Annotated in this window: 446 protein-coding genes, 7 tRNA genes, 1 other RNA gene and 3 riboswitches (2 of these 457 only partly in view); of the genes, 242 read left to right on the forward strand and 212 right to left on the reverse strand. The window is 62.6% G+C overall.

Features of this window, described 5'->3' with window-relative positions:
- Positions 1-111: the 5' portion of a bifunctional DNA-formamidopyrimidine glycosylase/DNA-(apurinic or apyrimidinic site) lyase gene (mutM, locus tag LZ496_RS03390; protein WP_249903176.1), read on the reverse strand. It extends 705 nt beyond the left edge of the window; the window shows 111 of its 816 coding nt (coding positions 1-111); its start codon is at positions 109-111; its stop codon lies off the left edge, out of view.
- A gap of 61 nt (positions 112-172) precedes the next feature.
- Between mutM and LZ496_RS03395 the strand changes: the two genes are divergently transcribed.
- The 6 genes from LZ496_RS03395 to LZ496_RS03420 are packed head-to-tail and all read left to right on the forward strand — an operon-like array spanning position 173 to position 5,895.
- Entirely contained in the window at positions 173-901 is a 729-nt protein-coding gene (locus LZ496_RS03395; RefSeq protein WP_249903177.1) for a class I SAM-dependent methyltransferase, read from the forward strand.
- Positions 898-2,433 carry a 2-polyprenylphenol 6-hydroxylase gene (ubiB, locus tag LZ496_RS03400; protein ID WP_249903178.1) on the forward strand — a complete coding sequence of 512 codons (1,536 nt, stop codon included), beginning with the start codon at positions 898-900 and terminating at the stop codon, positions 2,431-2,433. Before LZ496_RS03395 ends, ubiB begins: the two co-directional genes overlap by 4 nt.
- Before the next feature lies 1 nt (position 2,434).
- Positions 2,435-3,505 (forward strand): hypothetical protein, encoded by a 1,071-nt coding sequence (locus LZ496_RS03405; protein WP_249903179.1) that lies wholly within the window; start codon positions 2,435-2,437, stop codon positions 3,503-3,505.
- Positions 3,502-4,698, forward strand: a complete 1,197-nt coding sequence (gene coaBC, locus LZ496_RS03410) for a bifunctional phosphopantothenoylcysteine decarboxylase/phosphopantothenate--cysteine ligase CoaBC (protein WP_249903180.1) — start codon at positions 3,502-3,504, stop codon at positions 4,696-4,698. Before LZ496_RS03405 ends, coaBC begins: the two co-directional genes overlap by 4 nt.
- Positions 4,695-5,147 (forward strand): dUTP diphosphatase, encoded by a 453-nt coding sequence (gene dut / locus LZ496_RS03415; RefSeq protein ID WP_249903181.1) that lies wholly within the window; start codon positions 4,695-4,697, stop codon positions 5,145-5,147. Before coaBC ends, dut begins: the two co-directional genes overlap by 4 nt.
- A complete protein-coding gene (locus LZ496_RS03420) occupies positions 5,134-5,895 on the forward strand; it encodes a HesA/MoeB/ThiF family protein (protein ID WP_249903182.1) in 762 nt (253 codons plus the stop codon). Before dut ends, LZ496_RS03420 begins: the two co-directional genes overlap by 14 nt.
- On the opposite strand, the gene topA is transcribed toward LZ496_RS03420, so the two are convergent.
- Complete coding sequence (topA, locus tag LZ496_RS03425; RefSeq protein ID WP_249903183.1) at positions 5,873-8,344, reverse strand: type I DNA topoisomerase; 2,472 nt, start codon at positions 8,342-8,344, stop codon at positions 5,873-5,875. The two genes, LZ496_RS03420 and topA, sit on opposite strands and share 23 nt — an antisense overlap.
- A 98-nt stretch (positions 8,345-8,442) precedes the next feature.
- Between topA and LZ496_RS03430 the strand changes: the two genes are divergently transcribed.
- Positions 8,443-9,402 (forward strand): 2OG-Fe(II) oxygenase, encoded by a 960-nt coding sequence (locus LZ496_RS03430; protein WP_249903184.1) that lies wholly within the window; start codon positions 8,443-8,445, stop codon positions 9,400-9,402.
- Here LZ496_RS03430 and dprA read toward each other — a convergent pair.
- A complete protein-coding gene (gene dprA, locus LZ496_RS03435) occupies positions 9,399-10,490 on the reverse strand; it encodes a DNA-processing protein DprA (RefSeq protein WP_249903185.1) in 1,092 nt (363 codons plus the stop codon). The two genes, LZ496_RS03430 and dprA, sit on opposite strands and share 4 nt — an antisense overlap.
- Entirely contained in the window at positions 10,474-11,076 is a 603-nt protein-coding gene (plsY, locus tag LZ496_RS03440) for a glycerol-3-phosphate 1-O-acyltransferase PlsY (RefSeq protein ID WP_249903186.1), read from the reverse strand. Before plsY ends, dprA begins: the two co-directional genes overlap by 17 nt.
- A 75-nt stretch (positions 11,077-11,151) precedes the next feature.
- Here plsY and murI point away from each other — a divergent pair, with 75 nt between their 5' ends.
- The 8 genes from murI to LZ496_RS03480 all read left to right on the forward strand — a co-directional run bounded on the left by murI (position 11,152) and on the right by LZ496_RS03480 (position 17,422).
- A complete protein-coding gene (gene murI, locus LZ496_RS03445) occupies positions 11,152-11,937 on the forward strand; it encodes a glutamate racemase (RefSeq protein ID WP_249903187.1) in 786 nt (261 codons plus the stop codon).
- A 123-nt stretch (positions 11,938-12,060) separates the two neighbouring features.
- Positions 12,061-13,281, forward strand: a complete 1,221-nt coding sequence (gene hemA / locus LZ496_RS03450; protein ID WP_249903188.1) for a 5-aminolevulinate synthase — start codon at positions 12,061-12,063, stop codon at positions 13,279-13,281.
- 49 nt (positions 13,282-13,330) lie between these two features.
- The gene (rpiB, locus tag LZ496_RS03455) at positions 13,331-13,777 is read left to right on the forward strand and encodes a ribose 5-phosphate isomerase B (protein WP_249903189.1); all 447 of its coding nucleotides are present in this window, start codon (positions 13,331-13,333) and stop codon (positions 13,775-13,777) included.
- Complete coding sequence (gene glyA / locus LZ496_RS03460; RefSeq protein ID WP_249903190.1) at positions 13,777-15,099, forward strand: serine hydroxymethyltransferase; 1,323 nt, start codon at positions 13,777-13,779, stop codon at positions 15,097-15,099. The genes rpiB and glyA overlap by 1 nt, the downstream gene beginning before the upstream one ends.
- A 3-nt stretch (positions 15,100-15,102) precedes the next feature.
- Entirely contained in the window at positions 15,103-15,582 is a 480-nt protein-coding gene (gene nrdR, locus LZ496_RS03465) for a transcriptional regulator NrdR (RefSeq protein WP_249903191.1), read from the forward strand.
- 154 nt (positions 15,583-15,736) lie between these two features.
- Complete coding sequence (locus LZ496_RS03470) at positions 15,737-16,804, forward strand: TrmH family RNA methyltransferase (protein ID WP_249903192.1); 1,068 nt, start codon at positions 15,737-15,739, stop codon at positions 16,802-16,804.
- 62 nt (positions 16,805-16,866) lie between these two features.
- A complete protein-coding gene (locus tag LZ496_RS03475) occupies positions 16,867-17,100 on the forward strand; it encodes a hypothetical protein (RefSeq protein WP_249903193.1) in 234 nt (77 codons plus the stop codon).
- A gap of 103 nt (positions 17,101-17,203) precedes the next feature.
- The gene (locus tag LZ496_RS03480) at positions 17,204-17,422 is read left to right on the forward strand and encodes a hypothetical protein (RefSeq protein WP_249903194.1); all 219 of its coding nucleotides are present in this window, start codon (positions 17,204-17,206) and stop codon (positions 17,420-17,422) included.
- Between the two features lie 4 nt (positions 17,423-17,426).
- Here the strand turns inward: LZ496_RS03480 and LZ496_RS03485 are convergent, their stop codons facing one another.
- Positions 17,427-17,735 (reverse strand): chorismate mutase, encoded by a 309-nt coding sequence (locus tag LZ496_RS03485; protein ID WP_249903195.1) that lies wholly within the window; start codon positions 17,733-17,735, stop codon positions 17,427-17,429.
- Positions 17,736-17,912: 177 nt separating this feature from the next.
- On the opposite strand from LZ496_RS03485, the gene rpsD reads away from it, so the two are divergent.
- On the forward strand, positions 17,913-18,527 hold the full coding sequence (gene rpsD / locus LZ496_RS03490) for a 30S ribosomal protein S4 (RefSeq protein WP_249903196.1): 615 nt from the start codon (positions 17,913-17,915) through the stop codon (positions 18,525-18,527).
- A gap of 50 nt (positions 18,528-18,577) precedes the next feature.
- On the opposite strand, the gene LZ496_RS03495 is transcribed toward rpsD, so the two are convergent.
- Positions 18,578-20,560 carry an alpha/beta hydrolase family protein gene (locus tag LZ496_RS03495; protein ID WP_249903197.1) on the reverse strand — a complete coding sequence of 661 codons (1,983 nt, stop codon included), beginning with the start codon at positions 20,558-20,560 and terminating at the stop codon, positions 18,578-18,580.
- Positions 20,561-20,635: 75 nt separating this feature from the next.
- On the reverse strand, positions 20,636-22,549 hold the full coding sequence (locus LZ496_RS03500; protein ID WP_249903198.1) for a S9 family peptidase: 1,914 nt from the start codon (positions 22,547-22,549) through the stop codon (positions 20,636-20,638).
- A gap of 167 nt (positions 22,550-22,716) precedes the next feature.
- Between LZ496_RS03500 and LZ496_RS03505 the strand changes: the two genes are divergently transcribed.
- The 5 genes from LZ496_RS03505 (at position 22,717) to LZ496_RS03525 (ending at position 26,713) form a co-directional block, all read left to right on the forward strand.
- Positions 22,717-23,691, forward strand: coding sequence for an agmatine deiminase family protein (locus LZ496_RS03505; RefSeq protein ID WP_249903199.1), 975 nt, complete (start codon positions 22,717-22,719; stop codon positions 23,689-23,691).
- Complete coding sequence (aguB, locus tag LZ496_RS03510) at positions 23,688-24,539, forward strand: N-carbamoylputrescine amidase (RefSeq protein ID WP_249903200.1); 852 nt, start codon at positions 23,688-23,690, stop codon at positions 24,537-24,539. The genes LZ496_RS03505 and aguB overlap by 4 nt, the downstream gene beginning before the upstream one ends.
- On the forward strand, positions 24,536-26,125 hold the full coding sequence (locus tag LZ496_RS03515; RefSeq protein WP_249903201.1) for a tetratricopeptide repeat-containing sulfotransferase family protein: 1,590 nt from the start codon (positions 24,536-24,538) through the stop codon (positions 26,123-26,125). Before aguB ends, LZ496_RS03515 begins: the two co-directional genes overlap by 4 nt.
- Positions 26,122-26,613 carry a 2-amino-4-hydroxy-6-hydroxymethyldihydropteridine diphosphokinase gene (folK, locus tag LZ496_RS03520; protein ID WP_249903202.1) on the forward strand — a complete coding sequence of 164 codons (492 nt, stop codon included), beginning with the start codon at positions 26,122-26,124 and terminating at the stop codon, positions 26,611-26,613. The genes LZ496_RS03515 and folK overlap by 4 nt, the downstream gene beginning before the upstream one ends.
- A 24-nt stretch (positions 26,614-26,637) precedes the next feature.
- Positions 26,638-26,713: transfer RNA gene (locus tag LZ496_RS03525), tRNA-Lys, on the forward strand.
- Positions 26,714-26,763: 50 nt separating this feature from the next.
- On the opposite strand, the gene LZ496_RS03530 is transcribed toward LZ496_RS03525, so the two are convergent.
- Entirely contained in the window at positions 26,764-27,468 is a 705-nt protein-coding gene (locus tag LZ496_RS03530) for a COG3904 family protein (RefSeq protein ID WP_249903203.1), read from the reverse strand.
- Complete coding sequence (locus LZ496_RS03535; RefSeq protein ID WP_249903204.1) at positions 27,452-27,994, reverse strand: hypothetical protein; 543 nt, start codon at positions 27,992-27,994, stop codon at positions 27,452-27,454. The genes LZ496_RS03530 and LZ496_RS03535 overlap by 17 nt, the downstream gene beginning before the upstream one ends.
- Before the next feature lie 216 nt (positions 27,995-28,210).
- On the opposite strand from LZ496_RS03535, the gene LZ496_RS03540 reads away from it, so the two are divergent.
- Both LZ496_RS03540 and LZ496_RS03545 read left to right on the forward strand, forming a co-directional pair.
- On the forward strand, positions 28,211-29,101 hold the full coding sequence (locus tag LZ496_RS03540) for a DUF2092 domain-containing protein (RefSeq protein ID WP_249903205.1): 891 nt from the start codon (positions 28,211-28,213) through the stop codon (positions 29,099-29,101).
- Complete coding sequence (locus LZ496_RS03545) at positions 29,098-29,310, forward strand: hypothetical protein (protein WP_249903206.1); 213 nt, start codon at positions 29,098-29,100, stop codon at positions 29,308-29,310. The genes LZ496_RS03540 and LZ496_RS03545 overlap by 4 nt, the downstream gene beginning before the upstream one ends.
- A gap of 106 nt (positions 29,311-29,416) precedes the next feature.
- On the opposite strand, the gene LZ496_RS03550 is transcribed toward LZ496_RS03545, so the two are convergent.
- The 4 genes from LZ496_RS03550 to LZ496_RS03565 all read right to left on the reverse strand — a co-directional run bounded on the left by LZ496_RS03550 (position 29,417) and on the right by LZ496_RS03565 (position 36,520).
- Complete coding sequence (locus LZ496_RS03550) at positions 29,417-31,909, reverse strand: ABC transporter permease (RefSeq protein ID WP_249903207.1); 2,493 nt, start codon at positions 31,907-31,909, stop codon at positions 29,417-29,419.
- Positions 31,910-31,988: 79 nt separating this feature from the next.
- Entirely contained in the window at positions 31,989-34,484 is a 2,496-nt protein-coding gene (locus tag LZ496_RS03555) for an FtsX-like permease family protein (protein WP_249903208.1), read from the reverse strand.
- A 30-nt stretch (positions 34,485-34,514) separates the two neighbouring features.
- Complete coding sequence (locus LZ496_RS03560; protein WP_249903209.1) at positions 34,515-35,195, reverse strand: ABC transporter ATP-binding protein; 681 nt, start codon at positions 35,193-35,195, stop codon at positions 34,515-34,517.
- 14 nt (positions 35,196-35,209) lie between these two features.
- On the reverse strand, positions 35,210-36,520 hold the full coding sequence (locus LZ496_RS03565; RefSeq protein WP_249903210.1) for an efflux RND transporter periplasmic adaptor subunit: 1,311 nt from the start codon (positions 36,518-36,520) through the stop codon (positions 35,210-35,212).
- A 181-nt stretch (positions 36,521-36,701) separates the two neighbouring features.
- Between LZ496_RS03565 and LZ496_RS03570 the strand changes: the two genes are divergently transcribed.
- Entirely contained in the window at positions 36,702-38,072 is a 1,371-nt protein-coding gene (locus tag LZ496_RS03570; RefSeq protein ID WP_249903211.1) for a sigma-54-dependent transcriptional regulator, read from the forward strand.
- Positions 38,062-39,390 (forward strand): sensor histidine kinase, encoded by a 1,329-nt coding sequence (locus LZ496_RS03575; protein ID WP_249903212.1) that lies wholly within the window; start codon positions 38,062-38,064, stop codon positions 39,388-39,390. The genes LZ496_RS03570 and LZ496_RS03575 overlap by 11 nt, the downstream gene beginning before the upstream one ends.
- A 65-nt stretch (positions 39,391-39,455) precedes the next feature.
- On the opposite strand, the gene LZ496_RS03580 is transcribed toward LZ496_RS03575, so the two are convergent.
- The 5 genes from LZ496_RS03580 to LZ496_RS03600 form a co-directional block, all read right to left on the reverse strand.
- Positions 39,456-42,653, reverse strand: a complete 3,198-nt coding sequence (locus LZ496_RS03580; protein WP_249903213.1) for an autotransporter outer membrane beta-barrel domain-containing protein — start codon at positions 42,651-42,653, stop codon at positions 39,456-39,458.
- 100 nt (positions 42,654-42,753) lie between these two features.
- Positions 42,754-44,979 carry a TonB-dependent receptor gene (locus LZ496_RS03585; RefSeq protein ID WP_249903214.1) on the reverse strand — a complete coding sequence of 742 codons (2,226 nt, stop codon included), beginning with the start codon at positions 44,977-44,979 and terminating at the stop codon, positions 42,754-42,756.
- Positions 44,980-45,149: 170 nt separating this feature from the next.
- A complete protein-coding gene (locus LZ496_RS03590; protein ID WP_249903215.1) occupies positions 45,150-46,064 on the reverse strand; it encodes a FecR family protein in 915 nt (304 codons plus the stop codon).
- Between the two features lie 36 nt (positions 46,065-46,100).
- Positions 46,101-46,616: an RNA polymerase sigma factor gene (locus LZ496_RS03595; protein ID WP_283937868.1), complete on the reverse strand. Its 516-nt coding sequence runs from the start codon at positions 46,614-46,616 to the stop codon at positions 46,101-46,103.
- A gap of 95 nt (positions 46,617-46,711) precedes the next feature.
- Positions 46,712-48,052, reverse strand: a complete 1,341-nt coding sequence (locus LZ496_RS03600; protein WP_249903217.1) for a L,D-transpeptidase family protein — start codon at positions 48,050-48,052, stop codon at positions 46,712-46,714.
- Between the two features lie 212 nt (positions 48,053-48,264).
- On the opposite strand from LZ496_RS03600, the gene LZ496_RS13880 reads away from it, so the two are divergent.
- On the forward strand, positions 48,265-49,272 hold the full coding sequence (locus LZ496_RS13880) for an outer membrane protein (RefSeq protein ID WP_283937870.1): 1,008 nt from the start codon (positions 48,265-48,267) through the stop codon (positions 49,270-49,272).
- A gap of 73 nt (positions 49,273-49,345) precedes the next feature.
- Here the strand turns inward: LZ496_RS13880 and LZ496_RS03615 are convergent, their stop codons facing one another.
- Positions 49,346-50,287 carry a retroviral-like aspartic protease family protein gene (locus LZ496_RS03615; RefSeq protein WP_249903218.1) on the reverse strand — a complete coding sequence of 314 codons (942 nt, stop codon included), beginning with the start codon at positions 50,285-50,287 and terminating at the stop codon, positions 49,346-49,348.
- A 244-nt stretch (positions 50,288-50,531) separates the two neighbouring features.
- On the opposite strand from LZ496_RS03615, the gene LZ496_RS03620 reads away from it, so the two are divergent.
- Positions 50,532-51,173 carry a PilZ domain-containing protein gene (locus LZ496_RS03620; protein ID WP_249903854.1) on the forward strand — a complete coding sequence of 214 codons (642 nt, stop codon included), beginning with the start codon at positions 50,532-50,534 and terminating at the stop codon, positions 51,171-51,173.
- Between the two features lie 30 nt (positions 51,174-51,203).
- Here LZ496_RS03620 and LZ496_RS03625 read toward each other — a convergent pair whose 3' ends face one another.
- Positions 51,204-51,608: a PilZ domain-containing protein gene (locus tag LZ496_RS03625; protein WP_249903219.1), complete on the reverse strand. Its 405-nt coding sequence runs from the start codon at positions 51,606-51,608 to the stop codon at positions 51,204-51,206.
- Between the two features lie 50 nt (positions 51,609-51,658).
- Here LZ496_RS03625 and LZ496_RS03630 point away from each other — a divergent pair, with 50 nt between their 5' ends.
- Positions 51,659-52,315 (forward strand): phosphatase PAP2 family protein, encoded by a 657-nt coding sequence (locus LZ496_RS03630; protein ID WP_249903220.1) that lies wholly within the window; start codon positions 51,659-51,661, stop codon positions 52,313-52,315.
- Here LZ496_RS03630 and LZ496_RS03635 read toward each other — a convergent pair.
- From LZ496_RS03635 to gcvT, 7 genes are all read right to left on the reverse strand, one after another.
- A complete protein-coding gene (locus LZ496_RS03635; protein ID WP_249903221.1) occupies positions 52,244-52,891 on the reverse strand; it encodes a DUF938 domain-containing protein in 648 nt (215 codons plus the stop codon). The genes LZ496_RS03630 and LZ496_RS03635 overlap by 72 nt on opposite strands.
- A 3-nt stretch (positions 52,892-52,894) precedes the next feature.
- Entirely contained in the window at positions 52,895-53,323 is a 429-nt protein-coding gene (locus tag LZ496_RS03640; RefSeq protein ID WP_249903222.1) for an ABA4-like family protein, read from the reverse strand.
- Positions 53,323-54,945, reverse strand: coding sequence for an aminomethyl-transferring glycine dehydrogenase subunit GcvPB (gene gcvPB / locus LZ496_RS03645; protein ID WP_436286450.1), 1,623 nt, complete (start codon positions 54,943-54,945; stop codon positions 53,323-53,325). Before gcvPB ends, LZ496_RS03640 begins: the two co-directional genes overlap by 1 nt.
- A complete protein-coding gene (gene gcvPA / locus LZ496_RS03650; protein ID WP_249903223.1) occupies positions 54,942-56,300 on the reverse strand; it encodes an aminomethyl-transferring glycine dehydrogenase subunit GcvPA in 1,359 nt (452 codons plus the stop codon). The genes gcvPB and gcvPA overlap by 4 nt, the downstream gene beginning before the upstream one ends.
- Positions 56,301-56,391: 91 nt before the next feature.
- Positions 56,392-57,075 (reverse strand): class I SAM-dependent methyltransferase, encoded by a 684-nt coding sequence (locus tag LZ496_RS03655; RefSeq protein ID WP_249903224.1) that lies wholly within the window; start codon positions 57,073-57,075, stop codon positions 56,392-56,394.
- Positions 57,076-57,282: 207 nt separating this feature from the next.
- Complete coding sequence (gcvH, locus tag LZ496_RS03660; RefSeq protein ID WP_249903225.1) at positions 57,283-57,654, reverse strand: glycine cleavage system protein GcvH; 372 nt, start codon at positions 57,652-57,654, stop codon at positions 57,283-57,285.
- Positions 57,651-58,775 carry a glycine cleavage system aminomethyltransferase GcvT gene (gene gcvT, locus LZ496_RS03665; RefSeq protein WP_249903226.1) on the reverse strand — a complete coding sequence of 375 codons (1,125 nt, stop codon included), beginning with the start codon at positions 58,773-58,775 and terminating at the stop codon, positions 57,651-57,653. The genes gcvH and gcvT overlap by 4 nt, the downstream gene beginning before the upstream one ends.
- A gap of 106 nt (positions 58,776-58,881) precedes the next feature.
- Positions 58,882-58,942: riboswitch (glycine riboswitch) on the reverse strand.
- A 5-nt stretch (positions 58,943-58,947) separates the two neighbouring features.
- Positions 58,948-59,042: riboswitch (glycine riboswitch) on the reverse strand.
- Between the two features lie 123 nt (positions 59,043-59,165).
- Here gcvT and LZ496_RS03670 point away from each other — a divergent pair.
- On the forward strand, positions 59,166-60,419 hold the full coding sequence (locus LZ496_RS03670) for a vanadium-dependent haloperoxidase (protein WP_249903227.1): 1,254 nt from the start codon (positions 59,166-59,168) through the stop codon (positions 60,417-60,419).
- Here the strand turns inward: LZ496_RS03670 and LZ496_RS03675 are convergent.
- Positions 60,416-61,048 (reverse strand): hypothetical protein, encoded by a 633-nt coding sequence (locus tag LZ496_RS03675; protein WP_249903228.1) that lies wholly within the window; start codon positions 61,046-61,048, stop codon positions 60,416-60,418. The genes LZ496_RS03670 and LZ496_RS03675 overlap by 4 nt on opposite strands.
- 92 nt (positions 61,049-61,140) lie before the next feature.
- Here LZ496_RS03675 and ispH point away from each other — a divergent pair, with 92 nt between their 5' ends.
- Positions 61,141-62,088 (forward strand): 4-hydroxy-3-methylbut-2-enyl diphosphate reductase, encoded by a 948-nt coding sequence (gene ispH, locus LZ496_RS03680; protein ID WP_249903229.1) that lies wholly within the window; start codon positions 61,141-61,143, stop codon positions 62,086-62,088.
- A complete protein-coding gene (gene rnhA, locus LZ496_RS03685) occupies positions 62,088-62,531 on the forward strand; it encodes a ribonuclease HI (protein WP_249903230.1) in 444 nt (147 codons plus the stop codon). The genes ispH and rnhA overlap by 1 nt, the downstream gene beginning before the upstream one ends.
- Here rnhA and LZ496_RS03690 read toward each other — a convergent pair.
- Positions 62,528-63,637, reverse strand: coding sequence for an NAD(P)/FAD-dependent oxidoreductase (locus LZ496_RS03690; RefSeq protein ID WP_249903231.1), 1,110 nt, complete (start codon positions 63,635-63,637; stop codon positions 62,528-62,530). The genes rnhA and LZ496_RS03690 overlap by 4 nt on opposite strands.
- Before the next feature lie 51 nt (positions 63,638-63,688).
- On the opposite strand from LZ496_RS03690, the gene LZ496_RS03695 reads away from it, so the two are divergent.
- From LZ496_RS03695 to LZ496_RS03730, 8 genes are all read left to right on the forward strand, one after another.
- Positions 63,689-64,177, forward strand: a complete 489-nt coding sequence (locus LZ496_RS03695; RefSeq protein WP_366516683.1) for an A24 family peptidase — start codon at positions 63,689-63,691, stop codon at positions 64,175-64,177.
- Positions 64,178-64,204: 27 nt separating this feature from the next.
- Positions 64,205-65,227 (forward strand): Flp pilus assembly protein CpaB, encoded by a 1,023-nt coding sequence (cpaB, locus tag LZ496_RS03700; protein WP_249903233.1) that lies wholly within the window; start codon positions 64,205-64,207, stop codon positions 65,225-65,227.
- Position 65,228: 1 nt separating this feature from the next.
- A complete protein-coding gene (locus tag LZ496_RS03705; RefSeq protein ID WP_249903234.1) occupies positions 65,229-66,719 on the forward strand; it encodes a type II and III secretion system protein family protein in 1,491 nt (496 codons plus the stop codon).
- 29 nt (positions 66,720-66,748) lie between these two features.
- Positions 66,749-67,381, forward strand: a complete 633-nt coding sequence (locus LZ496_RS03710; RefSeq protein ID WP_249903235.1) for a CpaD family pilus assembly protein — start codon at positions 66,749-66,751, stop codon at positions 67,379-67,381.
- A gap of 2 nt (positions 67,382-67,383) precedes the next feature.
- Entirely contained in the window at positions 67,384-68,652 is a 1,269-nt protein-coding gene (locus tag LZ496_RS03715) for a pilus assembly protein CpaE (protein ID WP_249903236.1), read from the forward strand.
- A 62-nt stretch (positions 68,653-68,714) separates the two neighbouring features.
- Positions 68,715-69,692, forward strand: a complete 978-nt coding sequence (locus tag LZ496_RS03720; protein ID WP_249903237.1) for a type II secretion system F family protein — start codon at positions 68,715-68,717, stop codon at positions 69,690-69,692.
- 13 nt (positions 69,693-69,705) lie between these two features.
- Complete coding sequence (locus LZ496_RS03725; protein WP_249903238.1) at positions 69,706-70,698, forward strand: type II secretion system F family protein; 993 nt, start codon at positions 69,706-69,708, stop codon at positions 70,696-70,698.
- A gap of 112 nt (positions 70,699-70,810) precedes the next feature.
- Positions 70,811-71,068: a hypothetical protein gene (locus tag LZ496_RS03730; protein WP_249903239.1), complete on the forward strand. Its 258-nt coding sequence runs from the start codon at positions 70,811-70,813 to the stop codon at positions 71,066-71,068.
- Here LZ496_RS03730 and glyS read toward each other — a convergent pair whose 3' ends face one another.
- Together glyS and LZ496_RS03740 are read right to left on the reverse strand one after the other, a co-directional pair.
- Entirely contained in the window at positions 71,069-73,402 is a 2,334-nt protein-coding gene (glyS, locus tag LZ496_RS03735) for a glycine--tRNA ligase subunit beta (RefSeq protein WP_249903240.1), read from the reverse strand.
- Complete coding sequence (locus tag LZ496_RS03740) at positions 73,399-74,259, reverse strand: glycine--tRNA ligase subunit alpha (RefSeq protein ID WP_249903241.1); 861 nt, start codon at positions 74,257-74,259, stop codon at positions 73,399-73,401. The genes glyS and LZ496_RS03740 overlap by 4 nt, the downstream gene beginning before the upstream one ends.
- A gap of 174 nt (positions 74,260-74,433) precedes the next feature.
- Here LZ496_RS03740 and LZ496_RS03745 point away from each other — a divergent pair, with 174 nt between their 5' ends.
- From LZ496_RS03745 to pth, 7 genes are all read left to right on the forward strand, one after another.
- A complete protein-coding gene (locus LZ496_RS03745) occupies positions 74,434-74,643 on the forward strand; it encodes a helix-turn-helix transcriptional regulator (protein ID WP_249903242.1) in 210 nt (69 codons plus the stop codon).
- Positions 74,615-75,061, forward strand: coding sequence for a hypothetical protein (locus LZ496_RS03750; RefSeq protein ID WP_249903243.1), 447 nt, complete (start codon positions 74,615-74,617; stop codon positions 75,059-75,061). Before LZ496_RS03745 ends, LZ496_RS03750 begins: the two co-directional genes overlap by 29 nt.
- A gap of 27 nt (positions 75,062-75,088) precedes the next feature.
- Positions 75,089-75,976 carry a TraB/GumN family protein gene (locus LZ496_RS03755; RefSeq protein WP_249903244.1) on the forward strand — a complete coding sequence of 296 codons (888 nt, stop codon included), beginning with the start codon at positions 75,089-75,091 and terminating at the stop codon, positions 75,974-75,976.
- A 119-nt stretch (positions 75,977-76,095) separates the two neighbouring features.
- Positions 76,096-76,998: a TraB/GumN family protein gene (locus tag LZ496_RS03760; protein WP_249903245.1), complete on the forward strand. Its 903-nt coding sequence runs from the start codon at positions 76,096-76,098 to the stop codon at positions 76,996-76,998.
- A gap of 111 nt (positions 76,999-77,109) precedes the next feature.
- Positions 77,110-77,964 (forward strand): TraB/GumN family protein, encoded by an 855-nt coding sequence (locus LZ496_RS03765; protein WP_249903246.1) that lies wholly within the window; start codon positions 77,110-77,112, stop codon positions 77,962-77,964.
- 110 nt (positions 77,965-78,074) lie between these two features.
- Positions 78,075-78,752, forward strand: a complete 678-nt coding sequence (locus tag LZ496_RS03770) for a 50S ribosomal protein L25/general stress protein Ctc (protein WP_249903247.1) — start codon at positions 78,075-78,077, stop codon at positions 78,750-78,752.
- 167 nt (positions 78,753-78,919) lie between these two features.
- Positions 78,920-79,501: an aminoacyl-tRNA hydrolase gene (gene pth / locus LZ496_RS03775; RefSeq protein ID WP_249903248.1), complete on the forward strand. Its 582-nt coding sequence runs from the start codon at positions 78,920-78,922 to the stop codon at positions 79,499-79,501.
- Here the strand turns inward: pth and LZ496_RS03780 are convergent.
- A complete protein-coding gene (locus tag LZ496_RS03780; protein WP_249903249.1) occupies positions 79,479-81,239 on the reverse strand; it encodes a TIR domain-containing protein in 1,761 nt (586 codons plus the stop codon). The genes pth and LZ496_RS03780 overlap by 23 nt on opposite strands.
- 126 nt (positions 81,240-81,365) lie before the next feature.
- On the opposite strand from LZ496_RS03780, the gene LZ496_RS03785 reads away from it, so the two are divergent.
- Together LZ496_RS03785 and ychF are read left to right on the forward strand one after the other, a co-directional pair.
- Entirely contained in the window at positions 81,366-81,956 is a 591-nt protein-coding gene (locus LZ496_RS03785) for a TIGR02466 family protein (protein ID WP_249903856.1), read from the forward strand.
- 112 nt (positions 81,957-82,068) lie between these two features.
- Positions 82,069-83,169: a redox-regulated ATPase YchF gene (ychF, locus tag LZ496_RS03790; RefSeq protein ID WP_249903250.1), complete on the forward strand. Its 1,101-nt coding sequence runs from the start codon at positions 82,069-82,071 to the stop codon at positions 83,167-83,169.
- Here the strand turns inward: ychF and LZ496_RS03795 are convergent.
- A complete protein-coding gene (locus tag LZ496_RS03795) occupies positions 83,159-83,353 on the reverse strand; it encodes a hypothetical protein (protein ID WP_249903251.1) in 195 nt (64 codons plus the stop codon). The genes ychF and LZ496_RS03795 overlap by 11 nt on opposite strands.
- Before the next feature lie 95 nt (positions 83,354-83,448).
- Here LZ496_RS03795 and LZ496_RS03800 point away from each other — a divergent pair, with 95 nt between their 5' ends.
- The 3 genes from LZ496_RS03800 (at position 83,449) to LZ496_RS03810 (ending at position 88,419) form a co-directional block, all read left to right on the forward strand.
- Complete coding sequence (locus LZ496_RS03800) at positions 83,449-85,260, forward strand: tetratricopeptide repeat-containing sulfotransferase family protein (RefSeq protein WP_249903252.1); 1,812 nt, start codon at positions 83,449-83,451, stop codon at positions 85,258-85,260.
- 96 nt (positions 85,261-85,356) lie between these two features.
- Positions 85,357-87,879 (forward strand): TonB-dependent receptor, encoded by a 2,523-nt coding sequence (locus tag LZ496_RS03805; RefSeq protein ID WP_249903253.1) that lies wholly within the window; start codon positions 85,357-85,359, stop codon positions 87,877-87,879.
- A 90-nt stretch (positions 87,880-87,969) separates the two neighbouring features.
- Positions 87,970-88,419, forward strand: a complete 450-nt coding sequence (locus LZ496_RS03810) for a MaoC family dehydratase (RefSeq protein WP_249903254.1) — start codon at positions 87,970-87,972, stop codon at positions 88,417-88,419.
- On the opposite strand, the gene LZ496_RS03815 is transcribed toward LZ496_RS03810, so the two are convergent.
- The 5 genes from LZ496_RS03815 to petA form a co-directional block, all read right to left on the reverse strand.
- Positions 88,416-89,198 (reverse strand): hypothetical protein, encoded by a 783-nt coding sequence (locus LZ496_RS03815; protein WP_249903255.1) that lies wholly within the window; start codon positions 89,196-89,198, stop codon positions 88,416-88,418. The genes LZ496_RS03810 and LZ496_RS03815 overlap by 4 nt on opposite strands.
- 95 nt (positions 89,199-89,293) lie before the next feature.
- Positions 89,294-89,824 carry an adenine phosphoribosyltransferase gene (locus LZ496_RS03820; RefSeq protein WP_249903256.1) on the reverse strand — a complete coding sequence of 177 codons (531 nt, stop codon included), beginning with the start codon at positions 89,822-89,824 and terminating at the stop codon, positions 89,294-89,296.
- Between the two features lie 93 nt (positions 89,825-89,917).
- Entirely contained in the window at positions 89,918-90,823 is a 906-nt protein-coding gene (locus LZ496_RS03825) for a cytochrome c1 (protein ID WP_249903857.1), read from the reverse strand.
- A gap of 90 nt (positions 90,824-90,913) precedes the next feature.
- Positions 90,914-92,206: a cytochrome b gene (locus tag LZ496_RS03830; RefSeq protein ID WP_249903257.1), complete on the reverse strand. Its 1,293-nt coding sequence runs from the start codon at positions 92,204-92,206 to the stop codon at positions 90,914-90,916.
- 14 nt (positions 92,207-92,220) lie between these two features.
- On the reverse strand, positions 92,221-92,787 hold the full coding sequence (gene petA / locus LZ496_RS03835) for a ubiquinol-cytochrome c reductase iron-sulfur subunit (protein ID WP_249903258.1): 567 nt from the start codon (positions 92,785-92,787) through the stop codon (positions 92,221-92,223).
- Positions 92,788-92,956: 169 nt separating this feature from the next.
- Here petA and LZ496_RS03840 point away from each other — a divergent pair, with 169 nt between their 5' ends.
- Entirely contained in the window at positions 92,957-93,418 is a 462-nt protein-coding gene (locus LZ496_RS03840) for a tRNA (cytidine(34)-2'-O)-methyltransferase (protein ID WP_249903858.1), read from the forward strand.
- Between the two features lie 2 nt (positions 93,419-93,420).
- On the opposite strand, the gene LZ496_RS03845 is transcribed toward LZ496_RS03840, so the two are convergent.
- The gene (locus LZ496_RS03845; protein WP_249903259.1) at positions 93,421-94,317 is read right to left on the reverse strand and encodes a sulfite exporter TauE/SafE family protein; all 897 of its coding nucleotides are present in this window, start codon (positions 94,315-94,317) and stop codon (positions 93,421-93,423) included.
- 71 nt (positions 94,318-94,388) lie between these two features.
- On the opposite strand from LZ496_RS03845, the gene hemF reads away from it, so the two are divergent.
- Positions 94,389-95,231, forward strand: a complete 843-nt coding sequence (gene hemF / locus LZ496_RS03850) for an oxygen-dependent coproporphyrinogen oxidase (protein ID WP_249903260.1) — start codon at positions 94,389-94,391, stop codon at positions 95,229-95,231.
- Positions 95,232-95,235: 4 nt separating this feature from the next.
- Here the strand turns inward: hemF and LZ496_RS03855 are convergent, their stop codons facing one another.
- On the reverse strand, positions 95,236-96,060 hold the full coding sequence (locus LZ496_RS03855) for a glycerophosphoryl diester phosphodiesterase membrane domain-containing protein (protein ID WP_249903261.1): 825 nt from the start codon (positions 96,058-96,060) through the stop codon (positions 95,236-95,238).
- A gap of 98 nt (positions 96,061-96,158) precedes the next feature.
- Between LZ496_RS03855 and lipB the strand changes: the two genes are divergently transcribed.
- Both lipB and LZ496_RS03865 read left to right on the forward strand, forming a co-directional pair.
- Entirely contained in the window at positions 96,159-96,815 is a 657-nt protein-coding gene (gene lipB, locus LZ496_RS03860) for a lipoyl(octanoyl) transferase LipB (RefSeq protein ID WP_249903269.1), read from the forward strand.
- A gap of 88 nt (positions 96,816-96,903) precedes the next feature.
- The gene (locus LZ496_RS03865) at positions 96,904-97,143 is read left to right on the forward strand and encodes a putative periplasmic lipoprotein (protein WP_249903270.1); all 240 of its coding nucleotides are present in this window, start codon (positions 96,904-96,906) and stop codon (positions 97,141-97,143) included.
- Positions 97,144-97,211: 68 nt separating this feature from the next.
- Here LZ496_RS03865 and queE read toward each other — a convergent pair whose 3' ends face one another.
- The 8 genes from queE to LZ496_RS03905 all read right to left on the reverse strand — a co-directional run bounded on the left by queE (position 97,212) and on the right by LZ496_RS03905 (position 103,988).
- On the reverse strand, positions 97,212-97,844 hold the full coding sequence (queE, locus tag LZ496_RS03870) for a 7-carboxy-7-deazaguanine synthase (protein ID WP_249903271.1): 633 nt from the start codon (positions 97,842-97,844) through the stop codon (positions 97,212-97,214).
- Complete coding sequence (queC, locus tag LZ496_RS03875; protein WP_249903272.1) at positions 97,841-98,533, reverse strand: 7-cyano-7-deazaguanine synthase QueC; 693 nt, start codon at positions 98,531-98,533, stop codon at positions 97,841-97,843. The genes queE and queC overlap by 4 nt, the downstream gene beginning before the upstream one ends.
- Positions 98,534-98,682: 149 nt before the next feature.
- A complete protein-coding gene (locus LZ496_RS03880) occupies positions 98,683-99,084 on the reverse strand; it encodes a DUF3617 domain-containing protein (protein WP_249903273.1) in 402 nt (133 codons plus the stop codon).
- Positions 99,085-99,126: 42 nt separating this feature from the next.
- Positions 99,127-100,026 (reverse strand): Hsp33 family molecular chaperone HslO, encoded by a 900-nt coding sequence (gene hslO, locus LZ496_RS03885; RefSeq protein WP_249903274.1) that lies wholly within the window; start codon positions 100,024-100,026, stop codon positions 99,127-99,129.
- Between the two features lie 176 nt (positions 100,027-100,202).
- Positions 100,203-101,126, reverse strand: a complete 924-nt coding sequence (argF, locus tag LZ496_RS03890) for an ornithine carbamoyltransferase (RefSeq protein WP_249903275.1) — start codon at positions 101,124-101,126, stop codon at positions 100,203-100,205.
- 2 nt (positions 101,127-101,128) lie between these two features.
- On the reverse strand, positions 101,129-102,316 hold the full coding sequence (locus LZ496_RS03895; RefSeq protein ID WP_249903276.1) for an aspartate aminotransferase family protein: 1,188 nt from the start codon (positions 102,314-102,316) through the stop codon (positions 101,129-101,131).
- A gap of 245 nt (positions 102,317-102,561) precedes the next feature.
- Complete coding sequence (locus tag LZ496_RS03900) at positions 102,562-103,038, reverse strand: hypothetical protein (RefSeq protein WP_249903277.1); 477 nt, start codon at positions 103,036-103,038, stop codon at positions 102,562-102,564.
- Positions 103,039-103,160: 122 nt separating this feature from the next.
- A complete protein-coding gene (locus LZ496_RS03905) occupies positions 103,161-103,988 on the reverse strand; it encodes an ABC transporter permease (RefSeq protein WP_249903278.1) in 828 nt (275 codons plus the stop codon).
- Positions 103,989-104,063: 75 nt separating this feature from the next.
- Here LZ496_RS03905 and LZ496_RS03910 point away from each other — a divergent pair, with 75 nt between their 5' ends.
- From LZ496_RS03910 to parE, 3 genes are all read left to right on the forward strand, one after another.
- On the forward strand, positions 104,064-104,735 hold the full coding sequence (locus LZ496_RS03910; RefSeq protein WP_249903279.1) for a GcrA family cell cycle regulator: 672 nt from the start codon (positions 104,064-104,066) through the stop codon (positions 104,733-104,735).
- Positions 104,736-104,893: 158 nt separating this feature from the next.
- A complete protein-coding gene (locus LZ496_RS03915) occupies positions 104,894-105,271 on the forward strand; it encodes a DoxX family protein (RefSeq protein WP_283937946.1) in 378 nt (125 codons plus the stop codon).
- A gap of 40 nt (positions 105,272-105,311) precedes the next feature.
- The gene (gene parE, locus LZ496_RS03920) at positions 105,312-107,294 is read left to right on the forward strand and encodes a DNA topoisomerase IV subunit B (RefSeq protein ID WP_249903281.1); all 1,983 of its coding nucleotides are present in this window, start codon (positions 105,312-105,314) and stop codon (positions 107,292-107,294) included.
- A gap of 103 nt (positions 107,295-107,397) precedes the next feature.
- Here parE and LZ496_RS03925 read toward each other — a convergent pair whose 3' ends face one another.
- The 5 genes from LZ496_RS03925 to LZ496_RS03945 all read right to left on the reverse strand — a co-directional run bounded on the left by LZ496_RS03925 (position 107,398) and on the right by LZ496_RS03945 (position 110,469).
- Positions 107,398-107,694, reverse strand: a complete 297-nt coding sequence (locus LZ496_RS03925; RefSeq protein ID WP_249903282.1) for a hypothetical protein — start codon at positions 107,692-107,694, stop codon at positions 107,398-107,400.
- A gap of 184 nt (positions 107,695-107,878) precedes the next feature.
- A complete protein-coding gene (locus tag LZ496_RS03930) occupies positions 107,879-108,343 on the reverse strand; it encodes a hypothetical protein (RefSeq protein ID WP_249903283.1) in 465 nt (154 codons plus the stop codon).
- A gap of 238 nt (positions 108,344-108,581) precedes the next feature.
- Entirely contained in the window at positions 108,582-108,971 is a 390-nt protein-coding gene (locus LZ496_RS03935; RefSeq protein ID WP_249903284.1) for a hypothetical protein, read from the reverse strand.
- Between the two features lie 51 nt (positions 108,972-109,022).
- A complete protein-coding gene (locus tag LZ496_RS03940; protein ID WP_249903285.1) occupies positions 109,023-109,619 on the reverse strand; it encodes a hypothetical protein in 597 nt (198 codons plus the stop codon).
- A 661-nt stretch (positions 109,620-110,280) separates the two neighbouring features.
- Entirely contained in the window at positions 110,281-110,469 is a 189-nt protein-coding gene (locus tag LZ496_RS03945) for a hypothetical protein (RefSeq protein ID WP_249903286.1), read from the reverse strand.
- 162 nt (positions 110,470-110,631) lie between these two features.
- On the opposite strand from LZ496_RS03945, the gene LZ496_RS03950 reads away from it, so the two are divergent.
- From LZ496_RS03950 to LZ496_RS03965, 4 genes are all read left to right on the forward strand, one after another.
- On the forward strand, positions 110,632-111,168 hold the full coding sequence (locus tag LZ496_RS03950) for a hypothetical protein (protein ID WP_249903287.1): 537 nt from the start codon (positions 110,632-110,634) through the stop codon (positions 111,166-111,168).
- Positions 111,169-111,262: 94 nt separating this feature from the next.
- Positions 111,263-112,555, forward strand: a complete 1,293-nt coding sequence (locus tag LZ496_RS03955) for an MFS transporter (protein WP_249903288.1) — start codon at positions 111,263-111,265, stop codon at positions 112,553-112,555.
- Between the two features lie 86 nt (positions 112,556-112,641).
- Entirely contained in the window at positions 112,642-114,189 is a 1,548-nt protein-coding gene (locus LZ496_RS03960; protein ID WP_249903289.1) for a putative bifunctional diguanylate cyclase/phosphodiesterase, read from the forward strand.
- 65 nt (positions 114,190-114,254) lie between these two features.
- On the forward strand, positions 114,255-116,249 hold the full coding sequence (locus LZ496_RS03965; protein ID WP_249903290.1) for a S9 family peptidase: 1,995 nt from the start codon (positions 114,255-114,257) through the stop codon (positions 116,247-116,249).
- Here the strand turns inward: LZ496_RS03965 and LZ496_RS03970 are convergent.
- Positions 116,246-117,523: a sugar transferase gene (locus tag LZ496_RS03970; RefSeq protein WP_249903291.1), complete on the reverse strand. Its 1,278-nt coding sequence runs from the start codon at positions 117,521-117,523 to the stop codon at positions 116,246-116,248. The two genes, LZ496_RS03965 and LZ496_RS03970, sit on opposite strands and share 4 nt — an antisense overlap.
- 14 nt (positions 117,524-117,537) lie before the next feature.
- Complete coding sequence (locus tag LZ496_RS03975; protein ID WP_249903292.1) at positions 117,538-118,848, reverse strand: UDP-glucose dehydrogenase family protein; 1,311 nt, start codon at positions 118,846-118,848, stop codon at positions 117,538-117,540.
- Between the two features lie 112 nt (positions 118,849-118,960).
- Here LZ496_RS03975 and rimO point away from each other — a divergent pair, with 112 nt between their 5' ends.
- Positions 118,961-120,373, forward strand: coding sequence for a 30S ribosomal protein S12 methylthiotransferase RimO (gene rimO, locus LZ496_RS03980; protein WP_249903293.1), 1,413 nt, complete (start codon positions 118,961-118,963; stop codon positions 120,371-120,373).
- A 37-nt stretch (positions 120,374-120,410) separates the two neighbouring features.
- On the opposite strand, the gene LZ496_RS03985 is transcribed toward rimO, so the two are convergent.
- The 3 genes from LZ496_RS03985 to LZ496_RS03995 all read right to left on the reverse strand — a co-directional run bounded on the left by LZ496_RS03985 (position 120,411) and on the right by LZ496_RS03995 (position 124,054).
- Positions 120,411-122,333, reverse strand: coding sequence for a TIR domain-containing protein (locus tag LZ496_RS03985; RefSeq protein WP_249903294.1), 1,923 nt, complete (start codon positions 122,331-122,333; stop codon positions 120,411-120,413).
- A 133-nt stretch (positions 122,334-122,466) separates the two neighbouring features.
- Positions 122,467-122,919, reverse strand: coding sequence for a hypothetical protein (locus LZ496_RS03990; RefSeq protein WP_249903295.1), 453 nt, complete (start codon positions 122,917-122,919; stop codon positions 122,467-122,469).
- Between the two features lie 10 nt (positions 122,920-122,929).
- Positions 122,930-124,054: a Kelch repeat-containing protein gene (locus LZ496_RS03995; RefSeq protein ID WP_249903296.1), complete on the reverse strand. Its 1,125-nt coding sequence runs from the start codon at positions 124,052-124,054 to the stop codon at positions 122,930-122,932.
- A 162-nt stretch (positions 124,055-124,216) separates the two neighbouring features.
- Here LZ496_RS03995 and LZ496_RS04000 point away from each other — a divergent pair, with 162 nt between their 5' ends.
- Entirely contained in the window at positions 124,217-125,614 is a 1,398-nt protein-coding gene (locus LZ496_RS04000) for a serine hydrolase domain-containing protein (RefSeq protein ID WP_249903297.1), read from the forward strand.
- 13 nt (positions 125,615-125,627) lie between these two features.
- Here the strand turns inward: LZ496_RS04000 and LZ496_RS04005 are convergent, their stop codons facing one another.
- A complete protein-coding gene (locus LZ496_RS04005; RefSeq protein WP_249903298.1) occupies positions 125,628-125,834 on the reverse strand; it encodes a hypothetical protein in 207 nt (68 codons plus the stop codon).
- Positions 125,835-125,928: 94 nt separating this feature from the next.
- On the opposite strand from LZ496_RS04005, the gene LZ496_RS04010 reads away from it, so the two are divergent.
- The 3 genes from LZ496_RS04010 to LZ496_RS04020 all read left to right on the forward strand — a co-directional run bounded on the left by LZ496_RS04010 (position 125,929) and on the right by LZ496_RS04020 (position 128,127).
- Positions 125,929-127,326 carry a leucyl aminopeptidase family protein gene (locus tag LZ496_RS04010; RefSeq protein WP_249903299.1) on the forward strand — a complete coding sequence of 466 codons (1,398 nt, stop codon included), beginning with the start codon at positions 125,929-125,931 and terminating at the stop codon, positions 127,324-127,326.
- Between the two features lie 149 nt (positions 127,327-127,475).
- Positions 127,476-127,826: a MarR family transcriptional regulator gene (locus LZ496_RS04015; protein ID WP_249903859.1), complete on the forward strand. Its 351-nt coding sequence runs from the start codon at positions 127,476-127,478 to the stop codon at positions 127,824-127,826.
- Positions 127,827-127,890: 64 nt separating this feature from the next.
- Positions 127,891-128,127: an SH3 domain-containing protein gene (locus LZ496_RS04020; protein ID WP_249903300.1), complete on the forward strand. Its 237-nt coding sequence runs from the start codon at positions 127,891-127,893 to the stop codon at positions 128,125-128,127.
- On the opposite strand, the gene mltG is transcribed toward LZ496_RS04020, so the two are convergent.
- From mltG to LZ496_RS04035, 3 genes are all read right to left on the reverse strand, one after another.
- Positions 128,124-129,089: an endolytic transglycosylase MltG gene (mltG, locus tag LZ496_RS04025; RefSeq protein WP_249903301.1), complete on the reverse strand. Its 966-nt coding sequence runs from the start codon at positions 129,087-129,089 to the stop codon at positions 128,124-128,126. The two genes, LZ496_RS04020 and mltG, sit on opposite strands and share 4 nt — an antisense overlap.
- A gap of 7 nt (positions 129,090-129,096) precedes the next feature.
- Positions 129,097-130,359, reverse strand: a complete 1,263-nt coding sequence (gene fabF / locus LZ496_RS04030; protein WP_249903302.1) for a beta-ketoacyl-ACP synthase II — start codon at positions 130,357-130,359, stop codon at positions 129,097-129,099.
- Between the two features lie 104 nt (positions 130,360-130,463).
- Positions 130,464-130,700, reverse strand: coding sequence for an acyl carrier protein (locus tag LZ496_RS04035; protein WP_249903303.1), 237 nt, complete (start codon positions 130,698-130,700; stop codon positions 130,464-130,466).
- Positions 130,701-130,850: 150 nt separating this feature from the next.
- On the opposite strand from LZ496_RS04035, the gene LZ496_RS04040 reads away from it, so the two are divergent.
- The 4 genes from LZ496_RS04040 to LZ496_RS04055 all read left to right on the forward strand — a co-directional run bounded on the left by LZ496_RS04040 (position 130,851) and on the right by LZ496_RS04055 (position 135,510).
- Positions 130,851-131,327, forward strand: a complete 477-nt coding sequence (locus tag LZ496_RS04040; RefSeq protein WP_249903304.1) for a vgr related protein — start codon at positions 130,851-130,853, stop codon at positions 131,325-131,327.
- 83 nt (positions 131,328-131,410) lie between these two features.
- Positions 131,411-133,840: a TonB-dependent receptor gene (locus LZ496_RS04045; RefSeq protein WP_249903305.1), complete on the forward strand. Its 2,430-nt coding sequence runs from the start codon at positions 131,411-131,413 to the stop codon at positions 133,838-133,840.
- A 32-nt stretch (positions 133,841-133,872) separates the two neighbouring features.
- Positions 133,873-135,102 (forward strand): FAD-dependent oxidoreductase, encoded by a 1,230-nt coding sequence (locus LZ496_RS04050; RefSeq protein ID WP_249903306.1) that lies wholly within the window; start codon positions 133,873-133,875, stop codon positions 135,100-135,102.
- A 21-nt stretch (positions 135,103-135,123) separates the two neighbouring features.
- Entirely contained in the window at positions 135,124-135,510 is a 387-nt protein-coding gene (locus LZ496_RS04055; protein ID WP_249903307.1) for a SpoIIAA family protein, read from the forward strand.
- On the opposite strand, the gene grpE is transcribed toward LZ496_RS04055, so the two are convergent.
- Both grpE and hrcA read right to left on the reverse strand, forming a co-directional pair.
- The gene (gene grpE, locus LZ496_RS04060; protein WP_249903860.1) at positions 135,507-136,052 is read right to left on the reverse strand and encodes a nucleotide exchange factor GrpE; all 546 of its coding nucleotides are present in this window, start codon (positions 136,050-136,052) and stop codon (positions 135,507-135,509) included. The two genes, LZ496_RS04055 and grpE, sit on opposite strands and share 4 nt — an antisense overlap.
- A complete protein-coding gene (hrcA, locus tag LZ496_RS04065) occupies positions 136,052-137,083 on the reverse strand; it encodes a heat-inducible transcriptional repressor HrcA (RefSeq protein ID WP_249903308.1) in 1,032 nt (343 codons plus the stop codon). Before hrcA ends, grpE begins: the two co-directional genes overlap by 1 nt.
- A gap of 85 nt (positions 137,084-137,168) precedes the next feature.
- On the opposite strand from hrcA, the gene rph reads away from it, so the two are divergent.
- Both rph and rdgB read left to right on the forward strand, forming a co-directional pair.
- Complete coding sequence (gene rph, locus LZ496_RS04070) at positions 137,169-137,885, forward strand: ribonuclease PH (protein WP_249903309.1); 717 nt, start codon at positions 137,169-137,171, stop codon at positions 137,883-137,885.
- The gene (gene rdgB / locus LZ496_RS04075) at positions 137,882-138,490 is read left to right on the forward strand and encodes an RdgB/HAM1 family non-canonical purine NTP pyrophosphatase (protein WP_249903310.1); all 609 of its coding nucleotides are present in this window, start codon (positions 137,882-137,884) and stop codon (positions 138,488-138,490) included. The genes rph and rdgB overlap by 4 nt, the downstream gene beginning before the upstream one ends.
- Here rdgB and LZ496_RS04080 read toward each other — a convergent pair.
- Together LZ496_RS04080 and LZ496_RS04085 are read right to left on the reverse strand one after the other, a co-directional pair.
- The gene (locus LZ496_RS04080) at positions 138,470-139,054 is read right to left on the reverse strand and encodes a CAP domain-containing protein (protein ID WP_249903311.1); all 585 of its coding nucleotides are present in this window, start codon (positions 139,052-139,054) and stop codon (positions 138,470-138,472) included. The genes rdgB and LZ496_RS04080 overlap by 21 nt on opposite strands.
- A gap of 57 nt (positions 139,055-139,111) precedes the next feature.
- Positions 139,112-139,666 carry a CAP domain-containing protein gene (locus LZ496_RS04085; RefSeq protein WP_249903312.1) on the reverse strand — a complete coding sequence of 185 codons (555 nt, stop codon included), beginning with the start codon at positions 139,664-139,666 and terminating at the stop codon, positions 139,112-139,114.
- A gap of 25 nt (positions 139,667-139,691) precedes the next feature.
- On the opposite strand from LZ496_RS04085, the gene hemW reads away from it, so the two are divergent.
- Positions 139,692-140,837: a radical SAM family heme chaperone HemW gene (gene hemW, locus LZ496_RS04090; RefSeq protein WP_249903313.1), complete on the forward strand. Its 1,146-nt coding sequence runs from the start codon at positions 139,692-139,694 to the stop codon at positions 140,835-140,837.
- Here hemW and LZ496_RS04095 read toward each other — a convergent pair.
- Positions 140,834-141,964, reverse strand: coding sequence for a penicillin-binding protein activator (locus tag LZ496_RS04095; RefSeq protein WP_249903314.1), 1,131 nt, complete (start codon positions 141,962-141,964; stop codon positions 140,834-140,836). The genes hemW and LZ496_RS04095 overlap by 4 nt on opposite strands.
- Before the next feature lie 19 nt (positions 141,965-141,983).
- On the opposite strand from LZ496_RS04095, the gene rsmI reads away from it, so the two are divergent.
- From rsmI to LZ496_RS04120, 5 genes are read left to right on the forward strand one after another with little or no spacing between them, the layout of a single operon-like run.
- Positions 141,984-142,817, forward strand: a complete 834-nt coding sequence (gene rsmI, locus LZ496_RS04100; RefSeq protein ID WP_249903315.1) for a 16S rRNA (cytidine(1402)-2'-O)-methyltransferase — start codon at positions 141,984-141,986, stop codon at positions 142,815-142,817.
- Positions 142,818-142,840: 23 nt separating this feature from the next.
- Entirely contained in the window at positions 142,841-143,191 is a 351-nt protein-coding gene (locus tag LZ496_RS04105; RefSeq protein WP_249903316.1) for a hypothetical protein, read from the forward strand.
- Positions 143,173-143,538 (forward strand): YraN family protein, encoded by a 366-nt coding sequence (locus LZ496_RS04110; protein ID WP_249903861.1) that lies wholly within the window; start codon positions 143,173-143,175, stop codon positions 143,536-143,538. The genes LZ496_RS04105 and LZ496_RS04110 overlap by 19 nt, the downstream gene beginning before the upstream one ends.
- A 31-nt stretch (positions 143,539-143,569) precedes the next feature.
- Positions 143,570-144,520: a glutathione synthase gene (gene gshB, locus LZ496_RS04115; protein WP_249903317.1), complete on the forward strand. Its 951-nt coding sequence runs from the start codon at positions 143,570-143,572 to the stop codon at positions 144,518-144,520.
- Positions 144,517-145,152, forward strand: coding sequence for a DedA family protein (locus LZ496_RS04120; RefSeq protein WP_249903318.1), 636 nt, complete (start codon positions 144,517-144,519; stop codon positions 145,150-145,152). The genes gshB and LZ496_RS04120 overlap by 4 nt, the downstream gene beginning before the upstream one ends.
- A 6-nt stretch (positions 145,153-145,158) precedes the next feature.
- Here LZ496_RS04120 and LZ496_RS04125 read toward each other — a convergent pair whose 3' ends face one another.
- The 3 genes from LZ496_RS04125 to fsa form a co-directional block, all read right to left on the reverse strand.
- The gene (locus tag LZ496_RS04125) at positions 145,159-146,091 is read right to left on the reverse strand and encodes a tyrosine recombinase XerC (RefSeq protein WP_436286451.1); all 933 of its coding nucleotides are present in this window, start codon (positions 146,089-146,091) and stop codon (positions 145,159-145,161) included.
- Positions 146,073-146,636 (reverse strand): DUF484 family protein, encoded by a 564-nt coding sequence (locus LZ496_RS04130; protein WP_249903320.1) that lies wholly within the window; start codon positions 146,634-146,636, stop codon positions 146,073-146,075. The genes LZ496_RS04125 and LZ496_RS04130 overlap by 19 nt, the downstream gene beginning before the upstream one ends.
- 74 nt (positions 146,637-146,710) lie before the next feature.
- On the reverse strand, positions 146,711-147,361 hold the full coding sequence (gene fsa / locus LZ496_RS04135) for a fructose-6-phosphate aldolase (RefSeq protein ID WP_249903321.1): 651 nt from the start codon (positions 147,359-147,361) through the stop codon (positions 146,711-146,713).
- Positions 147,362-147,454: 93 nt separating this feature from the next.
- On the opposite strand from fsa, the gene LZ496_RS04140 reads away from it, so the two are divergent.
- Entirely contained in the window at positions 147,455-148,228 is a 774-nt protein-coding gene (locus LZ496_RS04140; protein ID WP_249903322.1) for an enoyl-CoA hydratase, read from the forward strand.
- On the opposite strand, the gene LZ496_RS04145 is transcribed toward LZ496_RS04140, so the two are convergent.
- The 3 genes from LZ496_RS04145 to LZ496_RS04155 are packed head-to-tail and all read right to left on the reverse strand — an operon-like array spanning position 148,225 to position 150,499.
- Entirely contained in the window at positions 148,225-148,644 is a 420-nt protein-coding gene (locus LZ496_RS04145) for a TadE/TadG family type IV pilus assembly protein (RefSeq protein WP_249903323.1), read from the reverse strand. The genes LZ496_RS04140 and LZ496_RS04145 overlap by 4 nt on opposite strands.
- Positions 148,641-149,132 (reverse strand): TadE/TadG family type IV pilus assembly protein, encoded by a 492-nt coding sequence (locus LZ496_RS04150; RefSeq protein WP_249903324.1) that lies wholly within the window; start codon positions 149,130-149,132, stop codon positions 148,641-148,643. Before LZ496_RS04150 ends, LZ496_RS04145 begins: the two co-directional genes overlap by 4 nt.
- A complete protein-coding gene (locus LZ496_RS04155; protein ID WP_249903325.1) occupies positions 149,129-150,499 on the reverse strand; it encodes a pilus assembly protein TadG-related protein in 1,371 nt (456 codons plus the stop codon). The genes LZ496_RS04150 and LZ496_RS04155 overlap by 4 nt, the downstream gene beginning before the upstream one ends.
- 214 nt (positions 150,500-150,713) lie before the next feature.
- Between LZ496_RS04155 and LZ496_RS04160 the strand changes: the two genes are divergently transcribed.
- Positions 150,714-151,940 (forward strand): toxic anion resistance protein, encoded by a 1,227-nt coding sequence (locus LZ496_RS04160; RefSeq protein WP_249903326.1) that lies wholly within the window; start codon positions 150,714-150,716, stop codon positions 151,938-151,940.
- Positions 151,937-152,662, forward strand: coding sequence for a hypothetical protein (locus LZ496_RS04165; protein ID WP_249903327.1), 726 nt, complete (start codon positions 151,937-151,939; stop codon positions 152,660-152,662). Before LZ496_RS04160 ends, LZ496_RS04165 begins: the two co-directional genes overlap by 4 nt.
- Here LZ496_RS04165 and LZ496_RS04170 read toward each other — a convergent pair.
- Genes LZ496_RS04170 through pgi form a run of 4 tightly spaced genes read right to left on the reverse strand, consistent with a single transcriptional unit; the run spans position 152,659 to position 158,307 of the window.
- Entirely contained in the window at positions 152,659-153,864 is a 1,206-nt protein-coding gene (locus LZ496_RS04170; RefSeq protein WP_249903862.1) for a CaiB/BaiF CoA transferase family protein, read from the reverse strand. The two genes, LZ496_RS04165 and LZ496_RS04170, sit on opposite strands and share 4 nt — an antisense overlap.
- Positions 153,864-155,459 carry a phytoene desaturase family protein gene (locus LZ496_RS04175; protein WP_249903328.1) on the reverse strand — a complete coding sequence of 532 codons (1,596 nt, stop codon included), beginning with the start codon at positions 155,457-155,459 and terminating at the stop codon, positions 153,864-153,866. The genes LZ496_RS04170 and LZ496_RS04175 overlap by 1 nt, the downstream gene beginning before the upstream one ends.
- On the reverse strand, positions 155,459-156,799 hold the full coding sequence (gorA, locus tag LZ496_RS04180) for a glutathione-disulfide reductase (protein ID WP_249903329.1): 1,341 nt from the start codon (positions 156,797-156,799) through the stop codon (positions 155,459-155,461). The genes LZ496_RS04175 and gorA overlap by 1 nt, the downstream gene beginning before the upstream one ends.
- Positions 156,796-158,307: a glucose-6-phosphate isomerase gene (pgi, locus tag LZ496_RS04185; protein ID WP_249903330.1), complete on the reverse strand. Its 1,512-nt coding sequence runs from the start codon at positions 158,305-158,307 to the stop codon at positions 156,796-156,798. The genes gorA and pgi overlap by 4 nt, the downstream gene beginning before the upstream one ends.
- A 79-nt stretch (positions 158,308-158,386) precedes the next feature.
- Here pgi and lepB point away from each other — a divergent pair, with 79 nt between their 5' ends.
- The 3 genes from lepB to era are packed head-to-tail and all read left to right on the forward strand — an operon-like array spanning position 158,387 to position 160,781.
- Positions 158,387-159,235, forward strand: coding sequence for a signal peptidase I (gene lepB, locus LZ496_RS04190; RefSeq protein WP_249903331.1), 849 nt, complete (start codon positions 158,387-158,389; stop codon positions 159,233-159,235).
- Complete coding sequence (gene rnc, locus LZ496_RS04195; RefSeq protein WP_249903332.1) at positions 159,232-159,894, forward strand: ribonuclease III; 663 nt, start codon at positions 159,232-159,234, stop codon at positions 159,892-159,894. Before lepB ends, rnc begins: the two co-directional genes overlap by 4 nt.
- Complete coding sequence (era, locus tag LZ496_RS04200) at positions 159,891-160,781, forward strand: GTPase Era (RefSeq protein WP_249903333.1); 891 nt, start codon at positions 159,891-159,893, stop codon at positions 160,779-160,781. The genes rnc and era overlap by 4 nt, the downstream gene beginning before the upstream one ends.
- Positions 160,782-160,788: 7 nt before the next feature.
- Here the strand turns inward: era and LZ496_RS04205 are convergent, their stop codons facing one another.
- Positions 160,789-161,481 carry an NAD-dependent deacylase gene (locus tag LZ496_RS04205; protein ID WP_249903334.1) on the reverse strand — a complete coding sequence of 231 codons (693 nt, stop codon included), beginning with the start codon at positions 161,479-161,481 and terminating at the stop codon, positions 160,789-160,791.
- Between the two features lie 90 nt (positions 161,482-161,571).
- Between LZ496_RS04205 and LZ496_RS04210 the strand changes: the two genes are divergently transcribed.
- The 7 genes from LZ496_RS04210 to nth all read left to right on the forward strand — a co-directional run bounded on the left by LZ496_RS04210 (position 161,572) and on the right by nth (position 167,334).
- Positions 161,572-161,970 (forward strand): acyl-CoA thioesterase, encoded by a 399-nt coding sequence (locus LZ496_RS04210; RefSeq protein ID WP_249903335.1) that lies wholly within the window; start codon positions 161,572-161,574, stop codon positions 161,968-161,970.
- Positions 161,971-162,043: 73 nt separating this feature from the next.
- Positions 162,044-162,550 carry a YybH family protein gene (locus LZ496_RS04215; RefSeq protein WP_249903336.1) on the forward strand — a complete coding sequence of 169 codons (507 nt, stop codon included), beginning with the start codon at positions 162,044-162,046 and terminating at the stop codon, positions 162,548-162,550.
- 211 nt (positions 162,551-162,761) lie between these two features.
- Positions 162,762-163,511, forward strand: coding sequence for a DUF72 domain-containing protein (locus LZ496_RS04220; RefSeq protein WP_249903337.1), 750 nt, complete (start codon positions 162,762-162,764; stop codon positions 163,509-163,511).
- Between the two features lie 22 nt (positions 163,512-163,533).
- Positions 163,534-164,247 carry a 4-hydroxy-tetrahydrodipicolinate reductase gene (gene dapB / locus LZ496_RS04225; RefSeq protein WP_249903338.1) on the forward strand — a complete coding sequence of 238 codons (714 nt, stop codon included), beginning with the start codon at positions 163,534-163,536 and terminating at the stop codon, positions 164,245-164,247.
- Positions 164,244-165,584: an APC family permease gene (locus tag LZ496_RS04230; protein ID WP_249903339.1), complete on the forward strand. Its 1,341-nt coding sequence runs from the start codon at positions 164,244-164,246 to the stop codon at positions 165,582-165,584. The genes dapB and LZ496_RS04230 overlap by 4 nt, the downstream gene beginning before the upstream one ends.
- Positions 165,581-166,666, forward strand: coding sequence for a pyridoxal phosphate-dependent aminotransferase (locus LZ496_RS04235; protein ID WP_249903340.1), 1,086 nt, complete (start codon positions 165,581-165,583; stop codon positions 166,664-166,666). Before LZ496_RS04230 ends, LZ496_RS04235 begins: the two co-directional genes overlap by 4 nt.
- Positions 166,663-167,334 (forward strand): endonuclease III, encoded by a 672-nt coding sequence (gene nth / locus LZ496_RS04240; protein WP_249903341.1) that lies wholly within the window; start codon positions 166,663-166,665, stop codon positions 167,332-167,334. The genes LZ496_RS04235 and nth overlap by 4 nt, the downstream gene beginning before the upstream one ends.
- Here nth and alr read toward each other — a convergent pair.
- The 3 genes from alr to LZ496_RS04255 are packed head-to-tail and all read right to left on the reverse strand — an operon-like array spanning position 167,303 to position 169,075.
- A complete protein-coding gene (alr, locus tag LZ496_RS04245; protein WP_249903342.1) occupies positions 167,303-168,334 on the reverse strand; it encodes an alanine racemase in 1,032 nt (343 codons plus the stop codon). The genes nth and alr overlap by 32 nt on opposite strands.
- A 10-nt stretch (positions 168,335-168,344) precedes the next feature.
- Entirely contained in the window at positions 168,345-168,731 is a 387-nt protein-coding gene (locus tag LZ496_RS04250; protein WP_249903343.1) for a GFA family protein, read from the reverse strand.
- A 32-nt stretch (positions 168,732-168,763) separates the two neighbouring features.
- Positions 168,764-169,075 (reverse strand): UrcA family protein, encoded by a 312-nt coding sequence (locus LZ496_RS04255; RefSeq protein WP_249903344.1) that lies wholly within the window; start codon positions 169,073-169,075, stop codon positions 168,764-168,766.
- Positions 169,076-169,227: 152 nt separating this feature from the next.
- Between LZ496_RS04255 and LZ496_RS04260 the strand changes: the two genes are divergently transcribed.
- Positions 169,228-170,133, forward strand: coding sequence for a LysR family transcriptional regulator (locus LZ496_RS04260; RefSeq protein ID WP_249903345.1), 906 nt, complete (start codon positions 169,228-169,230; stop codon positions 170,131-170,133).
- On the opposite strand, the gene LZ496_RS04265 is transcribed toward LZ496_RS04260, so the two are convergent.
- From LZ496_RS04265 to phaR, 5 genes are all read right to left on the reverse strand, one after another.
- Positions 170,130-170,855 carry an aspartate/glutamate racemase family protein gene (locus LZ496_RS04265; RefSeq protein ID WP_249903346.1) on the reverse strand — a complete coding sequence of 242 codons (726 nt, stop codon included), beginning with the start codon at positions 170,853-170,855 and terminating at the stop codon, positions 170,130-170,132. The genes LZ496_RS04260 and LZ496_RS04265 overlap by 4 nt on opposite strands.
- Entirely contained in the window at positions 170,852-172,675 is a 1,824-nt protein-coding gene (gene glmS / locus LZ496_RS04270; RefSeq protein ID WP_249903347.1) for a glutamine--fructose-6-phosphate transaminase (isomerizing), read from the reverse strand. Before glmS ends, LZ496_RS04265 begins: the two co-directional genes overlap by 4 nt.
- A gap of 1 nt (position 172,676) precedes the next feature.
- A complete protein-coding gene (gene glmU, locus LZ496_RS04275) occupies positions 172,677-174,032 on the reverse strand; it encodes a bifunctional UDP-N-acetylglucosamine diphosphorylase/glucosamine-1-phosphate N-acetyltransferase GlmU (protein WP_249903348.1) in 1,356 nt (451 codons plus the stop codon).
- 89 nt (positions 174,033-174,121) lie between these two features.
- The gene (locus tag LZ496_RS04280) at positions 174,122-174,634 is read right to left on the reverse strand and encodes a hypothetical protein (protein ID WP_249903349.1); all 513 of its coding nucleotides are present in this window, start codon (positions 174,632-174,634) and stop codon (positions 174,122-174,124) included.
- Positions 174,635-175,113: 479 nt separating this feature from the next.
- Positions 175,114-175,641 carry a polyhydroxyalkanoate synthesis repressor PhaR gene (gene phaR, locus LZ496_RS04285; RefSeq protein ID WP_249903350.1) on the reverse strand — a complete coding sequence of 176 codons (528 nt, stop codon included), beginning with the start codon at positions 175,639-175,641 and terminating at the stop codon, positions 175,114-175,116.
- A gap of 137 nt (positions 175,642-175,778) precedes the next feature.
- On the opposite strand from phaR, the gene LZ496_RS04290 reads away from it, so the two are divergent.
- Positions 175,779-175,855, forward strand: a tRNA-Arg gene (locus LZ496_RS04290).
- Positions 175,856-175,957: 102 nt separating this feature from the next.
- On the opposite strand, the gene LZ496_RS04295 is transcribed toward LZ496_RS04290, so the two are convergent.
- Both LZ496_RS04295 and LZ496_RS04300 read right to left on the reverse strand, forming a co-directional pair.
- Positions 175,958-177,307 carry a tetratricopeptide repeat protein gene (locus LZ496_RS04295; RefSeq protein WP_249903351.1) on the reverse strand — a complete coding sequence of 450 codons (1,350 nt, stop codon included), beginning with the start codon at positions 177,305-177,307 and terminating at the stop codon, positions 175,958-175,960.
- Positions 177,308-177,402: 95 nt separating this feature from the next.
- Positions 177,403-178,086 (reverse strand): transferrin-binding protein-like solute binding protein, encoded by a 684-nt coding sequence (locus LZ496_RS04300; RefSeq protein ID WP_249903352.1) that lies wholly within the window; start codon positions 178,084-178,086, stop codon positions 177,403-177,405.
- Between the two features lie 564 nt (positions 178,087-178,650).
- Here LZ496_RS04300 and LZ496_RS04305 point away from each other — a divergent pair.
- Positions 178,651-179,664: an aminotransferase class V-fold PLP-dependent enzyme gene (locus LZ496_RS04305; RefSeq protein WP_249903353.1), complete on the forward strand. Its 1,014-nt coding sequence runs from the start codon at positions 178,651-178,653 to the stop codon at positions 179,662-179,664.
- Here LZ496_RS04305 and LZ496_RS04310 read toward each other — a convergent pair.
- The 8 genes from LZ496_RS04310 to LZ496_RS04345 all read right to left on the reverse strand — a co-directional run bounded on the left by LZ496_RS04310 (position 179,661) and on the right by LZ496_RS04345 (position 188,034).
- Positions 179,661-180,851 (reverse strand): dihydrolipoamide acetyltransferase family protein, encoded by a 1,191-nt coding sequence (locus tag LZ496_RS04310; RefSeq protein WP_249903354.1) that lies wholly within the window; start codon positions 180,849-180,851, stop codon positions 179,661-179,663. The genes LZ496_RS04305 and LZ496_RS04310 overlap by 4 nt on opposite strands.
- A complete protein-coding gene (locus tag LZ496_RS04315) occupies positions 180,852-182,906 on the reverse strand; it encodes an alpha-ketoacid dehydrogenase subunit alpha/beta (protein WP_249903355.1) in 2,055 nt (684 codons plus the stop codon).
- The gene (locus LZ496_RS04320; protein ID WP_249903356.1) at positions 182,899-184,113 is read right to left on the reverse strand and encodes an aromatic amino acid transaminase; all 1,215 of its coding nucleotides are present in this window, start codon (positions 184,111-184,113) and stop codon (positions 182,899-182,901) included. Before LZ496_RS04320 ends, LZ496_RS04315 begins: the two co-directional genes overlap by 8 nt.
- Positions 184,114-184,207: 94 nt before the next feature.
- Positions 184,208-185,281 (reverse strand): 1,2-phenylacetyl-CoA epoxidase subunit PaaE, encoded by a 1,074-nt coding sequence (gene paaE, locus LZ496_RS04325; protein ID WP_249903357.1) that lies wholly within the window; start codon positions 185,279-185,281, stop codon positions 184,208-184,210.
- 4 nt (positions 185,282-185,285) lie between these two features.
- The gene (gene paaC / locus LZ496_RS04330) at positions 185,286-186,086 is read right to left on the reverse strand and encodes a 1,2-phenylacetyl-CoA epoxidase subunit PaaC (protein ID WP_249903358.1); all 801 of its coding nucleotides are present in this window, start codon (positions 186,084-186,086) and stop codon (positions 185,286-185,288) included.
- Positions 186,086-186,376 carry a 1,2-phenylacetyl-CoA epoxidase subunit PaaB gene (paaB, locus tag LZ496_RS04335; protein WP_249903359.1) on the reverse strand — a complete coding sequence of 97 codons (291 nt, stop codon included), beginning with the start codon at positions 186,374-186,376 and terminating at the stop codon, positions 186,086-186,088. Before paaB ends, paaC begins: the two co-directional genes overlap by 1 nt.
- A gap of 101 nt (positions 186,377-186,477) precedes the next feature.
- Positions 186,478-187,461, reverse strand: coding sequence for a 1,2-phenylacetyl-CoA epoxidase subunit PaaA (paaA, locus tag LZ496_RS04340; protein WP_249903360.1), 984 nt, complete (start codon positions 187,459-187,461; stop codon positions 186,478-186,480).
- A 66-nt stretch (positions 187,462-187,527) separates the two neighbouring features.
- On the reverse strand, positions 187,528-188,034 hold the full coding sequence (locus tag LZ496_RS04345; protein WP_249903361.1) for a DUF4402 domain-containing protein: 507 nt from the start codon (positions 188,032-188,034) through the stop codon (positions 187,528-187,530).
- 162 nt (positions 188,035-188,196) lie between these two features.
- Here LZ496_RS04345 and LZ496_RS04350 point away from each other — a divergent pair, with 162 nt between their 5' ends.
- Genes LZ496_RS04350 through LZ496_RS04365 form a run of 4 tightly spaced genes read left to right on the forward strand, consistent with a single transcriptional unit; the run spans position 188,197 to position 191,187 of the window.
- Positions 188,197-189,135, forward strand: coding sequence for an aspartyl/asparaginyl beta-hydroxylase domain-containing protein (locus LZ496_RS04350; protein ID WP_249903362.1), 939 nt, complete (start codon positions 188,197-188,199; stop codon positions 189,133-189,135).
- 29 nt (positions 189,136-189,164) lie between these two features.
- The gene (gene paaG, locus LZ496_RS04355) at positions 189,165-189,944 is read left to right on the forward strand and encodes a 2-(1,2-epoxy-1,2-dihydrophenyl)acetyl-CoA isomerase PaaG (RefSeq protein ID WP_249903363.1); all 780 of its coding nucleotides are present in this window, start codon (positions 189,165-189,167) and stop codon (positions 189,942-189,944) included.
- Complete coding sequence (locus LZ496_RS04360; protein ID WP_249903364.1) at positions 189,941-190,564, forward strand: sulfotransferase family 2 domain-containing protein; 624 nt, start codon at positions 189,941-189,943, stop codon at positions 190,562-190,564. The genes paaG and LZ496_RS04360 overlap by 4 nt, the downstream gene beginning before the upstream one ends.
- An 8-nt stretch (positions 190,565-190,572) precedes the next feature.
- A complete protein-coding gene (locus LZ496_RS04365) occupies positions 190,573-191,187 on the forward strand; it encodes an aspartyl/asparaginyl beta-hydroxylase domain-containing protein (RefSeq protein WP_249903365.1) in 615 nt (204 codons plus the stop codon).
- Position 191,188: 1 nt separating this feature from the next.
- On the opposite strand, the gene LZ496_RS04370 is transcribed toward LZ496_RS04365, so the two are convergent.
- Positions 191,189-192,145: a threonine ammonia-lyase gene (locus tag LZ496_RS04370; protein WP_249903366.1), complete on the reverse strand. Its 957-nt coding sequence runs from the start codon at positions 192,143-192,145 to the stop codon at positions 191,189-191,191.
- A gap of 112 nt (positions 192,146-192,257) precedes the next feature.
- On the opposite strand from LZ496_RS04370, the gene paaZ reads away from it, so the two are divergent.
- Both paaZ and LZ496_RS04380 read left to right on the forward strand, forming a co-directional pair.
- Positions 192,258-194,279: a phenylacetic acid degradation bifunctional protein PaaZ gene (gene paaZ / locus LZ496_RS04375; RefSeq protein ID WP_249903367.1), complete on the forward strand. Its 2,022-nt coding sequence runs from the start codon at positions 192,258-192,260 to the stop codon at positions 194,277-194,279.
- A gap of 62 nt (positions 194,280-194,341) precedes the next feature.
- Positions 194,342-194,770, forward strand: a complete 429-nt coding sequence (locus LZ496_RS04380) for a CBS domain-containing protein (RefSeq protein WP_249903368.1) — start codon at positions 194,342-194,344, stop codon at positions 194,768-194,770.
- 33 nt (positions 194,771-194,803) lie between these two features.
- On the opposite strand, the gene LZ496_RS04385 is transcribed toward LZ496_RS04380, so the two are convergent.
- From LZ496_RS04385 to LZ496_RS04405, 5 genes are read right to left on the reverse strand one after another with little or no spacing between them, the layout of a single operon-like run.
- Positions 194,804-195,340: a F0F1 ATP synthase subunit B family protein gene (locus LZ496_RS04385; protein WP_249903369.1), complete on the reverse strand. Its 537-nt coding sequence runs from the start codon at positions 195,338-195,340 to the stop codon at positions 194,804-194,806.
- Positions 195,333-195,827 (reverse strand): F0F1 ATP synthase subunit B family protein, encoded by a 495-nt coding sequence (locus LZ496_RS04390; protein ID WP_249903370.1) that lies wholly within the window; start codon positions 195,825-195,827, stop codon positions 195,333-195,335. Before LZ496_RS04390 ends, LZ496_RS04385 begins: the two co-directional genes overlap by 8 nt.
- 30 nt (positions 195,828-195,857) lie before the next feature.
- A complete protein-coding gene (locus LZ496_RS04395) occupies positions 195,858-196,085 on the reverse strand; it encodes a F0F1 ATP synthase subunit C (RefSeq protein WP_249903371.1) in 228 nt (75 codons plus the stop codon).
- Positions 196,086-196,118: 33 nt separating this feature from the next.
- Entirely contained in the window at positions 196,119-196,907 is a 789-nt protein-coding gene (locus LZ496_RS04400; protein ID WP_249903372.1) for a F0F1 ATP synthase subunit A, read from the reverse strand.
- Positions 196,908-196,943: 36 nt separating this feature from the next.
- The gene (locus tag LZ496_RS04405; protein ID WP_249903373.1) at positions 196,944-197,258 is read right to left on the reverse strand and encodes an AtpZ/AtpI family protein; all 315 of its coding nucleotides are present in this window, start codon (positions 197,256-197,258) and stop codon (positions 196,944-196,946) included.
- A gap of 172 nt (positions 197,259-197,430) precedes the next feature.
- On the opposite strand from LZ496_RS04405, the gene LZ496_RS04410 reads away from it, so the two are divergent.
- Positions 197,431-198,231 (forward strand): PdaC/SigV domain-containing protein, encoded by an 801-nt coding sequence (locus tag LZ496_RS04410; protein ID WP_249903374.1) that lies wholly within the window; start codon positions 197,431-197,433, stop codon positions 198,229-198,231.
- Here LZ496_RS04410 and LZ496_RS04415 read toward each other — a convergent pair.
- Genes LZ496_RS04415 through LZ496_RS04425 form a run of 3 tightly spaced genes read right to left on the reverse strand, consistent with a single transcriptional unit; the run spans position 198,219 to position 202,091 of the window.
- Positions 198,219-198,596, reverse strand: coding sequence for a YdbL family probable chaperone protein (locus LZ496_RS04415; RefSeq protein ID WP_249903375.1), 378 nt, complete (start codon positions 198,594-198,596; stop codon positions 198,219-198,221). The genes LZ496_RS04410 and LZ496_RS04415 overlap by 13 nt on opposite strands.
- Positions 198,597-198,598: 2 nt before the next feature.
- The gene (locus LZ496_RS04420; protein WP_249903376.1) at positions 198,599-198,820 is read right to left on the reverse strand and encodes a YnbE family lipoprotein; all 222 of its coding nucleotides are present in this window, start codon (positions 198,818-198,820) and stop codon (positions 198,599-198,601) included.
- A gap of 10 nt (positions 198,821-198,830) precedes the next feature.
- Positions 198,831-202,091 carry an intermembrane phospholipid transport protein YdbH family protein gene (locus tag LZ496_RS04425; protein WP_249903377.1) on the reverse strand — a complete coding sequence of 1,087 codons (3,261 nt, stop codon included), beginning with the start codon at positions 202,089-202,091 and terminating at the stop codon, positions 198,831-198,833.
- A gap of 125 nt (positions 202,092-202,216) precedes the next feature.
- Between LZ496_RS04425 and LZ496_RS04430 the strand changes: the two genes are divergently transcribed.
- A complete protein-coding gene (locus tag LZ496_RS04430) occupies positions 202,217-202,897 on the forward strand; it encodes a JAB domain-containing protein (protein ID WP_249903378.1) in 681 nt (226 codons plus the stop codon).
- A 50-nt stretch (positions 202,898-202,947) separates the two neighbouring features.
- Positions 202,948-203,460: a cupin domain-containing protein gene (locus LZ496_RS04435; protein ID WP_249903379.1), complete on the forward strand. Its 513-nt coding sequence runs from the start codon at positions 202,948-202,950 to the stop codon at positions 203,458-203,460.
- Positions 203,461-203,518: 58 nt separating this feature from the next.
- On the opposite strand, the gene LZ496_RS04440 is transcribed toward LZ496_RS04435, so the two are convergent.
- Positions 203,519-205,099, reverse strand: coding sequence for a toll/interleukin-1 receptor domain-containing protein (locus tag LZ496_RS04440; RefSeq protein WP_249903380.1), 1,581 nt, complete (start codon positions 205,097-205,099; stop codon positions 203,519-203,521).
- A 221-nt stretch (positions 205,100-205,320) separates the two neighbouring features.
- Here LZ496_RS04440 and purB point away from each other — a divergent pair, with 221 nt between their 5' ends.
- Genes purB through LZ496_RS04455 form a run of 3 tightly spaced genes read left to right on the forward strand, consistent with a single transcriptional unit; the run spans position 205,321 to position 207,952 of the window.
- Complete coding sequence (purB, locus tag LZ496_RS04445) at positions 205,321-206,643, forward strand: adenylosuccinate lyase (protein WP_249903381.1); 1,323 nt, start codon at positions 205,321-205,323, stop codon at positions 206,641-206,643.
- A 14-nt stretch (positions 206,644-206,657) separates the two neighbouring features.
- Positions 206,658-207,107: a carboxymuconolactone decarboxylase family protein gene (locus tag LZ496_RS04450; RefSeq protein WP_249903382.1), complete on the forward strand. Its 450-nt coding sequence runs from the start codon at positions 206,658-206,660 to the stop codon at positions 207,105-207,107.
- 26 nt (positions 207,108-207,133) lie between these two features.
- Positions 207,134-207,952: a GAF domain-containing protein gene (locus tag LZ496_RS04455; protein WP_249903383.1), complete on the forward strand. Its 819-nt coding sequence runs from the start codon at positions 207,134-207,136 to the stop codon at positions 207,950-207,952.
- On the opposite strand, the gene dnaJ is transcribed toward LZ496_RS04455, so the two are convergent.
- From dnaJ to fabD, 4 genes are all read right to left on the reverse strand, one after another.
- Positions 207,941-209,068, reverse strand: coding sequence for a molecular chaperone DnaJ (dnaJ, locus tag LZ496_RS04460; RefSeq protein ID WP_436286452.1), 1,128 nt, complete (start codon positions 209,066-209,068; stop codon positions 207,941-207,943). The genes LZ496_RS04455 and dnaJ overlap by 12 nt on opposite strands.
- A gap of 64 nt (positions 209,069-209,132) precedes the next feature.
- Complete coding sequence (gene dnaK / locus LZ496_RS04465) at positions 209,133-211,070, reverse strand: molecular chaperone DnaK (RefSeq protein ID WP_249903384.1); 1,938 nt, start codon at positions 211,068-211,070, stop codon at positions 209,133-209,135.
- 193 nt (positions 211,071-211,263) lie between these two features.
- The gene (gene fabG, locus LZ496_RS04470; protein ID WP_249903385.1) at positions 211,264-212,001 is read right to left on the reverse strand and encodes a 3-oxoacyl-[acyl-carrier-protein] reductase; all 738 of its coding nucleotides are present in this window, start codon (positions 211,999-212,001) and stop codon (positions 211,264-211,266) included.
- Between the two features lie 85 nt (positions 212,002-212,086).
- Positions 212,087-213,025: an ACP S-malonyltransferase gene (gene fabD, locus LZ496_RS04475; protein ID WP_249903386.1), complete on the reverse strand. Its 939-nt coding sequence runs from the start codon at positions 213,023-213,025 to the stop codon at positions 212,087-212,089.
- Positions 213,026-213,113: 88 nt separating this feature from the next.
- Between fabD and LZ496_RS04480 the strand changes: the two genes are divergently transcribed.
- On the forward strand, positions 213,114-214,454 hold the full coding sequence (locus LZ496_RS04480; RefSeq protein WP_249903387.1) for an APC family permease: 1,341 nt from the start codon (positions 213,114-213,116) through the stop codon (positions 214,452-214,454).
- 55 nt (positions 214,455-214,509) lie between these two features.
- Complete coding sequence (locus LZ496_RS04485; RefSeq protein ID WP_249903388.1) at positions 214,510-215,832, forward strand: APC family permease; 1,323 nt, start codon at positions 214,510-214,512, stop codon at positions 215,830-215,832.
- On the opposite strand, the gene LZ496_RS04490 is transcribed toward LZ496_RS04485, so the two are convergent.
- Entirely contained in the window at positions 215,774-216,943 is a 1,170-nt protein-coding gene (locus LZ496_RS04490) for an aromatic ring-hydroxylating oxygenase subunit alpha (protein WP_249903389.1), read from the reverse strand. The two genes, LZ496_RS04485 and LZ496_RS04490, sit on opposite strands and share 59 nt — an antisense overlap.
- 77 nt (positions 216,944-217,020) lie before the next feature.
- On the opposite strand from LZ496_RS04490, the gene LZ496_RS04495 reads away from it, so the two are divergent.
- The 7 genes from LZ496_RS04495 (at position 217,021) to LZ496_RS04525 (ending at position 222,508) form a co-directional block, all read left to right on the forward strand.
- Positions 217,021-218,610 (forward strand): alpha-amylase family glycosyl hydrolase, encoded by a 1,590-nt coding sequence (locus LZ496_RS04495; protein ID WP_249903390.1) that lies wholly within the window; start codon positions 217,021-217,023, stop codon positions 218,608-218,610.
- A 3-nt stretch (positions 218,611-218,613) separates the two neighbouring features.
- Positions 218,614-219,624, forward strand: coding sequence for a glycosyltransferase family 4 protein (locus LZ496_RS04500; RefSeq protein ID WP_249903391.1), 1,011 nt, complete (start codon positions 218,614-218,616; stop codon positions 219,622-219,624).
- 62 nt (positions 219,625-219,686) lie between these two features.
- Positions 219,687-220,502: a nickel-binding protein gene (locus tag LZ496_RS04505; protein ID WP_249903392.1), complete on the forward strand. Its 816-nt coding sequence runs from the start codon at positions 219,687-219,689 to the stop codon at positions 220,500-220,502.
- A gap of 145 nt (positions 220,503-220,647) precedes the next feature.
- A complete protein-coding gene (gene rpsF, locus LZ496_RS04510) occupies positions 220,648-221,022 on the forward strand; it encodes a 30S ribosomal protein S6 (RefSeq protein ID WP_249903393.1) in 375 nt (124 codons plus the stop codon).
- Positions 221,023-221,025: 3 nt separating this feature from the next.
- Positions 221,026-221,250: a 30S ribosomal protein S18 gene (rpsR, locus tag LZ496_RS04515; protein WP_249903394.1), complete on the forward strand. Its 225-nt coding sequence runs from the start codon at positions 221,026-221,028 to the stop codon at positions 221,248-221,250.
- A gap of 12 nt (positions 221,251-221,262) precedes the next feature.
- Positions 221,263-221,898, forward strand: a complete 636-nt coding sequence (gene rplI, locus LZ496_RS04520) for a 50S ribosomal protein L9 (RefSeq protein ID WP_249903395.1) — start codon at positions 221,263-221,265, stop codon at positions 221,896-221,898.
- Between the two features lie 253 nt (positions 221,899-222,151).
- Positions 222,152-222,508: a hypothetical protein gene (locus LZ496_RS04525; RefSeq protein WP_249903396.1), complete on the forward strand. Its 357-nt coding sequence runs from the start codon at positions 222,152-222,154 to the stop codon at positions 222,506-222,508.
- Between the two features lie 47 nt (positions 222,509-222,555).
- On the opposite strand, the gene LZ496_RS04530 is transcribed toward LZ496_RS04525, so the two are convergent.
- Both LZ496_RS04530 and LZ496_RS04535 read right to left on the reverse strand, forming a co-directional pair.
- Positions 222,556-223,203 (reverse strand): glutathione S-transferase family protein, encoded by a 648-nt coding sequence (locus LZ496_RS04530; RefSeq protein ID WP_249903397.1) that lies wholly within the window; start codon positions 223,201-223,203, stop codon positions 222,556-222,558.
- 70 nt (positions 223,204-223,273) lie between these two features.
- A complete protein-coding gene (locus LZ496_RS04535) occupies positions 223,274-223,675 on the reverse strand; it encodes a DUF6456 domain-containing protein (protein WP_249903864.1) in 402 nt (133 codons plus the stop codon).
- A gap of 205 nt (positions 223,676-223,880) precedes the next feature.
- Between LZ496_RS04535 and LZ496_RS04540 the strand changes: the two genes are divergently transcribed.
- The gene (locus LZ496_RS04540; RefSeq protein WP_249903398.1) at positions 223,881-224,444 is read left to right on the forward strand and encodes a helix-turn-helix domain-containing protein; all 564 of its coding nucleotides are present in this window, start codon (positions 223,881-223,883) and stop codon (positions 224,442-224,444) included.
- Positions 224,445-224,507: 63 nt separating this feature from the next.
- Positions 224,508-225,578 (forward strand): PLP-dependent cysteine synthase family protein, encoded by a 1,071-nt coding sequence (locus tag LZ496_RS04545; protein WP_249903399.1) that lies wholly within the window; start codon positions 224,508-224,510, stop codon positions 225,576-225,578.
- A gap of 351 nt (positions 225,579-225,929) precedes the next feature.
- Here LZ496_RS04545 and LZ496_RS04550 read toward each other — a convergent pair whose 3' ends face one another.
- From LZ496_RS04550 to LZ496_RS04565, 4 genes are all read right to left on the reverse strand, one after another.
- Entirely contained in the window at positions 225,930-226,070 is a 141-nt protein-coding gene (locus tag LZ496_RS04550) for a hypothetical protein (protein WP_249903400.1), read from the reverse strand.
- Positions 226,071-226,084: 14 nt separating this feature from the next.
- The gene (locus tag LZ496_RS04555; protein ID WP_249903401.1) at positions 226,085-226,564 is read right to left on the reverse strand and encodes a 2,4'-dihydroxyacetophenone dioxygenase family protein; all 480 of its coding nucleotides are present in this window, start codon (positions 226,562-226,564) and stop codon (positions 226,085-226,087) included.
- Between the two features lie 61 nt (positions 226,565-226,625).
- Positions 226,626-227,567, reverse strand: a complete 942-nt coding sequence (locus tag LZ496_RS04560) for a TauD/TfdA dioxygenase family protein (protein WP_249903402.1) — start codon at positions 227,565-227,567, stop codon at positions 226,626-226,628.
- Positions 227,568-227,594: 27 nt separating this feature from the next.
- The gene (locus LZ496_RS04565; protein WP_249903403.1) at positions 227,595-228,620 is read right to left on the reverse strand and encodes an alpha/beta fold hydrolase; all 1,026 of its coding nucleotides are present in this window, start codon (positions 228,618-228,620) and stop codon (positions 227,595-227,597) included.
- Positions 228,621-228,735: 115 nt separating this feature from the next.
- Here LZ496_RS04565 and LZ496_RS04570 point away from each other — a divergent pair, with 115 nt between their 5' ends.
- Both LZ496_RS04570 and LZ496_RS04575 read left to right on the forward strand, forming a co-directional pair.
- Positions 228,736-229,734 (forward strand): AraC family transcriptional regulator, encoded by a 999-nt coding sequence (locus LZ496_RS04570; protein WP_249903404.1) that lies wholly within the window; start codon positions 228,736-228,738, stop codon positions 229,732-229,734.
- A 155-nt stretch (positions 229,735-229,889) separates the two neighbouring features.
- Positions 229,890-229,965 (forward strand) — tRNA-Val (locus tag LZ496_RS04575).
- A 37-nt stretch (positions 229,966-230,002) separates the two neighbouring features.
- Here LZ496_RS04575 and LZ496_RS04580 read toward each other — a convergent pair.
- The 7 genes from LZ496_RS04580 to LZ496_RS04610 form a co-directional block, all read right to left on the reverse strand.
- Positions 230,003-230,821 carry a MarR family winged helix-turn-helix transcriptional regulator gene (locus LZ496_RS04580; RefSeq protein WP_249903405.1) on the reverse strand — a complete coding sequence of 273 codons (819 nt, stop codon included), beginning with the start codon at positions 230,819-230,821 and terminating at the stop codon, positions 230,003-230,005.
- A gap of 270 nt (positions 230,822-231,091) precedes the next feature.
- A complete protein-coding gene (cysQ, locus tag LZ496_RS04585; RefSeq protein ID WP_249903406.1) occupies positions 231,092-231,922 on the reverse strand; it encodes a 3'(2'),5'-bisphosphate nucleotidase CysQ in 831 nt (276 codons plus the stop codon).
- A gap of 121 nt (positions 231,923-232,043) precedes the next feature.
- Positions 232,044-232,823 carry an SDR family oxidoreductase gene (locus tag LZ496_RS04590; protein WP_249903865.1) on the reverse strand — a complete coding sequence of 260 codons (780 nt, stop codon included), beginning with the start codon at positions 232,821-232,823 and terminating at the stop codon, positions 232,044-232,046.
- Positions 232,824-232,914: 91 nt separating this feature from the next.
- A complete protein-coding gene (locus LZ496_RS04595) occupies positions 232,915-234,792 on the reverse strand; it encodes an acetyl/propionyl/methylcrotonyl-CoA carboxylase subunit alpha (protein ID WP_249903866.1) in 1,878 nt (625 codons plus the stop codon).
- Positions 234,789-235,217 carry a hypothetical protein gene (locus tag LZ496_RS04600; protein WP_249903407.1) on the reverse strand — a complete coding sequence of 143 codons (429 nt, stop codon included), beginning with the start codon at positions 235,215-235,217 and terminating at the stop codon, positions 234,789-234,791. Before LZ496_RS04600 ends, LZ496_RS04595 begins: the two co-directional genes overlap by 4 nt.
- Before the next feature lie 100 nt (positions 235,218-235,317).
- Positions 235,318-236,325: a biotin synthase BioB gene (gene bioB / locus LZ496_RS04605; RefSeq protein ID WP_249903408.1), complete on the reverse strand. Its 1,008-nt coding sequence runs from the start codon at positions 236,323-236,325 to the stop codon at positions 235,318-235,320.
- A gap of 70 nt (positions 236,326-236,395) precedes the next feature.
- A complete protein-coding gene (locus tag LZ496_RS04610) occupies positions 236,396-237,997 on the reverse strand; it encodes a carboxyl transferase domain-containing protein (protein WP_249903409.1) in 1,602 nt (533 codons plus the stop codon).
- Positions 237,998-238,105: 108 nt separating this feature from the next.
- On the opposite strand from LZ496_RS04610, the gene LZ496_RS04615 reads away from it, so the two are divergent.
- Both LZ496_RS04615 and LZ496_RS04620 read left to right on the forward strand, forming a co-directional pair.
- Positions 238,106-240,187 carry a M13 family metallopeptidase gene (locus LZ496_RS04615; RefSeq protein WP_249903410.1) on the forward strand — a complete coding sequence of 694 codons (2,082 nt, stop codon included), beginning with the start codon at positions 238,106-238,108 and terminating at the stop codon, positions 240,185-240,187.
- Positions 240,188-240,281: 94 nt separating this feature from the next.
- Positions 240,282-242,561 (forward strand): TIR domain-containing protein, encoded by a 2,280-nt coding sequence (locus LZ496_RS04620; RefSeq protein ID WP_249903411.1) that lies wholly within the window; start codon positions 240,282-240,284, stop codon positions 242,559-242,561.
- Here LZ496_RS04620 and LZ496_RS04625 read toward each other — a convergent pair.
- From LZ496_RS04625 to LZ496_RS04635, 3 genes are all read right to left on the reverse strand, one after another.
- Positions 242,551-245,613: a TonB-dependent receptor domain-containing protein gene (locus LZ496_RS04625; protein WP_249903412.1), complete on the reverse strand. Its 3,063-nt coding sequence runs from the start codon at positions 245,611-245,613 to the stop codon at positions 242,551-242,553. The genes LZ496_RS04620 and LZ496_RS04625 overlap by 11 nt on opposite strands.
- 162 nt (positions 245,614-245,775) lie before the next feature.
- Positions 245,776-246,927, reverse strand: coding sequence for an isovaleryl-CoA dehydrogenase (locus tag LZ496_RS04630; protein ID WP_249903867.1), 1,152 nt, complete (start codon positions 246,925-246,927; stop codon positions 245,776-245,778).
- Between the two features lie 65 nt (positions 246,928-246,992).
- Positions 246,993-247,475, reverse strand: coding sequence for a c-type cytochrome (locus tag LZ496_RS04635; protein WP_249903413.1), 483 nt, complete (start codon positions 247,473-247,475; stop codon positions 246,993-246,995).
- Positions 247,476-247,644: 169 nt separating this feature from the next.
- Here LZ496_RS04635 and LZ496_RS04640 point away from each other — a divergent pair, with 169 nt between their 5' ends.
- The 3 genes from LZ496_RS04640 to LZ496_RS04650 all read left to right on the forward strand — a co-directional run bounded on the left by LZ496_RS04640 (position 247,645) and on the right by LZ496_RS04650 (position 249,749).
- Positions 247,645-248,832 carry a thiolase family protein gene (locus tag LZ496_RS04640; RefSeq protein ID WP_249903414.1) on the forward strand — a complete coding sequence of 396 codons (1,188 nt, stop codon included), beginning with the start codon at positions 247,645-247,647 and terminating at the stop codon, positions 248,830-248,832.
- Complete coding sequence (locus LZ496_RS04645; protein WP_249903415.1) at positions 248,832-249,218, forward strand: DUF1801 domain-containing protein; 387 nt, start codon at positions 248,832-248,834, stop codon at positions 249,216-249,218. Before LZ496_RS04640 ends, LZ496_RS04645 begins: the two co-directional genes overlap by 1 nt.
- Before the next feature lie 75 nt (positions 249,219-249,293).
- Positions 249,294-249,749, forward strand: coding sequence for a hypothetical protein (locus LZ496_RS04650; protein ID WP_249903416.1), 456 nt, complete (start codon positions 249,294-249,296; stop codon positions 249,747-249,749).
- 15 nt (positions 249,750-249,764) lie between these two features.
- Here LZ496_RS04650 and LZ496_RS04655 read toward each other — a convergent pair whose 3' ends face one another.
- Positions 249,765-250,148: a MerR family transcriptional regulator gene (locus LZ496_RS04655; protein ID WP_249903417.1), complete on the reverse strand. Its 384-nt coding sequence runs from the start codon at positions 250,146-250,148 to the stop codon at positions 249,765-249,767.
- A 68-nt stretch (positions 250,149-250,216) separates the two neighbouring features.
- On the opposite strand from LZ496_RS04655, the gene LZ496_RS04660 reads away from it, so the two are divergent.
- Complete coding sequence (locus LZ496_RS04660; RefSeq protein WP_249903418.1) at positions 250,217-250,984, forward strand: MauE/DoxX family redox-associated membrane protein; 768 nt, start codon at positions 250,217-250,219, stop codon at positions 250,982-250,984.
- Here LZ496_RS04660 and LZ496_RS04665 read toward each other — a convergent pair.
- From LZ496_RS04665 to nadC, 4 genes are all read right to left on the reverse strand, one after another.
- Positions 250,981-251,430 carry a RidA family protein gene (locus LZ496_RS04665; protein WP_249903419.1) on the reverse strand — a complete coding sequence of 150 codons (450 nt, stop codon included), beginning with the start codon at positions 251,428-251,430 and terminating at the stop codon, positions 250,981-250,983. The genes LZ496_RS04660 and LZ496_RS04665 overlap by 4 nt on opposite strands.
- A gap of 16 nt (positions 251,431-251,446) precedes the next feature.
- Positions 251,447-251,908, reverse strand: a complete 462-nt coding sequence (locus tag LZ496_RS04670) for an SH3 domain-containing protein (protein ID WP_249903420.1) — start codon at positions 251,906-251,908, stop codon at positions 251,447-251,449.
- An 80-nt stretch (positions 251,909-251,988) separates the two neighbouring features.
- Complete coding sequence (locus tag LZ496_RS04675) at positions 251,989-253,395, reverse strand: NAD(P)H-dependent flavin oxidoreductase (RefSeq protein ID WP_249903421.1); 1,407 nt, start codon at positions 253,393-253,395, stop codon at positions 251,989-251,991.
- 69 nt (positions 253,396-253,464) lie between these two features.
- Complete coding sequence (nadC, locus tag LZ496_RS04680) at positions 253,465-254,361, reverse strand: carboxylating nicotinate-nucleotide diphosphorylase (protein ID WP_436286453.1); 897 nt, start codon at positions 254,359-254,361, stop codon at positions 253,465-253,467.
- A 171-nt stretch (positions 254,362-254,532) separates the two neighbouring features.
- On the opposite strand from nadC, the gene LZ496_RS04685 reads away from it, so the two are divergent.
- The 4 genes from LZ496_RS04685 to LZ496_RS04700 all read left to right on the forward strand — a co-directional run bounded on the left by LZ496_RS04685 (position 254,533) and on the right by LZ496_RS04700 (position 259,151).
- Positions 254,533-255,603, forward strand: coding sequence for a phosphotransferase family protein (locus LZ496_RS04685; RefSeq protein WP_249903422.1), 1,071 nt, complete (start codon positions 254,533-254,535; stop codon positions 255,601-255,603).
- A 119-nt stretch (positions 255,604-255,722) separates the two neighbouring features.
- Entirely contained in the window at positions 255,723-257,792 is a 2,070-nt protein-coding gene (locus LZ496_RS04690) for an adenylate/guanylate cyclase domain-containing protein (RefSeq protein ID WP_249903423.1), read from the forward strand.
- Between the two features lies 1 nt (position 257,793).
- Complete coding sequence (locus LZ496_RS04695; RefSeq protein ID WP_249903424.1) at positions 257,794-258,483, forward strand: hypothetical protein; 690 nt, start codon at positions 257,794-257,796, stop codon at positions 258,481-258,483.
- Between the two features lie 8 nt (positions 258,484-258,491).
- Positions 258,492-259,151 (forward strand): cyclic nucleotide-binding domain-containing protein, encoded by a 660-nt coding sequence (locus LZ496_RS04700; RefSeq protein ID WP_249903425.1) that lies wholly within the window; start codon positions 258,492-258,494, stop codon positions 259,149-259,151.
- A gap of 6 nt (positions 259,152-259,157) precedes the next feature.
- Here the strand turns inward: LZ496_RS04700 and LZ496_RS04705 are convergent, their stop codons facing one another.
- The 5 genes from LZ496_RS04705 to LZ496_RS04725 all read right to left on the reverse strand — a co-directional run bounded on the left by LZ496_RS04705 (position 259,158) and on the right by LZ496_RS04725 (position 264,115).
- A complete protein-coding gene (locus LZ496_RS04705; protein ID WP_249903426.1) occupies positions 259,158-261,296 on the reverse strand; it encodes a M3 family metallopeptidase in 2,139 nt (712 codons plus the stop codon).
- Between the two features lie 109 nt (positions 261,297-261,405).
- Positions 261,406-261,924, reverse strand: a complete 519-nt coding sequence (locus LZ496_RS04710) for an NUDIX hydrolase (RefSeq protein ID WP_249903427.1) — start codon at positions 261,922-261,924, stop codon at positions 261,406-261,408.
- A complete protein-coding gene (locus LZ496_RS04715; RefSeq protein ID WP_249903428.1) occupies positions 261,921-262,595 on the reverse strand; it encodes a TPM domain-containing protein in 675 nt (224 codons plus the stop codon). The genes LZ496_RS04710 and LZ496_RS04715 overlap by 4 nt, the downstream gene beginning before the upstream one ends.
- The gene (locus LZ496_RS04720) at positions 262,592-263,443 is read right to left on the reverse strand and encodes a TPM domain-containing protein (RefSeq protein WP_249903429.1); all 852 of its coding nucleotides are present in this window, start codon (positions 263,441-263,443) and stop codon (positions 262,592-262,594) included. Before LZ496_RS04720 ends, LZ496_RS04715 begins: the two co-directional genes overlap by 4 nt.
- A gap of 72 nt (positions 263,444-263,515) precedes the next feature.
- On the reverse strand, positions 263,516-264,115 hold the full coding sequence (locus LZ496_RS04725) for a LemA family protein (protein ID WP_249903430.1): 600 nt from the start codon (positions 264,113-264,115) through the stop codon (positions 263,516-263,518).
- Between the two features lie 160 nt (positions 264,116-264,275).
- On the opposite strand from LZ496_RS04725, the gene mscL reads away from it, so the two are divergent.
- Positions 264,276-264,701 carry a large conductance mechanosensitive channel protein MscL gene (mscL, locus tag LZ496_RS04730; protein ID WP_249903431.1) on the forward strand — a complete coding sequence of 142 codons (426 nt, stop codon included), beginning with the start codon at positions 264,276-264,278 and terminating at the stop codon, positions 264,699-264,701.
- Between the two features lie 88 nt (positions 264,702-264,789).
- Here mscL and LZ496_RS04735 read toward each other — a convergent pair whose 3' ends face one another.
- The 3 genes from LZ496_RS04735 to ssrA all read right to left on the reverse strand — a co-directional run bounded on the left by LZ496_RS04735 (position 264,790) and on the right by ssrA (position 268,227).
- Positions 264,790-265,674, reverse strand: a complete 885-nt coding sequence (locus tag LZ496_RS04735; protein ID WP_249903432.1) for a hypothetical protein — start codon at positions 265,672-265,674, stop codon at positions 264,790-264,792.
- A gap of 22 nt (positions 265,675-265,696) precedes the next feature.
- Positions 265,697-267,733 (reverse strand): amidohydrolase family protein, encoded by a 2,037-nt coding sequence (locus LZ496_RS04740; RefSeq protein ID WP_249903433.1) that lies wholly within the window; start codon positions 267,731-267,733, stop codon positions 265,697-265,699.
- A 135-nt stretch (positions 267,734-267,868) separates the two neighbouring features.
- Positions 267,869-268,227, reverse strand: a transfer-messenger RNA (tmRNA) gene (gene ssrA / locus LZ496_RS04745).
- Positions 268,228-268,333: 106 nt separating this feature from the next.
- On the opposite strand from ssrA, the gene LZ496_RS04750 reads away from it, so the two are divergent.
- Both LZ496_RS04750 and LZ496_RS04755 read left to right on the forward strand, forming a co-directional pair.
- The gene (locus tag LZ496_RS04750; protein ID WP_249903434.1) at positions 268,334-268,603 is read left to right on the forward strand and encodes a hypothetical protein; all 270 of its coding nucleotides are present in this window, start codon (positions 268,334-268,336) and stop codon (positions 268,601-268,603) included.
- Positions 268,604-268,704: 101 nt separating this feature from the next.
- Positions 268,705-269,451: an NUDIX hydrolase gene (locus LZ496_RS04755; protein ID WP_249903435.1), complete on the forward strand. Its 747-nt coding sequence runs from the start codon at positions 268,705-268,707 to the stop codon at positions 269,449-269,451.
- 108 nt (positions 269,452-269,559) lie between these two features.
- Here the strand turns inward: LZ496_RS04755 and LZ496_RS04760 are convergent, their stop codons facing one another.
- Both LZ496_RS04760 and LZ496_RS04765 read right to left on the reverse strand, forming a co-directional pair.
- Positions 269,560-269,826 (reverse strand): SWIB/MDM2 domain-containing protein, encoded by a 267-nt coding sequence (locus LZ496_RS04760; protein WP_249903436.1) that lies wholly within the window; start codon positions 269,824-269,826, stop codon positions 269,560-269,562.
- 89 nt (positions 269,827-269,915) lie between these two features.
- Positions 269,916-270,722, reverse strand: a complete 807-nt coding sequence (locus LZ496_RS04765; protein ID WP_249903437.1) for an LD-carboxypeptidase — start codon at positions 270,720-270,722, stop codon at positions 269,916-269,918.
- 50 nt (positions 270,723-270,772) lie between these two features.
- Here LZ496_RS04765 and LZ496_RS04770 point away from each other — a divergent pair, with 50 nt between their 5' ends.
- Genes LZ496_RS04770 through LZ496_RS04780 form a run of 3 tightly spaced genes read left to right on the forward strand, consistent with a single transcriptional unit; the run spans position 270,773 to position 273,051 of the window.
- Positions 270,773-272,161: a Mur ligase family protein gene (locus LZ496_RS04770; RefSeq protein WP_249903438.1), complete on the forward strand. Its 1,389-nt coding sequence runs from the start codon at positions 270,773-270,775 to the stop codon at positions 272,159-272,161.
- Positions 272,162-272,185: 24 nt separating this feature from the next.
- The gene (locus LZ496_RS04775) at positions 272,186-272,569 is read left to right on the forward strand and encodes a hypothetical protein (protein ID WP_249903439.1); all 384 of its coding nucleotides are present in this window, start codon (positions 272,186-272,188) and stop codon (positions 272,567-272,569) included.
- Positions 272,566-273,051 (forward strand): 5' nucleotidase, NT5C type, encoded by a 486-nt coding sequence (locus tag LZ496_RS04780; RefSeq protein ID WP_249903440.1) that lies wholly within the window; start codon positions 272,566-272,568, stop codon positions 273,049-273,051. The genes LZ496_RS04775 and LZ496_RS04780 overlap by 4 nt, the downstream gene beginning before the upstream one ends.
- 3 nt (positions 273,052-273,054) lie before the next feature.
- On the opposite strand, the gene LZ496_RS04785 is transcribed toward LZ496_RS04780, so the two are convergent.
- Both LZ496_RS04785 and LZ496_RS04790 read right to left on the reverse strand, forming a co-directional pair.
- Positions 273,055-273,606: a hypothetical protein gene (locus LZ496_RS04785; RefSeq protein ID WP_249903441.1), complete on the reverse strand. Its 552-nt coding sequence runs from the start codon at positions 273,604-273,606 to the stop codon at positions 273,055-273,057.
- Positions 273,607-273,823: 217 nt separating this feature from the next.
- Positions 273,824-274,048, reverse strand: coding sequence for a hypothetical protein (locus LZ496_RS04790; RefSeq protein ID WP_249903442.1), 225 nt, complete (start codon positions 274,046-274,048; stop codon positions 273,824-273,826).
- 166 nt (positions 274,049-274,214) lie between these two features.
- On the opposite strand from LZ496_RS04790, the gene LZ496_RS04795 reads away from it, so the two are divergent.
- Positions 274,215-275,429 (forward strand): sensor histidine kinase, encoded by a 1,215-nt coding sequence (locus tag LZ496_RS04795; RefSeq protein ID WP_249903443.1) that lies wholly within the window; start codon positions 274,215-274,217, stop codon positions 275,427-275,429.
- Positions 275,422-276,180, forward strand: coding sequence for a LytR/AlgR family response regulator transcription factor (locus LZ496_RS04800; RefSeq protein ID WP_249903444.1), 759 nt, complete (start codon positions 275,422-275,424; stop codon positions 276,178-276,180). The genes LZ496_RS04795 and LZ496_RS04800 overlap by 8 nt, the downstream gene beginning before the upstream one ends.
- Positions 276,181-276,183: 3 nt before the next feature.
- Here LZ496_RS04800 and LZ496_RS04805 read toward each other — a convergent pair whose 3' ends face one another.
- From LZ496_RS04805 to LZ496_RS04835, 7 genes are all read right to left on the reverse strand, one after another.
- Positions 276,184-276,378, reverse strand: coding sequence for a hypothetical protein (locus tag LZ496_RS04805; protein WP_249903445.1), 195 nt, complete (start codon positions 276,376-276,378; stop codon positions 276,184-276,186).
- A 201-nt stretch (positions 276,379-276,579) separates the two neighbouring features.
- The gene (locus tag LZ496_RS04810) at positions 276,580-277,836 is read right to left on the reverse strand and encodes a dicarboxylate/amino acid:cation symporter (protein ID WP_249903446.1); all 1,257 of its coding nucleotides are present in this window, start codon (positions 277,834-277,836) and stop codon (positions 276,580-276,582) included.
- Positions 277,833-278,588, reverse strand: coding sequence for a class I SAM-dependent methyltransferase (locus LZ496_RS04815; RefSeq protein ID WP_249903447.1), 756 nt, complete (start codon positions 278,586-278,588; stop codon positions 277,833-277,835). Before LZ496_RS04815 ends, LZ496_RS04810 begins: the two co-directional genes overlap by 4 nt.
- Before the next feature lie 252 nt (positions 278,589-278,840).
- Positions 278,841-279,242: a low affinity iron permease family protein gene (locus LZ496_RS04820; RefSeq protein WP_249903448.1), complete on the reverse strand. Its 402-nt coding sequence runs from the start codon at positions 279,240-279,242 to the stop codon at positions 278,841-278,843.
- Positions 279,214-280,815, reverse strand: coding sequence for a flavin monoamine oxidase family protein (locus tag LZ496_RS04825; protein WP_283937877.1), 1,602 nt, complete (start codon positions 280,813-280,815; stop codon positions 279,214-279,216). The genes LZ496_RS04820 and LZ496_RS04825 overlap by 29 nt, the downstream gene beginning before the upstream one ends.
- Positions 280,816-280,841: 26 nt before the next feature.
- On the reverse strand, positions 280,842-281,318 hold the full coding sequence (locus LZ496_RS04830) for a RidA family protein (RefSeq protein WP_249903449.1): 477 nt from the start codon (positions 281,316-281,318) through the stop codon (positions 280,842-280,844).
- Positions 281,319-282,054: 736 nt separating this feature from the next.
- Positions 282,055-282,447 carry a GFA family protein gene (locus tag LZ496_RS04835; protein WP_249903450.1) on the reverse strand — a complete coding sequence of 131 codons (393 nt, stop codon included), beginning with the start codon at positions 282,445-282,447 and terminating at the stop codon, positions 282,055-282,057.
- A 99-nt stretch (positions 282,448-282,546) separates the two neighbouring features.
- On the opposite strand from LZ496_RS04835, the gene LZ496_RS04840 reads away from it, so the two are divergent.
- Positions 282,547-284,817 (forward strand): ATP-dependent helicase, encoded by a 2,271-nt coding sequence (locus LZ496_RS04840; protein ID WP_249903451.1) that lies wholly within the window; start codon positions 282,547-282,549, stop codon positions 284,815-284,817.
- Between the two features lie 42 nt (positions 284,818-284,859).
- Here the strand turns inward: LZ496_RS04840 and LZ496_RS04845 are convergent, their stop codons facing one another.
- Positions 284,860-284,955 carry an LPXTG cell wall anchor domain-containing protein gene (locus LZ496_RS04845; RefSeq protein WP_249903452.1) on the reverse strand — a complete coding sequence of 32 codons (96 nt, stop codon included), beginning with the start codon at positions 284,953-284,955 and terminating at the stop codon, positions 284,860-284,862.
- A gap of 120 nt (positions 284,956-285,075) precedes the next feature.
- Positions 285,076-286,350 carry an MBL fold metallo-hydrolase gene (locus tag LZ496_RS04850; protein ID WP_249903453.1) on the reverse strand — a complete coding sequence of 425 codons (1,275 nt, stop codon included), beginning with the start codon at positions 286,348-286,350 and terminating at the stop codon, positions 285,076-285,078.
- A 185-nt stretch (positions 286,351-286,535) separates the two neighbouring features.
- On the opposite strand from LZ496_RS04850, the gene LZ496_RS04855 reads away from it, so the two are divergent.
- The 4 genes from LZ496_RS04855 to LZ496_RS04870 all read left to right on the forward strand — a co-directional run bounded on the left by LZ496_RS04855 (position 286,536) and on the right by LZ496_RS04870 (position 291,132).
- Positions 286,536-286,790, forward strand: coding sequence for a GlsB/YeaQ/YmgE family stress response membrane protein (locus LZ496_RS04855; RefSeq protein WP_249903454.1), 255 nt, complete (start codon positions 286,536-286,538; stop codon positions 286,788-286,790).
- Positions 286,791-286,909: 119 nt separating this feature from the next.
- Complete coding sequence (locus LZ496_RS04860) at positions 286,910-288,850, forward strand: S9 family peptidase (RefSeq protein ID WP_249903455.1); 1,941 nt, start codon at positions 286,910-286,912, stop codon at positions 288,848-288,850.
- Positions 288,851-288,988: 138 nt separating this feature from the next.
- Positions 288,989-290,722, forward strand: a complete 1,734-nt coding sequence (locus LZ496_RS04865) for a hypothetical protein (RefSeq protein WP_249903456.1) — start codon at positions 288,989-288,991, stop codon at positions 290,720-290,722.
- Positions 290,723-290,820: 98 nt separating this feature from the next.
- A complete protein-coding gene (locus LZ496_RS04870; RefSeq protein ID WP_249903457.1) occupies positions 290,821-291,132 on the forward strand; it encodes a GNAT family N-acetyltransferase in 312 nt (103 codons plus the stop codon).
- A 256-nt stretch (positions 291,133-291,388) separates the two neighbouring features.
- Here LZ496_RS04870 and LZ496_RS04875 read toward each other — a convergent pair whose 3' ends face one another.
- Positions 291,389-291,901, reverse strand: a complete 513-nt coding sequence (locus LZ496_RS04875) for a hemerythrin domain-containing protein (RefSeq protein ID WP_249903458.1) — start codon at positions 291,899-291,901, stop codon at positions 291,389-291,391.
- Positions 291,902-292,005: 104 nt separating this feature from the next.
- On the opposite strand from LZ496_RS04875, the gene LZ496_RS04880 reads away from it, so the two are divergent.
- The gene (locus LZ496_RS04880) at positions 292,006-292,224 is read left to right on the forward strand and encodes a hypothetical protein (RefSeq protein WP_249903459.1); all 219 of its coding nucleotides are present in this window, start codon (positions 292,006-292,008) and stop codon (positions 292,222-292,224) included.
- On the opposite strand, the gene LZ496_RS04885 is transcribed toward LZ496_RS04880, so the two are convergent.
- Together LZ496_RS04885 and LZ496_RS04890 are read right to left on the reverse strand one after the other, a co-directional pair.
- The gene (locus LZ496_RS04885; RefSeq protein ID WP_249903460.1) at positions 292,225-292,410 is read right to left on the reverse strand and encodes a hypothetical protein; all 186 of its coding nucleotides are present in this window, start codon (positions 292,408-292,410) and stop codon (positions 292,225-292,227) included.
- A 64-nt stretch (positions 292,411-292,474) separates the two neighbouring features.
- On the reverse strand, positions 292,475-293,779 hold the full coding sequence (locus tag LZ496_RS04890; RefSeq protein ID WP_249903461.1) for a serine hydrolase domain-containing protein: 1,305 nt from the start codon (positions 293,777-293,779) through the stop codon (positions 292,475-292,477).
- A gap of 164 nt (positions 293,780-293,943) precedes the next feature.
- Between LZ496_RS04890 and LZ496_RS04895 the strand changes: the two genes are divergently transcribed.
- The 4 genes from LZ496_RS04895 to LZ496_RS04910 are packed head-to-tail and all read left to right on the forward strand — an operon-like array spanning position 293,944 to position 297,131.
- Positions 293,944-294,234 (forward strand): hypothetical protein, encoded by a 291-nt coding sequence (locus LZ496_RS04895; RefSeq protein WP_249903462.1) that lies wholly within the window; start codon positions 293,944-293,946, stop codon positions 294,232-294,234.
- Positions 294,231-294,905 carry an orotidine-5'-phosphate decarboxylase gene (pyrF, locus tag LZ496_RS04900; RefSeq protein WP_249903463.1) on the forward strand — a complete coding sequence of 225 codons (675 nt, stop codon included), beginning with the start codon at positions 294,231-294,233 and terminating at the stop codon, positions 294,903-294,905. The genes LZ496_RS04895 and pyrF overlap by 4 nt, the downstream gene beginning before the upstream one ends.
- A gap of 55 nt (positions 294,906-294,960) precedes the next feature.
- Entirely contained in the window at positions 294,961-295,821 is an 861-nt protein-coding gene (gene accD / locus LZ496_RS04905; protein ID WP_249903464.1) for an acetyl-CoA carboxylase, carboxyltransferase subunit beta, read from the forward strand.
- A complete protein-coding gene (locus LZ496_RS04910; RefSeq protein WP_249903465.1) occupies positions 295,821-297,131 on the forward strand; it encodes a bifunctional folylpolyglutamate synthase/dihydrofolate synthase in 1,311 nt (436 codons plus the stop codon). The genes accD and LZ496_RS04910 overlap by 1 nt, the downstream gene beginning before the upstream one ends.
- Here LZ496_RS04910 and LZ496_RS04915 read toward each other — a convergent pair.
- Complete coding sequence (locus tag LZ496_RS04915; RefSeq protein WP_249903466.1) at positions 297,109-298,482, reverse strand: AmpG family muropeptide MFS transporter; 1,374 nt, start codon at positions 298,480-298,482, stop codon at positions 297,109-297,111. The two genes, LZ496_RS04910 and LZ496_RS04915, sit on opposite strands and share 23 nt — an antisense overlap.
- Positions 298,483-298,627: 145 nt before the next feature.
- On the opposite strand from LZ496_RS04915, the gene LZ496_RS04920 reads away from it, so the two are divergent.
- Complete coding sequence (locus LZ496_RS04920) at positions 298,628-299,767, forward strand: aromatic ring-hydroxylating oxygenase subunit alpha (RefSeq protein WP_249903467.1); 1,140 nt, start codon at positions 298,628-298,630, stop codon at positions 299,765-299,767.
- Here the strand turns inward: LZ496_RS04920 and LZ496_RS04925 are convergent.
- Positions 299,764-300,195, reverse strand: coding sequence for a response regulator (locus LZ496_RS04925; protein ID WP_249903468.1), 432 nt, complete (start codon positions 300,193-300,195; stop codon positions 299,764-299,766). The genes LZ496_RS04920 and LZ496_RS04925 overlap by 4 nt on opposite strands.
- A gap of 53 nt (positions 300,196-300,248) precedes the next feature.
- On the opposite strand from LZ496_RS04925, the gene LZ496_RS04930 reads away from it, so the two are divergent.
- Positions 300,249-301,043 carry a pseudouridine synthase gene (locus LZ496_RS04930; protein WP_366516686.1) on the forward strand — a complete coding sequence of 265 codons (795 nt, stop codon included), beginning with the start codon at positions 300,249-300,251 and terminating at the stop codon, positions 301,041-301,043.
- Positions 301,040-301,579: a 16S rRNA (guanine(966)-N(2))-methyltransferase RsmD gene (rsmD, locus tag LZ496_RS04935; protein WP_249903470.1), complete on the forward strand. Its 540-nt coding sequence runs from the start codon at positions 301,040-301,042 to the stop codon at positions 301,577-301,579. The genes LZ496_RS04930 and rsmD overlap by 4 nt, the downstream gene beginning before the upstream one ends.
- Here rsmD and LZ496_RS04940 read toward each other — a convergent pair.
- From LZ496_RS04940 to LZ496_RS04950, 3 genes are all read right to left on the reverse strand, one after another.
- Positions 301,560-301,928 (reverse strand): hypothetical protein, encoded by a 369-nt coding sequence (locus LZ496_RS04940; protein WP_249903471.1) that lies wholly within the window; start codon positions 301,926-301,928, stop codon positions 301,560-301,562. The two genes, rsmD and LZ496_RS04940, sit on opposite strands and share 20 nt — an antisense overlap.
- 26 nt (positions 301,929-301,954) lie before the next feature.
- Positions 301,955-302,968, reverse strand: a complete 1,014-nt coding sequence (locus LZ496_RS04945) for a 2-oxoacid:ferredoxin oxidoreductase subunit beta (protein WP_249903472.1) — start codon at positions 302,966-302,968, stop codon at positions 301,955-301,957.
- A gap of 153 nt (positions 302,969-303,121) precedes the next feature.
- Complete coding sequence (locus LZ496_RS04950; RefSeq protein WP_249903473.1) at positions 303,122-305,008, reverse strand: 2-oxoacid:acceptor oxidoreductase subunit alpha; 1,887 nt, start codon at positions 305,006-305,008, stop codon at positions 303,122-303,124.
- A gap of 133 nt (positions 305,009-305,141) precedes the next feature.
- On the opposite strand from LZ496_RS04950, the gene LZ496_RS04955 reads away from it, so the two are divergent.
- Positions 305,142-305,627, forward strand: a complete 486-nt coding sequence (locus LZ496_RS04955; RefSeq protein ID WP_249903474.1) for a hypothetical protein — start codon at positions 305,142-305,144, stop codon at positions 305,625-305,627.
- Positions 305,628-305,927: 300 nt separating this feature from the next.
- Here LZ496_RS04955 and LZ496_RS04960 read toward each other — a convergent pair whose 3' ends face one another.
- Positions 305,928-306,497: a DUF7010 family protein gene (locus tag LZ496_RS04960; protein WP_249903475.1), complete on the reverse strand. Its 570-nt coding sequence runs from the start codon at positions 306,495-306,497 to the stop codon at positions 305,928-305,930.
- Between the two features lie 66 nt (positions 306,498-306,563).
- Here LZ496_RS04960 and LZ496_RS04965 point away from each other — a divergent pair, with 66 nt between their 5' ends.
- Entirely contained in the window at positions 306,564-307,034 is a 471-nt protein-coding gene (locus LZ496_RS04965; protein WP_249903476.1) for an RNA pyrophosphohydrolase, read from the forward strand.
- Between the two features lie 85 nt (positions 307,035-307,119).
- Here the strand turns inward: LZ496_RS04965 and LZ496_RS04970 are convergent, their stop codons facing one another.
- Positions 307,120-307,260 carry a hypothetical protein gene (locus tag LZ496_RS04970; protein ID WP_249903477.1) on the reverse strand — a complete coding sequence of 47 codons (141 nt, stop codon included), beginning with the start codon at positions 307,258-307,260 and terminating at the stop codon, positions 307,120-307,122.
- A gap of 121 nt (positions 307,261-307,381) precedes the next feature.
- On the opposite strand from LZ496_RS04970, the gene LZ496_RS04975 reads away from it, so the two are divergent.
- From LZ496_RS04975 to LZ496_RS04985, 3 genes are read left to right on the forward strand one after another with little or no spacing between them, the layout of a single operon-like run.
- Complete coding sequence (locus LZ496_RS04975; RefSeq protein WP_249903478.1) at positions 307,382-308,590, forward strand: hydrolase; 1,209 nt, start codon at positions 307,382-307,384, stop codon at positions 308,588-308,590.
- A complete protein-coding gene (locus LZ496_RS04980) occupies positions 308,587-309,609 on the forward strand; it encodes an arginine N-succinyltransferase (RefSeq protein WP_249903479.1) in 1,023 nt (340 codons plus the stop codon). The genes LZ496_RS04975 and LZ496_RS04980 overlap by 4 nt, the downstream gene beginning before the upstream one ends.
- The gene (locus LZ496_RS04985) at positions 309,606-310,853 is read left to right on the forward strand and encodes an N-succinylarginine dihydrolase (protein WP_249903480.1); all 1,248 of its coding nucleotides are present in this window, start codon (positions 309,606-309,608) and stop codon (positions 310,851-310,853) included. Before LZ496_RS04980 ends, LZ496_RS04985 begins: the two co-directional genes overlap by 4 nt.
- A gap of 409 nt (positions 310,854-311,262) precedes the next feature.
- Here LZ496_RS04985 and LZ496_RS04995 read toward each other — a convergent pair whose 3' ends face one another.
- Positions 311,263-311,607 carry a hypothetical protein gene (locus LZ496_RS04995; RefSeq protein WP_249903481.1) on the reverse strand — a complete coding sequence of 115 codons (345 nt, stop codon included), beginning with the start codon at positions 311,605-311,607 and terminating at the stop codon, positions 311,263-311,265.
- A gap of 538 nt (positions 311,608-312,145) precedes the next feature.
- Here LZ496_RS04995 and LZ496_RS05000 point away from each other — a divergent pair.
- Positions 312,146-312,304 carry a hypothetical protein gene (locus LZ496_RS05000; protein ID WP_249903482.1) on the forward strand — a complete coding sequence of 53 codons (159 nt, stop codon included), beginning with the start codon at positions 312,146-312,148 and terminating at the stop codon, positions 312,302-312,304.
- 152 nt (positions 312,305-312,456) lie between these two features.
- The gene (locus tag LZ496_RS05005; protein ID WP_283937878.1) at positions 312,457-313,290 is read left to right on the forward strand and encodes an outer membrane protein; all 834 of its coding nucleotides are present in this window, start codon (positions 312,457-312,459) and stop codon (positions 313,288-313,290) included.
- 250 nt (positions 313,291-313,540) lie between these two features.
- On the opposite strand, the gene LZ496_RS05015 is transcribed toward LZ496_RS05005, so the two are convergent.
- Positions 313,541-313,617: transfer RNA gene (locus LZ496_RS05015), tRNA-Arg, on the reverse strand.
- A 92-nt stretch (positions 313,618-313,709) separates the two neighbouring features.
- Here LZ496_RS05015 and LZ496_RS05020 point away from each other — a divergent pair.
- Entirely contained in the window at positions 313,710-314,210 is a 501-nt protein-coding gene (locus tag LZ496_RS05020; protein ID WP_249903483.1) for a hypothetical protein, read from the forward strand.
- On the opposite strand, the gene LZ496_RS05025 is transcribed toward LZ496_RS05020, so the two are convergent.
- The 7 genes from LZ496_RS05025 to metX form a co-directional block, all read right to left on the reverse strand.
- Positions 314,207-314,779, reverse strand: coding sequence for a GNAT family N-acetyltransferase (locus tag LZ496_RS05025; protein ID WP_249903484.1), 573 nt, complete (start codon positions 314,777-314,779; stop codon positions 314,207-314,209). The genes LZ496_RS05020 and LZ496_RS05025 overlap by 4 nt on opposite strands.
- Positions 314,776-316,035: an APC family permease gene (locus tag LZ496_RS05030; protein WP_249903485.1), complete on the reverse strand. Its 1,260-nt coding sequence runs from the start codon at positions 316,033-316,035 to the stop codon at positions 314,776-314,778. Before LZ496_RS05030 ends, LZ496_RS05025 begins: the two co-directional genes overlap by 4 nt.
- On the reverse strand, positions 316,028-317,473 hold the full coding sequence (locus LZ496_RS05035) for a pyridoxal phosphate-dependent decarboxylase family protein (protein WP_249903486.1): 1,446 nt from the start codon (positions 317,471-317,473) through the stop codon (positions 316,028-316,030). The genes LZ496_RS05030 and LZ496_RS05035 overlap by 8 nt, the downstream gene beginning before the upstream one ends.
- Positions 317,473-318,465 carry a porphobilinogen synthase gene (gene hemB / locus LZ496_RS05040; protein ID WP_249903487.1) on the reverse strand — a complete coding sequence of 331 codons (993 nt, stop codon included), beginning with the start codon at positions 318,463-318,465 and terminating at the stop codon, positions 317,473-317,475. Before hemB ends, LZ496_RS05035 begins: the two co-directional genes overlap by 1 nt.
- Positions 318,466-318,562: 97 nt before the next feature.
- A complete protein-coding gene (locus LZ496_RS05045; RefSeq protein ID WP_249903488.1) occupies positions 318,563-319,645 on the reverse strand; it encodes a homoserine dehydrogenase family protein in 1,083 nt (360 codons plus the stop codon).
- Positions 319,642-320,817 carry a cystathionine gamma-synthase gene (gene metB / locus LZ496_RS05050; protein ID WP_249903489.1) on the reverse strand — a complete coding sequence of 392 codons (1,176 nt, stop codon included), beginning with the start codon at positions 320,815-320,817 and terminating at the stop codon, positions 319,642-319,644. The genes LZ496_RS05045 and metB overlap by 4 nt, the downstream gene beginning before the upstream one ends.
- Positions 320,814-321,833: a homoserine O-succinyltransferase MetX gene (gene metX / locus LZ496_RS05055; protein WP_249903490.1), complete on the reverse strand. Its 1,020-nt coding sequence runs from the start codon at positions 321,831-321,833 to the stop codon at positions 320,814-320,816. The genes metB and metX overlap by 4 nt, the downstream gene beginning before the upstream one ends.
- A 79-nt stretch (positions 321,834-321,912) precedes the next feature.
- A riboswitch (SAM riboswitch) is annotated at positions 321,913-322,031 on the reverse strand.
- Positions 322,032-322,108: 77 nt separating this feature from the next.
- Between metX and LZ496_RS05060 the strand changes: the two genes are divergently transcribed.
- The gene (locus LZ496_RS05060; RefSeq protein ID WP_249903870.1) at positions 322,109-323,014 is read left to right on the forward strand and encodes a diacylglycerol/lipid kinase family protein; all 906 of its coding nucleotides are present in this window, start codon (positions 322,109-322,111) and stop codon (positions 323,012-323,014) included.
- Here LZ496_RS05060 and LZ496_RS05065 read toward each other — a convergent pair.
- The 6 genes from LZ496_RS05065 to LZ496_RS05090 form a co-directional block, all read right to left on the reverse strand.
- A complete protein-coding gene (locus LZ496_RS05065; protein WP_249903491.1) occupies positions 322,998-324,464 on the reverse strand; it encodes an MATE family efflux transporter in 1,467 nt (488 codons plus the stop codon). The genes LZ496_RS05060 and LZ496_RS05065 overlap by 17 nt on opposite strands.
- Positions 324,465-324,565: 101 nt before the next feature.
- Complete coding sequence (locus LZ496_RS05070; protein ID WP_249903492.1) at positions 324,566-327,190, reverse strand: valine--tRNA ligase; 2,625 nt, start codon at positions 327,188-327,190, stop codon at positions 324,566-324,568.
- A gap of 109 nt (positions 327,191-327,299) precedes the next feature.
- On the reverse strand, positions 327,300-329,342 hold the full coding sequence (locus LZ496_RS05075; protein ID WP_249903493.1) for an alpha/beta hydrolase family protein: 2,043 nt from the start codon (positions 329,340-329,342) through the stop codon (positions 327,300-327,302).
- Positions 329,343-329,392: 50 nt separating this feature from the next.
- A complete protein-coding gene (locus LZ496_RS05080; RefSeq protein ID WP_249903494.1) occupies positions 329,393-329,782 on the reverse strand; it encodes a DUF2497 domain-containing protein in 390 nt (129 codons plus the stop codon).
- A 37-nt stretch (positions 329,783-329,819) separates the two neighbouring features.
- On the reverse strand, positions 329,820-331,292 hold the full coding sequence (locus LZ496_RS05085; protein WP_249903495.1) for a TolC family outer membrane protein: 1,473 nt from the start codon (positions 331,290-331,292) through the stop codon (positions 329,820-329,822).
- 23 nt (positions 331,293-331,315) lie between these two features.
- Positions 331,316-331,948: a protein-L-isoaspartate O-methyltransferase family protein gene (locus LZ496_RS05090; RefSeq protein ID WP_249903496.1), complete on the reverse strand. Its 633-nt coding sequence runs from the start codon at positions 331,946-331,948 to the stop codon at positions 331,316-331,318.
- Between the two features lie 164 nt (positions 331,949-332,112).
- On the opposite strand from LZ496_RS05090, the gene LZ496_RS05095 reads away from it, so the two are divergent.
- From LZ496_RS05095 to LZ496_RS05110, 4 genes are all read left to right on the forward strand, one after another.
- A tRNA-Cys gene (locus tag LZ496_RS05095) sits at positions 332,113-332,186 on the forward strand.
- A 761-nt stretch (positions 332,187-332,947) separates the two neighbouring features.
- Positions 332,948-333,628, forward strand: a complete 681-nt coding sequence (locus LZ496_RS05100) for a hypothetical protein (protein WP_249903497.1) — start codon at positions 332,948-332,950, stop codon at positions 333,626-333,628.
- Positions 333,629-333,688: 60 nt separating this feature from the next.
- Entirely contained in the window at positions 333,689-333,976 is a 288-nt protein-coding gene (locus LZ496_RS05105) for a hypothetical protein (protein ID WP_249903498.1), read from the forward strand.
- A 78-nt stretch (positions 333,977-334,054) separates the two neighbouring features.
- The gene (locus LZ496_RS05110) at positions 334,055-334,585 is read left to right on the forward strand and encodes a dihydrofolate reductase family protein (RefSeq protein WP_249903499.1); all 531 of its coding nucleotides are present in this window, start codon (positions 334,055-334,057) and stop codon (positions 334,583-334,585) included.
- An 8-nt stretch (positions 334,586-334,593) separates the two neighbouring features.
- Here the strand turns inward: LZ496_RS05110 and LZ496_RS05115 are convergent, their stop codons facing one another.
- The 3 genes from LZ496_RS05115 to LZ496_RS05125 are packed head-to-tail and all read right to left on the reverse strand — an operon-like array spanning position 334,594 to position 340,358.
- Complete coding sequence (locus LZ496_RS05115) at positions 334,594-336,003, reverse strand: efflux transporter outer membrane subunit (RefSeq protein WP_249903500.1); 1,410 nt, start codon at positions 336,001-336,003, stop codon at positions 334,594-334,596.
- Positions 336,000-339,188 carry an efflux RND transporter permease subunit gene (locus LZ496_RS05120; RefSeq protein ID WP_249903501.1) on the reverse strand — a complete coding sequence of 1,063 codons (3,189 nt, stop codon included), beginning with the start codon at positions 339,186-339,188 and terminating at the stop codon, positions 336,000-336,002. Before LZ496_RS05120 ends, LZ496_RS05115 begins: the two co-directional genes overlap by 4 nt.
- Before the next feature lie 3 nt (positions 339,189-339,191).
- Entirely contained in the window at positions 339,192-340,358 is a 1,167-nt protein-coding gene (locus LZ496_RS05125; protein ID WP_249903502.1) for an efflux RND transporter periplasmic adaptor subunit, read from the reverse strand.
- A gap of 252 nt (positions 340,359-340,610) precedes the next feature.
- On the opposite strand from LZ496_RS05125, the gene LZ496_RS05130 reads away from it, so the two are divergent.
- The gene (locus tag LZ496_RS05130) at positions 340,611-341,042 is read left to right on the forward strand and encodes a copper chaperone PCu(A)C (RefSeq protein ID WP_249903503.1); all 432 of its coding nucleotides are present in this window, start codon (positions 340,611-340,613) and stop codon (positions 341,040-341,042) included.
- On the forward strand, positions 341,039-341,641 hold the full coding sequence (locus LZ496_RS05135; RefSeq protein ID WP_249903504.1) for an SCO family protein: 603 nt from the start codon (positions 341,039-341,041) through the stop codon (positions 341,639-341,641). The genes LZ496_RS05130 and LZ496_RS05135 overlap by 4 nt, the downstream gene beginning before the upstream one ends.
- Here the strand turns inward: LZ496_RS05135 and LZ496_RS05140 are convergent.
- On the reverse strand, positions 341,638-342,510 hold the full coding sequence (locus LZ496_RS05140) for an alpha/beta fold hydrolase (RefSeq protein WP_249903505.1): 873 nt from the start codon (positions 342,508-342,510) through the stop codon (positions 341,638-341,640). The two genes, LZ496_RS05135 and LZ496_RS05140, sit on opposite strands and share 4 nt — an antisense overlap.
- Positions 342,511-342,550: 40 nt before the next feature.
- Between LZ496_RS05140 and LZ496_RS05145 the strand changes: the two genes are divergently transcribed.
- Genes LZ496_RS05145 through chrA form a run of 3 tightly spaced genes read left to right on the forward strand, consistent with a single transcriptional unit; the run spans position 342,551 to position 346,592 of the window.
- Positions 342,551-343,927, forward strand: a complete 1,377-nt coding sequence (locus LZ496_RS05145; protein WP_249903506.1) for a protein adenylyltransferase SelO family protein — start codon at positions 342,551-342,553, stop codon at positions 343,925-343,927.
- A 47-nt stretch (positions 343,928-343,974) separates the two neighbouring features.
- Entirely contained in the window at positions 343,975-345,405 is a 1,431-nt protein-coding gene (astD, locus tag LZ496_RS05150; RefSeq protein ID WP_249903507.1) for a succinylglutamate-semialdehyde dehydrogenase, read from the forward strand.
- Positions 345,402-346,592, forward strand: a complete 1,191-nt coding sequence (gene chrA / locus LZ496_RS05155; protein WP_366516688.1) for a chromate efflux transporter — start codon at positions 345,402-345,404, stop codon at positions 346,590-346,592. Before astD ends, chrA begins: the two co-directional genes overlap by 4 nt.
- A gap of 132 nt (positions 346,593-346,724) precedes the next feature.
- Here chrA and LZ496_RS05160 read toward each other — a convergent pair whose 3' ends face one another.
- Positions 346,725-348,218, reverse strand: a complete 1,494-nt coding sequence (locus LZ496_RS05160; protein ID WP_249903508.1) for a replicative DNA helicase — start codon at positions 348,216-348,218, stop codon at positions 346,725-346,727.
- A 189-nt stretch (positions 348,219-348,407) separates the two neighbouring features.
- Here LZ496_RS05160 and dcd point away from each other — a divergent pair, with 189 nt between their 5' ends.
- Positions 348,408-348,962: a dCTP deaminase gene (dcd, locus tag LZ496_RS05165; RefSeq protein WP_249903509.1), complete on the forward strand. Its 555-nt coding sequence runs from the start codon at positions 348,408-348,410 to the stop codon at positions 348,960-348,962.
- Here dcd and LZ496_RS05170 read toward each other — a convergent pair whose 3' ends face one another.
- From LZ496_RS05170 to LZ496_RS05195, 6 genes are all read right to left on the reverse strand, one after another.
- Positions 348,963-349,592 (reverse strand): NADPH-dependent FMN reductase, encoded by a 630-nt coding sequence (locus LZ496_RS05170; protein ID WP_283937881.1) that lies wholly within the window; start codon positions 349,590-349,592, stop codon positions 348,963-348,965.
- 93 nt (positions 349,593-349,685) lie between these two features.
- Entirely contained in the window at positions 349,686-349,925 is a 240-nt protein-coding gene (locus LZ496_RS05175) for a hypothetical protein (RefSeq protein WP_249903510.1), read from the reverse strand.
- A 128-nt stretch (positions 349,926-350,053) separates the two neighbouring features.
- Positions 350,054-352,339: a ribonuclease R family protein gene (locus tag LZ496_RS05180; protein WP_249903511.1), complete on the reverse strand. Its 2,286-nt coding sequence runs from the start codon at positions 352,337-352,339 to the stop codon at positions 350,054-350,056.
- A 7-nt stretch (positions 352,340-352,346) separates the two neighbouring features.
- Complete coding sequence (locus LZ496_RS05185) at positions 352,347-353,285, reverse strand: DMT family transporter (RefSeq protein WP_249903512.1); 939 nt, start codon at positions 353,283-353,285, stop codon at positions 352,347-352,349.
- An 86-nt stretch (positions 353,286-353,371) separates the two neighbouring features.
- Positions 353,372-354,793: a M20/M25/M40 family metallo-hydrolase gene (locus LZ496_RS05190; protein ID WP_249903514.1), complete on the reverse strand. Its 1,422-nt coding sequence runs from the start codon at positions 354,791-354,793 to the stop codon at positions 353,372-353,374.
- Between the two features lie 40 nt (positions 354,794-354,833).
- Complete coding sequence (locus tag LZ496_RS05195) at positions 354,834-355,505, reverse strand: potassium channel family protein (RefSeq protein WP_249903515.1); 672 nt, start codon at positions 355,503-355,505, stop codon at positions 354,834-354,836.
- Positions 355,506-355,663: 158 nt separating this feature from the next.
- On the opposite strand from LZ496_RS05195, the gene LZ496_RS05200 reads away from it, so the two are divergent.
- The 28 genes from LZ496_RS05200 (at position 355,664) to LZ496_RS05335 (ending at position 382,536) form a co-directional block, all read left to right on the forward strand.
- On the forward strand, positions 355,664-356,527 hold the full coding sequence (locus LZ496_RS05200; RefSeq protein ID WP_249903516.1) for a nuclear transport factor 2 family protein: 864 nt from the start codon (positions 355,664-355,666) through the stop codon (positions 356,525-356,527).
- Between the two features lie 80 nt (positions 356,528-356,607).
- Entirely contained in the window at positions 356,608-358,602 is a 1,995-nt protein-coding gene (locus LZ496_RS05205) for a M3 family metallopeptidase (RefSeq protein ID WP_249903517.1), read from the forward strand.
- Positions 358,603-358,616: 14 nt separating this feature from the next.
- Positions 358,617-359,396 carry a hypothetical protein gene (locus LZ496_RS05210; RefSeq protein ID WP_249903518.1) on the forward strand — a complete coding sequence of 260 codons (780 nt, stop codon included), beginning with the start codon at positions 358,617-358,619 and terminating at the stop codon, positions 359,394-359,396.
- A 68-nt stretch (positions 359,397-359,464) separates the two neighbouring features.
- Positions 359,465-360,967 (forward strand): CoA-acylating methylmalonate-semialdehyde dehydrogenase, encoded by a 1,503-nt coding sequence (locus tag LZ496_RS05215; protein ID WP_249903519.1) that lies wholly within the window; start codon positions 359,465-359,467, stop codon positions 360,965-360,967.
- A gap of 2 nt (positions 360,968-360,969) precedes the next feature.
- Positions 360,970-361,353, forward strand: coding sequence for a VOC family protein (locus tag LZ496_RS05220; RefSeq protein WP_249903520.1), 384 nt, complete (start codon positions 360,970-360,972; stop codon positions 361,351-361,353).
- Positions 361,354-361,367: 14 nt separating this feature from the next.
- Positions 361,368-361,871 carry a lipoprotein gene (locus LZ496_RS05225; protein WP_249903521.1) on the forward strand — a complete coding sequence of 168 codons (504 nt, stop codon included), beginning with the start codon at positions 361,368-361,370 and terminating at the stop codon, positions 361,869-361,871.
- Between the two features lie 14 nt (positions 361,872-361,885).
- Entirely contained in the window at positions 361,886-362,437 is a 552-nt protein-coding gene (locus LZ496_RS05230) for a hypothetical protein (protein ID WP_249903522.1), read from the forward strand.
- A 30-nt stretch (positions 362,438-362,467) separates the two neighbouring features.
- A complete protein-coding gene (locus LZ496_RS05235; protein ID WP_249903523.1) occupies positions 362,468-363,610 on the forward strand; it encodes an acyl-CoA dehydrogenase family protein in 1,143 nt (380 codons plus the stop codon).
- A complete protein-coding gene (locus tag LZ496_RS05240; protein WP_249903524.1) occupies positions 363,607-365,289 on the forward strand; it encodes a PHA/PHB synthase family protein in 1,683 nt (560 codons plus the stop codon). The genes LZ496_RS05235 and LZ496_RS05240 overlap by 4 nt, the downstream gene beginning before the upstream one ends.
- Positions 365,290-365,294: 5 nt before the next feature.
- Complete coding sequence (locus tag LZ496_RS05245) at positions 365,295-366,365, forward strand: enoyl-CoA hydratase/isomerase family protein (protein ID WP_249903871.1); 1,071 nt, start codon at positions 365,295-365,297, stop codon at positions 366,363-366,365.
- A 104-nt stretch (positions 366,366-366,469) separates the two neighbouring features.
- Positions 366,470-367,246 (forward strand): enoyl-CoA hydratase, encoded by a 777-nt coding sequence (locus tag LZ496_RS05250; RefSeq protein WP_249903525.1) that lies wholly within the window; start codon positions 366,470-366,472, stop codon positions 367,244-367,246.
- Positions 367,247-367,357: 111 nt separating this feature from the next.
- Positions 367,358-368,293 (forward strand): 3-hydroxyisobutyrate dehydrogenase, encoded by a 936-nt coding sequence (mmsB, locus tag LZ496_RS05255; protein WP_249903526.1) that lies wholly within the window; start codon positions 367,358-367,360, stop codon positions 368,291-368,293.
- A gap of 43 nt (positions 368,294-368,336) precedes the next feature.
- Entirely contained in the window at positions 368,337-368,912 is a 576-nt protein-coding gene (locus LZ496_RS05260) for a NifU family protein (RefSeq protein ID WP_249903527.1), read from the forward strand.
- A 76-nt stretch (positions 368,913-368,988) separates the two neighbouring features.
- Positions 368,989-369,615 (forward strand): tRNA (adenosine(37)-N6)-threonylcarbamoyltransferase complex dimerization subunit type 1 TsaB, encoded by a 627-nt coding sequence (gene tsaB / locus LZ496_RS05265; RefSeq protein WP_249903528.1) that lies wholly within the window; start codon positions 368,989-368,991, stop codon positions 369,613-369,615.
- Complete coding sequence (locus tag LZ496_RS05270) at positions 369,615-370,097, forward strand: GNAT family N-acetyltransferase (protein ID WP_249903529.1); 483 nt, start codon at positions 369,615-369,617, stop codon at positions 370,095-370,097. The genes tsaB and LZ496_RS05270 overlap by 1 nt, the downstream gene beginning before the upstream one ends.
- Positions 370,098-370,216: 119 nt before the next feature.
- Positions 370,217-370,636, forward strand: coding sequence for a Ros/MucR family transcriptional regulator (locus LZ496_RS05275; RefSeq protein ID WP_249903530.1), 420 nt, complete (start codon positions 370,217-370,219; stop codon positions 370,634-370,636).
- A 125-nt stretch (positions 370,637-370,761) separates the two neighbouring features.
- Complete coding sequence (locus tag LZ496_RS05280; protein ID WP_249903532.1) at positions 370,762-371,184, forward strand: Fur family transcriptional regulator; 423 nt, start codon at positions 370,762-370,764, stop codon at positions 371,182-371,184.
- 13 nt (positions 371,185-371,197) lie between these two features.
- On the forward strand, positions 371,198-371,926 hold the full coding sequence (locus tag LZ496_RS05285) for a lysophospholipid acyltransferase family protein (protein ID WP_249903533.1): 729 nt from the start codon (positions 371,198-371,200) through the stop codon (positions 371,924-371,926).
- 10 nt (positions 371,927-371,936) lie between these two features.
- On the forward strand, positions 371,937-373,265 hold the full coding sequence (miaB, locus tag LZ496_RS05290; RefSeq protein ID WP_249903537.1) for a tRNA (N6-isopentenyl adenosine(37)-C2)-methylthiotransferase MiaB: 1,329 nt from the start codon (positions 371,937-371,939) through the stop codon (positions 373,263-373,265).
- On the forward strand, positions 373,265-374,278 hold the full coding sequence (locus tag LZ496_RS05295) for a PhoH family protein (protein WP_249903539.1): 1,014 nt from the start codon (positions 373,265-373,267) through the stop codon (positions 374,276-374,278). Before miaB ends, LZ496_RS05295 begins: the two co-directional genes overlap by 1 nt.
- Entirely contained in the window at positions 374,275-374,781 is a 507-nt protein-coding gene (ybeY, locus tag LZ496_RS05300) for an rRNA maturation RNase YbeY (RefSeq protein ID WP_249903541.1), read from the forward strand. Before LZ496_RS05295 ends, ybeY begins: the two co-directional genes overlap by 4 nt.
- Positions 374,781-375,677 carry a hemolysin family protein gene (locus LZ496_RS05305; protein ID WP_249903542.1) on the forward strand — a complete coding sequence of 299 codons (897 nt, stop codon included), beginning with the start codon at positions 374,781-374,783 and terminating at the stop codon, positions 375,675-375,677. Before ybeY ends, LZ496_RS05305 begins: the two co-directional genes overlap by 1 nt.
- A gap of 63 nt (positions 375,678-375,740) precedes the next feature.
- A complete protein-coding gene (locus LZ496_RS05310) occupies positions 375,741-377,063 on the forward strand; it encodes a PQQ-dependent sugar dehydrogenase (protein ID WP_249903544.1) in 1,323 nt (440 codons plus the stop codon).
- A 9-nt stretch (positions 377,064-377,072) separates the two neighbouring features.
- Entirely contained in the window at positions 377,073-378,644 is a 1,572-nt protein-coding gene (gene lnt / locus LZ496_RS05315) for an apolipoprotein N-acyltransferase (protein WP_249903546.1), read from the forward strand.
- Between the two features lie 56 nt (positions 378,645-378,700).
- Positions 378,701-379,933 carry a methionine adenosyltransferase gene (metK, locus tag LZ496_RS05320; RefSeq protein WP_249903548.1) on the forward strand — a complete coding sequence of 411 codons (1,233 nt, stop codon included), beginning with the start codon at positions 378,701-378,703 and terminating at the stop codon, positions 379,931-379,933.
- A 15-nt stretch (positions 379,934-379,948) separates the two neighbouring features.
- Entirely contained in the window at positions 379,949-380,647 is a 699-nt protein-coding gene (trmB, locus tag LZ496_RS05325; protein ID WP_249903549.1) for a tRNA (guanine(46)-N(7))-methyltransferase TrmB, read from the forward strand.
- Positions 380,648-380,786: 139 nt separating this feature from the next.
- Entirely contained in the window at positions 380,787-381,818 is a 1,032-nt protein-coding gene (locus LZ496_RS05330) for a cysteine synthase A (protein WP_249903550.1), read from the forward strand.
- Positions 381,819-381,873: 55 nt separating this feature from the next.
- Positions 381,874-382,536, forward strand: coding sequence for a peroxiredoxin (locus LZ496_RS05335; protein ID WP_249903551.1), 663 nt, complete (start codon positions 381,874-381,876; stop codon positions 382,534-382,536).
- Here LZ496_RS05335 and LZ496_RS05340 read toward each other — a convergent pair.
- The gene (locus tag LZ496_RS05340; RefSeq protein ID WP_249903552.1) at positions 382,533-383,426 is read right to left on the reverse strand and encodes a glycoside hydrolase family 130 protein; all 894 of its coding nucleotides are present in this window, start codon (positions 383,424-383,426) and stop codon (positions 382,533-382,535) included. The two genes, LZ496_RS05335 and LZ496_RS05340, sit on opposite strands and share 4 nt — an antisense overlap.
- 24 nt (positions 383,427-383,450) lie before the next feature.
- A complete protein-coding gene (locus tag LZ496_RS05345) occupies positions 383,451-384,599 on the reverse strand; it encodes a PQQ-dependent sugar dehydrogenase (protein ID WP_249903553.1) in 1,149 nt (382 codons plus the stop codon).
- Between the two features lie 40 nt (positions 384,600-384,639).
- Here LZ496_RS05345 and LZ496_RS05350 point away from each other — a divergent pair, with 40 nt between their 5' ends.
- Both LZ496_RS05350 and LZ496_RS05355 read left to right on the forward strand, forming a co-directional pair.
- The gene (locus LZ496_RS05350; RefSeq protein ID WP_249903554.1) at positions 384,640-385,686 is read left to right on the forward strand and encodes a type III polyketide synthase; all 1,047 of its coding nucleotides are present in this window, start codon (positions 384,640-384,642) and stop codon (positions 385,684-385,686) included.
- Positions 385,683-386,171, forward strand: coding sequence for an isoprenylcysteine carboxyl methyltransferase family protein (locus LZ496_RS05355; protein ID WP_249903555.1), 489 nt, complete (start codon positions 385,683-385,685; stop codon positions 386,169-386,171). Before LZ496_RS05350 ends, LZ496_RS05355 begins: the two co-directional genes overlap by 4 nt.
- Here LZ496_RS05355 and LZ496_RS05360 read toward each other — a convergent pair.
- Complete coding sequence (locus LZ496_RS05360; protein WP_249903556.1) at positions 386,106-387,599, reverse strand: hypothetical protein; 1,494 nt, start codon at positions 387,597-387,599, stop codon at positions 386,106-386,108. The genes LZ496_RS05355 and LZ496_RS05360 overlap by 66 nt on opposite strands.
- Before the next feature lie 218 nt (positions 387,600-387,817).
- Between LZ496_RS05360 and LZ496_RS05365 the strand changes: the two genes are divergently transcribed.
- The 11 genes from LZ496_RS05365 (at position 387,818) to LZ496_RS05415 (ending at position 397,420) form a co-directional block, all read left to right on the forward strand.
- A complete protein-coding gene (locus LZ496_RS05365) occupies positions 387,818-388,639 on the forward strand; it encodes a glycosyltransferase family 2 protein (RefSeq protein ID WP_249903557.1) in 822 nt (273 codons plus the stop codon).
- The gene (locus tag LZ496_RS05370) at positions 388,636-389,079 is read left to right on the forward strand and encodes a GtrA family protein (RefSeq protein WP_249903558.1); all 444 of its coding nucleotides are present in this window, start codon (positions 388,636-388,638) and stop codon (positions 389,077-389,079) included. The genes LZ496_RS05365 and LZ496_RS05370 overlap by 4 nt, the downstream gene beginning before the upstream one ends.
- Positions 389,080-389,182: 103 nt before the next feature.
- Positions 389,183-389,761 (forward strand): hypothetical protein, encoded by a 579-nt coding sequence (locus LZ496_RS05375; protein ID WP_249903559.1) that lies wholly within the window; start codon positions 389,183-389,185, stop codon positions 389,759-389,761.
- A 142-nt stretch (positions 389,762-389,903) separates the two neighbouring features.
- Positions 389,904-390,440, forward strand: coding sequence for a ribosome maturation protein RimP (gene rimP, locus LZ496_RS05380; RefSeq protein WP_249903560.1), 537 nt, complete (start codon positions 389,904-389,906; stop codon positions 390,438-390,440).
- Positions 390,441-390,445: 5 nt separating this feature from the next.
- Entirely contained in the window at positions 390,446-392,089 is a 1,644-nt protein-coding gene (gene nusA / locus LZ496_RS05385; RefSeq protein ID WP_249903561.1) for a transcription termination factor NusA, read from the forward strand.
- The gene (locus LZ496_RS05390; protein WP_249903562.1) at positions 392,070-392,768 is read left to right on the forward strand and encodes a DUF448 domain-containing protein; all 699 of its coding nucleotides are present in this window, start codon (positions 392,070-392,072) and stop codon (positions 392,766-392,768) included. The genes nusA and LZ496_RS05390 overlap by 20 nt, the downstream gene beginning before the upstream one ends.
- Positions 392,765-395,293, forward strand: coding sequence for a translation initiation factor IF-2 (gene infB, locus LZ496_RS05395; protein WP_249903563.1), 2,529 nt, complete (start codon positions 392,765-392,767; stop codon positions 395,291-395,293). Before LZ496_RS05390 ends, infB begins: the two co-directional genes overlap by 4 nt.
- Positions 395,294-395,388: 95 nt before the next feature.
- Complete coding sequence (gene rbfA / locus LZ496_RS05400) at positions 395,389-395,781, forward strand: 30S ribosome-binding factor RbfA (protein WP_249903564.1); 393 nt, start codon at positions 395,389-395,391, stop codon at positions 395,779-395,781.
- A complete protein-coding gene (locus tag LZ496_RS05405; RefSeq protein ID WP_249903565.1) occupies positions 395,778-396,311 on the forward strand; it encodes a GNAT family N-acetyltransferase in 534 nt (177 codons plus the stop codon). Before rbfA ends, LZ496_RS05405 begins: the two co-directional genes overlap by 4 nt.
- A gap of 93 nt (positions 396,312-396,404) precedes the next feature.
- Positions 396,405-396,806: a hypothetical protein gene (locus LZ496_RS05410; RefSeq protein ID WP_249903566.1), complete on the forward strand. Its 402-nt coding sequence runs from the start codon at positions 396,405-396,407 to the stop codon at positions 396,804-396,806.
- Entirely contained in the window at positions 396,806-397,420 is a 615-nt protein-coding gene (locus tag LZ496_RS05415; protein WP_249903567.1) for a thymidine kinase, read from the forward strand. The genes LZ496_RS05410 and LZ496_RS05415 overlap by 1 nt, the downstream gene beginning before the upstream one ends.
- A gap of 9 nt (positions 397,421-397,429) precedes the next feature.
- Here the strand turns inward: LZ496_RS05415 and LZ496_RS05420 are convergent, their stop codons facing one another.
- Positions 397,430-398,389, reverse strand: coding sequence for a hypothetical protein (locus LZ496_RS05420; RefSeq protein WP_249903568.1), 960 nt, complete (start codon positions 398,387-398,389; stop codon positions 397,430-397,432).
- On the reverse strand, positions 398,386-399,435 hold the full coding sequence (locus LZ496_RS05425) for a CDP-alcohol phosphatidyltransferase family protein (RefSeq protein WP_249903569.1): 1,050 nt from the start codon (positions 399,433-399,435) through the stop codon (positions 398,386-398,388). Before LZ496_RS05425 ends, LZ496_RS05420 begins: the two co-directional genes overlap by 4 nt.
- Positions 399,436-399,507: 72 nt before the next feature.
- Between LZ496_RS05425 and truB the strand changes: the two genes are divergently transcribed.
- From truB to pnp, 3 genes are all read left to right on the forward strand, one after another.
- Positions 399,508-400,470: a tRNA pseudouridine(55) synthase TruB gene (truB, locus tag LZ496_RS05430; protein WP_249903872.1), complete on the forward strand. Its 963-nt coding sequence runs from the start codon at positions 399,508-399,510 to the stop codon at positions 400,468-400,470.
- A 17-nt stretch (positions 400,471-400,487) separates the two neighbouring features.
- Entirely contained in the window at positions 400,488-400,757 is a 270-nt protein-coding gene (gene rpsO, locus LZ496_RS05435; protein ID WP_249903570.1) for a 30S ribosomal protein S15, read from the forward strand.
- Between the two features lie 165 nt (positions 400,758-400,922).
- Positions 400,923-403,319 carry a polyribonucleotide nucleotidyltransferase gene (pnp, locus tag LZ496_RS05440; protein ID WP_249903571.1) on the forward strand — a complete coding sequence of 799 codons (2,397 nt, stop codon included), beginning with the start codon at positions 400,923-400,925 and terminating at the stop codon, positions 403,317-403,319.
- A 127-nt stretch (positions 403,320-403,446) separates the two neighbouring features.
- Here pnp and LZ496_RS05445 read toward each other — a convergent pair whose 3' ends face one another.
- Positions 403,447-404,433: an acyl-CoA thioester hydrolase/BAAT C-terminal domain-containing protein gene (locus tag LZ496_RS05445; RefSeq protein ID WP_249903572.1), complete on the reverse strand. Its 987-nt coding sequence runs from the start codon at positions 404,431-404,433 to the stop codon at positions 403,447-403,449.
- A 657-nt stretch (positions 404,434-405,090) separates the two neighbouring features.
- Between LZ496_RS05445 and LZ496_RS05450 the strand changes: the two genes are divergently transcribed.
- Positions 405,091-405,750: a hypothetical protein gene (locus LZ496_RS05450; protein WP_249903573.1), complete on the forward strand. Its 660-nt coding sequence runs from the start codon at positions 405,091-405,093 to the stop codon at positions 405,748-405,750.
- A gap of 130 nt (positions 405,751-405,880) precedes the next feature.
- On the opposite strand, the gene LZ496_RS05455 is transcribed toward LZ496_RS05450, so the two are convergent.
- Complete coding sequence (locus LZ496_RS05455) at positions 405,881-406,678, reverse strand: alpha/beta fold hydrolase (RefSeq protein ID WP_249903574.1); 798 nt, start codon at positions 406,676-406,678, stop codon at positions 405,881-405,883.
- Positions 406,679-407,083: 405 nt separating this feature from the next.
- On the opposite strand from LZ496_RS05455, the gene LZ496_RS05460 reads away from it, so the two are divergent.
- Positions 407,084-407,671, forward strand: coding sequence for a hypothetical protein (locus tag LZ496_RS05460; RefSeq protein ID WP_249903575.1), 588 nt, complete (start codon positions 407,084-407,086; stop codon positions 407,669-407,671).
- Positions 407,672-407,944: 273 nt separating this feature from the next.
- Here the strand turns inward: LZ496_RS05460 and LZ496_RS05465 are convergent, their stop codons facing one another.
- The gene (locus LZ496_RS05465) at positions 407,945-408,196 is read right to left on the reverse strand and encodes a YgaP family membrane protein (RefSeq protein ID WP_249903576.1); all 252 of its coding nucleotides are present in this window, start codon (positions 408,194-408,196) and stop codon (positions 407,945-407,947) included.
- A gap of 191 nt (positions 408,197-408,387) precedes the next feature.
- Between LZ496_RS05465 and LZ496_RS05470 the strand changes: the two genes are divergently transcribed.
- The 4 genes from LZ496_RS05470 (at position 408,388) to LZ496_RS05485 (ending at position 413,072) form a co-directional block, all read left to right on the forward strand.
- Positions 408,388-408,735, forward strand: coding sequence for a hypothetical protein (locus tag LZ496_RS05470; RefSeq protein ID WP_249903577.1), 348 nt, complete (start codon positions 408,388-408,390; stop codon positions 408,733-408,735).
- Positions 408,736-408,778: 43 nt separating this feature from the next.
- On the forward strand, positions 408,779-409,018 hold the full coding sequence (locus LZ496_RS05475; RefSeq protein WP_249903578.1) for a hypothetical protein: 240 nt from the start codon (positions 408,779-408,781) through the stop codon (positions 409,016-409,018).
- A gap of 66 nt (positions 409,019-409,084) precedes the next feature.
- Positions 409,085-410,485: a hypothetical protein gene (locus LZ496_RS05480; protein ID WP_249903579.1), complete on the forward strand. Its 1,401-nt coding sequence runs from the start codon at positions 409,085-409,087 to the stop codon at positions 410,483-410,485.
- Positions 410,486-410,633: 148 nt separating this feature from the next.
- A complete protein-coding gene (locus LZ496_RS05485) occupies positions 410,634-413,072 on the forward strand; it encodes a TonB-dependent receptor (RefSeq protein ID WP_249903580.1) in 2,439 nt (812 codons plus the stop codon).
- Positions 413,073-413,252: 180 nt separating this feature from the next.
- Here LZ496_RS05485 and LZ496_RS05490 read toward each other — a convergent pair whose 3' ends face one another.
- The 6 genes from LZ496_RS05490 to LZ496_RS05515 are packed head-to-tail and all read right to left on the reverse strand — an operon-like array spanning position 413,253 to position 418,985.
- On the reverse strand, positions 413,253-413,801 hold the full coding sequence (locus LZ496_RS05490) for an RBBP9/YdeN family alpha/beta hydrolase (protein ID WP_249903581.1): 549 nt from the start codon (positions 413,799-413,801) through the stop codon (positions 413,253-413,255).
- 14 nt (positions 413,802-413,815) lie between these two features.
- Entirely contained in the window at positions 413,816-414,826 is a 1,011-nt protein-coding gene (locus tag LZ496_RS05495) for a YeiH family protein (protein ID WP_249903582.1), read from the reverse strand.
- A 4-nt stretch (positions 414,827-414,830) separates the two neighbouring features.
- The gene (locus LZ496_RS05500; RefSeq protein WP_249903583.1) at positions 414,831-416,087 is read right to left on the reverse strand and encodes an MFS transporter; all 1,257 of its coding nucleotides are present in this window, start codon (positions 416,085-416,087) and stop codon (positions 414,831-414,833) included.
- Positions 416,084-417,142 (reverse strand): beta-keto acid cleavage family enzyme, encoded by a 1,059-nt coding sequence (locus tag LZ496_RS05505; RefSeq protein WP_249903584.1) that lies wholly within the window; start codon positions 417,140-417,142, stop codon positions 416,084-416,086. Before LZ496_RS05505 ends, LZ496_RS05500 begins: the two co-directional genes overlap by 4 nt.
- A 17-nt stretch (positions 417,143-417,159) precedes the next feature.
- Positions 417,160-418,008, reverse strand: coding sequence for a TauD/TfdA dioxygenase family protein (locus LZ496_RS05510; RefSeq protein WP_249903585.1), 849 nt, complete (start codon positions 418,006-418,008; stop codon positions 417,160-417,162).
- The gene (locus tag LZ496_RS05515) at positions 418,008-418,985 is read right to left on the reverse strand and encodes a quinone oxidoreductase family protein (RefSeq protein ID WP_249903586.1); all 978 of its coding nucleotides are present in this window, start codon (positions 418,983-418,985) and stop codon (positions 418,008-418,010) included. The genes LZ496_RS05510 and LZ496_RS05515 overlap by 1 nt, the downstream gene beginning before the upstream one ends.
- A 103-nt stretch (positions 418,986-419,088) precedes the next feature.
- Here LZ496_RS05515 and LZ496_RS05520 point away from each other — a divergent pair, with 103 nt between their 5' ends.
- Complete coding sequence (locus tag LZ496_RS05520; protein ID WP_249903587.1) at positions 419,089-420,105, forward strand: AraC family transcriptional regulator; 1,017 nt, start codon at positions 419,089-419,091, stop codon at positions 420,103-420,105.
- A gap of 9 nt (positions 420,106-420,114) precedes the next feature.
- Here the strand turns inward: LZ496_RS05520 and LZ496_RS05525 are convergent, their stop codons facing one another.
- Complete coding sequence (locus tag LZ496_RS05525) at positions 420,115-420,813, reverse strand: pirin family protein (RefSeq protein ID WP_249903588.1); 699 nt, start codon at positions 420,811-420,813, stop codon at positions 420,115-420,117.
- Between the two features lie 11 nt (positions 420,814-420,824).
- Positions 420,825-420,992 (reverse strand): hypothetical protein, encoded by a 168-nt coding sequence (locus LZ496_RS05530; protein WP_249903589.1) that lies wholly within the window; start codon positions 420,990-420,992, stop codon positions 420,825-420,827.
- A gap of 91 nt (positions 420,993-421,083) precedes the next feature.
- Between LZ496_RS05530 and LZ496_RS05535 the strand changes: the two genes are divergently transcribed.
- From LZ496_RS05535 to LZ496_RS05545, 3 genes are all read left to right on the forward strand, one after another.
- Positions 421,084-422,001: a LysR family transcriptional regulator gene (locus LZ496_RS05535; RefSeq protein ID WP_249903590.1), complete on the forward strand. Its 918-nt coding sequence runs from the start codon at positions 421,084-421,086 to the stop codon at positions 421,999-422,001.
- A gap of 105 nt (positions 422,002-422,106) precedes the next feature.
- Positions 422,107-422,535 carry a DoxX family protein gene (locus tag LZ496_RS05540; protein WP_249903591.1) on the forward strand — a complete coding sequence of 143 codons (429 nt, stop codon included), beginning with the start codon at positions 422,107-422,109 and terminating at the stop codon, positions 422,533-422,535.
- 142 nt (positions 422,536-422,677) lie between these two features.
- The gene (locus LZ496_RS05545; RefSeq protein WP_249903592.1) at positions 422,678-423,106 is read left to right on the forward strand and encodes a hypothetical protein; all 429 of its coding nucleotides are present in this window, start codon (positions 422,678-422,680) and stop codon (positions 423,104-423,106) included.
- 33 nt (positions 423,107-423,139) lie between these two features.
- On the opposite strand, the gene LZ496_RS05550 is transcribed toward LZ496_RS05545, so the two are convergent.
- Positions 423,140-423,215: transfer RNA gene (locus LZ496_RS05550), tRNA-Ala, on the reverse strand.
- 188 nt (positions 423,216-423,403) lie between these two features.
- Between LZ496_RS05550 and LZ496_RS05555 the strand changes: the two genes are divergently transcribed.
- The 4 genes from LZ496_RS05555 to LZ496_RS05570 all read left to right on the forward strand — a co-directional run bounded on the left by LZ496_RS05555 (position 423,404) and on the right by LZ496_RS05570 (position 427,061).
- Positions 423,404-424,342: a DUF2171 domain-containing protein gene (locus tag LZ496_RS05555; RefSeq protein ID WP_249903593.1), complete on the forward strand. Its 939-nt coding sequence runs from the start codon at positions 423,404-423,406 to the stop codon at positions 424,340-424,342.
- Between the two features lie 182 nt (positions 424,343-424,524).
- Positions 424,525-425,514 (forward strand): NADP-dependent oxidoreductase, encoded by a 990-nt coding sequence (locus LZ496_RS05560; RefSeq protein WP_249903594.1) that lies wholly within the window; start codon positions 424,525-424,527, stop codon positions 425,512-425,514.
- Between the two features lie 143 nt (positions 425,515-425,657).
- Complete coding sequence (locus LZ496_RS05565; RefSeq protein WP_249903595.1) at positions 425,658-426,341, forward strand: hypothetical protein; 684 nt, start codon at positions 425,658-425,660, stop codon at positions 426,339-426,341.
- A 9-nt stretch (positions 426,342-426,350) separates the two neighbouring features.
- The gene (locus LZ496_RS05570) at positions 426,351-427,061 is read left to right on the forward strand and encodes a hypothetical protein (protein WP_249903596.1); all 711 of its coding nucleotides are present in this window, start codon (positions 426,351-426,353) and stop codon (positions 427,059-427,061) included.
- Between the two features lie 215 nt (positions 427,062-427,276).
- Here the strand turns inward: LZ496_RS05570 and ypfJ are convergent, their stop codons facing one another.
- Positions 427,277-428,113, reverse strand: a complete 837-nt coding sequence (ypfJ, locus tag LZ496_RS05575; RefSeq protein WP_249903597.1) for a KPN_02809 family neutral zinc metallopeptidase — start codon at positions 428,111-428,113, stop codon at positions 427,277-427,279.
- A gap of 101 nt (positions 428,114-428,214) precedes the next feature.
- Between ypfJ and LZ496_RS05580 the strand changes: the two genes are divergently transcribed.
- From LZ496_RS05580 to LZ496_RS05595, 4 genes are all read left to right on the forward strand, one after another.
- Positions 428,215-429,000, forward strand: coding sequence for a 3-hydroxybutyrate dehydrogenase (locus LZ496_RS05580; protein WP_249903598.1), 786 nt, complete (start codon positions 428,215-428,217; stop codon positions 428,998-429,000).
- 9 nt (positions 429,001-429,009) lie between these two features.
- The gene (locus LZ496_RS05585; protein ID WP_249903599.1) at positions 429,010-429,609 is read left to right on the forward strand and encodes a DUF4893 domain-containing protein; all 600 of its coding nucleotides are present in this window, start codon (positions 429,010-429,012) and stop codon (positions 429,607-429,609) included.
- Positions 429,610-430,926, forward strand: coding sequence for an amidohydrolase (locus LZ496_RS05590; RefSeq protein ID WP_249903600.1), 1,317 nt, complete (start codon positions 429,610-429,612; stop codon positions 430,924-430,926).
- Between the two features lie 93 nt (positions 430,927-431,019).
- Positions 431,020-432,468, forward strand: coding sequence for a methyltransferase domain-containing protein (locus tag LZ496_RS05595; RefSeq protein WP_249903601.1), 1,449 nt, complete (start codon positions 431,020-431,022; stop codon positions 432,466-432,468).
- On the opposite strand, the gene LZ496_RS05600 is transcribed toward LZ496_RS05595, so the two are convergent.
- Both LZ496_RS05600 and LZ496_RS05605 read right to left on the reverse strand, forming a co-directional pair.
- Positions 432,465-432,905, reverse strand: a complete 441-nt coding sequence (locus LZ496_RS05600; RefSeq protein ID WP_249903602.1) for a hypothetical protein — start codon at positions 432,903-432,905, stop codon at positions 432,465-432,467. The genes LZ496_RS05595 and LZ496_RS05600 overlap by 4 nt on opposite strands.
- A gap of 120 nt (positions 432,906-433,025) precedes the next feature.
- Positions 433,026-433,292: a hypothetical protein gene (locus tag LZ496_RS05605; RefSeq protein ID WP_249903603.1), complete on the reverse strand. Its 267-nt coding sequence runs from the start codon at positions 433,290-433,292 to the stop codon at positions 433,026-433,028.
- Positions 433,293-433,659: 367 nt separating this feature from the next.
- Here LZ496_RS05605 and LZ496_RS14040 point away from each other — a divergent pair, with 367 nt between their 5' ends.
- Positions 433,660-435,291, forward strand: a complete 1,632-nt coding sequence (locus LZ496_RS14040) for a sensor histidine kinase (RefSeq protein WP_249903604.1) — start codon at positions 433,660-433,662, stop codon at positions 435,289-435,291.
- On the forward strand, positions 435,291-435,911 hold the full coding sequence (locus LZ496_RS05615; RefSeq protein ID WP_283937882.1) for a response regulator: 621 nt from the start codon (positions 435,291-435,293) through the stop codon (positions 435,909-435,911). Before LZ496_RS14040 ends, LZ496_RS05615 begins: the two co-directional genes overlap by 1 nt.
- Positions 435,912-435,992: 81 nt before the next feature.
- Here the strand turns inward: LZ496_RS05615 and LZ496_RS05620 are convergent, their stop codons facing one another.
- Entirely contained in the window at positions 435,993-437,039 is a 1,047-nt protein-coding gene (locus LZ496_RS05620; RefSeq protein ID WP_249903606.1) for a mannose-1-phosphate guanylyltransferase, read from the reverse strand.
- A gap of 104 nt (positions 437,040-437,143) precedes the next feature.
- Here LZ496_RS05620 and prsK point away from each other — a divergent pair, with 104 nt between their 5' ends.
- The 6 genes from prsK to LZ496_RS05650 all read left to right on the forward strand — a co-directional run bounded on the left by prsK (position 437,144) and on the right by LZ496_RS05650 (position 446,513).
- Complete coding sequence (gene prsK, locus LZ496_RS05625) at positions 437,144-439,231, forward strand: XrtA/PEP-CTERM system histidine kinase PrsK (protein WP_249903607.1); 2,088 nt, start codon at positions 437,144-437,146, stop codon at positions 439,229-439,231.
- Positions 439,228-440,613 carry a PEP-CTERM-box response regulator transcription factor gene (prsR, locus tag LZ496_RS05630; protein WP_249903608.1) on the forward strand — a complete coding sequence of 462 codons (1,386 nt, stop codon included), beginning with the start codon at positions 439,228-439,230 and terminating at the stop codon, positions 440,611-440,613. The genes prsK and prsR overlap by 4 nt, the downstream gene beginning before the upstream one ends.
- Before the next feature lie 12 nt (positions 440,614-440,625).
- Complete coding sequence (locus LZ496_RS05635; RefSeq protein ID WP_283937963.1) at positions 440,626-442,536, forward strand: DUF885 domain-containing protein; 1,911 nt, start codon at positions 440,626-440,628, stop codon at positions 442,534-442,536.
- 4 nt (positions 442,537-442,540) lie between these two features.
- A complete protein-coding gene (locus LZ496_RS05640) occupies positions 442,541-444,364 on the forward strand; it encodes a DUF885 domain-containing protein (RefSeq protein ID WP_249903610.1) in 1,824 nt (607 codons plus the stop codon).
- A gap of 18 nt (positions 444,365-444,382) precedes the next feature.
- Complete coding sequence (locus tag LZ496_RS05645) at positions 444,383-446,215, forward strand: DUF885 domain-containing protein (protein ID WP_249903611.1); 1,833 nt, start codon at positions 444,383-444,385, stop codon at positions 446,213-446,215.
- Between the two features lie 221 nt (positions 446,216-446,436).
- Positions 446,437-446,513 (forward strand) — tRNA-Arg (locus tag LZ496_RS05650).
- Between the two features lie 310 nt (positions 446,514-446,823).
- Here LZ496_RS05650 and LZ496_RS05655 read toward each other — a convergent pair.
- Positions 446,824-448,614, reverse strand: coding sequence for an ABC-F family ATP-binding cassette domain-containing protein (locus tag LZ496_RS05655; RefSeq protein WP_249903612.1), 1,791 nt, complete (start codon positions 448,612-448,614; stop codon positions 446,824-446,826).
- Positions 448,615-448,744: 130 nt separating this feature from the next.
- Here LZ496_RS05655 and LZ496_RS05660 point away from each other — a divergent pair, with 130 nt between their 5' ends.
- Complete coding sequence (locus LZ496_RS05660; protein ID WP_249903613.1) at positions 448,745-449,092, forward strand: hypothetical protein; 348 nt, start codon at positions 448,745-448,747, stop codon at positions 449,090-449,092.
- Between the two features lie 51 nt (positions 449,093-449,143).
- On the opposite strand, the gene LZ496_RS05665 is transcribed toward LZ496_RS05660, so the two are convergent.
- A complete protein-coding gene (locus tag LZ496_RS05665) occupies positions 449,144-449,449 on the reverse strand; it encodes a hypothetical protein (RefSeq protein ID WP_249903614.1) in 306 nt (101 codons plus the stop codon).
- A 165-nt stretch (positions 449,450-449,614) separates the two neighbouring features.
- Here LZ496_RS05665 and LZ496_RS05670 point away from each other — a divergent pair, with 165 nt between their 5' ends.
- A protein-coding gene (locus tag LZ496_RS05670; RefSeq protein ID WP_249903615.1) for a winged helix-turn-helix domain-containing protein crosses the window boundary here: on the forward strand, positions 449,615-450,838 show its 5' portion. It continues 333 nt past the right edge of the window; the window shows 1,224 of its 1,557 coding nt (coding positions 1-1,224); the start codon lies at positions 449,615-449,617; the stop codon falls past the right edge of the window.

Genomic DNA, 450,838 nt, shown 5'->3' on the forward strand with positions numbered 1-450,838 from the left:
AAACGCGCGGCGCAGATCGGCCCGGCGCGCCTCGACGCGCCGAATCTGGCGTCCTTTCAACACTCGGCTCAATCCTCTGACGGTCGTTTCGACTTCGGGTAATTCCGGCATTGGGTTCCTTTGGCCAAACTGGGGCGTTTCCCGCCCCTGATCTCCCTGCTAGGGCGCGCTCATGGATAAGGTCAATTTCGGCGACGAACTGGTCACGCGCGAGGAAAAGACGCGGCGCGTCGGCGGCGTCTTTTCGTCCGTCGCCAGCAATTACGACCTCATGAACGACCTCATGTCCGGGGGCATGCATCGCCTTTGGAAGAACCGCTTCGTCGCCAAGGTGAAGCCGCGCCATGGCGAAGCCATTTTGGATATGGCCGGCGGCACGGGCGACATTGCATTCCGAATGGCCGACCGGGGCGCACGGGTCACCGTCAGCGACATCAATCCGGACATGCTGGCCGTGGGCATGGAGCGAGCCAAGGCGCGCAATATCCAGGGCCTTACCTGGCAAGTCGAGAATGCAGAGAAGCTGAGCTTCGACGACGCTATCTTCGACGCCTACACAATCGCTTTCGGCATCCGGAACGTCACCGACATCCCCGCCGCCCTTCGCGAAGCACACCGCGTGCTGAAACGCGGCGGGCGCTTCTACTGCCTCGAGTTCTCGACCAGCGAATGGCCCGGCTTCGGGGAGCTTTACGACCGCTATTCCGAACATCTGATCCCGAAGATCGGCAAGGCCGTAGCAAAAGACGAAGACAGCTATCGCTATCTGGTCGAATCCATCCGCCGGTTTCCCAGGATGGACGCCTTCCGCGCAATGATCGGTGAAGCCGGATTCAAGTCGACCAGCGTCGAGCCCATCCTCGGCGGACTCGTCGCAATTCATGGCGGCTGGAAAATTTGACAACCGCGGTAGTCCACCTTTGGCGCCTCCTGAAATGGGGCCGGACCTTGGCGCGCCATGGCGCGCTCCACGGTATTGAGCGCGATCCGCTGACGCCACCGAATGTGCGCCGGATGTGCCGCATTGCGCGCTTCGGGGCGAGCATTCCGGAGACCCCCGACTATGCCGACGCACTGCAGGAAATTGGACCGGCTGCGATAAAATTGGGTCAGGCGCTGGCTACTCGTCCCGACCTTGTTGGGCCGGAGGCGGCCGCCAACCTTTTGCAGCTTCAGGATTCGCTCCCTCCATCCCCCTTCCGCGAGGTCAGGGCGGCGATCGAAAAGGCGCTCGAGGCACCACTCGAATCCCTATTCAGCGAGTTTGACGAAGAGCCGGTCGGTGCGGCCTCGGTGGCCCAGGTCCATCGCGCCATCACGACCGAGGGTCGCGAAGTGGCAGTCAAGGTCCTCCGCCCGGGTATCGAGGACGAATTCGCGAAAGCGATCGAGACATATGAGTGGGCGGCTGCTCATGTGGAACTGCTCGGCGGCGAGGCGGAACGGCTTCGGCCCCGGATGGTCATCGCCTATTTCAAACAATGGGTGAGGCGCGAACTCGATCTTCAGCGCGAAGCGGCTTCCGCTTCGGAGCTCAAGGACAATATGGTCGCGGAGCCGAACTTTCATGTCCCCGACATCGATTGGCAGCGAACCGCCCGGCGCGTGCTCACCTTGGAATGGCTGGACGGGATCAAGCTATCGAAGCGCGATGAACTGATTGCGGCGGGTCATGATCCGAAACAGCTCGCCGCTACGCTGGTGCGGGCCTTCCTTCGGCAAGCGGTGGTCGACGGTTACTTCCATGCCGATTTGCACCAGGGAAATCTGTTTGCCCTAAAAGATGGGCGGGTTGCCGCCGTCGACTTCGGCATCATGGGGCGTATCGACCGCCAGGCTCGACTTTGGCTGGCGGAGATTCTCTACGGCCTCATTACCGGAAATTACGATCGCGTCGCGGAGATCCACTTCGAAGCGCAATATGTCCCGCCGCATCACGATGTCGCGGAGTTCGCGACGGCCTTGCGCGCGGTGGGCGAGCCGATCCGCGGTCTTCCGGTAAAAGACATCAGCATCGGCCGAATGCTGGAGGGCCTGTTCGCCATCACGCGCGATTTCGACATGCCCGTCCAACCCCATCTGCTGCTGCTGCAGAAGACGATGGTGATGGAGGAAGGCGTCGCCACCGCGCTCGATCCCGACATCAACATGTGGGAGACGGCGGAACCGTTCCTGCGTGACTGGATCCGTACGGAACTCGGGCCGGAGGCTTATTACGCCGATCGGATCATCGATACCGTCAGAGCCCTGAAGCTGATCCCGCAAATCCTCCGCAAGATCGACGCCAGCTACCCTGATCCGGGTGCAGCGCCGCCGCCCCCGCCCTTGGCAGATGTCGCCGTGATTGAGCGCAAAGGCTGGCTGACCCCGCTGCTCATTGCCTTAGGATCGGCTGCGACTGCGGCCGCCCTGACCTATTGGGTTGTGGGATAGGATGAACTGGGGGGCCATACCGACCCGGTTCGAAGGCTGGTCACGGGGCGCAGCGCTGGCGCTGGTGGCGGTAGTTGCCGCCCTTCTAGTTGCGGTAGCCTGGTCGCCTGAGGCAGGTCCGGCGCCCAAGCTTCGGGCCTCGAAGGCCCAGCCGAGCGACCTGCAGCTTTATCGGGACATAATCGACGGCGTTCGGTCCGGTGGCGATTATTATAAGGTAGCCGCGGAGGCCCAGCGCAAGAATCACTATCCGCTGAAGCCATTCTTCACCTTTCGACTTCCAACGCACGCGACCGTATACGCGATGTTCGGCCATCGGGTCATGATGGTGGCCCTCTGGCTGCTCTGCGGCGGGCTGATGGTCGCATGGTGGATGAGGCTGAGATCGGTCCTTCCGCTTCCCTTGCTGGGTGCCATCATGATCTTGATCGGAACTGGCCTCGGCGGAATGCTTCAGCCTCAGGCCGGTCTGTTCCACGAAAGCTGGGCCGCACTCCTGCTGGCCTTGATGGTGGCCATTCGACGACCGGAGAATCCATGGCCGGCCATCGTTGCAGGCGGGCTTGCGCTGATGATCCGCGAACTGGCCCTGCCGATGATCCTTGCCATGGGCGGCTTGGCGCTACTGGAAAGGCGCTGGCGGGAAGCGGCCGGCTGGGCGCTCGCTGTCGTCCTGTTCGGAATTTATATGACCCTGCATGCCCAATGGGTCAGCGAGGTTGTTCTTCCGGGGGATCCGCCTTCGCCCGGATGGTCGCGGGTGCTGGGCGCCGAGTTCGCATTCAAGAGCATCGCCAAGGTCACATATGGAATCCGCCTGCCTGATGCGATCGCCGCCGGGCTACTGCTTCTCTCGCTGTTCGGCTGGGCGTCGGTGAAAACGGGCTGGGCACTACGCGTTTCGATCCTGCTCGCCGGCTATACAGCAATGCTTGCACTCTTTGCCCGGCCCGACACCTTTTACTGGGGGCTGCTGCCGGCTCCACTTGCCTATGCCGGCCTGGCATTCCTCCCCAAGGCAACATCTGACCTTGCGAAAGCCGTAACCCGCACTCCATATCGGGCCGCATGAGCCGCATCCTGCTCATCGTTGGCGGAGGCATCGCCGCTTACAAGGCGGCCGAACTTGTTCGCCTGCTCCGCAAGGATGGACATTCGGTCACTCCCGTCCTGACCGAAGGCGGATCGCATTTCGTGACACCAATGAGCCTCGCGGCGCTGGCCGAAAGTCCGGTCTACACCTCGCTATGGGACCTCAAGGATGAAGCGGAGATGGGGCACATCCAGCTGTCCCGCGCCGCCGACATCGTTCTCGTCGCACCGGCTACGGCCGACCTCATCGCCCGAATGGCGAGGGGGATTGCCAATGACCTGGCGACGACCCTGCTACTCGCGACAGACAAGCCGGTCGTCATCGCCCCGGCGATGAATGTCCGCATGTGGCAGCACGCCGCGACGCAGCGCAACGTCGAGCAGCTGAAGGCCGATGGCATCACGGTGCTGGACCCTGACGAAGGGCCAATGGCTTGCGGTGAATATGGCCCGGGTCGACTTCCGGAACCGGCGGACATTCTCGCCCGGATCAAGCCCATGCTTGGACCAGCAGTCGCGGTCGAAGTCGGTCAAGCTGGCCCGCTTTCAGGCAAGCATATACTCATCACCGCTGGCCCCACCCATGAGCCGATCGACCCGGTCCGCGTGATCGCCAATCGATCGTCCGGCAAACAGGGCTTTGCGATCGCTGCTGCGGCCGCTCAGGCAGGCGCGCGGGTCACGCTGGTCGCCGGGCCGGTATCCCTTCCTACGCCCGGCGGCGTTGCCCGGGTCGACGTCGAGACCGCCCAGCAGATGGCTGACGCCGTCGAGGCCGCGCTGCCCGCCGATGTGGCGATCCTGGTTGCCGCCGTCGCGGATTGGCGCGTCGAAGCTGCAACCAAAAAGCTCAAGAAGGGCGATGGTCCGCCCGAACTCCGGTTCGCGCCCAATCCCGACATTCTGGCGACTTTGGGAACCCATCCCGATCGGCCCAGTCTGCTGATCGGCTTTGCCGCCGAGACCAACGACGTCGTCGCCAACGCCCGGTCCAAACTGTCGTCCAAGAAGGCGGACTGGATCGTCGCCAATGACGTCTCCGGCAACGTCATGGGCGGAAGCCACAACCGCATTCACCTTGTCACCAGCGACGGCGTCGAGGATTGGCCGGAAGCGGCCAAGGAAGATGTCGCACGCCATTTGATTGCCCGCATCGCACAGGAATTTTCATGACCATTCGTATCCGGTTGACGCGTCTTCCCCATGGCGAGGGTTTGCCCCTGCCCAGCTATGCCACCCATGGCGCGGCGGGAATGGATGTGGTCGCGGCGGAGGAGCTCGACCTTCTTCCCGGGCAGCGCCATGCGGTCGCGACGGGCTTCAAGGTCGCCATTCCGGAGGGTTATGAGATCCAGGTGCGGCCGCGCTCCGGCCTTGCCCTGAAGCACGGCATCACCGTCCCCAACACCCCCGGCACGATCGACAGCGATTATCGCGGCGAGCTCAAGGTCATCATGATCAACCATGGCGGCGAGCCGTTTCCGATCCGGCGCGGCGATCGCATCGCCCAGCTGGTTCCGGCCGCCGTGACGCTCGCCGAGTTCGACGAGGTCGAGGAGCTTTGCGAGACGGAGCGCGGCGCGGGCGGCTTCGGCTCGACCGGCGGCCATGGCTCTCTCTGACGAAGAACTCGACCGCTACGCGCGGCACATCGTCCTTCCGCAAGTCGGCGGCGCCGGCCAGCTAAGGTTGAAGGCTGCGCGTATCGCTATTGTAGGGGCCGGCGGCATCGGAGCAGGCGTCATCCCTGCCCTGACCGGCGCTGGTGTCGGCCATTTGACGATCATCGACGATGACCGCGTCGACCTGTCGAACCTGCAACGCCAACCCCTCTACGAGGCCGACCAGATCGGCGAGCGAAAGGTGGACCTCGCGGCCCGGTTCATCGGCAGCCGGAACCCGAATGTCGAATGCCGGACGGTTGCCGACCGGATCGAGATCGACAACGCCGACGCCATCCTGTCGGACCATGACCTGATCATCGACGGCACCGACAATTTCGCGACACGCCTCCTCGTGAGCGACTCAGCGGTCCGGCTAGGGATTCCGCTGATTTCCGCCGCCGCGCAGCAATTCCAGGGGCAAGTCGCACTGTTCCGCGGTAGGCCCTGCTATCGCTGCTTCGTGGGTGATGCATTCGACGCCGACGATTGCGATACTTGTGCGGAACTTGGCGTGCTGGGCGCGCTGACGGGGACGGTCGGAAGCTTCGCGGCGCTACTCGCAATCCGGGCAATCGTCGGCATCGCGCCCGATGTATCAGGCACGCTTCACCTACTCGATGGATCGAACCTCAACTGGCGGCAGGTACGGATCATTGCCGACCCCGCCTGCCGCGCGTGCGGATCTACTTCTTCGCCTTCTTCTTAGCCGGAGCCTTACGTCGCCCCTTGGTGGACGGACCCTTCGCAGCCTTCGCATCGATCAGCGTCACCGCTTCATCCAGCGTCACCGCCTTGGGATCGGCGGTCTTGGGCAATGTGGCGTGCGTCGTTCCGTCGCTGACGTAGGGACCGTATCGGCCTTCCATAACCTTGATGTCCTTGCCGCTTTCCGGATGCGCACCGAGGACCGCGATCGGTTCGCGTGAACCGCCGCGTTCACCCTTGGCGGCGGCAGCCTCGGCGAGCTTGACGACCGCTGCATTCATGCCGGTGTCGAACACCTCTGCGGTCGACGAGAGCCGGGCATATTTGCCATCATGCATCAGGTAAGGACCATAGCGGCCGATCGAGGCGACGATGGGATTTCCGGTCTCGGGGTGCGCGCCAATCTCTCGCGGCAGCGACAGCAGCTTCTCCGCCATTTCCAATGTCAGGCCGTCTTGCGGGACATCCTTCGGCAGCGATGCTCGAGCACCGTCGCGTTCCAGATAGGGACCAAATCGCCCGCTCTTCAGCTCGATGCCATTGCCGATCTCGGTCGGCCCCTCGCTCGCCGTTTCCTCGCCCTGCCCGAAGCGGCGCGTGTATTTGCACTCCGGATAGTTTGAGCAGGCAACGAACGCGCCGAATTTCCCGCCGCGAAGGCCAAGCTGACCCGTTCCGCAAAGCGGGCACAAACGAGGGTCCGAACCGTCCCCCTTGTCCGGGAACAGCCAGGGCGAAAGGAAGTCGTCGAGCGCCGCCGTCACGTCCGACGGCTTCTGCTCCATCACCTCGCCGGCCTTCGGCTTGAAGTCGCGCCAAAACTCTTCGAGCATCTTCTGCCAATTGAGCCGGCCGCCCGAAATATCGTCGAGCTCTTCTTCCAGTTCGGCGGTGTAGTCGAAGCTGACGTAACGTTCGAAGAAGCGCTCGAGGAACGCGGTTACAAGCCGCCCGCTCTCTTCCGGAGTGAAGCGGTTCTTTTCGAGCCGGACATACTCGCGATCCTTGAGCGTCTGCAGCGTCGCGGCGTAGGTCGACGGTCGGCCGATCCCAAGCTCCTCCAGCCGCTTGACGAGGCTCGCTTCCGAATAGCGCGGCGGCGGCTGGGTGAAGTGCTGCGTCGCCTCGACACCGGTCTTGGTCGGCGCATCACCCGACCGAAGGGCCGGCATCCGCGCACCATCTTCGTCGTCCGACTTTTCGTCCCGGCCTTCTTCGTAAAGAGCTAGGTAGCCCGGGAATATCGTAACCTGACCCGTCGCGCGCAGCGTCGCTCGGCCCGCGCCATCGGTCAGTTCGACGGTGGTGCGCTCAAGCCGCGCCGACGCCATCTGGCTGGCCAGCGCACGGTTGAAGATCAGCTGATAAAGCCGCGCATGATCGCCGCTCGCCGCACGATCCTTGGTGAAGTCGGTAGGCCGGATCGCCTCATGGGCTTCCTGCGCATTCTTGGCCTTGCTACTGTACTGGCGCGGCTTGTCGGGCAGGTAACCGGCGTCATAGCGGTCGGCGACCGCGCGGCGCGCGGCGCTGATCGCTTCTCCGGCCATCTGGACGCCGTCCGTACGCATGTAGGTGATGAGACCGTCCTCGTAGAGCGACTGAGCGAGCCGCATCGTGTGGCTGGCCGAATACCCCAGCTTGCGCGCAGCCTCCTGCTGCAAGGTCGATGTGGTGAACGGCGGCGGCGGGTTCTTCGACAGCGGCTTGGTTTCAACCGAAACGACCGTGAAGCGGCCATCCTCGACGACCCTCTTCGCGGCATCCGCCGAACCCTTGTCGCCAATCGACAGGCGATCGAGCTTGTTGCCGTCGAGCGATACGAGACGGGCGTTAAACGGAGTGCCGTCAGCTTCGAACGTGGCCGAGACCTGCCAATACTCCTGCGTCTTGAAGAGTTCGATCTCGCGTTCGCGATCGACGATCAGGCGAAGCGCGACCGACTGGACGCGACCTGCGGACTTTGCGCCCGGCAGCTTGCGCCACAGGATCGGCGAAAGGGTGAAGCCGACCAGATAATCCAGCGCGCGACGCGCCTTGTACGCGTCGATCAGATCTTCATCGAGCGCGCGAGGGCGAGCCATTGCCTCGGTCACCGCGCTCTTCGTAATGGCGTTGAAGGTGACGCGGTCGACCTTCGCCGGCAGGGCCTTGCGCTTCTTCAGCACCTCCTGGACGTGCCAGCTGATCGCCTCGCCTTCGCGGTCGGGGTCGGTCGCGAGGATCAGCGCGTCCGCGCCCTTGGCCGCTTCGGCGATGGCCTTGAGCTGCTTCGCCTTGTCTGGATAGGTGTCCCACTCCATTGCGAAGCCATCGTCCGGATCGACCGAGCCGTCCTTGGGCGGCAGATCGCGGACATGGCCGTAGCTGGCCAGAACCTTGTGGCCTGGCCCAAGATATTTTTCGATGGTCTTCGCCTTCGCGGGCGATTCAACGACAACAAGCTTCAACGCTGACCCCTTTACGTACGTACGCGCGATTGTCGGACGCCGGATTCCACCTCGTCAAGCACCTCGCCTTTTACAAACGTGCCTGCCATAGCCCGCGCATGGCGCGACATCCGATGCTCAACCAGGCCATTGCCTTGTCCAACGCCGGACGCAATGCCGAAGCGGTCCAATTGATCCGCCAGGTTGCTGCCACGGGCAATGCGGAAGCGCTCGGCGTCCTGGCGGAGATGACCTGGCGTGGCGGGTTGGTCGCGCAGGACCCCAAGCAGGCACGTCGATTTTTCGAACAGGGGGCGGCTCGCGGCCATGGCAAGTCCAACCTGGTCGTTACCAATTTGCTGGCGAGCGGTGTGGCCGGGAACAGGAATTGGCGTCAGTCCATGGAGCGGCTCCGAACGGAAGCTCGCCAGGTGCCGGCACGACGCAAGGCATTGAGCCTCATCGAGGCGATGGATCTGGACCCCGAAGGTGATCCGAACGCCGTTCCCGGAGGCAAAAAGCTGAGCGACGACCCGGAAGTAGTGCATTTCGAGCAACTGCTGACCCCAGCCGAATGCCGTTACCTGATGGAAGCAACCGGCGATCAGTTCGAACCGTCGATGGTTTATGATTCCAACCGCCAGCTGGTCCGCGACGAGATCCGGACGTCCGACGGATCGACGATCCACTGGCTGATCGAGGATCCCGCGGTTGTCGCCCTCAATCGCCGCATCGCAGCGGTCAGCGGAAGTCACTATGAAGGTGGCGAGGCGCTAGCCCTGCTCCGATACTCGCCCGGCCAGGAATATCGGCCTCACTTCGATTTTGTCGAAGGCGCGGAGAACCGGCGCATCCTGACCGCGCTCATTTACCTGAATGACGATTATGAGGGCGGCGAGACGGAGTTCGTCCGCACCGGTTTGAAGGTCAAAGGAAGGACCGGCGACGTCCTTCTGTTTCGCAACGATGGGGCCGGTACCGGCCCCAATCCGAACAGCGAGCATGCGGGCCTGCCGGTGACCAGGGGCGCCAAATATCTGGCGACGCGCTGGATCCGCGAAGGGCGCTGGATACCCTAGCGGAGGCTGACCTTGTTGCCGGCATGGCGATCCAGCCGGCCTGCCAGATCGAGCTCAAGCAGGGCCAACTGGACTGCTCCTGGGCTCGCGCCCGAAAGCCGAACGATCTCGTCCACCGGGGCCGGCGAAGGACCGAGCAATGCTTCGACCAGTGCGAGAACCTCGGGTTCGCCTTCGTTGCGTTCGGGCCCGGGACGAAATTCCGAAGCGTTGGGCGGGCTGGCTAGCTTGCCGTGGAGGTTGCCGATGCATTCGATGACGTCGGCGGCCGATTGGATCAATGTCGCTCCCTCTCGAATGAGCTGGTTGCATCCCTGGGCGCGGGGATCGATCGGCGATCCGGGGACGGCCATCACCTCCCGGCCCGCTTCTGCCGCCAGCCGGGCGGTGATCAGCGAACCGGACTGTGGAGCGGCTTCGATGACGACGGTTCCTACGGCGAGGCCGGCAATGATCCGGTTGCGGTAGGGAAAGTGACGCGCCCTCGGCTCCGTCCCGGGCGGCATCTCGGCCACCAGCAGCCCGCGCTCCGCAACGTCCTTCTGCCGAACCTCGTTTTCCGGCGGATAATAGACGTCCACGCCGCCGGCGATAACGGCAATCGTGCCGCTATCGATCGAACCGTCGAGCGCGGCGCTGTCGATGCCCCGGGCCAGCCCGGATACGACGGCGACCCCTTCCCGGCTCAAGTCATGCGCGAGGCCGCGTGCGAAGCGGCATGCCGCGGCGCTGGCGTTGCGAGCCCCGACGATGGCAACCATCGGCTGCTCCAGCAGCGCAAGCCTGCCGATGACGGTAAGCAGCGGCGGCGCGCTCTCCAACTCCGCGAGCGCTCGCGGATACAGGCCTTGTCCGAGGATCAGGTAACGGGCGCCGGCCTTCTCGACCGCCGCAAACTCGCGATCGGCTGCGCTTTTGGGGAATATCGCCGGAGCCTTGCCGCCGCCACGGCGGGCCAGGTCCGGGATGGCCGCCAAGGCCGCCTCGGCGCTGCCGAAGCGAAGCAGGAGCTGGCGGTAAGTTACTGGTCCTATTCCGGGAGTCCGGATCAACCGCACCCGGTCGATAATGTCAGGCGGGGCCTTCAACCTTCTTCTTGCCTACCTTGGGTTCTTCTCCCTTGAGTAGGCGACGGATGTTTTCCTGATGCTTCCAGATAATTAAGAGCGCGAAGCCCAGCAGCATCGGGACCAGCGCCATTTTACCAAGCACCGCGGCGGTGATCGGAGCACTAAGGGCTGCCGCCATGCCCGAAGCCGAGCTGATCCTTATAATCAAAAGCATGCCCAGCCAGACGACCGCATAGACAAGCGCGCCCTGCCAGAAGAGCGGGACGAGAATGCCGAGCATCGTGGCCACGCCCTTGCCGCCCTTGAAGCGGAGCCAGACAGGATAGAGGTGGCCGACGAGCGCGCCGGCCGCGGCAAAGTTGACGGCGTCAGGCCAGAAGCGCTGGGCGATCATGACCGCGACCGCACCCTTGAAGGCATCCAAGATCAAGGTCGCGGCGGCCAAGCCTTTCGCTCCCGTCCGCAGAACATTGGTTGCGCCGATGTTGCCCGATCCGATGTCGCGGATGTCGCCCTTTCCCGCCAGCCGCGTGAGCAGCAATCCGAAGGGGATGGAGCCCAGCAGATAGCCAACGGCCAGGGCAAGGACAGTCGCGCTGTTCATCGTCAGATGGGTAGCAGATCATTTGCCGCCCGCAACGTTGCGCGAGCCGGGCCTTCACCCTAGCTCAGCCGGACGATGGATCCTTCCGCTCCACTACTCTTCTTTGATTCGGGCGTCGGCGGCCTCAGCGTGCTTGGTCCGACCCGCGAGCTGCTGCCTAACGCCCCGATCGTCTATGCGGCCGACAGCGCCGGCTTCCCCTATGGCAAGCGGACCGAGGAGGAATTGGCGGTCAGGGTGCCTGAGCTACTCGCCCGCCTGGTTGCGCGATTTCGCCCGCGCCTGGCCGTGATCGCTTGCAATACCGCCTCGACGATTGCGCTCGACCACGCACGGGCAGCGCTCGAGATTCCGGTTGTCGGCACCGTGCCCGCCATCAAGCCGGCCGCCGAGCTTTCGAGGAGCAGGGTCATCGGCGTGCTCGGCACCGAAGCTACCGTTCGCCAACCCTATGTCGACGACCTCGCAGCGCGCTTCGCATCCGACTGCACGGTGATCCGTCACGGCAGCCCGGAACTGGTCGAACTGGCCGAAGCCAAGCTCGCCGGCGAACCCATTTCCATAGAGTCCATCCATGATGCGATCGCGCCGATGGTTCGGCAGCCCGACGGCGAAAAGATGGACGTGATGGTTCTGGCTTGCACCCATTTCCCTCTTCTGGCCGATGAAATCGCGACGGCTTTCCCAAGCATCGCGCAGGTCGACGGCGGAACCGGCATCGCGAGGCGCATCGCCTACTTGACCGGCGGACAGGAATGGCCGGCCCGGCCGACGGGAAAGGCAGTGTTTACGTCGCCGCCCGCAGACGCCCTGCGGGGGGCATTGTCCAGGTTCGGACTCGACGAGGTCCACCAGCTCTAACTTGCGAGTCGTTCGCAATGGCCTTTGTCTACAACTGCGGTTAATTGGCCGCCTTATACGGAGGGGTGGTTCCGGGAATTCCCCTAATCCGCAAGTGCGCCGCATCGGGTAAAGCTTGGCATGATGAACTACGACAGCATTTTTCAGGCGGCGATCGATCGGCTGCACGAGGAAGGCCGCTACCGAGTCTTTATCGACATCCTGCGCACCAAGGGCAGCTTCCCCAATGCCCGCTGCTTCCACGGCCACAATGGTCCGAAGCCGATCACCGTCTGGTGTTCCAACGACTATCTCGGCATGGGCCAGCACCCCGCGGTCGTCGCGGCGATGGAAGAAGCGCTTCACGATGTCGGCGCCGGTTCGGGCGGCACGCGCAACATCGGCGGCAACACCCACTACCATGTCGAACTGGAAGGCGAGCTCGCCGACCTCCACGGCAAGGAAGCCGCGCTTCTGTTTACGTCGGGCTATGTATCCAACGAGGCAGCATTGTCGACGCTCGGCAAGCTGCTGCCCGGCTGCATCATCTTTTCGGACGAGCTGAACCACGCCTCGATGATCGCGGGCATCCGCAATTCGGGCTGCGAAAAGCGGGTCTTCCGGCACAATGATCTCGAACATCTCGAGCAATTGCTGCTCGAAGCTCCGGCGGAAACGCCGAAGCTGATTGCGTTCGAGAGCGTCTATTCGATGGACGGCGATGTCGCGCCGATCGGTGCGATCTGCGATCTTGCCGACAAATATGGCGCGATCACCTATCTCGACGAAGTCCACGCGGTCGGCATGTACGGCGAGCGCGGCGGCGGCATCTCCGAGCGTGACGCGGTCGCGCACCGGGTAACGATCATCGAAGGGACGCTGGGCAAGGCGTTCGGCGTCATGGGCGGATATATTGCGGCAGACCGCAACATCATCGATTGCATCCGCAGCTACGCCCCGGGGTTCATCTTTACGACCTCGCTGTCGCCGGTGCTGGTCGCGGGTGCACTGGCGTCCGTAAAGCACCTCAAGCAATCGAGCGAAGAGCGCGCGGCTCAGCAAGCGGGCGCCGCGGCGCTCAAGGCCAAGTTCGGCGAGGCTGGCCTCCCCGTCATGGAGAGCGTCACGCACATCGTGCCGTTGCTGGTCGGCTGCCCGGTCAAGGCGAAGCGCATCAGCGACATCTTGCTCGCCGAGTATGGGCTTTACGTCCAGCCGATCAATTTCCCGACGGTACCCCGCGGTACGGAGCGCCTGCGCTTCACCCCTGGGCCGACCCACAGCGAGGCCATGATGGACGAGCTCACGACCGCGCTGGTCGAAATCTGGGGCCGCCTCGAACTGGAATTCCGCAAGGCCGCTTAATCGGTCCGATGGACTGGCGAATCTTGGGCCTTTGGCCTAGGTGCATGCCATGCGCATCGCCCTTGCCGCCGACCATGCCGGTTACCTCTTGAAAGACGAACTCAGCCAATGGCTGACTGAAGCAGGTCACGACGTCCTCGATCTGGGTACGAATGGTCCCGAAAGCGTGGATTATCCGGAGTTCGGCGCCAAGCTGGCGGATGCCGTTTCCAGCGGCGAAGCCGAACGCGGCGTTGTCGTCTGCGGCTCCGGCATCGGCATCTCCATCGCGGTCAATCGCAACCCGGCGTGCCGCTGCGCGCGGGTCGACGATCCGCTGTCCGCGGGCCTCGCCCGGGAACATAATGACGCCAATGTGCTTGCGCTTGGCGCAAGGCTGATCGGCCCCGACATGGCCAAGGCCTGCGTGCACGCCTTTCTTGGCACCGAATTCGCCGGCGGGCGCCACCAGCGCCGCGTCGACCAACTCTCACAACTCCTGCAGGAAAGCGACTGATGGCCACCGCGCCCGAAGCTGACACCCGTAATTTGGCCGACGTCCAGCCACTCGGCTTCTTCACCCGGCAGCTCGGCGACGCCGACCCGGCCGTGGCTGATGCGATCAAGGCCGAGCTCCGCCGCGAGCAGGAGCAGATCGAGCTGATTGCTTCGGAGAATATCGTCAGCAAGGCGGTGCTGGAAGCGCAGGGCTCGGTCCTCACCAACAAATATGCGGAAGGCTATCCCGGCCGTCGCTACTACCAGGGCTGCGGCCCGTCGGACTCGGTCGAGACGCTGGCCATTGAGCGGGCCAAGCAGCTGTTCGGCTGCGGATTCGCCAACGTCCAGCCGCACTCGGGCGCCCAAGCAAACGGCGCGGTGATGATGGCGCTGTTGAAGCCCGGCGATACGATCATGGGCATGAGCCTGGCGGCCGGCGGCCACCTGACCCATGGAGCCCCGCCCGCGCAGTCGGGCAAATGGTTCAACGCCGTCCAGTACGGCGTCCGTCCTGACGATCACCTGGTCGATTTCGACGAAGTCGAGAAGCTGGCCAGGGAGCATCAGCCGAAGATGATCATCGCCGGCGGTTCGGCCTACCCGCGGCACCTCGATTTCGCGCGATTCCGTGCGATTGCCGATGAGGTCGGGGCCTTTCTGTTCGTCGACATGGCCCATTTCGCCGGCCTGGTCGCGGCGGGCGAGCATCCGACCCCGTTCGGTCATGCGCACGTCGTGACCACGACTACCCACAAGACCCTGCGCGGCCCGCGCGGCGGCATGGTGCTGACCGATGACGAGGCGATCGCCAAGAAGATCAATTCGGCGGTGTTCCCCGGCCTTCAGGGCGGCCCGCTGATGCATGTCATTGCCGCCAAGGCGGTGGCCTTCGGCGAGGCGCTGGAGCCGGGCTTCAAGACCTACGCCAAGGCGGTCATCAAGAACGCGCAGACCCTCGCCAATCGCCTGAAGGAGCGCGGCGCCGACCTGGTTGCCGGTGGTACCGACACGCACCTCGCGCTGGTCGATTTGCGGCCGCTGGGCGTCACCGGTGCCGACGCAGACCAGAGCCTCGAGCATGCCGGCATCACCTGCAACAAGAATGGCGTTCCGTTCGACCCGCTTCCGCCGGTCAAGACCAGCGGCATCCGCGTCGGTTCGCCCGCCGGTACGACCCGCGGCTTCGGCGAAGCGGAATTCCGCGACATCGCCGACATGGTCGCCGATGTGCTGGACGGGCTGCAGGCCAATGGCGTCAACGGCAACGGAGCGGTCGAGAAGTCCGTTAACGAACGCGTTCGTGCGCTGTGCGCACGTTTCCCGATCTACGAGGGCTGACGTTTGCGCTGTCCGTTTTGCGCCCATGAAGACAGCCAGGTGAAGGACAGCCGCCCGTCCGAAGACGGCGCGGCGATCCGGCGGCGGCGTCAGTGCGAGGGCTGCGGTGCCCGCTTCACGACGTTCGAGCGCGTGCACATCCGCGACCTCACGGTGGTCAAGAAGGACGGCAAGCGCGAACCATTCGACCGGGCCAAGCTGGAGCGTGCGATCAGCCATAGCTGCCGGAAGCGCGACATCGACCCGGCCAAGGTCGACCAGCTGATCAGCGGCGTCCAGCGCCAGATGGAAACGATGGGCGACGAGGTCTCGTCGGTGAAGATCGGCGAGGCGGTGATGGCCGGTTTGAAGGCGCTCGACCATGTCGCCTACATCCGCTTTGCCAGCATCTACAAGGACTTCAGCGAGCCGGGCGACTTCGCCGAGATCGCCGAGCGGGTGGAGAAGGAAGCGATCCCGCCGGGTCACACCAAATTGCTATGAAAGCGGGCCGTGCAAAGGTCCTTCGAGACGCCGGTTCGGCAGGCTCACCGGCTCCTCAGGAGGAACGGAAGGCTTGGGATTTCCCAACTTACGTTCGTCCTGAGGAGGGATTGAGCAAGCGAAGCGCGTCGAAGGCCCGTCTCGAAGGACTGGCATGAGCTTTTTCGCCTACATGCTTCGTTGTTCCGACGGCAGCTATTACGTCGGACACAGTGAGGAATTGGAAGCCCGTTTCGCGGCTCACCAGTCCGGCCAAGTTCCTGGCTACACACAAAACCGCCGTCCAGTTCAGCTAGTATGGGCTCAGGAGTTTACTTCACGCGAAGAAGCGTTGGCCGCCGAGCGACAGGTAAAGGGATGGAGCCGGGCCAAGAAGGAAGCCCTCATTCAAGGTGATTGGAAGGCAATCAGTGCGTTGGCGAGCCGTGCCAAGATCCTTCGAGACGCCGCTTCGGCAGGCTCACCGGCTCCTCAGGACGAACGGGTGGTGGACGGCAACCTCAACGCACCCATCATCGTTCTCGTCCGCCCCCAGCTCGGCCAGAATATTGGCAAGGCCGCACGCGCGATGCTCAATTTCGGCATTACCGAGTTGCGGCTGGTGAGCCCACGCGATGGGTGGCCCAATCCGGACGCAGGACCGGCGGCCAGCGGCGCGGACGCGGTACTCGAAGGCGCGGAGGTATTCGAGACGACGGCAGAGGCAATCGCCGATTGCTCGCTGGTATTCGCCTCGACGGTCCGGCGCCGCGACCTGGTCGTCCCGGTAGTCGGGCCTGATGAGATGGCTCGCGAGATCCACGACACGGGCGGCCGCACCGCGATCCTGTTCGGCCCTGAACGATCCGGCCTTGAGACCGAGGATGTGGCTGTCGCGAACCGCATCGTCACTGTTCCGATCAACCCGGAGTTCGGCAGCCTGAACCTGGCGCAGGCGGTGATCCTACTTGCCTATGAATGGTCGAAGGGCACCAGCCTCGTGCAACCTACCGCGCGGGAGACCGAGCCAGCAGCGCCGATGAGCAACCTCGAAGGCCTAATTGGACAGCTTGAAGAGGAACTGGAAACGGTCGGCTATTTCTTTCCGCCGGATCGGATCCAGGCGACCAAGACGACGCTTCGAACCATCCTTACCAAGCCGCAATGGTCGAGCCGGGAGATCTCCGCACTTCGGGGTGTGATCCGGGCACTGGTCACCCACCGTTCATCGAAATCGGGCTAGCGGCTAGCCAAGTTCGCCAGTAGGCGACCGCAACTTAAATCAACTAACTGGACGGGCTTTCCATGATTCCTGCACTGTTTGCGTTGCTGCTTGTTGCCGACAATTCGGCCTCGACGGAAGTTACCCAGCCGGCGGAAACCGCCGCGACGGCCGAGAAGGAAAAGAAGATCTGCAAGGTCGATCCCAACTATACGGGTTCGCGGATGCGCAAGAAGCTTTGCCTGACCGAAGCCGAATGGGATTTGAAGTCGCAGGGCAAGAGCGCCGCTGACCTTAAGACGATCGGCGCGCGCTAGTAATTTCCCCCGCCGTTTGTCGAAAAATCAAGGCAAACTCCTTTTCATTCCGTCTTTCGGACGGCTAGGGGCGCAAGCTCATAATCTATGTTAGGGGAATCCAATGATCGCCGCGTTGCTTAGCGTCTTGCTGATCACGTCCGAAAGTGCCGCAGGTACGGCCGTCACGCCGCCAGCGCCGCCCGCCAACGAGGTGGTTGAGGCCGAGAAGAAGATCTGCAAGCGCCAGCCTGTTACGGGCCAAATTCAGGGCACGAAGCGCGTCTGCATGACTGCCGAGCAGTGGAAGCGGGTCCAGGAAGCAACGCAGCGCCGCCGTTGATCGGCTAGCCGCGCGTAAGGTCGAACACCTCTAGCTCATGGGCGATCGAAGTTTCGATCAGATCTTCATAAAGCCTTGCCATCAGCGCCCGGTCCAAGCCGAGCGCCGCAGCCGTATCGTCCACTTTGGATAGCACGTCGGCCTTGCGCCATTCGTCGCGGACGGCCGATCGATCCGGTTTGATCCTGGCCGCGGCATCCATATAGCCGAAGCGCCGCTTGAGGAGCGCGACGACCTGTCGGTCGACATCGTCGACGCCAGCGCGGACTTCGGTCATGGTGTTGCAATCGGCGGGGTCATGAATCTCAGACATTCCGGACTGATGCCAAATGCTGCTGCGCCTTGCAAAGCTTGACCTTTCCGCCCTCGGCCGCTAGGCGCGCGGCTCGCAATTGACCCTGCATGTCCGGTGAAGCGGTGGTCGCGGAGAGCATATCGGCTTTCCGGTGCGGTTCCGGACGTTTTTGAGAACGCGAATTGGAGAATATAAATGTCGAAGCGCAGCAGCGCCAAGTATAAGCTCGACCGCCGCATGGGCGAAAACGTCTTCGGACGTCCCAAGAGCCCGGTCAACCGCCGCGAATATGGCCCCGGCCAGCACGGACAGCGCCGCAAGGGCAAGATGTCCGACTTCGGCCTTCAGCTGCGCGCCAAGCAGAAGCTGAAGGGCTATTACGGCGACGTCACCGAAAAGCAGTTCAAGCAGACCTATCAGCAGGCCAGCCGCATGAAGGGCGACGCCTCGCAGAACCTGATCGGCCTGCTCGAGCGCCGCCTGGACATGGTCGTCTATCGCGCCAAGTTCGCGCCGACCATCTGGGCCGCTCGCCAGCTGGTCAGCCACGGTCACATCCGCGTCAACGGCGTGAAGTGCAACATTGCCTCGCGCCGCATCGACATCGGCGACGTGATCGAGCTCGGCTCAAAGGCGCAGGAAATGGCGCTGGTCCTCGAGGCACAGAGCCTCGCCGAGCGCGACATCCCTGACTATGTCGCTCCGGACGGCACCGCCAAGGTCCAGTTCACCCGCGTCCCGACGCTGGACGAAGTGCCCTATCCGGTCCGGATGGAACCGAACCTGGTCATCGAATTCTATTCGCGCTGATCCTTAGGGACAGTCGAACAGAAAAGGGCGGCCGCCATGGCCGCCCTTTTTTATTGGCCCAATGCCTTCTGAAGCTGCGCGCCGATCTGGGTCAGCATCTGGATTCGCGCCTGACTGTCATCCAATTGATGATCCAGATCCTTGAAGCGCAGGAATTCCACGGGCCTTCCAAGACCCTGGAGCGCCGATGCCATTTTGACGCTGTGCTGCACGCCGACGTTGAGGTCGAGATCGCCGTGCACAAGCAGGACTGGCGCGGTTATCGAAGACGCGTTCTGAAGAGGCGAGCCTTCGCGAACATGTTCGCCGCTTCCGACGAAATCGCGAACCATCTGGGAGCTGGTATATTCGTCGGCTTCCCGTTTCAGAAGTGCAAGATCCGTAACCGGCGCGATGGCTGCAACTGCCTTGTAACGCGTCGGTTCGACGGCGGCCGCCTGAAGGGCGGCATATCCGCCATAAGACCAGCCCACGATCGCCAGCTTGGCCGGGTCCGCGATACCCTGGTCCACGAGGTAGCGCGCTGAATCATTGACGTCCGAAATGGCCTTTCGCCAATCCTTGAAGCCGTTGGCTCCCTGGAAATCATCGCCATATCCGGACGAGCCGCGATAGTTCGGCTGGATGACGGCATAGCCCCTGGCTGCCAGGAACTGGGCAAGCCAATCGAAACCCCATTCGTCGCGAGAGCTTGGGCCGCCATGCGGCAGCACGACAGCCGCTAGCTTCTTTCCGGCCGACCCGGGAGGAAGCGTCAGATAGGCCGGGATCGAAGTTCCGTCCGCCGCGCGATAAGTGATCGGCTTAACCGGGCTCAGCGTCCGCTTGGCAAGCGCCGGTCGCGCGTCGAACAAGGGGCTCATTTCCTTCGTCTTGCGATCCAGGAAATAATAACCGCCAGGATTGGTGTCCGATCCCGCGAAAATCAGCAGCTTTGTGCCGTCGCTGCTAGAATCCGAAAAGGAGATGATCGGCAAGTTCGGAATCGCATTGCCGAGACTCTGCGAGAGTCCGTCAAATTCCCGGTCGAAATAGACCACTTCGCGCTTGTCGGTAGCGAAGGTGTAGCCAATCACTTTCTGCCCCCGACCGAAGCGGGTCACGCCGTCGATATCCACGGCATCGTTCTTGGCGACCAGCTCAGGCTTGTTGGATCCGTCGAGTACCATTCGATAGAGCGCGTCGCGACCGTTGAGCTTCTGGGTATAAAAAAGCGAATTGCTTTCCGCTTCGATCGCGAGCGGCTGCATTCCGTTTTCATTGCGCTGGTCGTAGGTCCCGAGCGCCTGCCAATCACCGCCGTTGGCACCCCGATATTGATATTTGACCTGGCCGCTCAAAATTCCGGAAGAATCTTCGGCATAGTCGGTCCGGATACGAACATGTCCCCGCCCGTCGGTGACGAAGTCGTCATACTCCGGTCTCGGCGGCTCTACCTCTTCCGATTTCAGCGTGAGGAGGTCGATGCGATCTACGCCCAGGCCCCTTTTCGAGCGCGACATCCGGGTGCCGGTGCGGCCCGCTTCCTTCATATATTCGCGGGCCATCAGGACGGAGCCGCCATCGTTGGTGACCCAATCCAAGACCTGCCCGTCAAACTGACGAACACCTGCATCGTAAAAGCTCGAGCGTTGGCCAAGCTGGGCGAGACCGGTGCCGTCGACCCCGATCCTGATCAACCGGCCGAAGCCGAGGAGCAAACCGTCGACCATCAGGTTGCCGCCGTAACGGCAGACGATCTGCGTCTCGCTTCCAAAGCGGCACCAGCGAAGGGTTTCGGGCGTGCCGGGGGCGGACAAGATCGTCCGTTCCTCTCCAGTAAGAAGGTGGAATACCTTCAACGAGGTTTGCGCGCCCCTGCCGGGAACCAGCATCAGTATCCGGTCGCCTGAGGGAGAAATCGCAACCTGCTCGGCAGCAGGACGGACACCAAACGCCCCTGCATCTTCCACCAATGTTCCCGCGTTAGCCGCCGTTGCGGCCCAAAACGCCACGCTCGCGGCAGCTACCCGCCACTTCATTGAAACGCCCATTACTCCCCCTTACCCCCTCGCGATTCGACGGTTGAGAATTGCGCTACGTAACTGCCCGCGCAACCTCTTGGCGCGTCAGTTACCGATCGTCCGATCGAGCAACTGGCCGATCTTCATCAGCATTTCGGCCCGGGCGTTGCTGTCGTCGAGCTGATGTTCGAGCTCCTGATAGCGCACCAATTCGACCGGAGTGCCTGCTTTCTGAAGCGCGTCGGCCATCTTCGTGCTGTGGGCGATGCGCACGTTCAAGTCCAAGTCGCCGTGAACGAGCAGCACCGGAGCCTTGATGCGCGAGGCATTCTGCAGCGGGGATCCCTGCCTCAAGTTCACGCTGTCCGAACCGATGAAATCACGCGCCACCTTGCCGTTGATATAGTCGTCGGATTCGCGGCGCAGCAGTGACAGGTCGGTAACCGGTGCGATGGCGACCACGGCCTTGTAGCGGTCGGGCTCAAGAGTTGCAGATTGAAGCGCGGCATAGCCGCCGTAGGACCAGCCCACGATCGCGAGCTTGCCGGCGTCCGCGATGCCCTGGTTGACCAGATATTGGGCGGATGCGGAAATATCGCTCATCGCCTTCTTCCAGTCGCGGAAGGCATTCTCGCCCAGGAATTCTTCGCCATAGCCCGCCGACCCGCGATAGTTGGGCTGGATCACGGCATAGCCGCGCGAAGCAAGGAATTGGGCGAGCCAGTCAAAACCGAAGCTGTCGCGCGCACTTGGCCCGCCGTGGGGCAATACGACGGCCGGACGCCCCTTTGCCGGACCGTCCTTGGACATGGTCAGGTAGGCCGGGATCATTTTCCCATCCGCGGCCGGAAAGCTGATCGACTGGACGGGAGCGAGCTGCTGACCGTCGAGCTGTTCGCGCGACAGCAGTAGCTGTTCCATTTGCTTTGTCGCACGGTTCAGAACGTAGAAAGTGCCCGGGTGCGTGTCCGCGCTGGCGTGAACCAGCAGCGTCTTGGCATCGCGCGAAGCGGCAACGAAATCGATCAATGGGGTCGTCGGAAGCGCCCGGCTAAGCGAGCCACCGAGCTTTTTGAACTCGGGATCGAAATAGATCACCCGGGCGCGGTCGTCCGTGTAGCTGTAGCCAATGACCGGAAGTCCGCGATCGATGCGGACCACGCCGTCGATGTCGACCTTGTCATTGCTTGCGACCAGTGATCGGGCACCGGATCCGTCCAGCGTCACCCGATAGAGCGCATCCCGACCATTGAGGTTTTCCAGCACATAGGCCGAATTGGAAGACTGCTCGACCGCGACGGGCCAGATACCTTCTTCACTGACGGTGTTGTAATTGCCGAGCGGCTTCCACTCCTGGTCGCCCGGGGTGCGATAGCGATACTTGATAATCCCGGTGAGATTGTCGGTACCGTCGAAGTCGCTGAACGCCATGATGCGCACGTTGCCGCGCCCATCCGACATATATCGCGATGCTGTCCTCTTCGGCTCCTCGACAACCTTCGATCGAAGCGTGGCAAGCTCGACCCGGTCCACTCCAAGCCCAAGCCGGTCGTCCTTGATATTGGTCGCGCGTTCTTCGACCTTGGGGACATAGGTCCGCGCCATGAGCACGGAACCTTCATTGTCAGGCAGCCAATCAAGGACCGATCCGTCGCTCTGGCGGATATACATGTCATAGCCGGCCCGCTTCGAGCCGAGCGATTGCTGCTTCGTCCCGTCCGAGCGCAAGGTAACCAGCTTCGAGAAGCCTGCCAGTACGCCGCCGATGTTATCGACCGCCGTATACATGCAAATCAGCTGCGTCTCGGTCGCAAATTCGCACCATTCGAGTGACTCGGGCTTCCCGCTCGATCCAAAGATCGGTGTCACCTGCTTGGTGTCGAGATCGAGGATTTTCGCAATTGTCGAGGAACCAGGTCCGGCCGAGAGAAAGACCAGCTTGCGCCCTGAAGGAGACAAGTCGGCGGCCCAGGCGCTTTCCCGCACGCCGAACTGCCGGGCCGCCTGGTTGAGCGGCATTACTTGAGCAGACGCGCTAAAAGATACGCCGGCCAGCAGGGCTGCAGCTATTATATTCTTCAACTTCACTGACATCCTCCCCCGAAGTTCGCGGATGCTGGCAATCAGAATTGCAAGATGCAAGCTTCGCTTGGCGCAATTTGTTGCTCCTGTTACTGGCCCGCCCCATGACTCAGCTTCCACTTCCTGAATGGGCACCCCACCAAGCCGTTTGGATTGGTTTTCCAAGCGCCGCCGACCTTTGGGAAGATGACCTTGCGCCCGCGCAAGCCGAAGTCGCGGCGTTCGCGGCTGCCGTTCACGCCGATGGCGCGGGCGAGAAGGTTTGGCTTGTCGCGGCGGATGAAGCCGCGGCGGATGAAGCTCGGCGGCTGGCGCCATTTGCCGAAGTGATTGTCGAACCGTTCGGCGATATCTGGCTGCGCGATACCGGGGCGATCGTCACCGACGACGGTGCCGGCCGCAAGGCACAGGGGTTCCATTTCAACGGCTGGGGCGGAAAATATGATCTGCCGGGCGATGACAGCATTGGCGAACGGCTCGCGGGTCAGGCCGGCTTGCCCTATGCCAAGGCAGACTGGATCCTGGAAGGCGGAGCGATCGACGGCGACGGCTCCGGAACCTTCATCACGACGGAGCAATGCCTGCTCAATCCCAACCGCAATCCCGGTTTCGACAAGGACGAGGTGGAAGCCCGCCTAAAGCGCGACCTTGGCGCTTCGCGCGTCGTTTGGCTCGGCGACGGCCTGCTAAACGACCACACCGATGGCCATGTCGATAATCTCGCCCGCTTCGTTGGCCCGGGCCGGGTCGCAATTCCGGAAGCGATGTCGGACGATCCCAACGCCGAAACATATGCCGACGCGGCCGAAGCGCTGCTCGACGCGGACCTGGAAGTCGTCGCAATCCCTTCGCCCGGGCTGGTCGAACGCGACGGAGAGATTATCCCGGCGAGCTACATGAACTTCTATATCGGCAATGCGACCGTCGTCGTTCCCCTCTACGGCGCGCCCAATGACGGCGCAGCGGTCGAAGCGGTCCAGGAGCTTTTCCCGGATCGTCGGGTTGTCGGCCTGCGTGCCGATCACATATTGACCGGCGGCGGTAGCTTCCACTGCATCAGCCAGCAGGTGCCAGCATGAGTCAGAAGATCACCGTCGCCGCGATGCAATTGGCTTTCGGCGACGACATCACCGAGAATATCCGCAACGTGACCGAGCTGGTCCGCGAGGCGACGGACCGCGGCGCGCAGGTCGTGCTGCCCCCCGAGCTGTTCGAAGGCCCCTATTTCTGCAAGGTCGAGGACGAGGGCCTGTTCGCGACGGCCAAGCCCACCGAAGAGCATCTGGCGGTTCGAGCCATGCAGCAGCTGGCCGAGGAACTCCGGATCTGGATCCCGACAAGCTTCTTCGAAGCGGACGGGCAGCATTACTATAATTCGCTGGCCATGATCGGACCCGACGGGAAGATCGAGGGCGTCTATCGCAAGAGCCACATCCCCGACGGTCCGGGCTATGAAGAGAAGTTCTACTTCCGCCCCGGGAATACCGGCTTCAAGGTGTGGAAGGGCGCCGGGACCACTCTGGGCGTCGGGATCTGCTGGGACCAATGGTACCCCGAGACGGCGCGCGCGATGATGCTGATGGGTGCCGAGGTCCTGTTCTACCCTACCGCGATCGGCACCGAGCCGCATGATCCCGACCTGGATACGTCGCGGCTCTGGCGCCGGGCGATGGTCGGCCACGCGGTTTCGAATGTCGTGCCCGTCGTGGCGTCGAACCGCATCGGAAACGAGGGCGGCCAGATCTTCTACGGCGACAGCTTCATCTGCGACGAGCGCGGCGACATGCTGGCCGAGTTCGGCAAGGAGGACACCGGCGTCCTCGTCGCGACGCTCGACATCGACCAGGCGAAGCGCCATCGCGCCGCCTTCGGCTTCTTCCGCGACCGCCGGCCGGAGCTTTACGGCAGGCTGGTTGAAGACCGGTGAGTTCGCTTGAACCGGTGACATTGCAAGCAATCGAGCAAGCGCTGGTCGAGCGCGACATAGCGCGCGCCGCGGACCTGGCGGAACAAGCACTAGCCAATGGCGCCCGCGATCCGATGCTCCTCAACCTGGTCGCCTGGAAGCTTGAGGAAGCAGGCGAATATGACGCCTCGCGCCAACTGCTGGATGAAGCGCTGTCACTGTCCCCGGGGGACCCGAGCATCATCGGCGCCATCGGCGCCGTCCTTCGAAAGCAGGGCAAGCTTGGCGATGCGCTGCGCACGCTCGACGAGGCAATAAAGCTGGACCCGACCGCCGCTGCCCCCTGGCTTGAACGAGGCATGGCTCTGGAAACTGGCGGCTCGCTCGAGCCGGCAATGGCCAGCTATCGCCGTGCCGCGGAGCTTGATCCGCAGTCGGCATCCGCATTCGGGGGTGTCGCGGCGGTCGCATCGCGGCGCGGCGACTTCGACGTTGCTCTGCAATTTGCAGAACGCGCCCTTTTGCTGGACCCGCTGGACCCGCAAGGCGCCGCCGGAATGGCACGCATCGACATCGAACGAGGCCGGGCGGATTCCGCGCTTCCGATCCTGGACGCGGCCCTTGCCTCGAACCTCAGCGACGCAAACCGGTCGAACCTTGCCGGCATTCGGGGCGATGCGCTCGACCGTCTCGGCCGGTACGCGGAAGCCTTCGACGCCTATGCGGAGTCAAAGCGGGTTTCGGCCCGCCGCTTCGAACAGCTTGGCGTCGACGGCGAAACCCAGCGCGAACTGGCCGACCGCATCGCAAGCGAATTCACGTCTATCGACAACTGGCCCGGCGACGTCACCAGCGCGGCCTCCGACCCCGCCTTCATCATCGGATTCCCGCGATCGGGAACAACGCTGGTCGAAAATATGCTCGCATCGATCCCTGGCGTCGTGGCGCTCGAGGAACGGCCGACCCTGGCCGCCAGCGAGCAATATTTGGGCGAAGGCGGCCTAGCCCGTTTCGCCTCCGCTTCCGCGAGCGAACTGGAGGAACTTCGCCAAGCCTATTGGCAAGTGGTCCGCGCCGCTGGTGTCGATCCGGACGGCAAGCTGTTCGTCGACAAGGATCCGCTCAAAGGCCTGATGCTGCCACTGATCGCGAGACTCTTTCCGGCCGCCAGGATCATCGTCATGCGCCGCGATCCGCGTGACGTGGTCCTGAGCTGCTTTCGCTCCAATTTCGCGCTCACTGCCGCCGCGCTCGAATTCACCGACCTGGAGCGTACGGCTCACCATTACGACGCGGTCATGCGGACTCAGGAGGCGTTCCTGGCCGCCCTGCCCTTGGCCCGCCACGAACTGCGCTATGAGGCGCTGGTCGCGGACTTCGAAACCGAAACGCGCCAGCTTTGCGATTTCCTTGGGGTCGAGTGGAGCGAGGATATGCGCGACTTCGCCCAGACCGCGCGCCGCCGCGGGGTTTCGACGATGAGCGCGACGCAGGTCACCAAGAAGCTCTACGACGGGTCGAAGCAATGGCGCCGATATGAGGAGCGGCTGCGTCCCATCCTGCCGATCCTTGATCCCTGGGTGAAGAGCTTCGGATATTCCGCGTGAACGCTTCGTCTCACCTCTATGCCGTCGCGATCGGTTCCAACCGCCGCCATGGCCGCTTCGGAAGGCCGTCCGGGGTCGTCGAAGCGGCGATTTCGCGCCTCGATGCCGATTTCGACCTGTTCGATGCGGCGCCGATCATCCTCAACAAGGCGGTCGGCGGGGCCGGCCGCGATTTCGCCAATTCGGTCGCGCTGGTGAGCAGCAAGCTTGAGCCGCCGGCCATGCTTGCGGCGATCAAGCGGATCGAGCGGGAATTCGGTCGCCGCCCCGGCCGGCGCTGGGGAGAACGGGTGCTCGACCTCGACTTGGCCGCCTGGGACGGAGGACGATATCGGGCCTTGAGCCTTACGATCCCCCACCCTCGCCTCGCCGAACGGGATTTCGTTCTGGGTCCGCTGGCAGCGGTGGCGCCCGACTGGCGCATTGCCGGGCCGCTTAGCGTCCGCCACCTGCTATCGCGCCTTGGCAAGCGCCGCCCCAGCCGCTAACGGCGGCCATCCGAACGATGGTGCGGGCCCTTAGCTCAGTCGGTAGAGCAACTGACTTTTAATCAGTAGGTCGCTGGTTCGAATCCAGCAGGGCTCACCAGCCTCATTACACTTCAAAATAAACGCCACGCGTCAGCGTGTCCGCTTCTGTCAAAGATTGACGACGTTGTAGCGCTTCAGCTCCTCGGGGGTCAGGCAGCGCCGTGTCGAGCGGTCCTGCCCTTCCGTCTCGACCGCCTTTTGCTGGTACATCACGTCGCTCAGCAGCTTGCGCGACACGCCCATGCGGATGAGGAAGTCATTGTCCTCTGTCGCGAGGATCGCCGAGCTTTGCTCGATCTCGCCGATCAGGCCGACGGTGGCGTTGGCGCCCTTCGATACTTCGACGTCGATCAAGGCTCGGTTGGCGGTGTGGGTGAACATATGGACAATGAACAATCCGCCCGCGTCGACCGAGCGAATGGGGCCGCCCATGAAGAGAAAGTTGCAGGCGGAGAAGCACGCCGCGCCGGCGGGGACGCGCGTCGGGATCATCGCCTTGCGGATCAGGCGGCCGCCTTCGTTGCCGATGGCGGCATTTCCGCCGGGAGAGCTGAACCAGATCTCCTCCACCGGCGCGTTGGCGGTGAGCGCTTCGGCCAGCCGGGTCGCGGCGCCATCGTCGATCACGCCCTCGGCCCGAAGCACGCGGCCTCCGCGGCTTGTGTCGAGCGTGAAGCGCATTTGCGGATAGGTCGCCCAGCCGGGCGCCTCCGGGCAGGTCGGGTTGACGGGATCGTTGACCGCAGCGACGGGGGCGGCCCAAAGCAGCGCGGTCAGAGCCGCGAGGCAGCCCGCCCTATGTGGCCAGGGCATAGCCACTTTCGCCGGGCTTGCGGCACATCTTCTTCAAGGCGGTGGTTTCCTCGCCATCGACAATGACGACATCGGTGACGGTCACGCAGCTGGTGCCGTCGGCGAGCTTGTCCTCGCCGGTAACGGTGGACGTCCCGGAAACATTCTCGCGGGTCTCACTCTTCCAGGCCGAAGATGTGCCGACGCCGCCGCGAACCGCGCTGTTGGTGGCTTCCGCCGCCTGGACCTGCTCCTTGCAGTCGAGCTGTTCAATGATCGCGGTCGACAGCAGGCTTCCGACCGGTACCGCAAGGCCGACCACAGCCCCGCTTGCCCCGGCGCTGCCGAGCGCGGAACCGGCGATGCTACCCGCGATCGCGCCGAATAGGCTGTTGCGCTGCTTCCTGGACTCCGAAGTCTGGCACTGCTGGGTGGTGGTGGAGCTTTCGCTCTTCTTCTTGCCGAGGCCGAAGAATTGGGCCTGCGCAGGCTGCGCGGCGAGTGTGGCAATGGCGATTGCCGCAGTGATGAATTTGGTCGCGTTCAACTGCCCGCTCCCTGTTTACTGGCCAGGACGCCGGTCTATGCCTGCCCGTCAAGCCGGTCAATCGGCGGGAGTACCCTTAGCCATCTGCTACCAGCTTTTCCGGATTCCGTTTCGGAGTTTGCGGGCCTAGCCCCGCACGCGGATCGGGGGTGATCGCGATTGGTGCGATGGTCGATGCGATCGCTTTTCTGAAATTTCCAGAAGGGGAGCTCTCAAATGACCCAGAACCTTTGCAAGGCGCTAATGTCTGCCGCGGCACCCGCCCTGATCCTGTTGCCAGCGCTATCGTCCTGTTCGAAGCCAGCGCAGGAAAATGCAACCGAGCAAGCCGCGACCGAGACAAGCGCCACGGAGCAAGCTGGCACCGAACAGGCAGGGGCGGCGCAAGACGAATCCGCAAAGAATGCAAAGGGCCTGCTCAAGGCCATGGCGGACTATCTCGCGGCGCAGAAGGTCATATCACTGAGCTATGACTCGGTGTTCGAAGTGGTCACCGACCAGCAGCAGAAACTCCAGGTCGCGACTTCCGGCACCGTGCTTCTGAACAGGCCGGACAAGGTTCGAACGACCCGCAAATCCGGTTTCTCCGATACCGAAATGGTCTTTGACGGGAAAACGCTTTCGTTCCTCGGCAAGGGTCAGAATGCCTACATCCAGGCGGAAGCTCCCGGCACGATCGATACGTTGGTCGAGCAGCTGAGGGACAAGTTCCACAGGCAGCTTCCCGGTGCCGATTTCCTGACGTCGAACGTCTACGATGAACTGATGACCGACGTCACTGACGTAAAGGATCTCGGAAGCGGCGTAATCGACGGCAAGGAATGCGATCACCTGGCGTTTCGCGCCAAGGACACCGACTGGCAAATCTGGATTGCGCAGGGCGATACTCCGTATCCCTGCCGCTATGTGATCACCAGCAAGGGCGTCGATCAGGCGCCACAATTTACGATGACCATTCGCGACTGGAACGCGAGCGCCGGTGCAGGACAAGGTGATTTCAGCTTCACGCCGCCCGCAGGCGCCAAGAAGCTGGACATCAAGGACCTCGCGGCGCTCAAGGAAACCAGCGACCTGCCCGAAAATTACAAAGTGGGAGCTTCCAAATGACCATGTCCAGGAAAGTGCGGATCGTGCTGCTGGCGGGGCTCGTCGGCTTCGGCGCGTCGGAGGCGGCAAACTACCTCACGAACAGCAACTCATTCAGCCTGGTAGCTCCGGCTGAAGCACGAGTGGGCCGTCCGTTGACGCCGGTCAGCGTAGCCGGCGTCGCTCGACGGACGTCGAGGCGCTGTGCGGCGGGCGTGTATAACTGCTGAAATGCGCACCAGCCGCCGAGTTCGGCGCGCTGGAGAGCTGAAAAATAAGTGAAAAAATGGGCCGCGTTCCGGGGAAATGGAACGCGGCCCAGGCGTGCTCCCCTTTTTATTCGTAACGAAGAGCGTGGATCGGGTTTGCCCGCGCGACCTTGAAGGCGTGGCTGATTACCGTGACGATGGCGATGGTGAGCGCGACCAGCGCGGCCACCACGAACGGCGCGGGACCAAGGTCGATCCGGTCGTCGAACTGGTTCAGCCAGTCGCGCATCAGCCACCAGGCGGCCGGCCAGGCGATGATGTTGGCGACGATGACCGGACGGCTGAACTGCCAGACCAGCAGTTGCACGATGTCGCGAGTCCGGGCCCCCAATACCTTGCGGATCCCGATTTCCTTGGTCCGCCGTTCGGCGGTGAACGCCGCGAGACCGAACAGGCCGAGGCAGCCGATGACGACCGCCAGCATGGAGAATGCCGCGAACATCTGCGCGCGAGCATCCTCTGCCTCGTACAGCTCCTTCATCACGTCCTCGCTGAACTCTGCGTTGAACGGCACCTCGTTGGTGATCTGCTTCCATTCCCGCTCGACGGCCGAGCGAACGGTCGCGGGATCGCCGTCGTAGCGGACGATCATCCACGCCGGACCCTTGTTGACGTTGCGGAACATGATGGGATCGATCGGCGTGCGGACCGAACGGAAGCGGGTATCGCCGACGACGCCGATGATGTGCACGTCGGTGATGCCGGTGTCGGGCGAGAACATCTCGCTGCGCACGGTCTTGCCGACCGCGTCCTGCGGCGATTTGAAGCCGAGCTGGCGGACGGCATATTCGTTGAGGACGACGTTGACGCCGCGCGCGGTCAGCGCTTTTTCCACTTCGACGTCCGTCGGGAACGGGGTGGTCATGTCGTCCATCGGCCGGTTCGGATCGAACCAGCGCCCGGCCTTCATCGTCAGCCCCATGGCGTCGAAGAAGCCCTCGTCGACATTATATTGGCCGATCAGGATCTGCTTGGTGCTGCCCGGCGGGATGATGAAGTTGTTGTTGTTGTTCGACGTGTTGACGCCGATGTCGGTGCGCCCGACCGCGGTAACGCCCGGCACCCGCTTCATCCGCTCGACGATGGATTCTCCGGTATCCCAGAGCTGGGCGCGGGCGAGTTCGTCCACCTGGAGGATATGGTCGCGCTTGTAGCCCGGATCGACCGAGCGCGCGTACACCGTCTGGCCGTAGATGACCGCGGTGCAGATGATGAGGCCGATCGAAACCGCGAACTGCAACACGACCAGGGCCGCGCGCAGGCGACCCGAACCCGGCGTTTCAGCAGCGGATCGGTTGGCCTTGAGCACCTGCGCCGGCTGGAACCGCGACAGGAAGAAGGCCGGATAGAGGCCGCTGACGATACCGACCGCCAAGGTAAGGCCGATGGCCGGCAACAGGATACCGCCGCTGCCCAGATAGTGGAGCTGCAGGTCCGCATCGAGGAACGCCGCGAACGGCTTCACCAGCAGTTCGACCAGCGCCAATGCCAGAAGCATCGATGCGGCGGAGATCAGGATCGATTCCCCGACGAACTGGATGATCAGCTGCTTGCGATTGGCCCCAAGCACCTTCCGAAGCGCGACTTCACGGGCGCGCTGGCTTGCGCGCGCCGTGGCTAGGTTGGTGAAGTTCACGACAGCCATGCCGAGGATCAGTGCGGCGATGATCGCGAAGGTCGTGATCGTCTGCTGCTCATTGCTGGGCGTCATCTCGCCATCCTTGGCCTCGCCGAGGTGGATGTCGCTAACGTTGGTGAACTTCCATTCCTGGAAATCGCCCTGGTTGAACTTGATGCCGCCGGTGTCCTCGTCCGGGATGTTGCGCTTTTCCCAGGCGGGAAGCTGCGCTTCCAGCTTCTTGGCATCGGTGCCCGGTTTCAGTTTCAGATAGACCCAGCCTGACTGGCAGCCCCAGCAGCTCAGGAAGAAGGGATCGTCCTTGAAGAAGGCCGCCATGTCGAGGCGTAGGATGGCGTTGATCTTCATGTGCGAATTCTTCGGCACATCCTTGAGGACGCCGGTGATCTTGAAGTCGCGCTTGATGCCGCGGGAAATGACCGTCAGCGTCTTTCCGACGACGTCTTCGGTGCCATAGCGGCGCATCGCCTCGCTCTGGGTGACGACACCGGTCTGCGGCGCGGTGAGGGTCGTTCCGGCCACCAGCGGCAGGTTGACGACCTTCAGGAAGTCTTCGTCGGCATATTTATAGTCTTCGGTAGCGGTGGCCTGCCCGTCCTTCAGGAAGACCGGCTCCGTGCCGAGGATGTAGGCGCCGTTCTCGACCTGCGGGAAGTCCTTCTCGATGCGTTCCTTGGTCGTGTAGGACGCCATCTGGAAGGCGAATTCTTCGCCCGTGTCCGGGTTCTTGCCGAAGGTCTGGAACTGGTAAGTGTTCTCAGCGTCCGGGATCCACTTATCGTAGCTCTGCTCGTAACGGATGTAGAGCAGGATCATGATGCAGGCGGCCATGCCGATGGCGAGGCCGGCGATGTTGATGATCGAATAGGTCTTGCTCTTGGCGAGCGCCCGAACAGCTACCGTCCAATAGTTCCGCCACATCGTTCCTGTCCTCGTCCAAATCCTGGCTGCGAAGGGGGCCGAACCAGCAGCGAAGCGGGTTCGGCCCGGCGATATTCCGTTATTCGTACCTCAGTGCGTGAATGGGGTTGGCTCTCGCCACCTTGAACGCGTGACTGATGACCGTGACGATGGCGATGGTGAGCGCGATCAGTGCGGCCGCCACGAACGGTGCCGGGCCCAGAGTGACCCGATCGTCGAACTGGTTCAGCCAGTCGCGCATCATCCACCAGGCCACCGGCCAGGCGATGATGTTGGCGACGATAACCGGACGGCTGAACTGCCAGACCAAGAGGCGCACGATGTCGCGGGTGCGGGCTCCCAGCACCTTGCGAATGCCGATCTCCTTGGTCCGCCGCTCGGCGGTAAAGGCGGCGAGGCCGAACAGGCCGAGGCAACCGATCACCACCGCGAGCAAGGAGAAGGCCGCGAACATCTGCGCGCGGGCATCTTCCTGCTCATATGCCTCGCCAATCACGTCTTCGCTGAACTTGGCGTTGAACGGCACCTCGTTGGTGATCTGCTTCCACTGGCGCTCTACGGCGGATTTTACCGTCGCGGGATCGCCATTGTAGCGGACGATCATCCACGCCGATCCGGTCGTAACCTTGCGGAACATGATCGGTTCGATCGGGGTGCGGACCGTGCGGAACCGGCTATTGCCGACCACACCGATGATAGTGATGTTCACCATGCCCGCTTCCGGTGACAAGAGCTCACTCTTCACCACCTTGCCGACCGCATCCTGAGGCGATTTGAAGCCTAGCCGCTGGGCGGCAAGTTCGTTGATGACGACGTGGATTCCGCGCTGGGCGATCGATTTCTCGACGTCCAGGTTCTGCGGAAATGGTATGGTCGTATCGTCGATCGGACGGCTGGCATCGAACCAGCGGCCGGCCTTCAAGGTGAGACCCATCGCGTCGAAATAATCGGCGCCCACATTGTACTGGCCGATCAGGACCTGCTTGTTTGCACCGGGCGGAATGATGCCCGAATTGCTGTTGTTGGTGGTCGCGACGCCTATATCGGCAAGCGAAGCAGCGGTCACACCAGGGATGCGCTTCATCTGATTCACGATCGTCTCGCCGAGCGGATAGAGCTGGGCACGCCCCAGTTCATCGACCTGGAGGATGTGATCCCGCTTGTATCCGGGGTCGGCCGACCGGGCGTAGACCGTCTGACCGTAGATGACCGCGGTGCAGATGATGAGCCCGATCGAAACCGCGAACTGCATCACCACCAGCGCGGTACGAAGACGTCCGGAACCCGGCGTTTCAGCGGCGGAGCGATTGGCTTTCAAGACCTGCGCCGGCTGGAACCGCGACAGGAAGAAAGCCGGATAGAGCCCGCTGATGACGCCGACCAGCAAGGTCAGCACGATCGCCGGAAGCAGGATCCCGCCCTGACCGAGGTAGTTGAGCTGCAGATCCGCATCGAGGAATGCAGCGAAAGGCTTCACCAGCAGCTCGACCAGCGTCAACGCCAACAGCATCGAAGCGGCGGAGATCAGGATCGATTCACCGACGAACTGGATGATGAGCTGGCGCCGGTTCGCACCGAGAACCTTCCTCAAGGCCACTTCGCGAGCACGCTGGCTGGCCCGGGCCGTGGCGAGATTGGTGAAATTGACCACCGCCATTCCGAGGATCAGCAAGGCGATCACTGCGAAAGTGGTGATCGTCTGCCGGTCGTTGCCCGGGGTTATGGTGCCATCCTGCCCCTTGCCTAGGTGGACGTCCGCGATGTTGACGAAATGCCAGTCCTGCTCCTGGCCGGCGTTGTACATGATGTCGCCGTTCGGCTCGTCAGGGATGTTGCGCTTTTCCCAGGCCGGAAGCTGCGCTTCCATCTTCGACACGTCGGTGCCGGGCCGGACTTTCAGATAGACCCAACCGTTCTGGCAACCCCAGCAAGTGAGGATTTGCGGATTGTCGGCGTTGAAGGTCGGATAATCGAGGCGCAGGACCGCCTTGACCTTCATGCTCGAATTCTTGGGTATATTCTTGAGCACGCCATTGATCTTGAAATCACGCTTTTGGCCGCGCGAGATCACCGTCAGCGTGCGTCCCAGCACCTGATCGGTGCCGTAGCGGGCGATGGCCTCGTCCTGCGCGATCACCGCCGTCTGCGGCGCGGTAAGGGTCGTTCCGGAGAGCAGCGGAAGGTTGATCACCTTCAGCATGTCGTCGTCCGCGAACAGATAGTCTTCGGTCGACGTCGCCTGGCCGTCCTTCAGGAAGACCGGCCCATTGTCCTGGACGTAGACGGCGTCCGTGACCTGCGGGAAATCCTTCTTGATCCGGTCCTTGGTCACATAGGCGGACATTTGCAGCAACGCCGGATCACCGCCCGATTCCGGGTTCGGATACCAGGCCTGGAACTGGTAGGTGTTCGCATGATCCGGGAGCCATTTGTCATAGCTCTGCTCGTACCGAATATAGAGCAGGATCATGATGCAGGCGGCCATGCCGATCGCGAGACCGGCAATATTGATGATCGAATATGTCTTGCTCTTGGCAAGCGCCCTAACCGCCACCGTCCAGTAATTGCGCCACATCGCGGCTTATTCCCTTCGAACCGAGTGCAATCAGGCGGCGCGGCGCCGTTCCTGGAGGATACGACCGTCGAGCATGTTGACGACGCGCGAGGCGAAGTCGGCATGGGCCGGCGAGTGGGTAACCATGACGATCGTCGAGCCCTCCTGGTTGAGCTGGCGAAGCATCCGCATCACTTCCTCGCCATGGGCCGTATCGAGGTTGCCGGTCGGCTCGTCGGCGAGGATCAGCTTCGGCTCTCCGACCAGGGCGCGGGCAACGGCGACGCGCTGCTGCTGGCCGCCCGACAGCTGGGTCGGACGATGCTTGGCGCGGTGGGCGATCCCGACCTTGTCGAGCACGCGATCGACCCGCGACTTGCGCTCGCCCGCAGGGATGTTGTGGTAGAGTAGCGCGAGCTCGACATTCTCGCGGACCGTCAGCTCGTCGACCAGGTTGAAGCTCTGGAAGATGAAGCCGATGTTGCTTTTGCGGGTATCCGCCAGCTTGGCCTCGGTGAGGCCCGCGACCTCATGGCCGTTGAACACATATGATCCTTCGGTCGGGCTATCGAGCATGCCCATCACATTGAGAAGGGTCGACTTGCCGCATCCGGACGGGCCCATGATCGCGACGAATTCGCCGTCGGCAATATCAAGGTCGATCGCGTCGAGCGCGGTCGTTTCAACGGAATCGGTCCGGTAGGTCTTGGTCAGGCCGGTCATGGTCAGCATGGAACGTTCCCCTTCTACTCGTCGGTGTCGAAGCTGAGGTGGTCCTTGTCGACCAGCCCGCTATAGGTTGAGGTGATGACGCGCTCTCCGGGCTTCAGGCCGTCGAGCACTTCGATGAAATCATTATTGCGGCGGCCGAGTTGGACCGGGCGGCGCTCGGCGCTGTTGCCGTCGACCACGAAGATCCAGTTGCCGCCGGTATCGTTGAAGAAGGCGCCGTTGGGGATCAGTACCGCACGGCTGGAATCGCCCAGGGTCAGCTTGGTCGACATGGTCTGGCCGCGCTGCATTTGCGCCGGTTCCGGACCTTCGAACACAAGGTCGATGCGGAACTGGCCGTTGCGGACCTGAGGATAGATTTTGGCGACCTTCAGCCCATAGGTCTTGCCGCCGACCTCGATGCTGGCCGTCTGGCCCACGACGACGCGGCCGAGGTAGAATTCGTCGACGTCGGCCTCCAGCTTGTTGCGGCCGGCGCTGTCGATCTGGCCGAGCCGTTCGCCTTGCTGAAGCGACTGGCCGAGCTGGATGGAGAAGCCGCTGAGCTGGCCGGAAACCGGCGCGCGCAGGCTAAGCTGGCTGAGGCTGCCCCGCGCGATCGAAAGGCTTTGGTTCATCGAAGCAGCCGAAGCGCGGAGCTGGCCGAGCTGGTTCGCCTGCAGCGTCTCGTCTTCCGCGATGCTACCCTTGAGGATCGCCAAGCGGCTGCGCTGCATTTGCAGGTCGTCCTTGGTGTCGTTGAATGTCTTGGCCGAAACGAACCCTTTTTCAGCCAGCGGGCGCTGCAGGTCGTAGAGTCGCTGGGCCTTGGATAGATCGTTCTGCACCTGGTTCATTTCGCGCCGGTTGGCGCTTCGGGTCTGCTGCAGGGCCAATTCCTGGCTGCGCATATTGTTGAGCTGCTGCTCGACCTCGGTCTGACGCGCGAGCGTCGACAGTTGCAGGTCAGCATTGGAAAGAATGGCGAGCAGCTGTCCCTTTACGACAGTTGTGCCATCTTCGACCGCCAGCTGCTCGACACGGCCCCCTTCGACGGCGTCCAAATAGACCGTCACGAGCGGTGCGACCCGCGCTCTAAGGGGTAAAAAATCCTCGAAAGTGCCCTGCCTCGCTTCGGCAATTGTAAGCCGGCTTGGGTTGACGGTCTGCGATCCGGAACGCGGAGCGAACAACCAGAACAGCAGCAATAGAAGCAGAACGGCGCCTGCACCGGCACCGATCAGGATACGCTTGTCGATCTTCTTTCGAACGACGACGCGATCCATTGCCCCGCCGCTGACTGCCCCGGTCTCCCCCTTCACTTCTCGCAACTCCACCAGGCTCATTGTCCATCTCCGAACAGCGAATGTCCGGAAACGGACAGTGATTGGCCGGTTTTCGCCGGCGCTTTGCTCTTAATGTCGAAATTGACCCCGCTAATCATGCCGCCATCGTTGCAACTGGCGTGCCAAATGGATTGCACGGTCGCCACTGTTCGTTTCCGGACAATGGCGTTAGGCTCGGGCGGTGGATGCCCCTTTCGACCTTGCTGTCGTCTGCGACGACGACCCGGATATCGCCCTTGCGGCGAAGCTCGCGCTTCGCGGCATGTTCAAGGAAATCGAGACCTTGGCATCGCCTCGCGAGCTGCAGGATTTCATCAAGGCGCGGGCACCCGACGCGATCCTGCTGGACCTTAATTTCGAGCGCGCAGCCACCGACGGCAGCGAGGGGCTCGACTATCTCGGCCGGATCATGACGGCGGACCCGGAAGCGGCGGTGGTCATCATTACAGCCCATGGCGCGGTGTCGGTCGCGGTCGAGGCGATCAAGCGCGGCGCCAGCGACTTTGTCGCGAAGCCTTGGAGCAATGAGCGCCTTGCAGCCACGGTCAGAAGCGCGGCGGCGCTGCGCCAGACACGCCTCGAAGCACAACTGGAGCGCGGCCGAAGCTCCGAGCTTGGCCATAATGGCGAAACGCCGCTGCTGGGCGATTCCGAAGCGATGGAGCGGGTTCGCACCCTGATCGACCGCGCTGCGCCGACGGACGCCAATGTGCTGATCCTGGGGGAGAACGGGACAGGCAAGGAAATCGTAGCCCGCGAGATCCATCGCAAGTCTCGGCGAAGCGGCCAGCCGATGCTCTCCATCGACCTGGGTGCGACCGCGGAAAGCCTGTTCGAATCCGAACTGTTTGGTCACACCAAGGGAGCATTCACCGGCGCCAGCGGCGACCGGATGGGACGGCTGAAGGCCGCGGACCAGAGCACCTTGTTCCTGGACGAAATCGGCAATTTGCCGCTTCACCTGCAGCCCAAACTGCTGACGGCACTGGAACAGCGGCAAGTGGTCCCACTCGGGTCAAACCGTCCCGTTACCATCGACGTCCGCGTCGTCGCCGCGACCAACCTCACTTCCGACCGACTGGGGGATGAAACGCGTTTCCGGCAGGACTTGCTGTTCCGCCTGAACACCATCGAAATCCACCTGCCGCCGCTTCGTGCGAGGCGCGACGACATCCCGCGGCTGCTGGAACATTATCTCAGGCTCTATGAGCGCAAATATGAGCGCCCGGAGCGGCTTGTCCCGGCGGATGTGATGGAGCCGCTGGTAAAGCACGACTGGCCCGGCAATGTGCGCGCCCTGCGCCATGCCGCCGAGCGTGCAGTGATCATGGCGGACGGCACCGCCTATCGGCTCGACGATTTCCCGCTTCCGCAGCGGCATGAGGGCGCGGCGCTATCGCTGGTGCCGGGCAGCCTGAACCTCGACCAGCTCGAACGGCAGATGATCGAGCGTGCCTTGCGGATGCATCACTTCAATATCTCGCTCGCCGCGTCCGAATTGGGCCTGAGCCGCGGCGCGCTCTATCGGCGCATGGAAAAACATGGGCTTTAGGAGGCGGTTCGAGTTCGGGCTGGCGTGGCGAACGCTGGTCCTGATGCTAGCTATCTGGCTGTTCATGCATTCGCTGTCCTTGCCGGACCTTCGCGCCGCCAGGCTGGTCGCGGCCTTCGTTGCCTTCGCGGCGCTGGCAAGCCTTTGGCAATTCATCCGCCGAACCAATTTCCAGGTTGCGCGGTTCATCGAATCCGTCCGATTCGAAGATTATTCGCAGCGCTTTTCCGACCCGAGCGGCGGCGGCTTCGACGTGCTCGGCGATACGCTCGATGCGGCGCTGAAGGCGCTCCAGGCCCGGCACGTCCAGGCTTCCGGCGAAGCGCGTTATCTTTCGGCGATCGTCGACGATTCACCGAGTGCGCTGCTGTCGGTCGACAAGGAAGGCCGCGTTGAATTGTTGAACAAGGCCGCGCGCCAGCTTTTTGCCCGCCAGCCGCTGACCCGGCGTGAGGATTTGCTGGCACTGGGCGCAGAGATGGCGGCAGCGGCCGACCTTCCGCCGGGAACGCGAAAGATCACGCGCCTGATGATCGATGGCATTCCGCATAGGGCGATCTTTGCTTCCGCCCAGGTCGCGCGGCTCGATGGCGGGGTTACGATCCTGTCGATCCTGCCGGTGCAAAGCGAACTGGGAGCGCTGGAGGTCGCGGCGCAGGCCGACCTGGTCCGGGTGCTGACCCATGAGATCATGAATTCGCTGACGCCGGTCACCTCATTGGCGCGGACCAGTGCGGAAATGGTCGCGTCGGCGGAGCAGCAAGGCGCGGATCTGGGAGATGTCCGTGTTGCTACCGAGACGGTCGCGCGTCGCGCCGAAGGCATATTGCGGTTCGTCGAGAGCTATCGTGAATTCGCGCAGACGCCGGAGGTTCGCCGCCGTTCGTTCATGGCCCTGCCCTGGGCTGAGGAATTGCTTCGTCTCGCCCTTGCCAATGCCGACGAACGCCATGCCGGGGCAGCTTTGGAGGTTGTGCCGGAGACATTGAAGATCAGCGCCGACCCGGAGTTGCTTGCGCAGGCGCTGCTGAACCTGCTGCGCAACGCATTCCGGATAACGGCCGACGTCGCCGATCCTGTCGTCGTGCTGGCGATCACTCGCCAAGCGGGAAGCCGCTTCCGCATCGAGGTTCGCGATAATGGCCCGGGCATTCCCGCGGAGCGTCGGGAGGACGTGTTCCTGCCCTTCTATACTACGCACAAGGGCGGTAGCGGCGTTGGCCTGAGCTTCGCGCGCCAGGTTGCGCTGGCCCATGGCGGATCGATCAGCGCCGGGGATTCTCCGGAAGGCGGCGCTTCGATCGCACTGATGATCTGACTGAAAATGCCGCCGCCCCGCCCGGGATACAGGGGGTGTTTAAGCGGGGCGGCGGCACTCGGGCTTCACAAGCCTAGGACAAGGCTTGCCCGAGCTGACAATCCGATCTTCTCTTCGCGTTCTTCAGCACCCAGTTCGCCGGCGATGCGGAAGCCGTAACCGCCGCCGATGCCGCGAAGCCGTCCGACCCAGCCGCTTTCGCGGTCTTCGGGTTCGAGTGTGAAGTCATCGCCATCGGCGAAGTGCGCGGTGGTATCGCCGAGGGATCCGCCGACGATCTGGCGGCGGCCCGCCTCGATTTCCATGCGGAAGAAGCTGTCGTCAGGGCGGTAGCCGCCCATCTCGAAGCCCGCGACCAGCAAGGCGTTGACCGCCAGTTCATCACTGGTCCGGTCGTCAACCGTCAGGTCGAGCGCAGCACCGCCGCCCTCTTCCTCATAGCCATCTTCGCTGAGCCGATAATATTCGATGCCGGCCGTCGGACGGATGTAGAAGGACCCGGCCCAAAGCTCCTGGCTGGCGTCAGCCGCCAGCGAGAATAGCGAGCCGTTCCAGCTGCCTTCGATCTGACGCTCGATCGCCTCGCCGCCTTCCTGGCCGCGGAAGAAGCGCTTGCCGTCGAAATCGATGTAGGAATAGCTGGCGCGGGCACCGACCTGCAGGCCCTCGTGCTGGAGCCGCCAATGCGCTGCGAGAGCATATTGGTTGGCGTTGACCTTATTGTCGCTGCCCTTGTCCTCGTCCTTGCCCCAGATGTAGCTCAAGGAACCGCCGAACTTGCCAAGCTTGGTGTCATATTCGGCGCCCATCGTGGCTCCCCAGCCGCCGATCTCATAACCGGCGGTTTCGCCGATGCTCTTCGACGAGCCGAAGACGGCCTGGGCGGCGTAGTAGCTGACATTCCCCTCTTGCTTGTGGGTCGACTTGGGGTCGGCCAGCATCCGCGCGAGGGTACGGTCGCCCATCGTCACCGCTTCGAACGTGCCGCCGGCATGATCCGGAAGCATCTGCCGGATGGAGTCGACGAATTCCTCCTGGTTGCGGATCGCGAGGAAGCTGTCGCCGATGGCGTCATCCTCGGCCAGCGCTTCGTAAATGGCGGGATAGGCCGCGGTCTCCGAGCGGTTGAGCCCGAGTTCCGTTGCCGACTTGCGGCTGATGTCGACGGAAATCTGGTTGCCGGAAACGGTCAGCGCTCCCTTGTACAGGAACGGCAGCAATTCGTTGTTCGCGGTGAGGTTGTTTCCACCCGTCAGCGTGCCTGCGTTCAGCACTACGAACTGGCCCTCGGCGTGTTCGACGTCGGCAACATTGAGCTGCAGCTTCGAGTCCGCGCCGAAGCTTGCGGAGCCGCTGACGTTGAGCATGCTCGATGCACCCGGCGTCTTGTCGAGGGTTACGGCCAAGGTGCCGCCTTCGGTCACGTTCAGCGACGCGATCGTCGCCGATTTGACCACACCGAACGTTCCCTTCTGGACGTTGACCGCCAGGCCTGAGGAATTGCTGAGCTGGGCGGTGAATTTGGACGTCCCGCCAATGGTCAGCACGTCCGCGCCGCCGCCGAAATCGACCGCACCTTTGAAGACGGAGGTACCGCCGGTCGTGATCGTGTCGACGCCCGATCCAAAGCTGAGATTGCCCGAGGCGATTGCGTCGCCCGACAGGAGGAAGCGATTGTTGCCTGCTCCAAACGCGACATTGCCAGTGAGCTTTCCGTCCGCGATGTCCAGCGTGTCGCTCCCCGTACCGAGGCGGATGTCGCCGACGATCGTCGGTTCGGCGAAGCCTGCGCCTACGGCGGTTTGCTTGATCGTAGCGCCGGTCGTGTTGGCGCTCAGATCGATCGCGACGTTCCGGGTCGACGTGGCCGCAGCGCCAGAAGCCGAGATGGTACCGCTATTTTCAATGAGGTTTAGCGTGCCGGACTTGTCGACAATGGCCACGGCCGTGCCGGCCTCACCCGTCGAAGACTTGATCTCTCCGCTGTTGCGAAGGACCGGAAGGTTCGCGCCGGCCGCGATGTCGATCGCGGTTGCGACCGAGCCGGCGGTATTGCCGCTGGTTGCGTTGATCTTGCCGGCGTTGCGCAGCTCCGGCGTGGTGGTTCCTGCGCCCAGGCGCACGGCCGTCGCATTCTTGTCGAAGGACTTGGCGCTGATCGTGCCGCTCACGCCTATTCCGTTGGCGATGGAGACCGTCCCTCCGAGACCGCCGATCTGCAGCGCGTTGCCGTCAACGCCTGCATAGAGCCCGTCGCCCAATATGCCGCCGTCGACGATGAGGCCGAACCCCGTGCCCGTCCCTTCGGTAGCGCCGATCGTGATTGCGCCAGCGGAACCGATCCTGAGGGCAGCCGCCGAGCCGTAGGAGATGATGGAGGCGGTGCCTTCCTTGGCATCCTCGATGCCGTCGTCGTCCTCGTCATTGTCCGTCGAGCTCTGGTCCTTCGGCGGCACGGCGAGAATGATGCCCTTGGCGACACTTCCTTCGATGGAGACTGCCGGTCCGCCCTGAAGCAGGTCATCTGCGTCGAGCTTGGTCCGATCGCTCGGCGGAGTGGTGAAGCGATAGCCGGTCGAGACGATTGCGCCCTGAAGCACCATCGATCCACCGACGTCGCCAGTGGAACGGACCGCAATGGCATTCTCGCCGCGTGCCGAAATCGTCCCCGCCAGGCGAGCATTGCCGCTGACGCCCGATAGCTGGACGCCGACCGAATTGTTGCCGAGAACGTCGATCTTGCCGTCGGTCCGGAAATTGCCGGTCAGCGGACCGCCCATCATGATACCGGCGCTGTTGTTGCCTTCGACCGTGATGCTGCCGGCGGCGCCGATCAGGATGTTGCCGGTCATCGCGCCATTGGTCCGGATACCGAACCGGTTCGATCCGGTCGCGAACGGTCCGTCGAGGTCGCCGTCATTGTCCGCGTCCGTCGCGGTGTAGGATTCGTCGACGACGATCTTGCCGTTCAAGGTGATGTCGCTGGTGACGCCAGCCGCGACGTCCACGCCCGCGACGTTGGAAATGTTGCCGATCTGGATCGTGCCGTCATTCTTGAGCTTGTGGTTGCTGTCGATGATGACGCCGCCGGCAGCGGTGCCGTTCACGACGCCGCTGGTGTTGATCAGGATGTCATCGGGGGCGCCCGCCTTTACCGTTGAGGTGCGGACTGGGCCGTTGACCGTATTGGCAATGGTGGTCTCGGCAGCAACCGGCGCGGCCAGCGCAACAATGCAGGTCGACGTAAGCAAGAAAGGACGCATCAAATTCCCCAGTAGTTCGCGAACATGAGATGCAGCGGCCGGTCGGCTGCTGGCTTCAGTCCGACAGACGGAGCCGGGGCGAACTTGCCTTGGAAATTTTTTAAAAGGGCTGCTCGAAGCCGATGCGGATGGTTCGCGGCCGGAGCGGCGTGATCTGGTCGGCGCCGGTCGCGATCGGAGCGCCAAATGCAAATCGGTTGCCGATCTCATCCGTGAGATTCGTGACAGTCAGGGAAATCGCACGCCGGGGATGGGCGAACCGCAGGATCAGCCCTGAATCCAGATAATCGCCTTGCTCGTCGCCCAGGTGCGGGCCCACGCCAAGACGGGAACGGCCGACGAAGCGAGCATAGGCGTTGGCTTCCAATCGCCAGTCGCCGCCCAATTGCGTTTCCCAATCAACAGCGCCCCGCGCGACGATGCGTGCGATGTTGGGAATTTCCATCGAACCCTGCCGGGCAATCTCAGGGCCGGCGAATGCGATGAACTCATTGCTTGGGTGCGTGATCTTACCGTCGTTCCAGGCGACGCCAGCTTCAAACCGAAGCTCCGGCGTGACGCGTACCCCGCCATTGACCGTAAGCGTCCAAACGCGGCCATCGCCGATATTGTTGGTCACTGGCAATCCGGACGGATCGAGAAAGTCCGCCTGGATGTCCTTCCACCGGCTGAGCGTTGCACTCCCCTGCAAGTCGAACTGGTCGCGACCCGGTTGGCCGTAGCGGAACCCGGCCTCGGCTGTCCCCAATCGGTCGTTGCGATAAAGGTGCACGGTGTCGTTGGCGATCGAAAGGCCGCCTGGCCGGAAACCCTGCTGATAGCGCGCGTAAAGCGTGAGCCCTTCGATCGGGCGTGCAAGGAGCGCTGCCGAGGGCAGGAAGCGATGCTCTTTCCGATCGGAGTCCGCCTGGGCCAGCTTTGCCTCGGCAAAGGGGCTCAAATGCTCTCCGGAGCCGGACAGCTTGGAAATTGTATAGCGACCGCCAAGGCTCGCTTCGACCTCCGGGAGAATCTCGAATGCGGCTTCGCCGTAAAGCGTTGTCTCGCGGACGTTATTCTCGACGCCGGCGAGATCGGTTGTCGAATCCCCCTCGGTGACGTCGCGTGCCGTATCGTAGCGGTGGTCGATCAGGCTGAACCCGACCAGCCAGCTATAGCCGTCGGCCATCGGCCGCCACAGCCGCGTTTCGTTACTGACCGCCCGGGCATTGCTGTGCTGATCAAGCTGACGGATCCTGGTGCCCGTCGACGCGTCGAATGTCTCGTCGACGTCCTGCCAGCTGGCCCCGGTCGTCGAGCGAAACCGGATCGGCCCCATGTCCTTGCGAATGACGACGCTCGCCAAGGAGAAATCGGACGAGAAGGGCTGATCAACGACACTGTCTCGCGAAAGGCTTGGTTCCCCATCCTGGGCATATTGGCTGTCGTCGCCGTCGATCCGCTGGGCGACGCCGGAGATGTCGACAAACCAGCCGGGCACAAGCTCCGCGCTGAAGGTTGCGCGGCCGCCGGTGATTTCGACATCGTTGATGTCCTTCTCTCCGGTGGCGATATTGTCGATGTAGCCGCCCTCGCGGGCATGATACCCGACCAGCCTCAGTGCGGCACTGTCGCTAACAGGCGCGTTGAAGACGCCTGAGGCGTCATAGCCCATGTCCCCATGCCAGGTTGAGGTGACGCCGACCGACGCCAGACCGGACAGGCGGCTCGTTTGCGGCATGTTCGGCTTGAACAACACGATCCCGCCGAGTGCGCCCGATCCGTAGAGCGTTCCTTGCGGGCCCTCCAGGATTTCGATCGAATCCATGTCGACCAACTTCAGGTCCGGATCCGGCCCGCTGTAGCCGGTCCTCATGTCGCCGAAATATTGCCCGACCGGCGACTGGGTCGGCCCGCTGAAGCTGGAATCGGCGATGCCGCGAATGAAGAGCTTGTTTCGACCGGCGCCCAGATGAGTTGATGAAAAGCCGACCGTGCGGACTTCGATCGCTTCGGTCCCCGGCACACCAAGCGGAGTGAATTCGTCGCCGTCGATCCGCGACCATTGACCAGGAAAGCGCTGCGACAGCGTATCGCGCTTGCTGGCCGTGACGATGATGTCCTGAGGCTCGGGTTCAGGCTCGGGTACGTCGGCTCGCGACGCGGTTATCACTGGAGGCTTGGGCTTCCGTGGGGGCGGCGCAACCGCGGTCCGGGCCGGAGCCGCGGTCAACACAAAGGAGTTAGCACCAACCTTCTTGAGCTTCAGGCCGCTCGCCCTTGCCAGTCGGGCCAGTGCGTCGGCGCCTTCCATTCGGCCCCGGATCGCCGGAGTCGGCCGGTTCATTAGGCTTCGGTCCGGAATTGAGATGCTGATGCCGGCCTGCCTGCCGAGGGCAAACGCCGCCTGCCCGACCGTTCCGGCAGGAACATCGATCGGTCTGGGAGTGGCGTGGCCAGGGGTGGCGAGGGTCAGGAGCGCGGCAAGAGACGCGCAAGCATACAGCGTCCTAATCGCTAGACCTTTCCTCCCAATTTCCAGCCTTGACCCGCTTGTTCGACGGAAACGCCCAATAGGGGCGCAAGCGAACGCGGATCGCGCTTGACCTCGGCGACCGACAAGGTGCCACTGAAGCGGCGAGCGCTAATAGCGGCGCTCGCTGAAAAGTCGATACCGGTCGACCGGTGGAGGTCGGCAACGACATGGCCAATCGGCTCGTCGATATAGCTAAGCTGCCCTCGCTCGAACGAGCCGACCGAGGAAATATCGGCCGGCATGGCCTGAAGGACCGCCGCGCCATCGGTCGTGTCCAGCCTTTGCCCGGGCATCAGCTTCAGGCCCGCGCCGCCGGGGTCCGCAACCACCGCGCCCTCGCTGACGACCACCCGCGTATCCTGCCCGTCGCGAGCGACCTCGAACACGGTGCCTACGTCGACGAGCCTCAAGTCGCCCGACAATAATTCGATCTTGTCCTGGCCCGGATCCTTGAGATCGAGCAGCACTTGCCCTTTGGCCAGGTGCACCGTGCGGCGGTCGAAGCCGGCCAGTTCGAGCCTGGTCTCTCCGTTCATCACCAGCCGATCCTGACCGCCTAGCGAAACGACGCGAATTTCGCCGGGTCCCGTCGAATATTCCACGGCCATCATCCGCGGCGCTACGATAGCAGTAGCCGCAGCCGCGAGGGCCGCAACGCCGGCGGCAATGGCCAGCCGGGGTCGCTTGCGCTCCGGCGCGACCACGTCGGCAGCCGGCATCGCCTCGACGAACGGGCTCATCCGTTCCTCGCTTTCAACCAGCGCATGATAGGCGTCGGCATTGGTCGGGTCGGCCTCAAGCCAGGCCGTGAACTCGTCCCATGCCTCAAAGTCCGGATCGTTAGTCCGAACCAGCCAATCGAGCGCGGCTTCCTGTTGGTTGGCGCTCTGCGTCATTCCCACCTCATGCCCTGAATGACGGAGTCGAGCCGATTATTCCTCATCGAGATCCCTCTTCAGCTCGTCGAGCAGCCGATAGACGATGCGCAAATCGCTCTCGATGGTGCTGGCGCTGAGGCCCATGGCGCTGGCTATTTCCCGCTGGGTCAGCCCATCGATCCGATGCTGGCGAAAGATTGAAAGCGCGCGCGGCGGAAGTTTTTGAAGCTCCGCCTGCACCTTATTTAACGCCTGCCTGCCTGCCACTTCCCTTTCGGCACCGGGGTCGTTTGCAGGCGAATGGGGCAATCGGTCGGTTAAGCCCGACCATTCAACCTCGCGCCGCTGCTGCTGCGCCTCCGATCTGCGGACGTCGATCATGAGATTGGTCGCGGCACGGAATAGATAGCTTCGCGGCGAGGCGATCGGTCCTTGCACGCTGGTCGAAACCTTCAGCCAAAGATCCTGCAGAAGATCCTCCGCACTATCTCCGGCACCATGCGCACGGAGATATCGCAGCAATTGCTCGCGATTATCCTCGAATATTGCTTGGAGGCCGTGATGCTGCATTGGCGAAACGGCGGCCTCTATAGCCGCATTCCGCCGGATGGACAGCTACCCCAGGAAGCCAATGCTAGGTTGAAGGCAGCTGTCCGATCGCAGGATCAGGAGCCGGCGGCGGTCGACTGTGCCGCAGCGACAGCCGACGTCGCCGACGGACGAGGGTCCCAGCCATAGACGTCGCGACCCAGCGCGACTTCACCAATATGCGGCTGGGCCGTCAGGTAGGTGACGAACACAGGAATGCCCTGCGGCAGGGAGACGTGCTGCTCGGCTTCCGCCGTCGCCGCGACCGGCTCACGCCCCATCAGCCAGCGGCCGAGCCGCTTGGCATCCTCAAGGCGGATGCAGCCGTTGCTGAGCGCGCGATTGCTCTGCGCAAACAGCGCCTTGTTCGGCGTGTCGTGGAGGTAAATCCCTTCCGGATTGGCGAAGTTGAACTTCATCTTGCCCATGCCGTTGGTCGGTCCAGGCAACTGCCGGATCTTGACCTGCGTCGTGCCCGCCGCAACGCCCTTCCAGTCGATGCTGGACGGCGGCAATGCCTGGGTTCCGTTCCAGTCGGAAACGACCTCGTAGCCGCCCTTCTTGAGATAGGCTTCGCCGTCGCTCAAAACGCGCTTGGCGATGATCTTCTTCGCCATATGGTCCGGCACGTGCCAGTAGGGATTGAGCGTTGCATACCAGATGACGCTGGCGATCATTGGCGTCGGAAGGCCAAGCTTCGCCTTGTCGCCGACGATCACCTTCATGGAATCAACCGGACGGCCATTTTCGTACATCCACAGCCGAGCCGTCGCGGCATCCACGAGGACGAACTTGCCGGTCGCCGGAATCGAACGAGCGCGCTCGAGGTTCGCGGCATAGCGCAACGAATTGCCACCGCCCGGCTTTTGCGCCTCGGCAACCGCGGCGTCACGAAGCCCCGCATAGATCGGATTGACGTCCGAAATAGTCTTGATGTGTTCGGCCAGCGAAGGCGCGCGAAGCGCCTTCCCCAGGATCGAGAAAGAGGTGGGAACCACGGGCGTGACCCATTTTTCCCCGTAAAGCATGCCAGGCGTCGGCTTATGCAGGGCCTGAACATAGGCAATCCAGGCGACTGAAAGCGTGCGGTCGGCTGCCTGCAATGCGGCAGGATCGCCAGTCTGTGCCTTGGCAATTGCCGCTTCAACTTCTGCGGCGAGCTGCGGGCCACGCGTGAAGCCTTCGATCGCCGAACGCTTGAGAACAGAAGCTAGCAAAGGCGCCGCTTCCACCTGTCCGGAACGGAACCAGATCGGGGCGTTCTTGCTGGCGTTGTAGAAACGCGAAATGTCATCATTTGCCTGCAGCGAAGAGACCGCGGGTACCGATGCGGGAGTGCTGGTTACCTGTGCGGTTACCGCTGTTGACAACAAGGTTAGGACCGTCAGGGCCAAGGCTTTTGAAATGAATTTCTGCACATCCCGCTCCTTATAGAAGCCCATATTAACCTAAGCTGCCCCTTATAGTTCAAGCCCTTAGCTAATGAGATTGCGCCAAAAGGCCCTTCCCCAGCGCCCTGTGGCCCTAAAGTCACAATTGTCTGCAAAGCCAATATTGTGAGAAAATTAAGGGAACCGGCGAAAAATTCCGGGGTTGGCGCAATGCATAGTTCCAGAAAGGGGAATACTGCATGAAGTATTGTTTGTTAGCCGCAGTAGCGGTGACGGCCATTGCAGCACCTGCGCAAGCACGTGACGGGCAGGCCTATTTCGGGGTCGAGGGCGGCATCATGAAGCCCAAGAGCATGGATGCCGACGCCTTGGTCGATTTTTCAACAACGCAGTCGCCTGCGACGCCAATCGGTCCCGCCGGTCCCCTGGACGTGGTGGTCGATGACGCGATCGGATTCGACTTCGACATGGGCTGGGACGTCGACGCCATTGCCGGCTACGACTTTGGCGTGTTCCGGCTCGAAGCCGAGCTCGGATACAAGAAGGCCGATCGCGAATTCGACGTCGATGAGGACTTCATTGCCGGTCTGAACACGGCCTTGAACCGTCCGTCGGGCGTGGGCGATCCGGGTGCGCCCGGCCTGCCGGCCCTGACTTCGGATGATCTGGCCCTCGAAGGCAAGGTTGGCGTCCTGTCGCTGATGGTCAACGGACTGCTCGACTTCGGCGATGAAGACGGACTTTCGTTCTACGCCGGCGGCGGTTTCGGCCGCGCCAGCGTCCGTGCATTGAACGAAAAGGACAATGCGTGGGCATGGCAGCTGATTGCAGGCGTTCGCTATGCGATCAGTTCCAACATCGATATCGGCCTGAAGTATCGTTACTTCAGCACCGGTAACGTTGACCTGGAAGACGAAGGCGGACTTGCCCTTGCCGGCAATCCGAACGTCGTGAACGCAGGCACTGTCACGGCGCCGATCCTGGTCAATCAGACCACGAACGCGCTGGTCTATCCGGCGGTTGACGACAACTTCAAGTCGCACAGCCTGCTGGCGAGCCTGACGTTCAACTTCGGTGGAGCGGAACCGCCGCCCCCGCCGCCGCCGCCGCCCCCGCCGCCTCCGCCGCCGCCACCGGCGACGCAGACGTGCCCGGACGGTTCGGTGATCCTGGCGACGGACGCATGTCCGCCACCGCCGCCTCCGCCGCCGCCGCCGCCGCCTCCGCCGGAGCCGGAACGCGGTTAAGCGACCTACGGCATGATGAAGCCCGGGCGAGCATCCCTCGCCCGGGCTTTTTCAATGGCTAACGTCGAAGGAATCAGCTGGTTGCGGCCGCCACTCTCAGCTCTTTTCGCATGCTGGTGCTTGGAAGGACGAAGCGCACCTTCTTCGCCGCGAAGTCGATGGAGATCTGGTCGAAAGCTTTCATGGCATTCATGCCGAGGAGCAGCGCAGGACGATCGTCGAGATCCAGTTGTCGGAAGATATGCGCATCGGCGAATGCGATCGACAAGTCGGTAAGAGTGACACCGCCAAGCTCGACGGCGGCAACGCGAGTGACATTGGCGCTCATCTGTTCCCCGGTTACGGATTCGATCGTCACCGTTTCCGGGATCGGCACATGGCCCTTCTTCATGAGCAACTTCCGGAGCGCCATATTGGCGATCGTCACCTGGGAACCCGTATCCACGATAACCGACACGCGTTGCCCGTCGATCTTCGCCTTGGTGAAGATCAGCCGGCCGTCCTTGGAGCGGGCACGGACGACGATCGTGTCGCCCTCAAGCCTCTCCAGGGGCTGGTTGGAGGGCGTGATCGACATTGTTTTGGACTTGAAATTGAAAAGGACGCGCTGAGATCGAAGGCTGTCGATGCCAAGCATCCCGTCCGCACCGATGTTGGAGGCGCCTAGCGCCGGCGCATCGACCACCGAGATGGTGTTGCTGCTGACCTGCAGGCGGGGAATGTGAACCGTATCGATGTTGTTGGCCCCCATCACGCTGTGAAGGACCGCCGATCGACCGCTGGTCAGACGAAGCTGCTTGGCAAGCTCCTTGGAAATCACCGTTCGCTCCGAACCGGTATCGACCAGGAACTGATAAGGCCCGGTTCCGCCGACGGACACGGGCACAGTCATCCGATCGGCCCCATCAGAGCTGAGGGCGACTTCGTCCGACGTTGTAATATTGTCGATCTGCTCCTTGACACCAACCTCGATATCAAGCCGCTGAGGCTCGGCGGCGATAGGAGTGCCGGCCAAGATAAGGCCGGCCGTTAGCCAGTGAGAAAGCATAAGCTTGGCTCCGAACTGACCCCTGACAGGTTGTTCTTCTCCCAAAGGCTACGCCTCAAGGTAATTAGCGGCAATCAAATCTAGGCGTGAACGTCGATATAATTCGACAAACGGTCGCGCCACAATGGACCTGCCATCAACCCGTTGGTAAGTCCTGCCTACCTAGTTTGCGTTCATCTGAAGTCCCGTTCGGTGGAGCAAGCGAGTGGATATGCAGCCGGTTGAAACGACGCTCTATTCGCTTTCGGATGAGCCGCCGACACCCAGCGGCGAAATCGACCGCCGAGAGGGCGAGCGACACATGACCCTTTATCGGGTCGGTTCCATATTGGTCGAAGACCGCCGCGAACTCTGTTTGATCAAGAATATCTCGGCCGGCGGGATGATGATCCGGCTCTATTGCAGCGTAGCGATCGGAACGAGCGTCATCGTCGAACTGAAGAGCGGACAGCCCATCCAGGGCAAGGTCGGCTGGGTTCGCGATCAGAACGCCGGCGTCACCTTCGAACAACCGATCGACGTGATCGACGTCCTTTCCAATTCGATGGAGGGTCCGCGACCGCGAATGCCTCGTATCGAAACCAATTGCCAGGCGACCATTCGCGAAGGCGCCAATGTGTTCCGGGTCATCGCCTGCGACATTTCACAGGGCGGAATAAAGATCCGCACCGAGGCCGATCTTCCGATCGGTTCCGATATCGTCGTCTCGCTTCCAGGCCTTCCCGCCCAGGCGGGGATCGCTTGCTGGTGTTCCAACGGCCATGCCGGCATTGCCTTCAATCGGCTCATGCCGCTTGGCGAACTTGTCACCTGGTTGCAGGTGCAGCGGGATCTTCATCGAGCCGCCGGCTAGACCGGCGAGAAGGCTGGCAGAAGCGGCTGCTCAGTCCGTATCGGCCGGGAAGCGCCACACCCAGGACTCGCCGAACTTGCGCTCCTCGGCAGTCATCGTCCCCTTGAGGCCGGTCCGCTTGAAATCGGGCGCCACCCTTGGACGGGGCGTCGGGATGTGGCGCAGCAGCTGGTCGGGATTGAGCTTCTGCGCGAAATTGACCCCGGCCTGCCTGCCGTTCACCCAGGCCACTCGGCCGGGCATGCTGAGATCGCCCTTGCGAAACAAGACAGATGAGCCTTCGACCGGCAGCCGGTCACCCTGGACCAGCGCGCCCTCGGCGCTCAGGTTGCGAAGCTTTACCGGAACCGAAGTGCCGGACAGCTCAAGGCTTGCCGACATCAGCACATTCGACCGGCGATTCTTGCGGTTCTGGCTACTGCTACTCTGGTCCATTCCACTGAACCTAGACGAAAGCGGTAAAGCTTCGTTTAACGTGGACGGACATGACAATCTTTTCCCGGGCCATAACGGCGCTGTTCCTCGCCATACTTTTCCTGCTGCTCGCGGTCAGCGGTGGCCCTCTCAGTGGCTGGGACACTGCGGTGGCGTCCTGGTTCGGCGAGTTTCGCGCCGAGGCACTTGACGCGGCCCGGTGGGCTGCAGTTCTCACCACAATTGGCGGGGCTTATGTAACTTTGGGTTCCGCATTGGTCGGGACGCTGTGGCTGCTGGTCAGGCGAATGCCCCGCCGGGCGCTGCTGCTGGCGGCAACCGTCCTGCTCGAACGCCTTTCCGTCGAGCTGATGAAGGACGGGTTCGGCCGTCCACGCCCGGAGGTTGAGAATTTGCCGACAAGCCTTGCCTTCCCGAGCGGACACGCGGCCAACAGCATGACCGCGTTCCTGGCGATCGCGCTGATTGCAGTACCGGCACCCTATCGACGGCCGGCGATCCTCGTTGCCCTTGCGGTCAGCTTCATCGTCGGGGCGACACGGCTCGTTCTTGGCGTGCACTGGGCGAGCGACGTATTCGGCGGGTGGATTTTCGGCCTATTGGCCGTTGGGCTGGCAGTGACGATCGGCGAACGATCAGCTGCCCTGCATCTCGAAGCGCAGCATGATATTGTTGCTCGGCATGGCACGCCGGTCGGCAAGGATTAGCCCGCGCGAGGCTGCTTCAAGCGCGAAATCGTCGACAAGGCGCAGCCCCCAGCGCGGATCACGCGACTTCAGGCTTTGATCGAAAGCCAGGTTTGACGGAGCAGTGGGAACGTCGGATTCCAGCCACGGCCCGTAAAGGACCAGCGACGCGCCCTTCCCTAGCAGCCGCGCTGAACCGTCGATCAGTCCCAGCGCCGCTTCCCAGGGCGCGATATGGACCATGTTGGTGCAGAGGATGGCCTCAGCCCACTTGATCGGCCATTCCGGCGCGCAGACATCCAAATGTACTGGCGGCAGCAAGTTTGGCGGGCCGTCTGCCTGCCACGCCGCGATCGATGCAAGCGCATCGCCGTCGGGATCGCTCGGCTGCCAATCGAGTCCCGCGAACCGGCGAGCGAAAGCCAGCGCATGCTCACCCGTTCCGCTCGCGATTTCCAGCACCAGTCCCGACTTCGGAAGCCAATCCGCGAGCACATCGCCGATCGGTTCGACATTGCGGGCCGCTGCCGGCGCCATCCGCTTCGCGCCTTGGCCGAGATCGCCGACATTATAGGGCGGGAAACTCGGCTCGGCCATTTTTCAGCCCCTGACCGATGCCCGGGCGCGGCGTTCGCGCACGACCAGCCAGATCAACAACCCGATCGGGCCTGCCAGCAGAGTCAGGAGCAATATCGGCGCCTGCGCGACACGCGAGAAGCCCTTGTGATCAGCGTCCTTGGCGATCCACTGTCCGATGAACAGGTCGAAGGCGAGGTAATGGGTCCAGCCAATGACGATCCCGCCGTCGCTTGCGAATAGCGCCCTGATTCCTTCAACGGACAGGAAATCGCCGGCAACAATCGAACCGAACTGGCTGGCGAACATCACCGTGTAAGTCAGGCACAGCAAGCCGACGCAGAGATAGAGAACATAGGCAGCGACCCGTGGCCCGCGCGGCGCCAGGAAGAGCAATGCCCATCCTGCGAGCGCCACGACATGGACGAAGGTGAACAGCCCGCCCCAGGGCATCAGCCGCCGCCGAAATGTGCCCCGAGACCCGTCGAGGAACCATCGGGCGCCGGATTATTGTAGGACAGGACCGGCTTTCGGGCCGCCAGTGTCTCGTCCAGCCGGCGGCGCGGCGCATAGATAGGTGCGGCCTTGAGCGCCTGGTCGCCCGCCTTGGCCCGCTCGGCGATTGAGCGAAGCGCTGCGATGAACTGGTCGAGATTGGCCTTGGATTCTGTTTCCGTGGGCTCGACCAGCATCGCGCCATGGACGACCAGCGGGAAATACATGGTCATCGGGTGGAAGCCCTCGTCGATCAGCGCCTTGGCGACGTCGATCGTGGAGAAGCCTTCGGCGAAGCCCTTATCGCTGAAGATCGCCTCATGCATGCACGGGCCGGAGAAGGCGAAGGGCGCGTCGAGTACGTCTTCCAGGCTGCGGAGGATGTAATTGGCGTTTAGCACGCTGTCCTCCGCCACCTGGGCCAGGCCGTCGGCGCCATGGCTCAGGATGTAGGTCAGGGCGCGCGTGAACATGCCCATCTGGCCATGGAAGGCGACCATTCGACCGAAAGCGTCGGGATGTTCCTCGCCGGCCGTTTCTTCCTCGACCATCTTGTAGCTGCCGTCGGGATATTTCGCGGCGAACGGTAGCGGTCCGTATGGCGCCAGCGCTTCAGACAGCACGACCGGACCGGAGCCCGGACCGCCGCCGCCGTGCGGCGTCGAGAAGGTCTTGTGCAGGTTGATGTGCATCGCATCGACGCCGAGGTCGCCGGGGCGAACCTTGCCGACGATCGCGTTGAAGTTCGCCCCGTCGCAATAGACGAAGGCGCCAGCAGCGTGCACCGCATCGCTGATCGCCTTCATGTCCGGCTCGAACAGTCCGCAGGTGTTGGGATTGGTGATCATCACTGCCGCGACATCCGGACCCAGCCGAGCCTTGAGCGCTTCCAAATCGACGCGGCCAGTCTTGGTCGCCGGAATATTCTCGACGCGATAGCCGCAGAAGGCCGCGGTTGCCGGGTTGGTGCCATGGGCACTTTCCGGAACCAGCACGACCTGACGAGCATCGCCGCGCGCTTCGAGCGCCGCACGGATACATAGCAGGCCGCAGAGCTCGCCGTGGGCGCCGGCCTTGGGGCTCATCGCGACGCCGTGCATGCCGGTCAGGTCGATCAGCCAGAAGGCGAGCTTGTTGATGAGTTCCAGCGCGCCCTGCACCGTTTCCTGCGGCTGCAGCGGGTGGATGTCGGCAAAGCCCGGAAGGCGCGCCATCTTCTCGTTGAGGCGCGGGTTGTGCTTCATCGTGCAGGAGCCGAGCGGGAACAAGCCCAGGTCGATCGCGTAATTCTGCCTCGATAGGCGAGTGTAGTGGCGCACCGCTTCGGGTTCGCTGAGGCCCGGCAAGTCGAGGCTATCGCGTTCAAGGCCACCCATGCGGGATGTCCCTTCCGAATGGGGTTCGAAGTCCACGCCGGTTTGATCGCGGCTGCCAATCTCGAACAGCAGCGGCTCTTCCAGCATCAGTGCGCGGTTGCCGGTCACGGTTGGAGCCGAGCTGACTTCGCCTGCCACCGGCGCCGACGGACGCCATCCCGACGGATTGGGGCTCGCTGGCTTGGTTTCGGTTGCGACGGTCACTTGCACACCTCCTTCAGCGCAGCTTCCAGCGCATCGATATCCGCATCGCTGACGACTTCGGTCACCGCGACGACCAGCCCGTTCTTCAGGCTGTCGACACCCGGATACAGTCGGCCGAGGGAAACGCCGCCAAGGACGCCCTTTTCGACCATCGCGTGGACCGCGGGTCGTGCCTCGACCGGAAGCTCCAGCGTGAATTCGTTGAAGAAACTGTCGTTGACCAGCCGGACGCCCGGGATCGCTCCCAGCCGCGCGGCCGCTTCACGCGCGCGCGCGTGATTCAATTGTGCGAGACCGGTCAGGCCCTTCTCGCCCAGCAAGGTCATGTGGATCGAGAAGGCCAGCGCACAGAGCCCGGAGTTGGTGCAGATGTTCGACGTCGCCTTTTCGCGGCGGATATGCTGCTCGCGGGTCGATAGCGTCAGCACGAACCCGCGCTTGCCCTCCGCATCGACGGTTTCACCGGCCAGGCGGCCCGGCATCTGGCGGACAAATTTCTCGCGGGTCGCGAACAGGCCGACATAGGGCCCGCCGAACTGCAGGCCGACGCCGATCGATTGGCCTTCGCCGACGACGATGTCGGCACCCATCTCGCCCGGCGACTTGATCGCGCCCAGTGCTACTGGCTCCGTAACAACGGCGATCAGCAGGGCGCCCTTTGCCTGCGCCGCTTCGGCGATCGGCGCCAGATCTGTGATGCGGCCGAGGATGTCGGGATACTGCACGACGACGCAGCTGGTCTCGTCATCGATGCCAGCAATCAGCCTGTCCGCATCGGTCGCGGCCTCAAGCGTTGGCAGTTCGGTCTCCAGCGTATCGCCGGTGAACTTAGCCATCGTCTTGCATACGGACAAATAATGCGGGTGCAGGCCCGAAGAGAGGATCGCCTTCTTCTTGCGCGTGATGCGCCGGGCCATGCCGATCGCTTCCCAGCAGGCAGTCGATCCGTCGTACATCGACGCGTTGGCGACTTCACAGCCGAGCAGGCGGGCGACCTGGGTCTGGAATTCGAACAGAACCTGCAGCGTGCCCTGCGCGATTTCCGGCTGATAAGGCGTGTAGGCGGTCAGGAACTCGCCGCGCTGGATGATGTGGTCGACCGTCGCGGGGACGTGATGCTTGTAGGCGCCGCATCCGAGGAAGAAGGGCACCTCGCCCGCCACCATATTCTTCCGGGCCATCGCGCCGAGCTCGCGCTCGACCGCCATTTCGCTGGCGTGAAGAGGAAGGCCGTCGATCGGCTCCTTGAGCAGCAGTCCTTCCGGAACATCGCGGAACAGCTCGTCGGCAGAGCTCGCCCCGACCTTTTCGAGCATTGCAGAGCGATCGGCATCGGAGAGTGGAAGATACCTCACTGCATCTCTCCCTTCGTCATCCCCGCGAAAGCGGGGACCCAGATTGTTTGCTTGGCTAGGTTCCCGCTTTCGCGGGAATGACGAGTATTTTTCACTTGGGCTTCCTCATGATGAAGCGAAGGCGGACATAGTCCGCGACATTGGTGCCGACCCGGTCGGCGACCGCTTCGGCGATGGATTGGCGTTGGTCGTGCGGCACGCCGGCCCGGTCGAGCCAGCCAGCGCGAAATGTGGTGACCCAGGCGGCGACGCCATGTTCCAGCGGTGTGGGTCGTTCGATCAGGCTTGCGTCGATGTCCTTGAAGCCGGCCTGCTCATAGACTTCGGCGAATTCCTCCACCGACGGATACCAGTTGGCGGCGTAGGTCGGCGGTCCGAAACCGCGTTCCACCAACTCTGCGTCGAGCGCCTGGCGAAGCGTAGCGAGATTGCCCTGCCCGCCCATTTCCCCGGCAAACCGCCCGTCATTCTTCAGCGCGAACCATATCGCCCGTGCTGCCCGTTCCTTGTCGAGCACCCAGTGCAAGGTCGCGTTGGAGAAGGCTGCGTCGAATGCTTCCCCGAACTTCAGCTGGGCCGCGTCCATCAGCCGCGCGTCGAGACCCTTGGCCTTGGCCGCCGCGACCATGGAGAGGCTGTTGTCGATACCGACCACGTCCGCGCCCATTTCCTTGATCTTGAGCGTCAGCGTCCCGTCGCCGCAACCGACGTCAAGGATATGCTCACCCGGCTGCGGGTCGAGCAAGTCGAGCGCCGCCTGGCCCAGCGCGGGCACGAAGCCGCCGATGCGGGCATAGTCCGCGGCATCCCACTTGCTCGTCGAGGCGGGCGCTTCAGTCAGTAGATTTCTCCATTCCGCTCCGTTCGTCCTGAGGAGGGACTGAGTAAGGCTGAAGGCCGCACCGAAGGCCCGTCTCGAAGGACCATCCTTCGAGACGCTGCTTCGACAAGCTCAGCGGCTCCTCAGGACGAACGGTGAACCTCACTGCGTTTTTACCCACTCGCGGTAGGCGGCCTCGTCCATCAGGCCTTCCAGCTCCGACGGGTCGCTGAGCTTCAGCTTGAAGAACCAGCCGTCGCCTTCGGGATCGCGGTTGATCAGCGAGGGATCATCGGCGAGGGCCGCGTTGCCTTCGACGACTTCGCCACCGACAGGCGCGTAAACGTCACTGGCGGCTTTCACGGATTCAACGACCGCGGCGTCATCGCCCTTGGCGACCGTACGTCCGGCGTCGGGCACTTCCGCGAAGACAATATCGCCGAGCGCTTCCTGGGCATGATCGGAGATGCCGACGGTCGCGACGTCGCCTTCGACGCGGACCCATTCATGCTCCTTGGTGAAATAGAGGCTCATGCGACTGCTCCCTGCTTGCGATGATAACGATGGGGGACGAAGGGTGTTGGCGCGACCGTCGCCTGGAACAGCTTTCCGCGCTGTTCGAGGGTCAGCGTCGTTCCAGCTTCCGACTGTGCGGTTGCGACATAGCCCATGGCGATCGGACGGCCGAGCGACGGCGAATGTCCGCCCGAGGTGACCCGGCCGATCTCACTGCCTTCCGAATCGAGGATCAGTGCGCCCTCGCGGACAGGCTGCCGACCATCGACGAGCAACCCGACGCGCTTTTGAACCGGGCCATTTTCAAGCTCCGCCATGATCCGCAGGGCACCAGCAAACCCGCCCTCGGCGCGGCGGCGCTTGCCGATCGCGAAGTTGAGGTCGGCCATTACGGGGGTCGTGCCGCCGTCGAGATCATGGCCGTAGAGCGGCAGCCCCGCCTCAAGCCGAAGCGAATCGCGAGCGCCAAGGCCGATCGGCTTGACCCGCTCATCCGCTACCAGCGCGTCTGCGAGAGCTTCGACATCGCGGCCGGAGACCGAAATCTCGAACCCGTCTTCGCCGGTGTAGCCCGAACGGCTGATCCACAGCGGCTTGCCGTTCCAATGGAAAAGGCTGGCCTGCATGAAGCTCAGTTCGCGAACGCCGGCCACAATCGCTTCGAGCGCATCGACTGCCTTGGGACCCTGCAGTGCAAGCAGCGCCTGCTCCTTCATGTGATCCATCGCGATGGTTCGCGGAAGGCGACGCTCGAACTCACCGATATCGCCATGCTTGGTGGCGCCGTTGACGACCAGGTAGAAATGGTCGCCGCGCCGCGTCGCCATCAGATCGTCGATGATCCCGCCATCTTCGGCGAGAAGCATCGAATAGCGAAGACGTCCGTCCTTGAGGGCCAGCAGGTCGCCCGGAAGCAGTGATTCCAGTGCGCGGTCGATATCCTGCCCGTGGAACAGCAGCTGGCCCATATGGCTGACATCGAACAGCCCGGCGTGCTCCCGGACCCACAGATGCTCGGCCATGATGCCTTCATACTGGACCGGCATTTCATAGCCAGCGAAGGGAACCATCCGCCCACCCTTGGAACGGTGCCAGCTATCGAGCGGCAATTTGGCCAGATTTTCAGTTGTCTCTGTCACGCCGCCCAGTCCTTTGAAGCCCGTCACGCGGGACAAGCGTCCTCGCGCGATTTTGATAGGGTTCCCATCAAAGTACTACTTTGATGGGTCCTGTTCCGGGCCCCCTTCTGTCGCGGTAACCTGAGAGCTTTGCCCCTTCGGTGGCTCCTCTCGGAGCGCTTTCCAGACTGTCCAGGCGCGCGCGGTCCCTGATGCCTGAGAGATTCCGGGGGCGGTTGCTCCTTCGGCGCCCTGGATCGGGTCCAGGGTCTCTCCCGCGCGGCCTTCCGACGGCAAGCCATCGGAGACGCGGGGAGCCTTGGCCCTGCCCGGCGCGCGAGTCAACGCCGCCTGCAAGACTCCAATAGAATTCGGCAGGAATCGGATTTTCGCCAACTTAGACCAGCTCGCATGATCAAGGGAATTAGCCTGCTGGCCGCCAGCACCGTCCTTCTCGCGGCGCCGGCGTCCGCCGACATCGTCTGTGAATGGGTAGATTTCGCACAGGCCATCCAGTCCGCGGCAGCGCCGCCTTCGACAAGCCCCAGGTCGCCCGAACAGGAACGCGCCCAAACGCGGGTTGCGCTCGCCATGTTCGAAGCGCTGAACGCCATCGATCGGCGCTACGAGACTTATCTTGGCCTGGAAATCGGGAATTCCTCGGCTTCGCAAGACGCCGCGGCTGCGACCGCCGCCTATGAGGTGCTCATGGCTCAATTTCCGAGCCAAAAGACCGCATTGAGCGAAAGCTACCAGATCACCCTCGAAACCGTTCGCGACCCTGCCGCCCGCGATGCCGGGGTCGCGATCGGCAAGCTTGCGGCCGCGCTGGCCCTGAAGGCCGGCGGAATTGACCCGGCGGCGATGCAGCTGCCTTACCTCCCGCGAACACAGCCAGGCGTCTGGGTGCCGACGCAGCTGCCCGTCATCGAGCCATGGTTCACGGCCTTCAAGCCGTGGATCCTCGAGCGCGCCGACAGCATCCGGCCCGGCCCTCCACCGCCCCTTTCCAGCGAACGCTGGGCCAAGGATTATGACGAGATAAGGCGGTTGGGCGGAAAGGAGAGCAAGGAACGTACCGCGCACCAGACACTGATGGCGCGCTATCGGATCACGCCGCACCTGATGCCTGCCTATCGCCAGGTTGCCGACGCGCCGGGCCGGTCATCGGTGCAGAATGCCCGCATGTTCGCGATGCTGGCTATCATCAATGACGACGCCATCCTCGCCGTGTCCGATGCAAAGCTACATTATGATTTCTGGCGACCGATCACTGCCGTTCGGAACGGCGACAAGGACGGCAATGATGCGACCGCCGCGGATGCCGCCTGGGAACCGCTGATCGCCACCCCGAATCATCCCGAATATCCCTGCGCCCATTGCATCACCGCGTCGGCGACCGCGGAATTTATGAAGCAAGAGTCGCAAGATTCTCCACCGTCCGGCGTCAGGGTCGCGACGCAGTCGATTCGGCTGGCTGCAGTCCAATCCCTGCCAAGCTGGGACGCCTGGGTGAAGGAGGTCAGCTTTTCACGCACCTTGGGCGGCGTTCACTATCGCTTTTCCAACGAAGTCGGCGAGGAAATGGGGCGAAAGGTCGCCCGACTTGCCATGGCCAAGGCGATGCGGCCCCTGCCGCGAACTGCCGACGGGAAGTCCCGTTAGCGCGTAGCGTTGTAGCGAAGCTGTGCGTCAGTCAGCTGGAACCCGATCAGATGTTCGAACGTCGCGCGGGCAACTGCATCGCGAATCTCCGGGTTCGACAGCGGATCGATCGCCGCATCGGGATCGTCGGCCTTGCGTTCGCGGGTGAGTTCTTTGCGAACGTCCTCCGGCAACGTGGCAGCGCCCCGGGCGATCTGAACCGTGGCCTGTCCCGAAGTCTGTGCCCGCTGGCTTCCGGCTGCGAAATTGAGGCCAATGTTGCCAACCCGCTTGGCGACGACTGAAGTGCCGCCCTGCATTGCCACGGTGAAGTAAGGCAGGACCACCATTCGGGCCTCGCCCGCATCGCGGCGGGTCGCGACGACATCGAACGACACGGTCGAAACGACGTTTGCGCCCGTTTCATCGCAAGTGGAGCGAAGATTTGTGATGGCGGCGGAAACGTCGATCGCCGCGGCGTCCGTGCGATTCGCCGGATTGAAGAGCGTGATGTCCCCCGTCGCGGCAGGAATTCCGACCTGCGGGCAAGCGGAGCGCGTGATGTAGATGCCACCCTCGCCGATCTGGCCTTCTTTCGAACAGGCCGTGGCGATCAGGACCAAGGCGAGGGCAGTAAGGCGACGCTTCACGATATGGCTTCCTTCATCGAACGGCTTTGTAGTGCCGCCCGTTCATAGGAAGCGCCTAGCAATGCTGCAAGCGAGGCCTTAAATCGCCGCCGATGAGTTTGAACAAGCCCCCATTGCATGTCCTGATCGCGGCACCGCGCGGCTTCTGTGCCGGCGTGGACCGCGCGATCAAGATCGTGGAGCTGGCGATCGAGCGGTTCGGGCCGCCCGTCTACGTCCGGCATGAAATCGTTCACAATCGCTTTGTCGTGGACCGGCTGCGCGGAATGGGGGCCGTGTTCGTCAAGGAACTGGACGAGGTGCCGGACGGTCGCCCGGTCGTTTTTTCCGCTCATGGCGTTCCCAAGGTCGTGCCGGCAACCGCGGCGGCGCGCGGCCTTGATTATCTTGACGCGACCTGCCCGCTGGTCAGCAAGGTTCATCGCCAGGCTGAAAGGCTGATCGAAGCCGGCCGTCACATCATCTTTATCGGCCATGCCGGCCATCCCGAGGTGGTGGGCACATTCGGCCAGGTTCCATCGGGCACGATGACATTGGTCGAAACGGTCGAAGATGTCGCGATGCTCGACCTCAACGATTCCGACAATCTGTCCTTCCTGACCCAAACCACCCTGTCGGTGGACGACACCGCACAGATCGTAAAGGCGCTGCAGCTGCGCTTTCCATCCATCCTCGCGCCCCGCAGCGAAGATATTTGCTACGCCACGTCCAACCGCCAGGCAGCGGTAAAGTCCATCGCGCCATCCTGTGACCGCCTTCTGGTGATCGGGGCGCCGAACAGCAGCAATTCCTTGCGGCTGGCCGAAGTCGCCGAGCGGAGCGGAGCCCCGGCGAAACTCATCCAGCGGGCGACGGATATCGATTGGGATTGGCTCGGCACTCCCTCGACAGTCGGGATCACCGCCGGTGCTTCCGCCCCCGAAGTGCTTGTTCGCGAAGTCGTCGATGCGCTGAGCGAGCGGTTCGACGTGACGGAGGAAATCGACGATCATGAGCCGGAGCGGATGACGTTCAAGCTACCGCGCGAACTCGTCGCCTGATGGCTGAGCTTCCCAACGTCGAGATCTTCACGGACGGCGCATGCAAGGGGAACCCGGGGCCAGGCGGCTGGGGTGCCATCTTGCGGTCGAATGGCAAGGAGCGGGAGTTGTCCGGCGGGGAATCGCCGACAACCAACAATCGCATGGAGTTGATGGCCGCGATCGAGGCGCTCAACGCGTTGAAGCGGCCGTGCCATGTCCAGCTTTACACCGACAGCGTTTACGTCCGCGACGGAATCACCAAGTGGATCCACGGGTGGCGCAGGAACGGCTGGAGGACGGCGGACAAGAAGCCGGTCAAGAACGCCGAGCTTTGGCAGGCGCTGCTCGACGCGACTGCGTCGCACCGGATCGACTGGCATTGGGTGAAGGGCCATGCCGGCCATCCGGAAAATGAGCGGGCCGATGCTTTGGCATGTGCCGAGGCCGAGGCGCGCCGCTAGGAGCGAATCGAACGCGGCGCGAAATCCTCCGCACTGACGCTCGCCAATTCAATCGGCAGTACTTCTCCACGGATCAGGGCTGCGCAAAGCAGGGAGGCCGCAGGTGCGGTCTGGATACCCATGCCGCCCTGCCCCACGCACCAGAAAAAGCCGGGCTGATCCGGATCGAATCCGAATTTCATGCCCCGATCCGGCGCAAAGGTCCTGAGGCCCGCCCATTTGCGCTCGACCGCTTCGACCGGCCAGTCGATCGCCCGTTCAAAGCGATCGATGGCGATGGCCACGTCCAATTCTTCCGGAGCGACATCGCACGGATCCACCGGCGTTTCGTCCAGGGGGCAGACCCAGACGCTATTGTCGCCCTCCCCCTTGAAATAGAAGCTTTCATGGAGGTCGGTGACAAACGGCAGATCCCGGAGGCCGCGCTGCCCGACCCGCAACTGTACGACCGTCCGCCGCTTCGCGGTTAGTCCGATCCCGGGCACCCCCGCCAAGACCGCCACCTGATCCCCCCATGCGCCGGCTGCGTTCACCAGCACCGCGGTCGCGATCGGCCCTGCACTGGTTTCTATGTGCCACGCCTGGCCGTCCCATTGCGCGGATGCGAGGGCTGCATCCGTCTTCACGATTCCACCCTTCCGGCGAACCGCGCCCAGGCAGGCGTTGTGAAAGGCCGCAACCTCGATGTCGGCGCAGCTCGATTCGTACCAGGCGCCGGTCCACTGTTCCCGAAGGCCCGGAATGAGTTGATCCAGTTCGTCCCGGCTGAGGCGAGCGGGACGATATTCACCGCCAAGCTCGGATGCTTCTGCGAATGTCTCGCCGCAGGGCCCGGTGAGGTGGACCGCTCCGCGGGGCCGAAGCAAGGGAGTATCGCTGCCCGGCCAGTTTGAATCGAACATTGGCTTCGATGCGAGGCTGAGTCGCCGCTCGGGTGTGTCGCCGCCAAGGCTAGCCTGCCAGAAGGCTGCCGACCGACCCGTCGCGTGCCGGCCGCACACATCTTCCGCCTCCACGATCATCACTCGGAGATCGCCGGCAAGTCTCGCGCCAATGCTCGCTCCGGCAATTCCGCCGCCGACAATCAAGACGTCCGTTTTATCCATCGCGGCGCTGGTTACGGTTTAGAAAGGCGGGACGTCTAGAGGTGCGTCATGATGAATGACGGATTCACCTTGGGACTGCTGGGCCTTCTGGCCGCGATGCTCGCCTGGATCGCGGTCGTCGATGTCCGCACCTATACGATTTCCGACCGGATCAACATCGCCATCGCGCTGCTTGCGCCGGTCTATTGGCTGTCAGCCGGCGTACCGCTGTGGCCGGACGCGGCAATCCGCGTCGGCGTGGCCGTGCTGGTCTTCTTCCTGTTCGCCGGGGCTTTCTACATGAACGTGATGGGCGGCGGCGATGTGAAGCTCGCCGGGGCCCTCGCATTATGGTTCACGCCCTTTGAGGCGCTAACCCTAATCGTCGTCATGTCGATCGCCGGCGGCTTCCTCACTCTGATCGTTCTGGTGGCTCATCGCATGCGCCGGAAGGAGGGCCGTCCGGAGGTTCCGTACGGTGTCGCAATCGCCGTGGGCGGAATGTGGTTACTCGCCCAACGCTTTCTTAACCATTTTGCCGGAATGTCGGTCGGTAACTGAGTTACCCTTTCGGGAGGCGTAATCGCCATGGACGTCAAGAAAATCGCCCTGCTCGTCGGAGCGCTGGTCATTGCGGTGGTCACCGCGGTCATGGCCAAGAACATGTTCACTGGAGCCGGAGCCGAGCAGGCTAATGCGGCACCCGTCGTGCCGGCAGGTCCGAAGGTGCTCGTAGCTCGCAAGGCGCTTCCCGTCGGTACGATCATCGACGCCGAAAGCCTCGCCTTCCAGGCATGGCCCAAGGAACTCGTTCAGAACGCCTACTATACGGAAGGTGCTCCGGACGCCGACGTCACCAAGCTCATTGGAACGGTTGTCCGCAACGCCGTCACTGCCGGCCAGCCGCTTACCAAGGGCGCGCTTGTCGGCCCCAACGATCGCGGCTTCCTGGCTGCGGCGCTTGGCCCGGGCATGCGTGCAGTCACGGTTCCCGTTTCGGCTACCACCGGCGTCGCCGGCTTCATCTTCCCGGGCGACCGGGTCGATATGGTCCTGACCCAGGAAGTCCAGGGTGGCGGCGATGGCCCGCCGCTGAAGGTTTCGGAAACGGTCGTGCGTAACCTGCGCGTCCTCGCAACCGATCAGCGCATCGACAGCAAGGACGAGGAAGGAAAGACCGTGGTCAAGACCTCTTCGACCGTCACTGTGGAAGCAACTCCCCGCATTGCGGAGAAGATCGCGGTTTCCCAATCAATGGGTTCGTTGAGCCTGGTTCTGCGCTCGATCGCCGATAATGCGTCGGAGCTCGAGCGGGCGGTTGCTGCTGGCGACGTCAAGGTCCCCGCAGGCACCAATCCGGCTGAAGAGCGCAAGATGCTGCTGACGATCGCCAATCAGCCTGCCGACAGCAATACAACTTACGTCACGGGCGGCGACGTGTCGCGCTTCCAGCGCCGCAGCGTTCCGGGTCGTGCAGAGGCCGCGCCGACCGGCGGTGCCTCGGCCGCTGGCGCTCCAGCGGGCGCAAGCAACCCAGGGCTAGTCACTGGCCCGGTCGTCCGCGTCGCACGCGGCAATAATGTCACCGTCGTTCCGGTGGGAGCTCGCTAAGATGACCAGCAATAACATCCGTCGCCACGCTCGCTTGGGCACTGCCCTCGCCGCGCTGGCCCTGGGGTTCGGCAGTTTCGCCGCCTCAGCACCCGCTTCGGCGCAGCGCCCGGCAGGTACCTATCGCCCAAGTCAGCAGGTCCTGCTGTCGCTCGGCGAAGGCCAGTTGGTCCGCCTGCCCTCCAGCGCCGCCGATGTCTGGACGTCCAATCCGGAAGTCGCCGACGTCTATGTCAGCAATCCGAAGCAGATCAATCTGTACGGCAAGGGCGCTGGCGAAGCCACCGTCATCGCGACTGGGGCAAACGGCTCTGTAGTCTACTCGGCGAACGTCCGTGTCAGCCAGAACCTGACCTCGGTCGACGAGTTGTTGCGGGCCGCTATGCCGGAATCCAACATCAAGGTGATTAATGCCGGTCAGATGGCGGTACTCACCGGCACGGTCGCTTCGCCATCCGACTCCGCCAAGGCGGAGATGATGGTCTCGTCGATGCTCAATCCGGGCGTGGACATGTCGAAAGACGGATCGACCTGCAAGATCTGCGTGATCAACAATCTGAAGACGGCGACGCCGCTCCAGGTCAATTTGAAGGTCAGGATCGCAGAGGTGAACCGCAGTCTGCTGAAGCAGGTCGGCGTCAACCTCTTTGCGTCGGATCCGACCAGCGGTTTCAAATTTGGTCTCGGCCAAGGCCTCAATGCGACGAGCGGAGCCAATTCGGACCCGTTCTCCGTTGGCTCCCTGCTGACCGGCGGTACCCGCCTGGGCGCGGCAGGATCGCTGTTCGGCCTCGACATCGCAGGTTCTCTGGACCTGGCTGCGAAGGATGGTCTGGTGACCATTCTCGCGGAGCCTAACCTTACGGCATTGTCGGGTGAAACCGCGAGCTTCCTGGCCGGCGGCGAATATCCAATCCCGGTGTCACAGTCGCTCGGCGCGGTGACGATCGAGTATAAGCAATATGGTGTCGGCCTCGCCTTCACCCCGATCGTCTTGGCCGACGGCCGCATCTCGATGCGTGTCCGCCCGGAAGTCAGCGAATTGAGCAACGAAGGCGCGGTACGCCTCAACGATTATCTAGTCCCCGCGCTTACCACGCGGCGAGCGGAAACGACCGTCGAGATGGGCTCAGGACAGTCGTTCATGATTGCCGGCCTGCTGCGCAACGTGAACACCAATGACATCACCAAAGCGCCGTTCCTCGGCGATCTGCCGATCCTCGGCGCGCTGTTCCGGTCGACCAGCTTCCGCCGCCAGGAAACGGAACTGGTGATCATTGTCACGCCGTATCTGGTTCGCCCGATCTCCGGCCAGCTTGCCGCCCCGACCCAGGGATATCGCGCTCCAACCGATGTCCAGCAGGTTTGGGAAGGCCAGAACTACGTCGGAGTCAGCGGTAAGCCGGCACCGGTGCAGGCCCCCGGACCGGGTCCCAGCACTGCGGCCGGATCTGCCGCCGGCGCCGCTGCTGCTCCAGGGTTCAAGCTGTGAACCGCCGCTTTTTGAGGAAGGAAGCCAATATGGCCCGCAAATCCGCTCTCATCATCGTCGCGGCGGCGCTCTCGGCCTGCCAACACGTGCCCTACGATCAGCCTGATCGCGGTCTGGAATCCGTCAATGTCCCGGTCGTGACCCGCTCCGATTTCGCACTGGACGTAGCCGCCCCCGATGGTTCGCTTCCGTCGTCGGAAGCTGCCCGTCTGGACGCATGGTTCCGTTCGCTGCAGCTCGGTTACGGTGACACGGTTCATGTCGATGGCGCCTATTCCGCAGCGGCGCGCGATGACGTTGCCCGCGTGGCCGGCCAATATGGCCTGTTGCTGAGCAATGGCGCTCCGGTGACGCAGGGCACCATTCCCCCGGGTTCGGTGCGCGTCGTCGTTAGCCGTACACGTGCCGAAGTGCCGGAATGCCCCGATTGGAGCGTCCCCGCCAGCCCCAACTACAACAATCGCTCCATGTCCAACTTCGGTTGCGCAGTGAACAGCAACCTGGCTGCGATGGTCGCAAACCCCGAGGACCTGGTCCACGGCCGTGAAGGCAATCCGTACGTCGATGCTGATGCAGCGACGCGCGGCGTCGGTGTCTACTACTCGACGCAGCCGACCGGGAAGGGCGGTCTCAAGGACGTCAACACGAAGAACGGGAACTAGAGATGAACGCACCATTCCATGCGCGCGCCGGTCTGCGTGACCCCTTCACCGCCTTCGTCTGCGACGACGCAACGGCCGACATGCTTCGTCCCGTTGCGGTCGAGCATGGTTGGTCGCCGGAAAAGGTGAACAAGGGCGGCCTTCGCAATGCCGTGCAGTCACTATCGGTCTCGGCAAGCCCGACGATCCTGTTCGTCGACCTTTCGGAATCAGCCGACCCGCTGAACGACATCAACGCGCTTGCCGAAGTCTGCGAGCCCGGAACTGTCGTCATCGCGGCGGGCCAGGTGAACGACGTCCGATTGTACCGTGACCTCGTTGCCAGCGGCATTCACGATTATCTTCTGAAGCCGTTCACGGTCGACCAGCTGCGCGACACTTTCGCGCACGCCCAGTCGATCCTGTCGGGTCCGCGCGGCGAAGCACAGGCAGAGAAGCCGCACGTGATGACCGCGGTCATCGGTGTTCGGGGCGGCGTCGGCGCATCGACCATCGCAACCAGCCTCGCCTGGCTGATGGGCGAAAAGGCCCACCGCTCGACCTCGCTCCTGGATCTCGACGTGCATTTCGGCACCGGCGCGTTGGCGCTCGACCTTGAGCCCGGCCGCGGCCTCACCGACGCGATCGAGAACCCGAGCCGTATCGACGGCCTGTTCATCGAGCGCGCGATGATCCGCGCCAACGAACGGCTTTCGGTCCTCTCGGCCGAGGCCCCGCTTCACCAGCCCCTGATCACGGACGGCACGGCATTCTTCCAGCTCCAGGAAGAGATGAAGAATGCATTTGAATCGACCGTGCTCGATCTGCCGCGGCAGATGCTGATCCAGTATCCGCACATGGTGCATGATGCGCATGTTGCAGTCATTGTCAGCGAGCTGACCCTGGCGGCCACGCGCGATACCATTCGCGTCCTGGCCTGGCTGAAATCGAATGCGCCGCAAACCAAGGTGATTGTGGCTGCCAATCGGGTTCCGTCGGGCGGAGCGCTGGAGATCAGCAAGAAGGATTTCGAGCAGTCGATCGAGCGCGGCGTGGATATCGTTTTCCCGGATGACCGGAAGGTCGCGGCCCAGGCCGCAAAGCTTGGAAAGCCGATCGCTGAAATCGCCACTGGGAAGATGGCGGCGCCCTTCACCCAGCTGTCGAACATGGTTCTAAGCCATGCCAGCGAAGAAGGTGCTTCGGAAGCCAAGCCGGCCGCGGCAGGCAACAAATCGCTCGTCGACAATCTGAAGTCGATGCTGGCGAAGCCGAAGGACAAGGCAGCGTAATCTAATGACCGTGGCGGAGGGACGCTGAGTCCTTCTGCCGGATTGATGGGCAGGACGAACTGATGGATATGATCTACATCGTCATCTTGGCAGTCGGCGTGCTGGGCGCGCTGCTGCTCGGTGCCCAGGCCCTGGCCGGCCCAAATCCGCGCAAGGCGCTCAAGCGGCGGATGGAGCTTGTCAAGGAACGGCATGGCGACAGTGCGCTGGCGGCAAACGCACAGGCGCAGATCCGAAAGCTGATGGCAGCTCGCGCTAGCCGGGTTGATAGCTGGGCATCCACGCTGATGCCGAAGCCGGCGTTGATGCGCCAGCGGCTGGAGCGCACTGGCAAGGACATCACACTCGGCAAATATGCCATGATTTCCCTTGGCCTTCTGCTGTTCGTTGCCGCGCTGTTGATGATCAAGGGAGCGCCGTTCCTGCTCGCTTTGTTCGCAGGCTTGTTTTTCGGCGTTGCCGTTCCGCACTTCGTTGTGAACTTCCTGATCGGCCGGCGGCTCAAGCAGTTCAATTCCAATTTTCCGGACGCGATCGAATTGATGGTCCGCGGCCTGCGATCCGGCCTGCCAATCACCGAGACGCTGGGCATTGTTGCGGGCGAAATCACCGGCCCTGTCGGCGCCGAATTCCGTTCCGTCGCAGACAAAATGAAAATCGGACGGACGATGGAAGTTTCGCTTCAGGAAACCGCCGACCGTCTCGGCACGGCCGAATTCCAGTTCTTCGTCATCACTCTGGCGATCCAGCGGGAGACGGGCGGCAACCTGGCGGAAACCCTGTCCAACCTTGCGGACGTGCTTCGCAAGCGCGGCCAGATGAAGCTCAAGATCAAGGCAATGAGTTCGGAATCCAAGGCTTCGGCTTTCATCCTGGGCTCGCTGCCATTCGTCGTCTTCGCATTGGTGTCGATGGTGAACCCAAAATACATGTCAGGATTCTTCGTTGACGAACGACTGATCATCGCAGGTCTTGGCGGCATGTGCTGGATGGGGATCGGCGTCTTCATCATGGCCAAGATGGTCAATTTCGAGATCTAGGAGCGATAAGACAATGCAAGCTGCTCCGACCGGACCAACACTCCTCGGCATCGACGTCGTCTGGGTTGCGACCCTGCTGGCCGCCGTTGCGACGTTCGCCGTGCTGATCGCCCTTTATGCCGCGACAACCGTGCGCGATCCCATGGCTCGCCGCGTCAAGGCGCTTAACGAGCGCCGCGAGCAGTTGAAGGCAGGCATCGTCGCCTCGACCAACAAGCGCAAGAAATTGACGAACCGGAACGCCGCGGCCGACCGGGTACGCGGCATCCTGGGCAGCTTCAAAATGCTGCAGGACGACCAGATCAAGAAAACGCAAGTCCGACTGATGCAGGCGGGCATCCGCACCAAGGACCTTGCATTCTTCATCATCTTTGCGCGCTTCGTCCTGCCGGTGGTGCTCGGCATTGGCGCGGTCGTCCTCATCTACGGCATCAACTATTTCCCGGACTGGTCATGGTTCAAGAAATACGGAACCGTCGCCGGAACGCTGGTGGGCGCTTACAAGGCCCCGGACATCTGGCTCAGCAACAAGTGCAAGAAGCGCAGCGATGCCGTTCGCAAAGGCTTGCCCGATGCGCTGGACTTGCTGGTCATCTGTGCTGAAGCAGGCTTGACCGTCGACGCGGCCTTCAACCGTGTCGCCAAGGAATTGGGCAAGGCCTATCCGGAACTGGGCGACGAATTCGGATTGACGGCGATCGAGCTGGGCTTCCTCAACGAGCGCCGCCAGGCGTTCGAGAATCTGGCAACCCGCGTCGATCTCGAGGCTATCCGCGGTGTCGTGACGACTATGATCCAGACGGAAAAGTACGGTACGCCGCTGGCCTCCGCCCTTCGCGTTCTGTCGGCCGAATTCCGTAACGAGCGGATGATGCGTGCCGAGGAAAAGGCCGCACGTCTGCCGGCAATCATGACCGTCCCGCTGATCCTGTTCATTCTGCCGGTGCTGTTCATCGTCATTCTTGGCCCGGCGGCTTGCTCGATCAGCGACAATTTCATCAAGTAAGGCCTGCTTTAGCTAGCGAGTATCGCCGTCGTCCCGATCAATCGGGGCGGCGGCGGAACTCGTTTCGGCGCCAATCGGTTGAGCCCCCTGACACAAGGTAGGGTGACAACCGATGCTCAATTTCTCGACCGATCAGTGGATCATCGTCTTATTGGTTTTCCTGCTCGGCCTGTTGGTCGGCGGGTTCATCTTCTCGGGCGGCGGCCGCAAGTGGAAGCATCGCTACAATAATGAGGTCGATCGCCGCACTGAGCTGGAGCGGGTTCATGCCGAACGCGAAAAGGAATGGCGCGAGCGGGATTCGCTACGCGCGGCAGCGCTCAAGGACGATCGCAACAATGACGGTGTCGTCGACGAACGCGACCGCTAGCTAGCCTTCGATCTTGCCGAAGTCCGCGACGGCGTTCACCGCATCTCGGAAGCGCGCCAACAGGTTCAATCGACGTGCGCGGATTGCGGGTTCCGGATCGTTGACGGTCACCTTGTCGAAGAAGGCGTCGATCGGCCCGCGCAAGGTCGCGAGTGCCGCCATGGCTGCGGTGAAATCCTCGTCAGCAATTGCCTTGATTGCTTTCGGCTGAGCGGAATCCAGGGCGTCCACCAACGCCACTTCCTCGGCGGGCGCATCGCCGGCCCGCCTCGACTGCTGCGTCTCGGCTACCGCCTGTGCGACCACGGGCTCCTCGACCAGCACGAGCGGATCTTCGTCCCCTGTCTGGGCAATGCCCTGCGCGCCTTTCCCGCCGTCCCACTTTTCCTTCTTCAGGATGTTGGCCGCGCGCTTGTACGCTGCCAGCAGATCGGCGCCTTCGGGTGTTTCCACGAACTTCTGCAATGCGTCCACGCGCGCCAACAGCCTCACCGGATCATCTTCGCCGCCAAGGGCGAACACAGCATCGATGAGGTCGTAACGAACGCCGGCATCGCGTTGTTGCACCTTGAGACGATCGGCGAAGAAATCGAGGAATTCGGCGGCGCCAGCTTCAAACTGGGCCTGCCGGCTTTCCAGCTTGGTCATTGCTTCGGCAGTAGCACGCTCGGCCTGCGAGGCAGGCATGCCCGCAGCCAGGTTCTTGATTGCCCGATCCGCTTCCGAAAAGAATTTCGACGGCCCATCGACATAGACTTCTTGCATGGTCTGGGCAGCATGCAGTCGCTCGAACTCGCCGAACTGACCCATCGAGGCCGGTAGCCAGGTTGCGGCGAACACTTTCCGCAGTGGAATCCTGACTCGGTTCTCAAGGAAAATTCCGAGAATTCCGAGCGCTGCCCGGCGCAACGCGTAAGGGTCCTTCGATCCGCTAGGCTTCAAATCGTTGGCAAAGAAGGCCGCGACGCTGTCCAGCTTGTCGGCCAGCGAAACCGCCATCGTCACTGGGGCGCTGGGGATCGTATCCCCCTGCCCGACCGGCTTGTAATGGTCGCGGATTGCGTCGGCCACTGCGTCCGGCTCTCCCTGAGCCCGCGCGAGGTAACCGCCGATTACGCCCTGCAGTTCGGGAAACTCGCCGACCATTCCGGTAACGAGATCGGCTTTGGCCAAGCGAGCCGCACGCTCGGCCTGGTCCGCATCGGCGCCTTTTACGACACCCTCCTCGACCAGCCAGCGCGCCAGCTTGGCAACCCGGTCGACCTTGTCGGCAACAGTGCCCAGCTTCTCGTGGAAGACGATCTGCTCAAGCTTCCTCGCTTGTTCTTCGAGCGCTACCTTCAGGTCCTGCTCCCAGAAGAAGCGCGCGTCGCTGAGCCGCGCTGCCAGCACTCGCTCATTGCCGGCGATAATCGCCTCGCCGCCATCGACCGCATCGATATTGGCGACGCAGATGAAATGCGGCGCCAGCTTGCCGGCCGGATCGCGCATCACGAAATACTTCTGGTTGATGCGCGCGGTGAGCTGGATCACTTCCTCCGGCACGTCGAGGAAGTCCGGGTCGAAGGATCCGAGCAACGGCGTCGGCAGCGACGTAAGCCCGGCATTCTCGACTACCAGCCCTTCGTCCTGGACCAGGAAATAGCCGGCATCATCCGCCGCCTGGATCGCGCCCTGGCGGATGGTTGCTTCGCGTTCCTCCTGATCGACGACCACATGGCAGGCGCGCAGCTTTTCGACATAGTCATGCGCTCCGCCGATCGTGATCGGGCCGGGATGGTGGAAGCGGTGGCCCAATGTCGTCGCGCCGCACTCCACGCCTTCAATGGCAACCGGCACGATCTGCTCGCCCAGCAGGGCGACGATCGAATGCAGTGGGCGGACCCAGCGCAGTGAGGCGGTCGAACTCGACGCCGCGCCCCAACGCATTGATTTTGGCCAAGGAAAATCGCGGACGATCGCTGCTACCGCCTCGGCAAGCACCTCGCCGGTCGCCCTGCCCTCTTTTTCGATCTTCGCGAACCAGGTGCCGTCCCGGTCTTCGAGCTGGTCCTGGGTCAGGCCGGTCTTGCGAAGGAAGCCCTCGAGCGCTTGCGGCGGCGCGGATGTCCGCGGACCTTTCAGCTCTTCGCTGACGGCTTGGGTCGATGCCGGAAGGCCGCGCGCGATTAGCGCCAGCCGGCGCGGCGTCGAATAGGTAGTGATCCCGTCATGGCTGAGACCGGCCGCGGACAGATGCTCGGCAAACATCCGCGCCAAATCGTTGCGGGCCTTGGCCTGCATCCGCGCCGGGACTTCTTCCGACAGCAGCTCGAGCAGGAAATCGGCGCTCATGCCTCATACCCCATATGGGTCATCCATGCGCCGCATGCGCCCTTCGCGAGGTCGCGGACTCGGCCGATATAGGCCTGTCGCTCGGCGACCGAGATAACGCCCCTCGCCTGCAGCGTATTGAAGATATGGCTGGCCTTGATCGCCTGTTCATATGCGGCGATCGGGACACCAGCCTTCAGGCTGTTCTCGCTCTCGGCCGCTGCCTTCCGGAACAGGTCGAACAGTGCCTCGGTGTCGGCGACTTCGAAATGCCATTTCGACATTTCGCGCTCATTTTCGAGGAAGACGTCGCCATAGGTCACGCCGGCGTTGTTGAACTTCAGGTCGAACACATTGTCGACGCCCTGGATGTACATCGCCAACCGCTCGAGCCCGTAGGTGAGCTCGCCGGACACCGGCTTGCAGTCGAAACCGCCGACCTGCTGGAAATAGGTGAACTGGGTCACCTCCATCCCGTCACACCACACTTCCCAGCCAAGGCCCCAGGCACCCAGGGTCGGGCTTTCCCAATCGTCCTCCACGAAGCGGATGTCATGCTTTAGCGGATCCACCCCGATCGCATCGAGCGACCCCAGATACAGTTCCTGCAAATTCTGCGGGCTCGGCTTCAGGATGACCTGGTACTGATAGTAGGCACCCAGCCGATTGGGATTCTCGCCATAACGACCGTCGGTCGGCCTCCGGCACGGCTGCACATAGGCGGCCTTCCACGGGTTGGGGCCAAGCGCGCGCAACACCGTTGCCGGATGGAAGGTACCGGCCCCCATCTCGAGATCATAAGGCTGCAGGATGACGCAGCCCTGGTCACCCCAATAGCGGTGCAGGGTCAGGATCAGGTCCTGGAAGCTAAGGCTCACGCTCGAATTTTCCCCATTTAGTCGACCGAGGGGCTTTGGCGCATGAATTGGGCGGCGGCAAGCGCAGCGCGGCTTTGAAAGGAAATGCTGACACTTTGTCAGGATAACTTGACATTGTCACGAATCGCTGACACTTTGTCAGCATAACCTGACATTTCAGGAAAAAGGAACGACGTGAACAATCGCTTGAGGGTGCTGCGTGCGGAGCGGGGATGGAGCCAGGCGGAGCTTGGCGGCCGGATCGGCGTGTCGCGCCAAGCGGTCAATGCGATCGAAACAGGGAAGCACGATCCGTCGCTGCCACTGGCCTTCCGCCTGGCACGGCTGTTCGAGCTCAGGATCGAGGAAATTTTCGATGACGGGGACGGCAATGCAATTGGGTGAAGGCGAACTTCGCGAACGCGCTCGCAGGCGGCGATTCTGGACCGTTATCGGCGGCATACTCGCCGCCGGGATGGTCACTGGTTTCGTTTCCGGCTTTTTCGCGGGGTACAATCAAGTCCCGCCTGACCAGATCTGGACCAGCATTCCGCAAGGCGCCGCGATCGGCTTTGTCGCCCTTGCATTGATCGCCTTCAACATCGGCTGCTGGGCCTTCGTTCGTGCGATCGACGAGGTCGAGCTGACCGACAATCTGTGGGGTTCGACCGTCGGATATTACGTCTACGCCATGCTGTTTCCCACCTGGTGGGCACTGAACAAGGCAGGCGTCGTGGCCGAGCCCAATCATTGGCTCATCTTCGCCATTTCCCTCGCGGGCGGCGGCCTTGCCTATGCCTGGCGCAAATGGCGCGCCCGCTGATCAACTTTCAAGCCTAAGGAGTTCGACATGAAGAATTTTCGCCTCTGGGCGGCCACCGCCGCCCTGTGTTTCGCCGCGCCCGTCGCAGCCGCGACCCCGGCCCTTCCCGATGCCGATCCGGCGATGTGGAAAGTCGCGGACGAGGATACCACCATCTACCTGTTCGGCACCTTCCACGCGCTCGACGGCAAGTCCGACTGGTTCAACGACGAGGTCAAGGCAGCCTTCGACAAGTCGGACGAGCTGGTGATCGAGGCATTGGTGCCGGAAGACCCCGGTACGATGCAGCCGATCGTCATGAAATATGCCCTCGACTCATCCGGCAAGCCATTGTCTTCAAAGCTCTCGCCGGAAGGCCAGAAGCAGCTTGCTGCCGGCCTTGCGGCGATGGGCGCCCCGCCGACCGCTTTCGACAAGTTCAAACCCTTCTTCGCCTCGCTCACATTCGCTGCGGTCGGGATGCAGAAGATGGGCCTGGCCGCGGACAAGGGGGCGGAACAATCGTTGCGAAGTGCAGCCAAAACCGCCGGAAAGCCGGTAAGCGCGATCGAGGACGTCGAGTTCCAGATCGGCATGTTCGATCGGATTCCCGAGGCCGAACAACTCGCGATGCTGGAAGAACTGCTGAAGTCGATGGACGAGATTCCAACGGAAATGGCACAGCTGCTGAGCGCATGGAATCGCGGCGATGCCGAAAGCTTCAAGGCCTTCATGGACAAGAGCGAGGGCCAGGGCCCCGCAGCGTACAAGGTCATTTTCTCCGATCGAAACGCCACCTGGGCGGAATGGATCGACAAGCGTCTCGACAAGCCGGGCACGGTCTTCATGGCCGTCGGTACCGGCCATCTCGCTGGCAAGGACAGCGTCCAGCAAATGCTGGAGCAGCGGAAGATCAAGGCGGTCCGCGCCAATTAGCGTCTGTTCCGACCGTTAGCCGGCCAGGCGTCAAGGCGGCGTGCTGGCCGGTCAACGGTGGATTAATGTCTCGGCTCTACCTACTTCCACATAAGTGATCGGCAATTGGGATTGCGTAGATGAGTCTTTTGAAACGTTTTGGCCGTCGCCTTCTGGCCGTTTCCGCCGTTGCGGCCACTGCCTGCAGCGCGGCCCCTGCGACCGAAGCGAAGGCGGCCAACCCGGCTCTCTGGAAAGTCGCCGACCACGATACGACCATTTACCTGTTCGGAACGATCCACCTGCTTCCGAAGAATACGAACTGGAGAAGTTCCGCCTTCGACAAGGCGGCGGCCGGCGCCGACACGCTGGTCGTGGAAACTGTGATCGACGAAAGCAATCCCGCGGCGACGATGAACGAGCTGCTGCAACTGGCGGTAAGCCCGGGGCTGCCGCCGCTCGCCCAGCGCGTGCCGGCAGACAAGAGACCTGCCCTTCAGGAACTGATTGCCAAGTCCGGAATCCCGGCACCGATGTTCGACCGGCTGGAAACCTGGGCCGCTGCATTCATGCTGCTTGGCGTTCAGTTCAAGGAGCTGGGGCTGGATCCCGGCTCCGGTGTCGAATCCGCGCTGAAGAAGCAATTCACCGACGGCAAGAAGACAATCGGGCAGCTGGAAACCAATGCGGAGCAGCTCGGCTTCTTCGACCGGCTGTCGGAGGAGGCCCAGCGCAAGTTCCTGGTCGCGATGCTGGACGGCGGCGGCGATATGAATACCGAATTCAAGGGAATGCTGGACGCCTGGACGCGCGGCGACGTCAAAGGCATCGCCAAGAGCTTCAACAGTGATCTGTCGGATGCCGCGGAGCTACGCGATGCACTGCTGACCCAGCGCAACGCCAACTGGGCAAAATGGGTCAAGGGCAGGCTGGATCAGCCGGGAACCGTCCTCGTCGCGGTGGGCGCCGGTCACCTCGCCGGCGAACAATCGGTGCAGACAATGTTGGAAAAGCAGGGCGTAAAAGTCACACGCGTACAGTAACGCGCAAAAAGTTCCTCCACTCGTCGCAAATATCTTAAAACTGGGGGAAGTGCTGATTGACCGTTAACCATTTGTACCCAAAGGTTGAATTTCAACCGGCGGGGGTCGCCAGTGGTACGGAATCGAAGGTCAGCAGGGCGTCGGTCGCCCGGAAAATTCTTCAGCGGAAGCCGCGCCGCTGCGCTGCTCCTGCTCGCGTCGATCGCTAGCCCTGCCATCCCTTCGACCGTCCCGGCCATCCGTGCGCCGGCCGTCGTTCGGGCAACACCGGCCCTTTGGGAAATCAGCGACGGCGACACCAAAATCTACCTGTTCGGCACCTTCCATTCGCTGGATGGCCGTACCGTCTGGTTCGACGACCGCGTTCGGCAGGCTTTCGATGGATCCGACGAACTGGTCCTTGAAACCATCGTTCCCTCGAGCCGGGATGCCATCGGCGCCGCGGGCGACCGGGTAAGCCAGGTCGGTCCGGACGGAAAGACGACGCTGAAGCCGTTCATCGCGCAAACCCAGCAGGCGATCGGCCAGGGAAATGCGCTGGGCATGTCGGTCGAACATGGCGCCGACAGCGTCCTGCGCCGCGTCGCCGAAGATAATGGAAAGCCGGTCGGCGGGCTGGAACGGTTTGAAGATCAGCTCAGCCAGCTGGCGAAAATTCCGGTGAGCGCGCCGCAGACGTCCGCACCCGCCGCCGCATCGGTATCGCTTACCGACCTGCTCGGCGCCTGGACCAAGGGCGACACTGGCGCCTTTTCGACAATGCTCGCCGGTTTCGAGGCAAGTTCGCCGGTCGCCTATCGCATGCTGATCGCTGATCGAAACGCTCGCTGGGGTGAATGGATCGCCAATCGCCTTGACCGGCCCGGAACCGTGTTCGTTGCAGTCGGATCGGGGCATCTGGCGGGCAAGGACAGCGTGCAGCAGTGGCTTGCCGCCCGCGGCATCGCCAGCGCCCGCATCGGCTAAACTCGCTCTAACTTGCCAACGTCGCCTCGCGCCCGTATAGGCGCGCGCTTGTCCACCCATGGTCATCCCTGGAGGCGTGGCGGGACAAATTTTACGAAGGAATTTGCGAAATGAGCGAACAGCTAACGCTGCCCGCCGAGACGCGCGATCGGGCTGGCAAGGGAGCCTCCCGTGCACTGCGTCGCGATGGCCGGGTCCCCGCCGTGGTTTACGGCGACAAGAAAGAGCCGCTTTCGGTTCATGTCGAGGAGAAGCTCCTCGCCAAGATGCTGAGCACCGGCCACTTCATGAATTCGGTGGTCATGGTCGAAGTCGGCGGCAAGAAGAACCGCACGCTTCCCAAGGCCGTGGATTTCCACCCGGTGACGAGCCGTCCGATCCACGTCGACTTCCTGCGGATCGGCGAGCACAGCCAGGTCAACGTCAACGTTCCGGTGCGCTTCGACAATGAAGAAGCTTCGCCGGGCCTGAAGCGTGGCGGCGTGCTCAACATCGTCGTGCACGACCTTGCGCTGGTCTGCGACGCTTCCGAAATCCCGGACGAGATCCACATCCCGCTCGACGGGCTGGAGATCGGCGATTCGATCCACATCAGCCAGGTCAAGCTGCCCAAGGGCGCCAAGGCCGCCAACGCCGATGACGACTTCACCGTCGCCACGATCGTTGCTCCGTCGGCGATGAAGCAGACCGAAGAAGAAGCGGCTGCTCCTGAGGGCGAAGTCCCGACCGTCGGTGAGGATGAGGCTGGAGCCGAAGGCGGCGAAGCCGAGGGCGGCGACGCGGAGTAATCTGCCAAGCCTTTTCGATTCCGTTCGTCCTGAGGAGGGACTGAGCAAGCGAAGCGCGTCGAAGACCCGTCTCGAAGGGCTGTCCTTCGAGATGCCATTTCGACAAGCTCAATGGCTCCTCAGGACGAACGGTTTTCTTTTGTCCAGCGCACTGTAGTTGTAGCGCGATGCAAATCTGGGCGGGGCTCGGCAATCCGGGCGACAAATATGCGCTGCACCGGCACAACGTCGGCTTCATGGCGGTCGACGCCATCGCGGCCGTGCATGGCTTTGGCCCATGGCAGAAGAAATTCCGCAGCCTCGTCAGCGAGGGCCGCGTCGGCCGGCACAAGATCCTGCTGCTGAAGCCGCAGACCTATATGAATGTCAGCGGCGACGCGGTTCAGCAGGCGCTTCATTTCTACAAGCTGGATATCGAAGCTCTGACCGCATTCCACGACGAGCTCGACCTCGCCCCGATGAAGGTCAAGGTGAAGCAGGGCGGCGGCACCGCCGGCCATAACGGATTGCGCTCGATCGGCGCGTCACTGGGCCCCGACTTCCGCCGCGTCCGGATCGGCATCGGCCATCCTGGCCCCGGCCAGAAGGAAAAAGTCACTCCCCACGTTCTCGGCAATTACGCCAAGAGCGAAATGGAGCCGCTCAGCGATCTGTTGGGTGCCATTGCCGCCGAAGCCAATTGGCTGGCCGACGGCGACGATGCCCGATTCATGAGCGACGTCGCGCTCAGGTTGCAGCAGCCGGATTAGCTTGCGGGTCGATGCCTAGGCGTGCCTGCGCCTTGGCCAAGGCTTCTTCAAAGCGCTGGTCGCCCCTCAGGAAGTCAAGATCGGGATCAACTGCGGCCGCGCTCACCAACGTGTGTTGAGCCAGTTCCAATACTGGCAGCAACAGGTCGAGCGAAGCGTCCCGCTCATTCAGATAAGCGCTCAGAACGCACGCGAAATTGTATCGCATATTGAGATTGTCAGGATCGATCAGCAGGGCTCGCTCGATCGTTTCCATCGCCCGTTCGCGATTGCCGGCAATCGCATGCCCGCCAGCACATATTCCCAGCGCCGCGCCGTTGCTGGGGTCTTCGGCAAGGACTTTCTCCGATTGCGAATGCATCATTTCCGCACCGCGAAGCACGCCTTCCCGGTTCCCCAGCGCCTGGTAACACATCACCAGCATCGCCCAGGAGTGGAAGTCGGACTCAATGAGCTCGACGGCTTTCACATAGTGGCGCGCGGCATCCTCAAGCTTTCTCTGGCGCGTTGAAAGTCGTGCCGCCTCCCTGTTCACTTCCCAGGAATCCGGGTCCAGCTTCAGCGCCTGCGCGATCTCCCGATTGGCATCGTCATATTGCTCAGCTTCAAGCAGGATCCGCGCCCTGACCGCATATGCCTCGGCAATCGTCGGATCGATCGACAGCGCCTGTTCCGCAGCGACGGAGGCATCCACATCTGCTGCGCCGAAATAATAGCGCAGCTGAAGTTGCGCGAGCGCCATCAACGCCCAGGCTTGAGCGTAGCGTGGATCAATTTCCAGGGCTCGCTGGCACAGCCGGATGACCCGTTGCTCCTTGCGGATGTCGCCATAATTGCCGGAAATCCAATATTTCCGGGCCATCAGATAAAAATTGTAAGCGTCAGCATTGCTCGTTCCGCGCTGCTCGATCGCCTTCTTCTCGGCGGGCAGCAACTTGACCTTCAACGCATCGACGATCGCCTTCGAAATCTCGTCCTGGATTGCGAATATGTCCGTAAGGTCGCGATCGAAGCGCTCGGCCCATAAGTGATCGCCGCTGCGGCCGTCGATCAACTGGGCGGTGATCCGAACGCGATTGCCGGCCTTTCGAACGCTTCCTTCAAGGACGTGGCTAACGCCGAGCTTTCGAGCCAGCTCCCCCACGTCGATCGACTGCCCCTTGAACATGAATGCGGTGTTCCGTGCCGTGACGGCGAGCGCCGACACCTTGGACAAATCGGTGGTGATGTCCTCGCTGATTCCATCGCTGAAATATTCCTGCTCGGCATCACCGCTCATATTGGCGAAGGGAAGAACGCAAATCGAAATATCGCTTGTGCGCTTGCGAGCGGTCGCCGTTGCTTCGATCGTGCCTGCCAGCGCCGCGACACTCTGCTCGATCTTTCGCCATCCGCTCGCCTGGCGATCGCCTTCCCATGCCGACAAATCCGCGCATTGGATCTGGTTGAACGGAAGCGGCGGGATCGTTCCGTCGAGACTGGCCTGAACCAGCACTCCGGCCTGCCGAGCATAATCCGCCTCTGCCCGAACCCATTGGGATTGGCATGCGTCCGCCGACCACAGCACGACGACCGCTTTCGCAGCGCGAAGATTCTCCTCGATGACGTCGCCATAGGCGCGATGTGCCGGCAACTGGTCGTCGCGCCAGACTTCATAGCCCATGGAAGAGAGTGCAGCAGCAACCTGCTCAGCGACTTGAGCGCTTGGCCGGCAATAGGAAATGAACACGCCGGGCATGCAGAGCCCCCGCTGTTTCAACCGAAAGCTACCGGTTCAGCCAAGCGTAGGGCAAGCGAAACCTGTGGGTCGACTTCGATGGATGGCGGGCTTCCACATCGAAGCAACGCCGCCTAAGTGCGGGCCATGTCGCGCACCTTGTTCGCAACCCGCCTGTACGAAGCAATGATCGACGACGAGCAATTGCTCGGCGAGCTCGCCCATTCAATTCGCTCGTTCGCGGAAGAGGACGAGGCGGGAAAGTGCTGGAGCCGGGAAAAGGCGTACAAGGGCTATACCAGCTATGCTTCGCTGAACGACCTGCCTCGTCGTGACCCGGCATTTGACGATCTGAAGCGCGTCCTTACCGCTCACGCCGTGCGCTTCGCCAAGGATCTGGCGTGGGGCGTCAAGCCGAAGCTCGATAGTATTTGGGTCAACCTGTTGAAGCCGGGCGGGCATCACAGCGCGCATATCCATCCTCATTCCATCCTGTCGGGAACGCTTTATGTCGAAGTTGCCAAGGGCAGCGGCCCAATCCGCTTCGAGGATCCCCGCCTGCCGATGATGATGGCAGCGCCGGTCCGCGACGAAGATGCGGCTGAGGAATTGCGGCCATTTGTAGCGGTCGAGCCTCGCCCGGGCCTGCTCCTGCTATGGGAGAGCTGGCTCCGCCATGAGGTACTCCCCGGCACCGCCAAGGCCGATCGGCTGAGCATCAGCTTCAATTTTGCGTGAACCGCCGCTAAGAGGCCCGCCAATCCGTCATTGCGAGCGTAGCGAAGCAATCCAGAAGCGTGGATTGCCGCGTCGCTTCGCTCCTCGCAATGACGACGACACGGAGTGATTCATGGGCTTTAAATGCGGCATCGTCGGCCTGCCGAACGTCGGCAAGTCGACCCTCTTCAACGCGTTGACCGAAACGCAGGCGGCGCAAGCGGCCAACTATCCCTTCTGCACGATCGAACCGAACGTCGGCCAGGTCGCCGTGCCCGACCCGCGCCTCGACAAGTTGGCCGCGATCGCCGGCTCGGCCAAGATCATCCCGACCCAGCTTGCCTTCGTCGACATCGCCGGCCTGGTGAAGGGCGCGTCCAAGGGCGAGGGTCTTGGCAACCAGTTCCTGGGCAACATCCGCGAAGTGGACGCCATCGTCCATGTCCTGCGCTGTTTCGAGAATGACGACATCCAGCATGTCGAAAACAAGGTCGATCCGATCGCGGACGCCGAGACGGTCGAAACCGAACTTCTGCTGTCCGACCTCGAAAGCCTGGAAAAGCGCGTTCCCAATCTGGTGAAGCGCGGCCAGCAGGGCGACAAAGAGTCGAAGATCGCTGCGTCGGTCCTGAGCCAGGCACTCGATCTCCTCCGCGAGGGCAAGCCCGCGCGGCTCACGCAACCCAAGGACGACGAGGAAGCCCGCGTCTTCTCGCAGGCCCAGCTAATCACCGCCAAGCCGGTGCTCTACGTCTGCAACGTCAATGAGGACGAAGCGGCCAACGGTAACGCGCAGTCCGCCCGCGTATTCGAAAAGGCCAAGGCGGAAGGCGCCAACGCGGTCGTCGTCTCGGCGGCGATCGAGGCCGACCTGGTCAGCATGGACATGGACGAGCGGCTGGTCTTCCTCGAGGAAATGGGCCTGCACGAGACGGGCCTCGCCCGCGTCATTCGCGCCGGGTACGACCTACTCCACCTTATCACCTTCTTCACCGTCGGACCGAAGGAAGCCCGGGCCTGGACAGTTGAGAAGGGTTCGAAGGCTCCGCGTGCGGCCGGCGAAATCCATACCGACTTCGAACGCGGTTTCATCCGCGCCGAAACCATCGCCTATGACGATTATATCGCGCTGAACGGCGAAGCTGGAGCGCGCGACGCCGGAAAGCTGAGGCAAGAAGGCAAGGAATATGTCGTGAAGGACGGCGACGTCCTGCACTTCAAGTTCAACGTCTGAGCCGCGCCTCGCGAAACAGGCCGTAGCTCAATATCCCGGCAACGATCAGTCCGGCCCAGCTGGCCGCCTGAGCGATCGCATGGTCACCGACGATCACCTGGAAATGGGTGACGAGGCGGTAGGCGTGCACCAACGCGATGAGCGCAAAGACGACAGCCGCGATGGTCGTGAAAGGTTTCATCATACCCCTCCCCTCCTGGGTCAGGGCACAATAGCATTCGTACCCGCTTCAATGAACCGAGACTTGGCGAAGCCGCGTTTTTGTCCCACCAGTCAGCCATGAGCAGGGAAGCGCAGCAAATGGCGAAGACCAATCCTCTGGTCGAGGGATATCAATCGCTTGAGGATGATCCCGGAAAGTCGGGCAAGCTGGCGCGGGAAGCGCTGCGGCTGCATCCAGAATCGCCCCCTGCCCTGAGGCTCGTCGGCCTGGCAATGCGGGCATCCGGCCAGACCGAGGAAGCCGCGGAATTCGAACAACGGGCAGTCAAGGCGGCGACGTCCGATCCAGTGTTGCTGCGCGCCGGTCACGCGCTGTTCGCAAACCAGCTGCATGAGGCCGAACCTCTCCTGAAAGAGCGGCTGAAACGCGATCCCTATGATTACAGCGCGATGCGCATGTTGGCCGAGCTGGCCGCGCGGATCGGACGCATTCATGATAGTGAGAGCCTGCTTCGTCGAACGGTCGAGCTGGCACCGTCCTTCCAGGCAGCGCGGGCCAACCTGGCGACCGTCCTATATCGTCAGCATCGCGCGCCCGAAGCCCTCGAACAGCTCGACCAACTGGGAACGGACGGAGAAATTGCCGATAGCTACCGCAATCTACGAGCAGCGGCCCTTGGCCGTATCGGCGGCTATGAGGAAGCCATCGATCTTTATCGCGACGTGCTTCGCCGCCATCCGGAACAGCCCAAGATCTGGATGAGCATGGCGCATTTGCTGAAGACAGTCGGCAACCAGGAGGAATCGATTAGCGCCTATCGCCGGGCGATTGAACTTGCGCCGAGCCTTGGTGAGGTATGGTGGAGCCTTGCGAACCTGAAGACGATCACGTTCGACGATGAAGATGTTCGTGCGATGGAGGCGGCGCTTGATGACGCAGCGCTCGACATCGACGACCGGCTGCATCTGCATTTTGCACTGGGCAAGGCTTATGAAGACCGGCGTAGTCCAGAACAGTCATGGCGCCATTATGAAGCCGGCAACGACATACAGTCGAAACGGCTTGGCCATAATCCCAATCGCATCACCAGGATTGTCGATCGCAGCATACCGCTCATGACCCGGGATTTCTTCGCCGCTCGAAATGAAATGGGATGCGAAGCCCCCGATCCTATCTTCATCCTGGGCATGCCGCGTGCGGGCTCGACCCTCGTCGAACAGATTCTGGCCAGCCACAGCCGGGTCGAGGGTACGATGGAATTGCCCGATATCAGCGCGCTGGTCAGGCAAATCGACAATAAGAATGCCGGCGAGGAATTTGGGAACTACCCCGATGCGCTCGCCAATCTCGATGGCGACACGCTCGCAGCGCTCGGGCAGGAATATCTGGATCGCACCCGCATCCAGCGAAGTGAGGGCAAGCCCTTCTTCATCGACAAGATGCCCAACAACTGGGTCCATGCCGGCTTCATCCGCCTAATCCTTCCCAATGCGAAGATCATCGATGCTCGGCGGCATCCGCTGGACTGCGGCTTTTCCAACTTCAAGCAGCATTACGCGCGAGGACAGGCCTTCAGCTATGACCTCGCCCACATCGGCCGATACTATGCCGATTATGTGCGGTTCATGGACCATATCGATCGCGCGCAGCCTGGTGCGGTTCACCGGGTCATTCACGAGCGCCTTGTCGAAAACCCCGAGCAAGAGATTCGCGCACTGCTCGCCTATTGCGGCCTTGAATGGGAGGATAGCTGCCTCCGCTTCCACGAGACCAAGCGAGCGGTCAGGACCGCAAGCAGCGAACAGGTGAGGCAGCCACTCAGCAAGGCAGGCCTGGGCCAGTGGCAGCCATATGAGCAATGGCTGGCCCCCTTGAAGACTGCGCTCGGCCCGGCGCTCCAGCATTGGGATGATGCACCGCTGCCATAGCGCAGGGAAAATCGTGACATCCGCGTGACGAAAGCCAATTGACGCCGATGTAAACAGGCGCCCACTCTTCCCACACGAATTAAATGGGGGAGTAATATGACGAGACGTACGTCTTTCGCCCGCCGCTCCTGCGGCCTGTTCCTCGCATCGACCGCAATTTTGAGCACAAGCGCCTTTGCTCAGCAAACTGCAGGTGAGCAGGAAGCAGCAGCAACTCAACGACTGGTGGAAGGCGACGAAATCGTTGTCACCGCGACCAAGCGCGTCGAAAATCTTCAGGACGTGCCGATCGCCATCACCGCATTCGGTACGAAGACCCTCGACGACAACCACGTCGACTCGTTCGAAGACTATGCCAAGATGATCCCGAGCTTGTCGCAGCAGTCGTCGGGCCCCGGTGCATCCAACGTCTATTTCCGCGGTGTCGCCAGCGGCGAGAACGCCAACCACTCGACCTCGCTGCCCAGCGTCGGCACCTATCTGGACGAACAGCCGATCACGACCATCCAGGGCGCGCTCGACCTTCACGTCTTCGATATCGAGCGGATCGAGGCATTGGCCGGTCCCCAGGGAACGCTTTACGGGGCTTCCAGCGAAGCTGGCACTATTCGCATCATCACCAACAAGCCGGATCTCTCAGGCACCTACGGCGAAGTCGGCCTTGAAGTGAACAATACCGCCCATGGCGACTGGGGCTATACTGCCGAAGGCTTCATCAATGCGCCGCTCAATGAGAATATCGCGGCCCGTGTCGTTGCCTGGTACCGCCGCGATGGCGGCTACATCGACAATATACATGCCATTCGGAATTACACCGAGTTCACGCTGGAACAGGACCCCGAAGGTGATCCTGGCGATCTCATCCCCACGCCGACGGGCAACATCATCTCTCGCGATAATGCCGATCTGGCGGAGGACGATTACAACGACGTCTACACCTACGGTGCCCGCGCGGCGTTGAAAATCGATCTCAACGAGGATTGGTCGATTACTCCCCAGATCATGGGCCAGAGCCAGAAAGCCTATGGCTCATTCGCCGAGGAGAGTGGCTACGACGACCTTGAGACGGCACAGTTCTATTATGAAAAGACCAAGGACAAGTGGTGGCAGGCCGCCCTTACCGTCGAAGGCAAGATCGGCAACTTCGACATGACCTACGCCGGCGCTTACATGAAGCGCCAGATCGACGGCTCGTTCGATTATTCCGACTATTCCTACTTCTACAACGAGCTGTCGGGATACGGCGCCTATTGGTACGACAATGACGGCGATCCGATCGATCCGACGCAGTACATCATCTCCGACGACAGCTTCAAAAAGATGTCGCACGAACTGCGCTTTACATCGCCGGCAGAAAATCGGTTCCGCGTCGTTGGCGGTCTGTTCCTGCAGCGGCAGGAACATAACATCGAGCAGAACTACAAGATCGACAATCTGGACGATCATCTGGCCGTTGACGGTTATCCCGACAATATCTGGCTGACGAAGCAGCTCCGCGTCGACCGCGACAAGGCCATCTTCGGTGAGCTCAGCTATGACGTGACGCCCGAACTGACCCTCACGGCCGGCGGGCGCTACTACTGGTACAAGAACTCACTGGAAGGCTTTTTCGGGTACAACTCGTTCGATGACGACGGCCTTGGTTACAGCGGCAACGACCAGTACAACTGCGACCTGTTCGGCCCCTCCACCGTAAACGGAGCGCCTTGCAACAACGTCGACAAGACCACCAAGGACAGCGGCGCCGTTTATCGCTTCAATGCAACCTGGAAGCCAAACGACGACCTGCTTCTCTATGCCACTTGGTCCAAGGGTTTCCGGCCCGGCGGCGTCAACCGTCGCGGCACCTTGCCGCCATATGATCCGGACTTCCTCATCAACTATGAGGCCGGCGCGAAGTATAGCTTCGGCAGCGGCTCGCACTTCAACTTCGCGATCTACCAAGAGAATTGGAAGGACATTCAGCTATCCTTCTTGGGTGCAAACGGCCTGACCGAGGTCCGGAACGCCGGCGACGCCCGCATCCGCGGCATTGAAGCCGACCTCTACCTCCGCCTGATGCCGGGACTTAGCTGGAGCACGGGCGCCAGCTACAATGATGCGGAAATCCGCAACGACTTCTGCTCCATTGCCGTCCCGGACTTCGATTGCACGATCGATGTCGACCTGGACGATAGCGGAGCGATCGACGATTCATCGGAAGAAAACGCCAAGTTGGCCGACAAGGGCACTCGCCTCCCGGTCACGTCCCGATGGAAGCTGAACAGCAGGCTTCGCTACGATTGGGACCTGACCAGCGACATCAAGGCTCATGCCCAGGCCTCGCTGACCTACGAAGGAGACCGTCGGGCTGACCTTCGTGACATCGAGAATGCGATCATCGGCGAATATGATGCCTACACGCTCGTCGACGCCTCGACTGGCATCGACAAGGGTCCGTGGAGCGTCGACCTATACGTCAAGAACATCTTCGATGTTCGTGGCCAGATCACCAAGGGCATCCAGTGCCTGGAAACGGTCTGCGGCGATCCGGACGGCGTCACTGCAATCGGACCGAAGATCTATACGACGGTCACACGTCCGAGAATGTTTGGCCTTCGCGTCGGCCGCAAATTCTAACTAGCAGGAAATGGAGCCCGTCATGCCTCGCGCATGACGGGTTTTATTTTGCCACTTTCCTTCGCCGGCTAAACCGGCGATTGAAGAAGCATGATCTATTTCGATGACCTGGAAGTCGGCCAGGAAACCCTGTTCGGCCATTATGATGTGACCCGCGAGGAAGTCCTCGAGTTCGCCCAGAAGTATGACCCCCAGCCGTTTCACCTCAGCGACGAGGAGGCGGCCAAGACCCATTTCGGCCGTCTCGCCGCTTCCGGCTGGCACACTTGCGCGATGACCATGGCGGTGATCGCCCGCCATGTGGTCGATACCGAACAGGCAGGCCTCGGATCGCCCGGGGTCGACGAGCTTCGTTGGCTGAAGCCGGTCTACCCCGGTGATCGGCTGACGGTCAGGGGCAAGATCATCGAGACCACGCCGTCGCGGTCGAAGCCGCAAATCGGCGTGATCAAGAGCGAAAACACGATCACCAATCAGGACGACGTGAAGGTGATGACCTTCACGTCGATCGTGCTGATGCTACGGCGGCCTACCGCCTAGTTTTCGTCAGTGTTGCTGTTGCCGTCGCTGCTGCGATCCGCACGCGAACGATTGCTCATCGACGAACGGAATTCGCGGCTGCTCTGGCGTTCGCTACGCTGAGCGCGTTCCGGACGAGTGCGCTCGACGCGCTCCGTCCGATTGGCACGCTCAACACGCTCGGTCCGTTCCGCGCGTTGGATGCGTTCGGCCCGATCGACCGGCTGGACCTGCTCGACCTGATTGTTCCGCTGGATACGGTCAGTCCGGTTAGCGCGATCGCCGCGCGTGGGTCGCTCGCGCTCGACGCGAACCTGCTCACCATCGCGGGTCCGAACCTGCTGGGTGACCGCATTCGGGCCAGCCTCGAAGCCGCTCCAGTTCTCCCTTTGAGATTCCATCTGGCGGCGGAATTCCTCGCTGCTCAGGGCCTGCTTGCGACGACCTTCCCAGTAACGACGGTGCGCGTCGGACCAGCGGTGCGGCTTACGATAGCGGTCGTAAACATAGTAGCCGTAGCCCGGATAATAGTAGTCATCGTACCAGCCGTAATAGGGCGCATAGCCATATCCGTAGCCCGGATATCCCGAGCCATAGCCGTAACCGACACCATAGGCCGGATAACCACCGTAGCCGCCGTAGCCGCCGCCGTACCCGTAACCGCCGTAATAGGGGTCATAGTAGCCGCCGTTGCCGACGCCCACCGAAACGCCATTATAGCCGTAGGGTGTCGTACAACCTGCAAGGCCGATGCCGGCAACCAGTGCTACCGCAGCGGCGCGAAGTCGAAACGCATACATAGAGACTTCTCCGAAGGATTTTATGGAGTCGTTCTGCACTTAAGCTGTTGAACGCGCAGTGAACCGTTGCGACTGCGTACCCTCGTCCGGACGACTCAATGACCCTCGAAGTTGAACAGGCTTTCCGCCGGTATTCCTGCATCGCGGAGCGCCTTTGCGCCACCCAGTTCCGGGAGGTCGACGATGAACCGCGCCCCAACCAGATCTGCTCCTGCACGCCTCACCAGTCGGGCTGCAGCCAGCGCCGTACCGCCCGTTGCCAGGAGGTCGTCGACGATCAGAACCCGTGCACCGGGCGCACAGGCGTCGACATGCATCGTCAGCCGGTCCGTTCCATATTCCAGCGCATAGTCTTCGGCGATGGTCGCGCCGGGAAGCTTGCCGTCCTTCCGGATCAGCAGCAGCCCCGCTCCAAGTTTCACCGCCAGCGCCCCGCCGATCGCGAATCCGCGAGCTTCGACGGCTGCCACCAGATCAACCTTCCCGTCGACCGTCGCCGCAAGTGCATCGACCGTGCGGGCAAGGCCCACACGGTCGAGCATTAACGTCGTAATGTCGCGAAACTGGATCCCGGGCTTTGGAAAGTCCGGGATGGTGCGGACCAACGCCTTGAGCTCGTCATTCACCTGAATCCGCCGTCATTGCGAGGAGCTGAAAGCGACGAAGCAATCCAGTCACCCTACGGGCACTGGATTGCTTCGCTTCGCTCGCAATGACGATCATCCGGCGATGCCGGCCTTTTTGCTCGCGCGGGTCCGCTTGACCTTGTTCTCAGGATCAAGCGCCCCCTTCGGAGCAACCTTGCGCTTCGCCTCGGCCCAGATGTTCCGATAGCTCAGGTAACCCAGGACCGTGGCGATGATCAGGAACGCCAGCACCGCGAGGCCCGACTTGTGACGGCTCTGCAGGTTCGGTTCGGCAGTCCACAGCAGGAAGGCCGAAACGTCCTTCGCCATCTGGTCGACCGTTGCCGGCGTCTGGTCGGCGTAGGTGACCTGGCCGTCCGCGGTAAGCGGCGGCGGCATGGCGATGTTCAGATTGGCGAAATATGGGTTGTAGTGAAGCCCCTCCGGCGTCTTCGTTGCCGGGAATTCGGCCAGAAGCTTCGCCGGCTGAGCCTGATAGCCCGTGAGCAGCGAGTAGATGTAGGCCGGGCCGTCATGGCGCGCTTTCGCCATCAACGACAGATCAGGCGGAAGCGCATTGTTGTTTGCAGCGCGTGCCGCCGTCTCGTTGGCATAGGGGCTCGGGAACTTGTCGGACGGGATCGCCTTGCGGGTCGCCGCCTCGCCGGTTTCCGGGTTCACGCTGGGGACCTCGATCGCCCACTGATTGGCGATCGCCTTCACCTCGGCCTCATTATAGCCGAGCTGATGGAGGTCGCGGAACGACACCAGGTTTAGGCTGTGGCAGCCCGCGCAAACTTCCTTGTAGACCTGGAAGCCGCGCTGCAGCTGCTGGCGGTCGAACTGGCCGAACGGACCGTCCGTCTTCAGCGCCAGTTCCTTCGGATGGCGATGGAAGCCTTCCTCCGCAGTCGGTTCCGGCGGCGCCTGGAAGTAGCCGACCAGGTTCACCAGCAGGCTGATCGTCAGGACGCCCGCGAATCCGACGCCGACCAGCATGCCGATGCTAGCGACCCATCCGAGCCGCTTGATGAAGCCGAGGACTACGGCCGGGATTGCCAGCAAATAACCCATGATCCCTATATCCCCTTAATTCGCTGGAGCCGACTGGCCGACAGGCGCCGCTTCCGCACGTTCGCCGTGCAGCACGCTTTCCGAAATGGAATTGGGCAGCGGCAAGGTCGTCTCGAACTTCGAGACGAGCGGCAGAATGATCAGGAAGTGCGCGAAATAATAAGCTGCTGCGATCTGCGACAGTGCGACGAAGAACGGCGTCGCGGGCGAACCGCCACACCAGCCGAGGATCGCGACATCAACCAGCAGGATGATGAAGAAGATCCGGAACATCGGCCGGTAGCTGCCCGAGCGAACCGGCGACTTGTCCAGCCACGGCAGGAAGAACAGCAGCAGGATCGATGCGAACATCGCCAGCACGCCCCACAGCTTCGCCGGCAGGATGAAGTCGACGGTGAAGGCGCGGAGGATCGCGTAGAACGGCCAGAAATACCATTCCGGAACGATGTGCGCCGGCGTCGCGAGCGGGTTGGCCGGGATGTAGTTGTCCGGGTGGCCAAGCGCGTTCGGACCGAAGAACACCACCGCGGCATAGATGGTCAGGAACGCGCCGGCGAACCAGCCGTCCTTGGCGGTGTAGAACGGGTGGAAAGGCAGCGTATCCTTCTCGGTCTTCACCTCGACGCCCGTCGGGTTCGACGATCCCGGGATGTGCAGCGACCAGATGTGCAGGATCACGACGCCCGCAATCACGAACGGCAGCAGATAGTGCAGCGAGAAGAAGCGGGTCAGTGCCGCCTGGTCCGGGGCAAAGCCGCCCAGCAGCCAAACGCGGATCGGTTCGCCCACGACCGGGAAGGCCGAGAAGAAGCCGGTGATGACCTGTGCGCCCCAGTAGCTCATCTGACCCCAGGGGAGGACGTAGCCCATGAAGGCGGTCGCCATCATCAGCAGGTAGATGACGAGGCCCAGCATCCAGACCATTTCGCGCGGCGCCTTGTACGAACCGTAATAAAGGCCGCGGAAGATGTGGATGTAGACAACGATGAAGAAGAAGCTTGCGCCGTTGGCGTGGGCGTAGCGCATCATCCAGCCGGCGTTCACGTCGCGCATGATGTGCTCGATCGAGTTGAACGCGCCGTCGGCCGAAGCGAAGTACCACATCGCCAGCACGATTCCGGTGACGATCTGGATCGTCAGGAAGATGCCGCTGAGGACGCCGAAGTTCCACCCGTAGTTGAGGTTGCGCGGAACCGGATAACCGCCGCCGACCGCATTGAAGACCATCCGCGGAAGCGGGAGGCGATCGTCGATCCACCGGCCGAGTTCGGTCTTGGGTTCGTAGGGCTTGGCCCAGGCAAAGCTCATCGAATTATCCCCTGTTAGCCGATGGACACGACGGTGTCGGACGAGAAGGCATATTCCGGCACCATCAGGTTGAGCGGAGCCGGGCCCTTACGAATGCGTGCTGCGGTGTCGTAGTGCGAACCGTGGCACGGGCAGAAATATCCGCCGTAATCGCCGCGATTCTCGCCCTCGCCAACGCCCAGCGGGACGCAGCCCAAATGAGTGCAGACGCCAAGCGTGATCAGCCAGTTTTCCTTGCCCGGCTTCGTCCGCTCGGCAAGCGTCTGCGGGTCGCGCAGCTCGCTCAGCGGCACGGCGTTAGCCTGCTGCACTTCCTGCGGCGTCAGGTTGCGGACGAAGACCGGCTGCTTGCGCCAGCTGGTCTTGATCGCCTGTCCGGGCGCGATCTTGGAGATGTCCACCTCGGTCGAGGCCAGCGCCAGCACGTCGGCGGGCGGGTTCATCTGGTTGATCAGCGGCAGCGCGACGGCAACCGCACCGACGCCAGCGAAGCTGACGGCGGCAATGTTAATGAAGTCGCGGCGGCGGAGGCTTTCATCGCCTTCCACAATCGCTGCGTTGGTTTCTTCCAGCGTGGCCATGCTCACCCTTAAGACCGAAATTTCGCGCGCGTGCCGAATGGCACAAAAAACGAGCCCGCTCCGGCGGTGCCGGCCCGGTTGGCGCGCCTGATAGCGTCTCACCCCGCATATGCAAATGGTCAAATTGCCCGGCTTGTGCGGCAAGCCGAGTGCGGACTATCGCCCCACCATGCGGCTTTGCCTTTTTCAGCCGGAAATTGCCGGGAACGTCGGTGCGGTAATGCGCCTTGGCGCCTGCATGGGAGTCGCGATCGATCTCATCGAGCCAATGGGATTCTCGTGGGACGACAAAAGGGTCCGGCGGACGGCAATGGACTATATCGACCATGTCGACGTCACGCGCCATTCTTCGTTCGGGGCATTTCGTGCGGCAAACCGGGGCAGGCTGATTCTGTTCAGCACCAAAGGCCAGGCGTCCCCTTATGAATTTGCCTTCCTGCCTGACGACATCCTGCTGTTCGGCAAGGAAAGCGGCGGCGTCCCGTCCGAAGTCGCTGCGACCGCCGACGCGGTGCTGAGAATCCCAATCCGGGCGGAGGTCCGGTCGTTCAACCTGGCCACTTCGACTGCGCTCGCACTCGGCGAGGCGCTCCGCCAGACAGGCGGGCTGCCCAGCGTCGGCGCAGGCTAAGGCTACTCCGCCGCGGCCGCCTCGGGCGTCAACGGCGTCTCCTCCCCCTTCCGCGCCTGCCATGCCGAACGGGCCATGACGGCGGCAGCGTAAAGCACGACGATAATCACCAGCCAGCGAAGCGTCTCGACCGGCATTTCCTTGACGAGGAAGGCAGCAACAAGGACCGCCGGGAAGCCGCCTAGCGTGATTCCAAGCACGACCTTCAGGTCCATCTGCCCCATCCTGATGTGGCGAACGCTGGCCGCCGAACCCATCAGGCCCGCGCTGGCTGCCATGATCGGGAAGCAAAGCCGCGGGTCCATGCCCATCAGGCTGAGCAAGACCAGCGTCGGCGCATAATTGCCGACGCCGAAGTTCAGCAGCACGCCGAAGATGAAGCTGGCGACGATCGCCAGGACGGTGAGGTCCATCGGAAGGCTGTTCGCGGTACCTCCGCCTGGCATCATGTTGAGGTTGGTGAGGGCATAGGCTCCCGCCGCAAGCAGCAGGCCGATCGCGACAACCGTCTGGACCACCCACACTTTCGATTTCGCGACCATTGGCGCGCCGAGCAATCCGCCCATCACAAAGGCCAAGATGCACCCGACAAGCAGGATCGCATCGACCATGACGCCCAGCAGGATGAGATAGATGATGCCTTGAAGAACCGCTGGCGGGGTAAGGCCGACCAACATGGTCTGGGGAATCAGTCGATCGGGAACCAGCTTGCGGAGCTTGAACCAGGCCGCGGTCGGAGCGAATGAGCCGATGCCGAGTGTATCGAAGAAGCTCACGACTGCTCCAAGCACTACTGCCTCGACTTTGGGCACGGCACCCTGCCGAATAGCGGCACGGATCAGCACGCCAAGGCAGATGATGCCTGCCAACGTAAGCGGAATCAGAAGTGCGATCAGCATGGCTGCCCCTCCACGCCCCTAATGAAGGTCTGTTGTAGATGATCGTCGAGGCCTTCGCTACAGAGCCCGCCATGCTTGACCTAGACGATCAGCAACAGGCCGCCCGCGATTGGTTCGAATCGCTCCGCACCAGGATTTGCGACGCGTTCGAAGCGATCGAGCGCGAAGCGGGCAGCGATGCTCGTTTCGAATATATTCCCTGGGACCGGACCGACGAAGACGGAACGCCGGGCGGCGGCGGCGTGCGCGGCCAGATGGCGGGCAAGGTCTTCGAAAAAGTCGGCGTCAACGTTTCGACCGTCGGTGGGAAGTTCTCACCCGAGTTCGCCAGGCAGATCCTTGGCGCCGACGAGGATCCAAGCTTCTTTGCGACCGGCATCAGCCTGGTCGCCCATATGGCGAACCCGCACGTGCCTGCGGTCCATATGAACACCCGCTTCCTCACCACGACGAAGCGGTGGTTCGGCGGCGGCGCGGACCTCAATCCGGCCATTCCCTATGAAGAGGACACTGACGCCTTCCATGCCCGGATGCGGGCAGCCTGCGCCGCCCATGATCCGACCTTCTATTCGCGCTTCTCCAAATGGGCGGAGGAATATTTCTGGATACCCCACCGCAACCGGGCGCGCGGGGTCGGCGGCATCTTCTACGACCGGCTGGAAGGCCATTTCGACGAACATTTCGCCTTCACCCGCGACGTCGGCGAGGCGTTCCTCGACATCTTCCCCCAGATCGTGCGGAAGCGGATGGATATGCCGTTCACCGAGGATGAGGTTGAAACGCTGCTCGAATTCCGCGGGCGCTACGTCGAGTTCAACCTGCTTTACGATCGCGGCACGCTGTTCGGGCTCAAGACCGGCGGCAACATCGACGCAATCCTGATGAGCCTCCCTCCGCTCGCGAAGTGGCGCTAGTCTCCTAGCTTTCCCGCGTCACATCCGGGACGCCTGCCTGCGGCGCGGCGAGCTGCGCATAAATTCGGGCAACCATTGCGGCATAGACCATTACGAAGCCGGCCTGCACCAATCCCCCTGCAAGCGCGATCAGCAACAGCGACAGCGACCATGGCGACGGCTCACCAAGCGTAATCGTGACAAGCGATCCGATGACGGAGCCGACGGTCAAGGCAAGGATGAAGAAGGCCACCATCAACAAGATCATAAAGCCGAACAGCCGCCAGAAATGGCCGGCCGTCATCGTGTAGCTGCGCTTCAGGGATCCCAGGGCTCCGGTTGCTTCACTGGCTACGACCGGAAGCATGGGAAGCAATCGGATTGAAACGAACACCAGCACCAGGAAGAAAAGCATCAACACCAGCCAGCCGGTGGAGTTGAAGGTCGCAAGGTCGACCTGGCCGTCGGCAGTCGTCCCGATGCCGGCAAACCCAAGCAGCACCGAGAAAATCAGGATGACGGGCACGAGGTAGGCCAGCGCGGCGAGAATGAAGATTGGCGACCTCCGGCTGGCTTTACCGATCGCTTCCCCGACGCTGCCTCGCCAGCCATTGACCAGCAGGACGATCGCCAACTGGCCCACGATCATGACAATCACCATGGCCAGCCCGATAAGCATCCACGATCCGGCAGGCGGCGGTTCACCGGGCGCTACCCGCGGCTCGACCATCGAAACAATTACCGCGGGAAGCAGGATCAATCCCAAGGCGACCGGCACGATCAGCTTGCGGTTGGCCAGCAAGGCCGCCTTGGCCTCATCCCACGCCTTGCTGATCGACAATGAACTCATCTGACGCCCCTCTGATTGGTCGCTCCACTTATGCGGAGAGCCGGGCAAGCTGGCAATCACCCTTGCCGATCGCGCCTTACAGCGCCATTTCGCGGCGCATGACGTCGGACATTGAATGGCGGGTTAGCGACGGGCTGGTTCCCTATCCGGAGGCGCTGGCCGAAATGGAGGCCCGCGCCGCGGCCGTGCGCGCCGGAACTGCGAATGAGTTGGTATGGATGCTGGAACATCCGCCACTGTTCACCGCGGGGACAAGCGCCGACCCGGCCGAATTGTTCAATCCGCTGGATTTCCCCGTGTTCGAAGCGGGCCGGGGCGGACGCTACACCTACCATGGCCCCGGGCAGCGCGTCGGCTACCTGGTCCTCGACCTGGAAAAGCGGGGCAAGGACATTCGATGCTTCGTCCATTCGCTGGAAGGCTGGATGATCGCGGCCCTGGGTGAACTCGGCGTCGAAGCACGTCGCGAGCCGGGGCGGATCGGAATCTGGACCGGAACCGGTTCGGAAGAAGCCAAGATCGGGGCCATCGGTGTGCGCGTTCGCCGCTGGGTCACCATGCATGGCTTTTCGATCAATGTTGCCCCGGACCTCTCTCATTTCGGCGGAATCGTACCCTGTGGGATCGCCGAATATGGGGTGACGAGCCTCGAAAGGCTGGGGCTCGAAGCATCGATAAATCCGCTGGATGAGGCTCTAAACAGGAGTTTTCCAGCATTTCTCAATAGCTTACGGGATATATCACAAGTCGCTTGAGGCGCCCCCTGCTCCCGACTATTGTGCGCGCGATTTGTGAGGGGCGGGGCAGCCGCTCAAGCAGGTCTACTAATCAAGGGAGTTTTGAATGCGTGCTCTGATCCTGGTCGCTGGTGCGGCCCTGGCAGTTTCGGCTTGCAGCAGCAACGAAGCAGCTGAAAACACGATGAATGTTGACGAAACGCTGACGACCGAGAACGTCGTTGCCAACGACACCACCGCTATCGACGCTTCGACTGCAGTCGACGCCAACATTGCGATGGACGCCAACGCTGTCGACGCCAACGCGACCGACGCGAACGCGACCACCGAAACCAACGCCCAGTAATCTGGCGGAGCCGCCCCAGGCGGCTCACGGTATTCGAAAGGGCCGTCGGCACATGCCGGCGGCCCTTTTTACTTGAGCCCCACGACCTTGTGTCCCTGGAGCGTCAGCTTCCATTTGGGCCGGTCCATCGCCAGCGCGATCGACGCGTCATAGGACGCCCGAACATCCTCGCAGTCCATCGGCTGGACGAGGAAATGGTCGAAATCCCAGCTCTCCAGCTCCGCCGGCTCGATCCCCTTCTGCGGCCAGACCAGCTTCAACTCGTTTCCGCGACGCTGGACGACATCGGTGCCTGCCTTGGGGCTGATGCACAGCCAGTCGATGCCCGGGGTCGCCGGCAGTGTGCCATTGCTTTCGACGGCAACGCGGAAGTGGCGCCGATGCAGCGCATCGATAAGCACTTCATCCAATTGCAGCATGGGCTCGCCGCCAGTGATGACGACCAGACGATAATCGCTGTTTGCATCCCATAGGTCCGCGACATGATCCGCCAGCGAATTGGCGTCCGCGAACTTGCCACCGCCCTGCCCGTCCGTGCCGACGAAATCCGTGTCGCAGAAATTGCATTGAGCTGTTGCGCGATCCTGCTCGCGCCCGCTCCACAGGTTGCATCCGGCAAAGCGCAGGAAAACCGCGCGGCTTCCTGCCTGCACGCCCTCGCCCTGAAGGGTCAGGAACGCTTCCTTGACCGCGTAGCTCATGGCGCCGCGTAGCGGGTGGGATCCGGCAGTCCCGCTTCCTCAAATCCCTTGGAGCGAAGCCGACACGCATCGCATGCGCCGCAGGCGCCGCCATCCGGCGCCGGATCATAGCAGCTGTGGCTCTGCCCCGCGTCCAGCCCAAGCCTAGCCGCTTCGCGCGCGATGTCCGCCTTGGTCATGTTCAGAAGGGGCGCATGGATCATGAACCGGTCGCCCTCGACGCCGGCCTTCGTCGCCTTGTTGGCCAATGCCACGAACGCATCGATGAATTCCGGCCGGCAGTCGGGATAGCCGGAATAATCCAGCGCATTCACGCCAACGAAAAGGTCGCGCGCGCCTGCCGCTTCGGCCCAGGCGAGCGCAAGGCTCAGGAACACCGTGTTGCGCGCCGGAACATAGGTAACCGGAATGCCTTCTTCCGCGACGCCATCCTTCGGAACCGCAATGTCGCTGGTCAGCGCGGATCCGCCGAACGCGGTGAGATCCATCGGCAGGACGATATGCTCGTCGGCAAGATCGGCCGCGATGCGCCGAGCGGCCTCCAGCTCGACCCGATGCCGCTGGTTGTAATCGACGGTCAGCGCAAGCACGGCAAAACCGGCTTCCCGCGCCAGCGCCGCGCACACCATCGAGTCCAGCCCTCCGGAAAGGAGGACGACTGCCTTCGGCTTGTTGGGTACCTCGTTCATGTCGAGCGCCATCTAGTAGCGGCGGGTGCAAAAAAATAGGGCCGCTCCAAACGGGCGGCCCAGGAGCGGGCCTTGCGGCCCGACAGGGAGGAAAGCGTGCCGAAGAAGGGCACGACTCCGCCAATAGCCCTATTATGGTTAAAGCCGGCTTAACGAGCCGCGCAATCTCCGACGCGCCGGGCATAAAGTTGATAGTGGAACGGCAGGTTGTCGGAGATGCCCTGCGTTTCGATTTTCAGCGATCGCGGCGTGATCAGCGTCATCTTCGACTGGCCGAATCCGCCCGCCGGACAGTTGTAGCTGATCAGCGTCTCGGTACCCTGGTCCGTCAGAACCTTGCGCGTGCAGGACCGTTGGCGATGCTCGAACTGTGCCAGCATGTCGGGCGTCGCGACGCAGATTCGCGTTGGGTTATGGCCGCTGGCACTCCGGCTAACTTCCCACATCCCGCCACTAGCGGGAGCGAGCGCGCGAGGAATAGTCACCGCGGCCATTGCCGTACCGGTGACGGTCAGAAATCCAACCAGGCCGATTCGAACAAGTTTTTGCACGACTCACCGCCTAACACGCACGGATTAACGCAATATCACCTTTTACGCGGCTTCCGCGGCAATTGGAAAGCTGGTTGCGCAGAAGGCGCAATCCACCCGGATCAGCCCATCGTCGCCGACCATCGCCGCCCGCTCGTCCGGCGGGAAGCGGGCAATGACCGAAGCGATATAGTCGGGACTGCAGCGACAGCCCTTCGACAGCGGTACGGGCGCCAGCGTCCGCACCTCTTCCTCTTCGTGAAGCAGGCGCCAGACCAGATCATCCAACGGCAATTCGCGGTCGGTCAGCTCTTCCGGCTTCACCGATCCGACCATGGTCGCGACATGCGGCCATTCGGGATGGTCGAGCCTGGTGTGCAAGCGCTCACGGCCTTCTTCGCCTTCCGGCAGATGCTGGAACATGAGCCCGCCCGCGACCCACCCCTGCTCGTCCTTGCGGACGGAGAGCCTGACGATCGAGGGGATCTGTTCGGATTGCGCGAAATAGCTTTGCGCCGCTTGCGCCAGCCCCTCGCCCTCCAGCGGGACGATGCCCTGGTAACGCTCGTTGGTCGCCGGCTGGTCGAAGGTGATCGCCAGATAGCCCTTGCCGAACAGCCCGAAGAGGGTGGGATTGGGCCCCGCCTCGGCCAGCCGTTCGGGATCGTGGCGGATATAGCCGCGAAGCTGACCGCCCAGATAATCGCAGACCATCAGGTCGACGATGCCGCTCTCGGTCTGGGCCTGGATCGTCAGCTGCCCGTTCGGATCCTTCAGCAGCGATCCCAGCAGCGCGGTAAGGACCAGCGCCTCGGCGAGAAGCGTCTCCATCACCGGCGGATAGCCATGATTGGCAAGGATATTGTCGAGCGCCGGGCCGATCCGGGCCGCGCGCCCACGGGCATGCCGCGAGGGCACGGTGACTCCCAACGCCACGTCCTGTTTTAGCGAGATTTCGGTCATTGCGACGGGAGATAGGGGCTCAATGTCGCGCGGACAACTGAAGTCGTTCGTCCTGAGCGAAGCGCGGAGCGCGTAGTCGAAGGGCGCGTGGCACGAACCTAGGTGCGAATGCCCTTCGACTTCGCCCCTGCGGCGCTCCGCTCAGGACGAACGAAGATTATTGCCTGCTTCTCCGCTTACAGCTTCCCCATCGCCCACATCAGCAGTGCTTTCTGCGCGTGCAGGCGGTTTTCCGCCTCGTCCCAGACCGCCGATTGCGGCCCGTCGATCACGGCATCGGTTACTTCCTCGCCGCGATGCGCGGGGAGGCAGTGGAGGAAAGTGGCGTCGGGAGCGGCCAGCGCCATCACGGCCTCATCCACCTGGAATGACGCAAATGCTTCCTGCCGGACCTGGTCGTCCTCTTGCCCCATCGAAACCCAGGTGTCGGTGACGACGACTTCTGCGCCTTCGACCGCTTCCCTGGGATCGTGGGTGAAGTTGATCCTCGCCCCCCGGGCCACAGCCGCCGAGGCAAAAATCTTGTTCGGCTTGAATTCGGTAGGACAAGCAACCGCAAGTTCGAACTGCATCAAGGCCGCTGCCTCGATCAGCGAATTGCAGACGTTATTGCCGTCGCCGATCCACGCCCAGCGCGACCCGGCCAACTTGGACCGCTTCTCGATCACAGTCTGCATGTCGGCCAGCAACTGGCACGGATGCGACAGGTCGGTGAGCCCGTTGATCACCGGAACCGTGGCATATTCGGCCAGCTCTTCCGCTTTGTGATGATGGTCGGTGCGGATCATGATCGCATCGGCGAAGCGCGACAGCACTCGCGCCGTGTCGGCGATGGTCTCGCCACGGCCGAGCTGGGACGAGCTTCCTTCAAGGATGATCGCGGAACCGCCAAGCTGCCGCATGGCAAGGTCGAAGCTGACGCGGGTTCGCGTCGAGCTTTTCTCGAAGATCATCGCCAGGACCGCACCGTCCAGAGGGCGATCGTCGTCGGGCTTGCCCTTCGGCCAGCCCGCGCGACGCTCTTTCCGTTCCATCGCCTCGTTCAGCATCGCGGCGATGGCCTCACCCCCGGCATTCGAGAGGTTGAGGAAGTGGCGCATCTTTATGCGGCTTCCGGCACGTCATAGGCCGCGGCGGCGGCCGATAGTGCCTCGACGAATTCGGCGATGTGGGACTCATCGATGTTCAAAGGCGGCAGCACGCGGATGACATTGTCGCCGGCGGCGACCGTCAGGATGCCCTTGGTCCGCAGATAGGTCACGAACGCCCGGCTGTCGGTCTTCATCTTGACGCCCAGCATCAGGCCGAGGCCGCGCACGCTTTCGAACAGATTGTCATGATTGGGGATCATCTGCTCCAGCGCCGAGCGAAGCCGTTCGCCCATGGTGCGGACGTGCGTCAGGAATTCGTCATTGGCGATGATGTCGAACACCGCCTGCCCCGCGGCCATCGCCAGCGGGTTGCCGCCATAGGTCGATCCGTGGGTGCCGATGACCATTCCGGCCGCGGCCTTTTCGGTGGCAAGGCAGGCGCCCATCGGGAAGCCGCCGCCGATGCCCTTGGCCGAGGCCATGATGTCCGGCGTCACGCCATAATATTCATAGGCATAAAGATATCCGGTGCGCGCGACGCCGCACTGAACCTCGTCGAAAATGAGCAGCAGGTCGTTCTCATCGCAGACCTTGCGCAGGCCCGAGATGAATTCCTTGCTGGCGGGGCGAATTCCGCCTTCGCCCTGCACCGGCTCCAGCAGGAACCCGGCGGTGTTCTCGTCGACGGCGGCCAGCGCTTCCTCGAGATTGTCGAAGGCGACGACCTTGAAGCCCGGAAGCAGCGGCGCGAAGCCGTCGATCATCTTCGCCTGGTCGGTCGCGCTGATCGTCGCCATCGTCCGGCCGTGGAAGGCGTTGGAGAAGGTGATGAGCGTATGCTTGTGCGCATTGCCCTTGGCGCTGTGATAGCGGCGCGCAGTCTTGATCGCGCACTCGACCGCCTCGACACCCGAATTGGTGAAGAACACCGTGTCGGCGAAGGTCAGGTCGATCAGCCGCTGCGCGAACGCCTCGCCCTGCGGAGAGCCGTAGAGGTTCGACACGTGCATCAGCGTCGCCGCCTGGTCCTGGATCGCCTTGGTCAGGTGCGGATGGCCGTGGCCCAGCAGGTTGACGGCAATACCGGCGGCGAAATCGAGATACTTTTCGCCCTGCTCCCCGTAGAGATAGACCCCTTCACCCCTAACCGGCCGCACTGGCGAACGCGGATAAACGGGCATGAGCGGCGTAATGGCCATGGGGGCTCCTTCGGGCGTAGTTTTAAAAGGCAATGCGCGAGCAGGGAGTGCTGGGAGCACTCCCCGCGCCGCGCATCGGTCTGCATTTTCGCGAGCCTATAGCCATGACGGCGCCCGAACGAAACCCGCATTTCCCGGTTCCATCGATCGAATAGGCTTATGGCTTAAGGAAAAAGGGCGGCTCCTTTCGAAGCCGCCCTTCCCTACGCGTTACAACGCTTTACTCGGGCATCTTGCCCAAAGGCTTAACGACCGTCGTAGTCTTGGCCCTGGTCGTCCTCGTAGCGGTCGTTGCGTCCGTCACGGTCACGATCCTGCCAGTTGTTGCGGTCGCCCCAACGATCGCGATTGTCGTAGTGACCATTGTATCGGTTGCCGTCGCGGGCTTCGCGCTGGATGCGGACTTCGAGCCGCTGGATGCGGTTCTCGATGTCGTTGCGTTCCCAGTTGGTGAAGCCGTTGCGGGCAACACGATGCAGGCGGTTTTCGACGTCGCGAGACTCGTTCCGCAAGCGACCGGCCTCACGATTGCTCAGGATGTTGCGACGATCGAGATGGTCGATCTGGCGCTGGATGTTGTCGATCCGTGCGTCGAGGCGACGAACCTGGCCATAGTTGTTGTAGCCATAGGCATTGCCCTGCGGATAGCCCTGGGCGGCTGCCGGCGCGGCTGCGACGAGGGTCGAAGCGGCAAGCGCGGCTGAAATAATGAACTTACGCATCTGGCTCTCTCCTTTGAGAAGCGGTTGATGCGTTACTTCTGGAACCTGGCGCTTGATCGTGTCCTGAACGCCTTCGTTATTTGCCGTTCAGCGACCTTAACTGTTCAAACCACTGTTAATGTTCAGTTCTTGATTTTCCAGCCCCGTTTCAGGACCAAATAACAGGCCGCGAACAGCAGGATGTTCAGCAACAGAAGCGCGATTCCGCCGACGTAGATCGGCGAATCGGATTCGCTCAGGAAGCCGTGCCGGAACCCGGAAATGACATAGAAGAAGGGATTGGCGTGGCTGATCGCCTTGAAGGTGGGCGACAGCTGCTCGACCGAATAGAAGGTCCCGGACAATAGCGAGAGCGGCGCGACGACGAAATTGCTGACCACGGCGGCATGGTCGAACTTGTCCGCCCAAACGGACGTCAGCAGACCCAGGAACGCCAGCATCAACGACCCCATCACGCCGAACCAGATAACGGACAATGGATGGGAGATGCCGACATGGACGCCGGGCCACAGGGCCATGATGATCCATACCGCGCAACCGACCAGGATCGCGCGGGTCACCGAAGCCCCCACCAGTCCGGCGATCAACTCGCCAACGGACAGCGGCGGCATCAGATAATCGACGATCGTCCCCTGCATCTTGCCGACCAGCAGGGAGAAGCTGGAGTTGGCGAAGCTGTTCTGGATCATCGCCATCACGATGAGGCCCGGCGCGATGAAATCGGCGAAGGGAACGCCCAATACCATCTTGCCTTCACGGCCCAGCGCGACCGTGAAAATGACCAGGTAAAGGAGCGTGGTGACCGCCGGCGCCCAGATGGTTTGCATCTGCACCTTGAAGAAGCGGCGCACCTCCTTGATATAAAGGGTCGAAAGGCCGCCCCAATTGACGCCTTCAAGGCTGGCTTTGCCGGGTTCGTTCCGAACCCAAGAGGGAGTCTGGTCGTTCACGCCACAATCGCCTATCGGCAGCCGCGGCGATGCACAACCGGGGCATTGAACAAGTTTACGGGAGTTTGATTCTACATGAGCTGGACCGAAGAGCGCATCGACCGCCTCAAGGCGATGTGGACCAAGGGTGCCACCGCCAGCCAGATCGCCGAGGAACTGGGCGGAGTGAGCCGCAATGCCGTGATCGGCAAGGCGCACCGCCTCGGCCTCGAATCGCGTCCGTCGCCGGTCAAGGCCGGTGAGGAAAAGGAAAAGAAGGCCAAGGCCGCGCCCGCGCCCAGGGCACCGAAGCCGGTTGCTGCGAAGCCGGCTCCTCAGCCGGTCGAATCCAGGCTGTCGGCTGAAGAGAGCCGCCCGGCCGCTGCGCCTGCCGCTGCCCAACCGAAGGCTTCGGCACCGGAAGGCGTGACCCTGCAGTATCGCTCGGTCGGCCCCGGCGGCTTCATTCGCCAGGGTCCGGGCGATACGCAAGCGCCGATCCCGCCTGCCCCGCCCCGCCGCCTGGTTCCCGCCAAGCCCTCCGCGGATGTTGCCGACAAGACTTCGCTTCTGGACCTGAACGACCGCGTTTGCCGCTGGCCGATGGGCCACCCGGGCGAGCCGGACTTCCACTTCTGCGGCGATGCGGCCAACCCCGGCTACCCATATTGCGTCGCCCATTGCGGAGTCGCCTATCAGGCGCAGCTTCCGCGCCGCGATCGCCGTCCGCCGCCGCCGCTCCCATATGGCGGTCCGCGCGTTCGTTAACGCTGGCCCACACGCCCGTTGGTCGAAGCGCAATTGTCCTGACCAAAGCCGGTTCATAGCCTCCTCTTCATAAAGGGGAGGATATGATGGCCGGCTTTGTTCAAGCAGTTTCGATGGAATCGTTCTAACGTCGCTACGAAGATGCGGCGCTCCTTGCGCTGCGCGTCGTGACCGGGCTGTTTCTCCTCTATCAGTGCCACGACAATGTGCTGAGCTCAGCGCGGATGGACGAGTTCGAGGGTTTCATGGGCCAGTTCGGCTTCTGGCGGCCAGACATCCTCGCTCCCTTCGCCATCTTCTGGCAGGTCGCGGCCGGAATCGGTTTCGTGACCGGCCTGTTCGTCCGTCCGCTCGGCCTCATCACCGCGATCCAGTTCATCGTCGCGGTCTGGATGGTGCACTGGACCCAGGATTTCTCCGGCTGGTGGCCTGCGCTGATCCTCGTCTTCCTCGGTTTCTATTTCTTCGCCCGCGGTTCGGGGCGTTACGGACTGGACACAGTCCTGGCCCGTCGAGCGGAAGTCGCCGTCGCCTGACTTGGCAGGGGGCGCCGGCGGCTCCTATAGCCGTCGGCAAATGTCAGATCTTTTCGCTTCCGGTTCCGCAACGCCGTCCGACAATTATGACGCATCCGCGATCGAGGTCCTCGAGGGCCTGGAACCGGTACGTCGCCGCCCCGGCATGTATATCGGCGGCACCGACGCCCGCGCGCTCCATCACCTGGCGGCCGAGGTCATCGACAATTCGATGGACGAAGCGGTTGCCGGCCATGCCAGCCGAATCGAGGTCACGCTCGACAAGGGCAACCGGCTGACGGTCACCGACAATGGGCGTGGCATCCCGGTCGACCCGCATCCCAAGTTCCCGGGCAAGTCGGCCCTCGAAGTCATCCTCACCACGCTCCATTCAGGCGGCAAGTTCGAGGGCAAGGCTTATTCGACCTCAGGCGGCCTCCACGGCGTCGGCGTCAGCGTCGTCAACGCGCTCTCGACCGAAACCATCATCGAGGTGGCGAAGGACAAGAAGCTCTATCGACAGGCCTTCGCCAAGGGCAACGCCACGTCGCCCCTCGAAGAAATTGGTGCCGCGCCCAACCGCCGCGGAACGTCTGTAACTTTCACCCCCGATCCCGAAATCTTCGGCGCGGACGCCAGGTTCGAACCGGCCCGCCTCTACAAGCTGGCCCGGTCGAAGGCCTATCTATTCGCCGGAGTCGAGATCCGCTGGCGTTGCGACCCGTCCCTTGCCAGCGCGGATGTGCCGGAACAGGCCGTCTTCCAGTTTCCCGGCGGTCTCGCCGATCATCTGAACGAGCAGCTGCAGGGCCGCGAATGCGTCACCGCCCCACCTTTCTCCGGACGGCAGGATTTCCCGGACGGGCAGGGATCGGCCGAATGGGCGGTTGCCTGGCCCGTATGGAGCGAAGGCTCCAACGAAAGCTATTACTGCAACACCATTCCGACGCCCGACGGGGGCACACATGAAGCGGGCCTTCGCGCCGCATTGACCAAGGGCGTCCGCGCCTTTGCCGACCTGATCGGCCAGAAGAAGGCCAAGGACATCATCCCCGACGACGTGCTGAACGGCGTCGAGTTGATGCTCAGCGTGTTCATCCGCAATCCGCATTTCCAAAGCCAGACCAAGGACCGCCTCACCAGCCTGGAAGCCGCGCGCTTCGTCGAGGCCGCCGTTCGCGACCATTTCGACCATTATCTCGCCGATAATATGGACCGCGGCCGGGCATTGCTCGGCGCCATCCTCGAGCGGATGGACGAGCGGCTGAAGCGCCGCGCCGAGCGCGAGGTGAAGCGCAAGACGGCGACCAGCGCCCGCAAGCTCCGCCTGCCCGGCAAGCTCACCGACTGCGCCAATGACGATGCGGAAGGCACCGAATTGTTCATCGTCGAAGGCGACAGCGCCGGCGGCTCCGCCAAGCAGGCACGCGACCGCAAGACGCAGGCCATCCTGCCCATCCGCGGCAAGATCCTGAACGTCGCCTCGGCCACCGCCGACAAGATCCGCGCCAACCAGGAAATCGCCGACCTGCAACAGGCGCTGGGCTGCGGCACCAGGGACAAATGGGCAGAGGAGGCGCTCCGTTATGAGCGCGTCATCATCATGACCGACGCGGACGTCGACGGCGCCCACATCGCGACCCTGCTGATGACCTTCTTCTTCCAGGAAATGCCGGAGCTGGTTCGGCGCGGTCATTTGTTCCTGGCCCAGCCGCCCCTCTATCGCCTCACAGCCGGCAGCAAATCCGCCTACGCCCGCGATGACGCCCACCGTGCCGAGCTCGAGCGGACCGAATTCAAGGGCAAGAAGGTCGAGGTGTCGCGGTTCAAGGGCCTCGGCGAGATGAACCCGCAGCAATTGAAGGAAACGACCATGGACCCGGCGTCCCGGTCGCTGATCCGCATCACCCTTCCGGCGGAATATCAGGACCGCCAACCAGTCCGCGATCTGGTCGATAGGCTTATGGGGAAGGATCCGAGCGCGCGGTTCGAGTTCATTCAGTCGCGGGCGAGCGCCGTCGAGGGCGATGCCATCGACGCATAATTCGTCATTCCCGCGCAAGCGTGAACCCGGCGCAATAGAAAATGAGCGGTGATAAGACCTCTGACGCGGGGTTGTCGTAATGACCGCAATGGGTGGAAAGCGGTCATTGGGAACGGGGGCTGCGTTGTCTGCCCATAAAGGCGGCAACTTTCATCCCTATCGCCGCGACCAACACCAGAGCCGCGATGGGAACCTCCATCATGAGCAGAAAGGCAAGTCCAGGCGCATCAGAGTCTGTAAACCAGACCTGACCAGCGATTGGCATCAACGTGGATAACAGCATGATAAGCCCGCCCGTCACTGGCCAACCAGCTCGGAACAGCGCAATGGGAGCAACAATGAATATCGCACAATGCGCGTAGAGCATTGCGTAATACATCGGCCAGCTGGCGACTAACATTCGACCATCCCATCCCTCAAAGCGTGAGCGGAACGTAGGGCCGGGGAACCGGAGAAGCATGAGCAGAACGTGAGATTTCAATGAAATCCGCTAATGGCAGCTTTGGGTCGTTTATGGCCGGTAAGGGTGGAAAGCGGACATTGGCCGATGGCTTATCTACGGCGGACTGGCCGACCTCGCGCCCTCAATGTGACGGGTGCTTGCGGCCCTGTTCTCGTAACCACTGTTGGTAGTTCTCGATTGCAGCTTCGAAATCCGGATGACCCATGAATGGCCCCAGACAATAATTCATGTGCACAGTCAGAAGTTGCGCGTCGGCGGAGTGTCCAATTGCACTTCCCGCATCCGGCATGTTTAGCGCTATGACGTATCGCTTCGATGCCAAGTGTTTTGGCAAACGTGACGAGTCGTCACCGACGTGCGGTATGATCCAATCAGCAAGAGTAACGGATAGCGTTTTCCCAGCGCGACCTTTTAGCACCTTGTCTACGGCTATCTCGAACCGGCCATAGTAGCCGCCCGGAGATGTGCCACTTGCGATATCTTCAAAGTAACGCTTTCGCTGCCATTCCGGTGCGGTGCCACCTTCGATGCTTTTGCGGATTTGCTCGCTGAAAGCGTCGTTTGGAACAACCCGATAGTTCTTCACTTCCCCAACGACGACCACCTCCGCGTATTCTATGTCGGTGGGTTCGTAGCCTTCGACATTACAGGCCCTCGCGGGTGGGATCAGCAACACGCAACTTAGTAGAAGCGCTCCAGCATACAGGGCTCGTATCATCATTGCCTCTTAGAATGACAGATGGCCTTGGCCCAAGACTATGGCTTCTTGGCTAATGACCGCAATGGGTCGAAAGCGGACGCTAGAAACTGACTCATTCCGGTCGCTAGGCTGCCCATACAAAGCGCACGAAGGCCATCGCGAACGCGAAGACAAAAGCGTATCCGAACTGGTCGAGGCGAACGAGTTCCTGACCATTGCGAACCCTGAACCTGCCAATCAGCGTCATCAGACAGCCGAGCGTTACCGGCGTTACAATCAGATTCAGCAGGCGAAGAGTCGAATCTTCAATGATTGAATAAGGGAAAGCCCAGAGGCTGAGACCGCCGGCTATCAATCCCCACAGTATATAGCCGATAGTTGCGAGCCCGGGGCTTGGTCTACGGCTAATGCTGTTTCCGAGACTATGAAAGCCCAGTTCCACCAATAATTGAACAACAATCTGAAAAAGCAACTCGCCCAGGATTTGGAACAAAACCTCGAAGATAATTTCCATGCTATTTATGCCCGTGTTGGGTGGAAAGCGGACATTATCAACGTTGTACCATCACCGCGGAATTGCCGTCCGCTTAAGTTCGAGCAGTTCAGGGAGGCGGTGTTGGCAGCTCCACCGCTCTGTATTCCAAACGCACGTTTGAATGCGGACAGTTTGAGCGGTTCCAAAAACTTCCTCGGACGGAAGCTCAAGAGTAATCGTCGCGCGCCCCTTGCCATCGACGCCGCTCATGGAGACGCGGCCATTCGACTTTAAGTCACCGCACTCGCTCGACACCTGAATGGACGTCGGATCCTTTTCAAATGTTGTGAAAACATATTGCGAGCAAAAGACGCCATTTCTGGCGTCCTGAGCAAAGGTCCGGTCGGGCGACGTCTGAACTGAATTGTCCGGCATGCCATGGCCCGAACCCCAAGCACCGTCCTGATTGCCGTCAATATTGACTCTGAACGTCCATCCGACGGGCAAGTGGGAAGTGAATGCTACAGTGCCAAATGGCGTCGCGACGAAGTGAACTGCAACGTCATCCGCCGGGTCGGCGTAAATCGGTTCTCGGCGGATTGATGGCTCAATGGAAACGACTGGAGGGGAAACGTATGTGGCAGTCGCTTGCTGGCCCGCAAGCATAACTAAGAGCGCCCACATCAACTCAACCCCCTAAGATAGAACAGTGAACATTGCCCAACCAACTAATGACCGCAATGGGTGGAAAGTGGTCATTAAGATGGGAGGGATTTAGCTTCCAACAAGTCGAACTACGGGCGTGCCGCGTCTTGACTCGGCTCGAATGAAGGATGCACCAGCGGCCTTCACGCAAGGTTTTGCTGGATCCATCGTGCCGTTTAACCCGTGCATCGTACTAGCGATTGCCGCGTGAGCGGTCCCGTCCCTCACTGCGACAATCGCCAAATAATTTTCTGGCACGTGTGAACCAAAGTCCGAGTGAAAGCTGGATATCGTCGTATATTTCTCTAGCCGTCCTAAGTACGAATATTCGGGCACCAGGCAGAATAAATCATAGCCGCGCCGCTGTGATATTTGAGCAAGCGAAAAGGCTTGGTCGCTCCCGGCGCCCCATTGGACTAACCTTGGCGCAACAAATCGCTGCAGTAATACCGAGTCAGTGCTGGGACCTTTGAATGAAGTAGAGCAACTGCTCAGGCCATACATACCGGTTAGCAACAGCGCGGCCGATAATATTCTCATGCCGCCGATGCTTCCCCATTGAGGGTGCTTCCGCAACGTTGTGGAGAACTGGCTGCGCCAATGACCGCAATGGGTGGAAGGCGGCGTTGCAGCGTCAGCAAAGTCATAGATTACTTAAGGCTAGGCCCGTCACCGCGAACGCAACAGAAAGGAACGCGCCCAGCGCAGCAGCAAGCCCAAAGGCAACGCGCCAACCAAAGCCACTTTGCTCCCAATCGGCCTGCGTTCTCCACAGGCCGTAGGCGAGACCTGTCGCATTTAGCGCGATGAAAAGCAGGAACATGGCGGGCATATTCTCGGGGTCCGACTAACGAAGTCCTAATGACCGCAATGGGCCACAATCTGCCATAGTCGGATAAATGGACCTTACGACTATTGCGCTCCTTCGCCCACTTCCCAGAATCGAACGGAATTCCACTTTCCTACTCTCCAAATCTATGTTCCAACTTGGTTCATGGATGCATACACAAACAAACCAGAATTCGACTTCACCCCGGTCCCCGTCCGTCCTCGGCACAACGGTTGGACGGCCGAGAAGCAGATCGCCTTTATCGAGGCGCTGGCCGAAACCGGCGTCGTTGAGGAAGCGTGCCGGCGCGTCAGCATGTCGGATAGCAGCGCCTATGCGCTCCGCCGCCGGCCGAGCGGTGCCGCGTTTCGCAACGCATGGGAGGCCGCGCTCGACTATTCGCTGCATCGGGTCGAGGAGGAAGCCCTGCTCCGCTCGCGCAAGGGCGTGACCCGCCCGATCTTTTACAAGGGCGAGCAGGTCGGCGAGTGGCGCCACTATGATGAGCGGCTGACCATGTTCCTGCTGCGGACCCGGCGGCCGGAGCGCTACGGAAAGTGGATCGAGCGAGTGCTCGCGCCGGAGGTCGAGTATGGCGGGGCCAACGAACCCGATGCCGCCATTCGCCTCGACGGCGGAATAGAACGCATCATGTTGCAGGCCGACGGCGACAGTGACGAAGGCGGGGGCGAAATCGCTTGATTCGCGCGCGCGCGTTGAGGAGCGAAGTTGGCGAACTTTCGCCGGGATCCCGGCGTCATGCTAAGTCCATCGTAAATCCAATGCGGGAGCAAGAATGACTGACACTCCCAACTCGCATCGCCCCCTCCCCCGCTCATCCCTCGCCATCGCGGCCTTTTCGACCATCGTCGAATGGTATGATTTCACGCTTTATCTTTACTTCGCGACGGTGCTTGCGCGGGTCTTCTTCGGCCCGGGCGAGGCGTCGCTGCTGGTCACGCTAGGCGGCTTTGCGGTCGCCTATCTGATGCGTCCGATCGGCGCGATCTTCTTCGGCCACATCGGCGACCGCATCGGCCGCCGCCACATGCTGCTGCTGTCGGTCGCGTTGATGACTGCCGCAATGCTTGCGACCGCACTGCTCCCCACCCATGCGCAGATCGGCGCGGCAGCCGGCTGGCTGCTGTTCCTGCTTCGCTGCATCATGGGTTTCTCGGTCGGCGGCGAATATACCGGCGTCGTCGCCTATCTGCTTGAGGGTGCTCCGACGGCCAAGCGCGGGCTGATCGCGTCCCTTGCTTCCGCGGCCAGCGAAATCGGTGCGCTGCTCGCCGTTGCGATCTCCGCTCTGACCGTTGCATTACTCGATGAGGCGAGCCTGCAAAGCTGGGGCTGGCGCATTCCGTTCCTGTTCGGCGCGGCTTTGGCGGGAACGGTCTGGATCGCGCGTTCGAGGATGGAGGAATCGCCCGAATTCCATCGACAGAAGGCCGCCGGCAGCGTTCCCGATCGCCCGCTGCTTCACAGCCTGACCAACCACCGAGCCGGGATCGGCAGGGCCTTTGCGATCTCCGCGCTCGGATCGATCACCTATTATGTGGGCATCACCTATGTGCCCGCGTTCCTCACTTCCGCCGGCTCATTGAGCGAGAAGGTTTCGCTGACGCTTTCGACCGCCGCCGCGGTAGTCGTGATCCTGGTGACGCCCTTTGTCGGCGCACTATCCGATCGAGTCGGTCGAAAGCCGGTTCTCGCCGGCCTCAGCCTCGCCAACATGCTTCTCCCGATCACCATGTTCTCGCTGATGGCAAGCGGGTCGCACGGCAATGCATTGGCCGGCGCGCTGGTGTTGGCCGCCCTTGCCGGCGGCGTCAGCGCGGTGGGCGCCGTCGCCACCGCCGAACAGTTTCCGGGGGAAGGCCGCGTAACTGGCCTGGCGTTGGGCGCAACGGGCGCTACCGCCATATTCGGCGGGCTGACGCCTTTCCTGGCGCAGTATCTGGTCCAGCAGACCGGGTTTGCCATCGCTCCCGGCGTGATGATTGCGGCCGTCAGCCTCGCCGTTCTGCCGCTTTTCCTGACAATGAGGGAAACCGCGCCAAACATCTCCAGGCCCAAGAAAATTTAGCCGCGTTTACATCGCCTTTACTCCCGTCAGCTATTTGAGGCCGGATGGTAAGAAGCGTAACCGACCGAGGTGACAACTCGTATCAGATGGCCAGCAGCCACCTGATCACGACCTGTGCCACCCTCGCCGCACTGATTTTGTTCGTCCTGGTAGGCGCGAAAGTGCTGCCGAGCGCGATCGGCCTCAGCAAGGCGAGCCAGCCCGCGATGGTCGTGGCATTTCTCCTCAACACCGCGATCATCCTGTTCGGGTGGCGCCGTGCCAACGACCTCACGCATACGCTTTCGGCGCTCAAGTCGGCCGAGCAGGAAGCGCTCGCCAATGCCTATACGGATCATACGACGGGGCTCGGAAACCGCCGCTCGATCCTCAGGGAGCTGGAACGCGCTTTCCGCGAGGGCGGCGCGAAGGGTGCGCTCCTGATTCTCGACCTGGATCACTTCAAGAAGGTCAATGATCTTTACGGTCATGCGACGGGCGACCAGCTTCTTCAGTTCACCGGCGAAACGCTCCGTCAAGAGATTCCGGAAACGGGCTTCGCCGCCCGCCTCGGCGGCGATGAGTTTGCTGCCTATGTTCCCGATGCGAGCGTCGCCGAAGAGGTTGCGCGCCGTATCGTGGCCCTACTCGCTGCGCCGGTCAGCCTTGGCCCTGTGAAAACGCAACTATCGGTGTCTGCCGGTCTCGCCCACCTCAATCGCGGGCTCAATCCCGAAGAGGTCCTCCGTCGTGCCGACGTCGCGATGTACAGCGTGAAGCGGTCCGGCCGTAACGGCCTTGCCTGGTTCGACGAGGAAATGTCGCGCCAGCTTCAGAATCGCGTAGCGCTTGAAGAGGAAATCCGGGCGGCCATCGAGGCCGACGAATTCGTGCCCTTCTTCCAGCCGCTGATCAGTCTTGAAAGCGGCGAGTTGAACGGCTTTGAAGTGCTGGCGCGCTGGCGCTCTCCCACACGCGGCATCGTCGAACCGGTGGAATTCATCGAAGTGGCCGAGCAATCGGGCCAGATCGGCGCATTGTCGATGCGGGTCATGGAAAAGGCGCTTCAGGAAGCGAAGGAATGGCCTCAGGAACTGAAGCTCGCCGTCAACATCTCGCCCATCCAGTTTCGTGACCCGCGACTCGCAGAACGGATCATCAAGCTGCTGACCGAGACTGGATTCTCGCCCCGCCGACTTGAGGTCGAGATCACCGAATCCTCATTGATGGAAGATCGCGAGCAGGCGCTGACGATCGTCCAGAGTCTCCGGAATTGCGGCATCAGTATCGCGCTCGACGATTTCGGGACGGGCTATGCATCCCTAAGCCAGCTGCAGACGCTGCCGTTCGATCGGATCAAGATCGACCGAAGCTTCATCAACGCGCTTGGCCAGAACGAACAAAGCGCTGCGATCGTGGAGACCATCACTGCCCTCGGGCGGTCGCTCAACGTGCCGATCACCGCCGAAGGCGTCGAAACCCCCGCCGTCCGTGAAAAGCTCGCCGCCATCGGCTGCGCGGACGCGCAGGGCTGGTACTTCGGCCGTGCCGTCGCGGGCCATGTCGCCAGCATGCAGTTCGCTCCGAAAGTAGAACAGCCAGGCGCGCAGAGCCCTCTCGCCGACCGCGGCCGCGCCGGAGGGAAGAAGTGGTAACGTACCAACCGGCTTGACTGTCCTCGCCGATCCACCTCTTTTCCAGTTCGAGGGGGTCCCATTTGATGATCTTTCGCGCCGCGGCGGCTGCCACATTGATGGCGACACCTGCCCTCGCTCAGACGCCCAACGACCGGTTCGGGCCTGACGATATTGCGCGGCTGGCCGAGGTCGCCGAACCGGTTTTCTCCCCCGACGGCGGAGCCATTGCCTACAGCCTGACAACGACCAATTCCGCGGCGGACAAGAAACAGTCGGACCTCTGGCGTGTCTCATGGGATGGCAGCAAACGGATCCCACTGACGAAGACGCCGGACTCCAGCGAATGGCGGCCATCGTGGACGCCCGACGGCCGCTCGCTGGCCTTCCTGGCCGACCGGGGCGGCGACGACGCCAAGACGCAGGTCTGGCTGATGCCCGCCGGCGGCGGCAAGGCTCGCCAGGTCACCAAATTCGCGGACGGGGTTGAAGATTACGTTTTGTCGCCGGACGGCAAGCAACTCGCCGTCATCGCCCGTGATCCGGAGCGTCCCGAAGGCACGCCCAAGCCGAAGAATCCTCCGCCGATCGTCATCAACCGCTACCAGTTCAAGGAAGACGGTATCGGCTATCTCACGAGCCGCCGCTTGCACCTCTACATTGTCGATATCGCAAGCGGGAAAGCCACCCGGCTCACCGCCGGCGATCATGACGAACAGCTGCCTGCCTGGTCGCCGGACGGGCAGTCGATCGCCTATGTGACCAAGCGCGGCGACGATCCCGACCGCCACCTCAACTACGACATCTATGTGATCGCGCCCAAGGCGGGCGCGCCCGAACGGCAGCTCACCAGCTTCAAGGGATCCGACCTCGACCCCTATTGGGAGTCGCGCCCGTCATGGAGCCCCGACGGCAAGCGCATCGCCTATCTCCATAGCGGCGAGGACAAGTGGATCTACTACGCCCCGTGGCAGCTGGCGGTCATCGATGTGGAGAGCGGCAATTCGGTGATGCCTGCGCCCATCGACCTGGCATTTACCAAGCCGCGCTGGTCCCCAGACGGCCGTTCCGTGCTCAGCCTGATCGAACGAAGCCGGGTCACCTATTTGTCCAGGATAGATGTCGCGAGCGGACAGGTTACCGCGCTGACCGGCGGCGCACGATTCGACACGGACTTCGCGGTGGCGCCCGATGGCCGGATTTCGGTCCTTGGCGGGGACGGTCACCGGCCCAATGAGCTTGCGGCTGTCGACGGAACGCAATTGCGCCAGCTTACCGACCACAACGACTGGCTTCGATTCAAGCGGCTTGCCCCGGTCGAGGACATCGAGTTCGCAAGCGCGGACGGCACGAAGATCGAGGGCTTCGTGGTCAAGCCCCTGGATTATCAGCCAGGCCGCCGATACCCGACGATCCTTCGCATTCACGGCGGTCCCGTCTATCAGTTCAGCCACGAATTCATGCTCGATTGGCAGTCCTATGCGGCTCGGGGTTTCGCGGTCGTCGCAGTCAATCCTCGCGGCAGTTCCGGACGCGGTTTCGACTTTTCACGCGCCATCTATGCCGATTGGGGCAATAAGGATGCGGCCGACGTCCTTGCCGGGGTCGATCATGTCGTAAAACTGGGCATCGCCGACCCCGACCGGTTGGGGGTCGGCGGGCGCAGCTACGGCGGAATCCTCACCAACTCCGTCATCGCCAGCGACAAAAGGTTCAAGGCAGCGGTCAGCGGCGCCGGTTCGTCGAACATGCTCGGCATGTACGGTCACGACCAATATATCCGCGAATATGAGCTGGAACTGGGCACGCCCTGGGCCAATCGGGAAGCCTATGAACGCACCAGCGCCCCCTTCCTGCATGCCGACCGGATCATCACGCCGACCCTCTTCTATTGCGCGGAAAAAGATTCGAACGTGCCATGCCTCGGCGCCGAGCAAATGTACCAGGCGCTCCGCTCGCGCGGTCTTTCCACGGAATTGGTTGTCTATCCGGGCGAGAACCACGGCCTGACGGTGCCAAGCTATTTGCGCGACCGGATGCAGCGGCTTCTCGCCTGGTACGATCGCTTCCTGAAGCCCTAGCGTGACCCGAAGCCTGTCGTCATCGTTTTGACGGTCCGGAAGGCGATCAGGATATCGAGCCAGGCCGAGAAATATTTCACATAGTAGAAGTCGTACTGCAGCTTGGCATGGACCTCGTCGACGGACGCGACATGGCCCTGGTTGACCTGCGCCCAGCCGGTGATTCCAGGCCTGACGACATGGCGATAGCGGTAGAATGGGATTTCGCCGGTATACCAGGTCGACAGCGCTTCGGCCTCCGGCCGCGGACCGATCCAGCTCATCTGGCCAAGGATGATGTTGAAGATCTGCGGCAGCTCGTCGAGCCTCGACCGGCGAAGCCTGCTACCGACGCGGGTGACCCGCGGATCGCCATCGGCGGTGATCACCTCGTCGATTTCGCTACCGGCAGGCCGGTGGAACATCGTCCGGAACTTCAACATGTCGAACGGCACGCCCGCTTGTCCGACACGCCGCTGCCGGAAGAAGATAGGGCCGGGGCTGTCGAGCTTGATAGCCAGTGCGATCGCTCCAAGGACGGGCAGTGCAAAGGGCAGTGCCACCAGAGCGAAGGCGAGGTCGCCGAGTGACTTCAGGTGGAAATAGCCGCGCGCCGGAACCAGGCTGCCGAAGCTATTCTCGGAAAGATGATCGATCGCGACCCGTCCGGTGAGGGATTCATAGAGCTGCTTTACCTGATAGACCATCCGGCCTTGCACGGCGGCGTCGGCCATCATTGCTTCCCACTCGGGCGGCGAGGCGCTGAAGTCGGCAACCAGTCCATCACAGCCCGCAGCATCGTCCAGCGTGGGATGGTGCATGATGTGCCAGTGCACATTCTCGATTGTCTCGAGCCGCTCGACCCTGCCGAACGGTACGACTGCAATCCGCTGCCTTATGTATCGCTGGACCGCGAAATAGAGGCCGTAGCTCCACAATATATGGCCCGTGAAGCCGGCAACCAGCGCCAGTCGATCGTAAGGCAGGCGCGCCATAAGCAGGATCGTCATGATCGTCGCGTGCGCCACCACGATCGACGGCAGGATCACATGCGTCGACCGGTTGCCAGGATAGATTTCGATCGAAAAGCGAGTCCAGAAAGCAATGAGGACCGCCAGCCCGTTGAACATCAGCGCATTGAGCGACGAGGCGTAAAACGTGTCCTCAGGAAGGATGATCGCGCGAAGCAGGAAGGGCAGTGCCGCCGTCGCGGCAAGCGCGCCCAACAGGTTGAAGCGCTGCCGCGTTATGAAGCGCCGCTGTGTGCGAAGCGAGGTTGGAGGTGCGTGCAGCAAGACCCCCGTCCCCCTTACGGCTTGCCGCGGCCGATGCCGTGGTAGACCAGGCCGGCCTCATCGGCTTCGTCCCGATGATAAATATTCCTGAGGTCGATCAACAACTTGCCCCGCATCCTGGAGGCCAGGTCGTTAAGATCGAGTGCCCGGAACTCATCCCATTCGGTAACGATGACGACGGCATCCGCTCCTTCGGCAGCACCCTCGGCAGAGCTCGCATATTCAACATTCTTGAACAGCGGCTCGGCTTGCTCTCGCCCAACCGGATCAAAAGCCACGACCTCGGCGCCGGCCGCCTGCAGCCCCTCGATCAGCGGGATCGAAGGCGCGTCGCGCATGTCGTCGGTGTTCGGCTTGAAGGTCAGGCCGAGGACGCCGATCCGTTTGCCCCTCGCATCGCCGCCCAAGGCCGCCACGACCCGATCGGCCATTGCCTTCTTCCGCCGGTCGTTCACGTCGACGACCGTTGAAACAATGCGCTGCTTGACGCCCGACTCGTCCGCCGTCCGGAGCAGCGCCAGCGTGTCCTTCGGAAAGCAGCTGCCGCCATAGCCGGGGCCGGCGTGAAGAAACTTCGCGCCAATGCGATTGTCGAGCCCGATCCCCCGCGCCAGATCCTGTACGTCGGCGCCTACCGCCTCGCACAGGTCGGCCATCTCGTTGATGAAACTGATCTTCGTAGCAAGGAAGGCGTTGGCGGCGTACTTCGTCAGTTCCGCCGTGCGCCGGCTGGTGAACAGCATAGGCGCCCGATTGAGGAACAGCGGGCGATAGATTTCCGCCAGGATCGCACGGGCCTTGTCGTCCTCCGCTCCGACCAGGATCCGGTCCGGATGCTTGAAGTCGGCGATTGCCGCGCCTTCGCGCAGGAATTCGGGGTTGGACGCGACCGACACGCCTTCCGGCGCGCCTTTTTCCTTGAGGAGATCCGCAATTTTGTCGCCCGTCCCGACTGGCACGGTCGATTTGGTGACGATAACCAACGGCCCTTCAAGCAGGCCTGCCAGTTCCTCGACCGCGGCAAAAACATAGCTGAGGTCGGCATGCCCGTCGCCGCGCCGCGACGGCGTTCCAACCGCGATGAATACCGCTTCCGCACCCTTCAGCGCCTTGCTGAGGTCAGTCGTGAATTCAAGGCGGCCCCGGTCGACGTTCGACTTCACCAGCGCCTCGAGCCCCGGCTCCCAGATTGGCATCCGGCTGGCCAGCAGGCCCTCGATCTTGCCTTGGTCCTTGTCGACGCAGGTCACGTGGTGCCCGAAATCGGCAAGGCAGGTGCCGGAAACCAGTCCGACGTAGCCGGTGCCGATCATTGCGATGCGCATTGATTACTCCACTCGGATATTCTGCCCCCGGCATAGCGGGAGCGGCGGATACGGCCAAGCCCACCAAGCGCCTAGTTTTCGCCGCAAAATTCGCTATAGGGCGCTACTCCCCATGGCTACGAAACTTCCCTCTCCGCCGCGTGTCGGCATGGTGTCGCTCGGCTGTCCCAAGGCATTGGTCGACAGCGAACGCATCCTCACCAAACTGCGCGCCAATGGTTACGACATGTCGCCCGACTATGCCGGCGCGGATGTCGTGCTGGTCAACACCTGCGGCTTCCTCGACAGCGCCAAGGAAGAAAGCCTGGAAGCGATAGGCGAGGCCATTGCCGAGAACGGCAAGGTCGTTGTCACCGGCTGCATGGGCAAGGAAGCCGATGTCATTCGCGCCCGCTTCCCCGAAGTGCTCGCGATCACCGGGCCACAGCAATATGAGGAAGTTGTCGGCGCCGTACTGGAGGCCGCGCCGCCGGTCGCCAACCCCTATGTCGACCTCGTGCCGGAAGCCGGCCTCAAGCTCACCCCGCGCCACTACAGCTATCTGAAGATTTCAGAGGGCTGCAATCATCGCTGCAGCTTCTGCATCATCCCGTCGATCCGCGGCGATCTCGCATCGCGCCGTCCGGACGCGATCCTTCGCGAAGCGGAAAAGCTGGTCGCAGCCGGTACCAAGGAACTTCTGGTCATCAGCCAGGATACGTCGGCCTATGGCGTCGACATCCGCCACCAGCCGAGGGAGTGGAAGGGCCACGAGGTCCGCGCCCACATGACCGACCTCGCCCGCGAGCTTGGAATGCTGAAGACGCCGGAGGGCGAAACCCCCTGGGTTCGCCTCCACTATGTCTACCCCTACCCGCACGTCGACCAGGTCATCCCGCTGATGGCCGAGGGCCTTGTGCTCCCCTATCTCGACATTCCGTTCCAGCACGCGTCGCCCAAGGTGCTGAAGTCGATGAAGCGCCCAGCCAACGAGGCCAAGGTGCTGGAGCGCATCAGGAACTGGCGCTCCATTTGCCCCGACATGGCGATCCGCTCCAGCTTCGTCGTCGGCTTCCCCGGCGAGATGGACGAGGATTTCGAATATCTGCTGAGCTGGCTCGAAGAAGCCCAGCTCGACCGTGTCGGCGCCTTCCGCTTCGAACCGGTCGAAGGCGCCGCGGCCAACGCCCTTCCCGACCATGTCCCCGACGAGGTCAAGGAAGAGCGCTACCAGCGCGTGATGGACCTCACCGCCCGCATCAGCGCCGAAAAGCTCGCCGCTAAGGTTGGCAAGACCATCGACGTGCTGATCGATCGTGTCGACGAGGTCGCTCCAGCCGACGAGGGCCCCGACCGCGGCCATTTCGACGCGCCGCATCCGGAGCATCACCACGACGTCGGTGCCACCGGCCGGTCCAAGGCCGATGCCCCGGAAATCGATGGCGAAGTCCATCTCCGCGATGCGGCGGGGCTGAAGCCGGGCGATTTCGTGAAGGTTCTGGTCGAAGAGAGCGACGAGCACGACCTGTTCGGGGTCGCTGTCTAATTTTCCTACCCGAGAGCTGCCCTCTCCCGGACGAGGCTCAACTTGGGGCCCGAGCGAGCTTGGCGGCTTCGACTTTACAGTCATAAGGCAAGCTTGGCTCGAAGCAGAAGTCGGGCCAGTTACCGCTCTTGCGCCAATAGTCGAACTGGCCGCCCCACTTCTTCATGATCGCCATGAACCGAACGTCGTTCCGCACGAACGCAAATTTGGAGCGGAAGACGGAGGCGGGGCCAACGGTTACCCCGGGATCAAATTCGGACAGGGCCGTGATCAGCTCCTCTTTGCGGCCGAACTCGGCAAGCGTGTCGATATAGTCGCCGAACCAGCTCTTTGAGACGGCACGTGCCTCCTCAATGGCGCGCTCGATCTTGGCCGGACTGGGATCGACCCTTGCCTCGATGAAGCTTTCAGTGGCCGGACTAAGATACTGCCGAGAAACCTTGCCGGATCGAAGCATGGCGAGCGCTTCGCGCGGGTTGTCGTAGTCAGCCAACAAATAGAACCGCAGCTGGACGATATTGCTGGCACCGGGCCAGAGCCGTTCTGCATCCGTCAGTGCATTCTTCGCCGCTTCGAGTTCACCGGCATTGAACAAGGCGGTGATGAGAGAATCGCGAACCCATGGCGACAAGGGATCCAGCTGAGCGGCTTTGCGGGCGTAGGTGACCCCCTGTTGCAGGCGGCCAACCTGAAACATGTCGTTCGCATGCTCGGTCAGTGCGAATATGTTGGTCGGGTTCTTTTCGACCGCCGCTGCCGACAGGGGCATCCAGCGGTTGATCTGCCGCAGCTCCTGCATCCACGCTTCGGCGACATAGGCTTCCGCCATGGTCGGGTTGAGCTTTCGCGCCTTTGCGATGTGGGCCTTCAATTCCCTGCCCAAGGCCGGTGGCTTGTCGGATAGGAGCCACGCATAGGTCTCGGTGATCAGCAGCCTCGCCCAGCCGCCTTGAAAATCGGGTGCCTGTTCGGTGACTTTTCGAAACGCTTCGACCAGTGGATCGAAATCCCGTTCGAGTCCTTCGGACATACCGGCGCAGCCGCCGAGATAGAGCTTGAGCGTCGCCTGTTCGAGCTTCTCATGACCCGGCGCCATTGCTTCCGTAGCGCATTTCAGGACCAGCGCCGAAGAATAGGCAATCTGCTGCTGTAGGTCGGCAACCGGCCGCCGCGCCTGGTCAAACTCTCGCGACCACAGAAGGCTACCATCATCCGCCAGCAGCGCCACGGTCGCCTGTGCCTGTCCGTCAACCGCTCGCTGGTTGACCTTGAAGCTCAGGTCGGGATCGGCATCGGAACCCTCGACCAGTTGCAGCGCGTCTGCATTGGTCGATTGCAGGCTTCCAAGCTTGATGAACAGATCGCCGGCGAGGGACCGAGTCGACGGGCTATTGTCCGCGGCGATGACGGCGACCACGGGCGCAGACGAACTCCCGCCTCGATTGACCAGGAAATAGGCGGCCGCGACGACCATGAGGGCGACGGCCGCGATCAGCGAGAGCCGGTTGTTAGGCGATAAATTGCGCCGCGGACGGGCCGCAGGCTGCGCCGTGGCCGTCGGCTCATGCTCTTCGCCCGAAAGCCTGTCGATACAGGCTTCGATCTCCTCCAGTCCGCCGGGCTTGCCGCGCCCCTTCCAGGCGCTGAGATCGATGTTCTGATACTGGCGAAATCCGATCGGCGGGTTGGTCTCGTCAAGAAGAACCGGAACCAGCCGTCCACGGTCGCGCCCAGAGGCCGCTTCGTCCCTTACCCAGGGGGAATTGACCGCATCGCCGGACCAGAGCACGACCACGGCTTGGGCGTCATTCAACGCCTGCTCGATCTCCCTGCTATATTCGGTACCGCCCTTGATGTGGGAATCCCACCATACGGCGTGTCCCGCACTCTCCAGCGCCTCTGCCAGAGTTCGCGCCTTGGCGGCGTCGTCTCGGTCATAACTCAGGAAAACCCGCGCCACGGATGCCCCCCCCATCGTGCGCCCATATAGCAGCCTATGGCTGGAACGGGGAAGCGAGGGCGAAGTGATGCGGCGGGCCTGAAGCCGGGTGATTTCGTGATACGACCTCTACGGGGTCACCGACTAGCAACCATCACTCGACAACGTCGGAAGCAATCCCCGTCATCCGCCACGCGCAATTGTCGCGAGCATAGGTTGCGATCCAGCTGCTCTTGAAGTTCTTTTCACCCTCGGCCGGCTTGTCGGCGCGAGTGTATTTCGCCGCCACCTCGACCGCCATCCACGCCATTTGCCCATCAGGCGAGATCGTCACCACCGGCGAGCTCACGTCCCGCCACTCGCTATAGCGAACGCGCTTCAGGTAGCCGGTGAAGAACTGCTCGACATCGGCCTTGCTCTGCGTCCGCAGCGTGCCGTTGTCGGCCATCAGCAGCCTGTCGCCGATATTCTCGGCGATCGCCGCCCCCTCGCCCTGCAAATGCGCCTGGCGGGTCTTTTCATGCATCGCCAGAAGTTCCGCCTTCGCGTCCGCCGCCGGACAGGCCGGGGATGCGGCGAGCGATGCAGCAACTGCGACCATTATCATCTTTGCCTCCTCAAACGCAGGACATGGTCGGGCGATAGACCTGCATCGCGTTGGTGCCGGAATTGCCGCCCAGGGTGATCCCGCCGCCGGGCAGGAAAATCCGCCCGCCGATCACCGCACTGCCCTTCAGCCCATGGACCGCGATGGGAAGGTCGGGCAGCTGGGTCCATCGGTCGGCGCCTGGATCATAGCCGTAACTCGTCGGCGTCAGCCCCAGCACATGGGTACGCTCGCCCTCTCCGCCGAACACGAACATGCATCCGGCGTGAGCCGCCCCGGTAACGCCGCCTCGTGGCGCCGGCAGCGGGGCGCCTTTGCTCCACCGTCGGGTCGCGGGATCATAGATTTCGACGACATCGACCCGATCGGCCATGGCGCCCGGACCGGTGCGCCCGCCGGCGACGATGATCTTCCCGTTGAGCGCGACCATCGCCAGGTGATTGCGCTGGGTCGGCAAGTCCGGAAGCTTCTCCCATTTGTCGGTAGCCGGGTCATAGACTTCGAAGGCGGAGCCTCCGGGCGGGCGGCCGCCGGCGACGTAGATCTTGCCGTCGAATACCGCCTTTCCGCCGCCGCTTCTGGCGGTCGGCATCGGCGCCCGCGCGACCCACCCGCCGACTGCCGGGTCGTGAACCCATACATCGGCAACAAAGGTTTCCGGCCGTCCGGTACTCGCGCCCTCGATTTCGCCGCCGAGCATGTAGACCTTGCCGCCGACCGCTGCGACGTGCGTGTGATGGATCGCCTGAGGCAGAGTCGGGCCGAGCGCCCAACGGTTCGCGGCCGGGTCATAGATCTGGACCAAGTTCGACGGCAGCCGCCCGGGCGGATAGCCGCCAAGCACCCAGATCTTGCCGTCCACTTCCGCAACCGCATGTTCGGAGCGGGGGAGAGGCATGGCGAGCCCCATGCTCCACCCGTCGAACTCCCGATATGTGGGCGTCGGGGGCCCGGCGCTGACCCGGCCATTCCAGGTTTCAGTGAGCTCGTTCGCCTGGACACGCACCGCCGAACCGGCGGGCGGCGCTCCGGTTGCCGCGCCTTGCTGTGCCGTCGCGGTCGCACTGTTCAGCGCCGCAATGATGGTAAGCGGAAGTAGGGCAACGCCGCCGAGAACACTGGACCGTTTGATCATCCCGACCTCACCTCCAAGAGTTTCGGCAAACATCCTGCACAAGAGTTGGGCTGCGGGAACAAGGCTTCGACGAGCGACAGGCTGGTATCGCCTAGCGCCGATCCAGGGCCGGTGATCAGAAATCAGTTGGGCCTCATGGCTTCGGATGCTTAGGCTGGTGCCATGATGAGACCTGCTTTCGCGCTTTTGGCGCTGCTGACCTGCACCTCACCCGCCTACGCCCAGGCGATCTCGCCAGCTGAACAGGCCCGGATCGACAAGCTCGTTACCGAGACACTCGACAAGACGAAGACCCCGTCGGCTTCGGTCGCAATCGTTCGCGGCGGCCAGCTTGTTCTCGCCAAGGCTTACGGCAAGGCAGCCGAGACCATCCCCGCCGCGACGCCCGCCCTGCCCTATCAGATCGCCTCCAACTCCAAGCAGTTCACGGCCATGGCGCTTCTGCTGCTCGAAGATGAAGGAAAACTCTACCTCGACGACAAGGTGTCGAAATATCTCCCCGGCATCTCCGGCGGCGACCGGATCGCACTTCGCCAGCTGCTCAACCACACCTCGGGCCTTCAGGATTATTGGCCGCAGGACTACAGCTTCCCCGCGATGGCGCGGCCGACGACGCCGCAACAGATTCTCGATGTCTGGGCGAAGAAGCCGCTCGACTATGCGCCGGGCACGAAATGGCAATATTCGAACACCGGTTATGTCGTGGCCGGGATGATCGTCGAGAAGGTTGCCGGAGAACCCCTCTTCTCCTTCCTCCAGAAGCGCATTTTCCAGCCGCTGGGCATGACCAGCGTCGTTGACATGGACAAGGCGATCGGACCGAACTTCCCGCAAGGTTACGGACGCGCGGCCTTGGGTCCTGTCCGGGTTGAAACGCCCGCCGCCCCCGGCTGGCTCTACGCGGCCGGTGAACTGTCGATGACCCCGACGGATCTTGCGAAATGGGACATCGCCAGGATGAACCGCGCTTACATTCCGGCCGACGATTGGGATGAGCAGGAACGGACCGTCAGGCTGGCCGATGGAGAGGACAGCAATTACGGGCTCGGCGTCCGCAATACAGTCCGTGATGGCAGGCGCGTGATCAGCCATAGCGGCGAATCCGCGGGCTTCCTCTCGTTGAACAGCGTCTATCCGGAATCCAAATCGGCCATCATCGTCATGACGAATACCTGGTCGTCCGGCGCCTACAGCCAGATTTCGCGGGGCCTGGCCGAGATCATATTGCCGCCCACTTCGGCCGATCCTGTGCCCGCTGCCCAAGCGGCAACTGTCCGGACGGTCTATAATCAGCTTCGAAGCGGAATGCTTGACCGCAAGCTACTGACCGCCAACGCCAACTATTACTTCACCCCCACCGTCGCCGCCGATGTTCGTTCGAGCCTGTCGCCGTTGGGCGCGCCGGTCTCGATCGAGCCGGATGGCAGCTCCACGCTTCGCGGCGGATTCGTGATCCAGGGCTACACGGTCAAGTATCCCAACCGCACCCTCGATCTGTCAGTGTTCATGGAGCCTGGCGCGAATGGCCGCGTCGAGCAATTTCTCGTCCGCGGCGAATGACCACGTTGATTAGCTAAAGGCGGACGAAACCCCGGGGCCAGTGGTCCTTGTCCACCTCATATTGTTTGATCGTGAAGCCATCGGGCTCGTCGGAAAATCCGGGTAATAGCCGCGTCCGCTCCTCGGCGGCTTCGGCCAGGGACCGAGCCGAGTAAATGCCAACGACTTTCACTTTCCCCGTTTCAGGAAGGCTGTGAAGCAATACGAACAGTGCGTCCATGACGTCAGGTCTAAGCTCTGCGTCAGTATCCGCAACTGCGCGATATAGCAGTGCGGATTTGATGCCCGCCCGATGCTTCGGCTAGGGCGTTCAAATGACAGTCTTTGCAGACCTGCTTCAGGCGGATCGCGGCGGCGCGGCCCATGCCATCCATCTTGTCGACAAGGCCGGCTTTGCCGATTGGGCCAAGAAACAATCCGCCGAACGCCGGACGCTGCTTGAAGCAGCGCGATACCAAGGGAAGACGGCTTTCCAGTTCGCCATCCTGCCCGGTTCACAAGGCCAAGCCTGGGAGGTCGTTTCGACGGTCGCGAACGTGGCCGAACTTTCGCCATGGTGCCTGGCAAAGCTTGCGGAAGCGCTGCCGGAAGGCACCTATCGACTCGCTGAAGGCGACCCGGGCCCCGCCATGCTCGGCTGGCTGCTCGGCCAGCATCGCTTCAAGGATTATAAATCAAAGAGCGAGGACGATCGCGGCCCTCGCGTCCTACTGACGAAGGAAGCGGCCGGGATCGAACCCGCGGTGCGCCTCGCGGAAGCCACCGCGCTCGCAAGAGACCTCGTCGATACGCCGGCGGCCGATCTTGGCCCGGCGGAACTGGAGGCGGCAACCCGGAGCCTTGCAAAGCAGTTTGGCGCCAAGGTCGACGTCACATCTGGTGACGCCCTGGAACAGGGCTATCCGATGATCGCAGCGGTGGGCCAAGGCGCCGTCCGAGAGCGCGCTCCGCGCCTGATCGAACTCCGCTGGGGCAAGGAAAGCGCGCCTCGGATCGCGATCGTCGGGAAAGGCGTCTGCTTCGACAGCGGCGGTCTCGATATCAAGTCTACAGCGGGCATGCGGCTGATGAAGAAGGACATGGGCGGCGCGGCGCATGCGCTTGCGCTGGCGAAGCTGGTGATGGCCGAAAACCTGCCCGTGCACCTGCACCTGCTGATCCCGGCAGTTGAAAATGCCGTTTCGGCGGCAGCATTCCGGCCTGGTGACGTGATTTCCAGCCGCAAGGGACTGAAGATCGAAATCGACAATACGGATGCCGAAGGCCGGCTCGTCCTGGGTGACGCGCTCGCGAGGGCGGCTGAGGAAAAGCCCGAATTGGTTCTGGACTTCGCCACCCTGACCGGCGCCGCCAGAATTGCGCTGGGACCGGATCTTCCGGCGATGTTCGCCAACGACGAGGAACTGGCAGCCGACCTGGAATCGGCGGCGAGGCAAGTATCCGATCCCATTTGGCGGATGCCCTTGTGGGATGGTTATGACGAAATGTTGAAGTCGGACCTCGCCGATCTCTCCAATTCCGCGGACTCTTCGATGGCTGGATCCGTAACCGCCGCGCTGTTCCTTCGCAGATTCGCGCCGGAAGGCACGCCTTGGGCGCATTTCGACACTTACGCCTGGAGGCCGAGCGCAAAGCCGGGCCGGCCGAAGGGCGGCGATGCGCTAGGACTAAGAGCGGCATTCGCGATGCTCGCGCATCGCTACGGGCGCTAGACTTAATTCCGTTCGTCGCCGCAAGGCGCGGTTTTGTCGCCATTTTGTAAGATCGTTACGCAACCAATCCGCTCGTCCTCGGTTTCCCTTCTTGCACGCGACGACAAGGAGATATCGAACCAATGGCCGATACTTCGCTGTTGGGCTGGATGCGGGCGCTGATTGAATATGTCCGCTCGGGTGAGCCCGACCTAACCAACCGGCAAATGGCCTTGCTGATGCTGGTCTATCTGACGCCGGGCCCTCATACCGTCCGCGGTCTTGCCCGAATGCTGGGCGTATCCAAGCCGGTCGTCACTCGCGCCTTGAATACATTGGGAGCCCTCGGCTATCTCCGCCGCGAGCGGGATCAGGACGACCGCCGGAATGTCTTTGTCGTCCGAACCAATGACGGGGCCGAATTTCTTGAAGGGTTCAAAAAATATCTCCGCGCAGGCGATGAAGACGGCCGCCGCGCAACCGAACAGCGCGGAAAGGAACCCGCCTTCGCCAGTCACTGACGGTTTCGCGCTTTCCGGTTCTTCAATCCTGCCCGACCCCGCCACCAATGCCTACCGCAAGGACTTGGCCGATACCTCACTCGCCGGTTGCGTGATCGCGTCTCACTACGCTGAACCGCTAGTCCGTCATCTGATTGCCGCGGCCGCATTGTTGCCGCAGCCGGCCGAAGAAGCCGAGCCCATCACTCAGTTAAGCGAGGGCGACGAACTGCGAGTGCTCGACATCAGTCGCGGCTGGGCCTGGGGTTATGGCCCCGACGGACGCGTCGGCTACGTCACGGCGGAAGCAGTGGGGATCTAAATTCCCTTGGCCTTTCGGTAGGCCCGCCATTTGGCGACATTGGAGTTATGCTCGGCCAGAGTGCGCGCAAAAACATGCCCGCCGGTACCGTCTGCCACATAGTAAAGGGCATCAGTCTTGGCGGGATTGAGGACAGCAGCGATACTGTCGCGCCCCGGATTGGTGATGGGGCCAACCGGCAAGCCTCGCATGCGCCGGGTGTTATAACCATTGTCAGCCGCCAATTCCGACCGGCGGATCATCCGACCCAGTGGTTTGCCCTTCGTAAGTGGATAGATGGTGGTCGCGTCCGCGCCCAACGCCATGCCGATGCGGATGCGGTTCGATAGCACTCCGGCAACCATGGGACGTTCGCTCGCCTTGCCAGTCTCCTTTTCGACGATCGACGCAAGGATGATGGCCTCGCCTGGCGACCTGACGATGCTGTCCGAGGACTTCTTCGCCCACTCCGCCTGCAAGGTCTTTTCCATCGCATCGGTCATCCGCTTAAGCACCGCGGCCCGGGTTTCACCCGTCTGCCAGTCATAGCTGTTGGGCAGGACCGATCCTTCGGCTGGCAGAGGCGCATCGCCGGTCAGTTCCGGGATCGCAGCCAGCTTTTCCTGCACCAGGATCGACGGCATTCCCTCGGGAATGGTCAGTAGCCGTACGACCGGACGGCCGTGTTGGAGAATGTCGAGTACCTCGGCGCCGCTTGCCCCTGCCGGAATTTCGAATTCACCAGCCTGAATGGGATCCGAAGAGCCGAATAGCCGGGCCATGACGCGATAGGTGTCGGCATTGCCGGGGATTATGCCATTTTCTTCCATGTCACTGACAATGGAGCGAAGTGTTTGCCCTTCTTTCACCAATACCCGATGCGGCCCGGCAGTGGGGCCAGAGCCTAGCCAGAGCAGCCAAAATCCGCCCGCGCCGACCAGAAGGCCGAGCACGGCTACGACCAGGATCAGCCGTTTCAGCATGTTGGGCTTAGTCGACCGCCTTCACGACCAGCGAGGCATTGGTCCCGCCAAAGCCGAAACTGTTGTTGAGCGCCGCGCGAACCTGCCGCTTCTTCGCCTGGTGGGGGACCAGGTCGACACCAGCCGTTCCCTCGCTCGGATTATCGAGGTTCAGCGTTGGCGGGACGATCTGGTCGCGGATCGCCAGGATGCAGAAGATGGTCTCGACCGCGCCGGCGCCGCCAAGCAGGTGGCCGATGGCCGACTTGGTCGAGCTCATGGAGACATTGGCGATCTCGTTTCCAAACAAGCGGCGCACTGCTCCAAGTTCCAGCTCGTCGCCCATCGGGGTCGAGGTGCCATGGGCGTTGATATAGTCGATGTCGCCCGGGGTCATGCCCGCCTTCTTCAGTGCCATTTCCATGGAGCGATAGGCGCCCGAGCCCTCCGGGTGCGGGGCAGTGACGTGATAGGCGTCGCCCGACAGGCCATAGCCGACGACCTCGGCATAGATCTTCGCGCCGCGCGCCTTGGCATGCTCATATTCCTCGAGCACCACCACACCGGCGCCTTCGCCCATAACAAAGCCGTCGCGATCCTTGTCATAGGGCCGCGAAGCCTTCTCGGGCTGGTCGTTGAAGGCGGTGCTCAGCGCGCGCGCCTGGGCGAACCCGGCGATTCCGATCGGACAGATCGTCGCTTCCGCGCCGCCTGCCAACATGATGTCTGCGTCGCCGTCCTTGATCATACGGGCCGCATCGCCGATCGAATGTGCGCCGGTCGAACAGGCGGTAACGACGGCGTGGTTCGGGCCCATCAGGCCATATTTGATCGAAACCTGGCCGGAAATGAGGTTGATCAGCCGGCCGTGGACGAAGTGCGGACTGACCCGGCCCGGACCTTTCTCGGCCAGAACCAGGCTTTCGCTTTCGATACCCGGGAGCCCGCCGATGCCCGAACCGATCGAGCAGCCGGCGCGAAACTTTGTCGCTTCGTCCATGTCGGTGAGGCCGGCATCCTCGATCGCCTGGCCGGCGGCATCGATCCCGTAAATGATGAAAGGATCCACCTGGCGCTGGACCTTATGGTCGACGCGCTTGTTGGGATCGAAGCCATAAGCATGATCGGCAGGCTTCACTTCGCATGCGATGTGACATTTTTGGTCGCTTGAATCGAATCTCGTGATCCTTCCCGCGCCGGATTTGGCGGCGAGGATGTTCGACCAAGTGGTCTCGACGTCCGCTCCCAGCGGCGTAACCAGTCCAAGACCCGTCACCACGACACGGCGCATGCAAAACTTCCCTTCAAAACACCTCAAATGCAAACGGCTTCCCGAAGTTCACGGGAAGCCGTTCGTGCCGCCTCATGGGCGGGCGGCAGCCGATCGGTTCCCGATCAGCCCTTGTTGCTGTCGATATAGTCGATCGCGTCCTTGACGGTCGCAATCTTCTCGGCCGCATCGTCAGGGATCTCGACGCCGAATTCTTCTTCGAACGCCATCACCAGCTCAACGATATCGAGGCTGTCGGCGCCCAGGTCATCGATGAAGCTTGCTTCTTCAGTGACCTTCTCGGCTTCGACACCGAGATGTTCGACGACGATCTTCTTCACCCGATCGGCGGTCTCGCTCATGTGGACTTTCCTCCGTTAGATTTTGCGCTGCCCTAGCGTCCGAGTGCGATACGGGCAAGCAGTCATTGCGAGCCCGGTACAGGCCCAACTTGCTTCCAGATGTGCACAATGGATTGCACCCGCGCTCCGTTCCGGAGCATTTGAGGTCGGGTGAACGGTGCTCGTCCCCTTACATCCGGAGAGATCGCACTCGCCCGATCAATATTCGGCGATGCGGTCGATTACCGCCGAGTTAGCCTCGTCCGGCGCAAATGGTGGCCGTTCCAGCCTAGTGGAATTGTCATGGCCCCCTCGGGAAACATCCATTTTCATCCCAAAAGCAGCCTCTGGTCGGAAGATTTCTCGAAGGAAAACCTGTCGCTGCAGGGATTGTTCATCCACGAAATGACCCATGTCTGGCAAGCGCAGACGCGCGGCCGCTGGTTTTTGCCGCTGATGCGGCATCCATTTTGCCGATACAGCTACAGGCTGGTCGAGGGCCGCCCATTCGACCGCTATGGGCTGGAGCAACAGGCCGAAATCATCCGCCATCGCTTTCTGGCAAATCAAGGCCAAATTACTGTTGCTTCAATTCCGCCCGGTTTTTTGCCGTTCAACGGTTCTGTTACAGAAACGCAACAGTCTTAGTACAAACGCGCCACCCCCCTTTTCGCAGCCGCACAGTAGAATAGTCTGCATGTTGGCAAATTAAGCAAAAATGGGGGATTACCATGTCTATTCGTGTCCATGCAGTGCGTAGCCTGCTGATCAGCGCCGCGGCCCTGGCAGTCGCAACGCCCGCCTGGGCACAGACCGCGGAGGAGGCGCAGGCTCAGGCCGCTCCGCAGCCCGAAGAGGCCAGCCAGGGCGACCTAATCATCGTCACGGCGACCAAGCGCGCCACGACGGTCCAGGACGTTCCCTTCTCGATCAACGCGCAGACGCAGGAAGACATCCAGCGCGCTAATGCGAGCACGATCGAAGACATTAGTCGCAACGTCGCCGGCCTCGCCGTCCAGAACCTCGGGCCGGGCCAAAGCCAGGTCTCGGTTCGCGGCGTTTCCGCCGGCCAGATCGTCCGCGACCAGCCGGGCGTCAAGGAACAGGTGGGTATCTACCTCGACGAATCCGTTATCTCGCTTTCGCTGTTCACGCCGGACATCGACCTGTTCGACCTGAACCGCGTCGAAACGCTTCGCGGTCCGCAGGGAACGCTGTTCGGTTCCGGAAGCGTCGGCGGTACCGTCCGCTACATCACTAACCAGCCGCGCCTCGGTCGCATGGAGGGTATGGTCGAAGCCAACTACAACGGCACTCGCGGCGGCGACGTGGGCGGCCACGTAAAGGGCGCTGTCAACGTGCCGCTGGGCGAGACCGTCGCGTTTCGTGCGGTAGGCTATGCAACCAGCTACGGCGGATTTGTCGATGCGCTTGGGCCGGCGAACGGCAATAATGTCAACGGCGGCAGCCGCGTTGGCGGCCGTCTGTCGCTGTTGTGGCAGCCGATTGAAGAGCTCAAGTTTACGCCTCGCGTTGTCTATCAGAAGATCAAGGCCGACGGTTTCAATCGCCAGGAAGTCTTCAACCTCTACCTGAACGAGTTCACCGACCCGGCTTATGAGTATGACAAGCGGGAGCAGTATCTGCTCCTCCGTGAGGACTTCAAAGATGAGACGCTCATCGCGGACCTGACTGCGTCCTACGACTTCGGTCCGGCAGAACTGACCTCGGTCACCAGCTATATCAACCGCGATATTCTGGTCAGCCGCGATGCTTCGGCGCTGACCCACTCGGTGTCGGTCGACCTTGGCCTTCCGATCGAGGCGACTGACATCCCGTCCAATCTGCGCGACACCACCGATCTCAAGACCTGGACGCAGGAGCTGCGCGTTGCCTCTACGGGAGACGGGCCGTTCCAGTGGCTGATCGGCGGCTTCTATTCCGATGTCGAGCGCGTCTATGCACAGCGCCTGCCAACACCATACTATTCGGGCTATGTGGATGCGACGCTCGGAGCTGGCACTTCCGCAGCGGTGGCAAACGGGTTCAGCAACCTGGATTCGCCCTACAACGCTGATATTCCCTACGATATCAATCAGCTCGCTGCATTTGGCGAAGCCAGCTACGACTTCGGCCAGTTCAAGCTTACCGCCGGTGCTCGCTATTATGACTTCGAAGAAGAGCGCGACTTCATCTCTGGCGGCCTTTTCGCCAATGGCGACAACCGCCTTGGCGACAAGACCTCGTCCAGCGGCATCAGCCCGCGTTTCATCGCTACCTGGGAACCGAACCGGAATCTCAGCGTGAACGTACAGGCAGCGAAAGGCTTCCGCCTCGGCGGCGTCAACGATCCGCTCAACCTGCCGCTCTGCACGCCGCAGGATGAGGAACTCTTCGGGCCGTTCGCTGGTGGCTACGACGATGAAACGTTGTGGAACTATGAAGCGGGCGTCAAATATTCAAAGGGCGTCATTACCGCCAACGCCGCCATCTTCCATACGAAGATCAAGGACTTGCAGGTCACGCTCGACGCGGGAAGCTGCTCGTCGCGTATCGTCTTCAACGTTCCAGACGCTCATACCACCGGTGTCGAGGCGGAGGTTGCCGTGTCGCCTCTGGAAGGCCTCGATCTGTCGCTGGCCGGCAGCTACGTCTCGGCCGAGTTTGACTCGACCCTGGCCCGTGATTCCAGCAATGCAAACGACCCGCTGACGATTTCGACCGGTATCCGCGAAGGCAATCGCCTGCCGACCGTTCCGAAGTTCCAGATGGCGGCCTCGGCCACCTATGGCAGCCGGTTCGGCGACACTGGCGACTGGTATGTCAATGCCAGCTTCCAGCATGTCGGCAGCCGCTATACCCAGCCGGCCGACCAGGAAAATAATCCGCGCACATTCGTGCACGGGCTGCCTGTCTTCGGCATGACAAACACGGATGCGACCACGCTCGATCTGAAGCTGCCGTCGTACCAGTTGGTCAACTTCTCGGCGGGTATCGACCTCGACAATGGCATGGAAGTCTCGGCCTACGTGAACAACGTGTTTGACGAGAATGCCAAGCTGTCGTTCGACCGCGAACGTGGTGGCCGTGCGCGCCTGGGCTTCAACATCGGCACGCCGCGTGTGGTTGGCGTCACCGCCCGATACAAGTTCGGGCAGTAATGTCGGGCGGCGGGCTTAAAGGTTCGCCGCTGATGACTCGCCGTTCCCTGATCGGCGGCATGACGGCCGGAGCTCTTGCTCCGGCCGTTTTGCGTGCCGCGAAGCCGGGTAGCGCGGCACATGTTGCGGTGATCGGCGCCGGCGTCTTCGGATCTTGGACGGCGGAGCATCTTCGCCGTGCCGGCCATCGGGTGACGCTCGTCGACATGGCGGGCCCGGCCCAGAGCCGTGCCAGCTCCGGCGGCGAGAGCCGAATGACCCGCGGCGGCTACGGCAAGGACGAAATCTACACGCGGATGGCATTTGAGAGCTTGCCCGAGTGGAAAAAGCTCAGCGAAAGCTCCGGCCTGCCGATCTTCATCCAGAGCGGCGTCTTGTTCTTCTCCAGCAAGCCCGGCGAATATTTCGATGGAAGCATCGAGGTTCACCGGCGGCTTGGCTTGCCGCTCGAACAGCTGGATGGCCCTCAGCTTCAGCGCCGCTTCCCGATGATCGACTTCAGCGGCGTGATCATTGGCCTTTATGAACCCGAATTCGGTGCATTGATGGCGCGGCGCTCGGTGCAGACGCTGGTCAAGAATTTCGTGGCGACAGGCGGCGAATATCGCCTTGCCTCCGCCCAAGCTCCGCGCGCTGACAGCGGCCAGCTCAGTTCGATCCAGACATCGGACGGTCCGATTGAGGCCGACGCGTTCATATTCGCCCTCGGCCCCTGGCTGCCGAAGCTGTTCCCCGACATTCTCGGTAAGAAGATCTTCGCCACCCGGCAGGAAATCTTCTATTTCGCACCGCCCAAGGCCGACCGCCGATTCCAGCCCGAGGCAATGCCCGGCTGGGCCGATTTCAACGACGGAGACATGTTCTACGGCTTCCCCAACCTGGAATCGCGCGGGGTCAAATTCGCGCATGACCAGCATGGTGCCTATGTCGATCCCGACACCCAGTCGCGCGAGCCGACCAAAGCTGCCTTGGACGACGTGATCGAGTTCAGAGACCGTCGCTTCCCGCTACTGAAGGGCGCACCGGTACTCGGCGCCGAGGTCTGCCAATATGAGAATAGCTCGAACGGAGACTTCCTGATCGACCGCCACCCCGCCCTTTCCAACGTGGTGCTGGTCGGCGGCGGATCCGGTCACGGTTTCAAGCACGGGCCGGAAGTCGGCCGCCTGGCAGCGTCGCTTATCACGACTGGTGGCGGCCAGCCGGAACCCCGCTTCACTCTTGCAACGAAGGGTGAAACCCAGCACCGCGAAGTGCATTAATCTCACCGAGGGAGGCGCCACATGTTGGAAATCATCGCTTCGCCTGACGATGTCATCGCTCTGAAAATCGGCGGCTCCATCAAGGGGCAGGAACTGGATGCGATTATGGATCGCCTCGATGCGATCATGGCCAGCCACGACAAGGTGCATGTGTTCGTCGAGACACACGGTATCGCCGGCCTCGAGCTATCGAGCCTTCCGCATTATTTCGGGCGCGCCATGCCCTTGTTTGGAAAGCTGACCCGCTTCGGCCGCGTTGCCGTAGTCGCCGACCAGGCCTGGATCCGCGTCGGAACCCAGATCGAAAGCGCGATGCTGCCGTTCATCAGCTACCGAACCTATGAACCCGATGAGCGCGACGAGGCGCTCACCTGGGTGTTCACGGGGATTGATCCGAACGAAGGCTAGCCGGCTTTCGCCACCGCCACGAGCGCGGGCCGAAGCAGCCGGTCCTTAAGCATGTAACCCGACTGCATTTCCTCGACGATCGTCCCGGGCTCCGACTTGTCGGTCGCGATTTCGATCATTGCCTGATGCTTGTGCGGGTCGAGCGGCTGGCCGAGCGATTCGACGCGCACGATGCCCTGGCGCGCAAAGACTGCATCCAGTTCACGCAGGGTGGCTCCGATGCCGTCGACGAAGCTCTTGATCTTCTCATCCGCCAACGCCCCCTCGGGCACATGGCTGAGCGCACGGTCAAGGTGATCGCGAACCGCGAGCATATCGCGCGCAAATCCGGTTACCGCATAGGCCGACGCCTGCTGCTTCTCCGCCTCAAGCCGGCGACGCACATTCTGCGTCTCGGCATGGGCATAGAGCACCTTGCCATTGGCTTCATCGAGCAGCCGCTGCAGTTCCGCGACGCGGTCATGCTCGGCGAGCTCCGGCGAATCCGCCGCGGTTTCTTCCCGAATGTCTTCGGCTTCCTGGTGAAGGTCTTTCTTGTCCATCATCTCATAAATCTCGTGAGGGCTTGCGCCGTGAAGTCCACCATGGGGACGACTCGCGCATAGTTCAATCTTGTGGGTCCAATTACCCCGACAACGCCGACTACCTGTCCTTCGCTCCCGCGATAGGGCGCGGCAATGACGCTGGAGCCGGAAAGCGCGAACATGCGGTTCTCGCTTCCAATGAAAATCCGGCACCCCTGCCCCTCTCGCGCGCCTTCCAGCAGGCGGACGATGTCCTGCCGATCTTCCAGCTCATCTAGCAGGCGCCGGACCCGTTCCAGGTCGGCCACAGCGCTGTCGTCGATGAGATTCGCCTGTCCCCGGACGATCAGCACCGGACGCTGGGCATGATCCTCGCTCCAGTCGGCAAGTCCGCGTGCGACCAGTTCGGCTGCTGCGGCATCGATCGCCTCGCGCCGCTGAACGATTTCCGCCCTCAAACGTGCCTCTGCTTCGGTAAGCGTGAGGCCGCTTAGCCGTGCACTGACAAAATTTCCGACTTCCGCGAGCGCCATTGGACTTGTGCCGGGCGGAAGCGGAACGACCCGATTCTCGACGCTTCCATCCATGCTGACGAGCACCGCCAGCGCCCGGTCGACCGCCAATGGAACGAAGCTCAGTTGCCGAAGGCGCATCTCCGTCTTCGGGGCCAGCACGACACCCGCGCAGGCCGAAAGCCCGGAAAGGGTCGCGGTCGCCGCCGACAGCGCCTCTTCGATCGACCGGTCCTTGAGCTGCGCCTCGATGGCGGCCCGCTCCCGCGCCGGGGGCATGGCGTTATGCATTATCCCGTCCACGAACAGCCTGAGCCCTGTCTCCGTCGGAATCCGCCCTGCCGACGTATGTGGATGCGTCAGCAGGCCGAGCTCCTCAAGCTCCTGCATCACGCCGCGGATCGATGCCGGCGACAGGCTGACGGCGCTGGCGATTGCCTTGGACCCAACCGGCTGCCCGCGGTCGAGATATGCCTCGACCACCAGCCGGAAGATGTCGCGCATTCGCGCCGTCAAATCGCCGATCGGCTCACTCATGCCGGCGGATTTAGGGCGAACCCATTTGAAAGCCAACGACGAGCGGTCTAGGGCCACACCCAAATTGAGTCCCAAGGAGATTTGCATGCGTCCCAGTGGCCGCGCCCCCGATCAAATGCGCGAGGTTCGCTTCGAACCCGGATTTACCCGCCACGCCGAGGGAAGTTGCCTCGTCAGCTTCGGGGATACACGGGTGCTGGTCACTGCCTCGGTCGAGGACAAGGTCCCGCCATTCCTTCGCGGAAAGGGCCAGGGCTGGGTCACCGCCGAATATGGGATGCTGCCCCGCGCCACCCACACGCGCGGCAACCGCGAGGCGGCCAAGGGCAAGCAGTCCGGCCGCACCCAGGAAATCCAGCGGCTGATCGGCCGTTCGCTTCGCGCGGTTGTCGATCTGAAAAAGCTCGGAGAGCGGCAAGTCGTCGTCGATTGCGACGTGATACAGGCCGATGGCGGCACCCGGACAGCCTCGATCTCGGGCGCCTGGGTTGCACTTAGGATCGCGATCGACAAGCTTTTGGAAACCGGCGCCCTCACCGAAGACCCGATCCGCACCCAGGTTGCGGCAGTCAGCTGTGGCATTTACGAGGGCACGCCGGTGGTCGATCTCGACTATATCGAGGACAGTTCCGCCCACTCGGACGGCAATTTTGTGCTGACCGGCGATGGCGCGATCGTCGAAGCCCAGCTTACGGCCGAGGGTGCCACATTTGACGAAGAAGGCCTACTGCGCCTCCTCCGCCTGGCGCGCGTCGGCTGCGACGAGATTTTCCGGGGACAGCTGAAGGCGGCGGGCAAATGAAGGCAATCGGTCCCAAGCTCGTCATCGCGACGCACAACGCCGGCAAGCTCCGCGAAATCCAGGAGCTGCTCGCACCCTACAATATCGAGTGCGTCGGCGCGGCCGAGCTGGGACTTCCCGAACCGGAAGAGATTGGAAACACCTTCGTCGACAATGCCGACCTGAAGGCACGCGAAGCAGCCGACCTCGCTGGTCTCCCGGCCCTTGCCGACGACAGCGGCATCTCGGTCGACGCCCTTCACGGCCTTCCCGGCATCTTTTCTGCCCGCTGGGCCGAGGATGACGAGGGCAATCGCGATTTCGGCCGCGCAATGGAGCGGGTCTGGCGCGAAGTCGAAGCGGCCGGCGACGAAGCCGGTCATGACGCCCATTTTACCTGCGCGCTGGCCATTGCCTGGCCCGATAATGGCCAGGTCGAAAGCTTCGAAGGCAAAGTCTTCGGAACGCTGGTATGGCCGCCGCGCGGCGACAAGGGCTTCGGTTACGATCCGATGTTCGTGCCCGCCGGACACGATCGTACCTTCGGCGAATTCGAACCTGACGAGAAACATGCCATCAGCCATCGGGCCGAGGCATTCAGGAAATTAGTCGCCGCGCTCGGCTAGTTGCGTAGCGCGGGGCTCGCCGCCTGATGCAAGGACGAAACCGTCCTTGTTGCCCGTCGGCGAATAGCGGCAGACGAAATAATCGGTCGTAGTACTGGACGCCAGCGCGCAGCCGACGGCGGTCGTCGTCGGCCAAACGATCTGCGTGTAGTGGGCAACGTCGCTCCAGTTCCCCGTCGCGCTGTTATTCGGGAAAGCGCCGGGACGGAAATGCCGAGCCTCCTCGACCATCACGCCGACCATGACATCGTAGGAGAACAGGCCGCGCTGCCCGCGCCACAGATTCTCGCCCTGCTTCTTGCGTCGGCCCGGCGTCTGGTCGTGGCCGTAGATACCAGTGCTGGCCATATACTGGGCATGCTGCAGGGCTTGGGTGGCCAATTCCGGGCTCCACGCCAACGGCTCTACGCCGAACCGGTGCCGCGCAGCATTGTGGGCACCCAAGACCGTCCGTCGCAGTAGCTGTTCGCTACGATCGGCAGGGTTGGGCCAGTTCGGATTGGGCAACGTCGCGCCCTGCGCCGACGACGCAACAATCAGGGCAAATGCAAGCAGGCGCTTCATGACGCCGCATATTTCGCAGACTCTGGTTAACAGGCCTTTGGAACGACTTGGTAAATTCTAGCGAAGTATTGTTCCCACTACATTCCCCGCCGGCAGGTAGCGACAGACGAGATAGTCATTTCCCTGGTTCGACGCCGTGGCGCAGCCGACCCGTTGAGAGGTCGGCCAGATTATCTGGGTATAGTGGGCCACATGGGACCAGCTTCCGGTCCTGCTTACATAGGGAAATCGACCGGGCCGGTAATATTTCCGCTCGTCGACCAGCAGGCCGATCATCTCGCCATAGCTGTAGGCGCCGCGGGTCCCCATCCAGAGGTTTTCGCCCTGCTTCGGTTTGCGCCCCGCCTGCGTGTCATGCTCGAACCGGTTCAATCGGGCGAGGCGGGCTGCGTAGACCGCCGAGTCACTCGCCAGGCCATCGTCCCACACCAGCGGCGGCACACCATACTGACGCCGCGCCTCATTATGGACCGCCATCATCGTCGACTTCAGGACCAGCGGATTTCGCGACTTGGGGCTTTTGTCGGTCCAGGGCAGCACACCCGTTTGCGGCACGGCGAGAGCCGCGGCTGGTATCACAAGGGCAAGGACCGTAAGAGCGCGGCGCATCATGGCCAGTCTCGCTATCCAGCCCCAAATGAACGGCGCTCTAACGGAGCGGCTGGCCCTCTACGTCCACTGGCCCTTCTGCGTCAGCAAATGCCCCTACTGCGACTTCAACAGCCACGTTCGCGCGTCGATCGACCAGGACGAGTGGCGGCAAGCACTATTGGCCGACCTGGCCCACGAAGCAGCACTTCTTCCGAACCGCAGGCTCGAATCCATCTTCTTCGGCGGCGGAACGCCCTCTTTGATGGACCCCGCGACCGCCGAAGCGATCATTACCGCCGCGAAAGATCATTGGGGCGCCTCGGACGATATCGAGGTCACCCTTGAAGCCAATCCCAACAGCGCGGAAGCGGAGAAATTCGCCGATCTTGCCAGTGCCGGCGTCAATCGCATCAGCCTCGGCCTGCAAAGCTTCGACGATCGATCGCTGGCGTTTCTTGGCCGAGCCCATTCTGCCGACGAGGGACTCCGGGCATTGCAGTCGGCTCAAGAAGCGGTCGATCGCGTCAGCTTTGACCTGATCTACGCACTGCCCGGCGACACCGAGGAGGGTTGGTCCGCAAATCTGGACCGGGCCCTTAACCTCGGGACCGAGCATTTGTCGCTCTACCAGCTCACGATCGAGCCCGGCACGCGCTTCGCGACGATGGTCGCCAAACATGAGTTCGAGCCGCTCGACGCCGATCCTTCCGCGAACCTGTTCGAGCTGACCCAGGAACGGACGGCAGCCGCCGGCATTCCGGCCTATGAAATCTCCAACCACGCCAAACCCGGCGCGGAGAGCCGCCACAACCTCGCATATTGGCGCTACCAGGATTATGCCGGCGTCGGCCCCGGCGCCCACGGGCGCCGGCTCGGGATGCGCACGGTTCGCCACAAGAAGCCCGAGAATTTCCTGTCAGCCGTCGGCCGCAACGCGCATGGCATTTCCGAAGAGGAAGCATTGACCGCCGAAGAGGCGGCTCACGAGGCACTGGTGATGGGACTTCGCCTGGCAGAGGGCATTGAACCCGCGCCGCTCAGCGATCGTTTTGGGGGGAGACCCATTGTCGAACAGGCGTCCGTCGATCGCATGATCGGTCACGGATTGCTTGAGAAGGAAGGATCGCGCCTTCGGACTACGCCCGCGGGCCGCCTGCTTCTGGATTCGATCCTTGCGAAAATCGCCGCCTAGAAAGCGGTCGCGGCCGGTGAGATTACGGCGGAGCCTGCCGGCGTCACCTCACGAACTTCCAGCAGCCGTTCCGCGATTCCGTCCTTTCCGAACCGGAAGTTGCCGTCGACACCCCCAAAACCGTCCTTGTCGATCAGCGATTTGGCAGGGAATGGCCGGCCGATCGGCCAATTGCGTGCGCTCCTCACCGCGAGCAGTACCGCATCATAGCCAAGGCTCGCCAGGCGATAAGGCGTCTTCCCGTATCGGGCCCGATATCGGCCCACCAGCCGATCGAACTGCCCGTCAGGCGGCGCTGCAAACCATGCACCGCGTAGCGCGGTGTTTTTCCCGATCGTCCGGTCCGTCCCCCATAGTTCGGTGCCCAACCGACGCGGCCCGGCCTTCAACGCCGTGCTGGCCGCGGCGGCCGTCCGGCTGGCATCCCCAATCAGCACCGCATCCATAGTTTGCGAATTCAAGCGCTTGGCCGCAGCAGTGATTGCAGCGGGGCTCCGATCGTAGCTTTGGATGGAGGCCACCCGACCTCCCGACTTTTGTACCGTGGTCAGCAGCGATTGGGCGGCGCGCTGGCCGTACAATCCTGTCGGCACCAGGGCGCCGAACCCCTTCATGCCCTTCGACTGTGCATGTTGGACAACGCGGCTGATCGACTGGTCGGGCGTGAAGCCGAGGATGTAGACGCCGTCTCCAGCCACACCCTCGTCATTCGAAAATGCGATGACCGGGACATTCGACCTCTGGGCCACCGGCGCTGCTGCCCGGACATCTTCGGCCAGCAGCGGGCCAAGGATCAGTCGGTTGCCTTCCGCGATGGCTTTCTCGGCCGCGCCCGCGGCACCTCCAGGCGCGGCGCTGTTGTAGACGGTGATGCGAAGCGTCTGTTCCTTCGTGTCGATCAAAGCGAGCTTGGCGGCATTGGAAATGGAGGTTCCGATGGGACCGTCCGGGCCCGTCAACGGAACGATTACCGCGATCCCGTTATAAGCCAGACCAGTGGGCGGTGCCTCCGGTGCGACGGGTTCAATCGGTTCCCTGGTGCCCGTCTGGCAGGCCGTCAGCGTCAGGATTGCGGCCGTGACGCCGACGATGAAAGCGCGCCGTGCTTGCCGGGAAGTCGGTTTCAATGCCATGCCCCTCGTCCAGATGGATCAGCCGCTACCACCCGGACTCTATATCGTCGCCACGCCGATCGGCAATCTCGGCGATATGACGGCGCGCGCGGCCGATACGCTGCGGCGCGTCGACTATATCCTTGCCGAGGACAAGCGGGTGTCTGCAAAGCTGCTCGCACATGTCGGGGCAAAGGCGCCGATGACGGCCTATCACGACCATAGCGACGAGCGGCTCCGAGAGCGGATTCTCTCCGACCTGGGTAGCAAGGCCGTCGCCTTGGTCAGCGATGCGGGAACGCCGCTGATTTCCGACCCTGGCTACAAGCTGGTCCGCGCCGCGCGGCAGGCGGGCCATGCAATTTATACCTTGCCGGGCCCATGTGCGGCGATTGCCGCGCTGACGCTTGCCGGCCTTCCGACAGACCGTTTCCTGTTCCTTGGATTCCTTCCCGCAAAGGCCAAAGCCCGCGCCGACGCCATTACCGAAGTCGCTTCGATCCGCGCCAGCCTGGTGCTTTATGAAACGGGTCCGCGTCTCGGCGATACGTTGGGCGCCCTCAATGCGACGTTGGGCGACCGCGAAGTTGCGGTGGTTCGCGAGCTCACCAAGCTCCACGAGGAATGCGTCAACGGAACCTTGAGCGAGCTCGCATCGCGATACGGCGAATTGGCACCGAAGGGGGAAATCGTGATTGTCGTCGCGCCTCCATCGAAACCGGAAGGCGCATCGAGCGCGCAGATCGACAGCGCGCTCGACGAAGCGCTTTCCCGACTGTCGCCTTCGCGCGCGGCCGCCGAGGTTGCCGAGCTTCTCGGACTACCTCGAAAGCAGGTCTATGCCCGGGCAATCGAGAAACTTGGCTGAAGTCAGCGACTGCGGCACTTCTCATGATCGCGCTGGCCGCATGTAGCGGCAAGGCGCCCTATTTGCTGGCTGGCGAGTGGGACTGGATGGATGGGCACTCCGAGTTTCCGAAGGTCTGTGGCTCTCACGGCACCGTCCAATATCATGCTGATGGGAGCTACACCCTGTGGGGCGAGGCCGGGACGTGGCGCTTGGACGGCGATGCCTTGACGGAGACCATGACGGACTTTCATCCGCTGCACGTCGACAGGCCTGCCGAAAATGTCGGCAAGGCGCATGTTTCGACAATCAAATGGGTCGACCAGAATATGTTCTTGAAACGCCGTGCCGACGGCAGTGAATTGGCATTCCGGCGCTGCCCAAAGCAAAAGTAGATCGAGAACAGGCCGAGGTCCGGGGGCGCAGGGCCGAAACCATCGCGGCGTGGTGGCTTCGCCTGCAAGGCTGGCGGATTCTTGCCCGGCGAGTTCGTATAGTTGGCGGCGAAGTCGACTTGATCGCGAGGCGCGGCAGGACCGTCGCCTTTGTCGAGGTCAAGCAACGCAGGTCGGAGCAGACCGCTGCATGGGCGCTCGACGAATATCGACTGCGCCGAGTGGCCGTCGCTGCCGAACGATTGGCATCTCGATTTGCTCGCACCGGCGACATCGTCCGAATCGATGCCATCTTCATCGTTCCGCGAACCCTGCCCCGGCACCTGCCCAACGTCTGGCACGGGTGACAAGCCAAGCGGCTTCGAATAGGCGACAGGCATGAGCCTGACCGTCGCCGTGCAAATGGACCCGCTGGAATCGATCGGCATTGCCGGTGATTCGACCTTCGCGCTGATGCTCGGAGCGCAGCAGCGTGGACATCGCCTCTACCACTACCTCGCCAATGACCTGAGCTATGAGGACGGGCGCGTAGGTGCTCGTGTCCGCCCCGTCACGGTGCAACGGGTCGAGGGCAATCATTTCAGCGCCGGAGAAGTCGAGCTTCTCGACCTGGCCTCGGACGTCGACGTTGTCCTGATGCGGCAGGATCCGCCGTTCGACATCGGCTACATCACCGCGACTTACCTGCTCGAGCGCGTCGCCCGCGACACGCTGGTGGTCAATGATCCTCGCTCGGTCCGCGATGCGCCTGAAAAGCTGTTCGTCCTCGACTTCGCCGAGTTCATGCCGCCAACGATGATCAGTCGGAATTTGGCGGAAATCCAGGATTTCCACGCCCGACACGGCGAAATTGTGATCAAGCCGCTGCATGGCAAGGCGGGCGAAGGCGTGTTCCGCATCGGCCGGGATGGGACCAACCTGACGGCGCTCGCCGAACTGTTCGGCTCTATCTGGAAAGAGCCCTATATCGCGCAGGCCTTTCTCCCCGCCGTTACCGAAGGCGACAAGCGCATCGTCCTGGTCGATGGGGAAGTGGCCGGCGCGATCAACCGTCGGCCCAAGGACGGCGAGTTCCGCTCCAACCTCGCCGCCGGCGGCACCGCCGAGCAGACCGAGCTCAGCCCGCGCGAGCGCGAGATCTGCGACGCGATCGGTCCGGAATTGAAGCGCCGCGGCCTGCTGTTCGTCGGGATCGACGTGATCGGCGGCATGATGACCGAGATCAACGTCACTTCGCCTACCGGCATTGTCGCCATCGACAAGTTCAACGGCAGCGATACGCCCGCGCTCTTCTGGGAGACCGTTGAGGCCAAGGTAGCCGCCAGATGAGCGATTGGATCATTCGACTGATCGAGCAGTCGGGCTATTTGGGCGTTGCGTTCCTGATGTTCCTGGAAACGGTCTTTCCGCCGATTCCATCGGAAGTGATCATGTCCGTCGCCGGCGTCGCGGCCGGCCAGGGCAAGCTCCACTACGGCTGGGTGGTTGCGGCCGGAACCGCGGGCGCAATGCTCGGTAACATCCTCTGGTATCTCGGCGCTCGCGCACTCGGCATTCAGCGGCTGGAACCGATCATCCGCCGCTGGGGCCGCTGGATCACAATGAGCTGGGCGGAAGTGAAGCAGGCGGAACGCTGGTTCACGGAGCACGGCACCTTCTTTGTCTTCCTTGGCCGCCTGCTCCCGACGGTACGCAGCCTCGTCTCCATCCCGGCCGGCCTTCTGAAGATGAGCTTCCGCCGCTTCCTTTTGGCGTCGACGTTGGGCACCGCGGGCTGGACCGCGCTCATTGCCGGCGCTGGTTACAAGCTGGGCGAAAAATATACCGATATCGAGAAAGTCCTTGGCCCCGCGGCAAATGCGATCCTGGTCCTTCTGGCGGCCGGCTACATCTATCGCGTTTGGACCCACCGGAATCTGACGCCCGAAGAAGCCGCCAAGCCGGATCTCACCAGTCTTTGATGCGGTTCACGCCCGCGGATGGGCGTGACGATAGACATCGAGCAGCCGGGCGGCGTCCACGTCGGTATAGATTTGGGTCGACGACAGGCTGGCATGGCCCAGCAGTTCCTGAAGCGACCTCAGGTCCGCTCCGCGCGCCAGCAGATGCGTCGCAAAGCTGTGCCGCAGGGCATGCGGCGTCAGGCTGTCCGGCAGGCCAAGTCGCTCCCTTGCCGATCGCACCGCGCGACGGACCAGGTCCGGGTTCAGCGGACCTCCCTTCGCCCCGACGAACAATGGCGTGTCGCCCGCCAACGGATATGGGCAGAGTGCGACATAGGCGGTGATCGCCTCCTTGACCGCCGGTACCAGCGGCACGATCCGGGTCTTCTCACGCTTGCCCGTCACCCGCATTGCTTGTCCTAATGGAAGGACCCGAGCGGTGAGGCTCATTGCCTCCGCAACGCGCAAGCCGGCCCCGTAAAGCAAAAGCAGGATGGCAAGATCACGGGCGCCGATCCAGTCGTTCGGCGCTGCAGCGGCTGCCTCTTCGGCAAGGGCGATCGCATCGTCGGGGCTCGCCGGGCGGGGCAAGGTTCGCGGCCGCTTCGGCGCGCGGGTACGCGGCAGCTGGGGTGTGGTGCCCTGCGCTTCCGCCGCATAAGTCAGGAAGGCGCGGACCGCGGACATTTCGCGCGCTGCTGAAGACGCGCCCAGTCCCTGACCTCGCCGATCCGCCAGAAATGCGCGCAGGTCCGAAGCATGGAGGTTGAGAAGTGCGAAGCGGCCGATCTCCTCGCCGCGATGCTTTCCAAGGAAGGCGATCAGGCGGTGCGCGGTCGCGACATAGGCCCGCACCGTATGCGCACTCCTGCGCCGGTCATGAGCCAAATGGCTGCCCCAGCTCGCCGCGAGCGATCGAGCCGGATGACCTTCCCCCTCTAGCCGTTCTTCAAGCACCGGCGGAGCATAGCGCCAACGCTTGCTCCTAGGAATCCCAGCAATTGCGCGCCGTGCCGATTGTCGAGGCCGATCTCATTTTCCTGACCCAGCAAGAGCATTCCGTAAGGAAGCGGCGCCTCGGTCGGCAACAGGATCAGCGCCTCCGAACGAACATGACGAGCGGCATATCCGAACAGCGGATGGCCGCAGTCGACGGAGCGCATCGTCACCGGATCCAGCCGTTCGATCGACCGATCGACGATCCTCGGCTCGACCGTTCCGACATGGCCGGTTGCGACCCGAAAGCCCTTCCCGTCGGCAACGAGGGTCAGCACCACATGGTCGATGCCCAGGATGCGCGTCCAATCCTCGGTGACGACCCGGAAAAGGTCCTTCGCGTCTTCCGCTTCCATCAGTGCCAGGACGGCCGAATGGATCGCCGCGGTTGCGCCCGAATGGCCTTGGGCAAAGGCGATCAGGTCTTCCTTAGCGCTTTCGGCAGCACCCAGCCGGTCGCGAAGGGTCGCGACAGCACGCTCTTCGAAGGAAATCACCTTGCCCATGCCGCGATTCTTACAGCGACAGGGTTAACAATCCGCCCAATTGGGGGAGATTTCTGCGAAGATTGAAGCCGCGCTTAAATCTTTTGGCCCGTCGCTTCCCAATCCTTGAGGAAGGCGGCGATGCCACTGTCGGTCAGCGGATGCTTGAACAGCTGTTTGATAACCGACGGCGGCGCCGTCATCACATCCGCGCCAAGCTTTGCCGCATCAAGGATGTGGATCGGGTTGCGAACGCTTGCGACCAGGATCTGTGTCGGGAAGTCATAATTGTCGTAGATCGTCCGGATATCCGCGATCAGCTCCATACCCGGATAGCCGATGTCGTCATGCCGCCCGACGAAGGGCGAAATGAAGGTCGCACCGGCCTTGGCCGCGAGCAACGCCTGGTTCGCCGAGAAGCAGAGCGTGACATTGACCATGGTGCCGTCCCCGGTCAGCGCCTTGCAAGTCTTGAGGCCGTCGATGGTCAGCGGAACCTTGATCGCGATATTGTCGGCGATCTTCCGAAGCGTCTCCGCCTCTTTCATCATGCCGGCATGATCGAGCGCGACGACTTCGGCCGAGATCGGTCCGGGACAGATCGATGCGATTTCCTTCACCACCTCGATGAAATCCCTTCCCGATTTCTTGATCAGCGACGGGTTGGTGGTGACGCCGTCGAGCAGCCCGGTTTCATTGAGCTCCTTGATGTCGGCGATTTCGGCGGTGTCGGCGAAGAATTTCATATGGAATCGGTCCCTACGGCATGGGGGAAATTTGCTTCCCTCTAGCGGCTGGGTTCAAACAGGTCACCCGATTCGCTTCCGAAAGGATCCAAGATGGACGCCCATGTGCTGGTCGAGAGGAAAGATGGTGTTCTTTCCATCCTGCTGGCGCGGCCCGAGCGGCGGAACGCGATCACCGTTGCCATGTATTCGGCACTGGCCGACGCGATCGAAAGTGCCGCCGGCGACCGGTCGATTCGCCTCATCACCATCGAAGGACAAGGCGAAGACTTTACGGCCGGCAACGACCTCGGGGATTTCCTGAAGGAGATGCCGCAACCGGGATCGGGCGAGGATCTGCCCGTATGGCGCCTGCTGCGCGCCCTGGCGAAGAACCAGGTGCCGATCGTCGCGGCGGTGCATGGCAATGCCGTCGGGATCGGCACCACCATGTTGTTTCACTGCGATTTCGTGCTGGCTGAGGAAGGCTGCCGGTTCGTCATGCCCTTTGTTGACCTGGGCTTGGTGCCGGAAGCTGCCAGCTCGCTCGTCTTCCCGCGCCTCGCCGGCCGCCGGAACGCAGCACGCCATCTTCTATTGGGTGAGCCATTCGGCGCTTCGGAAGCACGGGAAATGGGTTTGGCCAGCCATGTCGTCCCGCAGGGAGAATTGAAAGCGGCCCTGGCAGGTCTCGTTGCCGCCCTGCTTGCCAAACCGCCCGAAGCGCTACGCCAGACGCAGGCGCTGCTCCGCCGGGAGGATACCGAGAGAGTATTGGAGCGGATGGAGCTCGAAAACGGCCATTTCGCCGAGCGGCTTCAATCCGACGAAGTGAAATCCGCAATCACCGCCTTCTTCGCGTCGCGAATGAAGGCGCCTGCCGATTAGGTTCCGGATTCCTCTTCGGTTTCGGCCCGCCACACCCGCTTGCTGCGGGATACGCTGATGGTCGGCCCAGGCAGAAGCAGCAGGTCGGTTTCCTGGACGTAGGTTACCTCGAGGTCGAGATATTCGCTGCCGTCGGCCTCTCCCTGGACGGGCGGCGGGATTGCGAAGTCACCAGGTCCAATGCCGTAGACTGCTTCGTCCATACGGTCTTGGATCGTCTCGACATCCGGGACAGGCCAGATGGTGGCGAGCCGGGCACCCTCACCCAAGGCATGCTGGATACCCGACATTGCGCGCAGCACCAGGCCGAGCTGGACGATCATCCAGATGAGGACGATCAGAGCCGGAAGTGCAAAGGCCATTTCGATGACCGCGGCACCGCTATGGTCCCGCTTGATCCGCTTAAGGAGCTTCATGCGACGCGAACTCCTGCCTCACCCGCCATATGGTATTTGCCATCTGAAGCGGTACCGAAGTGAAGGTCGAACATTGGCTCGTAGGTGTCGGTCACGCTTGCTGTGATGTAGCGGATTTCGAGCTGCCCCTCCGCGCAATCGCTCGCAAAGTCGGGGACCGACGTCCCATCACATGTCAGAGAGTAGGTGACTGTAACATTGTCCGTCGTGATCGGCGCCGTCAGGCAGGTGCCGCCGCTGTCCGTGCCATTATATTGGCAAACCGCCTCAATCTTGATCGTGTCTTCAGGCGTTTCCTTGCCGGTGGTCTGCATGACCTTTTCCATCGCGCGTTGAGCGGCTTGCTCAAGCTCAAGCTTCTTGCCGTAGGCGATGCTGATGTCGGTCACGCCGATCACCATTGTCGCCAGGATGGGGGCGCAGAGCGCGAGCTCGATCGTGGCCGTGCCCGACCGTTCTCGCGCAAGCTTTCGCAAGACCCGGATCATGCGACCAGCCTCACGCGCTTGCCTGCCTTCGGTGCCGGCAAGCCTGCCGTTTCACATTCGTCCAAAGCCTTGACCTTGGAGTTTCCACCAAATTCGACACGCTTGGCCACCAGCATCATGCAGGCGCCTTCCACAGTGCTGTCGGCAACATAATTGCCGCCACCGTTATAAAGGATGGATCGACCCGGAATGTAGATCGCGCCGGTGATCGACTGACCGCTATTGCCGTTGATGTGGTTCTGGGCTTTCTGCCCCGAGTCGGAGGCCAAGCGGTCCTGGTAGATGGCGATACCCTTATAGGTGCCGGTAGTCGGTGCCGTAAGATTTACCGTGCCTCCGGTAATCTTGATGTTGCCGGTGTTCGCCGGATTTGTGAAATTAGTCATGGCGATGGTGCAGCCCCCGCAGGTGAGGCTTGCACTAGTGTCGGTCATGGACAGATTTTGGCCGTTCAACACATAGGTCACGCCGGTCTGCAACTTGATCGCACCTTTGACGGCCACAGTATTTGCATTTTGGCCGTTGCCACCGCCGACGAGACATACCGTTTCGCCAGCTACATCCCCGCCTGCCACCGTTCGATCGTAAGGATAACCCTGGTTGGCATTGGCTGAAATAGTAACAGTCTTCGAGCAGCTCGTCGGGGACGGGACGCCTGCGAACGGATCGTCAGCAGGCGGGCTGTTCGGGTCATAGTCGGAGACCTTCCAATTGTTGGAATATTGGACGCCGCCCGACGCAGCCAGCGAGGCGGCCTTTACATAGGACCCGCTGCCTGCTTGGCCATTGCCACTGGTTCCGTTCGATGCCGCTTTGTCCTTGTGCTTCGAATTGGCAATCAACGAGCAGTTACCGAGATCGAGGAAGGTGCTGCCCGAAATCTCGACGCCCGTGACCGAAGCGCTTTTGTCCAGGCCGATGACGCAATATTGGTCGCCACCGGGAACGCTTGCTGCCGTCGCGGTGGCGACGATATTGGGAGCCGCTTCCATGAACATGGAGCTGAAGGGCAGGGCCTTGGAGAGCTGAAGCACCACCCTGACCTGCTTCTCCTTGTCGCCATCATCGGCAGGTAGCGTGACCGCCGGAAAGCCGCTCTGCAGCGCAATACCGACGTGATTGTTGATCGCGAGGTCCGCATTCACTGCAGCCCGGACGGCAGCCTCGGTGTCGGTGTTGAGGCGCGTGTAGACGCCGGCGATCGCGCCGGAATCGGCCGCGCGCTGAAGCTGGCGCTTCCAGAGGGTCCACTGGATCGTATCAGTTGCAATGCCGGCAGCGCCGACCAAAAGTGGTAGCGACGCGCCAAACAGGATCAGTGCATTGCCGCGATCGTCATTCCACAGCTTTTTGAATGCTTTCAGCATTTTTATTCCTCGCTGGATGGCACGCTTGAGTGTCATCTAGCCCGGTCAAGGTAAGCGAACGGTTCCGAGGAATGGTTGAGAGAGTCCTAACCATGATCGGGCAGGACTGGCTTGAAGCGCTGCGTCTTACACCTATAATACAGTAGACAAGCCTCTTGCGCCGAGTGGGCGGGCGTTCCACCCTTCCGGCTAATGGGTAAGAAAAGGAATGGACATGGCCAGCGACCCTCAAGCCGAAAAGGCGACGCCGACCGCTACTGCGACCAAGATCAAGCTGGAGCCGCCCGAGGCGCTGCAACCGATCGCGGTTCACGAAGCGTCCGGTCTGGTCCCGCTGAAGAATGAGGAAACGTCGGAACTGGACGACAAGGTCGCCAAGTTCGTCGACGAGCTCGCCGCGCTGGATTCGAACAGCCCTGAGTTCGGCAAAAAGGTCGACCAGCTGACCGCAATGGGCCGCAAGGAAATCGCCGAGGCAGCCGGCGCTTCGAACCGCTTCCTCGACCGTCCGGTCAAGGCGATCGATAGCGACACGGGCATTGGCGCCGACCTCACGGAACTTCGCCGCACGGTCGAGGAGCTGGATCCCAAGGAAAACAGCAAGTCGTTCACGGGCCGCAAGTTCCTGGGCATCATTCCCTTCGGCCGGCGCATCAACAATTATTTCGACAAGTATCGCAGCTCGCAGACTCACATCTCAGCGATCCTGCTTCGCCTGACCAACGGCAAGGACGAACTGTTGATGGACAATGCCGCCATCGACACAGAGCGCGGGGGCCTTTGGAAGACGATGCACCGGCTCGAGCAGATGGTGCACATTTCGAAGAGCCTCGACCGGCAACTTGAAGACAAGGCCAACGAACTGGACGCGACCGATCCCGCCAAGGCGAAGGCGATCCGCGAGACCGCGCTGTTCTACACGCGCCAACGGACTACCGACCTGCTGACCCAAATGGCCGTCACCGTTCAGGGCTATCTGGCGCTCGACCTCGTCAAGAAGAACAACGTCGAGCTGGTGAAGGGCGTCGACCGCGCGTCTACCACGACCGTTGCCGCGCTTCGAACGGCGGTGACCGTCGCCCAGGCGATGAGCAACCAGAAGCTGGTTCTGGAACAGGTCAACGCGCTGAACACCACGACCGCCAACATGATCGACACCACCGGCGAGATGCTCCGCACCCAGACCGGCGCGATCCACGAGCAAGCCGCAAGCTCGACCATCCCGCTCGAGACGCTGCAGCGCGCGTTCCAGAATATCTACGATACGATGGACCAGATCGATCAGTTCAAGCTGACGGCGCTGACCAACATGAAGCAGACGGTCGACACGCTCGGCAAGGAAGTCGAAAAGTCCAAAGGCTATATCGCCCGTGCAGAGGGCGTCTCCCAGGCGAAGCTGGAGAGCACCCAATCGCCGTTCGAAGCCATTGAGCAGAAATGATCCCGGACAAGACCAGCAAGGCCATCGATCACGCGAACGCCATCTTCGCTCGCCTCGACGAGCGGGACGGCGCCGTCCGCGACGCTGCCCGCCGCGAACGGGACAGGCTGAACGCCGGATTGGGCCAAGCCGTCCTGCGTGCCGGGATTGCGGTCGGCGTCATAAGCTTGGCCACGATCGGCATCGGGCTGATCGTGCCGATCGGCATGTTCGGCTTCCTTGCGGCAGTGGGGCTGGCGATCGGCGTCGCCGCCGTCCTTTTGTTCTCCAGCGGCCGCGAGATCGCGGCGCCCAATGTTACCCCTGATTTGCCGAATGCGCAGATGGTCCAGCGGTTCGACAGCTACCTCTTCCGTGCGCGGCGCGCCCTCCCCGCTCCGGCGCAGGCGGAGCTTGACCAATTGTCCGCGCAGCTGCCCTCGCTGCGCCAGACGCTCGAGAGGATTCCCGACCTCGATCCCAATGCGCAGGATGCGCGGCGGCTGATGTCGGTACATCTGCCCAACCTTATCGACCGCTACCTGCATGTCCCGTCGAACTATCGCGGCCAGCTGGACGGCGAAGGCATCAGCGTCGACGAACGCTTGGTCGAAGCGCTGTCGGCCGGGCGCGTCGCGCTAAAGGATATTTCGGAGAAGCTGGCGCGAAACGACATGGCCGCATTCGAAACGCAGGGCCGCTTCATCCAGTCGCGCTATTCCGAAAAAACGCTGGACGATTAACCGACGATTCCAGCGGCCTTCAGTCGCTGAAGCTCTTCCTCACCGATCCACTGCTTGAGAAGGTCACCATGCTCGCCAAGTGCAGGCGGCGGAAGCGGTGCGTCGCTTCGCTCGCCGTCGATCCGGATCGGGCAGCCGACCATCGGAACGTCGCCTAGCGCCCCGCCGCCGATCTCCAGCTTTGCCTGGCGATGAAGCGCCTGCGGATCGGCCAGCGCCTGACTGATCGTGTTGATGGGGCCCGCCGGGATTCCGGCTTGTTCCAGCTGTTCGAGCCAATCGGCGGCCGGCTTGGTGGCAATAATCTCGGTGATCATTGGAACCAGCTGATCCCGCGCTGCTACCCGCGCCGCATTGGTCGAGAATGCCGGATCGTCCGGCCATTCCGGATGGCCCACGATTGCCGCGAGCTTGGCGAACTGCCGGTCGTTGCCAACGGCGATGATGATTGGCTGATCTGATGCATTAAACGGTTGATATGGAACGATATTCGGATGTCCGACGCCCTGACGAACGGGGTCGCAACCGCTGACGAGAGCGTTTGAGGCCTGATTAGCCAGCATCGCCAGCTGGGTATCGAACAGCGCCATGTCGATTGTTGCGCCCTCTCCCGTTTTTTCCCTTCGGAGAAGTGCGGCGCATATGGTGTTCGCAGTGTACATTCCGGTGAACAGGTCGGCGACCGCGACGCCTACCCGCATCGGCCCGCCGCCTGGCTCTCCATCAGGCAGGCCGGTGAGGCTCATCAGCCCACCCATCCCCTGGATGATGTAATCGTAGCCGGCGCGCTGCGCGTAGGGGCCATCCTGGCCGAAACCGGTGATCGACGCGCAGATGAGGCGTGGATTGGCCGCACGAAGGCTCTCCGCATCAAGCCCGAACTTCTTCAGCCCGCCGACCTTGAAATTCTCGACCACAACATCGGCATCGCCCGCCATTCGCCGGACGATGGCAGCGCCCTCCTCGGTAGCGAAATCGATCGCCACCGATCGCTTGCCCCGGTTGGCGGCCAGGAAATAGGCAGCGACCTTTTGGTCGTCATGCTCAAGCCAGGGCGGACCCCAATGCCGCGTATCGTCGCCCGAGCCGGGCTTTTCGACCTTGATGACCTCGGCGCCGAGGTCGGCCAGAAGCTGGGTAGCCCAAGGACCCGCCAGCACCCGGCTTAGGTCAAGGACCCGAACCCCCGCCAGCGGCTTGATCAAGCCACGCGCCCCTTCAGGAACCGCGGCTTCACATCGGAAAGAATGGCCTGCGCGGCATTATGGCCCGGGGCGCCGGTCACACCCCCGCCAGGATGCGCGCCCGATCCGCACAGGTAGAGGCCCGGGAGCGGCATCCGATAATCGGCAGCGCCAATCATTGGCCGCGCGCTGAACAGCTGGTCGAGCCCCATCTTGCCGTGGAAAATGTCACCGCCGATCAGCCCGAACCGACGCTCAAGGTCGAGCGGCGAATGTATCTGCCGGGCGATGACGGATTTGGCAAACCCCGGAGCGTGAGATTCAACAGTTGCGATGATCGTATCCGCCGCCTTTTCCCGCTCATCGTCCCACGACCTGCCGTCGGGGAGTTTGTACCGGAAATGCTGGCAGAACAGCGAGGCGACATGCTTGCCCTTCGGCGCAAGCGAGGGATCAAGAGTTGAAGGAATCAGCATCTCGATCACCGGCTGCGACGAATATCCATTGAGCGCGGCGTCGGCGTGGGCCCGGTGCATATAATCCATGCTGGGGGCCATGATGATGCCCGCGGTCAAATGATCGCCGCGGCCCGGTAGCGACGTGAAGTTCGGAAGCTTGTCGAGTGCGACATTCATCCGGAAGGTCGCGCTTTCGCAGCCCCAATGAGCGAAATGTTCTTCGACTTGCCGGCTTACGGCGCCCTTGGGAACCAGCCGGTCGAACAGCAGCTTGGGGTTTACCCCCGCAACGATCGTCGGCGCGCGCCAGGTCTTGCCGCCGGAAGCGAGCCCGGCTGCCCGGCCCTTCTCGACGATGATTTCGCTGACCGGCGCGTTGAGGACGATGTCGACGCCCGCTTCATGACAGGCCTTGGCCATTGCCTGGGTGATGGCGCCCATTCCGCCGATGGCGTGGCCCCAGGCTCCGGGAACGCCGGCGGCCTCACCGAACAGGTGATGCAGCAGCACATAGGCTGTGCCCGGCGTGTACGGCGAAGCGAAATTGCCGACGATGCCGTCGAATGCGAACAGCGCCTTTGCCAGCTCGCCTTCGAAGAACCGATCCAGAATATCGCCAGCACTCTTCGTGGCGAACTCGTGGACGATGCGGACCTCGTCGGTCGAAAGGCCGATCAGGTCGCGGCCAAGGCTGGCAAGTTGCGGCAGGCCGCGGAGGCCAGCACCTGCTTCGGGAGGGGCCTTGAGCAGCCACTTGCGGATCAGCGGAACGACCGTGTCGAGCTCTTCATGATAGCGGTCATAGGCCGCACCGTCGGCAGGCACGTGACGCGCGATATCCGATCTGGTCAGCCCATCACGGCCCGTTAGAAGATAGCTTCCGTTCGGTCCTGGAAGGAAATTGTCGAGCTTGCGCAACACGACCTTCAGGCCGTGCCGCTCCAGCTCCATGTCCTTGATCACCTTGGGCTGGAGCAGCGAGACAGTGTAGCTGGCCGCGCTATTCTTGAACCCCGGGTGGAATTCGTCGGTCACGGCCGCTCCGCCAACACGGTCCGAAGCCTCCAATATGGCGACCTTCAGGCCCTTCTTGGCGAGATAATGGGCGCAGGTCAGGCCGTTATGACCGGCCCCAATGATCAGAATGTCATGCATCAGCGCATCAATACCAATTCTTCGGACATGGTGGGATGGAGCGCGACGGTCGCGTCAAAGTCGGCCTTCTTAAGTCCGGCTTTAACCGCCACTGCCGCGGCTTGAAGTATCTCGGGTGCATCAGGCCCGATCATGTGAATACCGACCACCCGGTCGGTCGCAGCATCTACTATCAGCTTGTACAGCGAGCGCTCATTGCGACCGGCCAGCACATTTTTCATCGGCCGGAAATCACTGGTGAAGGTGCGAACCTGGCCAAGGCGATTGCGTGCCTCGCTTTCCGTCATACCCACGCCGGCGATCGGCGGGTGCGAGAAAACGGCGTGCGGCACGCAGTCATAATCGACCGTCCATGGCTTTTGCCCGAACTGCGTATCGGCGAAGGCATGGCCTTCCCGGATTGCGACGGGCGTTAGCTGGATGCGATCGGTTACGTCTCCCACCGCAAAGATGGAGGGCACATTCGTTCGGCTGTTGTCGTCGACTTTGATCTGGCCGCGTTCACCCAGAGCCACTCCAGCCTCCTCAAGGCCAAGCCCCTCGACATTGGGAATGCGGCCGGTCGCGAACAAAAGTGCGTCCGCATCGATATCGTCGCAGCCTTCCATATCGATGGAGAGGCCGCCGCCGTCCTTCTTTTCGATGCGATTGAAGCTGGAATTGAAGCGGTACTCGATGCCCTTGGTCATCGAGATTTGCAGCAGCCGGTCGCGCATCTGCTCGTCGTAACCGCGCAGGATGACGTCCGATCGATTGACGACGATTACGTGGCTTCCGAACTGGTGGAAAATGCCCGCAAACTCGTTCGCGATGTAGCCGCCGCCGGCAATCACGATCCGCTCGGGAAGCTTTTCGAGATGAAATACCTCGTTGGAGCTGATCGCATGCTCCACACCGTCGATGCCCGGCATGAACGGCCGAGCTCCGGTTGAAATCAGGATCTTCCCCGCGCTGAGCGTCTTGCCACTTGCAAGTTTCACTTCATTGGGTCCGGCCAATGTCGCCCGCTCGTGGAAGATTTCGACCTTATGGTTGGTCAGGGTCTGCGTGTAGAGCCCTTCCAGGCGGTTGACCTCGGCAAGCACATTGTCGCGGAGCACCGGCCAGTTGAACGCGCACTTCGGTACGTCCCAGCCGAACATCGCGGCATCGTTCAAATCTTCCGCAAAATGCGCTCCGTAGACCAGGAGCTTCTTCGGAACGCAGCCACGGATGACGCAGGTCCCGCCGACCTTATGCTCCTCAGCAATTGCCACGCGCGCGCCATGGGCGGCGGCAATGCGCGCGGCGCGGACGCCACCCGAACCGGCACCGATCACGAACAGGTCATAATCACTCAAAGCCCGGCCCTTTCAATGAGATCGCGCGTCGACGGATCCAGTTTTGCCCGGCCATCTGGATCGTCCAGCGCCTTCGCCATCTCCTTACCCAACTCGACCCCGAACTGATCGAAGGGATTGATTCCGAGCAGGACCGCATTTGCGAAGGTACGATGTTCGTAAAATGAAATCAGTGCGCCGAGCGAACGCGGTTCCAGGCGTTGCAGCAGAACGGTCGTCGACGGCCGGTCACCCGAATAGGCGCGTGCCGAATCCTCCTGTTCCCGCCCAGCCATCAATGCCGCACCCTGGGCGAAGCAGTTGCCGAGGAGAAGGTGGTGATGGCGCGGATCCACGCTGTCGTCGTTTTCAACCACGGCCACAAATTCCACCGGGATCACTGTCGTGCCCTGATGGAGAAGCTGGAAGACCGCATGCTGTGCATCGGTACCGACACCGCCCCAGGTGACGGGAGCCGACGGCCGTCCAAGCGGCTTGCCCTCGCTGGTCACGGATTTGCCGTTCGACTCCATTTCCAGCTGCTGGAGATAGTCGGGAAGAAGCCGCAGCCGCTCGTCATAGGCAAAAATCGCCCGGCTCTGGGTCCGCCACACCTGGGTGTAGAAGAGGTCGGCGAAAGCGGCGAGCAGCGCCACATTGGCGACCCCATCGGTGAGTTTCACATGGCGGTCCATTTCCGCCGCGCCCTCGAGCAGTTCTTCGAATGCGCCCCAACCCAATGCCAGGGCGACCGACAGGCCTACCGACGACCAAAGCGAATAACGTCCTCCGACGCCCTCACTGAAAGGCAGGATGCGAGTTTCGTCGATGCCGTACTGAATCGCCTTGTCCGGACTTGCCGTGACGGCGATGACCTGGCCGTAGGGGTCCGACACCCCGGCTTCGCGCAGCCATTCGAGCGCCGCTTCGAGGTTCGTGAGCGTTTCGGTGGTGGTGAAGGTTTTGCTGGCCGCGACGATCAAGGTCGAAGCCGGATCGAGACCCCAGGTGGCCTCGTCGAATGCTTCGCCGTCAATATTCGACAAAACCCGCACTTCAAAGCGGTCGGCGTCCCGGCCCAGCGCGTCGATTACGAGGTCGGGGCCCAGCGCCGATCCGCCGATTCCGATATGCAGGATCGATTCGACCTCGCCAAATGCCCCCGCTTCGATCGCATCGATCAGGCTGCGCATCCGCCCGTGACGCTCGGAAGCAAGCTGATTGTCGTTCGGACTTCCCTCGCCTCGCTCGGCGACATGGGTTGCCGCACGATTCTCCGTGGAATTGACGATATCCCCTGAAAACAGCGCGTCGCGGGCGCCCGGATAGTCAACGGCGTAGGCAAGAACGGCAAACTCTTCGAGCGTGCCTTCATCCAGATGCGTTTTCGAAAAATCGAAGTGAATTCCAGCAGCGTCACGCGAAAGCCGGGCGACTCTTCCCGGGTCAGCCGAGAACAGATCGTTCAAGCGGACCGGCTGATGAGCTTCGATCGTTCGCCAAGCGGCGTTGCAGTCCAGAATCGCCATGTCCGGCCTAATAGTCGGCAACCCGCCAATTGCCATCCCCGCTTGACCTTAGCCGCCCGAGATTCGAAAGCGGCCTGACATGGCCTTTTCCCCGTTCCGACGCCGGCACTATGCCGACCCGCCTTCCGAAGATCGGCGGGAGACAGCCGGCGGCTTCTTCAAGTCGCTGTTGATCCTCGCTTTCGCGGCCTGGGTGTTGCGCAGCCTCATCGTCGCGCCGTTCAGCATCCCCTCCGGCTCGATGCTGCCGACAATGCGGATCGGCGATTACCTGTTCGTGTCGAAGTGGCCCTACGGCTATTCGAGCGCGAGCTTCCCGTTCGAGTTTCCGCCATTCAAGGGCCGAATATTCGGATCCCTGCCAAACCGCGGCGACGTGGTCGTATTCGAAGGGCCGTTGGGACAGGATGTCGTCAAACGGGTCATCGGCCTTCCCGGCGACACGATCGGTGTCGAGGGCGGCCAGGTTATCCTCAACGGCAAGCCGGTTCCCCGGGAACGGCTGACCGATTTTGCGATGACAGTCTCGTCCAATAGCCCTTGCCGGGTGGTTCCGCCGGCTGTTCCAATGACGAGGCCCGGGGACGATGGCCGCCCCACCTGTATTTACCCAATGTATCGAGAGACGTTGCCGAACGGCGTCACCTACTCCGTGCTCGACCAGACGGACATAAGCTTTGCCGATAATTTTGGCCCAATACGGGTCCCAGAGGGTAATCTTTTCCTGATGGGCGACAATCGCGATGATAGCCTGGACAGCCGCTACCCGGTGATTGCGGGCGGCATGGGATTTGTGCCCCTCGATCGCGTTGTCGGACGAGCAGAGCTGGCATTCTGGTCAACGGACGGAAGCGCATCGTGGATCAACCCGCTGAGCTGGTTTACCGCGCTTAGGACTGAGCGGCTGGCTACGGATTATCATCCATGATCGAATTACCTGCCTTTGTTGGCGAAGCATTGGGCGGCGAGCCCAAGGATCCGAAGCTGTTCGAGCGAGCGCTGACCCACGGAAGCCATGGCCGCGAAACCTATGAGCGGCTTGAGTTTCTAGGCGATCGGGTCCTGGGCCTGGTGGTCGCCAGATGGCTTTACGAGCGCTTTCCGAACGAGCCCGAAGGAAAGATGAGCCGGCGCTACAATGCGCTGGTCGCACGGGAAACATGCGCCGACGTCGGGCGAGTGCTCGACATTCCGCGCTTCATTCGCCTCGGCAAGCAAGCGCGGGAAGATCACGCCAACCTCAGCGACAATGTCGTCGGTGACGTGACGGAGGCGATGCTCGGCGCCATCTACCTGGATAGCGGAATCGACCGCGCCGAGGTATTCGTCCGGACCCATTGGGCGCCCTTCCTCGACGGCCAGAAGCGCGCGCCGGTGCATCCCAAGTCGGCACTTCAGGAAATTGCCGCGGACAAGAAGATCGGGGTTCCGCTTTACGAAACGATCGCCCGTTTCGGCCCGCATCATGCACCGCGTTTTCGGGTCAAGGTCAGCCTCGGCAGGCACGGTGAAGCGGAAGCGGAAGGCGATTCAAAGCAGGAAGCCGAAACTGCAGCGGCTGCTGCGTTGCTGGAGAAATTTCAATGAGCCGTTGCGGCCTGGTTGCGGTCCTTGGCGCTCCAAATGCGGGCAAGTCGACGCTCGTTAATGCGCTTGTCGGGCAGAAGGTGGCGATCGTCAGTCCCAAGGCGCAGACAACCCGGGCCCGGCTGATGGGTATCGCACTTCATAACGAAGCGCAGATCATGCTGGTCGATACGCCCGGTATTTTCCTGCCTAACCGGCGGATCGATCGGGCGATGGTCAAGGCTGCATGGGAAGGCGCGGACGATGCCGACCGGCTAGTGCTGGTGATTGACGCCGCCGCCAAGGTTGGCGGCAAGGTCGAACAGATGATCGAGGGCGTCGAAAGTCGCCCGGAGCCGAGAATCCTCGTCCTCAACAAGGTCGACATCGCCAAGAAAGATGACCTGCTGGTCCTGGCGGCGCGCCTTTCGGAGCGGCTGAAGCCGGAAGCGGTGTTCATGATTTCCGCGACGACCGGCGACGGCGTTGACGAACTGAAATCGCACCTCGCTGCGGCCATGCCCGAGGGTCCGTGGCACTTTCCCGAAGACCAGCTGACCGACGTCACCGACCGGATGGTTGCCGCTGAGCTGACCCGAGAGCAGCTCTATCACCAGCTTCACGCCGAGCTGCCCTACGCCAGTGCCGTCGCAACGGAGAAATGGGAGGACCGCAAGGACGGATCGACCGTGATCCACCAGCAAATCTACGTCGAGCGGGATAGCCAGAAGGCCATTGTGGTCGGCAAGGGCGGATCACGCCTGAAGCAGATTGGGGCGGCGGCGCGGGAGGCGATCGGCGAGCATCTCGGCCGAAAGGTCCACCTGTTCCTTCACGTGAAGGTCAATCCAAGGTGGGGCGAGGATCGTGGGCTTTACGAGGACATCGGGCTGGACTGGTCGGAGTAAGCGTAAGTTATCCGAGTAGCTCCTCGATCCATTTGGGCACCTCTATCCCGGCTGGACCATAGCGACGCTCGTCGAAGAAAATGCTGCCCTGGCTCGGCTCCAGATTGATCTCCAGCGTGCGGGCACCGCAATAGCGCACCGTCTGGACGAAGCCCGCCGCTGGATAGACGGCGCCCGAGGTGCCGATTGACACGAACAGGTCGCAGTCCATCAGGGCCCGCTCGATCCGATCCATGTCGTAGGGCATCTCGCCGAACCATACGATGTCGGGTCTGACGCGGCCTGCGACCTGGCAGACCGGACAGCTCGCCAATTCACCCATCGGGCCGGCCCAGGCAAAGCGCTCGTCACAGGCGAGACACCAGCCGCTCGTCAATTCTCCGTGCATATGCAGCAGACGCTTCGATCCGGCCCGCTCGTGCAGGTCATCCACATTCTGCGTCACGAGCAGCAGCTCGCCCGGCCATTCGCGGTCCAGCCGTGCCAGGGCAAGATGCGCCGCGTTCGGCTCGACTTCGCCAAGCTTTGCCCGTCGCGCATCGTAGAATTGATGCACCAGCGTTGGATCGCGGGAATAGGCCTCCGGCGTACAGACGTCCTCGACCCGATGGCCTTCCCAGAGTCCATCCGGTCCGCGAAACGTCGCCAGGCCGCTTTCGGCGCTGATACCGGCGCCAGTGAGGATGACGATATTCTTCATGGCTTTCGCGCGCTCAACCTATCGGATTTGGAACCAAAGTCAGCGTTTAACGATATTGACATGAATGTCAGTCAGACCCAGTCTTCGAACATGGTGAGCGAGGCCTTTCATCACCCGATCGGCATCAATGCCGAGGACATTGACCATATGGGTCATGTCAACAACAGCGTTTACCTGAAATGGGTGCAGGAAGCCGTCGTTCGCTATTGGGAACGGGTCGCGCCGCCTGAAGCGGTCGCTCGCCACCTGTGGATCGCGCTCAGCCACGAGATTCAGTATCGCCGACCGACATTCCTCGATGACCTGGTCGTTGCCGACGTAATTGCCGAAAAGGTGGAGGGCGCTCGCGCCTTCTTCACCACGGTCATCAAGCGGGGCGAAGATGTGCTGGCGGAGGTCAAAAGCACCTGGTGCTGCCTGGATGCGGTATCGCGCAGACCAGCTCGCCTGGCACGTGACATCGCCCAACGCTTCCTCCCTCAGGATTGAACGAGCTTGCGTCACCGCGATTGCGGTGTTTGTTACGCCTTCGCTCCGACTCGACCAATCGAAGGAGGCAATCATGATGAAAGCTCCGTTTCTTATCGCTGCGGCCGTGTTTGGGCTCAGCGCTTGCAAGCCGGCTGAACAAAAGGCCGCCAAGGTTGACCTGGCGGCCGAAGAGCAGGCCCTCCGCGCCAAGGAAAGCGCCTGGATGGAGGCCTACAACAAGCATGACGCCAAAGTTCTGACGGGCCAATATGAGGACGACGCCTCGCTTGCGGCGAATGGGACGGCGCTTATGACCGATGCCGTCGGCCGCGGGATATTTCTGGAAGGGATGGCGACAGATCCTGCACTCAAGGTCGATTTTGCGAGCGACCGGGTCATCGTTGCGGCTTCAGGCGACCTGGCATCGAGCCGTGGGCATTACACGATGACCTACACGGACCCCGTGACGAAGCAGCCGAAGACGGAAACCGGCAACTACCTGACCGTATATCGCAAGGTGGCGGACGGTAGTTGGAAGGCAGTAGAAGATTTCACTACGCCTGGTCCCGCAGTAGCGGCAGCGCCAGCTGCTCAATAATTTCCAAACAGATCTGTGCTTAGAAAAATTGTTAACTTTTTGTTAGGTGCGACTCGGACTCTTATTGTTTGATACGCATGCGAACCGGCGAGTTCGCTGAAGTTCCCAGTTGCGCAAGCTTGATAGGCTGCACCGCGAGGCGCGGTAGACGATGCCTATAACTTGAGCCGGCGCCTTGCCCCCGAAGGGCGCCGGCACCAAGCTCTTCGCCATGAATAAGCCCATTATTCGAGTCGGCATTGGCGGCTGGACCTATGAACCCTGGCGAAAATCATTCTATCCCGAAGGTCTTCCGCAGAAACGCGAACTGGAATTTGCTGCGCAGCAACTGACGGCAATTGAGATCAATGCCACATTCTATGGACGGCAGAGCCCGAAAAGCTGGGAAAATTGGGCCAAGGCGGTACCCGACGGCTTCCAGTTTTCTATCAAAGGCTCTCGCTTCATCGTCATGAAAGCGAAGCTGGCGGAGGCCGGCGAAGGCATTGGCAATTTCGTGGCGCAGGGTTTCACTGCGTTGGGCGAAAAGCTCGGCCCGCTTCTGTGGATGTTACCGAGCCGCAAGAAGTTCGATCGCGACGACGTTGCGGCTTTCTTGAGGCTTCTACCGACGAAGCATGACGGCATCGCACTGCGCCATGTGATCGAACCAAGGCATGAGAGCTTCCGCGACGAGGCGTTTTTCGACCTCTGCCGGGATCATGATGTCGCGATCGCCTATGGCGACGATGATGAGTTCCCCTTGATCGACGCCGACACCGCCAGCTTCCGATATGCGCGGCTGCAGCGGATGAACGAAGAGGTCCCAACCGGGTACGACAGCAAGGCGCTCGATCGCTTCGCCGGCCTGGTCAATGGCTGGAAGAAGGACAGCTACGTCTTCATGATCAACGGCGCCAAGGTCCGCGCCCCGGCGGCCGCCATGGCGCTTCAGGAGCGTCTGGGCATTGCGAAGGCGTAAGCCTTCCGCCATCACGCCAATCATGCGCACCGACCATCAGCCCGTCCGCATTGCCCTGTTCGCACCTGACGGCCGCATGGGTCGCGCGATCCAGTCAGCGATCGCCGAAGATCCAACTTTTGCGCTCGACAATGACAATGGCGACGTGCTGGTCGACTTTTCGTCGCCCGATGCGCTGAGATCCAGCTTGGATCGGGCGGTATCCGCCGGCGTGCCGTTATTGATCGGAACAACCGGCCTGATCGACGAGCATGATGCGCTGATTGCGGAGGCCGCCAGGATCGTCCCGATCCTGAAGGCGCCCAATACGTCGGTGGGGGTCGCGCTGCTGGCGGACTTGACCGAGCGCGCCGCCCGAATCCTGGGACCGGACAAATGGGACATCGAGATTGTCGAGGCCCACCACAACAGGAAGGCCGACGCACCATCCGGGACAGCGCTCCACCTGGGCGCTGCAGCTGAACGTGGCCGCGGCGGCACTTCGCCGGTCGAGCGAGGCAGGGATGGCACTGGCCTGAAGCGGGAAGCGGGCGCCATCGGCTATTCCGCCATTCGCGGCGGGACGGTGGCGGGCGATCACGACGTGATGTTCCTCGGCCCCGACGAGCGGCTGATCCTGTCTCATCGCGCCGAAAACCGCGCGATCTTCGCACGCGGCGCATTGGCAGCGGCGAGATTCCTGCGTGGGAGGCCTGCCGGCCTTTATTCCATGCGCGACGTCATCGACGCCGCATGAGCGAGACTGTTTCCGACAGTCACGGCCTCGTCAGGCGGCTCGGCCCGTTCGACGCCACGATGCTGGTCATGGGCGGGATCATCGGCGCGGGCATTTTCGTCAATCCGGCGGAAGTCGCGCGGCACGTCCACAGCCCGGGGCTGATTGTCGGCGTCTGGATTCTCGGCGGGCTGATCGCGATGGCTGGTGCGCTGGTCTATGCCGAGCTGGCCGACCGCCGGCCTGATGTCGGCGGGCAATATGCCTATCTGCGCGACGCCTTCGGACAGACGCCGGCCTTCCTCTACGGGTGGTCGCTACTCCTCGTGATCCAGTCGGGCGGAATGGCGGCGGTGGCGATCACCTTCGCGCGCTATTTCCTCGACCTGGCCCCGCTGCCCCTATCGGAGGGCATGGTTGCATCGGCCGTGTTGCTACTTCTGGTTGCGATCAACTGCCTCGGCGTTCGCGCCGGCGGAACGGTGCAGAGCGGACTGATGGTCCTGAAAATCGTCGCGATCGGCATTTTGGTGATCGGCGGCTGGTGGTTCGCCTCGGCCAATCCTGGTTTCGTGACGCCCCGCGCAGCGAGCGAGGCCGGAGGCGCTGGTATGCTTGCCGCGATCGGAGCCGCCATGACTCCCGTCATGTTCGCTTACGGCGGCTGGCAGACGTCCAGCTTCGTCGCCAGCGAGATGCGCAACCCGCGGCGCGACCTGGTGCGGGCGCTGCTGCTGGGCGTCGCTGGTGTGGTGATACTCTATACCGCCGTCGCATTTGTTTGCGTCTACGCGCTTGGCCCGGATGGCCTCGCGCAATCCAAGACTCCAGCGACCGACACGATGCGCATGGCGCTCGGCGAGACCGGCGCAACGGTCATCGCGCTAGGTATCGCGATTTCGGCGCTTGGCTTCCTCAGCCAGGGCATGCTGACCGCGCCGCGTGTCTATTTCGCCATGGCCGAGGACGGCCTGTTCTTCCGCAAGGTCGCCGAAGTCAGCGCCAAGACCCGCGTACCGATCGCCGCGATCGTACTGCAGGGTGTGGTGGCGATCGCGATCGCTTTGTCGGGTACCTACGGCCAGATATTGAGCTATGTCGTGTCGGTCGACTTTATCTGGTTCGGAATGACTGGCGCGGCGCTGTTCGTGTTTCGCCGCCGCGATCCTCCGGAGGCGGGATTTCGGGCACCGGGCCATCCGCTGACGACGGGGCTATTCGTTGTCGCTTGCGTAGTCGTTGTGATCGCGACCGTGGCGAGCAATCCGGTGAACAGCATGATCGGCTTTGCGATCCTGCTGGCGGGCATTCCGGCCTGCCGTTACTGGCAGCGGACGAATAAGCCGGGCCGCGCATGACAATGGGCCGAGGTGCGATGCAGTCGGACTATATGCACTGGTTCAAGGTGCAGCGACCCGTCCGTATCAACCTGTCCTCGAGCGAAGTGCCGCATTTCCGGCTCGACCGATTGCCGCTGACCATTGGCAAACTCGACGCCGATGGGGCGAGCCACCCGCGCTATGCGCCGCTGCGTGAGCGGATCGGGAAGCGGCACGGCATAGCGACAGAATGCGTCGTCGGCGCCAATGGAACGTCGATGGCCAATTTCCTGGCGATGGCGGCTCTGATCGCGCCGGGCGACGAAGTGCTGTTCGAACGGCCCGCCTATGAGCCGATGTTGTCGTCGGCGCGGTTTCTGGGCGCGGACATCAAATGGATTGAGCGGCGCGCCGAAAATGGCTTCCAGCTGGACCTGGATCAGCTCGAGAATGCAGCCACCGACCGGACCCGCCTCATCGTCCTTACCAATTTGCACAATCCCAGCGGCGCCCTGACTAGCGAGGATGATCTGCGTGCGATCGGCGCGATCGCCGAGCGCTGCGGGGCGCATGTTCTGGCCGACGAAGTCTATCTCGACAGTGCGGTGCCGCCGCAGCCGACATCTGCGCATTTGGGACCGCAATTCGTCGTCACCAGCAGCCTGACCAAGGTTTACGGCCTTAGCGGACTTCGTTGCGGCTGGATCCTGGCCGAGCCTGGACTTGCCGAGCGGATGTGGCGGCTCAACGACCTGTTCGGGGTGAACCAGCCCCACCAGTCGGAAATGCTGTCCTGCTTTGCCTTCGACCATCTGGAACAGGTCGCCGCTGGCAATGCCGAGCGGCTCGCCGTCAATCGGGACATCTTCAATGAGTTCGTTGCGTCACGCGAAGACCTCGACTGCATGAAGGCCGAGCATGGCATCACGGTATTCCCACGCTGGAAGGGCGGCGATACCGAAACGCTCCACGACCTCCTCCGCTCGAAGCACGACACCGCGATCGTTCCGGGTCGCTGGTTCGATATGCCGGACCATTTCCGGGTCGGCCTTGGCGGCGATACGGAAACCGTCAAGGAAGGGCTGGCGCGGCTTGGAGCCGGGCTTGACGAACTCGCATGAAAAAGCCCGACATCTTCGAATTCTACCGTCGTCTGGCAGAGAGCAATCCAGCGCCCGAGACCGAGCTGGAATTTGTGAACCCCTATACGCTGCTGGTCGCGGTCGCGCTATCCGCGCAGGCCACCGATGTCGGCGTCAACAAGGCGACGCGGGCGCTATTCGCCAAAGTCACGACGCCGCGGCAAATGCTGGACCTGGGCGAAGAAGGGCTGAAACAGCACATCAAGACGATCGGCCTGTTCAACACCAAGGCAAAGAATGTGATCGCAGCGGCGCGCATCCTGGTTGACGAGTTCGGCGGCGAAATTCCGCACGAACGGGAGAAGCTGGAAACGTTGCCGGGCGTCGGCCGCAAGACCGCCAATGTCGTTCTGAACGTTGCCTTTGGAGAACCGACGATTGCGGTCGACACGCATATCTTCCGTGTTTCGAACCGGACGGGCCTGGCGCCGGGCAAGAATCCGCTAGAAGTCGAATTAAAGCTCGAGAAGTCGACGCCCGAGCCGTTCGTCACTCACGCGCATCATTGGCTGATCCTGCATGGTCGCTACATCTGCAAGGCGAGGACGCCGGAATGCTGGCATTGCCCCGTGGCCGATTTGTGCGCCTACAAGCCCAAGACGCCGGCGCCGAAGACTAAGTCCAACGCCGCTGCAGCCGCTCACTGAGGCCGGTCAGCAACTCATATTGCGATAAGCCAGAAGCCGCGGCGGCGTCCGGCAAATCATAATCCAGCGTCACCCAATCGCCTTCCGAGAGTTCCGGAACAGCGCCGGCGTCCAGCGCAATAAGGTCCATCGAGACACGGCCGATCAGCGGCAGCGGCTTGCCATATGCACTGGCCGATCCTTTGCCGGCAAAGCAGCGCAGATAGCCGTCGGCATATCCGATGTTGACGATGGCGGCCTCGGTATCGGCAGCCGCCGTCCAGGTTGCGCCATAGCCGCAGCTTTCACCTGACCGTATTTTCCGGCGCTGCACGACCTCCGCCTCAGGAAATGCGACCTGCCGAATATGGCCATCAGCCTCTGGGCGGGGGACGCCGCCATATAGCGCAACGCCGGGCCGAACGAGGTCGAAGCTATAGTCACGCCCAAGACAGATACCCGCGCTATTGGCGAGTGCGTAGCGGCGCGCAGAAACTGTCGCCGCCACCGCTGCGAAACGATCACGCTGGACTGCATTCATCGCGCTGTCTTCATCGGCACAAGCCAGGTGACTGTGCAGCGTTTCTATGTCGAGGCCCTCTAGCAGTCCGATTTCGTCTGTCCTGATGCCGAGGCGGTTCATGCCGGTGTCGATCATCACGTCGCAGGATCGGTCAGGAGCAGCCTCCTTCCACCGCGCCACCTGGGCGGGCGTGTTGAGGACCGGTCGAGCAGTACCGGCCAATGCTGCCGCCATGTCTTCCGGTCCAACACCGTGCAGGACACAAAGCGATGATCCGTCGGGAAGCTGGCCAAGCGCTGCTGCCTCTGCCCAGGTGGAAACAAAGAAATCGCGGCATCCGGCTTCGCCCAGCAAATGCGCAACGCTGCGAGCGCCAAGGCCATAGCCATCGGCCTTCAACGCCGCGCCGGCAGCTACGCCCGCCGTTCTCTGCAGCCAGCGCCAGTTGTCCTGGAGTGATTTGGAATCGAGGCGGAGGCGAAGCGCGTAGTGGGTCACGCGCCCTGCCCTAGCCAGCACCGTCCCCCTCGTCGAGGGCGGCTTTCGCCTGCTCCCAGTGCCTTCCGTCGAATTTCTCGATCGACAGTTCAACCGGGGCGTCGAGGCAGTTGGCGTTGACGCTCCACGCCTCCGGATGGCTGCGCGGCTGATAGAAGCTCTTCACGCCGCAGGTCGAGCAGAAGAGATGTTCCGCGGCTCCAGTCCCGAAGCGATAGCTGGTCAGCCCATCTCGGCCAGCGATGAGGTCGAAATCCTGATGCGGAACCATGATGTGGATAAAGCCGGTCATCGAGCAGACCGAGCAATTGCAGTCGAGCGCTGGAACGGGAGGGTCGGGCATCGACGCCCGGAACCGAACCGCACCGCAATGGCATCCACCTGATACTTCGATCATGGGGTGCCTATTGCGGCGCGATCATTCGATAATCAACGGGCAGCAACCTTAATCGGCTGGCTGGAAGCGTCGGCGATCCGCTGGTCGCGCTCGCCGGCGAGGCTGGCAAGGGTTTCAACGCGGCAACGGCGCACGTCGTTTTTCCCGGCAACATCGACGTCCGAAGCGATGCCGCAAACTTCCTTGACGGCCTGGTTCAACCGGCGATCGAGCGCCTGCTGGCCGGACTGGCTGCTGAGGTCGAGATCGGCGGTTTCGACGACACTGGTGGCGACATATGGCGCTTCGGCCAGGGCCGGAGTTGCACTGAAGGCCAACAGCATGGCGATAATGGTCTTGGTCATGTCGCATTCCCTTTTTTTGGGTGCCGGACAAATCCGGAGCGACCTTTCATCTATACCGATAATTCAGTTTTTATAAGCAACGATGTCGTGATATTATTCTGCATAATTGCAGAATGCGGGCCGAACTTCGTGCGCGCATATTGGGCCCATTGATGGACTGGAACGACCTTCGTTACTTCCTTGCCGTCGCCGATCAGGGCAGCACCCTGGCGGCTGGACGCGCCTTACGCGTGAGCCAGACGACCGTTGCCCGGCGCATCACCGCGCTGGAAGAGTCGCTTGGGCTATTGCTCTTCGAGAAGCGCCAGGCCGGCTACACGCTGACCCCTGCAGGCGAAGAGCTGGTCGACCGTGCCAGGCAGGTCGAAGCGGCAACCGAGGGATTTACCGAGGCCTCGGCGGCGCTCGCGCGGGACACGAGCGGAGTCGTGCGGATTACGACCCAGGAGATCTTCGCCAACACGCTGCTCGGCCCGATGCTCAAGGAACTGCACGAACTGCACCCGGACATTGTGATCGAGATCAACACGCAGCAGGAACTGCTGGACCTTGGCGCCGGGGAAGCGGATGTCGCCCTTCGCAGCACCGCCGGCGACCAGCCGGGCGGTACCGTCGGCCGCAGCCTCTGCATCGACGATTGGACGCTCTACTGCAGCCGCGAATATGCCGATCGGCACGGCGTTCCCCGCACGCGCGACGACTTGAAGAAGCATGCCATCATCGGCGGCGGCGGCGGAAAACTATGGCTTCACTACGAGGCATGGTTGAAGTCGCTGGGTCTCGAGGGCCAGGTCGCCATGCATCATGCGACGTCGACTGGACTATTATCCGCGGTGCGCTCTGGCTTCGGCATAGCCGTACTCCCCTGCGTTGTGGCCGACGCGGAGCCGGACCTTGTCCGTTGCATCCCGCCTCGCGCCAATCACAGCCGGTCGATGTGGCTGCTGACCCACGAGCGGGTTCGACAGACCCCGCGCGTCCGGGTGGTGATCGATTTTCTCTACGACCGGCTAGTGCGCCACGTACGAATGCTCGAGGAAAAGCGCGCCGCCGCCTAGGCGACGGGCCCGCCTCGCCATTCCGGCATCGGGCGTTCCCCAAGTGCGACGTCAACAGCCGCCGCCGCCAGCAGTCGAGTGGAATCGAGGATCGGCAGCGGCGAAACGTCCTGCGTGATCAACAGCGGGATTTCCGTGCAGACCAGTGCAACTGCATCGCATCCGTCTGCCTTCAACTTCTCGATGATCTGCACATAGGTATCGCGCGAGCTGTCTTTGAACGTTCCGAGGCACAGCTCATCCATGATGATGTCGTGGATCAGTTTGCGGTCCGTTTCGTCCGGAATTGCCCAACCCATTCCACGGCGGCCCAGCGCGCCGGGATAGACCGGTCCCGTCATCGTCCAGTTGGTGCCGAGGATGCCGACCTTCGTCCGGCCATCGCGGCGGGCCTTTTCGGCAACGACCTCGCCGATGTGGAGGCCGGGAATCGGGAAAGGCTCGCCGGGCGACTCCATCGCGATGTGCGCGGTATTGTCGGGCAGCACGAAGAATTCCGCGCCCGCCGCGGCGATCTTCCTGGCGTCCTCCATGAAGAATTCGCGCAGGGCGGCATTGTCGCCCCGATCCCATGCCTCCAGCACCAGCGCCATTGGGCTGCACGTCATGGTGATTTCCGGGTGCATGTGCGCGCCCAGCCGCTTCACACCTTCCAGACAAGCCGTTCGAAAGCAGAGCGATGCGCCCTCGAAGCTGTGCGCCAGGATGCCAATATGTTTCATTCCACCGTGACGCTTTTCGCCAGGTTGCGCGGCTGGTCCACGTCGGTGCCTTTGGCCACCGCGACATGATAGGCGAGCAGCTGCACCGGTACCGCATAGACCAGCGGCGCGATTAGCGGGTGAACCTCCGGCATTTCGATCGTCGCCACACAGCCTTCGCCGGCTTCGGCGAGGCCCTTGGCATCGCTGATCAGGATAATCTTGCCACCGCGAGCGCGGACTTCCTGCATGTTACTGACGGTCTTCTCGAACAGCGGACCCGAGGGAGCCAATACGATCACTGGAACCAGGTCGTCGATCAGTGCGATCGGGCCATGCTTCATCTCTCCGGCGGCATAGCCTTCGGCGTGGATGTAGCTGATTTCCTTGAGCTTCAGCGCGCCTTCGAGCGCCATCGGATAATCGGGCCCGCGACCAAGGTAGAGGACGTCGCGCGCCGGAGCGACGAGGTGCGCCATGCCCGCTATATCCTCGTCATGATTCAGCGCCTGGTTCATCGCTTCCGGCGCTTCCCGGAGGTGCTCGACGATCTCCCGCTCTTCGTCTTCGGTCAGGCGCCCTTTGGCACGGGCGAGGTTTGCTGCGAGCGCGGCAAGGACCGACAGCTGGCAGGTAAAGGCCTTGGTCGAAGCGACGCCGATTTCCGGCCCCGCATGAGTTGGAAGCAGCAAGTCCGCCTCGCGCGCCATCGAACTGGTCGGCACATTGACGACCACTGCGATCGTCTGCCCCTCTTCCCGCGCGTGGCGCAGCGCGGCGAGCGTGTCGGCGGTCTCGCCGCTCTGGGAAATGAACAGCGCCAGGCCGCCCGGCTCCAGCACCGGCTGGCGGTAGCGGAACTCGCTGGCCACATCGATGTCGACCGGAACCCGCGCGAACTGCTCGAACCAATATTTGGCGACCATGCCGGCGTAGAAGCTGGTGCCGCAGGCAACGATGGTGACGCGATTGACCGTGCTGAGGTCGAAGTCGAAATCGGGCAGCGCGACCTTGCCTTCGAACGGCCGGACATAGCTTTGGAGGGTCTGGGCAACCACGATCGGCTGCTCGAAGATCTCCTTCTGCATGAAATGGCGATAATTGCCCTTCTCGATCCGTGTCGCCAAAGCGCCGGATTCGACAATCTCGCGGTTCACCGGCTTGTTGGCGCGGTCGTAGATCTGGATGCTGTCGCGCTTCACCACGGCCCAATCGCCCTCTTCGAGGTAGGCAATCTTTTGCGTTAGTGGCGCTAGCGCGAGCGCGTCCGAGCCGAGGTAATTTTCGCCTTCGCCATAGCCGACGGTCAGCGGCGCACCCATGCGCGCGCCGATGATCTGGTCGGGATGGTCCTTGAACAGGAAGGCGATGGCGAAGGCGCCGTGGAGGCGCGGCAGAACGGTCGCGACCGCTTCCGTCGGCGACTTCCCGTTTTCGACTTCGCGGGCGACAAGGTGAGCGACCACTTCGCTGTCGGTCTCGCTCAGGAACTTGCGGCCATCGGCGATCAATTCGTCACGAAGCGGCTTGAAGTTCTCGATGATCCCATTGTGGACCAGCGCCACCGGCCCTGCGATGTGCGGATGGGCATTGTCGACGGTCGGCGCACCATGCGTCGCCCAACGCGTGTGCGCGATTCCGACGTCACCGTGCAGCGCCTCGGCCGCCAATTGCCTGGCGAGGTTGTCGAGCTTTCCTTCGGCCCGACGACGCTCGAACTCGCCACCTTGCACCGTGCAAATACCGGCCGAGTCATAGCCGCGATACTCTAAACGCTTCAGACCGTCGTACAGGCGCTGCGCAACGGCTTCGCGACCGACGATCCCGACAATTCCACACATTCTATTTCTTGTCCTTCTTCGCCTGCTGCCGGGCCCGGAAACGCGCGGCCCAGCCTGCAAATCCCTTTTGGTCCCCGCGAGCGATCACCAATTCGTCCGCCGCGACATTCTTGGTCACCACCGAGCCGGCGCCAACGATCGCGCCGGCGCCAATGCTGACCGGAGCGACCAGTGCGCTGTTGGAGCCGATGAAGGCTCCCGCGCCGATTTCCGTCTGATACTTGCCGAACCCGTCGTAGTTGCAGGTGATCGTGCCAGCTCCGATGTTTGCTTTCTCGCCGACCGAGGCGTCGCCGATATAGCTAAGGTGGTTGGCCTTGGCCCCTACGCCAAGCTCCGCCTTCTTCACCTCGACGAAATTGCCGACCTTTGCACCTTCGCCAAGTACCGTGCCGGGACGAAGCCGCGCAAATGGCCCGACTTCGCAACCTGTGGCGATCACGGCGCCTTCGATATGCGAAAAGGCGCGGATAGTCGCACCGTCGGCGATCTTCACCCCCGGGCCGAACACGACATGCGGTTCGATCGTGCAGTCCCGGCCAAGTTCGGTGTCAGCCGAAAACCAGACGCTTTCCGGGTCGATCAGGGTCGCGCCCTGCTCCAGCGCCTGCCAGCGGCGGCGCGTCTGCCAATCCTCTTCCAGTGCGGCCAGCTCGGCGCGGCTGTTGACGCCTGCGGTTTCAAACGCTTCGCCCTCGATCGCGACCGGATTGCGGCCCTCGTCCTTGGCGATCATGACAATATCCGGGAGATAATATTCCCCCGCGGCATTGGCGTTGCCGACCTTGGCCAGCCAGCGGAACAGGTCGTTCGATCCGACCGCCATCATTCCCGAATTGACCAGCTTTACCGCACGTTCGGCTTCGTTGGCGTCCTTAAACTCGACCATCTTCGAGATGTGATCGCCTTCGCCCAGGATGACGCGGCCGTAGGTCTTGCCGTCCGCAGGCGAGCTCGCAAGAACGACAACGCCGGGGTCGTCCTTCGCGGCCAAGCGGTCGAGCATCGCCCGCAACGTTTCGCGCGTGACGAACGGCGTATCACCATAGAGGATAAGCACCGGCCCTTCGGATCCGCGAAGCGCCTCCTCGGCCATCTGCACGGCATGGCCGGTACCCTTTTGTTCGGCCTGCAATGCGGTTGATACGCCGTGCCCCTCAAGCGCCTTCTCAAGCTGCTCGCGGCCCTTGCCGACGACGATGACACTGCGCTTGGCGCCCATCTCCTCAACCGTCGCGAGCAAATGCATCAGCATCGGCCTGCCGGCGATCGGATGGAGAACCTTATGGGTATCGGAGCGCATCCGCGTGCCCTGCCCCGCGGCCAGCACGACGACCGAGAAATCTGCCTGATTCATGGCTTGTGCAATCGCACGCTCTTCATGTCTTTGCCATAGAAGAAGGGCCCCGGCGTGGTGCGGGGCCCTTCCGGAACATTTCGCCGTTCCTAGCTTGCCGCAGGCGCCTTCGGCTTGGCCGGTGCGCGCTTGCGTGCACCAGCGCTCGAACGGCGCTTGGCCGTTGTAGCAGACTTGGTCGCCGCTTTGGGCCTAGCGGCTGCCTTGGCCTTCGTCGCAGGGGCCTTGCGGGTCGCGCCAGTCTTACGCGGTGCAGCGCGCTTGGCGACTGGCTTGGATGACGAGGTGGTGACCTCATCGACCCACTTGCCCGAAAGGACGCGCTGAGCCGCGTCAGCGACTGCCTCGGCAATCAGCGACCCGAGCTTGGACGCGTTGGTCATCATGTTGGTCGCCGCCTGGCTGGCGCTGTCGGCCGCGTCGAGGCCCGCGTCGCGGATCGCTTTGCGTGCCTTCGGGCTGGCGGCGATCGCCGCCGCTGCAGCCGTCAATCCGGCCGCCAGCATTTCGCGGCTCATTGCCGCCTTGGCGAGTTTGTCGAGTGTAGCTTTGTTGGAACTGGTGCTGCCGGTTTTTCCGCGGCTGCTCGAAGTCTTGGCCATTGCTGCCTCCTTATTCGATCTGACCGCCATAGCGGCTAATTCCCGAACCGGTTCCGAAATAGTGCAGAAAATCGCCAAGTAAAAGGGAGCTGTCGCACCACACGACAGCCCCCTTCAACATGGTCAGCGACCGGACGTTCTAGCCCGGAAGGACAAAGAATGGCTGGTTAGGCCATCACCTTCCAAGCGAACAGGACCGACCTCTCTGCTGAACCATGAGACATCGGATCACCTCCTTTCGCTGCTTGATTGCCAACACAGCATGTTGTGGTTCGAGGTGATAAACAAGACTTGTAATTGTGGTCGGTTTAGACAATCTTCGTTGCTTCGCGCCGCCCGGCCGACCCTCCATTCTCCAGAGATTACCTCAAGAATCCGCCTTTCGGACTCGATGCGGCGGGCCATTATTCGCGCCGCGCGGGGTGTGAGATGATCACCGCCACAACAGCGCCGGCGATCGAATCGACGGGCGCGTCGAATCACTTGCCGAGCTTGTCGACCTTCGCCTGGAGCGCTGCCAATTCGGCCTTCAGCTTGGCGAGCTCGTCTGCCGGGCCGTCGTTCTGAGCCGGAGCCTGCGCCTTTTTCCCGGTCATGGCCGACGCTGCTTCTTCAAACATCGCCATGTTCCGCTTGGCGAGATCGGCGAACATGTTCTGACCAAAGGCGCCGGCCATAGCCTGCTGGTTTTTCTGGAACGCATCCATCGCCGCTTCAAGGTAGGTTGGCACGGCGCCTTGCATCTGCCCGCCATACAAGCCGATCAGCTGGCGCAGGAAATTGACGGGCAGCATGGTCGACCCGCGAGACTCCTCGTCGACGATGATCTGGGTCAGCACTTGATGCGTGATATCCTCGCCGCTTTTCGCGTCGACGACTTCGAAATCCCGGCCTTCGCGAATCATGGCGGCCAAGCGGTCAAGCGTGATGTAGCTGCTGCTCTCGGTGTCATAGAGCCGCCGGTTGGCGTACTTCTTGATAGTGACCTTTGCAGCGCCCTTGACCATTCACTCACTCCCAAACTTTGGAATAGCCTAAACCTCGCCGTTTCGCGCTGCAACAAGATGTGGATTTTGCGCTTGCGAAGCGAATGGCGCTGGACCCGGTTGCCTGAATCGCGGGCCGTCGCTAGACGGGCCGGAACGCACCCATAGCTCAGCTGGATAGAGCGTTGCCCTCCGAAGGCAAAGGCCAGAGGTTCGAATCCTCTTGGGTGCGCCATTTGCCCTTCGAAACTCGCGGTCGCAAGCGCGCCAAAGGGGACGCAACGCACGTCAGGGCAATGAGCGACCGCGAATGGCCTTACGGTGTCGGCTTGAAACATCAAAATGCGCGCGTAACTCCAAATTCCGCCCGCGTTCGCTTGTAATCATAGAATTCGATTGTGCTCTGATTTCGTTCGAATCTGATGCGAGTAATCGGCGCAAATCCGCCGAGCTGAACCTGCCTGAACGTCGCGCCTAAGGTGAAGCCGTAATAGGTTTCGGATCGTTTGCTGGGAAACAGCAAAAGGCGCTCATCCGCCTGCAACCGCCCGAACTCTGCCTCTGCAGTGAAAGTAGCGCGCCCCATTTCTTTCCAGGCCAAAAGAGCTGTTCGCCATTCGGTCGTGGAATATCCCGCATCAGAGGCTGAATTGCGGAACCCGGACAGGTTCAGCGCAACGCCTGTGGTTGGCGAAAGTGCTCGTTCAAACTTTGCGCGACCAAAAAAGGTCTTGGCATCCTGCAGGTTGTTCAATTGATTGTCACTTACACCGGCTGACCCGGCCAATTGCATTTGCATTCGACGACCGAGCGGACGGATCAGAGAAGCAGAGAACCGAGCCGCCCGAACATAGGGTTCCAAACCATACCAGCGCTGGGTTGCGGCCACTTCGAGGTTGATCCGATTGTTCCCGAACTGCAGCTCGGGGCCTGCCGCGAAATCAAGGACAATGTCGGCATAGCTAGATTTCTTGTAGAGATCCGCGGCGCCGCTTAAGCGCAGCAAGAGGTTATGGCTTCCTCCGCCAATTCCAAATCGGCGATAGACCTGGCCATCAAGCGCCACTCCCATGCCTGACGTGGCCTTACTGTCTTCTTGTATATCGAAATCGCCGAGGACGGTTTCCAATGTGTTCGAATTTGTTGAGCGATTGATGTTCGTGTCCGGTGCAATTGCAATTTCGAAACTGGCTCCAGCCGGACGGACAGCGCGCAACGCTTCCGAGTAACGATCAACCAGCCGTGCAACCTCAATCGGAAGGCCCTTGGCCTGTACCGCCCGAACCTCTCGCCAAGCCCCATCTTTGTCGCCCAGCAGGTCGAGCGTTCGGGCAAGTTCCAGACGAGCGGCAATCGCTTCCGGTCGAGCGTCAACAACTTTACGCAGTAGCGTTGCCCCCTCTCGGGGACGCCCTGATTGAACCATCAATTTACCATGGCGGAACATCGCTTCGATCCGGACCTCGGGATTCGGGTCTTCGGCGAGCGCTCGATATGCGGCTTGGGCTGTTGCTATGTCGCCCCGCTCCTGCGCTTGTGCAGCGAGCGCAAGCATTTGCCCAGAGTTGAGTTGAATATTCTGCCGTGGGGGAGCCTGGCTGTATTGCTTAGGCAATATCAGCTGTTCGCCGGAAGCACTCAGTTGCATCGCGACTATCAACAGGCAGACGTCGGCTCCGGCAAGCATTACCCCGCTAGTCCTTCTTCCCGATCAACAAAGTCGGCAAGGCGTCGACGAAGGGCGAGTGCGATGACGCCCCTGTTTTCTTCGTGGCGACCACTTCAATTTTTCTTGCCGACCCAGATGCCCCAGATCGTTCCTAGCTGGCCATTATAGAGGGCCTGCGTCTGGAAACGCGCCATCAACTCAGCAGCGCTAGGACCATTGAAGCTGCCATTGAACGAGGAGCTCGCACCCGGAAGACCCGGAGCAATGAACTTGCCGGAGAATGTGGTGCTGCCCGTTGAATAAACTGTTTGCGTAAAGTCAAACCGACCGAAATCAGCGAAGACGCCGTCGAAACTGTTAGCTACTTCCGGGTCCATAAATCCGCTGAGCGTTCCGGCCCCAAAATTGAACTGCAGGCTGACGGGACCCTCGACCGAGTAGTGGGGTACGAGCGAAGTGCCGCCAATGATCTGCGCACTATAACTCGCACTTCCCGTGACAGGCATATCGCCAGTCGCGGTGGGAATGCCATATGCGAACATCCCGTAGCTTGTGGGTTGGCCGTCCCAGAATCCAATGCTGGAGTAGGTGTAGGGGCTAAGACTTGAACCCGGCACCGGTAAGGTCACATTAACTGCTTGGCGCGTGGTCGTTGAACCCGCGCTAACCCAACTAAATGAGCCCGTTGCGACCTCCCCACTGCTTCCATTGTAACCGGTATCGATGAGGTTTCCCGGTTGGAAGCCGGGCAAGCTTATCTGGTAGGTATTGGTGGAGGCGTTGTAGCTGAACTGCACATCCGCCGGACCATTGCTCGTTATCGCCTGAACCGCGAAGGGGGCTGAGCTGACCAGGCCGATGTGGGCCGGTGGGATTGGTGGCGGCGGCGGTGGCGGCGGTGGTGGTGGTGGCGGAGGTGGGGGTGGCGTCGATGTTAGCCCTCCGGCGCTCCCGCCGTTTCCGCCTCCGCAACCTGCTAGTGAAATTGAGATCGCTGACAACGCGGCCAGCTTCAATGCACCGTGCTTCATCGCGGCCTCCTGTGGACCAGGCCGATATTCTGCGCCTTTAGGGGTCATATTGTAATGACGGCGAACTGATTAATTTCTGATTTTTTGACGATGACTGGCGTTCATGTGGCGGGTAGCTACTCCAGACCTACTGTCAATTCGGTCTCGTCTTGTGCCGGCAAATGTTTAGGCTCAACATTCGAACCGACGGGGAATAGCGCCATGAAGCTCGGTTTGACCGGAAGGCTGATTCCGGATGCAGATCTGCTGCATCCGCCAGAGCTTGTCCATCTTCAGACAGGCGGCGTAGGGGCCATGCCGCGCCCAGTGTTTGATGCGACTGTCGTAGCCATGACTGCGGTTGAAAACGACCCGGCAGGCGAGACCTATGGACCGGGGATCGGACGGCTCGACAAGGTCCGTGGCAAGGCGGCCGGCCTGCTCGGCTGCGAGCTGGACGACATCATTCTTACAGGAAGCGCGACCGCGGGAATGTTCCTGCTGGCACAAGGGCTTGCCTTCCGGCCGGGCGATCGGATCCTAACCACGGACCACGAGCATCCCGCAGGCCGGATGGGGTGGGATTGGGTTGCGCGGCGATACGGCGTCGAAGTCGACACGCTGGCAATCGCGCCCGGAGAAGCCGATCCGGCTGCGATTATCGACAAGTTCAGGGCCGCGATACGACCCGAGACGCGCGTCCTGTCCTTTTCGCACATCTTGTTCACCACGGGGGTCCGACTTCCGGCAGAAGAGCTTTGCCAACTTGCGCGCGAGCAGCGCTGCCTCGCGATCGTCGACGGCGCGCAATCGGCTGGAGCAATGCCGGTCGATGTCAGGGAGATGGGCTGTCACGCCTATTCGGCCAGCGGGCATAAATGGCTGATGGGGCCGAAGGGCACAGGTCTTCTCTACCTCGATCCCGACATAGCGGATCAACTCGACGCCCTTCCGCTTCAAGCCGGTCGGCGAGCCAATTCCGACTCGACGGGGATCAGCAACATCGCCGGATTGCATGGGCTTGGGGCGGCAATTGATTATGTGCAGGCGCTCGATCCGGCAGCGATCGAGGCGCACAATATGACGCTTCGGCAGGAGCTCTATGATGCGCTCTTGGAGCTGCCAGGGGTCACGATCCCGGCGCCGCGTCACGGGCCGACCACATCAGCAAATTTGAGCTTCAGGCTGCCCGACGGCGTCGATCATTACGCGATCCGTCGCAACCTGCTGATGCGTCACAAGGTCTATCTGCGAGTCGTAGATCTCGCGGGCTTCCTCGGCCTTCGCGCATCGCTGCATTGCTATAATCGGTCGGAAGATGTTGCGGCCCTGATCGAGGCGCTGAAAGCAGAGCTAGCGGCCTAGGCCGCTGGCCAGTTTTCAATCACTTCGACGAAGCGCGTCAGCCAGGCATTGGTCTGGTGCCCGTCAACTACCCGATGGTCGATCGTCAGGGTCACATAGGCCATCGGTCGGATCAGGATCGCGTCCTGGCCATCGATGGAGCGCACAACCACACGCTTTTCGAGCTTGCCGACCCCGAGAATTGCAGCTTGCCCAGCATGAAGAATGATCGGCGAGGCCAGCAAACTGCCGGATACGCCGTGATTTGAGATGGTAAAGCTGCCGCCTGAAACGTCCGCTCCGGCCAGGTTGCCCGACCGCGCCCGCGACGTCAGGTCGTCGAGCTTGTGGCCGATATCCTCCAAGCTGAGCGACCCGGCGTCCTTGACGACCGGGACCACCAGGCCTTTTTCGCCCAGGGCCGTGCCAATGCCGACATTGATGCTGGGCGAAACCGCGATCCGGTCCTCCTCCCAACGTCCGTTGATTGCCGGCGCGACCGCCATTGCTTCGGCGGCAGCCTTGATGAGGTAGGCGGTGTAGCTGAGTTTTGTGCCTTTCGCGGCAAGCGCCGACTTATGCGCGGCAATCGCCGAGAAATCGGCTTCGAACAGGGCCGTGACGTGCGGCGCCTCGCTGACGGCGCGAACCATATTCTCGGCGATCTTCAGCCGCATCCGGTCATGCGGGATGTCCTGCGCGCTGAACTGACGCGGCTGAGCAGCTTCCGGCTTTCCAACGCTTGCGGTCGTCGCGGACGCGGCCACGCGATCGACGTCATCGCGGGTGATACGGCCATCACGGCCCGTACCGGCAATGCGCGACGGATCGATGTTGTGCTGCAGCAATGCGCGGCGGACCGATGGCGAGAGCCTGGTTTCAACGTCACCGGACACTGCAGCGGTTTCCGAGGAAGTTGCTTTGACCTCTGCCCTCTCCTCGGCCTTTGGAGCCTCGAACGGCAGCGGGTCGTAAACCCCTTCCGAAATCCTGGCCAAAAGCGCGCCGGGCTCGGCCTCGTCATCGGTTTCAAGCAGGATCTCGGTGAGAACGCCGGCCGCCGGAGACGGAACTTCCTGCGTGACCTTGTCGGTTTCCAGCTCGACCAGCGGGTCGTTGACCGCGACCGTCTCCCCGACCTTCTTCAGCCAGGAGCGGACGACCGCCTTGGTGCCTTCCTGCTCGTCGGGAACGCGAACTTCGATCATCTAAAAGCCCACCAGTCGGTCGATCTCGGCGCGGATCTTCTCGACACTCGGCACCGCCCATTCCAACAGCTTGGGATGATGCGGGCTCGGCACGTCGGGCATTGTGACGCGCGCCACTGGCGCATCGAGGTCGAGGAATGCTTCGTCGGCAACGACCGCCGCGATCTCCGCGCCGAAGCCGCCGGTGCGGAGGTCCTCATGGACGATCAGGCAGCGGCGGGTGCCCCGCACGCTGTCGAGCACCATGTCGCGATCCCACGGCATCAGGGTGCGGAGGTCGATGACATCGGCGCTGATGCCTTCGGCCGCCGCTTCACAGCGCGGGACCATCGCGCCCCAGGTGACGATCGTGATCTTGTCGCCTTCGCGGGTCTTCTTGGCTTTGCCGAACGGCAGGACGAACTTGTCTCCGGGCCATGGGCGGCGCGCCCAGCTGTCGTCGAGCATTGCGCGATGTTCGAAGAAGATCACCGGGTCGTTGCCGCGCAGGCTGGCGCGTAGGAGTCCGACGGCATCCTCGGCATTGGAAGGCACTGCGACTTTCCAGCCCGGGTTGTGAACGAACTGAACCTCGTTGGTCTGGCTGTGCCAGGGGTCGCCGCATTTGAAGAAGCCGCCCGGGATGCGCAGAACCATCGGCGCCGCGAAGCGATTGGCGGTCCGCCAGCGCATCGTGCCGCAGTCGTTGATCTGCTCGGTCGCGGGCTCGGCATATTTGCGGAACTGGATCTCCGGCACCGGCATCAGGCCAGCCAGCGCCATGCCGACCGCGCGGCCGACGATGCCTTCCTCGTTCAACGACGTATCGAATACGCGGCCGACGCCGAACTTGTCCTGCAGGCCCAAGGTTACTGCATGGACGCCGCCTTTCGGTCCGACATCTTCGCCGAAAACCATGACCTTCGGGTTGGCTTCCAATTCCTGGTCGAGCACCCGGCGGATGGCGGTGACCATGTTGATCCGCTGGCCTTCGAGCTGCGGCTCCTCGGTTGTGCCGTCCATCGGCAGGCCGGCGTTGCCGCCGACTTTGCTGGCGACGCCGTCGTAGAAGATATGATCGGTCACGCGGTCCGGGGTCGAGACACCGCGGGCCTCGGCCTCGGCGCGGGCCGCCTCGACTTCCCGTTCGACCGACGCTTCGATGAGGCCCCAATCCAGGCCGCCCGCAAATGCGCGAAGCTTCGGAAGCGGATCGCGAGCCCATTCCGCCTGAACAGCCTCTTCCGACTTGTAGGTTTGGGTGTCCTGGTAGCTGTGGCCTTCGAGGCGCGGCACCGTCAGCCGGATGAGCGCCGGTCCCTTGCGGGAGCGGACATGGCCGATCGCTTCGCCGATCAGCTTTTCGGCTTCGGCGGGATCGGTGCCGTCACCATTCCAGATCGCCAGATTCTTGAAACTGGCGAGGTTGGCCGCGATGTCGCGTCCGGGAGTCTGATAATCGGACGTTACGGAGATGCCGTAGCCATTGTCCTCGATGTAAAATAGCATCGGCAAAGATTGCGTAGTGGCAATTGTTAGCGCCGACCAAAATCCACCGGTCGCACAGCTTGCGTCCCCGCCAAGCACCACCGCGATGGCTCCATCGTCCTTCTCGCCGAGGACATTGGATTTGTAGGCGATCGCCTGCGCCCAGCCGGCCGCCGGCGTATATTGGGCACCGACACCGCCGCACATCGGCAGCGCATGGGCGCCGCCCGGATTGGGATAGTTGAAAACCACGCCGATATCGCGGCCGTCGGAATATCCGCCTTCACGGCCCATTCCCGAACCAAGCGCATCCGCCAGCGGAACGCCAAGTGCTAGCAACATCGGACGTGAGCGATAATAGCCGCAGGCTGCATCGCCGTCGCGGAGATGCAGCCCCAGCATGACCTGCGCCATGTCATGGCCCCGGGCCGAGAATTGGTAGAGAACCTTCTTTTCGGGAACGAGCCGGGTTTCCTCCAGCTCGTCCATAGCCCGGCTGGTCAACACCAGGCGCGCGACTTCGGCCCAATCCGTTCCCGTGTCGGGCCTAAAGTCCGAGTCCGGATCGGCAGCCATCACGTCAGCCATTCATGGCCTCGATGACGGCGCCGATAAAGCGGTCAACCGCATGATCGGCCATGCCGATGACGTTGAAGCGGCCGCTGTCAGCCATATAAATGGCGTGCTGCTCACGGAGCTTTACGACCTGTTCCTTGCTGAGCGGCAGCATCGAGAACATGCCGAACTGCCCACCGATATAGGCAAGGCGCGGGTCCGAAGCAGCGATCTGACCCCGGATGCGATTGATGCGTGCCCGCATCTCGCCCACCTCGGCGTCCCAGTCGCTACGGAGCTCAGGCGTGTCGAGCACGATGCGTACTGCTGCAGCACCGTGGTCAGGCGGCATCGACCACATTTCGCGCGCAATCTGGACGACATGGTCCATCGCGCGCTTGGTTCCGTCGGCCGTTGCCGTCTTCAGGAACATCGAACCGACGCGATCGCGGTACACGCCGAAATTCTTGTCGCAGCTCTGGGCGATGACGACTTCGTCGCAGGCGTCGAGCAGCAGGTGCAGGCCCGCCGCATCTTCGGCAAACCCGCGACCAAGTCCCTGATAGGCTATGTCGACCAGCGGGATCAGCCCGCGCGAGGAGACGACATCGACCACCTCGCGCCACTGGCCCTCGTCCAGGTCCGCACCGGTCGGATTGTGGCAGCAGCCATGGAGAAGAACGACGTCGCCTTTCGGTGCCGAGCCAAAGGTCGATATCATCTCGTCGAAGCGAATCCGCGTCTCGAGCTTGTCGTAGAAGCGGTACTCGGAAATGTTGAGACCGGCCGCTTCGACCACCGGGATGTGGTTGGGCCAGGTCGGCGTTCCGACATGCACCTTCGCGTCGGCATGGGCCGTCGCGATCAGCTTGAACCCAAGGCTGAGCGCGCCGCATCCGCCAGGCGTGTGAAGGCCAATGATCCGGTCATCGCCAGCATGGCGCCCAAGGACGATCGGCCGCAGCAGCTCCGTATAGCGCTTGTCGCCGAAGCCGCCGATGTAACTCTTGGTCTGTTGTTGTTCCCACAGCAGCTTCTCGGCCGCCTTGACCGCCCGCAGGATCGGCGTGTTGCCGACCCCGTCGCGATAGACGCCGACGCCGACGTCGATCTTGTCGGTCCTTGGGTCCGCATTGGCCATTGCGATCAAAGCGAGCAGCGAATCGCTCTGAACGTCGCCAAGTGCATCGAAGAATTGGGCGCCCCCGTTTTGCCCGGTCATGGTCGGATGATCCAGCATTTGACCGCTCTAGCGCGAGATTGTCGTCATTGCGAGCATAGCGAAGCAATCTAGGTTCTGGATCGCCACGTCGCTTTGCTCCTCGCGATGACGATTACGCGTCGTAGTCGACGGCTACGCCTTCACCCACCGGCACCGACTGGCAGGTGAGGATGTAGCCGGCGGCGATTTCCTCGTCGGTCAGGCCGTAACGGGCCGCCATTTCGACCTTGCCCTTGGTGACCTTGGCCCGGCAGGTGGCGCAGACACCTGCCTTGCAAGCGAATGGCGCGGGCAATCCCGCCTCCCGAGCGCTGTCGAGGATATTCGCCTCGGTGAACTCAACCTTCCGGGTACGTCCGTCCAAGGTGACGCTGAGCGTGAGCCCCGCGGCCTTCTCCTGAAGCTGGGCCATTTGCGCGGCGAGTGCCGCCGAGGGCCGGCCGGCGAGGAAACGTTCGATGTGGATCCGGTCCTTGGGGACGCCCCGGTCGTTCAACGCCGCTTCCGCAGCATCCATCATCGGCCCGGGCCCGCAAATGAACCATGCATCGATAGAAGACACTTCGTCGACCAGGTGATCGATCGCCTCGTCGCAGGTTTCGCGGTCAAGCATGCCGTTGAACAAATCGACATCACCCTCCTCGTCGCTGAGGAAGTGATAGAGCTCGAACCGCCCGAGGTACTTGTCCTTGAGCGACGCCAGTGCCTCCAGGAAGATGATCGAGTTGGCGTCGCGGTTGCCGTAGAACAGGGTGAAACGGCTGTCAGGCTCGGTGCCCAGCGCCGTTTTTACCAGCGACATGACGGGCGTGATCCCCGAACCGCCGGCGAAGGCAACGTATCGCCGCTTGGCGGTTGGATCGAAATCGACGGTGAACGACCCATGCGGAGTCATGACGTCGAGCGTATCGCCAGCCTTCAGATTGTCGCCGACCCAGTTCGAAAAGACGCCGCCAGCGATCCGCTTCACGGTGACCTTCAGCTGGTCCTCGCTCGGCGCGACGCACAGCGAATAGTTGCGCCGGACTTCTTCCCCATTGATGTCGACGCGCACCGACAGATGCTGGCCTGCCTTGAAGCGGAATGCATCCTCAAGGCCTTCCGGGACCTCGAAACGGATGGAATTCGCCTCATCGGTTTCCGCCACGATCTCCGCGACCCGCAGCTTGTAGAAATGCTCGGCCATCAGCCTACCACTGAGCGTCGGGATAGGTGCGGGGCAGGAACTGCATCACGGCCAGCAAGTGGCCGAGATGTTCGCTGTGATGGCCGCGACGTCCGCCAAGGATGGCGCGCTGGTCTGCCGGTACCGCCAGCTTCGCTTCCGCGAGAACCGCCGCGATGACAGAGCGATATTCGCCCTCGAACAGGCGCGGGTCGACGGCGATGCCGTCGGCGATCAGCCCTTCGAGCACCTCGTCGACCTCGAACAGCTCGGGCACGAAGCGCCAGCACCAATCCAGCCCCTCGGCCATCCGCCGCGCGCTTTCCTCTGTCCCGTCGCCGAGGCGGATGGTCCAGTCGGCGGCCAGTTCGCGGTGATAGGCGACTTCCTTCACGCCCTTGGCGGCAATGGCCGCGATCCGCTCGTCGGAGGATGCCGCGAGCCGCTCGTAAAGCATGTGCTGCCAGGTCGAGAAAAGCAGCTGCCGAGCGATCGTTTGGGCGAAATCGCCATTTGGCTGCTCGACCAGCCAGCAATTCTTCCAATCGAGCACGTCGCGGTGGAAGGCGAGCTTGTCGGCGTCGCCGGCGAGCCCGAGAAAATTCGTCCCCTGCCCGATCAGGTCGAGCGCAAGGTTTGCGAGGCTGAGATCGACCTCCAGCGCCGGCGCATGTCCGCACCATTCGCTGAGGCGCTGGCCGAGGATCAGCGCATCGTCACCGAGGCGCTGGCAATAATCCTGCATTGCCGGGATCGCTTCAGGCGCGACCGGGTCCGTGCGGCCGCGCTTCACCAGATCGGCATCAATCTTCGAACGCGTGGCCATCAGATGTGCTTCACCACGTCGGGAATGTCGTAGAAGGTCGGGTGGCGGTAGATCTTGTCCTCCGCCGGTTCGAACAGCTCGCCCGCCTGCTCAGGATCAGACGCCACGATGTCGGTCGACTTCACGACCCACAGGCTCACCCCTTCGAGGCGCCGGGTGTAGGTATCGCGCGCGTGGCGGAGCGCGAGCTCCGGGTCAGGAGCATGAACGCTGCCAACGTGGCGATGGCTAAGACCGCCCTTCGCACGAACAAACACCTCCCAAAGCGGCCAGTCGTGACCTTGGCTCACATTCCCTCTCCGTCATTGCGAGCGATAGCGAAGCAATCCAGCTTCACTTCCTCGTCTGGATTGCTTCGTCGCTGCGCTCCTCGCAATGACGAAGGTTAAATTCAAGCGGCCTGTTTGGCCCGCCGCTTCTCTTCATAAGCCGCGGCAGCATCGCGCACCCAGGCGCCATTGTCCCAAGCGTCGCGCCGAGCCTTCATCCGTTCCTTGGCGACCGGCCCCTCGCCGCGCACGACGGCGTAAAATTCTTCCCAGTCGACCTCGCCAAAGTCGTAGCCGCCCTTGGCCTCGTTCCACTTCACTTCGGGATCCGGAACGGAGAGGTTCAGGAAGTCCGCCTGCGGCACGGTAATGTCGACGAACTTCTGGCGGAGCTCGTCATTGGTCTCCCGCTTGATCCGCCAGCGCATCGAGCGCTCGGTATTGGGCGAATTGTCATCGGGCGGCCCGAACATCATCAGCGACGGCCACCACCAGCGATTGAGCGCATCCTGCGCCATCCGCTTCTGCTCCGGCGTACCATTGGCTAGCGCAATCATGATTTCATAGCCCTGGCGCTGGTGGAAGCTTTCTTCCTTGCACACGCGGACCATGGCGCGCGCGTAGGGGCCATATGACGTGCGCTGCAGCGGCACCTGGTTCATGATCGCCGCGCCGTCGACCAGCCAGCCGATCGCGCCGATATCCGCCCAGGTCAGCGTCGGATAGTTGAAGATGGTGCTGTACTTGGCCTTCCCCGAATGGAGGGCCTCGACCATTTCCTCGCGGCTGGTGCCGAGCGTTTCCGCCGCACAGTAGAGGTAGAGGCCGTGGCCGCCTTCATCCTGCACCTTGGCGAGCAGGATCGCCTTGCGGCGCAGCGAGGGCGCGCGGGTGATCCAGTTGCCTTCAGGGAGCATGCCGACGATTTCGCTGTGCGCGTGCTGGCTGATCTGCCGGACCAGCGTCTTGCGATATGCGTCCGGCATCCAGTCCTTTGGCTCGATGAACTCGTCCGCCGCGACGCGCGCCTCAAAGGCCGCGACGAGTTCCGGCTCTTCAGCCGTCTCGATCGGCTTCACATTCTTGCTGAGTTCGGTCGTGTACATGCGCCGCATGTAGCGATTTAAAGCGCCAGCTTCCACCCTCGCGAGTGAATGCCGGGCGAGGCGCGACTATTGGTAATCGACGGTTACCGAGATGTTGCCCGAATAGGTCCCGTCGGCCGTCGAAGGCACGGCAATCGACCCGCCAATATTGAAATCCCTGCCCGGCGAACCCGAATTGGTGAGCGTGATGGTGGCCGGCGCATCCGGAACGAAGGGGATCGTAGCCCCGGTCGCCGTGTTCACCAGATTGATGATGGGTATCGTAATTCGAACGATTTGAGCGTTCGAACCCTGAACGTTCATGATCCCCTGACGCACGGTGCCCGCGCAGGTCGCACCGCTTGGGCAGGTGACTGCTCCGGACTGGCTGATGGCGACCGTGTAAGTTCCCGGCGTGCCCGACAGGGTGATGGTTCCAAAATCGAGATTCTGCTTCGCCGTCAGCTGCAGGGATTTAACGACCTTGGCATTGGCCTGGATCGTCGTGGATGCCGATTGCGCATGGGCGGGTGGAGCGAGGCTCGCCATCGCGAGCGCAGCTATTGTCCAGCGAAGATTCAAAGTGAGATTCACGGTCGGTCCAGTTCAATCCAGACCGCATCGATACGACTGCGTGGTAAAAAAGCGGTTAACCAGAAGTAGCTTGCACCCATATCGAACGATTGCGGCCTGACCGCCCGCCACCTTATAGGGATCGAAGATCAATTCGTTTCGCTCGCAAGGACAATGTCATTCATGCGTCTCAGCAAGCCCTTGCTGCAGCTTCCAATCCGCTTCGACGCCGATCGGCTTGCGGCCGAGGTGAACGCATTGCCGGCTTCGGCATGGTTGCCGCACCCGACCGGGTTCGTCGGCAATGAAGCGGTTCCGCTGGTGTCGCCGGGCGGCCTGCCGAACGATGACTTCGATGGTCCGATGGCACCGACGGAAGCCCTGAAACAATTACCCTACGTCATGGACCTGATGGCGGACTTGGGCTGCGTTTGGGGCCGAAGCAGGCTGATGGCGTTGGCGGCCGGTGCCGATGTCCCGATCCACATCGACGTTCATTATCATTGGCGGACACATCGCCGCCTCCATATTCCGGTGGTTACCAATCCCGGGGTGTTGTTCACCGTCAACAACGAAACCGTTCACATGGAAGCCGGCGAATGCTGGCTGTTCGACTCATTCTCGCTCCACAAGGTCCAGAACAAGGGGTCGGAACGGCGTATCCATCTCGTCCTGGATACGGTGGGCGGCCAAAAGCTGTGGGACCTGGTGGAAGCGGCATCGACCCTCGACCCTCGCGAAGCAGCGGTTTGGGATGGCAAACCAGGCCGGCCGCTGGCTTTCGAGCAGTTCAACCGACCGAAAGTCATGTCGCCGTGGGAGATGAAGCAGCATATCGACTATGTGCTGGACCATGCCCCACCGGAAGCCAGGATGGGTGCGGTTGCGATGCGGCTGGATCGATTCCTGTCCGGCTGGCACGCGGCCTGGGCGCAGTTCGGCACTTCTGACGAAGGCCTTCCCGCTTACCAGGCGCTAATCCAGCAGATGAGAGCCGAACTCACGTCGCTCAATGCCCAGCAGGTGAAGCTGCAGAACGAACAGGGGCTTGGCTTCGTCCTTGATGCGCTGGTGCTGTGGAACGCCGTCGCCCCGCCCTCTATGCCACCGCGCATTCAGTAACCGCGCTATCGCCTACGGAGAATCTCCCCGTGACCTATGAAACCATCCTGTTCGAGCAATCTGACGGAATAGCTCGGATCACGCTCAATCGTCCTGACCGGCTCAACAGCTTCACCCGGGCGATGCATTCGGAGTTGCGCGACTGCCTTCAAAAGCTGGGCGATTCACGTGTCGTGGTCCTTACCGGCGCGGGACGGGGATTCTGCGCCGGGCAGGATCTCAATGACCGCGCCGTTGCGCCCGGCGAGGCCGTCGATCTTGGCGAAACCGTTGAGGAAAGTTGGAACCCGCTGATCCGGACGCTCGCCGAATTGCAGCAACCGGTGATCGCCCGGGTCAATGGGGTGGCTGCGGGGGCCGGAGCCAATATCGCACTGGCTTGCGACCTCGTGATCGCGGGGAAATCGGCGAAGTTCATCCAGAGCTTTTCCGCGCTGGGGCTTATCCCGGACAGTGGCGGTAGCTGGCATCTGCCGCGCCTTGTCGGACAGGCTCGCGCGCTGGGGCTCGCGCTGACCGGAGAGCCGCTTGCCGCCGAGAAGGCCGCGGAATGGGGCCTGATCTGGAAGGCGGTCGACGACGAGCTGCTCGATTCCGAGGTCGATGCTGTGGCGACTAAGTTGGCGTCTCTTCCTCCGCTTGGGTTGGCGGCGATCAAGAAGATCATCAGGACGTCCTGGAGCCGCTCGCTCGACGAGGAGCTTGATCTCCAGCGCGACGAAATGCGGCGGTTGGGCTTCACGCACGACTATCGAGAAGGTGTTGCCGCCTTCCTCGAGAAACGCTCGCCGACGTTCACCGGCAAATGATCATCTCGACGCTTCACAATTTCCTGTTCGTTGCGATTCCAAAGACCGGGACGCATTCGGTCCGGCAGGCGCTTCGGGAGCATATGGGGCCGCAGGACCTGGAACAGGTCGGCCTGTTCGTGCAGAAGAAATTTCCTGTGCCGGAGCTGGCCAAGCTGCAGCACGGCCACCTCACGCTCCAGCAGATCCGCCCCTATTTGCGGCCGGCGGAATGGGAATCGCTCTTCAAATTCGCCTTCGTCAGGAATCCGTTCGACCGCTTCATCTCCTATTGTGCCTTCATGACGCGGGCCCAGGGCGATTTCGAACGGGATCCCCAGCGGGTCATGCGCCACTTCCTGTTCGAGGCGCCGCCCCACGGGCATTTGCTGTTCCAGCCGCAACATGGATTTGTGACTGATGAGGACGGAAGCCTGCTCACCGACCAGGTCGGACGGGTCGAACAAATGCAGCAAAGCTATGACGAGATCGCCGGCAAGATCGGCATTCCGAGCCGACCGCTCGACAAGGTCAATTCGAGCGAGCGGCGTGATTATCGCGATTATTACGACCAGCAGCTGATCGACGGCGTGGAACGCATCTACGCCCGGGATTTGGAACTGTTCGGCTATCAGTTCTAATGGAACCCATGGAACCGAATCCCCGAAAGACGACCTCAATCCGAGAGCTCGGCGCTATCGATATCGGAGCGCTGCGCGAGGCCGTGCTGGCATTGTCGGAATCCGATTGGGAGGCGGGGAATGCGAACAAGCCCAACCGCTTCGGGGCGCTCGACGCGACCCAGCACATCATCTTCCGCTTCGTTTCCAACTTCACCGACTGGCGCCAAAGCTACGAAACGCCGCTGTGGAGCGAGTGGAAAGGCCTGCTGGAGCCGGTGCTTGCCCAGGCGACCGCCGCATTCGGCTATCGGCACGGCGCCTTTCCCCGGGTCATGCTGGCGCGCATGGCACCCGGCGGTGTGATCCATCCGCACAAGGACCAGAACCCCGCCGCCAAATGGCCGCACAAGATCCACGTCCCCCTGGTTACGAACGAGGGAGTGACATTCTTTGTCGAGGGGACTGGCTATCACCTCCCGGAAGGGCAGGCGGTCGAGGTGAACAATATGGGGCTGCACGCGGTCGCCAACCGCGGTGACAGCCAGCGCATTCACCTGATTTTCGAATATTATGACGTCGACCAGCCGGAGCCGGACTGGCTTGCCGGGTTGCAGTCGGCTGCAGTCTCTTCAGGCAGCTAGATCAGGTTACGAGCTCGGCAAACTTCGCAAGATCGATATTGCCGCCAGAGACGATGCAGACGATCGGCCCCTCGCCTGCCTTGCCGGTCAAAGCGGCTGCAAGCGAAAGTGCTCCGGCGCCCTCTGAAACGGCACGGGATTTCTCCGCGATCAGTCTCATCGCGTCACGCGTTTGATCGAGGGTCACGATGATCGAGCCATCGACGACCGCCTGCATGCGCTGCCACATCCGCTCGGTGACGCTTTGCCCGCCTGCCCCGTCCACGAACGATGCTTGCCAGTCGGGGAATTTGCTCGGCACCCCTTCGCGCAAGGAATAGGCATAGGGCGCGGCCGTTTCCGGCTCGGCGCCCAACACGCGCACATCCGGGCGTAGCGCCTTAACCGCGCTTCCAACGCCGGTGATCAGCCCGCCACCGCCGATCGCGGCAATGACGGTCCTCACATCGGGCGCGTCTTCGACGATTTCGAGGCCCATGGTGCCGTGGCCGGCGATGAAGTCCTGGTTGTCGAACGGATGGATGAAAGTGCCATCGAGCCCAGGAAAGGCGTGAGCCTCGGCGGCCTTCCAGGCTTCCGCGTAGGAAACGGGTACGATGGTAGCGCCAAGCGCCCGCATCCGGTCGAGCTTGGTTTGCGGCGCCGTTTCAATTGCGACCACCGAGCAGGGAATGCCCGCAGCGCGAGCAGCATAGGCGACGCCCTGCCCCGCATTGCCGGCGCTGATCGTCCACACCCCCTTCGCCTTGTCCTCGTCCGAGAGCTTGGCGACGGCGTTAGCCGCGCCCCGAATCTTGTAGGCGTTGGTCGGCTGGAGATTCTCCAGCTTGAGCCGGATGTCGGGACCGCCCAGGCCCAGATCGAGCCGGACGAGTGGAGTCCGAAGCACCGTCCCCGCGACGTTGCGCCGGGCTGCTTCAATGTCGCTGAGCTCAATGGGTTGTACCGGTGGGATCATGGCTGCCTCGGAACTTAGCTTCACCCTGAACTTGTTTCAGGGCCCATTTTCGTGAAGGGCTGCTTGGCTTCCAAAATGGATGCTGAAACGAGTTCAGCATGACGAGGTCAGGATGAAAACCCCCCAACTGCTCAATTTCGCCTTCGACAAATGGGTACAAGGCGAAGGCAATCTCGCCGACATCGCCTCCGCCATCGACGGCTCGCTTGTCGCGCGAACCGGCTCCGGCGGCCTCGATTTCGGCGGCATGCTCCGTCACGCGCGAGAAGTCGGCGGGCCTGCGCTTCGAAAGCTGACATTCCATGAGCGGGCGCGGATCATCAAGGGGCTGGGTCTCGCCATCATGGCCCGCAAGGAAGAACTCTACGACCTCAGCTACCAGACCGGCGCGACGCGCAAGGACGGCTGGATCGATATCGAAGGTGGTGCGGGCACACTGTTCAGCTTCTCGTCCAAGGGGCGGCGCGAGCTGCCCGATGCCCATGTACTGCTGGACGGTGCAGTCGAGCCGCTGTCGAAGAGCGGCAGCTTTATCGGACAGCATATCTACACGCCGTTGCAGGGCGCAGCCGTCCACATCAACGCGTTCAACTTCCCGGTGTGGGGGATGCTCGAGAAGCTGGCGCCCACGTTTCTTGCTGGAATGCCGGCGATCGTGAAGCCGGCCAGCTCGACCGCCTATCTGTGCGAAGCCGCGGTTCGCGTAATGGTCGAATCCGGGCTGCTGCCGCCCGGTTCGCTCCAGCTCATCGTCGGCGGAGTCGGCGATCTGTTCGATCATTTGACCGGGCAGGACGTGGTCAGCTTCACCGGGTCGGCATCAACGGCTCTGAAGCTCCGGTCGCACCCCGTGGTTCAGCGCGAAAGCGTCAAGTTCGTCGCCGAACAGGACAGCCTCAATGCATCGCTGCTCGGACCCGACGCCGCGCCCGGCACTCCGGAATTCGACCTGTTCGTGAAGGAGGTGGTCAATGAAATGACCGCCAAGGCCGGACAGAAATGCACCGCGATCCGTCGCGCCATGGCCCCGGTCGAATATCTCGACGCCGTCGAGGCCGCGATCCGCGACCGGCTCGCCGCCACGAAGGTCGGCGATCCGCGCGACAAGGAGAGCCGGATGGGCGCATTGGTCTCGACCAGCCAGCGCGACGATGTTCGCGCGCAAATCGGCAAGCTGACGGCGGCCGGCGCTCGCATCGTCGCTGGTAACCCCGATGCGAGCCCCGGCATTGCGGGCGGGGCCTTCATGGAGCCGATCCTGCTTCGGAGCGACGACCCCTGGTCAAATAGCGCCGTCCATGACGTCGAGGCCTTTGGACCGGTTTCGACCGTCATGCCTTATCGCGACATGGCCGACGCCATCGCGCTCGCTAATCGAGGCATGGGCAGCCTGGCCCTGTCGCTGTTCACTTATTCGCCCGAAGCAGCGCGCGAATTCATCCAGGGTGCGGCGGCCTATCATGGCCGCATGCTCGTCCTGAACCGCGACAATGGTGCAGAGAGCACCGGGCACGGCTCGCCACTGCCGGTGCTGGTCCATGGCGGCCCGGGTCGCGCCGGCGGAAGCGAGGAGATGGGCGGGGTCCGCGGCGTGAAGCATTACATGCAGCGCACGGCGATCCAATCGACGCCCGCGATGATCGCCGCGATCAGCGAGCAATATATTCCGGGCGGGCCCAAGCATGAGATACTCCAGCACCCGTTCCGGCGGCGGATGAGCGAACTCACCATCGGCGATACGCTCAAGACCAAGAGTCGCACGGTGACCTTGGAGGACATCGAGCATTTCGCCCATTTCACCGGCGATACCTTCTACGCCCATATGGACGACGAAGCCGCCAAGGCCTCGCCGATCTTCGAGGGCCGGGTCGCCCACGGCTACCTCATCCTGAGCTTCGCAGCGGGCCTGTTCGTGGACCCGGATCCGGGCCCTGTGCTGGCCAATACGGGGCTTGAGAATCTGCGGTTCCTGACCCCGCTCTACCCGGATGATTCAATGCGGGTCGAACTGACGGTCAGGTCGAAATCGCTGAAGAGCGAAGACACCGGCGTCGTTCGCTGGGCGGTCGAGATATTCAACCAGAATGATGAACTGGTCGCGACCTACGACCTTTTGACGGAGAATGTGCCCTAAGTCCGGAACGGGCCGAGGTAGGAATTCGTTTGGCGGTCGATTCCAGACGAAGGAGGGCCCCCATGAAAATCAGTGAAGTCATGACGACGGACGTCGAAACCGTCAGCGCCGACCAGACCGCCCGCGAAGCCGCAGCCTTCATGCTGCGCGCGGACGCAGGCTCTATCCCTGTGTGCGAAGGCGAACGGGTGATCGGCATGATTACCGATCGTGATATTGCCGTTCGCGGTGTCGCCGAAGGACGCGGCCCCGATACGCCGATCAGCGAACTAATGAGTGACGGCATTATCTGCGCCCACGAGGATGATGATGTGCACGCGGTCGCGCAGCGGATGAGCGAAGAACAGGTTCGCCGCATGCCGGTCCTCAACTCGGAGCAGAATCTGGTCGGAATTGTCAGCCTGGGCGATCTTGCACGAGAGTCTGCCGGGCAGGCCGCAGAGCAGGCCTTAGAAGGCGTCAGCGCCCCAGGCGGCCAGCATCAGCAGTAAGGAAAAAGCCCCGGAGCGATCCGGGGCTTTTTGTTATTTCAGCGAAGAAATCGCCTGGTCGACCAGCTTCTTGTCGGAGCCGGCATCACCGCGCTCCGCGATGAGCTTGGCCGCGGCCGCCGTGGCGGCGCGAGCGGTCGTAGCGCGAAGTTCGTCGATCGCGGCGCGCTCCTCGGCGGCGATCTTGGCTTCGGCCATTGCCTTGCGGCGTTCAATCAGCGCTTCGGCGTCTTCGGCAGCCTTGGCGACGATCGCTTCGGCCTCATGCTTGGCACGCTCGACCATCGCGGCTGCTTCCTTGTCGGCAGCCACCGCCTTGGCTTCATATTCGGCCTTCAGCGCTTCGGCGTCCTTGCGGATCGATTCAGCCTCATTGAGCTGCTCGCGGATTGCCGCGATCTTCTTGTCGAGGCTGCGTCCGATCGCTGCCGGCACCTTCTTCCAGATAAGGAAGAGGATGACGAGGAAGACGGCCAGTGCGACAACCACCGGAGCGGTGACGACCCCGAATGCCGCCGGCGGAGCTTCATGGCCGCCAGGCACTTCCGTGTGAGCGGTAGGCTCAGCCATTAGCTAGTTCCTTGGCGACAGCGGCACGTGCAGTGTCAGTGTCGATGTTGAGGCCGGCAACACGCTGGATCATCGCCTGAGCGGCGTCAGCTGCAACCGCTTCGATCTCGGCGCGTGCCGAAGCGCGCGCTTCGGCGACCTTGGCGGTTGCCTTTTCGACCTTGGCAGCGATCGCCTTGTCGGCCTTCGCTACCGCCTTTTCGGTGTTGCGGATCGCGTCTGACTTGGCGTCGGCGGAGAGCTTCCCCGCCTCCGCCCGGCCCTTGTCCATGCCGGTCCGATAAACCTCTTCGAGGCTATCGGCCGCCGTGCGGGCTTCGTCCGCGGCCTTGAGGTCGGCGGCGATCTTGTCGTCGCGCGCGTCGATCGTCGCCTGGATCTTGGGCAGCATGCCCAATCCCACGATGACGAAAATCGCGCCGAAGAAGATCACCAGCCAGAACAGCTGTGACGCGTAGACGTCAGCAATTTGGTCTATCTGCGGCATGGCCGACCCCGGGTCCTGTTTCGTTCGTTGTTAGGCGACGAAGAGCAGGATCATGGCAACGACGAACGCCAGCAGGCCGAGAAGTTCGGCAGCGGCGAAGCCGATGAACAGGCGGCCCTGCTGGCCGTCGGCGGCTGCCGGATTGCGCAGCGCGCTCTCCAGGAACGAGCCGAACACGTTACCCACGCCGAGCGCGGCCATTCCGACGCCGATGGCGGCGAGACCAGCACCCAGAAGCTTTGCAGCATTCGCGTCCATAATCGTAACTCCCTTGGATAATTCGTTGTTAAATCAGTGAAGATTGATCGCATCGCTCAGGTAGAGCGATGTGAGCAGAGCGAAAACATAGGCCTGGATCGCGGCGACCAGCAGCTCGAGGAGCGTGACGCCGAACATCAGGATGAAGCTGGGAAGGCTGACCACCGGCGCAACCCATAGCGCATCGGAGTTGAGGCCGTTGATGACGAAGCCGGCCAGCACTTCCATCAGGATGTGACCCGCCGTGATCGCGACGAACAGTCGCAGTCCCAGGCTGAACGGGCGCATCAGGAAGCTGATCAGCTCGATCGGGAAAATGATCAGGGCCATCGGGCCTTTGACGCCGCTGGGAATGAACAGCGAGAAGAAGTGGAAGCCGTGCTTCGCGAAGCCGACGATGACCACCATGCTGAAGCTGACCAGGGCAAGGATGCCGGTGATGGTCAGCTGGCTCGTCACCGCGAACGGGTGGGCGCCGACCAGGGCTACCGGGAACATGCCGATGAAGTTGGCGAACAGGATGAACATGAACAGCGAGAAGACATAAGGGGCGAACTTGCGTCCCTTCGGCCCGATGTTTGTGTCGAGCATGTCGGTGATGAAGCCGGTGAAGCCCTCCACCGCAACCTGCCAGCGTCCGGGGACCATCTGCTGCTTCATGCCGCCCAGCATGAACAGCCAGATCGCACCGAAGGTCAGCGCCATCCATAGAGCGCTATTGGTGAAGGCGATGCTCTGACCCGCGATTTGCCAATGCTCACCAACCAGCGGTTGGATGAGGAACTGGTGCATCGGATCGATCTTGCCCGACTCTGCCGACACGCGCTTTCGCCCTTCTAGTCCGAATGGCCGGACACCCTACGGGCGCCGGCTCGACAATTTGATGATGCTCCAGAAGCCACCGACGGTACCGAGGACCATCATGACCACCAGGAGCAGGTGCCCCGTGCCCAGCCACTTATCCAGCAGCCAGCCGATCACGGCACCGCCAAACAGGCCGCCGAGCAGTGTCGACAAGACGCGCTGACCAAGTTGCTCATTGGCATCGGTCGTCGGCGTCTGGCCGGTCCGCTCCGCCTCCCGGATTTGTGCGCGCTTCAGCCGCTCATCGAGCGAATCAAGTCGTGCATCCTGTGGAGACTCAACGTCCTGCCCGGTCTTGTCCTCCATCATGTTCCACTCCCAATACTTGGCGACCGGATGTTATCAGCAGCCGCGAAAGGCAGGAACATGGCGGCCGACAAGCCCGCCAAGGCGCCGCCCCTTTATGAAGGGGCCGGTGGATAGTCAACCGGGCCTTCCCCGATGCATGAGGATTAAACTATGTGGGCTGCGGAGGATTGCCGTGAGACTTTCGTTGCTGAGCTTCGTCTTGCTGGCCTCTTGCAATGGACAGGCAGTGCCGGACGCGGCGAACAATGTCGCCGCGCAACCTTCTGCCGCGGCGCCGGCGGCGCCCGCCGCACCGGCTGAATCATTTGTCTACGACGTAGAAAACGATCTCATCGAGTTCCACTACGGCTGGTCCGCCGAAACGGCGGCGGTGCCTCAACTGGTCGCCCGTTTCCGTAAGGAAATGGAGAAAGGCGAGGCCGATCTGATCGGCGGGGCCAAGGACGACAAGGAATCGCGCGAGAAGCAGGGCTTCGACTTCCACGGCTTTATGTCGTCGACCCAGTACGACACCGCCGGCCAATCGGACCGGCTGCTCAGCCTGAAGGTGGATGTCGGCTCCTATGAGGGCGGAGCCCACGGCAACCACGGCGTTGGCGGCCTATTGTGGGATCGCAAGGCGGCCAGGGAAATCAAGGACACAGGCCTGTTCACCGAACCGGCCAACCGCGATCGATTGCTGACCCAGCGCTGGTGCGACGCACTCAACAAGGCACGGGAGGAAAAGCGCGGCGAGCCGGTCGGTGGTGGCGGATTGTTCGATGACTGCCCCAAGCTGGACGAGATCGCGATCATTCCGACCGACAAGGACAAGAATGGGCGGTTCGAGCTGCTGACGCTTATCGCATCACCCTATGTCGCCGGGCCTTGGGCCGAAGGTGATTATGAGATTGAATTGGCGGTGACGCCCGACCTGATTGCTGGCCTCAAGAGCGATTATCGCGCCAGCTTCGAGGCTCGTCAGCCGCAGTAAGTGGGAACGGCCGATTGGCCGGCCACGAGCCTTCGCCAACCGCCCTGATTGAGAAGATAATATTCGCCGACGCTGACTCGGCGGAGCAGGCTGCATGCGGCGGTAATCCCGACTTCCTCGGGGGTGACGCCCTTTCGGGCGGCAAGGTTGGAATAGAGGGCACGGCGGCGGATATTGACCGCACCGACGTGCCGGCGAACATCCGCAGACACATTCGCCGATGAAAGTCCGAGGTAGCCGTCGAACCGCTCGCCAACCTGTCCGGAACGACGGGCCGCGACGATTGCCGAGGAATCCTGGGCCGGAGCGGATGCAGGCATCGCAAGGCTGGAAAACGCCAACAGCCCGAAGAGAAGCGCGCGCATCGCTACCTCTGCTGCGGCTGCTGGGGCTGCTGCGGGAAGGCATCCGGATTCTGCTGGATCAGCTGCTCGACGTCGCGCTGAAGCCGAACCAGCACTTCCTGCTGGATCGTGACGTTGAGGTTGATCTCGATCGGCTTGTCCGGAGGGGAGACCGAAATGCATCCGGCAAGGGGCAGCATCAGCGCTCCGCCGCAAGCCGTCTTAAATAGTCGGGATCTGGTCATGGCTTGATCCTCATGGTTGCTTCGTGGGGGTTGGAGTGATTTCCTGTTCGACCGGGGTCTGGCTCTGCTGCTCGCTCTCTTCGCGCCGACGGGTTTCGACGACGATGCCCGGGACTTCATCCAGCGGTCGCGGCAGCGCGGGTTCGATCACCTGGGTCGGATCGCGGAAGCTCTTCGCCGTGGCGATCAGGGCACGGAACGGCCCCTTGATCGTGACATTGAAGTTGAACGGGATGCGGTTCACCGACTTGATGAATTGCTGCGTGCTCGTATTGCCCAGGCCGACGCCTTGAATGGCCAGCCTCGTCGCGAATTCGCCGTCCAGATAGCCGTCCAGACGGATGATCATCGATCGGAACTTGAGATCGCGCAGCGCATCGAAGGCGAGGCTGCCCATCATGCCGAGGTCAGCCTTGTTGACTACGCCGTTGTAGGAGAGTGTCCCGCCACCTTCGCGACTGTCGAGCCGGCCGCCGACGATGCGGCCGCCCTCATCGTCGAAGATCATCGGCAGGACGCCGTCGAAGGTGCCGGTCGCGCTGATTTCCTTGAAGCCCATGGAATCGACGAAGGTCTTGGCGTCCAGGCCGACCACTTCGAATGTCAGGCGCTTCGGGCTGGGCCGGCCGAAGTTCAGTATCGTTTCCTGAAGGATCAGCTGTCCGCCCATGAACGGCCATTCGCCACGCTCGATCTTGACCAGATTGTCGGGCAGCAGCTGGTACCGGATCACCCCATTCTCGACGAGGATGCCGGCGTTGACGCTCGCCAGGCTGACCGTCTGGCCGGGCGCCGTTTGCAGGCCCAACAGGTCGGTGAAGCGGATCGTGCCGGTCAACCCCGTGACCGGGCCGAAGCTTGCCGCGAGGTCCATGCCATGGGCGGTGAATTCGCCCGTCGACGTCACTTCGCCGGAACCGGTCCAATTGATCTGGCCCTGACCGCTCAGCCGGCCCATGACGAGTGCGACCACGCCTTCGGAGAGCCGGGTCAACTCTTCCGGCTGCAGGCCCGGACCGAAGGTGACGCCCGGTACGTCCAGCACGGCATTGCCGTTACCGTTATCCAAATTGTGCTGGATGGTTACGTCGGTGATCTTGGTGCCGCTGGCCGGATGATGCAGGGACCCGGTGGCATTGATCTTCCCGTCGGCCATGACGAGTTTCATGTCGTCGCTGCGCAAGGGGTAGAAGTTGGGTTGCTCCACCCGGTGAGCGAGCAACATGCCGCCGGAGATCGACACACCGCCGTTCCCCATCCTCCAATCGCCGCTCGCTTCGCTGACGAGGAGCGGAACTCGTCCGAGCGTTGCGGTTCCACCGCTGAATGTACCGACGCCCTTGTAATTGCCCTCCAGCCGGGCCGCGTCGATCGATACGGGCGAATCGGCCCGCCCCATTCGCACTGCCAAGTCCGCCAGTGCGAACCGTTCCGTCAGGAGCCTGGCTGAGGACGCGGCCGCGCTGAATGGCGATTGACCCATGCTGCCGACGAAACGAGGCCGGTTGAGGTTTGCGCCGAACTGGATCGCGCCGCCCCGCCCCTGATAGGCAATGGCGGGGCCGATCGGGCATACCGGCAAGCGGGCCGGGTTAAGGCGAAGGCTGCCCATCTGGAAGCTTGCGAAGCTGGCCTCAATGCAGCGCTTACCGAACGTGAATTTGCTGGAACCGCCGAAGCTGGCGTCGATCGGCAGGCGAAGTCCCCGCACGAACCCTCCAGGCACCGGGCCATCGAGCAATGCGACGGTTTGCAGCTGGGTCGAGCCGTCGCGCCCAGCGGCGAAGCGGATCGGCGCCATCGCCAGCCGGGTGTTGCCGACCCGGTAAGGCGCGATGGTTGCTGTCCCGCTCATCGGGGCACCGCTCCGCGGTTGGGACAAGGCGATCCTCGCCGTCGGCAGACCTCCGCCCTGAAGTGCGAAATTGCCGTCGATCCGCATCTTGCCCGACGGCCAATAGTAAGTGACGCCGTCGCCACCGCTCGCCTGGATCTTTGCCCCGGTCGGAGCAGCCGCGTTGGCGGTTTCGATCCGGATCGCTCCTCCCCCCCGCTGATTGACGAGCCGTAGCGACCCTTCGACGTTGAACCGGCCTATTGCCCGCCGGATGGAATTCGAAATCGCCAGGCCGATCGGGCCAAGCGGTGTGCCGTCCAACGCGGCCAGCGGATCGACGAGCATGGTAAAGAGCGAAGGATTTACCCGGACGTCATTGGCGCCATAATCCCCGATCGCGACCAGTCCCCCCGCTCCTGCTTCGAGCCGGTAGCGACCTTCGAACCGGGTACGTCCGGCGGCAATGCGGTCGAGGCGGGACTGTTGTGCGAGCAAATCGATCCGCCCGAGTGCGCGGGCGGGCGTTCCGTTGAACGTCAGGTTGCTGACGACCCCGGCCATTCCGTTCGCGCCAGCCTGGAAGTTGGCCATGGTCAGGCGGCCACCGCCCCTGAAACTGTCGAAGCCTTCGGCGAAGCTGGAATCGATTTCCATGCGCGGCTGGGCGAGAAGCAGGTTGCTGGACGGGCAGCTTAGCGCCTCGGCACCGATCGGACCTTTGACATTCGGACGGCGCGCCGTGACACCAACGTCGACGTGGGCGCGGAAGCGATCGAGATTGCAGGCCCCGAACTTCAAGCCCGGAGCCGACGCCGCGAGCTGCCCGGCGAACCCACCCGACAGATTGCCCTCACCTTGCAGCGCGAAGCCCATTGGTCCGTAGGGGGTAGCGAGCGCAATCGTCGCGTCGCGGGCATCGACTGAGATATCGGGAAGCCGGAACGGCTTGCCGCTGGGCGGTGGCAATAGCTTGTCGACCTGGCCCCAGGTCACTCGACCGTCCGGCAGAAGCCTGCCCTTTAGCCGTACGCCTCGCGCCGCGATCCGATAGACCTCGAAGCTTCCGTTCCACAGGATCCTGAGCTGAATGACCGCCCGGCGAACCGTCAGATCGGGTTTGGCCGGATCGCCAATGACCAGGTTGCTGATTTGCTGGGTTCGAAAGCCGACGCGGTCGAGCGTATAGCTGCCCTGCACACCGCGGCGCTCCAGCTCATCCTTGATGAAATCGTCGGCGATCGGCTTTCGCCATACCCACAGCGCGGCGGCGGCGATGACCAGCAGGATGATGAATAGGAGCAGCCCGACCTTGGTCAGCCGCCAGGCTCGATGCCAGCCGCTTCGGTCGTGCACCACGACCTGTTCGACGAGCGCGCCATGTTGCGGCGCCACGCGGACATGCTCGGCATTACCCTGTTCCTTGTCCGCACTCATCCCGGTCCAAAACCTCCCGGATCGCCGATCGTTCCGTTACCGCATCGATGCGGCGTTGCATGGGAAACGCGCTTTGCCTAGCCTAGGCTCCGCTCGGGATTGTGGGTTTTAGTGGGAAAAGCCGCTTGGCTGACGTTCCGAGTAGTTCAAATGGACATCGTTCCCGCCTTCGCCAGCGCCTGTTCGAGGGTGGTGGAAAGGCGCTGCTCGACCATGAGCTGGTCGAATATCTACTGGCCCTTGCAGTCCCGCGCCGCGACACGAAGACCCAGGCCAAGGAGCTGATCGCGCGGTTCGGAGGGATCGGTCCGCTGCTGTCCGCCTGTCCTGTTGCCCTGCGCCGCGAAGGACTGAGCGAAGGGATGATCGGAGCGCTCAAGATCGCCGAGGCCAGCGCGTTGCGCATGCTCGAGACGCGGATCGAGGGTCGCCCAATCCTGTCGAGCTGGGATGCGCTTGGCGACTATCTCCAGGCAGCCATGGCCCATTCGCCCATCGAGGAAGTGCGGATCCTTTTCCTCAACGCCCGAAACATGCTGCTCGCCAATGAGTCAATGTGGCGCGGCTCGGTCGACGAGGCCCCGGTTCACGTTCGCGAAGTGATCGGCCGTGCGATCCAGCTCGGAGCGACCGCGATCATCATCGTCCACAATCATCCGTCCGGCGACCCTTCTCCCAGCAGCCAGGATATCCGGATGACGAAGGAACTGATCGAGGCCGGCCGCCACATGCGGGTTACGGTCCATGATCATGTCATCGTCGGCTTGCGCGGGCGCAGCAGCATGAAGGCGATGGGGCTGATCTAGCCGGAAGCCGACACTCGACCGCGTTCGGTTGTTCGTCCGTAGAAGCATGTTTGAGCTCGGTTGAATTGGCGGCCAACCCAATCGGCAAGACATCCCGTTACCTCGGAGGCTTCCAGATCATGCCGGTTTCTATCCAATTAGCGGCGCTCCTTCTCGCTTCCGCCTCCACGCCAACGGAGACTGCGCCGGATCGGGCGATGATCGTGAAGGCCTTCGACGAGGTGGTGTTCGTGCCGATCATCAAGTCCCGGCCCGATGGTCCGCAAATGGGCGTCCTGCGCGGCAATCCCAATGAGGGGCCGTCCGACATGATCCTGAAAATGCCCAAGGGCCCGGGCACCTTGCACACCCATACCGCCGACTATCACCTGACGATCATCAGTGGCGAAATGAAGCATTGGGATGCTTCCAGTGACGAATCCAAGGTCCGTCCGCTCGGCCCGGGGAGCTACTGGTTCCAGCCCGGCGGCGAACCGCACGCCGACGCCTGTCTGTCCGACGAGTGCGTGATGTTCATCCACTGGTCCGGCAAGCGCGACGGGCAGTTGTACAAACCTCAGTAGTGTGATGAAGGCGACCCAAATCAGCCGTGGCGGAAGATCGCTTCGGCGGCCCTACCTGCTACGCTCGACGATAATCGGCGTTGGTCCCAGCCTGTTGCCAGTATCGCGTGAGGCCAATCTCATTCACCAGACCTTCGAAACGAGCGTCGGCTCGCAAAGCGCGCATTGTCGGCAGGAACAGGAATCGCGTGTCACGCGCGTCCAGCGTCACGTCTGGACGGCTGGTCGCGGATGCCCGATCGGGGATCGAGAAACCGCGCGAAAAATAATAGGCGTCCGCGATTTGAAAAGCTTCGTCGGCGAAGCCCGTCATTCCCAAATATTGAATAGCCATTCTGGCCAGCCAAGCGGCTTCCCGGGACTGCTGCATCAAGGCGCTCTTCGCCGCCTCGCGGTCGGACGGAGCGTTGCTGACCAGCGCCCGCGCCACTGCCGCTTGCAAGGCTAGCTCCTCCGGCGGGATCGATGCTGGCTTGTTCGCTGGATCCTGGGTCATTGCCAGGGCTGCGCCAGGCTGGCCACCCGTCAGCAGCATGTCGAACCTGGTCTGCCATATGACCTCATGCGTCCGGTAGATGGAGTCGGCTTCCTCCAATACCCTATCCGCTTCCTCTGTCTTGCCTGAGCCCCAAAGCGCCTGGATGTGCCAGCGATACTGGTTGGGAGGTGGCGCTTCATCCCTGATCTTTTCGAAGAGCTCGCTCGCTTCAGACAGCCGCCCGACGAGCGTCAGCAGCCAGCCTAAACAGAAACTCACCAGCCACTTTCCTGGCTGATCGCTGACTCCTCTACGAAACTCCCGCTCCATCAAAAGCCAGTTGCCTCGCATCGGCCGCGCGTAGGCGACCGCGGATCGCCCGTAGGCGTTTCTTGGATCAAGTTGCAGGGCCCGCTGGCCGGCTTCATGAGCCCGCTCCCAAATGGCCGTTCGCTCCGATGCGGTGACAAACCAATGAGCACGGTCGGCATAGGCAACGCCGAGGAAGCCCCAGGCGTCCGCATTGTCGGGCGCAACCGTGGTCGCGCGGCGGTACAATCCAATCGCTTGAGCATTGCCCTCGCCGGAGCCTTGGGTCCAGGCCTGCCGGGCCTTGCCAAACAGCGCTTCGACTTCGGGCGGGTTCGAAGGCTCCTTCGCGCGAAGCAGCAGGAAGCCGGTCGCGCCGATGGCGGCGACGGCACCGCCGACGACCAGCGTTCGACGCGCCAGCGCCGGTGCCGGTGCTGCGTGTTTTTGCGGTGGGATGTCACGGACTTCCCCGGTCCCTGGGGCAAGCTCGTCGACGGCCTGCTGTAATGCACGCATCCCCGTCGAACTCGCCCGAAGGCCCGAGCCGGACAGGTCGATGGTCTGATACTGTCGAAATCCCAACGGCGCTTGTGATCCATCCACGGTAACCGGCACCAGCCGTCCAGAGTCGCGTCCGCTTGCCGCCTCGTCCCGCACCCAGGCACTGTCGATGGAGTGTTCCGACCATAGAACCACGACGGCATCGGCCCGCATCAGCGCCTGCTCGATTACCTTGCTGTACTGGGCCCCGCCCTTGATGTGGCGGTCCCACCATACGGAATGCCCAGCGCTTTCCAGCGCAAGCACTATCGTCCGCGCCTTATCGCTGTCATCTCGATCGTAGCTCAAGAATACGCTAGCCAAGAGCGGCCCCTAACTAGAACGGCAAAAAACTGCGCTAAAAACCGTCGACAGACAAGCGGGGCTAAAGCGCGCAAGCCATCATTGGACTGATCTCCCGCTCATGTCCGCTTTCCACCCAATGCGGTCGTAAGCGTCGCCCAATCGTTGCCCCACCGCCTTACCCTTGCTAGGCGCGCGGCAATTCCACGCTAACGCAAAGGCCCCGCATGGTCCCCCGCTATTCCCGTCCCGCGATGACCGCCATCTGGTCGTCGGAGAACCGCTATCAGATCTGGTGGGCGATCGAGGTGTTTGCCGCGGAGGCGATGGGGAAGATCGGGATGATCCCGGCCGACGACGCCGCCACCATCCGCAAGGCTTTTGACGCGAACGTGCTGGGCGAGATCGACGTCCCGGCGATCGACGCGATCGAGGCGGTCACCAAGCATGACGTGATCGCCTTCCTGACCTGGGCCGGCGAGAAATTGGGGCCGGAGCGGCGCTGGTTGCACCAGGGAATGACGTCGAGCGACGTTCTCGACACCAGCCTGGCGGTGCAGCTGATGCAGTCGGCGGACCTGCTGCTTGAGGATCTGGACCAGCTGTTGGCAGTGCTGAAGCGGCGGGCGTTCGAACATAAGCTGACCCCGACGATCGGCCGCAGCCATGGCATCCATGCCGAGCCGGTGACCTTCGGCCTGAAGCTGGCGCAGGCATATGCCGAGTTCGACCGCAACCGGGCCCGCCTCAAGGCCGCGCGCGACGATATCGCAACCTGCGCCATTTCCGGCGCCGTTGGCACCTTCGCCAACATCGACCCGGCGGTCGAGGAGCATGTCGCGAAGGAGCTGGGTTTAACCCCCGAGCCGACCTCGACCCAGGTCATCCCGCGCGACAGGCATGCCATGTTCTTCGCGACCTTGGGCGTCGTCGCCTCGTCGATCGAGCGGCTGGCGGTCGAGATCCGCCACCTGCAGCGGACCGAGGTGCTGGAGGCCGAGGAATATTTCTCGCCGGGCCAGAAGGGCAGTTCGGCCATGCCGCACAAGCGCAACCCGGTGCTGACCGAGAATCTGACCGGTCTTGCCCGGGTGGTCCGTTCGGCGGTCGTCCCGGCGATGGAGAATGTCGCGCTATGGCATGAGCGGGACATCAGCCACTCGTCCGTCGAGCGGTTCATCGGGCCGGATGCTTGCATCACGCTCGACTTCGCACTGGCCCGCCTGACGGGCGTCATCGACAAGCTGCTGGTCTATCCCGACCGCATGCAGAAGAACCTCGATAAGATGGGCGGCCTCGTCCATTCGCAGCGGGTGCTACTGGCGCTGACACAGGCCGGGCTTTCCCGCGAGGACAGCTATGCGCTGGTGCAGCGCAACGCGATGAAGGTGTGGGAGTCGGACGGACAGCTGTCGCTGCTTGACCTGCTCAAGGGCGATGCGGACGTCACGGCCAAGTTGGATGAAGCACAGCTCGAGGAGCTGTTCGACCTCGGCTATCATTTGAAGCGCGTAGACCAGATTTTCGAGCGCGTGTTCGGCGCCGCCTGAAAGGAGGCTCGGTCATGACAATGCGTCTGAATTACGGGGTCGTCGCTCCCGAAGCGATCAAGGCGATGATGGGCCTTGAGCAGACGGTCGAGGCGATGGGGCTGGACCGGAAGCTTGTCCACCTGATCAAGCTTCGCGCGTCGCAGATCAACGGCTGCGCTTACTGCATCGACATGCACAATAGAGAGGCGCGGCACGACGGCGAGCGGCAGCAGCGGCTCGACCTGCTCCCCGCCTGGCGCGAGACCAATTTCTTCGACGAGCGGGAACGCGCGGTACTCGGCTGGACCGAAGCCTTGACCCTGATTTCGGAAACCAATGCGCCCGATGCCGATTATGAGGCATTGGCAGCGGCGTTCGATGAGAAGGAGCGGGTCGCGGTGACGCTTGCGATTGGGGCGATCAATGCGTGGAACCGGATCGCCATCGGCTTTAGAACGCCCGTAGCCAGGGCCAAGGAATGACCCCTTTCATGTTGCTCGGAGCGTAAATGGCCGCCGTTCAGCCTTGTGCCCTGTTGCTGGTAATCGGACCCGACTGGCACGTCGAAACCGTAAGCGCCAATGTCGGCATGCTGGGCGATATCCGCCCCGCGACCGTCGTCGGCCAACCTCTTGCCGATGTGATTGGCAGCAAGGCCATTCATAGCTTGCGCAATCGCCTCGCGTGGCTGTCGAGCGACGAGAGCGAAGTCCAGGATTATGGCGTCGAATGGGGCGACGTGATGCTCGACATCCGTGCGACCGGCGACGACGGCCGCTACCTGATCGAGGCGGAGCTGGCGGCGGAACCGCGACTGCCGGACGGCATTGGCATGGTTCGTTCGATGAGCGACCGCCTGACCGGAAACGAGCCGGTGGAGCTGGCAGGCCAGGCCATGCGGCTTCTGCATTCGCTGATCGGGTTCGAAAAGGTGGTGATCTGCGACGATCTGGGCGCGGTGATCGCTTCCAACCTGAAATCCGACACTGAAGGCACCTTCCCGACCACGAATGGATCGCGCCTCATTGCCGATCGGGACGCCGAGCAAGTGCCGCTGGTTGGCAACGAGGAAGACGAGCTTCTGGCCAAGGCCGCCTATCTTGCCCCCGGGGCTGAAGAGGTCGAACGGCTGGCCGGATTGGGTATCGCATCGACCATGTCGCTGCCGCTGCGTATCGACGGCGAACTGGTCGCCTCGCTCCATGCCTTCAACTCAACGCCAAAGCGCATTGGGGCCGAGCGGCGCTCAGTGGCACATTTGTTTGCGGAACGGCTCGTCGCGCGGATGGCGCGCCGAGGGTGGGGCAAATATGCCCTAACCCCCTAAGGCGTCCTTGATCCGGCGGAAGAAGCCCTTGCTTGCCGGGCATTCGTCACCGGTCTCGGTGTCGCGGAACTGCTCGAGAATGGCGCGCTGATCCTTCGACAGCTTGGTCGGTGTTTCGACCAGGATCCTGGCCATGAGATCGCCTCGGCCGCGGCCGTTGAGAACGCTCATGCCGGCACCCCGCTGGCGGATCGTCTCGCCCGACTGGATGCCCGCCGGGATCTTCAGTTCGATCCGCTCGCCGTCGATGCCTGGGATGGTGATGCAGCCGCCCAGCGCTGCCGTTGTGAAGGTGATCGGCGCCTCCGCCACGAGGGTCGTCCCGTCGCGGCCGAAGATGGAGTGGCGCTTCATGTGGACGAACAGGTAAAGGTCGCCCGCCGGCGCACCGCGCATCCCGGCCTCACCTTCTCCGGCGACGCGAATGCGCGTGCCTTCGTCGACGCCGGCGGGAATGTTGACGTTGAGCTTGCGGGTCTTGAGCGCTCGGCCTTCGCCTTCGCACGACGGGCAGGGATCGGCGATGGTCTGGCCCGAGCCCATGCAGCCGGGACAAGTCCTTTCGACGACGAAAAATCCCTGTTGCGCACGAACCTTGCCCGCGCCGCCGCAACTAGGGCAGCTTTGGGCCGCCGTATGACCGCGCGAACCCGATGCGTTGCAAGCTTCGCAGGCGGCAAGCGCCTGTACGGCGATCGTCTTCTCGATGCCCGAATAGGCCTCTTCCAGCGATAGCTCGAGGTCGTAGCGAAGGTCCGAGCCGCGGGCCGCGCTGGCCCGCTGCGCGCGGGGATCCATGAATTCGCCGAAGATCGACGAGAATATGTCGGAGAAGCCTTCGAATCCGCCGCCGCCTGCGCCGCCGAAGGGACCTTGCCCATTCGAGCCATTCTGGAATGCGGCGTGGCCGAAGCGGTCGTAGGCCGCGCGCTTTTGCGGGTCCTTCAGGACGTCATAGGCCTCATTCAAGGCCTTGAAGTGCGCTTCCTTGTCGGTGCAGCCGCCATGGCGGTCGGGATGGCAATCCATCGCCGCCTTGCGGTAGGCCGCCTTGATCGTCTTGTCGTCGGCTCCCTTGGGGACGCCGAGCAGTTCGTAATAATCCGTGGCCATCATTCCCCACCCATGACGAACGGCGCCGACCGATTTTCATCCGCCGGCGCCGTCAATGTCATGACCCTCAGGCCTTCTTGTCTTCGTCGACTTCCGAGAATTCGGCGTCGACAACTTCTTCATCAGCCGGAGCGGCTTCGGCGGTTGCGTCGGCCGACTGGGCCGTCGCTTCCTCGCCGCCAGCGGCTTGCGTCTTCTCGTAGATCGACTGGCCAAGCTTCATCGCCGCCTGGGCCAGCGCCTCGGTCTTGGCCTTCATCGCCTCGGCATCACCGCCTTCGACAGCGGTCTTGGCCTCGGCAACCGCGGCCTCGATCTCGCTCTTCAGCGCATCATCGACCTTGTCGCCATGCTCCTTCAGCTGCTGCTCGGTCGAATGAATGAGGCTTTCGGCCTGGTTCTTCGACTCCGCAGCGTCGCGGCGCTTCTTGTCTTCTTCGGCGAACTGTTCGGCTTCCTTCACCATCTGGTCGATGTCGTTATCCGAAAGGCCGCCCGACGCCTGGATGCGGATCTGCTGTTCCTTGCCCGTGCCCTTGTCCTTGGCAGTGACGTGGACGATGCCGTTGGCGTCGATGTCGAACGTGACCTCGATCTGCGGGACGCCGCGCGGCGCCGGCGGAATTCCGACCAGGTCGAACTGACCAAGCGCCTTATTGTCGTTGGCCATCTCGCGCTCGCCCTGGAAGACGCGAATGGTGACCGCATTCTGATTGTCGTCCGCGGTCGAGAAGGTCTGGCTCTTCTTCGTCGGGATGGTCGTGTTGCGGTCGATCATCCGGGTGAAGACACCGCCAAGCGTCTCAATGCCCAGCGACAGCGGGGTCACATCGAGCAGCAGCACGTCCTTGACGTCGCCCTGCAGGACGCCGGCCTGGATGGCAGCGCCCATCGCCACGACTTCGTCAGGATTGACGCCGGTGTGCGGCTCGCGGCCGAAGAATTCCTTCACCACTTCGCGGACGCGCGGCATGCGGGTCATGCCGCCGACTAGGACGACATCGGCGATGTCCTTCGCCTCGATGCCGGCATCCTTCAGCGCCTTGCGACACGGCTCCAAGGTCCGGTTGATGAGGTCGGCAACCAGCTTTTCCAGGTCCGCGCGGCTGATCGTTTCAACGAGGTGCAGCGGGGTCGTCGTGCCGCCTTCCATGCGGGCGGTGATGAACGGCTGGTTGATCTCGGTGGTCTGGGCCGAGCTAAGTTCGATCTTGGCCTTTTCCGCGGCTTCCTTGAGGCGCTGCAGGGCGAGGCGATCGGTCTTGAGGTCGATGCCTTCCTTTGCCTTGAACTTGTCGGCCAGGAACTCGACGATCTTGGCGTCGAAATCCTCGCCGCCGAGGAATGTGTCGCCGTTGGTCGACTTCACCTCGAACACGCCATCGCCGATCTCAAGGACCGAGACGTCGAAGGTGCCGCCACCAAGGTCGTAGACCGCGATCGTCTTGCCCTCTTCCTTTTCCAGGCCATAGGCGAGCGCAGCCGCGGTCGGCTCGTTGATGATGCGCAGGACTTCAAGGCCGGCGATCTGTCCGGCGTCCTTGGTCGCCTGGCGCTGGGCATCGTTGAAGTAGGCGGGAACCGTGATGACGGCCTGGGTAACCGTTTCGCCGAGATAGGCTTCGGCGGTTTCCTTCATCTTCTGGAGCGTGAAGGCCGAGATCTGCGAGGGCGAATAATCCTTCCCGCCGGCCTGGACCCAGGCGTCGCCGTTCGCGCCCTTGACGATCTTGTAGGGCACCAGCTCGGTGTCCTTCTTGGTGATCGGATCGTCAAAGCGGCGGCCGATGAGGCGCTTCACCGCGAAAACGGTATTGTCGGGATTGGTGACCGCCTGGCGCTTGGCCGGCTGGCCGACAAGGCGTTCGCCGTCCTTGGTGAAGGCTACGACCGACGGGGTCGTACGCGCGCCTTCAGCATTCTCGATAACCTTGGGCTTTCCCCCCTCCATAACCGCGACGCAGCTATTGGTGGTACCCAGATCGATCCCGATCACTTTCGCCATATTCTAATCCTCTTACTTGCCCCTCATGGATGCGCTGCCCAGCCATCCACGAATTGATGTTTCGCGGGCGATATAGGTCTGCGATTTCAAGCGACAAGGGTGACATCAAACTCGTCATTCCCGCGGAAGCGGGAACCTAGATTTTATTTTTTGGGGCTGGGTCCCCGCTTTCGCGGGGATGACGAAGTGAGGGTCAGGGCATCGCCATCCCACCATTGACGTGCAGCGTCTGGCCAGTGACGTAACCCGCCTCGTTGCTGGCAAGATACACCACCGCCGCGCCGATATCGTCGCCGCTGCCCATCGCGCCGGTCGGGATCTTGGACAAAATCCCTTCCTTCTGAGTGTCGGTCAGCGCGTCGGTCATCGCCGAAGTCATGAAGCCCGGCGCGACGCAATTCACCGTGATTCCACGGCTCGCGACTTCCTGCGCGAAGGCCTTGGACATGCCGATGAGGCCGGCCTTGGAGGCGACATAGTTCGCCTGCCCCGGATTGCCAGTCACGCCGACCACCGAGGTGATGTTGATGATCCGGCCATGCCGCGCCTTCATCATCGGCTTCATCGCCGCCCGCATCAGTCGAAAGGCGCCTTCAAGATTGACCTTGATGACCTGGTCCCACTCCTCGTCCTTCATTCGCATGGCGAGGTTGTCGCGGGTGACGCCGGCGTTGTTGACGAGGATGTCGAGCTTGCCGAGCGCCTCGACGGCACGCGGGACGAGCTGATCGACCTCTTCAGGGTTCGACAGGTTGCAGACGAGCGTCACATGGTCGCCGCCAAGCTCCTTGGCGAAAGCTTCGAGCTTGGCTGCATTGGAACCGGACAGCACCAATCGGGCACCTTGAGCCGCGAGCGATTTGGCGATCGAGCTGCCAAGGCCGCCGCTTGCGCCGGTTACGAGAGCCGTCATTCCGGTGAGGTCAAACATTCTCACTACCCCTATTTCCGTCATGCCAGCGAAGGCTGGCATCCATGTTGATCGACCTGGGCCCCAGCCTTCGCTGGGGTGACGGTCAGTGCAATTCCTTGGCCAGCGCCTCAATGTCTTCGATCGTGACGACGCTGGTTACCTTGGCGTCCGGCGCAATGCGCTTCACCATCGGGCCGAGCACCTTGCCGCCCAATTCGACGAATTCTTCCACACCAGCGGCAGCCATGTTGGCGACACTTTCGCGCCAGCGGACCATGCCCGTCACCTGTTCGACCAGCTGGTTGCGGATCGTCGACGGGTCGGCGACCGCTTGCGCGGTGACGTTTGCAAATAGCGGCACCGCGGGCGCCAATATGTCCGTGTTGCCCAGTGCGTCGGCCATGGCATCGGCCGCGGGCTGCATCAACGGGCAGTGGAAGGGCGCGGATACCGGAAGCGGCAGGGCGCGCTTGGCACCCATATCCTTGGCGAGCGCGATGGCGCGGTCGATTGCGCCCTTGTGGCCGGAAATGACGACCTGCGAGGGGTCATTGTCGTTAGCGACGGTGCAGACCTCGCCTTCCGCAGCAGCCGCCGCGATCTTCTGGGCAAGCTCAAGGTCCGCGCCAAGAAGCGCAGCCATCGCGCCCACGCCCACGGGCACGGCCGCCTGCATCGCCTGACCGCGCAGCTTCAGCAGCTTCGCGGTTGTCGCAAGGTCGAAGGACCCGGCCGCGGCCAGCGCCGAATATTCGCCGAGGCTGTGGCCCGCGACGAAATGAGCTGACTTCGCAAGGTCGACGCCGCCTTCCCGGGTCAGCGCTCGGAACACCGCCAGCGCATGGGCCATGATTGCCGGCTGGGCATTCTCGGTGAGCTTAAGATCGTCATCCGGCCCTTCGCGCATCAGCTTGAAGAGATGCTGGCCAAGTGCCTCGTCGACTTCGGCAAAGGTATCGCGAGCGGCGACGCTGGCCTGGCTCAAGGCATCGCCCATGCCGACCGATTGGCTGCCCTGCCCCGGAAAAAGGAATGCGCGCATCGAAATCCCTGTTGTTCTGTGCTTAAGTTCGCGGGCGGACTAGGCCGGTCAGCCAAAATTGCCAAGTGCGCTCGGGGGAGAAGCAATAATGAATGAAGCAGAGAACGGCCGGCAGCTTGGCTTCTGGATGTGCCTTGCGTTGGTCGTCGGTACCTTCATCGGTTCCGGTATCTTCCTGCTTCCCGCAGAACTGGCGCCCTTCGGCTGGAACGCAACGATCGGCTGGATGGTCACCATCTCGGGCGCGCTTGGGCTGGCTTATCTGTTCGGCCAGCTGGCACGCACCCTGCCCTATGCCGGCGGCCCCTATGCCTATGTCGGCGAAGCATTCGGGCCGCTGCCCGCATTCGTGGTTGCCTGGAGCTATTGGGTTTCCCTTTGGGCAGGCAATGCGGCGATCGCGATCGCGGCAGTCAGCTATCTGTCGCTGCTGATCCCCTCGCTTGCCGGCGTGGCTGCGTTTGCCGCAATTGCGATCCTATGGGCGCTGACCTTGCTCAATTGCGTCAGCGTCCAGGCCGGCGGCCGATTTCAGATGCTCACCGTGGGCATCAAGCTGGTGCCGCTGCTCGTCGTCATCATCATCGCTGCCTATGTGGTGGGGGCCGACCAACCGACTGCTACGCCAAAGTTCGATTCCGCCCAGATCAGCCTTTCCTCGGTCAATGCAGCGGCGGCCCTCACCTTGTGGGCGCTGCTGGGGTTCGAGGCGGCCTCGATCGCGTCGCGTAACGTCAAGGATCCGGCCCGCAACGTGCCGCGCGCGACCATCATCGGAACGCTTATTGTCGGCGTGCTATACCTGCTGGTCGCGACGCCGGTGACAATGTTCCTGCCGCAAAGTGAAGTGGCAGGATCCAACGCTCCGTTCGCATTGTTCGTCAGCCACTATTGGAGCCCGACGTTCGGCTCGCTGATTGCCGTTTTCGCCGCGGTCAGCGCGATGGGCGCACTCAACGGCCTGATCCTGATCCAGGGCGAATTGCCGCTCGCCATGGCTCGTGACGGGACATTTCCCCGCTGGTTCGCTGTAACCGCGTCAAACGGCGTTGCCGTGCGGGCCCAGTTGCTATCGTCCGGCCTCGCGACCTTGCTCGTCGCGGCTAACTATGCGCGATCTACGTCTGCGCTGTTTGCCTTCATGGCCCTGCTGTCGACCGCGGCAGCACTGATCCTTTACCTGTCCTGCGCTCTCGCGGCCGGGCGGCTGCAGCTTTCCGGCCGCCTAAAGGGGCCGTGGATCGTCCTGCCGATTGTTGTGTTCGCAAGCATCTACGCGATGTGGACGCTCTATGGCGCGGGCACGGAGCCGATCGCCTGGGGCGCGCTGCTGCTGATTATCGGAATCCCGGTCTACTTCGGGATGCGGCTCAATTCCCTTTGGTCCAGCCCGGCGCAGGCGCCCGCACCGGCCGCACCGCCGGAGTGAGCGGCGAATACAGTCCGCTTAGTTAGCGTTTGACCCGTCGAACTGGGGAGGATCGATGATGAACGACGCAGGCGAGAAGCAACTCATCGGCTACTGGATGACCTGGGCGCTAGTCGTCGGGACGATCATCGGCGCGGCGATCTTCATGCTGCCGGTCGCCCTCGCCCCGCTCGGCCGCAACGCACTGATCGGATGGATCGTCAGCGGCGTCGGCGTACTGTGTATCGTCTATGCGCTCGCCCAGGTGTCCAAGTTCAGCGGAGAGGGCATCCAGGCCAATATCGAGCGGGAGTTCGGGCAGACGACCGGGTTCCTCGTCGCATGGGCTTTCTGGGTGTCTAATTGGGCGGCACAGGCCTCGGTCGCGATTGGAGTGGCGTCGGCATTGTCGTTCATCGGGCCGCAGTTCGGTGGCCCGCACCTGGTCCTGCCGGTCGCGATCGGCTGCGTCCTCATCCTGACCGCGATCAACGCGACCGGCGTGCGCTCCGCCGGCGGCCTTTCGCTGGTGACGGTGGCCATCAAGATATTGCCGCTGCTGGCCGTCATCTGGCTGTTCATGGAGCGGGGCGCGAGCGGGGGCGAGTATGAGCCTTTTGCGCCAATGCCCGTCAGCTTCGGCAATATTGCAACCGCAACCGCCCTCACCTTCTTCGCGCTGACCGGATTCGAAACCGCGACGACACCGGTCGGAAAAGTGCGAGACGCAGGCCGAACGGTCCCGCGAGCGCTGCTGGGCGGCACCGCATTCGTCGTCCTGCTCTACATTGCCGCGGGAACGAGCATCCTAATGCTTCTGCCTGCCGACCTCGCCGCCAACTCGCCGGCACCGTTCGCCGACGCCCTGGTGGCCCGGTGGGGCCATGGAGTTGCGGTAGTCGCGGCGATCGCCATTGCGATCAGTGCCATCGGCTGCCTCAACGGATTAATCCTCGGCACCGGAGAGCTGGGCTATTCAATGGGGCTTCGGGGCGATCTTCCCGCCAGAATGGCGCATACCCGCGGCGCCAATACGCCGGTTTTCTCGCAGTTGGTCGCGGCCGGGCTCACCATCCTCCTGCTGGTCGCCAACAGCAGCCGCGCCACCGTCAATCTTTACACCTTCGTCGTGCTGCTTTCGACGGCGGCGCTGATCCCGGTCTATTCGATCGGCGCCTTTGCCGCCTGGAAGTCGAGCACGGCGATCGGCGCCAGGTCGATCATCATCGTAGCGCTGCTGTTCATCGCGTTCGCGACGTATGGGATTGGCCTTGAAGCCGGCCTTTGGTGCCTGGTGCTGCTAGCCGCCGGCTTGGTAATCCGGACCGCGATGCGGCGGCTTAATTCCCGCGCGTCCAGCCCGGCGCAGGTGGCCGCTCCAGCCTCGCCTCCGGAATGAGTCCGCGGAGCTTCCGCGAGAAGCTCCTCAGGCACACCTCGCTCTTGCCGAGCGGTCCCGGGACATAGGTGGGGCTGGCCATGCCGTGTTGGACGCGGCTGATCAGCTCCGTGTCCTCGGCATTGACCCGGCGGTTGATCCGCCAGTTGAGGAAGCGCGCAGCTCTCATCTCCCGCCGGTCGTCGGGAAGCGCATAGCTGATCTCGCGAATGACGCTGGTCGTCGCGGAGACCGGCAGCCACTGCATGAAGTCGACCTGGTCCGGATAGATGTCGAACGCCACGCAGGGGAACAGCTTGTAATAGAGCCATTTCCGGCGGTGCGTCGGCGGCAAATGCTCGGCCTCCGGGAGCAGGCGCTGATAGGCACGCTCGGACGGATTGGACGATTCATCGTCGCGAAGCTCGCCCTCCATCCGGTCGACCCAGTCCTGTGCCTCGATGCTGTAACGCTTCCCAAACAAACGGGTCAGGCCGGGATGACCAACGGGGATGTGGAGATGGTCCGAATAATTGTCCGCAATCGTCTTCCAGTTGAGATCGCGCGGGCGGAGCGTGACGCGGCCGATCGCGCGCAAATCCTCGAAGCGATATGGCGCCACCTCATGCTCGTAGGGCGCCATCATGTCATGGACGGAGGGCAGGCCCTCTTCCAGCCGGACGAACAGGAAGCCGCGCCAATTTTCGAGCGCGACCGAAACGAGGCCGAGCTTTTCGACCTCAAGTCCCGGATATTCGTGCCGGTGCATGACGCCGACAAGCCGTCCGTCGCGGGCATAACTCCAGGCGTGATAGGGGCAGGTCAGTACCTTGGCGCAGCCGCCCTCGCCGTCGACCAGCCGCGAACCGCGATGGCGGCAGACGTTGGTGAATGCGCGGACGTCGCCGTCGTCGCCGCGAATGACGATGACGCTTTCGCCAAGAAAATCGATCGTACGCCACTCGCCCGGATTGGCGATCTCGCTTTCGTGGCAAACCACCTGGGGCGAGGCGCGAAGGAAAGCGCGCTTCTCCGCGTCGAAGAATTCGGGATCATGATAGAGCCAGCCCGGCAGGCTCACATCGTCCAGCGGATCGGCAGTCGGGTGGATGCTCTTGAGGTGCGTCGCCATGCCCCGCCCTTTGCCACTTGGCAGCGCTCCCGGCAATCAGGGTGGCACCGGTCCCGCCCTGCCGCGTTGCACAGGCGATGAGCAATAATCCGGCCGACCTTGCGCCCGCCCCCTGGTGGGAGCGTGGGGTCCTTTATCAAATTTATCCGCGCTCCTTTCAGGACAGCGACGGCGACGGAGTCGGCGACCTCGCTGGGATCGAACGGCGGCTGGACTATTTCGTCGATCTCGGCGTCGATGCGATCTGGCTGTCGCCCATCTTCCCCTCGCCTATGGCCGACTTCGGCTACGACGTTTCGGACTATGTCGGGGTCGATCCGCTCTTCGGTTCGCTTGAGGATTTCGACCGGCTCTTGGCTGCGACGCACCGGCGCGGCCTGAAACTGTTGCTCGACCTGGTACCCAACCACAGCAGCGACCGGCATGCCTGGTTTATCGAAAGCCGGTCGTCGCGGGATAATCCGAAGCGGGATTGGTACATCTGGCGCGACCCCGGCCCCGACGGCGGCCCGCCCAACAACTGGATAAGCGATTTCGGCGGCTCGTCATGGGAATGGGATGAGACCACCGGCCAATATTATCTCCACGCATTCCTGAAGGAGCAGCCGGACCTCAACTGGCGCAATCCCGAAGTTCGGGCGGCGATGCTCGACGTGATGCGCTTCTGGTTCGATCGCGGAGTCGATGGGTTCCGCATCGATGTGCTGTGGCACATGGTGAAGGCCGAAGACCTCCGCGATAACCCGCCGAACCCCGACTATCGGCCGGGGATGGGTGATATGAACCGCGTCCTGCAGTTGCATTCGACGGACCAGCCGGAGGTGCATGAGATTGCGGCGGAGATGCGATCTCTAGCCGACCAGTTTGGCGAACGGCTGCTGGTCGGGGAGATCTACTTGCCGGTCGAGCGGCTGGTCCGATACTATGGCGTCGATGCGCCGGGCGTGCACCTGCCCTTCAATTTCCAGTTGATCGACTTGCAGTGGAATGCGGCTGCAATCGGCGAAGCCATTCAAAGATATGAAGAAGCTTTGCCGGCCGGCGGTTGGCCCAACTGGGTGCTGGGCAATCACGACCGGCCGCGGATCGCGGCGAAGGTCGGCGAAGCGCAGGCACGCGTTGCGGCGGTGCTGCTGCTGACGCTGCGAGGGACACCGACCATTTATTATGGCGACGAGATTGGCCTCGCCGATGTTTCGATTCCGGCGAACGAGGTCAAAGACCCGCGCGAGCTGAGGGAGCCCGGAATAGGTCTCGGTCGCGATCCTGTGAGAACGCCGATGGGCTGGGACGGCTCGCCGCATGCCGGGTTCACGAGTGGCAAGCCGTGGCTTCCGCTCCACGTCGATTGGCCCAGGCGGAATGTCGAAGCTGAAATCGCCAATCCGGGATCGATGCTTGGTCTTTATCGCGCACTGCTCGCGCTGCGTCGTTCCGAAACGGCACTTTCCGAAGGCGGTTTTGAACTTGTGAATTCACAAGACGATGTGCTCGCCTACCGCCGCAGCCAGGGCGATACCTGCATCTTTGTCGCGCTGAACCTGTCGGGCGAGCGCCGGGCCATCACCCTTCCCTCGGGTGAACTACTCCTGTCGACGATCGACCATGGCGAGTCCGACGGCTCCCTTCGCCCAAACGAAGGCATCATCCTGCGCATGGCGGACTGACCGATGCGCGTCGCGATGCTCAGCTCGATCAGCTGGCGGACCCCGCCCCGCGCCTATGGCCCGTGGGAGTTGGTCACCAGCCTTCTGACCGAAGCGCTTGTCGAACGCGGCGTCGATGTCACCCTGTTCGCCACGCTGGACAGCCTGACCAAGGGCAAGCTCGATGGCGTCGTCCCGACGGGCTATTCGGAGGACCCGGCCCTCAACGCCAAGGCGTGGGAAGCGCTGCACATCGCGCATTTGTTCGAGCGCGCGGGCGAATTCGACCTGATCCATAACCAGGCGGACTTCATGCCGCTGATCTTTGCGGACATGGTCGACACGCCGATCGTGACCACCATCCACGGCTTTTCATCGCCGAGCATCCTGCCGGTCTATCAGCGCTACAACGACCGCTCCGCCTATGTCGCGATCAGCGACGCCGACCGCGATCCGTCGCTGCGTTATGCGGCGACCATCCACCACGGGATTCCGATCGACGAGTTCCCGTTCCACGCCGAGGGCAGCGACGATCTGCTGTTCTTCGGCCGCTTCCACACAGACAAGGGGGCCGGCGAGGCGATCCGCGCCGCCCGCGCGGCTGGGCGCAAGCTGGTCATGGCCGGTCTCATCCAGGACACCGACTATTTCGCGCGAGAGGCAGCGCCGTTCATCGACGATCGCAACGTTGAATATCGAGGCGTGCTGGGCGGCACAGACCGGACGACGGCGCTGGGCTCGGCCTATGCGATGCTCCACCTGATCGGGTTTGAGGAGCCGTTCGGCCTGTCAGTGGTGGAGGCGATGGCCTGCGGGACGCCGGTGATCGCCTATCGCCGTGGTTCGATGCCGGAACTGATCGAGAATGGCGTAACTGGATTCCTGGTCGACAGCTTCGACGAGGCGGTGGCGGCTATCGGGCGCGTCGGCGAAATCGACCGGGCAGCATGCCGCCAGGCCGTCGCCGAACGGTTCACGGTCGACCGCATGGCCGACCGCTATCTGGAGCTTTATCGCCAATTGTTAGGCGGCTGACTCATAATCGGAATTTCTGTATGCCATGGCCACGCAAGGGGTGTGTGCCGATGCCGCTGTACATGGATATTCACAACGCGCCCGGCGCGACGGCGGCAGCCCTCGAGGAAGCACATAAGGCGGACCTCGCGGTTCAGCACAAGCATCACGTCAACTGCATCAAATATTGGCTGAACGAGGAGGCGGGGAAAGTCTTCTGCCTGATCGACGCGCCCAATCCGGAAGCGGCCGCTGCGGTCCATCGCGAAGCCCATGGGCTGATGGCCGAGAAGATCATCGAAGTCGACGAGGATATGGCGGACAGCCTGCTCGGTCCGGGCGAGATCAACCGGGCCGGCGCAGCGCTTCTTCCCGGCGAAACCCACAATGACACCGGGCTTCGGGCCGTCATGTTCACCGATATCGTCGGATCGACCGAGATGACGTCCATTCATGGCGACGAGGTCGCGATCGCCATGCTCGGGGTGCATGACCATATCGTCCGAATGGAAGTTGGCGGGATGGGCGGGCGCGAGGTCAAGCATACCGGCGACGGGATCATGGCCGCATTCAACTCGGCCGCCTGCGCGGTGAAGGCCGCATGCGGGATTCACGGAAACCTTGCCAAGCACAACAACGGTGGCACCGATCACCCCGTCATCGTCCGCATCGGGATCAGCGCCGGCGAGCCGGTCGAGCAGGGCCAGGACCTGTTCGGATCAACTGTACAGCTTGCCGCACGCCTCTGCGCCCAGGCCGAGCCCGGCCAGACCTTGGTGTCGAACGTCGTCGCAGACCTCTGCATCGGCAAAAACTTGAAGTTCCTCGACATCGTCGAGTGCCAGCTCAAGGGTTTTTCCGAGCCGATCCACGCCCGGCCGGTCGAACTCTCCCTCTGATACTTGCCTTTCCCGGGCGTTTCCGCCATAGGCCCGCCCGACCGCCGAGGCCTGCCTCGCGCGGTTGATAATTTTTGAACGACAGCCGGAGGGGCGCATTGCATGGGGCGAGCGTCAGCGATCGGCCAACATAGGTGCATGGAACATGCCGCTTTACGAGCATGTTTTCCTCGCGCGTCAGGATCTGGCCCAAGCCCAGGTCGATGCGCTCGCGGAAAACGCCACCAAGATCATCGCCGATAACGGCGGCAAGGTGGTCAAGACTGAGAATTGGGGCCTGCGCGGCCTCGCCTACCGCATCGCCAAGAACCGCAAGGCGCATTACGTCATGCTCGACGTCGATGCCCCGGCACCGGCGATGGCCGAGCTGGAGCGCCAGACCGGCATCAACGAAGACGTCATCCGCTTCATGACCATCCGCGTCGAAGACCATGAAAAGGGTCCGTCGGCGATGATGCGCAAGCAGGACCGCGATCGTGAACGTAGCCGCGGCCCGCGCCGCGAAGAGCTGGAGGCCTAAGCGATGGCACGTGCATTCTTCCGCCGCCGCAAGTCCTGCCCCTTCTCGGGCAAGGACGCGCCCCGCATCGATTACAAGGACGTTCGTCTGCTCCAGGGCTTCGTGTCCGAGCGTGGCAAGATCGTCCCCAGCCGCATCACCGCGGTTTCGGCCAAGAAGCAGCGTGATCTGGCGAAGGCGATCAAGCGCGCCCGCCACATCGGCCTGCTGCCCTACGTCGTGAAATAAGGAGCAAGGAACATGGAAGTCATCCTGCTCGAACGCGTCGAGAAGCTCGGCCAGATCGGCGACATCGTCTCCGTGAAGAACGGTTTCGCGCGCAACTATCTGCTGCCGAACAAGAAGGCGCTCCGCGCCAACGAAGCCAACAAGAAGGTCTTCGAGGCCAACCGCGCCAAGATCGAAGCTGAAAATGCTTCGAAGCGCTCGGATGCCGAAGCGGCCTCGAAGGGCGTCGACGGCAAGACGGTACAGCTGATCCGCCAGGCGTCGAACGTCGGTGCGCTCTACGGCTCCGTCAGCGCCCGCGACATCGTCGAGGCGCTCGAGGTCGAAGGCGCCAAGGTGTCTAAGAGCCAGATCGTGCTCGACCGCCCGATCAAGGCGATCGGCATGCACGAGGTGAAGGTCGCCCTTCACCCCGAGGTCAGCGTGACCATCAAGGTCAACGTTGCCCGCTCGCCGGAAGAAGCCGAACTGCAGGCGCAGGGCATCGACGTCATGGCGTCGATGTTCGAGCGTGAAGAAGCCGGCTTCACCGAACAGTTCGATCCGAACGCCGAGCCGGGCACGCTTCCGGAAGACGCAGCCGAGGAGGCTCCGGCCGCCGAAGCTCCGGCAGCGGAAGCTGGCGAAGCCGAGGGCGAGGAGGCCTAAGCCTCTCGTTCAGCTCGAAAGAAACAAGCCGTCGGAGTTCGCTCCGGCGGCTTTTTCTTTGCCCTCGTTTCGGCTCGTCGCATTCGAATTTTGGTGGCCGATTTCGAAATGGCGGAATCGCGCCAAAGCGGATGTCGGTTTCCCGACCCGATCTTCCATTCGTCGCATTGCGCGCGCCCGGCGTGGAACGGAGCGACCGCTCATCAGCTTATCGATTCAAGAGCGTGGGGTCAGATCTTGAGGAGGTTTATCGATGGCTAACGATCAAGAGCGGAACCCAAGCTCCGAGCGGGACATCAGCAAGTCGCAATCGCAGCAGCAACCGCAAGCCCAGTCCGGCGAGCAGCGCGAAACCGGCGAAAAGTCCCGTGAGTTCGAAACCGGTCAGGAAGGCCAGCAGGAATTCGCGCAGGATCAGGGCGGATCGCCCGATGAAGGTACGCAGGGCGATACGCTCACCCAGCAGCGCACGGACGTCGAAGGCGCAGCCAGCGGCACGCCCGAGAGCGGTGAGGCCGAGAGCGGCTTCGTCGGTTCAAAGGGCGAGCAGGACAGCAGCAGCGAGCTGGTCGACGAAGAGGAAGACCAGCGCAAGTCCGACGGCGAGTAATTCCAACTCCAACCAAACAAGGGTCGCGCTTCGGCGCGGCCCTTTCTTTATGCGGACTCCCTGGCCAGGAACGCCGCTTCGCGCTCGACGTAGCGGGTGAAGCTTGGCCGCGAGAGGATTCCGGCGACATAGCGCGTGACCCGCGGGTAGCGTCCTTCGTCGATCGCCACTTGGCAGTGGCTGAAGTTGGCGAACGGCCCGGCAACCGAAATGTCAGCCAGGGTCAGGCGGTCCCCGACCAGATAGCCGCTGTCGGGGATGACACCCTCAAGATAGTCGAGCAGCGGCGGAAGCTCGTCTCGCTCCGCCGCTTCGGCCGCGGACAAATCGCCCTCGCGGCCAAGGAAGCGCGGCGCTACCACCTTGTTGAAGAAGATCTTCGCACCGCAGGCGAACAGCAACGTGTCGGCAAATTCGTCGAACCAGATCACCCTGCCCCGCGCCCTCGGCTCGGCCGGGATCAGCTCCGGCTCCGGATATTTTGCCTCGAGATAGTGGATTATCGCGCTGGAGTCGGAGAGCAAATAGTCGCCGTCGGCCAAAGCCGGCATCTTCTTGAACGGGCTTGCCGCGCAAAACTCCGGCGTAGGATTTGGAAACCCGGTCTGCTGGAGGTCGAGTTCAATCCCCTTTTCCGCCGCATAGGCCGCCACCTTGCGAACGAACGGCGACATGGTTGAGCCGTAAAGGATCATCGGATCACTCCTCACTGCTTAAGGTCACAAAGGTCACAAAGGTCTCAAGGAGAGGCGCCTTTTCGGCCAGTCAGTGTGACTTTATCCGGTAGTAGTCGGCGACGCGGTCCAGCGCCAGCCCAAGGACAAGCTTGCCCGCACGAGCCGGCCAGCCGAGGGCCGTCTCGGCGTCGCGCATTCCTTCGCCGGCGCAGACTACCCGCCATAATATGTCGGAGAGACCGGGCCCGGCCGCGGCCACTGCCGTTTCGAACCTTTTCTTCGCGTCGAGTTGCGACGAGCTGAGGTCGACCCGCTCGGCTGAACCCCCACGACTGCGTGAAACCGGCGCAGCGTCCCATGACATGGTCACGCGCTGCCCCAGCTGAGCGCGCTCCCAATCGGCGCGCAGCCGTTCCCCGGCATCAAACTGGCGCTGATTCACATGGCCCCGGGCGAACAGCCAGCCCAACGGGCTTTCGGCCAGGTTCATGGTGACGGAGCGGGCGGGACGCTGCCCCTTTCTGGTGTGCGCATCGCCGACGATCGCGCGCTCCACCAGCAATCGCGACGGTCGTGCCTGGGTTTCCTTCATTTTCCCTCCTGATGAATTCGAGTCGATTTTTCCTTGCCACACAGGAGAATCTGTAGGACAGGCAAAAAACCACATTGGTTAGTATGCGTATTGGAACTGATCCATGATCACTCGAATTCGCGAAGTTCGCCGCGCCCGCGGAATGACGCTGGATGAGGTCGCCAAGGCCTGCGTCCCGCCGACAACGCCGCAGACGATCGGACGGCTTGAAACCGGCACGCGTACGGTATCGGTCAGCTGGCTCAACCGCATTGCGGAAGCGCTTCGCGTCGATGCGGCGGACCTCGTCGACTATCCCGACCATGGCGAGCTCCCGGTGATTGCAGTGCTCGGAGCGAATGGAGCGAGCGCGCCCAAGAAACAGGCCCTGGTCGTTCCGCCGCGCCCCGCCGGAAGCCAAGTAGCGATGACCGTTGCGACCAGCGTCGGCGACTATCGCGCCGGCGACGAGATCTGGTGCGAACGGCTGGAGCCCGAGGACTTCGTGCATGCGCTGAACCGCGACGTGCTGGTACCGCGTCCCGCCGGACGCTTCCTGTTCGGCCGCTTGATCGGCCGTGAAGACGGGAAGCTCCACCTTCTGCCTCCGGGCGCCGGCGGCCGGCAAAGTGTCGTCGCCGATCCGCCTTGGGCAGCGGTCGCAGTCAAGCTGGTACGGGTTCTGTAACGCCCCCCTGCTCGGGAAGATTGCGGATGGCTCGGCTGCCAATGGCACTTATGGTGCCACGGCATGACGAACGACACTCAGCGGCGAGCCTGGAACAATCGGGCGGTCCACCTCATCGATGCGGACTATAACCGGACGTCGGATACGCATCTCATCCTCCACCGTTTCCTCGCCGGCCCGGAAATCCGGCTCTATCTCAAGGACGAGTCCAGTCACCCGACGGGCAGCCTGAAACACCGGCTGGCGCGGTCCCTGTTCCTTTACGGCCTATGCAACGACTGGATCGGGCCGGACACGACGATCGTCGAGGCCTCCAGCGGATCGACCGCCGTGTCCGAAGCCTATTTTGCCCGGATGCTCGGCCTCCGCTTCATCGCCGTCGTGCCGCGGTCGGTCGCCGCCGCGAAGATCGACCTCATCCGCTTCCAGGGCGGCGAGATCCACTATGTCGACAATCCTGCCGACGTTTACGACGAGTCCGCGCGCCTCGCCCGGGAGACCGGCGGTCATTATATGGATCAGTTCACCTACGCCGAGCGGGCGACCGACTGGCGCGGCAACAACAATATCGCCGAATCCATCTTCAGCCAGCTCGAGGCGGAACCTCAGCCCATTCCAGAGTGGATCGTCTGCGGAGCCGGGACTGGCGGGACATCGGCCACCATCGGCCGGTTCATCCGTTACCAGGAGCTGCACACACGGCTGTGCGTCGCGGATCCTGAAGCATCGATATTCCACCGCCATTACGCCGATCGAAGCGTGACGAGCCTTCCGGCCAACACTCATCCGAGCTGCATCGAAGGGATTGGTCGGCCACGGGTAGAGCCGTCGTTCATACCTTCCATCGTCGATCGGATGATCTCGGTCAGCGATGCACAAAGCGTCGCCGCGACGCGCCTCATCTCCGAACGCCTGGGGCGCCGCGTTGGCGGTTCGACAGGAACCAACATCTGGGCCTGCGTTCAGCTGATCTCCGAAATGATCGAGGACAAGGTCGACGGATCGGTCGTGACGCTGATTTGCGACAACGGCGATCGCTACATGGACACTTATTTTTCCGACGACTGGCTGGCCACGACGGGGATCGACTGGCGCCCGGAATATGAGCGGCTGCGAGAGCTAACGGGCTCCTGAAATTCGAAGCCGGGCTGGCACCTAAGCTAATGGCAGCTTTCGACCCATTGCGGTCATTAGAGTTAAGGCCGCTTAGCGCCCATAGCGGACGATTGACTGCGACCCGAGGTTTCTCAAAATCAGCCGTCCTGGGCTTTCTGGCCAATCGCCGCATTCGACCCATGGCGTTCGTCAGGTTAGGCAGCGGGCCTCAGCTTCAAGTCTTGGGCAAGCCTATGGCAACGTGAACATAGGTCGTCATCGCTCGGCGGATCCTTGCGGATTGCGAATGTCCTTGTCGGGAAGGACTCACAGTCAGGGTGCCGATGCCAAAGGTCGTTCTTACGCTTGCTGGCTACGCCACGACGATACTCAACCATAGAGCGCCCCCGCCAGATCTGACTCCGGCGTGCTTTGCGTGCCTCGCGCTGCGAGGAGGAAGGTCATGGCGGCGACCATGCTTGCTAATGGCAGGCGCTCTGTCATTTCTGGGTCCTCGGTGGCGTCGATCATGACATGCGGCTGGATCAGCGGAACGCCGTCAGATCTCGCGGCTCGATTCCATTTGCTTCGCAGTAGGCGAGATAGCGCTGAAGGCCGGTCTTCCAGTTCTCGATGGCCAGCACATTGTCATTTTCGTCCATGAACACCAGGTCGCCGACCACGATCACGAAGGTCAGCACATATCCGCTGTCGCCTTCGACATTGACGACCTCCGGCGTGTGGGCCGACGCAGCGGTCTCGAACACCACGCTGCCCGGCCGGGCGACCCAGTCGTGCTCCTTGTATTTCCAGCTCCCCTCGATCGTATAGACGATGACTGTGCCGCTATGGTGGTGCCTGGGGAGCTGCATGTCGGCCGGCGCCTTCATCAGCACGATGAACTCACCCCGGATCGGGTCGAGCTTGAAATATTTCAGGAAGACATTGTCCGCATAGGGCGTGAACGGGACCCACGGCAGTGGGTCGCCGTCGATGACGCCAGTGTCGATCTGTTCGTAAAGCATATATAGTCACTTTCGGCTTGCTTGAGAGGCGATGCGCGACCGCCGCCGGGAGATGGAATAATCAGTTGAGCGGCGTGCCCTTGAGCGTAGCGCGAAGCATCTTTCGGGGCTCATGGCCGTAATCCGCCGCCGCGTAGTGTTGCACCTGCAGGTTATCCCACATGGCGATCGTGTTCCTTCGCCATTTCAGCCGCACCTGATATTCAGGTATGCAAGCCTGGGAAGTCAGGTAGTCCATCAGGTGGTGGGCTTCCGGGTGAAAATCCTGTCCAAAGCGGACATCCTGGAAGTTGAAGAAGTTCGAGAAGTGGGTCGTGAAGGCCGAGTTCACGAATAGAGCCTTCTCGCTTGTCTCCGGGTGAGTGAGAACGACTGGATGTTCGGCGGCCGGACTCTTCTCACCTAGCGCAAGGCGTTCGGCGGTCGGCAATTGCGCCCCGAAGGTCGATTCTACAGCGTGCTTTGCATAGAGCCCATCAATCCTCTGTTTGATGGCTTCCGGCAGTTTCTCGTAAGCGACGACCATGTTCGACCAGAGAGTGTCGCCGCCAGCTTCCGGGCATAGTTCGCATCGAAGCACTGCTCCCCGCGGAGGCGCTTTCTTGTAGGTCACATCGGCGTGCCAGAGATTCTCGCGACTTGCTCGCTCGACAAAGTTTGGATTCTTGCTGTCGAGGTTTCGATACAGCATCAGCAGCTTCTCTGCTTTGGGGTGGCTAGGCGCGAGCGGGTGGGCTTCCAATTCGCCGAATTGTGCGGCGAAGGCTTGTTGCTCGATCGGAGTTATGTCCTGGTCGCGGAAGAATAGCACCTTGTGCTTCAGCCATAGGGTTCGGATTTCGGCGATCAGGTCGGGATCTTCTGAGGCGTTGGCGAGGCTGACGTTGCTTAGCTCAGCTCCAATAGCAGGCGTGCACAGCTCGACTTTGATCGAGTGTTGGCGCACCGACGGCCGGATTGTGGCCGGCGCAGCGGACGTGGCGGGTGTCGAGGCAGCGTTCATCGTCTTGGTTTCCTATGAATGTTCGGATCAATGGCCCGGAGCCAGGAAGGCGAGCAGCTCCGCGTTGACCGCCTCCGGGGCTTCCTCCGGTGCGTCGTGCCCAATGCCTTCCAGCAACACTTTGCGCCGGAGCCCAGGCATGTGCGTTTCAAGCGTTTCGTAGCCCTCACGGGCAAGCAACATCAGGGGGTCGTAGGCTCCACCGATAAACAGGCTCGGCTGGCGCACCGCAGATCCATCCAGGAATGGAGTGAGTTCCCAGTTACGGTCGCGGCAGCGGTAATAGTTCAGGGCACCGGTGAAGCCCGTGCGCTCATATTCGGCGACATAATGATCGAGAGCGCGGTCTGAGAGCCAATCCGGGAAGGTGTCCGGTTCGGGCATCGTGTCGAGGAGGCGCGTCCCCATTGGAACGATGGGATTCCAACAATCGTCAGGGCTACCAGAGACCGAATAGAAGATCGATCTAAGAGACTTGCGCGTATCGTGGGCCAACTCGCGATCAGGTGTGTCCCGCTCCTGGAAATACGAGTGGTGGATCTGCACGCCCTGCTTCGCGAGCTTTGCCCAGCCGACACTGGGTTTGGACGGCCCGCGAGGTGGAACCGGCGTGTTCAGGATGGCCAGCCGCGAAAACAGATCGGGTCGCAACTGAGCCGCCATATAGGCTACCCACGCGCCGAGATCGTGGCCGACCAGCACGGCCGAAGTTTCGCGCTGCGCCTTCATCAAACCGACAATATCGCCGACAGCTTGAAGCATGTCGTAAGCTTCGAGCGCTTCGGGTTTTTCAGTTTGCCCGAACCCGCGCAGGTCCGGCGCCAAGACCCGGTAGCCAGCCGCAACCAGTGCTGGGATTTGCAGGCGCCACATATACCAGAGGTATGGAAATCCGTGCAGCAGGATGACGAGCGGGCCTGAACCCTCATCCACATAATGCATGCGGATCCCGTTCACCTTGGAGAACCGATGTCGGAAGGCCTGCGGATCGTCGGGGTCAAAAGGACTTGCAGGCACACTCGCCGACGGACGAATTGCGGAAATGGCGGTCACCCGATCGATTCCTTTGTCTGGAGTGGGGTCATCATGACGAAAGGGCCGTCACAAATGTTGACCTGATGGGACAAAGGCGTATCCGGTTGGGACAGTCTTGATGAGGGAGACCCCGGTGCCGCTTCTGACCCGCAGCGCGACACTGACTGGCTACGGGCCGCTCGCCCTCTCTGTCGGGCTCGATCCGGCGGCCATGCTCAAGGAGGCGAAACTACCGATAGGGGCGTTATCGGATCCCGATCTCCCGATCAGCGGTGACGCGGTGATGTGGCTACTGGAGGAGTCAGCGCGGCGGACCGACTGCGTGGACTTCGGTCTGCGCCTTGCGGAGACCCGTAGCGTCGCGAACCTGGGGGACCTTGCCCTCCTGATCCGCGATGAGCCGACACTTCGAGCCGCTGTTCAATCGATCGTCAGATACTCACGACTGCACAACAATGCATTCCGGTTGATTCTTGAAGAGGTAGATGACCTTGGCCTGCTTCACCTTGTTCCAAGGGCGGGCGGCTGGACCAACCGCCGACAGGGAACGGAAATGGCGATGGCCATCGTGCTGCGAACGCTAAGGCACCTGACGCATGGCAGCTTCCGTCCTACGGCTGTCAACTTCTCTCACGCTGATCCGTCAAAGCTAGAGACCCACCGTCGCGTGTTCGCCTGCGCAGTCCTGTTCCAGCAGGACGGCGATGCCCTCGTATGCCGCTCTAAGGACCTGGACATTCCCGTGCCGGCGGCTGACCCCGACATTGGCCACCAGGTCAAGCGGCGCGCCGAAGCACAGCTCGGCAGTCTCGCCGAGGCCACAGACGAACAGGCGCGCGACATTGCGCGAAGGTTGCTGCCGACCGGCCGCTGTTCGGTTGGTAACATCGCCAAGCATCTAGGCTGCGACCGCCGGACGCTGCACAGACGATTAGTCGCCAGTGGCGGTGCCAATAAGATGATTGCTGGAGTCCGGGCGGACTTGGCGGCCAGTTACCTGACTTCGGGGCGCAAAACTTTCTACGAGGTTTCCGAGCTACTCGGTTTCTCCTCTGCCAGCGCGTTTTCCCGCTGGTTTCACCGGCAGTTCGGCGAGAGCCCGTCGGCCTGGCGCAAGCGCCATCGCGCCTAGCCAGCCGCCTCCCAAATGGCGAACATATCGCGCCAGATCGGCGCATCATGCCTTGCCTCGCGCTTATGTCCGCTTTCCACCCATTCCGGCCATAAGCGAGAACGACACTTGCCCTCACGAGGGTAGCGTGGCATCGGCGCGCTTCCGCAATGCGCGGGCGCTTAGCTCAGTTGGTAGAGCATCTCGTTTACACCGAGAGGGTCGGCGGTTCGAGCCCGTCAGCGCCCACCATGTTTTACATGGTCCCCCTCCCCGTTCCGGGGAGGAATTAGGCGGGCGCCAACCGTCCAACCTCTCCGAAATAGCGGCGCATCGCCTGACTTGCTCCGGCGGAAAGCTCGACGAAGATGCGGCGGCCATCATGGGGATCGGCTCGCCGATTGAACAGGCCAAGATCCGTCATCGTCTTGATCCAGCGGAGCGCCGTCGTCGGCGGCACCGCGGCGGCAATGCAGAGAGACGATACGGGGACCCGATGCTGGGCGATTTCTGCCTGTAGGAGGTCAAGCAGCATGTCCCACGCGGGATCGGCGAACAGTTCTTCATCGAAGAATCGGGACCTCAGCCGTCGCGCGCGAATGACCTGCCGAACCATGTCCAGCGAAACGGCCGGCACGTCTCCGGTCGCCGGAACCGGCATTTCCACGCCTTGCTCTTTTGGCACGACCGACAAGCGTGCAAGGGTCGCCGCAATCCTGCTGACTTCGTCCGACAATTGCTGGAGGCGGATCGCGCCAGGTTCCTTCGTTATGTCGTAAAGCCGGTCACCAGCGGATCGCCGAGCCATCGCAAGCGCGAGGGCGGTGGCCCGCTCCGATACCGAAGGATCGATCAGCATTTCCACGGACGGATCCGTGACCCGCGCCATGATCCGGTCGATCAGCGGTAGCGGCGACGTGATGACCGCCGGACACTGATCCAAGACGGCATTGGCCTCGACCTTATCCAGCAGATGATCGAGTTCGGGCCCGAGGTCCCGGTCGAGCTCAAGCCAGATCGCGCTGGCCTGCGGCTGGAGTTCAATGCGTTCCGCAGCCTCTTCCAGTGGAACGGCTACGGCGCGAAAACCACCAGATTCGGCAGTCAAGACAGCTCGCGCCTGAGCCTCATCCGATGTTGCGGTGATCAGGATGGGAGGAAGACCGGCATAATCGCCGAAATTGGAAGAATTTTGGCAAGTGCGCGCATCCATCGTCTAACAACTCCGACGAAATTGAACCGAGCGGGATGCTTTTAACTACGAAACCGGAGCATTGTTAGCCTGAATAGACTCCAAAATGGATCATCGAAATACTTTGCGGTAATATAGTATAGATTAGTATTAATATAACCTAGGGCAAGTTATATCTGATTGATATTAGACGCCTTCAGAAATATCGCCGCCACCCGCAAACGGCTCCATGAACGGGCCGATCGGGGGGGCTTGCCAGCCAGCCGTCGCGCAAAAGCCGCGATTGAGGAACGCCTTCTTGCCGTAGCTCAGCGGGCCGCCATCAGGCCCATCGACGCGTCCGCCCGCGGCAAGCAGGACCGCATGGCCGGCCGCTGTATCCCATTCGCTGGTGGGCGACAGGCGCGGGTAAATGTCGGCCTGCCCTTCCGCGACGATGCAGAATTTGAGCGATGAGCCGACCGACACATGGTCGCAAAGCCCAATCGCCTCGGCGAGATAATCATCGGTCGCCTGGTTGTAATGCGACTTGGATGCGACCGCGGCACGTTGCTCGCCAAGCGGGCGACAGTGGATTTCCTTCCTCGCCCCGCCTTCCTCCAGGAAAGCGCCATGCCCGGCGAGGCCCGCCCAAAGGCGGTCCATTGCGGGCTGGTAGACGACGCCAAGGCGCGGCACGCCCTCGGCGATGAGGCCGATATTGACGGTGTAATCATCGCCGCCGCGTATGAACTCCTTGGTCCCGTCGAGCGGATCGACCAGGAAATAGGTATCGTCATGCGCGGGAATGCGTCCTGCGGACACTTCCTCTTCCGCAATCACCGGAACGCCCGGCGCCGCCTGCCGTAGGAATTCCAGGATGATCGCTTCCGCCGCCCGATCGCAAATCGTGACCGGCGAGGCGTCGCACTTGGTCTCGACCTCGAAGCCCGCTTCGACCAGCTTCAATATCTCGGCGCCGGCCGCACGTGCCGCGACGACCAGAGCTTCGAGGAGGGCCTTTTCCTTAGGGTTCATCACCGTTCGCCCTGAGGAGGGACTGAGCGAAGTCGAAGGCCCGTCTCGAAGGACAACCCTTCGAGACGCCGGTTCGACAGGCTCACCGGCTCCTCAGGACGAACGGAGGTGCAGCTACTCCTCAACGCGGCGCCATCCGGATACCGCCGTCGAGGCGAATGCTCTCGGCGTTCAGATAGCTGTTCTCGACGATGAACACCGCTAGCCGGGCATATTCCTCGGCCTGGCCGAGGCGCTTCGGGAAGGGTACCTGCGCTGCCAGCGCGTCCTGGACGTTGGGCGGCATCATCGCGACCATCGGCGTCTTGAACACGCCCGGAAGGATGGTGTTCACGCGAACGCCGTCGTTCATCAGGTCGCGGGCAATCGGCAGGGCCATGCCGAGAACGCCGGCCTTCGACGCCGAATAGGCCGCCTGGCCGATCTGCCCGTCCTGCGCAGCGACGCTGGCGGTGTTGATGATCACGCCGCGCTCGCCATCTTCCTGCGGCTCGCCCTGGACCATCCCATAGGCCGAGTGGGAAATGCAGCGAAACGTGCCAATTAGATTGATGCCGATCGCCAGTTCGAACTGATGCATCGGATATTTCTTGAGCTCGCCGGTCGCCTTGTCCTTGCCGACCGTCTTCACCGCGTTGGCAACGCCTGCGCAGTTGACCAGGATCCGCTCCTGACCGTGGGCGGCGCGGGCCTTTTCGAAGGCGGCGGCGACTTTCTCGTCGCTCGTCACATCGACTTCGCAGAAGATACCGCCGATTTCGGCCGCGACCTTCTCGCCGCGGTCGGCGTCGCGGTCGAAGATGGCGACCTTCGCGCCCTTGGCGGCCAGTGCCCGCGCCGTCGCTTCGCCCAGACCCGATGCGCCGCCCGTGACGACTGCTGCTGCTCCGTCGATCTTCATATCTTCACCCTTCAAGCCGTCGTGCTGAACTTGTTTCAGCATCCATTCCGTTGACGTCCGCCGATGCTCGAAAATGGGTCCTGAAACAAGTTCAGGACGACGGCTTTTCCTTCTCGACCTTCGCCAGCACTGCATCGACCTGCACTTGCGCGCCAGCTTTTGCGTTCAGTTCGGCGACCACCCCGTCAAAGGGAGCGGTCAGGCCGTGTTCCATCTTCATGGCCTCCAGGGTCAGCAACCGTTGTCCCTTGGAAACCTTGTCGCCCTTGGAAACTTCGACGCTGGTCACCTTGCCCGGCATCGGGGCGATGATCGCGCCGTCCCCGGCGGCCGCGCCGACGGTGCCGCGCGACGAGCGGTCGAATTCATAGGCCTGGCCTTCGTAGAAGACGACGACCCGCTCCTCATCGCGGAAGCCGGAAACCGCGGCCAAGGGCTCGCCGTCTTCGAGCTCGACGCGCTGGAACTTGCCGCCGCGACCCAAGGCAACGCCGAGGCTCGGCGAGGAATTCAGGCGGAAGCCAGTCAGATCGCCAAGCGACTCTTCCTCATCTTCCGCCGTGGCAACGGCTGCGGCCCCGCGCCAGATCGCTTCGTCCGGCTCCGGATCGGGTACGAGTTCGTCCAGCTTCCGTTCGATGAAGCCGGTGTCGAGCCGGGCCCGGCCGAAATCTTCGTCCAGCAATGCGCTGAACAGGAAGCCGGCATTGGTCTTCACCGGCCAGACTTCGACTTCGTCGAGGATGCCCGCCAGCTCAGCGATCGCGTCGGCGCGGTCATCGCCCCGCGCGACCAGCTTGGCGATCATCGGGTCGTAGAAGGGCGAAATGGCATCGCCCTCCTCGACGCCGGTCTCAATGCGGCCTTCGTCGCCGAGATCGAAATGTTCGAGCCGCCCGACGCTCGGAAGGAAGCCCTTGGCGGGATCCTCGGCATAGAGCCGCGCCTCGATGGCCCAGCCGTTGATCGACAGCTCGTCCTGCGTCAGCGGAAGCCTCTCGCCGCTCGCAACGCGCAGCTGCCATTCGACCAGGTCCTGGCCGGTGATCTCCTCGGTCACCGGATGTTCGACCTGCAGACGGGTATTCATTTCCATGAACCAGATGCGGTCGGCCTTGAGGCCCTTGGACGCATCGGCAATGAATTCGATCGTCCCGGCGCCCTCATAGTTGACCGCCTTGGCGGCGCGCACTGCCGCACCGCAAACTGCTTGGCGAGTCGCCTCGTCCATGCCTGGCGCGGGCGCTTCCTCGATCACCTTCTGGTGCCGCCGCTGGAGCGAGCAGTCGCGCTCGAACAAATGGACGACATTGCCGTGGCTGTCGCCGAACACCTGAACCTCGATGTGGCGCGGAGAGAGGATGTATTTCTCGATCAGGACGCGGTCGTCACCGAAACTCGACGCCGCCTCGCGCTTGCAGCTTTCCAGCGCGTCCTCGAAATCCTTGGCAGCGTCGACCTTGCGCATGCCCTTGCCGCCGCCGCCGGCGACCGCCTTGATCAGCACCGGATAGCCGATCGCGTCGGCCTCATTTTGCAGGCGCTTTGGCGACTGGTCCTCGCCGAGATAACCCGGCGTCACCGGCACACCGGCGTCGGCCATCAGCTTCTTGGCGGCATCCTTGAGGCCCATTGCGCGGATGCTGTCCGGCTTCGGACCGACCCAGGTCAGCCCCGCCTTGATCACCGCTTCGGCGAAGTCGGCATTCTCGCTCAGGAAGCCATAACCGGGGTGGATCGCCTGCGCCTTTGTAGCCTTGGCAGCGGCGATGATCTTTTCCCCGACCAGATAGGATTCTCGCGCCGCGCTGGGGCCGATGTGAACGGCTTCGTCCGCCATGCGGACGTGCAGCGCCTTGGCGTCAGCATCCGAATAGACCGCGACCGTGCGGATTCCGAGCTTTCGCGCGGTGCGAATGATCCGGCAGGCGATTTCGCCGCGGTTTGCAATGAGTAGTGACTTGATCAATCCACCAGGCATCGGCCGGTCGCTTCCTGTTCTTCGGGTGTTGCTCCGCGCACGGCGCAATAGATTGCTTCTTCAAGCTCGTCAGCAGTCGGCACCTGCGACTTCCCGTCGGTGGTGAGGAACGGATATTCCAGCACCATCCGGCTTCCATCGACCTCACTGAGGTAGATCGACGCGACGTTCGCTTCCGGCGCGTTGATGAGGAACAGCTTGCCCTGATCCGTCGCCTTTGGGTCGATCAGCGGCTTTTCGGTCAGCAATCCCTTGTCGCAGGCGTTTTTGAACGCCGCCGCGAAATTGGCCTTGGTTTCGTCCATCAGCGCCGATTCCAATTGGGCATTGTCTGCCATGGCCAGGGTTAGCGGAGCGCATTTTTCTGCGGCTGGCTGCTCCACGGCGCTCGCGGTCGAAACCGTATTGCTCACCGGTTGTTCGCCCTGGCCGCAAGCCGTAAGGGCCAGGCACGCCAGAAAGGTAGGCGCCGAGCGGGTCACAAAAGGTCCTCTCCGGTACGGGGAGGATTTATCATGCCGCCTCGCTCCGCATCGGCTCCTCAGCCGTCATCGGCTTCAGGCCGAGCTTGGCGAGCATCGCAGCGTCGGCGCTGTCGCCGGCATTGGCCGTGGTGAGCAGCTTGTCGCCGGTAAAGATCGAATTTGCGCCGGCAAGGAAGCACAGCGCTTGCGTCGCCTCGCTCATGCTCTCGCGGCCGGCCGACAGGCGCACCATCGATCGCGGCATGGTGATGCGCGCCACGGCGACGGTGCGGACGAACTCGATGTCGTCGATCATCCGCTCGCCGGCGAACATATCGCCAAGAACCGTGCCCTTGACCGGTACCAGGGCATTGATGGGAACGCTTTCGGGGTGGCGCGGCAGGGTTGCCAACACGTGGATGAAGCCGACGCGATCGGTGCGGCTTTCACCCATGCCGACGATCCCGCCGCAGCAGACACTGATGCCCGCGCCGCGCACTTCCTCCAACGTATCGAGCCGATCCTGGAAAGTTCGGGTTGTGATGATGTCGCCATAATGTTCGGGCGAAGTGTCGATGTTGTGGTTGTAATAGTCGAGGCCAGCATCCTTGAGCTGCCGCGCCTGGCTTCCCGTCAGCATCCCGAGCGTCATGCAGGTTTCGAGGCCCATCGCCTTCACCTCCGCGACCATCTGGCAGACCTTGCCCATGTCGCGGTTCTTGGGCTCGCGCCATGCCGCGCCCATGCAGAATCGCTGGGAGCCGTGGGCCTTGGCCTCGGCGGCAGCGGCGAGGACGGCATCGACATCCATCAATTTCTCGGCCTTGAGACCGGACTTGGCGGACGCCGATTGCGAGCAATAGCCGCAGTCCTCCGGGCAGCCGCCGGTCTTGATCGACAAGAGGGTACACAGCTGCACCTCCCCCGACGCGTGATGGGCGCGGTGAACCTCCGCGGCGCGGAAGACGAGCTCGGTGAACGGCAGGTCGAAGAGGTCCGCGATCTCCTCGCGAGTCCAACTGGTTTTCATTCCGTCATGCTGAACTTGTTTCAGCATCCATTCCTCCACCTGCATTGCACTTTTCAAACATGGACCCTGAAACAAGTTCAGGGTGACGGAAAAAAACCTACATCCGGAACACGCCGAACTGCGGCCGGTCCGGGATCGGCGCATTCAGCGTCGCGGCGAAGGCGAGGCCGAGGACATCGCGCGTCTGGGCCGGGTCGATGATGCCGTCGTCCCACAGGCGCGCTGTGGCGTGCCACGGGTTGCCCTGCGCCTCATAATCGTCGCGGATCGGCTGCTTGAAGGCCTCCGCCTCTTCCGGAGTCCATTTGGCCGCGTCGGCATGGACGGTGGCCAGAACGCTTGCCGCCTGCTCGCCGCCCATCACGCTGATCCGGCTGTTGGGCCAGCTGAACAGGAACCTGGGCGAATAGGCGCGGCCGCACATGCCGTAATTGCCTGCGCCGAAGCTGCCGCCGATCAAAATAGTAACCTTGGGCACGGTCGCGGTGGCGACGGCGGTGACCAGCTTGGCGCCATGCTTGGCGATACCCTCCGCCTCGTATTTCCCGCCGACCATGAATCCCGAGATATTCTGCAGGAACAGCAGCGGGATACGGCGCTGGCAGGCCAGCTCGATGAAGTGTGCGCCCTTGACCGCGCTCTCGCTGAACAGAACGCCGTTGTTGGCGAGGATCGCGACCGGCATGCCCCAGATATGGGCGAAGCCGCAGACCAGCGAACTTCCGAATAGCGGCTTGAACTCGTGGAATTCGGAGCCGTCGACGATGCGCGCGATCACCTCGTGCACGTCATAGGGCGCGCGGACATCCTCGGGGATGATCGAATATAGCTCCTCGGCGTCGTAGAGCGGCGGCCGAGGCTCGCGCAGGTCGATCCCTGCCCCCGCCTCGCCGCCGAGGTGCGAAACGATGTCACGGACGATCGTCAGCGCATGTTCGTCATTCTCGGCTAGATGGTCGACCACGCCCGACTTGCGCGCATGTAAATCGCCACCGCCCAGATCCTCGGCGCTGATCTCCTCGCCCGTGGCAGCTTTCACCAGCGGCGGCCCGGCGAGGAAGATGGTGCCTTGATTGCGGACGATGACGCTCTCGTCGCTCATCGCGGGGACATAGGCGCCGCCAGCAGTGCAGCTCCCCATGACGCAAGCAATCTGCGGGATGCCGAGCGACGACATCTGCGCCTGGTTGAAGAAGATGCGCCCGAAATGCTCGCGGTCGGGGAAGACCTCGGCCTGATGCGGCAGGTTGGCGCCGCCGCTGTCGACCAGGTAGACGCACGGCAAGCGGTTCTCGCGCGCGATTTCCTGTGCGCGGAGATGCTTCTTCACCGTCATCGGATAGTAGGTGCCGCCCTTCACCGTGGCGTCGTTGCAGACGATCATCACCTGCCGTCCCGATACGCGGCCGATGCCGGCGATCATTCCTGCTCCCGGAACCTCGCGGTGATAGAGGTCGCAGGCGGCAAGCTGGCCGATCTCAAGGAATGGCGAGCCGGGATCCAGTAGCCGCTCGACCCGGTCGCGTGGAAGCAGCTTGCCGCGCGACACATGGCGTTCCCGCGACTTCTCGTTGCCGCCCTTGGCCGCCTTGGCGACGTCCTTGCGAAGCTTGTCGGCCAGCGCCCGGTTGTGCACCGCGCGAGCCTGTGCCTCGTCCGACGACAGGTCGATTTTCGTGTCGAGCCGCGGTGCGCTCATCTGCCCTAAGTCCCCGTTTGTCGAAACCTTCTAGTCCGGTTGCGCGTAGCGTCCCCAAAGCGACTTGCAAAGCGGCGGCATCAGACCACCGCCCCACAGGAGAAAAAAATGCGTACGAAGATCATCGCCCTGCTGCTCGCCAGTGCCGGGGTCGCCATAACCGCAAGTGCCTGCAGGCAGCAGGAGAGCGCCGAAGCCGGCGAGGCCGCGGTCAGCGCGTCGGGCATCGATCTCAAGGCGATGGACAAGAATGTGAAGCCGGGCGACGATTTTTACGCCTATGCGAACGGCGGCTGGATGAACGCGACTGAGATCCCGGCCGACCGAAGCTCGGTCGGCGGATTCTACATCGCCGACCAGGTCCGCGAAAAGCATGCCAAGGAGCTGATCGACGGCATCTTGAACTCCAACCCGGCGGCTGGGAGCGATGAGGCCAGGATCCGCGACTTCTACAATGCCTATTTGAACACCGACGCAATCGACAAGGCGGGCATGGCGCCTGCCAAGGCAGATCTCGATGCGATTGCGGCAATCGCCGACAAGCGCGCCCTGTCGGCGGCGATCGGATCGACCCTGCGGGCGGACACCGATCCGTTGAACGCCACGAACTTCTCGACGGGAAACCTGTTCGGCATTTTTGTGACGCAGGGCCTGTCAACGCCGGGCGAGCAGATCCCCTACCTGATGCAGGGCGGCCTCGGCATGCCCGAGCGCGAATATTATCTGAGCGGCAGCGGCGACATGGCCGGGCTGCGCGGCAAATATCGCACCTATGTCGAAACGGTGATGAAGGAGGCCGGCAACGCCGACCCCAAGGCCGCGGCAGACCGGATCATCGCGCTCGAGACCAAGATCGCCCAGGCCCATGTGACGCGGCAGGAGAGCGAAGATTTCTCCAAGGGCGCCAAGGTCTGGACCCGCGCCGAGCTTGAGAAGAATGCGCCCGGTATCGATTGGGCCGCTCTGCTGAACGCCGCGCAGCTTGGCAGCGCACAGAAGTTCCAGGCCTATCATGCCGGGTCGATCCCGAGACTTTCGGCGCTGGTTGCAAGCCAGCCGCTAGACGCCTGGAAGGATTGGCTGGCGTTCCATACGCTCGACAACCAGGCGAGCGTGCTACCCAAGGCGATCCGCGATGCCAGCTTTGCCTTCAACGGCACTGCGCTCGGCGGCGCGACCCAGCAGCGGCCGCGCGAGGCGCTGGCGCTCAACGCCGTCGGAAACCAGCTGCAGGACGCGGTCGGTAAGGCCTATGTCGCCAAATATTTCCCGGCCGAGAGCAAGACCGAAATCCAGGGCATGGTCGAAAACATCAAGGGGGCCTTCGCCAAGCGGGTCCAGGCGCTGGACTGGATGGCGCCGTCGACCAAGCAGGAAGCGCTGAAGAAGGTCGAGACGATTGTCGTCGGCGTCGGATACCCCGACAGCTGGCGCAACTATTCGTCACTGACGATCAGCCCGACCGACGCCTATGCCAACCTCAAGAACGCTGGGTTGTCGGAATACCGGCACCAGATCGCCAAGATCGGCAAGCCGATGGATCGGGCCGAATGGTGGATGCCGCCGCAGCTGGTCAACGCCGTCAATCTGCCCGTGCAGAATGCGCTCAACTTCCCCGCGGCGATCCTCGTCAGGCCTTTCTTCGATCCGAAGGCCGACGCGGCGTTCAACTATGGCGCGATCGGTGGGGTGATCGGGCATGAGATCAGCCACAGCTTCGACAATAATGGCGCGCTGTTCGATTCTACCGGACGCCTCCGCAACTGGTGGACTCCGGCGGACTTCTCGAAGTTTCAGCAGTCCGGCGACGCACTGGCCAAGCAGTATGACGCTTACGAGCCGTTCCCGGGGCTGCACGTCAACGGCAAGCTGACCCTGGGCGAGAATATCGCGGACGTCGCGGGCCTGCAGGCGGCGTATGAAGCCTATCGGGCGAGCCTCGGCGGCAAGGAAGCGCCGGTGCTGGACGGCCTGACGGGCGACCAGCGCTTCTTCATCGCCTATGCGCAAAGCTGGGCGACCAAGATGCGCGACGAGGCCCTCAAGTCCCGCATCGCCACCGACGGCCACGCCCCGGGCAATTATCGCGCGCTGACGGTGAGGAACATCGACGCCTGGTACACGGCCTTCAACGTGAAGCCCGGCGACAAGCTTTACCTCGCGCCGGAGCAGCGCGTGAAGGTCTGGTAGGCTAACCGGAGCTGAAGTGCCCGCTCCTCCAAGGGGGAGCGGACATTTTTCGACTTCGTTGCTATAGCGGTCCGAGTCTTGTGGGGGCTGGGGCTTGGCAGAGGTCTTCATCAGCTATGCGCGGGCGAATGAGGATGTCGCGCGGCGCGTTGCAAGCGGGCTGAAGGCCAGCGGCTTCGAAGCCTGGTGGGACGACCAGCTTCCCGCCCACCGAGCCTATACCGACGTCATCGAACAGAGGCTGCGGGGCGCTGTCGCGGTAGTGGTGCTGTGGTCCAAGGACGCGGCGCAATCGCAGTGGGTCCGGGCCGAAGCGGACTTTGCCAGGACCGAGAACAAGCTGGTGCAGGCCCAGCTCGACGGCTCGCTGCCGCCGATGCCGTTCAACCAGATCCAGTGCGCCGATCTTTCGGGGTGGAAGGGCAACCGCAAGCATCGCGGATGGCTGAAGCTCGTCGATGGCGTCTCCGCCGTCGTGTCCGGCACGCCTCCACAGCTCGCAGAGCCAGCGCGAACCAAGAGCCGCTTCAAGATGGACCGGCGAACGGCGATCGCGGCGGTCGGTGCGTTGCTTCTGCTTGTTGTCGCGGCAGTCATGTTCCTTCCCGGAATGATCGGCGCTGGCGACGACAAGCCGCCACGGGTCGCCGTCCTGCCGTTCAAGAACGTCGGTGGCACCGACGACGGCCTTGTAGAAGGCATCTGGGAAGACACACGACACGCGCTGTCGCGCAATCCGCAGCTGATCGTGCTCGGTCCGAACACGTCGGAAGAGCTCGCCGAGAAGGGCATGAGCGCCGCTCGCAACGCCGCCGACTATCTGGTCGAGGCCAGCGTCCGGACAGCCCCCAATCGCTTGCGGATCAGCACCAGCCTGGTGCGATCCAAGGACGGCGCGCAAATCTGGAGCCAGACGTTCGATCGCAAACTGGACGATGTCTTCGCGCTTCAGTCGGAAATCGCGCAGGAAATCGAAGGCCGGATTCGAGGCCGGCTTGCGAAGGGCGGCGGAATCAAGCCGGAGAACATCGCCACGACCGGTGAGGTCTATGCGCTTTACAGCGATGCCCGATCCAAGATCCGCGGTCGCGATATGGAGCAATATGACAGCGCCTTGAAGCAGCTCCAGAAAGTCGTTGCGATGGACCCGAACTTCGCTCCGGGCTGGGCAACCCTTTCCGTTGCCGCCGCCTTTGAGGAGGGCGGAACCAGCAATGCCAGCAAAGCGGAGGGGTTCGCACGCCGCGCCATTGCCCTCGCACCAAATCTGGCAGCAGGCCACGCGGCGCTTGGCTTTGCGTTGGACCAGAAGGGTCCGATTGCGCAGGCATCGTTTCGCAAGGCAATCGCGCTCGATCCCAGTGACTATGAGGCACTAAACTGGCTCGCCAACAGTCTCGACCGCAAGGAACAGCGTGACGAGCGGTTCGAGCTCTACTCGAGGGCGCTTGAGATCGAGCCTCTGTGGTGGCCGGCTACACTCAACAAACTCGGAATACTTCTCGAGGATGAAAATTATGTAGCGGCGAACAAGGAGCGGGAGCGGCTGGAGAAACTTGGTGCAACCGTCCTGGCCGGCATGGTCGGTGTGGCGATCGAGGTTCAGAGGGGCGATGTTTCCGAAGCTGCTCGCATCGGCATCAACGCGTTCAACTCGAGCCCGCCCGATGAACGCGGACTCATTGGCGTAGAGCTGATTTTCGTACTGTTGAAACTGGGCTATCTGGACGAGGCCCAGGCCAACTTCTCCTTCATACCGCCGCCAGCGCCATATTTGTGGCGGAACGATCCGAAGGGTCTGGACATGATCGAGGCCCAGCATCTTCCCGTACGGACCTTCTTTTCATCATCGCCGCTGGCCGATGCGGCCATCCGCACATATTTGCTTAGTGGCCGGGGCGCGCGCCTGGCGGCGCTCTATCGCGAGGCGGCCTCCTCCCCTGCCGAATTCGAAGCCGCGCTGGGGGACGTCGCATTGATCAATTTCGGGCCGCCCATCGCGCTCGCCTTGCAGCAAGCCGGCGATTCCGATGAAGCGCTACGGCTGCTGGCAGCGGCGGAATCGGCAGTCAGTGCAAGATATGGACAGGCCAATCGGTCGGGCCGCGCAGGACTTGACGCCGACTATGCGCGCATATTCGCGGTCCAGGGCCGCAAGGCGGATGCCGCGGCGCGGTTGTCGGCGTCGGTGCAGGCGGGCTGGGTTCCGGAGCCGCCGGCAATCCTGACGGACCTCGCCCTGGATCCGCCATTGGCGCTGCTTAAAGGGGATCCGCGCTTCGAGCAGTCCCGGCAGAAGATCCTTGATTATATCAGTCGGGAACGCGCCGAGCTGGGACCGTTCCGCCTTGCCGGAAGCCCAGTTAAAAATTGAGCGTAAATCCGGCGAAGAAATAGCGGCCGAGCGGGTCATACCATTGCGGGAAGGTGTTCCCGTTGCAGGTAGCATCATTACAGAAGAGAACCAGCGGCGGTTCCCGATCGAAGATGTTGTTTACCCCGAGCCTCAATGAATAATGGGGCTCGACCCGGAAGATAGTGGCGAGATCGAAGAAGCTTTGATCGGGCACTTCCGGTGGCGGGATAGGGTCGAAGTCGGGATAAGCCCTGAACGTCAATTTGCTGGTGTATCGCCAGGACGCCGAGACGGTAATCCCCTGGCGCCCTTCCCATGTCAGCCGCGCTATGTGACGCCATTTGGGAACAGGTTCGAAGCACCCGTATCCGTGGTGCCCGGCACAGTCGAAAGGCGTCGAAGTGCCGCCATTGTCGATGACGAACTTGTCCAGATAACTACCGGTGAATTCCAGGCTGGCGGTTCCGATCCGGCCAAGATCGTGCCTGTAATTCACACCTACATCGATGCCCTGAATCTTGATGGAGCCGATGTTGAAATTGCGGGCATCGATGAATCCCTCTTCCGACAACCAGAGCGAGCCTTCGGCGTCACGGTGAATACGCTCGCAAAAAGCTGGATCGCCGGTGCCGATGCAGTTGCCCATGATGGTGTCGCCGTCGACCTTTGCGACCGCGTCCTCCAGCCGGATCTGCCACCAGTCGACCGTGGCATTGAAATTGGGAAGAAAACGGGGCTCGAGCACCAGACCCGCGGCACGGGTGCGGGCGGTTTCTTCATAGAGGTCCAGGTTGCCGCCGATTTTGGAATTATAGGCAAAGAAGCCGAGCGGAGGCACCTCGAGAACTTGCCCGTATAACGACGCCGGTAGACCGGTCAGTTCGCATTCCTGCACCGTGGCGTCCGGCGAAAGGCCCGCGCAAGGATCGATGAAGAAGGCGTCTTCAGCTGTCGGGCTGAACAGCTCGATGATATTCGGCGCCCGGACCGCACGCTGCTGGCTTAGGCGTAGGCGAACCCCATCGACCGCCGTCAGGTCGAGTGCCACCTTGTAGGAACTCGTCGAAAAGCTGGAGTCTCCGGCTTTATACCAGGACATTCGATAGCCCGCTTCGATCGCCAGCCGCCGGACGAGGCGATCGGTCAAGATCGGAATTCTGGCTTCGGCGAACAGTTCCTTGACGCTGGTCGATCCATGGACTTCCGGATCCATGGGCGCGCCCGCCAGGTCGCCGCTCTGCGTGACCTCGTCGGGGACATAGTCGAGATTATCTTTTCGATACTCGGCACCAACGTTCAATGAAGGCGCTTCGTCCGCCCAAGGGATTTGAATGCCCCATTCGCCAAGCTCGACCGTCGCATTGATATTGGCAATCTGTTCCTTGACCTCACCTGCCGTGGATCCCGGAATGCTGAGATATTCGGTAGATTCGGGTGTCACGGCCCCAAGCGCGAATATATCCCAAGGCACGCAGGCCGGATCTTCTCCGGTCAGTACCGATCGGCAAACAGGCGCACCGGTTGAGGGGTCCAGGACAACGTCCAGTGCACGTCCCAGGCGCGTTGCGGAAAGATAGTTCTTCTGCGTGGTGTCCGACTTGGCACGCTGAAATACGTAGCTTGCATCATAGCTGATGCCGCGAACCGGATCTCCCTTGACGCCGCCGACCAGCCGCAAGTTCTTGTGCCGGATATCGGCCTGCCGTCCCCCCGTTTCGACGGCACGCCGCTGAACTGCAAGATTGCCTTTGAAATAGGTCGCGCCGCTCACGGGATCCGTGAACGGGATCGGCGAGCCACGGATTTCGACAAGATTCCCGTCATCATCAAAGACAGGATTCTGCCCGACAAAGTTTCCGTCGAAGCAGACGAGCGATCGTTGCTGATCGGAAAGCAACGGGCTGTCGCAATTGATGTTTCTCGTGTCCTGGAAATTGCCTGACGGTGCGATCTGGGCGAGCGTCCGGTCATTCATGTACATGACCTCGGCATAAGGCTTGAAGGCGTCGCTGATCTCTACATCGGCAAAGCCTCCGCCCGTCCAGCGGCGCCCGGATCTCTGATAGAAATTCCACGGTGCGAAGTTGAATAGAATTAGGCCTGGTTCGAAGGTTCGGTCGGGGCCGATGGTTAGCGGTCCGTTCAGCGAGAAACGGGTAAAAAAGCTTCCCGGATAGGACACGGTCGAACCGCCGCACCTTAATGTTTCAAGATCATCTTCGACGTCGGCCGTGCAAGCGCTGTAGTCCCTCGCATCCTGCCTGAGTTCACTTGTTTTGCGATAGCCGCCGTAGAGCGTCACATGCCCGCGGTCGTCGAGGAACCCGGTTCCATAGGCCAGGTCGATGCTCTGCCGCCCGCCATCGACCCTATTTCCTTCCGGATGAACGAAACCGGCCGCATCGAGCGCATCGCCGAGGCCAGCCTCATCGCGATTATCATGCTGGAAGACGCTGGCTTGCCCGTCGATCCGAAACCCGTCGAGGTCGGTGTTCATGATGAAATTGACGACGCCGGCGATTGCGTCCGACCCATATACCGATGACGCTCCTCCAGTGAGGATCTCGACACGCTCAAGCAGGGTCGTCGGGATGATATTGATGTCCGGCTCCGCGGAGAATGCATCGCCTGGTGCAAGCCGGCGTCCGTTGACCAGGACCAGCGTCCTTTCGGCGCCGAGATTGCGGAGATCGACCGTACTTGTTCCGGTTGATCCATTCGAGATGAAGGCGCCTTGGGACGGCGCAACTTGGGGCAACCGGTTGAGCAATTCCTCAACCATGGTCGCGCCCTGGAACTCGACCTCGTCATAGCCGACAACCGTCACCGGGCTGACCGCGGTGAGATTGGGCCGCGGGATCCGCGATCCGGTGACGATGATCGTATCCGTGACTTCCTGGCCGGCTTCCGGCGAGGGGTTCAGTGCCAGTTCGGTTTCCGGTGCGGACGCCGCTGCGGTCTGCTCAACTTGCGGTGGCGGGTCCTGCGCGGCGACGGGCGCGCCTTGCGCGGCAATAGCTGCCCCCAGCACGAGCAGGCTCACGGGTTCCCGGAAAAACCTTGGCCCCATTTGCACCCCCATTGGGCGTGCCTGGGCCCCTGGGCCAGCCACCCCCGCAGGCAAGCAGTTACCACAACTCAATTATCGTTGGAAATCCGGGAGAATACCGCCTGTGGAATGAAGCTGGCGACGGACAGGAAGCGGATGCGATCTGGCAGCAAGCCTGTCGGGTTAGGCCCCCACCAGTTCCCGTCCGATCAGCATCCGGCGGATCTCGTTGGTTCCGGCGCCGATATCCAGCAGCTTGGCGTCGCGCATATAGCGTTCGACCGGCCAGTCCTTGGTGTAACCCGCGCCGCCAAGCGCCTGAACCGCCTCGCCGGCGACCTTGAAGGCGCTTTCCGACGCCAGCAGGATCGCTCCAGCGGCATCGAAGCGGGTGGTCTTGCCCGCGTCGCAATTCTTCGCGACCTGGTAGACATAGGCGCGCGCCGAATTCAGCGCGACATACATGTCCGCGATCTTCGCCTGCATCAGCTGGAACGCGCCGATCGGCTTTCCGAACTGCTTGCGCTCGCGGACATAGGGAATGACCACGTCGAGGCAGGCCTGCATGATGCCGAGCTGGATCCCGGCTAGAACGGTCCGCTCATAATCGAGCCCGCTCATCAGCACCGCGACACCGCCGTTCTCGGGGCCCATGATGTTTTCGACCGGGACGAAGCAGTCATCGAAGACCAGCTCGGTGGTGGGCGAGCCGCGCATTCCGACCTTGTCGATCTTCTGGCCGATCGAGAAGCCCGCCATCCCCTTTTCGATGAGGAAGGTGGTGATCCCGCGGCTCCCTTCTTCCGGCGAAGTCTTGGCATAGACCACCAGCGTGTCGGCATAAGAGCCATTGGTGATCCAGAACTTGGTGCCGTTGAGGCGATAGCCGTTGCCGGATTTTTCGGCCTTCAACTTCATACCGACGACGTCGCTGCCTGCGCCGGCTTCGCTCATCGCCAGCGCGCCGACATGCTCGCCGCTGATCAGCTTGGGGAGATATTTGCGCTTCTGGTCCTCATTGGCCCAGCGCCGGATCTGGTTGATGCAAAGATTGCTGTGCGCGCCGTAGCTGAGGCCAACCGATGCGGACGCCCGGGCGACTTCTTCCTGCGCGACGACATGCTCGAGGTAGCCAAGACCGAGTCCGCCCCATTCTTCCTCGACGGTGATACCGTGAAGGCCGAGCTCGCCCATCTGCGGCCAGAGCGCTACCGGAAACTCGTCTTTCTCGTCGATCTCGGCGGCGATCGGTGCGATCTGTTCGCGCGCAAAACGCTCGGTAGTCTCGCGGATCGCGTCCGCCATTTCACCAAGGCCGAAGTCCAGGCCGGGCATGTCGCTCATTCAATTGTCTCCCTCGGCGGCGCGCCTAGCAGAGACTGGGACGGGTTGAAAAGCGATCAGCTGCTGCCGCGCTCCGTCGACGACTGTGCCGGAGGAGTGGCGGCGGGCGCCGGATTTGCAGGCGCCTCCGGCACCGCCGTAAGCGGCTTCGTCGCCCCGCGATGGCAGGTGAAGCAGGTCACCTTCACGTCCTTGAAGTCCTTGACGCCAAAATCCTCCGAATTGATCCGGTGGACCATCGTCAGCATCTTGCGGGCCGCCTGCTTCTGCCATTTTGCATCGGATGCGAAATCGAAGGTCGAGAGCGGCTTGCCCTCCTCCCCGACGTGGCAGTGGACGCAGCGCACGCCGAGCGATTGGGCGAAAAACTTCATGTTGGTCATCAGCTGGTCGCGCGAAATGTCCTTCGGGAGAACCTGCAGGTTCTTGAACTGCGGTGCGGCAGCAGCTGGTGAAGGGGCCGATGGCGTCTGGGCAGTCGCGACGGCGGCGAATAGGGCCGCGCATCCCGCGGCGAGGAGTAGCTTTTCCCTGTTCATGGTTGTCAGGTCTATCACGCTACTTCCCTAGGGCAATGCGCCGATTGAACGACTCTTGCCAACACCTTATGTGCAGCTGCGAAATCGTCATTGCGAGCGAAGCGAAGCAATCCAGACTGGATTGCCACGTCGCCTTCGGCTCCTCGCAATGACAGACAAGGAGCTTTCAATGTCCACCGATCCGATCGTCATCCTTTCCGCCGCCCGCACGCCGATGGGCTCGATGCAGGGCGCGCTTTCCGATGTGTCCGCCACTGATCTCGGCGCGACTGTCGTCAAGGCCGCCGTCGAACGGGCCGGAATCAGCGGCGAAGATATCGACCGAATCTATATGGGCTGCGTGCTTCCGGCCGGCCTCGGCCAGGCCCCGGCGCGCCAGGCGGCCCTGAAGGCTGGCCTCCCCAAGTCGGTTCAGGCGACCACCGTCAACAAGGTCTGCGGATCAGGCATGCAGACGGTCATCATGGCCGAGGAAGCGCTGAAGGCCGGCAACGCCGACCTGATCATCGCCGGCGGCATGGAATCGATGACCAACGCCCCCTATTTGCTGAAGAAGCACCGCTCGGGCGCACGCATCGGCCACGACACCGCCTATGACCATATGTTCCTCGACGGCCTTGAGGATGCCTATGAACCGGGCCGCGCGATGGGCACCTTCGCCCAGGAAACCGCCAACCAGTATCAGCTGACCCGCGAAGAGATGGACAATTATTCCATCGAGAGCCTGTCGCGCGCCAATAGCGCGATCAGCGCCGGCGCGTTCAAGGACGAGATCGTTCCCGTCGTGATCCAGGGCCGCGGCGGCGAAACCGTGGTCGACACCGACGAAGCTCCGGGCCGCGGCCGGCCTGACAAGATCCCGACGCTGCGGCCCGCCTTCGCCAAGGATGGCACGATCACCGCGGCCACCAGCTCCTCGATTTCCGACGGAGCTGCTGCCCTGGTGCTGACGCGCCAGTCGGACGCCGACTCCAAGGGCCTGAAGCCTGTCGCGCGCATCGTCGCATCCGCCGCTCACGCCCGCGAGCCGTCGGAATTCACGATCGCTCCGGCCGGCGCGATGGAAAAGGTGCTGAAAAAGGCCGGATGGTCGGTGGACGACGTCGACCTGTTCGAAGTCAACGAGGCCTTCGCCTGCGTTGCCATGTTCGCGATGCGCGACCTCGGAATCCCGCATGATAAGATCAACGTTCACGGCGGTGCGACGGCGCTCGGCCACCCGATCGGTGCCAGCGGCACACGCCTCATCGTCACGTTGATCGGTGCGCTGAAGGCCAAGGGCAAGAAGCGCGGCGTCGCCTCGCTCTGCATCGGCGGCGGCGAGGCCACGGCGGTTGCGGTGGAGCTCGTCGACTGATGATGCGCAAGGGCCCGCTGGCAGCGAGCCCTGAAGAATATGTCCAGTCGATCGACGGCTGGCAGCGGACCCGCGTCGATATGTTGCGAGAGATCGCGCTTGGCGTCGGCGACAGCGATGAAACGGTAAAGTGGGGCCATCTCGTCTATATGGCGAATGGCCCCGCCTTCCTGATCCGCGCCGAAGATCATCGAGTCCTGTTCGGCTTCTGGCGCGGCAAGCGACTGCTCGGCATCGAGCCCAGGATGACCGGCACGGGCAAATATGAAATGAAGACCCTCGACCTTCGCGAGGATACCCAAATCGACCCTGCCGTCGCCGAGCAACTGATCCGCGAGGCAATCAGGCTCAATCGGACAGTGGGAAATCCGACAGCGCGGACTTAGCCGCCCTCAATACTGGCGATGCGCCGGATCGAAAAAGCTGCTACGGACGCTCCTTCGCAGAACAGGGAGAGAGACATGCGGATAGTGATGACCTCACTGGCCGTGCTGGCGCTTGTTGCGTGCGGCCGACCGGCCGATACGGCCAATGACGCCAATGCGGCGGACGCCAACATGTCAATGGATGCCAATGCGACGGCCGACGCCAATATGGCGATGCCGGCCGAAATCCAGCTCAACGAAACCAGTTGGCAATTTACCGACGACGGCAAGGCAACGACCGAGTCGATCGATGCCACCGGCAACTACATTTCCTGGGCGGGGAACGAACATGTAGATCACGGCACTGTGGTCTCAAAGGACGGCAAGGCCTGCTTCACCAGTGCAATGGACAAGGAAGGCGAAGTCTGCTGGACCACGTCCCCAACGCCGATCGAGGTCGGGCAATCGTTTGAAACGACCAGCGACAAGGGCGAAAAGCTGACCGTCACGCGCGTCGCCTATGTCGTGGCGCCGGCGGCTGTGACGCCGTAAACGAAGGCCGACCAGTTATCCGAATGAAGCGATGATCGGGCAGGGACCTGCCCGGTCTTCGCCGCACTCGCGAGCCAGCCGCGAAAGGGCAGCGCGCGCATCCTTTAGCTCAGCAATCTTCGCATCGAGTGCCTTGATCCGGGCAGCTGCCAAGGCGCGTGCGCGCGGACGGTCCTCGCCGGCGTCGAGCGCAATCAACTCTCCTATTTCGGCAAGCGTGAACCCGGCCGCCTGGGCGCGTTTGATGAACTTGAGACGTTCAACGTCACGGTCGTCATAGCGCCTGAATCCGCCCGCGCGAGGTGGAACCGCAAGCAATCCCCTGCGCTGGTAGAAGCGGACCGTCTCGACGCCGACGCCGGCATTCCTGGCGAGCGTTCCGATAGTGAGATCGATCATCCTTGACTCTGTACCATGGTACGGATGCTACGTCGATGTCCGAACCCTCTCAAGGGAAGGAAAATCGCATGTCAAAAATGGAAAATGTCGGGGCCTCGCTGGCCAGAAGAGCCGTGCTCTATCGAATGGTAATGGCGGACCATGTCTGCCCTTGGGGCCTGAAGTCGCTGCACCTGCTGAAATCCAAGGGCTATGAGGTAGACGACCGCCACCTCACCAGCCGCGAAGCGATCGACGCATTCAAGGCGAGGCACGGGGTTGAGACCACGCCACAGACGTTCATCAACGGCGAGCGGATTGGCGGCCATGACGATCTGAAGCGCTTCTTCGGCGGCAAGATCCGTGCGCCTGGCGAAACCACCTATGTGCCGGTCGTCGTCCTGTTCGCGCTGACCGCGCTGGCCGCGCTGGCGCTCAGCACGTCGCAGTTCGGTACCCCATTCACGGCGCGGGCGGCCGAATGGTTCATCGGACTATCGATGGTCGTGCTCGCCCTATTGAAACTTCAGGACGTCGAGAAATTCTCGGCGATGTTCCTGAACTACGACCTGCTGTCGCGGCGCTGGGTGCCATATGCCAGCCTCTATCCGTTCCTCGAAGCGGGCGCGGGCGTGCTGATGCTGTCCGACCGCCTGACCTGGTTGTCGGCACCGGTCGCGCTCTTCATCGGCGTCGAAGGTGCGGTGTCGGTGTTCAAGGCCGTCTATATCGACAAGCGTGAATTGAAGTGCGCTTGTGTCGGCGGCTCGTCGAATGTCCCATTGGGCTTCGTTTCGCTCACCGAAAATCTGATGATGGTCGCGATGGCGATTTGGATGGGACAGATGCTGGTCTAGCGCTTCCCCGCATAGGCCCAGCATTCGACCTCGAGCAGCGCGCCCATCGCCAGGCCGTCGGCGCCGAACGCGCTCCTCGCGGGGAACTTTCCGTCTGGGAAATAGGTCACATAGACTTTGTTGAAGGCCGGCCAGTCCGCCATATTGTCGAGCATCACGGTACATTTGACGACATCGCCGAGGCCGAGGTTCGACCGCTTCAGAACCGCGCCGATATTGTCCATGGTCTGGCGCGCCTGCGCCTCGATCCCCGCCGGCAGCGTTCCGTCGGGCTTGTTGCCGAGCTGGCCCGACAAATAGAGCATGTCGCCGACGCGCACCGCCTCGGAAAAAGGCAACCGCTGGCCGTTGAAGCTGGGTTCGCCGATAAATTCGACTGGAGGTGTCTGGGCCATGACCGGCGAACTAAGGACCAGCGAAACAGCCAATGCAATCCCGGATTTCATGCGCCCCTCCCCCTAATCAGTCGTCGAACGTCTCTCCGTCCGCAACGCCCCATATGTCGCCCTCGGCGATCCAGCCTTGCCGCTTGCCGACCTGGATCTGGCACCAGCTTCCGTCGCACTTGGCCAGCCGGCCGACGACGCCTTGTTCGGCGCGATAGCGGACCGGAGAGTTGGCGTCGGGCTTCGCATGGATGCTCCGCGGCTCGCCCGGCTTGACGATGCCGGTGCGGCGGTCGCTGAGCAGCGTGACCAGCATCCAGCCCTGTTCTCCGTCCGGATCCTCGATCTTGCGCCAGTTGGGATAGACCTGGATCACGCGGATCGGCAGGTCGCGCCGCTTGTAGAGCCAGATGCCGGGATAGTTGCGGCCCGGGCCGGTGCGCATCATTGCTTCGCCCGACGCGATCGATGCCCAATATGGCGGCTTCTTGTCCTGCGCATCGGCGGATGTTGCGAAAGCCAGTCCAAAAATCGTCATTCCCGCGAAAGCGGGAACCCAGATTTTTCGTTTGTTTCGCTGGGTCCCCGCCTTCGCGGGGATGACGAAACCAGGGATCATCAAGCCCCCGTCAGGATTCGGTCGACGAGCTGCTTCACGGTCGGAACGAAGCCGTTCGAATAGAAGGGATCGCTCTTGAAGCGGAAGGCGGCGTGGCCCGCGAACATCAGATTCTGTTCGACATCGCCACCATGCGCGATTTCCTGCAGCGTCTTCTGAATGCAGAAGCTGCGCGGGTCGGCGAGGCGGCCGGTCGAATTCTTCTCATTGTCCGCCCAGCTGGAGAAGCTGCATTGCGACAGGCAGCCCATGCAGGCCGCCTGGTCGGCACGAATGATCTTTTCCTCTTCCGGAGTGACGAATACTAGCGTGTCGTCGGGCGACTTCATCGCGTTGGTGAAGCCTGCGCCATACCATTCGCGGGCGTGCTGCAGATCGCCCTTGGTCACCCAGAAATTCTTCTTGGTGCCGATGCCCACATCCAGCTCGAACGCATGGTCGCCGATCGGCTCCTTGGTGAAGGCGATCTGACGCTCGCTGCGGGCTTCGAGGTGACGCAGGAACGGATTGCGGACAGCCGAAGAATAGAAGCCGGTCGGCGAGAAGCGGTGGAGCAGGACGTCGCCCTCCTCCAAGGTCATCAGCCGCGCCTTCCACGCCGGCGGGATCGGGCTTTCCTGCGTCAGCAGCGGCCTCGTTCCGAACTGGAACGCAATCTGCCCAAGTTCCGGATTGTCGATCCAGTCGTTCCACTCGTCGAGCCGCCAAACGCCGCCGGCCATGACGATCGGCACATCGTCGCTGATGCCGCCTTCGCGCATCACGTCGCGCAATGCCTTTACGCGCGGATAGGGATCCTGCGGCTTGCGCGGGTCCTCGGCGTTGCTGAGACCGTTGTGACCACCGGCCAACCATGGATCTTCATAGACCACCGCGGCAAGCCATTCGGCGGCCTTCGAATAGGCCCGCTTCCACAATGCGCTGAAGGCCCTGCCCGACGAAATGATCGGCAAATAGCTGACGCCGTAGGAAGCTGCGATTTCACTGAGCTTGTAGGGCATGCCGGCACCGCAGGTCACACCCGTGACCATGCCCTTGGTGCGTTCGAGCACCCCGTGAAGCACCCGCTGGGCGCCGCCCATTTCCCACAGCACGTTGATGTTGATGGCGCCCTTGCCGCCGGCCATTTCATAGGCGCGCTTCACCTGCGCAACCGCGCCGTCGATCGCGTACTGGATCAGCTCTTCATGCCGCTCGCGGCGGGTCAAGGCATTGTAGACCTGCGGGATGATCCGCCCTTCGGGATCGTAGCTGTCGGCATTGACCGCAGATACCGTGCCGATGCCGCCGGCGGCCGCCCAGGCGCCGGAGCTCGCATGATTGGTCGCGGAAACGCCCTTCCCTCCTTCGACCAGCGGCCAAACCTCGCGGCCGCCGTATAGGATGGGCTTCAAGCCTTTGAACAACTCACTCTCCCGAATTGGTTCGCGCTCCCTATAGGACGACCGTTACGGCTTTGCGCGCAAAAAATATCGTTATGTTGTTAGCACATAGTCGAGGCCGATATCGACCGCGGGCGCAGACTGGGTGATCCGGCCGACCGAAATATAGTTGACGCCCGTTTCCGCGATTGCGCGGATCGTATCCAGGTTCACGCCCCCCGACGCCTCCAACGGAACCCGACCCGCGACGAGGGCGATTGCCTGCCGCAATACGTCCGGCTTCATATTGTCGAGCAACAGGCGCTCGGCTCCGGCGGCCAGAGCCGGCTCGATCTGGTCGATACGGTCGACCTCGACCTGGATCTGCAAGCCACTTCGGCAAGCCTTCGCAGCGGAGACGGCCTCGGCCACGCCGCCGGCAACGCCGACATGGTTGTCCTTGATCAACAGCCCGTCATCGAGCCGCATCCGGTGATTCTGCGCGCCGCCCATCCGCGCCGCATATTTCTCAAGCGCACGAAGGCCGGGGATGGTCTTGCGGGTGTCGAGCAGCGTTGCACCGGTGCCGGCGATCCTGTCGACATAGCTGCGCGTGAGCGTGGCAATGCCGGACAGATGCTGAAGCGTGTTCAGCGCCGATCGCTCGGCCGTCAGCATCTCACGCGCCTTGCCGTCCAACCGAAGCAGGACGGTTCCCGCGGACACCGCATCGCCGTCATTGGCAAGCCTCTCGATACCAACATCCCGATCCAGCGCACGAAAGAAGGCGATGGCGATATCAAGGCCCGCGACCACGATCGGTTCGCGGCAGTTCATCGTCGCGCTGAACCGCGCGTCGGCGGAGATGGTGGCGTTGGACGTGACATCGCCGCTGTTGCCGAGATCCTCGGCAAGCACTCGCTGGACGAACTCGTCCAGATCGAAATTGGGGATGTTGTCGATCATCGCCGCGCCATAGGCGGTACGGAGCCCATTGGGCAATTCCGTCATGCTGAACTTGTTTCAGCATCCATTTCGGTCAAGGACTGTGAGGGTGTCGGAATGGACCCTGAAACTAGTTCAGAGTGACGGATGTCTGGGAGACATCCGGCAGGCTGAACTCAGGGTGACGGATGTCTGGGAGACATCCGGCAGGCTGAACTCAGGGTGACGGGAGAAAGTGTGGATCGCACCGAAGCCAATAGCGGTACGCGCGAGGTAACTGAGCGCCTCCGCTTCGACGTCGCCAGACTCGAACGCTGGATGGCGGATCATGTACCGGGCATCGTCGGCCCACTGAGCGTAAGCCAGTTCAAGGGCGGCCAATCCAACCCGACCTACAGGATCGATACTCCGTCCGGCCGCTCCTTCGTCCTCCGCCGCAAGCCGCCCGGGAAGCTGCTGCCGGGTGCCCACGCCGTCGACCGCGAAGCGCGGGTGATGAGCGCACTTGGCAAGCAAGGCTTCCCGGTGCCGCACGTCTATGGCCATTGCGATGATGCCGACGTCATCGGCACCCCCTTCTTCCTGATGGATATGGTCGACGGCCGGATCATCTGGGAGGCGACCTTCCCCGGTCTCACCAAGGCAATTCGGGCAGCTCATTTCGATGCGATGAACGCAACCATCGCGAAGCTTCACAGCTTCGATCCCGATGAGATTGGCCTCGGTGATTATGGCCGTGCAAGCGGCTTCGTCGAACGGCAGGTCGCGCGCTGGTCCAAGCAATATGAAACCGACGTCGAGGCCGGACGCGTCGTTGCGATGGATCACCTTACCGCCTGGCTGCGCGATCACCTCCCAACGGACAGCGGAGACGCCCGGATCGTTCACGGCGATTTCCGGTGCGACAATATGATCTTCGCGCCCGATGAGGCACGGGTCGCGGCGGTGCTGGATTGGGAGTTGTCGACACTCGGAGATCCCGCGGCGGACTTCGTCTACCACCTCCTGATGTACCGGATGCCGGCGGGAATGTTCACCGGACTCGCTGGTCTGGATTTCACCGAGCTCGGCATTCCGACCGAGCAGGAATATGTCGATGCCTATTGCCGGCGGACCGGCCGGACCAGCCTGCCGAATCTCGACTATCTGGTGGTGTTCGTGATGTTTCGCCTGGCCGCCATTTGCCACGGCATTCGTGGGCGCCTGGCACGAGGCAGCGCGTCGTCCGCCCACGCCGAAGCGACCGCCGCGCTGACGGAGCCTTTGGCCGAGCTTGCGCTGACGCAGGCCAAGTCCGCTCGCCTTTGATGCCAAATAATTTTATCGCCGGTTAATCGCGTCGGGGTGAGCGAGTCGCTTGCCTCCGGTGCGGAACGCAGCCGGGGGGCTTTGGCGATGCGATTTCGTGAGGCGTTGGGTCGTTGAGCATGGACCAGCCAAGCCGAAGCTGGGCGGCGGACGCTGATCCGCTCGATAACGAGCAACCGACCGTCAAGACCGTCCTCGACGACCTCCGCAAAGTTCCCCTTGCCCGGCTGCTGGTCACGGCCTTCTTCATTCTTTGGGCGATCCTCTTTGCGCGCTTCAGTTGGGAAGCACCGGTCGACCTGCCTGCCATAGGCAAGACGATACCGATCGCAACGGACGCCGAACGCGCGCTGTTCGATTGGCGCCAGAGCGTAAGGGAGCCGCGCGTTGCCGAAGATCCGCGCATCGTCCTTATCCCCTATACGCAGGATACGCTTCGGGCGACCGCCAAGCGATCGCCGCTCGACCGGGCCATTCTTGCTCGCGCGCTGGCCAACATCGATCAATTGGGCGCCAAGGCCATCGGCATCGACATATTGATCGACCAGCCGCAGGCCGAAGACCCGCAGTTGGTTGCCACCTTGAAGGCCATGAAAACGCCGGTCTGGATCGCCTATGCCAACCGCCTGACCGCGATGGACGAGATCGAACAGTGGCAGCAGAAGTTCATGGACGATTGGTTCCGCAACCTGGCCGGGACACAGGTGCGGCCGAGCTCGATCCGGCTCGAGACGGATGGCGATAACGTGCTCCGTCGTTGGCCGGACTTGCCGGCCGGGCTTCCGCCATTCCTGCCCAACGTGCTGGCGGGCGCGAGGCCGGGCTTCAACTATCAGGGAAGTGTTGAATTCCGGGCGCCGCTGAATGCCGAGCGAAACGTCTTCTCCAGCTTCCAGATTGACTTGTTCGCAGATCCGGCGACGGCACCATTATTCGCCGACCAGCTTCGCGGGCGCACAGTGATCATCGGCGGTGAATTGCCCGACCGCGACCAGTTCGAAATCCCGTCGAGCCGCCTGGGCGGACCGACGATGAGCGGCCTTGAAGTTCATGCGACGATGGTTGCTCAGCTGCTTGACGGCCGCCTGCCCAGAACCGCGGGCTCCATGTCGCTTTGGAGCATCGCAATCCTGGTCGTGCTTTGCGGCGCCTTCACCGCGATGCTCGACGTCCGGCCGTGGGTCGTGGCGCTGGTCATCTTCGGCCAGCTCGCCTTCTTCGGATTTGCGCCCTTCTTCTTTGAATGGAACGGCATCGACACCTACGGCTTGCCGGCATTCGGCTGGCTCGGCGGCTGGGTCCTCGCTTACGCCGCGACCGGCGCGGCGGTGAGGGCAGTCGGATCGGAGCAGCGCCGCTACGCCCAGTCGGCGCTCGGCAAATACCTCCCGCGCGACATCGCCGCACAGATCTTGCGCGATCCCAAGAAGCTATCGCTCACTGGAGAGATGCGGCCGATCTACACGCTGTTCACCGACATCGAAGGGTTCACCAAGCTCAGCCACAATCTGCCGCCGGACCGGGTCGCGAGCCTGCTCAACGCCTATCTCGACGGCATGTGCGACATTGTCCTCGACCATGGCGGGACCATCGACAAGTTCGTGGGCGATGCCGTCGTCGCCTTCTGGGGAGCGCCGATCGCGCGTCCCGATGACGCCGACCGCGCGGTGGATGCGCTGGTCGACATCGTGCGCTTCACCGACGAGTTTTCCGATCAGCATGAAGTTGACGGCAAGAGGTTCGGCCGTACCCGCGCCGGTCTCCATTATGGCGACGCCGTCGTCGGCAACTTCGGCGGCGAAGGACGGCTGAGCTACACCGCGCTGGGCGATGCGATGAACTGCGGCTCGCGCCTTGAGGGCGCCAACAAATATCTGAAATCGGCCGCGCTGGTGAGCGACGAGGCCAAGACCCAAAGCAGTCGCGATTTCTTCCGGCCGATGGGCCGCATCGTCCTTTCCGGCCGGGCAACGCCGATCGTCGTATGGGAACCGGTACCGGGCATCGATCCCGCCCTTCGTGCCGATTTGGAACGGTTGTGGTTGGCATTCGATGGCGGAGATCGTTCCGCGCTCGACGAAATCGAGCAAATTTGCTTAACCCACGATAAGGATGCGGCGCTTTGCGCATTCGCCTGCCGGCTTCGGGAGGCGGGTCCGGGGGGCGCTACGATACTTGGGGAGAAATGAGATGGCCCGCATGTTGCTTATCGCCGCAAGTGCCGCAGCGATCCTTTCCTCGGCGACCGCGACAGCGGCGGTGCTGGTCGTGCGATCGTCGGGTCCGTCGGCGGGCGCCTATCCGCCGGGCAAGGCCTTGCCCGACGACCATGTCCTGAAGCTGAAGCCGAGCGATACGGTCATCCTGCTCGACTCGCGCGGCACGCGCACGGTCCAGGGTCCCGGCAGTTTCAGCGTTTCCGCCAGCGCCGCTCCGGCAGCCGCGGTTCGAACCGCGGGTACCAGTGCCCGGCGGGTACGGCTCGGGGCAGTTCGCGGCACTGCAACGCGCAGCGTGTGGCAGGCCGACCTCGGCAGATCGGGCAATGTCTGCGTCGCCAATCCGGCTGACCTCGGCCTGTGGCGAGCGGACAGCAGCGCAGAAGCAAGCGTCACGCTGACCGATGCCGGCAGCGGCAACAAGGCGGATGTGAAATTCGCCCCGGGCCAGTCGATTGCGCCCTGGCCGGCCGGGCTTCCCGCGACTTCGGGTACCAAGGTGAATGTGACCGGGCTTTCGGCCCCGACGACGCTCACGCTTCGCGTCCTTACCCCTCTCCCGACTGGGCTTGAGGGGATGGCGCAGGGCCTCATCCGCGCCAATTGCGAGGCGCAGCTCGACGTGCTGATCGACACCTTCAGCGCCCATTCGGAAGGCTGATCGAACCCATGAGCATGGCACTTGGCCTGTACTTCGCCATCTTCGCTGTGCTGCTGGTCGCACTGCTGGTCAGGGCAAGGCTTGGAAATCACATCCTTATCGGCGTCGTTGGCGCCATCGGCCTCATTTATGGCGTCTGGATCCACGGCTTTCTCGCGGGCGTCCTCCCGCTGCTGATCCTGCTCGTCGCGGGCGTCCAGGTCGCGAGTGTCGTTGCGGCCAACAAGACCGCCAAGTTCAGCGCCGAAGAAAAGTTGATGCTGGAAGGACCGCTTGCGGGCTTAGGCAGGGCGCAGGCGCGCCGCCTGATGGACCAGGGCATCTGGATGGACGCGCGCGAAGGCGATGTGCTGGTCAAGGCGGGCGAGCCGGCAGCCCAGCTCTATTATCTCGCCACCGGTGCCGGGGATGTGCACTCACGCGGCAAGCTGGTGGGACGCGTTGTTCCGGGACAGCTCATCGGCGAAGCGACGGTCTTGGGCGAGGCAGCGGCCATTGCCACCGTAACCGTCACCGAACCTGCCCGCATCTGGTGCGCGCAGGGCCGCACCCTCAATGCCTATCTCGCGGCAAATCCCGATGCCCGCCATGCCCTGGAGCATAGCTTCACGGTCAGCCTTCGGGAGAAGCTGGACGCGATGAACCGCGCCGCCTCTCCCGAAGAATAATCCGGACTAGTTGGTCGGGAAGCCCCGCCGCTTCAGCAGCGCATCGACATTGGGATCGCGGCCGCGGAACTGGCGATAGGCTTCGGCCCGGTCGGTCTCATTGCCGGTCGAAAGCAAATAAGTCCGGAAGCCATCCGCGATCTTGCGATCGTAGGGATTGCCGGTGGCCTCGAACGCTTCCCACGTGTCGGCGTCCATCGTTTCCGACCAGAGGTAGCTGTAATAGCCCGCCGAATAGCTGTCCGACGAGAAGAGGTGCCCGAACTGCGGCAGGCGGTGACGCATCACCATTTCCTTGGGCATGTCGAGCTTGGCAAGCGCCTCGCGCTCGAACTTGTCGGCGTCGATCACGCCGTCAGGCTTGGTGTGGAGCATCATGTCCACCAGCGCCGACGAGAGATATTCGACCGTTGCAAAGCCCTGGTTGAACGTCTCCGAGGCCTCGATCTTCTTGACCAACGCTTCCGGCATCGCTTCGCCCGTCTGATAGTGGCGCGCGAACTTGTCGAGCACCGGCCGGGTCATCAGCCAATTCTCATTCACCTGGCTCGGATATTCCACGAAGTCGCGGGGTGAGCCGCCCAGCGACGGATATTTCACGTCGCTGAGATAATAGTGAATGGCGTGGCCGAACTCATGCCACAGCGTCTCGGCGTCGGTCAGGCTGATCAGCACCGGCTTTCCGGGCGAAGGCTTGGTGAAGTTGTTGTTGTTCGATCCGATCACGATCTTGTCGCCGAGCAGGCCGGCGCGGCTGCGATAGGTGGTCGCCCATGCACCCGACCTTTTGCCCTGGCGAGCATAGGTATCGAGGTAGAACAGGCCGGTGACCTCGCCGGTCTTGGCGTTGCTGACCTCGAACGTGCGGACGTCCGGATTGAAGACCGGGACCTTGCCGGTGTTTTCGGTGAATTTCAGATCGTAAAGCTGCTCGGCCGACCAGAACATGCCCTTCACGAGATTGTCGAGCGCCAGGTACGGCTTAATCTCTTCCTGGCTAAGGTCGTACTTCGCCTTCCGCACCTTCTCCTGGTAGAAGCGATAGTCCCACGGCTCGATGGTCGAAACGCCGTCCTTGGCCGCAAACGGCTTCATGTCGGCGACTTCCTGGTGGACCCGCGCGACGGCCGGCTTCCACACTCGCATCATCAGGTCCATCGCCTTTGCGGGCGACTTGGCCATCGTGTCCTGCATCCGCCAATCGGCGTGCGTCGCAAAACCGAGCAGCTTGGCGCGATCAGAGCGCAGCTTCACGATTTGGGCGATCAGCGCGTTCGTATCGTTGGCATTGCCGTTGTCGCCACGCTGGACAAAAGCCTGCCAGACCTTCTCGCGGAAGGCGCGGTTGGTGCCGAAGCTCAGGACCGGCTCGACTGCCGAGCGGGTGTTGGCGATGGCGTAGGTGCCGGCGGCCTGGCCTGCTTCCTTTGCGGCAGCAGCGGCAGCGTCCTTTACGTCGGCCGGAACGCCGGCGAGGTCGGCCTCGGTGGCCTGCGTATAGGTCGACTCATCGGCCAGCAGCTTCGCGTTGAAGTCGGAGAAAGCCGTAGCCAGCTGCTGATTGTAATTCGACAGCTGCGTTTTTTGCGCTTCGTCGAGCTTGGCGCCGCGGCGGACGAAACCCTCATAGGTCCGCGTCAGCAGCCGCTTCTGCTTGGCATCAAGGCCAAGCTGGTCGCGTTGCTCGTAAAGCCGCTCGATGCGCTTGAAGAGCGCGCCATTGAGATTGATCTTGTCGTAAGCAGCCGAGAGTTTCGGCGACCATTCCTTGTTGATCGCCTGCACTTCGGGCGTCGAAAGGTTACTCGAATAGACGCCGAAAATCGACCCGACATAGTCAAGACGCTCGCCGGAGCGCTCCATGGCTTCGATCGTATTCTCGAACGTCGGCTCTGCCGAGTTGTTGGCGATGGCGTCGATTTCCTGGAGCATCTCGTCGATGGCGAACTGGAAAGCGGGCGCGAACTGCGCGGGCTTTACCTGATCCCATGGCGGAACGCCGTCGTAAGGACCGGTCCACTTCTTGAGCAGGATATTGTCGGGAACGACCGCGGTCGCTGCGCCAGCGGTGGAGGCCTGTGCGGCAAATGCCGGTGCTGCCGACATGGCAATTGCGGCCGCGCCGGCCAAAAGCAGATTCTTCAACTTAAACCCCTCCCAGGAAACGCAAAAAAATTTGCCCGCCCCCTAGCCGCTTTGGACTGAACCGGGCGCAACCAATTCGACAAGCGGCGGAAAGGCTCGATGAAGGGAGTCAGTCGAGAATGTCCGCCGCCAGCAACAACAGCATCTTCGTGTCGATTGCGCAGCCTTCCGCCCGCTTTCGCTCGACAAAGGCCGGAATGTCATGCCGCGGGACGAGATGAACCTCGATCTCCTCATGCTCATTCCCACCGCCATCGCCAATCCGGCGCACCCCGTGCGCGCGAACCAGCGTATATCCTTCGGCGACCATCCCCGGCGAACTATGAAACTCTCCGATCACCTCGATACTTTCGGCGGTAAAGCCGGTTTCTTCTTCCAATTCTTTTACGGCCGTTCCTTCGACGGTCGCCAGGGGATCCTCGTCACCTACCAGGCCGGCCGGCAATTCGATGCATTTGCGGCCACCGAGCGGAACCCGACGTTGTTCGATCAACACGACCTTGCCGTCATGTTCCGCAAGGATCACGACCGCATGTACGCCGCCGCAGCGCTCGACATATTCCCAGGTCCCTTCACGGACGATGCGAAGATATTTGCCTTCCCATTCGACAGTCTTCGCGCCGCTCATAGCTCGATCAGCTTGTCCGGAATTTCGTTGGTATCCTCGGAGCTCTTGGGGAAGTGCTCGGCAAGCACATCGCCGATGATCCCGACCGCCGCGACGATCCCGTCGCCGGGCCTACCTGCCTTCACTTCGGTCAGCAAAGCGGTCATCGCCTCGCCCCAGGTATCGGGCGTTGTAACCTTGGTGATCGCTTCGTCGGCGACGATTTCCGCGCGGTGTTCGGCCATCGACAGGTAGATTAGAATTCCGGTGCGGCCGATGGTTCGCCGCTCTCCGCCCGTCTTGAACAGCATGATCGCCCGGCGCCGGACCCGCCGCGTCTTGGTCGCACCGGGTGTCAGCAGCATGCGCAGCGGCCGCCACTTAAGCAGGAACAGCACCACCAGGAACTTGAGCAGCGCGAAAAACAGCAAAAGGGTCAGCAGTTCGCGAAGCCCCGGCTCCGCCGACCAGCCGGTGAACAGATCGTACCACCAGGTGAGAAACTGCGGCATCGCGGCAAAGAAGGCGAGCGCGGCGACCATGGCCAAAACCGCCCAGTGAAGGCCGACATCGTGATAAGCGTCGGACTGATCCGCGCTGATGGCAATGATCTCGCCATCGCTCTTCTGCTCCGCGGCCGCGATTGCGGCGCTGACCCGCGCATGGTCTTCAGCGGAAAGCCTCAGCATCACCACCCCCCCGAAGCGCCGCCACCGCCGAACGAGCCGCCGCCGCCGGAGAATCCGCCGAAGCCACCGCCACCGCCTCCCCAGCCGCCACCGCCCCAACCTCCGCTGCCGCGCGAGCCACGGGTCAGGGCGTCGAGGCCCCAAAGGATGACGGCGACGTCGCCACTATCTAGGCCGCCGCGCCGCCGGCCCTTGCCGCGATACCGCCTGCCGCCGGCCGCACGGGCGATCGAGCCGATGATCACGAAGAAGATGATCACGATGAAAATGACGGGGATCGGATTGACGTCACGGTCCTGCCGCTTCGCTTCCTTCGCGCCAATCTCCTGGGCGCGCTTTGCGGCCTCGGCTTCCGGAAGTTCCATCTGCTTCACGATCTGATCGGCGCCCGCCGAAATGCCGCCGGGAAGGTCGCCCGCCTTGAACCGCGGCAGGATGCTTTCCCGGATGATGATGCTGGACAGTGCGTCGGTCAGGAAGACGCGTGCGCCATAGCCGGTTTCGATCCTGACTTTGCGTTCCGCCGGCGCCACCAGCAGGATAACGCCGTCGTCTTTCTGCTCGTCACCGATCTTCCATTCGCGGCCCAGGCGATAGCCATAGTCCTCAATGGGCCGCCCCTCGAGGCTGGACACCGTTGCAATGACAAACTGCCGCCCGGTCCGCTTTTCGAGCGCATCCGATTTGGCGCTGAGGTCGGCTTCCTCGGCAGGGCTGAGCAGATTGGCCTGGTCAACCACCCGCCCGGTGAGCTTGGGAAAGGTCTGGGCATGCGCGGGCGATGAAACCAGAAGCATGAACGCCGCCAGCAGCAATCCAATGACGTCACCCCAGCGAAGGCTGGGGCCCATGTCATCCCGCCGCACCGATGCGACGGGACATGGATGCCAGCCTTCGCTGGCATGACGGGTTGGGGACATGGATCAGCCCGCGGTGTTGAAGTTCACGTCCGGCGCTTCCTGCGCGCCGGAGGCGGCTTCGAACGGCACCTTGGGTTCGGCCCCATAGAAGACCTTCGCGCCGATCGCGTCGGGGAAGGTCCGGATGCGGGTGTTATAGGCCTGCACCGCCTCGTTATAATCGCGGCGGGCGACCAGGATCGAATTCTCCGTGCCCTCGATCTGGCTCTGCAGCGTCAGGAAATTCTGATTGGACTTAAGGTCTGGATATGCCTCCTGCAGCCGCTGCAGCGGAATGATCGCCTGGGTCAGGCGGCTCTGCGCATCATTGAACGCGCGGACCTTGGCCGGATCGTCGAGGTCAGCGGCACTCAGCTGTACGCGGCCCGCGTCGGCGCGCGCCTGCGTAACCTCGATCAGGACCTTGCTCTCCTGCTGGGCATAGCCCTTCACCGTCTCGACCAGGTTGGGAATGAGGTCGGAGCGGCGCTGATATTCGCTCTGCAGGTTGCCCCACTTTGCGTTGACATTCTCTTCGGCCGTCGGAACCGAGTTAATCCCGCAAGCCGCCAGGCTTACGGCGGCAATCGGAGCCAAGAGCTTCAGTCGGCGAATAGCAGTCATGTTCCACACCCCATCGTTGCGTAGCCGCAAAGGTAGAGGGGCGGCGGCCCGGATTCAACTGGCTGTTCTACACTGGCAACACACATTGGCCCGTTCCGCTTTCAATTGGGCCCGCGCTTGCTAGTCTCCGCAAATTCGCGACGCATTGAAGGGGAATGTGATGCTTTCCGAATTCAAGGCCTTCATCGCCAAGGGCAATGTCCTCGACCTGGCGGTTGCCGTCATCATCGGCGCCGCCTTCGCAACCATCACCAAGAGCCTGACCGACGACATCATCATGCCGATCGTCGGCGCCATTTTCGGCGGCCTGGACTTCGCCAACTACTTTGTCGTGCTTGGCCCCATCCCGGAGACGTTCAAGGGCGATCCGACTAGCTATGCCGCGCTCAAGGAAGCAGGCGTCGCGGTCCTCGGATGGGGACAGTTCGTCACGGTCATCATCAACTTCCTGATCCTGGCCTTCGTCGTCTTCCTGCTGGTCCGTGCAGCGACCAAGTCGATGAAGAAGGCCGATGAGGCACCAGCCGGCCCGAGCGAAGTCGACCTGCTGACCGAGATCAGGGACGAGCTCAGAAAGCGGCCGTAGCCGTCATTGCGAGGAGCGTAGCGACGAAGCAATCCAGTGATCTCAACTGTATTGCTTTGCTTCGCTTTGCTCGCAATGACGAATGAGCTCAAAGCCTGACCAGCATCTCCGGCACCTTGTCGTTGCCCGGGCCGACGTCCCAGTGAACCTGGCGTCGGCCTTGGGCGGCGACCGGGCCGTCCTCGCTGTTGTTGGTCAGGATTTCCCCGTCAGTCGTTATAGTGAAGCGCCCTTCCGCGCGTGAGGGCGGGCCGTCATTTCCTTTGTCTGGAAGTCCCATCGCCTTGGCGCGCGCCGAGAATACGCCGGCTCCTCCGACCAGTGCCGGCGCGCTGACCTTGACCGATCCGTCGGTACGGGGACGGATGGTGATGAACGGGATCATCAGGTCGGTGTCGGGCATCAGCGGGAAGGCGTAATCCTGGTCCAGCCGGCCTTCGAAATGATAGTCGACGTCGAACAGGCCCTTCCCCTTGTAGGTCACGGTTCGCCAGCCCTTGTGCTTCATCAGGTTGGCGGCGAAGCGGCGGTTGGATTCGTCGTCGGACCCAGGGAGGCCGAACAGCTTCGCCATCTCCTCGCTTTCCTTGCGCTTCTTGGCGACGCGCTCGGCCTCGGACTTTTCATGCGCCGACTTCATCCGGGCCAACTCGGCAGCGGTGCAGGCTCGCGTTTCATCGCTCTGGCCCTCTTCCTCTGCAGGCGGCGCTTCGTCGATTTCGAAGGTTGCGGCTGAAGAGGGGCGGCTCTCGGTTCGGCCATCCGCGTAGCAGGTCGCCATGTCATCGTTCCAGGGCTCGGCCGGGCTGTCCTTGTCCGGCATCTGCAGCATGATCTCGCCACGGTAATCGAGCACGAACGTGCCCGCCTTGTTGATCGCCAGCTCGGACGTGAACTTGCCCGGTCCCCACAGGCAACCGGACAGCATCAGCGGCGCGGCAGCCGCCACGGCCAATTTCCCCCAAATGCGCATCCCTATTCCCCCTTGGAATGTCTTACTTCGGCTTGCCGCTCATCCCCGCCGCCTGGCGGAGCGCGTCGCCGTCCATCACATAGCCGTCGCTAACGACCGTGACGACCCGCCTGAGCGCGCCGAGGTCGTTCGCGACATCGCCATTGACCAGCACGACGTCCGCTTCCTTGCCGACCGCGATCGAGCCGGTGCGCTTGTCGGCGCCGACCATCTTCGCGGGCACGATGGTCGCGGACTGAAGCGCCTCGGCAGGCGTGAAGCCCGCTTCCTTGTACAGCTCGATTTCGCGGACCAATTCGATACCCTGCCCGTCCGTGCCGGCAACGATGGTCACGCCGGCCTTGTGCAAGGCACCCACCAGTTCGACCAGCTTTCGCCAGCTCTTGCGGTAATCGTCGCGGGTATAGCCTTCGACCAGCGGGTATCCGCCCGCCTTGAAGTAGCGGTCGTAGACCGGGGACATGATGCCCATGTAGGAGGCATAGGCCGGCGCCGGGACGCCGCCATCGGACGTCAGCTGCGCTTCCCAAACGACCAAGGTCGGATCAATGATCGTCTTACGTTGGGCGAGCTCGGCGATGAATGCCTTCGCTTCCGGCCCATTCAGGTCAACGTCCTTGCCGAACTTGGCCGGCCCCTCAAGGCGCTGCGAGGTGTTGGCCCGGTCGACGACGTCCTGCGGCATGAACTGCATCATAACAAAGTTGATGTGGGTGATTTCGTCATAGCCCGCCCGGACCGCGTCGAGCGGCCGCATATGCGCCGGAATATGCCCATGGACATGCATACCCAGCTTGTGCGCCTCGGCCGCGGCCGCAGGAATCCATGTCGGGTCCATCGATGTGTAGAATTTTACGCCCCACAGGCCGGCATCATGGATTTTGTGGACTGCCGCGATTGCCTCCGCCTGTGACGATGCGATTTCCGCGCCCTGCGCCGCTAGCGGATCCTTCTTGTCGATGATCTGCGAAACATAGGGCTCGCCCATCAGGAGGTCGCCCGACTTGCGCCGCTTGGTTGCGTCGACAGCGCGGTCAATATCCGTACCAGGGCTACGGAAGCTGGTGATTCCGGTCGCCATGTTGGTGACGACGTTCCAGTCATCGCCGATATGAAGGTGGCTGTCCCACAACCCCGGTACGAGTGACTTGCCGCGCCCGTCGATGGTGCGACCGCCCGCAGGCACCGGGATCGACCCGGCCGCGCCTACCTTGGCGATCTTGCCGTCCTGGATCAGCACCGCCTGATTGGCGACGAACTTGCCGCCGTCGGCATCGAACAGCTGGACATTGTCGAACAGGACCGGCGCCTTGTTCTCGGGATCGAGGAAGCGGTGCGATACGTTGCGAACCGCTTTGGCCGTCTCCGCGTCCTGGAAATCGTTCATGGCCTTGAGGTTGCCCTCATAGCCAACCGGCATGGTCGCGATGTAGCCGACCTCGGCGAAGTAATTGCCCTTGGAATCGAGCCAGATCGGCGTCGGCGTCGGAAGGATGCCGCGCAGCCAGGCGAGCTGCACCGTTTCCGGCCCCTTGGGACCCTTGATCTCGAAGGTGGCGCCCTTTTCCAAAGTGGCCTTGCCGCTCGGATACATGGCGAGGCCATTGGCACCCGCCCTCACCAGCGCGGCCGCAAGCGGGATGTTGGCAACATTGGTGCCGCTGGCGGCGAGATAGAAAGCCGGAGCTGCGTCCGCTTCCCCGCTATCCGACGTGCTGGTCCACTTGGCCTTGCCATCGGCGATCGTGAAGGTTTCGGCTGCGTCGCCGTTCGGCGTGACGCCGCGAATGACGATCTTGCTCGGCAGGCCGTCGGACCCGAGCGTCATGACTTCGTCGGTTTCGGTGATCCAGCCGCGCAGTGATTGCGAATAGCGGCTGGCGATCGATCCGTCGGGCAGGGTCCATGCCCATTGGTCGCCATGCTTCCCGGCCATCGAAACGACGACGTAGTGCGCTGCGTCGGCAGGCGGCTTCAGCAACTGGTCTTTTGCAACAGGAGCCGCAATCGCGGCAGACGCGCAGGCGGTCAGGAAGGCAGCAAGCAAAGCACGACGCATGGAATTCCCCTCTTATTTTATGAGTCGGGGACCCTAAGGCGCAGTTTTCCGGTGACAACCGTTCGTTCGACGAACGGGAAATGCAAAGATGGCTAAGGTGGGGAGCTTCTGTTGCCCGGTGCTCCCCGAACCGCTGGAATCCCCTTCTGTTGCCCGGTGGGGTCCGACCGCGCTTTTGTCTTTGTAACCTTAGACCGTTAGGCCCTTAGTTACGCAGCAATTGCGAGCGCCTCGTTATCGTTGGCACTTGTGTGAATGAGCCGTCACGGTGGCCCGATCCGATCGGCAACCAGGCCTTTATTGCACTCGTCGATCCTGTTTCGCCCCCATCAGCAACGGCGGAAATCCTTCGATTTCACGCATCGCCGCTGGTGGTGGAGGCGCCGGGGTACTGCCCCCCGGGTCCGAAATGCCTATTCCACCCGATAGTCTACCGACATAGCCGGTTGCCCGGCCCCCTTAAGATAGGTGAGGGGTCATGATGATGCAACCAATTGACAAAATCCGCGTCGTCACGGAACCGTCTTGAATGTGGTAGCGTTTGAACCCGTCACTGTGGGGCGGAAATTGCGCCGCCACAAAGCAACAAGGGGATTATAGATGAAGAAGCTTTCGTTCGCCGTCGTTGGTGCCGCTGCCCTCGCGCTCGCCGCTTGCGGTGGCCAAGGTGACGACGCACTGGGCGAGAACGTCCAGGAAAACCTGGAAGCCCAGGCCGAGAACCTCGACGCAGCAGCTGACAACACCGCGAATGCGGCTGAAGCAGCGGCGCTGGAAAACCAGGCCGACGCTCTCGAAGAGCAAGGCGAAAAGGCCGAAGACGCCATCGACGATGCAGACGTCAACGCGTCCAACGTCAACGCCATGTAATTGGAAATCGCCGCTCCCCATCCCGGGGGTGGAATGGAAGGGTCGGCACCGAAAGGTCGCCGGCCCTTTTCCATTTACCACAATCGCAATAGGGCGATGTGGTGACGAGTGACGAAGCCATCCCCGCGGCGACCCTGGTCGTCTGGAACGATCGCCCGAGCGGTCCCGAGATCCTGGTCGTCGAGCGGTCCGCACGAATGGCATTCGCGGCCGGCGCGATCGTATTTCCCGGCGGCCGCGTGGATCCGTTGGATCGCATCATGGCCGCCGCCCTTGGCCGACCGGACGAGGCCGCCAAGGTAACCGCCATCCGCGAGACCCTGGAGGAAACCGGCGTGGCCGCCGCGATTCTGGGCATTCCGGACGACCGGATCGGCCGCGAACTGCAGCAGGCGCTGCACGAAGGCGCCAATTTTGGCGAACTGCTGGAAAGTCGCGAGCTCACGCTCGACCTGGACGCCCTCACCGCCTTTGCGCGCTGGATGCCGGCATTCAAGCAGCCGCGGAAGTTCGACACCTTATTCTATCTGGCGCGGGCTCCCGCCGGCGATTGGCACCCTCACCCGCAGGAAGGCGAATGCGTGGCTGCGGAATGGGCCAGCCCGTCGTTATTGATCGAGCGCATCAATGGCGGTGAAGCCAGTGCGATCTTCCCGACCAAGCGCAATCTGGAACGTCTCGCCCAGCATGATTCGATTGAATCGGCACTGGCGGACGCCCGCAATCATTCGATCGAAACAATCATCCCATGGGTCGAGGAGATCGACGGCGCCCCGCACGTCAGAATTCCCGAAGGTCGCGGCTATCCGGTTATTTCGGAGCCTCTCGCGACCGCTTTTCGCGCCTGATCGCCCTAGCGAGTTTGCGAATCCGCGACTCGCGCGCAACGGAAAGGGGCCCCGGCAATGCCGAGGCCCCTCCTCATCCGCTAGCCGCGGCTAGATGCGGCCAGCGAACTAGCTCAGGTGCTTGGACAGGTGCTTGTTCATTTCGAACATCGTGCACTTGTCGGTCCCGAAGACCTTCTTCAGCTTGTCGTCTGCAAGAATTTCCCGCTTATTATTCGGGTTTTGCAGGTTGTTCTTGCGAATATGGTCCCACACCTTCGAAACGACCTCGCTACGCGGCAGCGGGCTCGAACCCACGATTGCGGCGAGATCCGCCGACGGGGTTACCGGGCGGGCAAGTCCGCCCCCTGCTTTACGACCAGTCCCTTTTGCCATTTGGCCCTCCTGTTGTTCTGAGAGAATAAGAGCGCGATTCCCCTCTGTGCGCAAGAGGGAGACGAGCTACTTCGTGGTTAATTTGACTATTAGTTGAATGGAACGACCCGATTGGCCGCATCATGACCGATGTCGGCATGTCCCAGAAAGGGGATTCCGGCCCGTTCGCACCAGTTTCGGACGATGGATTCGGCGTCGTGGCCGAACGCCGGGTCATTGTCGGGAATCTCGCTGATCCGTCCGACCCTTATTCCGGCGACGCGACGGATGGATTCACTGCCGGTGACATGGAACATCGTCCTGTCGATCCGATACTCATGCTCGGCGACATCCTCGATCAATAGCTCCGTTCCGGTGAAATCCGGCTCGATTGCGGTCCCGATAAGGTGCGACAATACCGTCAGGTTGAATGCCATCGCCCGCCGGTTCTTGGTGAGGCCGGGCTCGAGGGAAGCTTCATCTCGCCTGATCAGCCAGTCTAGCGCTCGGTTGACCGCGGCCTCGCCACCGTCGCGCACGACGTCCTGGACCATTGGGCCGTGCGCTACTTTAAGGCCCTCCTTGTGGAAGGCGGCCAGCAAAAACCCGGCGTCGGAATAGCCGAGAAAAATCTTTGATCGCGCGGCTGCCGGCAAATCGCGAGCCGCTGCCTCGGCGATGCGGTTGGACCCATATCCTCCGCGCGCGAACCAGACGGCATCGACGCGATCGTCGGCCATGACATCGCGCAGCGCGTCGAGGCGCGCTTCGTCGGACCCTGCGAAATGACCGTCGCTGAAAAAGCATTGCGGATGGATCACCAGTTCCGCGTCGCCGCGCGAAGCAACGATCGCGCTGACGGCCTCGGCTGCTTCCGGCCTCAATGTGCAGCTTGGCGCGACGACGGCGATCTTCATCGGAAGCTTCAATTGCACAAGGCTCTTCGCCCGCATAGGGCATGCCACTAATGACAGACCAATTTTTCTTCTGCGGAATCGGCGGCAGCGGGATGCTGCCCCTGGCCGCTATATTGCGCGCCGGCGGGGCCCGCGTCGCCGGATCCGACCGATCGCTCGATGCGGGCCGGCTTGCTGCCAAGTTCGAATATCTCCGATCGCTCGGGATCGGACTTGCCCCGCAGGACGGATCGGGCCTCGGCGAAGGGGTGACGCTGGTAACCTCCGCTGCGGTTGAGGAAACGATTCCCGACGTCATGCGGGCGACGGAGCTTGGTCTCGATCGCCTGACCCGGCCGCAGCTGCTGGCAAAATTGCTCAATGCCGCCCAGACGAGCATCGCCGTCGGCGGAACCAGTGGGAAATCGACCGTAACCGGAATGATCGGGTGGATCCTGCATGCGCTCCACCGCCAGCCGACGGTGATGAACGGCGCGGTGATGAAGAATTTTGTATCGCCCGGCGCACCCTTTGCATCGGCGCTGGTCGGCGACCCTGAGCTATTCGTGAGCGAAGTCGACGAAAGCGACGGTTCGATCGCACTTTACCGGCCGACGGTGGCGGTGCTGGGCAACATCAGCCTCGATCATAAGGAAATGGATGAGCTGCGCGCGCTGTTCGGCGGCTTCCTTGGCGCCGCCGACAAGGCCGTCGTCAATCTCGATGATCCGGAAGCGCGGCTGCTGGCCGACACGCTGCCCGCGGATCGGTTGGTCAGCTTTGGATTCGATAGCCCGGCTGCAAATTTGCGCGGTCGCAGCCTTCAGCTGCGGCAGGACGGCGTCCAATTTGATGTCGAACTGGGCGAGGAACGGCAAAGGGTCGACCTCCCCCTCCCCGGCCGCCACAATGCGATGAATGCGCTGGCCGCGTTGGCGGCCGTACATGCTATCGGCATCCCGCTGTCGGACGCCGCCGCTGCGCTTGGGCGTTTCGCGGGTCTCAAGCGCCGGTTGGAAACTGTTGGCGTCGCCGGCGGCGTGACGGTGATCGACGATTTCGCCCACAATCCGGACAAGATCGCGGCGACATTGGAAACGCTGACGGCAGGACCTGGCCGGCTTCTGATCATGTTCCAGCCGCATGGCTATGGTCCGCTCGCGAAGATGGGTCAGGAACTCGCGGAAACTTTCGCCAAGGGAATGCGGGACGGCGACCGGCTTTATCTTCCCGATCCGGTTTACCAGGGCGGAACCGTCGACAAGTCGCGTGGCTCCGACTGGCTGGCCAACGCGATCAACGAAGCCGGGGGGCATGCCGAGCATCTTCCCGAGCGGAGCGCGATCGGCGAGCGTTTGTTGTCCGAAGCCTTGCCCGGCGATCGCATCGCAATCCTGGGCGCCCGCGATGACACGCTAAGCGAGTTCGCCGCGGACCTGGTCGAACGGCTAGGAACCTGAACCGCATTTGGCGATTGGAGGACCATGTCCGCAATTGGCAGGGTAATCGGCTGGAAGCTCAACCGCGATCAACGTCGCGACCTGCTGGAGCAGTTTCCGCCGCGCTACCCGGACACCATCGCCGACCATGTCACGCTGAAAACCAATAGCGAGCGTGAAGAGCTTCCCGGCCCTGCAGAAGCGGCCATCGTCGGTAGTGCCGATGATGGAGACAGCCTGGAATGCCTGGTCGTAACGATCAACGGCACCACCGATCGTCCCGACGGCTCGACGTTCCACATTACATGGTCGCTGGATAAGTCGAAGGGGCGCGAAGCACGGGAAAGCAATGACGTGCTGCAAGAGAAAGGTTGGGAGCCGTTGGGAACGACAATCCCCATCGAAGTCGAGCCTAAGCGCTGGCCATGAACCGGCAGCTATTCCTCGATTGCGACGGAGTGCTGGCCGATTTCGATGCTGGCGCGCGCCAATTGCTCGGCATGTCATCGCGGTCCTTCGAAGACCGCTATGGGAAGCGCGAATTCTGGCGGCGGATCGCCCGCGATCCGGACTTTTATGGAACTTTGCCGCTGATGGCTGATGCCCGGCAGCTGTTCGACGCGGTCGCGCACCTGGATCCGATCATCCTCACCGGCCTGCCCCTAGGTAATTGGGCGGCGCCTCAGAAGGTCCGCTGGGCGGAGCAGCATTTCCCGGGGACGCACATCATCACCTGCATGGCGCGCGACAAGTTTCGCCACATGAATGGCGCCGACGTGCTGGTCGATGACCGCGCCGATCATCGCGAAAAGTGGGAAGTCGCCGGCGGGATTTTCGTGCACCACAAGGATGCGCGAAGCAGCATTGCCGAACTCGCCGAAATCTATCCTACGGTGAAAATGCCGGCTTAAGGCTTAGGCGGCAGCGGCCTGATCGACCTTTTCCACCCACTCCGGCCAGAACACCGGTTCACGCGTGGACCAGCCCGGTGCGGTTGCCGCGCTTTCGCTGATCGACTGCAGAAGCACGCGGCGGCGATCCGGGTGGAGATGCGGCAAGGCAGCGGCGGCGCAGAAAGCCGCCGGAAGCCACGGCCGGACACCGGCGCCCATCAGCCGCTCATAGAGGAAGCGGAAGGCCGCGAAATTCGGCAGCCGGTCCTGACCAAGGTCGAATGCCGCAAGCGTTACCAGCATTCCCAGGAACGGCTCGATCATGTCGAGGCCGCTGTCGTCCGGGATCTGGACGCGAAGATGGTCGAGTTGCTTGTAGAAGCGGGACTGGGCGGCAATGGCGGCAGCTTCGATTTCGTCGCGTGCCCAGGTCTCCAGCGGATCGGAGCGGCCATAGGCGACATCAAGCGAACGGCGAATATAACGCTGCGTCGCCTTCGGAAAGGAAGCGAACTCTTTCAATTCCGAGATGAGCAGCGCCCCACCGGCTGGCTGGCTCGTCCTCGTGGCCATGATCCCCGACTCCTTTTACCCTCAGGCAGGATCATGAGGCCGATTGGGTTTCCAATCTCTTAACCAAAATCCCACCCCCCATTCATATTGAATCAAAGGGGAGTCTTGGCCGCAACATGAAATTCTCACATTGCCGTCATCTTTGGCGAAGCTGTGTTCTTGAAAGCACGATAAGGCACGGGAATTTCCGCACCTATTCAATTATCCCCAGAAAAATTTACTCGGGAAATCCGGAAGATGGCGCTGGTTTGTCCTTCCCGGGCTGGGTTGTAGCGATGGGATCGGACGCATCCATCGACTCGTCGCTGCCAAGATCGACCTTCGCATCGTCATCGTCCGGATGCTTCTTGACCTTGAGCTCAAGCTCCCGATCCGGTTCGCCCGACAAGGTCGGAGGCGGCGCCTTGCTGTCCGCAGCTTCATTTTTCTTGATGTCGGCCATGGCCTTGAAAGCCTCCTGAAAATTCGGTTCAGGTGCAAAACGAGTGGCTGTGGCAGCTCGTTCCGCCGTCCGCGGCGGATTTGTTCGACCGAGAGGCGGCGTAAGTCTGCCAACGGACAAGCGTAACATTGTGGTTTGGGCGCAAGATTCCCTAATGAGAGTGACAATGTCCGTGGCTTCTTCATTTTCGTCCCAGGGTCGCTTTGCCGACTGGCGTCTCGCGACCCAGTCGATCATTGGATTCTGGTCCTTCTACCTGGTGACGGTCCTACTTCGCGGCCTGGTCGGGCCCGAGGCCGCATCGGCGATCAGCTTTCGCGCCTTTAACGCAGCGCTAGGCCTGGTTCTTACTTTCCTGATTTACATCGCGATCCGGATGTTCGCCCGCGAAGGCAGCATTCGACGAATGGCGATAGTCGCCGCGATTGCCGCTCTTCCCGCTGCGGTCCTAATGGCGACGGCGAGCCTCAGGATGTCGACCTGGGCCAATCCGATGGGCGAAACATCCAAGATCATGACCCAGGAAGGCGTCGCGATCGTCCAGCGCGGCAACAATGTCCGCATCGTCAAGGGCGACGGCGACGAGCTGGAAGTAAACCTGCCGCCGATGGAGGAGATCATCGGCGACAAGATGCCGCGCCTGATCGCGGACGGCACGGCGACCTGGTACTTCCTGCTCGCCGCCTGGTGCGCCTTCTTCATCGCCATGACGCAGCAGCATCGAACGCGGATTACCGAGCTTCGGCTGGCCGAGGCCGAAACCGCCGCTCACGCCGCCCAGGTCCGAGCATTGCGTTACCAGGTCAATCCGCACTTCCTCTTCAACACCCTCAACAGCCTTTCCTCTCTCGTCATGTCGGGACGTTCCGACCGGGCCGAGAATATGCTGATGGCACTCTCCACCTTCTTCCGGACCAGCCTTTCGATCGATCCGTCGGCCGATGTCAGCCTGGCCGAGGAAATCGGGCTGCAGAAGCTCTATTTGGATATCGAGAAAGTCCGTTTTCCGGATCGGCTGGAGGTCGATATCGACATTCCCGAGGAGCTGGAACAGGCGCGCGTTCCGGCATTGATCCTTCAGCCGCTGATCGAAAACGCCATCAAGTACGGCGTTTCGCAGACCACGGCGCGGGTGAAGCTGTCGGTCCGCGCTCGCGCACTGGATGGCGGCCGGATGCAGCTGGACGTGATCAACCGCGCGGTTGGCGGCACAACCAGGAAGGTTCCGCCGATTCCTACCCACACGGGCACTGGCCTAGGCCTGTCCAACGTCAGCCAGCGGCTTGAAGCCCACTTCGGCAAGCGAGCGGATTGTCGCTTCGGACCGATCGAAGGTGGTTACGAAGTTTCGCTCGCCATGCCATTGGAAGAAGATGACTGACGAGACTCAGCTGAAAATATTGATCGCCGACGACGAACCGCTTGCAGCGGAGCGTCTGCAGATGCTGCTTGCCCGTATCGAGGGCGTCTACCTGGTGGGCACCGCCCACGACGGGGAAAGCGCGGTTCGCATGGCGGAGGCGCTGGAGCCGAATCTGGTTCTGCTCGACATCGCCATGCCGGGCCTGGACGGGATCGAGGTGGCGCGTGCCTTGTCGCGCAGCGGAGATTCGCCGGCCGTAGTGTTCATCACGGCCTTCGATCAGTTCGCCGTGGCAGCCTTCGACGTGGCGGCCATCGACTATCTGATGAAGCCGGTGGAAGCGGACCGATTGTCGCGATCGATCGAACGGGCCCGCGCCTATCTGATCGCGCGAGAGGATCGTGCGCCCGACGAATTGCCGGCCGCACCCACCTCTCCCTGGCTGGAAGAATTCTGGGCGTCCGACCTGTCGGGCCTGGTCAGGATCGCGGCTCGCGACATCGACCGGGTAACGGCGGAGCGCGACTATATGCGCCTTCATGTCGGCAAGCGCAGTTGGCTGATCCACCATTCCATGGCCGCGCTCGAGGAGGGTCTGGATCCTGACCTGTTCGTCCGGCTTCACCGATCGGCAATCGTCCGGCGCGACTTCATCGCGGGCTTCAGCCGCAACGCGTCCGGCCGCTGGATCGCGCGCCTGGCCGACGGCAACGAACAGCCCGTGGGACGCCTCTACGCCGATCAGGTCCGGGCGATAGCCGGACGCTAAGCCTTACGGCTGTATCGTGAGTTCGTGAACGGCAGCATCGCTGCTGATCTGCGCCTGGAATTTGGCGACGGCCGCGGAATTTTCAGCCCGCGCCTTGCATACCTGTTCTTCTGGAGAGCGCGCAGTTTCGCAGGCGAAGGCCTGTGTCGCGAGAGTCGCGCCGCACATAGCCACCGCCACACCGATGGTCCGAAACATCGATTGAGCTCCTTAGCCAAGGCTGCGACGCGAAGGAGGGTCGGGATGTCAGGGGTCTCCCCTCCGCTCGCGCCGCAGACTTACACAAACGCCGATTCCATATATTTTACACCCTGCGCTCGACGGGCATTGCCGGGGCCTCGACCGGTGAATGATACGATGGACGAACGGTCGCTGGTCGCCGACGAACGGCGGACTTGCCTATGCTTCCTCGCGCTCGCCCCGCGACGCGACACCGGTCACCGTAACGTCCCACGTCACATTGCCGAGCGTCCGGGTAATGTCGGGCAGCACCTCGACCGCGATGAGCAGCGCCAGCGGCTCGATCGGTACACCCATGGCCAACGCGATCGGCGCGATCGACGTCACGAACGACAGCGCCCCGGGCAGGCTCACCGCCCAATAGCTGGCAACCGCCGCCACGGCGAAACCGGCGATCAGATTGCCAGCATGAAGCTCGACGCCCATCCAGTAAGCGACATAGATCGCGACCGATACGTTCATCGCCGGACCGGTCGCCCGGAATAGCGCGACTGCCAGCGGCAGCGTCACGTCGGCATTGCGCTGCGGAACGCGAAGATTCTTCGCCGCATCCAGCATTGCCGGGAGCGACGCGAGGCTCGATTGCGTCGAGATGGCGACCGCCTGCGGCGGGATCATCGCCCGGGCGAAATCGCCCAGCTTCCAGCCCGCGTAAGTAATCGCGATGACGTAGGCGAGCAGCGTCACGACAAGGCCAACCAGCGAGACCAGGATGACGTAATGTAGCACCGCGCCAAAGGCCGCTCCGCCCGCTCCCGCGCCGACCGCGAAGGCCAGTCCCAGCACACCGATCGGTGCCAGCGCCAGCACCCAACCGACGACGACGAGCATCGCGTCCTGGATGCCTTTGAAGAACTTCGCGATTGCCTGCCGCCCGTCCGCATCGATGCGCGTGACCGCGAAGGCAAAGATCGCGGTGAAGACGACAAGAGCCAGCACCTGGTCGTTTGCTGCCGCAGCGATCGGGTTGGTAGGAATGAGGCTCCGCAGCCAATCCTGCACCGTCGGAACGGATGCAGCCGTTGCCGCGCTGTCGACGCTTGCCAGGCCAGCTCGCAAGGCCTCGGCCGAACTCGCCGGCAGCGGGAACGCCTCCAGCAGCGCCGGCATCGCAAGCGCGCCGAACGCCGCGGAGCTGGTCAGCACGATGACGAACCACATCACTGAACGTCCGGCAATGCGACCCGCCCGCGCCTGGTCGGCGCCTGAAACGACGCCGGTCACCAGCAACGAAATGATCAGCGGGATGACCGTCATCTTCAACGCGTCGAGCCACAACCCGCCGACAGTGGAAGCGATGGTAATCAGTGGCTGCCGAATCCCGTCACCCGCCTGGTTGGACAGGGCGCCGAGCAGCAGTCCGACGACCAGCGCGCCGAGCACCAGCCATGTGGCGCGCTTGCCGCCAGCCTTCATTGCGGCTTCCGGAACTTGAAGATGAAGCGGTCGGTCTTGCCCCGTACCTTCTCGTCGAACACGTTGATGCTGTGATCGTCGGCCGGGTTTTTCAGAAGGTCGCTTTCGCCCTCAAGCACGAAGCCGGCCCGCAGGAAATCCGCCTTCACAACCGCCGGATCGATCCGATGGACCTTCTCCACCACGGCGCGGGTATCGCCGCCGGGCGTCGCGATATGGTCGATGATCCCGACGACCGCGCCGGGTTTTGCCGCTGCATACAGCCGCTGCAGCCAGGCATCCGGTTCCATCCGGCTGATCTTTCGTTCCGCGCTCTCCCAATAAACATCGTGATAGTCGAGGTTCATCAGGATGAAGTCGTAGGCGCCCACGCCGATCGACGGCTGCTCGAACGGGCTGTTGATCAGCAGCACATTCTTCTGCCGGCCCGCGAACTCGGCGAAGGTCGCCTTGCGCTTGTCGTTGAGGAACTGGTTGGGCTGCCACACGACGACGAAACCGTCGGGCCCGACCGCCGGTGCCATGATCTCCGCCCAATATTGGTTGGCGCCGAACATATCGAGCACCCGCATGCCCTTCTCGAGGCCGAGGAAGGAGAGCAGTTCAGCGGGCTTACGACCTTCGTCCAGCTTGATGTTAGCCTCGGTTCGGGAAGTCGTCGCAGCGACGCTCGCTGCCACATCCGCCGGTTCCGCCCATGCCGCCGCGGGAACTGCCGTTGCCAACAACGCCGCCAGAATAATTCCACGCATCGCCCACCTCCGGATTTAGCTTTGACGAAGGCTTATCCTTGGCGGGCCCTCTCCGCCAGTGGGCAAAAACGAGGCGCGGAAATTCGCCGCGATGGCGCAATGGAGTCGACGAATTAACAAGCTTTCGGGCCGAACCGTGCATCTCCGTAACGATCGAAGCGTTTGCAATTTATGGCCCTGCCGATCTGATCGTTCCCGGCGGGGTGCGAGGCGGCGGGCCGGCCAGCACCGCCGCCTCCTTTTTATTCCCTGTCAGCCCCGCCTTCCGATCAGCCGGACGATTGCGGCATGGCGGCTGGGTTCGTCGCCCGTCGCTGTTTCCAGCGCCGACCGGATCTCATCCAGCTCCACCTCGGTCAGATGCTCGATCCCGATGAATTCGTTGCGAGCATGGCTGACCGCGCGGATCAGTTCGTCGAGCTTGGCCTGGATCGCCGCGCCGTCACGGTTCTGGGCGTTCTGGATCAGGAACACCATCAGGAAGGTGACGATGGTCGTGCCGGTGTTGATCACCAGTTGCCACGTGTCCGACCAGTGGAACAGCGGGCCGCTCAGCCCCCAGGTGACAACGACGGCAAGGGCGATCAGGAAGGCGCGAGGCCGTCCCGCCGCCGTCGCAACCCGGTTAGCCAGCCGTTCGAACGATGCGATCATTCCTCGTCTCTCCTTGATCGGCGACCCGTGCCTGAAGGAGCTTGATTGCCTCATGCGCCGACAGTGCAGCCCCTTCCTGCCACAGGCCGACATAGGAGAGATGTTCGCCAGCAAAGTAAATCGGGCCTTCGGGCTTCAGAAGCTCGGCATATTGCTGGCCCCGCGCTCCGCCCGGGCCTTCATTCCATAGGGCGCCGACCCCTTCGGAATAAGGCACCAGTCCCCAACCCACCGTCACGCCTTTGCTCAGCAGTTGCGACTTTCCGGGGTGCAGCGCCTCGATGCTTTCCTTGCTGACGCGGAATCGCTCCGCATCGCTTAGCGCGGCGAAGCGCTGCGGATTGTCCTGATTGGTCCAGCCCGCGACATAGGCCGCCACCAGCACCCCCTTCGGCGACATGAAACCGTCGGATGGATAGATGACATTCTCATTGAGCCGGTCGGTCCAGGCGAGACCTCCGAACAGGTCGTTGTCCGTTTCCCAGAAGCGTGGGGCCTCGAACGCTACCTTTACGCTTGGCAAATAATTGATGCCCTTGAGCGCTGCCTTCTTGGGGGCCGAGAAATCGTTCGGAATGCGCTCCAGCAAGTTGGCGGGCAGGGTTACGATGGCGAAATCGGCCTCGGTCGTCCGGTTCCCCGGGCCATGTTCGATCCTGACCCGCTCCCCGATCCGCCGGATCGCGGTCACCGGCGAATTGAGCGTCACCCGCGGCTTGACCTGGGCATGGATCGCACGGGCGATCGCATCCATTCCGCCAACCGGCTGCAGCATGGTCGGCTGCATGTCGTTGATGCTCTGGAAGAAATAGGGGAACCCGATCGCCCGGTTGGGCAGCAATTCCTTCAATGTCAGCGCGGGAAGCTGTGTCGGAGCATGCGCGTAACCGCCGGGCTCCGATGCAAAGCCGGACGCGAACGACGCCTGGGCATAAGCGCCCTTGTCATCAAGGAAGCCGTAGAACTGCAGGAACTGGCGGAACGCCTCCAACTCACCTTTCGGCATTGCCTGGTCGAGCGCCTTCTGGTCGATCGCCTTGGCCAGAAGCTCTGACACCCGGCCATGAAGGTCATACACCATGCGCCGTTCGGGCCGGACATGCCCGCCGAAATCCCAGCCTGCGCCGCGATTGTCGTTGACGAAGCTTTCCAGCTTGACGCCGAACTTGCGTGCATAGCCAAGGATGACCCGGTGCGTCGACGGAATGCGCGCGGCGCCGGCATTGAAGTAGAGCCCTTGATCGAATGTGGCGTGCTGGTCCGTCCTGCCCGTCTGGACGATCTTGTCGCCGCCACGAACCGTCCAGACGCGCCCCCCCACGCGGTCCCGGGCTTCAAGGACGGTCACGTCGTAACCCGCGCGATCAAGCTCATAAGCCGCGACCAGTCCGGCAATTCCGGCGCCCAGGATGACGACCGACTTCCCTTTGCCGCTGCCGGCCGGAAGCTCGAAATTCTCGGCCATTGCTGGCGTCGAATGCGCCAGGCCAAGTGCCTCCATTCCCATGAAGACCGCGCCGGCGCCGCCGACAACCCCCAGTTGCGTAAGCAATGCGCGACGCGTCAGCACCATGGAGCCCCCTCCTGTTTTGCGTTCGATTATTTGGCGGCAGTTACCTCGATTTCGACCAGCCAGCCCGGATCGACCAGACCGGCGACCTGCATCGTCGATCGCGCCGGCTTGTTCGGCTGCTTCGCCGTTCCGAAGAAGTCGCGGTACGCCTTCATCATTCCGGCGAAGTCCATCCGCTGTCCGGGCGGCGCGACCAGGAAGACGCGCATCATCACGACGTCGCCCAGGCCCAGGCCCTGCGCGACGAGCGCTGCTTCGACCTTCTTCAAGACCGACCGGGTCTGGGCCTCGGTATCGCCGAAGCGTGCCGTCGAACCCTCCGGCGCGTTTGTGTCGATGGCGTCCGGGACGGTGCCACTGATATAGACCAGCCTACCGCCGGGCGGGACCGAAACAGACGTGGAGATTGGGGAAGCGTCAGCGCCGATCCGCTTGGGTGCTTCGGCGTTTGCGCCTGCAACCATTCCAAGCGTCAGCCCAACCGCCAAGAGTCCATTCCGCATGCGACTCGCCCCCCTGCTTAATATTTTGACAGCCTAGCATTGCAGGACGGCAGGGCGAACTGCGGTCGATACGCGGCCGAACTGTTCGACCAGCGGTAGCCAATCCGAGTGCGATTTTAGGGTGTCAGATCGCTTGGAGAGCCGAGCGTAGGTGGGTGCAGTTCCCACAATAGAAATGGGGGCCGGCATCGCTGCCAGCCCCCATCTGCGCCGAGCTCAGATCCGCCGGTGTTCGCTAGCCTGACGGTCCGAAGACCCTCCGCTACTCGATCCTGGCTCACCAGCTCAGGCGTCGCTTCCAGTTTCTGGTCCTACCCGAAGGTAGGTTCAGAGACCTTCTGCGGCCCTTCTTGGGTCAGCACCTCCGCGTCGCTTGCCTCCCAGGGGGAAACCGCGAACTGCCAGAGGCATTGCCAACTCTTCCGGCGCCTCTTCCGGTGGTCCGACTTGAGCCGAAGCTCTCCTCATCGCCATCCGGTGGAGATCGGTCCTTCCGTCACCTGCCGCACCTTCTTTCCGTTTCCGGCCTTCCGGTGAGGCGGGAACTTCCGTCCCGATCACAACTTGAACCTGCCAAGCTTTTCCGAGTCGGGAAAGCGAAAAATGCGAGTCTTTGCCTGTGGATAACGGGGATATCGCGCATAAGTCGGGAGAATCGCGCCGGGACTCCACCCAACATCGCGAGTCGCCGCGCCCAATAGCCGACGCGGAGCTCAGTGCAAGCCTCGCCGAGTCCTCAGCCGGGATAGCGTTCGAATTCCGGCATCCGCTCGATGCCCTCCATCCAGCCGATCCGCTCGGCCGTCTGGATCTGGACATCGGGGGAAATTTCGTCGGGGTTATCCAGGGTAGCGATCTGGACGTCGATCAGCCCGGGGAAGATCACGTCATTGGTATAGAAGAGCGCGGTACCGCAGTTCGGGCAGAAGTGACGCCGGCCGTTCGCGGACGAGGCATATTCCTTGGTCTCGCCATCGACCTTCAACGCTTCCTTGTTGACCAGGCCCCAGGCGACCATCGGCGCACCGGCGTGGCGGCGACAATCGCTGCAATGGCAAATCGCCTTGTGGACCGTGTCCGCCGGCATTTCATAATGCACCGCTCCGCAGTGGCACTGACCCTTCGGCATTTTGATCTCCTTTTGTTCCATTGCTGCGCATGCCATAGTCGGAGCCGAACGGCCACCCCGTATGTTGCCGTTCCGCTTGCTCAACTCTAGGTCGAGGCCGTGTCCGAATCCTACGTCCCTGCCGCTGAACCGCCTTATCTTGCCGGTCTAAACCCTCCCCAGCGCGAAGCCGTGCTGACGACGGAAGGACCGGTGCTGGTTCTGGCGGGTGCGGGGACGGGAAAGACCGCAGCGCTGACGGCGCGGCTAGCCCACCTGATCGCGACCCGCAAAGCCTGGCCTAGCCAGATCCTGGCCGTCACCTTCACCAACAAGGCGGCGCGGGAAATGCGGGAGCGGGTATCCGCGATCACCGGCGGCGCGGTCGAAGGCATGCCCTGGCTCGGCACCTTTCACGCCACCGGCGCGAAGATGCTCCGCTCTCACGCCGAGCTGGTCGGGCTTCAGTCCAACTTCACCATCCTCGATACCGACGACCAGCTGCGCCTGCTCAAGCAGCTGATCAGCGCCTCCAACCTGGACGAGAAGCGTTGGCCAGCGCGGCAGCTCGCGAGCGTCATCGACCAATGGAAGAACCGCGGCCTGACGCCCTCCCAGATCAGTGCGGCGGACTCGGAAGCTTTCGCCAATGGCCGGGGCCAGGAGCTATACGCGGCCTATCAGGATCGCTTGCGCGCCTTAAACGCCTGCGACTTCGGCGACCTTTTGCTGCACATGCTGACCATCTTCCGCACGCACGCCGACGTGCTGGAGGCCTATCGCGACCGCTTCAAATATATCCTCGTCGACGAATATCAGGACACCAACGCATCCCAATATGACTGGCTGAAGCTGCTAGCCGAACCGCGCCGCAACCTCTGCTGCGTCGGCGACGACGACCAGTCCATCTATTCGTGGCGTGGCGCCGAGGTCGCCAACATCCTGCGCTTCGAGAAGGACTTTCCCGGCGCGAAGATCGTTCGGCTTGAGCAGAATTACCGCTCCACCCCGCACATCCTCGCGGCCGCGACCGGACTTATCGCGCATAACGCGGGCCGGCTCGGCAAGACCTTGTGGACCGAGGTCAATGAGGGCGACCGCGTCCGCGTCATCGGCGTGTGGGACGGGCCGGAAGAGGCACGCCGCATCGGCGAGGAGATGGAAGCGCATATGCGCAGCGGCGGCTCGCTCGATGACTGCGCCATCCTGGTCCGGGCCCAGTTCCAGACCCGCGAGTTCGAAGAGCGCTTCATCGCGATCGGCCTCGCCTATCAGATCGTCGGCGGCTTCCGCTTCTACGAGCGGGCAGAAATCCGCGACGCCCTCGCCTATCTCCGCCTGATCGCTCAGCCGGCCGACGACCTCGCCTTCGACCGCATCGTCAACCAGCCCAAGCGCGGCCTCGGCGACAAGGCGCTCGCTTCAATTCACGCGCACGCACGCGCGAGCCAGCAGCCGCTGCTCCTCGCCGCCGCGTCGATGCTCGATTCCGATGAGCTTCAATCCCGCGCCCGCAACAGTCTCGCGCGCTTCGTCGCCGACGTCGCCCGCTGGCGGCAGATGGCCGGCGAGATCCCGCACCCGGAATTGGCCCGCATCCTGCTCGACGAGAGCGGCTACACGGCGATGCTACAGGCCGAACGCAGCGCCGAAGCAGCAGGCCGCCTCGAAAACCTCGCCGAGCTTACCCGCGCGATGGAGGAGTATGAAACGCTCGGCGCCTTCCTCGAGCATGTGTCGCTTGTCATGGACAATGACTCGAAGGCGCAGGGCGACCGCGTGACGATCATGACCATCCACGCCGCCAAGGGCCTCGAATTCCCGATCGTCTACCTCGCTGGCTGGGAAGAAGGCGTCTTCCCGTCGCAGCGCTCGCTCGACGAAGGCGGCCTCGCCAGCCTCGAGGAGGAGCGCCGCCTTGCCTATGTCGCGATCACCCGTGCGCGGCGCCAGGCAACCATCCTCCATGCGGCCAACCGCCGTATCTACGGCCAGTGGACCAGCAGCATTCCTTCGCGCTTCGTCGGCGAGCTTCCCCGCGATCATATCGAGGAAGAGACGACCATGTCGGGCGGCGAAAGCCTGTGGCGGGCGCAGTGGAGCGAGCGCTCCGATCCCTTCGCCCATGTCGCGCGGCCCTCGCGCGGGCCCGGCTGGCAGCGCGCCGCCGGCGGAAGCTTCAGCACGCAACCTCAGCGGATCGTCGAAGCCAGAGCGTCCGCGGTCAGCCTGGGCAATAAGGGCCGCGACGACCTGTCGGTCGGCCAGCGCGTATTCCACGGAAAGTTCGGCTACGGCACGATCGAGGCGATCGAGGGCAACAAGCTCGAGATCGAGTTCGAGAAGGCCGGACGCAAGCGCGTCCTGGACAGCTTCGTCTCGCTGCCCTGACCACGACGCGACAGTTCCCCGGCGAAGGCCGGGGCCCAAACTCTACATCACGTAGAAGATGGCACCTCCAACGAGCAATGCGGTCATCAGAAGCGCGATCAATTGCGTCTTCTTGGCGCCTGTATCTTCGTAATGCATGACAATTCCCCCTCATGCGAGCGATCACTCGCCCGCCTTGGAATATATCACCGCCAAGCCACGAAGACTCGGTGAAAATCTAAACAAAAGATAATGATTCAAATGTGTTGCCGGGAAGACTCAGTCCGGCTCTGGAACCGGGCGCTTCTTCGTCCCCGCCAGTTCATCGTTCATGTAGCGGACCTCGGCTGCGATCGACCGGTCGCTGATCGCCCAATCGGCGAAGCGCGCCCGCATCTTTGGCGCGACATGCTGGACCAGCGCGTCGTCCTTCAGAGCCGCCTTCTGTCCCTCGCCAACCAGCCGCCTCAGCTCAAGCAGGTATGCCCGGAATTCCTCGACATCCTTGGCGTCCGCGACATCACCATGGCCGGGCACGTAGCGAGTTTGCGGGGCATCGGCACCGCTTACGAAATCGGCGGCAGTCGCGCTCCACTCCTCGACCGAACCGTCGATCAGATTTGGGGCGACCTTTCGCCAAAGCATGTCCCCGGTAAACAGCACCTTCGCGTCCGGGACGGACACCACCAGATCGCCGCCGGTATGACCCAACACAGTGCTCACCACGGCCTTGCGCGAACCCAGCCAGATGGTGAGATCCTTGTCGGTCGTGACGTCCGGTAACGGCAAGCTCTCGACCCGCGCCTTCAACTCCCATGTGAGGCGGTCGCCAAACAGGTTGATGTTGTTGGTCCTGACCCAGCCTCGCACATTCTTGTGGGCGATGATGATCGCGCCCGCATCGCGCAGCACCTGGTCCCCGCCGGTATGGTCGGCGTGGTAGTGAGTGTTGACGGCATACTTGATCGGCTTGGGCGTGATGCGACGGATTTCCGCGACCAGCGCCTGTGCCGCTTCGGGCGTGAACAAGCTGTCGATCACCAGAACGCCATCGTCGCCAATGACGAAACCGGCGTTGGAAAGCGCTTTCCGTTCCGGCCCGTCGATGGCGGCATAAACGCCCGGGCCAATCTCTTTTAAAGTGAAGGGAAGTGGCGAGGCCGAGACTGGCTGCGCAGCAAGCTTAAGCTCGGCAATGCGCACTTCCGTCATTCGCGCCTGGCAACTCGCGTAACTCCGCCCGCTTTGGGTCACAGGCATGGTCGCCGCAAAGGCCTGACATTCGCTCTCGCGCCGATTGACCCACGCCTGCTGACTGTTGCGCAGTGCCTCGGCGACCGCCGATCCCTTGCGCTCTTCGACGCTAGCAAGCGTCAGCTTCAATTGCGCATCGAGCTCTGCTTGTATCCGGTTGAACCGGGTTTCCTCGACGCAAAGATTAAAGGGCCGGCCGTCACTGTCGGCGGGGTTGTCGCAGGCAATTTCTTCTGGCGTGCGACCAGTGGCCGGCTGCGCGGCAGCTTCCAAAAGAAGAAGGGGCAAGAGCAGGTGCATGGCACATCTTCGCAATGCCCAGCCAGGTTCGCAATGGGGGGCGGCAAACGCCAACACCGCCGCCTCAGGTATCGTCAGGACTTGTCCCGATGGCCGGAAAACATGGTCGATTGCACAACTGTGTGGCCCGAAAAACAGGGGGCGTGCGCCATTTTTCCCGCGCGAAGTCTCGCAAGGAGCTCGATATGGAATATGGAATCATCGGTTGGATCGTCGTCGGCTTGATTGCCGGCGTGCTCGCCAAATGGATTATGCCCGGTGACGATCCGGGCGGAATCATCGTCACCATATTGATCGGAATTGCGGGTGGCCTGCTCGGCGGGTTCGCCGCCAGCTCGCTCGGAATCGGTGGCGGCAATTTCATGAACATCGTGATCGCCACCGTCGGCGCCATCGTGCTCCTGATCCTCTACCGTGTCTTGAGGCCGCGCAGGGCCTAGCGGTATCGACCGACACGAACGGCAATTTTAGCGATATGGGGAAGGCCTGCGGTTAGGCCTTCCCCCCGCGCCATTTCCTTTCCTATGACGGCTCCGAATTGCTTTTGTCGGAGTCCTTGATGTCCATTGCCCTGCGCAGCCTGCTTCTCGCCTCGCTGCTCGCCTCCACCGCCACCTTCGCCCAGTCACCCGTCCCCACCCGCCAGGTTGGTACGGCGACCCTTGAGAATGTCCCGGAGATTCCTGCCGAGGTGAAGGAATCCGTGCAGCGCTATCAGAATTATCGCGAGGCGATTTTCCGTGACTGGCTGCCGGACGGTTCGATGCTGATCACAACCCGTTTCGGCGCGACCAATCAAATCCATCGCGTCGCCGCGCCTGGCGCCGACCGAACCCAGATCACATTCTTCGATGAGCCGATCGCCGACGCCGAGACGATTCCCGGCACCGATCGCATCCTGTTCCAGCGGGATACGGGCGGCGACGAATGGTTTCAGCTCTATACGATGGGCCTAGCCGGGCAGGCGGTCCAGTTGACCGAGCCGGGCACCCGCAACCAGGCATACGCCTTCAGCAAGGATGGCAAACTGCTGGCCTGGTCGCGGGCGATCAAGGGCTCGGGCGATTATGCGATCCTGACCGCCGATCCCGCCAATCCCGCCTCGCGGCGCGTCGCTTATCAGGGCACCGGCGCGATCGGCGTGGCCGATGTCAGTTCGGACAAGGGAAAAGCCCTGCTGGAACGCGGCATTTCCAACCGGGAAACGCGCCTGTCGGTGCTTGATCTCGCCAGTGGCCAGGCAACAGAACTTCCATGGTCGTCTGACAAGCCGGCACGCTACGAAAGCGCCCGTTTTGCCCGCAACGGCGCCGGCATTGTCGCGATCACCGACCTTGGCAGTGACGTCCGGCGGCTGGTCGACATCGACGTCGCCACCGGCAAGCGAAACCCTATCTCGCCGGCCGATCTCAAATGGGACGTCGAAGTCTATGACATCGCCGATAACGGCACGACGTACGCCTATGTCGTCAATGAAGACGGCTATTCCCGGATCTGGCTTTACGACCAGGCCAGCGGCCGGCGCTCGCCGATCACCGGGCTTCCGGACGGGGTGCTGACAGGCCTCAATTTCTCGCCCGACGGAGGCAAGCTGGCGATCAGCCTGTCGACCGCCAAATCGGCGGGCGATGTCTGGGTCGCGGACTTGGCCAACAACGGCACTATCACGCGCTGGACCAGTTCGGAGCTTGGACCGATCGATCCGGCCAGCCTGTCCGAACCGCAGCTGATCCGCTTCAAATCGTTCGACGGCCTTTCCGTGCCCGCCTTCGTCTATCGTCCGGCGGGACTTCCGGCCGATGCCAAGACGCCCGTCGTGATCGACATCCACGGCGGCCCGGAATCGCAGACCCGCCCGCGCTGGAACCCCATCTCGCAGCAGATGGCCAATGCGATCGGTGCAACTGTCATCCTGACCAATGTGCGGGGAAGCGATGGCTATGGAACGCGCTACCTCAACCTGGATAACGGTCCGAAGCGCGAGGACAGCGTCAAGGATATCGGCGCGTTGCTCGACTGGATCGCTACCCAGCCGAACCTCGATAAGGAGAAAGTCGCGGTCTATGGCCAGTCATATGGCGGCTATATGAGCCTCGCGGTCATGACCCATTATTCCGACCGGCTGGTCGGCGGCGTCGAGCGCTACGGGATCAGCGACTTCATCACCTTCCTCAACAACACCGAGGCCTATCGCCGCGACAATCGTCGCGCCGAATATGGCGACGAACGCGAACCGGCGATGCGCGAGGTGTTCAAGCGCATAAATCCGCTCGCCAATGTGACCAAGATCAAGAAGCCGATGCTGGTCATGCAAGGCGCCAACGATCCACGCGTGCCCAAGTCCGAAAGCGACCAGGTCGTCGCCGGGATCCGCGGCAACGGCGTCGAGGCATGGTATGTCGTCTACTCCGATGAGGGCCATGGCTTCCTGAAGAAGCACAACAACGACCTTCGCCGCGAAGTAGAAACGGTGTTCTTGAGGAAGTTGTTCGGCTCCTAGACATAAGTAGGCGACTAAATTTCCAATTAACATATATAATCCATGTTAATTTTCTTTAAGCGGTGATAATATTCATTCGCCCGACGAGTCGGGTGCTCGGACCGGCTGCGGCTTTGCTGCAATCCACAGGAGCACCCGATGGATACGATTAGCCTATCTCACTTATCGCCTGCGAACCGTCGACTGCTGGACGAGCGAATTACGGCGCTCGATCTTGCAAAACTCGACCTGCCCATCTTCTGGAGACGATGTTCGGTCGACCTATTGTTGGTAACCGACGGTCTCAGCTTTTCGCCAACGGCGGATTTCGGGCTCGGTACATTCGTCAAAATCCTTCTCGACACCTCCTTGTGGGGGCAAGTCAGGATCACGCTTGCGAACATCGGCCCGTGGACCTCGTTTCACAACGACCCGAGTCTTCTTTCCGAGACACGGATCGTGAGGCGGATCGACAATTTCCGGTTCGACAACTCCGGCCATTTCAATCCGGCGCAATTCGACGCCGTATTCCTGTTTGGAATTGACGATTTCTATCCCAGTTCGATCCGGTCCGGCGGAACCCTGGATGACTCCGAAATCGACATTCTCAGCGCCTTTCAGAATGGCGGTGGCGGCCTTTTTGCCACGGGCGATCACGGCAAGCTGGGCTTCGCCATGTGTTCCAAGGTCTCCCGCGCGAGGAACATGCGCTATTGGGACAGTTTCCCGAGCACGGATCCGGCTACAGACGATGTGTCCATGAGCGGACCCCGGCGCAACGACACCAATGTCTTCAACGCCGGCAGCAACTTTTTCGACGATCAGTCGGACGACATTCCCCAGCGCATCACGCCATTGCTCTATACCCGTTGGACGGGCCTGTTCCGCTATCGCTATCCGCATCCACTGCTGTGCGGCTCGAACGGCGTCATCCGCGTCATGCCGGACCATCCCCACGAAGGACAATGCAGGACTCCCGGCAAGCTGACCGGGACGATCAAGGTAAGTGGGGCGGACGTCCCCGAATATCCTCCGGCGGTACCCGGCGGCACTCGGCCAGTCCCGGAGATCATCTCCTGGAACAGCGTAGCCGCGGGCCGGACTTCAGGCGGCAAATCGCCGACGACTGCACAGTCTTTCCCGGGCATCTGCGCTTACGACGGACATCGATCTCGTGTGGGACGTGTGGTCACGGATGCGACCTGGCATCACTTCGTCAACGTCAATCTGATTGGCATAGACGGCGTGGAACCGCCTGATCGTTGGGCCATCGGGTTCCTGGCATCGGCCGCCGGCCAGGCCGCGTTCGAAGAGATCAAGGCATATTACCGGAACCTGATGCTCTGGCTCAGCCGGCCGGCAACCATTTCATGTCTAAGGACCGGAATATTGGTGACCTTGGCCTTGAAGGATCGCGTGCTCGAAGCCGTCCTGACCGGCCGTAGCGTCGGTCTGGATCGGCTGTCGCCACGGGTGCTTTCACTCATCGGCATGCATGCCCGCGACGTGCTCGGCCGATATGCCGGACGTTGCCAGTCGATCCAGATTGTCATCGACCTGATCGAAGTCGAATGGCGCGAGTTCATCGACCCATGGGTGCCGATCGATCCGGATCCGCCTGTGAAGAACCCCGTAAGCGACGATCCGGATGCCTTCCCGTTGGTCGACCTGAGCCCGATACTCGATGCCGTGCTGGGCGGTGCGCTCGTCGCCGTATCGGAGTCCCTGGCCCATGAAGATCCTAAGAAGCTGGCGAAAATGAAGCCGGAAAAGATCTTCGACATCGCCCAGAAGGGCGCATCGGTAGCCCTGGCAAAATCGCGGGAGGCGCTTGATCGGACGCTTGGGCAGGCCCGACCCTTTGCTCAAGGAGGCGGCAAGAAGTCCAAGTAGCTGAGTTGCGGTACCGAAGGCTGCCGGCTCGGCCGGCGGCCTTTGGCATCCGCGCCGCAGGCTGTTTCGCCGGCGGCTGGACATGCTAGTGCTGCGCCATGTCCAATCCTTCAGAAGTCCGCGACAACCCAGATCGGAACCAGTTCGAGATCGACCTGGGTGACGGCGAATTCGCCTATGCCAAGTACAACCTGCTGCCGGGCGCGATCCGCTTCTACCATACGGTCGTGCCGGAAAGTCATGGCGGCCAGGGCCTCGGAACCATGCTGATCAAGGCCGGGCTGGCCGCAGCACGGGAGCGCGGCCTGAAGGTCATCCCGATCTGTCCCTTCTTCCGCGCCTATCTGAAGAAGCATCCGGAAGAACAGGACCTGGTCCCGCCCGAGCATCGTCACCTGATCGAGGATTAGGCCGGGCCTTCGGCGGCAAGGAAAGGCCTGGGCGAACGTGCCGCCCAGGCCTCCACGCGTGACGCAACTTTTACACAGCAACCGAGACGCGCTTACATCGGCCACCAAACCCATTCATTTGGATCGATCCGGCCTTTGGCATTGGGAGCGCAAGCGCCGACGCGGGCCGGAATGAACCGGCCGCATCTGTGAGAAGAACGACCTAAGCCCGAATTTGTTTCGGAAAAGGCCGAAATCAGCCATTTATGAACGGCGATTAAACCGAAGCCTGCTCCATTGTTGTGAGCTTAGGCTTCGGAATACCGTTCGCCTGATATTCTGAGGTCAGCTCCTGCTTTCGCGTGGCCAGCTCGGCCCCCAGCGCGTCCATGTCGAGGCCGGCCTTCCTCGCCTGCGAGAAAAGGCCCTCCAAGCGCTTTTCCTCTTCCTCGACATGGTGCTCGATCTGTTCCTGGAGCACCTTGACCTTGCTGTCGTAGAATTCGTCGCTGGGCTCTCCGGCCACTATTTCCGCGATCAGCAGCTTGGCCCCGTCATGCTCGACATAGGCCTCCTTCAGGAGATCCTCTTCGACCTTGCCGTCACATGCCGGATAGAAAATCTCCTCCTCGATGGTCGCATGAACTGAAAGCTCCAGGCAGATTCGCTCCGCCAGCTTCTGCTTCCGGCCATCTCCACTGGCCTTTTCGAATTGCGAGAATAGTTCTTCGACGGTGCGGTGATCCTGCTTCAACAGCGCTACCGCATCCTGCCCTTTTGATTCCGCCATTTCCCTAACTCCTTGACTGGGGTTGGGGCCTGAACGGGCACCTGATGGCACCAGTTCCAACGCCATGCGTATCAAGCTCTGGTGCAATGAGTGGAGCTTATCGGATGGATCTGAAGGGGCTTGGCTATCTGATGTCGTCGGCCAGTGTGGTTTTCCTGGGAATTGTCGCCTGGCCGAGTCCGGCCGAGCCCACATGGCACGCTGTTGCCGTCCTACTTGGAATGTCGCTTTCCATCCTTGGAATGGGCGTGCGCTTTATGTCGCACCAGCAGGATCGAAGGGATATCCACCGCGCGGCCCGAAACCAGCCGCCGGAAAGCTGATCAGAGTTCGTCCTCGTTCGCTGCCAGCTCGGCCAGCTCTGTCAGCTCGCGATTGGCCTCGGCTTCATGGAATTCCGCCAGCTGCTCATGCAGGCGCTGAACCGCGGGATCCGAAGCTTCTTCGGCCATCTTTCGGCATTGCGCGGCGCGTTCCAGATGGAAGGCGCGCTCATCATCGGCGCTCATCGGACCTGCCCCTTGCTCGACGAGCGACCTAATTACCACGAACTGGGAATATTGCGGAGTCCGTTCAGGCCCTTCGGCCCCGGTCCTTTCGGGCCGCAAGGTCCTCAGGCTCCGGCGCTCGGCGTCCACCCTTGTCCAGCTCCATCCAATCGCGGAAATCGAGGCCGTAGAGCATGTCCATGACCTCGAACTCCAGCCCGCCTGGCTGTGATGTATTGCTGTTCCACAGGGCGACGACTCCGCTTTTCAGCTGCGGATCGAACAGGATCAGCGAGCGATAGCCGTTCACCCCGCCGCGGTGGCCGATGATGTGATGGCCGGCATATTCGTAGCTGCGCCAGCCATAGCCATATTGGGCTTCGCCGAGCCGCTCCAGGAACTTGCGCATCCGGCCACGTTCGCCCGGGGTCTTGACCCTTGGCTGGTGGATGGTCTCCAGCAATTGCGGACTTAGCACCTGCGGCATCTCGCCCATCTGGGCCAGCATCCACAGCGACATGTCCTTGATATTGCTGTTGACCCCGCCTGCCGCCGGCACGCGATAATAGTTGTCGTTCACTTCCAGAGGGCGCCGCCCCACCGAATGCGGCCGAGCCCAGCTCTGGGCGTGAACCAGTCCGTCGATGGTAAGCGTGGCCGAGCTCATTCCGATCGGGTCGAACAGGTCGCGCTCGACGATGTCCTGGTAACGCATTCCGCCGACCCGGGTGACCATCTCGCTCGCCGCGTCATAGGCGACGTTTTGATAGCTCCAGCAGGTGCCGGGCGGGCAGACGCTGTTCAGGGTCGCCAGCGTGCCGCGAAGGAAGGTAACGTCCTGCCCTTCCTCCAACTTATTGTCGAAAGCATTGCGGTAAAGGCCGAGCCGGTGGCTGAGCACGTCACCCACAGTGGCTTTCAGCTCGTTGCGTCCAGGCAGGTGGAGCGAAGGTGCAACCGCGGCGACCGGCTGGTCGAAACGCAAACGCCCTTCCTCGGCGAGCTTGGCGACCATGGTCGAGGCCACGCCCTTGGAAACCGAAGCCCAGCGGAACACGGTTTCCGGGGTAACCTTCTCGCCCGAGCCTTCGAGCGTTTCACCATAACCGCTCAGGAAGGTGATGCGGCCGTTCTCGACGATGCCGACCGCCATGCCGACCATCGTCGGCTTTTCGACCATTCGCTTGAGGCGAGAATCGAGGCTGGCGTAGTTGATCCGGCTCCGGCTCGCAGGTTCCACCGTCGCGAGCCGGGAGATGATCTTGGCATTGGCAACCGCTTCGGCAGCCTCCGCATTGGTTTTCGAAGAGTCGCCGAATGGTTGAGCGAGGGCAATTGCCCCGACCGCGAGGGCAAATACACCCAGCCCGAGCTTAAACTGACGTTCCAATGTGTTACGCGACCTCCCCGGCAACTGCTGTGCCTAATGCCGCATCAACGCTCAACTCCCCTTGGAATCTCCCTGCGCCAAGCCGAAGCCCTTAAGCGGCGAATGACGGCATCTGGTCAGCGCGGCCGCTCTCGCTTAAGAGCGGCGCAGCGCGGGGTAAGAGAATGAACTTTTTGCGGACATTGTTCTGGGTGGTGCTCGCAGTGTCGCTTGCGATCTTTTCCACCCGCAACTGGAGCAACGTGACGCTGAATCTGTGGGGAAGCATTCAGGCCGACGTCAAACTTCCATTCCTGCTTCTCCTGATGTTCCTGATCGGGTTTCTTCCGACCTATCTCTACATGCGCGGCCGGGTCTGGGGATTGAAGCGCAAGCTTGCTTTCGCCGAGCGACCGACAGTTCAGCCTACTCCAGCGCCGGCGATCGCCGAGGCCGATGACGAGGAGCTGGCATGACCAGCCCCATCTACGTCGCGATCGACACGCCCGATATGGATCGGGCGCGTGCAATCGCGGCGGCGGTGAAGCGCCATGCCGGGGGCCTGAAGCTTGGGCTTGAGTTCTTCTGTCACAATGGCCGGCACGGCGTGATGGAGCTTGCCGAGCTGGGCCTTCCGATCTTCCTCGATCTCAAATTGCACGACATTCCCAACACCGTCGCCAAGTCGATTCAGGCGCTTGCGCCGATTACGCCTGCCGTCCTGACGGTCCATGCCGCGGGCGGGCGAGCGATGTTGGAAGACGCCAAGGCAGCAGCTCCCACCGGAACGAAGGTGGTCGCGGTCACCGTGTTGACCAGCCTCGACGGCGACGATTTAGCATCGATCGGCGTCAAGGCGGATAACCATGAGCAGGTCGAGCGCCTTGCAGCCCTCGCCAAGGATGCGGGGCTGGACGGCATTGTCTGCTCCGGCAATGAGGTGGCGGCGGTGCGCCGCAAGTGGAAGGACGGCTTTTTCGTCGTTCCAGGTATACGGCCGGCGAACGCCCAGGTCGGCGACCAGAAGCGCGTAATGTCTCCTCGCGGGGCAATCGATGCCGGCGCCTCGATCCTGGTCATTGGACGCCCGATAACCGGCGCGGAGGATCCAGCGACAGCGCTCCGGGAAATCGCCGGAACGCTTTAGGTAGACATCAGGGCGCGGCGGACCTACGCCCCGCGCCGATATTCATGAGGGTTCGATGAGCTGGCTGAGCAGCGTCCGCAAAGGCATTCAATCGCTGACCAAGCGTCAAAGTGCCGACAATCTGTGGCACAAGTGCAAGAAGTGTGCGTCGATGGTCTTCACCAAGGAGTGGGAAGACAATCAATATGTCTGCCCCCGCTGCGACCATCACGACCGGATTGGACCGACGGCGCGATTTGACGGTCTGTTCGACCGCCAGAAATATGAAGTGCTGGATAGCCCCGAGGTCCGCGAGGATCCGCTGAAGTTCCGCGACACGAAGCGCTACACCGACCGTATCAAGGCTGCGCGATCCTCGACTGGAGAGCGTGACGCGCTGATCAACGCCATTGGCAAGATTGAAGGTCACCAGGCCGTCGTCGGCGTCCAGGACTTTGCCTTCATGGGCGGATCGATGGGCATTGCCGTGGGCGCTGCGATCGTTGCTGGCCTGCAAAAGGCGATCGCCAAGAATTGCCCCTATATCCTGTTCACTGCTGCGGGCGGCGCCCGCATGCAGGAGGGGATCCTCTCGCTGATGCAGATGCCCCGGACCACGGTCGCGCTTGCAAAGCTGCGCGAAGCCGGCCTGCCCTATATCGTCGTGTTGACCGACCCGACCACCGGCGGCGTTACGGCGAGCTATGCCATGCTCGGCGACGTTCAGATCGCGGAGCCAGGCGCACTCATCGGCTTCGCCGGCCAGCGGGTAATCGAGCAGACGATCCGGGAGAAGCTGCCGGACGGATTCCAGCGCGCTGAATATCTGCTCGACCATGGCATGATCGACATGGTCGTCCATCGCCATGCGCTGAAGGACCGGATCGGTCGTTTGTTGAGCTATCTGGCTCCGCAGAAGGACAAGAAGGCCGCCTGATGAAGGAAGTGATCCGCTCGGCGGATCCGAGGATCGCGGCACTTATTGCTCGGCAGGCGACCCAAAATCGCGACCGCGATCAATTGGGTCTCGATCGTATATCCGCCCTGCTTGAAGCGGTTGGCAGGCCGCAGGATCGCCTTCCGCCCATATTCCATGTCGCCGGTACGAACGGCAAAGGCTCGACCTGCGCATTCCTTCGTGCGGCGTTGGAAGCGGCGGGGAAGCGGGTACACGCCTTCACCAGCCCACATCTGGTCCGATACAATGAGCGTATCCGAATTGCAGGCAAGCTGATCGAGGACGCCCAGTTGGGCGAACTGATGGACCGCGTGCTCGACGCCAACGAAGAGCTCGGCGCTAGCCTGTTCGAAGTGAACACGGCAGTTGCCTTCCTGGCCTTCAGCGAGGCACCTGCCGATGCCTGCATCTTGGAAGTCGGCCTGGGCGGACGGCTCGATGCGACCAATGTGGTGGAGAAGCCCCTGGTGTGCGGCATCGCCAGCCTCGGCCTCGACCACCAGGCATTTCTAGGGGACACGCTGAACGAAGTTGCGGCGGAGAAGGCAGGCATCGCCAAGCGCGGCGTGCCGCTCGTCACGCAGATCTACCCTTCCGCTATTGCCGAGCGCATTGGCGAAATCGCTCATGACGTTGGGGCGATATGGGAACCGCGCGGACTGCATTGGGAGGCCGGGGTGCGTCAGGGCAAGCTGCGTTACCGCGATCGCCAAGGTGCCATGGATCTTCCCTTGCCTCGCTTGCCGGGAAAGTATCAGGCGATGAACGCTGCCCTGGCCGTGGCGATGCTGCGGCATCAATCCCAGATCGCGATACCGGCTTCGGCCTACGGTGCAGCAATGGGGTGGACGCAGTGGCCGGCCCGGCTGCAGCAGCTTCATGGTGGACCGCTTTTCGCCATGCTGCCCAAAGGCAGTGAATTGTGGGTCGATGGCGGTCACAACCCCAGTGCGGCTCAACTGGTCGCTGACTATGCCAAGCGGCAATGGACCGACCGCCTGCCGCTAGTGCTGTTGTTCGCAAGCCTGCAGAGCAAAGATGCGGCCGGGACCCTGCGTCCGTTCAAGGGTATCGCGACGGAAGTACTGACGCTTCCGATCGATGGGCATGAGTGCCGCACGCCCCGCGAACTCGCACATCTGGCGGAAAGCATGGGCCTTCCGGCACGCCCCTGTTCGAGCCTTTCCAGCGCCATGACGGCGCTGGCCAAGCCGGCCCGCGTGCTGGTATTCGGATCTCTCTATATGGCCGGCGAGCTGCTCGCCCTTAACGGGCCGCTGCCGGACTAGCCTCCCCATCCTCCGCCCGCGCGTCGCCCTGCCCTTCGACACCCGCCGTACCGATCGAGCTATCAACCAGGCCCGAACGCATCATCAGCCAGAACAAGATGATGCCGGGAAGCGCGGCAACCGTGGTCAGCCAGTAGAAATTGACGTAGCCGACTGACTCCACGATCGCACCTGCCGTCGTCCCGGTCAGGACGCGCCCAACCACACTCGCCGCAGCCGAGATCAGTGCATATTGCGAGGCCGTGAACTGCAAATTGCAGAGAGCGGAGAAGTAGGCAACGACTACCACACCGCCGATGCCGCTGGCGAAATTCTCGAACCCGATACAGGCGGCAAGGCCGATGTTGGTATGTCCCGACATCGCGAGGAAGGCGAAGGTCGCGTTCGATACGCCCATCAGGATCAAGCTGATCAGCACGGATCGCTTCATCCCGATTTTGGCATAGAGGACGCCGCCAACGAAGATGCCGATCAGATAGGCCCAGAAGCCGACGCCGACGTCCCAGATAGCGATCTCGTCATTGGTGTAGCCCATGTCGTCCAGAAGCAGGCGCAGGACCAGCTGACCAAGCGTGTCACCAATCTTGTGAAGCAGGATGAACAGCAGCACGAGCATGGCGCCACGCCGCTTGAAGAACTCCGCGAACGGTCCCCAGATGGCGGTGACTGCCTCCGACATTCCCTTGCGGGCAGTGGGCTCCTTGTGGCGCTTGGGCTCGCCGACGATGAGGCCGGTCAGCATGGCCGGCAAGGCAAAGATCGCGCAGGCAAGATAGGCCATTTCCCAACCCACCCGGGCCGCGAGAACCAGTGCCAATGCACCGGCGGCAACCGAGCCGATACGCCAGCCATATTGCGACATCCCCGACCCGACGCCCAGCTGCCGCGGCTCCAACAGCTCGATGCGATAGGCATCAATGACGATGTCGAACGTTGCGCCCGCAACGCCGACGAGGATGGCCGCGATCGCGGTTTGATAGATGTTCGCGGAAGGGTCCTGGAACGCCAGGTTGGCAACCGCCGCCATGACCATCAGACCGGACAGGATAAGCCAGGAAACCCGTTGACCCAGCCTGCCAAGGATCGGCAGCCGAACGCCGTCGACGATCCAGGCCCAGAGGAACTTGAGGTTATAAACGAGGAAGGCCAGCGCGAAGGTCGTGACGGTCGACTTGGTAATCCCGTCCTGTGCGAGCCGCGTCGTCAGCGTCGCGCCGATCATCGCATAGGGGAAACCCGACGATACCCCTACGAAGAAAGCAGCGATCGGCGCCTTCTCGAAGTAGGGCTTGATGCCCTGCCAAAGGCCCCTTGTTTCGCCGTCGCTCGGGATTGCTGCTGCTTCGCTCAACGCCTTGTCTCCCCCGGGCTGGAAATTGTGACGGAGCCTAGCAGCCAGATTCCGTAGGGGAAGCGCAAATAGAGGGCAGCTCGTGCCGAGAAATGGGTCGGTTCGCCCTTGCAACCGATCGTTTGGAGGCGCAGGATTCCGCTCCATGGACATGCCTCGGAGCCCCCGCCGTCCGACGCCGGGTCAACGCGCGCTTGCCGACGCGTTGGCGCGAGGTGAGCCGTTCCTCGGTTCCGGCGTCGAGACGCTGTCCGCCAACGTCTACATCGATCCCGAACGCTATGAGGCGGAGCAGCGGCAGATCTTCGACAAGGTGCCGCACCTACTCGGCCCCTCGGCGCTGCTTCCGGAGAAGCGGCAGGCCGTGGCGCATGACGGTTATGGAACGCCGCTGATCCTGATCCGTGACGACGACGGCAAGGCACATTTGTTCGCCAATGTCTGCCGCCATCGCGGGACCCGGTTGATCGATAGCCATGAACCGGTCCCGGCCAAGCGGATCGTCTGCCCCTATCATGCCTGGGCCTATAAGCCGGACGGTGAGCTGACCGGCATGCCGCGCGCCGACTGCTTCCCCGATTTCGACAAGGGCACCCACGGGCTTCGGGAGTTCCCGTGCGTAGAAGCCGGCGGGCTGATCTGGTGGTCGAAGAATGACGACGCCGATTTCACGGATGCCGAGGCACTTGGTCCCGATCTCGACGCGTTCGGACTAGGCGATCTCTATCTTTATAAGCGCCGCACGCACGACGTTCCTGCGAACTGGAAGCTGTTCGTCGATGCCTTCCTGGAAAGCTATCACGTCCAGCGGCTTCACGCCGCGACCATCGCGCCCTTCTTCGCCGATGGGATTACCGTCGCCGACTATATCGGGGTTCATCAACGGGCTGCGGTTGGACGCGAGGCCTATCTCGCCGAAATCGATCGCGACGATTGGGGCCAGCTGCGCAAGGCGGTGACCTACAGCTATCAACTGTTCCCGGCCTCGGTGATCATCGTCAGTCCAGACTATATCAACTTGCTGGTTGGTATGCCGCAGGGTGTCGGACGGACTCTGATCGAGGATTTCATGCTGATCCCCGAAAAGCCGACCACCAACGAGGCCGAAGCCCATTGGCAGCGGAGCTGGGACCTGCTCGATGGCGGGACCTTCGGGGCCGAAGATTTCGGAGCGGCCGCGCTTTGCCATCGCGGACTTGAGTCGGGCGAGATCGAACAGGTCGTGCTGGGCAAGCTCGAACATGGCATTGCCGACTTCCATCGCAAGATCGAAGCGGCGCTTTAGACTTCGGCTTTCGGATAAAGCGTGAGGCCCCGCGGCGGGCGCGCTTTCTTGCCGGCCAGATAGGAATCCACTGCTTTCAGCGCGGACCTCATCGTCCCATGCGAATAAGGTTTCATCAGCACACCAACGACCAGCTCGTGAGCGTTGTCCGGCGGCGCGCCCGTTACGAACAACACCGGGATCCCGCGGGTATGCGCCTCCTTTGCCAGGTCGACTCCACTGCGCTCTCCCGTCAGGCGGACGTCGCACAGGATCAAATCGACCCGCTCCTTGTCCAGGATTCTGATGGCATCGCGAAAACGATCGAGGGTTGCGACGACCTCATATCCCTCGTCGCTGATCAGGTTTTCATTGTCGAATGCCGTGAGCGGCTCATCCTCGACGATGAGGATTCTATTGACGATCCGCTTACGCTTCCCGAACAGCATTCCGACTCCGTATGAAAGACAGACCAATTTCGCAACGAACGAAGCGTGCCCCGGTGCCGCGCGGACGAACTCGTCCCGGCGGACCGCCGCAAAAACCGCGCGGACCCAAGCCTGGACCCGCCCGCGAAGAGGGGCCGCAACGTATCGCCAAGCTGCTCGCGCGGGCCGGAATCGCGTCGCGCCGCGACATCGAACGGATGATCGCCGAGGGCCGCATCGCGCTCAATGGCGAGAAGCTGACGACGCCCGCGACTCTCCTGGAAAATCTGAATGGCGTGACGGTGGACGGACAGCCGGTGAAGCCCGCTGGCGCTGCCCGGCTCTTCCTGTTCTACAAGCCGGCGGGAGCGCTGACCGCTGCTCGCGATCCAAAGGGCAGGCCGACCATCTACGACAAGCTGCCGCCGAACCTGCCGCGCCTGATGCCGGTCGGGCGTCTCGACTATATGACTGAAGGCCTGTTGCTGCTGACCAATGATGGCGAGTTGAAGCGGCAACTCGAACTGCCGAAGACTGGTGTTGTCCGCCGATACCGCGCGAGGGCGTTTGGCGACGTTACCCAGGCTCAGCTCGAAGAGCTTGCCGAAGGGGTGACGATCGACGGCTTCCGCTACGGCTCCATCGACGCCAACCTCGAGCGGCGGACCGGCCGCAACTGCTGGATCGAGCTGGCGCTGACCGAGGGCAAGAACCGCGAAGTCCGCAATGTGCTTGCCCACCTTGGGCTCCAGGTCTCGCGGCTCATTCGGACGCACTACGGGCCTTTCACGGTCGAGGGTTTGGCCCCGGGAGACATCGGCGAGGTGCAGCGCGAAACCCTGTTCCAGTTCCGCCGGACCTTGAAGTGAGGATCATTGCCGGGGAGTGGCGCGGCCGGAAGCTGGTCGCCCCGGAAGGGCGTCAAACCAGGCCGACCGCCGATCGAACGCGGGAGACATTGTTCTCGATGCTCGCCAGCCGGTTGGGCAGCTTCGAAGGGCTGCGTGTAGCCGACCTATATGCCGGCAGCGGTGCGCTTGGCATCGAAGCACTGTCGCGCGGCGCGGCGCATGCGACCTTTGTCGAGACTGACCGAGCGGCCTTGAAGGCAATCGAGACAAACTCCAAGACGTTGCAAGCCGAAAACCAGATTGCGGTCCGGGCCATGTCGGCGGCCGCCCTGCCTGCTAGCGAACCATTCGACCTGGTGCTGGCAGATCCACCCTATGAGGCTGGATCGGGTAGCACGGTTGCAGCGGCAGTTTCCAAAGCCGGCTGGCTTTCACCGGGCGGCTGGATGGCCATCGAGACCCATCGCGGCGACGCAGTTACGCCGCCGGACGGCTGGGAGATCGACGCTGAGCGCGACGTCGGCCGCGCCCGGCTTACGATTTTGCGGGCTTAGCTTTCGCCGCCTTGTTGGTGTCAGCGAACTCGGTGATCAGCCGAGCGCCGATTGCCGCCGCCGCTGCCTTCCCAGCCTCTTTGACGGCCCGCGACGAGCGGTGCTTCTTGTCCTTGCTGCCTTCCGCGATCGCAGCCACCGCGGCAGTTGCGCCAATCGCCAGCAGTTCGCCGACCAACGGATGCTCGGCCAGTTTCCACAGCACCTCGACGCCCTTGTCGGCTTTCGATTTCTTGCCCGACTTGTCTTTCTTGGCGCCCTTTGGAGCGGCCTTCAGCGTTACGGCCTTCGCGGCTTTCGAAGTCTTCTTCTTCGGCTTCGGCGCAACGGCCGTCTTCGCTTTTGCCATTCATTCCTCCGGGGTTGGACAGATAATTATTCCGCGCGTGGTTCCTTTTCGACCATCCATGTCTGGCCTTTGCTGACCAACGACTGGAGATCGGCTTTCTTTCCCTTGGCCGCAGCTTCATTCTGCTCGACCACGGCGCTGTCGAATGTCGGTGCCGGATCTTCGTAGATGACGCCCAAGGCCATCGGAAAAATCGTCACCGGCATCTCGGCCAGCATATAGGCGACCGAGCGGTTCCTGGGGTTGTGGACGATGACCTCGTCGCTGTCACCGTCCACCACCTTCAGCCGGTGATGTTCCATGTCGAGCGCAATGCCCTTGGTCCCGCCGGCGAAGAGCATCTTCTGGCCAGCCTGCAACCAAAGCTGCTTGTCCGCGGCGACTTCCTTCGAGGTGAAGGGAGCGAATACATCGTCGTTGTAGACGACGCAGTTCTGGTAGATTTCGACGAAGCTGGCGCCGCGATGGGCGTGCGCCGCCTTCAGCACATCGACCAGATTCTTGTGCACGTCGATGCCGCGGGCGACGAAGCGCGCGCCTGATCCCAGCGCATAGGAGCAGGGATTGACCGGACGGTCGACCGAACCGAACGGTGTCGAGGGCGAGCGCGTTCCGATCCGCGAGGTCGGCGAATATTGGCCCTTGGTGAGGCCATAGATCTCGTTGTTGAACAGCAAGAGCTGGCAATCGAGATTGCGCCGCAAGAGGTGCATCGTGTGATTGCCGCCGATCGACAGCGCATCGCCGTCACCGGTGATGATCCACACGTCGAGTTCCGGATTGGCGAGCTTGGTGCCGGTCGCAACGGCGCAGGCGCGGCCGTGGATCGTATGGAAGCCGTAGCTGGCCATATAATAGGGAAAGCGGCTCGAGCAGCCGATGCCCGAGATGAACACCGTCTTTTCCCGAGCGACGCCGAGGTCCGGCATGGTCCGCTGAACCGCCTTCAGTACGGCATAGTCGCCGCAGCCCGGGCACCAGCGAACTTCCTGGTCGCTTGCCCAGTCCTTGGCGGTGGTGACTTTTACTTGCTCGTTCATGTCAAATAACCGTTGAGCCAGAGATAGAGGAAGATCACCAAAAGCAGCATGGCGATCATTGGCCAGGGGTTGATCGGCTTCACGGCCAAACACCCCTTAAGGTCGCAAATGTCTCAAGGTCAGGCGACATTTCGTGCGACTTTAGTGACCTTTTCACCGGATCGCCTCCTCGATCGCGGCTTCGATTTCGGCGATCGTGAATGGCTGCCCCGAAACCTTGTTCAAAGGTCGGGCATCGACCAGGAACTGGTCGCGAAGCAAGGTCTTCAGTTGTCCGCTATTCATCTCCGGAACGAGGATATGATCATAGCTCTTGAGTAGGACAGCCAAATTTTTCGGGAACGGCGCGATGTAGCGGATGTGGATGTGGCTGACGTCCAGCCCGCGAGCGCGCGAGCGCCGAACCGCCTGGTGGATCGGGCCGAACGTCGAACCCCAACCGACAACCACCATCCGGCCGTTGTTGGTACCGAGGCAGACGTCCTGGTCCGGAATGGAATCCGCGACGCCATTGACCTTGGCGGCACGAAGCCGGGTCATTTCGGCATGCGCTTCCGGCGAATAGTCGATGTTGCCGGTGCCGGGGTTCTTCTCGATGCCGCCGATGCGATGTTCGAGCCCGACCGTCCCTGGCTTGATCCACGGACGCGCCAAATCCTCGTTGCGCTGATAGGGCATGACCTGGTCGTTGTCCGGTTCCAGCGCCGACCCTTCGGCGAACGTCACCGGGAACGGCTCATAAGCCGACATGTCCGGCACCTTCCACGGCTCGGCCGCATTGGCGATGTAGCCGTCGGTGAGCAGCATGACCGGCGTCATGTAACGGGTCGCGATGCGGACCGCCTCGATCGCGCAATCGAAGGCGTCGGCGGGCGAGCGGGCGGCGATCACCGGCATCGGCGCATCGCCATTGCGGCCATAGACGGCCTGATAGAGATCCGACTGCTCGGTCTTGGTCGGAAGACCGGTCGACGGCCCGCCGCGCTGCGAGTTGACGATGACCAGCGGAAGCTCGGTCATGATCGCAAGACCCATGGCCTCGCCCTTCAAGGCGATGCCCGGACCGGACGAAGAGGTAACGCCGAGCGACCCGGCGTAGCTTGCGCCGATGGCCGAGCAGATCGCGGCAATCTCATCCTCCGCCTGGAATGTGGTGATGCCATATTCCTTGAGGCGCGACAGGTGATGGAGGATCGCCGATGCCGGCGTGATCGGATAGCCGCCGAAGAACATCGGCAATTCGGCCAGCTGCGCACCGGCCATGAGGCCCAGCGACAAGGATTCAGCGCCAGTGACGGTCCGATAAAGACCTGGCTCGGCCGGCGCCGCGGCGAGGTGCCGCTGGTGAACCTGTCCGCCGATTTCCGCGGTTTCGCCATAGGCATGGCCGGCGTTCAAAGCAGCGATATTGGCTTCGGCGAGCTGCGGCGCCTTGGCGAACTTGGCGTTGAGCCAATCGATGATCGGCTGCCGGTCGCGATCGAACATCCAGAGCGCGAGGCCCAAGGTCCACATGTTCTTGCAGCGCAAGGCTTCCTTGTTGCCGAGGCCGAACGGCTTCACTGCGTCGAGAGTCAGCTGCGATATGTTGAAATGGACCAGCTGCCATTTGGCGAGGCTGCCGTCCTCCAGCGGATTATTCTCGTAACCGGCCTTGGCGAGGTTGCGCGGCGTGAACTCCCCTTCGTCGGCGATGATCAGGCCGCCTTCGCGCAGCGCCTTGGTATTCATCTTCAGCGCCGCCGGGTTCATCGCGATGAGAACGTCCGGCGCATCGCCCGCGGTTTCGATCGCGGACGAGCCGAAATTGATCTGGAAGGCGGAGACACCAAACGTCGTCCCTTGCGGCGCGCGGATCTCCGCCGGGAAATCGGGGAAGGTGGCGAGGTCGTTTCCGGCGAGCGCGGTGGACAGGGTGAACTGGCCACCGGTCAGCTGCATTCCGTCTCCGGAATCCCCGGCGAAGCGGACGACAACCGCCTCCAGTGCGGGCCGCGCTTTGGCCTCGTTCTCCGTTACTTCGTGAGTGGCCGTGGCCATGATCGTCCTTCGAGTGTTTGGTTTGAAACCCACATTAGGACTGTGAGGGTGATTCCGCCACCTTTTCGTCGGCATTTTCCCCAATGCGATCCTATCCAGTCCGCGCTAAAGTGCATTCGGGGGGAGCAAGCCGATGATCCTTCGTCGCCTGACCGAAAATTTGCGCGCTCAGAACTGGACGGCAATCGCAATCGAGTTCTTCATCGTCGTCATGGGTGTCTTCATCGGCACGCAGGTTTCCAACTGGAATCAGCAGCGGCTGGAAAAGCGCGAGGCCGAGCAGATGCTCGTGAACCTCGCGCCGGAACTGCACGCGCAGATGGAATTTTTCACCAGCGTCCGGACCTACTACGCCACCACCCGCCGATATGCGGATCGGGCGCTGGCGGCTTGGAACGGTGACCATGATGTCAGCGACGAACAGTTCGTGATTGCCGCATACCAGGCGAGCCAGATCACCGGGATTGGAACCAATGCCGAAAATTGGGCGCTGACGTTCGGGGGAAACCAATTGCGCAATATCGCCGATCCCAAGGTCCGGCGGAACATCGAGGTATTGCTGACCACGGATTACGAGCCCGTCAGCCTCAATTCGGTAGCCACACGCTATCGCGAGTAAGTCCGAAGGGTGATCCCCATCCGCGTCCAGGACGACATCCGGCGCGAATGCGGTGACCGAAACAAGACCACACCGGAGGGCTTTGTTCTGGGTTCGCTGCCCCAGACCTGCGGCTTGCGAATTGCACCGGCTGAGGCCGCGAGAATTGCCGCGGCGTTGAGAGCGCGACCCGACCTGGCGGAAGAGCTAAACTGGCATCTGGCAGCAATCGCGGTTTACTTGATCAACGTCGACATCATTGAGGGGACTGTTCGCGATCTCCAGCGCGGGCTGAACAAAAAATCTTGAGCTAGCGTTCTACTAGCCGCCAGCCGTCGCCGGGAAATTCGCGAGACGTGTCCGCCAGTCAATTCTGCTCAGCTGGACGACCGAAATTGCATAGGCGAGCGCAATGCCAGCGGCGACCGCCCCCATCCGGTTGCCGGGGACCAGATGCCAGGCGGCAATCACAAAGATGATCCGCATCGCCAGATGGATGAAGCCGACCGGGTGATCGACGGTCCAGGAGAAGACCACCCAGTGAAGCGCGAAGCCGATCCCGACCGACACGGGGAATAGCTCCGGCGCATAAATCCAGACCATGATGTGGATCGCCCATGTCGCAAGGGCCATCACGCGAGCCTTGGCGGCGAGCCCGAACAGCGGATTTTCGACCGGCGACCCCAGTTCTTCGCCGCGGATTTTCATCATGACGGCGCCGATCGGCATGATCGACCAGAAGCAGAGCGTCAGGACGAGATTATGCCAGCGCGGATCGACAACCAGGCTGAGCAGCGCGGCGGCCGAATAGGCGATGATCCCGGTCATCGGCAGCGCCATCGAACCCTTGCGCCGCGTGATGAAATCGAGCCGCATTTCCTGAAATGTCATGACCGCCCCTCCCCCTTTGCGCCGATGGTCTAGGCCCGTGGCATGCTTGTCGCTAGAGAATCAGCAATGACCGACGACAATCTCTATCGCCGCGGTGTGGGTGTGATGCTGATCAACGAGCATCGCCATGTCTTCGTGGGACGGCGGATCGATAATCGGGACGAGGCCTGGCAGATGCCGCAGGGCGGGATCGACAAGGGCGAGAAGCCCTGGCCGGCGGCGCTCCGGGAATTGGAAGAGGAAACCGGGGTCCGCCCGAAGCTGGTGGAAAAGGTCGCGCGCCTTCCGGAACAGCTTCGCTACGACATTCCGGACGCGATCGCGTCGCGCTTGTGGGGCGGCAAATGGAAGGGGCAGGTTCAGGACTGGTACCTGGCCCGGTTCCTCGGCAGCGACGACGATGTAAACATCGCCACCAAGCATCCCGAATTCAGTCACTGGAAATGGGTCGAGCCGCATCTGCTTCCCGAGCTGATCGTGCCGTTCAAGCGGGACATGTACCGGACGATCGTCGAGGGGTTCTCGGAATATCTCTAAATTGTCATGCCAGCGAAGGCTGGCATCCGTGGCATCGACATGGGCCCCAGCCTTCGCTGGGGCGACACAATAGGATAATTGGCTTCTACTTGCCGGCGGTGAAGTAGCCGATCCCGCCGCCAACCAATGCGCCGACGATTGGCCCGATGAAGGGAAGCGGGATTGCAACGACCGCGCCGATGGCGGCGGCGATCGCGGTGCGCTTGTGCAGTGGATTCTCAAGCATCGTATCTGCTCCTTATAGTGTCTTATATATATAATACACAGGGCGCATTCAAGGGTCGCATTCCGGCAGCCGGCGCGACGGGGTGGTTTTGCGTCACCGGCCACGCTAGAGCCTCAGCACCATGGGGGAATTGACCAGCCTGGAGCAGAAATGCGTCGAAGCCGCCGCAGCGGAGCCGATGCTTGCGCAGGTCGAGAATTGGAGCGCGGTCAATTCCGGTTCGCGCAACCTGGACGGCCTCGGGATCATCGGCGCGCGGCTGGCGGGCGCGTTCTCCGACTTGCCCGGCGACGTAGCGATGCTGGAACCGGCAAGGGTCGAAGCGGTCGACGCGAACGGCAAGGCCTTCGAGGTTCCGCACGGGCGGAACTTGCACCTCAAGGTCCGGCCCGACGCTCCGGTCCAGCTGCTCTTCACCGGCCATATGGATACGGTGTTCGGTATCGACCATGCGTTCCAGTCACTGAGCTGGCTGGAGCCGGGCAAGGTGCTGAACGGCCCTGGTGTTGCCGACATGAAGGGCGGGATCGCGGTGATGCTCGCGGCGCTGAAGGCGGTCGAGGCAAGCCCGCTCGCGTCCGTTCTCGGCTATGAGGTCGTCATCAACAGCGACGAGGAAGTAGGATCGCTCGGATCGGCGTCGCTGATCGCCGAAGCGGCACGGGGCAAGCGCGCGGCGCTAACCTATGAGCCTTCCGCGCTACCCGACGGGACATTGGCCGGAGCGCGCCCCGGTAGCGGCAATTTTTCCTTCGCCGTTCATGGCCGTTCGGCACATGCCGGCCGCAATCCGGAGGAGGGTCGAAACGCGCTCGTGGCGGCGGCGGATCTTGCGCTGCGCCTGAAAGCGGCGGTTGGCCCGGGCCTGAAGGTCAACCCAGCCAAGATCGATGGCGGATCGCCGAACAATGTCGTTCCCGACATTGCGGTCCTGCGCGTCAATTTGCGCCCATCGACGCTTGACGACCAGGCACGGGCGCAAGCGCTGATCGACGGTTCGGTCGCGGCGGTAGCGGCCGAGCATGATGTAAGGATCCATGCGCACGGTCATTTCGCCCGCCCGCCGAAGCCAATGACGCCGGAAGCAGAGACGCTGTTCAAGCTGGTCCAGCAGGCTGGCGCGGACCTTGGCCAGACGATCGGCTGGAAATCGACCGGCGGGGTGTGCGACGGCAACAATATCGCGGCCTGCGGAGTCCCCGTGATCGACACGATGGGCGTCCGCGGCGGAAGCATCCATTCGATGGAGGAATATCTGATTGTCGACAGTCTCGCGGAGCGTGCCGCGCTCTCGGCCCTGACCATCCTCAGGCTGGCGGAGGGCGCATGACCTGCCGGATCCGCGCCGCGAGGCCGAGCGACGTTCGCGCATTCTATGACCTTGCCAAGCTGACGGGCGGCGGGTTCACCAACCTTCCCGCCGAGAAGGCGACGCTGGAAGCGAAGCTGGAGAGGTCGGAAGCCGGGTTCAGCCGCGAGGGTCAGGGCCCGTCCGACGACCTTTACGTCTTCATGCTGGAGAATGTCGAAACGGGGCAGATCCGCGGCACCTGCCAGATTTTCGGCGCGGTCGGAACGGACCGGCCCTTCTACAGCTATCTCATCTCGACCTTGACGCAGAAGAGCGAGGAGCTGGGCCGGATCTTCCGCAACCAGACGCTCAACCTCACCACCGACCTTGAAGGGTTCAGCGAGGTCGGGGGTCTTTTCCTTCACCCGCAGGAACGCGCCGGCGGGCTTGGAATGCTGCTGGCGCGATCGCGCTACCTGTTCATCAAGCAGCATCGGCCGCGGTTCGGGGATTCCGTGCTGGCGGAGCTTCGCGGGGTGATGGACCAGGCCGGCCATTCGCCATTCTGGGATGCGATCGGCGGACGCTTCTTCGGAATGAACTTCCCGGAGGCCGACGAATTCAACGCCGTCCACGGCACGCAATTCATCGCCGACCTGTTTCCCAAGACGCCGGTCTATGTGGCGATGCTGCCGGAAAGCGCGCGCGCCGTGATCGGCCAGCCCCACCCGACCGGCCGGGCCGCGCTCAAGATGCTTGAGAATGAGAATTTCGACTGGGACGGCTATGTCGACATCTTCGATGGCGGCCCGACGGTCACCGCGCGCACGGACAAGATCAAGACGGTGATGGATGCCGACTGGCTTCGCGTTGCCGGAACCGGCGGCGAAGGCGGGGCGCCGACGATGCTGGCAAGCGGCGTGCTGCACGAATTCGTCGCCTGCTATTCCCAGACGAAGCGCACCGATAATGGCGAGCTGCTGATCGAAGCCAAGGCCATGGAAATGCTCAACATCGGACCGGGCGACCGGGTGCTGGCGGTCGGCCGATCGTCATGATCCGCGAGATCAACTTCGACGGGATCGTCGGGCCAAGCCATAATTATGCCGGGCTCAGCCTCGGTAATCTCGCGTCGGCGCGGAATGCCGGACATGTGTCACAGCCTCGGGCGGCGGCGCTTCAGGGCATCGATAAGATGCGGTCGAACATCGCGCTCGGGCTGGTGCAGGGCGTTTTCATTCCGCAGCCGCGACCGGGCCGGGCGTGGCTCGCCGAGCTTGGAACAACTGTCGAAAATGCCGAGCCGCATCTGGCGGCAAATGCGATGAGCGCTTCGTCGATGTGGGCAGCCAATGCCGCGACGATCAGCCCCGCGCCCGATACCGCCGACGGCAAGTGCCACCTGACGGTCGCAAATTTGAAGACGATGCCGCACCGGAGCCATGAGTGGCCGGCGACGCTGGCGCAACTTCGCCTCGCCTTCGCGAGCGATGCCTTTGCCGTGCACGGCCCGGTGCCGCCCGCTTACGGCGACGAGGGCGCGGCCAATCATATGCGCCTGACGCCCGCGCACGATCAGCCCGGTGTCGAAGTGTTCGTCTATGGCGTGGCCGGAGGGCCCTTCCCTGCCCGGCAGCACGTCGAGGCATCGAAAGCGATTGCCCGGCTTCATCGCCTCGATCCCGAGCGGACCCTGTTTGCGGCACAGAGCGAGGAAGCGATCGCGGCTGGTGCGTTCCACAACGACGTCGTGGCGGTGGCAAACGGGCCGGTGCTGTTCGCGCATGAGAAGGCCTTCGCCGACCGCGATACGCTGGTCGGCGCATTAGCGGCCAAGGTCGACGGGTTCGAACTGGTCGAAGTGCCCGATGCCGTGGTGCCGCTGGCCGATGCCATCCGCAGCTATTTGTTCAATGCCCAGCTGGTTACGCCGCCGGACGGAGCGATGACTTTGGTCGCGCCGACCGAATGCCGCGACACGCCGTCGGTCAACGGCTGGATCGAGCGGCATCTGGCCTCGAACGGTGCGATCCGGCGCGTCAACTTCGTCGATGTGCGCCAATCGATGGCCAATGGCGGCGGGCCGGCGTGCCTTCGCCTTCGCGTGGCCTGCGATCCCTCTGACGTCGATCCGCGTTTCCTGGTCGATGATGCCAAGCTGGATCGGCTGGCCGGGGTGATTTCACAGCGTTGGCCGGACGAAATCGCGTCGGACGATATCCAGGCCGCGTCCCTGATTGCCGATGTCGAGCGCGCACGCCGGGACCTGCTCGAAACCCTGGACATGCCTGAACTTAACTAGTCCGTTTTGGGACAGTTCGCTGGAAGCGATTCGACCCGACTCAAAACTTGAGTTACCCCGAAATTGTTAAAGGGCGGTTTACCACTGTCCTTAAACGGGAAATGGCGGAACGCCGCCAATGGCATCGCGTTGGGTTAACCTATGACGAGACTTCGCAAGATCGGCAGACTGTTTGTCATCAAGACCCGCCTCGAGGCCTTTCTTGTTACCTATGCGATCGCCGTCGGCTCCGTTGAGCGCGGCGTCCACTATATGCAGAACTATCCCGGTAACGGCGGCATAATCCTGGCCATTGCGTGCCTCGGCCTGCCGTTCATCGCCGGGGCGAAGCTGCTGGACAGCGTGCGTCCCGCGGAACCTGCATTGGCGAAGTCGGCGGCGCCTGCCCGCCGCAGGGCACCGCGGCTGGTTAGTCGTAGTCGACCCAGAGCTGGCCGTTCTGCCCACGGTTTAACGTCACCGAGGTCGCATCACACAGATTGACGCCGGTAAAGGTGGCGTTGCTGCCATCCGCCAATGTCGCGCGGATGTCGAAGGCGCAATCGGGATTGGCGAAGGCCACCGCGACCCTCGCGCCGCTTGAAGGCGAGCCGCCAAGCGGCTGCCAAGCACTCGTTCCAACCCGGCGGATTGAAAGCGAACTGATGTTCGCGCCGGTCTTGTTGACCAGCGTGAAGTTTCCGGCATCGGCCAGGGCGGGCACCGGCAAGGTGACCATCGCCAGCCCAAGCAACGGGGCGATCAAGCGTTTCATGCCTGTAATATACTCGCTGCGGGCGCCGGATTCAAAGATTCAGTAGCAGGTTGGCGCGCGCCCACCCCGCTCGTCGGACGCGCGCCAGAGCCTCGCGGCTAAGCCGCGAAGGCCGGAGGATGGTGCGGGCGACCCCGCGAAATGAATACAGCAGCCGCGGGTTGGCGCCAGCTTTCGGACAGCGGCAGCGCGGTCGCGCAGAAGCCGCATTCGGCCAGCGTTCGACCCACAAACCAGTGAGTGCGGCCACAGCCGGGGCAATGATTGATTTCATTTTCCCGGTAAACGGCGTGGTAGCCGCGGGTCGCGGGATCAAATCCCTTGGCTATCGAACTCCGCATGATCGCTCCTCCAATCCGGTTTGAACGTGCGATGAGTTGTTATGTTTCAACGATAAATTGATTCGGTCAGGGTGTCACCTCGGTGCAATCCCGATGTCCCGCTAGGGGACTTTCAAGCCCCTGTGGATATTAACCATCACTTTACCTTTTGCGCGCAATTTGCATCCGCCGAGTAGTGGGGTTGGGGAGTTAGCGACATGGAGTCGAACCAGCGTTTCTATATGCGCCGCGCTGCGGAAGAACGCACTGCTGCCCACCGAGCAGTTACCCCGCAAGCCCGCGAATGGCATGCCAAGCTGGCACAGGATTTCGCCCAGCGCGCGCTCGAGAACGGCGCCCTCATCGTCAACGTTTGACCGAAAATTCAGTCCGTTACGCTCTCAGGGAAAACCTGACCAACGCAGCGCAACAACCCTGACTAGTTTCCGACAACTAACAATGTTAAAAAATCCTTGTTCGTAAATTGAACGGGGGTACCCAAATGCTAAGTCGGACCTGTTTGGCCCTGATGGCCACAACTCTGCTTGCCACCCCGGCCATCGCCCGCGACAAGACGCTCTATATCGGAGCGGAAGCTGGCATTGCCTGGGGCACCGATACCGACATTGACGCCGAAGGCGTTCCCGTACCGGGAAGCGTCCCAACATTCGTTGATCTGGATAACTTCGTCGAGATCGACCACAAGATGGGCTACGACGTTGGCCTGATCTTTGGCTATGATGCCGGCCTGGTTCGGGCCGAGCTCGATCTCAGCCACAAACATGTCGGAATTGACGAGGTCAAATCACTCGTATTCGTTGGCTCCACGCCTTCCGAAGCCACTTTCGATATCGACGGTTCGACCAGCTATACCGCGATCATGGCTAATCTGCTGCTCGACCTCGGTAACGAGGACGGCGTCAGCTTCTATGTTGGCCCGGGCTTCGGCTTTGCATGGGGTAAGTTCGACCTCGACAATTTCGATTCCGATTTCGACGATGACTTCAAGGATGGCGGCGTTGCCTGGCAGATCGTGGCCGGCGTTCGCTATGCGCTCAACGAGAACGTCGATATCGGCGCGAAGTATCGTTATTTCCACCCGAGCCGCGTGACGGAAACGCTGTCGGACGGAACGGAACTGGACGGCGAGTTCAAGTCGCACTCGCTGCTGGCGACCATCACGTATAATTTCTACGTGCCGCCGCCCCCGCCGCCTCCGCCGCCGCCGCCGCCACCTCCGCCGCCACCACCGGCGACGCAGACGTGCCCGGACGGTTCGGTGATCCTGGCGACGGACGCATGTCCGCCACCGCCACCGCCGCCACCGCCGCCACCGCCTCCGCCGGAGCCGGAACGGGGTTAAGCGAGAAGGCATCTCAACGGAGCGGCGGCTGCCAGCTTCGCCGCTCCGATGGGGGCAGGGACGGTCCGGGAAGCGATTCCCGGGCCGTTACCTTTGGGGGCGAAAAGGAGATGGTCGTCACGAAGTAAATTCGTGACGTCGGTCCTGTCCCGGCTTGCCGGGCAGGCCGCCGACATTCGACGGCTCTACGCGCTGCTGACGATTGCGATGCAATCGCTGCGCTGCGCTCGGCGTCTCATGGGTAGAAAAATGGCGCGCCCGGAACGATTCGAACGTCCGACCCTCAGATTCGTAGTCTGATGCTCTATCCAGCTGAGCTACGGGCGCGTGCCGGGGGGTCCATTAGGGGGCAGGGCCCAAGTGCGCAACCCCCAAACGCCGACATTGCTTCGCCGGGCAGCCACCCCTAGATAGAAGGCATGCGAAACCGCGTCGTACTGGTATCGATCTTGCTCGCCGCAGGTTGCTCGTCCCCGATGACGAAGGAGCCCAGCCTTGCCCCGCGCGCGGCGGAATCGATCGATCCGCGCCTGCCGATCCCGGACCCGGTTCCCACCGGAACGGTAAATGCGGAGCTTGCCGCGCGGCTGAACGCCTTGGTCGAAACCGCGCGAGCCGCGGCACCGGCATTCAATGCGCAGGAAAGCGAAGCAAGCCGACTGGCCGCCTCTGCCGGGCCGATGGCGAGCGAAAGCTGGATCGCGGCGCAGCAGGCGCTGTCGCGGTTGGTCGAACGGCATGGGGTGACGACCCGCGCCGCCGGCGACATCGACGCGCTGGCCGCAAACCGGCTGGAGGGGCAGCATTGGATCCGCCCGTCGGACCGGGAAGCGATTGCAGCAGCAGCGGCGGAAGTCGGGTCGATCAATAATGCGCAGACCGAAGCGATCCAGCGGCTTACCAGCCGACTGGCGCGCTAGCCCACGGCCCTTTGCCGCGCGGCGGGCCACTCGGCCGCTTCGATCGAATAGACGATCGTGGGGTTCATCGCCGGCCCCCACCTCGGATCGTCGAAGTCGAGGTCCTGCCGCCTCACCATGCCGAGACGCTTCATCAGGCCCTGGCTTTCCTCGTTGGGTCCGATGGTCAGCGCGACGACATAGGGCGCACCGAAACGGTCGAAGGCGAGGTCGAGCGAGGCGATTGCCGCTTCCTTCGCATAGCCTTGCCCCCAGGCGCTTTCGCGTAGGCGCCAGCCGACTTCGAACTGGCCGGTGAGCGAAGTTCCTTCGGCATTGACGCGCTTCAGCCCGCAGAAGCCGAGCAACTCTCCATCGCCTTTCCGTTCGACGATCCAGAATGTGTGGCCGAAATCGCGCTGATAGCCGTCGAGGCGGGCCTTGGCGGCATCCCACACCTCCCGGCCTTGCACGCCGCCGAGATGGCGCATGACGGCGGGCGTATTCATCGCCTCGTAGAACCGGTCACTGTCCCCCTCGCCCCATTCGCGCAGGACCAGGCGATCGGTTTCGACGGCGATCCTGGTCATGACCGCCCCCGGCCCAACCGCGCCAAGAGGTACAGCAGGCTGCCGGCAAGCAGGAAGGCGATGAAGGCTTTCCATTCGTCGACGCGCGATTGCGATGCGGCCCACAGGCACAAGGCAGCTGATGCGAGGGGCAGCAGGATGCCGCCAATCGGCCGCAGGTTGCGCTCCTTAGCGTCGAGGCGCGGAATGGCCGCGATGCAGGCGAGATAGGCGAACAGCCGCGACACGGTGCTGATCACGGCAAGGGTGACGAAGGTGCCCGAAAGAGCGAGCGCAAGGCCGAGGCCGCCGACGGTGACGATCGAATTGGCCGGCGTCGAAAATCGCGGCGAGATCTTGCCGAACCAGCTTGGCAGCAAATGCTGGTCGGAAAGGCTGGAGGTGATGCGCGATATGGAGGTAACGGCGCTCAGCTGATTGGCGAGCACCGAGACGATCGCGGTGATGCCCAGCAACAGGGCTCCAGCCGGACCGAGCGACTGGGCCGCGAGATCCGCTAGCGGCGCGTCGCTTTCGCCGATGCCGGACGCGGAATAGGCGAGCTGCACGACGACGTAGAGCAAGGTGACGCCCGCTACCGTCAGGAGCAAAGCCCGGGGAATGGCGCGCTTCGGATCGCGCGTTTCGCCGGCGGGGATCGTAGCCGCCTCGAACCCGACGAAGGCATAGAGCGCGACCAGCGACACGCTTTCGACAGCGCTGAATTCCGGAAGGACTGGGGTCGGAATCGGGGCCAGCACCAGCCCGAGCGCGCCGATGAGCACCAGCGGGGCGACCTTGATCATGGTCATGGCGCCCAGCGTATCGACCGCACGGCGGATGCCGACGACGTTGACCAGCGTGATGGCGGCAATGGTGACGATGATCGTCACAGGACCGTCCAGCGGCGGCCACAGCGCGCCGGCATAGGCGGAGAGGACATGGGCGTTGGCCGCCAACGCCGCCGCGCGGGCCGCGTAGAGCATCCAGCCGGCCTGAAAGCCGATGAAGGGTCCGAACGCCGCGCTGGCATAAAGCTGCGGTCCGCCCGAGGAATCGAACCGGGCGGCCAGATCGGCGTAGCAAAGGGCGATCAGCATGACGCCGAGCCCCGCGATCAGCAGCAGCCACGGCGCAAAGCTGCCGACCGCCGCATCCAATTTTCCGGGCAGGCCAAAGATGGCAGCGCCGATCATGCCGTTCAGCGCGAGGAAGGCCGCGCCCCAGATGCCGACGTCGCGGCGGGTGCCGGGTTGCTCGTCTGCAGGTTCAGCCATGCTTCACCGCATCGGCAGCGCGCGCGATGGCGCCAATGGCCTCATCGACATGTTCGGCGTGGCTGCGGAACGACAGGATCGCGCAGCGAATGAAATATTTTCCGTCGATCCGGGTACCGCTCAGCATCACTCGCCCTTCTTGCTGCAAAATCTGAAGCAATCGTTCACTGGCGGCATCACAATCCATGCCGTCCGGAGCGTAGCGAAAGGCGACGACCGACAGGTCCGGCGGCGGGCCGGCATCGAAATCCGGCAGTTGCGACAGAAGCGCATGGAAATATTGCGCGAGGAGCAGCTTTTCCCGCTGTGCGGCACGGAAGGCGGCGACGCCGGCCATCTGCAAGGGAAGCCACAGCCGAAGCGCGCGGAAGTGACGCGTCAGCTCTGGCGACAGGTCCGCGGGCGACGGCCCGACTTCGCTTTCGCCCAGCGGCCGGATGTACTCTGCAGAGGCGCTGAACGCCTTTCGAAGCTGGTCGCCATCGCGCACCAGCGCGGCGCCAGTGCCGTAGGGCAGGAACAATGTCTTGTGCGGGTCGAGCGCCACGCTGTCGGCTAGCTCGATGCCACGGACTTTTTCGCGTCCTTCTTCGCACAGGGCGAAGAGGCCGCCGTAAGCCCCATCGACATGAAACCAGACGTCATGCCTGCGACAAACTTCGGCAATGGCCGGGAGCGGATCGACCGACCCAGTGTCGATGGTCCCCGCGGAGGCAATGACCAACCATGGGCGGATGCCGTCGGCGATGTCCCGCTCGATCGCCGCTTCCAGCGCGGCGACCGACATTCGGCAGCGATCGTCGGTGTCGATCAGCCGCTTGGGCGCGCGGCCGCGTCCGGCGATGTGCAGCGCCTTGTCGACGCAATAATGAGCGAAGCGGGTCGTGTAGACCGCGCCGCCGCCATCCGGATCGCGTGCTTCCCGCGCGGCAACGATCGCGGTCAGGTTGGCGATGCTGCCGCCGGAGGTCAGCGTGCCAGCGTTGGTCTTGGGATAGCCGATGACTTCGCCGAGCCAGGCGGTGCAGGCATTTTCCAGCCTGACTGCCCCGGGGCTTGCCGACGCGAAGCCCGAATATTTGTTGGAGACGGCGGCGAGGAAATCGCCGAGCGCCGAGTGGAACAGTCCCCCGCCGGGGATATAGGCCATGAACCGCGGCGAGGTGGTGGTGAAGCCGGGCTCATTTACGCATTGGCCGAAGTAGGAGAGCAGCGCATCTGGATCGCGCCCCTCTTCCGTAAATTCCGGGTCGAGCCGCTGCGCGAAAACGCCTTCCCATTCGTTGTTGGTCGGCGCGTCGGGGATGGACTCCAGATAGCCGAGCGCATGGCCGAGCACCTTGTCGCCCAGGACGCGACGCTCGCCTTCATCAGGCTCGAGCGGACGCATTTCTGTCTTGAGGGCCTCGAGTTCGGCCCTTAGCTGCTCGACGTTCACTAGCCGATCAGTCGGGCGGCGAGCGGAGCGTGATAGGTGAGGACGCCGGTCGCGCCTGCCCGCTTGAATGCCATTAGCGTTTCCAGGACCAGCGCGTCGCGCTCCCCGGCGCCGGCGGCGGCGGCGGCCTCGATCATCGCATACTCGCCGGACACCTGATAGGCGAAGGTCGGAACGCCGAACGCGTCCTTCACCCGCGCCACCACGTCGAGATAGGGAAGGCCAGGCTTCACCATCACCATGTCGGCACCTTCGGCGAGGTCCAACGCGACTTCGCGCAGCGCTTCCGCGCCGTTGGCCGGGTCCATCTGATAGCCGCGCTTGTCTCCCTTCAGCAGACCGCGCGAACCGACGGCGTCGCGGAACGGGCCGTAGAAGGCGGAGGCATATTTGGCGGCATAGGCCATGATCGCGACGTCCGGGCAGTCGGCCGTCTCCAGCCCCTGGCGGATCGCGCCGATCCGGCCGTCCATCATGTCGGACGGGGCGACGATGTCGGCCCCCGCCTTGGCTTGCACCATCGCCTGCTGCACCAGGACCGCGACAGTCCTGTCATTCATGACGTTGCCGCGTTCGTCGGTCAGGCCGTCATGGCCGTGGGCCGTATAGGGATCGAGCGCGACGTCGGTCATAACGCCGACCTCCGGCACCTTGTCCTTGATCGCCCTTATCGCGCGGCAGATGAGATTGTCGGGGTTGAGCGCTTCCCGAGCATCCTCGCTGCGCAGGTCCGCCGGCGTGTTGGGAAACAGGGCGATGCAGGGAATGCCAAGGTCGCGGGCCTCCCGGGCCTTGTCCGCCAGCCGGTCGACCGACCAGCGGCTGACACCAGGAAGGGTCGCGATCGGCTCCTCCTGCCCCTCACCCTCGCAGATGAAGAGCGGCCAGATGAGATCGCTCGGATGCAGGCGATGCTCCGCCAGCATGTCGCGGATCCATGGGGCGCTGCGGCCGCGGCGCATGCGCATCGCAGGGAAGGAAGCTTGGGACATACTGTCCCATATCGTCATTCCCGCGAAAGCGGGAACCCAGATTCTTCCTTGTTGCGCTGGGTCCCCGCTTTCGCGGATGACGGATGTTAAGCTGAGTTCACGCGGCCAATGGTCTTCCGATCGCCATCGCCCGCAAATGCAGCACATCGTCGAGCAGTGCCGCCGCGGTCACTTCGGCGCCTGCGCCCGGTCCCTGGATCACCAGCGGCTGGTCACGATAGCGATCCGACCAGATGGCGACGCGATTGTCCGTCCCGCCGCCCCCGTGAAGCGCATCGAGCGGGCAAAGCTTTTCCAGGCCGACGCGCGCCTTGCCCTCCTTCAGCCGCGCCACGAAGCGCAGGCTGCATCCCTCGGCGCGGGCCGAGGCGAGCAGCGACGCAAGCGGCGCGTCGAGCAGGTGCAGGCTGGCATCCACCTCTCCGGGTGAGAGGCGGGCGAGCTCCGCCGGGACCAAAGACCGAACCTCGACCTGATCGCTTTCGATCGCGAAGCCAGCAGAACGGGCGAGGATCAGTATCTTGCGGCGCACGTCTTCGCCCGAGAGATCTTCGCGAGGATCGGGCTCGGTGAAGCCCTTGTCGCGCGCCTCACGAACCAGTTCGGAAAAAGGCCTGCTGCCGTCGAAATGGTGGAACAGCCAGGCGAGCGAGCCGGACATCACGCCGGAGATGGCGTGAATATGGTCACCGCCTGCTCGTAGCTCGCGGATCGAGCGGAGCAGCGGAAGGCCGGCTCCAACTGTCGCGCGGTCGCCGAAGCCGGTGCTCGTCCGCTTGCAGGCGTCGTCGATCGCCTGCCACTGGTCGAGCGACGTTCCCGCAGCGAGCTTGCAGGCAGTCGCAACATGCACTCCGGCCGATAGACAGGCCGCATGGCGTGAAGCGGTGGCAGCGTCGGCGGTGGCATCGATCAGGATACGGATTCCATCCTTTCCAAGCGCCGCAAGCGGGTCCGACTGGATCGCGGCGCCGTTGCGCGGGGCATTGGGAAGGCGGTTTGCGCAGTCGAGCGGATCGAGGCCGGCCGCGTCGCGGAGCGCCAGCCGGGTGTTGGCGGCATAGACCAGCCGAAGCTGCTGGCCGCGCGGAGATTCCTGCCATTCGGCGAGACGGCGAAGCACCGCGAGCCCCACCGTCCCGCTTCCAAGCAGGGCTACTTTCGCAACGGGCCCGCTCATTTACACTGCTCCACGATTTGTGCGGCGCGGACGAGACCGGTGCGAATGTCGGCGGCGAGGTCGTCGAGGCTCTCGATCCCGACCGAAAGGCGAAGCAATCCCGGCGTGATACCGGCGCGAGTACGTGCCTCCTCGCTCATGGCAGCGTGGGTCATCGTTGCGGGGTGAGCAACCAGGCTTTCGACCCCGCCAAGCGATTCGGCCAGTGAGAAGCAGGTCAGCCCTTCGGCGAAGGCGCGCGCTCCTGCCTCGCCACCGCGAAGCTCGAACGAAAGCATCGCCCCGAACCCGTCTTGCTGGCGAGCAGCGATGGAATGGCCGGGATGGCTGGTGAGGCCCGGATAATGGACCGCCGCCACCGCCGGATCGGCCGCCAGCAGCTCGGCGAGAGCCGCGCAATTGGCCTGCTGAATCCGGAGCCGCGCATCGAGCGTGCGAAGTCCACGCAGGGTAAGGTAGCTGTCGAACGGCGAGCCGGTCAGCCCAAGGGCATTGGCCCACCAGGCGAGCTGTTCCTGCAAGGCAGGATCGCGGGCGATCGCGGCGCCGCCGACGACGTCGCTGTGGCCGTTGATATATTTGGTGGTGGAATGGACGACGATGTCGGCCCCATGCTCGATCGGCCGCTGCAGCGCTGGCGACAGGAAAGTGTTGTCCGCCGCGACCAGCGCACCGACTCCATGGGCCGCTTCGGCCACTGCCTTCACATCGGTGATGCGGAGCAGCGGGTTGGACGGCGTTTCGATCCAGACCAGCGAGGGCCTCTTGTCGATCGCCGCTGCCAGCGCATCGGGATCGGTGAAATCGCAGCTGTCGAGCTCGAATGCGCCCTTGGCCGCCAGCGCGTTGAACAGCCGCCAGCTTCCGCCGTAGCAGTCGTGCGGGACCAGCAGGCGATCGCCCGGTTCCAGCAAGGCATGAAGGACCAAGGTGATGGCGCCCATGCCGGTGGCCGTGACGACGCCGCCTGCGCCGCCCTCTAGCGAAGCAAGCGCCTCGCCCAGCTGATCTCGGGTGGGATTTCCGCTGCGGGTATAGTCGTAACGCCTTTTCCCGTCGAAGCCGTCGAAGTTGAAATTGGCCGACAGGTAGAGTGGCGGCGCTACGGCGCCATGGGTGGGGTCGGTATCGATCCCGGCGCGGACCGCGCGGGTTGCGAGAGATTGGGTCATTTCGAAAGCTCCAGGGAATTCAAAAAAGTGGCGATGATCGCGCCGACCTCGGCGTCTTCCTTGAGGAAGGCGTCATGGCCGTAGCGGGAATGGATGAGGTGGAAGCTGCTGCCGGCGACCTGGTCGGCGAGCGAGCGGATGTCCTCGCCCGGAACCAGGCCGTCCTGGTCGACAGCCACCAAGGTCAGCGGCACGCCGATCCCGGCCGGGTCGATCCGATGCAGATCGATCGATTCCGATAGGCGCCGGTAGGCGACCGCGCACATTCGCTCGCAGTGCCTGGCGCCCTGGAAATCGAGATAATCCTCGGCCGGAACGCGCAGTCGGTCGCCTTGGACTGAGGGCGCTTCGGCAAAGCGCTCCGCAAATTCCTGCCGCGTACGATAAGTCAGGATCGCCAGGGCACGAGCCAGAGCGACACCGGATTTGGGGTCGCCATGTGCTTCGCCCAAGGTCAGCGCCTGGCGTTGCAGCGCCCGGCAGGCACTGGCGAACGGATGGGCCGAAGCCGCTGCGCTGATGGCGAGCAAAGCACAGCAGCGCTCGGGATAGCGGGCGGCGAAATGCATTCCGACCATCGCGCCATAGGAAGCGCCGATGAAGCCCGCGATCGAATCGATGCCGCGATAGTCCAGCAACCGGGCAATGGCTTCGGCCTGGTCGGCGGGGTCGATCGGCCGGTCGACAAGCCCGTCGGCTCCTATCCAGTCAATGGAGAGCAGGCGAAAATCGGGAAGCCGGAAACTGCCGGCCTGCGATTGCCACCATCCGGCTTCCGGAAAGCCGCTGCTGGCGATGACGTGGCGGCCGGCGGAAATGCCTCCCGCCGCGAGAAGCACCGGCGCATTTTCCGGTCCTACGATCTCATAGCGAAGCCGGACGGTGGCGGTACCACCATGGGTCAACGGCAGGGTCAGGTCGAAATCACCGCGGCGCGCGCGGCCACAGGGCGCAAGCGCAGACAATTCGGCAGTCGAAGCGTCGGCTGCGTCTCTACATCGGTCGGCTATGATCATCGTCTACCCCGTCAAATTCCTCCCAACGAGGCATGCGGGGTGACAGACTGCTTAAGGCGCCACCCCGTGGGGTGACCCTCAACCATCTGCCGGTGGACCTCAGGTCCCCGCAGGACTTGGCACCTTTGGAGAAGCTTTCGCTCCTTCCCGGTTGCCCCGACGTCTTCGGGCCTGTCCCTCAGTCGGTCTCGATGGATGATTGCCAAATGACGGCAGACCGACACACTGTCAATCCGCCGGCGGGAAAGCTTTTCGACGCCACGCATTGTCCCATCATGGCCGATGCGCTTCCGAAACGGGCAATGCTGATCGTCAACGCCGGAAGCCGACAAGGCGAGGCGCTGTTCGAGCAAGCGCGCGAAAAGCTCGCCGCCGCCGGACTCGAGCTGATCGATGCGCATGTCGTCCATGACCCAAAAGTGATGGAGCCCGTCGTCAAGGCCGCCATCTCTCGGGCACCGATGGTCATCGTCGGCGGCGGCGACGGGACATTGTCGACCGTCGTCGACCATTTCGTCGGGAAGGATACGATATTCGCCGTGTTGCCGGTCGGAACGGCAAACAGTTTTGCCCGGTCGCTCGGCCTTCCGCTCGACATCGAAGGCGCGATCGACGTCATCGCCTATGGCCGACGGAAGCGGATCGATCTTGGAATGATCAACGGCGACTATTTCGCCAATGTCGCCGCGCTGGGCATGAGCCCGCTGATCGCCGACACGGTTCCCGCCGGACTCAAACGCTACCTCGGGATCTTCGGCTACATCATCTGGGCCATCCGGGTGGCGTTCCAGTTCCGGCCCTTCCGGCTTCGCGTCACGCTTGAAGACGGGACGATCGAGAGGGTCTGGGCGACCGAGGCGCGCATTGCCAACGGAAGCCACCAGGGCGGCGTACTTCTGATCGAGGAAGCCAGTCTCGATAGCGGTGAGATGATCATCCAGGCGGTGACGGGCACGAGTTTGCTCAGGCTCGCGTGGAGCTGGTTCGCAACCCTGTTCCGACTACGGCGGCGGGCACAGACCGTGACCGAATGGCGCGGCCGCCAGATGATCCTCGATTCAAAGCCGCATCAGAAGATCAGCATCGACGGGGAGATCAGCGCCAAGACGCCCGTGTCGGTCGAATGCGCCAAAGGTGCGATCGAGGTGGCCGCGCCGAGGGAAATCAGCCCGCAGGGCTGAGGGCGCCGCCGGGCTCGCGGGTCGTGTGGGCCTCCTCGACGCACTCCTCCTCGCTCGGCCGATCCTCTACCCGCATATGCGCCTTTCGCCAGCCGCCATGGGCGTAGAAGGCCGCGGCCAGCAGCAAGTTGACTGCCGAGCTGACCGGGAAACTGAGCCAGATCGCGTCGGCATCCAGTGCCGGATAGCCGGCGAAGATGAAGCCGAAGCGTATCGGCACCAGCCCGACGCACAGGATCGCAAGCGGTCCCCATACCGCTCCGTTGGCCCGGACCGTCCCGAACAGCACCATGGTCACGCCGAACAGCAGGAAATTCCAGGTCGCCAGCATGTGGATGTGGCGCGCGATCGGAAGGGCTGGGCTGTCGCTGCCCATGAACAGGCCCAGCACCGCATTGTCGGAAAGTGTCAGCACGACGATCAGCACCGCTGTGATCGCCACAGTGTAGATCACGCCCGACCGGGTAATCTGGCCGACCCGATCCCATTTGTTCGCACCGATATTCTGCGCAGCCATGGCGCTGACCGCCGCACCCAGCGCCATCGCCGGCATCTGGACATAGGTCCAAAGCTGCATCGCGACACCGAATGCCGCGGCGGTGTCGACGCCCTCGCGATTGACGAAGCCGATCAGGGCCAGCGCACTTAGCGAAATGACGATCATCTGGATGCCCATCGGCAGGCCCTTGGCGACGATCGTCTTCAATATCTCGCCCGACGGCAGCAGGTAGCGAAGCTCCTTGCCGCGAAGACGCAGCGGCAGGTCTTTCAGGTAGAGATAAATGATCATGCCGATCAGCGCCGTGTAGTTCGCGATCAACGTCGCCGTCGCCGAACCTGCGATGCCCATTTCCGGGGCGGGTCCCAACCCGAGGATGAAGACCGGGTTGAGCCCGCTATCGAGTACCACGGCGACGATCATGAACCACAGCGGGCTCATGCTGTCGCCCGAACCGCGCAGCGCCATCATCAGCAGTGTCAGCAGCAGCAGTGCCGGCATGGCGAGGAAGATGACCTGCAGATAATCGAGCGCCAGCGGCGCGGCGCCCGCCGGCGTACCGAGCAAGGCAAGGATGCTGCCGGACCAGCCATATCCGGCGGCCGCGATCAGGATGGTGACGAATAGGAATGCGCCGCCCGCCGTCCCGAATATGCGGCGAGCGCCGTCCAGGTCGCGCCGGCCCCAGGACTGGCCGATCAGGATCGTCGAGGCCATGCCGAAGCCGAACACGAAGGCCGTCAGCAGGAACATCACTATATTGGCATTGGAAGTCGCGGCCAGCGCGTCCTCGCCGAGGAATTGACCGACCCAGATGGCATTGATCGTGCCGTTGAGCGACTGGAGGATCGAGGATGCGAGCGTCGGAAGCGCGAATCGCAGCAGGGTCGGGCCGATGCTACCGTGGGTCAGGTCGCCTCGCCCGGCGGATTTCGCACCTGCGTCTGCCATTCCTTCTCCGTCACCCCAGCGAAGGCTGGGGTCTATGCCATCCGAGTTCGCGCAAACCCACCGATATGGATGCCAGCCTGCGCTGGCATGACGTTCTGGGGTTAGCCAAGTCGCTCCAACGCAGCACGAAGGCGTTCGGCTTCACCGGACTTTGCATCATGGTCGGCACGTGCCTTTTCCACGGCCTCCGGCTTGGCCCGCTCGGTGAAGGCAGGATTGGAGAGTCGGCCGCCGAGGCTGTCACGCTCCTTCTCTGCCGCCGCGATCGCCTTGGCGAGGCGCGCGCGTTCGGCATCGAGATCGATTGCGCCCTCGAGCGGGAAAGCGAGCGTCACGCCGCCAACGACGATTTGCGCTGAGCCCGGCAGTACCGCATCGGCTGCAACCGGCACGCCGACCTTAGCCATGCGCGCAAGCGTTGCGGCATTCTTGGTGAGCCGCTCCAGCATCGCCACGTCGCCGCCGATGACGTTCGGCGCCAGGGTTGCGCTCCACGGAATATTGAGCTCTGCCCGCATCGCGCGGACCTGGTCGATCACTTCGACTAGGCCGCCGATGTCGCGTGCCGCATTCGGATCGCGCTGCGCTTCCGGTTCCGGCCATTTGGCGACGATAAGCTCGTAGGGACGGTCGCCCATGCTGTGCCACAGCTCTTCGGTGACGAACGGCATGAAGGGGTGGAGCATGACCAGGATCTGGTCAAATGCCCAGGCGGCGACGGCGCGGGTTTCGTCGTCGAACGCGCCCTTCACCAGCTCGACATACCAGTCGCAGAAAGTGCCCCAGGTGAAGTGGTAGATGGCGTCAGCCATGTCGTCGAAGCGGAGCTCGTCGAATGCCTTGTTGAGGCGGCCAAGCGTGGCGATCACCTCGCCGATGATCCAGCGGTTGACCGGCAGGCTGGCCTCCGGGGCCGCGATGCTTTGCGAAGCGCCGATGCCGTTGCCCTGCAGGAAGCGCGCCGCGTTCCATAGCTTGGTCGCGAAGTTGCGATAGCCTTCGACCCGCTTCTCATCGAGCTTGATGTCCCGGCCCTGGCTTTCCATCGCTGCCAAGGTGAAGCGCATCGCATCGGCACCATATTTGTCGATGAGGACTAGCGGGTCGACCGTATTCCCCTTCGACTTGGACATTTTCTGGCCGTGCGCATCGCGGACCAGGCCGTGGAGATAGAGGGTGCGCCACGGCACCTCGTCGAGGAATTCCAGCCCCTGCATCGCCATCCGTGCATCCCAAAAGAACAGGATGTCGAAGCCGGAGATGAGCACGTCATTGGGGTAATGGCGCTTCAGGTCATGGGTCTGCTCGGGCCAGCCGAGCGTAGCGAATGGCCACAGAGCCGAGGAGAACCAGGTATCGAGAACATCCTCGTCCTGGCGCAGCTCCACGCCTTCGCCGGCCTGCTGTTGAGCTTCGGCAATTGTTTCCGCGACGAAAATATTGCCGTCGGCATCGAACCAGGCAGGAATGCGGTGGCCCCACCACAGCTGACGCGAAACGCACCAGGGCTGGATGCCTTCGAGCCAGTTGAACCAGGTCTTCGACCAGGTTTCGGGCACGATCTTGATCTCGCCGCTGCGCGTCGCCTTCATCACCCGCTCGGCAAGCGGTGCGACGTCAACGTACCATTGGTCTGTCAGCCAAGGCTCGATTACGACGCCCGAACGGTCGCCGTAAGGAGTAGCGATCGTGCGGTCCTCGACCTTCTCCAGCGCGCCTTCGGCCTCCAGCAGCTCGACTACGCGCTTGCGCACATCGAAACGGTCCATTCCGATCAGCTCGGCGGGAACCAGCCCGTCCTGCGTCTGCGTGATGTGCGCCGAGCCGTCGAGCATGTTGAGCATTTCGCCCGGCTTGAAGCCCGCGCGCTTGCCCACCTCATAATCGTTGAAGTCGTGCCCCGGCGTGATCTTCACCGCGCCCGAGCCGAGCTCCGGATCGGCATGCTCGTCGGTGATGATCGGGATCAGGCGTCCCGTGAGTGGATGCTTGATCTGCTTGCCGACGATCGCGGCATAGCGCTCGTCATCCGGGTGAACCGCGACGGCCATGTCGGCGAGCATGGTTTCCGGACGGGTCGTGGCGACGTGGATCGCGCCGGATCCGTCAGCCAGCGGATATTTGAGGTGCCAGAACTTGCCCTGCACCTCGCGGGTTTCGACTTCGAGATCGCTGATCGCGGTCTGGAATTTCGGATCCCAGTTCACCAGGCGCTTGTCGCGATAGATGCGGCCGCGCTTGTAGAGCTCGACGAACACCTTGATGACCGCGGCCGAGAAGCCTTCGTCCATCGTGAAGCGCTCGTTGGACCAGTCGCAGCTGGCGCCGAGGCGGCGGAGCTGCTTGGTGATCTGGCCGCCGGACTGGGACTTCCACTCCCAGACATGCTCGATAAAGGCGTCGCGGCCGATTTCGGCGCGGTTGATGCCCTGCGAGCCGAGATTGCGCTCCACCACCATCTGCGTGGCGATGCCGGCATGGTCCATGCCGACGACCCACAAGCTGTCCTTGCCCTGCATCCGCGCATGGCGAATGAGGATGTCCTGCAGCGTGTCGTCGAGCGCGTGGCCGATGTGCAGCGAACCCGTGACGTTCGGCGGCGGCATGACGATCGTATAGGGCTCGGCATTCGGGCGATCCGGGCGGAACAGCCCCTGCCCTTCCCAATGGGCATACCAGCGGGTCTCGATCGGGCCCGGTTCGAACGTCTTGGCAAGTTCGGTCATTGGCGGCGGTTAGCGCCCTCTGGTGCACCGCACAACCCAACCGTCATCCTAGCGAAGGCTGGGATCCAGGTCCTCGGAGACATGGGCCCCAGCCTTCGCTGGGGCAACTCTAATTGGTGTTCCGCAAATAGGTCCCGAGCCAGTCGAACACCTCGCCATACCATTGGATCGAGTTGTTCGGCTTCAGCACCCAGTGGTTCTCGTCCGGGAAGACCAGCAGCTTCGACGGGATGTCGCGGCGCTGCAGGGCGGTGAAGCTGGCGATCCCCTGCGTATAAGGGATGCGGAAGTCCTTTTCGCCGGTGATGACCAGCATCGGCGTCTTCCACTTGGCGACATGATTCACCGGGTTCCAGCGCTCGAACGCGGCAGGGTCCTCGAAATAGGCCTTGCCGCCATGCTCCCACTCGTCGAACCACAGCTCTTCGGTTTCGTAAGCCATGGCGCGGGCGTCGAACACGCCGTCGTGCTGGACGAGGCATTTGAACCGGTCGGGCCACTGGCCGGCGATCCAATTCATCATGTAACCGCCATAGCTGGCGCCGAGGGCGCAGGCATTGTCGGCATCGAGAAAGGCGTCATTGGCGGTCGCGTAAGCGAGACCCTTTTGCAGGTCTTCCAGCGGCCAGCCGCCCCAATTGTTCTGGATCGCGTCGGTGAAGGCCTGGCCGTAGCCGGTGCTTCCATGGAAATCGACGCTGACGACCGCATAGCCGGGCGCCGAGAAGAGGCGCGAGTTCCAGCGATAGGACCAGGCGTTGTTGAAGCTGCCCTGCGGTCCGCCATGGACGACGAAGGCGATCGGAAGCTTGGCGGTGGCGGCCGCCGGCTTCAGCTTGAAACCCCAGACCTTGTCGTTGTTGGCGCCGGTGAAGCTGAACTTCTCGAAGCTGACCGGATCCAGTTCGGCCAGCAGGTCGCGGTTGACGTCGGTCAGCCGGACGACCTTGCCCTTCGCATCGACGCGATAAAGGTCATCCGGCGCCTTGATGCTGTTCATGGCGTAAAGGACCGACCCGTCGGCCAGCGGAACCGCGGCATGCGCCGCGCCTTCGGTGGTCAGCTTCGTTACTCGGCCGCTTGCGACATCGACGCGGAAGAGCGGGGTTTCCAGCGTATCCTGCGCGTCGACGATGATCGACTTGCCGTCCTTCGACCATGCGATGGAGCCGACCGAGCGGTCCCAGTTGGCGGTGACGGCACGGACCTGGCCGGTGGCGAGATCGCGGACCTGCAGTACCTGGCGATCGGCTTCGTAAGTGGCGCGGGCCATGCTGAAATAGGCGAGCTTGCTTCCGTCAGGCGACAAGGTGGGAAGATTGTCCGTCCCGTCATTGTCGGCGGTGAGGTTGGTCGGCTGCGCCGAGCCATCGGCAGGCACCGAGAAGATGTCGAGATTGGTCGACTTGGCTTCGATCCGGCCGGCTTCGCGAAGGGCGAAATAGACGGTGCGCCCGTCGGCCGAGATGTCGACTTCCTCGCCGCCGCCGAACGGCTTCGACGGCGTGTCGCCGACCAATGCGCCCGTCACCGGTACCCCAGGTCCGGTCACCTGGCCGCCCTGGATCGGGAAAGAGAAGATGCGGCTGCGGACGCCCGGTTCGGCCCATGTATCCCAGTGACGGACGAACAGCTGGTCGTAGGCACGACCCGAACCGGTCTTCTTGCTAGCCGTCACGCCGGCGCAAGTGAAGTCGGTGCAGCGAAGGTCGCGATCGGCCCACAGGATGACACGGCTTCCGTCGGAGCTGACCTTGAAGCCGGAAATGTCGCCCTTGAAGCTGGACAGCTGTGCAGGCTGGCCGCCGACCGTCATCTTGAACAGCTGGTCCTGCCCGTCGACCGGCGCCAGGTACCAGACCGCGCCGTCGTTCCCGAACACCGCGTCATGCGCTCCGGTGGTAAGACCGGCGAGCGGCTGCGGTGCTGCGCCCTTGGCCTTTAGGTCGAGGATGTGCGTGAAGTTGTTGCGCTTGTTCGCGGCCAGATCCGTCGTCGACAGGGTGAAGATGGCATGGCGCCCGTCCGGCGACACGCTGTGCGAGCCGAGGCGGCGCATCATGTGCATGTCGGTCGCGGTCATCGGCCGGGCGACGGCTGGCGTTGAGACAAGGGCGGCGGCCGCGACGGTGGCGGCTAGGGTGAGGCGCATGAGCATGGCCGGCAGGCCTAACCGCCCGTCAATTAACGATCAACAACCGTTTAGAGCGGGCGGCCCGTGATGCGGTGGATCTCGCGCTTCACATGTTCGTCGACGATGCCCGGCAGATGATCGTCAAGCCATTGCTTGAGGATCGGGCGGAGCATCTCGCGAACCATTTCCTCCAGCGGATTGGCCTGCGGTACCGGAGGCGCGGACGCAGCGAGGGCAGCCAGCGCTTCCAGGCGCTGACGGCTTTCGTCGGCGACGTCGTCTTCCATCAAGGGCGGGCCAAGATCGACCGGCGGAACGGTCACGGCTTCCATGCTCTGGTCGAGCTCGAGCACGTCGTCCTCTTCCCCATCGCCTTCCATTTCCGGAGGCGGGGCCGCGGCGCGAATCTCCTTTTCCTCCGCGATCACACGTTTGATCGACGCGAGGATGTCTTCCATTGAGGGTTCCCGGGCTGCTGCCATTGCCCCCTTTTACTTATCGGGAAGCCGGAGTCACGCCTTGAGACGGTGGAATTACGCCTTGTGATGCCGGAAGCACCCCCGGCGGCGTTTCCGCCGGCGTGATGGTGCTGGTGGAAACCGGATTATGGCGAGGATCGCTCGACCAGTCGTTCCAGTCTCCCGCGACATGGCGATAATTGCCGAGCGGATCGTAGAGCGCACCGCCATCGAGCCCGAGGTCCTGCGCCTCGGCCTGGCCCATCGCATTCAATAGCTGGAAGCCGGCGACATAGGCGTCGCGGCGCGCCGTCACCAGCAGCACCTGCGAGTTCAGCAGTTCCTGTTCGGCATCCAGCACGTCGAGGATAGTGCGGGTGCCGACGCTGTTCTCGGCGCGGACGCCTTCAAGCGCCAGTTCGTTCGCCTTGACCGCGACGTCATTCGATTTGATCGCGTCAATCGCTGACTGATAGTCGGCGAAGGCCGACCGGGTGGTGGCAACCACGAAGCGTTCGGTGCCGACGCGCTGCTCCAGCGCTTGTCCTTCAAGAGCCTGGGCCCGGCGGATACGGGCCGACGGCAGGCCGCCCTGGTAGAAGGGAACGCGTGCGTTCACCCCGACGCTGGTTGCGGTTCCGGACTGTAGCCCCAGATCATCGCCGGTGGCATCGAACCAGTCGCCGGACGCGACGGCTGATACGGTCGGGAGGCGCGTCCCGCGAACCGACTTCACGTCAAAACCCGCGGCTTCAGCCTGGCGAGTGATGGCGATGAGGTCGGGATTGTCGATCAGAGCGACGCGCACTGCCTCATCCGCGGTTGCCGGAAAAGGCGGAAGCGGCGGCGGCGGCTGGAGCTGGTCGGGCTGCTCGCCGATCACGCGACGGTAATTTTGTTCGCTACCGATCAGCCGGCCCTGCGCCAGCGTGTAGCGCGAACGGGCCAATGCCAGACGCGCTTCCGACTGGGCAACGTCGGTGCGGGTGACGTCGCCGATTTCAAACCTGTCCTGCGTTGCCTGCAGGTTGGTTTCCAGAACCTTGACGTTGTTGTTGTTGAGCTCGACGGTCGCGCGGTCGCGGATCACGTCCATGTAGGCTGCGACCGCCTCGGTGAACACGTCACCTTCGACGGCGCGCAAATTGGCCCGGCCCGCCTCGACGCGGGTCTTCGATGCCTTGATGTCATTCTTGACGGTGCCGCCCTGAAACAGCGGCATGCCGACATCGACGCCCGCGTTCATGTAGGGCCCCTTGCCGGTGCCGACGTCGAAGCGACCGCTGCGCGTCACGTCGCGGGTAATGCCGACGGTGCCGGTTACGGTTGGCCGGCCAGCGGAGCGCGAGATCGCCACACCAGCGTCGGTCGCCTTCAGATTTTCGCGCTGGGCCATCAAGGTTGGGTTGGCGCGGTAGGTCGAAACCAGCGCCTCACGAAGCGTGTCGGCCGACGCGGAGCCGGTCGCGAGCGCGGCGATAAGCGTTGCAAAGGCAATGTTACGGGTCACAGGCAAAGCTCTCCGCTCAAAATTCAGAAGGTGAAGGCCCGCGGCCGTTCAAATCCGGGAAGCGTCTCGACATCGGAATCGGCGAGGCTTCGCCATCCGACCGAGCCGCCAGCATAAGTGCCGACCGACAGGCGGGCAACGCCCCGGTCAACGATCGCTCCGGCGATGCGGCCGCCGGGCGCAAGCTGATTGGCAAGGCCAGCCGGGACTTCCTCGACCGCGCCTTCCAGCAGGATAAGATCATAGGGTGCCCCCTTGTTCCAACCATCCTGGAGCGATCCTACCACAGTTTCCACCCCAACCGAGTCCGCCTGGTTTGCCAGGGCCTGGTCCGATTCCAGGGCGACTACCTCGAGGCCTGCCTCGCGAAGGACGGCCGCCGAATAGCCCGATCCCGATCCGATCACGAGTGCACGCTCGCCTGCCCGTGGCTGGGCCTCTGTCAGCAACCGGCCGAGCGCGGCTGGCGGCATCAGGTAGCGGCCATGGCCGATCCGAACCGAGCGGTCGAAATAAGCGAGTGCGCGCGCCGATTCCGGCACGAACCGTTCCCGCTCGATCTTGCCCATTGCGGCAAGCACGCCGCGGTCGGTGACGCCTTGCGGGCGGAGCTGGTTGTCGACCATTGTCCGGCGGGCCAGGCTGAAGTCCTGCATCAATACCTCGTTCGTAACGAACTGTTATATGCCACTAACACAGTGGCGCTTCAAGTGGTCCCTTATCCGCTGGGACCGCCTCCGCCAAGGCAGCGCCTGCCCCCGTTTGTCGAATCGTCCGGTTGACAAGCGACGTGGGGAACCGCCAAAGGCCTCCACCGCGGGGCCCGATGGCGGAGTGGTGACGCAGCGGACTGCAAATCCGTGCACGCCGGTTCGATTCCGGCTCGGGCCTCCAACTTTTCCCCCGTTTTCACGCTTATCCTGTCCGTTTCCGGACAGCGCTGTCCGAATGCGGACGGCATATTCAATCAGCTTGAACTGCCAATGAAGGCTAGTGGCCAAATACATGGCCTTCATGTCGCAATTTCCGTGCCAATTCGCGGAAGCGCCATAGCATCATGGGTCGCAAGGCTCGCGAATCTTCACGAATGTTCACAGTAGTGGATTAGTTTTTCTGGTCCCGTCTATGGGCGCACCTTTTAAGGCTACCTACCAATTCAAGTTCAAGGAATGCGGCGGCATTGGCATGACTGACATGCTGTAGGACAGCGAATTCGGTTATGACCGCAATGACCAGAAAGCGGACGTCGCGCTACTGCGCCGCATTCCTCTTGATGGGGTTAGAGATGTCCGTCGCAAACGCGGAAGATATTATTGCTGCAGGGTCGATGGGCGGCAACGATCGCCCAAGTCCGTTGCATCAGCGAAGTCCATTTCGACGGCACCTGCTCGGGCATCGCATGGGCACTCGCGGGCGCCAATATGAGAGCAGTTGCAACGGCGGTTCTGATAAATTTCTTCATTCGACCCTCCAATCAAAGAGGGCCACACATATTGTCCCGACTTGTTTCCGGCGGGTGGATCACGAAACCATATCGGACCAACTTCACCCGGTTGGCATGGCAATCCGGCCCATGGTTGACCGCTTAAAGACCATCGAAAATCGGGCGGTACCTAGCGTCGCCTGGCAAATATTGAGATGCTAAGCCCACCCCGATGAACTTCTTCCAGTTCCTGAAGTCGCTCGACGACCTTTTGTACGAAGTTGTTTCGTGGCTGGTTTTCTATCCGGTGACGCTTTGGCGAGCGGCGCGCCATCCGCTCGCCATGATGGACTATGCGACGAGCGAGCTGACGAAGCCGGACGAGCAGCAATTCGACGAGGCGCTCAGTCCGCCGATCCTGCTGATGCTGACCGTCCTGGTCGCGCACGGAATTGAGTTGGCGCTGATCGGTGAAAGCACGATCGTCGCGGACAAGCGCGGCGTTGCCAGCCTGATCAGCGACGATACGAGCCTCATCCTGCTCAGGCTGGTCGCCTTTGCATCATTCCCGTTGATCTTCGCCACGCACACGCTGCGCAAGCAGCGGGCTACGCTCACCCGTCAATCGCTTGAGCCGGCCTTCTTTGCCCAATGCTATGCGAACGCACCCTTCGCATTGATCGTCAGCATTGCCGCGACCCTGACGCAGGTGCCGATCATTTTGGCGGACTTGGCGGCGCTCACGCTATTCGGCCTAAGCGGATTGGGCTTTATCGCGGTGGAAACGATGTGGTTCCGCAAAGTGCTGGGCGTTGGCGTGTTACGCGGTATCGGGAACGCAATAACGGCCTATGCGGCGGCCCTTGCCTTCATGCTTGCGGTTGGCTGGCTGGTGGGCGGGGAGCCACTGTAACTCCTCATTTCAGGAACATCCCCGATGGACCTCGGCCCGAAATTCGTTTGAACAAGTGAGATGGCAATTCTTCTGATCCCGATGGCCGCATTGATGGCCTCCACCACGCCGAGCGAGCCCATCGCCCCCGGCAATCGCAAGGCTTATTGCCGTGGCGAAGTCTCGGCGCAGTATGAAACCCGGCCGATGTATGTGACGACCGGCAAGCTCGTGAAGGGTGCCAAGGGAACGACCTCGGTAAGCGGCACCGTCGACAAGGGTTCGGAGGGGATCAAGAAGTTCAAGTGCCGCTTCGACACGAAGGGCCGCTTGATCGACGTCATGGCACTGACACCCGACGGAGAGTGATCGTCCCTCACCGCTTCGCATTGCCGTGTCGCGGGAATTGCAGCTAGTCTGGCGACCCCTGAGCGGAGATTTCCCGGCATGGCGAAGCTCGTCTTTGGAATGAACCAGTCGCTGGACGGCTATGTCGACCATATGGCTTTCGGGCCGGGACCGACGCTGTTCCGTCACTTCGTCGAGCAGGCTCACGAGCAGGTTGGGAGCATTTACGGTCGGGGCCTCTACGAATTGATGCGCTATTGGGACGAGGACCATCCCGAATGGGACGCGGACAGGCGTGAATATGCGGTAGGGTGGCGGCGCCAGAAGAAGTGGGTCGTGTCGAACTCGCTGACCTCAGTCGGCCCCAACGCGGCGCTAATCGGTGAAGATTTCGAAGCTGCGATCCGCAGGTTGAAGGCCGACGTCGAAGGGGAAATCCAGGTTGGCGGACCGGTCCTGGCGAAGAGCCTGGGTGAGCTGGGGCTGATCGACGAATATCGGATCTACCTGCATCCGGTCGTCCTGGGCGAAGGCAGTCCATTCTTCATTGGTCCCAGGCCGAGGCTCCGGCTTACCGCTACCGAGCGGATCGACGAAGATGTGATCCGCCTGACTTACGTTCCAGCCTGAATGGCGGCCTAGCGCGAAGCGGTTTGAGGCTCCGGCGGGTAGAGCGAATCCCCGCCCAGCGCGCGATAGAGGTCAACGAGATTCGTCGCGGCCTCGAGGCGCATCAGGACCAGGCTTTGCTGCGCCGAATAATAGGTCCGCTGCGCGTCCAGCGTCGCTAGGAAGTTGTCGATGCCCTCGCGGTAGCGGGCGTCGGCCAGCTTGTAATTGTCCGCCGCCGAATCCTGCTGCGCCTGGCGTGCCCGAAGTTCGTCGCCGGCAGTGCCCTGCCGGGCGAGGGCGTCTCCGACCTCCCGGAAGGCAGTCTGGATCGCCTTTTGGTAGACGGCGATGGCCGCATCGCGTTCGGCCTCGGTCCGGCGGACGTTGGCGCGGTTCGCACCGGCATTGAAGATCGAATAGTTAGCGGCCGCCGATGCGCTCCAGTTGAGGCCGTTCGATAGGAGCCCGCCAAGCGAACTGCTGGCCATTCCGAGCAGCCCGGTCAGCGAAATACTCGGGAACATGGCCGCGCGGGCTGCGCCGATTTCGGCATTGGCGGCGCGGAGGCGATATTCCGCCTCCATCACGTCGGGACGGCGGAGAAGGACAAGCGAGCTGACGCCTTCCGGCAGCGGCGCGACGGTCGGAGCGGCCTGCTCGATCGACGCGGGCAGCAGCTTCGGATCGACCGGGGTTCCGATCAGCAATTGCAGCAGGTTCACGTCCTGCGCGAGTGCCGTGCGCTGCTGTGCGACCAGCGCCTGGGCGGCGAAAAGGATCTGCTCGGCCTGGCGCAGGTCGGTTCGCGGCGCGATGCCGCCTTCGAGCCGGGCGCGGGTCAGCCGGACGCTGCGTTCCGCATTGGCGGCGGTGTCCTCGGCGATCTGGAGCAGGCTGGCGTCGGCCCCGTAGGTCAGCCAGGCAGTAGCGATGTCGCCAACCAGCGCGAGGCGCGTAGTCCGGCCCGCCGCTTCGGTCGCGAAATAGCGGTTGAGGTCTGCCTTCGTCAGCGACCGGATGCGGCCGAACAGGTCGACTTCGAAGCTGGTGACGGCAAGGCCGGCGCGATACTCGATATCGGCGCCGCTCTCCCCTGCGCCGGTCGCTTCGGTACCGGCGACCGTGCCGGCAGCATCGACATGCGGGAACAGTTCCGCGCGCTGGATTCGATATTGCTCGCGGGCGGCGGCGATGTTGCCCGCAGCCGCCATCAGGTCGCGGTTGTTGGCGAGGCCAAGCGCGATCAGACCTTGCAGCCGGGGGTCGCGGAAGATTTCCTGATAGGTGACCGCCGGAAGGGTCGCCTCGCTCTGTCGGAGATAGGCGTCGCCGGCCGGCCATGACGGTGGCACTGCCGAGTCCGGGCGGGCGTAATCCGGCTCCATCGTCATGCAGCCGGCGAGCAGCAGCGCGATCAGCGGCGCGAATTTCCTCATGCCGCCACCTCGCCGCGCTTGGCCCGCTTCTCGCGGAGATAGGTCAGGCCGTCGCGAACGCCCCGGCGCACCAGTACGAAGAACAACGGGATGTAGAAGATGGCGAGGATGGTCGCGGTCAGCATGCCGCCGATCACCGACGTACCGATGGCGATGCGGCTGTTGGCGCCGGCGCCGGTCGAAATGGCCAGCGGAAGCACGCCGAAGATGAAGGCGAAGCTGGTCATCAGGATCGGCCGCAAACGGATGCGGGCTGCTTCCAGCGCTGCTTCGATGACGCGCTTGCCCTGCCGCTCGGCGCGCTCGGCGAACTCGACCATCAGGATGGCGTTCTTGGCGGCGAGGCCCATCGTCGTCAGCAGGCCGATCTGGAGGTAGACGTCGTTCTGAAGGCCGCGCAGGGTCACCGCGAACACCGCGCCCACCAGTCCGAGCGGAATGACCAGGATGACGGCGAGCGGCACCGACCAGCTTTCGTAGAGCGCGGCAAGGCAGAGGAACACGACCAGCAGCGAGATTGCGTAGAGGAATGGCGCCTGTCCGGAAGACAAGCGCTCCTCATAGGATTGGCCCGACCATGCAACCCCTACTCCCGGGATCTGCGAGGCCAGCTCCTCGATCCGGTTCATCGAATCGCCGCTGCTCTTCCCCGGCGCCGGCTGTCCCTGGAACTCATAGGACTGGACGCCCATGAAGCGCGAAAGGCTGACCGGCGCGACCGACCATCCGGTTTGCGAGAAGGAGGAGAATGGGACCATCTCCCCATTGCGGTTGCGCACAGACCATTGGTTGATGTCTTCGGGCTTGGACCGATACTGCGCGTCGCCCTGGACATAGACGCGCTTCACCCGGCCGCGATCGATGAAGTCGTTGACGTATCGACCGCCCCAGGCCGCGGACAGGGTGCTGTTCACGTCGGCGGTGGTCAGGCCCAGCGTGGAAATCCGCTCCTGATTGATGTCGACCTTTAGCGTCGACACATCCGGAAGCTCGGACAGGCGAACCTGCTGCAGCTCCTTGTCGGCCTGGGCCATTTCCAAAAGCTTGTCGCGCGCTTCCTCGAACTGCCGTTGCGGCATTCCGCTGGTGTTCTGCAACTGCATGTTGAAGCCGCCAGACTGGCCGAGGCCGCGGATCGCGGGCGGGATCAGGGCGAAGACCTGGGCGTCGCGATACTGGCCGAACGCGCTGCGGGCACGTTGGACGATGGCGTCGGCGCTATTCTCCTTGCCGTGGCGATTTTCGAAGTCCGACAGGTTGATGAAGGACTGGCCGGCATTCTGGCCGGTCGCGCCCTGGCCGCCGCCGGCGACGATGAAATAGGCCCGGAAATTGTCCTTGTCCGGCCCGTTCATCACATAATTTTCGACGGCGAGCTGCATCTCCTTGGTGCGTTCCAGCGTGGCGCCGGCGGGAAGGCGGAACTGGATCTGCATCGCGCCCTGGTCCTCGCTGGGAAGGAAGCCGGTCGGAAGCCGGACGAACATCAGCGCGAGGGCGACACAGACGAGTCCGTAGCCGCCGAGGAAGCGCCACTTGCGGTCGACGACGTAGGTCACGATCCCGACATACCAGTCACGCAGGCGATTGAAGCGCGTGTTGAACCCGTCGCGGCCCTTCGAAAGAATTCCGGCCACGCGCGGGAAGCGCTGACCGAGGGCCGTGTCCCTGGGGTCGACGTGGGTCCGCTTGAGAACGCCGGACGCGATCGCTGGGCTAAGCGTCATCGCGACGAAGACCGACAAGACCATCGCCGAGACAATGGTGGCGGAGAACTGGCGATAGATGACGCCGGTGGACCCGCCGAAGAAGACCATCGGCAGGAACACGGCCGAGAGGATGAGTGCGATGGCGACCAGCGCCATCTGGATCTGGCTCATCGACATGATGGTGGCTTCGCGGGGCGTCAGCTCCGGATTTTCCTCCATGATGCGCTCGACATTCTCGACCACCACGATGGCGTCGTCAACCAGCAGGCCGACGGCCAGCACCAGGCCGAACAGGGTCATCGTATTGATCGAGAAATCGAGCGCGTAGAGCACCGCGAAGGTGCCCAGCAGAACGACCGGAATGGCGATTGCGGGAACCAGCGTCGCTCGCCAGCTCTGCAGGAAGACGAACATGACGATGATCACCAGGATCATCGCTTCGACCAGCGTGATCACCACCTCTTCGATCGACAGCTTGATGAAATCGGTGGTGTCGTAGGCGTAGGCATATTTGTAGCCGGCCGGGAAAGCCTTCGCCAATTGCTCGACCCGCGCCTTGACCACGTCGGCCGTCTCAAGCGCGTCGGCGCCGGGGGCCAGGAAGATGGCGATGCCGGCGCCCGGCTTGCCGTTCAGCCGGCGGTCGGAGTTGTAGTTTTCCGCGCCAAGCTCGACCCGCGCGACATCGGTGAGACGCACGCGGGCGCCGCTGGATTCCGCCTTGACGATGATGTTCTTGAATTCGTCCACCGTCTGGAACCGCGAGGATGCGGTGACGGTGGCGTTGAGCATCTGGCCGGGTAACGCAGGCGTTCCGCCGACCTCGCCCGCCGCGACCTCGACATTCTGCGCGGAAATGGCGCTGATCACATCGGCCGGCATCAGCGAGTAGGAGCGAAGCCTCGCCGGATCGAGCCAGATGCGCATCGCATAAGGTGCGCCGAACACGTTGACGTCGCCGACGCCCTGCGTCCGCGCGATCACGTCCTGCATGTTGCTCGACAGATAGTCCGACACGTCCATGTCGGTGGACTTGCCGCTATCGTCGTAGACGCCGATGATCAGAAGGAAGTCGTTCGATGACTTTGTAACCCTGACGCCCTGCTGCTGGACCTGTTGCGGAAGCCGCGAGATTGCGGCCTGCACCGCATTCTGGACCTGCACCTGGGCGATATCGGGGTCCGTGCCCTTTTCGAAGGTGACGTTGATCGTGACGGCCCCACGCGAACTCGACGAGGACTGGAAATAGAGAAGGCCGTCGAGGCCGGTCAGCTGCTGCTCCAGCACCTGCGTGACGCTGTCCTGCAACGTCTGGGCCGAGGCGCCCGGATAGGATGCGCGGACATTGACCTGTGGAGGCGCAACGTCAGGATATTGGGCGATCGGCAGCCGGTTGATGGCGCCGAGGCCGAGCAGCATGATCAATATGGCGATCACCCATGCGAAAATCGGGCGATCGATGAAGACGCGTGACATGGATTAGGACGCGCGCCCGGCCGGCTTGGCTGGCGCGGTACGCTGCGGAGTGCTTGCCGGGACGGGCTTGATCTTCGCCCCTTCCCGCAGATTGCCGACGCCCTGAGTGATGACCTTCTCACCGGCCGCAAGGCCCTGCGTCACGACCCAGTTCTGGCCGTCGGTCCGCTCGGCAACGACGGTCCGTTGCACGGCCGTGTTGCCGGGCCCAACGACCCAAAGCGTCGCATTGCCCTTGGGATCGCGCGCCACCGCCTGCTGCGGAACGAGGTAGGCGGTCGTGTTGATGGCCTGGGCCAGGTTCGCCGTCACGAACATGCCGGGCAGCAGGATCGACTGGGGATTGGGGAAGCGGGCGCGGAGCGTCACCGATCCAGTGTCGGCATTGACCACCACTTCCGTGAACTGGATCGTGCCGGTGTAGCCATAATCGCTGCCGTCGGGGAGCGTCAGGCGGACCTGGGCCATGGTCGGCACCGTTCCGCCGCGGGTCAGCGACCGGCGCAGGACGAGCAGGTCGGGTGCCGACTGCTGGATGTCGACATAGACCGGATCGAGACGGGTGATTGTCGTCAATGAATCCGCCTGGTTGGCGGTCACCAGCGCCCCTTCGGTGAAGTTGGAGAGGCCGATGCGCCCGCTGATCGGAGCTGGGACCCTGGTGTAGCGAAGGTTGATCTGGGCGGCCCGAAGCGATGCATTATTCTGGGCAATGGACGCATTGGCCTGACGCGCCTGCGCCAGCGCGTCGGTGTAATCCTGCTTCGACACCGCCTCCATTTCGGCCAGCGGCTTGTAGCGAGCCGCGCGGGCTGACGCGGCCTCGGCGCTGGCACGGGCACTCTGGAGATTGGCCGAGGCCTGGGCGACCTGCGCCTGATAGATGCTGGGGTCGATCTGGTAGAGCGTCTGCCCCTGGCGGACCACCGATCCTTCGGCGAACAGGCGCCGGAGGATGACGCCGGAAACCTGCGGGCGGACCTCGGAAATCTGGAAGGCTGCGACACGGCCGGGAAGCGAATTCTCGATGGGGACGCTGCTCGCCTGGACGACGACAAAGCCGACCTGGGCCGGCTGGCCGTCGCGGCCGCCACCCTCCGCCTCGCCGCTGCCGCAAGCCGCCAGCGAGCCAAGCGCCGCTATCAATGCGATGCGTCCAAAAAGCCTCACGCGGTCAACCGCCGAACTGCGCGTACCATTCCACACCCCTTGAAGACCGCCTGAGTCGGATCAGGACGAATAGCGCCTAGATCAGCTAGTTTCAGCCGTCCGAACGGCTCTTAGCGGAAGCAGTATGACCGTTCGTCGAAGCTTTTGTTACAAAAAGCGGTAATTCAGTTGCATTGCAATACTGGAAATGCGGCTACCTGCTTTGGTCCGGCACCATTGCGAAGGCCCGCGTCCGGCCTTACGTCGACAACCATGAAGCGAATGTTGTTTATCCCCTCGCTGGCGTTGCTCGCCGCCTGCGGCCAGGGTGGCAAAGCCAATATCGAAGTGAGCGATGCATGGGCCCGGCCGACGCGCGGCGATGCGCCCGGTGCGGTCTATGTCACCATCGAAAACAAGGGCGGCCAGGATGACCGGTTGGTCAGCGTGATGACGGATCACGCGGCGATGGCGATGGTCCACCAGACGGAAATGTCCAACGGCGTCGCCCGGATGCGGATGGCCGGCGAAATCAACGTCCCTGCCGGAAACAGCATCAAGATGGTGCCGGGCGGCACGCACATCATGCTGGAGGGTCTTCGGACGCCTCTTCACACCGGCGACAGCTTTCCTCTCGTCCTGAAATTCCGCGAAAGCGGTGAAGAGAAAGTATCGGTCAGGGTGGCGGAAGCAGGCGAGCAATGAACCTGAAGCAGCTTCGGCTGGGGTTGTGGGTGCTGGTCGGCCTGGTCGCCGCCGGCCTAGTCGTGTTCCTTTGGCAGGAATCCAAGACCGAGCAGCCGGCGTTCAGCCAGACGTCACTGGGAACGATCGGCGGACCATTCAACCTGACCGCGTCGAGTGGAAAGCCGTTTTCCAGCGCCGAGCTCAACGGAAAGCCCGCGGCAGTCTTCTTCGGCTTCACCCATTGCCCCGATGTTTGCCCCACGACCCTGGCGCGCCTGACGAAGCTGCGCCGCGATCTGGGCAAGGGCAACGACGCGCTGTCGATCGTGTTCATCAGCGTCGATCCCGAACGCGATACGCCCGCCGAAGTCGACACCTATATGAAGCTGTACGACACGCCGGTGATCGGCCTCACTGGCACGCCGGCGCAGATCGAGCAGGTGAAGAAGCAGTTCGGCATCTTTTCGCGAAAGGTGGAGCAGCCGGGCGGCGGCTACAGCGTCGACCACACCGCGACCGTGATCCTGCTGGATCGCAACGGCCAGTTCAGCTCGACCATCGCCATGGAAGAAGGGAACGACGTCGCTCTGGCCAAGCTACGGCGGATTACCGCCTAGTCTTCTTCGCGATCCATCACCCGCTTGAGTAGCCGGTCCATCGCCCCTTGCGATTCCGGTTCCTCCAGGTTCGGCGTGTGGCCAACGGCGGGAACGACGACCAGCTCGGCATCTCCATTGAGCCGCTCGACCATTTGCCCGGCAATATCGGGCGCAAGAAGATCGGATAGTTCGCCGCGAAGGATCGTCACAGGCCGTCCGGCCAGGCATTCGTAAAGATGCCAGTTGGCGCCCTGGGGCCCTTCGGTCGCGGCACGAAAATTCTCGGCTATCCGCATGTCATATTGGAAGGCGATTCCGTCCGACGTTTCATGCATGATCCGTTGGGCGAAACGTTCCCAATCGTCCTTTTGCCAGTGCGGGAAGACTTCGCGGTTACGGTCCTCCAACGTATCGGCAGCCTCTTCCCAGCTGCCGAATTTCACTTCCCGCCCGACATAGCCGCCGATGCGATCGATTCCGGTCTGGTCGATCTCCGGCCCGATATCGTTCAGCATCGCGCCGGCGATCCGGTCGGCATCGCTGGAGGCGAGCAGCATCGTGCAGATGCCGCCCAGCGACGTTCCCATGAAGACGGCGTCGGCGATCCCTTCCTGGTCCAGCAGCTTCATGATGTCGGCGACATAAAATTGCGGCGTGTAGCGGCTCGGATCGGGATCGTTGTCGCTCATCCCGCGCCCGCGAAGGTCAACGCAAAGGATGCGCCAGTCGCCCGCGTAGCGTTCGGCAACGGGTTCGAAATCCCGCGCATTGCGCGTCAGGCCCGGGATGCAGAGGATCGGCGGCTTGTCCCGTGGGCCTTCGTAATTGCGGTAGTGGAGGCGGATCCCTTCGGCGCTGTACCAGAAACGGTCCGTCCAACTCGCCATTACGCTTTCCCCGCTTGCCTCCCTCCCCTATCGCGGCCCGATGGCAAAGCCGCAAGCCGTTCCGATCCAAGAACTTGGCGAGAAATTCTACGATCCGGTCGCGCCGGCCGATTTCCCCGCTTGTACCCCGCGTTTCCTCAATCGGCGGTGGGCCAACCGGATTGGCCTTTGCGACCTGTCCGATGAACAGTGGGGCAAGCATTTCTGCCGGTTCGCGCCCTTGCCGGGAAACCTCCCGCAGCCGCTTGCCCTTAAATACCACGGGCACCAGTTCCGGGTTTACAATCCCGACATCGGCGACGGCCGTGGCTTCCTGTTCGCGCAGCTCGGCGGCGATGACGGGCGCCTGCTGGACCTCGGCACCAAGGGCAGCGGCCAGACGCCATACAGCCGGCGTGGCGACGGGCGGCTTACCTTGAAGGGCGGTGTCCGCGAGGTGTTGGCGACCGAGATGCTGGAGGCACTGGGCGTCAACACATCCAAGAGCTTCGCGCTGTTCGAAACCGGTGAAGAGCTATGGCGCGGGGACGAGCCATCGCCCACCCGCTCGTCGGTGCTCACGCGCCTCAGCCATGGGCATATCCGGATCGGCAATTTCCAGCGCTTCGCATTTTTCGGTGACGTCGAAGGGATTGCCGCGCTTACCCGATATTGCCTCGTCCACCTGCTTGACGAACCGCTGGGCGACGATGCCGAAAATGCCGCACGGCTGTTCGACCGGGTCTGCTCGGCGACCGCGACGCTCGCCGCCAGCTACATCGCGGCCGGCTTCGTCCATGGCGTCCTCAACAGCGACAATATCAACATCACCGGCGAGAGCTTCGATTACGGCCCGTGGCGGTTCACGCCGAAATGGGACGAGGAATTCGTCGCCGCATACTTCGATGAGATCGGCCTTTACGCCTTCGGCCGTCAGCCGGAGGCGATCCATTGGGATGTGGCGCAACTGGCCGGATGCCTGGCGATGATCGGCGAGGCGCCGGCCCTGTCCGATCTGCTGGCATCATGGCCCGACCGGTTCCACCTGGCCCTGTCGGACCGGATGCTGGCGCGGCTCGGCATCGCGCGCCGTGGGGAAGCCGAGGACCGGCCGCTCATCTCGGCGATGCTGGCGGCGCTGAGGACCGGATCGGTCGAGATCGACCGCTTCTTCTTCGATTGGCGCGGCGGGCGGCAGCCGGCGGGGGAGGTCTATGCGGCCGAGGAGTATAAAGAGTTTCGCTCGTTGCTGGACAGGCGGCAACATCCGTCCTCCCACGCCTATTGGGCCGATGCCGGTCCCTGCTCCATGCATATCGAAGAAGTGGAAGCCATTTGGGCCGCCATTGCCGAACATGACGACTGGTCCCCATTTGAGTCCAAGATTGACGCAATTCGGCGGCTTGGTGACGCCATGACGTCGGACGCACCGGCTTGACCGGTCTTGCCGCGCATGGTTAGCGCCGGGTGCGTGTCGGAGAATTAATGGCTGAAAAACTTGTCTCGACCGAGCCGGCTACCGGCGCTGAAATCTGGTCCGGTCCCGTCGGGGATGCAGCGGCCGAGGTCGCGGCCGCGCGTGCCGCCTGGCCGGAATGGGCGGCGAATAGCGTCACCTACCGCATGGAGACGCTGCGCCGTTTCGCCAATGTCGTCCGCGCCCGCGAAACCGAATTCGCCGAGCTGATCGCACGGGAGACCGGCAAGCCCTTTTGGGAGGCCAAAACGGAGGTCAATTCCGTCGTCGCCAAGGTCGATATTTCCGCCAACGCCTATTCGCAACGGACACCGACCAGCCGGCTGGAAGCGGCGATGGGCAACAAGGTCACGGTACGCCACAAGCCGCATGGCGTCCTGGCCGTGCTCGGCCCCTATAATTTCCCCGCGCACCTTCCCAACGGCCACATCGTCCCGGCGCTGATGGCCGGCAATGCGGTGGTATTCAAGCCGTCGGAGAAGACGCCGGCGACGGGAGCTTTCCTGGTCGAATGCTTCCACGAAGCTGGTGTGCCCGAAGGCGTGATCCGGCTGCTGATCGGCGGCCCGGCCGAAGGGAAGGCATTAGCCGCACAGGCTGGAATTGATGGCCTGCTTTTCACCGGATCGGTTGGCGCTGGAATGGCGCTGCACCGCCAGTTCGCGGAGAATCCGAACAAGATCCTGGCGCTGGAACTGGGCGGCAATAGCCCGATCGTCGTGTGGGACTCACCCGATCTCAAGGCGGCCGCCACGATCATCGTCCAGTCGGCTTACCTGTCCGCCGGGCAACGCTGCACCGCCGCGCGTCGATTGATCGTCGAGGACGGCAAGCATCAGGAATTGGTCGACGAGATCTGCAAGCTCATCGACCGGATCATCGTCGACCATCCGATGGCCGACCCGCAACCGTTCATGGGCCCGGTGATCGACCTGGTGACCGCCGACATCCTCCAGGACCGCTTCCTCGGATTGATGATGAAGGGCGGAAAGCCGATCCGGCGCCTCGACAGGCCATTTGAGGAGCGGCCTTATCTGACGCCCTCGTTGATCGACATGACCGATGCCAAGGATCGGCTGGACGAAGAGCTGTTCGGACCGGTGTTGCAGCTGATCCGGGTCAAGGATTTCGACGCGGCGATCGACGAGGCCAACAATACGCGCTTCGGGCTTGCGGCGAGCATCCTGACCAAGGACCCCAAGCTTTACGACCGCTTCTGGGCCAATGTCCGGTCCGGGGTGATCAACTGGAACCGGCCAACCAACGGCGCGCCCTCCAACGCCCCGTTCGGCGGCGTCGGCTATAGCGGCAATCATCGCCCGAGCGCCTTCTATGCTGCCGATTATTGTGCCTATCCGGTGACAAGTGTCGAGGCAGAAGGTGCCAGATCGGTGATTACCGAGGGCCTTCGCGACGCCTATGTGCCGGAACCAGAGTGACGGGCGAGGCTAGCCAGCCCAGCCTCCCAGCGCTCTTCGCGCGCTTCCTTCGATTTGGACTGCTAGCCTGGGGCGGCCCGGTCGCGCAGATCGCGATGATCAAGCGCGAACTGGTCGAGGAAGAGCAATGGCTAAGCCCAGAGCGCTTCAACCGGTTGCTTGCCGTCTACCAGGTGCTTCCGGGACCTGAAGCGCATGAGCTTTGCGTCCATCTCGGCATGATGAAGCGCGGACGTTTGGGCGGTTTCCTGGCCGGGTTGGGCTTCATGCTGCCGGGACTTCTTCTCATCCTTGCCTTGGCCTGGCTCTACCAGCGGCTGGACCTGGATCGCCCGGAAATCGCGGCGATCTTCCTTGGAGTCCAGATCGGGGTCATCGCCCTTATCGTCCGGGCGGTGCACCGGATCGGCGATCATGTACTGACCGACAAATGGTTGTGGGCGGCCGGCATCGGCAGCGCCATCGCATCCCTTCTGGGAGTCAGCTTCTGGATCATCCTGCCAGTGGCCGGGCTATTCTACGCGGCGGCGGCATCCGGGCGGTACGCGCTGTCGGCGGCAATCGTTGCGATCGGAGTGGTTCTTGCACTGTGGATGACCGGCCCCGGCGCCAGCGGCGCAATGTCCGGCAATGGCCTCGTCGAAGCCGGATCGGTCGGAGCCGCCGCCCTGTTCCTGTCGGGTCTCAAGGCAGGCTTGCTTACGTTCGGCGGCGCCTACACCGCCATCCCCTTCGTCCGGAACGACGCCGTCGGTCGGGGTTGGGTGAGCGAGGGGCAGTTCCTCGACAGCCTGGCGCTGAGCGGCGGCATCCCCGCCCCGCTGATCATCTTCGCCACCTTCGTCGGTTACCTTGCGGGCGGCCTCGGCGGAGCCTTGGCGATCACGGCCGGGATCTTCCTCCCCGCCTTCTCCTTCGGCCTATTGTTCTACGACCGGCTCGAGCGCGTGATCGAGGACGAGCGGTTGCATCGTCTGTTGGAAGGCATCGCCGCCGGGGTCGTCGGCCTGATCGCCGTCACTGCGTTGCAGCTCGGCTGGAATATCGCGCTGAAGCTGAGCTCGCCTCTACCCAGCGCCGCGATATTCGCCGCCTCGCTGGCGCTGCTCTACCTTTGGAAGTCCAGGATGAACGTATTGGCCGTCGTCATCGGCTCGGCTGCAGTCGGCGCACTGGCGTTCGCATGACCATTCCCGCTGAGCCGTCACGGGAGTGAATCCCGTGACGTCGATCCGGTCGCTTCGCGCCGGTCGGCCGGGCTTCGCCGTGCATCGACGCAATGACGCTCGCTCCGCTCCGCTTACATTACGCTCTGCGGCTCAGCTGCGCATCTCCGGGAGATAGTCGTTCTCGCCAGGGTCGCTGAACTTGGTGATCTTGGCATCGAAGCGGAGGCGAACCTTGCCGGTCGCGCCGTGGCGCTGCTTGGCGACGATCAGCTCGGCGGTACCGTAGACGCGCGCCATTTCCTCCTGCCACGCGGCGAATTCGGGATGGTCCTCGGCTGGCTGCTTGGCCGCGACGTAATAGTCGGGCCGGAACACGAACCAGACCATGTCGGCATCCTGCTCGATCGAGCCCGATTCACGAAGGTCCGACAGCTGCGGCTTCTTGTCCTCGCGCTGCTCGACGGCGCGGCTTAGCTGCGACAGCGCCATCACCGGCACGTCCAGTTCCTTCGCCAGCTGCTTGAGGCCGCGGCTGATCTCGGAAATTTCCTGCACGCGGTTGTCGTTGCCACCGCCCTTGCCAGTGCCCTGCAGCAGCTGGAGATAGTCGACCACGACCATGCCGATGCCCTTCTGCCGCTTTAAGCGGCGGGCACGGGCACGGAGCGCGGCGATGGTGAGGCCGGGCGTGTCGTCAATGTAGAGCGGAAGCGTCGACAGCTCGCCCGCGGCGCGGGCCAGCGAACGGAATTCCTGCTGGCTGATCTTTCCCATGCGCAGGTTCTCGGAACTGATCCCCGATTGCTCGGCAAGGATACGCGTCGCCAGCTGGTCGGCCGACATTTCCAGGCTGAAGAAGGCGACCGGAGCGCCGGCGCTCTTTGACGGTTCGATCCCGTCCTCCTGGTCGCGCAAAAAGCGCTGCGCCGCGCTGAACGCGATGTTGGTGGCGAGCGAGGTCTTGCCCATGCCTGGGCGGCCGGCGAGGATCACAAGGTCGCTCTTGTGCATGCCGCCGACCTTCGTGTTCACCCCGTCGAGCCCGGTAGTGATGCCCGATAGATGGCCGCCGCTGTTCAGTGCCTTTTCGGCCTGTTCCAAGGCAAGGCGTGTTGCGTCGCCGAAGCTCTTGACGGCGTTGGCCGTACCCCCCTCTTCGGCGACGCGGTAAAGCTCGCTCTCGGCCCGCTCGATCTGGGCGAGAGGCTCGACTTCCTCCGACGTATCCAGCGCGCTTTCGACCATGTCGCGCCCGACACCGACCAGCGCCCGAAGGAGGGCAAGGTCGTAGATTTGTGCCGCGAAATCGCGCGCGCCGATGACCGCCGCGCCGGACCCGGTCAGCTGCGCCAGATATGCCGGGCCGCCGACTTCCTTCATCGCTTCGTCCGCGTCGAAGATCGGCTTCAGAGTCACCGGATTGGCGACCATATTCTTGTCGGTCATCCGGAGGATGGCTTCGTAGATACGGCCGTGTAGCGGCTCGAAGAAATGGTGCGGCTTCAGGCGAAGCTGGACGTCCTCGACCAGCCGATTGTCGATCATCAGCGCGCCAAGCAGCGCCGCTTCCGCCTCGATATTCTGGGGGAGCGCTGGTGTCGCGGGAGTTTCTGCTCCCTCGTTGATTCGGATTACTTCGGCCATTGGCAGGAGAGTATGCCGAACGGCCTTACGCCTCCACCCTGCAAATACGGATTTCCGTGGAGGGGGTTGTGGAAAACCGCTGCGTCATTGCGAGCAGCCGAAGGCAGCGTGGCAATCCAGCAACTAGATTGCTTCGCTACGCTCGCAATGACGATTGATGACAATACGACGCGCCGCTAGCCACACTCCATGACCATTCAATCGGACCGCTGGATTCGCGAACAGGCCCTCAACAATGGGATGATCGAGCCCTTCGTCGAGGCGCAGCGGCGCGAAGGCTGCATCAGCTATGGCTTGTCGTCCTACGGCTATGACGCCCGCGTCGCCGACGAGTTCAAGATCTTCACCAATGTCGACAGCGCGACCGTCGACCCCAAGGATTTCGCGTCGAACAGCTTCGTCGATCGCCAGACCGAAGTATGCATCATCCCGCCCAACAGCTTCGCCCTGGCGAGGACGGTCGAATATTTCCGGGTGCCCGAAGACGTGCTGGTCATCTGTCTCGGCAAATCGACCTATGCCCGCTGCGGCATCATCGTGAACGTCACGCCGCTGGAGCCCGGCTGGGAAGGACATGTGACCTTGGAATTTTCCAACACCACGCCGCTGCCCGCCAAGATCTACGCCAACGAAGGCGCCTGCCAGTTCCTGTTCCTGAAAGGGAATGAGCGGTGCGAGGTCAGCTATTCCGACCGCGCCGGCAAATATATGGGCCAGCGCGGCGTTACACTGCCCAAGCTGTAATCAGGCGTTCTGCTTCCTCTTTGCCGCCCGCTCCTCGCGTGCCGCATCATGCTCAAGCAGTTCGCGGGCGTGGAGGATCGTATCCACCCAGTCGTGGAACGCATGTGCCAGCTTGAAGACCAGGTCCTTGAGCGGCCCATCTTTGAGGCAGCCATCCTCGCCGAAACTGTCGTCGGACACATGGCCCAGATAGGCTTCGGGCTGCTGCATCACGGGCATGTTGAGGAAGACGCAGGCCTGGCGAAGCTCATGATTGGCGCCGAAACCTCCAATCGAGCCGGGTGAAGCGCTGATGATCGCCGCCGGCTTCCGGTCCCAGACGCTCCGCCCATAGGGCCTGGATCCGACATCGATCGCATTCTTGAGGACGCCGGGAACGCCGCGATTATATTCGGGCGTGCAGAACAGGATTCCGTCCGCGGCACTCACCTGCTCGCGAAAACGCACATAAGGCTCGGGCTGCTGCTTCTGCAGGTCATAGTCCTGATTGTAGAGCGGCAGGTCGCCGATCTCGACCATCGTGCATTCAAGATTGTCGCCGCGCATTGCGCACATCGACCGCGCGATCTTCCGGTTGAGGCTTTCTTTCCGAAGACTGCCGACGATGATCGCGATCTTGTAATTGGCCATGTCCACCCTCCCGAGCTTGCAACGGTTAAGCGCGCCATGCGCCTATTTGTTGCGCAGCACTAGCCCGGCAGGGTGGATAGCCAGGGTCAGGGCCTACTTTGTTGCTTGCTCGACCTGTTTCCATTCGTCCTTGGTCAGGCAAACCTTCGTCGCGAGGCGCGAACCGGTTCCGGCCGGCCGGCGGCAGACCTTCTTGGTGGCGTTGCCGTCGGAAGCATCGGAACTGACCGCTCCGACTTGGTTCTCGGCAACTTGCTGGCCGTTGTTCTTTGCCACGGCAGGCGAAGCTGAAATGATTGCGGCCGACAGGATGCTCAACGTTTTAGTGCGCATGTTACTTCTCCCCATCGACATCCCGTAAGCCTTTTACCCCGCGAGGTTTTTGGCCGCCATTCGCCCCCTGTCGGCTGGCAGATGGACGAACGGACTTGGTCGAAATGAGGCGTCGACGAACCGCTCGACTAACGACGGCGGCCCTGATGCCGGATATTGGCGGGGCGGCCGCGCTTCCCGCCGGTCCTGACCCTGTCGCGGCGTTGTGGGGCGTTGGATCGGCCGGCAAACTTTCCTTCGGGTAGTTCGAAGCGGAGCGCTCCGGAGGCAGGATTGGCTTCGACCAGCTTCAACTCGAGATGCTGGCCGACACGGTAGGTCTCGCCGCTCTCTTCCCCAACCAGCGCCCGGGCGGCCTCGTCGTAACGGAAATATTCGTTCCCAAGGATCGCGGCCGGGACCAATCCGTCGCCGCCCAGATCCTCGACCGTGGCGAAGAAGCCGAACGGCTGCACCCCGGTGATCCTGCAGCGGAGGATCTGCCCGACCTTGTCGGCGAGGAAGGCGGCGACATACCGGTCGATCGTCTCTCGCTCCGCCTCCATCGCCCGGCGTTCGAGCATCGAAATATGCTCGCCAATCTCGGTGAACTGCTCGGCATCCGCGGGCGGAAGGCCGCCGTCACCCAGCCTGTAGGAGCTAACCAGCGAACGGTGGACGAGCAGGTCGGCGTAGCGGCGGATGGGCGAGGTGAAGTGGGCGTAGGAGGCTAGCGCCAGTCCGAAATGGCCGAGCGGCTCGGGACCGTAGCGGGCCTGCATCTGGGTTCTGAGAACCTGCTCCATGATCTCGGGCCGCGCGTCATGGTCAGGGCCGACACGCTCGATGATGCGGTTGAAGGTCGCCGGCCGGATCACCTGTCCCAGCGCGAATTCGATATCGAAGGTTGCAAGATAATCCTTGAGCGCGACCAGCTTCTCGCGGCCGGGCCCTTCGTGGACGCGGTACATGACGGGCGCCTTCTTCTTTTCCAGCGCCTTCGCCGCCGCGACGTTGGCAGCGATCATATAGTCCTCGACCAGCCGATGAGCGTCCAACCGCTCGCGCGGCGCGACGGAGAGGATGCGGCCCTTTTCGTCGAGCATCACCCGCCGTTCCGGCAGGTCGAGCTCCAGCGGCTCGCGCTTTTCACGCGCCTTGAGCAACGCTCGCCAGCAGGCCCAAAGGGGCTTCAGCGCCTTGTCGACAAGTTCCTTCGAGACGGCGGGATCATGAGGCTCGAGTTCTGGCATTGAGCAAGGAGAGGAAGCATTTTCAATGACTTGCTCGCCAGCAGCATCCATCGCGGCCTGAGCATCCTCATATGCAATGTTTGCGATCACACAAATCTTGGCTCGCGAAAATCGCCAGCTCTTGAGGGCTCCGTCCTTGCCGACATGAAGGTGACAGGCCATCGCGGCACGCACCTCGCCCTGCTTCAGCGAGCAGATGTCCGACGACAATTCGTGCGGCAGCATCGGCACGACGCGGTCGGGGAAATAGACGCTGTTTCCGCGAGCCCGCGCCTCGCGGTCGAGCTCGCTTCCCGGGCGGACATAGTAACTGACGTCGGCGATCGCGACGATCGCATCCCAACCGTCGCTGTCCTCGCGTGGGTTGGCCCAGATCGCGTCGTCATGATCGCGCGCATCTTCAGGATCGATAGCGACGATCGGCAAATGGGTAAGGTCCTCGCGGTCATCGCCGAGCTTCTGCTTGGCCACCGCCTTGGCCTCGACGATCGCTTCGGTCCGGAATTCGTCGCGCAGCCCATGTTTGTGGATCGCGATCAGGCTGAAGCTGCGGGGCGCGAAGGGATCCCCAAGGATCGCATCGACACGGGCCGTTACCCTCGGCGGACGGCCAGACGGCTCGCACAGGACGAGGTCGCCTTCCTGTGCATCTTTGAGCTCGGAAATCGGAAGCTCGCGCCGCTCCTTCTTGTCGACCGGAGTAAGGTAGAAGCGATCTCCTTCCCTACGCACCACGCCCAGCACCAGCTCTGCTGAGCGCTGCAACTTCTTCATCACATGGGCGACGTGACCCTTTCCGGCTTCCTCGGTACGGGCGAGGATCCGGTCGTTGAGCGCCAGCGCCGAGCGGCGTCCCCGCTCGATCACGCGCAGTTTCGGCGGCGGCGTATCGGCGTGCCAGTTTTCGGGCTGCGCCCAGACCTGACCATCGTCGACTGACACGACCCGAAGCACTGTCACCTTGGGCACGCCGCCCGCCTTGTGGAAGGCGCGACCGGGCGAGGAGTCGATGAGCCCCTCGTCCGCCATGTCCTTAAGCAACGCCTTCAGCATGATCTTGTCGTGGCTGGAGAGGCCGAACGCCCGCGCGATCTCGCGCTTGCCCGCCGGCTGACCGCTGGATTCGATGAAGTCGAGGATCTGCTGGCGGGTCGGAAGTCCCTGGGAAGATTTGCGGGGCATGTGGCTCCTAGTTGGGCGCGGCGGTCGCCGCTGACAATGCGGCCTGCCGTGCCATGCGATGTTCGCGCCAGACGATGACCAGGCCGCTAACGATAATGATCGGTGCGCCGATCCAGATCCACGGCGTCGGCAGCTCGCCGAAAATCCACATGCCGAGCAGCACGGCCCAGATCAGACTGGTGTAGTCCATCGGCATGACCAGCGCGACCGGCGCCAGCCGGAGCGCGCCGGTGAGGGTCAGTTGCGCCAGCCCGCCGGCAAGCGCCAATGCGCCGAGAATGGCCCATGTCACGGGATCATGTGCGCCCGCGAACCAGATCATCATCACACCGAGCGGGACAAGCGAGCTGGCCGCGAACCAGAATACGGTGGTGCTGGCCCGCTCGGTCTTGCCCAGGTGCCGGATCGTGATGGTCACCGATGCCGTCAGCAAGGCCGCGATCAGCGCCACTGAGGCGCCAAGGATCGGGACCTGACCGGTCCCTGGCTGGACGATCAGCAGAACGCCTAGAAAACCGGCCGCGACCGCGCCCCAGCGCCAGCGTCCGGTCGGCTCGCCCAGAACCATGGCCGCGAGCACGGTCGAGAAGATCGGAACCGAAAACCCAATCGCGGTCGCCTCGGCCAGGGGCAGCAGGATCATCGCGGCGAAGTTCAGCGCCATGGCCGTAAGGCCGAGCGCCATTCGCCCGACATGCGCGCCGACCCGCTTGGTGCGCAACGACCCGAAGCCGGGACCGGCCGCGACCATTCCGACCGCGCAGAGCGCCGTCCCGCATTGGCGGTAGAAGAGGCTCTCGACCAGGGCGACCCCGCGCGTCGACGCCAGCTTCACCAGCGCGAACATGACGGCGAGGAGCAAGGCCGTCAGGAGGCGGAGGCCCACGCCGGCGATTGGCCGCTGCTCCGCCGGGCGATCGGTGTCGAAGGTGGCGGATCGCGGCATGACTAAGCCCTAACCGTCATTGCGAGCAAAGCGAAGCAATCCAGTGAAATGGATTGCCGCGTCGCTATCGCTCCTCGCAATGACGACTACTTCGCAGGCTCCGCCGGCTTCACATAGGGCTTGAACGCGCCGCCGGGGACGGCCGACGCGACCGGGCTTTCGAAGCCGTCGGCGCTGACCGAGGCGACGCCGAATACCCAATCGTCGACGCGAACGCCCTTTAGGATCGCGTCACATTTCGATTGCTTCAGCTCTTCCCGGATGAAGCATGGGTTGGGCGGGCCCTGATCCGGCCGGACGATATTCCATACTTGCTGGGAATTCTGCCAATTGTTCGAATCCGTCCGGCGCCACCTCACGTTGAACATCGGTACCGAGCCCGGGAGCCAGCTGATCTTGGTATCCGTGCTAACCGCACCTTCAACCTTGGGTTCCGGCGGCGGCGGGGCGCTGGCCAGCCAGGCGAGCGCGGCGACGTTCAGCTTCGTCACCCGGGCGAGATATGGGAAATCCACATTCTCTATCGTGTCGCCATATTTGATGCCGTTTTCGGTCCTCAAATCCTGATGCTGCCAATTGTAATTCTCGATCGCGACCGAGAAGCGCACGGCCGGGAAGCCGGCGTTGAGGAACTCGGTGTGATCGCCACCGCGGCCGAAGCGATCGTTGCGCCATACCTGCATAACGTCGATGCCGAGGTCCGGAACGCGCTCGGCCAAAGTATCGAGAAAGCGTGAGATGTTGCGCGACGGGGAGTCATTCTCGCCGCCAAGGCTGCGGACCTGAGCGCGGATTTCTTCCCCGCCTTGCCACCGCAACCCTTCAGAAAAAATGCGAACCTGCTTGTCGTTGCACACACCATCGGAACTGCAGCTGTTGCCGACAATATCGTTGTTCAAATTGGCGATGACGTTCCAGCCTTGCGCCTTGGCATAATCGGCCAGGATTTTGCCGCCGTTCAGCCCCTGCTCCTCGCCGGAGAGGGCGGCATAAACGATGGTACCGGGGAACTTGTGCTTCGACAGAACGCGCGCGGCCTCCAGCACGGCGGCGGTGCCGGAGCCGTCGTCGTTGGCGCCCGGCGCATCGGAGGTGAAATTCATCGGGTCGCTGACGCGGCTGTCGATATGGCCGGTGATGATGACGACGTCGTTGGGCCGTTCGGTGCCGCGCTGGATCGCGACTGCATTGCAGATCTTCGTCGGCGTCGGGATGCGCGGGAGCTTGGTGACCGTGTCGCAAGTCTGCAGTGTCTCCAGGCCGTGCTTCTTCATCTCCGCTTCGGCCCAGCGGACGGAGGCGCCGATGCCGCGCTTGGGATCGGTCTGCGACGACAAGGTGTGGCGCGTTCCGAAGCTGACCAGCTTCTCCACCGTGGCCTTCATCCTGGCCGCATCGACGGCACGGGCGATTTCCGCGACCTTCGCCTCGGGAGGCGGAAGCGGCGTCGTCGCGCCGGCTGAGGTGGTTGCACAAAGGGCGATCAGGAGGGCTGCTGGGCGATACATGGCGCGGTACTAAGCACGCCGCGTGGCGCCGTTCCAGCTGTCAATCCGACTTTCGCGTGTCGGTGTACAATCCGATCAGCCGGGCGACCATGACGGCGAGGAACAGCTGTCCGCCAATCACTTCGAACACAACGATGCCGCGCGTCATGTCGGTTTTTGGAAGAAAGTCGCCATATCCAAGTGTCGCCAGCGTGACGAAACTGAAATAGACCGCGCTTTCGCGCGAGAAGTCAGATGGCCCGGCAAAGCTGCCGGGCAACGCAACCTCGATCGCCCAATATGTGACGCCAAAGAAGACTCCGGCGAGCAAATAGGCGCTTAGCGCGGCGAAAACGTGCTCGCCTCCAATCTGGTCGGCCTTCAGGACGAAGCGCAACGCGCCAGCCGCGGCCAGCAGCCCGACCAGCGCCCAAAGGCCGAGTGCAGTTTCGGAAACCTTGTCCAGGTCGGCCTCAGTCGCAACCGGCCGGGCAAGCAGCACCACGACGACGACGATGATCAGCATTCGTCGCCGCCTCGGCGTTCCCAATGGCATGACCGCGGCCATCAGGATTGCCCCAAACAGCAATTCGATCGCGGTCGACCCCCACTGAAAGAAGGTCGCGATCGGCATTGCGGCCAGGGTGAACAGAAGGGTGAAGAAAAGGATCTGGTATCGATGCCGATTGTATCTCGTCCAGAATCGGCTTTCACCGAGATTTGATCGATCCACTGACATGGTGCCTTGGTGCTTGCACGGCAGTGCCCCGTCCATCGGCAACAATACGGAGACCGCCGCTCGTCGGCTGGTCGAATGCGAAGCGATATCGGTCGACGCGATGCAGCGCCAATGCCATCCTGCAGCTAGCCCGGCGAAAAGGGGATTCCGCCATGTTCCGTACCATCTTGCTCGCCCTGATTTGTCTTGCCGCCCCGGTTGCTGCCAAGCCCGCCGACCCCAAGTCGACGGTCAACGAATTGCTGGCCGCCGACCTCACCTTCTCGGTCGATGCCGCGAAGGCCGCCGATCCGGTCGCGGGCATTTCCGCGATGCTCGACAAGGATGCGGTGATGCCGTCTCCCAAGGGACACGCGATCGGCCGGGACGCGGTGATTGCGCTGTTCCACGAAAACCCGTCCTACAAGGATGGCATCGTCAGCTGGTCGCCGATCCGGGGCGGGATTTCTGCCGACGGCACGCAGGGCTTCACTTACGGATTCCTGACGGTGAGTGGCGGCGATCCGGCGCGGCGCGACCGCAAATATCTCTCCTATTGGATCAAGCGGCCGGAAGGCTGGCGGGTCGTGGCCTATCGCCAGCAGGTGCGCCCGGCCGGCGAGGTGTCCAAGAAGATGCTGCCCCCGTCCCTGCCCGATTTCGCCGCCGAACCAGCCACGGATTCGAGCGCGCACCAGCAAAGCGTCGCCGCCGCGGAAAAAGCCTTCTCCGACCGCGCCCAGACTGTCGGCCTGAAGCAGGCGTTCGGCGAATTCGGCCGGCAGGATGCAATGAACATGTACGGCGGCGCGGGCTTCGCCTATGGCCTGGACGCGGTGGTCGCGGGCTTCAAGGAGGAGGGTCCGGCCAAGATCCATTGGAGCACGGAACGCAGCTTTGCTGCCCCGAGCGGCGATCTCGCGGTCAGCATCGGCACGATCAAGCCCAACGACCCCAAGGAAGCAGGAGGCTTCGCCTTCTTCACCGTCTGGCGCCGCGACGGGCCGGACAAGCCGTGGCGCTATATCGCGGAGTGAGTTCCGGCAAAGCTCGCTGAATTGACGCTCTTGTATCCTTCGCTAATCTTCCGCTGCTCGGGGATTAGGGGGTAGTCGCCATGCATTACGCAAAAGCTTTGCTGTTGATTGGAACCAGCTTCATCGGTGCCGGGGCAATCGCCCAGGATGTGCCGCAGATACTTACGGGAAGTCCCACCGCCGCCGAAGTCAATCAGCGCTGCGATTATTGGGTGGCCCAGAGTACCAAGCTTCGGACCGAGCTTGAGAAAGGGACCGGCCCGGCGACCGTAGCCGAAACCCTGCTGACCTACGACCGGCTCAACGAAGCGCTGTTCAATGCCACGCTGGAGTCGATCCTGTATCGCGAAGTTTCGACCAGCGCAGAAAGCCGAACTGCGGGCGAGAAGTGTGAAGTCAGGATCGGCAGCGAAGGCAACAAGCTTTCCCTGTCCCGTGCAGCATATGATCGCCTCAAGGCAATCAAGGTCCCGGCCGACGATCCCGAAACCCAATTGCTCCTGACGCGGGCGCTGGGCGAGTTCGAGCGTGCTGGTGTTGCTCTCGATCCGGCCGGGCGCGCCAGGGCGCAAGTTCTGTCCGACGAGATTTCGCAGCTCGGCACCACCTTCGAGGCCAATATCCCGAAGGACCAGCGAAAGATCACGGCGACGCCGGCCGAGCTTGAAGGCCTTCCCCAGGATTTTCTCGACGCCCACAAGCCCGGGCCGGACGGCAAGATCACCTTGACGACGGAATATCCGGATTATGTGCCGGTAATGACCTACGCGAAGAGCGAAGAGCTTCGTCATCGCTTCCACCGCGAATATAATCAGCGCGGCTATCCCGTTAACGACCCGATCTTGCGCGACCTCATCAACAAGCGGGATGAGCTGGCCAAGCTGGTCGGTCGGCCGAACTACGCGACCCTCAACTATGAAAACCGGATGCTGAACACTCCAGACAAGGTTCAGGCTCTGCTTGACGAGATGGCCTCGGCGGCGCGCCCGGCCGGGCAACGCGATTATGCGAAGAAGCTGGCGGCGTTGCAGCAACTCCAGCCCGGAGCGACCAAGATCGAGCCTTGGGACGGCGCATTCCTCAACCCGATCGTCCAGAAACAATCCTACGGGTTCGATCGCAAGGAAGCCCGCAAATATTTTGCCTACGACAATGTCCGGGACGGCATCCTCCAATGGACGGAGGATTTGTTCGGCGTCGATATCCGGCCCTGGCAGACGCAGGTTTGGCATGAGGATGTCGAAGCTTATGAGCTTTACGATCAGGGCAAGCTGATCGGCCGCTTCTACTTCGATTCCCATCCACGGCCGGGGAAATATGAGCATGCCAACGCCGTGCCCGTGCGCGTCGGAGTCCGGGGCCAGGTCCCCGTGGCGGCGCTGGTCATGAATTTGCCGAAGGGCGATCACACGACCGGACTGATGGAGCATGGCGACGTCGAGACCTTCCTCCACGAATATGGCCATCTGATCCACGCGCTATTCGGCGGCCAGAACCAGCGCTGGGCCGCCCAGAGCGGCATCGCGACCGAGTGGGATTTCGGCGAAGCGCCGTCCCAGATGCTCGAAAATTGGGTTTATGATTACGAAACGCTGAAAAAGTTCGCGGTCGACGCGTCGGGCAACCCGATCCCGCGCGAGCTGGTCGAGCAGATGAACCGTGCCCGCTACTTCGACCTCGGCATGGGGGACATGCGCCAGCTCGGCTTGTCGAACGTCTCGCTGCAATTCTACCTGGGCAAGGCGCCGGCGGATCTCGGCGCCGCAACTCGGACGGCTGATGCCAAATATGCCCTGGTGCCGATGCCCGATTATGCGCAGATGCAGGCCAGCTTCTCGCACCTCACTGGCTATGCAGCGGCATATTATACCTACCGTTGGTCGGTGGTGATTTCCGACGATCTGTTCACCGAGTTCCACAAGAACGGCCTGCGCGACCGGGCAACCGCCGAGCGGTATCGCAAGCTGGTCCTGGCACCGGGTGGAAGAAAGCCCGCAGCGCAACTGGTTGAGGACTTTCTCGGCCGGCCTGTCAGCATCGAAGCCTACAAGGCCAAGATGGAAAAAGACCAGTAGGAGACACGGAGCCGATGTTGTTAGCAGTAATCGCAGCGGTGACGGCTGCTGCGGCGCCATCGGCTCCTTCACCCATCTATCACTACGTCCGTTCCAATATCGACGGCAGCCAGCCGGAGCATGTCGTCCATTATCGGCCCAGCAAGCGGACCATCTCGGTCTACAAATGGGTAAGCAAGTGCACGACGGCCGCCTATGTCACAGCCGACATGGATGACGACACGCGGAGCGGCCGGGTGTTCTTCGCCGGTAGGGTCGCCCCCAACGGAACGCAGAGGCAGTTCGGCAGGCTGACGCTCGATCCCGAGAGCCTGACCCTCTGGGCCGACGTCACGCCGCCCGGCGGCAAGCGGATCGAGGCGAGGCATGCGCTCCGGGCTACCTCGTTCCTGCTCTACGATTTCGACTTCGCCGACCTCAACAGCTTCCTTCAGGAAAATCATCCGACATATGATTTTTCCTACGCGCTGCCGGTCGTCTGGCCCGCCGACCCTTCAACGTTCCGCGATCTCGGAATGCTTCGTGCGCATCTCGCCGGGGAGGAGCAGCATCTCGGCCGCGATACCCGGCGGTTTGACCTTCGCGTGGAAGGCGCTTCGCCGTCATCTGGCACGCTGTGGGTCGACGCCAAGGACTGGTTCATCGTCGATGCGCAGCTGGGCCTTCCCAACCACATGGAATATAAGGACTTTCGGCTGAGGCTTGAGAATGTAGAGCCGGGCGGACCGAAGGCTTGGGCCGCGCTCCTGACGGGCCATTACGCCAACTGCCCCGCGCCGAAGGCAACGCCCTAGCCAGAGGCGCCATCGGGGATTAGTGAGCGGCCAACTTTCCAATCAGGCAAGAGGCTTCGATTCCCCCAATGCGTAGCATCGAACATTTCATCAATGGTCAGTCCCTCGCCGAGGGCTCGCGCGATAGCGATGTGTGGAACCCGTCGCGCGGCGAAGTCCAGGCCAAGGTCGGCCTAGGAACCCCCTCGACGCTTCAGAAGGCGGTCGATGCCGCCCTCGCCGCACAACCGGCCTGGGCCGCAACCAATCCGCAGCGCCGCGCCCGCGTCATGTTCAAGTTCAGGGAACTCATCGAAGCGAATATGCAGGAGCTGGCCGAGCTCCTCGCCAGCGAACATGGCAAGGTCGTTGCCGACGCCAAGGGCGACATTCAGCGCGGCCTTGAAGTGATCGAATATACCTGCGGCATCCCGCAGGCGCTGAAAGGTGAGTATACGCAAGGCGCGGGTCCGGGCATCGACGTCTATTCGATGCGCCAGCCGCTCGGCATCGGCGCCGGCATCACGCCGTTCAACTTCCCGGCGATGATCCCGATGTGGATGTTCGGAATGGCGATCGCCTGCGGCAACGCCTTCATCCTGAAGCCGTCGGAACGCGACCCGACGGTTCCGGTGCGCCTTGCCGAGCTGATGAAGCAGGCCGGCCTTCCCGACGGCCTCCTCAACGTCGTCCATGGCGACAAGGAAATGGTCGACGCGATCCTCGATCATCCCGACATCGCCGGCATCAGCTTTGTCGGATCGAGCGATATCGCCCAGTATATCTACTCGCGGGGCACTGCGAACGGTAAGCGCGTGCAGGCGTTCGGCGGCGCCAAGAACCATGGCATCGTCATGCCCGACGCCGATCTCGACCAGGTAGTCAACGACCTGACCGGCGCAGCCTTTGGCTCGGCCGGCGAGCGCTGCATGGCCTTGCCGGTGGTCGTCCCGGTCGGCGACGACACTGCCGCCGCCTTGCGCGAAAAGCTGGTCCCGGCGATCGAGAAGCTGCGCGTCGGCATCTCGACCGATCCGGAGGCCCACTATGGTCCGGTGGTCAATGAAGCGCACAAGCAGCGCGTCGAGAATTACATCCAGATGTGCGTCGACGAGGGCGGCGAGCTGGTCGTCGATGGCCGCGGATTCAGCCTGCAGGGCCATGAGAAGGGCTTCTTCGTCGGCCCGACCCTGTTCGACCATGTGAAGCCGCACTTCCGCAGCTACAAGGAAGAGATTTTCGGCCCCGTGCTGCAGATCGTCCGCGCCGACAGCTTCGAGGAGGCAGTCAGCCTTCCGTCGAACCATGAATATGGCAACGGCGTCGCCATCTTCACCCGCAACGGCCATGCCGCCCGCGAGTTCGTCAACCGCGTCAACGTCGGCATGGTCGGCGTCAACGTGCCGATCCCGGTGCCGGTCAGCTACCACAGCTTCGGCGGCTGGAAGCGCTCCGGCTTCGGCGACATCGGCCAATATGGGCAGGAAGGCCTGCGCTTCTGGACCAAGACCAAGGTCGTGACCCAGCGCTGGCCGGACGGTTCGCCGATGGGCGATCATAAGGAAGCGTTCGTCATTCCAACGATGGGGTGACGATGCGGCTCGCGCTGACTGCGCTGCTCGTCCGCGAGTATGACGAGGCGATCGACTGGTATGTGAATGCGCTGGGATTTCGCCTCGCGGCGGACGACGATCATGGCGACGGCAAGCGCTGGGTCGTGATCGAGGACGAAAGTGGACGCGGTATCCTCCTCGCCAAGGCGAAAAAGCCTGAGGAGCAGGCCGCCGTTGGTAACCAGCATGGCGGCCGTGTTGGCTTCTTCGCCGAGGTCAGCGATTTCGAGGCCGTACATACTCGGCTAATCACGGCAGGCGCATTGTTCGAGGAACAGCCGCGCTACGAACCCTATGGCACGGTTGCGGTGTTCCGCGACTTGTATGGCAATCGTTGGGACCTGATCGAACCTAATTTGGGTTAGGGCGTTGGTTGGGCATGAAACGAACGACTACAGCAATTGTCCTGGCGCTGGCGCTTGCCGCCTGCCAGCAGAACGACCCCAACAATATCGCCATCGACGAAGGCAATAACGCCACCGGCGATGTCGAAACCTTGCCCCCTGACGAGGGTAATGAAGAGACGGCGGCCCGGAATGATAAAGGGCTGAACGAAGCGGACGATGCCGGGTCGGAAGACCCCAACCAGGCCTTCATCCCGGCCCAGTATCGCGGTCGCTGGGGTATGGTCCCGAACGACTGCCAGCCGGGACGCTCGGATGCCAAGGGGCTAATCACGATTGGCGACACGACGGTCAAATTCTATGAGGCGGTCGCGACGTTGAAGGAACAGCGTCCCGCAATCGCCACCAGCTTCGCGGGGCAGTTCGACTTCACCGGTGAAGGCCAGAACTGGAAGAAGGTCATGACCCTCACCCGTACCGGCGACACGCTTAAGCGCGCCGAAGAGGAAGGCACCTTTACGTACAAGCGCTGCGCCTGATAGGCCGCGAGCCTATGAAGCCGATCCTCGCTGCGTCACTGCTTGTCTTGTGCCTTTCGGGCTGTGGCAGCCCGAGCGACGAGGATGTGCTGACTGACGAGAAGATTCGCGCTTCCCAGTCGGCGCCCCAGCTTCCCGACATCGAGCTCAGCGACAATCCCGAACCGCCGCCCGCGCCGGTCGTCGAGGAGCCGCTGGCTAACGAGGTTGGAAACGAGATGGGCAACGAGCTCATCGACAATGCGGTCGAACCGGTTGCCGACGGCCCTATTCCGCCCGCCTTCCAGGCTCGCTGGGCGACGAGGCCCGAGGATTGCCGCCCGGGCGAGGTGCTCGGCAATGCGCTGGTGATCACACCGGACGCGCTGATGAGCGGCGAGTCGGTCGGCCGGCTTACCCAGGCGACCGAGGACAGTCCCGAACGCTTTGCCGGCATCTTCGAATATGACGGTTCGGAGCGGGAGGAAAAGCTGGTCCTCACCGGCAGCAGCAACACGCTGATCCGCATATCCGGCGGGCAGCGATATGCCTACCGCCGCTGCGGTGCCGCACGCCCCACTGGATAAGGCGCAAACTGGGTGCTAGGCGCCCTCCCCATGCACCAGTTCGACCTGACCGATGACCAGCGCCAGATCCAGGAAATGGCGCAAAAATTCACCGCCGACGCGATCACACCCTTCGCCGGGGAGTGGGACGAGAAGCATATCTTTCCGCGCGACACGATCCGCCAGGCCGCGGAGCTCGGTTTCGGCTCCATCTATGTTTCCGAGGAAAGTGGCGGGATCGGGCTAGGCCGCCTCGAAGCCGCGCTGATCATGGAAGCCATGGCCTATGGCTGCCCATCGACCAGCGCTTTCATCTCCATCCACAACATGGCGAGCTGGATGATCGACCGCTTCGGATCCGACGAGCTGAAGCAGAAATATCTGCCCTCGCTGATCCCGATGGAGAAAATCGCCAGCTATTGCCTGACCGAACCGTCGTCGGGTTCCGACGCTGCGGCGCTCAAGACCAAGGCGGTGAAGGACGGCGATCATTATGTCGTTTCCGGATCCAAGGCCTTCATCTCCGGCGGCGGCGAGAATGAGATCTACGTCACCATGGTCCGCACCGGCGAGGAAGGCCCCAAGGGCATCAGCGCGCTGGTCATCGAAAAAGACATGCCGGGCGTCAGCTTCGGCGCGAACGAGAAGAAGCTCGGCTGGCATTCGCAGCCGACCGCGCAAGTCAACTTCGACGAGGTCCGGGTTCCCGTTTCCAACCGCGTCGGCGGCGAGGGCGAAGGCTTCCGCATCGCGATGATGGGCCTCGACGGCGGCCGTCTCAACATCGGCGCCTGCTCGCTCGGCGGTGCGCAGCGCTGCCTCGACGAGGCGGTCAAATATACCAAGGATCGCAAGCAGTTCGGCAAGGCGATCGCCGATTTCCAGAATACGCAGTTCATGCTGGCTGACATGGAAACGGAGCTGCAGGCAGCCCGCTACCTGCTCTACGTCGCCGCTGCCAAGGTGACCGCCAACGCGCCTGACAAGAGCAAGTTCGCGGCCATGGCCAAGCGGCTTGCGACCGACACCGGCTCGTCCGTCGTGGACCGCGCGCTGCAGCTTCACGGCGGCTACGGCTATCTGATGGACTATCCGATCGAGCGTTTCTGGCGCGACCTTCGCGTCCACTCCATCCTGGAAGGCACCAACCAGGTCATGCGGATGATCGTCGGACGGGAGCTAACCCGCCAGTGATTGCTGACCTGACCCGCCGGCTCAATGAAGCCGCCGAGAAGATGGTGAAGGGCGACGTCAAGCCGACCTTGCCGTTCGACCCCTTCGCAATCGCCCAGGCAACCAGCGATTTCGCCATGGGTCTGGCGATGAAGCCGACCGACCTCATGCAGGTGCAGGTCGCCGCCGCGCAGCAATGGGGCCAGTTCTGGATGGGCGCCCTGTCCGGCAAGGAAACGGAGAAGCCCCGCGACCGGCGCTTCGCCGCTCCGGAATGGCAGGACGATGTCTATTATCGCGCGATCCGCGACGCCTATCTGCTGGCGTCCCAGCAACTGCGCGACGTGGTCGCACTCAGCAAGGACAGTGAACGCAACCAGGCCATGGTCCGCTTCCTTCTCGACCAGTATCTGAACGCGATTTCGCCGGCCAATTTCGCGGCGACCAACCCCGAGGTGGTCAAGCGGACCAAGGAAACCAACGGCGGCAACCTGGTCCAGGGTTTCGCGCACCTGATGGAGGACATCGCCAGCGGCAAGGGCATCGTCCAGCGCCGCACCGATCCGACCGCGTTCGAGAAGGGCAAGACCATCGCCGCGACGCCCGGCGAGGTGGTGTTCGAAAATGAGCTGTTCCAGCTGATCCAGTACACGCCAACGACCGCGAAGGTCGCTGCCGAGCCGCTGCTCTACGTCCCGCCCCTGGTCAATCGCTACTATATGATCGACCTCGTCCCGCGGCAGAGCTTGGTCAAATGGCTGGTTGACGAGGGCCGCACGGTCTTCGTCATCAGTTGGGTCAACCCGACCGAGGCGCATAAGGACAAGGGCGTCGGCGATTATGTGACCGACGGGATTGGCGCTGCGATCGGCGAGGTCCGGAAGCGCACCGGCCAGTCGCCCGACCTGTTCGCCTTCTGCCTGGGCGGCACCTTGGTCGCGATCGCGCTAGCCTGGCTTGCTGCGCAGAAGCGCGCCGACGAGGTCAATAGTGCGACCCTGATCGGGAGCCTGGTCGATTTCGCGGACATGCGCGACTGGTCGGCGTTCGTTCACGAGGGTCACCTCGCCGCGCTCGAGGATCATCTCGAAAGCCAGGGGTTCATCGACAGCCTGGAGCTGCAGCGCCTGTTCGCGGCAATGCGGGCCAACGACCTCATCTGGTCGTCGGTGGTGAACCATTATCTGCTCGACCGCCCGGCACCGCCGAGCGACCTGCTCTACTGGTTCGAGGATGGAGCCCGCATCCCGGCGGCCTTCCTCAAGAGCTACAACCGCGATCTCCTTCTCAGCAACAAGCTGAAGGAGCCAGCGGGCTTCGAGGTCGGCGGCGTTCCGATCGATCTCGCCGCGATCACCACGCCGATGCTGGTCATCGCGCTGAAGGACGATCACGTCTCGGCGTGGGAAGCGGTCTATCGCGGCGCCCGCGACATCAGCGCCGACTTCATCCTCGGCGGATCCGGCCACAATGCAGGGGTGATCAATCCACCAGCCGCCAACAAGCACGGCTTCTGGATGAACGAGAAGCAGCCGGCCAATGCCAGTGACTGGCTCGCCTCGGCGACCCGCCACGAAGGAAGCTGGTGGCCGACCTGGATCCAATGGCTGACCGGCAATGGCTCCAAGAAGTCGGTGGCCGCAAGGACCATCAAGGACGGGATCGAGCCAGCGCCCGGCCGCTATGCGATGATGAAATGAACCTGATGACCGATCTCAATGCTGACGTACTGACCTTCAAGGAAGGCCTTGCCGGCCGCCTTCGGCTCAATCGCCCGAAGGCCTTGCACAGCCTCAATCGCCAGATGGTCCGCGATATGGCGGCCGCGCTGATCGAGTGGCGCAACGACCCGGATGTCCGCATCATCCTGATCGACCATGCCGAGGGCCGCGGCTTCTGCGCCGGCGGCGACGTGGTCGATATTTCGCAGAATGTCGAAGGTGCCGAGGCTGCGGCGCGTTCCTTCTTCTTCGACGAATATCGGCTGAACCATCTGGAATATACCTACCCCAAGCCCGGCGTCGCCTTCATGGACGGCGTTACGATGGGCGGCGGGGTCGGGATCGCCTGCCCCTGCCGCTTCCGCGTCGCGACCGAGCGCACGTTGCTGGCGATGCCGGAAACCACGATCGGCATCTTCCCGGACGTCGGCGGCGGCCGCTACCTTTCGCGGTTGCGCGGACGGCTGGCGCAGTTCCTGGCGCTGACGGGTGCCCGCCTCGACGGCGCCGAGTGCAAGGCGCTTCGCCTCGCGACCCATTACATCCTTTCCGAACGGCTGGAAGAAGCCAAGGAACGGATCATGGCCCAGCCGTTCAAGGTCGAGGCCATCCTCGACGAGCTTTCCGAGGATGACGTCCCGCCGGCGCGGATCAAGGCCAACCTCGCCAAGATCGACCGTTACTTCGCGTCCGACCGGCTGGAGGAAATCCTCGACGCGCTCGACATGGGCGCCGAAGAGGGCGACGAATGGGCCGCGACCGAGGCGGCGACGATCCGCAAGAAGTCGCCCATGGCCTGCAAGGTCAGCCTGAAGCTGCTTCAGGAGAGCCCCTACCAGCTCCACTTCGTCGACGAGATGCGGATGGAATATGGGATCATGGTCCGCCTGATCCATCATCCGGACTTCAAGGAGGGTGTCCGCGCCCTGCTGATCGACAAGGACAACAACCCCAATTGGCACCCGACCAATCCGGCCGTCATCGGCAATACTGAGGTCGAAGCCTTTTTCGAGCCGCTGCCCGTCGAGGAGCAATGGCGGCCGTTTGATTTTTGACGCCACCAGGCGTCATCCCAGCAAAGGCTGGGATCCATGTCCTGACGACATGGCACGACAATTAGACATGGGCCCCAGCCTCCGCTGGGGCGACGGAGGTTAGAGTGGCGAATTACGAAACCATCCTGGTTGAAGAGAAGGGCGCCGTGACGCTCGTCACCCTGAACCGTCCGCAGGCACTGAACGCCCTCAACTCGACCGTGCTCAAGGAGCTGATCGACGCATTTGCCGCCTATGACGCGGATGCCAGCCAGCACTGCCTGGTCCTGACCGGATCGGAGAAGGCTTTCGCCGCCGGTGCCGACATCAAGGAAATGCAGTCGCAAGGCTTCGCGGACATGTATTCGTCCAACTTCTTCGCGGGCTGGGAGAAGGTCACGGCGACCCGCAAGCCGTGGATCGCGGCCGTATCCGGCTTCGCGCTCGGTGGCGGTTGCGAAGTCGCTATGATGGCGGACTTCATCATTGCTGGCGACAACGCCAAGTTCGGCCAGCCGGAGATCAAGCTAGGCGTGACGCCGGGCATGGGCGGTTCGCAGCGGCTGACCCATGCGATCGGCAAGGCCAAGGCGATGGAAATGTGCCTTACCGGCCGCATGATGGGCGCCGACGAGGCCGAGCGCAGCGGCCTTGTCGCCAAGGTCGTGCCGGCCGCCGATCTCCTCGACGAGGCGCTGAAGACCGCCGAGACGATCGCCGCCATGGCTCCGCTTGCCGCCCTCGCGACCAAGGAAATGGTCAACGCGACTTATGAAATGGGCCTGGCGCAAGGGATCAACTTCGAACGGCGCCTGTTCCACGGCCTGTTCGGAACCGAGGACCAGAAGGAAGGCATGGCCGCCTTCGTCGAAAAGCGCCCGGGCGAGTGGAAGGGTAAGTAGATCTCCTCTCACCCGTCATGCTGAACTTGTTTCAGCATCCATCCTGTTGAAGGGCGGCGCGGGTGGAGAAATGGACCCTGAAACAAATTCAGGGTGACGGAAGGAATTTTAATGGCGAAGATCGCATTCATCGGGCTGGGACATATGGGCGGCGGAATGGCGCCCAACCTCGCCAAGGCGGGTCATGAGGTCCGCGCCTTCGACCTCAGCGAGGAAGCGCTGGCGCATGCCGTCGAGCGTGGCTGCAAGCGCGCGGGTTCCGCGGCCGAGGCGTGCAAGGATGCCGATGCCGTCGTCACCATGCTTCCGGCCGGAAAGCATGTCGCCGAGGTCTATCGGTCGCAGGTATTCGGCGCGGCCCCGGCCAGCGCGATCCTGATCGATTGTTCGACCATCGATGTCGCGACCGCCCGAGCGGTCGAGGCAGAGGCGGAAGCCAAGGGCTACGTCATGGTCGATGCTCCGGTTTCCGGCGGAATCGCCGCGGCCGAAGGCGGCACCCTGACCTTCATGGTTGGCGGCAGCCAGGACGGGTTCGAACGGGCCCGCGAATTTCTGGAGAAAATGGGGAAGGCGGTGATCCACGCCGGCGATCCGGGTGCCGGACAGGCGGCCAAGATCTGCAACAACATGCTTCTCGGTGCGAGCATGGCGGCAACCTGCGAAACCTTCGTCCTTGCGCAGAAGCTTGGGCTCGACCCCAAGGTCTTCTTCGACATTTCGTCCAAGGCCAGCGGGCAGTGCTGGTCGATGACCAGCTATTGCCCCGTCCCCGGCGTCGGCCCCGAAACCCCGGCCGACCGCGAATATGAGGGCGGGTTCGCGGCTGCATTGATGCTCAAGGATTTGAAGCTGGCGATGGAAGCCGCGCAGTCTGCCGGCGCTTACACGCCAATGGGCGGCGAGGCGGAGGAGCTGTTCCAGCGGTTCGTGGACCTTGGCGGCGGCAACAAGGATTTCTCCGCGCTGATCAAGATGATCGACGACAGCTGGGACTCGCCCCAGGGCGAAAAGCATGTGGAGCCGCCGGTCACGGCATTAGACTAACCCCTCCCTTGAAGGGAGGGGAGAAGAGGACCACATCGCCCCCATGTTGATCGAGATCGAAAAGACGCCAAATCCGGCGACGCGCAAGTTCCTGCCCGGACGCACCGTGATGCAGTCCGGCGGCCGCGACTTCCCCAATGCCGATTCCGCCGAAGCCAGCCCGCTGGCCGAAGCCCTGTTCGCGACCGGCATGGTCGATGGCGTCTATTTCGGACGCGACTTCGTTTCGGTTTCCGCGGCGCCGACGGTTGAATGGGACCAGCTGGAGCCGGATGTCCTCTCGATCCTGCTCGATCATTTCATGCTCGATGCCCCCCTGTTCAAGCAGGGTTCGGCGGCAGGGATTGATGTCGCGGCAGACGAACCGAGCTTCGACGAGGATCCGGCAGACGCCGACATCATCGACCAGATCAAGGAACTGCTGGAAACCCGGGTCAGGCCGGCCGTGGCACAGGACGGCGGCGATATCGTCTATCGCGGCTACAAGGAAGGCACGCTTTACCTTGGAATGCAGGGCGCCTGTGCCGGCTGCCCGTCCTCGATGGTGACGTTGAAGCGCGGCGTCGAAAGCCTGATCAAGCATTACGTGCCTGAAGTCGAGACAATCGAAGCAGTCTGACCGACTGATTTCATTATCCTTTTCCGCTTTTTGCTTGCCCATGGACACGGCCTGTGCCTCCATGGGTTGAAGGTTCATGGAGTCTTTGCCGTTGATCCTCGCGTTCGACACTTCGACCGCCGCCTGCACCGCCGCCCTGCTCGAGCCGGACGGAACCGTCGTCGCTTCGCGTGATGAAGTGATCGGCCGCGGCCATGCCGAACGCCTGGTTCCCATGATCAACGAGATGCTGGACGGCCACGTGCCGTCGCGCATCCTGGTCGGCGTCGGGCCGGGCAGCTTCACCGGGCTTCGCGTCGGAATTGCCGCGGCCCATGGAATGGCCATCGGCTGGAGAGTTCCGCTGGCCGGAATGAACAGCCTCGCTCTGCTCGCTGCCTCCGCCCCTCCAGGTGAGGGCAAGATCGCGGCGGCACTGTCGGGCGGACATGGCGAATTGTTCGTCCAGTCGTTCGACCGCAAGAAGATGTCGGCGTCGGGTCCGGTCCAGAACCTGAGCCCTCAAGCGGCAGCGATGAAGGTCGATGCTCCGCTGGTCGTCGGAACCGGCGCAGATGCCCTTGTCGAGGCGCGCCATTCTGGCGAGGCCTTGGCGATCCTGCCGTCGGCCAGCCGCGCCCTCAATCTTCCCGAGCTGCTTCGAATGCTGGAATGCAAACCGATCTACGCGCGGGCGCCCGACGCGCGTCCGAAGGCAGCCTGATGGCGACCCGCCGTCAGCTTGAGACCTCGATCCTCCTGCGCAACGGCGAGGTCGATGATCTGGATGCGGTCATGGCCATCATGAACAGCGCCTTTTCGCCGAGCTTCGGAGAGGCCTGGACCCGCTCGCAATGCGCCGGGATCATGCCGATGAGCGGCGTCTCGATGACGATTGCCGAGGATGACCAAGGACCGGCCGGATTTTCGCTTGTCCGTGCCGTCGAGGACGAGGCCGAACTATTATTGCTGGCGGTTGCTTCCCACGCGCAGCGCCGCGGGATCGGGCAAGCTTTACTTGACGACTTCATCGACGCTGCGCGCCGCCGAGGCGCCCGAAAGCTTCATCTGGAAGTCCGGGACGGCAACCCCGCGTTCGGACTCTATTACTCCGCCGGCTTTGTCCCGGCCGGTCGACGCCGCAACTATTACCATGGTCCCGAAGGTCAATCGTTTGACGCGGTCACCTTGATGTTAGCGGACTGAAATAAGCAAAAACCCCGAGAACTTCTCTGCTTGCCGGGCCAATAGAGCGGTAGTAGTGCTTATCTAGTATCGGCGGTCGGGGGGCCGTGCGGTATTCAATAGTGCTCGGGATACAGACAATGGACAATCAAGGGAACGACGACACGCTGATCACGCTAACCGCTGACATCGTCGCGGCGCATGTCAGCAATAATAGTGTGGCGGTAAATGACCTGCCTCAGTTGATTCAGAACGTACACGGCGCCCTGTCAGCGTTGTCGGGTGCGGGCTCGGCAGCCGAAGCCAAGCCTGAACCCAAGGTTCCAATTCGTTCTTCGATCAAGCCGGACTATATTGTCTGCCTCGAGGACGGCAAACGACTGAAGATGCTGAAGCGGCATCTGATGACACACTATCAAATGACCCCCGATCAATATCGCCAGAAATGGGGATTGGCGGCCGACTATCCGATGGTCGCGCCGAATTACGCGGAACAGCGCCGTACGCTGGCCAAGTCGATCGGGCTGGGCACCAAGCGGCGGAAGACCAAAGGCAAGTAACCTCTCCCCGTCATTGCGAGGAGCGGATGCGACGAAGCAATCCAGTTCTGAATTTAGCTGGATTGCTTCGCTTCGCTCGCAATGACGGGCTTCCATTCGGAAGCATGTGACATTACCTCACAACCATGCATCGCCAGATCGACATCGAACAATTGTGCGCCGACAAGGGCCTGCGCATCACCGAACAGCGCCGTACCATCGCCAGGGTGCTGGGCGAGAGCGAGGATCATCCGGACGTCGAGACGCTTCACGCACGCGCCGCCTCGATCGATCCCAACATCTCGATCGCGACCGTCTATCGCACGGTCCGGCTGTTCGAAGAGGCGGGCATCCTGGAACGCCACGAATTCGGTGATGGCCGGTCGCGTTACGAAGCCGCCTCCGAAACGCACCATGACCACCTGATCGACGTTGAGACCGGCAACGTCATCGAGTTTGTCGACGAGGAACTTGAGCTCCTCCAGAAGCGGATCGCCGAGAAGCTCGGCTTCCGGCTGGTCGACCACCGTATGGAACTTTACGGCGTCGCCATTGACCGCGAGCGCTAAGCGCCGGTCAGCCTTGCTTTATGGCCTGCGCCTTGCGGGCCTCGTCGGACTTTTCTTCCTCTATGTGCCGCCGCATCTGCTGTCGAAGCTGGTGCTGCGGAAATCGGGTTGGCCGCCTCGCTTCCTGCGTCATGCGGGCCTGATCGCCGGCGTAAGGCCGCATTTGGAAGGAAGGCCGCTCGAGGCACATACGCTGGTGGTGGCCAATCATACGAGCTGGCTCGACATATTGATCCTTGGCGGGTGGGCTGGGTCGGCCTTCGTTTCCAAGGCCGAACTAGAACATACGTCATTGCTCGGCTGGATCGCGGACCAGAACCGCACGCTCTACATCGACCGCGCGGCACGCCGCGATTCACTCGTCCAGGTCCAGCGGATTACCGAAGCGCTGGAGCATCAACAGCCGCTGACCGTCTTTCCCGAGGGAACCACCGGCAGCGGGCGGCACTTGCTCAAGTTTCGCTCGACCTTGCTGGAGGCGGTCGCCCCGGCTCCGGAGGATGTAAAGGTTCGCCCAGTCGCGATCGATTATGGCGACCACGCCGATGTCGTCGGCTGGCACAGCGGCGAGCCGGGAATGGTCAATTTCAAGCGAGTTCTCGGCAATCGAGGCACCATGGCGGTGACCGTCCGCTTGCTGGAACCGCTCGCGCCCTCCGATGACCGCAAATATCTGGCGAAAAGCGCGCAGCAATCGATTGCGGCCGCACTATCTTCCTTGGCAGGTCGGGACGGCCTATAGGCGCCCACAAATGACTGAACTTCCCAAGACTTACCGCGTCAAAAGCTTTGGCTGCCAGATGAATGTTTATGACGGCGAGCGCATGTCCGAGCTGCTCGGCGCGCAAGGCATGCGGGCGGCCGCCGACGGCGAGGATGCCGACCTTGTCGTCCTCAACACCTGCCACATCCGCGAAAAAGCGGCCGAGAAGGCCTATTCGGACGTCGGTCGACTGCGCCGCGAGGATGGCAGCAAGCCGATGGTCGCGCTCGCCGGCTGCGTTGCCCAGGCCGAGGGGCCGGAAGCCAAGTCGCGGTCGAAGATGATCGACCTTGTCGTCGGACCGCAGGCCTACCACCGCTTGCCGGAGATGATCGCCGAGGCTGCCGCCGGACAACGTCCGGTCGACACCGACATGCCGGCGATTTCCAAGTTCGGCGCCCTCCCCGCCCGCCGCAAGGTCGGGCCCAGCGCCTTCCTCACCGTGCAGGAAGGCTGCGACAAATTCTGCACCTATTGCGTCGTACCCTATACGCGCGGCGCCGAGATCAGCCGCCCCTGGGCCGACATTGTCGCGGAAGCCCATTCGCTGGTGGACGGCGGGGCGCGCGAAATCACCCTGCTCGGCCAGAACGTCAACGCATGGGACGGCGAAGATGAGAAGGGCCGCGCCGGCGGGCTGGATTCGCTGATCCGCGCGCTGGCGAAGATCGATGGGCTGGAGCGGATCCGCTACACCACCAGTCATCCAACTGACATGACCGACGGGCTAATTGCCGCCCATGGCGAGGTCGACAAGCTGATGCCCTATCTGCATCTCCCGGTGCAGTCGGGTTCGGACTCCATCCTCAAGGCAATGAACCGCAGCCATTCGGCCGATTCCTACCTCCGTACGCTGGAAAAAGTTCGCGCCGCGAGGCCCGACATCGCCATCTCTGGTGACTTTATTGTCGGCTTCCCAGGGGAATCGGATGAAGATTTCACGGCGACGCTATCCATCGTCGATGCGGTGCGTTACGCTTCGGCATATTCGTTCAAATATAGCGCCCGCCCGGGCACTCCGGCGGCGCTGATGGAAGGAGCGGTGGCACCAGAGGTGATGGACGAACGACTGCAGCGGCTTCAGGCCCGTCTCGCTGAGCATAGCCTCTCCTTCAACCGCGCCACCATCGGCAAGGACACCCGAATCCTGATCGACCGGAAGGGCCGGCTGCCCGGTCAGATGATCGGCAAGTCGCCCTGGCTCCAGTCCGTGTTCGTCGAAACCGACGCCGGGATCGGCGACATGCTGGACGTCACTGTGACCCATGCGCTTCCGAACAGTCTCGGCGGCGTCCTCCAGACTGCAAAGGCTGCCTGATGTCCAAGCGCGAACTGGCAGCCGCCAACCATGATGTCCGGATCGAAGGCCGCGCCCGGCTCGAACTGGAATTCGAGCAGCCATACCTCCTTGGCCCATTGTTCGGCGACTATGACCGCCACCTGATCATGATCGAGGATCGGCTGGGCGTGAATGTCTCCGCGCGCGGCAACAGGGTGATGATCGAAGGCGACCCCGACGCCGCCGCCCGCGCCCGCGATGTTCTGGTCGGCCTCTACAATCGGCTGGACCAGGGCCAGGATGTCGATGCCGCCGCGGTCGAGGCCGTGATCGGCATGGCCAACCAGCCGGCGCTGGACGGAATTATCACCGACGAGGTGGCGTCGCCGCCGACGGTGATGATCCGCACGCGCAAGAAAACCATCGTCCCGCGCTCGACGACCCAGACCCGCTACATGGAATGCCTGGCCCGCGACGACATGATCTTCGCGCTTGGTCCCGCCGGCACCGGCAAGACCTATGTCGCGGTTGCCCAGGCCGTGTCGCAGCTCGTTTCGGGCAGCGTCGACCGGCTGATCCTGTCGCGGCCGGCGGTCGAAGCCGGCGAGCGGCTCGGCTTCCTCCCCGGTGACATGAAAGAAAAGGTCGATCCTTATCTGCGCCCGCTGTACGACGCGCTCTACGACATGCTTCCGACGGAGCAGGTCGAGCGCCGCATCGCTTCGGGCGAGATCGAGATCGCGCCGATCGCCTTCATGCGCGGCCGTACCTTGAACGACGCCTTCATCATCCTCGACGAGGCGCAGAACACCACGCCGCAGCAGATGAAGATGTTCCTCACCCGCTTCGGCATGCGGAGCCGCATGGTGATCTGTGGCGATCCCAACCAGACCGACTTGCCGCCTGGTGTTACCTCGGGCCTCGCAGACGCCGTCGGAAAGCTGGAGGGCATCCCGAAGCTCTCGATGGTTCGCTTCGGCGCATCCGATGTCGTCCGCCATCCGCTCGTCGGCAAGATCGTCGAAGCCTATGAGGGCCCGGATCGGAAATGACGCTGGATATAGCCATAGATTCCGACGCGGAGTGGGACAGTAGCAACGACTGGGCGAAACTCGCCCAGTCTGCCGCCGTCGCCGCCATTGCCGAAAGCGCCTTTCCGCAGCTTGGCTCCGGAGCCCGCAGTGTCGAGCTGTCTGTCCGGCTGACGAGCGATGATGAGGTTCATGCCCTGAATTCCGAATGGCGCGGCAAGGACAAGCCGACCAATGTCCTTTCCTTCCCAATGGCGGAACCCGAGGATCTCGACGGGCCGAGCGATGCTGGGCCAGAACTGATGCTCGGCGACGTCATTCTTGCGCGTGGCGTTTGCGCCGCGGAGGCCGCTGAAAAGGGAATCCCGTTGGAAAGCCACGCCGCCCATTTGATGGTGCACGGAACGCTTCATTTGCTTGGCTACGACCATATGGACGACGATAGTGCCGCCGACATGGAAGCACGCGAAACCCGCGCCCTTGCCCGGATGGGCATTGCCGACCCTTATGAGGGCGAACGCTGATGGCCACGCGCAACGAGGAAGAAGGCGGCAACCGGCTGTGGCGCGGAATGAGGTCCCTGCTGTTCGGCGAGGACCATGAGGCGACGCTCCGCGACCAGATCGAAGAAGCGATCGACGAAGCCGAGGATGAACCGATCAAGCGCGGCGACCTGTCGCCGACGGAACGGCAGATGCTTCGCAACCTGCTCCACTTCGGCGACCGCACCGTCGGCGAGGTGGCGGTAACCCGCGGCGACATCGTCTCCGTGAAGTCGAGCGTCACGTTCGACGAGTTAATCGCGGCATTCGCCGAGGCCGAGCACAGCCGCCTTCCCGTTACCGGCGACGACCTCGACGAAGTCATCGGCATGATTCACATCAAGGACGTGTTCAAGGCGCAGAAGGACCCGACCAGGCCGCGCACGGTCGAGGGCCTGCTTCGCACTCCCTTGTTTGTCCCGGAATCCATGGGCGTCCTCGACCTGCTGGCGAGAATGCGCACCGAGCGCATCCATTTGGCCATCGTCGTCGATGAATTTGGCGGGACCGAAGGGCTGGTCACGATCGAGGACGTCGTCGAAGAAATCGTCGGCGAGATCGAAGACGAGCATGACGAGCAGGCCGTAGGCATGCTGACGATGCTCGAAGAGGGTTTGTGGGAAGCGGACGCCCGTATCGAACTGGATGAGCTAGCAAAATCCGTCGACCGGAATCTCGCCACCGCCGATGACGAGGTCGACACGCTTGGCGGCCTCGTCTTCCTGCTGACGGGTCGGATACCGGCCAAGGGAGAATCGGTGCTCCATTCCTCGGGATGGCGCCTCGAGGCGGTCGACAGCGATCCGCGCAAGATCGTGCGTGTCCGGCTGCATGCGCCCGAACCGGCGTCGTCCTCGGAACTGCCAACCGGCAAGTAGCGCATCCTTTCGCACCTTCCTCCGTTTGTTCCGGCAGCGGAGGGGCGCCGAAAGGAAAGTTCGATGCGCCTGCTGCCCTGTTCGATTGCCGTTGCCCTTGCGCTGACTGCCTGTGCCGAAAAGGCGACCAGGGACGTTAGCGAAGTACAAGGCTCCAATCCGCAGCTCGACGAACCGCGCCAGACCGCAATTCCAACCGTCAATGTCGCCAAGGGGGAAGGCTGGCCAGCGGGAGCGAAGCCGACGCCCGCAGCCGGTCTTGCGGTCAACGAATTCGCCGGCGGCCTGACACATCCGCGCTGGCTGCTGGCGCTGCCCAACGGCGATGTGCTAGCCGCGGAATCCGACAGCCCCGGAACCGACAAGACCGGCGGCAATGTGAAGGGCTTCGTCCAAAAGCTGCTGATGAAGAAAGCGGGCTCAAACCATGGCAGTGCCAATCGGATCAGCCTGCTCCGCGACGGTGACGGCGATGGTGTCGCCGAAATCAAGCTGGCGCTCCTTTCCGAACTCTACTCCCCGTTCGGAATGGCGTTTGCGAATGGCGAGCTGTTCATTGCCAATGCGGATGGGATCGTCGCCTATCCTTTCCAGCCCGGACAGACGAGCATCAGTGTTCGGCCTCGTCATGTTACCGAGCTTCCCTCCGGCTATAACCATCATTGGACCAAGTCGATGGTCGCGTCGCCCGACGGCAAATTCCTTTTCGTAGGGGTCGGATCGAACAGCAATGTCGGCGAAAACGGGCTGCAGATGGAGAAAGGCCGCGCCGCGATCTGGATGGTTGATGCAAAAAGCGGAGCTTACCGCATCTTCGCCAGCGGCCTGCGCAATCCGGTCGGCATCGACTGGAATCCTTGGAGCGGCCACCTGTGGACCGTGGTGAACGAGCGTGACGAACTCGGCGACAATTTGGTCCCGGACTATCTGACTTCGGTTCGCGATGGCGCCTTCTATGGCTGGCCGTGGAGCTATTACGGCAGTCATGTGGACACGCGCGTCGATCCGCCGCGCCCCGATATGGTCGCCAAGGCGATCGCTCCGGACTTTGCACTGGGTCCCCATGTCGCACCGCTCGGCATGACCTTTTCCGATGGGCAATCGTTGGGAGCGCGTTTCGCGCAAGGCGCGTTCGTAGGCGAGCATGGCAGCTGGAACCGCGAGGATCCCAGCGGCTACCAAATCGTCTTCGTGCCCTTCGGCGGCGATGGACCGTCGGGCAAGCCGGTCACGATCCTCTCCGGATTCCGCGTCGGCGATGTGGCGCGCGGCCGGCCGGTGGGCGTCCAGATCGCCAGGGATGGAAGCCTGCTGGTCGCCGATGACGTCGGCGGAAAAATCTGGAGAGTGAGCGCGGCTCTTCCCCAGCGGGTCGCCAGCCGCTAGCCAGCGCTCATGCAATTCCTGATTGCGCTGATCGTCGGCGCCCTGTCCGCATTCGCGTTCGAACCGGTCGGCTGGTGGCCGCTGATGATCATTGCCATCGCCATCTTGTGCGAGCTGATCGTTCGCGCAGGCTCATTGAAGCGAGTGCTGCTGGTCGGCTGGGGTTTCGGCCTTGGCCAGTTCTGCATCGGTCTCAACTGGATCGCGACGGCCTTCACCTTCCAGGCGGCGATGCCGGCCTGGCTCGGCTGGATCGCGGTCGTGCTGCTGTCGCTCTACCTCGCAATCTACCCTGCGATGGCCGCCGGGCTTGCGTGGCGGTTTGGGGAGAAAGGGAAAATCGCGCTGGTGCTTGCACTGGCGGGCGGTTGGGTAATCACGGAGTGGCTTCGAGCCACGATGTTCACGGGATTCTCCTGGAATCCGATCGGGGTCACGCTCGCCGACACCCCGCTGATCGGCGGAAGCCGCCTTATCGGAACCTATGGATTGTCGGCCTTGGTTGCGCTGATCGGCGGGAGCCTGTGGCTGGCATTTCGCCGCACTTGGCAGCCTCTTGCTGGAGTTGCCGCGGCAAGTCTCTTGCTTTGGGCCGTCCCGCCACCGAGCGAAGTTGCCCCGACCTTGGCACCTCGAAGCATCCCCAATTCGCCACCTGCCGAAGACAAGGGCGGCACCGTTCTAATGCGGCCGATCCGTATCGTTCAGCCAAACATCGGTCAGCAGGACAAGTGGCGGCCGGGCTTCGAGGAAGAGGCCTATCGGCGGCTGGAATCGCTGACGATCAAGGGCCAGCCGGTCCAGCGCCTGGTCTTCTGGCCCGAGGCTGCCGTTACGGACCCCTTGGAAGACGCGCGCACCGGCGCCGATCGATACATTGAGGAGGAACGGCTCAGGGCAACCCGCACGCTCGGGTCCGGTGACATTCTGCTCACCGGAGGGCTGAGCTTCACGTCGCGCGACGGCCAGAATGTCGATGGCGCTACCAACAGTGTCTACGCGCTGGAGCCGCTCGGGCGGATTGTTGGCCGCTATGACAAGGCGCATCTCGTTCCCTACGGCGAATATCTGCCGATGCGCCCGATATTGTCTGCGATCGGCCTGTCACGCCTCGCCCCGGGCGACCTGGACTTCACCGCCGGGCCCGGTCCGCGCACCATCCAGTTGCCTGGCGATTGGGGCAAGGTCGGCTTCCAGCTCTGCTACGAGATCATCTTCTCCGGCCAGGTCGTCGACCGACACAACCGCCCGGATTTCATCTTCAACCCGTCCAACGACGCCTGGTTCGGGCGCTGGGGCCCGCCGCAGCATCTTGCACAGGCCCGCCTGAGGGCCGCCGAAGAGGGACTGCCGGTCGTGCGCTCCACGCCAACCGGCATCAGCGCGCTGATCGATCCGCATGGCGCGATCATCCAGTCGGTGCCGTGGCGGACCGCGGGGATGATCGACGCGCCCCTCCCCAACCCGCTCGCACCGACACTGTTTGCGAAGCTCGGCAACACCATCCCACTGTCGTTGGGCTTCCTCCTCCTTTTCGTCGCGATTGCGCTGGACCGCCGCGCTCGCTACAGGACCATATAACGATTCCTTTATATCTTAATTTTTAGCAGATTTCTGCCAAGGACTGATGGTATTCCATGCGCACCTCCTATCTCTTCACGTCTGAATCCGTTTCCGAAGGCCACCCGGACAAGGTTGCCGACCAGATCAGCGATGCGATCGTCGATCTCTTCCTGTCCAAGGATCCGGAAGCGCGCGTGGCGTGCGAGACGATGACCACGACCAACCGGGTCGTCCTGGCCGGAGAAATCCGCGGGCGTGGCATCATGGACGAGGACGGCAATTGGTCGCCGGGCATCCGCGAAGAGATCGAGCGCGCGGTTCGCGAGACGGTGAAGCGCATCGGCTATGAACAGGCCGGCTTCCACTGGGACAAGTTCGACTTTTCGAACCACCTTCACCCGCAGTCGGCCCACATCGCGCAGGGCGTCGACGCCAGCGGCAACAAGGACGAAGGCGCCGGCGACCAGGGCATCATGTTCGGCTTCGCTTGCGACGAAACCCCGGATCTCATGCCGGCGACGCTGGATTACAGCCACAAGATCCTGCAGCGCATGGCGGACGACCGCCACGCCGGCCGCGCTCCGTTCCTGGAGCCGGACGCCAAGAGCCAGGTCACGCTGCGCTTCGAGAACGGAAAGCCGGTCGAAGCGACCGCGATCGTCGTCTCCACGCAGCACGCCAAGGGCTATGACGAGGGCGACAAGGAAGCCGAGCTCCACAACTATGTGAAGCAGGTCGTGTCCGACGTGCTTCCGGGCGGCCTCGTCACCGGCAACACCGTCTATCACATCAACCCGACCGGCAGCTTCGAGATCGGCGGGCCCGACGGCGACGCCGGCATCACCGGCCGCAAGATCATCGTCGACACCTACGGCGGCGCTGCACCGCATGGCGGCGGCGCGTTCAGCGGCAAGGACCCGACCAAGGTCGACCGCTCGGCCGCCTACGCCGCACGCTACCTTGCCAAGAACATTGTCGCGGCCGGCCTAGCCAAGCGCTGCACCATCCAGCTCGCCTATGCGATCGGCGTTTCGGCGCCGCTGTCGATCTATGTCGACACGCATGGCACCGGCTCGGTTGGCGACGATACGATCGAGGCAGCGATCGGCCGCATCGGCAAGCTCGGCGGCCTGACCCCGCGCGGCATCCGCACCCACCTCACGCTCAACAAGCCGATCTATTCGCCGACCGCCGCCTACGGCCACTTCGGCCGCAAGCCGGAAGGCGATCTCTTCCCGTGGGAAAAGACCGACCTGGTCGACGATCTGAAGACCGCGCTCGACGAGGTCGCAAGCGTCGCTGCCTAGGCCGCGCGACGGGTCATGACAGCACACAAGGAAGGCGATCCGACCACGCTCAACCGGCTTTACGGCCGGTCGAGCGGGCATAAGCTGCGCAAGGGCCAGGCCGATCTGGTCGAAACGCTCCTTCCGGCGATCGCGGTTCCTGAAGAGGGCGACATCACCGCCGAGCGGCTGTTCGGCGACGACCGCCCGCTCCACTTCGAAATCGGCTTCGGCGGCGGCGAGCATCTCGCGCATCGGGCAGACTTGCTTCCCGATCACGGCTTCATCGGCTGCGAGCCCTTCGTCAACGGCGTCGCCCAGGCGCTGAGCCACATCCGTGACGGCCACCTGGCCAACGTCCGGGTCCACATGGGTGACGCGCTCGACGTACTTCGGCGCGTTCCCGACCAGTCGCTGCTGATGGTCTATCTTTTGCATCCCGACCCTTGGCCGAAGGCTCGGCACGCCAAGCGGCGGATGATGAATGACGGTCCGCTCGACCTCATCGCCGCCAAGATGAAGCCCGGCGGCGAGTTCCGGATGGCGACCGACGATCCCACCTATCTGAACTGGGCCCTGATGATCATGCAGCGCCACACCCACCAGTTCGAATGGCAGGTGAAGGCGCCGGGCGAATGGCTCGACTATCCGTCCGGCTGGCTGGAGACGCGTTACGCCGCGAAGGCGCGGCGCCAGGGCCGCGTCCCGCATCAATTCCGCTATCGGCGCATCTGACTTGCGTTCGTCCTGAGCGGAGCCGCGAAGCGGCGCAGTCGAAGGGCGATCAGCAGGGCCGGCATGCAATCGCCCTTCGACTTCGCTCAGGACGAACGAGGGCTTTTGTTCTGCACTGGCCGCTCCTAATTAGGCAGCCATGGACATTCGCCCTGACGTCCTCGCCGCCATCGGCAACACGCCGCTGATCAAGCTCCGTCGCGCATCGGAGGAAACCGGCTGCATCATTCTCGGCAAGGCCGAGTTCATGAACCCCGGCCATTCGGTCAAGGACCGCGCGGCGCTGGGGATCATCACCGACGCCATCGATCGCGGCGAACTTTGCCCCGGCGGAATGATCGTCGAAGGGACAGCCGGAAATACCGGCATCGGCCTCGCCATCGTCGCCAACGCGCTCGGCATGAAGACGGTCATCGTCATCCCGGAAACGCAGGCCAAGGAAAAGAAGGACACGCTCCGCTCGCTTGGTGCAACCCTGCTCGAGGTCCCGGCGGTCCCCTACAAGAACGACAATAATTATGTGAAGGTCGCCGCCCGCACCGCCGAGCGGCTGGCCCGCGAGCATCCGCAAGGCGCCATCTTCGCCAACCAGTTCGACAATGTCGCCAACCGCGACGTCCATGTCCGCACCACCGCTCCGGAAATCTGGGCGCAAACCGACGGCAAGGTTGACGGCTTCGTCAGCGCGATCGGGACGGGCGGAACTCTTGCCGGGGTCGCCGCCGGCTTACGCGAACGCCGTCCGGACATCGCCATCGCACTCGCCGACGTCCCCGGCGCGGCGATGCACAGCTTCTATACAACCGGCGAGCTCAAGGCCGAGGGAAGCTCGATCACCGAAGGGATCGGCCAGGGCCGCGTGACCGCCAACCTCGAAGGGTTCGAACCGGACCACAGCTTCTTCATTCCCGACGCCGAAAGCCTCGACATCGCCTACCGGCTCCTCAAGGAAGAAGGGCTGGCGCTCGGCCTGTCCTCCGGCGTCAATGTCGCGGGCGCGATCCGGCTGGCGCGCGAGCTTGGCCCGGGCAAGACCATCGTCACCATGCTGTGCGACCCGGCGACCCGCTATCAGTCGCGCCTGTTCAACCCGGAGTTCCTGCGGTCGAAGGGACTTGAGCCGCCTTCCTGGCTTGAAAATCCGCAACCCATCGAACCGGCCTTCGCTTGAGCCCGGCCTAGGCCTATAGGCCGTCCCCGACACGACTCAGCGGAGGGAAGAATAAATGACTCTTTCGATTGGAAGCGTTGCCCCGGACTTTACGGCGGAAACGACGACCGGCCCCGTCCATTTCCACGATTGGATCGGCGACCAATGGGCAATCCTATTCTCTCACCCGAAGGCCTTCACCCCGGTCTGCACGACGGAGCTCGGCTATATGGCCGGCCTCAAGGATGAGTTCGCCAAGCGCAACACCAAGATCATCGGCCTCAGCGTCGACGCCAATGAAGACAACAGGAACTGGCTGCCGGACATTGAGGAAGTGTCGGGGAACAAGGTCGACTATCCGGTGATCGGCGACAGCGACCTCAGCGTCGCGAAGAAGTACAACATGCTTCCGGCCGACGCAGGTGAAACCGCCGCCGGCCGTACCGCGGCCAACAATGCGACCGTCCGCACCGTCTACATTGTCGGCCCGGACAAGAAGATCCGCGCCATGCTGCTCTATCCGATGAGCAGCGGCCGCAACTTCGACGAGGTGCTGCGCCTTCTGGATTCGGTCCAGCTGACCGAGAACAAGGGGGTCGCGACCCCGGTCAACTGGAAGCCGGGCGAAGATGTCATCATCCCGCCGTCGGTCAGCGACGAGGACGCCAAGGCGAAATATCCGAACGGCTGGGAAACGGTGAAGCCCTACCTCCGCCGCATTCCGCAACCGGCGGACTAATCATAGGCGCGCACCGTCGCGCGCGACAGCATCCGGTCCTCCAGCGAATAATAGAGATGGGTCGATCCATCCTGCTGGAGGATCGCCGATGCGGCAAAGGCGATGTCGGTTTCAGACCGGTCCTTCGCCGGGGGCGGGACCAGCATCGGCTCCACGCCGCGGTCCGTGACGCATTCGCAATTGCGGTCGAGCGTGACCCAGCCGATACGCCAGCGCGCATCGTGGGTAGCGCCGTTGTAGAACATGACGGGATCGCGTCCGGGACATTGCACGATCGGCCCCGGCGACAGATGCCAATTGTCCCAACTATCCTCCCGCACAGGAATGACCTCTTTCAGGACGGTCCATTCCGTGCCGATCTCAGGGCCGCTGGCCATGCCGATCCGCGAGGCATCATCGCGGGCGAATTCATAGAATAGCCGCCAGCTGTCATCGGCCGCCCGGAACAGGGTGGCTTCCTTGATATTGCCCTCCCCCTCGGCCGCTTTCAGGATCACCTCGCGCTTCTTGAGGCTGTGAATGTCCTTGCCGGTCGCCAGCAGCAACGATCCCTGCCGCCGCCCTGCCTCCACGCCGGTGAAGAAGACGAACAAGCCGTCGTCCGTCGGCTCGACGGTCGGGTCCTCGACCCCTCCGGCGTCTGCGTCCTCCGGACCGGGCGCGATCGCCGGCTTGTCGTCCATCAGGAAGTTGAGCCCGTCGTCGGAACAGCCGCACCAGATGATGCCGGTCGGATCGTCCACGCCCAGCGGCTTTGGCACGCCGCGCATCATCAGCCACAGCTTGCCTTCGCGAGCCCAGACATAGGGACTCATCCAGTCCATCGATCTCAGCGGCTCGGCCGCCGTAAGGCAAACTTGGTCGACCTGTTCGACGACATAGGCGACCATCGCCTCAGGCCTTTCGCGGCGGCATCACTTCGGATCGAGCCGAAGCAATTTGCCCCCGCTATTGCCGTCCTGGAGTAGATAGACACTGCCGTCCGGTCCCTGGTCCACCGCCCGGATCCTGGCGCCCATCGGCCAATTCTCGGCCTTGGTCGCCTTGTCGCCGTCGATATCCACCCGGATCAGCGCCTCGCCGGACAAGGCGCCAACCAGCGCATCGCCCTTCCACTGCGGAAATTTGTCGCCGGTGTAGATCATCATTGCGCCCGGCGAGATAGACGGCGTCCACCAGACCTTCGGCGCCTCGAAACCGTCGCCCTGCTTATGGTCCGGGATATCCTTCCCATCATAATGACTGCCGTTCGATACAAGCGGCCAGCCGTAATTCTTGCCCGGCAGGATCAGGTTGATCTCATCACCGCCCTTTGGCCCCATCTCGCTTTCCCACAGCCGCCCGTCCGGCGCGAACTGGATGCCGAGCAGGTTGCGATGGCCCATCGACCAGAATTCCGCCGCGACCCCGCCCCGCGATGCCCAGGGATTCCCGGGCGCGGGTGCGCCTTCCGCGGTCAGGCGAAGCACTTTGCCGAGGTTACCTCCGAATTCCTGCGCTGGTGTCATTTCCTGCCGCTCGCCCGACGTCAGGTAGAGGTAGCCGTCCGGCCCGAACGCGATCCGATGCGAGAAATGGCCACTGCCGGACTCCTTGGGTTGCTGCCGCCAGATGACCTTGAAGTCCTTCAAGGCCGGCGCCGCGACATTGCTAAGATCGAGCGTGCCATAGCCCAGCGCCGCGCCGCTCGTGCCGCCCGGACCGCCTTCGACGAAGGACAGATAGACGCGCTGGTTACCGGCGAAGTCCGGATGCGGCATCACGTCCCCAAGCCCGCCTTGCCCGGCAACCACGGCATTCGGAACGCCGCCGACTTCCGTGCGCTTTCCATTGGTGACGTCGACCAGCCACAGCTTGCCCTCCTTCTCGGTCAGAAGCGCCATGTTGGTCAGCGGCAAGCCGCTCCCCGGCAGGAAGGCCATGGCCCAGGGCGTGTCGAAATCCGCCACTTCGGTCACCGTAAAGGGCTGGTCCGCGCTTGCCGCCCGCTGAGCCGCACCTTCCGACTGGCAAGCCGCGCAGAGCGTCGCGATCATTGCTGCTTGCAAAACTCTTCGGCTCATCCAATTTCTCCTGATGGCAGGGGCGACACGAAAGGCTCCCATGGACAAGGTCGCTATCCTTTCCTTAGCCACGGCCGTGCCGCCGTACATCGTTGAACAAAGCGAGGCGAAGTCCAAGGCGCGCGAGCTTTTCGGCGGGCGCAAGGAATTGTTCGACCGGCTGGCAGGCGTCTTCGACAACGCCGGCATCGCCCAGCGCCACATCGTCGCGCCGATTGATTGGTACGAACATTCTCACGGGTGGAAGGAACGCAACAGGCTCTATCTGGATGCGTCGGACGCCCTGTTTCGCGACGTCGCTACGATGGCAATCGAGCAGGCAGGCCTTTCTCCTGACGAAATCGACGGAGTGGTCGCCGTATCCACCACAGGCATTGCAACACCGAGCCTCGACGCCCGAAACGGCCCGGGAATCGGCCTCAGAGCGGACATCCGCCGCGTTCCAATCTTCGGGATGGGCTGCGCGGGCGGCGTGAACGGGCTGGCCACCGCAGCGCGGCTGGCAGCCGCCGAGCCCGGCACTCGCTGGCTGTTCGTGACGATCGAGACCTGCTCGATCGCCATCCGCCTCGACAGCGACGATCCGGCGGCGATCGTAGCCACCGCGATTTTCGGCGATGGCGCTGCGGCGGCGGTGGTGCAGGCCGGGGCCGCTGGATTTGCAACCATCGCGGGGTCCGGAGAGCGAATGTGGCCAGACACCCTCAACATCATGGGATGGCGGGTCGAAGATCCGGGCCTCGCCGTCGTGTTCGACCGCGCCATTCCGCCATTCGTGGAAGCGGAACTGGCCGAGGCGGTCGATACGATGCTGGCGGACTTCGGCTGCGGAAGAGACTCCATCGACCGCTTCTGCTGTCATCCCGGTGGGGTGAAGGTGATCGACGCGATCGAAAGCGCGCTGGAGCTTCCGATCGGAACACTGGACCTGGAACGCGATGTCCTTAACGACTGCGGGAACATGAGCGCACCGACTGTCCTGTTCGTCCTCGACCGGCTGATCTCCCGCGGCCTTCCTCAGCGGACGATGCTGACCAGCTTCGGGCCGGGATTTACCTGCGCCGGAATGTTGCTGGAGCGCGCATGAGCTGGGCGGCGATCGCGATCCTATGCTTCGTCACGGTGCAGCGGATCGCGGAATTGCTCCTCTCCCAACGCAACACGAAGCGGCTGCTGGCGCGAGGCGCTTGTGAAGTGGCGCCCGAACATTATCCGTTCCTCGTCCTGCTCCACGCTTCCTGGCTGGCGGTCCTGTGGATCTTCGGACCGGGACCGCCCATCCACATCATCCCGCTAATCCTGTTCATCCTGCTCCAACTCGGTCGGGTTTGGGTCATCGCGACGCTTGGCGAGCGATGGACGACACGCATCATCATCCTGCCTGGCTCCCCGCTGGTCACGACCGGCCCATATCGCTGGGTCAACCACCCCAACTATCTCGTCGTTATCGGAGAGATTGCCGTTCTGCCACTGGTGTTCGGCTTGCCGGGCGTCGCGATCGTCTTTTCACTTCTGAACGCGGCTATTCTTGCCGTCCGGATCAAGGCCGAGAACCGCGCCCTTGGGCGCTGAGGTAGCCGGATAGACGTAGACATCATAGGATTCGCCAGACAGGGCGGGACGAAGCCGTGCCACGAAACCCATGGAAGCCAGGAATCTTGCCTTGTTTTCCGGCGTCACCGTGAGGACATTGTGAAACATATACTTGAGTTTGGCACGTTCGTAGCGGTCGAGGTTCGTGGTCGAGAGATAAACGACCGGCCGTCCCGTTGACCGATGCAGTCGACGCGCATCGGACACCACGTCATCCAGGGTCAAATCGCTTCGGGAATTCTTGATCAGCCGGGAAAATTCCCCGAAGCGCCCCTCCCGCATCATCCACACCGGGTTATCGACATAATAGTTGAAGGCGTCGAGGACGGTATCGGGATCGCCCATCAGAATGGCACCCTGCAAGCTGGGCTGCTTCAGCAATTCGGCGACGTCGGCCGACCTCGTATAGGGGGTTCCTCTGATGCGTCCTTCGATTGGAAAGGTCAGGCGAACGGTCTGCGCGAGAAGCAGGCAGGCCAATGTCCATGCGCCCACTACTTCCATGCTCTTCGTCCAGTGGCGTTCCGGAAGGGGTTCGCCGCCTCCCTTGATGACGATCCAGTGCAGCGACAAGAGGTAGATGGGAAACAGCATTTCGTGCCGGTAGTCCGACGGATAGACGATATAGTAGAACTGCTTCAGGGCAACGAAGGCCACGATCGCAGCAACCAGCGCCGGTCGGTTCCTGACGAGTGACAGGATGCTTACGAACATCACGATATTCAACAGCAGGGGCGACGAACTCGCGACGTGAAATCCGTGCTCAGTGTCCACCAGGGCCCTGCCAAATGTAGCGAGCGAGAGAGTATCGAGATTGCTCGACACTGCTCCGTCGTTGAAAGGCGGATAGACGGTGATGAAGCAAAGCCAGGCGCCGATCGCCGCGATTACCGAATTGGCGAAAAATCTCACCCAATCCGATCGCTCCGCCGATTTATCGCTGTACAGCTCAATGAACCGGAACAGCAGGAAACAGCCAGCCAATATGCAGCTTGGCACGTTCGTGTTTGCAAGCAGTGCGATGAGCAGACCGAGCCAGATGCTATTCTTGATCCGGTCGTAAAGCGCCGCGATCAGGAACATGACGAGGACGGCGATGTCGTAGTTCCGGGCGACGACGACATATTCGAATGCGCCGTAGAAACTGAACAGCACCAGGCCAATGATCGCCAGGCGGAATGGCGAATATAAAGCGAACAAGCCCATTGCCGCGAAGCCGACAAGCGCGGAAACAAACGGGAGCACCTCGCGATAGGGCGCGACCCAATGCGCTGCTCGGAGCAGGAGATACCAAAGGGCGGGATGACCCTCGCCATGGAGGTTCCGAAGCATCTCGATCGTATTGTCGCCCGACAAGGCCAAGGTCAGCGCCCGAACCTCGTCCCGCCAGAACACATGGTCCGTCATCAGCCAGACGACCAAAATGCTCCAGAGAAGCAGCAAGATTATTCGGGGCAAACTACGGGGCGCGGCCGGGCTGTCCCCGGACAGCGGAGAATAAATGAAACTCGTCAAACTAATCCCCGTCCCTGCCAACAGCCTGTGATTACTGCCTTGTTCACGGTTTACAATATGTTAATCTCAACATCCTAGGTCGGAAGCATTCTTCTTCGGGGGGAAATGGCGTGATCGACGGGCGTAAAGTTGCGGTGGTGCTTCCGGCTTATAATGCCGCAAAAACGCTCGAACAGACGTTTGCGGAAATCCCGACCGATATCGTCGACGACGTAATCCTCGTCGACGACGCCAGTACGGATCTCACGGTGAGGGTGGCGGAGCGGCTGGGTATCCATACGGTCATCCACGCCCGCAACGCAGGTTACGGCGCAAATCAGAAAACCTGCTATTCGGCCGCCTTGTCCCGCGGCGCAGACATCGTCGTCATGCTTCATCCCGACTATCAATATTCGCCGCGCCTGCTGACGGCGATGGCAGGTATGATCGCCTCGGGCCACTATGACGCCGTGATGGCCTCGCGGATCCTGGGCGGTGGTGCGCTGACCGGCGGAATGCCGCGGTATAAATATATCGCCAATCGCTTTCTGACGGCGGTTCAGAATCTTCTGATGGGCGCCAAGCTTAGCGAATATCACACCGGCTACCGGGCATGGAGCAGGGACGTATTGACGCGCCTGCCATTGGCCGCCTGCTCCGACGACTTTGTCTTCGACAACGAGATGGTTGCCCAGGCGATGTGGGCAGGGTTCAAGGTCGGCGAGATAAGCTGCCCGACCAAATATTTCCCGGAAGCGTCGAGCATCAACTTCCGCCGCAGCTGCATCTATGGCCTTGGCGTTTTGCGCACCGCGCTCGTCTATCGCCTTTGCCGCTGGAAGCTGTGGGCTTCTCCGCTTTACGCGAAGGACGCAGCGCCGCTTTCCTTTCCGTCCTCGTCGGTTCCATCGATGACGATCGCCGAACCGATCGGCCGAGCCCGCGCGGCATGATCCGGAGCGCGCTCCGGCGCGGACCCATCAAGACGGGAGTCGAGCTCTTGTCATTGCCGGCAACCCGCCAACTGCTCCGCTATGCCATCGCCGGCTTTTGCGTGACCCAGTTCGCGGCCGGCGTCTATTCAGCGATCATATTCATTTTCGCCATCGATCCGCTGAAGGCCAATGCCATCAGCACCACGTTCGGCCTGGCCGCTGGTTATTTGGCCCATAGCCGCTTCAGCTTTGCAGTGGGCAGTTCAGTTCGCGAGCATCTTCAGCTAGGCCGTTTCCTGCTCGCCTCACTTCTGGCGTTCATGATCAACAGCTTCTGGATCTGGCTGCTGGTGAAGCAGATGCATCTGTCTCCATTCGCACCTGTCCCGCTGATGATGTTTGCAACTCCTTGCATCAGCTTCCTGCTCAATCGCTACTGGGTGTTCCGGGCCTACTAGCTGACGGCCTGCCAATGGTGGCAAATGTCTTCTCGCTTCTGAATGCGGCCATGCTCTATGTCCGCATCCGAGCCGAGTACCATGCGCTGGAGACTTACCGCCGATGAAGTTTGCTTCCTTTGCCGCCGTTGCGGCCTTCGCAATGCTTGCCGGCTGCACCACCATAGACTCATCGCGAAGCGACTTCCTCTCCGGCTTTGGCTCCCTGTGCGGCCAGGCTTACGAAGGCCGGATCGTCAGCCCGCCGGTTGCCGCGGACGAAGCATTCGCCGGAAAGCCGCTGGTCATGCACGTCGTGACGTGCACCGCTGACACCGTCCGCATTCCCTTCCACGTCGGCGACGACCATAGCCGGACCTGGGTCCTCACTCGAACGGCGACGGGCCTGCGCCTCAAGCACGACCACCGCCACCGCGACGGAAGCGAGGATCGTGTCACCCAATATGGCGGCGACGCGACCACGCCCGTCGACGCGGAGCGGCAAATATTTCCGGCGGACGATTTCACCAAGGACCTGTTGCGTCGCGAGGGCAATATCGCCGGTGTCGATAATGTCTGGGCGGTTGAGCATCGGCCGGGCCAGTTCGCTTACGAACTGCGGCGGCCGGGCCGATTTTTCCGCGTCGAGTTCGACCTTTCCCGCCCAGTCGCGACGCCCCCGGCGGCCTGGGGCAGCGAATAGCGACCGCAGCCCGACTCCCTGCTTGCGAGTTCCAGATGACGCGCCTATATGGCGGCCTCTCACCTCGACATCGTTAAGGCGTTGAGGCTGAGCCCGGAGGGGCTCGGCACAGAGAGGGTTTTGAATTTTCGAAAGGTTCGGATTGACCGACACCGCTGCCATCACCCGGCTTATCGAGCCCACCGTCAAGGAACTGGGCTTCGATCTCGTGCGCGTGGCGATGATCGGCGGAACGTCGGATCCGACGCTGCAGATAATGGCGGAGCGGCCTGACACGCGCCAGCTGACGATCGACGATTGCAGCGACCTTTCTCGCAAGCTCAGCGATCTGCTCGATGCCGAAGAAGCCGCTGGCCGCGACCCGATCGAGGGCGGCTATCGCCTGGAGGTCTCTTCGCCCGGCATCGACCGGCCGCTCACCCGCCTGAAGGACTATGCCGACTGGGCCGGTCATGAAGCGCGGATCAAATATGCGAATCCGGTCGACGGGGCCAAGCAGGTGTCCGGGATCATCGAAGGAATTTCCGGCGATACGATCAGTGTCGCGACACCCAAGGGCGAGCGCCAGATCGAGTTCGCCAATATCGCGTCGGCCAAGCTCCTCTTGACCGACAAGCTCATTAACGCCACCGCGCCGCTCAGTTCCGAAGGCGCCGATTTGATCAAGACGGAAGGTTGAACACCATGGCCACCGCCGCTCCTACGCCCGCAGCCGCTACCGCCAACAAGGCAGAGCTGCTCGCCATCGCCGATGCGGTCGCGCGCGAGAAGCTGATCGACAAGGGCATCGTCATCGAGGCGATGGAGGACGCGATCCAGCGTGCCGCCCGTGCCCGTTACGGCGCCGAAAACGATATCCGCGCCAAGCTCGATCCCAACACCGGCGACCTCCGCCTATGGCGCGTGCTCGAGGTGGTCGAAGAGGTCGACGACTATTTCAAGCAGGTCGACATCAAGGGCGCGCAGAAGCTGAAGGCCGATGCCGCCGTCGGCGATTTCATTGTCGACCCGCTGCCGCCGATCGAATTCGGACGCATCGCGGCCCAGGCCGCCAAGCAGGTCATCTTCCAGAAGGTCCGCGACGCCGAGCGCGAGCGCCAGTATGAGGAATTCAAGGACCGCAACAGCGAAGTCATCACCGGCGTCGTCAAGCGGGTCGAGTTCGGCCACGTCGTCGTCGACCTGGGCCGGGCCGAAGGCGTCATCCGGCGCGACCAGCAGATTCCCCGCGAAATGGTCCGCGTCGGCGACCGCATCCGCTCGCTGATCATGTCGGTCCGCCGCGAAACCCGCGGCCCGCAGATCTTCTTGAGCCGCGCGCATCCCGACTTCATGAAGAAGCTGTTCGCGCAGGAAGTGCCGGAAATCTACGACGGCATCATCGAGATCAAGGCCGCCGCCCGCGACCCGGGCAGTCGCGCCAAGATCGGCGTCATCTCCTACGACAGCTCGATCGACCCGGTCGGCGCCTGCGTCGGCATGAAGGGCAGCCGCGTCCAGGCCGTCGTCCAGGAGCTGCAGGGCGAGAAGATCGACATCATTCCATGGTCGGAAGACACCGCGACCTTCGTCGTCAACGCGCTTCAGCCCGCGACCGTCAGCCGCGTCGTCATCGACGAGGAAGAAAGCCGCATCGAAGTCGTCGTTCCGGATGACCAGCTGAGCCTGGCAATTGGCCGCCGTGGCCAGAACGTCCGCCTCGCTTCGCAGCTGACCAGCTCGCAGATCGACATCCTGACCGAAGCCGACGCCAGCGAGAAGCGCCAGCGCGAGTTCGTCGAGCGCTCCGAAATGTTCCAGACCGAACTGGACGTCGATGAGACGCTGGCCCAGCTGCTGGTCGCCGAAGGCTTCACCAGCCTGGAAGAAGTGGCCTACGTCGAAGTCGACGAGATCGCTTCGATCGAGGGTCTCGACGACGAGATCGCCGGCGAGCTTCAGAGCCGCGCGACCGAGGCGCTGGAGCGCCGCGAAGCTGCTTCGCGCGACGAACGCCGTGGTCTCGGTGTCGAGGATGCGCTGGCCGAACTGCCCTACCTCACCGAGCAGATGCTGGTGACCTTGGGCAAGGCCGGGATCCTTACTCTCGATGACCTGGCGGATCTCGCCACCGACGAGTTGATCCAGAAGAAGCGCGCAGAGCCGCGCCGCCGGGCCGAAACGACCAACAAGCGCGCCGAGGACAAGGCGGGCATATTGGCCGAATATAGCCTGAGCGAAGAGCAGGGTAACGAGATCATCATGGCCGCCCGAGCCCATTGGTTCGAGGACGAGGAAGCTCCCGCTTCTGCAACCGAGGAGGACGCGGTTGCGGAAAAGGACCAATGATCCGCTAGAAGCGCACGTACCGGAGCGCAGCTGCATCCTCACCCGGCGGACGGCGCCGCGTGAGGAGCTGATCAGGCTTGCGCTCGGCCCGGACGGGCAAGTGGCACCGGACATTCGCGCCCGCGCACCCGGCCGCGGCGCCTGGATCGGCGTCGGCCGTGCCGCGCTCGATGAGGCGAATTCCAAGGGCAAACTGAAAGGCGCCCTTTCCCGCGCCTTCAAGACCAGCACGCTCGACATACCCGCCGATCTCGGCGAACTGACCGAGCAGGCTCTCCGCCAACAGGTCCTCGACCGGCTGGGCCTGGAAGCGCGCGGCGGAACGCTGATCAACGGTTCGGAAAAGGTCGAGATCGCGGCCCGGCAGGGCAAGGTGCATCTGCTGATCCACTCGTCCGACGCCGGCGAGGACGGCAACAAGCGCCTCGACCAGGCCTGGCGCGTCGGCGGCGGGGACAAGGCCGGACTGGTATTTCCGGAAGACCGCACCATCTTATCCATGGCGCTTGGCCGCGAGAACGTGGTACACATCGCCCTGACCGACGCAGCCGCCGCAAGGCGTGTGCTTCACGCCATCAACCGGTGGCGTGCTTTCATTGATCCCGATGCTGGGCTAGACGGCGGCGACGCCGCTGGGCCGAGTGCGGCTGACGAATTTGTAGACGAAGGAAACGCATGACCGACCAGAGCGACAAGCCCAAACTTGGCACCCGGCCGCCGCTGGGCCTGAAGCGCACGGTCGAGACCGGCAAGGTGAAGCAAAGCTTCAGCCATGGCCGCTCGAACACCGTCGTGGTCGAGGTCAAGAAGCGCCGCATCCTGGGCAAGCCGGGCGAGGCACCGCCGCCGGCTGAAGCCAAGCCGGAAGCCGCCGCGCCTGCGCCGGCTCCAAAGCCCGCCGCGCCCGCGCCGAAGGCTCCAGCGCCAAAGCGCCCTGTGGACGACATCACCGCCCGCAAGGAAATGCAGGAGCGCCTGCTGCGTGAGGCCGAAGAAGCGCGCATGACTTCGCTTGAGGAAGCACGCCGCCGCGAAGACCGCTCCAAGCAGGAGCAGAGCGAGGAAGAGAAGCGCCGCGCCGAGGAAAATCGCAAGGCCGAGGAAGAAGCCGCGCGCAAGGCAGTTGAAGACGCCGCCGAGGCCGAACGCCTCGCTGCCGAGCAAGCCGCCCAGGCTGCTGCCGCTCCGCCGGCCGAACAGACTGCCGAGCAGGATAGCGATCGCGAATTCCGCCGTCCGGCTTCCGCGCCTTCGCACGCTCCGAAGCGCCCAGCCCCGGCCCACCCGGGTGCCAATCGTGGCCGGGTCGACGATCGCCGTCACGCCGGCAAGCTGACCGTCAGCCGCGCCCTGTCGGGCGAAGACGACAGCCGCGCCCGCAGCCTCGCCGCGCTTCGCCGCGCACGCGAGAAGGAAAAGCGCGCCCATCAGCAGTCCGGTCCCGCGGTCAAGCAGTACCGCGACGTCGACGTTCCCGAGGCGATCACGGTCCAGGAACTCGCCAAGCGTATGGGCGAGCGCGGTGCCGACCTCGTCAAGGCACTGTTCAAGATGGGTACGCCCGTCACGATCACCGAGACGATCGACCAGGATACTGCAGAGCTGCTGATCGTCGAGTTCGGCCACCGCATCAATCGCGTCTCCGATTCCGACGTCGACATCCAGGCCGAAGCGGACGTCGATGCTCCGGAAACACTGCAGTCGCGTCCGCCGGTGGTCACGATCATGGGCCACGTCGACCACGGCAAGACCTCGCTGCTGGACGCGATCCGCGGCGCCAAGGTCGTCGCCGGAGAGGCCGGTGGCATCACCCAGCACATCGGCGCCTACCAGGTGGCGATGAAGGACAAGTCGAAGATCACTTTCCTCGACACGCCGGGCCACGAAGCCTTCACCGAAATGCGCGCTCGCGGCGCCAACGTCACCGACATTGTCGTGCTGGTCGTTGCCGCCGATGACGGGCTGAAGCCGCAGACGATTGAAGCCATCAATCACACCAAGGCGGCCGGCGTCCCGATGATCGTTGCGATCAACAAGATCGACAAGCCCGACGCCAACCCGCAAAAGGTTCGCGAAGAGCTGCTCCAGCACGAAATCATCGTCGAGCAAATGGGCGGCGAAGTTCAGGACGTCGAAGTCTCTGCGCTCAAGAAGACCAACCTCGACGGACTTCTCGAAGCCATCAACCTCCAGGCCGAAATCCTCGAGCTGAAGGCCAACCCCGACCGTCCGGCCGAAGGCGCAGTGGTCGAGGCGAAGCTCGACAAGGGCCGCGGACCGCTGGCGACCGTGCTGGTTCAGCGCGGCACCTTGCGGGTCGGCGACGTCATCGTTGTCGGCGCCGCATCGGGCAAGGTCCGCGCGATGATCGACGATCATGGCCGCCAGGTGAAGGAGGCGCCGCCTTCCTTCCCGGTCGAAGTGCTCGGCCTCGGCGCCGTGCCGTCGGCGGGCGACCAGCTGACCGTGGTCGAGAATGAGGCCCGCGCCCGCGAGGTCGCTTCCTACCGACAGTCGGTGCTCGACAAGAAGCGCACGACTTCGGCGCCGCTCAGCCTCGAGAATATGTTCGCCAACCGCGCCTCGACGACGATCGAATTCCCGATGGTCATCAAGGCCGACGTGCAGGGCTCGGTCGAAGCGATCGTCAGCGCGGTCAACAAGATCTCGACCGACGAGATTCGCGTCCGCGTGCTCCATTCGGGCGTCGGTGCGATCACCGAAAGCGACGTGACGCTCGCCGCCTCGACCGGAGCGCCGATCATCGGCTTCAACGTTCGTCCGAACGCCAAGGCCCGCGAGACGGCCGAACGCAATAAGGTCGAGCTTCGCTACTACGACGTCATCTACCACCTCACCGACTGGGTGAAGGGCGCGATGGCGGGCGAGCTTGGTCCGGAGATCATCGAGCATGTCGTCGGCCGGGCCGAGGTCAAGGAAGTGTTCCCGGCCGGAAAGCGCGACAAGGCCGCCGGCCTGCTGGTGCTGGAAGGCATCATCAAGAAGGGCCTGCACGCACGCCTTACGCGCGAAGATGTCATCGTCTCCAAGACGACCATCTCCTCGCTTCGCCGCTTCAAGGACGATGTGAAGGAAGTGAACGCCGGCATGGAGTGCGGCGTTCTCTTGGCCGACACCAACGACATCAAGGCTGGCGACAACCTCGAGGTGTTCGAGGTCGAGGAACGGGCTCGTACCCTTTGATCGATCATCAAACGCCGTCATCGCGAGGAGCGAAGCGACGTGGCGATCCAGCCTGGATTGCTTCGCTCCGCTCGCAATGACGAGTAAGGGGTAAGATGCGCACCAAGGAAACTCCGGAAGGCCGTTCGGTCCGCCTGCTCCGCGTCGGGGAGCAGGTGCGCCATGTGCTGAGCGAAATCCTTCAGCGCGGCGACGTGCATGACGATACGCTTCAAAGCCACCTTGTCAGCATCACCGAAGTGCGCATGTCGCCCGACCTGCGTCACGCCACGGTGTTCGTGAAGCCCCTGCTCGGCCAGGACGAGGAAGCGGTGCTGAAGGCGCTCCGCACGAACACTGCCTATTTGCAACGTGAGGTCGCTGGCCGCGTGCGCATGAAATATGCGGCAAAGCTCAAATTCCTCGCCGACGAGAGCTTCGACGAGGGAAGCCACATCGACAAGCTACTTCGTTCCGACCACGTCGCGCAGGACCTCGACGAAGAGTGATCGACGGTCTCGACGCGCCAATGACCGGCGACGGTTGCCGGGCGGAACTGTTCGGCGACCAATGGCGCGAACCGCTCAAGGCGGCCTGCGCGGAAGACCCCGACATCTGGCCCATCTATTCGATCAGCTTCGACCCCGATCATTTCGACCAGAGCATCGATGCCTTCTCGAATGCCAAGCTCAACCGTACGTTCGTTTTGTTTGAGGGCGACGAGCTTGCCGGCATGTCGAGCTTCATCGGGATCGACGAAAGCCGGCAATGCCTCGAAATCGGCGGTACTTATTACCGGCCGCACCTGCGCGGCACAGGCTTCAACCGCCGGGTCAAGGACATGATGCTCCGCCGCGCCTTCGATTGCGGCTTCCGGCGGATCGAGTTCCGCGTCGACGAGCGCAACAAGCGCAGCCAGGCCGCGATGACCAAGCTGGGAGCGGTCCGCGAAGGTGTGCTCCGCGCCGACCGCATCACCTGGACCGGCCATGTCCGCGACACAGTTCTCTTCTCGATCCTTCAGGACGAGTGGCAATAACTCCCCTCATTTTCGTCATCCCCGCGAAAGCGGGGACCCAGCCAAGTAAAAATCTAGGTTCCCGCTTTCGCGGGAATGACGAATAAGGGGCAAATGGTCCGGTCGACTCTCTTGCTCGCCAGCCTCTTGCTCGCCTCCCCTTCGGTGGCGCAAGCGCCTGGCCTCACAATCAAGACCGGCGAAAGCTGGATGTTCGCGATCAGCCGCGGCCAGCCCGTTCGCGCGCACAAGGTCGAACCGACGGTCAAGCCAAAGCCCGGGCAGGTATTGGTCTCGCTACGCTCGATGATGGGCACCAGCCTGTCGATCGCCAGCAACAATCCGCAGGCCTATACCTACAGTGCCGAGCTGATCGGCGCCGACAAGTCCGTGCCGGTCCGCTCCTGCACCCTGCCCGCCAACGGCCGCCTGTCGTTCGAGCATTGGCCCCAGAAAGCGGCCGCGGTCCGCATCCGCGACTTCAAGATCGCGACCAAGGACGGCAGCTGCCCCTGATGGCCAAGCTCTATTTTTACTATGCGGCGATGAACGCCGGGAAATCGACCACGCTGTTGCAGGCCGACTTCAACTATCGCGAGCGCGGCATGCAGACGATGCTGTGGACCGCCGCCCTCGACGAGCGGGCCGGCACCGGCATCATCGGGTCGCGCATCGGCCTGGAGACGGAAGCGAACCGCTATGCCGAGGACACCAACCTGTTCGACGGTGTCGTCAAGGAACTCATCAAGCGCAAACTGGACTGCATCCTGGTCGACGAGGCACAGTTCCTCACCCGCGATCATGTGCTCCAGCTTTGCCGGATATCGGACGAACTGAAGATTCCGGTCCTGTGCTACGGCCTGCGTACCGACTTCCTCGGCAACCTTTTCCCGGGATCGGCGGCGCTCCTTGCACTCGCCGATTCCCTCATCGAGCTAAAGGCCGTTTGCGAGTGCGGGCGGAAGGCGACGATGAACCTTCGCGTCGATGCCGAAGGCCATGCCGTCGGCTCCGGCGATCAGACGGAAATCGGGGGCAATGACCGGTACGTCGCCCTATGCCGCAAGCATTTCTTCGAACGCCTCAAGGAAGGCGAAGCGAGGCAATTGAGCCTGGGCATCGCGCGCTAGCGACTGGCGTCACTCGTCATCGTCGTCGTATAGAAGCGAAATATTGACGCCGCGGTCCGGAAGCCACTTCCAGAGAAATACGATATTCAATGCGGCTCCGCTCACCTGGTACAGGCCGGCGGCGACGATCATCGCGGCCGGTTCGCCGCTGCGGATCGCAAAGGCGGCGGCCGCTCCCAGCGTGCCGAGCGCAAAGGCGATAAATCCGCCCAGATGATGCGGGATATAGGGTTCCAGCTTGCTGTGCCAATTGAGCCCGCGTCCCGTCCGCGCGGCTGCGTTCCCGAAGGGGCCGAATACGGTGAGCAGCGTCTTGGAAAGGCGATAGGTCAGCAGCCGCCGGCCGAAGATGACCGAATATTGCGCCACTTCTTCGAACTTGAGCGGCTGGTCGACGATCTGCTTCGGGATGCGCGGTTCTCGCGGCCACCAGCGGAGGACGGCATAGGCGATCCATTCGCGCAAGCCGAATGCGAGCGCGAAAAGCGTCACGTCCCAGCCCGCCGCCCAGGCAATGGTCGCCGTCACCAGCCCGCTGCAGGTCAGCGCCAGCCGGAAATAGGGCGAAGCAGTCTTCATGTCCGCCAGGCGCAAATGGCGGGCCGGCATGCCCAACGCCAGGAACGGCAGATAGGCCGCGATCTGGTCCTGCCCGATCGACTTCAGGCCCTCGACCAGCAGGGCGATCACGATCAATCCGGTAATCAAGGCAAGCGTCTGGAGGCGGAATGAGAAGCGCTTTGCCTGACGCTTGACGACGCGGGATGCTTTTGACCGGAGCTTGAGCGCTGTTGGCGTCGCAAGCCGCAGCATCAGCTGCGTTCCCCGCACGAACGTCACCGCCGCCAGCAATCGCGCCGCATCGGCATGGCCGATCGCAAGCACGATCACCGCCCACATCGCCGCCGTGGCGGCAAGCGGCAAATACTCGCGCCAGGCGAGCTGCTTGATTTTCTTTTTCCTTGTCATCCGAGCCAGGCGCGGATCGGCTCACGGCGGGAATGGCCGATTGCCTGAAGGTAGCGGAAAGCCTGGATGAGGACGGACATGACACTCCATGCGGCGCAAAGCACGAATGCCTCCGCGGTCCCGCCGGTTAAAAGGCCGACGGTCATGATCAACAGGATGATGTTCCGCCGCGAAATAATCATCCGAAATCTTGAATCGAACCGCTTCCACATGAACGGATTGAATCCGAAGCGAGCCTTGAATCCCTTTTCAAGAACCCGGCCGATCAAATAGGTCGCGAGGATCACCCAGCAAGACGTCCACACCCACTTATTTCCCGGCGCGACCCGGTCGATGCCAAATGCCAGGCACAGCCACCACAAGGGCGGGTGGATAATGTCATTGCCATGGTCGAGCCGGTTTCCAAACGCGCTGGAAGTGATCGTGACCCGCGCAAGCTTTCCGTCAACGGTATCGAGCAGGGTCATCAGCCAAGCTGCCGCCATGCCGGTTACAAGATTGCCGACGTAGAATTGCCACCCGGCCACGAACGTCAGCACAAGGCCAAGGATCGTCACGAAATTGGGGCTAAGACCCAGCACAGCGGCGCCGCGCGTCAGCCAAAGGGCCGGTTCGGGCCATGCATATTTCGTGACCACATCGGTCACGCCCTTGTAGACGCTGGAAAATAGCTTGCGTTCGATCGTGGAGCGCGGCTGTTCGCCAAGCGAAAGGGCGAGCGGCTCCAGCGTCCGGCGAAGCTTGCGAACATAGACCGAACCGATCGTATCGGCGCTGGCCAATGTAAGCCCGCCTTCTCCAACGATCGCTTTCTTTGCGACATCAATCTCGGCCGGCCCGACCACCACAGCCAACGGGCGCCCCTTCGTCGAAGTCACGACCGTCCCGCAATGATCCGCCAGCCAGGCAATGGTGTCGTCGGACAGCACTGCTGATGCATGTGCAATGAGCTGCCTTTCCCCGAGGTTCCCGCATTGCCGGCCAAGCCGCTCGGCGGGCTTCATTCCGAACAGTTGCTGGTCGCACTCGCCGACGATTGTAAGCAAATGAACTCTAGCTCCCGAGGCCGATGCGCGGACTTATGGTCAAAGCGGACAGGCTTGTCTATCGCGCCGCCCATGGCGCTCAACGGCTGGATCATCATCGACAAACCGATCGGGCTGGGCTCGACCCAGGCCGTCGGCGCTGTGAAGCGCATGCTGAGGGAAGCCGGCGAGCCCAAGACCAAGGTCGGCCATGGCGGCACCCTTGATCCGCTCGCCAGCGGGATCCTGCCGATCGCGCTCGGGGAGGCGACCAAGCTCGCCGGGCGGATGCTGGATGCGACCAAGTCGTACGACTTCACCATCCGCTTCGGCGAGGAGACGGATACGCTGGATTTGGAAGGGAAGGTCATTGCGACAAGCGATGTTCATCCTAGCCAAGACGAAGTCGATGCGATTTTGCCTCGGTTCACCGGACCGATCGAGCAGGTGCCGCCGGCCTTCTCCGCGCTGAAAGTAGATGGCGAACGCGCCTACGACCTCGCGCGGGCGGGGAAGGAGGTTGAGCTCAAGTCACGAAGCGTGACGGTGCATTCCCTCTCAACTTGTCGCCCCAGCGAAGGCTGGGGCCCATGTCAGGTAGAGAAGACCGAACCGTACGACATGGATGCCAGCCTTCGCTGGCATGACGGATTAAGAGAAATCACCCTCTCCGCCACCGTATCCAAGGGCACCTACATCCGAAGCCTCGCTCGCGACATTTCCCATGCGCTGGGCACCGTCGGCCATGTCACCATGCTCAGGCGGACCAAGGCCGGCCCCTTCGCCCTCAATCAGGCGATTTCGCTGGACTTTCTGCAAGATGCCGCTAAGGCGCGCCGACTGACGGAGACGGTTCTCCCGCTTGAGGCGGGTCTGGACGACATCCCGGGCCTCCCCGTCACCCCCGAACAAGCAAAGCTGCTCCGTCATGGACAGCAGCTTTTCGGGATCCCCGCGGTGCCGGGGCTTCACCTTGCGACGGACGGCGAAACGCCGGTCGCCTTGGTCGAAGCTTCGGACGACGGCCTCCGGGTCGTGCGCGGGTTCAACCTATGAGAGACAAGGAGTGATTGATGTCGATTACCGCTGAGAAGAAGCAGGAACTGATCAAGACGCATGCGCGCGCCGCCGACGACACGGGTTCGCCCGAAGTCCAGGTCGCGATCCTGACCGAGCGCATCGTCAACCTGACCGAGCACTTCAAGACCCACGCGAAGGATAATCACTCGCGCCGCGGCCTTCTGATGCTGGTCAACAAGCGTCGCTCGCTGCTCGATTATCTGAAGCGCGAAGACGCGGCCCGCTACACGGACCTGATTACAAAGCTGGGCCTCCGCAAGTAACGAAATTCAGAAGGGCGCCAACTCGGCGCCCTTCGCCATTAGGGGCCTCCCGCAATTCGGCGGACGGCCTTGGGGGCAATATCAGGCCCCGCACCGCTCGCAGACCGGATCTGTCTGCAACTAGCTGACCCCGCCGGCATCCGGCCGCCGGGTAAAGGAAATAATATGTTTGATATCAAAACCGTAGAAATCGAGCTCGGCGGAAAGACCCTGAAGCTCGAAACCGGCCGCGTTGCCCGTCAGGCTGACGGCGCCGTTCTGGCCACCCTCGGCGAAACCGTCGTCCTCTGTGCCGTTACCGCCGCCAAGTCGGTGAAGCCGGGCCAGGACTTCTTCCCGCTGACCGTCCACTACCAGGAAAAATTCTCGGCCGCCGGCCGCATCCCGGGCGGCTTCTTCAAGCGCGAGCGCGGCGCGACCGAAAAGGAAACGCTGACCAGCCGCCTGATCGACCGTCCGATCCGCCCGCTGTTCCCGGAAGGCTTCTACAATGAAGTCCTGGTGATCGCGCAGGTCCTCTCCTACGATGGAGAGAATGAGCCGGACATCGTGGCGATGATCGCCGCCTCCGCCGCCCTCACCATCTCCGGCGTTCCGTTCATGGGCCCGATCGGCGCTGCCCGCGTCGGCTACCAGGACGGCGAATATATCCTCAACCCGACCCAGGCCCAGATGAAGGAAGGCCAGCTCGACCTCGTCATGGCCGGCACGCCCAACGCGGTGATGATGGTCGAATCCGAAGCCAAGGAGCTTTCGGAAGAGGTCATGCTCGGCGCCGTCATGTTCGGCCACGAAGCCAGCCAGAAGGTCTGCAAGGCGATCATCAGCCTGGCCGAAAAGGCCGCCAAGGACCCGTGGGAACTCGACCTGCTCGACGACAGCGCGGACACCAAGGCCAAGCTCAAGGACGTCATCGGCAAGGACCTTGCCGCCGCCTACAAGCTGACCAACAAGCAGGAGCGCCAGACCGCGATCAACGAAGCCCGCGCCAAGGCCCGCGAAGCCTTCGCCGAGCTCGAAACGTCGAATCCGGCCGCCTACCTCGCCACCCTGAAGCTGGTGAAGAAGCTTGAGGCCGACGTCGTCCGCGGCGCCATCCTCAAGGAAGGTCACCGCATCGACGGCCGCGACACGAAGACGGTCCGCCCGATCGAGGCGATGGTCGGCTTCCTGCCGCGCACTCACGGCTCGTCGCTGTTCACCCGCGGTGAAACCCAGGCGATCGTCACCACCACGCTCGGCACCAAGGATGCGGAGCAGATGATCGACGGCCTCGACGGCCTCAGCTACTCGCGCTTCATGCTGCACTATAACTTCCCGCCCTATTCGGTCGGCGAAGTGGGCCGCTTCGGCGCTCCGGGCCGCCGCGAAGTCGGACACGGCAAGCTCGCCTGGCGCGCGCTTCACGCCATGCTGCCGACGGCGGAAGAGTTCCCCTACACGATCCGCGTCCTCTCCGACATTACGGAGAGCAACGGTTCCTCGTCGATGGCCACCGTCTGCGGCGGCAGCCTTGCGATGATGGACGCCGGCGTGCCGATGGCGCGTCCGGTTGCCGGCATCGCCATGGGCCTCATCCTCGAAGGCAAGGACTTCGCGGTGATCAGCGACATCCTGGGCGACGAGGATCACCTCGGCGACATGGACTTCAAGGTTGCCGGCACCAGCGATGGCATCACCGCACTGCAGATGGACATCAAGGTCGCGGGCATCACCGAGGAGATTATGAAGGTCGCCCTCGCCCAGGCCAATGAAGGCCGTGCGCACATTCTTGGCGAAATGGCCAAGGCGCTCGACCACACCCGCACCGAACTGTCGGCCCACGCGCCGCGGATCGAAACGATGCAGATCGCCAAGGACAAGATCCGCGAAGTGATCGGCACCGGCGGCAAGGTAATCCGCGAGATCGTCGCCACCACCGGCGCCAAGGTCGACATCGACGACGAAGGCCTGATCAAGATCAGCTCGTCCGACCTGTCGCAGATCGAGGCCGCTCGCGCCTGGATCCACGGCATCGTCGCGGAGCCGGAGCCCGGCACCATCTACACCGGCAAGGTCGCCAGCATCGTCGATTTCGGCGCTTTCGTGACCTTCATGCCCGGCAAGGACGGCCTGGTTCACGTGTCCGAGATCAAGAACGAGCGCGTCGAGAACGTCCGCGACATCCTGTCCGAAGGCCAGGAAGTTAAGGTCAAGCTCCTCGAGGTCGATCCGCGCGGCAAGGTTCGCCTGTCGATGCGTCTCGTCGACCAGGAAACCGGCGCCGAGCTGGAAGACACCCGCCCGCCCCGCGAACCGCGCGAAGACCGTGGTCCGCGCGGTGACCGTGGTGATCGCGGTCCGCGCCGTGACGGCCGTGGCCCGCGTCGCGACGGCGGCGACCGTGATCGTGGACCCCGCCGTGAAGGCGGAGACCGTGGCGACCGTGGACCTCGTGGTGAAGGTCGGGGCGGCGAAGGCCGTGGTGACCGTGGTCCCCGTCGTGAAGGCGGCGACCGCCAGCGCGACGACGGCCCCGCGCCCGAGTTCGCTCCTGCGTTCCTGCGGAACGACGACGAATAATCGTCATCGCGAGGACCCCGGACTTGTCCGGGGGCCGTGGCGATCCAGCTGGATTGCTTCGCTCCGCTCGCAATGACGGGCAAAAAAATGAAGGGCCGCTCCGCAAGGGGCGGCCCTTTTGCTTTGCCTATTCCGGCCCGCCCAACTTGGCCTTCAGGAAAGCAACCACCTTCGGCCAGCTATCCGCTCGAGCCACCCAATTGCCTTCCTCCGTACCGCCAAGCTTGCTGACCCAGGCATCCTTGGACGCTGCCGACCGGGGCGCTCCCGCCACGCCATGGCCCGCGTCCTTGTACCGAAGCACCACCGGCTGCGGCGCACCCTTCGCCTTCGCCCGTTCGACGATCTGGTCGGTCATCGGGCAGCTTGGCCACAATTTCTCCGCCTCGCCGCAGATCAGCATCAGCGGGCCATTGTACTTCTCCACCGGGATCGCGGCGTCGGGGTTGCTGTCCAGCTCCTTCAGGCCGTTCACGAAGACCGGCATCAGGCCCTCGCTGCCCGGCTGCCCCTTATAGGCAAGGTGCGCGACCGGCTCCCCCTTCTCGCTCCATGAGGAGCTGAACGAGCCCAGCACATAATTCTCAGCGCTCATCCCGTCCCACACCACGCTGGACGGCATGCCGAGCACCGCCGCGCCGATGCCCGGATAGCGGGTCGCGACCAGCAGCCCCGCCTCCGCCCCTTTCGAATATCCGACAATCGCGATGCGCCCGGCATCGACCCCCGGCTGCTTCTTCAGCCAGTCGAGCGCGCGGTAGAAATCCTCCAGCGGAATATTGACCAGCTTCGCCGATTTGCCCGGCGCATTGTGATAGGCGAGCTGCAGCGTGCTGAATCCCTCGGCCTGCAGCAGCAGCGCCTGTGCCTGCGCCCCCTGGCTCAATCCCCCCTCGGACCCGCCGAGCAGCAGCACCGCCGGATGAGGCCCCTCACCCGCCGCCGGGAAGTAGTTGCCAAGCACCCCCGCCGCATCGATCCGCTGTCCGGTAGGCCCGGCCTCGACCAGCTTCGCCGGCTTCGGCGGAAGGCTCGCCATCCAAGCCCCGCCACCCGCGCCAATCAGTACCACCGCTCCAACCACGCCCAGCGCGATCTTCCATCCCCGTTTCATGCGTCGTTCCTTTGCGGAAGCTTCATTGCGATCATGCAACGGCATGGGGTGCGGAGGGAATGAGAATCGAATTTCGATGAACGGCCGAAGGGTGTGGGCGAGATGTCGTGATCCAGCGTCGCATCGCAATTAGGCTTGGCGCCGTGCCAGGGCAAATGGCAGGAATGGGTGGAAAGCGGTCATTAACTTGACGTCTACAGTTGCGGCTTTAGCGTCGCAGTATGGGGGCCGCTCTAGGCGGACAGTTGCGTAACCGGGGGATTTTTCATGAGAAAATTGAGTGCGCTTTCGGCGGCGATGGTTCTTAGCTTGGCTGGGCAACCGATAGCGGCGTTTGCGGCACAAGGGTCTGTAAGATGGGTATTTTGCTCCTATCAACGAGCGGGTGCAGCATACGCCACTGATCTTACCGAGGTGTTCGCAGTTCCGGACACGGGGCAGCACGTCTATTCTTCCGACTGGTATAAAGCCATGGAGGCTGACACCGACAGCCGGAGATCGACAAATCTTTCCTGCCCCGATGATGACACCCGCGAGAAAAGCGAGTCTCGACGTCAGGAGAAGATCGATTTCTACCTAGGAAGAGGGGCAGAGATTGGTACCCTCGCGACGCCGTCAGTCCCGAAGGTGCGGACCAGCACTCCGGCGTCTTCGAAAGTGGCTGATAAGGCCGCGCCAAAGTCGCGAGATACGCAGGCGAAGGAACCAGTCGCTGGCGGTCCGACGGCTGCCGAGATTGCCGCCGAAAAGCATCGCGCCGTCGAGGAACGAAATCGGGCCGCGCAGGAAAAATATGAGGCCGAACTCGCCGAGCAGAAGCGCAAGGTCGAGGAATATGAGCAGGCCCAGGCGGACGTCGCACGAAAGAAAGCCGAACAGGCCGCTGCCGCTCAGGCTGCGATGGCTGCGCATGACGCCCAGCTTGCAGTCGCTGCCGAGGCGCAGCGCAAGCATGAAACCGACCTTGCGAAATATGAGCAGGAGGTCGCAGCCCAGAAACTTCGCAAGGACTTTGACGAGCGTCACAAGCTTGGCCAGGCGTCGACTGATGCCGACGCCAATCAATGTGTCACTGAGCCTGAAACCCAGCTCAACGCATCCTTCCAGGGAAACACGGCGGCAAGCGTCATCAACGGTTGTGGCAAGCCGGTCGACGTCCGCATTTGCCTGATGACCGAGAAGGGCTGGAATTGCGGCGTGACCTACGGGCTCGGATCGCAGCAGCGCTGGAGCCACTCCAGCTTCAATGCCACCGGGCAAGTGTTTAGCGATGCGAGGACGTCGGGCAGCAGCCGGGCGCTTGCGTCGCCGAACTAACCGTGACTTAGCGTCCGCTTTGGGTCGAAAGCTGCCATTAGCAGCGTCGTTCTCGACCCCTCATCTGGACCGAGTCGACTCGAATTCTGCGAACTCGCACATGCCTGCACTTCCGCCTCATGCCCCCGGCCTACGGCTTCAAAAACTCTCCAACCACCTCAACAAATTCCTCGTCGTCCGCCCCAGCGTTGGGCGAATGATCGCCGCCCGGCACGATCCACAGCGCGGACTTGGAGATCGCGCCGTACATCGCGACCGGGATCGACACCGGGAAGAATTCGTCGCGGTCGCCGTGGACGATGAGCGTCGATGCCTTAACCTTGGCGAGGTCGGCGGTGGTAAGGTTCATGTCGTTGGTGCTGGTTGCAAAGGCCGAGAATTGGCTGACCAGATCCTTTACCTGACCATCGCCGCGCGTGGCGCATTTGCGAAAACCGTCAAGCACCGGCGGCGGCAGGCCGTCCTTCGCGACCCCACTGAGCATTGCCCGTGCCTGCTCCTGGAACTCGTAGGCCGCGCCAACCACCACCATCTTCGACAGCCGGTCGGGATGGCTAGTGGAAAGTTGCAGCAGGGTCATTCCGCCGCTGCTGAAGCCGATCGCCCGGGCTTGGGCGATGCCTAGGTTATCCATCAGTGCGCGGACGTCCTCGGCGGCCTGGCGGTGGGAGAATTTGTTCGACGGGTTGGTCGAGCGGCCATGGCCGCGCGCGTCGACGGTGATGACTCGGTATTGCTTGGCCAGTTCAACCGCCGTCGGCGCCCACTCCGCCGCGCACATACCGAAGCCATGGAGCAGGATCAGCGGCTCGCCACTTCCCCGAACGTCATAATAAAGCTCGACGCCGTTGACCTTGACGCTCTCGGCGGCTGCCGGAGCGTGGAACGCAAGTGCGGCTGCAACGGCCGCGATCAGGACCCTGTTCATGACACCCCCCGATTATAACGGGCGGCTCGTAGCATAGTTGGCATCGCGGCGTGAAATTCAGCTGTCCTACAGCCCCCAATTTATGGCTTATCCTCGTCGATGAGCACGACCCCCTTCAACTGGACCGAATTCGAAGCCGAATTCGAGGATACCAGCACCAAACACATTCCCTTCACCCCCGTCCGTCGCCTCCGCGCCCGGCGGCGCGCGTGGTCGAAGGGGGTGCAGCGGGCATTCGCCCTAACCTCCGTTAGTGCGAAGATTAGTGAAGATTGGCGCCCCCTGCCCCTTGGTGACCGTGACCATTTGTGAAGATTCGCGGGTGCGGAACCTCCCCGGGACCCAAAACCCTATCCGCGAGTTTCACGTGCGTAGGGCAAGAGCGGGCACATTGGGAGAAATGACGTGCTTGCATTGCTTGCGGCTGCCCTCGCGGCGACACCCCCATCATTCGCTGCCGAACCCTCCATCGTCGTCGAAGTCCCCGCCGGAGAAGTCGCCGTCGCGAAGCCCGCCGACGATAGCGAGATCCTCGATAGCAGCGTCGCCTGGTGGGAGAAGATCACCGTCACCGTCGACGACAAGGGGAAGCAGCACAGCTGCCGCTATGAGGCCAGCCTGTCGGGCGAGGGCGCGAAGGCCTGCGACAAGGCCATGGCGGCCAGTGTCGAGGCAGGGAGCAGCGGCCAGGCGGGCGTCTTGTCGAAGGTCACCTTCGAACGGCGGTTCAGCCCCGGAGGCCGCGTGGACAGCGGGCAGCTACAGCCGGGCGATACCTTGCTTGGTCGGCAGGTGATGTACCTGACCTTCGACGCCGACGGGGCGGTCGAGTCCTGCAAGGTGGTAGCGGTCTCGGGCGATACGCCGCCGACCTACAATTGCGACGCCGCCAAGAAGGAGCAGTTCCGCGCGCAGGCGAGCGCCGACGCCGGCGCAGCGCGGCAGGCCTTCCTGACGATCCTCGCCTACGGCCATACCGAGGAGATTGTTTGAAAAAGGGAAGGATGGCAGGGACTCGCAAGCCATTGGCGCGATTGAGCAAAACGGGGAAAGGATATGCTGTATTAGCGCCGCTCCCGGGCCGCGACAGTAACAGTATCCGCGGCTGGGTTTGATCGTCTGGGGAGAATGATCGGGTAACGGCGTCGGGGAGGGTGGAAGCGTTTGCCCCCTTTTTTCGTTTCAGCCCTCCCCAATCGCCGGACGCCTCTATGACTGGCCGTCAGCCAGCATCAGTCCGGCGATTGTCTTACCGCGTTGGACAGTTCAGTCCCCGCCTCTCCCGTCGAACGGATCCTCACCGCTGTGATAAGTGCCGCCATGGTCGCAGGTGTTCACGTCCAGCATGCGATAGATAAGGCAACGGCCGACAATCGCCGTCAACGCAAGATACACTGCAACGGCATAGCTGATGATCTCGCCCCAACCTTCGACGAAGTTGGTCATTGCCAAGAATCCCAGCAAGGCAGCAAAGCACAGCCTCGCCACCCGATCGGCCGAACCGACATTCTTCACCATATTCGACGCTCCTCCACTTGGGCCCCCGGCGCCTCCCAATGCGGCGCCGTCCACGCGGCGCAAGCGGCCTGAAATACAGAGGCCGCCGCGTCGACCATATCGTAGACATATTCGCCGGAAAGAGCCAATCCCGGGGTGATAAAAACGCCATGCCGTTGCCAATAAATCGCTTTCCGGCCATAGGACCGCGCGTGAGCGTACGCCTTCTCCTTTTCATGTTGGTTGCAACCGCCCTGGCCTTCGCGCCCTTCGTGATGCCGATGGCAGAGGCAAGCGCGGCTCCAGCCGGGCATCATGAGGCGGCAATGAATGGCTCCATGGCGGGCCACTGCGACGATACTCCCGCCCCTGCCCCGGCCAAATCGGATCACCACAAGGCAAAGCCCTGCTGTGCCGCCGGATGCATGGCGGCGGCGACGATACCGACGGCGGGCGATGCGGCCGTTGTCCTGACCCATGTTGCCAAGCGCCCGGGTCTCGACCGTTTCCATCGCGGCCATCTGGCGGAGATCGCAACGCCGCCTCCGCGACGTGCGTGAAATCGAACGAACCGACAAACTCGATTTCACGAAAGACTAAATCATGAAGACTTTAATTGGCGCGATCGCGCTTGCGATTGCCGTTCCCGCCGTGGCCCAGACTGCCCCGGCGACCGACCCTCACGCGGGCCATGCCGAGCAAGGCAAGGCCAAGCATGACTGCAAGGCATGCTGCGAGAAGATGAAGGGCAAGGACGGCAAGATGGAATGCATGGAAAAGAAGGGCGAGGCCGACGCGGCCAAGTCCGGCCATGCAGGTCATGAAGGCCATAGCGGCCACTGACCGGTCCGGGGCGCTGCCCTAGCGTGGCGCCCCTCACCTTTCCCACGCGTTTGACGGAGTATCACGGTGAAGACCGCATTTCTGGCGGCGACAGCGCTTGGCGCGATCGCGACTGCCACCCCTGCCCAGGCCCAGCATATGGGTCACGAACAGCATCAGCCCCCCGCCCAGCCCGCTCCCCAGCCGGTGCAGAAGCAGGAGCCGGTCGCTGACCATAGCCAGATGGGCCACGGCCAGATGGACCACAGCCAGCATGCCATGCCGCAGCCCGCTGCGGACGAACATGCAGTACACGACATGTCGATGACCGGGGCGCTCGGCGCGTATCCGATGGCCCGCGAGGCGTCCGGCACCGCCTGGCAACCGGACAGTAGCGAGCATGGTGGCCTCCATGTGATGAGCGGCGACTGGACCTTCATGGCCCATGGCAAGCTCGACCTGGTCTACAGCTGGCAGGAAAAGCCCCGAGGCGACGACAAGGTCTTCGTCCCCGGTATGCTGATGGGAATGGCCCGCCGGCCGGTCGGCGACGGAACGCTGCAGCTCAAGGCGATGGTCAGTCCCGATCCGCTGATGGGCAAGCGCGGCTATCCGCTGCTCCTGGCCAGCGGCGAGACAGCCGACGGCCATGAACCGCTGGTCGACCGCCAGCACCCGCATGATTTCTTCATGGAACTATCGGGCAGCTTTTCCCAGAACGTCGGCCCCAAGAGCAGTGTCTTCCTCTACGCCGGCCTGCCGGGCGAGCCTGCATTCGGACCTCCAGCCTTCATGCATCGCCAATCGATCAGCGCCTCTCCCGAAGCTCCGATCACCCACCATTGGCTGGACTCGACGCACATCACCTTCGGCGTGCTGACGGCCGGTTTCGTCCACGACAATGCCAAGATCGAAATTTCGCGCTTCAATGGCCGCGAACCGGACCAGCATCGCTGGAACATCGAGACCGGCCCGCTGGATTCGACCTCGGTTCGGCTGTCCTGGAATCCGATCTCGACCCTGGCCCTGCAAGGCAGCTGGGGACATTTCGAAGATTCCGAGCAGCTGGAGCCCGGCGTCGATCAGAAGCGCTGGTCGGTGAGCGGAACCTTTACCCGGCCGACAAAGACCGGATTCTGGTCGACCTCCCTCGCCTGGGGACGCAAGACGATCGATGGTGACAGCTTCGACGCATTCGCACTGGAAAGTTCATTGAACTGGCAGGACTGGACGCTGTTCGGCCGGGGCGAGATCACCGAGAATAACGAACTGGTCGTCGACCATGATGACGAAGGCGACCATCATGGCGAGGCGTTCCGTGTCGGCAAGATCAGCGTCGGGCTGCTTCGCGAATTCGCGATCGTGCCGAAGCTGAAGCTTGGGCTCGGCGGACTCTACGCCTTCAATTTCGTCCCCGGGGAAATCGAGGGCGCATATGGTGGAAACCCCAATGGAGCGATGGCATTCGCGCGACTAAGGCTCGAATAGCTGTCCGCAATACTCAAATCGGTGGCGTAATCCCTCAAGTTTTCCTGTTAGGCGCGGTTAAGCCTGAAAAGAAAAGCCTTCTGGGGAGAATGCCTAAATGTCTGGGAAATTTCGCGTAAATGCCTGCGCTAGTGCCTTTGCACTGGCTATGGCTCTTAGCTCCACGTCTGCCTTTGCGCAGGACGCCGCCACCGATCCGGCGGCGGCGCCCGCAACGGAAGCCGAAGCTGCCGTCGATGCTGCCGAGCCGGCCGCGGACGCGAATGCGGGTGACGACACGACAATCGTCGTCACCGCCCAGAAGCGCTCAGAAAACGTCCAGGATGTGCCGATCTCGATCGTCGCATTCTCGGGCGACACGCTGGAGAAGAACAACGTCGTCAACCTGGAAGGCCTGACCAAGGTCACGCCGAACCTGAGCGTCGCCAAGGGTGCGCAGACCTCCTACGTCCGCCTCGCGATCCGCGGTATCGGCGCGGCCAGCAACACCACGGTCGAGCCCAGCGTCGCCGTCTTCCTCGACGGCGCCTATGTTCCGCGCGTCGGCGCGGTCGTCAGTTCGATGCTCGATATGGAAAGCGTCGAAGTGCTGCGCGGCCCGCAGGGCACCTTGTTCGGCCGTAACGCCAGCGTCGGCGCGGTTTCGTTCCATACGGCGCGTCCGAAGCTCGGCGATTTCTCGGGCGAAGTGACCGGCGAGATCGGCAACGGCGACCGCTACAAGCTGACCGGCTTCGTCAACGTTCCCGTCGGCGAGAATTCGGCGTTCCGTCTCGCCGGGTCGCAGCAGTGGTTCAAGGGCTTTTGGCACAACAACCTCGACGACAAGCAATACGGCGGCACCGACGACTCCATCGTCCGCGGCAGCTTCCGCACTGAACAAGGTCCGCTCGAGTGGATCGTTCGCGCCGACTACGCCAAGATCAGCGGCGACGGAGCGACCAACATCGACTTCGATCCCACCAGCGTCACAGCCGCGCAATTCAATATCTTCGCCAATGTCGTAGGTCTCGGCGCTCCGGACACGGACCTTAAAGACAACGACATGAACCAGTTCGTCACTGCCGACGTCGATGACGAGCAGTGGGGTATCAACAGCACCCTGTCCTGGGATGTGGGCGGCGGTTCGACCGTTCGCCTGATCAACAATTATCGCGACTGGGAGAATGAGCAGCTGGACGGTGACGTGCTTTTCGCGCCGTCGCCCGTCCTGTCGCGCACCGGAACCTTCGATTCGAAGAGCCAGAACCACGAATTGCAGTTCATCTCGCCGACCGAGCAGTGGCTTGACGGCCGCCTCGACCTCGTCGCGGGCCTCTACTACTTCCACGAGAAGTATCAGCAGGGCGAAAACCTGCACATGAACACGCAGTTCTGCAAGATCGCACCGGCCGCTGCAGTGGGTCTCTGCAATACCTTCCTCGCCGCCAATGGCGGAACCAAGGAAAATGCGACGGTCCAGGTCGTGAACCAGAAGGTGGATAGCTATGCCGCCTATGCGCAGGCCAACTTCCACTTCACCGACCAGCTGTTCGCAACGGCCGGCGGACGCTTCAGCAAGGACAAGAAGGAAGGTGACTACGACCAGCAGACCAATGCGTTGCTGGCCGCCGTGCGCGCCACGGAATCTCTGACCTTCCCTGACGTGAATGACGAGAAGTTCACCTATCGCCTCGGCCTCAACTATGAGCCGAACGAAGACTTGCTGTTCTTCGGCAGCTATTCGACCGGTTACAAGTCGGCCGGCTACAATAGTGGCGCCGGTTCGCCGTCGCTGACGACGGTCGCCGGCCAATTCGTTCCCGAGCGCCGCGTATTCGACCGCGAAACGACGGAAAACTGGGAGCTGGGCGCGAAGACCAGCTGGTGGAATCGCAGGCTGACCGCGAACCTCACCTTCTACCGGATGGACATCAAGGGCTTCCAGGACCGCGCGTTCGACGGGACCAGCTTCACTGTTCGCAACGCCGGTAACCTGCGTCATCAGGGCTTCGAGCTCGACGTCGTCGGCAAGCCGCTGCGCAACCTGTCGCTGTACGCCAACGCCGCTTACCTCGATTCCGAGTTCACGGAATATGACAATGCACCGGGCCTTCCGGGTTGCGCGCCGCGAACCATTGCCGGCGTTCCGACGATCCCAGCCGCATGCTTGGGGCTGCCGTTCCAGGGACAGCGGCAGGACCTAAAGGGTGTTTCAGCAACCTTTGCGCCCAAGTGGAGCGGCCGCGTCGGGTTCGACTGGACCGGCGATGTGGGCTCGACCGGCATGACGTTCGACCTGAACTCGAACGCCTCGTTCGTGTCGCATCACTTCGGCGGCCTTCAGAATGACGGCAACCCGCAGACCATCATCGATGGCTATGTGTTGCTCGGCGCCCGGGCGACCCTCAACGGCCAGGACGATCGCTGGTCGGTCTCGCTGTTCGGCAACAACCTGCTCGACAAGCAGTATGAGGCCGGCAACCTGTACCAGTTGCTGGGAACCAACCTGCTTCAGAATAACGGCATCTTCACCGGAAGCACGGCCGTCCGGCGCCTTCACGCAGATCCGCGCACCTACGGTGTGTCGGGTACCTTCCGCTTCTAGTTCCGAGTTGGGGAGGGGGGGGGAGCCCGGCGCCGGTCCACTGCGTCGGGCTTTTCCAACCAAGCAGTATCCCAAGGGCCGCTTCGTAGAGGCGGTCCTTCCTCCCTTTAGTAGTTGAGTATCTAGTCCCTGGGGAGGGTTAAGCCCGGCGCCAGTCCACGGCGCCGGGCTTTTCTATGGCTAGGCCGCGGCCAATCGCTCAAGCAGCGGCATCGCGCCGTCCCAGCGGCCATAGCCGGCAGCGGGGTTCAGATGCCCGACATCGCCAGCATCGTGGAGCTCGGCGCCCCAGGCGCGGGCTAGCCCCGCAACCTTTTCAAACTGGGCAAGCGGATCGTTGCGGCTTGCGGCAACGATGGCGCGGAATGGAAGGAGCTTGCGCGGGATGGGCATCCATCCGTTGGCAGCAAGGTCGTCAAAGCTCGGATATCCCGCAGGCAGCGGATTCTCGACGTCCGCCGGCGTTGCCAGCAGAGCGCCCCGAATACGCCGCGTCGGGGCAAGAGCCCAGTTGGCAACCATCAACGCCCCGGCGCTGTGCGCCGCGATCACGACATCGCCATCGATGCTGGTAAGCGCAGCGTCGAGCGCATCGACGCGGGCCTTGCGGCTTAATCGATCTTCGGTCAGCGGCTCCACCGTTACCGAACCCGGAATCTCCGCGGCCAGCAGCGTCTGCCAATGCTCCGCGACATGATCCCTGAGGCCAGGCACGAACAGGACGGTCACATCGTTTAACGCACTCAAATCCAGCCTCCCCAGATGGCAAGCAGGGCAAGGCCCGCGATGAACAGCGTCTCAAGGATCATGAGCACGACCGGCTTCCATCCGATATCGACGATTTCACGAAAGTGGGTTTTGACGCCGAGGGCCGCGATCGCCGCGACCAGGCACCAGCGTGAAGCGGTGTTCCCCGCTTCGCGGACGAATTCGGGCACTGGAACCAATGTGTTGAACACGACCAGCGCGGCAAAGGCAGTGACGAACCAGGGCAGCAGCGGCGGTCGATCACCCTCGCCGTGGTCGCCGTGGGAGCGCGCCCATATGCCGATGCAAAGGATGACAGGCAGCAGCATCGCGACACGCATCAATTTGACGACGGTCGCCGTGTCGCCGGCCTCCGGCGAGATCGCATATCCGGCACCGACGACCTGGGCCACGTCGTGGATCGTCGCGCCGATGAAGACGCCGGCATGATGGTCATCGAACCCGAATAGATTGGAAATGGCGGGGTAGAGGATCATCGCGATTGTCGACAGCGTTGATACGCCGATGATGGTGAAGCCGGTCGCCCGTTCCTTCCGATCGTCATGCGGAAGTGCGGCGGAAATCGCCATTGCCGCCGAAGCACCGCAAATCGCGGTTGCACCACCGGACAGCAAGCCGAACTCCGGCTTGAAGCCCATCTTCTTCGCTGCCCAGATCGAACCCAGGATTGTTATCGTCACAACGCCGATCACCAGTGCGACGGGCTTCCACCCCAGGGCTGCAACCTGCTGCAAGGTGATCCGGAAACCGAGCAGCGCGACGCCCAGTCGCAGGACCGTACGCGAGGCAAAGCTGATCCCGGCCTTGCAGCGGTCGACTTCGCTCAGGAAGTTCATCGCCATGCCAAGCAGCAAGGCGAACAGCATCACCGGACCGGAATAATGATCCGCGAGGAAGGCTGCGGCCCCGGCAATCACCAGCGATGCAAGAAGGCCCGGCCCAATCCCGCCGAAGGCAGGGAGCCGCAACGCTCGAACTCCATTCATCCAACTACTCCGCGAAGGCGACTTCTGCCCGCGAGGACTGGCGGGCAGCCAGGAAAACCAAGGCTGCCGCTATGCTGGCGACAGGCAGCCACCGCAAGGCCCCGAGCAGGCCAATCTGATCGGCAAGCCAACCGGTCAGGATCGGGCCGGGGGCCAGGCCAAGAAAGTTGTTGGCGAGCGTGAGCGTCGCAAACGCGGTTCCGTGAATCGCTGCCGGCGTGAGGCCCGCGACCGTTGCGCCAGCAGGACCAGCGGTCGCGGCGGCAAGGAAGATGGCGAGACCAAGCAGCATCAGTTGCGGCGGTCCGGCCGGCAACATCAACGCCGCGCCCAGCAGGATTGCGCACGACAGGCTGTAGCCCACGGCGAGCTTCATTCGCTGCTCGGGACTGCTGAACATGCGATCGCTAATCATGCCGGTGACGATCATCCCGACACCGCAAATCGCAAGGAACAGTGCGGCGAGCTTCGCAGCACCGTCGACGGGAAGATGGTAGTAGCGGCTGAAGTAGGTCGGCAGCCATGCCGGCAAGGCACCGGCGACGAACAGCTGCAATCCGCTTCCGACATAGACGCATTTGAGTGTGCGCCCGGCGAATAGACTTCCGAGCTTTGGAAAAGCCTTCTTGCGCTCATAGGGCTGCTGTCCGGCCTTCTCCGCGACCGCCGCCAGCCGCCGTTCGCCGATGAGGATCGGATAAAGGACGGCAAGCGCCAATCCGGACAAGGCGATGACCATGAACGCCATCCGCCAGCCGTGCGAAGCGGCAACTGAACCGCCGATGGCGACCCCCAGGACCTGGCCCAGCAATCCGCCAGCCATGAACGCTGCGGACAGGGTCGCTCGCAGTCGCGTCGGAAAGGCGCTGACCACGACGGCAATGCCGACGCTGCCATAGGCCGCCTCGCCGACGCCGACGAGGATCCGCCCAGCCAGCATTTGCTCGTAATTCTGGGCGACTGCGCAAAGGAGCGTCGCGAGGCTCCACAGGATCGCCATAGCGGTCAGGCTTTTGACGCGGCCCCAACGGTCGGCGATCAGCGAGAGCGGGAAGGTCAGCAGGCCCACCATGATGGCCACGACGCCACTCAACAAGCCTAGCTGGCTGTCGCTCAATGCCCATTCGGACTTGAGCAACGGGAACACGGCATTCAAGACCTGCCGCGCCATATAGTCGGAAATAAGCAGGCCGAACGTCAGCGCGAAGACGACCCACGCGTAACGCGGGATCGGAAGCTGGCGTTCGGTTGCTTCAGTCATGCGGCGTACCGGTTGGGAAGTGCACGGCGACCGGGCTCGCGGTTCGGCACCATGCCGAGTTGAGCCAGCGTCTCGTCGACGCTGTTATACTGTACACCGATCTTGTAGATTTCGCGCGCTTCCTTGGCGGTCGCGACTTCGCGGCCGAGTTCCTTGGCGATCCGCACCAGCTGTTCGACCTGCTGGACCGACGTGATCTTGTTGCCGTCGGGGCCGTAGAGCGTATCCTCGTTGCCGCAGCGCACGTGCATGCCAAGCGCCATGGCCATGACATTGATCGGCAGAACGTTGCGCATGACCGACTCCCCGGTGACGGTCGAACCATCGGGAGCGCGGCGGACGAATTCCATGAAATTGTTCGGATTGGGACCGTCGAAGCCGCCGCCGATGCCGACCCAGGTGAGGTTCAGCGGGCCGTTGTAGTGGCCGCGGCGGATCAGGCGTTCGACCGTTTCCAGATCCGGCATGCAGGTCAGCTGGAAGTGCGGCTGGATGCCGGCGGCGACCAGGCGGCGGAGATGCTCCTCGACCCATTCCGGACCGGCCGGAACGACCATCTCACGATAGGCATGATAGGTGGCCGGATCGGCCAGGCTGGTCTGCTTGTATTCGGCGTCGCTCATCAGATCCATGATGTTCATCTGCGTCGTGTTGACGGCGATGGTCACCTGGTCCGGCTTCGGGGTCAGTTCGGCCAGCATGTGGCGCGTGTCGTCTGACAGCCACTTGGCCTCGGCCCCCTCGCCCTCCGGCGCGAACGAGATCGACCCGCCGACCTGAAGGATCATGTCGGGTACGGCCTGGCGAAGCAGGCCGAGCAGCTCGTTGAACTTGGACAGGCGCTTCGAGCCCTTCCCGTCCAGCTCGCGGACGTGGATGTGCAGCACGGTCGCGCCGGCGTTGTAGCAATCGACCGCTTTCTGGACGTGCTCGTCCATCGTCAGCGGAAGGTCTTCGGGGAAGTCTTCTACCGCCCATTCCGGGCCATAGGGGGCGACGGTGATGACCAGCTTGTCCTGGGTCTCAGGCAAGAGAGAGTCGTCGAGGAACTGCATGGGTAGTCTCCCAGATACTAGAAAGGTTTGTCGCCGATGATCCCTGCCCGCTCCATTTTCCGGACGGCGGGCCAGTAATCCATGACGGCGTAATGCTGCGTGCTACGGTTATCCCAGATGGCGACGCTGTTCGGCTCCCACCTCCAGCGAACCTGGTATTCGGGGATCGCGGCCCGCCCCATCAGATAATGCAGCAGGTTGGCGCCGCCGGGCGCATAGTCCTGCCCATAGCGGACGTTCTCGGGCGCGTGGAAATTGGTGAAGTGCGTCGTGAAGGAGTTGACGAACAGCACCTTTTCGCCGGTTTCCGGGTGGGTGCGAACAACCGGGTGTTCGGCATCCGGATATTGTGCCTTCAACGCGTGGCGCTTCTCGATCGGCATGCGCGCACCGAAGCTCGCTTCGATAGAGTGGCGCGCATAAAGCCCGTCGATGGTTTCCTTGATGTGGTCGGGCAGGTCGGCATAGGCCTTGACCATGTTGGCCCACATCGTGTCGCCTCCGACCGCCGGGCCTTCGATGTAGCGTAGCACGGCGCCCATCGGCGGGCATGCGCGCCAGGTCGCATCGCAGTGCCAGGCATTCTCATAGAAGTCCGGCGGCGAATTCAGGTCCTTGTAGATGCAGACGAGGCCCGGGTGGTCGGGGTCGCTTCCGGCCACAGGGTGATCTTCAAGATCACCGAAGCGGTGCGCGAAGTCGACATGATCCCCCTTGCTGATCAGCTGGTTCCGAAGGAACAGCACCTTGTGCTTCAGCAGCTCGGCGTGAATTGCGCCGAACAGGTCGTCGTTGCGAGCAGCTTCGGCCAGGTCGACATCGACCAGTTCGGCGCCGATGTGCGCGGTGAGTTTCTCGACGCGCATCAGAAGGTGAAGATCGACGACCCGGTCGTCTTCCCTGCTTCGAGGTCGCGATGGGCCTGCTGCGCATCTTCCAGCGCATAACGCTGGTTGATCTCGATCTTGATCCGCCCGCTGGCAACATGACCGAACAGCGCGTCGGACAGTTCCTTACGTTCGGCCGGATCAGCGACGTAGTCGGCCAGCGCCGGCCGCGTGAAATAGACCGAGCCCTGGATTGCCATCTGCAGTGCGTCGATCGGCGGGAACGGGCCGGAAGCTGTGCCGCAGCCAACCAGCACGCCGCGGCGCTTCAGCGACTTCAGCGACGATTCAAAGGTATCCTTGCCGACCGTGTCGTAGACGGTCGTGACGCCCTTGCCGCCGGTCAGCTCCATGACCCGCTCCGCGACATTCTCGCGGCGGTAATAGATGATCTCGTCGCAGCCATAGCCCTTGGCGAGCTCGGCCTTTTCCTCGGTCGACACGGTACCGATCACGCGAAGGCCGAGCAGTTTTGCCCATTGGACCGCGATCAGCCCGACGCCACCCGCCGCCGCATGCAGCAGGACGGTGTCTCCGGCCTTCATCCACGGATTGGTCTTCAACAGCCAATAGGCCGCACTGAGGCCGCGCATGGTCGAGGCAGCGGCCACTTCATGGCTGATGCCGTCAGGCAGCTTGAACAGCGAAGGGACGGGCATGACCCGCTCGGTCGAATAGGCGCCCAGCGGACTGCCGGTATAGGTGACCCGGTCGCCGACCTTGAAGCCGGTGACACCAGGCCCAACCGCTTCGATGACACCCGAAGCTTCGACGCCCATCCCGTTGGGGATCGGAACCGGGTAGTAGCCCAGGCGGAAATAGGTATCCGCGAAATTGAGACCGACCGCTACGTGGCGGACGCGCACTTCGCCCGGGCCCGGATCGCCGACCGATACCTGCTCGTAGCGCAGGACTTCGGGGCCACCGGCCTCGTAAAAGCGTACGGCGTTCGCCATGTAACTCCCTCTCATTCCTTGGAGAGTCCGGCCTACGCCTGCCCCGCCTTGCAATTTGCACAAATCGTGACAAATTCTGTTTAGCTAGTGACAGGAGGCGCGGATGGAGCTGGTTCGGGCAGCAGCGCTGACGGGCTATTTCACCGTCGCTGGCGAACTGCAGCTTGAGACGCTCCCTCTCCTACGAAGTAACGGCCTCTCGCGCTCGATGCTCAAGAATCCCGAGCAGATGATCCCTGCAAGATCAGTCATTCGTCTGATGGAAGATAGTGCGGCCGCTTCGGGATGCATCACGTTCGGCCTCAGGATGGCCGAGCTTCGCGGCATCGCGGACCTCGGTATGGTCAGCTTGCTGATCGCCCACCAGACGACGCTTGGCGACGCGCTTTCCGTGCTGACCCAGTTCAGGAACCGCATCAACACCAACCTCGCGCTTCGAATCGAGGAATATGATGAGATGGTGATGCTGCGGGAGAATTTCGTGTTCGATCCGCCGATTCCGTCCCGACAGGCCGACGATCTGGCGCTTGGCGTGCTTGAGCAAATGTGCCGCTCCGTGCTGGGCAGCAATTGGAAGCCGATCGCGATCTGCCTTCCCTACGAACGCCCGCCACTTGAACAGTTGCGCGTCTTCCAGCGCATGTTCTCGAGCCCGCTCGAATTCAATGCGGAATTCGAAGGCATATTGCTCAATCGGTCCGATCTCGACCTGCCCAATCCCAGGTCGGACCCGGCGCTCGCCGAGCATGCGCGAAACCTAGTGAGCGCGATCATCGACCCCGGCGAACGGTCGGTAATGCAGGAGGTCGAGCAGGCCATTCAGATCCTGCTCCCGTCGGGCCGCGCTTCCGTTGGCAGCGTGGCCGACAGCCTTGGGATGACGGTCCGGACCCTGCAGCGCCGGCTGGATGAGGACGGGGCGCAGTTCAGCGAACTGCTCGATCGCGTCCGGGTCCGCGAGCTGAACCGGCACCTTGCACAGCGCCGCCTGCGCCTCACGGACATAGCCGACATGCTCGGCTATTCGTCCCTGTCCGCTTTCAGCAACTGGTATCGCGCCCGCTTCAACGAACCGCCAAGCGAAGCCCGCCGCCGTCTCCGGCAGCGGGCTGAACTTTAACGAACGCCGTCAGGCGACGTCGACGAGGACGATCTCGCTATCCTCGATGGCGGTAACGCGGATCTCGTCCATGTCTCCGATTGCCGCACCATCACGGGCTTCGACCCGGTTCCCGTCGATCTCCACCCTTCCGGTAGCCGGGACCAGATAAGCCTTGCGATCCTTGCCGAGCGGATAGACGGCCGTTTCTCCCGCCTTCACCGTCGCGCCGACCACCCGGGCATTGGCCCGGATCGGCAGCGCGTCGTCGTCGCCTTCGATGCCGGAGGCGAGGACAATGAACTTTCCGGCACGCTCGCCCTTGGGGAACGGCTTGGCGCCCCACTGCGGCTGGCCGCCGACCTGGTCCGGCATGATCCAGATCTGGAAGATGCGGGTGACCTCATCTTCCATATTATATTCCGCATGGGCGATTCCGCTGCCAGCCGACATGACTTGCACGTCGCCCGCCTCGGTGCGGCCTTCATTACCTAGGTTGTCGCGATGACTGATCGCCCCTTCCCGCACATAGGTGATGATTTCCATATTGTTGTGCGGATGAGGCGGAAAGCCCGACTTCGGCTGGATCTCGTCGTCGTTCCAGACGCGCAGCTTGCCCCACTGCGTCCGGTCCGGATCATAATAGTCGGCGAACGAGAAATGATGCTTGGCGTTGAGCCAGCCATGATTGGCCCCGCCAAGCGTTTCGAATTTCCGTACTTCGATCATGGTTCAACTCCTTACACTGCGACGGCGCGAAGCAAATGCTGAAGCGCTGCAGCGCTCCGGTCATTGAGACCTGCCGACATTGCGACCTCATCCGGCGTTCGCGCCGAAAGACGCGCCCAGTCGAGTCCGGATGCGATCCGGGAGACCTGCTGCCATTCCGATTTGCTTAGTTTTGGCATTGCCCCTCTCCGTCTTGTTGCAGCGGAGATAGGCTTTGACCCCTTTCCGGAAAACTGTGATAAAACCCGACAAACTATTTGGAAAAGTTGAATGGCAAATCCCGGCACGCCAACGCTCGATCAACTCCGCATTTTCCTGGCCGTGGTCGACGAAGGGAGCTTCAATGGCGCGGCGCGGAAACTCAATCGCGCCGTGTCGGTCATCAGCTATGGTATCGTGAACCTGGAGGCCCAGCTCGGCGTATCGCTGTTTGAACGCGAAGGCTCCAAAAAGCCCCGACTGACCGAGGCTGGCCAGGCCGTCCTCTCCGAAGCCAGGGCCATCGCCAACGATGTCGACGGATTGCGCGCAAAGGTTCGCGGCCTCTTGGAAGGCCTTGAGCCCGAGGTCGCGCTGGCGGTGGACGTTCTAATCCCGTCCCACCGCGTGGCCGCCATCCTCCGCGACTTCCAGTTTGCCTTCCCGACGGTCGCACTCCGCCTGCACGTCGAAGCACTCGGCGCCATTGCCGCACTACTCCTCGACGGCACTGCGCAACTGGGCATCGGTGGCCCGGTTATCGTCGACGATCCCTCGTTCGAGCGCGCTTCCGCGGGAACGGTCGAGCTAATCCCGGTCGCGGCGCCCACGCACGCGTTGGCGCAGATGGAAAAGCCGATGTCGGGAGCAGCGCGCAACTATATCCAGCTGGTGCTGACCGATCGTTCGCCGTTAACTCAAGGGCGCGACTTCGGGGTAATGAGCAGCAGGTCGTGGCGGCTTGCCGATCTCGGCGCCAAGCATGCGCTCCTTCTCGAAGGCATTGGCTGGGGCAATATGCCGCGCGAGATGGTGCAAGCCGATCTCGACAGGGGCCGGCTGGTGGAGCTTCACCTCCCAGATCATCGCGGCGGGGTCTATGGGTTGTCCGCGCTGTGGCGGCGCGATCAGCCACCCGGGCCCGCAACGCGATGGCTGCTCGACCGGTTCGTCGAGTGGGATCGGGGCGCCGCAAGGCCGTCCGTTTAATTCATTCTAATTTATCGAACAACTTATCTCATATTTATGGGCTAAATCAGAACGCCTGCAGAGCCTAAATCATCGTCATTCCAAACCCAAACAAGGGGAACGACAATGATTGCTCCAGTTTCAAACAACCCCGCCCTCATCGTCGGCGGAAACAATTCATCGGATTATGCGGCGGCCGCGGGACGTGCCCTGCTCGCCACGATCTTCATCTTGAGCGGTATCAGCAAGGTCGCCGATCCTACTTCATCGCTGGGCTATATCAGCTCGGTCGGCTTGCCCTTCCCGGAAGTCGGCCTCGGCATTGCTATCCTGGTTGAGATCGTCGGCGGCATCGCCCTGGTCCTCGGCTATCGCACCAAGCTGGTCGCAACTCTACTCGCGCTGTTTAGCGTCGCGACGGCAGTGTTCTTCCACTCGGCGCTGGGCGACCAGAACCAGTTCATCCACTTCTTCAAGAACATCGCCATGGCCGGCGGCCTGCTCCAGGTCGCAGCGTTCGGTGGCGGCGCGGTTTCGATCGACAACCGGCGCTAAGCACACAACATCATTCGGGCCGGGCGGAAACGCCCGGCCTTTCATTTGGGCGCCCGCGTATAATCCGCCCGAAAACTCGCGTTTCTGCTTCCCAGCCTGTTCAATCTTTGCCAACCTAAGCTGCCGTGGATGCAGAGGGTCGGTGAAGGATTCATTCGTCTATTCGCTTTTCGAAGAAGCAACGCCCGGAACATTCGAGGATGGATATGTCTTCGTGATTCCACCGGATCTGGCCACTGCCGATCAGGATCCTGATGCCGGTTACTGGCACTGCGACATCGCCCACGACAACGACTTAACCTGGTCGGACATGGTCTACCTGCTGTTCGGTCTGCCCGCAGGAACCCCGGTCCAGCGCGATTGGGCAGTGGCCCGCTATACGGAGCCTTCCAGAACGATACTTGAACGGGTGCGGACCTATGCACTGCGTCGGAAGCTGGGCTTCATCATCGACGCTGCAATCCGGGGCGTAGGCGACAGTCACCGCTGGATCAGGGTGCTCGCGGTCCCGATACTATCGAAGCGAAACGGGCGTGTCGTCGCGCTGCACGGCCTCAAACGACCGATCTAGCGAATGGTCCGTCTGCTGAATTCCCAAGGCGGCTGGTGGAGCTGAGGGGAATCGAACCCCTGACCTCTGCAGTGCGATTGCAGCGCTCTCCCATCTGAGCTACAGCCCCGCGCCTTACGGTGAGGCGCTCCATTAGCGGGCGATTTCCCCTCTGGCAACGCCCTCCCACACTCCTTTTTCGCTCTAGCGCTCGGCCCTTTCGTTTCGGCTTTGAGGCTGGAACGGCGACCCCGATCCTTCGTTTCAAAATCGTCCAAGTTCAAGCGGCGGGGCTTGTTCGAAAAAGGAGGATTTTCCATGGCTTATGACAGATTTGAAAGCCGTAGGGGTTGGCGCGAGCCGCAGTCCCGATACCGCCGCGACGACAATGATCGGTTCGAATCCAGGAGCTTCGGCTGGGACCGCGAAGACGATCGTTCGGATCGTGGATTCTTTGAGCGTGCGGGCGACGAAGTCGCCAGCTGGTTCGGGGACGAGGATGCCGAGCGGCGTCGGCGCGAAGACATAAGGAATCGCGGCGAGGACGACAGCTGGGGACGGCAGCGCGCCTTCGGTGAAGACGAGCCCACGCGGTACGACCGGCAGGCCCGCTATCGTGACGAGGGTTACAAGCGCCCTTATACCGGCCGTTCCTTCGGCAGCCGCCCGTCCGGAGGCGAGGGCGATCGCTATCGGCCTATGACCGGCGACTATGGCCGCTCCGCCAGCCGGGATCGAGACGAGGACCGCCGCAGCGGCAGCTTCACCGGCATGGCCTCGACCAGCGGAAGCAGCCAGCTCCACGATCCGCATTACAGCGAATGGCGCCGTCGCCAGATCGATGCGCTTGACCGCGACTATGACGACTATCGCCGGGAGAACCAGAACCGGTTCGAAACGGAGTTCTCGAACTGGCGAACGACCCGTCAGGGCAAGCGCCAACTCCTCGGCCAGGTACGCGACCATATGTCGGTCGTCGGATCGGACGATGAGGAAATCGGAACGATCGACCATGTCCGCGGCGACCGGATCATCCTGACCAAGGGCGACAGTGAGGATGGCCGCCATCATGTCATCAGCTGCTCGCAAGTCGATCGCGTTGAAGCTGACCGGGTGATACTCGATCAGCCAGCGGCGGAGGCCAAGAGGCGGTTCCTGAATGAAGACCGTTCGGGCGGCTTCTTCCGCGATGACGATGACCGGGACAACGGTCCGCACATCCTGAACCGCGCATTCTCGGGCACCTACGAACGCTAGCTCCCGCAGATGAAACGTCAGGCCCGGACGCACCCTTGCGTCCGGGCCTTTTGTTTGCGCGAGATCATTCCGTCATCCCGGGCTTGACCCGGGATCCGCCTTTTCTTTTCATGGCCGATGTCCGAAGGAAGATTAGGCAGGCCCCGGATCAAGTCCGGGGTGACGAAATTGGGAGACGACCGATGGCGCGAGCTTGGCATCTGATGCAGCGGCCGCAGGGAATGCCGGTGACGGGAGATTTCGCGCTCAAGGACTTCGCACTGCCCGAGCTTGGCGACGGCATGGTCCGCGTCCGCAACCGCTGGCTTTCGGTCGACCCCTACATGCGCGGACGCATGAACGATGTGAAAAGCTATGTCCCGCCGTTCGAAATCGATGCGCCCATGTCCGGCGGCGCGGTCGGCGAAGTGGTGGAAAGCCGGGATCCCAGCCTGGCCGTCGGCGACATGGTGCTGCACATGAGCGGCTGGCGCGATGAGACGGTCGAGCCGGCGTCGAATTTCAACAAGCTGCCCGCAATTCCCGGCGTCGAACCGCAGGCTTTCCTCGGCAATCTCGGCCTGACCGGCGGCACCGCCTATTTCGGTCTTCTCGAGGCAGCGTCGGCCAAGGAAGGCGACATCGTGTTCGTGTCAGCAGCGGCGGGCGCGGTCGGATCGGCTGTCGTCCAGATCGCCAAGGCTAGGGGCATGACCGTCATCGGTTCGGCCGGCGGCGCGGAGAAGTGTGAGTTCGTCCGTTCGCTCGGCGCCGATGCGGTGGTCGACTATAAGGCTGGCCCGCTGTTGAAGCAGCTCGCCGAGGCCGCGCCGAAAGGCATCGGCGTCTATTTCGACAATGTCGGCGGCGACCATCTCGACGCGGCACTGGCACTGGCACGGAAAGACGCCCGCTTCGCCATCTGCGGCATGATCGAGGGCTATAACGAAGCCCAGCCGACCTGCCTCAAGTTCATCATGCGGATCATCGCCATGCGCATCCGCCTGCAGGGCTTCATCTACACCGATTACATGGCGAAGATGGGCGAATTCTACCGCGAGATGGGCGGCTGGATCGCCAGCGGACAGGTCAAATCGCGCGACACGGTTGCGGAGGGACTGGACCAGACGCTCGGCGCCTTCCTCGGCCTGTTCAGTGGGGCGAACACGGGGAAGATGCTGGTAAAGCTTTGAGCGCAGCCATGCCGGGGAGCATGGCGAGCACAGCTCTTATGGCAGCTTTCGACCCATTGCGGACATCACTGCGATGCATTTCCTGCGCCTTCCGTCGGCACAATTTGATGATATGATTTCGCCTTCGTAACGGTGGAGGATGCATGTTCCACGCGGTCCGCCAATGGTGGAGCAATGGGCGTGGCAAGGTCACGGCGAGGCTGTTCCTGTTCGAATTCCTGGTCGTGATGGCCGGCGTGCTTGCGGCTCAATGGCTGCAGCAGCGTCAACAGCAACTTTCCCTTCGTGAGGACGCTCGTTCCCTCCTCGCGGCCAGCCGGGAAAGCCACGAGTATATGATTGCGCGCAGCCTCCATTGGCGCATCCACGGGCCGTGCGTCATCGCTCGCGCAGAAGCGATCGCCAGGGCGGCCGGTGAAGGGAGAATCATGACTCGGGCTGAGATCGGCAGGCCGGCATTGCCATCGACCGACGTCGTCAACTGGACACCTGCATTGGTTGGAGCCGCAATCGACCTGATGGGGACGGCGAAGGTGGCGGATTACCAGCAGCTGGAAGCCAATGCCCTAATCATCGACGGCATCACCGACCGGATTTCGGGCGATTGGGCGATCTTCAACTTGCTTGACCCAGCCTATGGCAAGCCGTCGCCCCAGGACTTTGCAAATGTGCGCCTGGCCGCAATCAGGGTCGCGTCCAATGTTCGCGTGTTGCAGTTCAAATATGGCGAAGATGAACCCGTCGCCCGAAGGCTGGGATTGAAGCCGTCGCCTGACTTCGGCACCGGTGTGTTTGACAGTTGTGGCATGCTCCGAAACTGGAAGTAGGGGCTGGGGATGTTTCAAGCGGTCCGCCAGTGGTGGGGTAATGGACGAGGCAAGGTCACGCTACGCCTTTTCCTGTTCGAGTTCGTCGTGGTGGTGGCGGGGGTTCTCACCGCGCAGGCACTCGCCAGCTGGGTTGCTGGTCGCGTCGAGCAACGGTCCGTGAGCGAAGAAGATGATCGCGTCCGCTATGAGATTGGACGGGCACGGCAGGTCGCTCGCATCTGGTCCGCCTCGGTTCCTTGCCTGATAGCGCGAGTCGAGAGCATTGCACGCAAGGCCGCGACCAACGGCCAAGTCGATGTCGGCGAGCTCAAAGTGCCGCGATTTGTCGGCTACACGGTCGAGCCGCTTTCATCGGACATGAATCGCGAATTTCACGACCGGTTCGGGAATGAACGCATCGACAATTATACGGTGGTGGCGACGGCCAGCGTGACCCTCGTCAATAGCTATCGCGATGTGCGTCGGGGATGGGATCGCTTTTCTCTACTGGATCCGGCGCTCGGTCCACCATCTGCCGCTGATCGCGCAACCGTTCGCGATGTCGCCGTGCAGCTGCGCTCGCAGCTCGAACTGATCGGCATGTCGGCTCAGATGATTGAAGCCACGGCGGCCGGCCTCGACATCCAACCGCTCAAATCCGGCGCCGACTTTGGCGCGATTGTGCCGGTGGCAAGCTGCAACGAGATTTGGCGCACCGGGCGCATCTGGCGCGACTAGCGTCCGCTTTCCGCCCGTTGCGGTCGTTAGCAAATAGGGCTGTCCTACAGAGTATCGATCGTGCCATGGCCGCTGCGCTCTTTGAAATCGCAGGCAAATAGCGGCCGCGCGCACGACGAGTTCGGAGTGATATGACAACGCGCTCGGCTTGGACGATCCGGGCTAAAAACTAACCCACTACTGTGAACATTCGTGAAGATTCGCGCGAATAGTGACTAGCGCGCGTAGTTGCAGCTCGCGGGATTGCCGGTCGAAAGACCGCGACGAAGCGCTTCCATTCGCTGCGCCGACGTGCCGTGGGTGAAGTTGTCCGGCGACACCTTGCCCTGGGTCAGCATGTCGTCGCCGATCGCTTCGGCTGCACGCATGCCCTCTTCAATATCGCCCTGCTCCAGGGCGCCCGACCGCGCAGCCCATACACCCGCGTAGCAATCCGCCTGCAGCTCGACCCCGACCTGCACCTGGTTGCCCTGCGTCTGGCTGACGCGCGCTTGTGCTGACTGGGCCTTGTCGAGCGTGCCCTCCAGGTTCTGGATGTGGTGGCCGACCTCATGCGCGATGACATAGGCCTGGGCGAAATCGCCGGGCGCTCCGAAGCGCCGACTCAACTCCTCGAAGAAGGCCGGATCAATGTAAATCTTCTGGTCAGTCGGGCAGTAGAATGGACCCATTGCCGCCTGCGCAGCGCCGCAGCCCGACTGGTTGTAATTGGTATAGGCGACCAGGTTGGTCGGCTGATATTTGGACCCGGCTTGCTGAAAGATCTGCCCCCATACCTGTTCGGTATTGCCTAGGACCTGGGTCAGGAACCGCCGCTGTTCCTCGGGCAGGGTGGATTTGCCACCACCTCCGCCGCCGCCAAGCATTCCGCCGCCGCCGCCGAACTGTGTCAGCGCGCAATAGCCAAGACCAAGGATGATGATCCCGACGATTCCGAAGCGGGACGCAACCAGGGGCAACAGCATGCCCAAGCCGCCGCCCAGGTTCATGCCGCCGCCACCGCCCGTGCGGTCTTCGAAATTCGAACTTTCGGGTCCGTCACCAAAGCGCATGACACTCTCCCTGTGTATCGCACTTCCAATGCTTCACCCGCGTAACGGTTGCAATCGCGGTCGCGGGTCGCGAGAGCTAGTTGAAAGGAGATTCGATTCCAATGAAGCTTCAGGGCAAGACCGCGCTGGTTACCGGCTCAACCTCCGGCATTGGCCTCGCCGTTGCCCGGGCCTTCGCGTTCGAAGGCGCCAGCCTGATGATCAATGGCTTCGGCGACGCAGCGGAAATCGAGGCAATCCGGCAGGAATTGGAAACGTCGTCCGGCTCGCAAGTCCTCTATGACAATGCCGATCTCGGCGATGCGGGCGCGATCGAAGCGATGGTCAAGCGCTGCGCCCATGAGCTCCGGTCGCCGGATATATTGGTCAACAATGCGGGCATCCAGTTCGTGTCGCCGGTCGAAAGCTTTCCCGTCGACAAGTGGGAAGCGATCCTGCGCATCAACCTCTCCGGGGTCTTCCACACCACGCGGCTTTGCATTCCCGCAATGCGCGAGCGCGGCTGGGGCAGGATTATCAATACGGCTTCGGCCCACAGCCTCATCGCCTCGCCCAACAAGTCGGCCTATGTCGCCGCCAAGCATGGCGTTGCCGGCTTCACCAAGACCGTGGCCCTTGAAGCGGCCCGCGACGGAGTGACCGTCAACTGCATATCGCCGGGCTATGTCTGGACGCCGCTGGTCGAAAACCAGATCCCGGATACGATGCGGGCCCGCAACCTGACCCGCGAGCAGGTGATGAACGACGTTCTGCTCGCCGCCCAGCCGACCAAGCGGTTCGTCAGCGTCGACGAAGTGGCGAGCCTCGCGCTCTACCTCACCAGTGACGGCGCCGCCTCGATCACCGGCGCCAATCTCAGCATGGACGGCGGATGGACCGCCGCCTAGGCTGACCCGATGCGGATCCTGGCTTCACTCTTGCTCCTTGCCGTTACGTCCTGCGCGACCACGCAGGCGCCCTCGGCGACGACGGGCTGGCAGGAGGTGGTTACTCCGGAAGACCGGATCAGGCTTCGCGACTGGCGCACCGCCTTCACTCGCGCGCTCGACCAGGCGAATGCCGCCAACCATGCAGCAGAGATTGCGAACGAGGGGGCCCTGCTGGAGCCCGATGCTGCCGTTGGCGGGCCAATCCCCAACGGCGACTATCGCTGCCGTGTGATCAAGCTGGGCGCCAAGAGCCAGGGCATGCTGGAATATGTCGCCTATCCGGCGTTCCGCTGCCGGATCGATCAAGGCAAGATGCAGCGCTTCACCAAGCTCACCGGATCGCAGCGTCATGTCGGGAAAATCTATCCCGGCGATCAGCTGCGGGAAGTCTTCCTTGGTACCTTGGTGCTGGGCGATGAAACCCGGGCCTATCAATATGGCCGTGACCGCGATCGGGATGTGGCCGGCTGGGTCGAGCGTATCGGCGACAATCGCTGGCGGATGGTGCTGCCTTATCCGAACTATGAATCGCTTCTCGACGTGATCGAGCTTGTTCCGGAGCAATAGATGAAACGTAACGTGCTGGCCCTTCTTGCCGCCTCCATTCTTGCTGCCCCGGCTTCCGGGGCGACGCTGAATGAAGCTGTCCGCGCCGATCTGCCGCTCCTGATGAACGTCTACCGGGACATGCATGCCAATCCGGAGCTCAGCATGCAGGAGGTTCGGACACCGGCGAAGATGGCGCCGGAAATGCGCAAGCTCGGTTTCGAAGTGACGGAGCATGTCGGCAAGAGCGGCCTGATCGCCGTCCTGCGCAACGGACCGGGGCCGGTGCTGATGCTGCGCGCCGACATGGATGCCCTGCCGGTGAAGGAACAGACAGGACTGCCATTCGCCTCAAAGGCGATCGGCAAGCTTCCCGACGGCAGCCCCACGCCGGTGATGCACGCCTGCGGCCACGATACCCATATCGCGGCCTGGCTCGGCACGGCGCGGCGTTTGGCCGCGATGAAGGGTCAATGGTCTGGAACGCTGGTGATGAACCTGCAGTCGGGCGAGGAAACCGGTGAGGGCGCGAGGGCGATGCTCGGCGACGGTCTCTACACGCGCTTCCCGAAACCTAACTACGTGCTCGCCTTCCACGATTCCGCCATTTTGCCTGCCGGGGTCATTGGGCTGACGCCGGGCTACACGACTGCGAGTGTCGACAATGTCGACATCGCGGTCCGTGGCGTCGGCGGTCACGGCGCGAGCCCGCAGTCGACCAAGGACCCGATCGTTCTCGCATCACGCATCGTCGTTGCGCTGCAGACATTGGTAAGCCGCGAGAAGAACCCGCTCGATCCGGCCGTGCTCACCGTCGGGAGCTTCCAGGGTGGCAACAAGCACAACGTCATTCCCGACGAAGCCAAGCTCCAGCTGACCGTCCGAACCTACAAGCCGGAAGTACGCAAACTGCTGCTGGACGGCATCGCGCGGATCGCCAGGGGCGAAGCAATCTCCGCGGGCGTGCCCGACGACAAGATGCCGGTCGTCACCATCCGCGAAGACCAGCACACCCCGGCGACGCTGAACTCGGAAAAGTTCGCCAATCGCACGCTTGAGCTGTTCACCAGCCACTTCGGCGCAAACCGGACGACAGTGCTGCAGCCGTTCATGGTCGGCGAGGACGTCGGCCGCTATTGGCTCAACGATCCATCCGTCGAGGGAACGCTTTTCTGGATCGGCGGCGTACCACAGGCGAAGTGGGATGCGGCAGGCGGCGACACGACCAAATTGCCATCATTGCATTCGCCCTTCTGGGCGCCCGACGCAGAGGTCGTGATTTCGACGGCAACCGAGGCGATGAGCCTGGCCGCGCTGGAAGTCTTGAAGAAGAGCTAGGCCAGCTTGCGGTAGATCCGGACGACTGTTTCTTCGGCAATCGTCATAAGAACGCATCGGCCCGGCTCGCCAGAACAATGAAAGCTATGAGTAATGAGTTCCACCAAAGATCCAGGTAGGATTGCCGTATCGTTCATCGTCGATGCCGACCCCGTCTTTGCTTACACTGGTTGGCACCTGGCACATTCTGTAGTCGAGCATCTTGGGCTGCCCTGGGACGACATTCACGTCCAGTTTACGCCGGAAGTTCCGGATCAGACCCTAGACGAATTTCGGCACCTCGGTTGCTCTGCCCATCGCCTAAGTCGGTTTGGCGACGGACGTTACTGCAACAAGCTCGCACAGTGGGAGAATCTCAGAAATGCTCCCGGAGATCATTTCGTATTTCTCGACACAGATATGATTTGCGTTTCCGATTTTTCGACCTTGCTTTCCCCAACAGCGATAAGTGCAAAAATCGTTGACCTCGAAAATCCAAAGCTGCCCCTATTGCAGGAGCTATTTGAACGGGCCGGCTTTCGCGATCATCCACCGATAGTTGCCATTGAGGCTCGGGAGGGTGCGACCTTTCAGGGTAACTGCAATGGAGGCCACTATTCGGTGCCGCGGCAATTTGCTGACGAATTGTTCGGGGAGTGGCGGCGATTTGCCCAGCTGTTGCTGGATGACATCGAACCGCTGCGAATTGCGGGAAAACAAAGCCACGTCGACCAGATCTCTTTCTGCATGGCGTTACATGCAACCGGCTTCCCCTTCGAACCACTCGCTTCAAACGCCAATTATTTCTTGCACTTTGTCGGTGAGCACGCCGAGCGCAATGTCGACCATCCATTAGCGCTGCTGCACTACCATAATAGCTCATTGAACGTGGTGGGGCTGCTTGAACCGAAGGGCGTTGTCACTGCTGAGGAAAGCGAAGCGGTTTCCCGGGCGAATGATCAAATAAAGGCCAACTTCAATCCAACGCTCTTCTGGGAATTTCGCTACCGACATTTCCCGGAGCGTGGATCAGGCGTTGGATCTCGAGGCGCGAACTTGGAATATAAGCGTACGCTTCTGCGTGGCGAGGGCATTAAAGATGCATCCACTGTTCTTGATGTGGGATGCGGGGACTTGGAAGTCGTTAGCGGCCTAAATCTGAAGGCATATCTGGGACTTGATACCTCGGTCGAAAGCTTGGAACGCGCAGCAAGGTTGCGCCCAGAGTGGCGCTTTGCATTGGTTCCGCCTGCCGTAACTGACCGTGCAGAATTCGTAATCTGTTTCGAGGTCGCCATCCATCAGGAAACGGCGGAAGACTATCTGGCACTGATTGATTTCTTAGCTCAAAGTACGGAACGAACTCTGATCGTCTCAGGCTATGAGGCGCCGACGGAAGCGATCGCCGCAAATCACATGCTCTATTTTCACGAAGCGCTATCCGAAAGTCTAGCAAGGACCGGCCGGTTTTCTTCCATAAAAAAGGTCGGCGCGCACACCGACGTAACTGTGTTTCGCTGCGACGTAGGCCAAATTCATTCCGGGACAACGGCGTTGAGCTAGGCGAGCTTGCGATAGATCCGGACGACTATCTCTTCCGCGATCACCATCGTCACCACGACAATGATCAGCCAAACGATGCCATGCAGCACGCCCTCGAACTTCACATCCTCGCCGAAGGCCAGGGTTAGCGCCTCCAGGATAACGAACTTGGATCCGAACAGAACCAGCCATGCGCAGAAGAAGCGCATGAATTTCATGAACCCGCCAGGCTTGGATTTGAAATAGGCGGCAACCTTATGCTCGACCGCGATCGTCGCTTTCAACAGCAGCTGGAGAACGATCGATGCCAGCAGCATCGTCGTGAAGGTGTCGACGAATACCTTGTCCGAATATTGATCGAACAGGCCCAGGACGACCAGGTCGACCAAGGCCCCAACGAAGTAGAGAAGGAAAAGCCGCTGCCGGTCCGAATGGGTGCCGACTGCGGAAACCGGCATTAAGGCGTCGCCATCCACCGACATCATGCGCTCCCAGCGAGAAGTGCTCAACGGGTTTGTAACTGCTCCGAATCTACCCGTCGAGTAAGGCAAAACACCGGAAGGTGGTCCGGTTTTTCCCTACTCCGCGGCCCAAACCTTGGATTTCTCGACGATCGTGAGTTCGCGGAGCAGCCCGTCGACGCTCCCCGTGAGATCGTCGAGGAATGTGATCTGGTGGCGTGCGCCGCGATAGGATTCCACTAGCAAGATGGCGTCGATCAGGATCGGTACGACCGCGCTTTCGGGATCTTCCAGCTCGGCGATTCCCCGCAACTTTTCCAATGCTTTGCGCCGCGCGCCTTCCGGATCTGACATGGCGGCGGCCCGGCCTATCAGCCAACCCATCGTTCGATTCTCCCTGCAAGGACATAAGGTTAACTCATGTCCGGCTGCAGGCCAGCTCCGGCAGGCGTGAACGGGCACCGTCTCGGCGTAAAATGCGGCTTGGAGGATTGAACGAAGAGGGCCGGCAAATCGGGGGCTTTGTCGGCCCTCTCCTATCCTTCCCCCGCCCCACCGCTCTCCCGTGCGGATAGTCAGAGGGGAGCGCGACGGGCTGCCAGCGCTCCCCAGGGGACTTGGACGAAACACCGGATATCAGGTCGCCGTCCGCGCGCGGAAGTTACCGAAAGATAATGTTGCGGAAACGCATCGTCCCGATCTGGGTCATGCACTCTGTGCCTTCTGGCCCGGATGGGATATGCATTGAGCCGTGGGGACGGGGCTTCAACACTCATCGGGTAGGGTCATCGCGCTTGGCCGCCTGATGCTTGCGACCCTGTACCTGATTGCGGTTTGGCTGGACGCGGAACTTCCGGTTCATCAGCCGTCCGCAACCTACGGACTACTGATCGTCTACATTCTGTTTGCCGCGGCGATCGCGGTCATAACCTGGTCAAGCTGGTGGCATGATGCCCGCCTCGCCGGTCCTGCACACGCTCTGGATATCGCGATTTTCACGCTGCTGGTCTTGCTGACTGACGGGCATACCAGTCCTTATTTCGCGTTCTTCATGTTCGTCATGCTATCGGCGGCCATTCGTTGGGGCTGGCGAGCCACTGCCCTGACGGCTGTCCTGCTGGCCTTGATGTTCACGATCAGCGGCTTGGTTGATTTGACGCCGGGCGAGCAGCTTGAACCGGACCGCTTTGTCATCCGGGCAGGTCATCTCGCCATCCTGTCGATGATTTTGATCTGGTTTGGAGCAAGTCGGCAGTGGCCGCGCGTCGCCATCGGCGAATTCGAAATCAATGGCCATCCGTCCCTTGACGAATCTCCGCTGGAGGGCGGGCTTCGGTCGGCTTTGGAAGGCCTTCGATCAGACCGGGGATTGATACTTTGGCGCGATCAAGGGAGAGACCGCGTAACCGGCATCGCAATTGAGGGCCAAGCGGTGACTGAGCTGGAATCGGCGCCGTCTCACGTTGACCTTGGGATCAATGGTGTTCCCTTCCTGTACAATCTCGCCAAAAGGCGCGCCTTGTGGCGTGATACGGACCGCAACCTGGTCGCATTCGACCCGTACGACAGAATAGGGGCCGAATCCGCGAGGCAGTTACAGCTCGCCCATGGGCTGGCGATTCCGCTGCGTGCGGACGGCGGTGAAGGGATCATGTACCTGGAAGGTGTCCGCGGGCTGTCGACCGACCATCTGGATGCCGGCGTTCAGGCAGGAGCCAGGGCCTCCGCTCACATTCAGCGACATCGGCTGCTTCGCGCTGCGGAGGAGAATGCCGAAGCCCGGTCGCGGCTCGTGCTGGCTCGCGACCTTCATGACAGTGTCGTGCAATTCCTGGCAGGAGCCGCATTTCGGCTCGAGGCAATGAAGCGCGCCAATTCCGCCGGCCGCGATGTCGATGATGAGCTCAATGAACTTAAACAACTCATGCTTCAGGAGCAGCGCGAGTTGAGGTCGTTCATCACGTCATTGCGCAGCGGGCCGCTAACTGCGTTCAGTGACCTTGCAAAGGATTTGAAGGGCCTTGCAACCCACCTTTCCCGCCAATGGGACATAAAATGCGAGTTTGTTGCGAAACCAGCCGAACTGATGATCCCGACCCGGATCCGGCTGGATGCGCATCAGCTGATGCGTGAAGCGGTGGCCAATGCTGTCCGCCATGCCGGCGCCAAGTCGGTAAGTGTTGAAGCTTCCGCGAAGCACGACACACTCCAGCTCGAATTCATCAATGACGGTGCGGAATTTCCAACTCGCGGCGGTCGGCTGGAAATGCCATCGTCTCTAAAGGATCGTGTGGAACAGGCCGGCGGCGTTCTGGATCTTGCCCGGGGAATGGGCGTCACGAAGCTTTCCATCAACCTGCCCATTGCCGAGGCAACCTACTGATGCGCATTTTGCTTGTTGATGATCACCCCATGATCAGGGCTGCTATCGAAGTGCTGCTTCGCGACACCGGATATGAGGTGGTCGGCATGGCAGGCACGGGCGAGGCCGCACTGGGCGAGATCCAGCGACTTCGCCCAGACCTCCTGCTATTGGATCTCCAAATGCCAGGCGGAAACGGCCTGGAAGTACTTCGACAGCTTCGCGCAGAAAAATCTACGGTTGGGGTCATTCTTCTGACGGCCGCCGTCGATGACACCGAACTGCTGGAAGCGAAGGCGCTGAAGGTACGCGGAATCGTACTCAAGAACTCCGATCCGGCTTATTTGCTGGAGTGCCTGGACAGCGTGAGCGCAGGCCGGATGTGGATCGATCCAGAGCTTGCCAAGAGAAGCCGCAAGCTTTCGTCGAGCGCCAATCACGCGACCTTGCAGCTAGCGCCCCGTGAACGGCAGTTGATCGCTTTCGTTCGTAAGGGCCTCAGGAACCGGGAAATTGGTGAGCAGCTGGGAGTCACCGAAGGAACGGTCAAAGCCTATTTACATGCCATCTACGAAAAGCTCGGCGTTACCAATCGCACCGAACTGGCGATCCGAGCCGATGAATTCCTGGCAGGTGGATGACAAAAAAGAAGGGTGAGAAGCCCCCGCCCACACCCTTCTAATAGTCAATATATAACGCAGATTTAGAAATTGCGCTAGCTTTTAAGTACTACCCTCAAACCAACTGGCTGCTTCGCGAACGCGCTGCGCTTCCTCAGGCCTCATCACGAGCACGGCTTCGGCGGTAGCGACAATCACCAGCCCTTCAACGCCTATGGCAGCCACTTTCGGACCGCTGGTTCGGATAAGGGTGTCTTTGCAATCGAGTGCGAGGACGCCGGCCGGGATCGCGTTGCCGGCCTCGTCCTTGTCGGATGCGTCCACCAGGGCCTGCCAGCTGCCGATATCCGACCATCCCATCGAAACCGGTACCACCGAAACTCGGTTGGAATGCTCCATCACGGCGTAATCGATCGACTTTGCCGGGGCATTCGCGAAGGCCTGCTCCTCGACCCTGGCAACTGCACCGTCGCGCTCGCTCCGGTCCAGGGCCGCCTGCGCCGCATCCAGTATAGCCGGAACGTAGGCCGCAAGCTCTGCGCGCCACGTCTTCGCGGAGCCGAGGAAGATGCCGGCATTCCAATAATAGCCGCCCGCAGCGATCATCTGCTGCGCCTTTTCCAGGGGAGGCTTCTCGACGAACCGGTCGACCGGGCGCAACTGGCCGTCTCCTCCTCCGGCCGCAATATATCCGAATCCCGTCGCCGGATGGTCAGGCTCGATGCCGAAGGTTACGAGCCGCCCAGCTTCCGCGGCATCCCGCGCGATTTCGATGGCCGTGTGAAATGCGGCGACATCGCCAATATGATGGTCGCTTGGGCAGATGAGGAGAAGTTCATCTTCGTCTGCCCACGCGGCCGCCAATGCAATTGCAGCCGCGCTGTCGCGCTTGCACGGTTCCAGGATGATCGCGGCTGCGCTGGCGCCCAGAGCACGAAGGTCTGCCTCCTGGGCCTGGTTCGCGACGATGATGGGAGCCGCGAATTGCTCACCAAAGCGATCAAGAGTCTGTTCGAACAAGCTTTTTTCGCCAAGCAAAGACAGCAAGTGCTTCGGCTTCGCGCTGGTCGAAAGCGGCCACAGCCGCGTTCCAGCACCGCCGGCAAGAATTACGGGGCGGATCGGCCGCCGTTCGGTTGAATCAGCCATGTGGTCGTGTCGCTTAAACCACCGCGCAACGCCAGTGTTCATCATTCCTTTGTAAAAATTTGCGACACCTATAGAATGTCGGTGGATTTGACAGTGGGGGCTCAATGGAGGCGGTGATTGCCTTCTGGACGCACGCGCTTGCTGCGGCCCTTTTCTCATCGCTGACGCTTTGGGAGCTTCGGCGTGGGCTGGGCGAAAGCGAGCAGCGCATGCTCCTTGCCGCGTTCGCGCTAACCGCCTGCTGGGCCTGGGCAACGGCGATGGCGCCAACCAGCATGCTGGCCGCCTATTCCGAAACGGCGCGCAACCTCGTCTGGGTCGGCGTCCTTTACCGCCTCGCGGGCATCGACAGCATTGACGAGCAGCGCGGTGTGAAGCCCGTCTACGCAGCGGTCGCATGCGTTCTTGGCCTGCAACTCATGGTCGACGCGCTCCCGCTGATCGTGAATACGGAGGAGATCAGCCCCGGCCATGCGCTGGTTTTGACTGCCCTGATCCTTCGTTTGACCGCCGCAGCGGGCGCATTGGTGCTGGTGCATAATTTCTACGGCCAGGCTGCACCGGCAAGTCGCGGATCAATCCGGTTCGCGATGATCGCGCTCGCCGGAATGTGGGCCTACGACCTCAACCTATACACGATCGCCTATATCGACCCTGGCGCCGCGCAGGGCCTGTTTAACTGGCGTGGGCTGGTCATGGTCGTTGCTGCGCCCCTTTTCGCGATCGGCGGCGAGCATGACGATCGCTGGCGGATCCGGCTTTCCCGCGCAGCTACCTTCCAGAGCCTGTCGATGCTGGCCATCGCCGGCTATCTTGCCGTGATGGCCGTGCTTGTCACGGCGCTGCGGGATTCCGGTGTCGATTGGACGCGCGCGATGCTGATCGTGCTGCTCGCGGCCATGACCATTGGGGCAATTGTCCTGCTTCCATCCAGCCGCGCCCGTGGCTGGGCCAAGGTCAAGATCGCAAAGCACCTGTTCGAACATCGCTATGATTATCGCACCGAGTGGCTGCGGTTTACCGAAACCATCGGCGCCAGCGGGCCAAAGGCGCCGCCGCTGGGCCAGCGGGTGATCAAGGCGTTTGCCGATATCCTTGACGCCCCGGGCGGGCTGCTGCTCGTTGCAGACGAGCATGGCACCATCGAGCCGGCGGCCGAATGGAACTGGTCAGGAAGCGCCAACCTTGGCGCAGCGATCCCAAGCGCCGAAGCGCTGGCTTTCTGGCTGTCGGTCGGCGCCGAAGGAAGGATCATCGATTTCGATGCGCTCGGCGGCGGCTGGGCCGATGCAAGGGACCGGGAGCTCGACATTCCTGCGCCCTTGCTTGGCGAAGAACAGGCCTGGACCGGGGTTCCGCTGATCCATGACGACCGGCTGGTTGGCCTCGTCTTGCTGGCTTCCCCCGACTACCGCCGGCCGCTCGACTGGGAGGATTTCGACCTGCTGCGGACGGCGGGAAGGCAGGCCGCGTCGTCACTGGCGGAAGCCCACGCCCAGCAGACTTTGATGAATGCGCAGCGGTTCGAAGACTTCAACCGACGGTTCGCCTTCATCCTCCATGACGTGAAAAATCTCGTCAGCCAGCTTTCCCTATTGGCTCGCAACGCCGAGCGGCATGCCGACAATCCCGAGTTCCGGTCAGACATGGTCGCGACGTTGAAGGGATCGGTCGGCAAGATGAACGATCTGCTGGACCGTCTTTCTCCAAGCCCGGACCAGCGGCCGGCCAAACTTGAGCCGACCCCGATCCGAGCGCTGGTCGCTTCCGCCATCGCAGCCAAGCGCGGCGATCATGAAGTCCTGCTGCTCGGCGACGGAAGCCCTTGGGTCATGGCCGACCCGCTTGGGCTGGAACAGGCAATCGGACACCTGGTCCAGAACGCGGTCGACGCCAGCGAGCCTCATCAGCCGGTTACGGTGCGAATGGGAAATCACGAGGACCAAGTCACGATTGCCATTAGCGACTGCGGTGTCGGCATGGATGCGGACTTTGTCAGGACCCGCCTGTTCCAGCCGTTCGCTTCGACCAAGAAGGGCGGATTTGGAGTTGGCGCATTCGAAGCAAAGAGCCTGATCGCAGCAATGGGCGGCCGCCTCGTCGTTGAAAGCCGGCCAGGCGAAGGCAGCATGTTTACCATTACCCTTCCAGCCGCGGAAGCGGCGAGTGACACCCAACGGAAAAGCGCATGAGCGATACTGCAAACGCCGCCGCCGAATTGCCGGTCCTGCTCATCGTCGAAGATGACGAAGGGCTTCAGCGCCAATTGAAGTGGGCCTACGAAGGCTACCAGGTGGTCAGTGCGACCGACCGTGGGCAAGCCATCGATATGGTTCGCCTTCATGAACCCGCCGTTGTGACACTCGACCTCGGGCTTCCGCCAGATCCGGATGGGACCAGTGAGGGATTTGCGACGCTGTCCGAAATCCTGGCGCTGAAGCCTGATACAAAGATCATCGTCGCTTCCGGCCATGGTGCCCGCGAAAGCGCGCTAAAGGCCATCGCGCTGGGCGCCTATGATTTCTATCGCAAACCGGTCGATATCGACGAGCTTGGCCTGATCGTCAGCCGGGCTTTCCACCTGCAGGAGATCGAGGCCGAAAACCGTCGTTTGGAAGCCGCTGGCGGCAACGCTACTGCGATGGGGGCCCTCCTTACCGCAAGCCCAGAGATGGTGAAGGTGCTTCGGACGATCGACCGGGTTGCCAACGCCGATGTTTCGGTGATGCTGCTTGGCGCGAGCGGTACCGGCAAGGAACTCTTGGCCCGGGCGGTGCACGAGAAATCCTCACGCGGCAAAGGCGAGTTCGTCGCCATCAATTGCGCGGCGATTCCGGAAAACCTGCTGGAAGCCGAGCTGTTCGGCTACGAGCGCGGCGCCTTTACCGGAGCGGTCAAGATGACGCCGGGCAAGATCGAGCTTGCCCAGGGCGGAACCTTGTTCCTCGATGAAGTCGGCGACATCCCCCTGCCCCTGCAGGTCAAGCTACTGCGATTCCTGCAGGAGCGTGTGATCGAACGCATCGGTGGCCGGTCACCGATCGCGGTCGATACGAGAATCGTTTGCGCGACCCATCAAGACCTGGATTCCATGATCGCCCAAGGTCGCTTCCGTGACGACCTTTACTACCGTCTTGCCGAGATCGTCGTGAAGATCCCGTGCCTGTCGGAACGTGCCGGAGATGCGGTGCTTCTGGCCCGCCATTTCGTCAGCCGCTTCGCGCGGGAACTGAATGCCAAGGTTCAGAGCCTTTCGCCCGATGCAGCGGATGCGATCGATGGCTACGGCTGGCCTGGCAACGTTCGTGAACTCGAAAACCGGATCAAGCGCGCCGTGATCATGGCAGACGGCAAGAGCGTCACCGCCGCCGACCTCGATCTATCTGGAGCGAAGGGCAGCGACGCGGAGCCACTGCCGATCAATCTACGCGCCGCACGAGAAGTTGCCGACAGGCGCGCGATCCGACAGGCACTGACGCGGACCGAGAACAACATCAGCGGCGCTGCCAAGTTGCTCGGAATTAGCCGTCCGACGCTTTACGACCTTATGAAGCAATATCGCCTCGGAGCCTGACGAAGCTACGAACTGGCGGCTGCGTTCGACCGGGGGACTAGCCTCCCCAACCCGCCGACCCTAGCCTCCCGCCAAAATTGGTCAGGGAGTCGCAACATGGATCGCCGTTCATTCCTCAAGGCGGGCGGAGCAACCGCCGCCGTCGTTCCTTTCGCCACCGGCGCCGCGGCGCAAACCGCACCGGCAACCGCGGCAGCTGGCGATGCCAGGCTCAATGCCCTGTTCGAGGAAATCTTCCAGGACCGAGTAAAGCGCTATCCCGAGCTTGCTAGTTCACTCGGCCTCGACAAAGGCCCCAACGCCGGCTTGAAATCGAAACTGGACGTCCGACCCGTCGAGCAGGCGCGCAAGGAAGACCTGGCGCTGGCGAAGAAGAATCTGGCAGCCATCGAGGCAATCCCGCCCGCCAGCCTGTCGGATGCCGGCCGACTCAATCGCGAAGTCGTCATTTACCAGACCAAGACCGGCATGATTCCGGCCGACAAGTTCAACATCGACAGCGTCCAGCGGCCCTACCCGATCTTCCAGCAAGGCGGCGCCTATTTCTCGACACCCGACTTCCTCGACACTGCGCATACGATCGAGAATGCGGCCGATGCCGAAGCCTATCTCGCCCGCCTGGCGCTGGTCGGGAAATCGCTCGACAACGATAGCGAGGACCAGCGCGCCCAGGCGGCGCGAGGCTTCCTTGCGCCGATCTGGTCGATCGACCTCACCTTGGGTCAGATGCGCAAGCTTCGGGAACCCGCGGCGGAAGCAAATACGCTAGTGAACTCGATTGTCCGCAGGACGGGCGAAAAGAGCATCGCCGGCGACTGGCAAAAACGCGCTGCCGATATCGTCGCGAACAGCGTCTATCCCGCGCTCGACCGCCAGATCGCATTGATGGAGCAGCTGAAGCCGAGCTCGCGACCCGGCGACGGCGCCCAGCGGCTGCCCGACGGCGAGGCCATCTATGCGGCCGCGCTGCTGCAGGCGACGACCACCAATTTTTCGCCGGATGAAGTGCACCGCCTTGGGCTTGCTCAGGTCGCGGAGATCACCGCGGAGCTGGACACCATCCTCAGGGGGGCGGGCTTCACGACCGGCACCGTCGGCGAGCGGCTAGACCAACTCAATCGCTCGGCCGAGCAGCTCTACCCGAACACCGACGAGGGCCGCGCGGCACTGATCGCCAGCCTCAACGAGGGCGTGAAGGACATGAATGCGCGGCTGCCGCGCGCGTTCGCCACGCTCCCGACCCAGCCTCTGGAAATCCGCCGCGTGCCGGTCGAGATTCAGGACGGTGCGTCGAACGGTTATTACAACCGCGCTGCGCTCGATGGATCGCGACCCGCCATCTACTTCATCAACCTGAAGGACGTCGGCGACTGGCCGAAATATTCGCTTCCGGCCCTCACCTACCATGAGGGAACGCCGGGCCACCATCTGCAGATCAGCCTTGCCCAGGAATCGAAGGATATCCCGACCCTCCGCAAGATCGGCGGTTTCTCGGCCTATTCGGAAGGCTGGGCACTTTACGCCGAGGAAGTTGCCGACGAACTCGGTGCCTACAAGGGTATCGAACGGGCCGGATATCTGCAGAGCTTCCTGTTCCGCGCGACCCGGTTGGTGGTCGACACCGGTCTCCATTCCAAAGGCTGGAGCCGGGAGAAGGCGACCGACTATATGGTCGCGACCACCGGTTTTGCCCGGCCGCGCGTCCTGCGCGAAATCGAGCGCTACTGCACTCAGATCGGCCAGGCCTGCAGTTACAAGGTTGGGCACATGGCCTGGAGCCGGGCCCGCAAGGAGGCCCAAGCTGCGCTCGGTGCAAAGTTCGACATCAAGCAGTTTCACGAGGTTCTGAAGGAAGGCGCAATGCCGCTGTCGATCCTTGAGCAGCGGATCAAGCAACGTACCGAGGCGGCGCGGAGGGGCTAAGGAAATGGACCGTAGAGACTTCCTTGCGCGCGGCGGAGTGACAGCGCTCGGTTTGCCACTCCTCGCCGCCGCTTCGCCAGTGAGCGCCGCTCAGGCGGGATCGGGTGACGCGGCGCTCAATGCGGTGTTCGACCAGATCTTCGATCGACTGCTCTCCAACTCGCCGGCTTTCGCGACCAGCCTTGGTCTCGATACCGGCGCGAAAGCAGCGCTCAGGGGTACGTTCGATCCCAAACCCGGCCAGCAGGCGCGGGCCGAGAATGTGGCTCGTCTCCGCGATGCGCTAAAAGCCATCGAGGCAATTCCTCCAGCCAGCCTGTCACCAGCCGCAGCGGTCAATCGGGAGATCGTACTTTACGATATCCGGTCTCAGCTCATGCCGCCGACCCAGTTCGACCTGGACAGCGTTCAGGGGCCCTACCTGATCTCCCAGCAGGACGGTGCCTACTTCTCCATCCCGGACTTCCTCAATTCGGCCCATCCGATCGAAACGGCGTCGGATGCCGAGGCCTATCTGTCACGCCTGGCTGAGTTTCCGCAGATCCTCGATTTCGAAACGGAAGAGCAGAAGCGGCAGGCCGCACGCGGTTTCCTGGCCCCGGCCTGGGCTCTTGAAATGGCATTGGGCCAGATCAGCAAACTGCGCGAACAGCCCGCCGAGAGCAGTGGCCTGGTCCAATCGCTAGTCCGGCGTACGTCGGAAAAGAAGATCGCCGGCGATTGGGCAGCCCGCGCCACGAAGATCGTGAGCGGAGCAGTCTATCCGGCGCTTGACCGGCAGGTCGCGGTTTTGCGCGCATTGCTGCCGACGACCGCGCCCGGCGACGGCGCCACCCGCTTGCCCAACGGCGCGGCAATCCACGCCGCGGCACTGGAACAGGCGACGACCACCAAGATGACCCCGGATGAGGTTCATCAACTGGGCCTCGCGCAGGTCGCCGGATATACGGCCCTTCTCGATCCGCTGCTTCGAACAGCGGGTTACACGCAGGGTTCGGTCGGCGATCGGCTGATCGCGCTGGGGAGTTCGCCGGAACAAGTCTTTCCGAACACCGACCCGGGCCGCGCACAGTTGCTGGCGTCACTCAACACCGCTTACCGAGCGATGCAGGCACGGCTGCCGCGAGCCTTCGCCACGGTCCCGACACAACCGCTGGAGATCCGGCGCGTGCCGCCCGAGATCCAGGACGGCGCGTCGAACGGCTACTACAACCCGGCCTCGCTGGATGGCTCGCGATCAGCGATCTACTGGATCAATCTCAAGAATACCGCCGACCGGCCGAAGTTCGGGCTCAACTCGCTGACCTATCACGAGGGCGTGCCGGGCCATCATCTGCAGATCAGCCTGACCCAGGAATCGAAAGACATTCCGATGCTTCGTAAGGTCAGCTTCTACAATGCTTACGTCGAAGGATGGGCGCTTTATTCCGAACAGCTTGCCGAGGAGATCGGCGGCTATGAGGGGATCGAACGGGCCGGATATCTCCAGTCCTTCCTGTTCCGCTCCGCGCGGCTGGTCGTCGACACCGGGCTAAACTCCAAGGGCTGGAGCCGGGAGAAGGCGGTCGATTATATGGTCCAGACGACCGGCATCACGCGTACGCGCCTGGAGCGGGAGGTGAACCGCTACTGCGTGTCGATCGGGCAGGCCTGCAGCTACAAGATCGGCCACCTCGCATGGACGCGTGCCAGGGCCGAAGCCGAAAAGACGCTGGGCGCGAAATTCGACATCCGGCAATTCCACGAAGTGTTGAAGGAAGGCGCGATGCCGCTGTCGATCCTTCAGGAGCGGATCAAGGCAAGGGCCGAGGCCGCGCTGCGCGGCTAAGTGCAAAGGGAGCGGGTAATGGATCGTCGCGAATTTCTGACAACCGGTGCGGCTGCTCTGACCCTGCCGCTGCTGTCGGCCAACAAGGCCCAGGCCTTGGGCCTTCAGCCGACGGCCGGCACGGGCGACAAGGCGCTCAACGATGTGTTCGAACGCATCTTCCAGGAGCAGGTGCGGACATCGCCGACCTATGCGACCTTCCTCGGCCTCGACAAGGGCGAGCTGGCACCACTCCGCTCCAAGTTCGACACCCGGCCGGTCGCCGCGGCTCGGGCAGAGGAAGCGGCACGCACAGACAAGTTCATCGGCTGGCTGGAAGCGGTGCCGGAGGCCGGGCTGTCGGATGCGGCCAAGCTCAACCGCGAAGTGATCCTGTGGGACCTCAAGACCAACAATGTCGGGCCGAAGCAGTTCGGCATTTCCAACCCGCAAAGCCCCTATGAGGTGAGCCAGCAGGACGGCTCATACTTCTCGATCCCGGACTTCCTCCATAGCGCGCATACGATCGATAATGCGGCCGACGGCGAAGCCTATCTGTCGCGCCTGGCGCAGTTCGCGATGGTGCTGGACAATGAAACCGCCGAAGTGCGCCGTCAGGCGGGGACAGGTTTCCTCGCGCCAGTTTGGGCGCTCGACCTTGCGCTGAAGCAGATGGCGGACCTCCGCGCTCCGACGCCCGAGCAAAGCACCTTGGCGGATTCTCTCGCCAGCCGCGCAGCCGCGAAGAATGTCGCAGGCGAATGGCGCGCTCGCGCAGCCAAGATCGTGGCCGACCAGGTCTATCCTGCACTCGACAAGGAAATCGCCGCGGTCACTGAACTTCGTTCGAAGAGCCGTCCGGGCGATGGCGTTTGGCGCGTGCCGAACGGCGATGAAATCTATGCGGCCGCGCTGGCCGAAGCGACGACCACCAATTTCACCGCCGACGAGATCCACAAGATCGGTCTGGAGCAAGTTGCGGAGATCAGCGCGGAGCTCGACAAGATCCTGCGCTCCGCTGGGCTTACGACAGGTACGGTCGGCGAGCGGCTGACCGAGTTCAACAAGCGGCCCGACCAGCTTTATCCGAACACCGACGAAGGGCGGGTCCAGCTGATCGACGACCTCAATGCCGGCGTAAAGGCGATGTATGCCAAGCTGCCGCAGGCCTTCTCTACCCTCCCCGACCAGCCGCTCGAAATCCGCCGCGTGCCGCCGGAAATCCAGGATGGCGCATCGAACGGCTATTACCGGCAGGCGACCCTCGACGGGTCGCGCCCGGCGATCTACTTCATCAACCTGAAGTCGACCGGCGACTGGCCGAAATATACGCTGCCGGCGCTGACCTATCACGAAGGCGTTCCGGGCCATCACCTGCAGCTCAGCATTGCGCAGAAGTCAGGCGACCTGCCGATGCTTCGCCGCATCGCCTTCTACTCGGCTTATGGCGAAGGCTGGGCGCTCTATTCCGAACAGCTGGCCGACGAGCTTGGCGGATACAAGGACGTCGAGCGTGCCGGATACCTGCAGAGCTTCCTGTTCCGTGCCGAGCGGCTGATCGTCGACACGGGCCTCAACCACAAGCGCTGGACCCGCGAACAGGCGATCGAGCATATGGTCGCAACCACCGGCTTCGCCCATGGCCGGGTGCAGCGCGAGATCGAGCGCTACTGCGCCTCGCCGGGCCAGGCGTGCAGCTACAAGATCGGGCACATCGCCTGGTTGCGGGCGCGACAGAAAGCGCAAAGGGCCCTGGGCTCGAAATTCGACCTGCGCGAATTCCACGAGATCCTTCGCGAAGGCGCCATGCCGCTCACGATTCTCGAGCGGCGGATCGACGAACGGGTCAAGGCGCGGCTGGCGCAAGGTTAGCGAGGCACGTTAACTTCACTATTTGCATGGGCCATCGGACCATTTTTGTGAAGTTAGCGGGACATTGGCCGCAACGATCATTCCAATGCCGACAGTACGAAAGAGCCGGCTGTCATCTTGTCATGGGCGGGTGGCTGTAGGACAGGAAATTCGAACTCTGCACCATCGTCCGCTATGGCTGGAAAGCAGCCGACTTCTCTTCTAGATCGGCACGGACGCTACCGCTCCTAGCTCAACCGGATAGAGCGCCGGGCTTCGAACCCGGAGGTTGGGGGTTCGAGTCCCTCGGAGCGGGCCACGTTCGGCTGCTGCCGCGATCGGGTTGTTACATCCAATTAAGAAGCTTGTTTGCTTTACGTAACAAAAGCTGATTAGCATTGCGTCGGGATGTTGCTTCGCGTTGGGGGGTCAATGATCGATTATCGTCGTGGCGTTGCGAGCAAGCGTAAGAACGGTTTGTGGCACTGGCATCCGGATTGCGAATCCTATCCGATCCAAAGTTTCTCAATTCGGAAGGACAGGCCGAGCGATGACGACCTATGTGCGCGATGCCATGGTCTGGCCCAGGCTGTGAGGACGCGGTCCGCAGCCTAATCGGGGGCTGGACCTCACCGGGCCAGCTGTTCCGCCATTTCGGCAACTTCAAGCCAGCGAAGTTCCGCCGCCTCCACATCGGCCCGATGGCGGGCGATGCGTTCGGTTAGTTCGGCGAAGCGCTTCGGATCGCGGGCAAAGAGGTCGGGGTCGTGCAGCGCTTCCTCGTCGGCCGAGATCGAGGCTTCGAGCTTTTCGATTTCGGCCGGCAGCCTGTCGAAGTCCCGCTGGTCCTTGTAACTGAGTTTGACGGCGGCCGCCTTGGGCTGCGGTGTAGCCGAAGCGGTTGAAGACTCCTTCGGCTTCGCGGGTTTGCGATGGTCCTGATATCTCTTCCGGACCCAATCCTCATAGCCGCCGGCGACAACGTCGACCTTGCCCGACCCGTCGAGCCCCAGCGTCACTGTCACCGTCTTGTCGAGGAAGTCGCGGTCGTGGCTGACGATCAGGACCGTGCCCTCATAGTCGGCGATCACTTCCTGGAGCAGATCCAGCGTCTCTAGGTCGAGGTCGTTGGTTGGCTCGTCCAGCACGAGGAGGTTCGAGGCGCGGGCGAATTCGCGCGCCAGCAGCAGCCGCGACCGCTCGCCGCCCGACAGTGAGCCGACCGGCGCCTCGGTCAGCGACGGATCGAACAGGAATTCCTTCAGATAGCCCTTGATATGCTTCTTCGCGCCGCGGACGTCGATCCAGTCGCCTCCCTCCGCAAGCACGTCTCGAACGCGCTTTTCAGGAGACATCAGCTTGCGCTGCTGGTCGATGACAATGCCTGAGAGGGTCTTGGCTTGGGTCACTGTGCCGGAGTCCGGCTTTAGCTCTCCGGTCAAAAGCTTCAGCAAGGTGGTCTTGCCGGTGCCGTTGGCGCCGACCAGCCCGATACGGTCGCCGCGCTGGATGCGCAGGGTGAAGTCGCGAATGATCGGACGGTCTCCGAACGATTTGGCGACCTGGTCGGCATCGATCACCGTCTTGGTCTTCACATCGTCCTTGGCGAGGCCGAGCTTGGCGCCGCCGGCGGGACCCATCATCGCTGCCCGCTGCGCGCGCATCTCGTTGAGCTTCGCCAGCCTTCCCTGGTTGCGGCGACGGCGCGCGGTCACGCCGCGCTGCAGCCAGTGGAGCTCGAGCGCGAGCTTTGCATCGAGCTTTTCGGCCGCCCGCTGTTCCTCGGCATAGACGGCCTCGGTCCAGGCCTCGAACCCGCCGAAGCCGATTTCGGCGCGGCGGATGTTGCCCCGGTCGAGCCAAAGGCAGCTTTTCGTCAGGCGATTGAGAAAGGTCCGGTCGTGGCTGATGACGATGAAGGCGCCCTTGAAACGCTGCAGCCAATCCTCAAGCCAATCGATCGCGCCAAGATCGAGATGGTTGGTCGGCTCGTCGAGGAACAACACGTCCGGATCCCGAGCCAACGCGCGGACGATCGCCGCGCGCCGCCGCTCTCCACCGCTTGCAGTCGCGACGTCGCGCGACAGGTCGATTCCGATCTGCTGGGCAATTGCCGCCGCTTCGTGGGCCGCCGGAGCGTCGTCGCCCGACAAGATCCAATCCTCGAGCGTCGCATGGCCGCGCATGTCCGTGTCCTGCTCCAGAAGCACGACCTTGGTACCGGGCACGATCTTGCGGGTGCCCTCGTCCGTGTCGACGAGACCGGCGAGGCATTTCAACAAGGTCGTCTTGCCCGCTCCATTACGGCCGATCAGGGCCAGCCGGTCCCTCGGCCCGATGAAAATATCGAGATTGCGGAAGAGCCAACCTTCACCCTGGATCAGGCCGAGGTCTTCAAAGGACAAAATTGGGGGTGCCATCGCGGCGGGCACTAGCTTAGGTTACCCGCTGCGTCACGGGGGTGAGCGCCAATGCTGAACGTTACGCAACAAGGGCATTCATAACTTGTTCAATGCCGGTTCTTTAGTCACATCGGCGAGAGATTTGCTGATGAGCCTGTTCCGTACCCTTGTCCTTGCGCTTTGCGCCGCCAGTGCCGCGGTCGCCACCCCTGCGCTTGCCCGCCCCGCCCATCGCCCGGCGAACGAAGTCGCACGCCTTGCCTGGGACGATCGTCCGCGCGACCAGGATCGTGCCTTCCGCGCCCAGCGCGAGGGACGTTCCATGCCGCTTCCGCAGATCGAGCGGAAAGTCATTCCGCACATGGGCGGCGCCGACTATCTCGGCCCCGAGATGCGCGGTTCCAACGTCCGGATGAAGTTCCTCGACCGTGGCAAGGTCATCTGGGTGGACGTCGACCCGCGAACGGGCCGTATCCTCGGCAAGTCGGACGACTAAGACGCCGCCACCGGCCTGAGAGCCCGCGGCGGCGGCCTAGTGCAATCTTCCTTACTGGCGGCGAAGGAACCAGTCGCTTTCCAGCACTTCGATCCGATGGTCGGTAATGTACCATTGGCCATCGTTGAGTTCGCACGGGAATGCCCGGTTCAGGAAGCTCCGGACTTCGCCAATGCTGGAGAAGAGCTGGGGAAAATCTTCGGCCAGCCAATCGTCCTCATTGCTCAGCGCATTACGCTGCACTTCGCATGCGCCCCGACTGTCGAAAGGCGTGTCGAGATATCCCGGATGATTTGCCGAGGCCGGGCCGGCGACGGCGATTGTTCCGATAACCAGTAAAGCCAAGACCTTCCTCATCGAATGTCTCCTATTTCTGCGCGGGTATCTGAACTCGCGTGGCTCCGCCCAAAGGCCGGAAGGCCTCTCGCGTAGAAATGGATCACCTGATGTGCGATGATGATCTGCCGATCATTTGCCGATGGCGTCGAGCCTTCTTGGTGACCGCAGGGGGAATAGCGCTGGATGAACCTCGCTGATCGAATGCTGACAACATCCGAGTTGGTGGCACGCGGCGACTTTCATTTGGGCGACGTCATCGTCAGCCCTTCCAATCGCACCATGACCGGGCCAGATGGCTCAGTCGTCATTGAGCCAAGGGTCTTGCAGGTCCTGGTGGTTCTCGCCGACGCGGCCGGGACGGTTGTCACCAGGGAGACGCTGTTCGGGCGATGCTGGGGCGGGCTCTATGTTGGCGACGACAGCCTCAACCGAACCATTGCGGCCATCCGCAAGGCGGCAAGCGACGTCGGCTCCACGGAATTCGACCTCAAGACAATTCCACGTACTGGCTACAAGCTGACAGGCGAAGTCCGGGAGGTTTCTCCCCAACCCACGGATGAAACTCACCGGCCGATATCTCGCCGACTTGTGATTGGCGGAGGAGTCGCGGCGGCGGCGATCGGCGGCGGCGCGCTCTGGTGGGCAACCGGTCGTTCAAACGATCCGCGCTTCGATGCATTGATGGCGCGCGGAGACGATGCCTTTCGGGATGGGACCGCGTTCGAGCAATGGGACACCGACGCAACCAATCGCCCGAAACTGATCGAAATCTATGAGGAGGCTACCCGTCTGGAGCCTGACAGCGCCAAGGCCTGGGGCCTCCTGGCCTATTTCCGGACCATGAAGGCAGACGCGGCGCCGGCCAACGTTTCGCCGCGCCTCATTACCGAGGCGAGCGCCACGATCCAGCATGCACTGGAGATCGACGCTAACGAGCCCAACGCGCGGGTCGCGACGTACCTGCTTGAAGGCCGAATGCTCAATTGGATCGATCGGGATCGCCGCCTTCGGGAGATATTGGCCAAGTATCCGGACAATCTGCCGGCCACGATCGAGCTCATGCCGCTACTTCAGGCGGCCGGTTACACGCGCGAGTCCTGGACGTGGAACGAGCGCATACTAAGCGCGTCGCCTCTGGCGCGTCCCTACCTCGTTATTCGCGCACTCAAGCTATGGATCCTGGGCCGGATCCGGGAATCCGACAATGTCATCGATCGGGTACGGGGGCTTTGGCCGGAATATGTGTTCGGCAACTGGGTTCGCTTCATCCTGTTTGCCCTAAGCGATCGCCCTCGCGCAGCCCGCGGCATGTTAGACAGCGCAGCCGAGTTAATGGGCGGATCGGAATGGGCGGAGATGTGGCGAACGGCGCTGGAGGCAATTGAAACGCGCTCGGTGAGGGCAATT

Origin of the sequence: Sphingomonas caseinilytica, from assembly GCF_023516455.1 — a bacterium.
Classification (GTDB): Bacteria; Pseudomonadota; Alphaproteobacteria; order Sphingomonadales; family Sphingomonadaceae; genus Sphingomicrobium; species Sphingomicrobium caseinilyticum.

Bases quoted from the DNA above. Each gene is read 5' to 3' on its own strand.
- LZ496_RS04000 (WP_249903297.1), top strand. From the start codon at position 124,217: ATGATGAGACCTGCTTTCGCGCTTTTGGCGCTGCTGACCTGCACCTCA.
- LZ496_RS03395 (WP_249903177.1), top strand. From the start codon at position 173: ATGGATAAGGTCAATTTCGGCGACGAACTGGTCACGCGCGAGGAAAAG.
- LZ496_RS04160 (WP_249903326.1), top strand. From the start codon at position 150,714: ATGGCCAGCGACCCTCAAGCCGAAAAGGCGACGCCGACCGCTACTGCG.
- LZ496_RS04765 (WP_249903437.1), bottom strand. From the start codon at position 270,722: ATGAAGATCGCCGTCGTCGCGCCAAGCTGCACATTGAGGCCGGAAGCA.
- LZ496_RS04550 (WP_249903400.1), bottom strand. From the start codon at position 226,070: ATGATCGACGCCACCGAGGACCCAGAAATGACAGAGCGCCTGCCATTA.
- LZ496_RS04035 (WP_249903303.1), bottom strand. From the start codon at position 130,700: ATGAGCGAGACCGCCGATCGGGTGAAGAAGATCGTCGTCGAACATCTC.
- LZ496_RS04635 (WP_249903413.1), bottom strand. From the start codon at position 247,475: ATGAACAGGGAAAAGCTACTCCTCGCCGCGGGATGCGCGGCCCTATTC.
- LZ496_RS03705 (WP_249903234.1), top strand. From the start codon at position 65,229: ATGACCAGCAATAACATCCGTCGCCACGCTCGCTTGGGCACTGCCCTC.
- LZ496_RS04960 (WP_249903475.1), bottom strand. From the start codon at position 306,497: ATGACATTTCAGGAAATGCGGCTCGATTTCATCACGCGGCGCAAGGGT.
- LZ496_RS05525 (WP_249903588.1), bottom strand. From the start codon at position 420,813: ATGATCGAAGTACGGAAATTCGAAACGCTTGGCGGGGCCAATCATGGC.
- LZ496_RS04005 (WP_249903298.1), bottom strand. From the start codon at position 125,834: ATGGACGCACTGTTCGTATTGCTTCACAGCCTTCCTGAAACGGGGAAA.
- LZ496_RS04925 (WP_249903468.1), bottom strand. From the start codon at position 300,195: ATGCTGTTCGGGAAGCGTAAGCGGATCGTCAATAGAATCCTCATCGTC.
- LZ496_RS05270 (WP_249903529.1), top strand. From the start codon at position 369,615: ATGGCGACCCGCCGTCAGCTTGAGACCTCGATCCTCCTGCGCAACGGC.
- bioB (WP_249903408.1), bottom strand. From the start codon at position 236,325: ATGCTGAAACAAGTTCAGCATGACGGAATGAAAACCAGTTGGACTCGC.
- LZ496_RS03560 (WP_249903209.1), bottom strand. From the start codon at position 35,195: ATGCTGACCATGACCGGCCTGACCAAGACCTACCGGACCGATTCCGTT.
- LZ496_RS05505 (WP_249903584.1), bottom strand. From the start codon at position 417,142: ATGCAGTTCCTCGACGACTCTCTCTTGCCTGAGACCCAGGACAAGCTG.
- LZ496_RS04830 (WP_249903449.1), bottom strand. From the start codon at position 281,318: ATGCGGAATGGACTCTTGGCGGTTGGGCTGACGCTTGGAATGGTTGCA.
- dapB (WP_249903338.1), top strand. From the start codon at position 163,534: ATGCGCACCGACCATCAGCCCGTCCGCATTGCCCTGTTCGCACCTGAC.
- grpE (WP_249903860.1), bottom strand. From the start codon at position 136,052: ATGGACAAGAAAGACCTTCACCAGGAAGCCGAAGACATTCGGGAAGAA.
- LZ496_RS04390 (WP_249903370.1), bottom strand. From the start codon at position 195,827: ATGCCGCAGATAGACCAAATTGCTGACGTCTACGCGTCACAGCTGTTC.
- astD (WP_249903507.1), top strand. From the start codon at position 343,975: ATGGCTGAAAAACTTGTCTCGACCGAGCCGGCTACCGGCGCTGAAATC.
- hrcA (WP_249903308.1), bottom strand. From the start codon at position 137,083: ATGAGTGAGCCGATCGGCGATTTGACGGCGCGAATGCGCGACATCTTC.
- purB (WP_249903381.1), top strand. From the start codon at position 205,321: ATGGTCCCCCGCTATTCCCGTCCCGCGATGACCGCCATCTGGTCGTCG.
- LZ496_RS03755 (WP_249903244.1), top strand. From the start codon at position 75,089: ATGAAGAATTTTCGCCTCTGGGCGGCCACCGCCGCCCTGTGTTTCGCC.
- LZ496_RS05535 (WP_249903590.1), top strand. From the start codon at position 421,084: ATGGCAAATCCCGGCACGCCAACGCTCGATCAACTCCGCATTTTCCTG.
- rnc (WP_249903332.1), top strand. From the start codon at position 159,232: ATGATCGAATTACCTGCCTTTGTTGGCGAAGCATTGGGCGGCGAGCCC.
- gshB (WP_249903317.1), top strand. From the start codon at position 143,570: ATGAGCCTGACCGTCGCCGTGCAAATGGACCCGCTGGAATCGATCGGC.
- LZ496_RS04220 (WP_249903337.1), top strand. From the start codon at position 162,762: ATGAATAAGCCCATTATTCGAGTCGGCATTGGCGGCTGGACCTATGAA.
- LZ496_RS03845 (WP_249903259.1), bottom strand. From the start codon at position 94,317: ATGCTGATCGCACTTCTGATTCCGCTTACGTTGGCAGGCATCATCTGC.
- fabF (WP_249903302.1), bottom strand. From the start codon at position 130,359: ATGCGCCGTGTCGTGGTGACGGGTCTTGGACTGGTTACGCCGCTGGGA.
- LZ496_RS04255 (WP_249903344.1), bottom strand. From the start codon at position 169,075: ATGACCAAGACCATTATCGCCATGCTGTTGGCCTTCAGTGCAACTCCG.
- mmsB (WP_249903526.1), top strand. From the start codon at position 367,358: ATGGCGAAGATCGCATTCATCGGGCTGGGACATATGGGCGGCGGAATG.
- LZ496_RS03800 (WP_249903252.1), top strand. From the start codon at position 83,449: ATGAGCAGGGAAGCGCAGCAAATGGCGAAGACCAATCCTCTGGTCGAG.
- rpsR (WP_249903394.1), top strand. From the start codon at position 221,026: ATGGCACGTGCATTCTTCCGCCGCCGCAAGTCCTGCCCCTTCTCGGGC.
- LZ496_RS04045 (WP_249903305.1), top strand. From the start codon at position 131,411: ATGTCTATTCGTGTCCATGCAGTGCGTAGCCTGCTGATCAGCGCCGCG.
- LZ496_RS05590 (WP_249903600.1), top strand. From the start codon at position 429,610: ATGAAACGTAACGTGCTGGCCCTTCTTGCCGCCTCCATTCTTGCTGCC.
- fabD (WP_249903386.1), bottom strand. From the start codon at position 213,025: ATGCGCGCATTCCTTTTTCCGGGGCAGGGCAGCCAATCGGTCGGCATG.
- LZ496_RS03840 (WP_249903858.1), top strand. From the start codon at position 92,957: ATGCGGCTTTGCCTTTTTCAGCCGGAAATTGCCGGGAACGTCGGTGCG.
- LZ496_RS04370 (WP_249903366.1), bottom strand. From the start codon at position 192,145: ATGATCCCACCGGTACAACCCATTGAGCTCAGCGACATTGAAGCAGCC.
- LZ496_RS04740 (WP_249903433.1), bottom strand. From the start codon at position 267,733: ATGCGTCGTGCTTTGCTTGCTGCCTTCCTGACCGCCTGCGCGTCTGCC.
- LZ496_RS05475 (WP_249903578.1), top strand. From the start codon at position 408,779: ATGAAGACTTTAATTGGCGCGATCGCGCTTGCGATTGCCGTTCCCGCC.
- LZ496_RS03505 (WP_249903199.1), top strand. From the start codon at position 22,717: ATGACTCAGCTTCCACTTCCTGAATGGGCACCCCACCAAGCCGTTTGG.
- LZ496_RS03550 (WP_249903207.1), bottom strand. From the start codon at position 31,909: ATGTGGCGGAACTATTGGACGGTAGCTGTTCGGGCGCTCGCCAAGAGC.
- LZ496_RS03695 (WP_366516683.1), top strand. From the start codon at position 63,689: ATGAATGACGGATTCACCTTGGGACTGCTGGGCCTTCTGGCCGCGATG.
- LZ496_RS04975 (WP_249903478.1), top strand. From the start codon at position 307,382: ATGGGGGAATTGACCAGCCTGGAGCAGAAATGCGTCGAAGCCGCCGCA.
- LZ496_RS04265 (WP_249903346.1), bottom strand. From the start codon at position 170,855: ATGAAACATATTGGCATCCTGGCGCACAGCTTCGAGGGCGCATCGCTC.
- prsK (WP_249903607.1), top strand. From the start codon at position 437,144: ATGGAGGCGGTGATTGCCTTCTGGACGCACGCGCTTGCTGCGGCCCTT.
- metX (WP_249903490.1), bottom strand. From the start codon at position 321,833: ATGATCATAGCCGACCGATGTAGAGACGCAGCCGACGCTTCGACTGCC.
- LZ496_RS05305 (WP_249903542.1), top strand. From the start codon at position 374,781: ATGGCCACGCGCAACGAGGAAGAAGGCGGCAACCGGCTGTGGCGCGGA.
- LZ496_RS04055 (WP_249903307.1), top strand. From the start codon at position 135,124: ATGTTGGAAATCATCGCTTCGCCTGACGATGTCATCGCTCTGAAAATC.
- LZ496_RS04670 (WP_249903420.1), bottom strand. From the start codon at position 251,908: ATGACGATTTTTGGACTGGCTTTCGCAACATCCGCCGATGCGCAGGAC.
- LZ496_RS04980 (WP_249903479.1), top strand. From the start codon at position 308,587: ATGACCTGCCGGATCCGCGCCGCGAGGCCGAGCGACGTTCGCGCATTC.
- LZ496_RS05080 (WP_249903494.1), bottom strand. From the start codon at position 329,782: ATGGAAGACATCCTCGCGTCGATCAAACGTGTGATCGCGGAGGAAAAG.
- LZ496_RS04385 (WP_249903369.1), bottom strand. From the start codon at position 195,340: ATGGCTGAGCCTACCGCTCACACGGAAGTGCCTGGCGGCCATGAAGCT.
- LZ496_RS04860 (WP_249903455.1), top strand. From the start codon at position 286,910: ATGTCCATTGCCCTGCGCAGCCTGCTTCTCGCCTCGCTGCTCGCCTCC.
- LZ496_RS05260 (WP_249903527.1), top strand. From the start codon at position 368,337: ATGTTGATCGAGATCGAAAAGACGCCAAATCCGGCGACGCGCAAGTTC.
- cysQ (WP_249903406.1), bottom strand. From the start codon at position 231,922: ATGAACCCTAAGGAAAAGGCCCTCCTCGAAGCTCTGGTCGTCGCGGCA.
- LZ496_RS04640 (WP_249903414.1), top strand. From the start codon at position 247,645: ATGTCCACCGATCCGATCGTCATCCTTTCCGCCGCCCGCACGCCGATG.
- LZ496_RS03590 (WP_249903215.1), bottom strand. From the start codon at position 46,064: ATGACGCAGAGCGCCAACCAACAGGAAGCCGCGCTCGATTGGCTGGTT.
- LZ496_RS03910 (WP_249903279.1), top strand. From the start codon at position 104,064: ATGAGCTGGACCGAAGAGCGCATCGACCGCCTCAAGGCGATGTGGACC.
- coaBC (WP_249903180.1), top strand. From the start codon at position 3,502: ATGAGCCGCATCCTGCTCATCGTTGGCGGAGGCATCGCCGCTTACAAG.
- LZ496_RS05660 (WP_249903613.1), top strand. From the start codon at position 448,745: ATGAGCCTGTTCCGTACCCTTGTCCTTGCGCTTTGCGCCGCCAGTGCC.
- queC (WP_249903272.1), bottom strand. From the start codon at position 98,533: ATGAACGAGGTACCCAACAAGCCGAAGGCAGTCGTCCTCCTTTCCGGA.
- LZ496_RS03810 (WP_249903254.1), top strand. From the start codon at position 87,970: ATGATCTATTTCGATGACCTGGAAGTCGGCCAGGAAACCCTGTTCGGC.
- LZ496_RS04015 (WP_249903859.1), top strand. From the start codon at position 127,476: ATGCGGGCGCTGATTGAATATGTCCGCTCGGGTGAGCCCGACCTAACC.
- LZ496_RS04760 (WP_249903436.1), bottom strand. From the start codon at position 269,826: ATGGCAAAAGGGACTGGTCGTAAAGCAGGGGGCGGACTTGCCCGCCCG.
- LZ496_RS05185 (WP_249903512.1), bottom strand. From the start codon at position 353,285: ATGCCGCGATCCGCCACCTTCGACACCGATCGCCCGGCGGAGCAGCGG.
- LZ496_RS05245 (WP_249903871.1), top strand. From the start codon at position 365,295: ATGACCGATCTCAATGCTGACGTACTGACCTTCAAGGAAGGCCTTGCC.
- LZ496_RS05655 (WP_249903612.1), bottom strand. From the start codon at position 448,614: ATGGCACCCCCAATTTTGTCCTTTGAAGACCTCGGCCTGATCCAGGGT.
- LZ496_RS05180 (WP_249903511.1), bottom strand. From the start codon at position 352,339: ATGCCCCGCAAATCTTCCCAGGGACTTCCGACCCGCCAGCAGATCCTC.
- LZ496_RS04955 (WP_249903474.1), top strand. From the start codon at position 305,142: ATGATCCTTCGTCGCCTGACCGAAAATTTGCGCGCTCAGAACTGGACG.
- LZ496_RS04720 (WP_249903429.1), bottom strand. From the start codon at position 263,443: ATGGGCCCCAGCCTTCGCTGGGGTGACGTCATTGGATTGCTGCTGGCG.
- metK (WP_249903548.1), top strand. From the start codon at position 378,701: ATGCGCACCTCCTATCTCTTCACGTCTGAATCCGTTTCCGAAGGCCAC.
- paaZ (WP_249903367.1), top strand. From the start codon at position 192,258: ATGAAAACCCCCCAACTGCTCAATTTCGCCTTCGACAAATGGGTACAA.
- ispH (WP_249903229.1), top strand. From the start codon at position 61,141: ATGAGTTTGAACAAGCCCCCATTGCATGTCCTGATCGCGGCACCGCGC.
- paaE (WP_249903357.1), bottom strand. From the start codon at position 185,281: ATGGCCGAGCATTTCTACAAGCTGCGGGTCGCGGAGATCGTGGCGGAA.
- LZ496_RS04425 (WP_249903377.1), bottom strand. From the start codon at position 202,091: ATGAGTGCGGACAAGGAACAGGGTAATGCCGAGCATGTCCGCGTGGCG.
- LZ496_RS03770 (WP_249903247.1), top strand. From the start codon at position 78,075: ATGAGCGAACAGCTAACGCTGCCCGCCGAGACGCGCGATCGGGCTGGC.
- LZ496_RS04235 (WP_249903340.1), top strand. From the start codon at position 165,581: ATGACAATGGGCCGAGGTGCGATGCAGTCGGACTATATGCACTGGTTC.
- LZ496_RS04495 (WP_249903390.1), top strand. From the start codon at position 217,021: ATGAGCAATAATCCGGCCGACCTTGCGCCCGCCCCCTGGTGGGAGCGT.
- LZ496_RS04725 (WP_249903430.1), bottom strand. From the start codon at position 264,115: ATGACTGCTATTCGCCGACTGAAGCTCTTGGCTCCGATTGCCGCCGTA.
- LZ496_RS05065 (WP_249903491.1), bottom strand. From the start codon at position 324,464: ATGGCAGACGCAGGTGCGAAATCCGCCGGGCGAGGCGACCTGACCCAC.
- trmB (WP_249903549.1), top strand. From the start codon at position 379,949: ATGACAGCACACAAGGAAGGCGATCCGACCACGCTCAACCGGCTTTAC.
- LZ496_RS05360 (WP_249903556.1), bottom strand. From the start codon at position 387,599: ATGACGGACCATGTGTTCTGGCGGGACGAGGTTCGGGCGCTGACCTTG.
- LZ496_RS05445 (WP_249903572.1), bottom strand. From the start codon at position 404,433: ATGAAACGGGGATGGAAGATCGCGCTGGGCGTGGTTGGAGCGGTGGTA.
- LZ496_RS03720 (WP_249903237.1), top strand. From the start codon at position 68,715: ATGGATATGATCTACATCGTCATCTTGGCAGTCGGCGTGCTGGGCGCG.
- LZ496_RS03480 (WP_249903194.1), top strand. From the start codon at position 17,204: ATGATCGCCGCGTTGCTTAGCGTCTTGCTGATCACGTCCGAAAGTGCC.
- LZ496_RS03420 (WP_249903182.1), top strand. From the start codon at position 5,134: ATGGCTCTCTCTGACGAAGAACTCGACCGCTACGCGCGGCACATCGTC.
- LZ496_RS03760 (WP_249903245.1), top strand. From the start codon at position 76,096: ATGAGTCTTTTGAAACGTTTTGGCCGTCGCCTTCTGGCCGTTTCCGCC.
- LZ496_RS04455 (WP_249903383.1), top strand. From the start codon at position 207,134: ATGGCCGCCGTTCAGCCTTGTGCCCTGTTGCTGGTAATCGGACCCGAC.
- hemB (WP_249903487.1), bottom strand. From the start codon at position 318,465: ATGTCCCAAGCTTCCTTCCCTGCGATGCGCATGCGCCGCGGCCGCAGC.
- LZ496_RS05225 (WP_249903521.1), top strand. From the start codon at position 361,368: ATGAAACGAACGACTACAGCAATTGTCCTGGCGCTGGCGCTTGCCGCC.
- LZ496_RS05500 (WP_249903583.1), bottom strand. From the start codon at position 416,087: ATGACTGAAGCAACCGAACGCCAGCTTCCGATCCCGCGTTACGCGTGG.
- LZ496_RS05530 (WP_249903589.1), bottom strand. From the start codon at position 420,992: ATGCCAAAACTAAGCAAATCGGAATGGCAGCAGGTCTCCCGGATCGCA.
- LZ496_RS05540 (WP_249903591.1), top strand. From the start codon at position 422,107: ATGATTGCTCCAGTTTCAAACAACCCCGCCCTCATCGTCGGCGGAAAC.
- LZ496_RS03965 (WP_249903290.1), top strand. From the start codon at position 114,255: ATGATCTTTCGCGCCGCGGCGGCTGCCACATTGATGGCGACACCTGCC.
- LZ496_RS05605 (WP_249903603.1), bottom strand. From the start codon at position 433,292: ATGGGTTGGCTGATAGGCCGGGCCGCCGCCATGTCAGATCCGGAAGGC.
- LZ496_RS05220 (WP_249903520.1), top strand. From the start codon at position 360,970: ATGCGGCTCGCGCTGACTGCGCTGCTCGTCCGCGAGTATGACGAGGCG.
- LZ496_RS04540 (WP_249903398.1), top strand. From the start codon at position 223,881: ATGATCACTCGAATTCGCGAAGTTCGCCGCGCCCGCGGAATGACGCTG.
- LZ496_RS03855 (WP_249903261.1), bottom strand. From the start codon at position 96,060: ATGAGTTCATTGTCGATCAGCAAGGCGTGGGATGAGGCCAAGGCGGCC.
- LZ496_RS03795 (WP_249903251.1), bottom strand. From the start codon at position 83,353: ATGATGAAACCTTTCACGACCATCGCGGCTGTCGTCTTTGCGCTCATC.
- LZ496_RS04895 (WP_249903462.1), top strand. From the start codon at position 293,944: ATGAACTTTTTGCGGACATTGTTCTGGGTGGTGCTCGCAGTGTCGCTT.
- LZ496_RS03730 (WP_249903239.1), top strand. From the start codon at position 70,811: ATGCTCAATTTCTCGACCGATCAGTGGATCATCGTCTTATTGGTTTTC.
- LZ496_RS04750 (WP_249903434.1), top strand. From the start codon at position 268,334: ATGAAGAAGCTTTCGTTCGCCGTCGTTGGTGCCGCTGCCCTCGCGCTC.
- lnt (WP_249903546.1), top strand. From the start codon at position 377,073: ATGCAATTCCTGATTGCGCTGATCGTCGGCGCCCTGTCCGCATTCGCG.
- dut (WP_249903181.1), top strand. From the start codon at position 4,695: ATGACCATTCGTATCCGGTTGACGCGTCTTCCCCATGGCGAGGGTTTG.
- LZ496_RS05045 (WP_249903488.1), bottom strand. From the start codon at position 319,645: ATGAGCGGGCCCGTTGCGAAAGTAGCCCTGCTTGGAAGCGGGACGGTG.
- LZ496_RS04480 (WP_249903387.1), top strand. From the start codon at position 213,114: ATGAATGAAGCAGAGAACGGCCGGCAGCTTGGCTTCTGGATGTGCCTT.
- LZ496_RS05645 (WP_249903611.1), top strand. From the start codon at position 444,383: ATGGATCGTCGCGAATTTCTGACAACCGGTGCGGCTGCTCTGACCCTG.
- LZ496_RS04920 (WP_249903467.1), top strand. From the start codon at position 298,628: ATGGACATGCCTCGGAGCCCCCGCCGTCCGACGCCGGGTCAACGCGCG.
- LZ496_RS05520 (WP_249903587.1), top strand. From the start codon at position 419,089: ATGGAGCTGGTTCGGGCAGCAGCGCTGACGGGCTATTTCACCGTCGCT.
- LZ496_RS04485 (WP_249903388.1), top strand. From the start codon at position 214,510: ATGATGAACGACGCAGGCGAGAAGCAACTCATCGGCTACTGGATGACC.
- aguB (WP_249903200.1), top strand. From the start codon at position 23,688: ATGAGTCAGAAGATCACCGTCGCCGCGATGCAATTGGCTTTCGGCGAC.
- LZ496_RS04280 (WP_249903349.1), bottom strand. From the start codon at position 174,634: ATGGCCAAGACTTCGAGCAGCCGCGGAAAAACCGGCAGCACCAGTTCC.
- LZ496_RS04210 (WP_249903335.1), top strand. From the start codon at position 161,572: ATGGTGAGCGAGGCCTTTCATCACCCGATCGGCATCAATGCCGAGGAC.
- LZ496_RS05175 (WP_249903510.1), bottom strand. From the start codon at position 349,925: ATGCGCACTAAAACGTTGAGCATCCTGTCGGCCGCAATCATTTCAGCT.
- LZ496_RS03995 (WP_249903296.1), bottom strand. From the start codon at position 124,054: ATGATCAAACGGTCCAGTGTTCTCGGCGGCGTTGCCCTACTTCCGCTT.
- LZ496_RS04490 (WP_249903389.1), bottom strand. From the start codon at position 216,943: ATGGCGACGCACCTCAAGAGCATCCACCCGACTGCCGATCCGCTGGAC.
- LZ496_RS05105 (WP_249903498.1), top strand. From the start codon at position 333,689: ATGGCAATTCTTCTGATCCCGATGGCCGCATTGATGGCCTCCACCACG.
- LZ496_RS04260 (WP_249903345.1), top strand. From the start codon at position 169,228: ATGGACTGGAACGACCTTCGTTACTTCCTTGCCGTCGCCGATCAGGGC.
- LZ496_RS04810 (WP_249903446.1), bottom strand. From the start codon at position 277,836: ATGAAGGCTGGCGGCAAGCGCGCCACATGGCTGGTGCTCGGCGCGCTG.
- LZ496_RS04845 (WP_249903452.1), bottom strand. From the start codon at position 284,955: ATGCATTACGAAGATACAGGCGCCAAGAAGACGCAATTGATCGCGCTT.
- LZ496_RS03635 (WP_249903221.1), bottom strand. From the start codon at position 52,891: ATGGCCGAGCCGAGTTTCCCGCCCTATAATGTCGGCGATCTCGGCCAA.
- LZ496_RS04120 (WP_249903318.1), top strand. From the start codon at position 144,517: ATGAGCGATTGGATCATTCGACTGATCGAGCAGTCGGGCTATTTGGGC.
- gcvH (WP_249903225.1), bottom strand. From the start codon at position 57,654: ATGAGCCTCTATTTCACCAAGGAGCATGAATGGGTCCGCGTCGAAGGC.
- fabG (WP_249903385.1), bottom strand. From the start codon at position 212,001: ATGTTTGACCTCACCGGAATGACGGCTCTCGTAACCGGCGCAAGCGGC.
- LZ496_RS04350 (WP_249903362.1), top strand. From the start codon at position 188,197: ATGCGTCTCAGCAAGCCCTTGCTGCAGCTTCCAATCCGCTTCGACGCC.
- LZ496_RS04815 (WP_249903447.1), bottom strand. From the start codon at position 278,588: ATGCGTGGAATTATTCTGGCGGCGTTGTTGGCAACGGCAGTTCCCGCG.
- miaB (WP_249903537.1), top strand. From the start codon at position 371,937: ATGACTGAACTTCCCAAGACTTACCGCGTCAAAAGCTTTGGCTGCCAG.
- LZ496_RS04320 (WP_249903356.1), bottom strand. From the start codon at position 184,113: ATGCTGGATCATCCGACCATGACCGGGCAAAACGGGGGCGCCCAATTC.
- LZ496_RS04215 (WP_249903336.1), top strand. From the start codon at position 162,044: ATGATGAAAGCTCCGTTTCTTATCGCTGCGGCCGTGTTTGGGCTCAGC.
- LZ496_RS04525 (WP_249903396.1), top strand. From the start codon at position 222,152: ATGGCTAACGATCAAGAGCGGAACCCAAGCTCCGAGCGGGACATCAGC.
- LZ496_RS05110 (WP_249903499.1), top strand. From the start codon at position 334,055: ATGGCGAAGCTCGTCTTTGGAATGAACCAGTCGCTGGACGGCTATGTC.
- LZ496_RS03580 (WP_249903213.1), bottom strand. From the start codon at position 42,653: ATGCGTCCTTTCTTGCTTACGTCGACCTGCATTGTTGCGCTGGCCGCG.
- LZ496_RS04610 (WP_249903409.1), bottom strand. From the start codon at position 237,997: ATGAGCGCACCGCGGCTCGACACGAAAATCGACCTGTCGTCGGACGAG.
- LZ496_RS03935 (WP_249903284.1), bottom strand. From the start codon at position 108,971: ATGGAAATTATCTTCGAGGTTTTGTTCCAAATCCTGGGCGAGTTGCTT.
- truB (WP_249903872.1), top strand. From the start codon at position 399,508: ATGGCGCTCAACGGCTGGATCATCATCGACAAACCGATCGGGCTGGGC.
- LZ496_RS05595 (WP_249903601.1), top strand. From the start codon at position 431,020: ATGAGTTCCACCAAAGATCCAGGTAGGATTGCCGTATCGTTCATCGTC.
- LZ496_RS05280 (WP_249903532.1), top strand. From the start codon at position 370,762: ATGCATCGCCAGATCGACATCGAACAATTGTGCGCCGACAAGGGCCTG.
- LZ496_RS04875 (WP_249903458.1), bottom strand. From the start codon at position 291,901: ATGGCGGAATCAAAAGGGCAGGATGCGGTAGCGCTGTTGAAGCAGGAT.
- rpiB (WP_249903189.1), top strand. From the start codon at position 13,331: ATGCGCATCGCCCTTGCCGCCGACCATGCCGGTTACCTCTTGAAAGAC.
- mscL (WP_249903431.1), top strand. From the start codon at position 264,276: ATGCTTTCCGAATTCAAGGCCTTCATCGCCAAGGGCAATGTCCTCGAC.
- LZ496_RS05115 (WP_249903500.1), bottom strand. From the start codon at position 336,003: ATGAGGAAATTCGCGCCGCTGATCGCGCTGCTGCTCGCCGGCTGCATG.
- argF (WP_249903275.1), bottom strand. From the start codon at position 101,126: ATGCGCCACTTCCTCAACCTCTCGAATGCCGGGGGTGAGGCCATCGCC.
- dcd (WP_249903509.1), top strand. From the start codon at position 348,408: ATGACCATTCAATCGGACCGCTGGATTCGCGAACAGGCCCTCAACAAT.
- LZ496_RS04950 (WP_249903473.1), bottom strand. From the start codon at position 305,008: ATGGCCACGGCCACTCACGAAGTAACGGAGAACGAGGCCAAAGCGCGG.
- LZ496_RS04665 (WP_249903419.1), bottom strand. From the start codon at position 251,430: ATGAAATCCGGGATTGCATTGGCTGTTTCGCTGGTCCTTAGTTCGCCG.
- LZ496_RS05510 (WP_249903585.1), bottom strand. From the start codon at position 418,008: ATGCGCGTCGAGAAACTCACCGCGCACATCGGCGCCGAACTGGTCGAT.
- LZ496_RS04365 (WP_249903365.1), top strand. From the start codon at position 190,573: ATGGAACCGAATCCCCGAAAGACGACCTCAATCCGAGAGCTCGGCGCT.
- infB (WP_249903563.1), top strand. From the start codon at position 392,765: ATGACCGACCAGAGCGACAAGCCCAAACTTGGCACCCGGCCGCCGCTG.
- LZ496_RS04965 (WP_249903476.1), top strand. From the start codon at position 306,564: ATGACCGACGACAATCTCTATCGCCGCGGTGTGGGTGTGATGCTGATC.
- LZ496_RS05350 (WP_249903554.1), top strand. From the start codon at position 384,640: ATGGACAAGGTCGCTATCCTTTCCTTAGCCACGGCCGTGCCGCCGTAC.
- LZ496_RS03945 (WP_249903286.1), bottom strand. From the start codon at position 110,469: ATGCCCGCCATGTTCCTGCTTTTCATCGCGCTAAATGCGACAGGTCTC.
- LZ496_RS04855 (WP_249903454.1), top strand. From the start codon at position 286,536: ATGGAATATGGAATCATCGGTTGGATCGTCGTCGGCTTGATTGCCGGC.
- LZ496_RS03690 (WP_249903231.1), bottom strand. From the start codon at position 63,637: ATGGATAAAACGGACGTCTTGATTGTCGGCGGCGGAATTGCCGGAGCG.
- glmS (WP_249903347.1), bottom strand. From the start codon at position 172,675: ATGTGTGGAATTGTCGGGATCGTCGGTCGCGAAGCCGTTGCGCAGCGC.
- LZ496_RS04165 (WP_249903327.1), top strand. From the start codon at position 151,937: ATGATCCCGGACAAGACCAGCAAGGCCATCGATCACGCGAACGCCATC.
- glyA (WP_249903190.1), top strand. From the start codon at position 13,777: ATGGCCACCGCGCCCGAAGCTGACACCCGTAATTTGGCCGACGTCCAG.
- LZ496_RS04010 (WP_249903299.1), top strand. From the start codon at position 125,929: ATGACAGTCTTTGCAGACCTGCTTCAGGCGGATCGCGGCGGCGCGGCC.
- LZ496_RS04405 (WP_249903373.1), bottom strand. From the start codon at position 197,258: ATGATGGAGGACAAGACCGGGCAGGACGTTGAGTCTCCACAGGATGCA.
- LZ496_RS03565 (WP_249903210.1), bottom strand. From the start codon at position 36,520: ATGAGCCTGGTGGAGTTGCGAGAAGTGAAGGGGGAGACCGGGGCAGTC.
- LZ496_RS05620 (WP_249903606.1), bottom strand. From the start codon at position 437,039: ATGGCTGATTCAACCGAACGGCGGCCGATCCGCCCCGTAATTCTTGCC.
- LZ496_RS04155 (WP_249903325.1), bottom strand. From the start codon at position 150,499: ATGCTGAAAGCATTCAAAAAGCTGTGGAATGACGATCGCGGCAATGCA.
- LZ496_RS13880 (WP_283937870.1), top strand. From the start codon at position 48,265: ATGAAGTATTGTTTGTTAGCCGCAGTAGCGGTGACGGCCATTGCAGCA.
- LZ496_RS03715 (WP_249903236.1), top strand. From the start codon at position 67,384: ATGAACGCACCATTCCATGCGCGCGCCGGTCTGCGTGACCCCTTCACC.
- LZ496_RS05340 (WP_249903552.1), bottom strand. From the start codon at position 383,426: ATGGTCGCCTATGTCGTCGAACAGGTCGACCAAGTTTGCCTTACGGCG.
- LZ496_RS04850 (WP_249903453.1), bottom strand. From the start codon at position 286,350: ATGCACCTGCTCTTGCCCCTTCTTCTTTTGGAAGCTGCCGCGCAGCCG.
- rpsD (WP_249903196.1), top strand. From the start codon at position 17,913: ATGTCGAAGCGCAGCAGCGCCAAGTATAAGCTCGACCGCCGCATGGGC.
- LZ496_RS05600 (WP_249903602.1), bottom strand. From the start codon at position 432,905: ATGCCGGTTTCCGCAGTCGGCACCCATTCGGACCGGCAGCGGCTTTTC.
- LZ496_RS04790 (WP_249903442.1), bottom strand. From the start codon at position 274,048: ATGGCCGACATCAAGAAAAATGAAGCTGCGGACAGCAAGGCGCCGCCT.
- LZ496_RS04130 (WP_249903320.1), bottom strand. From the start codon at position 146,636: ATGGGCAAGGTGATTTCCTTCGAAGAGCGTGCTGTCGCGACCCTTCGC.
- LZ496_RS04660 (WP_249903418.1), top strand. From the start codon at position 250,217: ATGTCAAAAATGGAAAATGTCGGGGCCTCGCTGGCCAGAAGAGCCGTG.
- nusA (WP_249903561.1), top strand. From the start codon at position 390,446: ATGGCCACCGCCGCTCCTACGCCCGCAGCCGCTACCGCCAACAAGGCA.
- LZ496_RS04230 (WP_249903339.1), top strand. From the start codon at position 164,244: ATGAGCGAGACTGTTTCCGACAGTCACGGCCTCGTCAGGCGGCTCGGC.
- LZ496_RS04360 (WP_249903364.1), top strand. From the start codon at position 189,941: ATGATCATCTCGACGCTTCACAATTTCCTGTTCGTTGCGATTCCAAAG.
- LZ496_RS05230 (WP_249903522.1), top strand. From the start codon at position 361,886: ATGAAGCCGATCCTCGCTGCGTCACTGCTTGTCTTGTGCCTTTCGGGC.
- dnaK (WP_249903384.1), bottom strand. From the start codon at position 211,070: ATGGCGAAAGTGATCGGGATCGATCTGGGTACCACCAATAGCTGCGTC.
- petA (WP_249903258.1), bottom strand. From the start codon at position 92,787: ATGGCCACGCTGGAAGAAACCAACGCAGCGATTGTGGAAGGCGATGAA.
- LZ496_RS04735 (WP_249903432.1), bottom strand. From the start codon at position 265,674: ATGCGCATTTGGGGGAAATTGGCCGTGGCGGCTGCCGCGCCGCTGATG.
- LZ496_RS05410 (WP_249903566.1), top strand. From the start codon at position 396,405: ATGGTCCGGTCGACTCTCTTGCTCGCCAGCCTCTTGCTCGCCTCCCCT.
- rpsF (WP_249903393.1), top strand. From the start codon at position 220,648: ATGCCGCTTTACGAGCATGTTTTCCTCGCGCGTCAGGATCTGGCCCAA.
- LZ496_RS03710 (WP_249903235.1), top strand. From the start codon at position 66,749: ATGGCCCGCAAATCCGCTCTCATCATCGTCGCGGCGGCGCTCTCGGCC.
- LZ496_RS04085 (WP_249903312.1), bottom strand. From the start codon at position 139,666: ATGATGCGCCGCGCTCTTACGGTCCTTGCCCTTGTGATACCAGCCGCG.
- ypfJ (WP_249903597.1), bottom strand. From the start codon at position 428,113: ATGCGCTTTGGTGACGGACCCGAAAGTTCGAATTTCGAAGACCGCACG.
- LZ496_RS04615 (WP_249903410.1), top strand. From the start codon at position 238,106: ATGCGTACGAAGATCATCGCCCTGCTGCTCGCCAGTGCCGGGGTCGCC.
- LZ496_RS03485 (WP_249903195.1), bottom strand. From the start codon at position 17,735: ATGTCTGAGATTCATGACCCCGCCGATTGCAACACCATGACCGAAGTC.
- glyS (WP_249903240.1), bottom strand. From the start codon at position 73,402: ATGAGCGCCGATTTCCTGCTCGAGCTGCTGTCGGAAGAAGTCCCGGCG.
- metB (WP_249903489.1), bottom strand. From the start codon at position 320,817: ATGACCCAATCTCTCGCAACCCGCGCGGTCCGCGCCGGGATCGATACC.
- LZ496_RS05455 (WP_249903574.1), bottom strand. From the start codon at position 406,678: ATGAACAGGGTCCTGATCGCGGCCGTTGCAGCCGCACTTGCGTTCCAC.
- LZ496_RS04140 (WP_249903322.1), top strand. From the start codon at position 147,455: ATGGACGCCCATGTGCTGGTCGAGAGGAAAGATGGTGTTCTTTCCATC.
- hslO (WP_249903274.1), bottom strand. From the start codon at position 100,026: ATGACCGAAATCTCGCTAAAACAGGACGTGGCGTTGGGAGTCACCGTG.
- LZ496_RS04970 (WP_249903477.1), bottom strand. From the start codon at position 307,260: ATGCTTGAGAATCCACTGCACAAGCGCACCGCGATCGCCGCCGCCATC.
- ychF (WP_249903250.1), top strand. From the start codon at position 82,069: ATGGGCTTTAAATGCGGCATCGTCGGCCTGCCGAACGTCGGCAAGTCG.
- rplI (WP_249903395.1), top strand. From the start codon at position 221,263: ATGGAAGTCATCCTGCTCGAACGCGTCGAGAAGCTCGGCCAGATCGGC.
- LZ496_RS03950 (WP_249903287.1), top strand. From the start codon at position 110,632: ATGGATGCATACACAAACAAACCAGAATTCGACTTCACCCCGGTCCCC.
- LZ496_RS04050 (WP_249903306.1), top strand. From the start codon at position 133,873: ATGACTCGCCGTTCCCTGATCGGCGGCATGACGGCCGGAGCTCTTGCT.
- LZ496_RS03825 (WP_249903857.1), bottom strand. From the start codon at position 90,823: ATGCTGGTCGGCGTCGGATTCGCGGGCGTCCTGACGATCAGCCTGCTG.
- LZ496_RS04380 (WP_249903368.1), top strand. From the start codon at position 194,342: ATGAAAATCAGTGAAGTCATGACGACGGACGTCGAAACCGTCAGCGCC.
- LZ496_RS03900 (WP_249903277.1), bottom strand. From the start codon at position 103,038: ATGCGTAAGTTCATTATTTCAGCCGCGCTTGCCGCTTCGACCCTCGTC.
- LZ496_RS05565 (WP_249903595.1), top strand. From the start codon at position 425,658: ATGTTCCACGCGGTCCGCCAATGGTGGAGCAATGGGCGTGGCAAGGTC.
- LZ496_RS04995 (WP_249903481.1), bottom strand. From the start codon at position 311,607: ATGAAACGCTTGATCGCCCCGTTGCTTGGGCTGGCGATGGTCACCTTG.
- LZ496_RS04885 (WP_249903460.1), bottom strand. From the start codon at position 292,410: ATGAGCGCCGATGATGAGCGCGCCTTCCATCTGGAACGCGCCGCGCAA.
- LZ496_RS04770 (WP_249903438.1), top strand. From the start codon at position 270,773: ATGACAGACCAATTTTTCTTCTGCGGAATCGGCGGCAGCGGGATGCTG.
- LZ496_RS05330 (WP_249903550.1), top strand. From the start codon at position 380,787: ATGGACATTCGCCCTGACGTCCTCGCCGCCATCGGCAACACGCCGCTG.
- LZ496_RS04500 (WP_249903391.1), top strand. From the start codon at position 218,614: ATGCGCGTCGCGATGCTCAGCTCGATCAGCTGGCGGACCCCGCCCCGC.
- LZ496_RS04315 (WP_249903355.1), bottom strand. From the start codon at position 182,906: ATGGCTGACGTGATGGCTGCCGATCCGGACTCGGACTTTAGGCCCGAC.
- dnaJ (WP_436286452.1), bottom strand. From the start codon at position 209,068: ATGATGGCCACGGATTATTACGAACTGCTCGGCGTCCCCAAGGGAGCC.
- prsR (WP_249903608.1), top strand. From the start codon at position 439,228: ATGAGCGATACTGCAAACGCCGCCGCCGAATTGCCGGTCCTGCTCATC.
- LZ496_RS03625 (WP_249903219.1), bottom strand. From the start codon at position 51,608: ATGGACCAGAGTAGCAGTAGCCAGAACCGCAAGAATCGCCGGTCGAAT.
- pyrF (WP_249903463.1), top strand. From the start codon at position 294,231: ATGACCAGCCCCATCTACGTCGCGATCGACACGCCCGATATGGATCGG.
- paaC (WP_249903358.1), bottom strand. From the start codon at position 186,086: ATGGCCACGCGTTCGAAGATTGATGCCGATCTGGTGAAGCGCGGCCGC.
- LZ496_RS04695 (WP_249903424.1), top strand. From the start codon at position 257,794: ATGGCCCGCATGTTGCTTATCGCCGCAAGTGCCGCAGCGATCCTTTCC.
- cpaB (WP_249903233.1), top strand. From the start codon at position 64,205: ATGGACGTCAAGAAAATCGCCCTGCTCGTCGGAGCGCTGGTCATTGCG.
- LZ496_RS04175 (WP_249903328.1), bottom strand. From the start codon at position 155,459: ATGCATGACATTCTGATCATTGGGGCCGGTCATAACGGCCTGACCTGC.
- LZ496_RS05335 (WP_249903551.1), top strand. From the start codon at position 381,874: ATGACTCTTTCGATTGGAAGCGTTGCCCCGGACTTTACGGCGGAAACG.
- LZ496_RS04865 (WP_249903456.1), top strand. From the start codon at position 288,989: ATGGATACGATTAGCCTATCTCACTTATCGCCTGCGAACCGTCGACTG.
- LZ496_RS03960 (WP_249903289.1), top strand. From the start codon at position 112,642: ATGGCCAGCAGCCACCTGATCACGACCTGTGCCACCCTCGCCGCACTG.
- lepB (WP_249903331.1), top strand. From the start codon at position 158,387: ATGGCCTTTTCCCCGTTCCGACGCCGGCACTATGCCGACCCGCCTTCC.
- rsmI (WP_249903315.1), top strand. From the start codon at position 141,984: ATGGATCAGCCGCTACCACCCGGACTCTATATCGTCGCCACGCCGATC.
- LZ496_RS04835 (WP_249903450.1), bottom strand. From the start codon at position 282,447: ATGCCGAAGGGTCAGTGCCACTGCGGAGCGGTGCATTATGAAATGCCG.
- LZ496_RS04795 (WP_249903443.1), top strand. From the start codon at position 274,215: ATGTCCGTGGCTTCTTCATTTTCGTCCCAGGGTCGCTTTGCCGACTGG.
- mltG (WP_249903301.1), bottom strand. From the start codon at position 129,089: ATGCTGAAACGGCTGATCCTGGTCGTAGCCGTGCTCGGCCTTCTGGTC.
- LZ496_RS05130 (WP_249903503.1), top strand. From the start codon at position 340,611: ATGAAGCGAATGTTGTTTATCCCCTCGCTGGCGTTGCTCGCCGCCTGC.
- LZ496_RS05200 (WP_249903516.1), top strand. From the start codon at position 355,664: ATGTTCCGTACCATCTTGCTCGCCCTGATTTGTCTTGCCGCCCCGGTT.
- LZ496_RS04825 (WP_283937877.1), bottom strand. From the start codon at position 280,815: ATGGTGCTGACGCGTCGCGCATTGCTTACGCAACTGGGGGTTGTCGGC.
- LZ496_RS04205 (WP_249903334.1), bottom strand. From the start codon at position 161,481: ATGAAGAATATCGTCATCCTCACTGGCGCCGGTATCAGCGCCGAAAGC.
- LZ496_RS04505 (WP_249903392.1), top strand. From the start codon at position 219,687: ATGGATATTCACAACGCGCCCGGCGCGACGGCGGCAGCCCTCGAGGAA.
- LZ496_RS05295 (WP_249903539.1), top strand. From the start codon at position 373,265: ATGTCCAAGCGCGAACTGGCAGCCGCCAACCATGATGTCCGGATCGAA.
- LZ496_RS04415 (WP_249903375.1), bottom strand. From the start codon at position 198,596: ATGCGCGCGCTTCTCTTCGGGCTGTTGGCGTTTTCCAGCCTTGCGATG.
- LZ496_RS04880 (WP_249903459.1), top strand. From the start codon at position 292,006: ATGGATCTGAAGGGGCTTGGCTATCTGATGTCGTCGGCCAGTGTGGTT.
- LZ496_RS05420 (WP_249903568.1), bottom strand. From the start codon at position 398,389: ATGACAAGGAAAAAGAAAATCAAGCAGCTCGCCTGGCGCGAGTATTTG.
- LZ496_RS04655 (WP_249903417.1), bottom strand. From the start codon at position 250,148: ATGATCGATCTCACTATCGGAACGCTCGCCAGGAATGCCGGCGTCGGC.
- ybeY (WP_249903541.1), top strand. From the start codon at position 374,275: ATGACGCTGGATATAGCCATAGATTCCGACGCGGAGTGGGACAGTAGC.
- LZ496_RS05030 (WP_249903485.1), bottom strand. From the start codon at position 316,035: ATGGCTGAACCTGCAGACGAGCAACCCGGCACCCGCCGCGACGTCGGC.
- LZ496_RS03545 (WP_249903206.1), top strand. From the start codon at position 29,098: ATGACCATGTCCAGGAAAGTGCGGATCGTGCTGCTGGCGGGGCTCGTC.
- nadC (WP_436286453.1), bottom strand. From the start codon at position 254,361: ATGACGGAATTGCCCAATGGGCTCCGTACCGCCTATGGCGCGGCGATG.
- LZ496_RS04080 (WP_249903311.1), bottom strand. From the start codon at position 139,054: ATGAAGCGCCTGCTTGCATTTGCCCTGATTGTTGCGTCGTCGGCGCAG.
- plsY (WP_249903186.1), bottom strand. From the start codon at position 11,076: ATGAACAGCGCGACTGTCCTTGCCCTGGCCGTTGGCTATCTGCTGGGC.
- LZ496_RS04870 (WP_249903457.1), top strand. From the start codon at position 290,821: ATGTCCAATCCTTCAGAAGTCCGCGACAACCCAGATCGGAACCAGTTC.
- accD (WP_249903464.1), top strand. From the start codon at position 294,961: ATGAGCTGGCTGAGCAGCGTCCGCAAAGGCATTCAATCGCTGACCAAG.
- LZ496_RS04625 (WP_249903412.1), bottom strand. From the start codon at position 245,613: ATGGGGCCAAGGTTTTTCCGGGAACCCGTGAGCCTGCTCGTGCTGGGG.
- LZ496_RS03865 (WP_249903270.1), top strand. From the start codon at position 96,904: ATGCGTGCTCTGATCCTGGTCGCTGGTGCGGCCCTGGCAGTTTCGGCT.
- murI (WP_249903187.1), top strand. From the start codon at position 11,152: ATGGATCCTTCCGCTCCACTACTCTTCTTTGATTCGGGCGTCGGCGGC.
- pth (WP_249903248.1), top strand. From the start codon at position 78,920: ATGCAAATCTGGGCGGGGCTCGGCAATCCGGGCGACAAATATGCGCTG.
- LZ496_RS05640 (WP_249903610.1), top strand. From the start codon at position 442,541: ATGGACCGTAGAGACTTCCTTGCGCGCGGCGGAGTGACAGCGCTCGGT.
- LZ496_RS03725 (WP_249903238.1), top strand. From the start codon at position 69,706: ATGCAAGCTGCTCCGACCGGACCAACACTCCTCGGCATCGACGTCGTC.
- LZ496_RS05140 (WP_249903505.1), bottom strand. From the start codon at position 342,510: ATGGCGAGTTGGACGGACCGTTTCTGGTACAGCGCCGAAGGGATCCGC.
- LZ496_RS05100 (WP_249903497.1), top strand. From the start codon at position 332,948: ATGAACTTCTTCCAGTTCCTGAAGTCGCTCGACGACCTTTTGTACGAA.
- LZ496_RS05585 (WP_249903599.1), top strand. From the start codon at position 429,010: ATGCGGATCCTGGCTTCACTCTTGCTCCTTGCCGTTACGTCCTGCGCG.
- phaR (WP_249903350.1), bottom strand. From the start codon at position 175,641: ATGGTCAAGGGCGCTGCAAAGGTCACTATCAAGAAGTACGCCAACCGG.
- rnhA (WP_249903230.1), top strand. From the start codon at position 62,088: ATGGCTGAGCTTCCCAACGTCGAGATCTTCACGGACGGCGCATGCAAG.
- LZ496_RS03630 (WP_249903220.1), top strand. From the start codon at position 51,659: ATGACAATCTTTTCCCGGGCCATAACGGCGCTGTTCCTCGCCATACTT.
- LZ496_RS05215 (WP_249903519.1), top strand. From the start codon at position 359,465: ATGCGTAGCATCGAACATTTCATCAATGGTCAGTCCCTCGCCGAGGGC.
- parE (WP_249903281.1), top strand. From the start codon at position 105,312: ATGTCAGATCTTTTCGCTTCCGGTTCCGCAACGCCGTCCGACAATTAT.
- LZ496_RS05370 (WP_249903558.1), top strand. From the start codon at position 388,636: ATGATCCGGAGCGCGCTCCGGCGCGGACCCATCAAGACGGGAGTCGAG.
- LZ496_RS05160 (WP_249903508.1), bottom strand. From the start codon at position 348,218: ATGGCCGAAGTAATCCGAATCAACGAGGGAGCAGAAACTCCCGCGACA.
- LZ496_RS04700 (WP_249903425.1), top strand. From the start codon at position 258,492: ATGAGCATGGCACTTGGCCTGTACTTCGCCATCTTCGCTGTGCTGCTG.
- LZ496_RS05190 (WP_249903514.1), bottom strand. From the start codon at position 354,793: ATGTATCGCCCAGCAGCCCTCCTGATCGCCCTTTGTGCAACCACCTCA.
- LZ496_RS05000 (WP_249903482.1), top strand. From the start codon at position 312,146: ATGGAGTCGAACCAGCGTTTCTATATGCGCCGCGCTGCGGAAGAACGC.
- LZ496_RS04985 (WP_249903480.1), top strand. From the start codon at position 309,606: ATGATCCGCGAGATCAACTTCGACGGGATCGTCGGGCCAAGCCATAAT.
- LZ496_RS04105 (WP_249903316.1), top strand. From the start codon at position 142,841: ATGATCGCGCTGGCCGCATGTAGCGGCAAGGCGCCCTATTTGCTGGCT.
- LZ496_RS03805 (WP_249903253.1), top strand. From the start codon at position 85,357: ATGACGAGACGTACGTCTTTCGCCCGCCGCTCCTGCGGCCTGTTCCTC.
- LZ496_RS04820 (WP_249903448.1), bottom strand. From the start codon at position 279,242: ATGATCGCATCGTTCGAACGGCTGGCTAACCGGGTTGCGACGGCGGCG.
- LZ496_RS05275 (WP_249903530.1), top strand. From the start codon at position 370,217: ATGGACAATCAAGGGAACGACGACACGCTGATCACGCTAACCGCTGAC.
- LZ496_RS04395 (WP_249903371.1), bottom strand. From the start codon at position 196,085: ATGGACGCGAATGCTGCAAAGCTTCTGGGTGCTGGTCTCGCCGCCATC.
- LZ496_RS05210 (WP_249903518.1), top strand. From the start codon at position 358,617: ATGTTGTTAGCAGTAATCGCAGCGGTGACGGCTGCTGCGGCGCCATCG.
- LZ496_RS04555 (WP_249903401.1), bottom strand. From the start codon at position 226,564: ATGCTTTACGAACAGATCGACACTGGCGTCATCGACGGCGACCCACTG.
- LZ496_RS04800 (WP_249903444.1), top strand. From the start codon at position 275,422: ATGACTGACGAGACTCAGCTGAAAATATTGATCGCCGACGACGAACCG.
- LZ496_RS05120 (WP_249903501.1), bottom strand. From the start codon at position 339,188: ATGTCACGCGTCTTCATCGATCGCCCGATTTTCGCATGGGTGATCGCC.
- paaA (WP_249903360.1), bottom strand. From the start codon at position 187,461: ATGTACACGACCGAACTCAGCAAGAATGTGAAGCCGATCGAGACGGCT.
- LZ496_RS04775 (WP_249903439.1), top strand. From the start codon at position 272,186: ATGTCCGCAATTGGCAGGGTAATCGGCTGGAAGCTCAACCGCGATCAA.
- LZ496_RS05075 (WP_249903493.1), bottom strand. From the start codon at position 329,342: ATGCGCCTCACCCTAGCCGCCACCGTCGCGGCCGCCGCCCTTGTCTCA.
- LZ496_RS04710 (WP_249903427.1), bottom strand. From the start codon at position 261,924: ATGAGCGGCGCGAAGACTGTCGAATGGGAAGGCAAATATCTTCGCATC.
- LZ496_RS03495 (WP_249903197.1), bottom strand. From the start codon at position 20,560: ATGGGCGTTTCAATGAAGTGGCGGGTAGCTGCCGCGAGCGTGGCGTTT.
- LZ496_RS03595 (WP_283937868.1), bottom strand. From the start codon at position 46,616: ATGCAGCATCACGGCCTCCAAGCAATATTCGAGGATAATCGCGAGCAA.
- fsa (WP_249903321.1), bottom strand. From the start codon at position 147,361: ATGAAATTCTTCGCCGACACCGCCGAAATCGCCGACATCAAGGAGCTC.
- LZ496_RS04785 (WP_249903441.1), bottom strand. From the start codon at position 273,606: ATGGCCACGAGGACGAGCCAGCCAGCCGGTGGGGCGCTGCTCATCTCG.
- LZ496_RS03470 (WP_249903192.1), top strand. From the start codon at position 15,737: ATGAGCTTTTTCGCCTACATGCTTCGTTGTTCCGACGGCAGCTATTAC.
- LZ496_RS05025 (WP_249903484.1), bottom strand. From the start codon at position 314,779: ATGACCAGGATCGCCGTCGAAACCGATCGCCTGGTCCTGCGCGAATGG.
- LZ496_RS05205 (WP_249903517.1), top strand. From the start codon at position 356,608: ATGCATTACGCAAAAGCTTTGCTGTTGATTGGAACCAGCTTCATCGGT.
- LZ496_RS04310 (WP_249903354.1), bottom strand. From the start codon at position 180,851: ATGATCGAAGTTCGCGTTCCCGACGAGCAGGAAGGCACCAAGGCGGTC.
- LZ496_RS05135 (WP_249903504.1), top strand. From the start codon at position 341,039: ATGAACCTGAAGCAGCTTCGGCTGGGGTTGTGGGTGCTGGTCGGCCTG.
- LZ496_RS03990 (WP_249903295.1), bottom strand. From the start codon at position 122,919: ATGATAATGGTCGCAGTTGCTGCATCGCTCGCCGCATCCCCGGCCTGT.
- LZ496_RS04450 (WP_249903382.1), top strand. From the start codon at position 206,658: ATGACAATGCGTCTGAATTACGGGGTCGTCGCTCCCGAAGCGATCAAG.
- LZ496_RS04805 (WP_249903445.1), bottom strand. From the start codon at position 276,378: ATGTTTCGGACCATCGGTGTGGCGGTGGCTATGTGCGGCGCGACTCTC.
- LZ496_RS03830 (WP_249903257.1), bottom strand. From the start codon at position 92,206: ATGAGCTTTGCCTGGGCCAAGCCCTACGAACCCAAGACCGAACTCGGC.
- pnp (WP_249903571.1), top strand. From the start codon at position 400,923: ATGTTTGATATCAAAACCGTAGAAATCGAGCTCGGCGGAAAGACCCTG.
- LZ496_RS04780 (WP_249903440.1), top strand. From the start codon at position 272,566: ATGAACCGGCAGCTATTCCTCGATTGCGACGGAGTGCTGGCCGATTTC.
- hemF (WP_249903260.1), top strand. From the start codon at position 94,389: ATGCTTGACCTAGACGATCAGCAACAGGCCGCCCGCGATTGGTTCGAA.
- LZ496_RS05615 (WP_283937882.1), top strand. From the start codon at position 435,291: ATGCGCATTTTGCTTGTTGATGATCACCCCATGATCAGGGCTGCTATC.
- LZ496_RS03895 (WP_249903276.1), bottom strand. From the start codon at position 102,316: ATGGCCATTACGCCGCTCATGCCCGTTTATCCGCGTTCGCCAGTGCGG.
- tsaB (WP_249903528.1), top strand. From the start codon at position 368,989: ATGGAGTCTTTGCCGTTGATCCTCGCGTTCGACACTTCGACCGCCGCC.
- LZ496_RS04910 (WP_249903465.1), top strand. From the start codon at position 295,821: ATGAAGGAAGTGATCCGCTCGGCGGATCCGAGGATCGCGGCACTTATT.
- hemA (WP_249903188.1), top strand. From the start codon at position 12,061: ATGAACTACGACAGCATTTTTCAGGCGGCGATCGATCGGCTGCACGAG.
- LZ496_RS05560 (WP_249903594.1), top strand. From the start codon at position 424,525: ATGGCGCGAGCTTGGCATCTGATGCAGCGGCCGCAGGGAATGCCGGTG.
- LZ496_RS04650 (WP_249903416.1), top strand. From the start codon at position 249,294: ATGCGGATAGTGATGACCTCACTGGCCGTGCTGGCGCTTGTTGCGTGC.
- LZ496_RS05005 (WP_283937878.1), top strand. From the start codon at position 312,457: ATGGCCACAACTCTGCTTGCCACCCCGGCCATCGCCCGCGACAAGACG.
- LZ496_RS05665 (WP_249903614.1), bottom strand. From the start codon at position 449,449: ATGAGGAAGGTCTTGGCTTTACTGGTTATCGGAACAATCGCCGTCGCC.
- LZ496_RS04940 (WP_249903471.1), bottom strand. From the start codon at position 301,928: ATGGCAAAAGCGAAGACGGCCGTTGCGCCGAAGCCGAAGAAGAAGACT.
- LZ496_RS05060 (WP_249903870.1), top strand. From the start codon at position 322,109: ATGGCCGATGCGCTTCCGAAACGGGCAATGCTGATCGTCAACGCCGGA.
- LZ496_RS05310 (WP_249903544.1), top strand. From the start codon at position 375,741: ATGCGCCTGCTGCCCTGTTCGATTGCCGTTGCCCTTGCGCTGACTGCC.
- LZ496_RS05070 (WP_249903492.1), bottom strand. From the start codon at position 327,190: ATGACCGAACTTGCCAAGACGTTCGAACCGGGCCCGATCGAGACCCGC.
- LZ496_RS03750 (WP_249903243.1), top strand. From the start codon at position 74,615: ATGACGGGGACGGCAATGCAATTGGGTGAAGGCGAACTTCGCGAACGC.
- LZ496_RS05090 (WP_249903496.1), bottom strand. From the start codon at position 331,948: ATGCAGGACTTCAGCCTGGCCCGCCGGACAATGGTCGACAACCAGCTC.
- LZ496_RS04535 (WP_249903864.1), bottom strand. From the start codon at position 223,675: ATGAACCTGGCCGAAAGCCCGTTGGGCTGGCTGTTCGCCCGGGGCCAT.
- LZ496_RS05235 (WP_249903523.1), top strand. From the start codon at position 362,468: ATGCACCAGTTCGACCTGACCGATGACCAGCGCCAGATCCAGGAAATG.
- LZ496_RS03585 (WP_249903214.1), bottom strand. From the start codon at position 44,979: ATGAACCGGCCGACTCCGGCGATCCGGGGCCGAATGGAAGGCGCCGAC.
- LZ496_RS04630 (WP_249903867.1), bottom strand. From the start codon at position 246,927: ATGCCCGGCCTGGACTTCGGCCTTGGTGAAATGGCGGACGCGATCCGC.
- LZ496_RS03475 (WP_249903193.1), top strand. From the start codon at position 16,867: ATGATTCCTGCACTGTTTGCGTTGCTGCTTGTTGCCGACAATTCGGCC.
- LZ496_RS03540 (WP_249903205.1), top strand. From the start codon at position 28,211: ATGACCCAGAACCTTTGCAAGGCGCTAATGTCTGCCGCGGCACCCGCC.
- queE (WP_249903271.1), bottom strand. From the start codon at position 97,844: ATGAGCTACGCGGTCAAGGAAGCGTTCCTGACCCTTCAGGGCGAGGGC.
- LZ496_RS03575 (WP_249903212.1), top strand. From the start codon at position 38,062: ATGGGCTTTAGGAGGCGGTTCGAGTTCGGGCTGGCGTGGCGAACGCTG.
- LZ496_RS05555 (WP_249903593.1), top strand. From the start codon at position 423,404: ATGGCTTATGACAGATTTGAAAGCCGTAGGGGTTGGCGCGAGCCGCAG.
- LZ496_RS04945 (WP_249903472.1), bottom strand. From the start codon at position 302,968: ATGAACGAGCAAGTAAAAGTCACCACCGCCAAGGACTGGGCAAGCGAC.
- LZ496_RS03430 (WP_249903184.1), top strand. From the start codon at position 8,443: ATGGCGCGACATCCGATGCTCAACCAGGCCATTGCCTTGTCCAACGCC.
- LZ496_RS04145 (WP_249903323.1), bottom strand. From the start codon at position 148,644: ATGAAGCTCCTTAAGCGGATCAAGCGGGACCATAGCGGTGCCGCGGTC.
- pgi (WP_249903330.1), bottom strand. From the start codon at position 158,307: ATGGCGATTCTGGACTGCAACGCCGCTTGGCGAACGATCGAAGCTCAT.
- LZ496_RS05515 (WP_249903586.1), bottom strand. From the start codon at position 418,985: ATGGCGAACGCCGTACGCTTTTACGAGGCCGGTGGCCCCGAAGTCCTG.
- LZ496_RS04250 (WP_249903343.1), bottom strand. From the start codon at position 168,731: ATGATCGAAGTATCAGGTGGATGCCATTGCGGTGCGGTTCGGTTCCGG.
- LZ496_RS04295 (WP_249903351.1), bottom strand. From the start codon at position 177,307: ATGCTTGCCGGAGCCGACGTCTGCCTGTTGATAGTCGCGATGCAACTG.
- LZ496_RS03500 (WP_249903198.1), bottom strand. From the start codon at position 22,549: ATGCCGCTCAACCAGGCGGCCCGGCAGTTCGGCGTGCGGGAAAGCGCC.
- LZ496_RS05355 (WP_249903555.1), top strand. From the start codon at position 385,683: ATGAGCTGGGCGGCGATCGCGATCCTATGCTTCGTCACGGTGCAGCGG.
- LZ496_RS05145 (WP_249903506.1), top strand. From the start codon at position 342,551: ATGGCAAAGCCGCAAGCCGTTCCGATCCAAGAACTTGGCGAGAAATTC.
- LZ496_RS05495 (WP_249903582.1), bottom strand. From the start codon at position 414,826: ATGAATGGAGTTCGAGCGTTGCGGCTCCCTGCCTTCGGCGGGATTGGG.
- LZ496_RS05580 (WP_249903598.1), top strand. From the start codon at position 428,215: ATGAAGCTTCAGGGCAAGACCGCGCTGGTTACCGGCTCAACCTCCGGC.
- LZ496_RS03785 (WP_249903856.1), top strand. From the start codon at position 81,366: ATGTCGCGCACCTTGTTCGCAACCCGCCTGTACGAAGCAATGATCGAC.
- LZ496_RS04305 (WP_249903353.1), top strand. From the start codon at position 178,651: ATGACTGCGGTTGAAAACGACCCGGCAGGCGAGACCTATGGACCGGGG.
- LZ496_RS05345 (WP_249903553.1), bottom strand. From the start codon at position 384,599: ATGAGCCGAAGAGTTTTGCAAGCAGCAATGATCGCGACGCTCTGCGCG.
- LZ496_RS05415 (WP_249903567.1), top strand. From the start codon at position 396,806: ATGGCCAAGCTCTATTTTTACTATGCGGCGATGAACGCCGGGAAATCG.
- LZ496_RS03530 (WP_249903203.1), bottom strand. From the start codon at position 27,468: ATGCCCTGGCCACATAGGGCGGGCTGCCTCGCGGCTCTGACCGCGCTG.
- LZ496_RS04150 (WP_249903324.1), bottom strand. From the start codon at position 149,132: ATGATCCGGGTCTTGCGAAAGCTTGCGCGAGAACGGTCGGGCACGGCC.
- LZ496_RS03815 (WP_249903255.1), bottom strand. From the start codon at position 89,198: ATGTATGCGTTTCGACTTCGCGCCGCTGCGGTAGCACTGGTTGCCGGC.
- LZ496_RS05485 (WP_249903580.1), top strand. From the start codon at position 410,634: ATGGCTCTTAGCTCCACGTCTGCCTTTGCGCAGGACGCCGCCACCGAT.
- LZ496_RS03975 (WP_249903292.1), bottom strand. From the start codon at position 118,848: ATGCGCATCGCAATGATCGGCACCGGCTACGTCGGACTGGTTTCCGGC.
- LZ496_RS03780 (WP_249903249.1), bottom strand. From the start codon at position 81,239: ATGCCCGGCGTGTTCATTTCCTATTGCCGGCCAAGCGCTCAAGTCGCT.
- LZ496_RS04530 (WP_249903397.1), bottom strand. From the start codon at position 223,203: ATGATCCTTTACGGCTCAACCATGTCGCCGTTCGTTCGCAAGGTGGCG.
- rdgB (WP_249903310.1), top strand. From the start codon at position 137,882: ATGAAGGCAATCGGTCCCAAGCTCGTCATCGCGACGCACAACGCCGGC.
- glmU (WP_249903348.1), bottom strand. From the start codon at position 174,032: ATGAATCAGGCAGATTTCTCGGTCGTCGTGCTGGCCGCGGGGCAGGGC.
- LZ496_RS04545 (WP_249903399.1), top strand. From the start codon at position 224,508: ATGACGAACGACACTCAGCGGCGAGCCTGGAACAATCGGGCGGTCCAC.
- rimO (WP_249903293.1), top strand. From the start codon at position 118,961: ATGGCTACGAAACTTCCCTCTCCGCCGCGTGTCGGCATGGTGTCGCTC.
- LZ496_RS04645 (WP_249903415.1), top strand. From the start codon at position 248,832: ATGATGCGCAAGGGCCCGCTGGCAGCGAGCCCTGAAGAATATGTCCAG.
- rpsO (WP_249903570.1), top strand. From the start codon at position 400,488: ATGTCGATTACCGCTGAGAAGAAGCAGGAACTGATCAAGACGCATGCG.
- rbfA (WP_249903564.1), top strand. From the start codon at position 395,389: ATGCGCACCAAGGAAACTCCGGAAGGCCGTTCGGTCCGCCTGCTCCGC.
- LZ496_RS03620 (WP_249903854.1), top strand. From the start codon at position 50,532: ATGCAGCCGGTTGAAACGACGCTCTATTCGCTTTCGGATGAGCCGCCG.
- era (WP_249903333.1), top strand. From the start codon at position 159,891: ATGAGCCGTTGCGGCCTGGTTGCGGTCCTTGGCGCTCCAAATGCGGGC.
- LZ496_RS04420 (WP_249903376.1), bottom strand. From the start codon at position 198,820: ATGACCAGATCCCGACTATTTAAGACGGCTTGCGGCGGAGCGCTGATG.
- LZ496_RS05570 (WP_249903596.1), top strand. From the start codon at position 426,351: ATGTTTCAAGCGGTCCGCCAGTGGTGGGGTAATGGACGAGGCAAGGTC.
- LZ496_RS04590 (WP_249903865.1), bottom strand. From the start codon at position 232,823: ATGAAGATCGACGGAGCAGCAGCAGTCGTCACGGGCGGCGCATCGGGT.
- LZ496_RS05020 (WP_249903483.1), top strand. From the start codon at position 313,710: ATGCGAAACCGCGTCGTACTGGTATCGATCTTGCTCGCCGCAGGTTGC.
- LZ496_RS04690 (WP_249903423.1), top strand. From the start codon at position 255,723: ATGGACCAGCCAAGCCGAAGCTGGGCGGCGGACGCTGATCCGCTCGAT.
- LZ496_RS03555 (WP_249903208.1), bottom strand. From the start codon at position 34,484: ATGTGGCGCAATTACTGGACGGTGGCGGTTAGGGCGCTTGCCAAGAGC.
- LZ496_RS03640 (WP_249903222.1), bottom strand. From the start codon at position 53,323: ATGCCCTGGGGCGGGCTGTTCACCTTCGTCCATGTCGTGGCGCTCGCA.
- LZ496_RS05375 (WP_249903559.1), top strand. From the start codon at position 389,183: ATGAAGTTTGCTTCCTTTGCCGCCGTTGCGGCCTTCGCAATGCTTGCC.
- LZ496_RS05170 (WP_283937881.1), bottom strand. From the start codon at position 349,592: ATGGCCAATTACAAGATCGCGATCATCGTCGGCAGTCTTCGGAAAGAA.
- lipB (WP_249903269.1), top strand. From the start codon at position 96,159: ATGACGTCGGACATTGAATGGCGGGTTAGCGACGGGCTGGTTCCCTAT.
- hemW (WP_249903313.1), top strand. From the start codon at position 139,692: ATGAACGGCGCTCTAACGGAGCGGCTGGCCCTCTACGTCCACTGGCCC.
- nth (WP_249903341.1), top strand. From the start codon at position 166,663: ATGAAAAAGCCCGACATCTTCGAATTCTACCGTCGTCTGGCAGAGAGC.
- rph (WP_249903309.1), top strand. From the start codon at position 137,169: ATGCGTCCCAGTGGCCGCGCCCCCGATCAAATGCGCGAGGTTCGCTTC.
- LZ496_RS03925 (WP_249903282.1), bottom strand. From the start codon at position 107,694: ATGTTAGTCGCCAGCTGGCCGATGTATTACGCAATGCTCTACGCGCAT.
- LZ496_RS04560 (WP_249903402.1), bottom strand. From the start codon at position 227,567: ATGAACGCTGCCTCGACACCCGCCACGTCCGCTGCGCCGGCCACAATC.
- LZ496_RS03955 (WP_249903288.1), top strand. From the start codon at position 111,263: ATGACTGACACTCCCAACTCGCATCGCCCCCTCCCCCGCTCATCCCTC.
- LZ496_RS05465 (WP_249903576.1), bottom strand. From the start codon at position 408,196: ATGGTGAAGAATGTCGGTTCGGCCGATCGGGTGGCGAGGCTGTGCTTT.
- LZ496_RS03405 (WP_249903179.1), top strand. From the start codon at position 2,435: ATGAACTGGGGGGCCATACCGACCCGGTTCGAAGGCTGGTCACGGGGC.
- LZ496_RS03670 (WP_249903227.1), top strand. From the start codon at position 59,166: ATGATCAAGGGAATTAGCCTGCTGGCCGCCAGCACCGTCCTTCTCGCG.